The sequence below is a fragment of the Arthrobacter sp. USHLN218 genome (assembly GCF_037144715.1).
Lineage (GTDB): Bacteria > Actinomycetota > Actinomycetes > Actinomycetales > Micrococcaceae > Crystallibacter.
Genome location: NZ_JBBCYT010000004.1, coordinates 1 through 448,499 on the forward strand (window position 1 = coordinate 1; position 448,499 = coordinate 448,499).

Here is a 448,499-nt window from a genome sequence, read left to right on the forward strand (position 1 = left end):
GATTCCTGCCGGCCGGGGACACCTTACCCGGTCGGGCAGGCCTGGGTGCACCGGCGGAACCATCCGGACCAGGAGAGGGCGGCGCCGAGGCAGACGGAGCAGCAGGAGGCGCAGCGGAGACAGCCGGATCCAGGGAGAACGGGGCCGCGGGAGGCGTATCGGAGACATCCGGATGGGAGGCAGACGGGTTTTCCACGGGCGCGTCCGGAGCCGTGTCAGGGGCTTCCAGGCCCGCGATGTGAACGGTGCCGAAGATTGGATTTTCCACGACACGCAATTGCTGTCCGGCACCAGGGGCCAGGTCCGGATACATCCGCCGCAGGCATTCCTCCAGCAGCGCCCTGTGCAAGTGGTACTCAAAACGGGAAGAACGCCCACCCCGGACAGCGTCGAAGGCGGCGTTGACCTGCCGCTTCCCCGACCGCTGCTTCCCGAAGTCCTCCATGCACCAACACTATGAGCTGCCTCTGACAATATTCGGAGGGACGCATAGCGTGCGTGACCCGTCGGGATTCGCAGCGTATTTGGGGCGGGACAACATGACCTGTCCTGCCAGCCCAACGGGAAGACGACACGACCCATCCCGCCAGCCCAACGGGAAGACGAGGCGCCCGACCCCCGGGAGTAAACGGGAGGATGATAGGAGGCTCCGCGACCGGTTTAGGGGATACCGCGCGGGCCGGTCCTTGCCTGTTTTCGGCTGCCGCTCCAGCGCAACTCACGTATCCTGTGGACATGCTGACGGGAGCCCGGATTTGGGCCTGGTTTGCGGCGATCTTCTGGGCCGTAGGCTTCTTCGGGATCATCGACCTCACGATGCTCTTCGCCGTGAACCCGGCTCTCCATGCCGTGATGGGGCTCGAAACCAGCTGGGGCGTGCTATTCACTTTCATCATCGGCGGAGCCTTTGTGGCCATCGCCGCGCGGCCCCGGCAGCCTTGGCCGGCCCTCGTGCTGCTCTGGCTGGTGGTCGCTGCACTGCTGCTGGCAAGCGTCCTCGCCGAGGATACCGGGCCGCTGGCGCCCGCCGTACTGCTGCTCCCGATGAGCTTGGTTCCGCTGCTCTCCCGTGCGGACAGGCCGGACCGTGCCGGCGGCAGGCTGGACCCGAGCGGGCCGATTCTTGCGCTGGCCCTGCTCGGGGCACCTGGCTGGTGGGCATATGCGGCAGTCGCAGTCGGGCAGTCCCTCACACCCGGGGTCGTCGATGACACGTCCTGGGGACTCTCGCACTGGCCCATCCAGGCTGCCCTCGGCATGCTGCTGGTAGTGGGCGTGCTGGTCATGGCCTTCTGGCCCGCCGGCCGCACACTCATCGGCATCGCCTGCGGCAGCAGCGCCGTTGTCCTCGGCGTAAGTTGGCTGCTCTACCCCGACAGCGCCGGTGCCGCGCACAGCGCCGGGCTCTCCCTGGCGGCCATCCTCTGGGGCCTCGCCGTGCTCCTCAGTCCGTTCCTGCGCCGTAAGGAACAGGGGCCGGACGCGCGACTCCCTTCCCCAGCCAACAGGCCGGCCCCGCCCGCCCTCTCCGAGTCCGTTCCCGAGCCCGGCGTTCCAGACCAAAGCCCTGCCCGCCGCCGTGGTTAGCCAAACGGCCGGCTGAACGCCGCCGTCGTTAGCCAAACGGTCGGCTGAACACCGCCGAAGAACCAGATGTTCGGGACCCGCCCGCCCGCCGTGGTTGGCCAAACGGTCGGCTGAACGCCGCCGTCGAACCGGATGTCCGGGCCTGCCCCGCCCGCCCGCCGTGGTTGGCCAAATGGCCCGTGGATCGCCGCCGTCGTTGGCCAAACGTCCGCCCAAAGCCGCCGCCGGGATGGCGTCGAGGGATGACAGGGCCCGGGGCAGCCGCAAGAATGGGCCACATGCAACTGCCTGTGATGCCCCCGGTCAAGCCCATGCTCGCCAAGTCCGTGGCGCGGATCCCGGAGGGCGAGCTGTGCTACGAGCCGAAATGGGACGGCTTCCGGTCCATCATCTTCCGCGACGGCGACACGGTGGAGATCGGCAGCCGGAATGAGAAGCCGATGACGCGCTACTTCCCGGAGGTCGTGGAGGCGGCGCTCGAGCAGCTGCCTCCACGCTGCGTGGTCGACGGCGAGATCATCCTGGTCCGCCCGGGCGGCGACCGGCTGGACTTCGAGATGCTGCAGCAGCGCATCCACCCGGCCGCGAGCAGGGTGAAGCTGCTGGCGGCCGAGACCCCGGCCAGCTTTGTGGCATTCGACCTGCTGGCGCTCGATGACGTGGACCTTATGCCGCTGCCGTTCTCGGCCCGGCGGGAGGCGCTGGAGGAGCTTCTCGCCGAGGCGGCCGGGCCGGTCCACTTGACCCGCACCACCCGTGACCACGCGCAGGCCGAGGAGTGGTTCCGGCATTTCGAGGGGGCGGGCCTGGACGGCATCGTCGCCAAGCCGCTGGACGGGACGTACCAACCGGACAAGCGCGCGATGTTCAAGATCAAGCACGAGCGCACGGCGGACTGCGTGCTGGCCGGCTACCGCGTGCACAAGAGCGGCCCGGGGCTGGTCGGATCGCTGCTACTGGGACTGTACGACGGCGGCGGCCTCACCCATGTGGGTGTGGCGGGGGCCTTTTCGATGCAGCGGCGCAAGGAGCTCTTCGAGGAGCTGCAGCCGCTGATCGCCGATTCGGGCGAGCATCCGTGGAGCCGCTCCGAGCACGAGGCCGGCAAGCGCACGCCGCTAACTTCCGAGGGCAGCCGCTGGAGTGCCGGCAAGGACCTGTCCTTCGTGCCGCTGCGGCCGGAGCGCGTAATCGAGGTCAAGTACGACCACATGGAGGGCGAGCGATTCCGGCACACGACGCAGTTCGTCCGCTGGCGGCCGGACCGGGACCCGGAATCCTGCACCTACGAGCAGCTGGAAGAGCCGGTCAAGTACGACCTGGCGGACGTGCTCAGCTAGGCCAGCAGTGCGCAGCCGGCCGGCGGTGCACCGGCTAGCCCGCCGCGCGCTGCTGGCGGGCGTGTTCGGCTAGGCCAGCTGGGGCAGCACGTCCTGGCCGAAGGCGTGGATGAACGGTTTCTGCTCCTGGCCGACGAAGTGCAGGTAGAGCTCGTCGAAGCCCAGGTCCAGGTACTCCTGCAGCCACTGGGCATGCCGGCCGGTGTCGGCGGAGACGTTGACGGACTGCCGGATCTGCTGCTCCCCCACCGTCGTGCTCACCGCGTCGAAGTAGGCGGGCGTGGGCAGGTCCGCGCCGACGAAGGACGGGAAGACGTTGCTGCCCCACTGGTCCAGGGCGATTTCGACGGCGGCGTCCTCCTCGGGTGCCCATGACAGGTGCACCTGCAGCACGGCTTTGCCCTTGCCGCCGTGCTCCCGGTAGGCGCCGAGGACCTTGCGCAGCTGTTCGGCGGGCTGGTTGACCGTGACCAGTCCGTCCGCCCACGCCGCCGCCCGGGCGGCGGTGTCCGGGCTGATGGCCGGGGCAATGATGTCCGGCTTGGGATCGGGCACGTCCCAGATCCGGGCCTGCTCCACGGTGACGAGCCCGCGGTGGGTGACCACTTCGCCGTCGTGCATTTGCCGGATGACCTGCACGCACTCCTCCAGCCTCCGCTGGCGGACGTCCTTGGCAGGCCAGCCGTCCCCGGTGACGTGTTCGTTGATGTTCTCCCCGCTGCCGGGGGCGAACCAGAAGCGGCCCGGGAACATGCTGGCGAGGGTGGCGGAGGCGTGCGCGATGACGGTGGGGTGGTAGCGCTGGCCCGGCGCGGTGACGACGCCGAAGCGGAGCTTGGTGGTGGCGAGCGCGGCACCTAGCCAGGACCAGGCGAAGCCGGAATGGCCCTGCCGGGCGGACCAGGGCTCCAGGTGGTCGGAGCACATGGCCGCGCCGAAGCCGGCCTGCTCGGCCAGTTGGACGTCGGCCAGGAGCTGGGCCGGAGCGATCTGTTCGTGCGATGCATGGAACCCGATGACAGCCACGATCCATGCTTACCGGGCTGTCCGGGGCTTGTCGAGGCATGCGCTGGAATCGGGCGGGCGATGCCGGACCGGAAGGAGGCGTGTGCTAAGAAGAAGCGTTGGCACGCACGCAGCGGAAGGTACAGCATGGGCACTCGCCGGATCGGGACCAGGGACGTCGGCAGCATCGGGCTGGGGTGCATGAACCTCAGCCATGCCTACGGCACGCCCCCGCCGCGCGAAGAGGCCGAGGCGTTGCTGCTGCACGCGCTGGACAGCGGCGTGCGGCACTTCGACACGGCCGCGCTCTACGGTGCGACGGCGAACGAGACCTTGGTGGGCGAGGTCCTGGGCGCGCGGCGGGACGAGTATTTCCTGGCCAGCAAGTGCGGCATGACGAGCGTGGACGGCAAGCGCGTGATCGACGGCCGGCCGCACACGCTGAAGGCCACCTGCGAGGAGGCGCTGCGGCGGCTGCGCACGGACCACATCGATCTCTACTATCTGCACCGCTGGGACAAGACCATCCCGATCGAGGAGAGCGTCGGTGCCTTGGCGGAACTCGTGGCCGAGGGCAAGATCGGCGGGATCGGCCTCTCCGAGGTTTCCGCCGGCACGCTCCGCCGGGCCCACACGGTGCACCCGATCGCGGCGCTGCAGACGGAGTATTCGCTCTGGACGCGCAATCCGGAGCTGGGCGCCCTGGAGGCCTGCCAGGAACTGGGCACCGCGTTCGTGGCGTTCAGCCCGCTGGCCCGCGGTTTCCTCGCCGGCGGTGTGCGCGATGCGGCGTCATTGCCCGACGGCGACATCCGCCGCGGCATGCCGCGCTTCTCGGCGCAGAACTACCCGCTCAACCTGCGGCTGCTGGACGAGTTCATCCGTCTTGCCGGGGAGGCCGGCTGCACCCCGGCCCAGCTGGCGCTGGCCTGGGTGCTGCACCGCGGCGAGGACATCGTCGCCCTTCCCGGAACCACCAGCATCGCCCACCTCGACGACGATATGGCCGCCGCCGCCGTCGTACTTGATGCCCCGCTGATGACCCGGCTGGACGAGCTGATCAACGAGCAGACCGTGCACGGTGCGCGCTACAGCGCGGGCCAGCAGGCGGACGTGGACACCGAAACGTACAGCGAGCCGGAACGGTCGGAGTAGATCCCGGCATCCGCGCGGCGGTCCTTTACGAAGTGTTGCTGGGGTTTGACCGCGCAGCATGCCGCGTTTAGCGTGGAAACCAGAATCATGAGTGCCAACACCAAGCCCTGGCTGGTTGGCCGGCAACCCTCTCGCCGTAGCGGGGTGCTCCAGGTGATGATTCGGCCCGCTGGCCAACAGCCAGCGACGCAAGTACTGCGCATTCGCCGGTCGTAGAGGAAGCCAGCGGATTCGCCTGACGGCAAAGGAACCGGCATGTCCCTCCACGATGATCTGCAGCCTGACACCCTCCGCAAGGCCTTCGGTCGCTTCCCGTCGGGTATCGCCGCCCTGTGCGCCATTGTCGACGGCGCCCCGCAGGGCATCGTCGCATCCTCCTTCACCGTGGGCGTCTCCATGGATCCGCCGCTGGTGATGTTCGCGGTGCAGAACACCTCGCGCACCTGGCCGATCGTGCGCACCGCCGGACGGATCGGCGTTTCCGTGCTGGGTGCGGGGCACGACGGCGTCTGCCGCCAGATTGCGTCGAAGTCCGGGGACCGCTTCGCCGGGCTTCAACTGCATTCCACCGACGACGGCGCCCTCTTCCTCGAGGAGGCCGCGCTGTGGTTGGACTGCTCGGTGGAGCAGGAGGTTCCGGCCGGCGACCACCACGTGGTGCTGCTGCGGGTGCACGCCCTGACCACGCACGACGACGCGCACGAGCCGCTGGTCTTCCACGGTTCGGCCTTCCGCCGGCTGGAGCAGCCGGTCTTCGCCTAATACCGGGGCTACTTCCAGCACCTGCCCAGTTTCCCGCCGTAGCGTAGGCGGGATGATGACGAGTGTGCCCGCCGCGGCCCCTGCCCGTTGCCGCACCTGACCATGACTGCGACCCTGCCCGTTCCTGCCCGCGCTGCCTGCTCCAACGCGCAGGAGCCTCCGCCTGGCCGCCCGTACCGCGTGGCGCTGGCCGGCATCGACGGCTCCGGGAAGACCTCCGCGGCCGAGGCTGTGAGGGCCCGGTTTGCGACTGCCGGCGAGCCCGTCGCCGTCCACGGAATCTACGCCGGCCGGAAGACCCTGGAGCGATGGGCGAACCGGCTCGGCACAACCGCCGAACGGGTGCTCGGCCGCAGGGGCTTGAGCGCCGTCGAAAATGCCATTCGCGTTGCCATGGCCTGCGCCGCCTACCGAAAGTCCCGGGATGCCGGCGGGCTGGTGCTGTTCGACCGTTCCCTCTACTGCCAGCTGGCACGCGACCACAGCCGCGGACTGGTCCGGCGGAGCCTCTCCGCGCGCCTGCTGGCCCTGCTTCCCCGCCCTGACCTGGTGGTCTACTTCGACATTCTCCCGGAACAGGCCCTCGCCCGGGTGGCCCTGCGCGGGGAGGACTCAGAAACCCTCCCGGGACTGGCCTCGTTCGCTGCCCGCTACCGGGCGCTGGCGGACTTCGGGGACTTCGCGGTGATCGACGCCGGCCGTCCGCCTGCCGACGTGGCCGACCAACTGGAACAGCTGATCCGCCTCCGCCGCCCGGCCCCAGGTTCTTAGGCGGCGGGCTTCCGGCGGACCAGCCAGAGCAGGACGGCGCCGGCGGCCAGGGCCAGCGCGGCCAGCGGCGCGAGCGCGGTGGCGGTGCTGCCGGTATACGCCAGCTGCGGAGCCGTTGCTTCGGCGGACTGCGGCTCGGCAGACCGCGCGGCGGCAGGCTGCGACACCGGCGCGGGATTCATTGCCGCCGGTTCGACGTCCGGCGCCGCCGGGGCCGCCGCATCCGCCTCGGCCAGGCCGATCGCAATGATGGCCGAGTATTCGCCGTCGACTTCGAACAGGTCGGTCAGTCCGTCGGGATCAATGCCCAAGGCCTGCGGGCCTTCATCTTCGAAAGGATAGACGTACGCTTCGGCCCCGGAGACGGCATAGCCCTCCGGAACGGCCAGACGCAGCCTGTAGCGGCCCTCGTCCAGCCATCCGCCCGACATGCCGTTCTCGTCGGTGGTCGCGGTCGCTGCCAGGGAACCGTCCTCGGACAGGATTTCCACGTCGACGTCGGGGGCACCGGCCTCGTCGTCATCGAAAATGCCGTCGCGGTCTGCGTCCACATAGGCGGCGAAGGTGAGGCTCGGCCAATCCTCCGGAACGAACAGTGCGAGATCGAACGTGACGGAAGTCTGCTCGGGGCCCAGCTCGAATGAGGGCGTGTAGCCGTCGTCGTCGAGGTCAAAGGAGAAGCCCACGTCATCCACCGATGGGAAACGCAGCCGGTAGGTTCCGGCATCGAGGTTCTCGAAGGCATACTGGCCGGCGGCATCCGTGACGGCCGTCCGGACCCGGGTGCCGTCCTTGGCCAGCAACTGGACCTCGATGCCTGCGGCCCACTCATCGAGGCCAGGGCTGTAATCCCCATCACCGTAGTAGTCGCCCCACACCGAACCGCTGACCGTATAGCCCGCCTCCTGCGGCCGGGCTGCCTGCTCCCGGACCGGCTGTTGCGTGGCGGCGCCGGCGGGCGTTTCCTGGACGGCCTCACCCTGGAGGACGTCCGCGCTGGTCTTCCCGGGCCCGGCATCGCCGACGGTCTCCGGGGCAGCAGCGTCGCCGGCCTGGTCCGCGCCGGACGGAGCCTCGCCCTCCGTAGCCGCCTGAGGCTCGATGCCCTCCTCCTCGGCAGGCTGCTCGCGGGCCTCGTCCAGCGCCGAGTCGAACGCCCTGCGCAGCGGGGAGTCCTCCGGCTTCTCCTGTGCCGCGGTGCTGCCGGTCAACTCCACGGGAGCCGCCGGGAGCTCGGTGGCAAGCGCAGCCGGAGTGGAGGCGATGCCCAAGGCAGCCACCGCAGCAACCGCCGTCAGCGCGGCCGCGGCGCGGAAACGCACCGGCCTGGAGTTCGACAACATCCATCCCCCTACGCAGCGGGAACCGGCGCCGGCGGCGCGCAGAAAGAAGGCAAATTCCCCAACTGTGAGCCCTAGCATAAGCGACCATTGATCGTTCCGTTTAACCGGTGTCCGTCAGCCGCAGGGACCCGCGTTAAATACGGATGCCCCGCCTGTCCGGCAGGGCATCCACAGGAAGAGGCGGCTCGCTACAAGCGGCCGCCGCCCTCGGTGTCGTCCACGCGATTGGCGTCATCCTTCAGATGCGCCTTGGTGTCCGCGACCTTGTCCTTGATTTCGCCTTCGGCCTGCTGGGCGTGGCCCTTCATCTCCTGCGATTTGTCGTCGGTGGCCTTGCCGACCGCCTCGTTGACTTTGCCCTTGACCTTGTCTTTGGCTGCCTCGAACTTGTCGTCGACTCCCATAATCGGATCCCGCCTTCGCTATCGTTCCTGGCGTTGCGCCGGGGCGGAGGGCCCGTCCCACTGTGAACACTAGTCCCCTTGCCGCCGCCGCGCAGCCATCTTGCAGGACTCCACGCAGCGTTCCGCCGGGCCCGGACCAGGGTAACCGGTGGCGTGCGGCCGCCCGACAAGGAATAGTGGGGCTCGGAGGGTGCGCCGACCGCGCCCCACTGGACCGACCGGGGAGGAAGTCACCATGGAATTCGCCCAAGACGACGCCGGCGACCTGATCATCGGCGACGTCAGCCGGCCCGGCGGCCGCGCCCTGAGCATTGGCATCACCGGCATCGCCGGCGACGAGGTGCTCAGCCTCAGCTGGGTAGAGACCGGCGAAACGCTGAAGCTGACGCTGGAGGAAGCCGTCGCGCTGCGCAACGAGATAGACCACATCATCCGCGACCGCCACCGGCCCGAAGAATAGGCTCCTCGGGGTTCCTCGTCCCTTCAGCCGCCTCGGATACGGACCGGTTTCAGTTCATCCGCGACGGACGCCTCAGGGACGGACGCCTGAGGGACGTGCGCTTGTAGATCGGCTGCAGTTCCGGTGCGGACGACGGCGGGCGCGCAGCGTCCGGCTCGGCGGTTGCCGGGACCGGTGGACCGGGCAGCGGGGCGGACGCGACGGATGGCGGCGAACGCTGGACATCCACCTCGGCGGAACCTTCCTTCGCCCGCCGGCGATGCTGCCGGGGCATACGGATCTTGTTTCGGACCCAGTCGCTGGAGTCCGAGATGATCTGTTCCAAGGGGCCCCTACCCATCGCGCTTCGCCAGGCCAGGGCGAACAGCATGAAGGAAATGATCTGGACCCACAGGGAAACCCGCGGCCGGGCCGGGTCCAGCACATCGATCGCCAGAATAGTAACGTGCGCAGAATAGAGGGTCAGCGTCATGGCGCCGATAGCCGCGAACGGCGAGAAGATCTTGCCGCCGGAACGGGTCAGGAGCAGGACCACCCCCGTTACGGCCATCGCACAGCCTAGATCGTGTATCAGGTTCAACGGGGTGTGAGAGTACGGTGCGACCGTGGCCAGCCACCACCCGGTGGTGTGCGGCAGCATCGGATCCTCGGGCCCGTACGCCAGGACGTCGATGATGTCGTCGCTGGTCATGCCCGGTGTCGCTTCCACCAGGCGCTGGAAGCCTCCGGCTGCTCCGAGCAAGAACTGGGAGAGGAACCAGGTGGCCAGTGCCAGTCCCGCGCCCCAGGCTGCAATGACCAGCGCGACCCTCTTCGACGTCAGGACCTGGCGGCCGATGACTATGCCGACGCAGATGTACGCCATCCAGAGCAGCGTGGGATATTGCCCGATCAGGAGCATGTCGGAGATGAACGGCACGGGGTATTGAAACATCGTTGTCAGGGTGTAGTCCGCACCCGGGTCGGGTTGTTCCGGGAGGCTGTCGCCGAAGAGGAACAACAGGAGCGGGCCCAGGGTGGCGAACAGGACTCCGGCGATGATCAGCACACGGTTGGACCGGCCATACAACGGAATGACCAGCAGGAACAGGATGCCGAAGTAGGGAAGGATCGTCGTGACATCGGCTTCCAGATAGCCCAGCAGGAGGCCGGCCAGCATGATGAGCAGGCCCCGAACGACGAGGGCTCCCCGGTCCGCCCACAGCGTGCGGCCAAACAGCTTTCCCCGCGACCGCCTCTCCACGAACGCAATGGACACGCCCGCCAGCAAAGCGAAGAGCCCGGCGGCGCGGCCGGCGAAAACGGCATAGACCAAGGACATGTCGTCGCTCTTCGTCGTGGTGGGCCAGACGTGGACGGCCACCATGCCGATCAGGGCGATGGACCGCGCAACATCGATACCGATGGCACGTTTCGTTCGGGTCGGCTCGTTTGGTCCGGGCTCCAACGTCACGGCGGACGGCGGCGGGGCCGCGAGGGGCGTGGAGTTACGAAGCGGTTTGTGGATTCCGGCAGTCATGGCAGGCCTCGCTGCCCCTGCGCACCAGCGTTCATGGGGGATTCCTGTAGCAATCTAAGTAGCGGTTGTCCTCTCCCCCTTGAGCCATTCTTTAGCCTTGCTGTTACGCCCCCATCACCGCCGCGTTATCGCCCCATGGTCCATACGGCATCGGCGCTAACCGGAACCTTTCACTGCTGCCGGCAAACCATTTCCGGACCCCTAGGTTTTTTCCAACCTCTGCCTGCTAGGGCAGCGCCCGGCCCCGGGCGGCAACCCACAGCGAGTACCACTCATGCCGGTCCATGCCGGCGGCGACGCGTTCGGCGTCCCGGCTGGCCCGGATCCGTGCGGGGTTGCTGGTCCCCACCACCGGGCGGATCCCGGCGGGGTGTCGGAGCAGCCAGCCGAGGACGACGGCCTCGGGCGCGCAGCCTTTGCTCTCCGCCAGTTCGCCCACGAGGGCGGCCGCGGCCGCGTCCGGTCCGGTCTCCGCCGTTGCCGAGGCCCCGCTGTAGCGGCCCTGCGCCAGGGCGCCCCAGGCCTGCAGTTCGACGCCGGTCACCTGGCAGTATTCGACGGTGCCGTGCGGAAACCCCACCTCGGCGGCTTCCGGGTGGTTGACGAGCACGCCGGATTCCAGCCAGCCAGTGCGGTGCAGGCTCATCTCCAACTGATTGGCCGCGAGCGGTTCGGGGAGCGCGGACTGCAGCCAGCGCATCTGCTCAGCGGACATGTTGGACACGCCCAGCCGTCCCACTTTCCCCGCGTCCCGCAACTCCAGGAAGGCGTCGGCGATTTCCCCGGGATGCGCCAGCGGGTCGGGCCGGTGGATCAGCAGCGTCTCCACGTGCCCGGTCCCGAGCCGCCGCAGGCTCTCCTCGGTCTGCGCCAGGATCCACTCGCGGGACGAATCGTACTGGCCTGCCCGCTCCGGCGACGGCAGCCGGATCCCGCACTTGGTCTGCAGGCGGATTCGTCCGCGCAGCCCCGGCCGCTCGGACAGGACCCGGCCGAACGCCTCCTCCGCCTTGCCGTGGGCGTAAATGTCGGCGTGGTCGAAGTCGCGGATCCCGGCGTCCAGCGCGGCGTCCACCGCATCGTGGGCCGCCTTGACGTGCGCAGCCTCCAGCGGGCCCGAACCCCAGCCACCGCCCAAGCCCATGCATCCGAAAATCAGGCGCGATCCGCCGTCGTCCATGAAAGTCCCTTCTGAAGGCGTCCTCCAGACTAGGCTACGGCCCGCGCCGTGCAGACGAGCTGCTGCCGCCCCGAAGAGGGCGGCAGCAGCTTCGGATCGATCAGGTCATCTGCATGGGCTTCCGGGCGGAAACATGTTCCACCATCTCGCCCACCTTTTGTTCAGTGTAGTTGCGGGCAATGTCGCCCTGGCTGACGATGCCGACCAGCTTGTGGTCGGTGATTACCGGCAACCGCCGGATCTGGTAGCGCTCCATCATCCCGATGGCGTCGTCGATGCTGGCATCGGCGTCGATCCAGTACGGCTTGCCCTGGGCAAGATCGGCCGCCGTCATTTCCCTGGCGTCCCTGCCCTCGGCAAGGCATCTCACGACGATGTCGCGGTCCGTAATGACACCCTTCAACATGCCGTCGTCACCGCAAATCGGCAGCGAGCCGCAATCCAGGTCGCGCATCATCCGGGCAGCTTCTTCGAGGGTTTGATGTTCGCGGATACACTGGCAATCCGTCGTCATGAATTCACGTACGACGCTCATCACTCCTCCTTTATCGATGGGTTCATCGACGCCGGAGCCTCGGCGCCAGCGCCGATACTTCCAGATTATGCCCTCAAGCGACGGCGGGAACAGGGCTCTTGGAGTGCACGTACACTATTGACCTATGACGCAGGCCACAGGCGGTGCGCGCCCGCTCGGACTCACCCGGTTCTCCACATTGGGGCTGCCCGGCGACCGCCGGATCGCGCTCTGGGAGGAACACAATGCGCGAGCGCTGGTCGGCCTGCAGGCGCGGACGCTGAACGGCACCTCGCTCGAGGCGACAGAGTTGAACCTCCAGCTGCCCAGGCTGCAGCTTGCCCGCGTCGCCGGCACGCCGCACGTGGTGGAGCGATCGACGCGGGAAATCGCGGCTCATCCGGCCGAGGCCGTGGTGGCGTACTTCGCCCTTGAGGGCGAAGGCTTTTTCTACCACCGGGACGGGTGCGAAATCCTCAAGCCGGGCCAGGCGATTCTCTACGACGCGGACCAGCCGTTCATGCGCGGGTTTTCGCACGGGCTGAACGAGCTCGCCCTGAAGATTCCGAGGCGCACGCTGGGCGAGCTGACCGGCCGGTCCGGGCTGGTCCGGCCGCAGGTTTTCGGGTTCCGCGGCGCGGAGGCCGGCACCGTGCACGCGCAGGCCCTCGCGGCATCGCTGGCGGATGCCCTCGCAGGCCAAGCGACCGACTGGGACCGACTGGAGACGAAGGCGCTGGGCCTGTTGGCCCACATCATGAACGACGGCGGGGCTCCCGTCGGGCATCTGGACGCGGCGCGGGCCTTCATCACCGCACATGTGGGCGACGCGGGGCTTTCGGCCGGACGGATCGCCGCCGCCGTGGGCATTTCCGAGCGGCAGCTCTCCCGCATCTTCGCCGCGGCGGGCACCAGCGTTCCGCGCAGCATTCTGGACGCCCGGCTCGACGCCGCCCGCGAACGGCTCCGCTCCCCCGCCTCCGTGAGGCAACCGCTGGCAGAGGTCGCCGCAGAACTCGGTTTCGCATCCCAGCCGCACTTCTCCCGCAGCTACAAGGAGAAGTTCGGGTTGACCCCGCTGCAGGACCGCCGCCGGCGCTGACCTCATTTGCGGCACAACCTGCATCACCCCCGCCGCTTCGGCCCTGGAGGAAGGCAACACCCATGAAGCTGACGTTGACCGAGTTCGTGTCGCTGGACGGCGTGTGCCAGGGGCCCGGGTCCCCGGATGAGGACACCACCGGCGGTTTCACCCGGGGCGGCTGGTTTGTCCCCCACATGGACGAGGTGTTCATGCAGCAGGCGGCGGACTGGCTGGCCCAGGCGGACGGCCTCCTGCTGGGCCGGCGCACCTATGAGGAGTTCGCCGAGTCCTGGCCGAACATGCCCGATCCGGACGAGCCCTTCGCCCGGACGATGAACGGCCTGCAGAAGTACGTCGCGTCCAACCGCTTGTCCAGCGCAACCTGGCAACCCGCCACCGTCCTGTCCGGCGACGTCCCGGCCAAGGTCGCGGAACTCAAGGGGCAGAGCGGGCGGGAACTGCAGATCCACGGCAGCGCGCGGCTCGGTCAGTCGATGCTCGCCGCGGGGCTGGTGGACGAGCTGCGGCTGGTCATCGCACCCGTCATCGTGGGCAGCGGGCGCCGGCTGTTTCCCGACGGCACTGCCCCGACCGGGCTCAGGCTGGTCCGCAACGAATCGACGCCCGGCGGCCTCGCGATCCATGTCTACGAAACTACGGGCGCTCCGGAGTCCGGAACCTACGAGGGCCCGGGCGAGGACTGACCCGCCGGGGCGGGTTTTTGCCTGGTTCCGCCATGGCTTTGCCGGTTTCCGCCGTGATGGGGACCGCACGCCAAAGCGTCAGTGTGAACTGGAACACTCATGCGCAGATGCCCGGAAAGCCCGGCCTTTCGAAGTGGAGTAGCTGCCATGGTGATTTTCAATGACGGGGTCTCCGAGACCGAGACCCCGGACTCCGCCGTCGTCGAGACGGACGTCCTCATTGTCGGCTCCGGCCCCGCGGGTTCCTCTGCCGCGCTGTTCCTGTCCTCGCTCGGGGTACCGAATATCATGATCACCAAGTACCGGTGGACAGCGAACACGCCGCGGGCGCACATCACCAACCAGCGGACCATGGAGATCTTCCGCGACCTCGGCATCGAGGAGCAGGTGCTCGCCGAGGCAACGCCGCACCACATGATCGGCGACACTGTCTTCTGTACCTCGATCGCAGGCGAGGAGATCGGGCGCATCCTGACCTGGGGCAACCATCCGGCCCGGCACGCGGACTACGAACTGGCCTCGCCCTCGCTGAATTGCGACATCCCGCAGACCTACCTGGAGCCGATCCTGGTCAAGAACGCCACGATGCGCGGCACCCAGACCCAGTTCTCCACCGAGTACCTCTCGCACACCCAGGACGCGGCCGGCGTGAACGTCCGCGTACTCAACCGGCTGACCGGCACCGAGTACACGATTCGTGCCAAGTACCTGATCGGCGCGGACGGCGCGCGGTCCAAGGTCGCCGCCGAGATCGCACTGCCGTACGAGGGGCAGATGGACATCGCCGGATCGATGAACATCACGTTCAAGGCGGACATCGCCGAGCTCGTCGGCCACCGTCCCTCCGTGCTGTACTGGGTGGTCCAGCCCGGTTCGAACATCGGCGGAATCGGCGCCGGGCTGGTCCGCATGGTCCGGCCGTGGAACGAGTGGCTGATCGTCTGGGGCTTCGACATCAACGAGCGCACCCCCGAGGTCAGCGAGGAGGACGCCCGCCAGGTGGTCCGCAACCTGATCGGCGTCCCGGACCTGGACGTCGAGATCACCGGCATCTCGCTCTGGGGCAACAACGAGCAGTACGCCACCCACCTGCAGAAGGGCCGCGTCTTCTGCGCCGGCGACGCCGTGCACAAGCATCCGCCGAGCAACGGCCTCGGCTCCAACACGTCCATCCAGGACTCCTACAATCTCGCCTGGAAGCTCGCCGCCGTCCTGAACGGGCAGGCCGGCGAGGAGCTGCTGGAGACCTACTCCGCCGAACGGGCGCCGGTGGCCAAGCAGATCGTCACCCGCGCCAACCAGTCGGGCCGCGAGTTCGTGAAGCTGTTCGAGGCCCTGGGCATCGATAAGGCGGAGTCTCCCGAGGAGATGCATGCGCTGATCGAGTCCCGCAAGGACAACACGCCGGAGGGAGCTGCCAAGCGCGCCGCCGTCCAGGAGGCCATGGAGATCAAGAACTACGAGTTCAACGCCCACGGGGTGGAACTGGGACAGCACTACGTCTCCACCGCCGTCGTCGGCGACGGCACGGCCAGGCCGGAACCCGCCCGCGATCCCGAACTCTACTACCAGCCGTCCACCTACCCGGGCGGGCGGCTGCCGCATGCGTGGGTGGGCGACCACGCCAGGAAATACTCCACCCATGACCTGGCACCCTACGGCCGGTTCACGCTCTTCACCGGTATCACCGGTGCGGAATGGACGACGGCGGCGCAGAAGGTCAGCGACCAGCTCGGCATCACGGTGGAGACGGTAGTCATCGGCCCCGGCCAGGAGGTCACCGACCTGTATTTCGACTGGGCTAAACTGCGCGAAGTGGCGGAAGACGCGGCCGTCCTGGTGCGTCCGGACAAGCACATCGGCTGGCGTTCGGACCGGCTGCCGGAGGACCCGGAAGCCGCCTTGAAGACCGCCCTGACCGCCATCCTGAACCGGGAGAACCAAGAATGAGCCTGACCTTCGACCACGTGACGCTGGGGCAGCGGGTGCTGTTCGGCACCGGCAAAGCCGCGGACAACCTGGCTGCCGAGGTGCAGCGGTTCGGTGCGCAGCGGGTGATGGTGATCGCCTCGGGGTCCGAGGCGGCCATCGCCGCGAAGGTGGCGACGGGCATCGAGGCGGCGTTGAATTACGACGACGTAGCGCCGCACGTACCGATCGAGAAGGCCGAGAGGGCCCGCACCGCCGCTGCAGAACACGGAATCGACCTGTTGGTGTGCGTGGGCGGCGGCTCGACCACCGGACTGGCCAAAGCCATCGCCCTCACCTCGGGCCTGCCGATCATCGCGGTCCCGACCACGTATGCCGGGTCGGAGGCCACGAACGTCTGGGGCCTGACCGAGGCGGCGCGCAAGACCACCGGCGTCGACGACAAGGTGCTGCCCGCCACCGTCATCTACGACGCCAACCTGACCCTGTCCCTGCCCGTCGAACTGTCCGTGGCGTCCGGCCTGAACGGGATGGCGCACTGCATCGACTCCATGTGGGGACCGCGCGTCGACCCGATCAACCAGGCCCTCGCCGCCGAGGGCATCCGCGCCCTGAACCAGGGCCTGCCGGGCATCGTGCAGGACCCTCAAGGGCTGGAGGGCCGGGAACAGGCGCTCTACGGTGCCTACCTCTCCGCCGTCGCGTTCGCCTCCGCCGGCTCCGGCATGCACCACAAAATCTGCCATGTCCTCGGCGGAACCTGGAACATGCCCCATGCCCAGACCCACGCCACCGTCCTGCCCTACGTGCTCGCGTTCAACGCCCCGGCCGCCCCTGACGCAGCCGGGCGGATCGCCGCCGCGTTCGGCACCACCGACGCGGTCGACGGGCTGAACCTGCTCCGGGAAACCCTCGACGCGCCCAAGGCGCTGAAGGACTACGGCTTCGCACAGGAGAACATCGCCGAAGCCGTGGACCTGATCCTGCCGGTCATCCCGGCCTCCAACCCGCGCCCGGCCACCAAGGAGAACCTCACAGTCCTCCTGCGCGCGGCGACCGCCGGCGACGACCCGAAGACCCTCACCGACCTCTAAGGCAGGCAGCCATGACCAACACCGATACCGACACCACCGGCTACAGCATCAGCCCCGAACAGCAGCAGGTCGAGCAGGACCTCGTCGACACCGTCGTCGCGTCCTTCGACAACACCGCGGACCCCCGGCTCAAGCAGGTCATGCAGTCCCTGACCCGACACCTGCACGCCTTCATCCGCGAGGTCCGGCTCACCGAGGACGAGTGGAACAAGGCCATCGAATTCCTCACCGCCGCCGGCCACATCACCGACGACAAGCGCCAGGAATTCATCCTGCTCTCCGACGTCCTCGGCGCGTCCATGCAGACCATCGCCGTGAACAACCCGACCTATACCGGCAGCGCCGCCGCCACCGAGGCCACTGTCTTCGGCCCGTTCTTCACCGAGGACGCCCCCGGGATCCCGCACGGCGGGGACATTGCCGGCGGCGCCCACGGCCAGCCCTGCTGGGTTGAGGGCACCGTCACCGACACGGACGGGAACCCCGTCCGGAACGCGCGGATCGAGGTCTGGGAAGCCGACGACGAGGGCTTCTACGATGTGCAGTACACGGACGGTCGCGTCGCCGGCCGCGCCCACCTCTACACCAACGAGCGCGGCGAGTACTCCTTCTGGGGGCTGACCCCAACCCCGTATCCGATCCCCCACGATGGTCCCGTCGGGAAAATGCTCGAAGCCACGGGCCGCTCCCCCGTCCGCGCCAGCCACCTGCATTTCATGGTCACCGCCGAAAACCTGCGCACCCTCGTCACCCACATCTTCGTCGACGGGGACCCGCAGATCGGCATCGGCGACAGCGTCTTCGGCGTCAAGGACTCCCTCATCAAGACCTTCGAACAGCAGAAGCCGGGCACCCCCACCCCGAACGGCCGCGACCTCGGCAACCAGGCCTGGGCCCGCACCCGCTTTGACATCGTCCTGGCACCGGAAGCCGCCTGACCGCCGCGAGGGCCCGCCCGGCGCGGGAGCACTCCTCAGCCCAGGACGTTGATCGGGTGGCCGGCCTGGAATGCCTGGATGTCTTCGAGCATCTGTGAGTAGCCAAGCCGGAGGGCCCGCTGCGTCACGAACCCGATGTGCGGGCTGAGGATCAGGTTCGGCGCATCACGCAGGGGCGATCCGGCCGGGAGCGGCTCGGTGTCGTAGACGTCCAGGGCCGCGGCCGCGATCCGGCCCTCGCGCAGCGCCGCGACGAGTTCGCCTTCGTCCACGATCGGGCCGCGGGAGGTGTTGACCAGCCGCCCTTCAGCGCCCAGCAGGTCCAGCTCCCGCCGGCCGATGAGGCCCCGGGTGCTGTCCGAGAGCCGGAGGTGGATGCTGGCGATGTCGCTGCGCCGGAACAGTTCCTCCTTGCCGACCGGCTCCGCGCCTCCGGCGGCGGCCCGTTCGGGGGTCAGGTGCGGGCTCCAGGCGATGACTTCCATGCCGAAGGCCCGCGCGTATTCCGCCATCCTGGTTCCGAGCTTGCCGAGCCCGACCAGCCCGAGGGTGGCCCCTTCGAGGTCGATCCCAAGGCGCTGCTGCCAGAGGCCGGCCCGGACATCGCGGTCGTTCGCGGGAAGGTCGCGGGCCACGGCCATCACCAGGGCCCAGGCGAGTTCGGCGGTGGCGGCGGTGCCGCGGCGGGTGCCGCACACGGTCACGCCGTTGCGGGCGGCGGCGTCCAGGTCGATGGAGGCATTCGCCATCCCCATCGTCGTGACCAGTCGCAGGTTCGGCAGCCGGTCCAGCAGCTCGGCGGACATCGGCGTCCGTTCGCGCATGACGACGATGGCATCAAAATCCCGCAGCCGCTCCGCCAGTTCATCGAGGCCGTCCAGGTGGTCGGTGAACCGCACCACCTCGGAGCCTTCGCCGAGTTCCTCCCACGGCGCGCTCCGCAGGGCCACATCCTGGTAGTCGTCCAGCACCGCAATCCTCATCCGGCCCGCCTCCTGTAGATCCGCCGTTTCCGCCCAACCTACCTGCCGGAGCCGCCGGATTCACCGTTGCCGGTTGCCGCGGCCCGGAGTATTAATGGCCTCACTCAACGAGCCGGAGGTCAGCCATGTCCATCCAAACCCCCAGGAATTCCGAAATCCCGGGCTACACCTACGGCGCCGCGGGCCACTCGCCGGTCACCTTGGCGGAGCTTGAAGAACTCAAGGCCAGCGTGATGTTCGGCGAGAAGGACGCGGCCCTGCTGAGGCGGGCCGGCGACCTCCTGGACGGCCAGGTCGAGAAGGTCCTCGATACCTGGTACGGCTTCGTTGCCGGCCAGCCCCACCTCGTCGCGCATTTTTCGCGCCCCGACGGAGAACCCATCATCGAGTACCTGGAGGCCGTTCGTTCCCGCTTCGGCCAATGGATCCGGGATACCTGCGCCCGCCCGTACGATCAGGAGTGGCTGGACTACCAGAACGAGATCGCGCTGCGGCACACCCCGGAGCACAAGAACGAGACGGACCAGGTGGGTTCAACCCGGGTGGTGCCGCTGCGGCATCTCATCGCCCTGGTGGTGCCGATTACGACGACGATCCGCCCGTTCCTCGCAAAGCGCGAGGAATCGGCGGAGAAGGTGGAGGCGATGATGGAAGCCTGGCTGAAGGCCGTGGTCCTGCAGGTGGCGCTGTGGTCCAGACCGTACGCGAACGAGGGCCGGTGGTGAGCGGCGTCTCGGACTTCTGGGACGGCTTCTACGCCGAGCGGGACAAGGTCTGGAGCGGGCGGCCCAACGGCGCGCTCGTCCGCGAGGTGTCCGGCCTCAGCCCCGGCACCGCGGTGGACCTGGGCTGCGGCGAGGGCGCCGACGCCATCTGGCTCGCGGCCCGGGGATGGCAGGTGACCGGGGTCGACGTTTCGGAGGTGGCCCTGGCGCGGGCCGCCCGCCACGCCGAGGCCCAGGGCGTTACCGGGCGGATCGACTGGCAGCGGCTGGATCTGGCCGAGTGGGCGCCGGACCGGCGCTTCGACCTGGTGTCGGCCCAGTTCCTGCACTCCCCGACCGAGCTTCCCCGCAATCGGATCCTCGAGCACGCCGCCGCCGCGGTTGCTCCCGGCGGCACGCTGCTGATCGTCGGCCATGAGTCCTTCCCGCCCTGGTCCCGGCACCCGGAACCGGAAGAGCCGCTGCCGACAGCAGCCGAAGTGGCCACCGGACTGCGCCTGGACCGAGGCGGCTGGGAACTGGAGACGGTGGGCTCCCTGGAACGGGAGGTCACCGGACCGGACGGGGAGACCGCCATGCTGGCCGACAGCGTCCTGCGGGCCCGCCGGCTCGGGGCCTAGCCGCTCCGGGCCCCGCCCCACCCTTGAGCGCACCAGGACTGAGCGCACCCGGACTTAACGCACCCGGCACCCGGGCGAGTCGCGCGACTTGCCCGGGTGCCGTCTTACGTTACCTCTGGAATCAGCCCCAGGGAATGGCGCCCAGCAGGATGCCCACCGCGAGCATCACCACGGAGACGACCGCGGCGCGCCAGAGCACCTTCTTGTGGTGGTCGCCGAGTTCCACGCTGGCCAGCGAGACCAGCAGCAGGATCGCGGGGACCAGCGGGCTCTGCATGTGCACCGGCTGGCCGGTGATCGACGCGCGGGCCATCTCCGCCGGGGCGATGCCGAAGTGCGCGGCGGTTTCGCTCAGGACCGGCAGCACGCCGAAGTAGAACGCGTCGTTGCTCATGAAGAACGTCATCGGGATGCTGAGCAGGCCGGTGATGACGGCCATGAACGGGCCCATCGAGTCGGGAATGATGTTCACCAGCCAGGCGGCCATGGCGTCCACCATGCCGGTGCCGTCCAACACGCCGGTCAGCACGCCGGCGGCCATCACCATGGAGACAACGGCGACGATGCTCTGGCCGTGCGCGACCAGCTGGGCGGCCTGGTCCTTGACCTTCGGGAAGTTGACCACGAGGGCCAGCGCGGCGCCGATCATGAAGACGTAGGCCAGCGGGATGATGTCGAGCACCAGCACGACCATGACGGCCACGGTCAGCACGAGGTTGAACCAGAACAGCTTCGGGCGCAGCGTCGGGCGGTTGGGGTCGAGGGCTGAGCCGACCAGCGACGACGAGTCCGTGGTCTTCTCCTCCACGGGAGCCTCCAGGAGGGCCACGGAGCCGCCGGCCGCCGGGGCGCCGGAGGGCTGGACACGGGTGGATGCGCTGCCGGAACCGGAGCGGCCGCTGCCGCCGTTGTGCTTGCTGCCCGAGCCCGTCCCGCCGTTCTCCCAGAGGTTGGGCTTGCCCTTGGTGTCCGCGATGCCGCCGGCGAGACGCTTGCGCTCATGCAGGCCGAGGGTCCACGCGAAGATCATGACGATGACCATGCCGGCCAGCAGGGACGGGATCATGGGGACGAAGACGTCGGTGGGCGAGACGTCCAGGGCAGCCGCGGCACGTGCGGTGGGACCTCCCCAGGGAACGATGTTCATGGTGCCGTTGGCCAGGCCGGCGACACAGGTCAGGACCACCGGGCTCATGCCCAGCCGCAGGTAGATCGGCAGCATTGCGGCCGTGGTCAGGATGAAGGTGGTGGACCCGTCCCCGTCGAGGGAGACGACGGCGGCCAGCACCGCGGTGCCGAGCACCACCTTTGCCGGGTCGTTGCCCAGCGTGCGCAGGATGAAGCGCACCAGCGGATCGAAGAGGCCGACGTCGATCATCAGGCCGAAGAAAATGATGGCGAACATCAGCAGCGCCGCCGTCGACGTCAGCGACTTCATCGACTCGAGGACCATGTCCCCCAGGCCGAGGCCGGCGCCGGCGAAGAGGCCGAACACCGTGGGCACGATGATGAGGGCCAGCACCGGTGTCAGTTTCTTCGTCATGATCAGGGCCATGAAGACCGCGATCATCGCGAATCCCAGGAAGACCAGCACAGTAACTCCTTTGTCTAGCGGGCCGGGGTGTGACCGGCCATACAGACATTAGAGTGGCCTCGATCACGGATGGCGGTTTAGCCCCCTTGAGGTGCATACTTCTTATTGCGCACGTTTTGCTCATTTAGCTCACCGAGATCCGCCAACCAGTCAGCCGGCAGGAGGGAACATGGCCACCGAGCACCGCCGCCGCGGCTGGCGGATCGGCTTCTCCACGCGGATGCTGCTGCTCCAGCTCGCCGTCGTGGCGCTGGTCGTGCTGCTCTCGGCCATCATGCTGGGCTGGCTGACCTACCAGCGGCTGGGCAACGAGGCGGAGGGCCAGGCCCTGGCGGTGGCACGGTCGGTGGCCGCCTCCGGCGATGTCAGGGATGCCACCGCGGCCCTGAAGGATGCCCCGCCCGCGGAGCTTTCCCCCGCGGCCCTCGCCCGGGGCCCGCTGCAGCCGCTGGCCGAGGACGTCAGGAGCCGCACCGGGGCGCTGTTCGTGGTGGTCACGGACGACGCCGGCCTGCGGCTGGCCCATCCCAATCCCGACCTGCTGGGCCAGCGCGTGAGCACCGATCCCACCGAGGCGCTGGCCGGCCGCGAGGTGACCGCCCAGGAGCAGGGCACCCTCGGCCATTCGGCGCGCGCCAAGGTTCCGGTCTACGCGCCGGACTCCACGAACGTGGTCGGCGAGGTCAGCGTCGGCTTCTCCAGCGGGGCGGTGCTGGAAAGCCTGGCCGGCGACGTGCTGCCCATCGCCGCGACGGCGGCGGGCGCCCTGGCTCTCGGCACCGTGGCCTCGCTGTTGTTGGGCCGGCGCCTCAAACGCCTCACCCTGGGCCTCGAGCCGGAGGAGATTTCGGCGCTCGTGCAGGACCAGGAGGCGGTGCTGCGCGGCGTGGACGAGGGCGTCATCGGCGTCTCGCAGGACCGGCGGATCACGGTCTTCAACCGCGAAGCCAAGCGGCTGCTGGGCATACCGATCGACGCCGAGTTCGTCGGCCGGCCGCTGGACGCGGCCGGCCTGCCGGATTTCCTCGCCGCCCTGCTGCCCGCGGCGGACCCGCAGTCCCCGGCGGTCGAGCAGCTGGTCGGTTCCCGCGTGCTGATCGCTTCCGCCCGCCAGGTGCAGCCCAGTCGCACGCCCGGAAGGCGCGGTTACCGCCCGGGAGGCACCGCCGTCGTCGGTACCCGTGCACCGGAACTCGGCTGGGTGATCATGCTGCGCGACCGGACCACGGTGCAGTCGCTGACCCGACAGCTGGATGCCGTCGGCGCGCTGTCCACCGCGCTGCGCGCCCAGCGCCACGAGTTCGCCAACCGGCTGCACACCGTCTCCGGCCTGCTCGGGATCGGGCGGCATGCCGAGGCCCGGGACTACCTCGCGGAGATCATGCGGACCGGCCCCCTGAGCTATCCCGCGGAGCAGGCCGAGCTGCTGCAGGATCCGTACCTGCAGGCTTTTGTCGGGGCCAAGAGCGTCGAGGCCGCCGAGCGCGGCGTCGCCCTGCGGGTGGGCCCGGAGACCCTTATCCGCGGCCGCATCACGGACCCGCAGGACGTCACGACCGTGCTCGGAAACCTGATCGACAACGCCGTGCGCGCCGCGGTCCACGGCAGCAATCCGGACCGGTGGGCCGAGGTCGAGGTGATGGACGAGCTCTCGGCGGGCGGCGGCACGCTCCACGTGGTGGTCGCGGACTCCGGAGACGGCCTAGCAGCGCCGGCGGCCGGACCGGCCGGGAGCACGGACGCCAGGGCCGCCAACGACGACGGAGGTGCGGCCGTGGAGCGCATCTTCGCCGAAGGGTATTCCACGGCGAAGGGCACGCCGGAGTCCCTGGCCGACGGCGGCGGCCCCGCCGCGGCCCTGCCCGACGCGCACGGACAGGGCTTCGGCCTGCCGCTGGTCCGGCGGCTGGCGCGGCGGCGCGGCGGCGACGTCTGGGTCGCGGATGCCGGCCGGGACGGCGGGCCCGGGGCCGTTTTCTGTGCCCGGCTGCCCGGAACAGTGGAACCGCAAGGAACAGGAGAGGCCCCATGACGGACCTTCGCGTGCTCATTGTCGACGACGACTTCCACGTGGGCCGACTGCATGCCGGCTACGTGGACGCCGTTCCCGGCTTCACCGCGCTGCCGCCGGTCGGCTCGGCGGAACAGGCCCTGCGCGCGGTGCACGGGCAGGAACCGGACCTGCTGTTGCTGGATGTCTACCTGCCGGACGCGCTCGGGCTGGACCTGCTGCGCACGGTGGACGTGGACGCGATCATGCTCACCGCCGCGGCGGATGCCGCCTCCGTCCGCAAGGCGCTGCGGCGCGGCGCCCTGGGCTACCTCATCAAGCCGTTCACCGCGGAGCAGCTCTCCCGCCGGCTCCGCGCCTATGCCCGGTTCCGGCGGATGCTGGCGGACCAGCCGTCGGTGGACCAGGACATGGTGGACCGTGCGCTGCACACGCTGTATCCCGCCGAGCCGGCCGCCCCGGCCGCGAGGACCCGGTCCGCCACGGAAGCCGCCGTGCTCGACGCGCTGCCGGCGGGCAGCCAGTACTCGGCGGCCGAGGTGGCGCAGCAGGTCGGCATCTCCCGGGCCACCGCGCAGCGCTACCTCTCGGCGCTGGCGGACGACGGCGCCGTCGAAATCCACCTGCGCTACGGCAGCACGGGACGCCCCGAACACCGCTACGGCCGGTCCTGAGCCCTCCGGCTTAGTCCTCGTACCGCTGCCACGGCGCCGAGGCATGCGGGATGTGCCAGCCGAAGTGCAGCGAAAGCACCCGCAGGCCGAAGACGACCGTCGCGATGGCGACCGCGGCCACCGGACTGTACAGGTCCGCCTGCCAGACGACGGCGGTGATTCCCGCCCCGAGCATCGCCGGGACCGCGTAGATATCCCGCGGATCGAAGAGCTGCGGCTCCCGGTTGGCGACGACGTCGCGGAGCATGCCGCCGCCGACGGCCGTCGTCACGCCCAGCAGCGCCGACGCGATCGGGTTCAGTCCTACCTCCAGCGCCTTGACCGTGCCGACGATGCAGAACAGTGCCAGGCCGCCGGCGTCGAACACGAGCAGGGGTTTGCGCAGCCGTTCCACGCTGCGCTTGAGGAAAAAGACCATCACCGCCGCCACAACCGGGGCCGCCAGGTACACCGGGCTGTCGAACGCGTTCGGCACTTCGCCCAGGATCAGGTCGCGGATCACGCCGCCGCCGAGCCCGGCCAGCGCGCCCAGGAACAGCGAGCCGATGATGTCGAAGCCGCGCCGGGCGGCCAGCAGGCAGCCGGACACGGCGAAGAAGAAGGTGCCGAGAAGGTCCAGCACGAGTCCCAGCGGCACGGCCCGTCCCTCCTCGTCAGCCCGGCAAGTCCGGCATCGGGTGCCCTTCCGCCTGCATCATATCCCCGGCGGGACGGGCCCCCGGCGGGGCCGGTAGCATCGGGACCATGGAATTCAGGTATCTGGGCAACAGCGGGCTGAAGATTTCGGAAATCACCTTCGGGAACTGGTTGACGCACGGCTCCCAGGTGGAGAACGACGTCGCCACCGCCTGCGTGCACGCCGCCCTGGACGCGGGGATCACCACCTTCGACACCGCGGACGTGTACGCCAACACGGCGGCCGAGCAGGTCCTCGGCGACGCGCTGAAGGACGAGCGGCGCGAGTCGCTGGAGATCTTCACCAAGGTCTACTTCCCCACCGGCCCGAAAGGGCACAATGACACCGGCCTCTCGCGCAAGCACATCATGGAGTCGATCGACGGGTCGCTGCGCCGGCTGCAGACCGACTACGTGGACCTCTACCAGGCCCACCGCTACGACGCCGAGACGCCGCTCGAGGAGACCATGCAGGCCTTCGCCGACGTGGTCCGGGCCGGCAAGGCGCTGTACATCGGCGTGAGCGAGTGGACGGCGGACCAGCTCCGCGCGGGCCACGGCCTGGCGCGCGACCTGGGCATCCAGCTGATCTCCAACCAGCCGCAGTACTCCATGCTCTGGCGCGTGATCGAGGACGAGGTCGTGCCGGCGTCGGAAGACCTCGGTATCTCGCAGATCGTCTGGTCCCCCGTGGCGCAGGGCGTGCTCACCGGCAAGTACAAGCCGGGGGCGGACGTGCCGCAGGGCAGCCGGGCGGCCGACGAAAAGGGCGGCGCGGACATGATCAGCCGGTGGCTCGACGACGACGTCCTCAGCGGCGTGCACCGGCTGCAGCCGATCGCAGAGGACGCCGGCCTGACCATGGCGCAGCTCGCCGTGGCCTGGGTGCTGCAGAATCCCAACGTCGCCTCCGCCATCATCGGAGCGTCCCGCCCGGAACAGATCGCCTCCAATGTCCAGGCGGCCGGAGTGAAGCTCGACGAGGGCACCATGTCCCGGATCGACGAAGCCATCGGAGCCCTCGCCGAGCGCGACCCGCGGAAGACCCGGAGCCCCGAAACCCGCCTGGCCTGACCGGAAGTACTTGTCATATAAGTTGGTTCACTTGTACTATCAGTGGACCAACTACTCCTGCCCGAGGGACTGCCATGACCTACCTGACCGATGCCATCCGCCACGTCAAGCTCTCCACGGCGAGGCTGCCGCTGGCCACCCCGATCTCCGACGCCAAGGTCTTCACCGGACGGCAGAAGCCGATGACCGAGGTCGTCTTCCTCTTCGCCGAGATCAAGACCGAGCAGGGCTACGAGGGCCTGGGCTTCTCCTACTCCAAGCGCGCCGGCGGCCCGGCCCAGTTCGCGCACGCCAAGGAGGTCGCGGAGACCATGCTCGGCGAGGACCCCAACGACATCGCCAAGCTGTATAACAAGCTGCTCTGGGCCGGCGCCTCTGTCGGCCGCTCTGGTGTCGCCACCCAGGCCCTCGCCGCCCTGGACATCGCGCTCTACGACCTGAAGGCCAAGCGCGCGGGCCTCCCGCTGGCCAAGTTCCTCGGCTCCTACCGCGACTCCGTCCGCACCTACAACACCTCCGGCGGCTTCCTCAACGCCACCATCGACGAGGTGAAGGACCGCGCCAGCCAGTCCATCGAGGAGGGCATCGGCGGGATCAAGATCAAGGTCGGCCTCCCGGATAACGCGGAGGACCTGCGCCGGGTCGCCGCCGTGCGCGAGCACATCGGCGCCGACGTGCCGCTCATGGTGGACGCCAACCAGCAGTGGGACCGCGCCACCGCCCTGCGGATGGGCCGCAAGCTGGAGCAGTTCGACCTGGTCTGGATCGAGGAGCCGCTGGACGCGTACGACGCGGAGGGCCACGCCGCCCTCGCCGCCGCGCTGGACACCCCCATTGCCACCGGCGAGATGCTTGCCTCCGTTGCCGAGCACGAGCGCCTGATCGCGGCCAGGGCCTGCGACATCATCCAGCCGGATGCCCCGCGCGTCGGCGGCATCACCCAGTTCCTGCGGCTGGCCACGCTCGCGGACCAGGCCGGGCTGGACCTTGCCCCGCACTTCGCCATGGAGATCCACCTGCACCTGGCCGCCACCTACCCGCGCGAACCGTGGGTCGAGCACTTCGACTGGCTGGACCCGCTGTTCAACGAGCGGCTCGAGACCAAGGACGGCCGCATGATCGTTCCGGACCGCCCCGGCCTCGGCTTCACGTTCAGCGACCAGGCCCGCGCCTGGACCACGGACAGCGTGGAGTTCGGCCGCGCCTAATCCCGACGCACCCCGTACGTCCCTCCCCAACAACGACGGCGGTGCCCGCACCGCCGTCGTTGTCCCACCTTTTGCGGAGAAAAGCCGAGCGATGAAACCGAACCTGACCGCCACCCTGGTCGATGAGCTGCGCCGCCGCATCGTGGACGGCGAGATCGCGCCCGGCGAGAAGCTTCCGAGCGAGAACACGCTGATCGCCGAGCACGGGGTCAGCCGCACCGTGGTGCGCGAGGCGATCACCCGGCTGCAGGCGGAAGGCCTGGTGCACACGCGGCGCGGCAGCGGCAGCTTCGCGCTCACGCCTCCCTCGGCCGGGGATACCCCGCAGCTTCCGGTCCGGCCGGTGCGCACCCTCCAGGAGCGCCAGCAGCTCATGGAATACCGGATCGGCATCGAGAGCGAGGCGGCGGCCCTCGCGGCGGCCCGCTCCACCAAGACCCAGCGCGCCGCGCTGCGCAGCACGCTGGACGCCTTCAGCCGGGCCGAGGGGAATCCCGCCGCGGCGCTGGGCAGGGACTTCGACTTCCACCGCACCGTCGCCGAAGCCAGCGGCAACCCCTACCTGGCGGACGCCGTCGACGGGCTCGGCCCCGCCATGATCGCCATGCCCCGGCACCGGCTCGACCGCAGCGGCACGGAAGCCGAGGCCACCCGCCTCGCCCAGGTCTCCGCGGAGCACGAGGCCGTCCTGGCGGCCCTCGAAGCCGGCGATGCCCAGGCGGCCGCCGCGGCCATGCGCACCCATCTCACCAACTCCAAGCGGCGGCTCGAGCAGGAATCCGGCGGCCGCTGACGGGCCGCTGCCCACACGCGGCACCGATACCAATCCGGCATCGTCCGGTGCATAAGTGATCTTGGACACGCATCACTGCTCCCGATTAGCGTGAAGTGAATCTTGTGCCCTCCCGGGCTCTTTCGTGAAAGGACTTCCGCCCTATGTCTGTCGCCGACGCCGCGCCCGTAACCAGCCTCTCCTCCGAGTACCTCGGCCAGGTTGCCATCACGGGCATCACGATCACGCCGGTGGCGTTCGCGGATCCGCCGCTGCTGAACACCGTCGGGGTGCACGAGCCGTTCGCGCTCCGGGCGATCGTCCAGGTCCACACCGACGCCGGGGTCACCGGACTCGGCGAAACCTACGGCGACGCGGGCCACCTCCAGCGCCTCCACCTGGCCGCCGAAGCCCTCACCGGCGCCGATGTCTTCAACATCAACCGGATGCGCCAGCTCGTCGCCCGCGCGCTGGCCGCCGACACCGTCCAGGGCGGCCACGGCATGTCCGGCATGGTCACCGGCTCCTCTACGGCCGACCGGGTCCTGTCCCCCTTCGACGTCGCCGCCCTCGACATCCAGGGCAAGCTCCTCGGCCGCCCGGTCAGCGACCTGCTCGGCGGCGCCGTCCGCGACTCCGTCGCGTTCAGCGGCTACCTGTTCTACAAGTGGGCCACCCACCCGGGCTTCGAGCCGGACCCGTGGGGCCCGGCCCTGGATCCGGAGGGCATCGTCGCCCAGGCCCGCACCATGGTCGACGGCTACGGCTTCAGCGCACTCAAGCTCAAGGGCGGCGTGTTCGCTCCGGACCAGGAAGTCGCCGCGATCAAGGCGCTCCGCGAGGAGTTCCCGGACCTGCCGCTGCGCCTGGACCCCAACGCCGCCTGGACCGTCGAAACCTCCATCAAGGTCGGCAAGGAACTCGACGGGGTCCTCGAATACCTCGAAGACCCCACCCCCGGCATCGAGGGCATGGCCGAGGTCCGCGCCAACGTGCCCATGCCGCTGGCCACCAACATGTGCGTCGTCTCCTTCAACGACGTGCCGCCGGCCATCGCCGCCGGCGCCGTCGACGTCATCCTCTCCGACCACCACTTCTGGGGCGGCCTGCGCCGCTCCCAGACCCTGGCCGGCCTCACCGAGACCTTCGGCCTGGGCCTGTCCATGCACTCCAACTCCCACCTGGGCATCTCCCTGGCCGCCATGGTCCACCTCGCCGCGGCCACACCCAACCTCGACTACGCCTGCGACACCCACTGGCCTTGGAAGAAGGACGACGAGGACATCGTCGCCCCCGGCGCCCTCACCTTCAGCGATGGCGCCGTCACCGTCCCCACCGCCCCCGGCCTCGGCGTCGAACTCGACCCGGACAACCTCGAAAAACTGCATCGCCAGTACCTGGATTGCGGCCTGACCAGCCGGGACGATACGGGCTACATGCAGCGCATCGACCCGGGCTACACCCTCGAAAGCCCCCGCTGGTAGAGCGCCGCGCAGATTCGAAGGGAAACGATGACCTACTCCGCAGACGCCATCCGCAGCATCAAGCTGTCGACGGTCACGATGCCGCTGGCCGCGCCCATCTCCGATGCCAAGGTGGCCACGGGCCGCCAGAAGCCGCTGACCGAGGGCATTTTCCTCGTCGCCGAAGTGACCACCGAGCAGGGCTTCGAGGGCATGGGCTTCAGCTATTCGCTCCGGGCCGGCGGACCTGCGCAGTATGCGCACGCACGGGAGGTCGCGGACGTCCTCATCGGGGCCGACCCGAACGACATCGGCCGGCTCTACGACAAGATGCTCTGGGCCGGGGCCTCGGTCGGCCGCGCAGGCGTCGCGCCGCAGGCGATTGCCGCCGCCGACACCGCGCTCTGGGACCTGAAGGCCCGGCGCAGCAACCTCCCGCTGGCGAAGCTCATCGGCGCGCACCGGGACTCCGTGCCGACGTACAACACGTCCGGCGGCTACCTCAACAGCAGCATCGAGGAGATCAAGGACAACGCCTCACGCTCGCTCAAGGACGGCATCGGCGGGATCAAGATCAAGGTCGGCCTCCCCGACGGGGCCGAGGACCTGCGCCGCGTCGCCGCCGTCCGGGAACATCTGGGCGCCGACGTGCCGCTCATGGTGGACGCGAACCAGCAGTGGGACCGCACCACCGCCCTGCGGATGGGACGCCGGCTGGAAGAGTTCGAGCTGACCTGGATCGAGGAGCCGCTCGACGCCTATGACGCCGAAGGCCACGCCCGGCTCGCCCAGGCGCTCGATACTCCGGTGGCCACCGGCGAGATGCTCTCCTCCGTGCAGGAACTCGAACGGCACATCGCGGCCCGGTCCTGCGACATCCTGCAGCCGGACGCACCGCGGGTCGGCGGCGTCACCCCGTTCCTGCGCCTCGCCACGCTGGCCGACCACGCGGGCCTGGACATTGCCCCGCACTTCGTCATGGAGATCCACGTCCACCTCGCGGCCTGCTACCCCCGCGAGCCGTGGGTCGAGCACTTCGACTGGCTTGAGCCGCTTTTCGAGGAACGACTCGAGATCCGCGACGGCCGCATGTTCGTCCCGCAGCGCCCGGGGCTCGGCCTGACCGTGAGCGGGCAGGCGCGCGCCTGGACCACGGACTCGGTCCTCATCGGCGCGGATGCCTGACGGGGCAACGAGGGGACCGGCGACGCCGCATCCCGCGTCTGCGTCTATGGATCCTGCAGCCGAAGCGTTCGACGCCGTCATCGTCGGCGCGGGCATCATGGGCGCCACCCTGGCCAGCCTGCTGGTCCGGCTCGAGCCGGGGTGGCGCATTGCCGTGCTCGAGCGGTTGCCGGAGGCCGGGCTGGAGAGCTCCCATGCCTGGCACAACGCCGGCACCGGGCACGCCGGACTCTGCGAATTCAACTACACGCCCCGCACGTCCGACGGCGGGGTGGACATCTCCAGTGCCCTGAAGATCAACACGCAGTTCCGGCAGTCCCGCCAGTACTGGGCGCACCTGGCCGCTGAGGGAGGCCTCGGGGACCCGGCCGGCTTCATCCGCCCGGTCCCGCACTTCAGCTTCGCCCACGGGCCCCGCGGGGTCGAGTACCTGCGCGCCCGCCACCGGGCCATGGCGGGCCAACCGCCCTTCGCGGCGATGGAGTACTCCGAGGATCCGGCGGTGCTGGCCCGCTGGCTACCGCTCATGTTCACCGGCCGGGAACCTGGCGAGCAGGTGGCTGCGACCCGCGTGGCGGATGGCACCGACGTCGACTACGGCGTCCTGGCCCGGCGGCTGCTGGCCGATGCCACCGACAGCGGCGCAGAGACACGGCTGGGCGAGGAAGTCACCGCGCTGGCCCGGGAGGGCGGCCGCTGGTTGGTCACGTCCCGCTCGAAGGCGCGCGTCCGAAGGCTTTCGGCCCGCTACGTCTTCCTGGGCGCGGGCGGGGCGACCCTGCCCCTGCTGCAGCTGGCCGGCGTGCCGGAAACCCGCTCCTTCGGCGGATTCCCGATCAGCGGCTGCTTCTACCGCACCTCGAAGCCCGAACTGGTGGCGCGCCACCGGGCCAAGGTGTATGGCCACGCGGCCGACGGCGCCCCGCCGATATCCGTGCCGCACCTGGACACCCGCGTGGTCGATGGCCGGGAATACCTGATGTTCGGCCCCTACGGCGCGTTCTCCCCGCGGTTCCTCAAGTCCGGCTCGCTGCTGGACCTGCCGCATTCCGTCCGCCCGGCGAATCTGCCCACGCTGCTTTCGGCGGCCCGTGACAACGCCGGGCTGGTGGCGTACCTGGTGCGCCAGATCCTGCAGACTCCGCGGGCAAGGTTCGCCGAGCTGCGGCGCTTCGTTCCGGACGCGGACCCGGCGGACTGGGAGTGGATCACGGCCGGCCAGCGCGTGCAGGTCGTCAAGAAGGTCAAGGGCAGGGGAACGATCGCGGGCTTCGGCACCGAGGTCGTGACCTCTGCGGGCGGATCGCTCGCGGCACTGCTCGGCGCGTCGCCCGGCGCCTCCGCCTCGGTTCCCATCATGCTGGACGTGCTGCAGGCCAGCTTCCCCGAGCGCTTCCCGGCGTGGGCGGAAAAGGTACGCGGCATGATCCCGTCCTTCGGGGAGGAAACGGAGCGGTTCTCGAAGGCCTGAGCCGCCTCGAGCCGGACGCCGGCCGCAAGAACCCGCCGCCGCTCCCCCGCGCCTTCCGGCGGCGGGACGTCCCGGCTCCGGCCGTAACATGGACGGCATGAGTGTGGAACAGGCCCTGTTGTCCTTCGCCGTGGTCGCGGCCCTGCTGACCATCATTCCGGGCCTGGACACGATCCTGGTGCTGCGCGCTTCCATCGCCCAGGGCCGCCTGCACGGCTACGCCACGGCGCTGGGCATCAACGCCGGCGCCATGGCCTGGGGCGCGGCAGCCGCCGTCGGCGCATCGGCCCTGCTGGCCGCGTCCGAGACCGCCTTTACGGTGCTGCAGTTCGCCGGCGCCGCGTACATGATCTGGCTGGGCGCAACCATGCTGTGGAGGTCGTTCCGCCACGGCCCCGTCCAGAACATGGAGGATCCGCAAGCCGGCCGGGAGCGCGGCGGCCTCCTGCTCTCCTGGGCCAAGGGTGCCGGGACCAACCTCCTGAATCCCAAGGTCGGCGTCTTCTACATCGCCATGATCCCCCAGTTCATCCCCGAAGGCGCCTCTCCCCTGGCCATGGGCGTCGCGTTGGCGGGCGTGCACAACCTGCTCGGCCTGATCTGGTTCTCGCTGATCATCAACGGCACCCACCTGGTGCGCGGGAAACTCCAGCGCCCGGGCTTCGTCCGCGCCACGGACCGGGTCACCGGCCTCGCCCTGGTCGGCTTCGGCGCCTCGCTGGCCTTCAAAGGGCGCTAAAGTCCGGCGAACACAATCACGGGCAGCGTGCGCCCGGGCGTTAAACGAATGGTGCCGGACGGTTGTCCCGTCCGGCACCATCTACTTTCCCTCCCGGGTCAGTGCCCGTCCTGACCGGCCTTCACGGCCAGCACCGGGCGGTCCGCCTGCAGGAGGATCCGCTGGGCGTGCGATCCCATGATGAACTTGCCGACCTGGCTGCGCTGGCGCAGGCCGATGACGATCAGCGACACGTCGTGGACCTCGGCCAGCGTCAGCACCTCATCGGCCAGGTCGTCCGTGTGCGTGGACTGCAGGACGGAGGATTCGACGCCGGCATCCGCTGCCGCTGCGGTGATGCGCTCCAGGTCGGCGTCGGAAGCTACCGATTTGTCGACCAGGGCGCCCTCGCGGACCGAGTTGACCACGAACAGCTTCTCGCCGCGCAGTTTGGCTTCGGCGATCGCGGCGCGGGCGGCCGCCTCGCCCACGGGAGTGGGGACGTATCCAACGAGGATGCTCATACTGTTTCCTTGGCTTTCTTTGACGTGGAGGTTACGACGGCGTTGCTCGCCTTCCGCTTGGCCAGCACGGACTGGATCATCGGCCAGACCGCGACGAAGACGAAGATCACCAGCAGGGTGGCCGAGATCGGGCGGCCGAAGAAGCCGCCCAGGTCGCCGTTGAGCACCAGCAGGGAGCGGCGCAGGTTGGCTTCCAGGAGCGAGCCGAGCACGAAGGCCAGGACCAGCGGCCCGGGCTCGAACCCGAACTTCTTCATCAGGTAGCCGATGATGCCGAAGGCGACGACCAGCACGACGTCGAACATCGAGTTGTTGATCGTATAGGCGCCCAGCATGGTGATCAAGGCGGTGACCGGCGCCAGGATGGCGGCGCGGACGCGGAGGATCTTCACGAAGATGCCGACCAGCGGGATGGACATGATCAGCAGCAGGATGTTGCCGATGTACATCGAGTTGACCACGCCCCAGAACAGGTCCGGGTGCTGGTCCACCAGCTGCGGGCCCGGGGTGACGCCCTGGATCAGCAGCGCGCCGAACATCAGCGCCATGGTGGCGTTGGCCGGGATGCCCAACGTCAGCAGAGGGATGAAGGAGCTGGTCGCGGCGGCGTTATTGGCGGTCTCGGGAGCGGCGACGCCTTCGACGGCGCCCTTGCCGAAGCGCTCGGGGTTCTTGGACCGCTTCTTTTCCAAGGCGTAGGCCGCCAGCGAGGAGATCGTCGCGCCGCCGCCGGGCAGGATCCCGAGGAAGAACCCGAGGACCGAGCCGCGTCCGATGGCGCCGGAGGACTGCTTCAGGTCGGCGCGGGAGGGCCAGACGTTGGCGACCTTGGCCGGTGCCTTGGCCGCGCGGTGGCGCTCCTCCAGGTTGTAGAGGATTTCGCCGAGGCCGAACAGGCCCATGGCGACGGGGACGAAGTCGATCCCGTCCGCCAGGTCCAGGTTGCCGAAGGTGAAGCGCTCGGCGCCGGTGAAGACGTCGCGGCCCACGGTGGCCAGCAGCAGGCCGAGGGCCGCCGCGATCAGGGCCTTGGTCTTGCTGCCGTTGCTGATGGTGGCGACCAGCAGAATGCCCAGGAGCGCCAGCGCGGCATACTCGGGCGGACCGAAGTCCAGGGCGAAGCCGGCGACGATGGGGGCCAGGAAGGTCAGGCCGACGATGCCGATCGTGCCGCCGATGAAGGAGCCGATCGCGGCGATGCCGAGGGCGGTGCCGGCCTTGCCCTGCTTGGCGAGCTGGTAGCCGTCGAAGACTGTGACCACGGAACTGGCCTCGCCGGGCAGGCGCAGCAGCACTGAGGTGATGGTTCCGCCGTACTGGGCGCCGTAGAAGATACCGGCCAGCATGATGATGGCGGTGACGGGATCGATGCCGTAGGTCAGCGGCAGCAGGATGGCGATCGTGGCGGCGGGGCCGAGGCCCGGCAGCACGCCGATCAGCATGCCGATGACGACGCCGAGCAGGCAGTACAGAAGGTTGGTGGGAGCCAGTACGACGCCGAAGCCGTCCAGCACCGGTTGCAGGAAGTCCATGCGTGGAGCCTTTCTAGGACCGTTAGAACAGGTGGGGGATGGTGGTCCCCAGGCCCAGGATGAAGATGCCGTAGAACGCCGCGACAACCAGGACGGAGTAGAGCACGGCCGAGCGCCACGTTTCGCCGCCGAGGAACTTCATCCAGATGAAGCTCAGCAGCAGGGACGGGATCTCGAAGCCGATGACGGGCATCAGCGCCACGAGGCCGATGAGGGTGGCGGCGCCGAAAAGCACGAGCCAGGACAGGCGGGAGAACTTCTCGCCCTCCCCGCCTTTCCTGCCGACGATCAGCTGCGCCAGGCCCAGCACCGCAATAACGAGGCTCATGATGAACGGCCACAGTCCCGGCTGGGGCTGGCTGGGCGTGCCCAGTCCCAGCCGGACGGACAGGACGATGCCGATGATGCCCAGCACCGTCGCCACCAGCGAGGCGGCGAAGTTGGCGGCTGGTCCTGCGGATGGCGGCGCTTCGGCCTCCCATTGGGCAGCGAGCTGCTCCGGGGTAAGGTCCTCGTCCCGTTCCGCCGGAACCGGGATCGCGTTGGCTGTCTCATTCATGATGGTGCTCCTGTGGGCCTGGCGCGGCTGACTAGCTCTGCTTCAGGTCGATGTCGTACTCGGCGGTCAGGTCCTTGTACTTCTTCGCGAGTTCGGTCCATTCGGAGATGACTTCCTCGCCGGAGATCTCCTTGGGGGTCAGCAGGTTCTGCTCGTTGAACTTCTGGTAGGCCTCGGTCTTGAAGGTGTTCTCGAAGGAGGTCTTCAGCCGTTCCTTGACTTCCTCGGGGGTGCCCTTGGGCGCAACCATGGCGCGGTACTGGGAAACCGGGATGTCGTAGCCCTCTTCGGTCGCCGTCGGGACGTCCTCGAGGAACTTGTTGCGCTCGGTCGAGAAGACGACGATCGGAACGAGCTTGCCGGCATCGATCTGTGCCTTGGCCTCGCCCAGCTGGACGGTGGCCACCTGCACCTGGTTGCCCAGGACGGCGGTGACGGCCGGGGCCCCGGAGTCGAACGGCACTTCGGTGCCATTGATCTTGGCCTGCTTCAGCAGCAGGGCCTGGGCCAGCTGGGATCCGGTGCCCACGCCGGTGGTGCCGAAGCTGAGGTTGTCCTTCTTGGTCAGGTCCGCCACGGACTTGACTCCGGCCTCGGGGCTGGCGACCATCACGTAGTCGTCCTGGGACAGTCCGACGATGACGTCGACGTCATCGAACGACACGGCCTCGGACTCGCTGACGGCGAGCGGGGTGATGGTGACCAGTGAAGCGTTCAGGGTGGCCAGCTCGTAGCCGTCGGCCGGCTTGCCCTGGGTCTCCTTGATGGCGAGCGCGCCGTTGGCACCCGGCTTGTTGACGACCGGCATGGCCACGCCGAGGTCGTCGGAGGCGCCCTCGGCGATGGCGCGGGCGATCAGGTCGGTCGATCCGCCGGCGGCAGCGCCAACGGTGACGTTGATCGGCTTGGTCGGGAATTCCTCTTCGGACGCCGAGCCGGAGCCCACGTTGCCGCCGCAGGCCGTCAGCGCCAGGACAGCGGAGGCAGAGGCCAGGCCGACGACGGCCCGGCGGAGGGGAAATGCTTTCACTTCAAAGCTCCTTGATTGATGAACCGCGAAAGGGCGCCGGTGCCAGTGTGAACGAGGTCACGGCGCTTCGGTCACTGAGCTTAGAAAACCACTATGATGCATGTCCAAGCCCATTACTGCATTGAGTAATACCCGGAAGGCATCATGTACACCCTCGACCAAGCCCGCAGTTTCATCGCCGTCGCCGAAGAACTGCACTTCGGCCGGGCGGCCGAACGGCTGCGGATGACCCAGCCGCCGCTCAGCCGCCAGATCCAGAAGCTGGAGCGGAGCATCGGCGTCGACCTCCTGGAGCGGGACAACCGCAAGGTCAGCCTGACCGCGGCCGGCCGGGCCTTCCTCGGCGAGGCGCGCCGCCTGGTGATCGCCGCCGACCGCGCCCCGGTCACGGCCCGCCGCATTGCCGCGGGCCAGGCCGGCGAGCTGCGCATCGGCTTCACCGCGGCGTCGGCCTTCAGCCTCCTGGGCCCCCTGCTGGAACAGATCTCCACCGAATTGCCGGACGTGGACGTGGAGCTGCAGGAACTGGTCACCAGCGAACAGGTCCAGGCCCTGCTCGACGGCGACCTGGACCTCGGACTGGCCCGCCCGCCCTTTGATACCGAGCGGTTCAAATCCCACCTGCTGCTCTCCGAGGACCTGCAGCTGGCGGTGCCGGCCGGCCACGAATTGGACCGGCTCACCCGGCCGGTGGCGGCGGCGGACCTGAAGGACGTCCCGCTGATCATGCATTCGCCCGTCAAGGCCCGCTACTTCTACGACCTGGTGGTCCGGCACATCCCGTTCGAACATGCCAACGTCGTACACGAGGTCAGCCAGGTCCTGACCATGGTGGCGCTCGTCGCCGCCGGGCGCGGGGTCGCCTTCGTCCCGGAGTCCGCCCGGCTGCTCGGCGTCGAGGGCGTCGCATACCTTCGGCTGGCCGACGTCGCCTCGGACACCGTAGAGCTGCACGCGATCTGGACCAGGGCCGGACACAACCCGGCGCTGCGGCAGCTGCTTGAGGTTGTCTGGGAGCGAACCGCCTGACCCCGCCGTCGTAATGCCTTTCCTGCATCAATCCATACAAAATAGGGCTTGGACAGGCATCATCAACGCTTCCTAGGGTGGAGGAAACGACCACCCAGACCCGCCGTCCGCGGCACCATCACAAAGGAAGATGCACGTGGCCCAGTACACGCCCCAGGAACTCGCCGACAAGCTCAAGGAAGGCCTGCTCTCCTTCCCGGTCACGGCGTTCGACGCCGACCTGAAGATCGACGAAGGCGCCTACCGCACGCACCTCGCATGGCAGTCCAGCTTCGACGTCGCCGGGCTCTTCGCCGCCGGCGGCACGGGCGAGGGCTTCAGCCTGACCCCGGAAGAGTCCGCCCGCGTCGTCCGGATGGCCGTGGAAGAGGCCGGCAGCCGCGTGCCGGTGCTGGCATCCGCCGGCGGCTCCACTGCGCACGCCATCCAGAACGCCAAGGACGCCGAAGCCGCCGGTGCCGAAGGCCTCCTGCTGCTGCCGCCGTACCTCACCGAGTGCGACCAGGCCGGCCTGCTGGCCCACGTCTCCGCGATCTGCTCTGCGACCAGCATCGGCGTCATCGTCTACAACCGCGCCAACGCCGTCTACTCGGCGGACACCGTCGCGAAGCTGGCGGACCGCCACCCGAACTTCATCGGCTTCAAGGACGCGCTCGGCGACATCGAGCACCTGACCAAGGTCTACGCGAAGAACGGCGACCGGCTGTTCTACCTCGGCGGCCTGCCCACCGCCGAGACCTTCGCCCTGCCGCTGCTGCAGCTGGGCATGAGCACCTACTCCTCCGCGATGTACAACTTCGTGCCGGAGTTCGCGCTCGAGTTCTACCGCGACGTGCGCAACCAGGACCGCGTAGCCGTCAACGAGAAGCTGAACCGCTTCGTGCTGCCCTACCTGGACATCCGCGACCGTGCCAAGGGCTACGGCGTCTCCATCGTCAAGGGCGGCCTGAAGGCGATCGGCCGCGACGCCGGCTCCGTCCGCCCGCCGCTGCAGGACCTGACCGAGCAGGACGTCGCGGACCTGTCCGCCCTGATCGACGCCGCGGGCATCCGCCCCCGGGACGCCGCCATGGCACAGCCTGCCTAAATAACGACGACGAAAGCGGCCGCCTGCCCCAGGCGGCCGCTTTCCGCCCGGTCCGGGACCGGACGCAAGACCCCACCCCACCGCAGAAGGAGTACCCCCGATGCCCACGACAGAAACCACGCTGGCCGGCCAATCGATCATTGCCGGCGAGCAGGTAGCCGGCAACGGCCGCACCATGAACGGCTTCGACCCGCGCACCAACGAGGTCCTGGAACCGGCCTACACGCTGATCGACGTCGACCAGCTCGCCGCCGCCACCGCCGCCGCTGAGGAGGCCTTCGAGAGCTTCAGCTCGCTCGATCCGGAAACCCACGCCGCCTTCCTCGAGAAGATCGCGGACAACATCGAGGCCGCCGGCGCTGAACTGGTCGAGCGTGCAATGGCCGAGACCGGCCTGCCGGAGGCCCGCCTGGCCGGCGAGCGCGGCCGCACCACCGGCCAGCTGCGACTCTTCGCGCAGGTCGTCCGTCAGGGCGACCACCGCGGCGTGCGGATCGACCCGGCCCGGCCCGAGCGCCAGCCGATGCCCCGCGTGGACATCCGCCAGCGCAAGGTTGCCCTCGGCCCGGTCGCGGTCTTCGGCGCCAGCAACTTCCCGCTCGCGTTCTCCACCGCCGGCGGCGACACCGCTTCCGCACTGGCCGCCGGCTGTCCGGTGGTCTTCAAGGCCCACAACGCCCACCCGGGCACCAGCGAGATCGTCGGCCGGGCGATCACCGACGCCGTGCGCGACAGCGGCCTGCACCCCGGCGTCTTCTCCCTGGTCTACGGCCCCGGCACCAGCATCGGCCAGGCCCTGGTGGCCGACCCGGCGATCAAGGCCGTGGGCTTCACCGGATCCCGCTCCGGCGGCACCGCCCTGATGGCGACCGCCGCGGCCCGCCCCGAACCCATCCCGGTCTACGCCGAGATGAGCTCCATCAACCCGGTCTTCTTCTTCGACGGCGCGCTCAAGGGCGACCTCGACGCGCTGGCCAAGGCCTACACCACCTCTGTCACCGGCTCCAGCGGCCAGCTCTGCACGGCCCCCGGCCTGGTCTTCGTTCCGGCCGGCGAGACCGGAGACCGCTTCGCCGCCGCCGTCAACCGCGCCCTCGCCACGGCACCGGGCCAGACCATGCTCACCAAGGGCATCGCCGAGTCCTGGCAGACCGGCGTGGACGCGCTCGGCTCCCAGGCCGGCGTCGAACTCGTGGCCAAGGGGCAGGACGGCGAGACCGAGAACGCCCCCGCCCCGACCGTCTTCGGCACCACGGTGGACACCTTCCTGTCCAACCAGGTCCTGCACGACGAGATCTTCGGCGCGGCCTCGCTGATCATCCGCTACGCCTCGGCCGAGGAGCTCGTCTCCGCCGCCCGCCGCCTCGAGGGCCAGCTGACCGCCACGCTGCACCTGACGGACGAGGACCACGCCACCGTGGCCCCGCTGCTGCCGGTCCTGGAGCGCAAGGCCGGCCGCATCCTCGCCAACGGCTGGCCCACCGGCGTCGAGGTCGGGCACGCGATGGTCCACGGCGGCCCGTTCCCGGCCACTTCGGATTCCCGTACGACGTCGGTCGGCACCTTGGCGATCGAACGTTTCCTCCGGCCGGTGGCGTACCAGAACATTCCGGACGGCCTGCTGCCGGCCCCGGTGCAGGACGCGAATCCGTGGCAGCTCAACCGCCGGGTCGACGGCACCGTCAAGCGCGCGGGAGAGTAAAGAATGAGCACACAACCAACCATCTCCGCCGTCGAGGTCGTCCCGGTCGCCGGGCACGACTCGATGCTGCTCAACCTCTCCGGTGCGCACGGGCCGTTCTTCACCCGCAACATCGTCATCATCACCGACTCCGAGGGCCGCACCGGCCTGGGCGAGGTGCCGGGCGGCGAGAAGATCCGGGCCACCATCGAGGACGCCGGCCGGATCATCACCGGCCAGCCGGTGGCCCGCTTCCGCTCCCTGCTCCGCGACATCGCCACGGCCTTCGCGGACCGCGACTCGGGCGGCCGGGGCCTGCAGACCTTCGACCTGCGGACCACCGTGCACGCGGTGACCGCCGTCGAGTCCGCCCTGCTGGACCTGCACGGGCAGTTCCTCGGCGTGCCGGTGGCCGAGCTGCTCGGGGACGGGCAGCAGCGCTCGGCCGTGCCGATGCTCGGCTACCTCTTCTATGTCGGCAACCCGGACAGCACGGACCTGCCCTACCTGCGCGAGCCCAACGGCGCCGATGACTGGGAGCGGGTGCGCCGCGAGGAGGCCATGACTCCTGCCGCCGTGGTCCGGCTCGCCGAGGCCGCGCAGGCCCGCTACGGCTTCCAGGACTTCAAGCTCAAGGGCGGCGTCCAGGCCGGCGACCTCGAGGTCGACGCCGTGACCGCGCTGAAGGAGCGCTTCCCGGACGCCCGGATCACCCTGGATCCGAACGGCGGCTGGCTGCTGCAGGACGCCATCCGGCTGGGCAAGCGGATGCGCGGCGTCGTCGCCTACGCGGAGGACCCGTGCGGCGCCGAGGGCAAGTTCTCCGGCCGCGAGGTCATGGCCGAGTTCCGCCGGGCCACCGGGCTGCAGACCGCGACCAACATGATCGCCACCGACTGGCGGGAAATGTCGCACGCGGTGCGCTCGAACGCCGTCGATATTCCCCTGGCCGATCCGCACTTCTGGACCATGGCCGGGTCCGTCCGCGTGGCGCAGCTGTGCCACGAATTCGGACTCACCTGGGGCTCGCATTCGAATAACCACTTCGATATCTCGCTGGCCATGTTCACCCACGTCGGTGCCGCCGCGCCGGGCGAGATCACCGCGCTGGACACGCACTGGATCTGGCAGGACGGGCAGGGCCTGACCCGCGACCCGCTGCTGATCCGCGACGGCGAAATCAAGGTGCCGGACGCGCCCGGACTCGGCATCGAGCTGGACCGCGAACGGCTGGCCGAGGCGCATGCCCTGTACCTGGAGCACGGCCTCGGCGCCCGCGACGACGCCGTCTCCATGCAGTACCTGGTGCCGGGCTGGGAGTTCGATCCCAAGCGTCCCTGCCTGGTCCGCTAGCCACCACCGCCGGAGCCCGTCCGCAAAGACGGGCTCCGGCTTATTTGTGCCCAGCCCAGTGAAGATCAGCTGTCCGACAGGCCCCTTCGGCCGGACGGCTCCGTGACCGAGGAGGTCTGTTGGAAGGCGTACTGCTCGGTTTCGGAGTAGTCCTGGCGCTGGTCGCCGTCGGTTTCGGCGCGGCGGCGCTGCTCCCGCAGCAGACTCCGGCCATGCAGAAGGGCCTGACGCCGGCCATCTACTACATCACCAACCCCGCGCTGATGTTCATCCTGCTCGCCGAGACCGACCTGGCCGCCGTCATCGGCGTCTACACGCCGATCGCGCTGATCACGGCCGCGCTGGCCGGCGGCCTCTACGCGCTGGTTGCCCGGCTGGTGCTGCGGCGCTCCGGGGCGCGGACCGCCGTCGGCGCCATGGCCGCTTCCTACGTAAACGCCGGCAACATCGGCATCCCGATCGCGCTCTACGCGGTGGGCAGCTCGGCGCCCGTGGTCTCCGTGCTGCTGGCGCAGCTGCTGGTCATCGCGCCGGTGTACCTGTCCCTCTTCGCCTGGAGCGCCCGCAACCGTACGGCAGCCAACGACGGCGCCACTGCGCCCCTCGGCCGCACCCTGGTCAAGTCCATCGCCAACCCGGTCACCGTGGCCACCGCCGCCGGCGCCCTCATGTCGGTGACGGGGCTGCACCTGCCCGAGGTGCTCTGGACCCCGGTCGAGATGCTGGGCAACGCCTCCATCCCGATGCTCCTGATGCTCTTCGGCATGAGCCTCTACGGGCAGAAGCCGCTGTCCGAGCGCCGCGTGCGGGCCGACGTCGCCCTCGGCTCGATTATCAAACTCGCGCTGATGCCCCTGATCGCCTGGGCCGTGGCCCGCTTCCTCTTCGGGGTCGACGGGGTGCAGCTGCTCGGCGTCGTCATCATGGCCGCCCTGCCGACGGCCCAGAACGTGTTCCTGTTCTCCAGCCAGTTCGGAATCCGGTCCACCCTCGTGCGCGACATCATCCTCCTCAGCTCGCTGCTCTCCCTGCCAGCCGTCCTCCTCGTGGCCCTGCTGCTCGGCTGACGGGCCCAGCGGGCCGGGACTTCAGCCTTCCTTGTTCTGGCGGTGGACTTCCTCGATGACCCGAATGGCCGCAAGGGCGTCCGCCGGGTCCACTGGTACAGGCCCGCCGTGGCTGATGGCGTCGGCCAGCAATCGATAGAACTCGGTGTAGGCCCCGCGTTCGGAAGGCACTTTCCGCGTCCGCCCGGGCGTTCCAACTGTGGCCCAGCGCTCTTCAGGTTCTGTTCCGTACCCATCCGATCCCGGCACAACTCCGGCACCGAGCGCTGCCTCCTGTCCGTCCAGGCCCCACGAAGTGAATGCGCCAGAGGAGCCGAGCACGTGGAAACGCGGCGCCGGTAGTGCGGAAATGAGGTTCATGGTGAGCCGCGAGCGCACGCCCGATTCGTGGAGCATCGAGACAAAAACATCCTCGTCGGTGCCGGCCCCCGGGGTGTGGCGGGCGGTCTCCCCGTAGACCCGCATGGCCGGGCCGAACAGTGTGAGTGCCTGGTCAATCAGGTGCGAACCGAGATCGAAGAGCATCCCGCCGCCCTCGGCTACATCCGCCGTGGCCTTCCAGTCCCGCAGCCCCTCCGGCTTCCAGCGTTCGAACCGCGACTCGAAATTGTGCACCTTGCCCAGCACGCCGTCCCTGATGAGTCTGGACAGGGTCAGGAAATCCGAATCCCACCGGCGGTTCTGGAAGACGGAAAGAACGACGCCGGCCTGGCGGGCCTGGGCCATAAGCTCCTCGCCTTGCGTGCTGACCGGGACAAAGGGCTTGTCCACGACGACGTGCAGCCCGTGGCGGATCGCTGCCTCGGCGAGCACGTAGTGATTGGCAGGCGGAGTAGCCACCACCACAAGGTCCAGCCCCTCGGAGCCGGCAAACAGCTCAGCCGAACCCGGGACAATCCGCGCTCGCGGATGGTCGGTCGCTGCCTGCTCCGCCCGGCCGGGGTTGGCCGTGACGATGGCATCCAGGGAATAGGCGCTGCTGGCGTCGAGGAAGGGCGCGTGGAAGACCCGGCCGGAAAGGCCATAGCCGATCACGGCTGTGCGGAGAGGACGCGGAGCCACTGACATTCTTCAGATGCTACCGGGACTGTGGCTCCTTCAGCTGCTGGGTGATCTTGTGCGCTTCCTCGAGCAGCAGCTTCCCGAGCATCTCCTGCCGCTCCGGACGGAAGCGCTGCTCGATGCCGGTCAGCGAGAGGGCCCAGGCAGGCTGGCCGTTCCGGTCGAAGACCGCCGCGCCCATCCCCCAGCTGCCTTCGAGGATCAGCCCGGGATTCACGGTGTAGCCGGCGCGCCGGGTTGCCTCGAGGTTGGCCCGGATGCTCTCCGCCGAATGGGCCGGACCGAACCGCTCCACCCGGGCGCCGCCGTCGTCAAGCAACCGATCCACCTCTTCCTCCGGGAGGAAGGCCATGATCGCCAGCCCGGCGGAGGCCACGCCCAGCGGGAAGCGGACGCCCTCGTGCAGCACGAAGGAGCGCACCGGGAAGCTGCCCTCCACCCGGAGCAGGCAGACCGTCTCGTCGCCGCGGCGGATCGACAAGAAGGCGCTCTCCCCGGTTTCGTCCGCCAGCCGCTGCAGGCTGGGCCTGGCGAGGTCCTCGATCGCATACCGGCCGGCGGCCACGGCGCCCATCACGTACAGCTCCGGCCCCAGGTGCCAGGTGTTGGTTTCGGTGTTGTGGTCCAACAGCCCTTCCGCGGCCAGCGAATTCAGCAGACGATAGACGGTAGGCCGGGTGAGGCCGGCCGCGTCGACAATATCCGGCAGCGCGGCGCCGGTTTCCGGAGCCCGCCCGACTATGCGCAGCAGCCGCGCGACACGGGAGACGACCTGTGCACCCTGAACCGGTTTTTCCGCCATGATCCGCCCTTCAATCCATAATGTGGACAACCTTCGGCAACCCGTCCACAGTATGAATAGTAGTCCGATCGGCCGGTTGACGCTCTCCTGATTGTGACGCTAGTCTCCATGGAAACCAGCTGTCCACAAAATGGACAGCCCAGCTCCCGGCCCGCGCCGGAGACTCAACGAGGAGGAAGCAATGTCCAAACTGATTCCAGGAGCGGCCGACGCGCTGGCGGGCCTGCTGCATGACGGCATGAGCATCGCCGTCGGCGGTTTCGGCCTCAGCGGCATCCCCGCGGACCTGATCGACGCCGTGCGCGATTCCGGCGTGAAGGACCTGACCATCATCTCCAACAACATGGGCGTGGACGGCAAGGGCCTGGGCGTCCTGCTCGAGGGCGGCCAGGTGCGCAAGGTGCTGGGCTCCTACATCGGCGAGAACAAGCTGTGCGCCGAGCAGTTCCTGGCCGGCAAGCTCGAGGTGGAGTTCAACCCGCAGGGCACCCTCGCCGAGCGGCTGCGCGCGGGCGGCGCCGGCATCCCCGCCTTCTACACCAAGACCGGTGTCGGCACCCAGATCGCCGAAGGCAAGCCGCACGCCGAGTTCGACGGCCAGCTCTACGTCCAGGAGCGCGGGATCGTCGCCGACCTCGCGCTCGTGCACGCCCACACCGCGGACACGGACGGCAACCTCATCTACCGCTACACCGCGCGGAACTTCAACCCGGTGGTCGCCACCGCCGGCAAGGTCACGGTCGCCGAGGCCGAGGTCATCGTCGAGCCCGGCCAGCTGGATCCGAACAACATCGTCACCCCCGGCGTCTTCGTCCAGCGGCTCATCAAGGCCACGGACCGCACCAAGCACATCGAAAAGCTGACCACCCGCCCCCGGCCCGCCGCCGTCGTCGGCGCCTGAAGCTGCAAACGCAAGGAGAAAACCATGGCCTGGACACGAGACCAGATGGCGGCCATCGCCGCGACCGAACTGAACGACGGCGACTACGTCAACCTCGGCATCGGCATCCCCACCCTGGTGGCCAACAACCTGCCGGAGGGCACCCGCGTGGTGCTGCAGAGCGAAAACGGGCTGCTCGGCATGGGCCCGTTCCCGTATGAGGGCGACGAGGACCCGGACCTGATCAACGCCGGCAAGCAGACCGTCACCGTGCTGCCCGGCGGCTCCATCTTCGACTCCGCCGCCAGCTTCGGCATGATCCGCGGCGGGCACGTCAAGGTGGCCATCCTCGGCGCCATGCAGGTCTCCGGCGCCGGCGACCTGGCCAACTGGACCATTCCCGGCAAGATGGTCAAGGGCATGGGCGGCGCGATGGACCTGGTCGCGGGCACGCCGCGCGTGGTGGTGCTGACCGAGCACGTCGCCAAGGACGGCAGCCCGAAGATCGTCACCGAGTGCTCGCTGCCGCTGACCGGCGTGCGGGTGGTGGACCGGATCATCACGGACCTTGCGGACTTTGACATTAACGACGACGGCGGGACTCCCCGGCTGGTGCTCAAGCAGCTCGCCGACGGCGTCACGCTTCAGGAGGTCCGCGAGAAGACCGAGGCGGAGTTCGAGCTCTCCCCCGAACTGGCGGCGCAGCTCGGGAATGTCCTGGAAGGAACCAACAAGTGAGCCTGAAGGAACAGTTCGGCAAGGACATCCTGCTCACCGGCTGGGGCCACTCCCCTTTCGGCAAGCTGGCCGACCAGACGCTCGAATCCCTGATCGTCGGCGTCGCCACCGAGGCGATCGCCAACGCCGGGCTGGAGCCGGGGCAGATCGACGAGATCTACCTGGGCCAGTTCAACTCCGGCATGGTGCCGCTGGGCTTCGCGTCCTCGCTGGCGCTGCAGGTGTCCGATGAGCTGGCGAACGTCCCGGCCACGCGCGTCGAGAACGCCTGTGCCTCCGGCTCGGCCGCCCTCCAGCAGGGCGCGAAGGCGCTCCTGGCCGGGACCGCCCGGAACGTGCTGGTGATCGGCGCCGAGAAGATGACGCACGCCGGCGCTGACGTCGTCGGTGCCGCGTTGCTCGGCGCGGACTACGAGGCCGCCGGCAAGCCGTCCTCCACCGGGTTCGCCGGCCTCTTCGCCGAGACCGCCAAGCACTACGAGAAGCGGCACGGGGCCGTCGGCGACGTGCTCGGTTCCATCGCCGCGAAGAACCACCGCAACGGCGTGGCCAACCCCTATGCCCAGCTGCGCAAGGACCTCGGCGAGGACTTCTGCCGGACCGTCTCGGACAAGAACCCGATCGTGGCCGAGCCGCTGCGCCGCACGGACTGCTCCCCCGTCTCGGACGGTGCCGCCGCCGTCGTGCTCACCGCCGGTCCCGCACCGTCGAACGCCGCCGCCGCTCCCGTCCGGCTCGCCGGCTTCGGCCACGCGAACGACTTCATGCCCGCGGCCAAGCGCGATCCGATCGCCTTCGCCGGCAGCGTCGCCGCCTGGCAGCGCGCGCTCGGCATGGCCGGCGTCTCGCTTCAGGATCTGGACCTGGCCGAAGTGCACGACTGCTTCACCATCGCGGAGCTGATCATGTACGAAGTCATGGGCCTCGCCCCGGCCGGCGAAGGCCGCCGCGCCATCGAGGAAGGCTGGGTCTACCGGGACGGCAAGCTGCCGGTCAACCTCTCCGGCGGGCTCAAGGCCAAGGGCCATCCGGTCGGCGCCACCGGCGTCTCCCAGCACGTGGTCGCTGCCATGCAGCTCTCCGGCACGGCCGGCGACATGCAGCTGCCCGGCGCCCGCCGCGCCGCCGTGCACAACATGGGCGGCCTCGCCATCGCCAACTACGTCAGCGTGCTCGAGGCCGTCTGACGGACCAAGCCGCCGACTACTAGGGCGCCGGTCCTTCCGCCCAGGAAGGACCGGCGCCCTTCGCTTTCCCGACTTCCCTCGCTGCGCGTCCGTCTACGGGTAGAGGCCGCGGGTGAGGTGGGCCTCGGCCACGCGCTCCACCGCCGTCACGGTTGCGGCCTCGCGCAGCGTGATGCGGCGTGCCTTGGAGACGGCGAGCACGTTCTCCCAGGCGGCCAGCATCCGTCGGGCCAGCCGGTCCTCCACCTCGTCGGCGGTCCACCAGTAGGCCTGGTTGCCCTGCACCCACTCGAAGTAGGAGACGATGACGCCGCCTGCATTGGCCAGGATGTCGGGCACCACCAGGACGCCGTTGGCCTGCAGGATGGAATCGGCCTCGCCCGTGGTCGGTCCGTTGGCGCCCTCCACCACGACCCTGGCCCGCACCCGCCCGGCATTGCCTGCGTGCAGGACGCCTTCGACGGCTGCCGGGACGAGCAGGTCCACGTCCAGTTCCAGCAGGGCGGCAGCATCCATCGGTTCAGCCCCGGCGAAACCGACCACGCTGCCTGTCAGCTCGACGTGCTCCGCGAGCGCTGGAACGTCGATTCCCCCCGCGGCGTACACGGCCCCGTACTGGTCGCTAATGGCCTGCACCTTGACGCCCGCTTCGGCCAGGAAGGCGGCCGCGCCGGCTCCGACCTTGCCGAAGCCTTGCACGGCCGCGGTGCTGCGGCCCGGTTCCAGTCCCGAGTGGGACAGGGCGGCGAGCGCAATCTGGACCACGCCGCGCGAGGTGGCGCTCGGTCGGCCCAGCGATCCGCCCACACTTACCGGCTTGCCGGTCACCACGCCGGGCACGGTGTAGCCGACGTTGACCGAGTAGGTATCCATCATCCAGGCCATGGTCCGCTCATCGGTTCCGATGTCCGGAGCCGGAATGTCCTTCTCGGGGCCGATGATCGGCAGGATCTCGGAGGTGTAGCGCCGCGTGACGCGCTCGAGTTCGCGGACCGAGTAGTTGCGCGGGTCGATCGTGATGCCGCCCTTGGCCCCGCCATAGGGCACATCCAGCAGGGCGCACTTCCAGGTCATCCACATCGCCAGCGCCCGCACTTCGTCCAGGTCCACCGCCGGGCTGTAGCGCAGTCCGCCTTTGGCCGGGCCGCGGGAGAAGTTGTGCTGCACGCGGTAGCCGGTCAGCACTTCGACCGCCCCGTTGTCCCGGTGCAGCGGAATCGAGACGGTCATTTCCCGCCGCGGGCTGGCGAGCAGCCGATGCAGCCCGGCTCCGTAATCGAGCGTCTCCACGGCGGCGGCAAGCTGGGCCTGCGCGTTGGCCAACGGGCCGGTCGCCGTACTCGCGCTGGGTGTGGCTAAGAGTTCTGTCGTCATTGACATGCGTCCTTGGGGTCAAACAGGATAGGTACCCCTCGACGCTATGGGCCGGACCTCGGCCTGTCAGTGTGGCAGCGCACACACGGAGGGCGTCTCTACTGTGCAGAAGAACGACGGCGCCATCCGTCCTTGCGGTCCCCGTCCCTTGGGGCGGGCGGCAGTACTGCCGGCGGGACGCCCGGACCATTGCCGGTGTCAGTGGCGGCCGCTAGAGTCGCTGCTGTCCGTACCTCCCAATTTGTGACAATGACAGGAGTACCGCATGCCCACGCCCAAGATCGACAACGGCGCACCCTGCTGGATCGACCTCATGACCGCTAATCCGGAACAGTCCAAGGACTTCTACCAGCAGCTGATGGGCTGGACCTACGAAACCGGTGACGAAGAAAAATACGGCGGCTACATCATGGCCCTCAAGGACGGCAGGCCGGTAGCGGGCATGATGAAGAACGACGGGCAGTCCGGCTACCCCGACGCCTGGAGCACCTACCTGCGGGTGGAGGACATCAATGCCGCAGCCGAAGCCGCGGCCTCTTCAGGCGGACAGGTCTACCTGCCGCCGATGGAGGTTCCGGAGCAGGGGCACATGGCCATGTTCGGGGACGCCGGCGGAGCGGCCGTCGGCGCCTGGCAGTTCGGCGGAATGACCGGGTTCGAGGCCCATGATGAAGCCGGGGCGCCGGTGTGGCATGAGCTGCAGACCCGCGACTACCCGGCAGCCGTGAAGTTCTACCAGGACGTCTTCGGCTGGCAGACCGACGTCATGAGCGACACCGAAGAATTCCGCTACACCACCCTGGGCGCGGGCGCGGGCGACGGCGCGCGGGCCGGCATTATGGACGCCGCCGCCTTCCTGCCCGAGGGCGTGCCCTCCAATTGGCAGGTCTACTTCGGCGTCGAGAATGTCGATGCCGCCATCGAAACGGCCGTGGGCCTGGGCGGACGGCTGCTGCAGCCGGCGGAAGACACCCAGTTCGGCAGGATGGCGACGCTCGCCGATCCCACCGGAGCCGTGTTCCGCATCAACGAGGTACAGCCCGGCGCCTGACCGCGCCGGGGCTTCCCGCCGGCCGCCGTCCCGACCCGCACCGCCCGGCACCGGCCGGTGCGGGTCGGTGCGCCGCGGGTCAGGACGGAAGGCCGCAGCGCAGCACGATGTTGGCGAACGGCGTGGCTTCCCCGGTCCGGATGATCAGCGCCGCCTGGGGCAGCATCGCCGTGAGCTCCTCGTGTTCGATGCTGACCGGATCCAAACCGCTGCCTTCGAACCACGCCCTTACCTCGGGGCCGGCTTCGGCCGCCGCGAAGCTCGCTTCGATCTCCAGCTCGGCCACTACGGCGTCCAGCACCTCCTGCAACCGCGGCACACCCCGGACCAGGCTCAGGTCCACCACCGGACCATTGGCGGGCAGCGGCAAGCCGCAGTCGGCGATGACTACCAGGTGCCCCTCGCCCAAACGGGACAGCCCGGCGTTCAATGCCGGGTTCAGGATGCCGTTCTTCTTCACGCACGCGCCTTTCCCCGCCGCCTCCGCCAGCCCCAACCCGGCGGCCGGTGCGGCCGGATTAGGCCTCCTTGGCGTACTCCGCCGCGCTGAGGAACTCGTAGCCCACGAACGGCTCGTCCCCTTCGACCCAGGCGTCGTGGCCGGGCGGGATGGAGTAGGAGTGGCCGGCCTTGATCGTGGCGCGGGTTCCGTCCGACAGCTCCACGATGAGTGTGCCGGAGGTGCAGAGGCCGACGTGGTTGTTCTGGCAGGAGTCCGTCTTGACCACGGGCTTGATGCAGTCGGACCACCGCCAGCCGGGCTGGAAGCGGAAACGGCCCAGTGTGTAGCCGCTGACGCTCAGCACATCCACTTCGGTCTTGTCCGGACGGCGCTTCTCGTCCGGCTCATCGAAGGACCGGGATTCCAGGCTGGAAACTGTATTGGCAGGCATGTCGATTGCCCCTTGGCGTGGTGTCGGCCGCAGTGGAAACGGTTCCCGAGGGCGCGGCCCGGACCTTATCGGGAGCGTGGATCCGCTGCTTCCCCAGGCCGCGGAACGGATAATCGGCGGCTCGACAGAGCACAGCACAAAGGTTCCTCCGCTCCTCCGGCTTTGTCGAGCACCAGCTTGGGGGGTCAGAGCCCCGTCAGCCGGCCGGATACGGCGACGATCTCAGAGCCCGGGCGAGGTGGGCCGCGTTGCGCGCCGCCATGGCCGTTGCGCCCGCGATGGCATCGGGAGTCTCCGGCAGGTCCTGATAGTCCGTCCCCTGCATGGCCTCACCCACCCAGTAGGTCGCGCCCTGCGCCGGAATGCTGAAGCCGACGTCGCAGAGGGCCTGGTAAAGCTCGGCCTTGACGTGATGCGCCCCGTCTTCGTTTCCAACGACGGCGACCACGGCCACCTTGTCGAACATGCTCAGGCGGCCTTTGTCATCCGTCTCGGACAGTTCGGCGTCCAGCCGCTCCAGCACGCGCTGCGCCACGCTGGCCGGGTGCCCGAGCCAGATGGGCGTGGCGAGCACCAGGATGTCCGCCGCCAGCAGGCGCTCCCGAATGCCGGGCCACTCGTCTCCCTCACCCATGTCGGTCTGGACGCCGGGCTTGACGTCGTGGTCCACCACGCGGATGAGGTCGCACTCCACAGCGTGCGTGGACAGCTGCTGGATGACCTGGCGGGCGAGCAGCTCGCTGCTCGACGGCTTGGGTGACGGAGTCAGCGTGCAGACGAGGGCGAGGGCTTTCAGCTGTGCGGCATCCATAAGCCCATTGTGGCCGCGGACGCCGGGCCGGAGTACCCCAAGTCCGGAAGCCGCCGTCGTCCGTTCCCTCAGAGCGGAACGTAACGGACTTCACAGGACCGGCCGGACGGTACATGATTATTGGGAGACGCCGGGATAGCCTGTGCCCGGCTGCCATCAACAAAAGGAGACAGTTCCCGTGACTGCCACGTCGACCACCCAGCCCGGTTACCGCGTGCTCAATCCGGCCACCGGCGAGGTGGTGGAGAAGTTCCCCACCGCTACCGATGCCGAGATCCAGGACGCCCTGGCCAGGTCCCAGGAGGCCTTCCAGTCCTGGAAGGAAGTGCCCATCGCCGAACGCGCCAAGATGGTGGCCAAGGTCGCCGACCTGTTCACCGAGCGGGCCGATGAGCTCGCCGCCATCATCACCGAGGAAATGGGCAAGCCGCTCTCCCAGTCCAAGGGCGAGGCCGAGTTCTGCACTGACATCTTCAACTACTTCGCGACCGAGGGCCCGGCCCTGGCCGCGGACCAGGAGATCAAGGCGATCGGAGGCGGCCGCGCCCTGATCCAGCGGCTGCCGGTCGGCCCGCTGCTGGGCATCATGCCGTGGAACTACCCGTACTACCAGGTCGCCCGGTTCGCCGCGCCCAACCTGGTGCTGGGCAACACCATCATCCTCAAGCACGCCGAGTCCTGCCCGCGGTCGGCGCTGGCGATCCAGCAGATCATGGACGACGCCGGCGTCCCGGCCGGCGCGTACATCAATGTGTTCGCCACACACGAGCAGATCGCGGACATCATCGCTGACCCGCGCATCCAGGGTGTCTCGCTGACAGGCTCCGAGCGGGCCGGCGCGATCATCGGCGAACTGGCCGGCAAGAACCTGAAGAAGGCCGTGCTCGAGCTCGGCGGTTCCGACCCCTACGTGGTGCTGGACGCCGAGGACGTCCCGGCCGCGGCGGCAGCGGCCTGGGAGTTCCGGATGGAGAACACCGGCCAGGCCTGCAACTCCAACAAGCGCATGATCGTCATGGACGACATCTACGACGGCTTCGTCGCCGAACTGGCCAAGCAGGCCAAGGACCTCAAGCCCGGCAACCCGGCCGAGGAAGCCGAGGGCACCTTCGCCCCGCTGTCCTCCCGCGCCGCAGCCGAGGCCCTCGCCGAACAGCTCAAGGACGCGGTCAACAAGGGCGCGACCCTGCACGCCGGCGGCCAGCTGCAGGACGGCCCGGCGGCCTACATCGCCCCCGCCGTCCTCACCGGCGTCACCCCGGAGATGCGCGCCTACACCGAAGAGCTCTTCGGCCCGGTCGCCGTGGTCTACAAGGTCTCTTCCGACGAGGAGGCCCTCAAGCTGGCGAACGACACCCAGTACGGCCTCGGCGGCGCGGTCTTCTCCACGGACGAGGAACGCGCCCGCAGGATCGCCCACCAGCTCGAGGTCGGGATGGCCAACGTCAACGGTGTCGGCGAAGGCGCGGACATCCCCTTCGGCGGCGTCAAGCGCTCCGGCTTCGGCCGCGAACTCGGCCCGCTCGGCATGGACGAGTTCGTCAACAAGCGCCTCTTCTACATCGGCGACTAGCAGCGGCAGACTCCGCGAGGGCGGCAGGCCTCCATCGGGGCCTGCCGCCCTCGCGGATTTTCAGTACACTGGGCGCATGCCCGAGCAGGAACCGGCTCCCTCCGGGACTACCGCCGCTCAAGCCACCGACACTTCCCCGCGCAGTCAGGCACAGCGGGCCCACACGTTCGCGGAGATCCTCGTGAACACCGCCGTCGCCAACATCACGACCAGCTACCTGTGGTTCGCCCTGACGTTCTGGGTGTACCTGCAGACGCGCAATGTGATCGCCACCGGCGTGGTGGGCGGGGTGTACATGCTGCTGATGGCCCTCTCCAGCATCAGCTTCGGCACCTTCGTGGACCGCTACCGCAAGCTGGCCGTGATGCGCTTCGCCGGGGGCTTCACGCTGGCCATGTTCGCGCTATCCGGGATCCTGTTCCTGTTGATACCCGCTGCCCGGCTGCTGGACCTGGCGCAGCCTTGGTTCTGGGTCTTCGCCCTGGTCATCCTGGTCGGCGCTGTCGTCGAAAACTTGCGCAACATCGCCCTCTCCACCACGGTCACCATCCTCATCGAACCGGACCGGCGGGCCAACGCCAACGGGCTGGTAGGCATGGTGCAGGGGCTGATGTTCATTGTCACCTCCGTGCTCTCCGGGCTGTCCGTCGGGCTGCTGGGCATGGGCTGGACCATCGCCGTCGGGGTGGCGCTCACCGCGCTGGCCTTCGTGCACCTGCTCACGCTGCGCCTGCCCGAGGAAGCGCGGCCGGCCGCCTCGGACGCGCACGGCGGATTCGACCTGCGCGGTTCCCTTGCCGCCGTCTTTGCCGTTGCCGGACTGTTCGCGCTGATCCTGTTCTCCACGTTCAACAACTTCGTCGGCGGCGTCTACATGGCGCTGATGGATCCCTACGGCCTGGAACTGTTTCCCGTGGAGCTGTGGGGAACCTACTTCGCGCTCGGCGCCACCGGTTTCATCGTCGGCGGCGCCCTGATCGGCAAATTCGGACTGGGCCGCAACCCGCTGCGCAGCATGCTCCTCGCGGTGATCGTTATGGGTGTCGTCGGCGCGGTCTTCACCCTCCGGGAGTGGGCCTGGCTCTACATCGCCGGCATCTGGCTCTACATGGTCCTGGTGCCGTTTGTCGAGGCCGCCGAACAGACGGTGATCCAGCGGGTGGTGCCCCTGGAGCGGCAAGGCCGGGTCTTCGGATTCGCCATGGCGTTCGAGTCGGCGGCGGCCCCGATCACCGCATTCCTCGTCGCGCCCCTCGCCCAGGTCTGGATTATCCCGTACGCCCGGTCGGCGGAGGGCGCCGCGGGGCTGGCTCCGCTGCTGGGCGAGGGCACCTCGCGCGGCATCGCCCTGGTGTTCCTGGCCGCCGGCATCATGATGATCGCGGCTGCGCTGCTGGCCTTCCTGACCCCGGTGTACCGCCGGGTCTCGGCTACGTATGCCGAGGCCGCCGCCGGACGGGCATCCTAGCGGCGGACCCGGCGGGCGGGGAGGGCGTTAGCCTCGCCTTTCCCCGGACGACGCCGAGGGCCGGCCTTCCGCCCGCGCCGGCAGCTCCGTTTCCCCGGGCCGGGATCGTGCGGCCGCGCCGTCGTCGCCGATACCGCCCTCGACGCTATCCTCGACGCCGTCCTCGATGCAACGCCGCGGGTTGATCATGACGGCACCCACCAGCAGCACGAGCAGGCAGGCCCCCAGCATCGCGAAGGACGCCGTCCAGCCGCCGGTGGCCTCCTGGACCACGCCGAACAGCAGCGGCGCGATCCCGGCCCCGGCATAGCCGATGCCCTGGCTGAAGCCCGCGAGGACGGCGGCCCCGTGCTGGGTCCGCGAGCGCAGGTTCATCATGAGCAGCGCCATCGCGAAGGTGCCCTGGCCCAGCCCGGCCAGCGTGATCCACCACCAGGTGCCGGCCGTCGGCGACAGGTACAGGCCCAGGTGCCCGCAGGCCCAGCACGCGGCAAAAATAACGACGGCGATGATCGGGTTGCGCATTTTCGGCACCAGCAGCGGGACCAGCAGGCTGACGGGCAGGCCGAGGATGGCGAAATACGCCAGCGCGGAACCCGCGGCCGCCGGATCCACGCCCTGGCCGGTCAGGTACGGCGGCAGCCAGGTGAAGTAGACGTAGGTCTGCGCCGAGTTGCCGGCGAGGAAGATGGCCAGCCCCCAGGCGACCCGCGAGCGCCACGGGTTCAGGTGCTGCAGGTACGGCACCGGAGCCTGCGCTGCGCGGGCAGTGCCTCCTTCCCCGCGGGCGGACCCAGCCGGGCCGGCACCCGCGGCAACAGCCCCGGCGGAGGCCGCGCCGCCGTCGTCGTTGGCGTCACGGGCCTTCCGGTCCCGCAGCAGCTGCACCGCCCAGGGCACCAGCACCAGTGCGCTGACCGAGGCCCAGAGCGCTATCGAGACCCGCCAGTCCGCCAGCTCCGCCACCGGCACTGCAAGCTGCGGGCTCGCCGCGGTACCCACGGCGAGGAGGGTCACGTAGCCGGCCGTGACCACGCCCATCCGGTCCGGGAAATACTTCTTCACCAGCGGCGGGAGCACCACGTTGCCCATCCCGTAGCCGGCCATCACCACGGCCGACAGCCCGAGGAAGGGCCAGACCGAGTCGACAGCGGCCCGGCCCAGCTGCCCGGCGACCGCCAGCAGCACCGCCGCGGTGAGCACGCGCTCGGCGCCCTGCCAGCGGATCAGCACCGGGGTGGCCAGACCGGCCGCGGCGAAGACCAGCGGCGGCAGCATCGCCAGCGCGCCGGTGGTCGCGGCGTCGAAGCCCAGTTCGGGACCCACGGTTCCCAGCAGCGGCGGCACCACGGACACGGCCGCACGCAGGCTGAGCGCCATGATGAGGATGCCGAGGAGCGCGCCGATCCGGCCGCGCCACGGCTTGCGGGGTATGAAGTAGCTCACCCGCCAACACTAGCTAAGCGAAGGCGCCAGCTCAGAACCGGAACAGCTGGAACCCCACCCGGCGTGCCGTTTCCCCGTCGGCCGTAACCATCTCGATCTGCCGGCGGGCCTGCTCCTCCACCGGTTCATCGCTGAGCGCCTCCAGGTACATGCGGTGCTCGGACAGCGACTCGACCGCCCGCTCCACGCTTTCGGCGTCCACAGCCAGCCAGTGCGTCGGCCACGGCGAGCAGACGGCCACCCACTGCACCCCGGGGTGCGGCACCGGGCCGCCGTAGAGCTCCGGAAAGATCCATTCGTTCGCCGCGTCCGCCACGGCGTCCATGACCGCCGCACCTAGGTGCCGGTGGTCCGCCGAGTTCCACATTCCCGGGCCCCAGGTTTCCTCGAAGTTCAGCGTGATGATCCCGTCGGGGCGGTGCCGCCGGATGGCGCTGGCGAGTTCGCGGCGCAGCACGAGCGAGTGCTCCAGCCGGCCGTCGGCGAAATCGAGGAACTCCAGCGTGTCCACTCCGACCCGCTCGCAGGCGCGCCGCTGTTCGGCCTCCCGCACGGCCGCGGCCTCCACCGGATCGAGCCCGGCGATGCCCGCTTCCCCGCGCGTGGCCAGCACGTAGCAAACTTCCTTGCCCTCCGCGATCCACTGCGCGACCGCAGCGGCGGCTCCGTATTCCGGATCGTCGGGATGGGCCATGATGAGCAGGGCCCGCTGCCACTCGGAGGGCATTAACGACGACGTTTCCATCAGCAGTTCCTTCCCTCTGCCGCCCAGCTTAGCCCGCTTGTCCGGCGGGCGGCAGGGGCTTTCCCGGCAGCGCCATCAGGCCGCCGGCCGCGCACAGGCCCGCGGCCAGGGTCGCCAGGAGCACCGGACTCACGAGCTCCTGCACCGTGCCGAAGCCGGCGGATCCCAGTGCCTGCCCAACGGCCAGGGCGATAAACAGGACGGAGGCACCCGCTCCGGCGTTGTCCGGCAGGAGGTGGCGTGCCCAGAGGATGAGCACCGCGGACAACCCCATGTAGCCGGCGCCGAAGGCCGCCATTCCGGCGTAGGCCGGCCAGGGGCTGCCGGTGGCCGCGGACAGCCCCACTCCGCCGCTGGCCAGCGCGAGGACAGCCGCGCAGAGGCACCAGGCGCCGCGCCGTCCCGCGCGCTCGACCAGAATGCCGGCGAGGGCGCCGAGGAAGCCGCCGAGGCCGAGGGCGATCCACAGCCACCCGACCTGTCCGGGGGCCACCGAACCCGCCCTGGCCATCAGCAGCGGCCCGAACGTCCACGTCAGCGAGGACCCGGCGCCGGCGACCACCGCCGCGGCACCAGGCCGGCGCAGCGCCCGCCAAGTCCCGGAACCCAACACCGGCGGCCGCGGGACAGCGCTCGGGGAAGCCGCCAGGCAGGTGCGTGCCCGCACCGGGTACCACGTCGCCACCGTGGCCGCCGCACACACCAACGCCATGAAGATCCAGGCGGGGGCGATCGAGGTGGCGGCAAACATGACGAGGCCGGCCCCGATGACGCCGACGGCCGTCCCCGCGTTGGCCACGGACTGCGCCGTGGCCCTGGCGTCAGGCGCGACGGCCGCGTCGATGACCGGGACCAGCGCCGGAGAGGCGAAGCCTCCGCCCATCCCGCCGACGAGGACCGCGACCACGAAGACGGCCGGATCGGAGGCGACCGCCACGCCCAGGCATCCCAGCGTCGCGGTGGCGCCGGCCAGCACCAGTCCGGTGCGGGGCCGGCTGCCGACCAGCCGGGCGGCAGCCATGGCAGCCAGCGAGTAGGAGATGAACTGCGCGGCCGCGGCCCAGCCCAGGACGTCGACCAGCTCCGGGCGCGCGGCCGAGAGGTAGGGAGCGAACAGGCCGACACCGAAACGGGCCATTCCGTAGGTGGCCGCAATCAGCATCATCCCGGCTACTGCCGTACCCACCCCCGCCTTCCGGCCAAGGACCGTGTCCGCTCCAGTCATCGAGCACCTCCTGTGCATAACGAGCGTTTCACTGTAACGACCGTTATACTACAAGCATGGCCAGACGTCAGGACACCCGGGAGCGCATCCTCGACGCTGCCGAGAGCCTCTTTTTCCAGCAGGGCATCACCGCCACGGGAGTGGATCGGGTGGCCGCGGAGGCCGGAGTTGCGATCGTGACGCTGTACAAGCAATTCGGCTCCAAGGACAACCTGCTGCGCGAGGTCCTCGCCCGCCGGCTGGATTCCTGGTGCGGGCACTGGAATGCGGCCGTTGCGGCCGCCGGTTCTCCGCAGGACCGCCTGCTGGCGGTCTTCGACGCCATCGAATCGTTCCGCGCGGCGGCGGGGCCGGTCCAATGGTGCTGCTTCCTGGCCACCGCCTCCGAGCGGCCCTCACCCGAGGACGGACAGCCGGACCCGGTGTTCGAGCTCCTCGAGCAGGACACCCTTCTGGTTACCGACCGGCTCGGGGAACTTGCCCGCGAGGCACAATGCCAGGACCCGGACGCCGTTGCTTCCACGCTGCTGCTGCTCTACAACGGGGTGCTCAGCAGCCTCCTGCGCGGCGCCCCCTCCGACCCGGTGGCACTTGCCCGCCGTGCCGCCCGGTCGGTCATCGGCTACACTTTGCAACCATCATGACCGCGCTGCCGACCGCCCCCTCCTCCGTCCGGATCGATGCCTGGCTCTGGGCCATCCGCGCCTACAAGACGCGCTCGGCGGCCACGGCCGCCTGCCGGGCCGGCCACGTGCGGCTGAACGGCAACCCGGCCAAGGCCTCGCAGACGGTGGTCATCGGAGATACGATCCGGGTCCGCCAGCCGGGCTATGAACGTATCCTCGAGGTGCGCCGGCTGATCGCCAAGCGTGTCGGTGCCGAGGCCGCCTCGCACTGCTTCACCGACCACACGCCGGAGCGCCCGCCGATGCCGGCGCTCGGGCTGCCGCAGCGGGACCGCGGCGCCGGCCGGCCCACCAAGAAGGACCGCCGGGAGATGGAGCGGCTGCGCGGCCAGCAGTAGCCAACCGCCACCGGTCCGGCTCCGGATCAGCCGCGCACCCGGGCCCCGCCGTCCGCCGTCGTCGTCGCCTTGCTCCGCCATCCGAGGTCCGGCGCAATGTAGCGCGCGATGTTCTCCAGCAGCTTGGCGTTGTAGGCGACACCGAGCTGGTTCGGGACCGTGAGCATGAGCGTGTCGGCTTCCCGCACCGCGGCGTCCGCCGCCAGTTCGCGGGCCAGGACATCCGGCTCCCCGGTGTAGGTGCGGCCGAAGCGCGAGAGCAGGCCGTCAATCATGCCGACCTGGTCGCCGCCCTCTCCGGCGCGGCCGCCGAAGTACATCCGGTCCTCGTCGTCGACGATCGGCATCACGCTGCGGCTGACCGAAACCCTTGGCTGGAACTTGTGCCCGGCGGCCTTCCAGGCCTCCCGGAACATCCGGATCTGCTCGGCCTGCAGTTCGTCGAAGGGCAGGCCGGTGTCCTCGGTCAGCAGCGTGGAACTCATCAGGTTCATGCCCTGTTCGGCGGCCCAGACGGCGGTCTTCCGGGTCCCGGCGCCCCACCAGATCCGCTGCGGCAGGTCGTAGGACGTCGGCTGGATTGGCAGCAGCCCGGCACCGCCGGTGTACTGCGGGTCGGCCTCCGCCACTCCCCCGCCGGCGATCGCGTGCCGGAACACCTCAGTGTGGCGCCGCGCCATGTCCGCCGGCGTCTCGCCCTCGGCCGGCACGTAGCCGAACGCGGCGGCGCCGTCCCTCGCCGGCTCGGGGGATCCCCTGCTGATGCCGAGCTGGAGCCGGCCGCCGCTGATCAGGTCCGTGGCGGCCGCTTCCTCGGCCATGTAGAGCGGATTTTCGTAGCGCATGTCGATCACGCCGGTTCCGATCTCGATCCGGGACGTGCGCGCCGCGATTGCCGCGAGCAGCGGGAACGGGGCCGCCTGCTGCCGGGCGAAGTGGTGCACCCGGAAGAACGCGCCGTCGATGCCGAGCTCCTCGGCGGCCACCGCCAGCTCGATCCCCTGCAGCAGCGCCTCGCGCGCCGAGCGGGTGCGGGACCCGCGGCCCGGACCCCAGTGGCCAAAGGACAGAAAACCAATACGCTCCATGTCCGGCTCAACGCCGCACCGCCGTCGTCCATTCCGCCCGCTGTCAGGGCGCAGTCCAGTCGATCCCCACCCTCATGGTCGTCGTCGACGGCCGGGATCGCGGCACAGCAGGCCGGCAGCGCGCCGGCAGCGGAGCTGCGCGCTTGGCTGCACCGCTCGCCGGCCTCTGCTTACTCGCTGGCCGCCGGTTAGGACAGGCGCGGCCTAGGACACCGGCCGCGTCTCCACCACGAAGTCCCCGCCCGGGAAGAGCACCGACTCGTGCCCGTCGTCGAACCTCACGAAATAGGGCGGAGCCCCGTCCTCACCGCGTACTTCCAGGATCTCCCCGTGCCGGTCGGACGACTCCACGGTCCTGCCGCGGACGATGATCCTGTCACCCTGCGTTGCCTTCATTCCTGAACACCTCCCAGCCCTAGGGTACGAAGGGCCGGCGCGGGATGGAATCCCTCAAACGGGGTTTTCGTCCTCCGCAGGCGTTTCGAGCAGCTCCAGCAGCCTGCGGACGGCCGGGTTGGTGTTGTTCTCGTTCCAGGCCACCTCGAGGTCCACCCGGTTCAGGTCCTTGACGCCGCGCGAGGGCTCGAGTTCCCGGAACTGCACGCCGGCCGGGGCGAACGACTGGGCCGAGGCCGGCACCAAAGTCAGTCCGAGGCCGGCCTCCACGAACGCCAGCAGCGCCGGGACCTGGCTGGCGTACTGGGTGACATTCGGATGGGCGCCGGCGCTGGCGAAGAGCCGCAGGACCAGGTCGTGGAAGTAGCGGGCCTCCGCCGTGGAATACATCATCAGGGGCTGCCCCTCGAGCGCCCGCACCGGCAGGGCACCCTCGCCGGAAAGCTCGCTGTCGGCCGGCAGCGCGATCACCAGCCGGTCCCGCATCAGGGGACGCGAAACGATGCCGGGCCGCGCCACGATGGGCCGCAGCAGTCCGATGTCCACCGTGCCCTTGACCAGGCCGTCCATCTGGTCCGTCGACACCAGCTCGCGCAGGATCAGCGAGACGCCGGGCTGCTCGTCCGCCGCCCGGCGCAGGAGCTTCGGCAGGGCGCTCTGGCCGGCGATAGCGGTGTAGGCGATGGTGACCGAGCCGGCCTCGCCGGTGGCAACGCGCCGCACGTCCAGCTCCGTCTTGACCGCCATATCCAGGATCTGCCGCGCGCTGGGCAGCAGCGTCCGGCCGGCAGCCGTGAGCTCCACCTTGCGGCTGGTCCGGTCGAAGAGCGGCGCCCGCAGTTCCTTCTCGAGCAGCTGGATCTGCCGGCTCAGCGGAGGCTGCGTCATGTTGAGCCGTTCGGCGGCCGCCCCGAAGTGCAGCTCTTCGGCGACGGCGACAAAGGACTGGAGCTGGATCAGGCTGAACATCAATACACTCCTCGCATCGTTCGGTCCATACTTTAGCTTGGACGCGCATAGATGCGGAGGCCTATCGTCGAAGCAACCCCGCCGGTGCCGCCCGAGAAGGAGCCCCTCCCCGTGACCCAGCCAGTCTTTCCAGAGCGCCCGCCGATGACGGACGGTGCGGCCGCGCAGCCGCTGCGGATCGTGGTCACCGATCCGATCATCAGCCGGTTCGAGCAGGAGCTGAAGTACGACGGCGGTGCCCACCACTGGGTGATGGCGTCCGGCTGGAGCGCGGAGGAACAGCTGCAGGCCTTGGCTGATGCCGACGTCGTTGTCTGTTCGGCACTGCCGCCCGAACAGGCGGCGGCAGCGGCCCGCCTGCGGCTGGTCCACGTGACCGGCGCGGGGTACGAGAAGATCGCCATGGACTCCCTCCCGCCGGCCGCCGCCGTCGCGAATGCCTTCCACCACGCGCGGCCCATCGCCGAACACGTGGTCATGGTGACGCTCATGCTCTCCCGCCGGGTGCTGGCCGCCGACACCGAACTGCGCCGCGGCCAATGGCGGACCATCGCCACCGCGCCGGACGTGCCTTTCCACCCGACGCTCGACGGCATGGTGCTCGGCCTGGTGGGGCTCGGCTCCATCGGCGCCGAGGTAGCCCGCCTCGGCGCCGCCCTGGGCATGCGGGTGCGGGCCGTGCGCGGCAACCCCGCGGCGGCCCATCCCGAAGGCGTGCAGCCCGAGTGGGTCGGCGGCACGGCCGAACTGCCCAAGCTGCTCGAGACGTCCGACGTGGTCGTCGTGACCGTGCCGCTCAGCGAGGAGACCCGCGGCCTCATCGGCGCGGCCGAACTGGAGCGGATGAAGCCCTCGGCGCTGCTGGTCAATGTGGCCCGCGGCCCCGTGGTGGACCAGGCCGCCCTGTATGCCGCGTTGTCCGAACGGCGGATCGCCGGCGCCGGGATCGACGTCTGGTGGGGCGCCCCCGCGGACGGCAAGGTGCCGCCGTCGGAATTTCCGTTTGCACGCCTGGACAATACGGTCCTCACCCCGCACCACTCCGGCCACGCGCGGACTACCTTCGAACGGCGCGCCGCAGACATCGCCGCAAACATCGCCAGCCTCTCCGCCGGGCGTCCGCTCTTCAACGTCGTGCGGGAGCCACGCTAGCGGAGCCTAGGATTGGGAGGCATGAAGCTAGCTGCTTTCGATTTCGACGGGACCATCATTTTCCGGCACGGAATCGATGACGACACCGTCGGCGCCATCCGCGCCTGGCAGGACGCCGGCTACCTGGCGGTCGCTGCCACCGGCAAGTCGCTGGCGGCCACGCAGTACGCACTGCAGGGATCCGCCGTCGCCTTCGACTACTCGGTCCTCTACACCGGCGCCGTCGTCACGGATGGGCAAGGGAGCGTGCTGCACTCCTCCGCGCTCGACGCCGGCACCGTCCGGCAGGTTGTCGAAGAGCTTTCCGGTGTTGACGGCATCGCCGTCTACGGCACGATGCTGGAAGGGCGGGACACGCGTTTCAGCTCGACCGTCCCCTCGGACCTGGAAACCACCATCCTGCGTGACTACCGCCAGCTGCAGGCCCATGAAATAGACCTGCACGAGTTCATCGGCATCCCGATCTGGGTCCCGGGCGACGACGACCTGAGGCTTCGGATCCATTCCTGGATCCTGGACAGGTTCGCCGTCGAGTGCGTGATCAACCAGGATTTCGTCGACATCGTCCCGGCGGGCACCACCAAGGGGGCCGGGCTGCAGTGGCTGGTCGGCCATCTCGGACTGTCACGCGATGACCTGGAGGTCTACACCTTCGGAGACTCCTGGAACGACCTGTCCATGCATTCCATCGCTGACCGATCCTTCTCCTTTCCTTGGTCTCCGGATGACGTCCGGGCGGCAACCGACGAAGTCATCGAATCGGTCGCCGGCACGCTTCCGCAGCTGCTCGGGCGCTGACTCCAACCCGCTTCCGGGCTCAGCCGAGCAGGATCTGACCGGCCAGCAGCACCGCGCCGAACCCGGACACCGACAGCGCGAGCAGGCGCAGGCGCCGGGCATCGAGGAAGCGGTTGACGAAGCGGGACACGGCGTAGCCGGCGAGGACGGCCGGAACCATCCAGGCCACGAGCATCAAGACCTGCGCCGTCACCGCGCCCGCCACGGCCAGGGCGGCCAGGGACACGGCCGAGCCGACCATGAAGAAGGCGCTCATGGTTCCGCGCAGGCGTGCGCCCTGGTGGCGCTGCCAGATGAGTGCCATGGGGGCGCCGCCGATCGAGGTGGCGGTGCCCATGATGCCGGAGGCGGCTCCGGCAGTTACCAGGCTGAGCCGCCGGGGCGCCGGCTGCCAGCCGAGGAAGGCCAGCACCACTCCCGCCAGCACGGTGACGGCCACGAGCCAGGACAGTCCTTCGCCCGGCAGCACGGCCACCAGCCAGGCGCCGCAGATGCTGCCGGGTATCCGGCCCACCAGCGCCCAGCCGGCGCCGCGCAGGTCCAGCTCCGACCGCTCGCGTGCGGTGACCATGATGGTCACCAGCAGCGCGAGCATGATGATCGAGACCGGCAGCAGCTTTGGGTCCACCAGGGCGATGATCGGGGCCGCGAGCATCCCCATGCCGAAGCCGATCGACGCCTGCAGGCCGGCAGCGGCGAAGACGGCGAAGCCGATGACCGCGTAGTCGGCCCAGCTCACGGCATGGGCGCCAGTTCCCCGCTCCGGACCGCCAGCGTCTCCAACGGGAAGTGGCACTCGGCCAGATGCGCGGGGTTCTCCCCGGCCGATTCGGAGCCGGGTGCCTGCTCCGCGCAGATGTCCTGCGCCTTCCAGCAGCGGGTGCGGAAGCGGCAGCCCGACGGCGGATCCAGCGGGGAGGGGATCTCGCCCTGCAGGATGATGCGCTTCCGCTCCGCGCCGCTGACGTCCAGCTTGGGCGAGGCAGACATCAGTGCTGCTGTATAGGGGTGGCGCGGATGCTCGAAGACGTCCTCGGTGCGGCCGGTCTCGATGATCCGGCCGAGGTACATTACCGCCACCCGGTCCGCCACGTGCCGCACCACCGAGAGGTCGTGCGAGATGAAGACGTAGGAGACACCGAGGCGCTGCTGCAGGTCGTTGAGCAGGTTCAGCACCTGCGCCTGGACCGACAGGTCCAGCGCGGAGACGGGCTCGTCCAGGATGATCACGTCCGGGTTGAGCGCCAGCGCGCGGGCGATGCCGATGCGCTGCCGCTGGCCGCCGGAGAACTCCTGCGGGGACTTCTTCGCGTCCGAGGGCCGCAGCCCGACCATATGCAGCAGCTCGCGCACCCTGGCCTCGCGCTCCCGCGACGTCTTGTAGAGCCCCCGGTGCGCCTTCCACGGCTCGGCGATGATCTCGCCCGCCGTCATCCGCGCGTTCAGCGAGGCGAAGGGGTCCTGGAAGACCATCTGCACGCGGCGGCGCCACTCCAGCAGCTCCTTGCCGCGCAGGCCGAAGGGGTCGGTCCCGTCGAAGCGCACGGCGCCGGCGTCCGGCCGCTCCAGCATCATCAGGGTCCGGGCCAGCGTGGACTTGCCGCAGCCGGACTCCCCCACCAGGCCGAGGGTCTCGCCCCGGCGGACGGAAAGGTTGATGCCGTCCAGCGCCCGCAGCCGGCTGTTGCCGGAGGCGCTCTTGGCCACGTGGAAGGTTTTGGTGACGCCGTCGACCTCGATCAGCGGACGGCCTTCGGATTGGATGCGGGTCTCGGTCATTTGTCCAGCTCCTCGCTGAAGTGGCAGGCGGCGGCCCGCGGGGTTGCGCCGTCCACGGCGGCCGGTTCCTTGGGAACCACGGGCAGCAGCTTCGGCCGCTCCGCCCGGCAGACCTCCTGCACCAGCGGGCACCGGTCCTGGTAGACGCAGCCGGCGGGGATCTTGTGCAGCTCCGGCGGGCTGCCGGGGATCGAGTTCAGCTCAGCGCCGCGCTCGGCGTTGACCGGAACGGACTCCAGCAGGCCCTTGGTGTACGGGTGGCGAGGGTTGGCGAACACGTCGGCCACCCGGCCGGTTTCCACCACGTTGCCCGCGTACATTACGGCCACCGTGTCGGCTTCCTCGGCGACGACGGCCAGGTCGTGGGTAATCAGCACGACGGCCATGTCGCTCTCCTCGCGCAGGCTCTTCAGCAGCGCCATGATCTGCGCCTGCACCGTGACGTCCAGCGCCGTCGTCGGTTCGTCCGCGATCAGCAGTTTGGGATTCAGCGCGACCGCCATGGCAATCAGGATGCGCTGGCGCATGCCGCCGGAGAACTGGTGCGGATAGGCGTTGACCCGGGCCTCGGGCTCCGGAATGCCCACCCGGCGCATGAGGTCCACGGCCTTCGCCTTGGCCTCCTTGGTGGACAGCCCGTGGTGGATGCGGAAGGCCTCGCCCAGCTGCGCCCCCACCGGGTAGACCGGGTTGAGCGCGGTCAGCGCGTCCTGGAAAACAATGCCCAGCTCGGGGCCGGCGAACTTGCGCCGCTGCTTCGGACTCAGGCGGGCCAGGTCCGTGCCGTTGAGCAGGATCTCCCCGCCGTCGACGTCCGCGATCGGGTCCAGCAGCCCGGCCACGGCCTTGGCCGTCATCGACTTGCCGCAGCCGGATTCCCCGAGCAACGCCAGTGTCTGCCCGGCGCGGGCCTCGAAGCCCACGTTGTCCACCGCCCGCACGGTCCCGCGCGGGGTCCGCAGGTCCACGTTCAGGCCCTCGACCTTCAGCACCACCGGAAGGCTCCGGTCCGTCGTCGTTGTTTCTGCCGCTGTCACGGTGCTCATCACTTGTCCCCTTCAACGGTCTTGGCCGGAATCCGCGCGATCAGGCGCTTGCGCGGCAGCGCCAGCCGCCACCGCTGCGCCGGGTCCGTCGCGATCCGCAGCCACGCGGCCAGCATGTTGGCGGCGATCGTCGTTATCACGATGGCCAGGCCCGGGAAGATCGAGAGCCACCATGCGGTCTGCAGGTACTGCCGGCCCTGCGACACCATCAGGCCCCAGCTGACGTCCGGCGGCTGGATGCCGATGCCGAGGAAGCTGAGCGAGGACTCGGCCAGCATCACGTAGCAGAACTCGAGCGTGGCCAGGGTCAGCAGCGTCGGCAAAACGATCGGGACCACGTGCCGGCCGATGATCGCGTTCGGCTTGGCGCCGAAGGTCCGGGCCGCGTCCACGAACGTGCGGCTCTGCAGCTCGGCGGATTCGGCGCGGGCGGTACGCAGATAGATCGGGATGCGGGTGAGGGCCAGGATCAGCACGATGTTCGCGATGCTCGGGTTGAACACGTAGAGAACGACGACGGCGAGCAGCAGCGACGGGAAGCTCATGATCACATCGGCAATCCGCATCGAGACCGTCTCGCGCCAGCCGCGGTGGTAACCGGCCCAGACACCCCACAGCGAGCCGATGACCAGGGCAATCGCGACGGCGGGCAGCGCCACCGCCACGGTGGTCCGGGTGGCGATGACCAGCCGGGCCAGCACGCTGCGGCCCAGCGAGTCGCTGCCCAGGAAGTACTCCCAGCCGTTGGCCGGATTGAACGGTGCCTTGTTGGCGAAAAGCAGGTTCTGCTTGGTCGCCAGATCCCCCATCAGGGCGGGACCGAACACCGCGGTCAGCCCCACCAGGACCAGGACCGCGGCAGCCGCCGTCGCGAATTTATCCCGCAGCAGGAGGCGGAAGAGGCCCGGCTTCTTGTCCCCTGTGTCCGCTGCCTTCGCGGCGGGCGGCTCCAGCGGGGGCACGGCCGATGGTTCGGGGAGCGCGTCCGACGTGGGCGGCTGGTGTCCGGGCTGCACGAGTGGTGTGGCCATGGTTCCTCCTAGGCCTTCACGGTGGCCGGGCGGACACGTGCATCCAGCAGCGCGTAGCCCAGGTCGATGAGGATGTTCAGGACAAAAATTGCGACGGCGGTAAGCAGCACCGCGGCCTGCAGCACGGCGAAGTCCCGCTGCAGGATGGAGTCGATCATCAGCTTGCCGATGCCCGGCCAGCCGAAGATCGTCTCCACCACGACGGCGCCGTTGACCAGGCCCACGGTGAGGTCGCCGGCCACGGTCAGCGCCGGGGCCGCGGCGTTCCGCAGCGCGTGGTGCGTCACGATGCGGACATCGCCGGCGCCCTTGCTGCGGGCCAGCTTGATGTACGGCTCGGAGAGGGCGGAGACCATGGCGCCGCGGACGATCTGCACCAGCACCCCGAACGGGCGGAGCAGCAGCGTGGCGATCGGCAGGATCCAGGCCTCGGACCCGTTGACGCCCGATGTCGGGAGCCAGCCGAGGGTGATCGCGAAGATCCAGATGCCGACGATCGCCAGCCAGAAGTCCGGGATGGACGCCGCGGCCATGGACACGAAGCTGGAGATCCGGTCCGCCACGCCGTTGGGCTTAAGCGCCGCCCAGCAGCCGACGATCACGGCGAGGATGATGGCCAGCACCATGGTGGTGGCGGCCAGCTGGAGGGTGGCCGGGAAAGCCCGCAGCGCCATCGCCGCCGCGGACTCCCCCGTCCTCAGGGACTCGCCGAAGTCCAGCCTGAGGACGCCGCCGAAGTAGTCGGCCATCTGCACCAGCAGCGGCTGGTCCAGGCCCATCCGGGCGGTGAAGTCCGCCCGCATCTGCTCGGTGGCGTTCAGCGGCAGGTACAGGGTGGCCGGGTTGCCGGTCAGCCGGGCCAGCGCGAATACTCCCACAATCACCACCACCAGGGGCAGTGCGCTGGAGAGGATGCGCTTCCTCAGGTAGGTCAACATGAGTCCCTCGAATCCCTTGGTCAGACCCGGCCGCTAGTTGGCCGGAGCCATTTCGGCCAGCCGCAGCTCATCGCCGGTCGACGAGTTGGGCTCGTAGTCCACGCCGGCCGCCTTGCCGATCATGCCGGTCTGGTGGGCGATGTGGGCGAACTGCACCACCTTGTCGTTCTGGTAGGAGAAGACCTCCTCGAAGGCCTTCTGCCGGTCCTCGCCGGTGGCGGCGTCGGCCTTGTTGATCAGGGCGTCAAGCTCGGGGGTGCCGAACGCGCTCTGCGCGCCGTCGGTCAGCATGTACTGGTCCACCGTGAACGCCGCGTCGCCGGCCTGGTTGCCGTGCTGCGTCATGAGCATCAGCGCGCCGTCGGACTTGGCGAACGGCCGGACCTGGTAAGTCAGGTGCTGGCTGGTCTCGAGCATCTGCAGCTTGACGTTCAGGCCGGCCTGGGTGAGCTGCTCCTGGAGCACCTGGCCCAGTTCCTCGATCTTCGGGAACTGCGCGCTGCGCACAACCATGTCGATCTGCGCGCTGGTATCCACGCCGTCGGCCTTGGCCTCGGCCACCAGCTGCTTCGCCTTCTCCAGGTCGAACGGCCAGGCCTGCAGCGACTCGTTATGGCCGACGACGCCGGAGGGCACCAGCTGTGCCGCGACCTTGTCACGTCCGCCGTAGAGGCTGGCGACGATGCCTTCCTTGTCGATGGCGTAGTTGACGGCCTGCCGGACCCGGATGTCGTTGAACGGAGCCTGGTCGCTGTGCATGCGCAGCGCGACCGTCTCGTTGTTCGGGTAGGAGACCCCCAGGTCGCCGATGTTGTCCTCGGGGCTCAGCCCGGTCGCGATGTCGGCCTCGCCGGAGGTGATCATCGCCGCGCGGACGCTGCTCTCGGCACGCCACTGGTACTCGGCCTTGGCGTACGCCGGCTTCTCGCCCCAGTAGCCATCGAACCGCGCCAGGGTGATCTTCTGGCCCGCGTCCCACTGCTCGAGCTGGTAGGGGCCCGTGCCGATGGGCTCCCGGACCTTCTCCGTGTCCGAGGTTTCCGCCGGCACCACTTCGAGGAAGGACAGCCGCAGCGGCAGGATCGGGTCGGCTTCCTGGGTGGTGACCTGCAGGGTGGTGTCGTTGACGGCCTTCACGTCCAGGTCCTGGTCGCCGAAGACGTAGCCCTCGACGTTGCAGCCGAGCTTGGAGTTCACCGCGCGCTCGATCGTCGCGGCAGCGTCCTCGGCGGTGAAGTCGCTGCCGTCGTGGAACTTGACGCCCTCGCGCAGGGTCAGCGTCCAGGCCTTGTTGTCCTTGGACTCCCACTCGGTGGCCAGCTTCGGCTCAAGCTCGCCGCTGGTCGGGTTGCGCTCGATCAACGGCTCGGTGATCGTCGAGCGGTCCACCACGCCGGTGCTCGTCAGGTTGGCCTCGCAGGGTTCGAGCGTCGGCGGCTCCTGCTGCAGCACCACACGGATCGTGTCCGAGCTGGCGGCGGTCGCGCCGCCGGCGCCTTCCGAGTTGGCCACCGAGCAGCCGCTCAGCAGCAGTGTTCCGCCGGCAGCCACGGCGGAGAGCCGCAGGGCGAACTGCCCTTGGGTGCGAAGTGAAGACATCATTGAATCCTCCGGGATCTGGGTCACGCGCCCCACACGGTTGCGGCTTCGGAGCTATCTGTGCTCGAGGCCAGGGGTCGGTGCTGGCAAACAGCTTCCCGATGCGCCTTCGACCGCGTCAAGGGAAGTTTTTCCATGTCGGAGAGGTGAAGGACTCGCCCGCCGCCCGTTCTCCATGTGACAGCGGCCACACTTCCGCGGATTTCCGGGGGTTTTCGAGCAGCCCCGAGAACCGATACCCCAAGGGCATTGATTCATCCAAATTGCGTGTTGGACCTGAATCGATGTCCTCATTACGCTCGCCGGTATGTCTATGCCCCACGCCATCCTCCAGGTCGGTCCGTTGATGCCCGCCGTCGGAGATGTCCTCATCCACGATTACGACGCCGTTCGGCTGCCCGACGACGCCGAAGGCCGCCGCATCTTCCTGGACGAGCGCGGCGCGGAGTTCACCGTGGCCGTCACGTCCGGGCGCTTCGGCGTCGGCACCGAACTGATGAGTTCCCTGCCCAGCCTGCAGGCGGTCGTCAATTTTGGCGTCGGCTATGACACCACCGACGTGGACCAGGCCGCGGAACGAGGTATCGGCGTCAGCAACACCCCGGATGTCCTCAACGACTGCGTCGCCGACACAGCCATCGCGCTCTACGTGGATATGCTGCGCCGGATCAGCGCCGCCGACCGCTATGTGCGCCGCGGCGAGTGGGAGGCGAAGGGCAATTACCCCCTGGCCACCAAGGCGAGCGGCAAGCGCGTCGGCATCCTCGGCCTCGGCCGGATCGGCAAGGTCATCGCCCGCCGGCTGGAGGGCTTCGACTGCACCATTGCCTACCACAACCGCCGCCCGGTCGAGGGTGTGGCCTACGAGTACGTGGACTCCCTGGTGGAACTTGCCCGCCGCTCCGACGTCCTGATCGTCGCCGCGGCAGGCGGACCGGCGTCGCAGAAGCTCGTTGACGCTGACGTCTTGGTAGCCCTCGGCCCCGACGGCTACCTGGTCAACATCGCGCGCGGCACCGTCGTCGACGAGGCCGCCCTCGTCGATGCCCTGGCTGAAGGCCGCCTGGCCGGGGCGGGGCTGGACGTCTTCGAAGACGAGCCGCGCGTTCCCGCGCAGCTCTTGGAGATGGAGAACGTGGTCGTGCTGCCGCACCTAGGCAGCGGCACCCACGAAACCCGGGCGGACATGGCCGCGCTGACCCTGGCCAACCTCCGGCGCTTCCTCGCCGAGGGCACGCTCGAAACACCCGTCAAGTAGCACCCGCCCGAGAGGATCCGACCATGAGCGTTGCCGTTGGCTTTGTTCCGACCGACGAGGGCCGCGCCGCCCTGGCCGCAGCCATCGACGAGGCCGTCCTGCGCGGCACCGACCTGCGCATCCTCGGCCCGGGTTTCGCCGACAACACGGAGCAGGCGCAGACCGAGCTGGCCGGCCTGCTGGAGCGAGCCCAGGCCGCCGGCATCACCACGAACGTGCGCCACATGGTCGGCAACGACGACCCGGGAGACCTGATCGTCGACGTGTCCTACGAGGACGACGTCGAACTCGTCGTCATCGGCGTTCGGCGCCGCTCCCGGGTCGGAAAGCTGATCCTGGGCAGCACCGCCCAACGCGTGATCCTCGAGGCCGGCTGCGCGGTCCACGCGGTCAAGCCGCCGGTCGGCCCCCGGAACTGACCGCCGCTGGCTTAGGCGGTCCGCCCTGCGCCAGCTGCCCGGTCCACCGCGGCCAGGATCGCCTGGCCCAGTTCGGCCGGCCTCGTGAACTGCGGCCAGTGACCGGTCGGCAGGTCGACATACTCGACGTCCCCGATACGGGCTAGCTCCGAAACGAACGGATGCCCGGCATCGATCCATTCGCGCAGCATTGACGAGGGAAATTCACAGGCGATAATCGTTGCGGGAACCTCGAAGCGACGCTCATCGCTAAGCCGCATCTTGTCATAGGCGACCCCCTTCGGCTGCGGCACCGCCCGGGCACGGAACATCGTCCGCAGCTCCTCATCCAGGTCCACGAGATCGCCGTCCTCGAACCCCTCCCACGGTGGCAGCGGCACGTCGTCGCCCTCCGCAGGCAGCTCATCGTTGATCACGCCGCCCTCTGCCAGCGGCCCGGCGTCCACATAAATGCAGCGCGCCACCGAATCCGGCCGGGCATCCGCCACACCGTAGATAATGGCGCCGCCGCCCGAGTGCCCCACAAGGACCACCGGGCCGCCGATCCGGTCCACTTCCTTTACGACGGCGTCGATATGGTCCTGCAGACCGATCCCCTTCCGCGGCGCCTCCCGCGATTCCAGCCCGGGCAAGGTCAGCGGGTGCACCTGCTGCCCGGCGTCAGTTAAGGGCGGCGTCACCTCCGACCATGACGAAGCATCCAGCCAGAACCCGGGAACCAGGATGATGTCCATGCGCCCAGCGTACCGAGTTCCCCGAGCCCCCGACCCAGAATCCCTTGACTGGCTAGCAGACTGGTCGAAGGCGCCAACGGCGGCTTGACGATGAGTAAGGTCCATGGGTCCGGCTCAGGCCACTTCGTCCAGTCGGTTCCGCAGACGCCGGGCGATGCGACGTAGGTCGGCGGGACGCGCCTTGCATTCGACGACCTGCCAGCCTTGGCGCACCAACCGGGCTTTGCGTCCGGCGCCTGAAGGAGATTCAGTACCGGACGGAGATCCAGTACCGGAAGCAGGTTCAGTACCGGACCACGGTCCGGTGCCCGACGGAAACCCGGTGCCGGACGGAGGTTCGGTACCGACAGGAGATTCGGTACCGGGCAGGGCGGGTGCAGTGGACGAGTACTTGTGGCCTGTGGGAGCGGTGATTTCCACGGTATGCCGGTCTCCGGGGACCTGCCGCGCCTGCCAGCCGTCCGCTTCTTTGGCCAAGTTGCAGTTCTCGCAGTAGCCCTCGCCGTTGGCCGCGCTGGTGCTTCCACCCTCGCTCCAAGCGATGATGTGGTCGAAGTGGCGGATCGGGGCGTCACACCAGGGAGTACGGCAGATAGCGTCGCGGACCTGGATGAACCGTCGCAGGCCGGAGGGCATCAGCCGTGCGCGTGAGTCCATGCCGACTAGCTGGCCCGTGTCCGGGGCGGTGAAGAGCCGGCGGATCCAGACATCGAATGCCGCATCGGAACGGCTGGTGTCAGGAGAGGGCGCAGGCGGGCTGGACGTGAGCGGGCCGTTCGTGGGCGGCCCGCCGATGGCCGCGCCGTTTGCCCGGGCTCGCCCATCGGGTGCTTCTCCGTTGGCGAGGCCCCCGCCGGCTGGCGCAATTGCGATGCCGGCTGGAGCGGTTCCGGTCTTGGCCGACGCGGTTTCGGTGCCGGGTGACGCGGTTCCGGGCGGGACAGTTCCGCCCCCCGCAGGCTGGTCCGTGTCTGATGGCCCCTGCTTGCCGCGGATGAGGTTGCGCGCATACTGGGCGGGCACTATCCCGTAGCCGGCGAGGTAGGCCGGTTCGCTGGAGCCCTGCAGCAGGGTTCGGTCCGTCATCACCAGCTGGATTTCATAGTTGACGGGCTGGGCAGCGGATTTTCCCGTGACCCGTTCGACGAGAGTGTCGGCCATGATCTGACCCCGGCTGCGGTCGTCGCCGACGGCCCGTAAGCGGTCCGCTTCACGGGTCAACGCTGCATAGACTGCGACGCCCGCCTTCACCGGAAGCAGCGCACCGACCCAGGCCATGGTGTCCGGGGCCGGGCGGCAGCTGACGTGCCGCCCCGTTTCTGCCTTCGCCGCCCGCTTTACTTGCGCATGCGGATCCAGCGCATAGGCTGCCTGCTGAGCCATCGCCGTCAGCGCCTTATTGCCCACCCCCTCTAGCATCTCCGGGCTCCCCGCTACCGATGCGTCCACGGCGGCCCTGTCCTCAACGCTGAGGCAGGCGGTCTCCCTGACCAGAATCGTGGCCCGCCATTCATTGAGCACTCCGCTCTGCAGCGCGGCGAAAGTATGCGGCATCTCGTCGACCAGCGCCCTGGCCATGCCGAGCAGCCGGCCGCCGCGATGGGGCGATTCGCGCCGTGCCAGCGAGATTTCCCTGCCTACGCCCTTCCCCTGCTTCGCCGCAGGAATACCGGCTGCGGCATCTGCTTCCCGCCGGGACCGGTCCAGTTCCACCGTATCCGCCGCCTGCAGGGCGCAGGCGGCGGATTTGAGGTCCTCCAGCGCCCGGATGCGGTCGATCCGCCCTACATCCCCAATGTCCCTCCCGGACCGCATCACCTGATCCAGCGCAGCGTGCCAGGTCTTGATAAGGCAGGCGTCAGCCTCCGGGTCAGGCCCCTCCGGAGGCGAGCCGGGCGCTATCGGGTTGTCGCCTGAGGGCGAATACGCGGGGTCATCGAACATGCATTCTATTCTATTATTGTTAGCTCGATCACACAATCGTTTCTTGGCCCTGTGGACAACCCGACTGTTAATCAGGCGGAGTCGGGCTCCCGGTCTTGCCGGGGTGTACCGTCCCTCCCGCCGGGACGGCCGTACTGCCGCCTAGGATAAGGGAAGCGCGTCGAGCTGGAGGTGGACCGGTACCTCAAGAGGCGGCCACCGCGTCAAGAGCCGGCCACCGCGTCAACGGGCCACCACCGCGTCAACAGGCCACCACCGCGTCAACAAGCCACCACCGCGTCAACAGGCCACCACCGCGTCAGCAGTCGACCACCGCGCCGTCGTTGGTCCCCCAGTCACAAACCCCGCGGCGTCCGCGCCCGCTTCCCAAACGGGCCGGGCGGCGATCATGATTCATGCATGAAGGAGCAAACATGAACAGGAACCGGCTGGAGGCCTTCAGCGACGGCGTCCTGGCGATCATCATCACGATCATGGTGCTGGAACTCCGCGTGCCGGAGGAGCCCACGTGGTCCGGCCTGGCGCAGGAGCTGCCGGGCTTTTACAGCTACCTGCTGAGCTTCGTGTACGTGGGCATCTACTGGAACAACCACCACCACATGCTCCATCTGGCGGGGAAGATCAACGGCACGATCCTGTGGGCGAACCTGCATCTGCTGTTCTGGCTCTCGCTCTTTCCGTTCACCACGCGCTGGATGGACGAATCCGGCTTTCCGCAGGTCCCCGTGCTCGTGTACGGGATCAACCTGCTGCTGGCGGCGATTGCATACTACCTGCTGGAAGCGGCGCTCATCCGGCAGCAGGGGCGGGACGGTCCGCTGGCACGGGCCACCGGGCGGGACTGGAAGGGGAAGGTCTCGCCGGCCATCTACCTCGTCGGGATCGGGCTGACCTTCGTCAATCCCCTGCTGGCTGTCGCGGCGTACACCGTGGTCGCCGCGATCTGGTTGATTCCGGACCGGCGGGTGGAGCGCTTCCTGGCCGCCGAAGCGGACCGGAAGGGCTAAAAGCGGCAGAAGCGGAAGCCTGAAACCAGGCTCCCGCCGTCCGCCCGGGCTCCGCCGGCTTTGTGGCCACGACCGGCAATTCCGGCCTTGGCCGGCTAGGCAGTCATGGCCGGCATTCAGGCCAGGACCGATACCCTCGATTCCTTCCGGCCGAAGAGGTATCGGTCCACCGAATACGGGCCGGGACCGATCAGCGCGATGGCCAGCGACGCAGTGCCGAGGAGCAGCACCTGCGAGTAGCCGCCGTTCTCCACGTAGAAGCCGGAGGGCAGGTGGGCGAAGATAGCCGCGCCGATCATGTCGCAGACGAACAGTAGCGCCAGCGGCCGGGTCAGCAGGCCCAGGATCAGTGCGGCGCCGCCGAGGAACTCAAGATAGGAAATGAAGGGAGCCGCCAGCTCGGGCAGGGGCACGCCGAGCGAGGTGAAGTAGCCGGTGACCCCGGCGATCGTGTTGGTGCTGATTTTCTGCCAGCCGTAGGCGAGGAAGACCAGGCCGACGACGACGCGCAGCAGAGTGATGGCGATGTTTGGAACGGATCTGGTGGTGCCGGTGCTGGTAGGGATGGACATGGGACTCTCCTTATGGACAGAGCGGACCAGCGTCGTCAAAAGTTGACGCGTCCAGCATCGTCCGGCGGGTTGCAGAAACCTTGGGCCCAGGGAAGCCGCCGGCCCCCGCCTTAAGTCACCCGCGCTCGGGCGCTCCTGCCAGCCGGCGGGTCAGCAGCATCGCCAGCAGGGCGATCGCGAAGGATCCGCCGAAGGCCGTGATGAAGCCCCAGAGCGGCGCCACCGGCAGCAGCGCGGCGAAGGCGATGCTGCCCAGCGCCAGCCAGAGCGACTGTGCCACCGCATCATTGATCTGCAGCGCCGAACTGTTGGTGCCTTCTTCGCCGTCCGCCGAGTGGTCCAGCAACAGCACGGATAGCGTGGAGAACGCCATGCCGATGCCCAGGCCTGCCATCGCCCAGCCAACAACAACGACGGCGACCGGCACCTGGGCGTTCAGGCTAAGGACCGAGATTCCTACTCCGGCCGTGAGCAGCCCGGCGCCCAGCCGCACCCGCATGACCTTGCCGGCGAGGAACGGCAGGTTGGCCGCCACCCAGGACCCCGAGAACCAGGCGACAGCGGAGGTGGTCAGCAGCAGGCCCGCTTCGGTGGGCGTGAATCCCCGGTGCTCCACGAGGGCCAGCGGCAGGTAGACCTCTGCCCCGAAAAAGCCGGCTCCGATCAGGCCGCGGACCGAGATCACCGCGGGCAGGCCGCGCCGGAACAGCCATGTTCCTTTTGGCAGTAGCCGGGGTGCGGCCAGCAGCACGGCCGCCACCGATGCGACGGCGAGCACGACCCACCAGTCCAGGCTCCTCTGCCCCGCGAACCCCACGCCGAGGATCCCGGCGGCGACTATCGCCGCCCACGCCGTGCGCCCGCCGTCGTTCTTCCACACCCCTCCCTGCCGCGTAGTGCGCAGGGCCGGGGCGAGGGCAAAATATGAGACGACGGCGAACAGCGGAGCGCCGCCGAAGACCCACCGCCAGCCCACCAAGTGGTTGATCAGCCCCGCGATCGCCGGCCCCGCCAGCGCAGGCAGCACCCAGCCGCTGGTCAGCACGGTGAAGGCCCGGGCGCGCATGCCCTCGGGGTACGCCTTGGCGATCAGCACGTACAGACCCACGCCCGCCAGCCCGGAGCCGAAGCCCTGGACCCCGCGGCCCACCAGGAAGACCGGCATGCTGGGCGCGAACGCGGCGGCGATGAGCCCGGCGACGAAGAGCCCCACGCCGACCCGCAGTGCGGGGCCGGGACCGCGCGCGTCGATCCAGCCGCCGGCCATCGCGGTGGCGACGACGCCGACGGCCAGCGGGGCGGAAAAGGCGATGGCGTACAGCGACAGGCCGTCCAGTTCGCGGCCCACCACCGGCATGACGGTCGCGACGGCGATCGCCTCGAAGGCGAAGAGGAAGGCGAGCGCGAAGATCCCGGCGGTGGTGGCGCGGTAGGTTTTGGACAGCAGCGGCGCCGGCGCCTGCTCCACGGTCATGCCAGGTCTCCTTCGGGTCAGAAGAACTATTCTGCCGCATGTCCGCCTACGGCCCTGCCGGCCCTCCAACATCTTCCGCCACGCCTTCGCGGCGCTACTCTGGAAAAGTGTCAGACCAGCCGACACGGCGCCACAGGACGGCGCGCTTCATCACCGAGGCGTTCGCACCCACGGTGCTGGTCACGTTCGTGCTGGCGACGTCGCCGCTGATCCTGCCGGAGGTCACCTACGCGGAGGTGGCCGTGGCCATCCTCTTCGTCACCGCGCTGCCGTTCGCCACCGTCTACCTGCTGGCCCGGCACGGGACGCTCAGCGACCACCATGTGGGCAACCGGAGCCAGCGCGGCCCGGTCATGGCGTTCACCGGCGTCTCGATCATCGTGGGCCTCTGGGTCCTGTCCCTGATGGACGCGGCGCTGGCCTTCCACCGGCTGATCTTCACGCTGCTGCTCGGACTCGCGCTGTCGATGGCGGTCAACCTGGTCTGGAAGCTCTCGGTGCACGCCGCCGTCGCCGCGTTCTTCGCCGCCATGCTCGCCTCCGCCTCCATGCCGCTGGGCCTGCTCTGGGGCGTGCTTCCGCTGGCCGTCGGCTGGTCCCGGGTCCGGCTCGGGGACCATTCGTGGGCGCAGGTGCTGGCCGGGTGGGCCTCGGGCCTGGCTATCTTCGCGGTGTACATGCTGTTCCTGCGCTGAGCGGCGGGCGCGCAGCCCCTCCGGGTTCGGAAGCAGGCAGGCAAACGGCACGGAAACGGCCGGCCCCGTCGCCGGGGCCGGCCGCCTGCGCGTCAGCCGCGCTTCTTGATGTGGGCCACGGGATCCGCGGGGCCCTCAACGATATGTTTAGCCCGCTTCTCGGCGCGCTTCTGCTTGATCGTCGCGCCCTTGGCCTGCTTCTTGGGTTCGTGCTTATGCGGTGACTTGTCCGGCATGGTCTCCTCCTCGAGTACCGACAGACCGGCTGATCTGCTCCCCCAATCGGAAGGATACGCCCGCGCACCGCGGTTGGAAACGCCGTCGTTAGCGCAATTTCAGGAAGCCGCGATCAGGGCCTGCGGAGCCGCCTGCTTCATCCGGGTCTTCAGCCAGTGCAGCTGGACTTCGGTCTCGCCGTCGCACCGGGCGATCACGTCCAGCAGCTCCGCGTCCTGCAGCCCCTGGGCGGCCTGCTTCACCATGGTCCAGGTGATGTCCACGAGGTTGGCGATCAGGTACAGGTCCTGCAGGTCCCGCAGCAGGCCCACCGGCCCGGAACGGGTTTCGGAGAGGCCCTCGTGGTGCAGCCGCTCGGGCTCGTCGTCTTCGGTGGATTCGCCGTAGCGCCCGATGATGGGCGCCAGCGCCTCCTGGTGCGCGTCGCACTGGCGGGCCAGTGTCAGGCAGAGGAAGTGGACGTCGGGCTCGTCGCCGTGGCCCTCCGCGACCTGCCGGTAGGACTCGGCCAAGGTCGCTTCGGACTGGTGCAGCAGGCCGAGGTAGACAGGAAGTTTCATGCCAGGTCCTCCTTCGCCTCGGCGGAGGCCCCGCCGATCGTTGCGGGCACCGTCCCGGGCTGCGCGGGCCGCGATGCGGCGGTGGTCGGGGCCGGCGCCGGTCCGCTCCCGGCCGCCGCCTTCTCCAGCCGCACGGCCGCGGTCTTGAAAATGGGCTGCTTCGACACCGGGTCCCATTCGGTCATGGTCAGCTCGTTGGCCGCCCGGGGGTGGTCGTCCGGCGACTCACCCGTGTCCCAATAGCCGTAGTGGAACGGCGCGAACACCGTGCCCTCGCGGACGTCACCGATCCGCACGGGGGCGGTAATCCGTCCGCGGGCGGAACTAACGACGGCGATGTCCCCTTCGCCGATCCCGTACCGTTGGGCGTCGGCGGCGGAGAGCTCCACCCACATGCCCGGCGCGGCCGCGTTCAGCTGGGGCGCCCGGCCCGTCTTGGTGCGCGTGTGGAAGTGGTAGACCGTGCGGCCCGTCGTGTAGCGCAGCGGATACTCGTCGCTGGGTTCCTCCGGCGGCGGCGAATACGGCGCAGTCTTGAACAGTGCCCGGCCGTCCGGGGCCATCGCCCGGTACGCCGTCGGGCCGACCGTGGCCCCGGTGGTCAGGTCATGGCCGTAGGTCTCGCAGTAACCGGCATCGGTGGAAAAGGTCCCGTCCGTGTAGAGCCGCTCCAGCCCGTCGGGGTGCTCGTCGTTGCAGGGCCACTGGATGCCGCCGCGCTCCCGGAGCCTGGCATAGGACATGCCGGAGTAGTCGCAGGGCCGGCCGCGGCTGCATTCCTGCCAGGCCTCGAAGGCGTCTTCGGGGCCGGTCCAGTCCAGCAGCGGAGAGCCGTCGTTGCGGGCGAAGCCCATCCGCCGCGAGTAGTCGAGGAAGATGTCCAGGTCGCTGCGGGCCTGCCCCGGCGGCTCGATGGCCTGGTCCGAGAGGTGCACGGTGCGGTCGACGTTGGTGAAGGTGCCGGTCTTCTCGCCCCAGGCCGCAGCCGGCAGCACCACGTCCGCGTACTGCGCCGTCTCCGTCAGGTACAGGTCCTGCACCACCAGGAACAGTTCGGGCTTGGCCAGTATCCGGCGCATCCGCGGCAGTTCGGGCATGGAGACCGCCGGATTGGTCGCCGAGATCCACAGGAAACCGATGGACCCCTGCTCGGCGTAGCGGAAGATCTGGGCCGCGTGCGTCGGCGGCGCCCAGTGCGGGATCTTCAGCTCGTCGACGCCCCACAGCTCCGCCAGCTCGTGGACATGCTTCGGGTTCTCCCAGTTACGGAAGCCCGGCAGGTCGCCGTCGGCCCCGCATTCGCGGTTGTTCTGCGCCGTCGGCTGGCCGTTCATCTGCAGCAGGCCGCAGCCGGGCCTGCCCAGCATGCCGCGCAGCAGGTGCAGGTTGTTGACCTGGCAGGAGGACGCCGTCGCCTGCCAGGACTGGTAGAAGCCCTGCAGCACCGTCGAGAGCACCCGCTGCGAGGTGCCGAAGATTTCCGCCGCCCGGCGCACGTCGTCCGCTGCCACCCCGCAGGTCCCGGCCACGGCCTCGGGCGTCCACTGTTCCACCGCGGCCAGCAGGTCGCCGAACCGCTGGGTGTGCCCGGCGACGAAGTCCTCGTCGATCCAGCCGTTCGCGATCACCTCGCGGATCAGCCCGTGCATCAGTGCGAGGTTGGTGCCGGGCCGCACCGGCAGATGGACGTCGGCGTGCCGGGCGACCTCGGTGTCGCGGGGATCCACGCACACGAGCCTCGGCCGGTCCGGCCCGGCGATCCGGTCCAGCACCCGGGCCCACAGCACCGTCTGGGTCTCGGCCATGTTGTGGCCGTACAGGAAGATGGCGTCGCACTCGTCGATGTCGGTGTAGCTGCCGGGCTGCCCGTCCGCCCCGAAGGACTCCTTCAGCGCCGCCGCCGCCGTCGCCGTGCAGAGCCGGGTGTTGCCGTCCATGTGCGGCGTGCCGATGCCGGCCTTGCCCAGCACGGCGAGCGCGTAGTACTCCTCGAGGAACAGCTGGCCGCTGGTGTAGAAGCCGTGCGACAGCGGTCCCTTCTCCTCCAGCAGTGCGCGGCTGCGCTCGGCGATCCGGCCCATCGCGGTGTCCCAGTCCGCCTCCACGAGTCGCCCGTTCTCGCGGACCAGCGGCACCGTCAGCCGGTCCCGGTTGTCCACCCCCTGCCAGCTGGCGAACAGCCCCTTGGGTCCCAGCCGCCCGTGGTTGACCCGGTCCTCCGCGCGGCCCCGGATGCCGACCATGCGGCCGTCCTTGACCGCGATGTCGCAGCCGCAGCCGTTGCTGCAGAGCAGGCAGGCGGACTGCACCCAGCGCTCGACCTCCGCCTCGGCGACGCCCTCGTCCAGCTTCAGGTCCACCCTCGCCGGCCAGTTCCCGCCCTGTCCGTAGGGGGTGCGGGTTCCCCAGATATCCGCGATTCGATCCGACACGGGACACCTCACTGCACTCGGGAAACGGCGGCCACGCTCAGGCTATACCTGCCTATTTCCGCTGGCCAGAGCGCAAGGCAACCTCGTTTCCTTAACGACGGCGGCCGCCCCCTCGGGAGGGAGCGGCCGGCGTGCGGGCGGGAAGGATTACTGCACGAACTCGTTGGTGTAGGTCGTCGACAGGTCGATCTCCTTGTCGCCAACCTCGGGGTTGGCGATCCGCTGGGTCTTGAGCACGGCCTCGGCGCCCTCTTCGGTGAAGGCCCCGTCCTTGCTGAGGGTGGCCTTCAGCTCCTCGATCACCGCGGCGTACTGGTCCACGTCGCCGCCGGCGTACTTCTCCGGCATTTCGGCCGCGATCTCCTTGCCCGAGTGCGTCTGGATGTACTCCAGCGTGCGCTTGATCGCGCCGGCCAGCTTCTTGGCCTCCTCCGGGTTCTGCTCAAGCCACTCGGACTTAGCGTAGAGGCTGGAGGACGGCCAGGCTTCCGTGCCGAAGACCTCCTTCAGGCCCTCCAGGGTGCGGACGTCTTCGATGACGGCCGGGTCCTTGCCCAGACGCTTGGCCAGCACGGTGACATCCGGTTCGAGCATGACGGCGGCGTCCACCTGCCCGTTTTCGACGGCGGCAACCGCGGAGGAGCCGGCACCGATCGCGGAGACGGAGGCATCCTCCTTCTTCATGCCGTTCTCCGACAGCAGGTACTTGACGAACATGTCCGTCGAGGAGCCCGGCGACGTGACGCCGACGTTCTTGCCCTTCAGGTCCGCAATGGACTTGATGCTGCCTTCCTGGGCCGGCGCCACCACGAGCGCGAGTCCGGAGGACAGGCCCATGTCGACGAAGGCCTTGATCGGCTGGTTCTTGGCCTGCATCTGGATGGTGTGCTCGTAGTAGCCGCTGGTCACGTCGGTGCTGCCGCCGAGCATGGCGGTCAGGGCCTTGGATCCGCCCTGCAGGTCCTGCAGCTCGACGTTGAGCCCTTCGTCCTCGTAGTAGCCGAGTTCCTGCGCGAGTGTGGTCGGCATGTAGGTGAGCAGGGTCTGCCCGCCGACGCCGATGACGATCTTGTCGCCGCCGGCGGCCCCGTCCTGGGCCTCCCCGCTGCCCTGCTGCCCGGGCGGAGCCGAGGCGGGCGCCCCGCAGGCGGCCAGCGCGAGGACGAGGGCCGCGGCTGCAGCCAGGGGCTTGAAACGGCGGAGCCGGCGGCTGCGGCGGTTCTCCGGATGGTTCATGGGAAAGGTCCCTTCAGGAAAGTGCGTGAGCGGGATTGGTAGGAGTGGTCAGGATGACTGGACCGGGCGCCACCGGAGCAGGTGTTTCTCCAAGCGGTTGACCAGCAGGTCGATGATCAGCACCACGATCATCAGGATGAACATCCCGGCGAACACGCCCTGGGTGTCGAACACGCCCTGGGCCTGCGCAATCGCGTAGCCCACGCCGGCCGAGGCGCCAAGGTATTCGCCCACCACCGCACCGGTGATGGCGAAGCCGACGCTGATGTGCAGGCTCGAGAAGATCCAGGTCAGGGCGCTGGGAATGAAAACGTGGCGCAGCAGCTGCTTCTCCGAGGCGCCGAGCATCCGGGCATTGTCCACCAGCACGCGGTCCACGTTCTTCACGCCTTCGAGGGTGTTGAAGAAGACGATGAAGAACACCAGGGTGAAGCCGAAGGCCACCTTGGACCAGATGCCGAGGCCGAACCAGAGCAGGAAGATCGGCGCCAGCACCACGCGCGGCAGTGCGTTGAACATCTGCAGGAACGGGTCGAAGAGCCGCTCCAGGAAGCGCACCCGCGCGAGCAGGAAGCCCAGGAACAGCCCGGCGGCGGCACCGACCGCGAAGGCCAGCAGCGCTTCCTGCATGGTGATCCACAGGTGCGGGAAGACGTAGCCGGTGGAGATCCAGGACCAGACGGTGGCCAGGATGTCGGAGGGCAGCGGGAAGAAGAACTCGTCGATGATCCCCGCGCGGCCAAGCAGTTCCCAGGCTCCGAGCACAACGGCGGCCAGGACCAGCTGGTACACCCGCATGAGTCCGTCCGAAGTCCCGTTCTTCCGCCGCGCACGGGCGGCGGCGGAACCTTCGCCGGGGGCAGGCTTGAGGTCCTTTCGGCTGTTCAGGACGGTCACGCCACTTCACCTTCTTCCGCACGGGCGGCCTCGTAGGTCTTGGAAACTTCGATCTTCAGCCGGCCCCAGATCTCGCGGTGCAGTTCCACGAACCGGGGGTCGTCCCGGATGTCGAGCAGGTCGCGGGGGCGCGGGATGGTGATCTCGTAATTGCCGACGACGGTGCTCCCCGGCCCTGCGCCGAGGATGACCACCTCGTCGGAGAGTGCGATCGCCTCGTCCAGGTCGTGGGTGATGAAGACGACCGCCTTGCCGGATTCCTGCCACAGGGCCAGCAGCTCGTTCTCCATGATCTGGCGGGTCTGCACGTCCAGCGCGGAGAACGGCTCGTCCATCAGGAGGATGTCCGGGTTGACGATCCAAGCCTGGGCTACCGCAGTGCGCTTGCGCATCCCGCCGCTGAGCTGGTGCGGATAGCGGTCCGCGAAGTTCTTCAGGCCGACCTTCTCCAGCCAGCGCCGCGCCTCGGAGTAGGCTTCGGCCTTGCCGACCCCGGCCATGGTCAGTCCGAGGCTGACGTTGTCGATCACGGTCTTCCACGGCAGCAGGGCGTCCTGCTGGAACATGTAGGAGGCGCGGCGGTTGACCCCGTTCACGGGCGCGCCGAAGCTGCTCGCCGTCCCGGAGGTCGGCTTGAGCAGGCCGGCGGCCATGTTCAGGATGGTCGACTTGCCGGACCCGGTCGGACCGACGATGGAAACGAAGCGGCCCGGCTCGACCTTCAGGTCGATGTCCCGCACCGCGAAATAGGTGCCGCCGCCCGGCGTCGTAAATTGCTTGGTGCAGCCCTGCAGCTCCACCGCGTACTGCGTCGGCGCTCCAGCCGAAGATAGCGTCATGATCTCTCCCGAGCCCCCAAGGACCCAATTCCATTCAGGTTGAAGCGGCAAGAAAACCGCCTTCAGAGCTGTACCGGTCGGGGCCGGTGCGCGGCTCCGCAAGCGAACCTTGTGGGTTCACATTGTGGGTTAGCCGCCATAATGTGGACTCATGCTAACAGTAAGCTTCGTCACAATCCAAGCCCGCCGCCGTCGGCCGTTACGTGTTGCCGCACCGGCCCGCCGGAGCTAGCCTGACTGCCATGTCCGCCCCGCAATCCCCCGCCAAGCCGGGAAACAATCCGCTGCTTGTGCTCGCCAAAATCAGCGCCATCCTGGACGCCTTTTCGCTCACCCGACCCGTGCTGACACTGGCCGACATCCGCGAGGCCACCGGAATGCCGACGTCCACCGTGCAGCGGCTGGTCACCAACCTGACCGCCCAGGGCTTCCTGGACCGGGAGGACGACGCCTACCGGATCGGCCTGAAGATGGCGTACTGGGCGGCGCCGGCCACGCGGGGCAAGGAGATCCTCGACGTGCTCAACCCGCTGCTGAAGGACCTGCGCGACGCCACCGGGGAGACCGCGTGCTTTTTCAAGGCCGAGCAGCGCTACCGCGTCTGCGTCGGGATCGCCGAGACCCGGCACGCGCTGCGGCGGGAAATGCACCTGGGCAAGATCATGCCGCTGCACGCCGGTTCTGCCAGCCGCGTCCTGCTCGCGTGGGACGCGGAGCTGCTGGACCGCGTCCTGAAGGAGCCGCTGGAATCCATTACGGAATCCACCATCACCAGCTCCGAGGACCTGCAAGCCGTGGTCAAGCAGACCCGCACCGACGGCTTCGCCATCACCACCGATGAGCGCGAGACCGGCGCCTCCGGCCTGTCGGCGCCGGTCTTCGACTCCTCGGCCGGGCTGGTGGGGGCCGTGACGATCAGCGGGCCGACCCTGCGCATGCCCCGCGAGGTGTGCGAGGGCTGGGTGGAGACCCTGCTCCAGACGGCCGAGCGCATGACCCGGATCATCGGCGGCCGCTTCCCGGGTGAAGCCGCCTCCTGACCCGCCGGCCGCCCGACCCACGCCACCCCGGGGCTCATCCATTGGCCAGTAACGGCTGGTTAGAGTGGCTAAACCGGCCGTTTCGGGCCAATCGTTTCGGTAACCGGGACCGCAGGCCCTTGGCTAGCTGCTCCGGTCGCAGGCGGGGTCGGGGCCGCCGGTGATGACCCATTCGAAGGCCTCGGCCTTGGAGCGGGCACCCTGCGCGGACTTGGACCGGTTCGGCTCGCCGAGTTCGGCCAGCAGCTTCTCGGACAGCTCCACAATGGCGGCGAAGGATTCCGGGGTCAGCCACCCCGGCCGGGTCGCGAACAGGATGTCCTCGGATGAGGTGTTGCCGCTGGCGCCAGGGGCAAAGGGGCAGCCGCCGAGCCCGCCGAGGGCTCCGTCCACCAGCTCGGCGCCGGCCGAAATCGCCGCCAGGGTGTTGGCCACGCCCAGCCCCCAGGTGTCGTGGCCGTGGTAGACGATCCGCCTTGCGGGCGTTTCCTCCCTGACCCGCCGGATGAGCGACGACACCTGGGCGGGTACGGCCTGGCCCAGGGTGTCGCAGATGACGATGTCGCAGGTACCCTCGGCGCGCGGATCGTTGGCGATCGCCAGCACGCGGTCCTCGGGGACCTGCCCCTCGAAGGGGCAGGTGAAGGACGTGGCGATGCACAGCTGGATCCGCCCGCCGGCGGCCCGCGCGTACTCGACAGCCTGCGGCAGCGCGGCCAGGCTGGCCTCGGTGCTGCGGCCGATGTTGGCCTGGTTGTGCGAGTCCGAGGCGGAGAAGCAGTACTGGAAATTGCGTGCGCCGGCCGCCGCGGCCTTGGCCACGTGGCCCGGGGTCGCCACCCAGATCCAGCAGCGCTCCAATTCCTCCGCCGTCAGCTGCTCCACCACCTCGAGCGTGTTGGCCATCGGCGGCACCAGGTCCGCCCGCGCCATCGATCCGAGCTCGATCTCCGGCACGCCGACGCGCACCAGTTCGCGCACGATCTCCACCTTCCGGGCGGTGGAGAGCATCTTCCCGGTCAGCTGCAGGCCGTCCCGAAGGGTCACATCGCGCAGGCCAGCGCGCGGTTCAAAGGTGAAGCTCATCCCTGCAGTGCCTCCTCGCGGCCGGCGGCCGCATCGATTGCCTTCGCGTCCATGCCCAGCAGCCCGCCGAGCACCTCGTTTGTATGCTCGCCCAGGTCCGGCCCCAGGTTGCGGATCGGCAGCGACGCGCTGCCGATGACCGGCACCACGCCGGGGAATCCGACGTCGTGCAGCGTTTCCTCGCCGGTGGAGACGTCGAACTTCTGGACCATCCTGCGGGCTGCGTACTGCTCATCATCGACGATATCCGCCGCGGTGTAGATGGGACCGGCGGGAACCCCGGCAGCGTCCAACGCCGCCAGCGCTTCCGCAACGGTCCGGCCCGCGGCCCACTCGCCGATCGCCGCATCCAGTTCCTCGCGGCGCGCCCAGCGGCCGGCGTTGGACTGCAGCCCGGGATCGATGCCCAGGTCGGGCCGTCCGATGGTGTCCATGTAGCGCTTGTAGATGCCGTCCCCGTTGCCGGCCACGACGATGCTCCCGCCGTCTCCGCAGACATAGGCGTTCGACGGCGCAATCCCCTCCATCCGTCCGCCTACGCGCTCCCGGCGGACGCCGTAGCCCTCGTAGTCCGGGATCAGCGACTCCATCATGGAGAACATGGCCTCATGCAGCGCCACATCGACCACCCGCTCGCGCAGCGGAACCGCCGAAGCCCCCTGCCGCCGTCGTCCCTCCCGCTGGAACAGGCTCATCACGGAACCGAATGCGGCGTACAGTCCCGCGATCGAGTCCCCGATGGACACGCCCACGCGCACCGGCGCCCGGTCCGGATCGCCCACCAGGTTGCGGAAGCCGCTGTAGGCCTCGGCGACCGCGGCGAAGCCGGGCCGTTCCGCCAGCGGGCCGGTCTGACCGAAGGCGGAAATCCGCGTGATCACCAGGTCCGGATTGGCCTCGTTCAGCACCTCCGGCCCAAGCCCCCACTTCTCCAGCGTGCCCGGGCGGAAGTTCTCCAGCAGGATGTCGCACTCGGCCACCAGCGCCAGCACCGCCTTGCGGCCGGCCTCCGTGCGCAGGTCCAGCACCACCGACTTCTTGTTCCGGTTGATCGTCCGGTACAGCATCGACGTCTTGCCCCGGTAGAGCCGCCAGTTGCGCAGCTCGTCGCCGGTGCCCGGCCGCTCCACCTTGATCACCTCGGCGCCGAAGTCCGCCAGCAGCCGTCCGGCCGTCGGCGCCGCGATGTAGTTGCCCAGCTCCAGCACGCGCACACCCGCGAGCGGCGCGATCTCGTTCTCAGTCATCGTTTTCCTTTGGTACTTAGGTCTGGCTTGCAGCGGCGTTTAGAGGAACAGGCTCATCGGCAGGATCAGCAGGATAGCGACGACGGACGCCACCGAAACGCCGACCGTCACCGACTTCAGCGCGCCGCGGACACTCTGGCCCAGCAGCGACTGCAGCAGCCAGAAGGTGTTGCTGGTGACATGCACCATGAACAGCGAGCCGGCGCCCGCGGCGAGGGCGATCAGCACCGGATCGATGCCGAGTGCGGGAGCGATGGGCGCGAGCAGGCCCGCCGCCGTGATGGCGGACAGCGTGACGCTACCGACGGCGATGTGCAGCACGGCGGCGATGCCCCACACCACGAGGAGCGGCGCGACGGTGCTGGCGGAGAAGAAGCCGCCCAGGATGTCGCCCAGCCCGGCGGCGGCGACCGTGGCCGCGAGCGAGCCGCCCACGCCGGTCAGGATCAGGATCTGTCCGCTCTCCTTGAAGCCCGTGGTGATGGCGGTCTCCACCCGCGCCTGGCCCACGGTGAAGCGGCCCATCACGCCGGTGCCGATCAAGCCGATCAGCAGCGCGATCACCGGGTTGCCGAGCAGCTGCAGCCAGGCGATCTCGAGCTTCAGGATCTCCACGACGGCGCCGGCTCCGATCAGCAGCAGCGCGGTCAGCAGCGGGGCGAAGAGCACCAGCAGGGGCGCTTCCTTCCCCTCGGGGCGCTCCTCGACGGCCACCGCGGCCGGCACGGGCTCGAGCCCTTCGGCACCGGAACCGCCCGCCGGGGAATTGGCCCTGCCGGGGTTCGCGCCGCCGGCCGCTGCACCGGCGTTGGAGGTTTCGCCGTCGTCCTCAATGAAGGTCGCATCCTCGTCCTTGGCCTCATTCCAGAAGCCCTTGTGGAACAGGAAGGACATGATCGCGATCGAAATGATGATTGTCGGGACGATCAGCACGAGGCCGAACACCAGCATCTTGCCAAGGGGCACGCCGAGCAGCCCGGCCAGGGCCAGCGCCGCGACGCCGGGGACCATGAACACAATGCCGCACTCCAGCGCGATCGCCATCGCCGTGGCCATCCGGGCCGTGCCGAGCCGGCCGATCTTCGGGGCCAGCCGGCGGGCCAGCGGCGCCGAAATCACCAGCAGCACGTCCAGGAAGATGGACTGCAGCGCCGTCCCGATGGCCAGGCCCATGGTGTAGGGCAGCCGCTTGGGTCCGAAGACCCGCAGGAGGTGCTCCACCAGGCGGCGGATGGCCCCGGTCTCGTTGAGGATGGAGCCCATCAGCACGCCGAAGGCGATCAGCAGGCCGACCTCCACCATGATCTCGCCGAACCCGCCGGTGATGGTCTCCACCGTTTTGGTCACGCCCAGCCCGGTGGAGAGCCCGAGGTAGACGGAGCCGATCACAAGCGAGATAACGGGGTTGACCCTGAACCTGACGATCAGCACCACGGTGGCGAGGACGGCCACCGCGGTGTTGACCAGAACGGCAATGTCGGACATAAAGAAGGATTCCAATCGGACGGGCCCTCGGCAGTGAAGGCTTCGGCAACATTGGGCTGTGACAGCGGCCACAGGACTGCAACCCATATTATGGGATTCAACTCACATTGCAAGCACCGGGAAGGGGCCGACGGCTCTGGACGGGCGCCGCCCGTGCTGGAAGCATGGGGACGTACCCCGCCGGAGCCGTTGAAGGGAATGCGGGCATGGTCAATGAAGGCAAGGACACAGCGAGCGATCGGCACGCACTGGCCGCCGTCGAGCACCACCACGCGCAGATGCTCCAGCGCATGCAGCACCTGACGGCCCTGTTGGCGGAAGCCGCGCAGGAGCGCGACGCTTCGGCCGCGCACGACGCCAAGAACACGCTGGTGGAGTGGTGCGAGAACGAGCTGCTGCCGCATGCCCTGGCGGAGGAGAAGTTCCTCTACGAGATGGCCCGGGAGCGGCCCGAGGCCTCGATGCTCGTCACCGGCATGCTGGTGGAGCACCGCACCATCGTCAACACCCTCGAGGAGCTGCGCGGCCTGTCCGATGTCCGGGCGGCGGCCGTGGCCACCGCGTTGGAGCGGCTCTTCGCGCTGCATCTCGAGAAGGAGAACCGGCTCCTGCTGCCGTTCATCGTCGAGCAGCCGGATCTTTCCCTGGTCGCGGCCGTGCAGGGCCTGCACGAACTGACCGGCGAGCTGCAGGCCGAGGGCAGCGGCCACGCGCACACCACCACCGAAACCAGCCTGGACTGACGGCGGACGTCAGCTCACGACGTCGAACTCCGCCTTGGCGGACAACGTTCCGTTTGCCTGGACCTGGATTCCGTGCCGTCCCGGGTAGTGGACGCGCGTGGTCATCTGCCGGAAGCCGTGGGTCTTGCGCAGCTGCCGGGACTCCCCCGGCGCCAGCTCCGCGACCGCCAGTTTGAACACCTTCGGCGCGACCGAACCGTTGGCCTTCACGTAATGGACCATGTAGTCCACGGCGACGCGCGCCGGCTCGCCGGAGTCATTCGTGACCACGACGCCGAAGCCGAGTTCCCCGGGCAGGTGCACGGTGCCGCGGTCCAGTTCCGGGACCGACACGGACACGCTGCCGGCGGTGAAACCGAGAAGGGCGAGCGCGCCGGGATGGGCCTTCTTCACCAGGGTCCGCAGCCCGTGCCGCACCACCCATGCAGTGTGCGCCCCGGGATCCGCGCTCCAGCGCCCGGCCGCCGCCACCACCTCGTCCGGCGCGTGCCGGGCCACATCGTTCAGATGGTTCGCCACCGAGCGCCTGACGTCATCGGACTCGTCGCCGTGCAGCGCGTCCAGGAGCGGGAGCGTTGCCGCAGGCCTGGCGATGATCTCCGGGACACGCACGGCCCAGGGCAGGTACGGCCGGGTTCCCTCGCTCGCCAGCCGCCGCACGTGCGGGTCCGGATGGCGCGTCCAGTCCGCGATGATGGCCAGCGAGCGGTCGAGGTCCCCGATGAGCAGGCGCCGGATGGCGAACTCGCTGGTGAGCCGCGGGGTCAGCTCCGCCAGCAGCGCCAGCGCGTCATCGAAGGACTGTGTGCTCCCGTCCCGCAGCGCCAGGGTCACCGCCGCTTCACTGACCGGCCAGATCGCCCAGCCCGTGAACTGCGGATCCTGCAGCGCAGCCCGGAAGAGGGATGCAGCCCGCTCGTAGCCGGCCCCGTGCCCGCGGGCGGCGTTCTGGCCGGAAAGGTCGGACAGGTCGGACAGCAGCGCCGCCGCCAGCAGGTCCGCGCGGGCACGGAGCGCAAGCGGTTCGAGCCGCTCCGCCGCCGCGGCGAGCGCGGGCCAGTCCGGCCGGCCCGCCGCCCGGGCCAGGACATCGCGCAGGCCCGCGACGGCAGGCGGACCCAGCAGGTCATTCATCACGCCCATCGGGGGCCTCCGGATCTCCAGGCAACGCTTCGTCATCCAGAGTAGGCGGCCCCACCGTCAATTTCGCGGCTCAGAAGAACCCGTTCCCGTGCGGCATCTCGAACGGCACGGGCTGGATCACGTCCCAGTGCTCCACAATCAGGCTGTCCTCCAGGCGCCACAGGTCGTACAGCGCCACCGGGACGCCGAACTCGCCCTCGGCCACGGTCAGCACGAAATTCCCCTGCCCGACAATCCGGTGGACCATTCGGTGCGTCAGCGGGCGGCCCTGCGTCGCCCACACCGCCAGCGCGGCTTCGATGCCTTCCAGTCCGTCGCCGGCCTCGGGATTGTGCTGGGCGAAGTCGCGGGCGACGTAGTTCTCCACGACCGCGTAGTCCCGCTCCATCAGGACCTTCTGCGCGAACTCGCCCACGAGGGCCTTGTTGGCGAGCGTCTTGTCCAGGTCGGTGACCTCGGTCGGACCGTCCACCTGGGAGTGTCCGCTGACGGAGTCCTGGGCCAGCGGCGCCAGCACCTCCCAGTGCTCGGCCAGCCGGTCGCCGAGCACACGGAAGACGTTGAACGCGACCATCGGCGTCGGTCCGAGGCCGTGGTAGACGCAGTGGATGACCACCATGTCGCCGTCCTCGAGAATGCGCAGCGGTTCGAACCGGAAGTCCAGCGGCAGGTGCCCGACGAAGCGCCGCAGCGCCTCCGGCCCGTCCGGCGCCAGCGGGGAATGCTGGCGGTAGTTGGGCGCATAGTAGCGGTCCACGGCTTCGGGATCGCGGTTGACGAACAGCTCCGTTCCGGCTGAGCGGACGACGTCTGCACTGGTCATGACAGCACTCCCGAAAGAAGCGGGCCAACCGTTGAATAGCCCTCAGCGTACCGCCCGGAAGGCCGGTCAGGAAGGGCCGGAAGCACCGTATTTTCGGAGCTCCAGGCCCCGTCCCGGCGCCGCGCCGGAGGGTGCCTCAGGGCCCGTCAGCGCGGGCCTCGGCGCCGCGCCGGAAGGTGCGCCCGAGAGCCCTTCAGCGCGGGCCTCAGCCGGGCCTTAGCGGCGTGCCGCTTGGGCTTCGAGCTTCTCCAGCTGGCTGTCCGTCAGGTAGGTCATGCCGGTCAGGATGTCCGTGATCTTGCGGCGTTCCGCCGGGCTGAACCGGGTGTCGTCGAGGATGTCGCTGACCCACAGTCCGTCCATCGCCAGCCGCACGATGATGCCGATGATGCCCGCCGGGTCCTGCGGATCCAGGTCCATCCGGTCCAGCCGGCGGTTCAGGTAGATGAGCGCCTCGGCGAGGTTCGGCCGCCCGATTGCCGTGGCCAGCAGTCCGGCCTGGTCGCCGGCGCTGTTGGCGCGGGCGTCGGAGAAGGCCTTGATGTATGCCCGTTCCTCGGCCCCTGTGGGCTCCGGGTCCGCCTCGGCGGTCCTGCCCAGCTCGTGTACCAGCTCCGTGATCATCGATTCGACGTCCTCTTCGATTTCTTCGAGGGGCGCCCCCGGCCTGAACATCGTTCCTCCAGCTCTTCGGCATCGGTCGGTCAACGAGGCCAGTGTAGCCAACGCCGCCGCGCCCGGCGAAAGCCCCCGGCGGCAACCCGCGGCCCGGGGCTTTCGGTTTGGTTCCGCCGAGGTCAGCAGACCTGGACAGTATCGGCGACGGCGGCGGTCGAGCGCCCGGGAAGCTCCCTCCGGAATCCCAACCGGCCCCCGCCGTTCCTCCGGTAGGCCGCCAGGATGTAGAGCGCGACGACCCAGTCGAAGCTCACGCACGCGATCGCCCAGCTCTCCGGGGCGAACTCGCGGCCGCCGGCGAAGTAGTGCAGCGGCACGTCCCACAGGGGATGCAGCGCCCAGCCCAGTACGAGCCAGTACGGCGAGCGCCGCAGACCCAGCAGCCCCACCGCGCCGAGGGCTATCGCGTGCAGGAATTCCCCGAGCACCCACAGCCCGCTGGCTTCGCCGGCGATCGCGAAGCCCACGTAGGCCCCGCCCGCGATCACCAGGAAGATGGCCAGCAGCGACCGCCCGGCGGTGTCCTTCACGAAGCGCGAGAGCGCACAGGCCACGGCCACCAGGACCGCGGCGTTGATGGCGCCGCCCAACAGGTAATTTCCGATCAAAGCTGAAGTTTCCATGCCCCCCAAGCTACGGACGCCACGGGCATGCTCACACCGGCAAAACCGCCGGGTTCTGCCGCATCAGCTCGGCCCGCGTGCTGATGCCGAGCTTGGCGTAGACGTTCCGCAGGTGGAAGTCGATGGTGCGCGGGCTCAGGAACAGCTGAGCCGCCGCGTCCCGGTTGGACAGGCCCTGCCGCACCAGCGCGGCAACCTGCCGTTCCTGCGGCGTCAAAACAACGGCGGCGGACGGGTCGCGTCTGCGGGCCGTTTTGCCGGAGGCGCGCAGTTCCTGGTGCGCCCGCTCTTCCCAGCGGCGGGCACCCAACTCGGCGAACGTCTCCAGCGCGGTTTCCAGTTGGGTCCGGGCATCCACGCGGCGTCGTTCGCGCCGGAGGAAGCTGCCGTAGGCCAGCTGCGTCCGCGCCCGGTCGAAGAGCCGCAGCGAGCCCGTGTGGGCCTGGAGCGCGGCGCGGTACAGCTCGTCCGCCGCGCTTCCCCCGGCCAGCAGGGCCCGGCCGTGCAGCGCCGCCGCGGCCGGCCAGGCATTCCCGGTGGCGGCGGCGAACCGCTCCAGGTCGGACATCCGGGCGGCGGCATCCTCCAGCTGCCCGGCCCGGATGCCCGCCTCCAGGCAGTCGAGCGCCGCGGACCGGCGCATGAATGGCAGCTGGAGCCGCGACAACGCGTGGAAGGCGGCCCCCTCCGGCTCGCGGACGGCCTTGGCCCAGTGCAGCAGGTCGTGTACGGTCCCGGTCACGATGCCCAGCGGGTGGCTGGACGCGATGTCCTCGGCGGCGGCCAGGTGCCGGTCGAAGCCGCCGTCGTCCTGGAGCGCATCGAGCAGCGTCAGCTGCGCCAGCGGAAAGGCGCTGAGCCCCGGCTGCCCGATGCCGCCGGCCAGCTGCAGCGCTTCCGAGGCGCCGGTGCGCGCCGCGGCCCAGTTCCCGGTGGCCAGCTCCGTCAGGCTGCGCCGGGTGAGCGAGTAGAGGACCATGATCATGGCGCCGGTTCCCCGTGCCCGGGCGAGAAGCAGGTTGTGGAAGCGCAGCGACGCCTCGTCGTCGCCCACCTGAATCGCGGCAATGCCGAGGTTAGGCAGCAGGTCCTGGTCGGCTTCGTCCAGCGCGGCCCCGGTGGCGACCGCCTCGCGGAGCACCGGCGCGCCGCGCTCCAGATCGCCGGACGCCATCTGGTGCAGGCCCACCAGCAGCTTCCAGAAGCACTGTTCCCGCGCGGACGCCGTGATGTCCGGCGGCGCGGCGACCGACAACGGGCTGATGTCATGGCCCGACCCGCCCCCGAAGGAGGCGAGCGCCGCAGCGAACATGGCCATCTCCCGCGCCCGGACCGGATCCGCCGGTGCCACTTCGCGGGCGCCTTCCAGGATCATGTGGTGCCCCTGCTGCAGCGACCCGGTGTTCCATTCGATCCGCGCGCGCCGCCGGACCGCGTCGGCACGCAGGCCTGCGTCGCTGGCAAGGTCGAGCGCCGCGTCGCTGAGGCGCCTGGCCCGCCCCGCCTGCCCGGCGAGCCAGGCGCTGCCTGCCGCCTCGTAGAGGAACCTGGCCTTGGTGCCCGACGCCGGAGAGAGTTCGGCCGCCCGTTCCCAAGCAGAACTCGCCGCCTCGTGTCCGCCCCTGCCGCGTGCGCGCTGGCCCACGAGGTCCAGCTCGGCGGCCACCGCCGGGTCGTGGTCCTCCGCGGCCGCGGCCAAGTGCCACACCCTTCGGTCGGTTTCCTCGGCTCCCGCCAGCACATTGGCCAGCGCCAGGTGGACCTCGCGCCGCTGGCTCCGAGTCGAAGCCCCGTAGACGGCCGAGCGCACCAGCGGGTGCCGCAGCAGCAGCTTCCCGTCGGCCACGCGCAGCAGGCCGGATTCCTCGACCGAATCCAGCGCCTCCTCCCCCGCGCCCAGGGCCGCGGCCGCCCGGCGGACGATGGCGAGTTCACCGGCGTCGTCCGTCGCGGCCACCAGCAGCCAGGTCCGGGCCGGCCCGGGCAGGCGGCGCCAGCGGTCCAGGAAGGCCCGCTCCACGCCGGCGGTCAGCGGCAGTCGGGCGGGCAAGGCGTCGGCACCGGCAAACTGCCCCGGCGTCAGCGAGCTGGCCAGCTCGACCAGAGCCAGCGGATTCCCGCCCGTCCTGCGGACCAGCTCGGCCAACACCTCCGGGCTGACCGGCGTCCCGGCCTGCTCGCGGAGGAGGCGCGCCGCCGCGTCGTCGTCAATCCCCGCAAGTACGATCCGGGGCAAATCCTCGCTCTCGAACCGGCGCTCGTCGCCGTCGCGCGCCGCGAAGAACAACGCGACCCGTTCGGCATTGAGCCGGCGGGCCGCAAACAGCAAGGCCGCCGCGGAGACGTCGTCCAGCCACTGCGCATCGTCGATCACGGCCACGATCGGGCCGTCCTCGGCTGCCTCAGCCAGCAGGCTCAGCACGGCCAGGAAAATCAGGAAGCGGTCCACCCCGGCCGAAGCGACCTGCCCGAAGGCGGTCTTGAGGGCAAGGGACTGCGGCTCGGGCAGCCGGTCGGCATAGGAGAGCACCGGCCGCAGCAACCGGTGCAGGGCGGCAAAGGCCAACGGCGATTCCGATTCCACGCCCTGGGTCCGCAGCAGCCGCACATCTTCGGCGGACCGGGCAACCTCGTCCAGCAACATCGTCTTGCCAACCCCTGGCAGGCCGCGCAGCACGAGGGCACCGCCATGCCCGGCACGTGCCCGGTCGATGACGGCCCCGATGGCCGCCCGTTCATTCCCCCTGCCATGAACCACCGCAACAGCCTAGCAACCGCGGCTTGAAGAAACCCGGCAATTTTCCCGGTCCGACGCCGCCTCCGGCAGCGGCACGATCGAACTATCAACCACAACTACTGCCCGCCCCGACCAGCCACAGGAGCATCCCATGGACATCCACCCGACTGCCGCATCAGCCGCCGCCCCATCGCCTGCGATCCACAGCCCGGCCACCCGGCCCGGCAGTCCGGCGTCACCGCGCTGCGGCCGTGGCCGCGCCGCCTTGAACTTCGCGCGGCACTACCTCGAGATGCTTGTCGCCATGGTGGCCGGCATGGCCATCCTGGGCCCGGTCGGGAACCTTCTCTTCGAGGCCCTCGGCGTCGCCGAACTGTTCGCCCGCCCGGACCTCGGCTCCCTGGTCATGGCCACCAGCATGACCCTCGCCATGTCGGCCTGGATGAAGTTCCGTGGACACCGCTGGGCGCCGATCGCCGAGATGGCCGCAGCCATGTACCTGCCGTTCATCGTGCTCTTCATCCCGCTCTGGGCCGGGCTGATCGACGGCCACACCCTGATGGCCGCGGGCCACGTGCTGATGCTGCCGGCCATGGCCGCCGCGATGCTGCTGCGCCGGCACGAGTACACCCGCGCGCACCACGGCCACCACTGACCCGGGTTCCGGCCCCGGACAAACGAAATGGCCCGAAGTCAGGCCTCCCCAAGCCAACTCACTTCAAGCCATTTCGCGGGCTGCGATTCTCGGGTGTTGCCACCCCGACCGTTGCCGGCCGCCCCCAAGGAAGACGCTGCAACCACCTTCAGTCTTGTCCCTTGTAGAGCGTTTGACCACTGCCAAAAGACCCTAGTCCCAGATACTGGGGTGGGCCTACGATGCCCCCGCGGACGAAGGCCCGGCGCCGGACGCCGCCGCTTCCGGGACGACCGGCCCGCCCGGCTCGGCCGGCACGGCGGGCAGCCCCGGGACGCCGGAGTGGAGTCCCGACGTCGCGAGGAACTGGATGTGCGCGGCCGTCTCGCTCAGCGCTATCCGGAGCTGGAAGCCGCCGAGCGACTCCCAGCCGCGCGACCAGCCGATCCTGCCGGCGACGCTGTAGACGCTTGGATCGGCCTGGGCTTCCAGGGCGGCGAGGACTTCGTCGAGCCTCTCCATTGAATGTGCGCGCAGGGCACGGGCGCGCGCGCCGATGCCCCTGAACCGGTACTCGTGGGCCGGCAGCACCTCGTGGTCCTCCGCCTCCGCGGTGCGTTCAAGCGACGCCAGGTAGCTGCGCAGCGGATCGGGATGCTCGTGCGGAACCAGCGAGACGTTCGGGGTGATGCGCGGAAGGATGTGGTCGCCGCTGAGCACCATCCGGGCGGCGTCGTCCCAGAGCATCAGGTGCCCGGGCGTGTGCCCCGGCGTCGCTTCCGTCCGCAGCACGCGGCCGCCGACCGGCAGCTCCTCGCCGCCGTCCAGCACCCGGTCAACCGCCGCCTCCTCGCGGATCCGCTCGAACGCGAACCGCGGCAGCAGCACCTCCGCCAGCTTCTCCTCCGGCACGCCCCATCCGCGGTACTGCAGCCGGTCTTCTTCCATCGCCCCGCCCGGCTCGCCGTAGCCCCGCAGGACGTCGCGGTCCCCGCGGCCCACCGCAACCCACGTGCCGGCAGCGTCCGCCACCCTCCGCGCCATCCCCAGATGGTCCGCGTGGTAGTGCGTCGCGAAGACCCCGGTGACTCCGGAAATGCCGGGACCGATCCGTTCCAGCGCGGCGCCGAGCTGGGCATACCCCTCATCCGAATCGAAGCCCGGATCGATGACCAGGCAGTCGCCGCCGTCGACCATCACATAGCTCAGCGTGTAGCGCATGGGATTGTTCGGGAAGACCACCGGCACGGACCACAGCCCGCCCTCCAGCCGCTCGACCGGCGGCAGCCGCTTGTCCTTCCATGCCTGCCGCTGCAGGTCGCCCGTGATCTCGATCATGCACGCGACGCTACCAGCGCCCGCCGCCGCGGCCGGCACCTGTGCCGCACATTGTGACGCCCGGCCGCGTCAATCCTGACCCCTTCAGTCCGTCCGGCGGCGGAGGAACTCCACGCTGAGCCGCAGCACCTCCCACGCCGCCTCCAGGCGCAGGTCGAACTGGTACTGGTGCCCCGGCCCCTTCTCCGTCCCGGGGAAGAACTCCTCGACCTCGGCCCCCTTCGCCTTGAGCGCGGCCACCAGCCCCAGCGAGTGCGGCAGCAGCGGGTCGGCGTTGCCGGCGGAGATGAAGGCCGGCGGGAACCTCCCGTCCACGTGCTGGGCGACCGACGCGAGCGCGATGTAAGGCCGCTCCAGGTAGTCCCTGGCCCCGGTGTAGGACCAGAGCACGGTGCGCAGATAGTTCTGGTTTCCGGCCTGGTCGGCCCCGGCCAGCGACAGGTCGTAGGCCCCGCAGTGCAGCAGCACGGCGCGCAGCTTGTCCGCTCCGATGGGCGACGCGATGCCCAGCTTCCCGGCATAGTCCGCGTCGGCGACCACCAGCGCCAGCTGCGCCGCGATCTGCGCGCCGGCCGAATCCCCGGCCAGCACGATCCGTTCCGTGTCGATGTGCAGCCGGTCGGCATGCTCCTCGAGGTAACGCAGCGCCGCGGCACTCTGGCGGACCGGGGCCGGATAGCGCCGCGTGTGGGCCAGCGAATAATCGACCCCGACGGCAGTGAAACCGTAGGAGGCCAGGATCCTCAGGTAATTGGCGACGTCGTTCTTGTTGCCCGAGATCCAGGCGCCGCCGTGGATCCAGACCACGGTCGGCAGGCGCAGCGACTCCTCCGCCGCCTTCCGGGGAAAGAACACGTCCAGGTACGTGTGGACCCGGTGGCCGAGGTAGTGCTGGTCCAGCAGCTCGGCGATCCCGTCCGGCACATGCTGCGCCATCGCCTCGGCGGTGCGCCGTCCGTCACGGTCGGCAAGGACCCGCAGCAGCACCGCCAGCGGAAGCGGGCTGAAGCGCAGCCAGAGCAGCAGGCCCCCGGCCAGCGCCACCAGGAGGGAGGCGGCCACGGCCGCGGCCCGCAGTGTCCGCCGGTAACCGACCCGCATGGGTGCCTCCTGAGGCTAGGAAACAATCGTCCGTCGCCGCGGCCCGCCGGGCAAGCAAACAACGACGGCGGTTCCAGGCTCCTGCTTTTCCGCGTCACCGTGCCGCCTCGGGTTCTGGCATCCCGGCGGATTGTGGGGAAGGATTGCCACAAGATGGACATATCAACAGGTTGGCCGTGAGGAGCTTGGCATGAAGATCAGTGCGCTGGTGGTTGAGGGCAAGGACGCCCCGTTTGTCCGCGAGGAGCTCGAGCTGGACGCGCCCGGGCCGGGCGAAGTGCTGGTGAAGGTCGCCGCCGTCGGACTCTGCCACACTGACCTGATCACCCAGGCCGGAGACATGCCGCTGCCGCTGCCCGGCGTGCTGGGCCACGAGGGCTCCGGCGTGGTGGAGGCCGTCGGCCCGGGCGTGGCCAACGTGGCAGTTGGCGACCACGTCATCATGGGCTGGCCGTACTGCGGCGAATGCAGGAACTGCCTGCGCGGCGAGCACCGGTACTGCCTGCGCCTGGGCGAGGCGCTGGTCAGCGGCGCGCGGTTCAAGGGACCGGACGCCGGCACGTCGGCGTACACCCGGGCCGACGGCAGCAGGATCTCCGGCCACTTTTTCGGCCAGTCCTCGTTCGCGGACTACTCGCTGGCCCTGGCGTCGTCGCTGGTGAAGGTGGACAAGGACATCGCGCTGGAACTCGTCGGCCCGCTGGCCTGCGGCATCACCACAGGTGCCGGAGCCGTGTTCAACACCGCCCAGCCGGAACCCGGCCAGTCCCTGGTGGTGTACGGGGCCGGTGCCGTCGGCCTCGCCGCCGTGATGGCAGCAAAGAACACACCGGCCGCCACCATCATCGCCATCGACCTGCACGATTCGCGGCTGGAACTGGCCCGCGGATTCGGTGCCACCCACACGATCAACTCCGGCAAGGTCAACGCCCTGGAGGAGATCCGGCGGATCTGCGGCGGACCGGCCGACTACGTGCTGGAGTGCACCGGCAACATCAAGGTGCTCGAAGAGGCCGCCGATGCGGTCGGCATGCTGGGCACCCTGATCCTGATCGGCGGCGCCCCGGCGGAGGCCCGGTTCTCCGTGGACCATCTGCGCACCCTCTGGGGCAAGCGGATCATCGGCACCCTCGGCGGCTCCACCACGTCCCAGCAGCTCATCCCCGGGCTGATCGCGCTCTACAAGGCCGGCCGCTTCCCCTTCGACAAGCTGGTCAAGTACTACGGCTTCGACGAGATCGACCAGGCCGTCGCGGATTCCACCTCCGGCGACACCATCAAGGCCGTGCTGAAAACGGCCGGCTAGCTCCAGGACCAACCAGCAAAAACCACCGAAAGGACGGAAAATGTCCCTGCTTGAAACCTCCCTGTGGGATGGCAAGATCTACGTCAACGGCTGGCGCGAGGGCGGCAGCGGCGCCGCGGACAGCATCGAACCGGCCACCGGCGACGTGCTGGGCCGCTACGGCGTTGCCTCCGTCGAGGACGTCAAGGAGGCGGCCGCGGCGGCCGCCGCGGCGCAGAAGGAGTGGGCCGCCCGCAAGCCCGAGGAACGCGCCGCCGTGCTGCGCCGAGCCGGCCAGCTCTGGGAAGATCACGCCGAGGAAATCCAGTCCTGGCTCGTCCGCGAGTCCGGCGGCATCGGCCCCAAGGCCGGGCTGGAGACCCACATCGCCGCCAACGAATGCTACGAAGCCTCGGCACTGCCCTCGCTGCCCGCCGGCGACGTCCTCACCACCAACGAGAACCGCTGGTCCTTCGCCCGCCGCCGCCCGGTCGGCGTCGTCTCCGTGATCGCCCCGTTCAACTTCCCGCTGATCCTCTCGATCCGCGCCGTCGCCCCGGCCCTCGCGCTGGGCAACGCCGTGCTGCTCAAGCCGGATCCCCGTACCGCGGTTAGCGGCGGCGTCACCCTGATGCGCATCTTCGAGGAAGCCGGCCTGCCCGCCGGGCTGCTGGCCCTGCTGCCGGGCGGCGCGGACATCGGCGCCGCCGTCGTCGAGGCCCCCGAGGCCCGCGTCATCGCCTTCACCGGCTCCACCGCCGCCGGCCGCAAGATCGGCGAGTCCGCGGCCCGGAACCTCAAGCGCGTGCATCTGGAACTCGGGGGCAACAACGCCATGATCGTGCTTCCCGGCGCAGACCTGGCCAAGGCCGCCTCCGCCGCCGCGTTCGGTTCCTTCATGCACCAGGGCCAGATCTGCATGACCACCGGCCGGCACATCGTCCACGAAGACATCTACGAGGACTACGTCGCTGCGCTGGCCGAAAAGGCGAAGAACCTGCCCGTCGGCGACCCCAAGACCGGCACCGTCGCTATCGGCCCGATCATCGACGAGCACCAGCTCAAGCGCATCGACTCCATCGTCCAGAACGCCGTGTCCGCCGGGGCCCGGCTTGCCGCCGGCGGCACCAACAACGGCCCGTTCTACCAGCCCACGGTGCTGGCCGACCTCGACGCCAACAACGCCGCGTGGAAGGACGAAATCTTCGGCCCCGTCGCCCCGGTGACCAAGTTCGCCACCATCGACGAAGCCGTGGAACTGGCCAACAACAACGAGTACGGCCTGTCTTTGTCGATCCTCGGCGACGTCGGCCTCGCCATGCAGATCGCCGATCGCGTCGACTCCGGCAAGGTCCACATCAACGAGCAGACCGTCTCCGACGAGGCCAACTCCCCCTTCGGCGGAACGAAGAACTCCGGCAACGGCTCCCGCATCGGCGGACACCAGGCCAACATGGAGTCCTTCACCGAAATCCAGTGGCTCACCGTGCGCCCGGAAATCGCCGAATACCCCTTCTAGCCACTACGGTTTCCAACCCCAACTGGGATTACGACGTCGGGGGGGGGGGGGGGCCCCCCCCCCCCCCCCCCCCACGTCGTCGCAGCCTTCCCGCCGCCGCAGCCAGTCGGCCGTGTTTCCAAGGTTCTCGGGTAACCGTTAGTGTTGGCGGTGGCGAGACCGACCGGTCTTGCCACCGTATGAGGCTTTCTTTCGCTTAGCGACCGTGAGTATCGCTTCCTGTTTGGAAGGGCCCCCATGGAGCCATCCACAGAAACGCACGTTATCCTGTCCCACCCGGTTGCCACAGATGAGGCGGTAGAGCCCGCCGGACCGGATGCCACCCCAACGATGATCCAGCCTCGTATGCCCGAGGCCCTTGCCGCGCCGGCGATCCTGCAGGTGTGGCTGGCCGCAGCCGACGTCGAGAGCACGCGATGGGCGCTGGACCAGGCCGAAAACGACTTGTCCGAAAGCGTCCAGGCGGTAGTCGCCAGAGGCTACGAACCGGCCGCCGTCGCAGTCGCGGCCGGCTTGACCGTCGCGGAAACACGAAGTCTCCTCCAAGTGCCGGCGGACGGACAATCCGCTGAAGACGAGTTCGTCACCGGGCTGCCCTGAGGCAGCCCGCCCGCCGGGCCCGCCTTGGCTCCCTCGAAGGTTAGGGATGCATCAATTCCAGGATTCTGCGCCACCCGGGCGGGAGCAGAAGAGACCATGGGGATGGCGCTGGGGTCAAGCAGCCGGCTTCAGCGCTCACACCTCTGCGAGCGCCACAGACCACCCGCCCGCCCTTCCTGCCCTGATATTGGCGAGGCCCCGAAACTCTCAGGTCTTCCCAAGGTGGCGATGCTACGTTGGCGGTTCCCTATCAGTGAGTGGTAGGACGACCGGCCGGTTGCCTCTTCGCGGATTGCAGCCGGCCGTGTCGCGTCCGCTGCCCTGCCGGGCAAGGCAACGCCACAGGCACCGGCAATACAACCCTCCCGCGTCAGACGTGCTGATCCACGAGGACGGGGTTGCCATCCGGATCCAGCACCATGAAGCTCCCAGGTCCCGTGGTGTCCTCGTCGGCCTCCGCCAGGAAATCTATGCCTTGGGCTTTCAAATGCTGCTGCAGCTCGCGAACATCCGTGAAGGAGTCGAGCGGCTGTGCGTCCTGGTTCCAGCCCGGGTTGAAAGTCAGCATGTTCTTCTCGAACATCCCCTGAAAGAGCCCGATCACCGTCTCGCCGTTCCGCAGGATCAACCAATTCTGGCCGATGTCGCCTCCGTGCTTGCTGAATCCGAGCTTCTCGTAGAACGCGGCAGAAGCCTCGATGTCTTTCACGGCGAGACTGACGGAAAAGGCGCCCAGCTGCATGTCGTTGCTCCACTCTCAAGAATGATGAATGCCTCCGATCCTAGCCGCGGCCAGCTACGAAAGGATCCACCTCAACTGTCTGTGCATGTGCCACCCGCGGCCCCAAAGCGCAGCCAGGAAGGTAGGGCGTCCCGGAAGGCGGTGCGGATGCCGGGGTCGCCGGCGGCCCGCCAGTCGACGTCCCCGCCGATCTCGGTTTCGTGCTTGTGCCATTCGAACCAGTTGAGCATCCGCAGCTGCGGGAAGTCCCGGGCGGTTTTGGCGGCGAAGAGCTGTTCCCACCAGGCTTGCTTGATCTCCGCTTCGGAAGCGCCGCCGCCGTCCTCGACATACAGGGCCGCGGTTTCGGGGATGGCCAGCGGTTTGCCGCGCTCCTTCGCGTAGTCGGCGTAGAAGTCCGGGACCGCCGTGTCGTCACCGCCGAGCCCGTCATAGGTGCCGGTGAGCTGGTCGGCGAACTTGCCCGGTTCGGGGATCTCGTTCTCGCCCCAGGGGTGGGCCGAGCCCCAGTGGTAGAGCGACATGCCGACCCAGTCCACGGCCGCGTCCCCCGGATAGTACGGCGAGTAGGGGTCGTCGGCCATGGTCAGGACGCCGTCGCCGTCGGTGTCCAGCACCCGGAAATCGGCAGTTCCGGTCTTCGCGGCGTGCTTGCCGCCGGTGAATGGGTAACCGCCCCCATAGTTCGGTGCCCACATCATCGATGAGCCCGGCGCCTGCTCGTGGACCGCCTCCGCGACCTTGCGGAAGGCCTTGATGTAGGCCTTGGGCTGCTGGGACCAGGCGTACCAGGAACCGTTCATCTCGTGGGCGAAACGCACGATCACCGGCACACCGGCGTCGTTAAAGTCCTTCAGGTCTGCAGCCAGGTCCTCGACGGCGTCGTCCGTCACTGATTCCAGCCCGTCCCGCGGCTCCAGCGTCAGTAGCAGCGACTGCCCGTCGGCGCGGACCTGCTCGACCGCGGCCTGCAGATTCGCCCGGTCCGCCTGCTCGTAAGGGAAGTCCGTGAAGGACACCGCGACGGCGGGTTTCCGGCCCAGGTCCGCCGCATATTCGGCCAGGGACTGGTTGGCCCAGTCCAGGTTCACCCCGAACAACGCCCCCGATTCCGGCGCCAGCGCGGCGCCGGCGTCAGCGGGACAGACCGTCGCAGACGGCGTGGACTGAGCCGATTCCGTGCCCGTTCCATCCGCCCCCGGCGCATTGGTACCGCATCCGGCGAGCACCAGCGCCAGACCGGCAATCAGGATCGTGCTTAATCGTTTCGTCACGTGACCACATTAACCGACGCCTCTGCACAAGACACCGCTGAAACCCGGATCACCGGGCCAGGGCCGGGTCGGAGAGTGCCCGAAGATCATCCTTGGGAAGCATCCCCGCCTACTCTGCCTTGGCTAGGCTCGAAGTTACGGAACGGAACCGATGATACGTGCTGGTGACGCCTCCGCGCGGCCCCGCATTCGCGTCCGTCACGCAACGCCACCAGCCGACCCCGCCGGGGCGTTCCCCGGGGCCGCACCCCGGACACCTTCCGCCAGCCCTTCGCACCTCACAGAGAGAGTTCATTGATGATCGCGGCACTGCAGGACTTCACGGCTTCCCTTCCCTCCGTCCTGCAGTGGGTGGGCGTGATGCTCGCGGCCGCCATTCCGTTCGTGGAGTCCTACTTTGGCTCGGTGATCGGGGTGCTCGCCGGAATCCATCCCGCCGTCGCGATCGCCGCCGCTATCGTCGGCAACGTCGTCTCGATGCTCCTCTTCGTCCTCAGCGCCGATAGCGTGCGCTCGAAGGTTGTCCGCGGGAAAGCGCCCAAGGCCCCCTCTGCCCGCCGGCTAAAGCTGCGCACCCAATTCGACAAATATGGAGTGGCCGGCGTCAGCCTGCTGGGCCAGACCATCCTGCCGAGCCAGATCACTTCCGCCGCGATGGTCTCCTTCGGAGCGTCGAAGAACGCCGTCATCTTGTGGCAGATCGTCTCGATCATTCTCTGGGGCACCGCCTTCGGCATCTTCGCTGCATTTGGCGTCTCCCTGGTCGGCTAAATCGGGGCAATAAACCACGACCGCCCCGAACCTCGGATTGTCTTCCGCGGCGCCTTCCGGGTAGCGTCCCAAGAATTCGACAGCCAGGTCCCGTGGCTAGGAGCCGAGGGCTGTGCTGATTTGGCTGGCGGTGCGCCTTACGGCGTCGAGGACCAGCGCGGCCCTGTCGCTATCGACCCGGAAGATCGGGCAGGGCGCTGACAACGTGCCAATCGGCCTGCCCTCACTGCGGATTACCGCTGCGGCACTCCAGACGCCTTCATCGATTTCCGCGGAGCTGGTAGCCCACCCCCGGGCCGCGTCCCGCCGGACATCTTCAAGGAACTGTTCGATCTCCACGGAGGGTCCCTGCTCCCCGCGGGCCAACGCCTCCTCAACGTATTTGCGCCGCTCGTCCTCAGGCCGGGCCGCAAGCAGCAGGTGTGCGCTGGCGCCGCGGAGAGGCGGCATGTGCTGGCCAACTTCGAATGAGAGCCGCAGCCGCCTCTGAGCCTCGACCCGGTGCGTGCAGACAGGCAGTCCGGCCACGGGCTGGACCAGCAGCACGGTTTCTTCCGTTTCCTCGCTGAGTGCCTGCATGAACGGCTGGACCACGTCGATCAGCGAGGTTGCCCGACGCGCTGCCTGCGACAGCGAGGCAACACGCATGGTGAGCCGGTACTTGCCGTGCTGCGACTCCTCGACCAGACCCATCTCGCGCAGCATCGCCACGTACCTATGAGCCGTCGGAAGCGGCACGCCCGTCATGTCCGACAGCCCTCGGACGGTCGCCACCGGAGTGTTCTCGAAGGCGAACAGCAGATCCAGCACGCGCCTGGCGCTGTCGGCCCCGCCCTTTGTCGAAGACATAAAACTCCCTTGTTGACTCGGTCACATTATCCGTTCTATGGTTTCTTCACCGCAGTGATAAGACGTTATCACAGAATGATAATTACGCAACTGTCAGAGTTTTCCGTTCGCTTTCGCCGCCTCATGCGGGCGAACCTCCATAGTTCTGGAGCTTCAATGTCGAGCACTGAAACCGCCATGCCTACTAGCGAGGTCAAGTTGTCGGGTTACCGATGGCTGGTCCTCGTCGCCGCCTGGCTCTCCTTTACCCTCACCTCCGTCGACCGATCAACGTGGGGACCTGCGTCCGTCTTCGTCGGCGAGAGCCTCGCCGTGCCGATCGCCAGCCTGGGCGCCTTTGCGACGGCCTACTACGTGGGCTACGTCGTCTCCAACGCGTTCAGCGGCTTCGCGTCCGACGCCTTCGGCGGACGGATTGTCCTGACCATCTCGCTCCTAGGGGCCGGCGTAGCCATGTTCCTGTTCGGATCGGTCACTTCGCCCCTCATCGGCATCAGCGTCCAGGCCGTTGTCGGGTTCTTCGCGGGCGCCGACTACTCGGCAGGCATCCGGCTGATCACCAGCTGGTTCCGCCCGCACGAGCTCGGCCTGGCCATGGGAATCTTCACCACCGCGACATCCATCGGCACCGCGATCGCCAACCTGGTCGTCCCGGCACTGATCACCCGTTCCGGTTGGGAGACCTCCTACCACCTCTTCGGCGCCATCTCCGTGGTAACCGCCGTCGTGCTCTTCTTCACCGTCCGCCCCGGACCGCTGCTCGAAGAACGGGCCAAAAACCGCGAGGACCGTAAGAAGCCGGAGTTCGGCTCGCTGGCCCGTAACCGCAACCTTCTCCTGACCTGCCTCGCCGGGCTCTGCGCGTTCTGGGGCCTCTACGGCTTCGTCACCTGGTCCAACGCGCTGATGATCAAGGGCCACGGCATCGCACCGGAGACCGCGGGCGTGGTGGTCGCCATCTTCGCCATCAGCGCGATCCTCGCGAAACCCACGATCGGGTTCGTCACCGACCGGTTCTTCAATGGTGCACGCAAAGCGCCTGCCATCTTCCTGTTCGGGTTGTTCGGCATCATCCTCATCGTGTTCGGGACCCTCGAAACATCCACCGCGTTCATCATCGCCGCCCCGTTCCTCGGCATCGCCGCGTACGGCTGGTCCCCGCTGCTGGTCTCCCTGGTGCCGCGGCTGGTGCACGGCTCGGTCACCGGCGCGGCCTCCGGCCTCGCCAACGCCACCTGGCAGCTGGGCAGCGTGTTCGCCCCCATGGCGGTGGGTGCTGTCTTCGCCGCCGCCGGGTCCTTCAACGCCGCCTTCATCACCCTGGCCGCCGGACCGATCGCCGGCATGCTCGTGATGCTCTTCGTCCGGGAACAGCGCCCGGATTCGACCACCGCAACCGCAACTGAGAAAGAAACTGCGTGATGTCAAAAGTTCTGTTTGTCCATCCCGAAGGCCGGATCCAGGAAGTCGACGCCGCGGAGGGGTCTAGCGCGATGCGCGCGGCGCTGACCGGCGGGGTAAGCGGGATCGCCGCCGACTGCGGCGGCGAGGCTTCCTGCGCCACCTGCCACGTCTACGTCGGCGAGGAATGGGTCGACAAGGTCGGCGGGCCCGGCCTTGATGAAGACGACATGCTCGAGTTCACCGAGTGCGAGCGGCAGCCCAACAGCCGCCTGTCCTGCCAGATCCGGATAGACGAGGACCTCGACGGCCTGGTCCTGAACCTCCCGGAGTCCCAGTGAGCGCCGGCACCGTGATCATCGGCGCGGGACAGGCCGGGGCCCAACTGGCCCTGTCCCTGCGTGAGAACGGCTACCTTGGCGGCATCGCCCTGATCGGCGACGAACCGCACGGCCCGTATCACCGTCCCCCGCTCTCGAAGGACTACATGGCCGGCGGGCTCACCGAGGCCGAGCTGCCGATCCGCACCGAGGAGTACTACCGGGACCAAGACATCTGGCTCCGCACGGGCGCACCCGCGACGGCGATCGACCGGGGCTCCAAGCAGGTTCTCCTCGCTACCGATGAACGGCTGCCGTACGAACAGCTCATCCTGGCAACCGGCGCCCGCAACCGCATGCTGGACTTCGACGGCGCCGAACCCGCAAACGTGCATTACCTGCGCACCCGCGATGATGCCGCACGGCTGCGCGGCGCCCTGGCGGATGCCCGGAATGTCCTGATCATCGGGGCAGGCTTCATCGGCCTGGAATTCGCTTCGGTCGCTACCGAACACGGGACCCGGGTAACCGTCGTCGAAATGGCCGACCGCGTCATGGCACGGGCCGTTTCCGAAGAGGTCTCCGCCCACTTCACTGACCGGCACACGGCGGCCGGCACCGAGGTGCATTGCGGAACCGCCGTCGAGGAGTTCATCCGCAGCACGGACGGCCGGGTCACCGCGGTGCGCCTCGGCGGACAGGAGCGCGACGTCGATCTGGTCCTCGTCGGCATCGGCGTCATCCCCAACAGCGAGCTCGCCGAAGAGGCAGGCCTGGCGGTCGGCAACGGCATCGTCGTCGACTCCAGGCTGGTCACATCCGACCCGTCGATCTCTGCCATTGGTGACTGCGCGAGCCATCCCCGCCCCGAAACCACGACCCTGGTGCGCGTCGAATCGGTACAGAACGCCGCCGACCAGGCCCGGTTCCTGGCCCGCCGGATCTGCGGTACCGAGGACGAGTATGCAGACGTCCCGTGGTTCTGGAGCCATCAGGCCGGCGACAAACTCCAGATCGCCGGACTATCCCAGCCCGACGACGCGTCCGTCGTCGTCGGTGATCCCGCATCGGGACGCTATTCGGTGTGCCGGCTGAGGGACGGACGCCTGGTCGCCGTCGAGTCCATCAACAGCCCCGGCGACCACCTGGCCAGCCGCAAACTGCTGGCTTCCGGCATCCGGGTGGACGAAGCCCGGCTGCGCTCCCCCGGCTTCTCCCTCCGGACGGCCCGGCCTGCACCCGCCCTGGCCAAGGCCTGACCCGTCCGCACGGGCAGATTCTTCGAGAAAGGACATGTCATGACAGAAATGACACGTGAAATGATGAACGGCCACGTCGACATTGAAAACGGCTACATCAGCCGCGAGCTGTTCGTCGACCCCGACCTATACAAGGAAGAGCTCGACAAGGTCTTCACCCGGGCCTGGCTTTTCGTCGGGCACGAGAGCCAGATCCCCGAACCCGGCGACTTCTTCACCTCCCGCATGGGCGAAGAATCCGTCATCCTCTGCCGCGACAAGCGCAGCGAAATCCACGTTTTCCTCAACTCCTGCCGCCACCGCGGCATGAAGGTCTGCCGCTACGAATCCGGCAACACCTCCCTCTTCACCTGCCCCTACCACTCCTGGACCTACACCACAGACGGCAAGCTCCAGGGCGTGCCCCAGTACCGCAGCCTCTATGAGGGAATGGACCGCGAGGCCAACGGGCTCATCTCTGTCGGCAAGCTCGCCAACTACAAGGGCACCATCTGGGCCACCTGGGACAAGGACGCTCCCGACTTCCTGACTTACCTCGGCGACGCGAAACTGCACCTGGACCAGGCACTGGACTGCCGCGACGGCCGCGAGGGCGGCTCCGAGGTCATCGGCATCCACAAGTGGATCTTCCCGGCCAACTGGAAGTTCGCCGCGGAAAACTTCCTCGGGGACACCTACCACAACCCCAGCCACCGCTCCGTGGACCTCATCGGCATCGGCCCCAGTGCAGAATCCGGCAAAAAAGGCCGCCGCGATGACGAACTCGAAAAGGCCGAGCACATCTGGATCAGCTTCCCCGAAGGCCACGGGGTGCACTCAGCGGTCCAGCCCTCGGCCAACGAGTACATCGAATCCTTCCTCGACAACCCGGTCCTGGAGGAATACTTCCGGCACTGCTACGAGGAGCGCAAGGCGCGGCTCGGCGAACAGGCCCGCTTGCTGCCCTTCGTCGGTTCCATCTTCCCGAATACCTCCTACCACGGCCGCCAGCCGCGGGGCCTGTGCGCCTGGCACCCGCACTCCCCCACCAGCACCGAAGCCTGGCGCTTCTTCCTGGTCGACAAGGACGCACCCACCGAGGTCAAGGACTACCTGCGCCACTACTACATGCGTTACTCCGGCCCGGCAGGCATGACCGAACAGGACGACATGGAGAACTGGCTCTACGCCACCGCCGCCAGCACCGGCACCGTCGCCCGCCGCTATCCCTTCAACTACCAGCAGTCCCTGGGCAAGTCCACCAACAACCACGACTATCCCGGCGACGTCACCCTGCAGCCCACCGAGCAGATGGCCCGGGGCTACTACCGCACCTGGCAGAACTACATGAACAGCGCCTCTTGGGACACGCTGCTGGGCAGGGACGGCCGATGACCGAGTCCAAAGTCGCCGTCGTCACCGGCGGCACCTTCGGCATCGGCCGCCGGATCAGCATCGGGCTAGCCGAACGCGGCCATCGCGTCATCGCCTTCGGTGTCGACGCAGCACAGAAGTCCAGCACCGCCGATGGCTCCGTCAGTGACTTCCGCAGCGAGGTGAAGGAGCTTGGCCTCGACGTGGAAGTGATGGAAGCCGACGTCACCGACTCCTCCGCCGTCGCCGGCGTCGTCGACCATGCCCTTGCCCGCCACGGCAGGATCGACGCCCTGGTCAACAACGCCGCCATCGGGCCGCTCGGCACCGTGCTGGACACCGAGGAGGAGCTGTTCGACAAGATCATCGCCGTCAACCTCAAGGGCACATACCTGTGCTCGCGCGCCGTCCTGCCCCACCTCGTGGAGGGCGGAGGCGGCTCGATCGTGAACATCGGTTCCGGAGCCGGCTGGGGTAAGCCCAATATGGCCGCCTATGCAGCGAGCAAAGGCGGGGTCTTCGCCCTGTCGGCGGCCACGGCCTACGATTTCCTCCACGACCGGGTCCGCGTGAACACCGTGGTACCCGGCGGCGGCGGCATCATCTCCGGCATGACGCTCGGCCGCGTCGGCGGCAACATAGCCAACGTCGACCCAGGCGCGCCAGGATCCGCCGCCGGCCGTCCGGTTGAAGGCACAGACATCGCCAATGTGGTCGCGTTCCTGATCAGCGACGAAGCGGCCGCCATCTCCGGCACCGTCGTCGACGTCGGATGCTTCGCGCACCAGGGCGGACCAGCCAAGAGAAAGGAAACCAAGTGACCACCCAAGAAATGACCAGCAGCGCCGCCGTACAGCCCGGCATCGACCGCGACGAGGACTACTACCGTCTTAAGGCCGACGTCGAGGACTTCCTCTACACCGAGGCCGACCTTCTGGACGAACGACGTTTCAAAGACTGGCTCGACCTCCTGACCGAGGACGTCACGTACTTCATGCCCATCCGCCGCAACGTCAAATTCGGCCAGCACGCCGAGAAGGAAAACACCCGCCTCGGCGAAGGCATCAGCTGGTTCGACGAAGGCAAATGGACTCTGAACAAACGCGTCGAGCAGATCCTCACCGGCGTCCACTACGCCGAAGAACCGCTCTCCCGCGTCTGCCACATGGTCACCAACGTCCAAATCCTGGACGTGCGCGACGACGGACCGCAGCGGGAAGTCGATGCGCGCTCCCGCTTCCTCGTCTACCAGAACCGCGTCGAGTACGAAACATACTTCTTTGTCGGGAAACGCTCGGACACGCTCCGCCTGACCGACGAGGGCTTCAAGATCGCCCGCCGGGAGATCATCCTCGACCAGAACGTGCTGCTGGCCAAGAACCTGACCACCTTCTTCTAAAAGGACAACCGATGATTAATGTCTTTGATCTGACCCCGGGAACACGAGTGGAACTGCTTGACGGCCGCCAGGTCACCGTGGCCGAAAACATGGAAGACGGCCAGTGGGTGCAGATTGCGGAAATCGAAGGAGCAGATACCGAGCTCGCCCACTCGCAGGACATCCTGCGCGTGGTCGAGGCATAGCCGGAAGGAACCAGCATGCTGCGCTTTGACCACATGCCAAGCGACTTCCACCCCGTCTTCCTGTTCCTAGGGGACAGCAACGACCTGGGACGGCTGGTCCGGCTGCTCAGGGATTTCGCTGCGTCGCCCGGGGAAATCAACGTCAGGGAGGCGATCCCGGACGCCGGAGGTCGCTCGCAACTGGCGCTGGTACCTGCAGAAGGCCCCGACGCGCCGTATGGACTGAGGGAAACGCCCGAGTACAACAGTTTCGTCTGGACGCTCAACGCCTGGCAGGCCGACCAGATTGCGGCCCGGGTCGATGCACTGACTCCGGCGGAGCTCAAATCCGGCAACGACATCCTCGAACTCGGCCTGGAAGGAGAAATCCCGGTCAAGGTGTCCCGCGGGGAATTCACCGATAACTTCCTCACCCCGAAACACCATCTGGACCCGGACTACGAACACACCGCAGGAGCCTAGTCTTCCTGCCTCCGGGCGGTGGAAGCGGCCTCGCTTCCACCGCCCTTTTCTGAAATCGATGCGCGGAGGCAGCCCTCCCGCTCCCCCACCGGCACCGCTAGGATCGCCCCCATGGAATTCGTTGTGATGTACCGGCTGACTGAGGGCGTTGACCGCTCACGCATCTTCGAGACGTTCCCCCGCCACAAGGCCTACTACGAGGCATTCCAGGCCGACGGCGGGGGGCTTATCGCGCTCGGACCGTTCCAGGCCTCCGATCCCGCCGGCGCGTCGATGGGCATCTTCACTTCCCGCGAGGACGCCGAACGATTTATCGCCGGCGACCCGTTCACCACCGAGGGACTGGCGGACGCACGGATCCTCGAGTGGGACGTCGTGCGGTTCAAGTGACGGCATCCGGGGCAGCAGCTGCGGCGGTGAACGCCGCGATCGAGGGCTCCTCGACGGGCCAGGTCATCACTCTGCCATGACCTTTCGCGGCTCCCGGCTGGCTGGTTCCCGGACGTCGCTCTGCCACTGGCACCATGACCAGATCCGGCCCGCTTGCTCCGCCGCGCTTGCCCCGCCGACTCTCAAGGACTGCCCGCGGTAGCGCAGTTCGACGTCGTTCCTTCCGGCCGCCCCGGAGTCCGGGCAGTGCAGGACGGCGGTGAGTGCCTCGAAACGCAGGGTCACGGTAACGGAGCCGCCGCTTTGCTCGATGTGGGCGATCTTCACCGGAGTGTGGTTCCGGAGCTGGTCCAGCAGGTCGTGCATGAGCATGTTCCTCGAGATGCGCAGGAGAAGGGCGTTGGTTGGGCGCCCTTCGGCGGCCCTACCAACGATATTCAACCGCGCACTGGAAGGCTCTGTGTCCAAGTGGCCGGGTTTGTGGCGAACTACACGGTAGGGGGCAGAAATAATCGGGGCGGAGGCTTTGGAGCCCGGCCCTCGGGGGACCGGGCTCGCCAGCGTTCCGGGTTACGGCTTGAGCACCACCTTGATGCAGCCGTCCTCCTTCTTTTGGAACTTCTCGTACATCTCCGGAGCCTCGTCCAGGGACGCGGTGTGCGTTTTGAGGTCGAGAACACCGAGCGGATCAGAGGGGTCGTCGACCAGCGGCAGCAGGACGTCGGTCCACGACCTCACGTTGCACTGGCCCATGCGCAGCTGGATCTGCTTGTCGAACATCGTCAGCATCGGCAGCGGGTCCTTCATGCCGCCATACACACCGCTAAGCGAGATCGTTCCGCCGCGCCGGACGGCGTCGATGGCGGTGTAAAGGGCGCTGAGCTTGTCCACTCCGGCCGTTTCCATTGCCTTGCGGCCCAGCGGAGACGGCAGGATTCCCACAGCCTGGTGCGCGACGCCGGCCACGTGCGAGCCGTGAGCCTCCATCCCGACAGCATCCAGCACGGAGTCCGGACCGCGACCGTCGGTGAGGTCCTTCAGCCGCTCGACCACATCGTCCGAGGACTCCAACGTCTCGATGCCGTGGCGCTCCGCCATGGCCCTGCGCTCTGCGACCGGGTCGACCGCCAACACGCGGTAGCCCAAGTGCCTGCCGATCCGGGCGGACATCTGGCCGACAGGACCCAAACCCAGCACGGCCAGTGAGCCGCCCTCGGGGGGCGCGGCGTACTGGACGCCCTGCCACGCGGTGGGCACGACGTCGGAGAGGTAGAGGTAGCGCTCGTCCTCACCGGTGTTCGGAACCTTGATCGGACCGTAGTCGGCATGCGGAACACGAAGGTACTCCGCCTGCCCGCCGGGTACCGAGCCGTAGAGCCGGGAATAGCCCAGGAAGACCGCCCCGCTGTTGTACTCACGAACCTGGGTGGTTTCGCACTGTGATTGCAGGCCCTGCTTGCACATGAAGCAGTGGCCGCAGGAGACGTTGAACGGGATGACCACACGGTCCCCGGCCTTAATATGAGTGACGGCCGAGCCCACCTCTTCGACGATCCCCATCGGCTCATGGCCGATGATGTCGCCCTTGTCCATGAACGGCGCGAGCACCTCGTAAAGGTGCAGATCCGATCCGCAGATGGCCGTCGAGGTGATCCGGACTATCGCATCCGTCGGCTCCTCGATCCGCGGATCCGGGACCTCCTCGACGCTTACCGAATGTTTGCCCTGCCATGTCAATGCCTTCATACGTCCTCCTCCTCAGGGCCGCCGCCCCGGCCGGAACGACGGCTTGCCGGCCTGCTCGGTGAACCGAACCCCGCTACTCGATCGCGACAGCCAGATCTTCGGCGGCGCCCTCGCAACCGGTCGTTGTGCACCGGGTTCCGAAGGGGCTGCAAGCCCGATCTGCCTTCATGGTCTCCGTCCATTTGGGTGGAACCACCATAAACAGGAACGGATTTAGTAAGCAAACTTGGCATTTGTGCACAGGGCGCTTCACCACTGGCCGCGAGCCGAACCCGTCCAGCGATCGACACCCATCCTCGCCTGCGGAGGGCAGCGCTTCGCTCCACAAAATGCCGCGTGACAGTCTTCCTTAAGGGCCGGTTAAGAATCCCCCGCGAAGCTGTTCCGGGCCTGTGATGGGCGACACAGTTGATGGAAACAGCAACGAGGCCCGCCCGGGCACGAGGAGGATTTCCGGATGTCATCGAGCATCGCCCTACCAACCCCACCCAAGTCGCGCGTGGTCAGCAACGTCATCAAGGGCTGCCTCGGCAACCTGATCGAATGGTTCGATTGGTTCGTCTACGCGTCCTTCAGCATTTACTTCGCCAAGTCGTTCTTCCCGGCGGAGGACCTGACCGCGCAACTGCTGGCGGCGGCGTCGATCTTCGCTGTCGGCTTCCTGATGCGCCCGCTGGGCGGCTGGCTGCTGGGCATGTACGCGGACCGGTTCGGGCGCCGCAACGCACTCGCCATGTCCGTTCTGCTGATGGGCGCGGGGTCCCTGATGATCGCGTTGTCCCCTTCCTACGAGACGATTGGCATCGCCGCTCCGATCATCCTGCTGCTCGCCCGCCTGCTGCAGGGGCTGAGCGTAGGCGGCGAGTTCGGCTCCAGCGCAACGTACCTGTCGGAGATCGCCACCCCTGGCCGCCGCGGTTTCTACTCCAGCTTCCAGTACACCTCCATCATCATGGGCCAGCTGTCAGCGCTGCTGCTGATGATCGTGCTGCAGAACCTGCTGACCGAAGAACAGATGTACGCCTATGGCTGGCGGATCCCGTTCGTTGTCGGCGCCTTGGCAGGCCTGGTCGTGATGTGGCTGCGCCGCGGCATGGACGAGTCGGAGCACTACAAAGACGAGAAGGCCGCCGCGTCGGCCGAGGGAAAGAAGCCGGTCACCGGTCTACGCGCCCTGGCGAAGTACCCGAAGCAGCTGGCCGCCGTGTTCGGCCTGGCTCTCGGCGGCACCGTGGCCTTCTACGTCTACACCAGCTACATGCAGAAGTACATGGTGAACACCTCGGGCATCTCCAAGGAAGATGCGGCGTTGATCAGCTTCATCGCCCTGTTCATCTTCATGCTGCTGCAGCCGATCGCCGGCGCGCTGTCCGACAAGATCGGCCGCCGCAAGGTCATGCTGTTCTTCTCCATCGGCGGCACTATCGCCACTGTCCCATTGCTGACCCTGCTCTCCCACACCTCCAATGTGTTCGTGGCCTTCGGCCTGATGATGACCGGCCTGGTCTTCGTCACCGGCTACACCGCCCTGAGCGCGATCATCAAGGCCGAGATGTTCCCGACCAAGGTGCGTGCGCTCGGCGTCGGACTCCCCCATGCGATCGTGGCGGCCCTGTTCGGCGGCACCGCCGAACCGGTGGCCCTGGCACTAAAGCAGGCCGGCGTCGAGTCCATGTTCTTCTGGTACGTCACCGGCTGCATTGCACTGACCCTCGTTGCCGCCGTGATGGTCAAAGAACCCTCGAAGAACTCACAGCTGGACCTGCGCAAGGACGCCGGGACTGGCGATACGACCGGGGACCGGGAGCAGCCCGAGCTTGTCCCCGCCAAGTAAACTCAAATCCATATTCCAGCACCGTCGGCGGAGTCCAAGTGGCCCCGCCGACGGTGCCGTGAGCAGCAAAGGAGCATCATGCGGGTCGGCATTGTCGAGGACGACGACGGCGTGGCCGGCGCGATCGCCGACGGGCTGAAGATGCACCGCATCGAGTCAGGCCGGATGAGCCGTGGGCTGGACGTCCTGACCCGGCACCAGGAGTTCGACGTCATCCTGCTGGACCTCGGACTGCCTGATGCCGACGGAATCGATGTGCTGCGCCAACTGCGCCAGGTGAGCCTCGTTCCCGTCGTCGTCTTGACCGCGCGCGACGACGAGCGCACCATCGTGCGCACACTTCGCAGCGGGGCCGACGACTATCTGGTCAAACCCGCCAGGATGGCCGAACTACTGGCGAGAATAGAGGCGATCGGCCGCCGGATGGCCAGATCGTCCGCGGCGCCGGCGCCTGCTGCCCGCAGCTTCGGAGACATTGTCGTCGACCTTGGATCCCGCAGCCTGACCATCGGCGGAGAGCCCGTCCAGCTGACTACCAAGGAGTTCGACCTGCTGGCCATGCTGCTCGAAGAGCCCGGTGCGGCTGTCAGCCGGCAGCAGCTGATGGACCGGATCTGGGGCGATGCCTTTGTGGCGGTCTCCCGCAGCTTGGACGTCCATATGAATGCACTGCGCTCCAAGCTCGGCCGCAGCGGACTTATCGAAACCATCCGCGGATTCGGCTACCGCTGGACAGCCTGAGCCGACAATGCGCAACCGCCTGCTGATCGTCCTCGCCGTCCTGGCGGTACTCACCACGGCAACCTTTGCCATCCCGCTGTCCGTGGCCACTGCCGAGTCCCGGACACGCGAGTTCATCCTCAGCCGTGAGGCCGATGTGCAGCGGTTTGCGGGCCTAGCAGAGAACTACGTGGTGGCCGGCGGGGACGAGGCGCTCGACGAGGAGCTCACCAGTTACACGGACCTCTATGCGGAGCCGATCGCGGTGGTCTCCACCCGCGGCGTGGCTCCGCGCTCCACCGGCTTGGACCTTCTTTCCGAGGAGGTCCAGGCGTCCATCTCCCGAGCCGTGCGCAACCAGCCCAATCCTACGCCGCCACTGCTCACACCCTGGTCACCGGACACCGTCCTTTTCTCCCAGCCGATCGGCAACGACGCGCAGGTGTCAGGCGCCGTCGTCCTCGCCGCGTCCACCGCCGATGCCAAGGCCGACATCGGCCGGGGGTGGCTTGCCACGCTCGCCGCTGCGGTTGCCGCGCTGCTGGTCTTCGGGGTGATCGCCCAAACCGTCAGCCGGTGGGTGCTCCGCCCGCTCCAGCGCTTGAGCGCCCGTATCCGGGACCTCACCGCCGGCCTGCCCTTCGTCCCCCGAAGCAGTCCCGGTCCCGCCGGAACCCTGCCCACCGGCGGTCCGCCTGAACTGCGCGCACTGACACGCTCCTTCGATGCGATGTCCGCCGCCGTCATCGAATCGACGGCGGCACAGCGCCGACTGGTCGCGGACACTGCACACCAGCTGCGCAATCCCCTGGCCGCACTGCAACTGCGTCTCGACGTGCTGGAAAACCACGTTGATGCGGACACACGGCCATCCGTTGAACGGGCCGCCGCTGAGGCGGAGCGCCTCAACCTGATCCTCGGCGACCTTCTCTCGCTGGCCCGCGCCGAGACCCCCGAAGTTCCGAACGGGGCGGTGTGCGACGCTGCAGCGGTAGCCGCTGAGCGGCTGGAGTTCTGGCTCCCGGCGGCGAGCCGGTCGGGGAGCGCCCTGACGTTGCATTCTCCTGCATCCGCTCCCGTCGCCGTCACGGCCCATACCTTGGAGCAGATCCTCGACGTCCTCATCGATAATGCGTGCAAGTACGCCGCCGGCGCGCAGATCGACGTCGGCGTCGAACCCAAGCCGGGAGCTGCGACCACGGTGACCGTCGCGGACCACGGGCCCGGGGTCCGGGGCGAGCACCTCGACCGACTGACCGAACGCTTCTTCCGCGGCACGGACACTGCCGACCAGGCCGGGGCGGCGGGCGCCCGACCGGGCGGCACGGGGCTGGGCCTGTCGATCGCGGCGGCCCTGGCGGAGCGGTCCGGCGGCAGCCTGCGCTTCCGCGGGACCGAGGACGGCGGCCTCACCGCGCTGCTTGAGCTTCCCGCCGCTGCCGCTACCGATGCCAGGGCTAACGACGACGGCGCGAGCGGTTTAAGTGCCTATGGAACCGATCAGGAGGGGAGGCTCCCATGAGCGATTCCTTCCTGCCCAGCCGGCGCAGTGTATTGACCGCGGCCGCGGTGGGTGTGGCCGCTTTGGCCGGCTGCACCGCGCCGGAGCCGCCGTCACTGACCATGGCCGGCGGCGAGCGCGGCGGCTTCTTCAACGAGTTCTCCCAGCTACTCGCGGGGGCCGTTGCCCGTTCCAGGGCGGATTTCCGATTGAAGCCGCTGACCACAACCGGGACGCTCCACAATCTGGACCTGCTGGGCGCGGGCGGTGCCAGCATCGGGCTGGCTCTGGCTGACGTAGCGGTTGCGGACACGAGGGGGCTGGCCGCGATCGGCCGGGTGTACCAGACGTACTGGCAGCTGGCCGTGCCGGTGGACTCGCCGATCCGTTCGGTCGCCGACCTGCGCGGGCACAGGGTAAGCCTCGGACCGGAAAGGTCGGGTACCCGGTTCACGGCCCTGCGGATCCTGTCCGCCGGCGGTGTTGCCGCGGACGACGTGGCCGAACGGCAGATCGCCCTGGCCCAGGTCGGCCGCGCCTTGGTGGAGGGGCAGGTGGATGCCGCGCTGTTCGCCGGCGGCGTCCCGCTTCCGGTAGTCGAGGCCGCGGCCGGGAAGAGCATCCGGCTGATCGACCTGAATGCAGAGGTGGAAGCCCTGCAGCGCCGGTACGGCGCGGTCTACAGGGCCGCGCGGATCCCGCGCGGGGTATACGGAACGGAAACGGAAACCCGGACCCTCGGCGTCGCCAGCCTGCTGCTCGCCAGGACTGATGTGTCCGACGCGGTCGCCGGGCAACTGGTGGAGGCACTCGTGTCGCGGCCGGCCGACCTGGTTCCGGCGGAGACACTCGGCACCCAATACCTGGATCCAAGGGCGCTCATCACTACAGCAGGCGTTCACCTGCACCCCGGGGCAGCTGCCGCCTACCGCAGGCTCCACGGGTAGGCGCGGCTACGCCGTCGTCCGCTGCTCCCGGGCCTGGCGGGCGTCGAAATGTGCCGCGAGCAGCTCGCCCGCATGCATGATGTGGTCTTCCATCGCGGCCCGGGCGGCAGGGCCCTCGCCGGCTTTCACCGCTTCCAGGATGCGGGTGTGGTCCTCGGCCGTAGCCTGCGGCCAGCCCGCGATGCTGGAGTAGAACATCCGCGGAACGTAGCGGGTAGTCAGCCCAAGGACCCACAGGAGCTTGCGGGCATTGGCCAGCAGATTTATCTGGCGGTGGAACGCGTGGTTCTTCTCTTCCAAGAGGACCGTGTCTTTTCGGGCAGCGGCAGCAATCAGCTCGTGGTGGAGCGCTTCGAGCTCGGCGATTTCGTCCACTGAGCCGTTGCGCGCCGCGCGGTCCGCCAGCTCTCCGCCGAGCAGTGCCTGCGCGCGGAAAAGGTCGCGGATGTCCGCCCCCGTCAGCGGAGCGACCAGGAAGCCCTTGCGCGGCACCAGCTCGAGGAAACCCTCGACACGGAGGGCTTGGAGGGCCTCGCGCGCCGGAGTCGTGGAGATGCCAAGTTCCTCACCGATGGTCTCCGGCCGGATTTGGGAGCCGGGCGGCAGCTCGCCGGAGATTACAAGGGCGCGCACGTAGGAGGCCGCCTTGTCGCTCAGCTGCGGCTGCTGCTGCCGGATCTGTGCCATCGCGGGAACGCCGCTCCTTGTCTCTATTGCCTGCCCCAGCCTATCCGGACAGGTGTGCATGGGCGTTGATCTCCGCGAGCACGGCGTCAGTGTGCTCGCCGAGTGACGGAACCGGACCCATCCGGACGGCCTGTTCCCGTGAGGTGACCGGCGGGATCAGGCTGCGCAGCGGTCCTACCGGCGAGTCGACGTCCCGCCAGCGGTTCCGGGCTGCCAGCTGCGGGTGCTCGGCAAACTCGTGCATGTCGCGCATCTGTGCGTTGGCGATTCCCGCAGCGTCGAGGCGGGCCAGCGCCTCCGCCGTGCCAAGGCCGGACAGGACTGCGTTGATGACCTCGTGCAGCTCGGGCCGGTTGGCGACACGCAAGGAGTTGTTCATGAAGCGCGGGTCCTCTGCCAGCCCGGGCCGGCCAAGGACGGTAGCGCAGAACTTCGCCCACTCGCGCTCGTTCTGGATGCTGAAGAACACCGTCCCGTCAGCGGTGGCGAAGGGGCCGTACGGGGCGATGGTGGCATGCTGGGCACCGGTCCGGGGCTGCTGGACCCCTCCATATTGCGCGTAAAAGTAGGGCTGGCCCATCCACTCGGCGAGGGCTTCGAGCATCGATATCTCGAGGACGTCGCCCCGCCCGGTGTCCTTGCGCTGGTAAAGCGCGGTGAGAATCCCCGAGTAGGCGTACATGCCGGCGCAGATATCGGCAATGGAGATGCCGACCTTCGCCGGTTCCTCCGCCGTGCCCGTCACGGAGAGCAGGCCGGCCTCGCATTGGACCAACAGATCATAGGCCTTCTTGGTCTCGTAGGAGCCGCCGCGCCCGTATCCGGAGACGGAAACATGGATCAGCGACGGGTTCAGGGCCACGGCTTCATCCGGGCCGAGGCCCATCCGCTCGACTGCGCCGGGGGCCAGGTTCTGCACGAATACATCGGCGCCGCCGACGAGGGACTTCAGGGCGGCCAGGCCTTCGTCGGACTTCAGGTCCAAGCAGACGGACTCCTTGCCGCGGTTCAGCCAGACGAAGTAGCTGGCCATGCCGTTGACCTTTTCGTCGTAGCCGCGGGCAAAGTCCCCGCTGTCACGTTCTACCTTGATCACCCGCGCTCCGAGGTCGGCAAGCTGGCGCGTCGCGAAGGGCGCCGCAACGGCCTGCTCGAGGGAGACAACGGTAATTCCTTGCAGTGGCAATGTAGCCATGTTCAGTCCTGTTCGTTGGGTTCCAAGCCGGCGCGCTCGAGGATGCGTCGGGCACGGTCGGTCACGGGGCGGTCGACCATCTGCCCGTCCACCTGGGCCGCTCCCCCTTCAGCAGCCAACACCCTGCGAGCCCATTCGATCTGCTCGGCCGACGGCGCGTAGGCCTCCTTCACGGCTGTCAGCTGCGCCGGATGGATGCAAAGCTTCCCGCCGAAACCGAAAGCGCGTCCCAGCCGGGCGGATTCGGCCACCGGTGCGGTGTCGCGGATAGCGGTGGCCGGCGAGTCGAGAGGTGCGGCGATCCCGGCCGCACGGGAGGCGACGACAAGCTGGGAACGGGTGTGGTCAAGGAAACGGTCGCCGCCATCGGCATCGATGTCCAGCGCGAAGTCGATGGCGCCAAAGGCCAGCCGGGCAACGCCCGGCACCCGAGCGAGTTCGACGGCGTTGACCAGGCCCAGCGCGGTCTCCACCAAGGCCACCAGGGGCACATCCTGCGGAAGCTTCGCGGCCAGTCCCGCCAGATGCTCCGGGTCCTCGGCCTTCGGCACCATAACGCCGAGCAGGCCGTGAGCCGGCTGGAAGGCGAGGTCGAGCAGCGCCTGGACATCGCCGTCGTACTCCGCGGTACCCCGAGCATTGGGACGAACGATGGCGCGCAGCCCGCTCCCCCGCACCCCGGACAGTGCGGCCACTGCTTCCTGCCGGGCGGCAGCCTTGTCGCCGGCCGCCACCGCATCCTCCAGGTCAATGATGACGACGTCGGCGGCGGAAGCCGCGGCTTTCGCGAAGCGCTCAGGCCGGTTGCCGGGAACGAACAAGGCCGTCACCGCGCCGGTGACCGCGGCCAGCGCACTGCGGCTGTCCGCCGCTGCCAGCACCGGAGCTTCCTGGACCGGATTCACCGCGATCCTTCCACGGCCGGCAGCGACGACTCATCGGGGCGCGAGGATTCGACGCTTGGCAGGAAGCCCTTCTTGTAGACCATGAAGGTGCGGCGGTAGGTGATGACGACGGTGCCGTCCTGGTTGTAGCCCTCGGTCGCGACGGTGACCAGGCCGAGGTTGGGGCGGGACTTCGATTCGCGCAGGGCCAGGACTTTGGAGCGGGAGTAGATCGTGTCGCCCTCGTAGACCGGGGCCGGCATCCGGACTTCGTCCCAGCCCATGTTGGCGAAGACATTCATGGACAAATCGATGGTGGACTGGCCGGTCACCAGGGCGAGAGTGAAGGTGGAGTTCACGAGGGGACGGCCGAATTCCGTCTTGGCGCCGAAGTTTGCATCCACATGCGTTTTGGAGACGTTCTGCGTCGTCAGAGTGAAGTTCTGGTTGTCCGCTTGGGTGACCGTCTTGCCGAACGGGTGGTAGTAGATGTCGCCGATCGCGAAATCCTCAAAGAGCCGTCCCGTCCAGCCTTCGACGACCTGCGGGCTCTTCGTCCGGGTGGTGCTTTCCACTAGTGCTCCCTTCGTGCGGCGGAGGTGCCGCTGCTGAATATATTGGCGAATCACATTGAGTTTTTCCCGAAAAGCAGGGGCTGTCAAGGAATCTTAAGGGGTGCTTAAGTCGGCCGGAAACCTCTTGTAGGCATCGAATATATTCCGTATGTTCGATGGGAAAGACGACCTCCGGAGCCCCGGATGCAGCAAGGAGAAACCCATGAGCATCGATTCGATCGATACCAGCACCATCGCCGGCCAGAAGCCCGGCTTGGAGGAACTGCGGACCACCGTGCGGGAACTGTGCTCCGGATTCGGTGACGAATACTGGCGCGAGACCGACCAGGACCGCCGCTACCCGCAGGAGTTCGTCGATACCTTGACCAACTCCGGACTGCTCTCCGCGCTGATCCCGACCGAGTACGGCGGCCTGGGCTACGGGCTGACCGAAGCCAGCGTCATCATGGAGGAGATCAACCGCTCGGGCGGCCACTCGGCGGCCTGCCACGCACAGATGTACACCATGGGTGCACTGCTGCGTCACGGGAACCAGGCGCAGAAGGAGGCGTACCTGCCCGAGATCGCCGCCGGCCGCCTGCGCCTGCAGGCCTTCTCCATCACCGAAGACAAGGCCGGCTCCGACACCACCAGCATTGAGACCGCCGCCGTGCGCGACGGGGACGATTACGTGATCACCGGGCACAAGTCCTGGACCAGCCGCATCGACGAATCCGACCTGGCGTTCGTGCTGGCCCGCACCGCACCCAAGGGCAAAGACAAGACCAGGGGCCTGACCCTGTTCCTGGTCGACCTGCGCCAGGTCCGGGCCGAGCAGCCGGATACCCTCGAAGTGGTCAAGGTCCGCACCATGTTCAACTACGCCACCAACCAGATCCACTACCACGGCATGCGGGTGCCGGCCTCGGCCGTCATCGGCGAGGTGGACAACGGCTTCCGCTACGTGTTGGACGGATGGAACGCCGAGCGCATCCTACTGGCCGCCGAAGCCATCGGCGACGGCTACTGGTTCGTCCGACGATCGACCGACTACGCCAACAGCCGCGAGGTCTTCGGCCGCAAGATCGGTTCCAACCAGGGCGTGCAGTTCCCGATCGCCGACGCCTACATGAAGGTCCGCGCCGCGGACATGATGCGCTTCGAGGCTGCCCGCCTGTTCGACGCCGGACAGTCCTGCGGCGCCGAGGCCAACATGGCCAAGCACCTGGCTTCCGAAGCGAGCTGGGAAGCCGCCAACACCGCGCTCAACACCCACGGCGGCTACGGCTTCGTCGACCAGTACGACGTCGAACGCAAGTTCCGCGAAACCCGCATGTACCAGGTGGCACCGGTCAACAACAACATGATCAAGGCCTTCGTCGCCACCAAGGTGCTCGGCCTGCCCCGTTCCTACTAAGCAGACGCCGGTCATCGAACCTGGGAGGGCAGCGGCGGGACGGCTGCCCTCCCTGCGCTGAGAAGGAAAGCAACCATGGCAACGTTCACAACTATGGACGGAACCACCATCGCCTATCAATGCAGCGGCTCCGGCGCCCCGCTCCTACTGCTGAGCGGGCAGGGCAATGGCATGGCCTGGTGGGACCCGGTAGCCCCGGATCTCGAGGGGGACCAGCTCGTCATCCGCTTCGACTATCCGGGAACCGGAGGCAGCGACGCCCCGCCGTCGGGATATTCAACCGAGCGGTTCGCGGACGACGCCGCAGCGCTGCTGAATCATCTGGGCATCGAATCGTGCTGCGTCTATGGAACATCCATGGGCGGAAAAGTGGCGCAGCAGCTGGTGCTCCGGCACCCCTCGCTGGTCCGCGCACTGGTCATGGGCTGCACCTCTGCCGGAGGACCGAACGCGCTGCGGATGTCGAGCGGGGCCGGCGCCCGCCTGGCTGACCCGGACACCAAGACCGCCGCCCTGACCGACCTGATGTACTCGCCGGGCTGGACGGCCGCTCACCCCGGCCCCTACGCCACCCTCGGTGAGCCTTCAACCCGGCAGGCCAGGATCGGCCACCGGCGGGCGAGCGACCGCCACGACACCTGGGACAGGCTCGGCGCTATTGCCGTACCAACCTTTATTCTGCACGGCAGCGACGATCTGATGGTGCCCGCGGCGAACGCAAGTCTGCTGGCGGAGCGGATCCCGGGCGCCCGACTCAGGATCATCGACGGCGGTCGTCACGCATTCTTCGAAGAGTGCCGCGAGGAGGCCAGCCCGGCCGTCCTCGAGTTCCTCGCCGAAACGAGGATTCGGCCGCGGCAAGGTGCCGGGTTGTAGCAGTTGCCTGTTAGATGCGACGACGGTGATGGCCGCCCGCCCGCAGTTGCGGGAGCACGACGTTCCGATCTCGGTCGCGGGACTGTTTTCCACCGAAGTCCGGTGCCGGGGCATCTTGGAGGTCATGGTCAGCGCGCGCCGGCGGGCGCGCCGCCAGGGACTAACGGCCCCGCCGGATTGGCCACCGGCGTCTCAAGATCTCCTCAAGATTGGCTCAAGAAGCCGTTTCTCCGCCACGGCTGACTCCCTATTGGCATAGTGTCCTTGGAAGTGCCACGGCATCCCCCTGCCGAGTGGCACATCCGACGCCGGTGACGTGCCTTGGCTTTCCGCCGGCATGAGGTCGGAGCGCTGTCCTGTCCACGTCCCCCCGAGGACAGGACAGCGCCTTGGGCGGCCCCGTCCCGCTCGTCAGGCCCGCGGATTGCGGCGGGCAATGGCCGCGGTGAGCACGGTCGCGAAGGTGCACCACAGCGCGTAGGGCGCCAGCGCGGTGCCTGCGGCCCGGGAGACGCGGCCGGTCCGCCGCACGAGATCGGCGCTGCTGGCGGCAAGCAGGGCACATTCGGCGGCCGCGGCCCACGGCCGGCGGCTGCGCCAGAAGAGCCAGCTCCAGGCCGCGTTCAGCACAAGGTTGGCGGCAAACGCGCGCAGGTACCGCCGTCGTTCTTCCTCTTGGGCGCGCCCCTCCAGCCCATCCAGCGCAGCGGCGCCGGAGAGCGCGATGTCGGCGTAGAGCGCGGTCCAGACGACCGGAAACACAGAGGACGGCGGCTGGAACGGGGGCTTGCGCAGGCTGCGGTACCAGGCGTCGGACGGGTCCGTGGCGACCGAGCCTGCTACCGCCGTGGCGGCGACGGAGGCGGCGGTTTTGGCGATGGTGGATGCATGCATTGAATGCCTCCCGGCGGTGGATTCCGGCTGTCCCTGCCTGACAGGCTAGGCCCGGACCGGCGGCGGCACCAGTGCCGTGCGGCTTTCTATCTCGACATTGGCCGGCGCGAAGGCCAGGACCACCAGCGCGGCGCCGATGACGGACAACCCTGCCCAGCCAAGGACCGACAGCCGTTCCCCGACGACGAGGACCGCCAGCACCGCGGCGACGGCTGGTTCTGCCAGCGTGAGGGTGGTCGCGGTGCTTGGCCGCACCCGCGCGAGCCCGAAGCCGAAGAGGAAGTACCCGGCGAACATGGGGATGAGCGCCATGTAGGCGGCCACCGTGAACGACGACGGCGAGGCCACCAGCGGCGCGCCCGTCATCACGAGCACGGGGACCAGGAGCGCTCCGCCCGCGCCGAAGACGGCCCCCATGGAGGCGGCCCGGCCCACCCCTTGCTGCATCAGCCGGTGCACGATCCACGAGTAGACCGCGTAGGTGGTCCCGGCGACCAGGCCGAGGCCGATGCTGGCGATGGTGCCCGGCCCCAAGGCCGACGCCTCGCCGACGCGCGACGTACAGAGCAGCGCGCTGCCGGCGATGCCCAGGAACGCGGCGAGCATCCACCAGCGGCTGAGGGCCCGGCGTTCGAGCAGCCGCTCCAGCAGTCCGGAGGCCAGCGGGGCCGAGGCCAGCGACACGACCGTGCCGATGGCGACGCCACCCAGGTGCATCGAGCTGTAGAAGGCCAGCGGATAGATGGCCACGGCCAGGGCGCCCACGGCGACCAGGCCTGCATTCGCCCGCAGCTGGTTTCGCGCGCTGCGAAGCGCGGGGACGGCAATGGCGGCCTGCAGCAGCCCGCCGATACCGAGGGCGGCAGCCCCGATGGCCAGCGGCCCGGCGCCGGGCGCGAAGGTTGCCGCCGTCCCCGTGGTGCCCCACAGGAACGACGTGACCAGAATGGCGGCGGCGCCGGCGGCTGCGCCATTCGCAGCGCGATTTACCGTGCCGCTCACAGCGCGGCCAGCATTCCGGCGGCGAATTCCTTGGCGTCGAGCAGCCGCCGGGGCCCGCCTTCGAGGCCGGCCCTAGCCATCGCGCCCTCCAGCAGGAAGCAGAAGTGTTCGGCCAGCTGCCCGGCGCGAGGCCCCCCGGCCAGCTCACGCAGGTGCCCGGCCAGGATCTCCTCAACCTGCTCCTTGTGCCGGCGCACCGCGGCGCGGGCGGGGTCGTCGGCGGCAAGTTCGGCGGCGGCGTTCAACAGCCCGCAGCCGCGGAACCCGTGCTCGTAACCGGATTCGGCATGGTCGATGTAGGCGTCGAACACGGCCAGGACGCGCTCATGCGGTGTGGCCTTGTCCGCCACGCGCGCCTCGTAAAGCCCCAGCCACTCCTCGTGCCGCGTCTCGATGTAGGCCTCCACCAGTGCGGCCTTTGACGGGAAGTTGTTGTAGAGGCTCATCTTCGCCACGCCCGCGGAGGCCGTGATGGTGTCGATGCCCGTGGCGGCGATGCCGTTCGCGTAGAAGCGTTGCGCCGCCGCCTCGAGGATCCTGGCCCGCGCGGATCCGGTCTTCGCCGCTGCTGCCTTCTGCGCGCCGCTCTTCGCCGCCATCCCGTGCCTCCATCCGAAACATGATTAGGTAGACCAGTCTACCTAATCACCGCGGCTATGTCCCGCGCGGCGGCATCCACTGCAGGCAGTAGCCGAGGTTAGCATTGACGGTTGCCGCCGCCGCGTCCGCGTCGCCGGCCGCGATCGCGTCGGCAAGGTCCTCGTGGCCTGCCCGCAGGCACCCGTCGAACCCGTCGCGCAGCCGCTGGGCCATCTTGGTCCCGTGGAAGACGTCGCCGAAACTCGAGTACAGCTCGTGCAGCAGCGGGTTGCCGGAGGCCGCCGCGACGGCTTCGTGGAAGTCCCAGTCCGCGGCGATCCATTCGGCCAGGTCCTGCCGGTCCCACGCCCGCCGCCGCCTGGCGAGCATTTCCCGCAAAGCCGCCACGGCGCCGTCGTCCGCGGACCGCGCGGCGAGCCGGGCCGCCTGGGTGTCCAGCGCGAAGCGGACCTGGAGCACGTCCTCGTCGTCGTACTCGCGATAGGCGCGGCGGGCGGTGCCACTGATCTCGCTCGTGGCCCGCACGTACGTGCCGTCACCGCGGCGGACCTCCAGCATCCCGGCATGGGCCAGCGCCTTGATCGCCTCGCGCAGCGTCCCGCGGGAGACACCCAGGCGCTCCATCAGCTCCGGCTCGGACGGGATGCGCTGCTGCAGCGGCCACTCCCCCGAGGCGATCGCCTCGCGCAGCCGGGCGGTGACCTCATCGGCCAGCGGCGGCCGGGCCAGCGGACCCCCGCTCACGGCTGCGCCTTCCGTTCCCGCGCCGTGATCCAGAAGCACAGCAGCAGCTGCAGCACCGAGCCGGCCAGCATCAGCACCAGGGGCTGCGTCCAGGAACCGACGGCGTCGTGCAGCAGGCCGAGGCCGAACGGGCCGGCGGCCGCAAAGAGGTAACCCACGGACTGGGCCAGCGTGGACAGCGCCGTGGTCTCGGCCGCGCTGGAGCCGCTGCGGCTGATCACCAGCATCAGCAGCGGGAACACCCCGAAGCCGAGCCCCAGCAGCACCGCCGGGACCAGGCCCAGCTGCGCCGGCAGCACCAGCAGCGCCACGTAGCCGGCCAGCGAACAGCTTGCCGTCAGCATGAACGCCGGACGCAGCAGGCGCGGGCGGGTGGCCATGGCCAGCAGCACGATCACCGCCGGAATCGAGAGTACCTGGACCACCGCGAGGATCAGCCCGCCCCCGGCCGCATCCAGTCCGCGCGAGACCATGATGAACGGCAGCCAGCTCATCAACGCGTACACCAGCAGCGCCTGGGTGGCGAAGAGCGCGGTGGCCAGCAGGCCCATCCGGGTCCGCAGCAGCGGCCAGGGCGACACATGCCGCCTGCCGCCGGCCAGCGGGCGCGGGCGGGACACGGCGGCCAGCGGCAGGAACGCCGCCAGCGCCACCGCGGCCAGGAGTGCCCAGACCGCCAGCCCTCGCGTCGGGGAATCCAGCTGGGCGGCCAGCGGAACGCTCACCGCCGCGGCCACCGTCGCGCCGGAGGCCATCGTGATCGTGAAGGTCCCGGTCATGGCCGACGTCCGGTGCGCGAAGTGCTCGCGGATGAAGGAGGGCATCGCGACATTGCAGATCGCCAGGCCGGACATCGCCACCACGGTGCCGGCCAGCAGCAGTCCCACCGATTCGAAGCCGCGCAGCGCCAGCCCCGCAACCAGCAGCACCAGGGCAAACGCGATCGACCGCTCCAGCCCGATCCGCCCGCTCAGCCACGCCGTGGCCGCCCCTGCCACCGCAAAGCAGAGGACCGGGATGGTCGGCAGCAGGGACGCCACCAGCGGCCCGTAGCCCAGCAGCTGCTGCAGGCCGTGGAACAGTGCCGAAGCACTGGTGATCCCGGCCCGAAGGTTCAGCCCGATAAGGACGACGGCGGCAACCGCCAGCCAGGCCGTCCACCGCCGGCGCGGGGCGGGGACGTGTTCATCAAGTTCGGGGGCGAGCGTCTCGTCCAGCGCCGCGCCCAGGGTTTCGGAAGCCACCCTCAAACATTAGACGTCTGATGTTTGAATGGCCAGCCCAAGCTAGGCGAGCACGTCCTTAGTGGCGAACCGGCTGCCGGCGAGCGCGCAGAAGACGGCGATGTAGCCGCCCTGGAGCAGCGCGTTGGCGCCGAAGGAGTCCCAGGAGATGGGCTGGCGGATCAGGTCGGCGAATCCGACCCAGTGGTCGGTGAAGAGCCAGGGGTGCAGCCAGTCGAGCTGCGGCAGGGCGCCGAGGATCTGGGCGACGACGGCGAGGACGGCGGTGGCGGCCATGGCGCCGACGGGCACTTCGGTGAGGGTGGAGATGAACAGGCCGATGGCGGCGAGCCCGGCCAGCGACAGGCTGACGTAGGCGGCGACCAGCAGCAGTCGCAGCACCGATTCGCCCACGCCGATGGTGTCCCCGGAGAGCAGCGTCACCGGCCCAACGGGGAAGAGCACGACGCCGACCAGCATCCCGGCGGCGACGAGGGTCAGGGCGGCGGCGATGCAGAAGGCGACGGCGGCCGCATACTTGACCGCGAGCAGCCGGATCCTGCCGGCCGGGGCGGCCAGCAGGTAGCGGAGCGTTCCGAGGTTGGCTTCGCCCGCGATGGTGTCGCCTGCCGCGACGCTGACGGTCAGCGGGAGGAACAGCGGGATGGAGACGACCGTCCCGGTCAGCGCGATGAACAGGCCGTTCTGGGTGACCCGGTCAAGGAACGGCGGGCCGTCCCCGGGCTCGATGTCCTCGGAGGTCAGCCGGACGGCGAGCCCGATCAGCACGGGGACGGCGGCCAGCGCCGCGAGCATCGCCCAGGTCCGCCAGCGCCGGAAGAGCACGCCGAGCTCGGAGCCGAGCAGCGCCCAGCCGGCCGAAGAGCGCGGCCGGACGGGCGGTGGCGGGGCCCCCTGCTTACTGGACAACGTCGAACCCCTCCCCCGTCAGGGCAACGAACCGCTCCTCGAGCGTGCTGCTCTCCACGGCGAACCCGCGGACCCGGACGCCCTCGGCGACCAGCGCCGCCACGATCTGCTCGGGCAGCAGGCCGTCGACCAAAGGCGCGGTCAGCTGCTCCCCGCCCCCGTCCAGGCCCAGCCCCAATCCCCGCAGCACCCGCGCGGCGTCGGCGAGGTCCGGCGTCGTTAGCTTCACCCGGGCGCGGCCGGAACGCCGCAGGCTCTCCAGGGTCCCCTGCGCCACCAAGCGGCCGGCGCTCATGATGGCCGCGTGCGTGCAGATCTGCTCGACCTCGGCCAGCAGGTGGCTGGAGACGAACACCGTAGTCCCCTCGGCCGCCAGCGAGCGGACCAGGTGGCGCACCTCGCGGGTGCCCTGCGGGTCCAGGCCGTTGGTCGGCTCGTCCAGCACCAGCAGGTCGCGCGGCATCAGCAGGGCGTTGGCGATGCCGAGCCGCTGCTTCATGCCGAGCGAGTAGGCGCGCACCTTCTTGCCGGCGGCGTGCGAGAGCCCGACCCGCTCCAGCGCGTCGGCGACCCGGGCGCGGCGGGTTCGGGTCGGGGCACGCCGGTCCGCGGTATCGAAGCGGCGCAGGTTGTCGGCGCCGGAGAGGAACGGGTAGAACGCGGGCCCCTCGACCAGGGCGCCCACCCGCGGCAGCACCTCGCGCAGCCGGGCCGGCATCTCCTCCCCCAGCACGCGCACGCTCCCGCCGGTGGCACCGGCCAGCCCCAGCATCACGCGGATGGTGGTGGTCTTGCCGGAGCCGTTGGGCCCCAGGAAGCCGAACACGGCACCGCGCGGGACGGCCAGGTCAATATTGTCGACGGCGGCCTGCCGGCCAAAGCGCTTGGTCAGGCCGCGGGTTTCGATCGCGGGTTCCTCGGAGGCGCCGCTCACCGGCCCTCCGCCGCCGCCTGCAGCCGCTCCGGGGTGACGGATCCGGCGAACACACGTCCGTCGTCGGTCAGCAGGACGTTCACCAGCGCCGTGGACAGCAGCCGCCCGCCGTCGACTTTCCGCAGGGCTTGGGCCATGGCGGGCGAGTCCGCCCAACCCTCCGGCAAACTCGTTGCAGAAAGTTCGACGACGGTGTCCCAACCGTCTCCGGTCTTTGTCGCCTTGCCATCCGGGTGCTGAGCGTCCGCGCCCTCGTCCCGTGCGTTCCGCTCGGCGCGCTGCGCGGCCTGGTCCGGCACGGTGTGTTCGGTGACGCTGGCACCGGCCGGCGGCGTGAAGTCGAAGACCCCCGGGTCCGGGGCGCCGAGGCTCAGTTTCGTGTAGGCCAGCTCGAACGCCGGCTCCTGCTGCCCGCGCGCCCGCACGTCCACGCTGAGCGGCAGGCCGGTCTCGGCATCCACGGCGATCGCGACGGAATCGACCAGCGTGTCGGCGCTCTCGGGATCCAGCAGCAGCTGGTAGGCGTCCCGCCCGGCGACGCGGACGTCCTCGCCCACGGTCACGCGGGTGCTCGGCTTAGCCGCTTCGAGGAAACGGCTAGCCAGGCTCTCCGGTGTGTACCCGGCGTCGTCCCTGGACTTGTCCTGCACAGATTCCTTGGCTTCCTTGGCCGTGCGCTCCGGCAGCAGCGCGTGGACCGCCTCGTTCTGCCGGGAGCTGTAGAACCAGACGTCCCGGCCGTTGCGGACCACGTCCCGCTCGGCCAGCCGGTCCAGCACCTGCAGTCGGGCCTTGTCGTGTCCGTCGAGGTAGACGCGGGCGCTGTGCGAGCCGGTCAGCAGGTCCAGCATGGCGGCCGCGGAGGGGCCGGAGTCCGGTTCCTCCGTCTCGGGCAGCTGCGGCAGGCCCAGCTGCGAGGTCTGCTCCACCGTACCGGAGAGCTGGCGGACGTCGGTGCCGGCGGCCATCGCCAGCACCTCCTGGGGCGTCTTGTCCGGCAGGTCCGTCGCGGCCCCGGCCTGTACGGTGCCGACGACGACACCGCCGGCAATCACGGCGGGAACCACTGCAGCGGGCAGCCAGCGCCTGGATGAACCTGGCTTTGATGAACGTGCCATGGCGATCGACCTTTCGACCTTGCAAGCCTCCTTCCAGCCTACGCCGGTTCGGCCGCGGGCTCACCTGTTGTCAGTGCTGCCCGGGCGTGCTGTAGTGGTGTGAAGCAGACATTTCCGGTTTCCGCGGCTGCCCCCGCGGGGCCGGTCATGCAAGGGGGCACGGATGGGCGCAACACGGCTGCTGCCGTCGGAGGAGGCTCAGGACCTCCTGGAACTGGCCCGCGAGCTGGCCGCGAAGGAGCTGGCGCCCCGGGCGGCCGCGGCGGAGCGGGCCGGAGAATTCCCGCGGGAGGTCTACCGGACGCTGGGCCGGGCGGGCCTGCTGAGCCTGCCGTACGCGGAGGAATACGGCGGCGGCGACCAGCCGGCCGAGGCCTACCTTCAGGTGTTCGAGGAGATCGCCGCCGCGTGGGCGAGCGTCGGTGTGGGCGCGAGCGTGCACGCGCTGTGCTGCTTCCCGCTGGCCACTTTCGGCACCGAAGTGCAGCGCAAGACGTGGCTGGCGGACATGCTGTCCGGCGAGACCCTGGGCGCCTATTGCCTGTCCGAGGCGCATGCGGGCTCCGACCCCTCGGCGCTTCGCACCCGGGCGGTGCGGAGCGGCGATGGGTACGTCATTAGCGGGGCGAAGGCGTGGACAACCCACGGCGGTGCCGCGGACTTCTACGTCGTTTTCGCGCGAACATCCGACGATCCGCGCCACGGCATCTCCTGCTTCCTCGTGCCCGGCGATGCGGAGGGCCTGAGCGCGGCGCCGCCGGAGCACAAGATGGGCCTCACCGGGTCCGTCACGGCCACCATGAATTTCGACGCCGTTTACGTGCCGGCCGAGCGGCTCATCGGTCGGGAGGGGCAGGGTCTGGCGGTCGCCTTCGCCGCCCTGGATTCCGGGCGGCTCGGCATCGCGGCCGTGGCCACCGGGTTGGCCCAGGCCGCCCTGGACCTCGCCGTCTCGTATGCGAAGGAGCGCGAGGTCTTCGGCAAGCTGCTGATCGACCACGAGGGCCTGGCCTTCCTGCTGGCGGACATGGCCGTCGGGGTGGAGACGGCCCGGGCCATGTACCTGTCCGCGGCCCGGCTGCGGGATGCCGGCCGCCGGTACAGTCGGGAGGCCTCGATCGCCAAGCTGGTGGCCACGGACAACGCCATGGCGGTCACCACCAATGCGGTGCAGGTCCTCGGCGGTGCCGGCTACACCCAGGACTTTCCCGCCGAGCGCTACATGCGCGAGGCCAAGGTCATGCAGATTTTCGAGGGCACCAACCAGATCCAGCGCCTGGTGATTTCCCGGCAGCTAGGCCGCTGAGCCCCGCAGGCATTTCGGCCGCGGTCGACTTTCCGCGCGCCAAAGAGCTTAGGGTGGAAGAAGTAGCGGCGGCTTGGATCCAGGGGGTTTGATGTCACGGCGTATGGCTGAAGAGCAGTACCGGGCACAGCAGTGGGAACGGCGGTTCGACGCCAACGTCGAGGCGGTCAACCTCCTCTGCGACGAACTGAGGCAAGGCTCAGGGGAACGGCCGGTCCCGTATGTCGACCCGATGCATGACACGGACGAGTGCCGCATCGTCAGCCTGTCGTCGAACCCGGGACCGGGCACCGAATCGGGCTTCATCTCCTGCGAGAACGATGACGACAGCGCAGCGCGCCTGGCGGCGGTGTACGAAGAGGTCGGCCTCGAACCCCGGTTCGTCATGCCGTGGAACGTCTACCCCTGGTACGTCTTCGACAAGCAGGACGGCAAACTCACGAAAGCCCAGATCACTGAGGGCCTGCAGCCCTTCCGCCGGTTCCTCAAGACGGTCGAGCGGGCTTCCGCCGTCGTCGCGCATGGCGTCGAAGCCCATAAGCTCGCCGGCATGCTGGACCGGACGGCGGACCGGCAGCTCTTCGCCCGCGGGTTCAAGGTCTACCGCGTCCGGTCAACCGGGGGCCGGGCGTTCATCGGCAGTCCTGAACAGCAGCAGGCGTGGCTGCTGGAGATGCGCGACGCCTACTGGGATGCCATGGGCCGCGCGGGAATCCGGCCGGCCCGCTGACGCGAGCCCGGACCGCCGGCAGAATCAGGCGGCGCCTTTCAGCTTGCTCGGCTCCTCGTCCACGGCGAGCAGGCGCCGGGCCTCGTTGAGGGCGGACTGGGAGTCCTTCTTGCCGAGCTGGGCAAGGGTCAGCAGGTTGGCGATGCGCTGTTCGCGGCGCATTCCGGAGACTTCGTCGGCGAATTCAATCATGGCGATGACCCGCGCGTGCGCACGGCGTCCCCGGGCCTCCGTGCTGGCATCGTCGGCGTCGATATCCCCCAAGATAGCGATCGCCTCGTGCAGACGTGCATTCATTTGTTGTGTTCCTCCAACACCCCATCGGTGGAAGCATTTGTGAGACAAATTGCTTTTATTGCTCCACCGAACCATATGCGAGTTCCATCACATTGGGAACACATCGGCGAAAATCCAGCCGCAGATTACCGATTTTTTGTTTTTGTTGCCCCCGGTTTCCCGGCATTACGCACCGCGGCGGCGATCTCTAGCCGTCCCGCCCCTCAGGCTGGTCATCGTAGTCGTGACGGGCCTGCAGGATTTTCCCGGCGTGCTCCTCGGACCAGATCCTGACGGCATCCAGCGGCCCCAGCAGCGTCTCCCCCAGCGGCGTCAGGCGGTATTCGACCCTGGGCGGAACCTGCGCGTAGACGGTCCGGGCAACCAGGCCGTCCCGCTCCAGCGTACGCAGCGTCTGCGTCAGCACCTTGGGAGTGACCCCTTGTATCGACGTGCGGATGGCGGAAAAGCGCCGCGGCCCGCCCTTGAGCACCTGGAAGACCAGCGGCGTCCACTTGTCCCCGATGCGCTGCAGCACCACGCGCGACGGGCAGTCCGACTCCATCACATCGAACGGGCGCGCTTCAGTATTCATGAGGTAACTGTATTACTTTGAGGTACTTGGTTTCCAATGGATACCATAGGCACATTGCCGGATCCTCCGGCGGAACGTCGAAAGGAAACCTATGAAGATCGCACTCTACGGAGCCTCGGGAATGGTCGGATCGGAGATCGCCGCGGAGGCTCTGCGCCGCGGACACGACATCACGGCGGTCACCCGCAGCGGCTCCGCCGTTGAGGGGGCGTCGGTGCGCGCCGCGGAGCTGGCCGACCTGGACACCTTCCAGGAGTTGGCGGCCGCGCATGACACCGTCGTCCTCTCCGTCTCGCCGGACCGCAGCGGCGGGCCGCACGAACCCCTCCTTGCCGCACACCGCGCCATCGCCGCCAGCAGCGTTCCGGCCCGTGTCTTCGTAGTCGGCGGAGCCGGCGCGCTTGAGGTCGACGGCGTGCAGTTGAAGGACCTGCCCGGCTTCCCCGATGCCTACCTGGCAGAGGCCACGACCTTCGCCCAGGTCCTGGAGTCCTACCGGGGCGCAGCCGGGCTGGACTGGACGATGCTGGCGCCGGCTCCCATGATCGCCCCGGGCCAGCGCACAGGAGATTTCAAGCTGGGCCTGGACTCCCCGGTCGGAGACTCGATCTCCACGCAGGACTTTGCCGTCGCCGTCCTCGACGAACTGGAGGAGCCGAAGCACCGCAACCGGCGCTTCACCGTCGCCAACTGACCGCCGGGCGAACCAAACCCCGTTACCGGGGGCGCCGCTGATGCCCTTTTCGCCGCCCGCAAGGGCCATCAGCGGCGCAGTCATCTTGGGGGGGCGTCGAGGCGCGAGGTCCGGCCGCGGCCTTGGCGCCCGGCGGCAACTGTGCAACCTTGGAAGATGAACGTTCAAACCGCACAGTGTGAAAGGACGTGGTCCGCGTGCCAAAGACGGACAAGGGCGGCAAGCCGAAGAAGAGCGAGCTGCCGAGCACGCTGAAGAAGTCCGGCAAGAAAGCCCAGGAAACGTTTGCCAAGGCCCACGACTCCGCTGCCAAGACCTACGGCGACGAGGGACGCGCCCACCGGGTCGGCTACAGCGCGCTGAAGCACACCCACGAGAAGGTCGGGGACCATTGGGAGCCCAAGGACCACCCCGGCCCCTCGGACCAGCAGGCCAAGGGCGGCAAGGACACCTCGCGCCCAACCAAGGGCGGCGTCGACGCGAACGCCTCCAAGGAGCACCTCTACGATCTGGCCAAGAAGCTCGATGTGCCCGGCCGGTCCAAGATGAACAAGTCGGAACTGGTGGACGCGGTCAAGAAGGCGAACGACCGCGAAACCCGCAAAAACCGCTGACCCGGCGGCCGCCGTCGTCCTTTTCCGGACCCCGGCCTTCCGGACCGCAGCCGCTGACCGTCACGGCTCAGCCCTTGCCGCCCACGGCAGCGAGCGTGCCCCCGAGGCCGATCATCATCACCCCGCCGGCGGCCCGCATTCGCGCCACCCGGCGGGGACTGCCGGCCAGCCAGCTGCGCGCCGTTCCCGCCGCCAGCGCCCAAACGCTGTCCGAGACGAGCGCTATTGCCACGAAAACCAGGCCCAGCACGGCGAGCTGGAGCGGGACGCTTCCGGCCGCATAGTCGACGAACTGCGGCAGCACGGCAATGAAGAACACGAGGGACTTGGGGTTGCTCAGACCCACGAGGAACCCCTCCCGCAGGATGCGCGGGGCGGAGGTCCGGGCAACGGCGGCGCCGGCGGGCGGGCCCGCGTTGCGGTGCCGCACGGCCTGCACGCCCAGATAGACCAAATACGCGGCGCCGGCGAGCCTGATCATCGTGAACAGGACTGCCGATTCCGCAACGATGACGCCGACGCCCAACGCCACCGCCGCGATTTGCGGCAGCATTCCCGCGGCATTGCCGGCGACACTGAGCAGCCCTCCGGCGCGGCCCAGAACCAGCGACCGTCCGATAACGAACAGCACGCTGGGACCGGGCACGGCGATGAGCGCAAAGGCGGCGAGGGCGAAGGCCAGCAGGCTGCTCGCTTCGGGCATGCCTGATGCTACAACGCCCGGGCGGTTCACTGAAGGCGTAGCGTCGGCGGGGATCAAACCCGCCGGATCTGCTGTTCCATGGAGAACAAGCAATGCCGGAGGTGCCCGTGAACGCGATCCCAGAACCACGGATTGAGCCGTCCCGCGATGCCGTCGATCCGCTGGATTCGTACTCCGAGTCGGTGGTCCGGATCGCGGAGACCGTCACGCCGCACGTCGCGGCCGTGCAGATGGAAGTACGACGCCGGGACAAGACTTTCCCGACCGGTGCGGGCTCCGCCGTGGTCTTCACGGAGGACGGTTATCTGCTCACCAATGCCCACGTGGTGGCGAATGCCGACGGCGGGCACGCGGCCTTCGCGGACGGCACCCGGACCGAGGTCGACGTGATCGGCGCGGATCCGCTGTCCGACCTGGCCGTGCTGCGCGGGCGGCTCACCGTGCCGCAGCCGGTCGAGCTGGGCGACGCGGGGCGGCTGCGCGTCGGACAGCTGGTGGTCGCGGTGGGCAATCCGCTGGGCCTGGCCGGCTCCGTGACCGCCGGCGTGGTCAGCGCGCTCGGCCGCTCCATTCCGGTGGCCGCCGGCCGGAACCGGCGCGTGATCGAGGACGTGATCCAGACCGACGCCGCACTGAACCCGGGCAGTTCGGGCGGCGCGCTGGCCGACGCCGCCGGGCGGGTGGTGGGGATCAACACCGCCGTCGCCGGAATCGGGCTGGGCCTGGCCGTGCCGATCAACAGCACCACCCGGCGCATCATCTCCGCCCTGCTGGCCGACGGGCGTGTGCGGCGGGCCTACCTCGGCCTGGTGAGTACGCCGGTACCGCTGTCCGCACGGGACGGCCTGCGCACCGGCGAGCGGCGGGGGCTGCGCGTGGTCGAAGTGCTGCCGGAGTCTCCGGCCGAGCGGGCCGGGCTGCGCGCGGGCGATGTGGTGATCCGGGCCGGCGGCCAACCGCTGGCGAATGCGCAGAGCCTGCAGCGGCTGCTCTTCGCCGACGCGATCGGCGCCGAATTCCCGCTGGCTGTGCTGCGCGACGGCGGCCTTCGCGAGCTCATCGCCGTGCCGCAGGAGATGTCGGCCGGCTAGGAGCCGTTAAGCCCGCGCATCCTCCCGCGCCGGTTCCTGCTCCAGCCCGGCCGGGGCCAGCGCCTGGACCGTCTCGTCGTAGAGGGGTGCGGGACCGTCCGACGGCAGGGGCCGCCCGGCCTCCTCGCCGGCTCCGGCAGGCCGGGCCTGAGGCCTGCGGGCCGGCGAGGGCGGCATGGCCAGCGCGATGTCCTGCGGCACTTCGTAGGCGGCGTCCGCCCGGCGCGCCTCGTCCACCTCGGCGAGCTGCCAGTCCTCTTCATACTCGTGCGCGTAATAGCCGCTCGCTGCCAGCTCCGCTTCCGCGAGCGCCTGCTCCTCCGCGCGCTGCTGGGCCACCTCGGCGCGCTTCTGGTACATGTGCACGGTCAGGTGGGTGATGGCCAGCAGCACCACGGGAGGCATCGCCGCCACCAGCGCGGACACCAGCGGCGGAATGTCCGTGGCCATCTTGTCCACCGTCAGGATCGCATGGACCGAGTTCGCCGCCGTGGAAACAATGGCACCAAAGATCAGCAGCGCCCACGGATAGACCATCGCCCGCCGGTCGTGGCCGTTCAGCGCCACAATCGCGACGGTCGCCGCGACGATCATGCCGTCCACGATGATCGGCCAGATCCACGCGAGCTGGGCGTCGATACCGGAGCGCTGGGCCAGGTCCGTCAGCGCGGCGAAGGAGAGCACGAAAGCGCCGACGGCGATGACCACCGTGGCGCCGACGGCGGTCCACAGCACCGCCCTGTGAGGTTCGTTCGGAATCTTTCCGCTGCTCATCGAAATCCATGCCTTGCTGTTTGTCCGGCGGCGTTCCGGCCGCAGGCGGTGATTGCGCCCCCAAGAAGAATACCGAGCCATAGAACGTTTCCGCCCCGGCCGACCCCGGCCCGCACTTCCCCTACGCAGGATCACTTAGCCGCTGCCCCCCGTCGCTCCCCCGCAACCGCAGCCGTTGGGCCAGCCCCGCCGTCACTTCTTCCACGCTTCACCTTCATATGCTAATAATGATCATAGATAGTTGTTGTGATTCAGAGCACAAGAAGGAGGGGGCTCGGCGGTGGAAAAAATAACCGTCATGTCCGGCGGTGTTGGCGGCGCGCGTTTCGTGCAGGGACTACTGGCGCATTTGGCAGGAGCGTACCCTTCCGACGCCGGTCAGGATTCCGCGGTGGAGGTAACTGTTATCGCCAACACCGGTGACGACATGTGGCTAAACGGACTCCGGGTGTGCCCGGATCTCGACACCCTTATGTACACCTTGGGCGGCGGAGTCGACGAGAGCCAAGGCTGGGGCCGGTCGGATGACAGCCGGCGGACGGCTGGCGAGGTTGCCGCTTACGGGCGGGGCTGGGACTGGTTTACGCTTGGCGACCTTGACCTCGGGACCCACATAGTCAGGTCCGAACTCCTGCGTGAAGGGTCGACGCTTTCTGAGGCAACGAAGTTCTTATGCCAACGCTGGCAGCCGGGCGTGAACCTTCTGCCAATGTCCGACGAGCCGGTGGAAACGCACGTTCGTCTTGCCGAGGCAAAGGACGCCTATAGGGCAGGTGACCTCATCCACTTCGAGGAATGGTGGGTCAGGTACCGTGCGGCCGTTCCCGCCGCCGGATTTGTCCAGGTCGGGCTCGAGTCTGCCACAGCGGCACCGGGCGTTGTCGACGCCATCTTGGGCGCCGACGTCGTGCTCATCCCGCCGTCGAATCCGGTGGTATCTGTGGGGACCATCCTTGCTGTGCCGGGCATCCGTGAAGCCATAGGGAATACCAGCGCTCCGGTTGTGGGCATCTCCCCCATCATCGGCACCTCCGCGGTGCGCGGCATGGCGGACCAGTGCCTGGCGGCCCTCGGAATCCCAACCACTGCAGTAGACGTCGGGCGCCATTACGGCGCCCGAGCTAAAGACGGGCTGCTGGACGGTTGGCTGGTGGACATCGCGGACGAAGCCGCCCTGGCCGCCCTGGCTGACGCCGGGCTTAAGGCGGCAGCCGTGCCCCTGTGGATGACCGACGTTCCGGCCACCGCTGCGATCGCTTCCGAGGCTTTGGCCTTGGCTGTAGAGCCAGTTCGCACCTGAGGATGCCGGCGACCGGCGCGTCCACCGGCCTTGACACTTCCCTGACCGATTAGACCTATAGGAGCAACTCCCATGTCCGAGAGCAAGCCCTTCATTCCATCCGACAGTGCGCTGAGGCGGGTCCTGCGGCGTGCAGAAGATGGGGTATCGCTCGACCCGGTGGAGGCCGAAACGTTGCTGCATGCCCGGGGCGACTACCTGGAGCGGCTGCTGGCCGCGGCGTCACGGGTGCGCGATGCGGGCCTGCAGCAGGCTGGCCGCCCGGGCATCATCACGTACTCGAAGAAGGTGTTCGTTCCGGTGACGCATTTGTGCCGGGACCGCTGCCATTACTGCACGTTCGTGCAAACGCCGGGGCAGTTGGCCAGAGCGGGCAAGGGGATGTTCCTGTCTCCGGACGAGATCCTGGAGATCGCACGGGCGGGGGCGGCCGCAGGGTGTAAGGAGGCGCTGTTCACGTTGGGGGATCGGCCCGAGGACCGGTGGCCGGCGGCACGCGATTGGCTGGACGCGCACGGTTACGACTCGACGCTGGATTACGTCCGGGCTATGGCCGTGCGGGTGCTGGAAGAGACCGGCCTGCTGCCGCACCTTAATCCGGGGGTGATGACCTGGGAAGAGATCCAGCGGCTGAAGCCCGTGGCCCCGTCGATGGGCATGATGCTCGAAACTACTGCCGCCAGGCTCTTCTCCGAGAAGGGCGGACCGCATTTCGGGTCCCCGGACAAGGACCCGGCGGTGCGCCTGCGGGTGCTTGAGGACGCCGGCCGTTCCTCCGTCCCGTTTACTACCGGGGTGCTGCTGGGTATTGGGGAGAATTACGCCGAGCGGGTGGAGGCGATCTTTGCGCTGCGGGCTATAGACCGGCGCTACGGCCACCTCCAGGAGGTCATCGTGCAGAACTTCCGGGCGAAGGACGCGACCGCGATGATGCACGAACCGGACCTGGCAACGGAGGAGTACGTGGCCGCGGTCGCCGTGGCCCGACTGGTGCTCGGGCCCAAGGCCAGGGTGCAGGCGCCACCGAACCTGACCGATGCCCGGGAACTGTCCCTGCTGGTCCGCGCGGGAGTAGACGACTGGGGCGGAGTTAGCCCGCTGACCCCGGACCATGTCAATCCCGAGCGCCCCTGGCCGCATCTGGAAGACCTGGCCCGGCTCACGGCCGAGTCCGGCTTTCTCCTGCGTGAACGGCTGACCGCCCATCCCCGCTACATCCTCGCCGGGGAACCCTGGATCGATCCGCGCCTTGCCCCGCACGTGCGCGCGTTGGCGGCTGACAATGGGCTGGCCTCCGAGGATGCTGTGCCGGAGGGCCGGCCTTGGCAGGAACCGGACCCCGACTGGGCCGGGACGGGCCGGGTGGACCTGCACACCGAGATTGACACCGCGGGGCGGACCGGCGACCGGCGCGGGGATTTCGACGCCGTGTACGGGGACTGGGAAGCGCTGCGCGAGGACGTCGCCCAGGGTCGGGCTTCCATGCGCGGCGGCGGCGGAGACCGCGAAGTACGGGCCGCGTTGGCAAGGGCGGAGAACGATCCGGAGGGCCTGTCTGACGCGGACTACCTGGCGCTGCTCAGTGCGGAAGGGCCCGAACTGGAGGCCCTGGCGGCTTTGGCAGACCTGGTCAGGGAGCAGGCGGTCGGCAACGATGTGGGGTACGTGGTCAACCGGAACATCAACTTCACCAACGTGTGCTACACCGGTTGCCGGTTCTGTGCCTTCGCGCAGCGCCGCACCGATGCCGACGCCTACACGCTCTCCTTGTCACAGGTGGGCGAGCGGGTGGACGAGGCCTGGGCGATCGGTGCGACGGAAATCTGCATGCAGGGCGGCATCCACCCGGACTTACCTGGCACCGCCTACTTCGACCTCGCCCGCGAGGTCAAGAAGCGCCGGCCCGACATCCACCTGCACGCCTTTTCCCCGATGGAGATCGTCAACGGCGCCGCCCGCACCGGCCTGTCCTACACGGACTTCCTCGCCGAGGCCAAAGCCGCAGGCCTGGATACGATCCCAGGCACTGCGGCGGAAATCCTCGACGACGAGGTCCGATGGGTCCTGACCAAGGGCAAGCTGCCCGCCGCGGACTGGATCGAGATCGTGTCCACCGCCCACCGGCTGGGGATCCGATCCAGTGCCACGATGATGTACGGTCACGTGGACAACCCCTCCCACTGGGTGGGGCACCTGCGCACCCTGTCCCGGATCCAGGATCAGACCGGCGGGTTCACCGAGTTCGTGCTGCTGCCTTTCATCCATACCAACGCCCCGGTCTACCTCGCCGGCATTGCCCGGCCGGGACCGACCCTGCGGGAAAACCGGGCTGTGCACGCCGTCGCCCGCCTGATGCTGCACGGGCGAATCGACCACATCCAGACGTCCTGGGTCAAGCTCGGCAACCACGGCACACAACTGATGCTCAACGGCGGCGCGGACGACCTCGGCGGCACCCTGATGGAGGAAACCATCTCCCGGATGGCCGGCGCGGAGAACGGCTCGGAAAAAACTGTCTCCGAACTCGAGCGGCTGATCCGCAGCATCGGCCGCGATCCCAGGCAGCGCACCACCGAATACGGCACGCCCACGCCCGAACGTCTCGCGGCTGCCCGCAGGCACGCCGAGACCGGTTACGCCGCTACCGGCAAATCCCTGAAAGTACTGCCCGAGGCCGCCGATGCGGGCCGCGTGCCCGCCGGGGCCGCCCCTGTCGCCCTCGGCATGCCCGGGCTGGGACGGCCGGAACGCGACAGCCTGGAAGGAGCGCTCTCATGCCGCTGACATGCATCACCGGCCACCCGGCCGGGCAGTGGACCCTCGTCGTGCCGTTCAAGGGCGGCCCCGGAGCCAAAAGCAGGCTCGGACACGCCGGTCACGGCGGTCCCGGGCTACGCCCCGACGTGCGCAGCGGACTGGCCCTGGCCTTCCTTGCCGACACCGTCGCCGCAGCCCAGGCCGTCCCCGAGGTAGCGGACATCGTGATCGTCTCCTCCGACCCCGCGGTGCTCACCGCCATCCCGGACATCGTCTTGGTCGCCGACCCAGGAGCAGGGCTCAACGCCGCCGTGGCCGCGGGCGTCGAATGGGCCAGGGTACAGGCACCACACTGTCCCGTCGCCGCCCTGACCGGAGACCTGCCATGCCTGCTTCCCCTGGACCTCGCCGCCGGCCTCGGCGCGGCCGCTCAGCACCCGCGCGCCCTGGTCCCCGACCGTGACGGCACCGGCACCACGATGATCACCGCCCTGCCGGGACGGGAACTCATCCCCCGTTTCGGCCCTGGCTCGTGTGAGGCCCACACCCGGGCCGGCCACGTCCCGCTGCCCGTCCTGGCCGCCTCCACGCTGCGCCTGGATGTCGACACCGTCCAGGACCTGAATCGGGCGCTGCACCGCGGAACGGGAGACCATACCCGCTCCACCATGCTGCAGCCCCCGCCCCGCGCCTACGGCACGCACTATGCCAGCGGCCCCACACCACCCAGTGCCCTCACCGCGGCGGCCGTCTGACCTGCCCGGCAGGCAGCTTCCGCCCTTCCCACTCCCCCGACCCACTCCTCACAAAGGCGTCCACATGTCAGGTCTTTCCATCACCGCACCCGACGGCATCCCAGAAATCGGACCCGGCGACGATTTGGCTACCCTGATCGGAGATGCCCTCGCCGCCTCCGTGGAAGGCATCCATGACGGCGACATCCTCGTGGTCACCAGCAAGATCGTCTCCAAGGCCGAGGGCCGCCACGTGGCCGCCGCGGACCGGGAAGCGGCCATAACCGCCGAAACCGTACGCCTGGTCGCCAGCCGGACCCATCCCGGCGGCATCACCCGGATCGTCGAAAACCGGCACGGGCTGGTAATGGCCGCCGCCGGGGTGGATAACAGCAACACCCCCGACGGCACCATCCTGCTGCTGCCCCAGGACCCCGACGCCTCCGCCCGGCGGCTCTGCGACGCCCTGCGCCAACGCTTCGGCGTGGCCCTGGGCGTGATCCTCAGCGACACGTTGGGCCGGCCCTGGCGCGAAGGGCAGACCGACGCCGCAATAGGTGCCGCAGGCATCCGCGTCCTCGACGACTACAGGGGAACCCTCGACACCCACGGCAACCTTCTCGCTGTCTCCGCCGCCGCCGTCGGCGATGAAATCGCGGGCGCAGCAGACCTCGTCAAGGGCAAGGCGGCTGGCCGGCCCGTAGCCCTCGTCCGCGGACTGGGCCACCTCGTGCTCCCCGACCCCGACAACGCCGGCCAATCCGGCACGGCTCGCGGGTTGGTCCGACCGGCCGAAAATGACATGTTCAGGCTCGGCAGCGACGAAGCCTACGCGTTGGGATTCTCCGACGGACAGGCAGCAACGGCAGCCCTGCAACGGGTGCCAACTGACCTTCCGGAAAAGGCGGCGTCTATGTCGTCTGTAAGGAGCAGCAAATGACAACCGGAGTATCCGCTTCCGAGACGTCCCGAGGCCGTGCAGGCTCCGCCTCCAGGAAAGACATCCGGCGCATAGTCGCCGGCGGCGTGGCCGGACAGGTCGTCGAATTCTACGACTACGCGCTCTACGGACTGCTGGCAGCGTCGATCGCGCGCGTCTTCTTCCCCTCCGACGATCCGGCTCTCGGCATCCTCTCAGCCTTCGCCGTTTTCGGCGTCGCCAACCTGATGCGGCCGCTCGGAGGCTTGGTCCTCGGACCGCTCGGCGATCGCGTAGGCCGGCGGACCGTCCTGGTCATCTCGGTGACCACGATCTCCATCAGCACATTCCTGGTTGGCGTGCTCCCCACGGAGGCTGCCATCGGCGTCGCCGCCCCGGTCATGCTGGTGCTCCTGCGGCTGGCCCAGGGCTTCTCAGCCGGCGGTGAGGTCATCTCCGTGGTCACGTACATCGCCGAGCATGCGCCGCCCAAGCTCCGCGGCTTCTACACCGCTTTCCTCCAGAGCGGTGCGACGTTCTCCTTCCTCATGGCCTCCGCCGTCGTCCTGTTGGTCACGGCATGGGCCCCGGGCGACGCGTTCGACGTGTGGGGCTGGCGGGTGCCGTTCCTGCTCGCCCTTCCGTTAGGTGGTGTGGCCATCTACCTGCGGCTAAAGCTGGAGGAGAGCCCGGTTTTCGTCCAGCTCCGGCGTGAGGGCGAACTGTCCAAGCGTCCCCTGCGCGAGGCCCTGTTCGAGACACCCTGGTTGATCGTCCAAGGCACTGCAGTGGTCGCACTGACCTTCTCGGCGAACTTCGTTTTCCTGTCCTACTTCCCGACGTACCTCAAGGGGCAGGGGTTCTCCAGCCAGGATGCCTTCCTGGCCACCACAATCGGCCTGGTGGTCAGTGTCGCCCTGCACCCGGTAATCGGGCTCTTGTCCGACCGCTTCGGCCGTAAGCAGGTCGCCGTTGCCTCCGCCGCCTTCTTCCTGCTCCTTAGCTGGCCGATCTTCGTCCTGCTCTCCTCAGGTTCGCTTGCCCTGGTCATCGTTGCCCTCGGCATCATGGCGGTGGGGCTGGGCGGCGCCGTCGCGGTCACAATCTGCTTCTTCACCGAGTTCACGTCTTCGCGGACGAGGATGGCGACATTCGCGATCGGCTACAACATCGGCGGCGCGGTGTTCGGCGGAACGGCATTGTTCCTTGTCCAGCTTCTCGTGATGCAGACCGGAGACGCCCGTTCGCCGTCCTACTTCCTCATGGGCGCGGCCGCCATCACGCTGGTCACGCTCCTCACCATCCGCAGTTACGCTAAGCCCGGCGAGGCGCTGGGCTGAGCCAACTGCATCACCGGACCGACGACGGCGGGGCCTGGGCATCGTGCCCCGGCCCCGCCTTTGTGCGGGCCATCTGCCGTGCCTCCCGCGGCTCGCCGCCGCGCCGGCCTCAGGCGCGATCCTTCACGGACCGCTCCACGCCCGACACGGCGGATCCCTCACAGGCCCTTCCCCGCCTGCCCCTTCCTCGCGCGACACAGCGATCCCTCACAAACTCCCCCTGCCTGACACGCCGATCCTTCACGCGCTGCACCTTCCGGTGACGGCTGGCACCCATGGTGCGCGGCTCGTCGGGCAGGCCATTGAGCCGATGCGATCGTCGAAGCGCAGGGCCAGCGGCCGGACGCTGCCGGGGTAGCCCTGCTGCGGTCCCGGCACCGCAGCATCTTCCTGCCCGTGCAGAAAATACCGGGCGAAGCGCCTCAAGCCCTATCGCATGTGGCGTTGGCACCCGAGGGACGGCAGAGGTTGTGCTGGTCGGCCCTCGAGTGGGACCACGGGGCAGCTTCCCCCGTTACCCAATAAACACGGCTCGCACACGTAGAGCCAGGCGGATTACGCCTGGCTCTACTTTCAGCCTGTTTGAAGATTTGGACCCGGCCCTTGGAGCGCGTTCCGCTTGCCGCCTCCTTCTAGCGGGTCACGGATCCCGTGAGGGAGGCGATGGGGCGTAGGAGGATGGGCCGGGCGGCGATCCAGGCCCCTGCCATGACCACGAGGGACGCCGCGAAGAACCAGAAACCGAGCCACCCGCCGTCGTCCCTTGCCGCGTACATGTGGTTCAGGTTGCGCAGGGCACCGGTGGTGAGCACCAGCGTGACGTGGACGATGATGAAGGCGACGAAGTAGAACATGACCGGCAGGTGCACCGCCCGGGCGAGCTCGATCGGGTAGGCCTTGTTGATGCCGGCCTGCTTCGGCCACGCCGAGGACATCCGCAGCCCGGTGATGATGGCAAGCGGCGCGGCGATGAAGATCGTGGCGAAGTAGGTCAGCAGCTGGAGCGCGTTGTAGTTGACCCAGCCGTTCTCCAGCGGCCAGTCCAGCGATGCGTACTGCAGGGCTGCGGAGACGGCGTTGGGGAAGACATCCCAACTCGTGGGGACCACGCGGGTCCACTGCCCGGTGGCGAAGAGCAGGACGTAGAAGATGAGCCCGTTAAGTACCCAGAGCACGTCGAGGCTCAGGTGGAACCAGAGGTGCAGGCTCATCTTCTGCGGCGGATTCTTGGTCTTGATGAACCCGCGGTTGTTGCGCGTCCAGTAGCCCGGCGGCCGGGTAACGGTGCGGACCAGCCAGCCGGAGCGGATGATCAGCAGCATCAGCAGGGCGTTCAGGAAGTGCTGCCACCCCAGCCACGCGGGAAACCCGACAGGCGCGCCGTGGGGCAGCTCCGATTCCCCGGGGTAGTCCGCCAGGAAGGACTGGACGGCCGGAAGCTCGCGCAGGCCCTTGGCCACGAGGACGACAGCAAGGAGTGCAACGAGGAGGACGGGCAGGATCCAGACCAGCTTGAACCACTTGTTCTTGGGAGTCGCAGGTCTTGTCGGAGTCGATGTAGACATGAGGCTTCGTGTCTCTCTGGGATGGACGTTCCCGTCCGAGGGCGAATTGGAACGGAGGCGCTGCGGCGGTCCCGGCCGGCACAGCGCCGGCCGGGACCGCCGGGGCTGAGCGCCGGCAGGTTGCAGGCTAGCTCGCGCGGGCCTCGATCGCCTTGACAAGCTGGGGCACGACTGCGAAGACGTCGCCGACCACGCCGAAGTCGGCGATCTCGAAAATCGGCGAGTCCGGGTCCTTGTTGATGGCCACGATGGTCTTCGACGTCTGCATCCCGGCACGGTGCTGGATGGCCCCGGAGATGCCGAGCGCCACGTAGAGCTGCGGATTAACGGAGGTGCCGGTCTGGCCAACCTGGTACGACTGGGGCACATAGCCTGCGTCCACCGCCGCCCGGGAGGCGCCGACGGCGGCTCCTAGCGCGTCGGCTAGCTGCTCGACGAGAACGAAGTTCTCCTTGGAGCCCAGGCCACGGCCGCCCGACACAACCTTGTCCGCGCCGCGAAGATCAGGGCGGCTTGAGGTGATGACGGCGTCCTTGACGTTGTCGATGGCCGCCGAGGCTGCGGCGTTCGCAGCCACGGAGGCGGTGATGACCTCGGACGATGCCGGAACGGCGCGGTCTTCGATCGCACCCTGGCGGATGGTGATCACCGCAGGCCCGCCCTCGACTGTGGATTCGACGTTGAAGGCGCCGCCGAAAACGGAATGGGCGGCGATGACGCGGTCTCCTTCAAGACGCAGGTCGACGGCGTCCGTCACCAGTCCGGCGCGGAGCCGCACGGCGATCCGGCCGGCAACGTCGCGGCCTTCGACCGAATTGACGGCCACGACCGCGGACGGCTCCAGTTCCGCCGCGGCGGCGGCGAGGGCCTCGACCTGCGGGGTAGCCAGCAGGCGGCCGGCCTGCTCCGTTTCGGCAACATAGACCTTCACGGCGCCGAGCGATCCGAGCTGTGCGGCGATCCCGTCGGAAGATCCTGGCGCCAGGGCCACGACCGCAACCGGGGTGCCGAGCCTGGCGGCCGCGGCGATAACCGAGGCGGCGGTGCTGCGAACCTCACCATCCGGCGAAGTTTCGATGAGCGCGAGTACGTTGGACATATTCGATTCCTCCGTTAGATCAGGCGGTTGGCGGCCAGGAAGTCGGCGAGCTGCTCGCCCGCGTTCCCCTCGTCGACGATCTTGGTGCCGGCGGCGCGGGCGGGACGTTCGCTGGTGGCCAGGACGACGGAGCGTGCCCCCGCCGGCACCGTGGCCGGCTCCAGTCCGAGTTCGGCCAGCGAAACCACGCTCATCGGCTTGCGCTTTGCGGTCATGATGCCCTTGAAGTTCGGGAACCGGGCCTCTGCCGCACGTTCAGTGATCGAGACGACTGCGGGCAGCGCGGCCCGAACGTCCTGGGTGCCGTATTCCGTGGCGCGCTCCCCGGCGATCTCGCCTGCGGAAAACGCGACGGTGTCAAGGAAGCTCAAATGCGGGAGGCCCAGGTGCTCGGCGACCATGGCCGGGATGGCGCCGCCGCGGCCGTCAGTGGACTCGTTGCCTGCGACGACAAGGTCGTATTCATTGCGTGCCAGCGCGGCCGCAAGGACCGAGGCGGTGGTACCCATGTCAGCTCCGACCAACGCGTCATCCTGCACATGGATGGCGGCATCCGCTCCCATGGACAGGCCCTTGCGCAGGCCCGCGGTAACCGACGCCGGTCCCATCGAGAGCACCGTGACGTGCGTTCCCTTGTTGGCATCTTTGTAGCGGAGCGCGACCTCGAGGGCGCGTTCACTGATTTCATCGACGATAGCTTCGGACGCTTCGCGGTCTACCCGACCGGTGTTGGTGTCCAGCCGGCGCTCTCCATATGTGTCCGGCACCTGCTTCATGAGGACGATGATCTTCATTGCTTCACTCCTTGTTGCGTCCATTCCAGCGAGTATCTCGGCGTTATGAGCACCTTATCAGAACGATGCATATCATGACCATAGATTATTTAATTCGGGCGCTCATCCTAGGGTTGACCGCCATCGACCGTCACGATCGACCCGGTGGTGTAGCTCGACGCATCACTGGCGAGGTAGAGCGCAGTACCGACAATCTCCTCTGGACGGCCCCCGCGCTTCAGGGCGAACGCCTGCGCACGCTGCGCGAATGCCTCCTCGTCCCAAGCCTTGCTCACGTCGGTCAAGAACGTTCCGGCCATGATGGCATTGCATCGCACCGTGGGCCCGAAAGTGTGCGCGAGCCCTATGGTCAGGGCATTCAGCCCGGCCTTGGCCGCCGCATATGGCAGGACGTGGGGCTTGGGGTGGACCGCCGCCGCGCTCGAAATATTGATGATGGACCCGCCCCCGGCCGCCGCCATCCTTGTCCCGACGAGGGCCGACAACCGGAACGGCCCCTTGAGATTCACGTCGAGCACCTTGTCGAAAAGCTCCTCGCTGATAGAGTCCACCGATTCATAGAGGGGGGACATGCCGGCGTTGTTGACCAGGACGTCGACTTTCCCGAATCGCTCATACGATGCATCCACGAGGGACTCCAGATCATCCCATCGGCCGACATGCACGCCGTAGCCCATGGCCTGCCGGCCGGTTTCGGCCTCTATTTCACGGGCGAATTCCTCGCAGGCCTCGCCCTTACGGCTGGCTATAATGACATCGGCCCCGGCCCGGGCCAGGCCGAGGGCCATGGCGCGGCCCAATCCCCTGCTCCCGCCGGTCACGAGGGCGACACGGTCCTTGAGATCGAAGGCGTTCGGGATTTCAGTAGGCATCTTTTCCCCTTGGCTAAGTGGTTTTCCTGGGCTTGGCGGCCGTCCACGCACGAGTCGCTGACCGAACGGCGAGGCGGTGCCGCACCGCTACATTACTATGATAATCATTAATTAGATCAGCCCGCAGGGAAGAGTCGCACCGGAAGCCGCCGGAGTCCGGGCTCGGATTTCCGGCAGCCATTGCCATTTGCGCCCCGCTAATCCATTATCATTATTACTATTTTCTTGTAACGGACGGAACGAAAGAGGGTGAGGCTGCCATGGACCAGCCCAAGATGGAAACCCCCCGCCTGCTTGAAGGTGTGCGGGTTGTGGAACTGGGCTCGATGTACGCCGCCCCCACCGCCGGCCGCATGCTGCGCGATTTCGGCGCCGAGGTCATCAAGGTCGAGGATCCCGCCAGCGGGGACATGGCCAGGCAATGGCAACCGCAAAAAGACGGCCTCGCACTCGGGTTCGCACGCCTCAACACCGGCAAGCGTTCCGTGGGAATCGACCTGCGGCGCGAAGCAGGGCGGGAAATCGCCCTCGACCTCATCCGCGGCGCCGACGTCGTCATCGAATCGTTCCGCCCGGGACGCCTTGAGGCTTGGGGCATGGGTTATGACGTCCTGTCCAAGATCAACCCCGGCCTGGTGCTGACACGAGTCAGCGGCTTCGGGCAGAGCGGACCCTACAGCAGCAGACCGGGATTCGGCACCGTTGCCGAGACGGCCAGCGGCTACGCGTTCCTTAACGGGTGGCCGGACACGCCGCCCACGGCGCCTCCCTTCGGGTTCGCGGATTCGATCGCCGGCATCTCGGCCGCCTTTGGAACCGCCATGGCATTGTTCCGACGCGAAGTCAGCGGGGTGGGATCGGAAATCGACGTAGCCCTGTACGAACCCTTGATGTTCATCCTCGGCGACGCCCTGCTGAACTACACCTCGACGGGAACCATCATGACCCGGGTGGGCAACACCTCCGGATCCGCATCCCCTCGCGGCATCTACAAAGCCGGGGACGGCGGCTGGCTCTCCATCGCGGCATCCGCCCAAACCATCGCCATGCGGCTTTTCGACGCCATGGGCAGGCCCGAGTTGAAGACGGACGAGCGATACGCCACCAACGCGGCCAGGATGGAGAACAACACCGAGCTGCAGGAGATTGTCAAGTCCTGGGTGGCATCGATGCCGCGCAGCAAGGTCCTGGACACCTTGGACGACTACGAGGTCGTCGCCGCTCCCGTGAACGACTCCAGCGACATCGTGCAGGATCCCCACTTCCTGGAACGTACCCTCGTCAACCTTTCCGGCACGATCCTCGGCAACGCCATGATGACGGGACCCATCCTCCATGTCGCAGGTTCAGGTGCACCCTCCTACCACGGTGTGCCGGCGGTAGGGGAACATACGGAAGCTGTCCTCGGGGATCTCGGCATCGAAGCCGCCATCCTTCAGCAGCTCCGCGCCGACGGCGTGGTGAGCGCGGCCTGACGCCCATGACACAGACGTCGATGCGCCCCCAAAAGACGGCCATGCTGGTCGCCCAACGAATCGTTGCGGATATACAGCGCCGCGGCAAAAACGTCGGCGACAGATTGGCCCCGGAACGCGCCATGCTCGAGGAGTACCAGATCGGACGCGGAACCCTGCGCGAGTCCCTGCGCTTCCTGGAGCTCCAAGGTGTCATCGCGCTTAAACCGGGGCCTGGTGGAGGGCCGGTCGTCCAGCAACCGGACGGAAGCGGGCTCGCCACCGCGCTGACCCTGCTGCTCCAGTTCGAAAATGCGCCGTTCCGCACCATCGCCGAGTCCCGCGCGGGTCTGGAACCCATGATGGCCCAGCTCGCTGCCTCCCGGATGAGCAAGGAGCAGCTCGCGGAGCTCAAGTTCAGCGTGGAACACATGGGACAGAACCTCGGGGACGAGTCCGAATTCCTGGAGATGAACAAGCTCTTCCACGACACCATTGCGCATGGCTCCGGCAACGTCATGTTCGGCTACCTGGTGGAATCCTTGTTGGGCATGCTCGACGGGAGCGCCATGGGCATCGACTACCCGGAACACCGCCGGACGGCCGTCTACGATGCGCACTTGGGCATCTACGAGGCCATCGCCGCCCGCGATCCCGCGGCGTCGGCCGCCGCGATGCATGACCACATTTCGGCATATGCGCGCTATGCCGAACGTAAGTTCCCGGATCTCCTGGATACGCCAATCTCCTGGACCGCGCGCGTCTAGGCGGCCTGCAGACTGCCGGTGGGCCCCGATGCGGTAGGCACGGGGCCCGCCGGCAGTCGTCGTCGTATACGGCTAAAGAACGCCGCGCGCGATGGGGCGGCCCGCAAGAGTATGGACCCTGTCCAACCCTCCCGCGGCCCGCCCCTGCGCGTTCAGCCGATGCTCAGAGATAACGCTTGAGCCAGGCGCTGCCCTCGTCCGAGTAGAGGGCCTCGGGCCAATCCGCCGGCCGGTGGTCCCCGTATGCCCGAACGCTGTTGCGGTCCGCCAGCCCTTCGGCCAACTCGGTCACGGGAAGGTAATACATGTAGGACATCAGCCGATCCGCGAACTGCCACCGCTCATCGATGCGGCGGTAGGTGTCCTTGTAGCGGAGCGCCACCTGCATGGCAACGCCGTTACGCGACACCTCCGCATGCGAGGCCAGCAGGCCGGTAGCGGTGTCAGGATCGGTGTCATCGAACCGCACGACGTGCCCATGGCTGTAATGGTTCGTCGGACCGAGGGCGGCAAACCGCCCCATGTACGTCTTGACGATTTCGTCGATTCCCGACGCGGAGAAGACGCCGTCCTGCGACCGCAGCGTCGCATCCGCCGCAAAGATCCGGCGAATTCCGTCCTCGTCGCGCTCGTCCATAACGAAGCCGTACAGGATGCCGAGCTCCTGGATCTCCGCCCGGTCCTCAAGCCGGCGGACACGGTCTTCCATCGTTGCTGCCATCTGCCACTCCTCGGTCTTGTGATTGCTGGCTACTTAGCCCCACCTTGCGAATCCAATATAACCGTATACATGAATTGAAACTAGGTGCATCGGTGAGCGGATCGACGGCGTCATCCACCACCCTTTCCATTGCCTCCTTCATGACAATCATGATAAGCAATATGCAGGAGGTTGACCCATGACTACAGATGCTCTGATCGTTGACGCGCTGCGAACCCCGACAGGCCGGGGCCGGACCGGCGGCGCCCTTGCGGACATCCACCCGGTGGACCTGCTCGCCCAGGCGCTGACCGCGCTGGTCGAGCGGACCGGCATCGACCCCGGGGAAGTCGACGACGTACTCATCGGCTGCGTTTCGCAAACCGGCGAGCAGTCCGCGACGCCGGGACGGATGGCCTGGTTGTCCGCGGGCTACCCCGTCCACGTACCGGCGGCCACGATCGACCGCAAATGCGGCTCGTCCCAACAAGCCGTCCATTTCGCTGCCCAGGGAATCCTTTCCGGGTCCTACGACATGGTCATCGCCGGCGGCATCGAATCGATGAGCCGGGTACCGATGGGCTCCGCCCGGGCGGGAGCCGACCCGTTCGGCCCAACCGTCACCGCACGCTATTCCCCCGGCCTCGTGTCGCAGGGCGTCGCGGCGGAGTTGGTGGCCGCCAAGTTCGGCGCCAACCGCACAGCCCAGGACGAGTACGCAGCCCGTTCGCACCGCCTCGCGGCAGCCTCAGCCGCTGCATTCGAACGCGAAATCGTTCCGGTGAGGAACCCTGACGGCACCGTCGTGGAGCGCGACGAAACACCGCGGCCGGACACGACGACCGAGCGCCTGGCCGGGCTCAAGCCCGTCTTCGAGACGCCGGAACTGACAGCACGGTTCCCGCAGGTGAACTGGTCGGTCACGGCCGGAAACTCATCCCAGATCTCCGACGCCGCGAGCCTCGTCCTAATGGTGAGCGAGCGCAAGGCGCGCGAACTGGGCCTTGCGCCGCGGGCGCGTGTCCACGCGATGACCGCCGTCGGCGACGATCCGCTGCTGATGCTCACCGCACCCATTCCCGCCACCGAGAAAATCCTCAACCGCTCGGGCCTGTCGCTGGACCAAATCGACCACTTCGAGGTCAACGAGGCGTTCGCGCCGGTGCCGCTGGCGTGGCAGAACCACTTCAATCTGGACATCGAGAGGATCAACCCCCGCGGCGGAGCCATCGCCCTGGGCCACCCGCTCGGAGCCTCCGGCACCCGGCTGCTGACCACCATGCTGCACGCACTGGAGGACAACCGGCAGCGATACGGCCTCCAGGTCATGTGCGAGGCCGGCGGCATGGCCAACGCGACCATTATCGAACGTCTCTAACTACCCGAGGAGAACAGCCATGAACATAAACGGAGCATCCGTCGTCGTTACCGGAGGAGCTTCCGGCCTCGGTGCCGCCACCGTCCGGCGCCTGACCGGAGAGGGCGCGAAGGTCGTCATCCTGGACCTGCCCTCCTCCCCCGGCGCCCAGGTAGCCGCCGACCTCGGTGCCACCTTCGTGCCGGCCGACGTCACCGATCCGGACAGCGTCAACGAGGCGCTCGACGCCGCGGAGAACCTGGCGCCGCTGCGCGCGCTGGTGCACTGTGCCGGCCGCGGCGGTGCCGTTCGCCTGGTCGACCGCGACGGCAATCCGGGTTCGCTGGAGGCCTACGAAGGCGTGGTCCGGACCAACCTGATCGGAACTTTCAACGTCCTGCGCCTGACCGCCGCGCGGATGGCGAAGAATGAAGATATCGACGGCGAACGCGGCGTGTGCGTCCTGACCGCCTCGGTCGCGGCCTACGAGGGCCAGATCGGCCAGATCCCCTACGCCTCCGCCAAGGCCGGCATCGTCGGCATGACGCTGGTGGCCGCCCGCGACCTGGCTAGCAAGCATATCCGCGTCATGACGATCGCCCCCGGCCTGTTCGACACGCCGATCCTGGCCCGCCTGCCGGAAAACGTGCGGGACTCCCTGGCACAGAGCATCCCCCACCCGAGCCGGCTTGGGGTCCCCGAGGAATACGCCTCCTTGGCCCAGCACATCATCAGCAACCCCATGCTCAACGGCGAAACCATCAGGCTCGACGGCGCCATCCGCATGGCACCGCGCTAAATCCAGGCCAGACGAGGGAACGGAAGAGAACATGACGCACAAGATCGCAGTCGTCGGCGGCACAGGACCGCAGGGACGGGGCCTCGCGTACCGCTTGGCCATGGCGGGCCACGCCGTGACCATCGGTTCGCGCGACGCCGCCCGCGCCGCAGAAAAGGCCGAAGAGATCGCGGCGAAGATCGGCGCCCCGGCCACGATCGGCGGGGCCGAGAACGCCAACGCCGCCGCCAGTTCCGAGATCGTCCTGCTGGCCGTCCCGTGGGACGGCCACGCCGAGCTCGTCTCCTCGCTGGCGCCCGAGCTGCGCGGAAAGACCGTCATCAGCTGCGTCAATCCCCTCGGCTTCGACCAGAACGGCCCCTACGGCCTGACGCTGGAGGAGAGCGCGGCCGAGGAGGCCCAGCGGCTCGTCCCGGCGGCCGCCGTCGTCGGCTCCTTCCACCATGTGGCTGCGCTGTCTCTGTGGAAGAACGACGGTCCCCTCGACCACGAGGACATCCTGGTCTGCGGTGACGACACGGAGGCGAAGGACCTGGTCATGGACCTCGCTGCGGCCGTGACAGGCAAGCGGGGAATCGACGCCGGCGCCCTGCGGCTGGCCCGGCAGCTGGAGCCGCTGACCGCCGTGCTGATCAACATCAACAAGGGCTACAAGACCCGCTCGGGTCTCGCTATCACCGGCATCAAGGAGCACGCATGAGCCGCGAAGACCAGCCGCTGATTGTCGAGGAACGCGGCCGGATCCTGATCCTGACCCTGAACCGGCCGCATGCGAAGAACGCCATGTCGCTGCAGCTCTCGGAGGAGCTCGCCGAGGCCTTCGAGCTCCTCGACAGCCGGCAGGATCTCAGCCTGGGCGTCATCACCGGCGCCGGCGGCACCTTCTGTGCCGGCATGGACCTAAAGGGATTCGCCCGCGGCGAGATCCCGATCGTTCCCGACCGCGGCTTCGCTGGGCTGGTCCAGCGACCCCCGCGCAAGCCCCTCATCGCCGCTGTGGAGGGCTATGCCCTGGGCGGCGGCTTCGAGATCGCCCTGGCCTGCGACCTTATCGTCGCTGCTGAGAACGCGACCTTTGGCCTACCCGAAGTTAAACGCGGGCTGACCGCCAACGCAGGCGGCCTGCTGCGGCTTCCGAACCGGCTTCCCTACCATTACGCCATGGAGTTGGTCCTTACCGGACGCATGCTGCCGGCTTCGGAGGCCGGCGAACTGCATCTGGTCAACCGTGTGACGGAGCCCGGCGCCGCCCTGGAGGGGGCGCTCGAACTAGCCGAGGAAATCGCGAAGAACGCGCCGCTCGCGCTGGCCACCTCCAAGCAGGTCATGGTGGAGTCCGTCGACTGGCCGGTCGAGGAGAAGTTCGTCCGGCAGCACGATTTCGTGGACCCGATCCGCAAGTCCAACGACGCCGCCGAGGGAGCCCGCGCCTTCGTCGAAAAGCGCGTTCCCGTCTGGACAGGGAGCTAGCCAGGCGCCCCGGGCTTCCCCGGGGCGCCCCACATCGCCCATCACCGCATGGAGCCATCGCACGGCCCGCACCTTCCCTCTAGGGCGGGCGCGGGCCCGCTCGCGGGCACTCCAAACCCCGCCGGCCCCGCTGCTGGGTCCGCGCGGCAATACTTTGGCACGAGCCCAGGAGGCAACGTTGAGTGGTGGAATCGCGTCTCCGAGCAGCGCCCAGGGATCGCGCCCTCTTTGGGCGGGCAGGGCCCTGGCCCTAACCGGCATTGTGCTGGTGGCGCTCAATCTGCGCTCAGCCGTCACCGCCATGTCCCCGATCGTTGGCCGGATCGACGCAGATATTCCGCTCAGCGATGTCGCACTGGGACTGGTCGGCATGCTCCCCCCGCTGATGCTGGCGACTGGCGGCCTGCTCGGTCCGCTCCTCTCGCAACGGATCCGACTGGAAACGAACCTCGTGCTGGCCTGCGCCGGAATGGCCGCTGGGCATCTTGTCCGTTCCCAGGCCAGCGACTTCACGCAGCTGCTGGTGGGCAGCGTTGTGGCAATGCTCGCAATGGGCGTCGGCAACGTGCTGCTGCCTGCGTTGGTCAAGAAGTACTTTCCGGACCGGATTGCCCTGATGACCAGTATCTACGCCATGCTGTTCTCCGTCAGCACGGCCATCCCCGGCACGGTCTCGCCGATGGTGGCGGACGCGGCGGGATGGCGGACTTCGCTTCTGATGTGGGGCGTCGCGGCAGCCATTGCGGCGCCGCCATGGATTGCCCTGGTTTTCAGGGGTAGGTCCAAGGTGCGCCAAAGCTCGGACGGTTCGGCGATTATCTCCGGCGGTCGCACCGCCGGCGCAGGGCTCTGGCGTTCGCGCGTGGCCTGGGGCCTCATGCTGATGCATGGACTCTCGGCCCTCAACGGTTATGCAATGCTGGCCTGGCTGCCGGAGATTCTGTCCGACATCGCCGGCACTTCCAGTGTCGAAGCCGGCATACTCCTGTCCCTCTACGCCGTGACCGCAGGCCCGTTGGCCCTCGTCGTTCCAGCGATCGCCCTTCGGCTGCGCAACCCCGGAGTGCTCGCCTACGTCGGCGCGGCAGCATTCGTGGCCGGCTACGTCGGCCTGATGATCTCCCCGGACTTCCTGACGCCGCTCTGGGTCCTCGTCTCGGCGTCGGGCACCGGCCTGTTCCCCGTAATGCTCACCTTGATCAATGCCAGGACGCAGACCCCGGCCATGACCGCGGCCCTGAGCGGCTTCGTGCAGGGAAATGGCGCACTCGTCTCAGTTGCCGGGCCCTTAGTTGTCGGGCTCCTGCGTGACTGGACCGGAGGGTGGACTGCGCCGTTCTGCTTCCTCGTCGTGGCCGCGGCGGGCATCGTGCTAGGCGGGATGCTGCTCCGCAGCCCGCTCTCAGTCGACGAGGAAATCCTGGAGTACGCAGCCCGCCGCTGAGTACCATCCAGCATGCAGGGGCATTGCATGTGCGCGGCCCGTTACTCCAGCCGGCCCCTCAGCCCCGGAGGACGCAAACCGGCCGAAGGTCCGAACCGTTCGAGGTGCGGACCTTCGGCCTGTGTTGTAACTGGTTACGCGCCGATGGTGGCAGCGGACGCCCGCGGTTGCTCCGCCGTCGTCCTGCCCGCAGCCGTCCGCCCTGCCAGGTAGCCGAAGACCAGCGCGGGCCCCAGGGTTCCGCCAGCGCCGCCGTACACCATGCCGGTGGGCCCCGCCATGACGTTGCCCGCAGCGAAGAGCCCGGGAATAACGGCGCCGTCCACTCCGAGTACTTCGGATTTGGGCGTCGTGCGCGGGCCTCCCTTAGTGCCCAGGGTGCTGCTGTGCAGTTCGACGGCGTAGAAGGGGCCGCGCTCCAACGTCCCGAAGGTGGAATCCGCTCCCGGATATCCGTCCCTATTGCCGACAAAACCGTCGAAGGCGCTCTCGCCGCGCCGGAAATCCGGGTCCGAACCATGCTTGGCGTAACCGTTCCAACGCTCAACAGTCTCCACCAGAGCCTCAGCCGGCACTCCGATCAACTGGGCCAGGCCGCCGAGCGATTCCGACCTCGTAATCCACGCGGGCACGGGGGCCCCGGGAGCGACGCCGAAACCGCCGAAGCGCTCCATCATCCGGGCGTCGAAAACCACCCAGCAAGGAAGGTTCCTGTAATCGAACGAAGTGGGATCGAGTTCATGGAAGGCCCCGCCCATGGCGTTGTAGTTCGCGGCCTCGTTGGCGAAGCGCTTGCCCTCGCGGTTGACCATGATCGAGTGTGGCACTGTGCGCTCGCGCTGCACCAAATACACCGGCTGGGTGCCATACGCGTTCTCTCCCGGCAGCGTGCAGACCGGAACCCACCAGGCCTCGCGCATATTGCCAAGACTGGCGCCGATGCGCATGGCCATTCGCAAACCGTCGCCGGTGTTGGTGGGAACGCTGGCAGGATGGCTCAGCGGTCCCCGCAGGAAGTCGCGGGCCAAGTCCTTGTCCCACTCGAATCCACCCGTCGCCAGCACGACGCCGCGGCTCGCCTCTACCTGGTGCCGGCCCTGCGTTCCCACAAGGCCAACTCCGCGAACTGCTCCATCCTCGATCAGAAGTTCGACGGCGCGCTCGCCGAGGTACACGTCCACCCCTTTGTCCAGGCACCCCTGCAACAGAGCGGCGACCATTGCACGGCCCAACCCCTCGACCTGGCGGTCCTCGCGCTCGCGCGCCACCTCCGGCGCCAGGAATCCGGAGCCGCCTCCGATCGGCGTCTCCCCCACGAGCATGCGGCGCGGAGTGCCTCCGAGCCGGCTGGCCCATTCGCCCAGGCCCTGCAGCGAAAACAACTGCGGTTCCAGCGATCGTCCCCCGCCAGGCTTCCCGCCGGGCTGTTCAGGGTGGTAGTCCGGATAGCCCGGGACCAGCGACATTTTCAGCGGCGTGGTGTCGAGCCAGTCCAGCACCTCCGGGATCGTGTCCACGAAGGCCTCCACCATCTCCGGGAGGATCATCCCGTTGGACAGGGACCCGAGGTAGTCGAGCGCATCGGCGCGCGAGTCACGGACCCATTGTTCGCGTGCGTACTTGTTGTCCGGCATCCACGCGACGGCGCTGGATAGGCATGTCGTACCCCCGACCACCTGTGCCTTCTCAAAGACCGCCGCCCTGGCACCCTCGTCCGCCGCGGCAAGGGCGGCGCAAAGGCCTGATGCGCCGCTACCTAGGACAACGACGTCGTACGTGGAACTACTTGCAGTAGTGCTCACTTGCTCACTCCCCGATCTCGTAATCGATGTGGGGCTTCGGGGTACCGACGCCGCCATGAGCGGCGGAATTCGCTGCAGCATCTGCTGGGGCGAATCATGCACGGCTCCCCGGGTCGCGGCCCTCGCGGGGCCGGCGCCCCCATAATCTACGCCACAGGGAGAAGGTAGCAGTAAACGACGATCATCACAATCGTTATACTAGATTCCCGCAAAGTTTGTAAGATACCCGGCGAAGGACCGCTCTGCTAGAGGGTCCACGAGATGGGCGCGTTCAGGATTTCAGGGAACTTTCGTTCAACATAGTTTGCATACTCGATGATGTGGTCGTGCATGGCGCTCGCAGCGGCGGCCGGATCTTTAGCTGCCAAGGCTTCGTAAATTGCGGCGTGCGCCTTATGCACAGCCACCCTGCGGTGTTCCGGGTAGTCGACGCCAATGGAGGACCCGTCCAGCATTCCCAGCAGGGTGTCAATGAGGTGTCCGAACAGGGCATTGCCGGAGTTGTGCGCGATGATGTCGTGGAACCGCTTGTTCATCTCCAGGAAGACCGATTCATCCCCCACCTTGTCGAGCATATGGTCCACGCTGTACTTCAGTTCCGCCAGCTGCTCCTCACTCATGCGCAGCGCAGCGAGCCGGGCCATCATCGGCTCCAGCGCCGTCCGCGCTTCGGTAATGGTGCGAAACGGGGCGTTCTCGAACTGCAGGAGCAAGGTCAGGGCGGTCGCGAGGCCGCTGCCATCTGGCTGCTGGACGACAGGACCTCCACCAGGCCCGGGCTTGAGCACAATGATGCCCTGCAGCTCCAGGAAGCGCAGCGACTCCCGCAAGGTCCCGCGTCCGATGTTGTACTCCTCCAGCATCACACGCTCGGGAGGCAGCCGGTCCCCTGCTTTGTTCCCCCTCTGCTGGATGTCGGCGACGATTCGCTGGGCCACCAGCACGGCCGTCTTCTGCGGCCGTAACGAGGTCTGCATGGATCTCCTTCATAAACGGGGTCTTGGCGGCGCGGATGCCGTAACAATCGAATCATAAGTATAGTCCGACTACTAGACTTCTCCGCACCGCCACCCGTCAGGAGACCGGCTCCAATTCCGCCATCAATTTCTTGAGCGGAGTCGCGGCGTCGCCGACCCTGTCGGCCGGCACGTTGAGGCCCTTCGCCAAGAGCGTCTTGACGGCCATGAAGTCGACCGGGTTGTTGATGCAATCCACCGCAACGACTTGGCCTTCCCGGTAGTAGACGACCGAGAATTTGGCGTCCGACATCGCGCCTCGCACGACCACCTGGTCGTGACCGGCCGAGAGTCCGGCCATTTGCAGTTTCAGGTCCCCCTGGTCGGACCAGAACCACGGCACCATCCGGTAGGCAACCTTGGCGCCTACAATCGTGGCGGCGGCATTCCGCGCCTGTTCAACCGCGTTGTTGACGCTCTCGAGCCGGAGGCGTTCGGGCGCACCGTCACGCGGCAGCGGGTTGGGCATCTCCGCACAGTCCCCAGCGGCAACGGTGGTGCCGTCGGAGGCCAAGGAATGCTCATCTACAACAACTCCGTTGCCGCAGGCCAGCCCGAGGGCCTCGGCGACCTCGGTGCGGGGAACGACGCCGATACCCACCAGCACCACGTCGGCGGGCACGGTTTGGCCACCGTCGAGTTCGACGCCGGTGACGCGGCCGTCGGCGTCGCCGATGAAGCGCACGATTCGGGCATCGAGCTTAACGTCCAGACCTCGCGACCGATGCGCTTCCAGGAAGAAGTCCGAGGTGGCCTCTCCCACCGCCCGGCCGATCAGCCTGGGTGCCGCCTCAAGGACAGAGACCGTCTTGCCCAGCTTCCGGGCACTCGCCGCAGCCTCCAGCCCCACGAAGCCTCCGCCTACCACGACCACGTTGTTCGCGCGCTCCAGCCGCGCCTTCAGGTCATCCGCGTCGTCGGCGTCGCGCAAATAGAGCACTCCGTCCAGTTCCGCGCCCTCGAGCTGCAGCTTCCGCGGCCGGGCACCCGTCGTAAGCGCCAGACGGCTGAAAGCAAACTTCCTGCCGGAGGCGGAGGTCGCCACGCCGGCGCCGCCAGCCTCCTTCTCGATCGAAACGATGCGCTCGCCCAGGACGAGGCCGATGTTGTGCTTCTCGTAAAAGTCCTGGGTCCGGTACGCCAGCGTCTCCGCCGTAACGAGTCCCTGCAGGAAGGCCTTCGACAGAGGAGGACGCTGGTATGGGGGGTGCTTCTCCGCGCCAACCAGAGTGATGGGGTCGGCGTAACCCAGCTCGCGGAGGGAGCTTGCAAGCTGCACCCCGGCCTGGGAGGCCCCCACTATGAGGATCCCGTTGCTCTGCGACATGGCGATCAGACCTGGCTTTCCGGTGTCTCGACGTACAGGTGGTCGCCCTCTTCGAGCTTCAGCTGGCAGGAGAGCCGCGAGTTGGGCCGGCGCTCCTCGGCGGTGCCGTCGAGCATCTCATCCTCGAGTTCGCCCATGCTTGCCAACCCCTCCAGGTCCTCCTCCCGGACGAAGACATGGCAGGTCGAGCAAGCCAAGGATCCGCCACAATCGGCAACGATTCCCGGGAGGCCGTTGCGTACCGCAATCTCCATTACCGAGTCGCCGGCGCTGCCCTCGAGGACACTCACGCCCCCGGCAGCGGATGTATAGGTAACCTTTGGCATGGTCATGCCCCTTCATTCCTAAAGTTTTACCAATTTATGATCATGATTGTAACCATAATTCGGTCGATGCGAAAGGGAGCGGCGAAAGTTTACCCAACTGCCGGGCGCTTATCCCGCAGAGAAGTGGACCGGCTCCAAAAACTCGCCGACCGCGTAGACGCTATTGAAGACCTCGGCACCGGCCGGCGTCAGCTGCGCCTCCCACTGCTGCCAGCCTTGCGGAAAGCGGCCAGCACTCGATTCCCCGGGGACGAGTGTCGCCAGTTCTATGCGGTGCTCCCTGTTGGGCCAGTACTCGGCGTCGATAATCGTCAGCGCCGCCCCAGCCTCCCGGAACTCGATCCACGGGTCGACGATCATGACGAAAAGCATGTCCCCGTGCCCCTTGTAGCGCAGGTCGCCGCGGTACTTGACGGTCCCTTCGCGGCGAGCCGGGTCATAGCCGGAAGCATCGTCGAGCTCGAAGAAGTAGATTCCGTTCCCGGCCTCCGTGGCGCCATAGCCGGCGCCCCGCCTTCCGTCGGGCATGGAGTCGATGTAACGCGTGAAACTCGTCTTGACCCCCCAGGAAAGTCCCGGGCGGTTTACCGCCTCGTTCACGCTCGGCCTCTGCGGGGCGCTCATTTCGATATCCGCCATCCTCATCGTTGTCTTAAAGCAGCGCCGGACTGCTGCCCGCTATGGGTAGCAGTCCGGTCCGCCGACCCGCCCCGGAACCGGGGCTGGCCAAATTGCTAGAGCCGTTCTTCCAGCAGTCGCTTGCCCGGTGTAAAGGTCGCCGGCAACTTGTCAAAGCCGGTGTTGACACCCTGCCGCGGGTAGCGGACCACGTTGGCGTGGTCCACCTTGTAGTCAGGCATACGCTGCAGGACCTGTGTCAGGATCGTCTTGGCCATCAGACGGCCTAGGTGGGAGCCCGCGCACCGGTGGCTGCCCACACCGAACGACATATGGCGATTGGGAATGCGCTCGATGTCCACCTCGTCGGGGTTTTCGAAGCCGCCGGCGGCGTCCCGGTTGCCCGAGGACCAGGCGAGCAGCGCCCGGTCGCCCTTCTTGATTTTGACGCCATGGAAATCGGCATCCTTGCCGACAGTTCGTGCCAGGGCCTGGGTCGGCGAGAAGTAGCGCAGGAACTCCTCGACAGCGTTCTGCATCAGGTCCGGATCGTCGATCAACCGCTGCCGCACGTCCGGATGTGCGGACAGCCATTCGAGCGCCTGGCCGCTGAGCGAGGCCACGGTGCCGACGCCGCCGGAAATGATCAGGTCGACCATGTTCAGCACTTCTTCCTCGGTGATCGGCCTGCCGGCGATTTCGTGACCGAGGATGAAGCTTATGGGATCGTCTCCGGGGTTGCGCTTGCGCTCGGCTATGACCGCCTTCACGTTCTCGGCCAGCGCAGGTATTTCCTCCTGGGTAACCTTGGCGTACTCGGGGCTGTCCAGAGGCGCCGAGAGGACCTTGCGGTGGGCGAAGGAGTAGCGGCGCCAGTCCTCGACCGGCAAGGACAGCCAGTCGATGGTGATGATAGAGGGGATGCCGGTCAGCGTGGCAAAGTCGGCCTGGCCGTTTTCGATGATTTCATCGATGAACAAAGTGGTGTATTTCTCCACCATCGGTCGCATGGCTTCGACCCGCGAGGGCGTTAGCAGCTGATTCATGATCCGGCGGTACGGCAGTGATGCCGGCGGGTCAAGGTCGATGGGGAAATGCTCGGTGATCGGGCGTTTGGGGATGAGGATTGCCTGGCCTTCGCCGCCGTGGGGACTGCGGGCCGAAGAGAACATCTCGTCGTCGCGAGCGGCGTCGAAGATGGCCTCGTACCCGCTCAGTACCCAGTAGCCGCCCCACGCCTCAGTCCAGGTGATCGGACCTTGGGAGCGCAACTCGCGGTAGCTCGCTACGGGATCTTTGCCGTGCTCGTCGGCGTTGTGGTCGAAGTCGACGACCGGGCGATCGGTCCGTGCCGCTGCCTCTACGACCGTTTGCTCTGTCATGGAACTCCCCTTCACTTCCGGCTTCACGGTTCGGACGGCCCGGAGAACCAGGTCCGCAGCGAACTCGTCCTTGTATCTACTAATTATTATAATAGAATCGGGATTAAGCCCAGTCTAGGTCCGCCGGAAGATTTCACGAAGCATTTTCCGCACGACCCTGCGACCGGCCTTTCACTGTTCGGTAGGAAAACCAGAAGGAGTACCGATGCGCATTGAACTCGACCGCAACGTCTGCCAGGGACACGGCGTCTGCCAAATGACGGCCGCCAACCTGTTCACCCTCTCCGACGACGATGGCTTGGCCATCCAGCCCCCGAATCCGATCGCGCCGCAGTTTCAGGACGAGGGACGCCTGGCCACCGCCAGCTGCCCGGAGCGCGCACTCACCGTTATCGAGGATTAGAAAGTAAGCCGGCGGTCCGATGTGGTCCGCCGGCTTACCCTAGATTACGTACAGCCAGCGGAGCGATCTTGGCTCAGTGGTCCGAACTCGCCGCCCTGGCCGCGCCGGCGCCTCAGGGACCGCATTTGGCAGGCGCCTCCGAGCGGCGACAGCGCCGGATCAGTTCACGAACCGCCTGCTGCCCCAGCTGGTACTCATCGACAAGCATCGACATGGGGCCGAAGTCATCAAAAAGCATGACGCGCCGGCCACAACCTACCGGCGCGCCCTCCGGCACGAGAAGATGCGCACTCGCACCAACATCCAGATGAACGCAGCCTTCAAGCGCGTCAAGCCCGCTGCCCTGTCCCAGCAGATCCTCGCCCTGACCGGCGAACTCGAAGCGATGTCGCTGGCGAGAAGCCTGCCCCCATCAAACCGGCCGTTAACCGCGTCCGAACGCCTGAACCAGCCGGAACCTCTTCAACGAGGCAACGAACCGGCCAGCCGGAGACCCATTAATGAGGCAACGATGCATCTTTGCCTCAGGTACTGCTATGAGGCGACAGGGCCAGTCCGATACCGTTGGCGGGACTTCACGCCTCTCGCCGCATCCTAGCCGCTAGCAGAAGGAAGGGCGCCCCCGGAGGCCCGGTGGCGCCCTTCCCGTAGCTGCCGTGGCTACGGAAGCTGGATGAGCTTGATTTCGTGGAACTCGTCGAACCCTTCGATGCCGCCTTCGCGGCCGAGGCCGGACTGCTTGTAGCCGCCGAAGGGCTGCAGCACGTTCATGCCCCAAGAGTTGACCGAGATCTGCCCGGTGCGCACCTGCCGCGCGATGGACTCGGCCGTGGCGTCGTCGCCGGCAAAGACGGCACCGGAGAGCCCGTAATCAGTACCGTTGGCGATCTGCACGGCCTCCTCGATGGTGTCGAACGGGATGACCGAGAGCACGGGACCGAAGATTTCCTCCTGCGCGATCCGCATGTCCGGGGTAACGTCGGCAAACAGCGTCGGCTCGACGTACCACCCGGTTTCCAGATGCTTGGGCCGGCCGCCGCCAACCACCAGCCGGGCACCTTCGGCCTTGCCGATTTCGATGTAGCTCTCCACCCGTTCGCGCTGGCGCTCCGCGGCCAGCGGGCCCAGCGCGGTGTCCGACTCCCGCGGATCGCCGACCTTGAGGCTCTCCATCACTGCCTTGATCCGCTCCACCACCTCGTCCTGCCGCGCCCGCGGGACCAGAATCCGAGTCAGGGCGGCGCAGACCTGGCCGGAATGGCCGATGCCGTAGAACACGAGCTCCGGGAACACCGTGTCCAGATCGACGTCGTCGGTCAGGATGGCAGCGGACTTCCCGCCGAGCTCCAGGGTGACCCGGGCGATCCGCTCGGCCGCGATGCCCATGATCTTCCGGCCGGCCGCCGTGCTGCCGGTGAAAGTGATCATGTCCACGTCCTTGTGCCGGACCAAGTGCTCCCCGACCTCACGGCCCGCCGGCAGCAGGCTGATAACGCCCTCGGGCAGCCCGGCTGCCTCCAGAGCCTCAGCGAAGATCATCATGCTCACCGGCCCTTCCGGGGCCGGCTTGACGACGACGGTGCATCCCGCGGCCAGCGCCGGCGCGAACTTCAGCGACGCCGTCGCCACCGGGCCGTTCCAGGGCAGGACTGTGGCCACCACGCCGATCGGCTCGCGGACCACACGGCCCTTGCCGCCGGGCCAGGAGCGTTCCTCCTCGAAGCTGAACCGCTCGTGCAGCGTGACCACGTCTTCCCACACCTTGACTGCGTTGTCGTGGAAAGCCGTGCTGGCCGCTGTCGGCGCACCGATCTCCGCCGTGAATGCGGCGGACATTTCCGGGATGCGCTTCTTCACCTCTTCACCGACGCGGGCCAGGACGGCCGCGCGCTCCGCCGGGCTCATACGCGGCCACGGACCCTCGTCGAACGCCCTGCGTGCGGCCGCAACCGCCGCGTCAATGTCAGCCTCCTGCGCATCCGGAACGGTCGCGATGACCTCTCCGGTCATCGGCGACACCACCTCGATCACGCTGTCGCTGGACGGCTCGACCCACCGGCCTCCGATAAAGAGCCGGTCAAAACTGCGCAGCCTCTGCGAGGCCTCTGCCGATACTGCCGAAGTTGCTGTTGTCATCTCTGCTCCTGACCTTCGAAACCGTTCCCCTGGTTGGCAAGGTCCCAATGGTGCCCGCACAACCCCACTTCACCGTCGAGGACACGCTGCCCCCGGTGGCCATGCGCATGAACACGCAGATGCTCAAAGCTACGAATGATATGCACTATTTGTCAATGTTTTTCAGGCCGCCACCAACTCCGCCCCGGAAGCAAAAATGTAACCGTTGACACATTCCGACGGCATCCATACGGTGAGAATCATGCGCCTGGATTCAGGCGGCACCTTTAGTGTCGCGTGTCGGGGCCAGGAGCATGCGAGTGCGCACTATTCCAAGAGAAATTCCACAACTCGGCTGGGAGATACACCCATGGCTAAAACGACAGTGATCATTGGGGCAGGCAGCGGTGGCGGCGCCTTGGCAGCGCGGCTGACCGAGGACAAGGACCAGAACGTCATTCTGGTGGAAGCCGGTCCGGACTATGCAGAGCTGGCGCAGGTGCCGGACGACGTGCGTGATGCCGGCGAGATGAGCGTTGAGAAGCATGACTGGGGGCTGAAGGCGTACTTCCTCGAGCCGCAGGATGCGCGCGAGGCGATGCCATACCCCCGCGGACGGATCGTGGGCGGCTCATCTTCGGTCAACGCCGCGATCGCCGAGCGCGCCACCCGGGAGGATCTGGACACCTGGGTTGCGGCGGGCAATCCCGAGTGGTCCTACGAAGAGACCCTGCCCTACTTCATGCGGCTGGAAAACGACATGGACTTCCCGGATGCCCCGGGCCACGGTTCGTCCGGTCCGGTCCCGATCAAGCGGCATTTCGAGGACAACTGGCCTGCCGTCACGGGTGCCTTCGCCCAGGCCTGCATGGACCGTGGCTTCTCCCGTTCGGACGACGCGAATGCGGATTCGGCCACCGGTTTCGCACCGACACCCAGGAACCTGATCGGCGAGGAGGAACTGCGGGCGAGTTCGCTGCTGACGTACCTGGCCGAGGCCCGTAAGCGGCCGAACCTGACAATCCGGCCCGAAACCCTGGCACGGCGGGTCGTCTTCGAGGGGACCACTGCCGTCGGCGTCGAGGTTGAGCACGACGGAAGGATCGAGGTCATCCCCGCGGACCAGGTGGTCCTTGCCGGCGGGGCCATGCACAGCCCGCACCTGATGATGCTCTCCGGCATCGGCCCCCGCGAGGTCCTGGAGCGCAATGGGATTGAGCCGGTCATCATCAACGAGGCCGTCGGCCGGAACTTCCAGGACCATCCCTTCGCCCCGATGGTCGCGCTGCTGAAGGAGAAGACCGACCGGAACGGCGTACGTGCGCGGTTGAAGTACAGCACCGGGACGGACGACCTGGTAGACGACATGATGATTTTCGCTGCCGTCCTGGATCCCTCGACCATGAACATCCCCGCCGACACCAAGGGCCGCAAGGCGCTGATGATGAACAACTTGCTGGCCAAGCCCCGCTCGGTCGGCTGGATCACCCTCTCGTCGCCGGATCCGAAGGTCCAGCCCGAGTTGCACGTGAACTTCCTCTCCGACCCGAGCGACATCGAGCGGCTCAAGGGCTCCCTGCGCCTGTCCTGGGACATGATCACCTCGTCCCCGCTGGCGGACGAAATCCTGGAGATCTGCTTCCTGGACGCCGAGACGATCGCCGACGACGACAAGCTCGAGGCCTACATCCGTGCGTTCGCCTCCACCTCGCTGCACGCCGCAGGCACCTGCCGGATGGGGCCGGCAGGCGACCCCACCGCCGTCGTCGATCAGCACCTGGCCGTGCACGGCGCGCAGAACCTCTGGATCGCCGATGCCTCGGTCATGGTCAACGTAACCACCGGCCTGACCAACCTGACCGCCTACATGATCGGCGAACGGCTGGCCGACTGGCTCAAGAACGGCTCGGATTCCCCCCGGGATGAGTCCGAGCTCGTCTCGTCGGCCTCCTAGCCGGGAAACGGGACAGTTATGACAGCAGCAGAAACGACGACGGCGGGTCAGCGCGTGGAGACGGACGTAGAGGCGATCCGACGCCTGACCCACGAGTACTCGTGGGCCGTGGACAATGCCAGGCTCGACGACATCGTGGCCCTCTTTGCGGAGGACGCGGAATGGGACGTCAGCGCCTTTGGCATGGACCCGGTGCGCGGGGCGGATGCGATCCGCGCCTTCTACGCCGGGCTGATCGAGAACACCACCCACCGCTGCCACCTGGCGCTGAACCACCTGATCGATGTCGACGGCGATACCGCCTCCGCCCGGGTCTACATCCATGCGTTCGTCACCATGCCCGACGGCAGGCGGGACGAATCCCTGGGCTACTACGCGGACAACTACATCCGGACCGGACAGGGCTGGAAGTTCCAGCGGCGCGCGGCCTATCCGCTGCTTCCCGCGCCGCCGGCCCCGGTATAGCCAAGGATCCGGCCAACCCGGCCGGCACGCCGCGGGGCTTCCCCATACGGGACGCCCCGCGGCACCAGCAGAAACCGATGGGCCCGGGCCTGACGCTGCACCGGGCCCTAAAGATAAAGGAGCAGACATGCCAGTACAGACACCCGAAACGACCGTTGACGTAGACGTCGAGCAAATCCGCCGCCTGGTCCACCAATACTGCCGGGCCATCGACACCTTCCAGCTGTCCGACGTGGTCGGAACTTTCACCGACGACGCGGTCTGGGACATGAGCGCCCTGGGAGCCTCGCAGGCCAGCGGCATCGAGAACGTCCGGGCTTCCTTCGCCGCCCTGATCGACAGCCTCACGGCCTGCGTCCACTTCACGACGAACCATCTGGTCGACGTCGACGGCGATACCGCCACCGGAACGGTCTACTGCCACGCGTTCGCCATCGGAGCCGACGGGAGCAGGGTCGAAAACCTGATCCTCTACACGGACGACTACACCCGGACGGCCGGGGGCTGGAAATTCCAGCGCCGGACCGTCACCCCGCTGATGCCGGCCGAGGCGACTGCCAAATAGCCCGCAACCAGACCAGCATTGCCGCCATACAACTCGACGAAGAGGAACCCACATGGCACTTGACAACGCAACGATCGCCTTTTTGAATGCTTCGGCCGAAGCAGCCGGCCCGGAAGCGAAACCGATGTGGCACCTGCCACCGGCCGAGGCCCGCGCGATCTCGGCAGGCATGACCCCCATGTTCGGCACCGGCCCCGACATGCATTCAACCCAGGAGCACCTGCTCACCGGGATCGACGGCGGACAGTTCGCCGTCCGCGTCCACGTCCCGGTCGAGAAGCCGGCCGGCGTGTTCGTCTACCTGCACGGCGGAGGCTGGGTCCTCAGCGACATCGACAGCTTCGATACCCTGGGCCGGCAGCTGGCCGAGAAGTCCGGCTGCGCCGTGGTCCTGGTCAACTACCGCAAGGCTCCCGAGTCCCGCTTTCCAATCGCCGTCGAGGACTCCTGGACCGCACTGCAGTGGGCCGCCGGCCACCTCGAGGAGATCGCCGGCGCCCAGGTGCCGCTGTTCGTCGGCGGCGACAGCGCCGGCGGTAACCTGTCCGCCGTCATGGCACTGCGGGCGCGCGACAACAACGGCCCGCAGCTGGCCAAGCAGATCCTCATCTACCCGGTCACCGACGCGGACTTCAGCCGCGGCTCCTACCTTGAGGACGAAAACCAGACCCTGCTCACCACCGAATTCATGCAGTGGTTCTGGGACCATTACGTACCCAATCCCGAGGACCGAAGGCACCATGAGGCATCGCCGCTGCGTGCCGAAAGCCTCGAGGGCCTGGCCCCGGCACTGGTGATCACGGGCGCCCATGATGTGCTCCGCGACGAAGGCGAGGCCTACGCCCAGCGCCTGCAGGAAGCCGGCGTACCCACTGAACACCGGCGCTGGGAGGGCCAGATGCACGGCTTCTTCTCGATGGTCAACGTCCTGCCGGCGGCGGCCGAAGCCATGGACTTCGTCGCGGCCGCTGTCCGCGCCGACCTGAAGCAGGAGGCAGCCCGATGAACACCACCCGTGAATTCGACGTCGTCGTCGTCGGGGCAGGCTTTTCCGGCCTCTACATGCTGCACCGCCTACGCGAACTCAACCTGAGCGCCGTGGTCTTCGAAAAGGGCGACGGCGTCGGCGGCACCTGGTATTGGAACCGCTACCCGGGTGCGCGCTGCGACGTGGAAAGCCCCCATTATTCCTACGCCTTCTCCCCCGAGCTGGAGCAGGAATGGGAGTGGACCGAGCGCTATCCGTCCCAGCCCGAAATCATGTCCTACCTCAACCACGTCGCGGACCGCTTCGGCCTGCGCGACGGGATTGAGCTCGAAACCGAGGTCACCGCTGCGGCTTTCGACGACGCCGCCAACCGCTGGAGCGTCAGCACGGATCGCGGCGAAACTGTGAAGGCGAAATACGTGGTCATGGCCACGGGCTGCCTGTCCACCGGGCGCGTCCCCGAGTTCGACGGGCTGGAATCATTCGCTGGCGAGATCTACCACACCGGCTCCTGGCCGCATCAAGGGGTCGACTTCACGGGCAAGCGCGTGGGCGTCATCGGCACCGGCTCCTCCGGCATCCAGGCCATTCCCGAGATCGCCAAGAAGGCCAAGCAGTTGACGGTTTTCCAGCGCACGGCCAGTTTCAGCGTCCCCGCCCGGAACGCGCCGCTCGACCAGAAGGAATGGAAGGAGATCAAGGCGGACTACCGCAGCCTGCGGGAACTGGCGCGGCATTCGGCGACCGGTCTGCCCTTCACCGGCGGCACGACGTCGGCTCTTGAAGCCACCCCGGAGGAGCGCAAGGCCAACTACGAGGCCCACTGGGGCCTCGGCGGCTTCCGGATCGGTGCGGCCTACACCGACCTGATCGTGAACAAGCAAGCCAACGACACGCTGGCAGAGTTCATCCACGCCAAGATCGACGAGCAGGTGAAGGACCCGGAAACGGCCGAACTGCTCAAGCCGCGCGACTACCCGGTATCCACCAAGAGGATCTGCGTGGACACGGACTATTACGCGACCTACAACCGCGACAACGTCTCGTTGGTGGATGTGCGCAGCGCGCCTGTTGTGGGCCTGAGCGAACGCGGCCTCAAGACCGAGGACGCCGAGTACGAGTTCGACGCGATCGTCTTCGCGACCGGCTTCGACGCCATGACCGGCTCCATGCTGAAGGTGGACATCACGGGCTCCGGCGGCGTCTCGCTGCGGGACAAGTGGGCGGCCGGTCCGCGTACCTACCTGGGCCTGTCCATCTCGGGGTTCCCCAATCTGTTCTCCGTGGCCGGGGCCGGCTCACCGTCCGTGCTGACCAACATGGTCACGGCCATCGAACAGCACGTGGAATGGATCAGCGACCACATCGCCTACCTCCAGGAGCGCGGCCTCAGCCGATCCGAAGCCTTGCCGGAGGCGGAGGACCGCTGGGTGGACCACGTGAACGAGATCGCAGGGATGACGCTGTTCAACCAGGCCAACTCCTGGTATCTGGGTGCCAACGTTCCGGGCAAGACGCGCGTGTTCATGCCCTACGCGGGCGGTCTCGGCGCCTACCGTGCCAAGTGCGACGAAGTCGCCTCGGCGGACTATGAAGGCTTCGCGCTGAGCTAGCACAGCTTCGGGACCACGACGACGGCGGCGGTAACCTCTTGGGTTCCGCTGCCGTCGTCGTGCGTGCGGCACGCTCCCCGCGGTGCGTGCCCCAAGGCTCTGCCCCCGCCGTCGCGCCCGCTGCGCCGCGTCGACGTCCGTTTCGCAGGTGCGCCCCATCCACCCAGGGCCCACGGCAAAAGTCCGGCGGCCGGTTGACCGGCCGCCGGACCCCTTACCTTCTGGCGCTGCCTACACGCGCCACTGGATGTGCTTGGCTTCCAGGTATTCCTGCACGCCCCATTCGCCGAGCTCGCGTCCGACGCCGGAACGGCCGTAGCCGCCGAACGGCGCATCGGGGCGCATCGCGCCGCCGCCGTTGATCCACACAGTGCCGGCGCGGATCTGCTCTGCGACCCGGCGGCCCTCGGCCAGGTCCTCGCCGCACCACACGTTCGCCGCCAGCCCGTAGGGGGTGTCGTTGGCCAGCCTGATCGCTTCATCGGTGTCTTTGAACGGCACGATGACTGCGACCGGGCCGAAGATTTCCTCCTGCACGGCACGAGCGCTGTGCGGCAGCCCGCCGAGCAGCACTGGATTGACGAACCAGCCCTTCTCCGGCAGCGGCTTCTTGACCTCGAGGAGCTTTCGGCCGCCTTCGGCCACCGACCCATCGATGAAACCCCGGACGCGGGCCTGGTGGTCAGGGCGGATCATCGGGCCGACATTCGTGGCCCGGTCCCAGGGATCGCCCACGACCATCTGGTCGAACGCCGAGGCGCCGGCCTCGAGGAATTCGTCATACAGCGCGTCGTGCACCAGGATGCGCGCCAGCGCCGCGCAGCCCTGGCCGCCGTTGCGTGCCCAACGCAGGTGCATTTCGACGGCGATCTGCTGCACGTCGACGCCGGGCAGGACCAGTGTGGGAGACTTTCCGCCCAGTTCCAGCGTGACGTCGGTGAGGTTGACGGCGGCCTGGGCCATGATCTTCGCACCGACGCCGTCGGATCCGGTGAAGGAAACCTTGTCCACCCCCGGATGCGAGGACAGCTGCTGGCCGACGTCGGCTCCGCCGATGATGACGTTCATGACACCGTCCGGCAGGCCCGCCTCGCGGATCAGGTCGCCCATGAACAGGGTGGTGAGAGGGGTGCGCGGCGAAGGGAGCAGCACCACCGTGCAGCCCGCAGCCAACGCGGCACCGAACTTGAAGACGGCCAGGTTCAGGGGGTAGTTGTAGCCGGTGATGGCTGCCACCACGCCGACCGGCTGGTGGACAACGTCGCTCATCGTCGGGTGCGGCTTGTCATAGCCGCCCAGGTGCTGGATGCGCTCCTGCTTCGCGGCTTCGGCGGCCCAGCGCAGATGCTCGTCGACAGCCATCTTGACCTGCAGGTATTCGGCCAGCGCGATGGGGGTGCCGACCTCGTTGATGATGGAGGGCAGCAGGCGGTCCGCAGCGGCTTCGAGCACGTCTGCCAGCCGATGGATGTGGCGGGAACGCTCCTCGCCGCTGAGGGCGGCCCAGGCCGGGAAGGCGGTGCGGGCCGCGGCGACGGCGTCGTCGACCTGCCGGCTGGAGGCGCCGGCGACAGTGCCGATGACCGCTTCGGTGGCCGGGTTGAAGACGTCCCAGCTCTCGCCCTCGGGCTGTACCTCGGCGCCGCCAACCAGGAGGGTGCGGGTTTCGGGCACCCAGTCCTTGAGCGGATGCTGCTCGGTTTCGATGCTCAGCGTCATGCTACTACTCCTTCCTTGGGCCGCCTGGCCATAAGACCGACGCGAACCATGTCGCAGACGACCTGGTCGCGCTGGTTCAGGCCGAGGTGCTTGAACCAGACGATGCCCGAATCGTCGCGGGACTTCGACTCCCGCTTCTTGAGAATGGTGGTCTCCGCCCGGAGGGTGTCCCCGTGGAACACCGGGTTGGGGAACTTGACGGAGTCGTACCCGAGGTTCCCCAGGGTGGTGCCCATCGTCAGCTCCGGCACGTGGAAGGCGCCGATCAGGGCGACCGTGAAGAGGCTGTTGAGCACCCGCTGCCCGTGGATCGTCGTCTTGGCGTATTCCTCGTCCAGGTGCAGCGGCGCCACGTTCATCGTCAGGGACGTGAACATGACATTGTCCATCTCCGTGATGGTCCGGGTCAGGGCGTGCTTGTAGTGGGCCCCTTCTTCGAACTCCTCGAACCACAGTCCGCGCATCGTCATTTGTTTCCTCCGGTCGTGATCTGCGCCGCGCGGTCGAGCCACTCAACGGCCTTGTCGTAATGTGCCTTGTCAATGTGCAGTCCGCGGTAGCGCAGCGCGCCCGTCCCCTCCGCGGCAGCAGCCTCGTACGCCTTGACCATTCCTTCGTAGAAGGCGATGTCCTCGGCCGAGGGCGAGAAAACCTCGTTCACGGTGGCCACGTGCTTTGGGTGGATCGCGATCATGCCGCGGAACCCCAGTTGCCGGCCGCGGAGGGCGAACTCGCGCAGTCCCTCGATGTTCTCCAGGTCCTCCCAGAGACCGGTCAGGGCGTGGATGCCGGCCTCGCGGCAGGCCAGCAGCACCCGGCTGCGCAGGTACAGCGTCTCCTGGCCCTCCGGGGTCCACTCGTAGCCGACGGCCCGGGCGATGTCCGCGTGCTCGGCGCTGGGGCCGATCATTGCGCCGACCCGGGGCGAGCTCAGTGCCACTTCCCGGCAGTTCTGGATGGCCTGCACGGTCTCGACCGGCACGATGTATTCCAGGCCGGTGACGCCGTTGCGTTCCTCGAAGTGATCCAGCAGCGCGTCGTACTGCAGCACATCCGTTGCCTTCTCCACCTTCGGGGCGAAGATGCCCGTGAGCCCGGGCACCACCACTTCCTCCAGGTCCCCGCCGGTCAGCCGGGTCGCAAGCGGATTGACGCGGACAAACAGGCCGACCTCGGTGTTGGTGGCGCGGACCCGGCGGATCGAGTCCGCCACCTGGGCCCGGGCGGCCGCCTTTTCGGTGACCGGAACGGAATCCTCCAGGTCCAGCACCACGCAGTCCGCGCCCGCATTGATGGCCTTGTCGACCCAGGCCGGTCGGTGGCCGGGCACGAAGAGGATGGAGCGGTAGGCGCGCATCAGTAGCTCCTCGGCAGCTCGAGCACGTGCTCGGAGAAGTAGTTCAGCACCATCTCCTGGCTGATCGGCGCGATGCGCATCAGGCGCGCTTCGCGGAAGTACCGCTCAACGTGGAATTCCTTGCCGTACCCGAACCCGCCGTGGACCTGGAGGGCAACGTCGGCCGCGAAGAAGCCGGCCTCCGCGCAAAGGTACTTTGCGGCGTTAGCCTCGCGGCCGCAGGGGATGCCGTTGTCCACCATCCATGCCGCCTTCTGCACCACGGCCTCGGCGGCGTCCAGCTTGATCTGGGCCTCGGCCAGCTGGAAGGCGATGCCCTGGTTCTTGCCGATGGGCCGGCCGAATACCTCGCGCTCATTGGCGTAGCGGACGCCGCGGCGCAGAGCCGCCTTCCCGATGCCGAGGGCTGCATTTGCCGAGATGACGCGCTCGGCGTTCAGTCCACCCAGGATCGCCCGGAAGCCATGGCCGACCTCGCCGACAACGTCCTCATCGGCGACGAAAAGCTCGTCGATGAACAATTCGTTGGTGTCGACGGCGTTGCGTCCCATCTTCGGAATCGGACGGATGGAGACGTGCTTCGGGTCCATCTCGGCGAAGAACAGCGTCATGCCAGCGGTCCGCTTACCGTTGGGGTCACGCGGGCTGGTACGGGCCAGGATGAGCATGCGCTCGGCTTCCTGGGCCTTGGTGATCCAGACCTTCTGGCCGGAAATCAGGTAGCCCCCGTCCACCTTCTTGGCAAAGGTGGAGATGTTGGTGGTGTCCGTGCCGGCGTCCGGCTCCGTGACGGCGAACGAGGTGTGCAGTTCACCGGTGACGACGCGCTTGAGGAAGCGGTCCTTCAGGTCCTTGCTCCCGTGGTGGATGATCGGTTCGAAACCGAAGATGCCGATGTGCACGGCGCTGCAGCCGCCCATGCCGGCTCCCGACGCGGCGATCTCCTGCTCAACAATGGCCGCCTCGGTGACCCCAAGCCCGCCGCCCCCGTATTCCTCCGGAATCGTCAGTCCCAGCCAGCCGCCCTCGGCTACCGCATTGTAGAACTCCCACGGGAATTCCTTGGATTCGTCGTGCTCCATCCAGTATTCGTCCGGGAAGCTCTTGCAGAGGTCCCTGACAGAGGACCTGATGTCGTCGTGCAGGGGGTTAGGGCTAAGGTCCATGGGTTCTTCTCTTTTCTCGTAAGGCGGCAGGTCTTCAGGAAACGGGTACTGCCTGGCGGTCGAAAGTGTTCGCGTCGATCGCTTCCGTGCGCAGGACCGCTTTGCGGATCTTCTGTGATGGGGTCTTGGGCAGTTCTTCGACAATCCGCAGGTACCGGGGGATCGCGAAGGCGGGTATCCGGCCCTCGCACCAGCCGAGGATTTCCGAGGGGTCGACATCCTCAGTGACGACGACGACGGCCAGCACTTCGTCCTCCCCCGCCTCAACGTCGGCCGGGACGCCGACGACGGCACACTCGACGACTGCCGGATGCCCCATGACGGCTGCCTCGATCTCGTACGAGCTGATGTTCTCCCCGCGGCGGCGCAGGGCGTCCTTGTACCGGTCCACGAAGTAGAACCAGCCCTCCTCGTCCTGGCGGAGGGCGTCGCCGGTGTGGAACCACAGGTTCCTCCAGGCTTCAAGCGTCTTTTCCGGCATCCCGTAGTAGCCGTTGCTGCATGTCCAAGGCTGGACGGGGCGCACCACCAGCTCGCCGACCTCACCGACGGGGACTTCGCGGTCCGTTTCAGGGTCTACGAGGCGGATGTCGAACCATTCGGAGGCGGCCAGGCCCGCGGCGCCCGCAGGTCGGGGAACGCCATACGGGGAGAGGATCGGTGCGCAGGTCTCGGTCAATCCGAAGGCGTCTACGAAGGCTTCGATCCCATAGCGCTCCTTGAACTGCTCAACGATCGTGCTCGCGGTCGGCGCCGCGTAGACAGCGCGAAGCACGTTGTCCCTGTCGTTCTCGCGGGGTGGCTGCTTCCACGCGAAGTCCATCATGACGCCCACGAAGTTGGTGACGGTGACGCCGGAATCCCGGACGTGGTCGATCCAGCGGCTGGCACTGAACTTGGGCCGGATGACGGCACGCCCCCCGGCGATGATCACGGGATAGACGGCCATGAACTGGGCGTTGCCGTGGAACAGCGGAGTCGTCGTCAGGTAGGTGTCCGCATCCGTCAGGCGGGTAAGGCAGACCACCTCCTGCGCGAAGAAGTAGAGCTGCGAGTGCGGCATCGAGACGCCCTTGGAAGGACCGGTAGTGCCCGAGGTGAAGAAGATGGCACCCAGATCCTGGGCACGCGGCGACGCCATGTCCAGCACCGGCCCCTGTTCCAGGTCCTCCCACGGTGCTGCGTCCCAGCCGTTGGAGCGCAGCAGGTCCACGGCTCCGTCGAGCAAGCCGGCGCCGGTGTCGATCACCCAGAAGCGCTCGATGCTGCGCGCGTGTTCGCCAATGGCCACGAAGCGTGGGGCGAAGGCGTCGTCGATAACGGCGAAGCGAGCGCCGACGACATTGAGCTGGTGACGCAGGAACTCGCCCTCGTAGTTGGTGTTGATCGGCACCTCCACGAAGTTGCCCACCGCGGCGCCCCACCAGGAACGCACCAGCTGCGAGGAGTTCATCGCCATGATGGCCACCCTGTCCCCGGCGTTGGCGCCCGCGGTGATCCAGGTGCCGGCGATGCGTTCCGCGCTGGCGAGCGCTTCGGCGTACGTCCAGCGCGCCTCCTCCACCGGCGCATCCAGGCACACGGCGTCCGGACGCACGGATGCGTGGTGACGCAGGACCCGGTCAAGCGTCCAGGTCTCCGGATCCGGGAACGTCGGAACGAGATCTGTGTAGACCTGCCGCTTGCTCATCGATTGCCTCCAAACATCGAATCTTCTTTGAAATCCATGCACGGGATAGCGAAATCTCCGTCCGCCTCCGAAATGCGGGGCGGAGCTATGAAGTGTTATCCAGCTAACAATTCAGAACCGTAGCACCGAGTCTCGGTTCCTGACAATGATGCGACTAGATTATGTCGGCCGCGGACATATCCGCCCTCGGGCGCGCAAAAGGCCGGGAGGCAGTATGGACTGCCACCCCGACCCTTCACCTGGCGCGACCGGACTACCCACGCGTCCGCTCGCGTCGCGCCGACGCCCTTTGCCTGCAGCGGCAGGAGCTATCCTGCGCCTACTGCGCCCATAACCTTCTCGAACGAGGTGCTCTCGAGCCCGGCCAGCGGCTTGACGACCTCTTCGCCCACCTTCTTGAGGTAAGCCGCCGTCTGCTCGGCGTCCATTCCCGGCCAGTGCGGGCGGATCAGCAGCGGGCCGATCGGCAGCCAGTCGGCGATCTGCGCGATCTGGTTGCGCACCTCCTCGGCCGAGCCCAGGAGGACATGGTCCCGAATCGTATCGACGAATCCGCCACGGACGGCCTCGTCGGACAAAAGATCCATCCCGCGATCCGCGTACGCCTCGTACTTCACGCGGGCAACGGCGGCAAAGTTGTTCACGGCGTCGTCGAAGTCGCGGCCGATCATCAGCTCGCGGCGGAGGGGCAGCTTGTTCAGAGGCAGGCCGGCATCCACACGCTCGTCCACGTAAATGCGGATAAGCTCCTCCACCTGGTCCACCGTCTGCTGCGGGGTGATCGTCCAGACATCGCCCAAGCGGGCAGCGCGGCGCACCCCGTTCTCCTTCATCGCGCCGAGCCAGATCGGCGGCCGCGGATTCTGCACCGGCCGGATGTGCGTCGGGGCGTCCTCAATGTTCCAGAACTTGCCCTGATGGGTCACCCGCTCCTGCGTCCAGAGCTTGGTCATCACCTCGATGAGCTCCTCAAGGAGCCCGTACCGCTGCTTGAAGGGCACGCCCATCGTCTGGTACTCCGCAGGAAGGTAGCCCGTACCGATCCCAACGACGAGGCGGCCTCGCGTGATGATATCGAGGGTCGCGAGCTCCTCCGCCAGGATCACCGGGTGGTGGACGGGGCCCACCAGCACCGTCGTCCCCAGCTTGACGTCGTCGTCAAGCTCGGCGGCCAGCCGGCTCAGCAGCGGGATTGGCTGCAGCCAGCGGAAACCGTCGTACAGGAAGTGCTGCCCGATGGTGAGGTATTTGAATCCCGCCTCTTGCGCGGCCTCGACCTTGCGCAGCATGAGGTCGAGGTGCTCGGTCGGCGAAGATTCGACCGGCTGGTCCCCCATAAGGATGCCGAACTCCATGGTGATCTCCTTGCTTTCTCGCCCCCCTAAGGGGCATAGGTCTACTTGGCCGTCAGTCCGCCGTCGACCGGGATGGTGATCCCGGTAACGTAGCTGGACAGGTCGCTGGCCAGGAAGAGGGCGACGCTCGCGATCTCCTCCGGCTGCGACGCACGGCCCAGCGGGATCTGCGCGAAGAAGGCCTTCTTGCGCTCCTCGACCTCTTGGGGCGAGGCACGGAAGAACCCGGGGAGCCCCGGGGTCTCGACGGAGCCGGGCGCGATGGCGTTGACGCGGATCTTGTCGGGCGCGAAGGCCAGTGCCAGGGAGCGGACCAAGGCGATCAGGCCGCCCTTGGTGAAGGAATACAAGGGGCTCCACGGCGATCCGACCAGACCGGAGCTGGAGCTCTTGAAGATCACGGATGCGCCGTCGGCGGCCTTGAGGAGGTCGGTCAGGTAATGCGTGAGGTAGAAGCTGGCGCGCGCGTTGATCTCAATCAACGCATCCCACTCCTCCTCGGTCAGGTCCAGGCCGGCGGCACCCGGGATGCCGACGTTGTTGTAGAGGACGTGCAGCACTCCGTGATCCTTCTCCACCTGCTTGGCGACGCCCTTCAAGGCCTCCAGGTCGCGGACATCCGCCACGATCCCGGTCGCCTGCCCGCCCTTTTCGCGGATTCCATCGACGACGGCCTTGGTGGCTTCCTCATCACGGTCGACGACGTAGACGAACGCGCCTTGTTCAGCGAAACGCTCGGCGCCGGCCTTTCCCATCCCGGAGGCACCAGCGGTAACCAACGCGACCTTGTTCTGCAGCATAATTTTCCTCTTCGATGCTTCGGTGAATCGACGGTGGAGTGAAGGCGTCGGGCCGGGAAATGCCCGCGCCGCTCACCCTTCCTCATTTATAATCATCATTATTACTGATGTGGGGGTCACTACACAAGATCCTTGGCATCGCGCTTTCGGACTCGGGTTCCGGCCGGCCTCCGCACCGTCCATGCTTACCACGCTCGGATGGACGGGACCTCAGGGCGGCTCCCATGTTTCTTCGCCCGGCACAAGCTCCTGCTCAGCGGGTACGCTGCCGGAACGCGGCCACGGCCTCCGCATGCTGGGGCGTGCCGAACAAGAGAGCCGTCGCCTCGACGGACTCGCTGAACCCGGTTGTGGTGTGCCGCTTGATAAACGCCTTACCCACCTGAACCGCGAGGGGCGGCTTCGCGGCGATCTCCCCGGCCAAGCCGAGGGCGTGCTCGAACAGTTCGCCGTCGGGATGTACTTCCTGGACCAAGCCGCAGGCACGCGCCTGGCACGGATCGATATCCCGGCCTGTGAGCGCCAGGTAGCTTGTCCACTGGGGACCGATCACTTGGGGCCCCCGGACGATCCCGAACCCGGGCTGGAGCCCGACGTTTGCTTCCTTGAAGGAGAATCTGGCGGATTCCCCGGCGAGCACGATGTCGCAGGCCAGGGCCAGTTCGGTCCCCCCACCGTAGGCGAGGCCCTTTACCGCGGCGATGACTGGGACCGCGCAACGTTCGACGGAGTGGAAGGCGTCATAAACCCGCCGCAAGTGCGGCCGCACCCGGTTAGCGTCGCCGTCGAGGTCGTGGAACATGTCAATGTCCCCGCCGGCGGAGAACGCGCGGCCCTCAGCCGTGAGAACAACGGCCCGGACGTCGTCGTCCACTCCGAAGCTCCCCATGACCGCGGTCAGCTCCCGGAACCAGAGCTGGTCCATCGCATTCAGCTTCTCCGGCCGGGACATGCGCAGTTCGACGACGTGCGCGGAGTGCTCGACGACCGTGAAGCGCTGCAGCCGCCCGCTCATCGCGCCGTCGCCTGGCTGTCCCACGTGCCTGCGGTGACCCCCTCGGCGCGCAGCCGGTATTTTTCCACCCGCTGGCTGGGGGTCATGGGCAGTGCGTCGACGAGTCTGACGAAGCGGGGCATCGCGAAGGAGGTGAGCGTCCCGCGGCAGTGATCCAGGAGCGCGGCAGGGTCGAAGGTCCGGCCTTCCCGGAGCACGACGGCGACCATCACCTCTTCCTCGCTGAGCGACGACGGCACGCCATAGGCTGCCACCTGGGCGACATCCGGATGCTCGCCGACCACGCGTTCGATCTCCCAGGACGAAATGTTCTCCCCGCGCCGGCGGATCGAGTCCTTGACACGGTCGACGAAGGTGAGGAAACCGTCGTCGTCAAGCTGCCCGCGGTCACCTGTGTGGAACCATAGGTTGCGCCAGCTGTTGGCTGTGGCCTCGGGCATGTGGTGGTAGCCGTTGAACATCCAGCCGGGCTGCTTCGGGCGCACCACGATTTCGCCCGTGGTCCCGGCGGCCACCGGTTCGTCGCGGTCGTCGACGACGGCGACCTGGTAGTTCTCCGACTCGTTGCCCGCCGTCCCGACTTTGCGGTCCCACGGCGGCATGTCGGTCACGATGGAGACTTCGGTGCTGCCGTAGATCTCCGTGAGGCGCACACCAAAGCGGCGCTCGAAGTCCGCGAAGATCTCCGGAGGACACGGCGCCCCAAATCCGAGCCGGACCGGGTTGTCGGCGTCGTCAGGGCGCGGCGGCTGCTTGTACAGGATGCTCATCATCGCGCCCTGGTAGTTGAAGGCGGTGATGCCGTGCTCGCGGCAGATGTCCCAGAACCGGCTGGCGGAGAACTTGCGATGCATGACGAGGTCCGCACCCACCTCGATCGCGGCCATGACACTGCAGTACCGCGCGTTGCTGTGATAGAGCGGGAAGACGGAATACAGGCGGTCGTCGGCCGTGTACTCGAGCAGCTTGGCGGTGTAGCGGGCCAGATTGATGTTGGCGCGATGGCTGAGCAGCACGCCCTTGGGCGGCCCGGTGGTTCCCGACGTATAGAGGATCACGGCAGGCGCTTCCGGGTCGACGTCGCAGGCCTCGTCCGCGGGACGGGCCAGCAGGTCGTCGAACGCCATCCGCCTAATCCGGGCGGCAGCCTTCGGTGTCCCGCCGCCGACTATGACCAAATGCCGGACGGTTTCGATGTCCCGGATCAGCTCGCAAACCACCGCTTCGCGCTCGGCGTCGCACACCACCACCGACGCGCCCGACTGCTCGATGCAGTACCGCAGCAGCTCGGATCCGCCGGTGGGATTCAGCGGAACCTCCACGAGGCCCGCCTTCGCCAGGCCGAACCACGCTTGCAGTGCTTCCACGCTGGCCGACATGACCAGGCAGACGCGGTCGCCTGCCGCCAGGCCCAGGGCCAGGAAGCCGGCCGCGGCCCGTCCGGCCGCGGAATCAAGGTCGGCAACCGAGGTCGCATGCCCCTCGACCTCGACGGTTGCCTGCGGATGGCGGCCGGCGGCGTCGGCGAGCCAGCCGCCGATCGACAACTGCTGCTGCCCGACTGCTGTAAGGGACATTGCGTCCAGTCCTTTCTGGCGGGATTCAGTGCTCGCCCGGAGCGTCCTGGCGGCGCGGCAGGGTCGACAGGATCGCGGTCAGGCGGCCCGGGACCGCGGTTTTGTCCCAATGGGGATCGCGGCAGGCGAAGGTCATGTGCCCCCGGGTGATGACAGCGCCGTCGCGGGTGAAATCGAAGCCGAGCGTGTAGGAGCTGGTCCCGAGCCGCTCCAGCACAACTTGGCAAGTGAGCCAGTCGAAGACCCGCGCAGGCTGGGCATAGTTTGCGCCGGAACTCACTCCGACCGTCAGGATGCCCAGGTCCTCAAGCATCTCGCCGCTGCGGATACCGTGCTCATGCAGCCAAGTAGTGTACGCACGTTCCATCCATCGGTAATAGATGGCGAAGTAGGCGATGCCGACGACGTCGCAGTCGCCGTATGCGAGTTGGAACGTCAGGCGTCCCTCCGAAATTTCGCTCGAAGCGGTGTCCGCTAACGCATTTGTCGCCGTTGTCATCGGTAGGTCTCCTCGTGGTCGTCATTTTCCGCTGGCCGGACCATCGGCCTCAGCTCGGCATCGGATCGAACGAACTCGCGTTGAGCGGGGCCAGCATGTCCTCGCCGACCAGGGCCGTGCGCGTCACCGTGATGCGCTTGGCGGTAAAGACCCATTTGCCGTCGTGCTCCGCGATTTCGTCGTCGTACCGGCCCCAGGTGGCGCGCGCCCCGTCGGGATGCGTCGTTATCGCCAGGAAACGCGCCGCCACGGCAAGCGATCCGTCCTCCAGCTCGGTAGCCGACAGGTTGGTGGTCATGTGCTGGCTGGCCTGGACATCGGACTGCGCGAAATCCCGGTAGAGACCGAGGAAAGCTTCGCGGCCCGCCCGAGGCGCTCCGTCGGCACTTCGCACCAGGACGATATCGGGGTGCGCAATCGCCGACAGCCCCTCCACGTCCTTGGCGTCGACCATGCGCGTATACGCGGTCAAGAGCTGATGGGCACGAAAGTGCTGAAGCATCTCTGCCGTAATTTCCGTCATCCTGCTACCCTCCTGTGAATGTGCAAGCCGCTAAAGCCGCGGCTTCCAGTCCGAGCTTTCAGTCCGAACTTCTAGTCCGAACTTCTAGTCCGCGATCGTCGTTTCTTTAGCGCCGTCCCACCGGGCAAGCACACCAGGGACCCGCATATCGTTGCCTTCGAAAGTGATGTCACCCATCGCGCCGGTGAAGCCTTCCCTCGCTATCTGCTCGAGGCCGTCGCGGATTCCTTCCCTGGACGAATCACCGCTGGCCTTGATCGCCCGCGCGATCCACCAGACTGCGTCGTAGCCTTCCGCCGCGTAGGTCTTCGGCAGCTCGTCGAATTCCTTCTTATAGGAGTCGACGAATGCCTTGGCGTGCGGGTCGGTCTGGGCGGCGGAGAAGTCAACGGGATAGACCATATCGACGGCGTACTGTCCCGCCTGGGCTGCGTTTCCACCTGCGTTGTTGGTGTTTCCAACGAATTGCCCCTCGTAGCCCGCCTGGCGCAGCTGCGTCATTGCGGTCACCGATTGGGAGGACAGCAGCAAAAGCACGACGGCGTCGGGGGCCTTCTGGGCGATTGCCTGCGCCTGCGACGTGAAGTCCTGGGTTGTCGACTGCACCGGGATGTTCTCGACGATGTTCAGCCCCGCCTTGTCAGCCATCGCGGGGAAGTGCGTCCCGGCGAGCTCGGCAAGCGTCGGGTAGGTCGAGTTATACAGCACCGCGACGTCCTTGAGCCCCTCCTTGTCCAGGAATTCGGCTGCGTGCCCATAGAAGGTGTGCATAGGAGCGGTGGCGCGGAAGGTATAGTCGCCGATCACCACCCCGTCGGAAGCCGACTGGGTAAAGACGACTGGAACCTTCTGCGCCTCCACGATGGGAGCGACTGCCGCGGACTGCTGGCCCTGGACCGGTCCCAGGACCACGCTGACTTCCTGGTCGGAGAGTGCCCGCGTCACTTCCGACGCAGCGCGCTCGATCGCACCCGCGCTGTCGATCTCGTCGAGGACAAGAGAGACTCCCTCGCCGAGGTACTCCTGTCCGTTGATTTCCTTCACCGCGAGTTCGGCACCTCGGGCGGCACCGACCCCGGCGTAGGCGACGGCTCCCGTGAGGTCGCGTACGCCGACCATCTTGATCTCGTCCGCGATGCCGGCTTCGGCTGGCTCCGTCGTCGTGGCGGCGCCGCATCCTGCAACGGCCAACATGGCCGGCACTATGATCAGCGCCGCGGCCTTCCTGCAGGTCTGCGTCCAGTTCATCGAGTTGCTCCAATCGTCATTAGGTAGATCCCGCCGGGCACGGCGCGTCGTCGTGCCCGGCGCGGTATGGCCGGGTGTAGCCGTCAGGCGAGTGCGGCCTCGCCCAGGAAGGCATGGACCACGGCGGTGTCGGTCTTCGCCTCTTTCGCCGTGCCGGTCCACATCACCTCGCCGCGCTGCACCAGCACGACGTCGTCCGCCACCGCCAGTGCGGCGTCGGCGTTCTGCTCCACCATGAGAACCGCGATCCCGGTGTCGGCGATCTCGCGGACCCGGGCCATCACACGGTCCACCATCCCCGGTGCCAGCCCCATGGACGGCTCGTCGAGGAGAACCACCTTCGGTTGCGACATCATGGCCCGTCCAAAGGCCAGCATTTGCTGCTCGCCGCCGCTGAGCAGGCCGCCTGGCATCGCCCGCCGGTCGGCCAGGATGGGGAATTTCTCGTAGATCCCGGCGACGGTGCGCTGCGCGTCCGATCGGCTCACCGTGTACGCCCCCATGCGGAGGTTTTCCTCGACGGTCAGCGACGGAAAGATCCGGCGCCCCTCCGGCACCATGACCATGCCCTGCCGGACCTGCCGGTGGGGAGACCATCCCAGGATCTCCTTGCCGTTCAGTTTCACCGAACCGCTCCGGGCCTTCAGCAGACCGTGGATGGCACGCAGGGACGTCGTCTTGCCGGCGCCGTTGGATCCGAGGACGAGGGTGATCCGGCCGGCCGAGGCGGACATCGAGACACCCCGCACCGCGTTTACCGAGCCATAGCTCACGTGCAGATCGTTGACCTCAAGCATGCTTGACCGCCTGCTTTCCTAGATAGGCTTCCTGGACCGCAGGATGCCGCACGACCTCCTGCGGTGCCCCTTCCACAATCAGTTTTCCGAAGTTCATCGCCAGCAGCCTGTCGCAGGTGTCCACCATCATCTGCACGTCGTGCTCAACGATGAGCTGGGTAAGCCCCTCGGCCCGCAACGACATCATCAGTGCGGAGATCTCCTCCTTTTCGGCGCGGCCCATGCCGGCCGTGGGCTCATCGAGGAGCAGGAGTTTGGGTTCCATGGCTATGGCGCGGGCGATCTCCACGCGCCGGCGGTTCCCGTAGGACAGCTCGTCGGGCCGCACCTTTGCCAAGTGCTCGCATCCCGTCCGCACCATGGCCTGTTCGGCCCGCTCGTGCGCCAGGCGGCGCGCCGCCCGCCCGCCTGCGGCGAGGGAATCCGTGCCCAGCAACACGTTTTCCAGTACGTTTCGCTCCTCGAGGAGGCGCACCGTCTGGAAGGTTCGGGCGATCCCGCGGTGGGGTACCTTGTGCGGATGGTCGCCGGCGTAGTCCTCGCCGAGAAACTTCAGCGTGCCGCGGGTCAGCGGCACGTGCCGTGTGATCGCGCCCACGAGGGTGCTCTTCCCCGAGCCGTTGGGGCCCAGGATTCCGGTAATCTTGCCCTCCGGCAGCCCGAAGGTCAGTCCGTCGACGGCTTTCACGCCGCCAAAGTGCACTGCGACGTCGTCGGCTTCGAAGATCATCCCCCGGTCGGCACTGTCATTCTGGGAGCGGCTCACGATGTTCCTCCTTGGGTAGTTGCCAAGCTGCGCTTCATTTCGGGAGAACCGGGCTCGCCGTCGGGAGTGTTCTCCGCAGCCGGCGCGGGCGGAGTCGGCCGCCGCCGCGACTGCCAGCGGTGGATCAGGTTCTTGGCCAGGCCGAGCACGCCGCTCGGAAGGAAGATCGCAGCCAGGGCGACGAGGAAGCCATAGATGATGGCTTCCCAGTCCGCCACGAAGCTCAGGACAGTCGGCAACCAAGTGATGACAATTGCTCCGATCAGGGCCCCGAGCCACGAACTCGACCCTCCGATGATGATGACCGTCAGTGCCATGACCACCATGTGGAAATTGATTTCGGCCGGCGTGATCGTGGAGCGCAGGAGCGTGGTCACCGCGCCCGCGAGGCCACCGAGCAGGCCGCTGGCCAGGAAGACCAGTTTCCGGTACCGGGCGACGTTGATGCCGAGGGCCGAAGCCAGTTCGGGGTCTTCCCGGACGGTATCGATCTTGCGTCCGAACCGCCCGTATTCCGAGATGGCCAGGCCGGCGATGACGAGTGCCAGCAGAAGGAAGACGTGCAGATTGGTGATGCCGCCAAGGGCACCGAAGATGCCGGAAGCCCCGCCGGTCAGGGTGCCCCCGTTGGTAGCGACCACCGCAATGATCAGCGTAAAGGCGACCGTCGCCATGCCGAGGTAAAGTCCGGACAGCTTGTGGATGACCAGGCCCAGCAGGTAGCAGCAGATACCGGCGAGCAGGGTCCCGAGGGCTACAGCCGTCCAAGTGTCCACGTCGAACTTCGCGTACAGGATGGCCGCCGTGTAGCCGCCGATCCCGAAACAGCCGACCCCGGCGAAGGAGAAGACACCCATCCGCAGCGGCAGTTGGATGCTGAGGGCCAGCAGCAGTGTTGTCATCGTCGCCTGGAGGACGACGGCGTTGGTGGTGTACCAAGCAATCATGTCCGACGCACCTCCTGGCGTCCGAAGATGCCCTGCGGGCGAAGCAGCAGGACGATAAAGATGAGTCCGAAGGAGACGGCGTCCACCCAGGTCCCCAGGTTCGCCGCAAAGATCAAGGTCTCGGCTCCGGCCAGGGCGAAAGCGCCAAGGATGACACCGGCCATGGATCCGAGGCCGCCAAGAACGATCATCGCGAAGGCCTTGATAAGGAGCTGGTCGCCGGTCGCCACACCCATCGCCTGGAGCTGGAAGACCTGAAGTGAGCCAGCCAGCCCCGCAAGTCCACCTGCGATCGCCATCGTGCCGATGGCCATGACCGTGCGGCTGACGCCCATGAGCGACGCGGTCTCGGAGTCGACCCCGATGGCGCGCAGGCCAAGACCTTGGCGTGATGCGCGGAGCCACAGGGTCAGGGCCACAGCAATGCCGACTCCCGCGATGATGACGATCAGCGACGTGTTCGTCATGCGAAGCCCCATGAACTCGTAGACCTCGGATTTGTACGTGGAGTTGGCAAAGCCGAAGGGTGCGGAGGCGGTCGCCCGGTCCACGATCGCGATCGGGATGGCGGCGACGCCAATACCGCCGATCAGGACCCGTAATTCAGCTGACCGGTGGTTCGTCGATCTCTTGAGGATCTGCTCGAAGGCCAGCCACTGGGTGAGGGCCGACAGCGTAGCGCCGACCACCACGGAGATCAGGATGAGCATCGGCATCGGCAGGGCCACTTGCTCGGAGACGAAATGGGCGCTGAACGCCGAGAAAACGAAGATGGCACCGTGCGCGAAGTTCAGAATGCCGATGGTGCTCCACGCCAGGGCCATGCCCAAAGCGAACAGCAGATAAATGGACCCGAGGGTCAGGGTGTTGAGCAGCTCTTGCACGCCGCCGTCCTTTCAACTCGACTGTGGTGTCGATTCGTGGGTGCGGGCCCGGCACCGTGTGCCGGCCCGCACCCTTCAATCACTCGGTGACGAGCTGCTCCTTGGAGCCGTCCCACTTCACCAGGACGCCCTTCACTCGGATGTCGTTGCCCTCGAAGGTGAGGTCGCCCATGACGCCTTCGAACCCTTCGGAAGCAACTTGCTTCAGGCCCTTCTGGATGCCTTCGCGGCTGGAGTCGCCGCTGGCTTTGATCGCCCGGGCCAGCCACCACATCGAGTCGTAGCCCTCGGCTGCATACTGATCGGGGGCCTTGCCGTACTTCTCCGTGAACCCTTCGATGAACTTCACTGAAAGTTCATTGTCCTGGGCCGCAGAGAAGTCCACGGGGTAGACGAGACCCGCGGCGTGCTCTCCCGCCGAAGCCACGTTGCCGGCGGCCTGGACCGAGGTCGCGACCGTCTGGCCCTTATACCCCGCCTGGCCAAGCTGCGTGAGGGCAGTCACCGACTGCGGGGCGATGAGGAGCATAACGACGGCGTCGGGATTCTTCGCGGCGATTTCCTGGGTCTGGGCCGTGAAGTCCTGGGTGTTGCTCTGCACCGCGTAGCTGGAGCTGATGGTGAGGCCATGCTCCTTCGCCAGCCTCGGGAACTCCTTCTCGCCGATCTCGGCGAACGTCGGGAACGTTCCGTTGTAGAGTACTGCGACGTTGGTCAGGCCCTTGTCGGCAAGGTACTTGGCCGCGATGTCGTAGTAGCTGTGCATGGGAGCGGTGGCACGGAAGGTGTAGTCGCCGATGACGACGCCGTCCGAGCCTGCCTGGTTGAAGATCGTCGGCACTTTGGCCTGCTCAACGATCGGTGCAACCGTGGCTGCCTGCTGCCCGGCGACCGGACCGAAGATCGCCTGGACCTTCGGATCGGCAATGGCGCGGGAGACTTCGCTGGATGCACGCTCTATCGCGTTGGCGGTGTCGACTTCGTCGAGGGTGAACTTGACGTCCTTTCCAAGGAAGTCCTGCTCATCGATCTCCTCCATGGCCAACTTCATGCCCTTGGACGCTCCGACACCCGCGTAGGCCACCGGCCCAGTGGTGTCGTAAATGCCCTTCAGCTTGATGTCGCTCGCGATTCCGCCTCCGCCGGCGCCCGCACTTGCTTCGCTGCCGCCGCCGCAGGCAGCGAGCATGGCAATACCGGCAAGCGCCGCCGTCACCTTGAGCAGCCGGCCTCGTATTCCGGGATGTTTCATCATTCTACCGTCCATCCATTCTAATGGTATGCATAGTCTTGTAGATCATGATTTGCCCTGCCCCAACTGGCAGCAACAGGGCGCCTAGAGCCAGGCGTCAGCGAGCGGCGGCATGCACCACTGCCTCGGCTTCTTCCGTTCCGCCTGAGATTTCGTCAGCGACGAGGTACGCGAGTGTCAGTCCACGGCCGAGTGCAATGCCGCTGTTGTACCCTGTCCCCGTTGTCGACATCCCGGCCGCCGACCCCACGGCATAAAGCCCGCTGATCGGGTTCCCCAATGCGTCAAGAGCATGCCCATCCCCGTCGATGCGCACTCCGCTGGAGCCGATCCCGGTCCCAACGAACTTCAGCCGGAGACCATGGAATGGCCCCTGGGCGATCTCCCCCAGCACGGGACTGGGCTTGTTCGTCGGGTCTCCGGCAAACTTGTTGACGTAGGTCACCGTGCCACGCCCAAAGTCCGGGTCCTCACCCTTCCGCGCGTTCTCACTGAAACGCTGGGCGGTCCGCTCCAGCTGCTCGCCGTCGATGCCGAGCTTCGCTCCCAGTTCCTGAAGGGTCGGCGCGGAAGTCACCCATCCCTCCGGGTATTCGCCGCCCGGGGGCGTGGCGGCCAGTCCGTACTTCTGGCGATGCTGGTCGTCCCAAATGAGGAAGAAGGGAAGGTGCCGATCGATCGGGTTCAGTGTCTTGGCGACGATGTCGACCCAGTAGGAGTCGTTGCAGTACCGGTTGCCGGTCTCGTCGACGATCATCGAGTGCGGCATCGCGTACTCGGGTCCGTAGCCGTAGCCGGTGCCCACCTGCGAGCGCCATCCGGGCAGGATCGGCACGGCCGTAGCCGGGATCCTCGTGATGTCGCCGCCCACTGCGCGCGCGAGCCTGATTCCGTCACCGCGCAGCGTCTCGGGCGCGACGCTGCCAAAGTCCTCGGGATCCATGCCGAGCATCTCGCGCACCAACTCGGGGTCCCAGTCGTAGGTGCTCGTGGCCAGGACGACGGGTCCGCTGAACTGGACGACGCCGTCGGGCGACTCGGCCCGCACTCCAACTACGGTGCCGGAAGTGTCCGTCAGGAGCTCGATCACGCGGTGTTCGAGCCGGATCTCGATCGACCTCTCAGCGAGCACGCGAGCAAGGAAGGAAGCCACGACGCCGGTACCGAAGGTCAGGGGATCCCCATCAGCGGTTTCTCCCGTTCCGTGGCTGCCGTCGGCCAGGCCGAACGCAGGCAAGCCCGCATGTCCATGCTTGGCCGGGGCGTCGTCCTCGATGTAGCTGGCCCGGCGCCCCTTGCCCAGCATTTCGTCGTAGGTCTGCCCGACCGGGAAGTACGGGCTGTAGCGCAGCTTCTCCCGCCACTCGCCGAGCACACTGCCATCGATCACCGCATTGGTGAGGTACCGCCCCTCCGGAAGGGCGCCGTCCGCCTCGTTATGGTAATCCGCAAGCCCGGGAATCATGGCCCAGCGAATGGCGCCGGCTTCCTCCCAGTACTTCATGGCCTTGGGCGAGGTCTCGATCCAGCGCTTCATTGCCACTTCGTCAAGCACTTCGGGCGCATCGTGCGCAATGGCGCGGATGTACCGCTCAGTAAGGCCCAGGGAGTCCTCGATTCCGTTCCGCTCGGCGACGTGGTTGGCGCCGGACCACACCTGCCCCCCTGAGTACGCGGCAGCGCCACCAACAAGTTCCGAGGCCTCGAGCACGACGGCCCTGCCGCCTCGCAGGGCGACCCCTAATGCAGTGGCCAGGCCGGAAAGGCCGCCTCCGACGACAACTACCTGCTCAACGCCGTCCGCGGATACAGCACGGGACTCCTCCACCATCACAAGCTCCTCCCTGAGTAATTAACACCTGTGCATAGTCGATATCATTATCAGGAATTTGTCAATCAGTTTAAGTGAGCCTGTTCACATACCGTGTTTCCAGCGGGTGCGGGCTAAACTCGCCGCATGCTTGCATCGACGCAAGAACAATGGCAGCTTCGAGCGGTAGATCGGAGCCGGCTGCATCCAGGCATCGGCGAGGGGCGCTGACAATCACGGGAACGGACATGCTGCATCACCGCCCCGGAAAATTTCCTGCCCCGCGGCCGGTGTGGACATGCTTACCGACCTGTCACTTCTCGATGCGCCTGCGTCCACCGGCAAGGTCACACCGGTGGCACACCCTCCCTCATCGCCTGCCGGGTAAAGGACCGCATTGGCCTCATGGAATCTTCTATCCCCGTCTGACTCCTTTATAGCCCCTTCGAGCAAGAGCGGAACACGGCGCAGTCCGGTGCAGTCATCTTCGGGACGCGGTCCAGGTTTCGATGCCCTCCGGGTAATCCGCCGGGGCCGGCTCCGTACCGGGCCATCGCATCCGGTTCGGACTGGAGAGCCCGGAGGCGTATTCGCCTGCGGGGACGGCGTACATGAATCTCACCCTGCGGAGGGAGAAGCGCCAGCGGCCGTCCTCCCGGCAATAGGCATCGTCGTAGCGATAGGCTGCGATGATGGTGGTGCGCCGCGTCACGAGTTCAGCATGGCCACTCGCCCAACCGGTCGCCTGGTCGGGGCCGGTGAGCGTCACGATATGGGACTCGGGGGTATGGAGCATCGCCTGGTAGGTATGCATCGCCGATTCAAACGACTCGCGGATCTCATCGAGGCCCACTGCCTCGTCCCCGCGGCGGTCGAAGACGCTGTGGGTTGCGAAGGTGCTGATTACAGCCTCGATATCGTGGTCGTCCACGGCGCGGGCATAGAGCGCTACGAGGTCCCGGATCGCCTCGCGGTCCAGCAGACCACGTACCGCCTCGCGCAGCGCGGCCGGATCGTCCAGATCGGGTACGCGGCACTGCCGGTCGAGTAACGCAGACAGCATGCTTTGCGTTGTCACATCATCCTCATATATCTACATCGAACGCGGGTGCGGGCAGTCGGCTCGGTATTTCGTGTAGCCGTTCAGGAATGTGCCTTGGTGAAGTCATTCGCGTTGCGGCAGGCGTAGCTCATCCGGCCACGAGTGACCAGTTCCCCACCCCGCGTGATCTCATACCCGACTCGGTACGACGTTTCGCCCAGCCCGTCGAGCACCACCTGGCAGGTGAGACGGTCGAGGACCCTCGCCACGGAAAGGTACCGGGCACCGGAACTGATGCCCACAGTGACTAGTCCAAGTCCTTCCTGCATTTCGCCGCTTCGGATTCCCTGGCCAAAGAGCCACGACGTGTAGGCCCGCTCCATCCAGCGGTAGTAGATGGCGAAGTAGGCAATACCTACCGCATCACAGTCTCCGTAGGAAAGCTGGAAGTCCAGTTTGGAACCGGTCACAGCCGTTCATCCCTCCTGTTTCATGGGCCCGTTTCATGGGCCGGCCTCACGGCCGGGTCCGTTCGTCCAATCCGAACGGCTCGACCAGGACGCTCGCCGTTCCGGACAGCACCGCAGTCCCGCCCGAGACCTTCAACGCAATCTCGCACTCGGCGACTCGGCCTGCCTCCGTGACCCGCAACCCGGTCACCGTGCCCTCCGCTTGGACCCGGTCACCGGCAAGGACATTTCCCAGGAATCTCACTTGGAAGTCCAGGATCCGGTCCCGTCCACCCGCCCAGCCTGCCAGCATGGTCATGAGATACCCCATGTTGAGCGGCCCTTGGTTCACCGGCCGATCCCCCATGCCCAATGCAGCAACCGCATCCGTGTCCCAGTGGATGGGATTGGGATCGCCGAGCAGCGCCGCCATGGTCTTCATCGGCCGGACGTCCACTTGCACCTCATGCACCGGCAGTGAGGTTCCTACGGCAATGTTCATCCCTCAGTCCTCCTGGGAAGCACGAGGGAGTTCCAGCAGGTGGCCACGTGCGCCTGCTCGTCGTGGAGGTACAGTTCGTAGCCCACGACGTCGAAGACCCCGGCCCGCCGCCCTGACTTGCGGTCGATCGAGGTGATTTTTCCACTCACTCGGTAGGTTGCCCCGGATTTCAGCGGCGTGTGCAAGGTCGTCCTATGCTCGCCGAACATGGGTCCGTCGTCTGCGGTGGCATCGAACCACGAGAACAGTTCGTCCCAGGTGATGCCCATGCCGCCCACCGCGGCCATCCAAGCCAGGACCGGGTGGGGCTGCAGGTCCGTTGGGTCATCGCCCAAGGCGTCCGCAAGGAGCCAGGCCCGCCACGGTTCGAGGGTATAGCGGCCGCCAGGGAACTCCCGGCCGACGAGTGACTGGTGTGAGAGAGCCGTTTCAGACACGACGTTCCTGGTTCTCCCAATAGGGAGCCCGAAGGTCCCGCTTCAGGATTTTGCCAGTGGGGGCCTTGGGCAGTTGCGTGACGAACTCCACTGAACGGGGTTTCTGGTAGCTGGCCAACTGCGTCTTGGCCTGGTCGATAATCTCCTGTTCAGTCGCCTCGTGCCCGGGCTTGAGCACAACGAATCCCTTAGCCGACTCGCCCCATTCCTCATCCGGCACGCCGATGACAGCACACTCCAGGACGGCGGGGTGGCTAGCGATGGCTTCCTCCACCTGGACACTGAAGATATTCTCGCCGCCGGAGATGATCATGTCCTTGGCCCGGTCCACGATGAAGACGTAACGGTCCTCGTCCCAGGTTGCCACGTCGCCCGTCCACATCCAGCCATCGCGCAGGGTCTGCGCGGTCAACTCGGGCTGGTTCAGGTACCCGACCATATTTGCCTCGGACCGAACGATGATCTCGCCCGGAGTCTTGCCATCTCGCGGCACCTCCCGGCCCAGATGGTCCACGACGCGGACGGTAGTAAGGAATCCCTCGCGGCCGCAGGAGCGGAGACGCTCGGGATGGATTCCCGCCATAGCATTCGCATGGTCCTCCTGCGAGAGGAAGCACATCGTGGTCCCCTCTGTCTGGCCGTAGCCCTGGATGAGGGTGCAGGGGAAGGAGTCCAGCGCCTGACGAACGATGGAAGACGGCATCGGCCCGCCGCCGTACTGGATGTTGCGCAGGCTGCTCAAGTCGTATTGGTCGAATCCCTCCACCGCCATCATCCAATTGAGCATCGTGGTGATGCCCAGGAACGCCGAGACCTTCTCCGCTTCGATGATCTCCAGCGCCTGCCGGGCCTCGAAGTTGACGAGGACCAGGGGGCACCCGTGCTTCAGGTAGTTCATGGAGAGGATGATCGGAATGTGGTACATCTGCCCCGTCAGCATGTACACATCGCTCGGGACGATCCTCTCCGCCACGGTCTGGTTCAGCATGCCGGCGCCTGCGCTTCGATGCGTGTGGAGTGCGCCCTTGGACTGCCCGGTCGTGCCCCCGGTGTAGAGGATGAAGAAAGGATCGTCATCGCCGATCCGGGACGTCGTCACCGGCTCCTCACCGGACGAACTCTTCACCAGTCGCTCCAGGCTGCCGTCGCCCCCGTCACCGAACTCGAACCAGTGCGGAATGTCCAAGGCTCGCTGCAGATCCCGGGTCACCTCGAGGAACTCATCGGAGGCGATGACGGCCTTCGGTGCTGCATCCCTCACGATCTCCGTGAGGGATGGCGAAGCCAACCGCCAGTTCAGGGGCTGGGTCACCAGGCCGGCGCGGCCCGCAGCGAAGTAGAGGGCCTGGTACTCGACGCTGTTGCGCGAAAGCATCGCTACCCGGTCGCCGGGCTGCAGGCCCAGGCCGAGCAGTCCGTTCGCCAGGCGTCGCACGACGGAGTCCAGGTCCGCCCAATTGATCCGCCGGTCGTTGGGCACGTCGTAGACAGCTTCGGCATTGGGCGTAAGCGCGGCCCACTTGGCCGGAATGAGTCCTAGGTTCGCCACTACAGGTTCCTCTCCGCGGTCCGGCGCAGGTCAGTAGGACCTGTCCAGGTCAAGGTGGAGTTTCCGGAATCGGAGGGCGCCTCCATCCTCGACGATCTCGTTCCTGTACACCCCTGCACTGAGCAACTGGATCCGACTGTCTTCCGTCGCGACCAGCGTCAGATAGCTCGTCGTCCGGACGACCCCGTCCTCGTCGGTCACGAGGAGGTTGGAATTGATGTGGCGGCGCTGATCAGTCTGAGCCGCCATGGAGTCGGCCATAAGCTTCATGATCGTGTCCCGGCCCTCGAAAGACAGGGGCTCCTGCCCCGCAACCTGCATGCTGAATACGGCACCCTCTGTGAAACAGGATTCCATCGCTTCCAGGTCCCTGCTGTCATAGGCCAGAGAGTAGGTGTTGAGCAGCTTCTCGACCGATGCGCGGTCGGTCAGGGTCATCTCAATTCGGTCAGTCACAGTGGTCTCCTGATTCAATCCCCAGAACGCATAATAATGATGCGCATGAATAGTACGAAGCGTATGACAGGACGCTGCTACTGTCCACACCTAAACGCGGGCATTCAGCTATTGATCTCGCGAGCTGTCCCGGCCCCTGCCGTTGCCTGGCATCTTCGTGGAATCGTGGCTGACGGCCACCGCCGTCGGATGGAACTCGATGGCCACGCGCTTTGCACTATCAAGTAGTCGGATGAAGCTTTCCGGATCTTCCGGCTGGTGCCTAGCTGCAAACGCCGCCAGGAACCTTGCCTTCGTGGCGGGATCCCGATGGATGATCGCCGTTCCACGCATGGAAAGCATGCGCCGTCCGGGCAGCGCGGTGCCCGCATTGGAGATCACCATGCTCACCCGCGGATCCCTCTCGACGCCGCGCACGTGCCCCCGCCCCTCGACGGCCGTGACCCAGAAGGACCCCTCAAATTCGATGTAACTCATGACGACTCCGCTAGCCCACCCGTCTTCATTCGTGAAAACGAACGTGCATTCGGACTGCGTCTCGATCAGCTCGGCCTGGCCATCCCTGCCCAGGCCGAGGCCGCGCAGGTCCTCAATGTCGTCGACCCCGGTCTTTGGCATCGCATGCTCCTTACTGGGGCGACAACTGCAGCAGTTGGGCAAGGTTGCCACCCAGCACGTGGCGGGTCTCCTCGTCGGTGAGGCCAAGCCCGTGTATGGCGGCGATCTCTTCGCCGGGATTGGTCATCGGCCAGTCGGACCCGAAAACGATCCTTTCGGCCCCATGGTTTCTGATGAGCCTCCGGACTCGGTCCGGAGCGAGCGTGGTCAGCGAGGGAGGCCAGGACGTTTCGAGGATGACATCCGCCCCGGAGAGCATCTCCTCGGCGTCATCGAGGATCTTGTAACCGCCGAAGTGGCAGGCCATCAAGGTCAGGTCGGGGAACTGCCGCGCGATGTCGGCGATCATCTTGGGGCTCGACAGCGCGTTAGTGCGCGCGTCCCCGCCTTGGCCGACGTGCGTAATCACGGAGATTTCGGACCCAAAGGCGTCCAGGATCCGCCACAGCCGCGGGTCGTTCAGGGCGAAGTTCTGGAACAACGGATGCAGCTTGACGGTCCTGATCCCGTGGCGGCGCAGGCTCGCGATGTTCTCTTCAAGCGGCAGGTCCACATGCACGGTCCCCACCGGGTGCCGCCGCGCGCTGGCCAGGCCAGCAACGAAGCGGTTCACCGAGTCCACGTGCCTCGCTTCATTGGCGATGCCCAAACAGCAACTTGCCTGGACCCCGTGGGCGTCCATCGCTTCGTCGAGTCCGGCAACCGTGCCGTTCCCGCGCGGTTCGAGCCCCGGCACGGGATTGGAGTTCAGCGCGAGCCCGGCGATTTTGTCGGGCCAAACGTGGGTGTGGGCATCGATGATGAGTTCCGGCTTCACTTCGCCACCTTCCGCAGGCGCCGGGCCAACGAGTCGAGCAGCACTTCGGTGGAACCCTCGTAGATGCGCAGCGGCCGCGCATTGCGGTAGAGCCGTTCGATCTTGGAACCGCGCACTAGTCCGAAGCGGCCCATCACCTGTACCGCCCGGTCCACGACCCGGCCGGCGGTCTCGGTGGCACTGATCTTCGCCATGGATGAAAAGTCCAGGTGGCCCAGCGGATCCGTGCGGGCCAGCGCAGCCGCCCGGTATGCCATGGACCGCGCGGTCTCGACCTCAGTCCAGCACAGCGCCAGGGACTGGGCGACCGGTCCGAGTTCGATCAGCGGGGCCCCGAACTGCGTGCGGCTCTGCGCATGGCTCAGTGCTTCATCGAGGGCTGCCTGGGCCAACCCGACGGCGGAGCCGGCCACCGATACCCGGAAAACGGCCAGCGCCTGGAGCATCAACGAAAAGGCCTTGCCCGGAACACCAAGCCGGTGGCTTGCCGGGACCACGACGTCGTCAAATTCCAGCTCGCCGAGGATGTGCGGGGCGATCAGGTCGTCACCGGGGTGCGCGGTCAGTCCCTTCGTGTCGGCCGGGACCAGGACCATGGAATACCCGTCGCCTTCGCGGCCGAGTACGCAGTAGAAGGAAGCGGCGCCCCCATTCGTGATAAAGGACTTTCGTCCGCGCACCCTCAGGCCGCCCTCCACCTGCTCAATGGTCGTCTGGACCGCGCGCAGGTCCGAACCGACTTCCGGCTCGGTCAGGGCGATGGCCGCGATGGCCTCGAGGGTCACGACTTTCGGCAGCCACTCCCGCTTCAGTTCCTCGGCCCCGCCGACGGTAAGTGTGTAGGACCCGATACCCTGGACCCCGAAGAGCGAATCCAGGTGCGCCGACGAGTACATGAGCGCCTCGCGGATGACGGTGATGGCCAGCGGATCCAGCGTCTCCGAGTGTCCCCCGTATGCAGCCGGCACCACGTGCGCGGCTAGTCCGGAAGCCGCGAGCGCCTCGCGCATCGGCTCGTAGAGCTCCGATGACGCGTCGGCTTCCGTAGCCACGGAATCCAGCTCGGCGGCAAGTGCCCGTGCACGCTCCTGGACCAGCTTGTGGCCATCATCCAGGTCGAACCCGCCGCCCGCCGGCAGCACCACAGGACCCATATCCATCTCCAGCTCAACGCTCACAACTGTTCCCGCTCCTTCGAAGAATTACGTCTTGGTCAAACATCATTAGCATGCCGGGCGCCGCATTACGGCAGCCCGCCATTGCCCGCGTCCGGCTCCGGCCACCGCTATCCGCGGCGGCCGGAGCCTCGTGTCAGCGCCGCTGATCGAAGCGGCGCCCCAGAACCTCCGACACGATACGGATGCGCTGCATCGACGGGGTGCCACCGGCGATGGCCCACCCGTGGGAATCGCGGTGGAGCCGCTCAAGTCCGTACTCCTCCGTATAGCCGTTCCCGCCATGCACCTGGATCGCCAGGTCGGTGACCTTCTTGGCCATTTCGTTGGCCGTGCACTTGGCCAGCGAAACCTGCAGCGGGTCCGGAATGCCGTCTTTCACGCTGCCGGCAGCACGTTCGACGAGGAGCCGCGCTGCCTCGACCTGCAGGACCATGTCCGCGACCATCATCTGGATCGACTGGAATTCCACCAATTGCTTGCCGAACTGCTCCCGTTCCTGGATGTAAGCCAGCGTCTTGTCCAGGGCCGCCTGCCCGATCGCAAGCGACATGGTCGCGTTGCCCATCCGTTCGATCGAGAACGCCCCGAAGAGCGAGCTGAACTTCCCGGCCGGCACGACGACGTTCTCCTTGGGTACCAGCACGTCGTCGAAGATTACATCCGCGGACGGAATACCCCGGAAGCCCATCAACCGCTCAGGTGCTCCGAAGCTGACGCCGGACATCGCTTTGTCAACGACAAGGGCACCGATACCTTTGGCCCCAGGCGCGTCGGAAAGGCGCGCATAGACCAGGTAGTGGTCAGCCTCTCCGCCGTTGGAGATCCAGCGCTTCGCACCGTTGAGTACGTAGCCGTCATCTCCGACCGGCCGCGCGGTGGTCCTTGCGTCGGTCGCTGCAGAGCCCGCGTCCGGCTCAGAGATGGCCACAGCCATGGTCCTGTCACCCGTGATGATGTTCGGCAACAGCCGTTCGCGCTGCTCCTCGGTGCCCAAGTGATTGATTACCTGGGCAGGACCCGTATTCGACTCGAAAATCTGGAACGCCGCCGGCCGGCAGACTTTTGCGAATTCCTCGATCACCGCCAGGGCTTGGGATAACGGCGCGCCAGCGCCCCCAAAGCGTTCCGGGTGCGCGATGCCCAGGAACCCGAGGTCTCCGAGCCGCTTGCGCTCGGCCAAGGATATCGGCGTCCTCGTCACGTCCAATTCCTCAGCCATCGGCGCATAGACCTCTTCGGCCACTTGGGCCGCCAGCTTGCGGGTCTCGGCGTGCTCATCAACAACGGAAACCGTCACGGCCCCCACCTCCAATTACATCGATCCATGGGCAACGCCCTGGAAGGGCTCTTCAGCCTCGGAATCCGGCTCGCGATGCCGCATGACCGGAATCTAAGTGTCTGTTGTATTCATTATCCTAGATTTTGTTCGGAATGGAAAGCCCCGTTCCGCAAAGAGCGAAAAGGGGCCTTCGGGTCAGGCCGAACCCACGGAATTCGCGGCAGTACGGAAGCGCGGTTTGCGTTTCTCCATAAACGCCTGCGCCCCTTCTCGCATGTCGTCACTGCCGATTGCCTGGATGAGGGACTCAAGCCCCGCCTGCATGTTGTCCTTCGATGCGTTCCACCACAGGTTCGAGCTGACCTTTGCGATCTCCAAATAGCGCGGACTCAGTTCGTGGATCTCGGCGAGCCAGCGGTCCACACCCTCATCTAGCCGCCCATCCGGCACGACCTCGTTGATCAACCCCATGGCATACGCCTGCTCTGCCGTATAGCGCCGGCACATGAAGGACATCTCCTTGCTCCGCTTCTCCCCAATTTGCACGGCCGCGAGATTGGTTGCACCAAGCACCGGCGCAGAGCCCACCTTCGGCCCGGTCTGCCCGAAGGTCGAACGTTGGGTAGCGATCGCGAAGTCGCAGGCGATGACCAACTCGTTGCCACCACCCGCAGCCGCCCCATCCACCGCGGCAATCACGGGGCGCGGACATGCCCTAATGGCATCCACGAGGCGCAGCGACGTGGTGAATAGCTCGCGCAGTTCCTCCGGGTCAGGATCACTCAACTGGCCGAGCGCACCCCCGGCACAGAACGATCCACCGCTACCCGTGATGACCACTGCTTCCGCCCTCGAAGCGGAGTGCAGCCCCTCGATCATGGCCCTGGCCATGTTGAGGTCGTAGGCATTGCGCCGCTCGGGGCGCTCAAGCGCGATGCGGACAACTCCGTCAAGATTCTCTACGCTGACGCCGACCGGAGACATATCAACTCCAAACTGAGTAGGTTCACGTTGTTCAAAATTCTATGCACATGGATTGCATGCGCCGCCCAGGCCTGCGGGAGCCGTCCCGCCTTGGGGGACGCGTCCCGGCTGGAACCTTGACCCGATCCTACGCGCAATCTAAGTTAATTGTATGAATCATGACCAACAATTAGCGATGTCGCGTGGGAGTGCCTTTCCGCATCTGTTCTCCCCCGTCCAGTTGGGGCCTATGGAGCTGCGCAATAGGGTCATGATGCCGCCGCACAATTCGGCCATCGGCAATCTTTGGGGCGCCGACGAGGGAGAAGCGGACCGGACGATCGCGTACCTGGAATCGCGGGCGAAGGCCGGGGTGGCCTGGATTGGCGGCGTAACCGGGCGTATCCAGAACCAGTTCATTCCCGGCTTCGAGCCCTCGGGCATCAGCGCCGAAACGAAGGGCTACTTCAGGCTGCCCTACTTCGTCGACCGGGTTCAGAAGGTCACGGACACGCTGCATGCCGCCGGCGCTGTGGTCACTTGCCAGATGACCATGATCGGCGGCTTCCCGCATGCGCCCTCGGCCCGGCCGAGTTCGCCGGTCAGCAACCAGCTGCCGCATGTCGTCACCGCCCGGGAAATCTCCTGGTTCGTGCAGGAGTACGGTTTCTCCGCCGGGCAGGCACTGCGAGCCGGGCTCGACGGCATTGAACTGCATGTGAACCATGACGACCTCCTGGAGTGGTTCCTCTCCCCGCTGACCAACCACCGCCAGGATGCCTATGGCGGTTCGCTGGAGAACCGCGCGCGGTTCGTGGTGGAGACGCTCACTGCCATCCGCGACGCCGTCGGAACCTCGATGGCCGTAGGCATCAGGCTGAACATCAAGGAGGAGGTTCCGGGCGGTTACGACGCCGCAGGCGGCATCGAGATTGCCCAATACCTGGAATCAACAGGCCTGATCGACTTCATCCACGGCGTCGTCGGCACCCCTTGGGGCAACCCAAGTTACATCCAGCCGCACTTCTTCGATGCGGGCCAGTGGGCCGAGCTGGCCGGGGACCTGAAGCAGGCCGTCTCCCTGCCGGTGGTGCATACCGGCCTGGTCAACTCGCCCGAGATCGCCGAAAGGATCCTGGCTTCGGGTCATGCCGACGTCGTCGGGATGGCCCGTGCGCACATTGCCGACGGCGAACTACTGGTCAAGGCTGCAGAGGGCCGCACGGAGGAGATCCGTCCCTGCGTCGGCGGTAACGAATGCATCAACCGGCGCTACGTCGACGGACTGCCCTTCGGCTGCGCCGTGAATCCGCACACGAGCCATGAACTCGAAGGCCCCTGGGCACGTTCCGACAGCCCGCGGCGGCTGCTGGTCATCGGCGGCGGCCCGGCCGGCCTGGAACTGGCGGGCCTTGCAGCCGAGAGCGGCCACAGCGTAGACCTGTGGGAAGCGCAGGACCAGCTGGGCGGACAGCTGCGCATCGCCGCCGCCGCGCCGCGGCACGAGCGCTTCGGCCAGTACCTGCAGTGGCAGCAGAACCGCCTCGCCGACCTCGGCGTCAAGATCCGGCTGAACCACGACGCCACCGCGGATAACGTCCTGGCCGAGGATGCCGACGTCGTCGCCGTCGCCACGGGCGCGTCGGCACGGCGTCCGCCGATCCCGGGCGCGCAGGACCCGCACGTCCTGGAGATCCGCGACGTCCTCACCGGCCGGGCCGCCGTCGGCGAGCGCGTCATCATCGTGGCGCAGGACGACCACATGCCGCCGCTGGCACTGGCCGACCACCTCAGCTCCCGCGGCCACCAAGTGCGGATCATCTACGCCACGAACGGAGCGGCCCAACTGCTTGGACGCTACATCGTCGGCGGCATCCTGGGCCGGCTTAGCACGCAGAAGGTGCAGTTCCGGTTCATGGAGGAAGTCACCGCCATCACCGCCGGCACCGTGACCACGCGCAATGTGTACTCCGGCGTCGAGGAACAGCTGGACGGTTTCGACTCTGTGGTCCTGGCCTGCGGCGGAGTTGCGGAAAGCTCCCTCTTCGAAACGCTGCGCGAACGCCGCGGGAACGTCCATCTGCTGGGTGATGCCTTCGCCCCCCGCCGGCTGGTCTTTGCCACCCGCCAGGCATACGCGCTGGCCAAGATCCTCCAGGGCCCTCCGGTGGCGGACGGCCTGGCCATCGAGAAGGACAATCGGTGAGTGACGGAACCTTGACCGGCAGCGCCGCAGCGGTCCGTGAGCCGCTTGACCTGGCCGCACTGTTCGCGCCGCGTTCCATCGCAATTGTCGGTGCCTCGGCCAACGAAGAGGGGTACTCCTCGCGGAGCCTCGCCAACCTCCTGCGGACGGGCTATGCAGGCAGGATATTTCCCGTCAACCCGCGCTATGAAGAACTTGAAGGACTCCGCTGCTACGCGAAGGTCAGCGACATCGGCGAACCAATCGATGCTGCCATCCTGCTGGTTCGCGCGGACCTGGTGCCGGACGCCGTGCGCGACTGCGCCAACGCGGGCGTCAAGGTCATTACGGTCTGCTCGGCCGGTTTCGCGGAAGACGGCGAGGCCGGGCAGGTCCGCCAGCGCGAACTCGTCGACCTCGCCCGTGGGCGCGGCAGCAGGCTGCTGGGGCCCAACTGCATCGGGGCGGTGAGCGTGACGGACCAGGTCGTGGCCTGTCCCACCCTGAACATCACCGGAACCTACACCGGCGGAAGCATCAGCATCATCAGCCAGAGCGGCGGCATGGCGGTGAATCTCTTCAACCGGGCGCAGGGACGGGGCATCGGGATCCGCGGTTTCGTTAGCGTAGGCAACGAGGGCGACGTCGACGTCGCAGACTTGGTCGATGCGCTGGCCGATGATGGGCAGACAAGCGTCATCGCGCTCTTCGTGGAGGAACTGCGGGATGTCCCGGCCTTCAAGGCCGCCGTGGCCAAAGCGCACCGGGCAGGCAAGCCCGTCCTGGCCTTGAAGGTGGGCCGCTCCGACGCCGGACAGCGCAGCTCGCTCAGCCACACCGGCGCCATGGCCGGCTCCCAGGCCGTCTTCCGCAACATCATGGAGCAGCTCGGCGTCCTCGAGGTCGATTCGGTGGACGCGCTGATCGATACGGCGGACCTCATGGCGCGGGTCCCGATGCCCGAATCGAACCGGGTACTCATTGTCTCGCCGTCGGGCGGCGAATGCAGCTACGCGGCGGACCGGGCCACCGAACTCGGTTTGGACGTCCTGCCCCTGTCCGAGGAGACGGTCCAGGCCCTGTCCCGGACCATGCGCTTCGGGGCCCCGAGCAACCCCTTCGACCTCACCGGCCAGGTCATCGGCAACACGGAGTTCCTCCTCAGCGTCCTGGCGGAGCTTGAGCAGGCGCCGGAATTCGGCATGGTCCTCTACGCGGTCCCCACCTGGGGCTCCCACGACGCCGAACGCCTCCTGCCCGGCTTCATTACTGCGGCGGAAGCCAGCGGCAAGCCCACCGTCATTTCCGCGTGGACGGCCGCCAACCTGACTGACCGGGGCGAGGACCTCCTCGCAGCCAGCAGCGCCCCGCACTTCGCCTCGGCCGACGCGGCGCTGACGGCGCTGTCCCATCTGGCCCGCTGGGCAGCGTCCTACCGGGAGGCCACGCGGACCACGGCAACCGCCAGGCAGACCGGCACGGACGCGGCCGTGCAGATTCGGCGCCCGGCGGAGATGGCCGAACTGCCAACCGAGCACGAGGCCAAGGCGTTTCTGGCGCGGCACGGTCTGGCAGTATCCCGCGAAGTCCTGGTCGAGGAACCGGCGGCGGCTGCCAAGGCCGCGGCGGAGATCGGCTGGCCGGTTGTCGCGAAACAGCTTTGTACCAATGTGGTGCACAAGTCCGATCTGGGGCTAGTCCGGGTGGGCCTCCGCGACGAGGGCGAACTTGCCGGGGCCGTGGAGGACTTCGGGGACATCGTCGCCGCCCAGGGCCTGAAGTCCGAGGGGCTACTGCTGGCAGAGCTGCGTACGGGAGCCGAAGTCATCATCGGCGGGGTCAGGGACCCGAAGTTTGGGCCCCTCGTCATGATCGGGGCCGGCGGGGTGCTGGCTGAGTTGATGGACGACACTGTGTTCCGGCAATGCCCCGTCGACCGGCAAGAGGCCGTTGCGGCCGTCAGTCAACTTGCGGTCGGACGGCTGCTGCGGGGCTACCGCGGGACGGAATACGACCTGGACGCCCTGACAGAGCTGGTCGTGCAGTTCTCGGAACTCTTTGCGGCAGCCGACTGGATACAGCAGGCCGACCTCAACCCCGTCATCGTTTCCAACTCAAAGCAGGGCGGTGCCGTCATCGTTGACGCCGCACTCGTTCTTACACCATCCACTGAGGAATCCACTGAGGAGCCAAGATGTCATTGAAGTTCGGGCTTGCCCTGATGAACGATTTTCCCCACGACGTGGTGCCGGCCAGCCGGATTTCCATGCTGCGCGAGCAGGTCCGCGCGGCGCGTGACGCAGGCATTGATTCGCTCTGGGTCCTGCAGCATTACCTCGGCGGAATGCCGACGCTGCAGCCGGTGCACCTGCTCTCGGCACTTTCGCAGGACGCCGGGGACATGAAGTTGGGCACCAACATGTACATCCTTCCGCTGCGCCATCCCGTTGGCGCCGCGGAGGAGTTCTCTACCCTGGACCATCTCTCCAACGGCAACGCGATCGCCGGCTTCGGCATGGGCTACCGCGAAAACGAGTTCAAGTCTTTCGGCGTGCCAATGGAGGAACGCATAGGCCGCTTCGAAGAAAGCGTGCAGTTGGTACGCCAGCTCTGGAGCGGCGAGCGGACCTCCTTCGAAGGCAGGCACTTCCATATGGAGGACGAGCGGATCAGCCTCGTTCCGGTCCAGCCGGGCGGCCCGCCCATCTGGATCGGCGCCGGCGCCCACCGCAAGGGCGCGGAGCGAGCCGCCCGGCTCGGCGATGCCTGGATTGTGCCGCCGCATACCTCTCCGGAGAAGCTCGACATCGTTTTGGGCCACTACAGGGCCGAGCGGGACCGCCTCGGCCTCGGCCCGGCCTCCGAACTTGTGGTCCGCCGCGAGCTCGTCCTCGACCCCGACGCGGAGCGGGCGCGGGCCATCGGGCTGGCCGCCCGGAATTCCCTGAGCCGCGAGTATGCGAAGTACAACGCGCCGGACCAGACGGGCAATTACTCGCATCTGTCCTCCGAACAGGCTGCGATGCAGACCGCAGACGCCTCCTATCTGTTCACCGACCCGGCATCCGCCGTCGTCGCCCTGAAGGCGCTCGAAGCCCAGGGCCTGACCTACATCGTGCTGCGCATGCAGTGGTACGCGCTGGAGCAGGAACAGGTGCTGCGCACGCTGGAACTGTTCAAGAACGAAGTCCTTCCGTCCTTCCGGTAACCGTCCCAGTCCCGGAAAGGGAAGCCATCATGACCTACCCCATCCTGCAAGACAAAGTCGCGCTCGTCACCGGGGCTGCCATGGGCATGGGCGCGGCCACGGCCAAGCTCTTCGCCGCGGCCGGCGCCCGGGTGGCCGTCGCCGACTTCAATGACGAAGCCGGCGCAAAGACCGTCGCCGAAATCGAGGCCGACGGCGGGACCGCCTTCTACGTCAAGGTTGACGTTTCCCGGTCGGACCAGGTCGCGTCCATGGTCGAGGCCGTGGCATCACGGTTCGGCAGGCTGGACGTGGCGGTGAACAACGCCGCTATTACCCCGGACACCAATTCGCTGACCGAACTGGACGAGGACTACTGGGACAGGCTGATGTCCATCAACCTCAAGGGCGTCGCCCTCTCCCTGAAGTACGAACTGAGGCAGCTGATCGCCCAGGACGAGGGCGGGTCCATCATCAACATCTCCTCGGTCCGGGGCTTCCGACCCCAGCCCAACGCGGCGGCGTATGTCGCGGCCAAGCACGGCGTCGTGGGCCTCACCAAGACCGCCGCGATGGAAACCGGGTCCCGGAACATCCGCGTCAACTGCGTGGCCCCCGGCGCCATCGACACGCCGATGCTGCAGGCCTCGCTGGCACGCAAGGGCCAGACAGAGGCGGACTTCGCGCCGCAGCTAAGCCTGCTGAACCGGTTCGGCAGGGCTGATGAGGTGGCCCAGGCCACTCTCTGGCTGGCCTCCGATCTGTCCTCGTACGTCAGCGGGACCACCATCCACGTCGACGCGGGCTACACCAGCAGTTAGGCGGCTCCAGGCCGCAGCACTTCCGTCCACCACGAGCCATCTGGAGGTTTTTATGTCACCCGCTTCCGGCGCCCCCGCCGCCACGGCAGCCCCCGTCCGGGCCCCCGCCCGGCAGGCCGACCGCCTGTACCACGACCTGCTTTCCAGCCCGGAGACGCTCGAGGTGCGCGAACGCGCCCGCCGCTTCGCCGACGTCGTTATTGCTCCGGTGGCCGGCCGGATCGCGACCGGCGACGAAGTGGAGGACGGCTTCCCGTCGGACGTCTTCGAGGCGATGGCGCGCGAGGGCCTGTTCCAGCTTGCCTTCCCCGCGGACGCCGGCGGCATGGGGCTGGAGCGGCCGGCCTCGGCCACCGTCGCCGCCATCGAGGAGCTGGCCTACTACTCCAACTCCGTGGCCGCGATCTACGATGTCCACTGCGTCCTGGCCGGCACCGGCCTGAACCAGGGGACTCCGGAACAACGCCGGCAATGGCTCGGGCCCCTGATCCGCGGCGAGATCATCGGCGCCTTCGCCACCAGCGAGCCCGGCTCGTCCAGCGACCTGAGTCCCCAGTCGGTGCAGACCGTTGCCGCCCGGACGGCCACCGGCTGGCGGCTGCAGGGCCGCAAACGGTGGATCACCAACGCCCCGGTTGCCGACGTCATCTTGGTCCTGGCCCGCACGGGCGAACGGCTGTCCATGTTCATCGTGCCCTCCGCCGCCGCGGGCGTTACCGTCGGCCGTGCGGACCGCAAGCTCGGCAACAAGGGCCAGCTCACCGCGGACGTCATCCTTGACGACGTCGAGCTGCCGGAAGAAGCCCTGCTGGGGACTGAGGGCGGCGGCCTGAAGATCGCCCTCGCCATGCTGGCCTATGGGCGGATCGCCATCTCGGCCGCCGGCGTGGGTATGGCCCAGTCTGCGTTCGATCTCATGACCGACCGGCTCAGCACCAGGGAGGCCTTCGGCGCCAAGCTCGGCAGCATGCAGCACTGGCAGTTCCTGATGGCGGACTACGCGCTCCGGCTCGAAACCGCCCGGTCGCTCTACCTGAAGGCCGCGCTGCGGCTGGACGAAGGCAATGCCTTCCCGGAGCCGGAAGCCGCGATGGCCAAGATCGCAGGTACCTCGCTGGCCACGGACATCGCCCGGGACGCCGTCCAGCTCTTCGGCGGGATCGGGTACATCCAGGAACTCGGCGCAGACGGGACGCCCGGCCCGGTCGAGGCCCTCTACCGGGACAGCAAGGTCACCGAGATCTATGAAGGGGCCAACGAGATCCAGAAGTGGATCATCGCCCGCCAACTGCTCGGCCGCGAGGTCGCCGGCTGAGCCCCAGCCCCAACCGGCCCGTGCGGCCGTCCGTCTCCGCAAATACCCAACGAGAATCGAGCAACCATGTCTGAAGAAAAAATCGTCATTGCCGGCGGAGCCCGGACTCCGGTAGGCAGGTACGGCGGTGCCTTGAAGGCCCTGCCGGCCCACGAACTCGGTGCCATTGCCGCCACCGGCGCCCTTGAACGCAGCGGCGTCATGGCCGAAGACATCGACGAAGTCATCATGGGCTGCGTCGGCCAGGCCGGGCTGGACGCGTACAACGCGCGCCGGGTCGCCCTGGCCGTCGGCGTGCTGCCCACGGCGACCGCCCTGACCGTGAACCGGTTGTGCGGCAGCGGCCTGCAGGCGGTCTGGTCCGGTGCCCAGCAGCTGCGCTGGGGGTCCACGGACGTTGTCCTGGCCGGCGGCGACGAGTCCATGTCCCGGATGCCCTTCCTCGACTTCGACTCCCGCGCCAACCCGCGGCTGGGCAACCGCACCCTGGTCGACGGCACCCTGGCAATGCTCACCGATCCGTTCAGCAACGAGCATATGGGCGTCACAGCCGAGAACGTCGCCACCAAGTACAAGGTCAGCCGGGCGGAGCAGGACGAATTCGCCATCGAAAGCCAGCGCCGCGCCGCCACGGCGGACGCACTGCGGGCCTTCGACGAGGAAATCGTTCCGGTCAAGGTCCCGGGGCGCAACCCCGTTATTGTCACGACCGACGAGCATCCCCGGCCGGACACGACACTGGAGGACCTGGCCAGCCTGCGTCCGGCGTTCCGGCCGAACGGCACCGTCACGGCAGGCAATGCCTCGGGCATTAACGACGGCGCCGCCGCCATGGTCCTGATGCGGGAGAGTACGGTGCGCGAACGTGGTCTGGGTGCCCTGGCGACCCTCGAGCATGTCACCGTTGCCGGCATCGACCCGGCCTACATGGGCTATGCCCCCACCTTCGCCCTGCGGAAACTCTTCGCCGAAACCGGCCTGCAGCCCCGCGACATCGGCGTCGTCGAACTGAACGAGGCCTTTGCCTCCCAGGCAGTCGCCGTCATCCGCGATGCCGGGCTGGATCCGGCCAGGACCAATCCCTACGGCGGAGCAATCGCGCTCGGCCACCCGATCGGCGCCACCGGGGCAATCCTGGCGCTGCGCGTGGCCCAGGACCTGCAGCGCCGGGACCTGGAGTTCGGCATCGCCACGCTGTGCATCGGCGGAGGCCAGGCCATTGCCGCCCTCTTCAAAAGGTGGGAGGCCTGATGAGCACCATCACCGCCGTCGGCATCGTCGGCTCCGGGACCATGGGCCGCGGCATCGCCGAAAGCGCGCTGCGGGCCGGCCAGCAGGTTGTCCTGTATGACTCTTCACAGGATGCCCTGAGCGGCGCACGCAAGCACATCGAAGGCAACCTCCAGCGCTCGGTCGACAAAGAACAGCTCTCTGCACAGGAGGCTTCCGACCGTCTCGCGCTGCTCACGACCGCCGCGTCACCGGACAGCCTCGCCGGCTGCCACATCGTGGTCGAGGCTGTTCCGGAGGTCCTGGAGATCAAGCTCGCCGTCCTGGCCACGGTGGAAGAGCAGGTCTCCAGAACCGCGGTAATCGCCAGCAATACCTCCTCCATCCCGATCACGAAGCTCGCCCGGGCGCTCAGCCACCAGGACCGCTTCGTCGGCCTGCACTTCTTCAACCCCGTACCGCGCATGCCGCTGGTCGAAATCGTCCAAACCGTGCACAGCAGTGACGCCACCGTTGCCGCGGCACGGCAGTTCGTGGAGTCCGGATTGGGCAAGACTCCCGTTATCATCGAGGACCGCCCCGGTTTCGTGGTCAACGCGCTGCTGATTCCGTTCTTGCTGGCGGCGGCACGGATGCTCGACAGCGGCTATGCGGATGCCGAAACCATCGATAAGAGTATGCGGCTCGGATGCGGCCATCCTATGGGTCCACTAACGCTGGCGGACTTCATCGGCCTGGATGTGGTCTGCGCAGCGGCAGATGCCATGCACGCGGAGTTGCGTGATCCGGCCCAGGTCGTACCCAACAATTTGCGCCGGCTTGTGGAGGCCGGATATTTCGGGGCAAAGACCGGGCGGGGCTTTTTTGTCCACGAAGCGTCTGCATGATTCACGAGCGCTAAGGAGTATCCCTCACAGTGCCACGCAGCGGATCGCCCCACAGGAAGCGAGGAGCATGTGAAACAAGGACAAGTAGTCGAAGCGTTTCCTGACCTTTACCGGGAGGGCCCCTTCGACGACTGGCAGAGGCTGGAGGGCACCCATGTGGAAGTCCGGCAACGCGGATTGCATGTGCGATTTGGCATTGTAGAGTCGGCATCCCGGGATGGAGCGGCCATTTGGCTTGCCCAGCACGGCGTGCTCAACCGGATGCTGGTGCATAAGGACGAGGGATACCAGGTCTGGCTCAGGCCGCTCCGACCGCAGCCGGGCGCTCGCCCACGTCTTCCATAGTCTCCCTGCCGGAGTTGAGGTACTGGGCCGCGGGGTCCGTCGTCGTCCGTTTTGGATAGGGTGCAGGAAGGATCACGGCGAAACGGGGGAACATGAGGAGACTGCTCGGCACCTTGGTGCTGGCCATGGGGGCGCTGCTGGCGCCCGCGGCCACGGCGCTGGCGGACACGCCGACAGACGTCGTCGTCGAGGACAAGGCGGGCGTGCTGGACCTCAAAACGCTCCGGCCCGCTATTGAAGGGACCGAGTTCTACGAACCGACCAAGATCGCCGTCTACACGTACCGCGGTTCGGCCTCGGACAACCTGAACGAGGAAGTCCTGCGCTTCGCCCGCTCGGAGCATCCCGAATGGATCAGCCAGGACGGGCAGAAGTGGGCGGACGGCCTCTACATCTTCGCGCTGGACCCGCAGGGGCGGCACGTTGGCACCTACTTCGGTGAAGACCGCAAGATCTCCCCCGAGCAGCAGGCAGATATCCAGGACGCCACGAAGGACCTGTTCCGCCAGGCGCAGTGGACCGACGGGACGATCGCCGGAGTCCGGCGCGGCGCCGAGCTGATCAACCGGCCGTGGTACCGCTCCGGCTGGTTCGTCGGCGGGAGCATCGCAGCGGGGGTTGTGGCACTTGGCGGCGCCGGCACCTGGATCTCAGTACGACGTCGGAACCGGGCGCGCGGTCGCAGCGAACGTGAGCGCGGCGACCGCAGCTATGCCAACGTCACTATGGATCTCGAGGCGACGGAGGTCAACGCCCGCACCATCCCGCCGTCGTCCGAGTTCGGCGCGCTGGTCCTGGAGAAATACCGCGGGTTCATGGCCCGGTACAACGACGTCAGCAAGCTCAACCAGCAGGTCCATTCCCTGGCCGACAAGGACTTCTCGTCGGGCAAGAACGTCAAGCTGGCCACCGGGTACGCCGACGCCGCCGCGGAGCTGGACACGCTGGATGACGTCATCGCCGATTCCAACACGTTCCTGAACCTCGCCTCCGGCTGGCCCAGGGCCTGGGACCGGCAGCTCTCCCCGCTCCGCGAGGACCTGGACGGTCTCGACGAGATGCTCGGGGAGCCCAAGCGTGCCGGGAAATCCGCCACCGCCGCCGCGCTGCGGTCCTTCCGCGACGCCACCTGGGACGACTTCCAGCGCTGGGCCGCGGAACTTGAATCCGGCACGACGACGCCGGACGCCGCCCTGCGGGGTCTTCGCACGGTCCGCGAGGAGTTCACCGACCTGCTCCGGCAGCACTCCAGGACGGTCATCGACGAATCCGCCAGGAACAAGAAGGAAGCCGACCTGATGCGGCATGACATGGACGAAGAATTCGCCCGGGGCAGCCGCAGCCGCTCAAGCATCCTGGACTCCGTCTACCCCGCCTCGCTCTTTTATTCGGTCGGTTCCTTCAACACCGGCTTCACCGCCGGGCAAAGCAGCATCGAGTCCGCCCGCGGCGGATCCGGCAGCACCGGTTACGGCAGCAGCGGCGGTAGCTTCTCCGGATCCGGCAGCTCGTCAAGCTTCTGACTGGTAGCCTCAGCCGGCCTGCAACGTTGCAGCCATGGATGGCGGCGTGTTACGTCATCAAGGCGGCCGGCGCCGTCGTATTTCGCCACTCTTCGACTTCCTCGGCGGCGGAGTATTCTCGGTTCATACCCTTGACCGAGTAGACCTGCACGGACGCACCCGTCCTTACCAGAGAGACAATCTATCCCCATGTCCCCCTCCACGAAGACCAAGTCCGCGGCCTCCCGGAACAAGTGGTCGAAACTGCTCTGGGTCGTCCCTGCCATCCTGGTGGGATTGTTCCTGGTCGTCCTTGCCGCCAAGGGACTGCGCGAACTGCCGGCGGTCCAGCAATTCCTCACCGACTACCCCGGCCACTCCGAGCTGCCCGAGGGCGCGCCGGTAGGCTTCCCCGCCTGGCTTGCCTGGCAGCACTTCCTGAACACGCTGCTGATCCTGCTGATCATCCGCTCCGGCTGGCAGGTCCGCACCGTCACCCGGCCGCCGGGCTACTGGACGCGCAACAACCGCGGGTTCATCAAGACCAAGAATCCGCCGCAGAAGATGAGCCTGCACCTCTGGTTCCACCTGAGCCTGGACGCGCTCTGGGTGCTCAACGGGCTCGTCTTCTATATCCTGCTCTTCGCCACCGGGCAGTGGACCCGCGTGGTCCCCACGAGTTGGGATGTCTTCCCCAACGCCGTCTCCGCAGCCCTGCAGTACGCCTCGCTCAACTGGCCCCTGGAGAACGGCTGGGTCAACTACAACGCGCTGCAGCTGCTGACCTACTTCGCCACGATCTTCATCGCCGCGCCGCTTGCCATCATCACCGGGCTGCGGATGTCCTCGGCGTGGCCGAAGCAGGCCGGCATCAACAAGGCCTACCCGATCGAGCTGGCCCGTGCGGTGCACCTGCCGGTCATGTTCTACTTCGTCGCGTTCATCATCGTCCACGTCACGCTGGTGCTCACCACCGGTGCCCTGCGCAACCTGAACCACATGTACGCGGCAAAGGACGACGGCGGGTGGCTCGGCTTCTGGATTTTCGCGGCGTCCCTGGTCGTCTTGGCCGGCGCCTGGATCGCCGCCCGGCCCATCCTCCTGCGGCCCGTCGCCGCCCTGATGGGCAAGCTCAGCCGCTGATCTCCCCGCAAGAGGCGGCCGCAGGTAGTTCCTGCGGCCGCCTCTTTGTATGCGTATCTGCCCGGGTCCCAGCAGATGATTTGTCCGTTGGCCATGGTCCCTACTTACAAAAGTTTCCATGCTTTGAACGTTCCGAAACCGGATCCCAAGGTTTTCCCAAGATGGACTCAGGAATTCTGGACGCCTTGGTGCCGGATCAAACGATCCGTTCGGGGGAACCAAGAACGAAAGAACAAGGACACCCGAGCAAAGGGGCTCATCATGAAGAAAATGCTCGTTTCCGCAGCGCTCATCGCCGGTCTCTCGGCCACGGCAGGACCGGCGGCCGCGGCACCAACACCGATCGAGGGCAGCATCGTTTTCCATGACTGCGGCTTCAAAGTCATAGGAACGTTCTCCGGCAAGGCAAACCTCATAGAAACCGGGGCCGGCGAAATTCTAAGCACCTCGCCCGGCTTGGAAATAACGCTGACGAACGCAAAGACCGGGGAGTCGGTCAGCTATGTAATCACCGGCTCCTTCAACCTCTCCACCGATCCTGACACCGGAAACACCGTCACCACCGCCAGGGGGACGAACCTGCTGACCCGGACAGTGACGGATGAAGGCATCTACATCACGACAGGCAATTTCTCATTCGTCACCGATGCGAAGGGCAAAATCGTTGAAGAGTTCAGCTTCAATGGCCCCGGACAGGTCATAGACGTCTGCGCGGCGCTTTCCTAGCGGGAGGTAGAGGTTGTGGGGAGCCGGCTGTCCGGTTCCCCGCAACCTCGGTTTTGACTGGTTGCCCGTGTTGCCAGAGCTTTCCGCGGTGGCCTACGTTGGACCTTCACCGAACCGAGGAAAGGACCAGATGAGCCAGCTTCCGGTAGCAGAACTCCATCTCCACATCGAGGGCACGCTAGAGCCCGAGCTGATCTTCGACCTCGCGGAACGCAATGGCATTTCGCTGCCCTACTCGGACCTCGACGAACTCCGGGCCCGGTACGAGTTCACGGACCTGCAGTCCTTCCTCGACCTGTACTACCGCAACATGGATGTGCTGCGCACCGAGGCGGACTTCGCGGACATGACCCGGGCCTATCTGCGGCGGGCCGCTGTCGCAGGCGTCAGGCATGCCGAAATCATGATGGACCCGCAGGCCCACGTGGCGCGCGGCATCGCGCTGGAGACCTGCGTCAACGGGGTTGCCTCAGCCCTGGCGGACAGCGACTCCGAGTTCGGCATCAGCACCGGACTGATCGCGGCCTTCCTCCGGGACCGTCCCGCCGGGGAAGCCCTTGAGGTCCTGGAACAGCTGCTTGAGATGGAGGCGCCGATCATCGGCATCGGGCTGGATTCGGCCGAGGTCGGCCATCCGCCCAGCGGCTTCGTGGACCTGTATGAGCGTGCCCGGGCGGCAGGACTGCGCCGGATCGCGCATGCCGGCGAAGAGGGCCCTCCCGGGTACATCACCGAGGCCCTGGACCTGCTCGGCGCGGAACGGATCGACCACGGCATCCGCTGCATGGAGGATGACGCGCTGGTGCAGCGCCTCGCCGCAGAGCAGGTGCCGCTGACCGTCTGCCCGCTCTCGAATGTCCGGCTCCGCGCCGTGGACACCCTCAAGGACCACCCGCTGCCGGCCATGCTCGCCCGCGGCCTGAATGTCTGCGTGAACTCCGACGATCCGGCCTATTTCGGCGGCTACGTGGACGAGAACTTCGCCCAGCTGGGCCGGACCTTCACGTTCACCGCGGACGAGCTCGCGCGGCTGGCGGCCAATTCCGTCCGGTCTGCGTTCATCGGTGAGGAGCGCCGTACCGCCCTGCTGGCCGAGGTCGGTTCCTGGCGCTCCGCCCAGGGGTAGCGCCTCTGCAGCGCCGCCGTTAAGCACACAACGGCGGGGCTTGCGCAGGCTTTTCAGCCCGCCCAAGCCCCGCCGCTGGCTAGTCGCTTGTTTGCCTAGAGCGGCCGGATGTTCTCCGCCTGCGGGCCCTTCTGGCCCTGCACGACTTCGAATTCCACCTTCTGGTTTTCCTCGAGAGACCGGTATCCACTGGTCGCGATTGCGGAGAAGTGCGCGAACACGTCCGCCGACCCGTCGTCAGGCTGAATGAAGCCGAAGCCCTTTTCAGCGTTGAACCACTTGACGGTTCCTGTTGCCATTATTTTTTTCCTCTGCGTTTCTTCAACCGACGACAGCCAGGTCGGCTCCCCGGTCTTATCAACCTAGGGGCAGAAGGCTGAACTGACAAGGGGCGGAGTGAAGGATGGCGTAATCATCAGAAACCGTGCGGGACGATGACCGCGCGGCCGGAGAGCTGGCCGGCCTCGAGCCGGCGGTAGGCCTCCGGTCCGTCGTCCAGGGAGAAGCGCTCGATCTCCGGCGTGATCTGGCCGATCTTGTACATGTCGACGACCTCGTGCAGGTCCTCGATGGTGCCCCAGTACGTGTTGGTGAGCTGCGACTCGTAGGGCGTGGTGAAGAAGCTCCACTCGTAGCTGCCGCCGGCGATGCCCACGACGGTGAGCTTGGACTGCCTGGCCATCACGGCTGCCGCGGTCCTGATGGTGGCGGCGACGCCGACGAAGTCGAAGGCGGCGTCGATGCCGCGGCCGCCCGTCAGTTCGCGGATCCGCTCCGCCTGGCCGTCGCCGCCGGGCACGGTGATGGCGCCCGCGGCTTCCGCCGTGCGCATGGCCTCCTCTTTCGTGTCGGTGGCGATGACCGTGGCGCCGGTGAGGGCCTTCAGGATCTGCACCGCGATCTGGCCGAGGCCGCCGAGCCCAATGACCAGGGCGTACTTGCCGCCGCCGTTGAGGTACGGCAGCGCCTGCTTGATGGCGTGGTACGGGGTCAGGCCGGCGTCGGAGAGCGGCGCGGCGGCAATCGGGTCGGCGTCGCCGAGCGGCACCAGGTTCCGGGCCGGCACCGTGACGTACTCGGCCATCCCGCCGTCGCGCCCGAGACCGACGCCGAGGTAGGGCATGCTGGCGGCGTTCTCGCAGTAGGTGTCCTGGCCGCGTGAGCAGGCCTTGCAGCGGCCGCAACCGATCGGCCCGTAGACCAGGCAGGCGTCGCCGGGCCTGACCCCGGTCACGCCGTCGCCGAGTTCCTCGACCCAGCCGGAGTTTTCGTGGCCCAGGGTGAACGACGGCGGGACGGCGCCCGGGGTGTCCTTCTCGAAGTTGTAGATGGCCACATCCGAGTGGCAGGCGCCGGCGCCGGCCACCTTGAGCAGGACCTCGCCCGGCCCCGGCGTGGGCACCTCGACGTCCTTGAGTACGGGGAACTTCTGCCAGTCTTCGAACACGATCGCGCGCATGAATGCCTCTTCCGTTCCAGGGTCTTTCGGCTGATGCACTTCCGACGGTATTAGCCGGCCGGCACGCATGTAAGCCTCCGGAGCACATCCGGTCCCGGCACCGGCCGTCGAGCGTGGGCGGCGCCCCGCCGTTCACTTCGCCGCTACCGCCCGGCCCGCTAGCCGTCAACCGCTTGAAACGCTTATCGGACACAGTGATCCCTGCATCCCGCCCATTCCACAAAGGACTTTCCGTGTTCAAGCACACCGCAGCGGCCCTCCTGGCCACCGCAGCCGCCTTCTCCGGCACCGCCCTGCCCGCCACCGCCGTCCCGCAGGACGAAACGGCCGCCACGCCCGCCGCCGTCGTCCTCGGCACACCGCAGGAGCAGGCGCACGCGCACAACGACTACGAGCACGACCGGCCGCTCTTCGACGCGCTGGAGCACGGCTTCACCTCGGTGGAGGCGGATGTCTGGCTGGTGGACGGCGAGCTGCTGGTGGCGCACGACCGCGAGGACGTCGTAGCCGGGGTGACGCTGGAGAGCCTCTACCTGGATCCGCTGACGGAGCTGGTCAAGGGCAACGGGCGCAGCGTCTACCCCGGCTGGGACGGCGAATTCCAGCTGCTGATCGATATCAAGAGCGAGGGCGAAGCCACCTACGCCGCCATCGAGGACGAGCTGGCCGAGCACCGCCAGATCCTGACCCGCTACACCCACGGCCAGACCAAGACCGGCCCCGTGGCCGCCGTGATCAGCGGCAACCGGCCGCTGGAGACCATGCAGTCCGCGCAGCAGCGCTTCGGCTTCTACGACGGCCGCGCTTCGGACCTAGGCTTGGGCCGGTCAGCGGACCTCATGCCGCTGGTCAGCAACAACTGGACGCAGCTGTTCACTTGGCAGGGCGTCGGGCCGATGCCCGAAGCCGAGCGCACCCGTCTCCGTGAGTACGTCGCCACCGCCCACGAGCAGGGCTTCCGCGTCCGCTTCTGGGCCACCCCGGACGAGGCGGAAGCGGCGCGCGACGCGGTCTGGACAGAGCTCTACAACGCCGGCGTCGACCACATCAACACGGACGACCTCGCCGGGCTGGAAGAGTTCCTCGCCCGCGGCTGACCTTCGTATCCGGGCCGGGAAATGACGACGGCGGCGGGAACGCCAGGCCTTTCGGCCCGCCTTTCCCGCCGCCGTCGTTGGCTGCACCCCCCGTGCAGCCATTGCTCAGCCGACCGGTACGGACTTGTCCGCGATCCGGGCGGTCGCCGCGACTTCGCGCGCATCGCGGATGGCCGCGACCACGCTGGCCTTCTCCTCAAACCCCTCGGAGATGGCGATGACGCGGTCCTTCTCCATCATCCGGAACCGGTACTTCTTGTTGGCATCCCGGTAGATTTCGAACATTTGCATTCCCCCTGATCTTTGTGTTGATCCCCCCGCGGCCCCCTTTTGTGCGGCCGGCGTACGGCAGGCTTATGTGACCATGGCGCCGTTGCCATGGCCGTAACACAAGGGTAGGGCCCTCCGTAGTTACTCCCGAGTACGCTTTTGTAATGTTTGTCACATCCGGTAAAACGCTGAATTACGGCTGTTAAATTCCTCTGAACGACGGCCGAAGGCTTGTCCCGCCGCACCCAACGCACCTCGCCGCCTACGATCAAAAGGACCGGGAGGAGGTGCAGGAGTGGCGGATGAGCAGGCCGGCGGCGGGCTAAGCGGCAGCGGGCAGGACGGTGCGGCACGGAATGCCGGCAGGCAGGACGGCGCGCGGGACCTGGCCCGGACGAACCCTGCATTGGCCCGTGTCTCGCCGGACCCCGAGGGCATCGCACTGATTGATCATCCGGTGCGGCTGCCGGGACCGGAGGAAGTGGAGTTCCGCGTCGCGCTGTGCGGCCTGTGCGGCTCGGACGTGGTGGTTTACGACGCCGATCCCCACTTCGGGTGGGTGCGCACGGGGACCGTCCTGGGCCACGAATCGGTGGGCACCGTGGGCCGCGTCGGCCTGCTGGTGCCGGAGGAAATCGCCCCGGGAATGCGCGCGGTGCCGGTTTCGAAGGTCCGCTGCGGCCGGTGCAGCGAGTGCGTCGCCGGACGGGTGGAGCAATGCCGGCGTCCCGTCACGCTGGGCCTGGGCCGGCACGGGACGGCGTGCGGCCGGACCGTCGTTCCGTGGCACTGCCTGGTCCCGGTGCCCGACGGGCTGCCGGACACGACGGCGGTGCTGGTCGAGCCGACGTCCGTCGCGTGGCGTGCGGTGGTCGAAGTAGCGCGGGTCCAGGCCGGCGAGCGCGTCGCGGTATCGACCACTCGGGCGATCGGCCTGCTGGCGGCGCTGATCGCGAAGGCCCGCGGCGCCGACGTCACCATGGTCGGCCGCCCCGGCCCCGAGCACGAGGCCAAGCGGGAGCTGGCGGTCCGACTGGGACTGCGGAGCACCACCGCCCCGGATCCCGGCCGGTTCGACACCTGGGTGGAGGCCTCCGGCTCCGGCAAGCAGTTGGCCACCGCCATGGCGTCGGTCCGCTCCGGCGCCAAGCTGGTGCTGGTCGCGATGTACGCGAGCGGCACCCGGCAGCCCGTGAACGCCCGGGCCCGCAGGGATGTATCCATCCTGACGAGCTATTCCTCGACCCGATCCGATTTCGAGGAGGCCGTCGGCTTCCTGCTTACCGTGCCCCATGTCGGCGAGCAGCTGATCACGCTCTTCCCGATGGACCGGGCGGTGGAGGCCTTGCGGCTGACGGCCCGTGCCGCGGCCACCAAGGACGGGCGGCCGCTCATCAAGGCCGTCCTGCAGCCCGGCTCCTAGTATCGGCGGCCCGACTCTCGACACGTGACCATATGGTCACCTATTATGGAGGCGTGGACGAGGTGTTCAAAGCGCTGGCCGATCCCACCCGCCGGGAGCTGCTCGACGAGCTCTTCCGCCGGGACGGACAAAGCCTGAGCGCGCTTGGTGAACGCTTCGAAATGTCCCGCTTCGGAGTGATGAAGCACCTGAAGCTGTTGGAGGAAGCAGGCCTGGTGGTGACCCGGCGCCGCGGCCGCGAGAAGCTGCACTTCCTCAATCCGGTGCCCATCCGGCTCATTCACGACCGGTGGGTCAGCAAGTACGCCGAGCCATGGGCCGCTGGCCTCAGCGACCTCAAAGCTACATTGGAGAGTTCAGTGGAGAACACCGCACAGATCGCGAAGATCTTCGAAATCTACATCCGCACCAGCCCGGAACGCTTGTGGGAAGCCATCACCGACAGCGAGACCCGGAGCAAGTACATGTTCGGCAACCGGATCGAGACGGACTGGCAGCCCGGCTCCTCCTTCCGAATGACGAACCCGCGGGCCGACGGCCCGCTTGGCGAGGGCGAGATCCTCGAGGTGGATCCGCCCCGCCGCCTGGTGCAGACCATGCGCGCCCTCTGGGGCGATGACGTCAAGGCGGAGGGAACGTCCCGCGTCACGTGGGAAATCGAACAGGTCGAGGACTCCTGCCGGCTCACCGTCACCCACGACCAGCTGCGCGAGGGCGCCAACGAGCAGCTCTACGGGGGCTGGCCGATGATCCTCTCCGGCCTGAAGACGTGGCTGGAAACCGGCGAGACCCTGACCACGCCCGGCTCGATTATGTACACCCGTTAACGCCAGGGCGCTGAGGAGTCCGGTCTTCCGGTCCGGCCCGGCAGGTACGACGACGGCGGAACCGCGCTTTCGCCGTCGCCCTGGCTTTCGGCTGTGGAGCGGGTAGGCGGCCGGGCAGCGGGTCCATCGATGCCGGCGGCGAGGAGTGCGCGCAGGCCCTCGCGGAACTTGACCTTGCCGCCGTGGGCCGGATGCCGGACCTTCGGGGCACTGCGGCCGCTGGCGAGGACGCTGCGGTGGCCGATGTTGCCGACGGCGACGACATTCCCGATCCCGAAGATCCGGGCCAGCTCCTGCCACAGCGGCAGCCCGGCCCGGATCTCGGCGGTTGACGGCGTGCGGTTGGAGAGCGGCCGGCCCGGCTGGTGCGGGTGCAGCGGGTAGGCGCTCCAGAGCAGCGGCAGGAAGTCGAGCTCCGCCAGCACGTCCCACATCACGGTGGCCGTGGGTTCGGCAGCCACCGTGCCGGCGTCCGGCGGCAGTACGTAGCCTTTACCGGAGCCGAACAGTCCGAACGGGTCCACCCGACCCTCGATGATGGCCGGGTTGCTGAAGGGGACACCGGTCATGCGCATGCCGCGGTAGCCGGGAGCCTCCCCGACCAGCAGGACTGAGGGCCGGCGCTCCAGCATCTGGAGCAGGTACAGCTCGAGGTTCCGGCGCCGCAGGGCATTGCCGGCGTCGCTGTGGTCGAAGAAGTTGGTGCTGGCCGGACCGGCTTCCGCGCGGGCCAGCAGTTCGACGAACGCTCGGACCGGCTTATTCGCTGACATGCTTTGACGTTATCGCTTTCCGCCCCGCAGCCCCCGGGAATCGACGTCCGGACCGGTGGCGGACGGGCCGGCGGCAGGCGGGTTGCGGATCCCCAAGGCCGAGATGAGCCCTCCTGCAAACGCCAGGACCGCCACGACCACCAGCGTCCGGCGGAACCCGTCGACGTCGAGCGATCCGCCGAGGATCACGCCGGCGAACGCCACGGCGATCAACCCGGCGATGCGGGAGACGGCGTTGTTGATGGCGGAACCGATCCCGCTCTCCCCCGGCCCCACGGCCGCAAGGATGCCGGCGGTCAGCGGCGCGACGGTGATGGCGAGGCCCAGTCCGCACACCAGCAGGCCGGGCAGCATCCGGGCCGGGAAATCCAGCGGCGTACCTGCCCCCGTCATCAGCAGATAGCCGGCGCCGAGCACCATCGGGCCGGCCGCCATGAAGATCCGCGGGCCGTACTTTCCGGCCAGGCCGCCGAAGGTGCCGGAGAGCAGCAGCATCAGCACGGCGACGGGGATCGTGGCCAAGCCGGCCTGGGTCGCCGAGAACCCTCCGACTTGCTGCAGGAACAGCACAATCATCAGCATGCCCAGCGACAGCGCGGCGTAGATGAACGCGGTCGCGATGTTCCCCACCCCGAAGTTGCGGACCCTGAACAGCCGCAGCGGCATCATTGGATGGGCCGTGCGGCCCTCCCACCACAGGAAGGCGGCGAAGGAGGCCAGCCCCAGGGCCAGGGAACCCGCGATGCCCGGATGACTCCAGCCGAACCGCTGCTGCTCAATCAGCGCGAAGACCACCCCGGCCAGGCCGAACGCGGCCAGCACGGCGCCGACCAGGTCCACCGGCGGACGGTTCCGGACGGAGGGCTCGGCCTTGAGGCGCCCGAGGATCAGGAGCGTGACCGCGATCGGAAGCACGTTGATGGCGAAGATCCAGCGCCAGCTGGACAGGTCGACCAAGAGCCCGCCGAGCAGCGGACCGGCGACGGCCGAGGTTCCGGTCCACCCGGTCCAGATCCCGATGGCGCGGGCCTGGGCCGCTCCCCGGTAGGACGACATGATGAGCGCCAGCGAGCTGGGCACCAGCAAGGCGCCGCCGGCTCCCTGCACCGCGCGCGACGCGACCAGCACCGCCCCGGTCGGCGCCAGCGCGCAGGCCAGCGACGCCGCCCCGAACAAGACCAGGCCCAGCCGGAGGATCCGGACCCGGCCGAAGCCGTCGGACAGGGACCCCGCAACCAGGATCAGGGCGCCGAGGGTCAGCAGGTAGGCATCCACGACCCACTGCTGCAGGGCCAGGCCGCCGCCCAGGTCCTCGCTGATCGCAGGCAGCGCGACGTTCACGATCGCCCCGTCCAGGAAGGCGATGAAGGAGGCCAGGATCGCCACCCAGAGCACCGGACGGAGAGCCGGGTCGAGGCGGCGGTCTGCAGCCGGCTGGTGATACCCGCGGACCCGATTGCCCATCAGTGCCTCTCAGTGCCCCGCCGTCGGCCTCAGGTCCTGGTGCGGCCGCGGGGCGACGACGGCGTCGTCCGAGCGGTCGCGGTGCATGGCGGCAACCAAGTCCCTGAAGAAGGAGCGCAGCCGCTGGACGGCGGCAGCGTGGTCGCCGCCGTCCAGCAGCCCGGCGGTGTCGCCGAATGCCTCGCCCCAGAGCGGCAGCAGGTGGTTGGAGGGATAGAGCTGGATGCGGTTCAGCGACCGGAGCAGCACATGGTCCGTCACCGCCCGCAGTTCGTCGTTGTCCGCGGCGTCGCAGATCAGTTCCGCGATCCGCCGAAAGGCCTCCCCCGAGCGCTGCAGCATGTCGGGCTTCAGCTCGGCCTGGAACGCGCGCACGGCGGCGGCGAACTCGTCCAGCCACTCCCGGCCCAGCCGCCCCTCGCCCCGTTCCAGCCCGGCCACCAGCACAGCGCCCAGCACATCCATCAGGTCGATCGCCTGCTTCTGCGTCAGCACGGCCACCCGGCGGCGCTTGTTCGGCAACGCCTCGATGAAGCCCTCGCTGATCAGCTGCGTGATGGCTTCGCGCACCGGCGTCACGCTGAGCCCCAGCCGGGCCGCGAGCTCGGCGTCCTTCACGGGCGCGCCCGGTGCCAGCTCGCCGGAGAGCATCTCGCCGCGCAGGCGCTGCACCACGGCATCCTTGCGGGACAGGGGTAGCTCGAAGGCCATGCCGTTCCCCTTTCCCCTCGGATTTCCTCGCTGCGAGGGCATATCCAACTCTACCGAGGGTTCGCAAAACAGAGTCCCCGGACCTCTTCCTCCGATAAACAATGCATTCTATAGTGATGTGACCCGCATCACTGGTGCGGGTTCGACAATCCGCTCAACGAAGAGAGATTGACATGGCGCTTGATGAAGCCACCATCCAGTTCCTGGCCGCCGCAGCAGAAGCAGCGGGCCCCGATGCCAAGCCGATGTGGGAGATGGAGCCCGCGCAGGCCCGGGCCACCTCGGCGGCGATGAATGAAATGTTCGGCAAGGGCCCGGACATGCAGCGCACCGAAGACCACACCCTGACCGGCTACGACGGCGGCACCTTCGCCATCCGCGTCCACGTGCCGACGGAGCGCCCCGCCGGCGTCTTCCTCTACCTCCACGGCGGCGGCTGGGTCGTCGGCGATATCGACGGCTACGACACCCTTGGCCGCCAGTTGGCGGAAAAGACGGGCAACGCCGTCGTCCTGGTCAACTACCGCAAGGCGCCGGAGAAGCGCTTCCCCGCCGCCGTCGAGGACTCCTGGACCGCCCTGCAGTGGGCGGCCGCGCACCTCGAGGACATCGCGGGCTCCCGGGTGCCGCTGTTCGTCGGCGGCGACAGCGCGGGCGGCAACCTCTCGGCCGTGATGGCCATACGTGCCCGCGACGAGGGCGGCCCGCAGCTCGCCGGCCAGATGCTCATCTACCCGGTCACCGACGCCGATTTCAGCCGGCTCTCCTACGACGAGCCGGAGAACCAGACCCTGCTCACCAAGGATTTCATGATCTGGTTCTGGGACCACTACGCCCCGACCCCGGAGGACCGTGCCCACCCGCACGCCTCGCCGGTGCGGGCCGAGAGCCTGGAGAACCTGCCGCCGGCCCTGGTCGTGACCGCGGCGCACGACGTGCTGCGCGACGAGGGCGAGGCCTACGCGCAGCGGCTCCAAGAGGCCGGCGTGGACGTCGAGTTCCACCGCTGGCCCGGCCAGATGCACGGCTTCTTCTCGATGGTCAACGTGCTGCCGGCGAGCGCCGAGGTGATGGACCTCGTGGCCCGCCGCGTCCGGGACCTCTCCGCCGAGCCGGCCCTGGAGGCATGATGGCACACGTGCGCGAGGTGGACGCCGTCATCGTCGGCGCGGGCTTCTCGGGCCTGTACATGCTGCACAAGCTGCGCGGCCAGGGGCTGTCCGCCGTGGTGTTCGAAAAGGGCGACGGCGTCGGCGGCACCTGGTACTGGAACCGCTACCCGGGAGCCCGGTGCGACGTGGAGAGCCCGTACTACTCCTACTCGTTCGACCCTGAGCTGGAGCAGGAGTGGGAGTGGACGGAGCGCTACCCGGCCCAGCCGGAGCTGATGCGCTACCTGAACTTCGTGGCGGACCGCTACGACCTGCGGCAGGACTTGGAACTCGAGACCACCGTGACGGCGGCGGAGTACGACGGCGGGACGAACCGGTGGCGGGTCTCGACCAGTTCCGCCCGGGGCGACGAGGTGACGCAGGCCCGGTTCTGCATCATGGCCACGGGCTGCCTGTCGACCAGCCGTATCCCGGATTTCCGCGGGCTCGGGTCGTTCCGCGGGGAGGTCTACCACACCGGTGCCTGGCCGCACGAGGACGTGGACTTCGCCGGCAAACGCGTCGGCGTGGTCGGAACCGGTTCCTCCGGCATCCAGTCCATCCCGGTCATCGCGGCGCAGGCCGAGCAGCTGACCGTGTTCCAGCGGACACCCAACTTCAGCGTCCCGGCCAAGAACGGACCGCTGGACCAGGAATTCTGGCGCCAAGTCAAGGCCGACTACCGCCGGATCCGGGAGGACGCGAAGCACACCCCCACCGGGCTGCCGTTCCCTCCCGGGGCCGACGCCGCGCTGGAGGCCGCCCCCGAGGAACGCCAGCGCGTCTTCGACGAGCACTGGACGCTCGGCGGATTCCGGCTGGCCCAGTGCTTCTCGGACCTGGCGGTCAGCAACGAGGCCAACGAGACCGTCGCCGAATACATCCGGACCAAGATCGACGAGATCGTTCAGGACCCGGAGACGGCGCGGCTGCTCAAGCCGTACGACCATCCCGTGGGCACCAAGCGCATCTGCGTCGACACCGAGTACTACGCCACCTACAACCGGCCGAACGTGCAGCTGGTCGACGTGCGCACGGCTCCGATCGAGGAGATCACCCCGACGGGCCTGCGCACCGCGGAGCAGGAGTACGAGTTCGACGCGATCGTCTTCGCCACCGGCTTCGATGCCATGACCGGCGCTCTGCTGGCCATCGACATCCGCGGCCGCGGCGGCGTCGCCCTGCGGGACAAGTGGGAGGCCGGCCCGCGGGCGTACCTGGGCCTGTCCATGGCCGGGTTCCCCAACCTGTTCACGGTCACCGGCCCGGGCAGCCCGTCCGTGCTGAGCAACATGGTCACCTCCATCGAGCAGCACGTGGACTGGATCGCGGCGCATATCGAGTACCTGGATGCCAACGGGCTGCAGTCCTCGGAGCCGCTGGCCGAGGCGGAGGATGCCTGGGTCGAGCACGTCAACGCCCTGGCGGACATGACGCTCTTCCCGCAGGCGAACTCCTGGTACCTCGGCGCCAACGTGCCCGGCAAGCCGCGCGTCTTCATGCCGTACGTCGGCGGCGTGGGCGCCTACCGCGCCAAGTGCGACGAGGTCGCGGCGAAGTCCTACGAAGGGTTCGCGCTCGCCTAGCACCGGAGAGGGGAGGACGACGGCGGGAGGCAGCTTCCGCCGTCGTCCTCTGCGGCGTGCGCCCGCGGCTGCCCCCGCGGCCGGCGTGGCAGAAAACCCGATGGCCCGATTCCTTGCTCCTTCCAAGTACACCCTGATAAACCCGGGTGCTATGAATAAGATGCCGGTACGCCTCGCCTCTCTTTCGCTCGTCCTCGCGGCAGCCCTCACCGGTTGTTCGAGCCCGGGCGCGGGCTCTCCCGCTGCCACCCAGACGACTGCCGCCCCGCCGGCCGCTTCGGCTCCCGCGTCACCGGACACCGCCAGTCCGTCCGTGCAGACCGTCGACCCGAACACTGCGACAACCGAGGAGCTCACCGCGGCCCTGGCCTCGGCCGGCGTCGACAACCCCGAGCGCTGGGCCGAGGAGATCCAGGAGTACGGCCCCTACACGGCCGAGAACCTCGAGCCCACGCTGACCGAGGAGCTCGGAAAGTACGGCATCTCCGACGACCAGCTGAGCAAGGTGCTCAGCGCACTTGAGGTGGAGTGAGCATCATGGCAAGCACCGTAGAGACCAGGACCGACTCCGTTGCCCTGGTCGCCGTTTACCGCCGCATCCTGACCTGGCTTGGCATCGGCACCGCCCTCGGCGCCTGCGTCGAGCTCGCGATGCTCCGCCACTGGCAGGACATCTTCCAGCTTGTACCGTGGGCGGTCCTGGCCGTGCTCCTGGCGGCCGCGGCGGCCTGGCTGGTGCGGCGCTCGGTGGCGACGGCGCGGATCCTGCAGGGGACGGCGATAGTTGCCGCCCTGGGCAGCGCGTTCGGCGTGTACGAACATATCAGCGCGAACCTGGAGGCCGGCCCCCTCAGCGGACGGTACTCGGCGGTCTGGGATTCGATGTCCACGGTGTCGCAGCTCTGGGCGGCCGCCACCGGCTCGGTTGGCGCTTCCCCGGTGCTCGCTCCCGGCATGGTGGGGCTGGCCGGCGTGCTGCTGTGGCTTGCCGCGTTCCGCTGGGTTCCCGGGCGCGAGGTTCCATAAGGCCACAGCACCCCTTAGGCTGGCGACGGCGGACGCACAGTTCCGCCGTCGTCCTTCGTTGAGGGCTGCGAGCGTGTCACGGACCTGTACATTCCTGCGGAAGGAAGCATCATGACGGACATCACCATCATCGGCACCGGCAACATGGGCAGCGCAATCGCCAAGCGAGCCGCGGCCGCCGGCCGCTCCCTCCAGATCCTGGACCGCACACCGGAGAACGCCGCCCGGCTGGCCGGCGAACTTGGGTCTGGGGTTATCAGCGGCGGACTCGCCGAACCGGCCCTGGGAGACATCGTCGTGCTCGCCCTGTACTACGGGCCTGCCCAGGAGGTCGTCACCAGGCTCCGCGGTTCCCTGACCGGGAAGACCGTGGTGGACATCAGCAACCCCATCGACGTGGAAACCTTCGACTCCCTCGTGGTCGGGCCGGGCACGTCGGGCGCCGAAGAACTGGCGAAACTGGCGCCGGAGGCCAGGTTCGTCAAGGCCTTCAACACGACCTTCGCCGGGCCGCTGTCCGAGGGCTCGGTCGACGGCCAGCCGCTGGACGTCTTCATAGCCTCGGATTCGGAGGAAGCGCGGAAGCAGGTCGCGGACTTCGTGAGCGCCGCGGGGCTGCGCCCGCTGGAGGTCGGCGGGCTGCGCCACGCGCGCGAGCTCGAGGGCTTCCAGCTCCTCGTCATGGCGCTGCAGGCCAACCCCGCCTATGAAAACTTCAACTGGGGCACGGCGCTGAAGATTCTCGGCTGACGGTCTTTTGCGGCAGCCTTGTCCGGTGCCGGACGTTCACCGGTTCCGGCGCTGGAACAGGCGCAGTGCCCAGTAAGCGGAGGCACCCATCAGCAGGAAGCCGAGGATCCCGACGACGGCCACCTGGGCGGCGATTCCAACTATCAGCAGCACAAGGCCCGCAATCCAGACCAGGGCGGCCAGCAGCCCGCGGGACTGCCGGGGCCACAGCGAACCGGACTCCAGTTCCCGGGCGAGCCTGGGATCCTCCGCGGCCAGCTCTTCCTCCAGCTCCCGCAGCTGTTTCCGTTCTTCATCCGACAGTGGCATCGCGCGGTCCCTCCCGCCAGCCGAGCAGTACTCTAAGACGTCTGCCGCCCGGAGCCTTCCCGGCAGTGCAGGTCCGATAGAGCCATGATGCTCCTCGAACGCGAGACACGCCAGCCTTGGAAAAACCGGCTCCGGTGCCCGTGTTCCCGGCCCCGGCCCGGCCCGCCCGTGCCGTCCGCCCCCGGCGTATGATCGACGCCAAAGCCAGGAGCAGCGATGCCGATCGACAACGAGCTGTACGACCGCCTGGGCGGGTCGTGGTGGGACGAGGACAACCCCCTCAATCTGCTGCACGGCAGCCTCACGCCGGCGCGGATGGACTATTTCCGGACCGTGCTCCGGCACCGGCTTGGCGGCGGGCCGGCCAGGCTGAAGGCGCTGGACATTGGCTGCGGCGCCGGCCTGCTGGCCGAGGAGTTCGCGCGGCTCGGCTGCGAGGTGACCGGTGTGGACCCGTCCGGGCCGGCGCTGGCCGCGGCCCGGCGGCATGCCGCCGAGGGCGGCCTGGACATCCACTACCTGGCCGGCAGCGGCGAGGAACTGCCGCTCGACGACCGAAGCTTCGACGTCGTTCTCTGCTGCGACGTGCTGGAACACGTCGCCGACCTGCCGCGGGTCATCGCCGAGACCGCCCGGGTCATGAAGCCGGGCGGCCTGTACCTCTTCGACACGGTCAACCGGACCGCCGCCAGCTGGCTGCTGGCCATCAAGATCCTCCAGGACTGGCCGCAGACCAGGATCATCGATGCGCAGCTGCACAGCTGGTACATGTTCATCAAGCCCCGCGAGCTTGCGTACTTGCTGCAGCGCAGCGGGCTGCAGCCGGGCGGGCTGGCCGGCCTGGCCCCGCGGGCGAATCCGCTGGCGGCCCTCTCAGCACTCCGCTCCGCCCGCCGCGGCGCGATCAGCTACGGGGAGCTCGGCCGCCGGCTGGACTTCGGCCAGGTCCGGACGACGGCCTTGTCCTACATGGGCTACGCGGTGCGCGGCAGCTGACCGGCGGGTCATCTACCGCCTTGTGACGTCATGCGGCGTCATTGTGACGTCATGTCCGGCCGCGGGAAAGTCATATGAATTCACCGCGCTCCACAAAGATTCCGGCCGCTGCCGCGGATGCGTAGATTCTTCCCTACCTCCTGCGGGACGGCCGCTTGGCCGGCCGTTTCCCGCGGGATTTGAACTGCCGCGAGGCTTGAGAAGCCTCGTTGAACACTAGCCGGTGATTGCAGTGCCCGAGTCTTCGGGTGCGCCCGGCGCCGTGTGCAACGGGCCGAACGGAAGACCGGAACATGAACCATCGCAACGCCCCTTGGGCGCCCACGGCCGCAGCCGCCGTCGTGCTTTTGGCGCTCACCGGATGCGGCGGCAGCGCCAGCGCGCAGCCGGCGGACGACACCTTCGTTTTCGCCACGGGCAAGGACATCTCCTGCCTGGACCCGCACGTGGACGGCGACATGCCGCAGGCCTCGATCGCCGCCAACTACCTTGACTCGCTGGTCTCGCAGGACAAGGACGGCAAGATCCACCCGTGGCTGGCCGAGTCGTGGAAGGTCTCGGAGGACGGGCTGACCTACACGTTCAAGGTCCGCGACGATGTCACCTTCACGGACGGCACCAAGTTCACGGCCGAGGCGGTCAAGGCGAACCTGGACCACATGGTGGATCCGGACACCCAGTCCGGGACGGCCGGCGGCTACCTCAAGCCGTACGACAGCACCGAGGTGGTCGATGACACCACCGCCGTGGTCACCCTGAACCGCCCGTACGCGGCGTTCCTCGAGGTGCTGGCCCAGCCGTTCCTCGGGATCGAATCGCCGACGGCGCTGAAGCGGCCGCAGGCGGAGAACTGCACCTCCCCGGTCGGCACGGGGCCGTACAAGATCGTCGACTACGTTCCGCAGTCCAAGGTCTCGCTGGTGCGCAACGAGGACTACAACTCGGCACCGCCGTTTGCGCAGCACCAGGGGCCCGCGCACATCAAGAACCTCGAATGGCAGATCGTGCCGGAGGACTCCACCCGTTACGGCCTGCTTCGCGCCGGCCAGGTGGATGCGCTGGACCTCATGCCGTCGGTCCACTTCGCCGAGGCGGAGGCGGACAAGAACGTCGCGCTGGTGCTGCAGGACCGGCCGGGCAACCCGACCAACCTGATGCTCAACACCACCCGCGCGCCGTTCAACGACCTCCGCGTGCGCCAGGCCTTCCTGCGCAGCGCCTACGTGGAGGCCGGCATCAACAGCGTCTACTTCGGCACGGTAACCCAGGCCGGCGGCCCGCTGGCCAGCACCACCAAGTTCTATTCGCCGGACTTCGAGGACGCATACCGGCCGGATCCCGCCGAGGCCGCACGGCTGCTCGACGAAGCGGGCTGGACCGGGCGCGACAAGGAGGGCTACCGGACGAAGGGCGGCAAGCGGCTGGTCGTCCACTTCCCGTACACCCCGGCCGTCTGGCCGACGGCCCACCAGGCCCTGGTGACCCAGCTGCAGGCGAGCGCGAAGCAGGCCGGGATCGACGTGCGGATCGAGACGGGCGACTTCGCCTCCGTAAGCGAGCAGGGCAACAACTTCGACTACGACCTGCGCGCCGACTACTGGAACACCAACACGGCGGACGTCCTGCGGATCGTCTTCTCCTCCGAGTACACCGAGTCGGCCGGCTTCGTGCCGAACGGCTCCGGCTTCCGGAACAAGGAATTCGACACGATCGTCAACGACGCGCTGGCCACCGATGATCCGGCGGTGCGCGAAAAGCTCTACTACCAGGCGCAGCAGATCGTCAGCGACAACGCCCTGCAGCTGCCCCTCTACAACCAGGCCAGCCAGCTGGCCGTCCGGACGGACCGCTTCGCCGACCTCACGCTGGAGCCCAGCCTGTCCCTGCCTTATATCTACGACGTCTCGGCGGTGAAGCAATCATGAGTGCTGCAGCAACAACCTCCCACACGGGGCTCCCAAGGACGACGGCGACCGCCGGGTCCGCGGGGCGGGTCATCCTCAAGCGCGCGGCCGGCAGCGTGTTCGTGCTCTGGGCGGCCGTGACCCTCACGTTCTTCGTGCTCCGCCTGACGCCCGGGGACCCGATCACGGCGATCCTCGGCGGCGCAGGCTCCTCGCCCTCAACGGAAACGGTGGCCGCGGTCAAGGCCCAGTACGGGCTGGACCAGCCGGTCTTCGTCCAGTACCTGGACTACCTGGCCGGCCTGGCCACCGGGAACTTCGGCACCTCGTATATCTTCAAGGTGCCGGTGCTGGACATCCTCGGGCCGCAGATCCTGCCCACCTTCCAGCTCGCCGGACTGGCGATGGTCTTCTCGTGGGCCATCGCGCTCGCCTTCACCCTGCTGACCGTCGGCCGCGGCCGCGTGCTGGACGGAATCGGCCGCGGCACGGAGGTCCTCTTCGCCGCGCTGCCGCCGTTCTGGGTGGGCATCATGCTCGCGGTGGTGTTCGCCGTCATCCTGGGCTGGTTCCCGGTGGCGGGCGACGACGGCTTCAAGTCGCTGGTGCTCCCGGCGCTGGCCCTGGCCATCCCGCTGGCCGGCTTCATCGCCCAGGTCACCCGGTCCTCCTTCGAAGAGGCGCTGGCGCAGCCGTTCGTGCTCTCCGCCCGGGCCCGCGGGCTGTCCGAGCTGGCCGTGAGGCTTGGCCACGCCCTGCGGCACGCGATCCTGCCCGGCCTGACCCTGTCCGCCTGGGCGGTCGGCTCGCTGGTCAGCTCCGCGGTGGTCGCCGAGATCATCTTCGCCCGCCCGGGCCTGGGCCGCTCCCTCGTGGACGCGATCATCAACCGGGACCTGCCCATCACCCTGGCCGTGGTGGTCATCATCGCCGCCGTCTACATCATCGTGAACCTGCTGGTCGACGTGCTTTACCGCGTCATCGACCCGCGCATCAGCGAGAAGGGAGCCACAGCATGAGCGTGGCGCTTGAACCCACCACCGCCCGGGACAACCGGCCCGGCAGCCCCGACCCCGGGCCCCTATCCACCCGTCGCGGCACGGCGGCGAAGGCCGCGGCAGCGCTGCGGAAGACACCGATCGGCGTGTGGATCGCGGCGGCGCTACTCGCCTTCCTGGTGATTGCCGCCGTCGTACCTTCCCTGCTGATCCGGCAGGACCCGTACGTCATCGACCCGGCCACCGCCTTCACGGCGCCCAGCGCGGAGCACTGGTTCGGCACCGACCAGAACGGCCGCGACGTGTTCTCGCGGGTGGTCGCCGGCACCGGGCAGTCGCTGCTGCTCGGCCTGGCCGCCACCGCCATCGGCCTGGTGCTCGGCGGCCTGCTCGGCATCACCGCCGGCGTTTCCGGCAAGTGGCTGGACTCGGCGATCTGCCGCTTCGTCGAAGTCCTCTTCGCCTTCCCTGGCCTGCTGCTCGCGTTGATCGTCATCGCGGTCTCCGGCACCGGCATCGTCACCGCGGCCGTCGCAGTCGGCGTCGGCACCGCCCCCGGCTACGCACGGATGCTGCGGACCCAGACGCTGCAGGTCATCGCCTCGCCGTACGTGGAGACCGCACTGTCCCTGGGCCGCTCGCGCTCGCACATCCTGTGGCACACCATCGTGCCGAACGTCGTCCGGCCGCTGTTCGTGCTGGCCACCCTCGGTGTCGGGCAGGCGATCGTGTGGGCCTCCTCGCTCAGCTTCCTCGGCCTGGGCGCGCAGCCGCCGGCCGCCGAGTGGGGCGCGATGCTCGCGGACGGCCGCAACTACATCCAGCTGGCCTGGTGGATCGCGGCGTTCCCCGGCATCTTCATCACCCTCGCCGCGCTGACCACCACCGTGGTGGGCCGGCACCTGCAGCAGCGTCTCGAAGCGGAGGTCTAGGACATGACTGTCACCAGGAACGACGGCGGAACATCCGTCCCGCAGGAGGCTCCGGCTTCGCTGCTGGGCATCGAAGGACTCAATGTCTCCTTCTCGACGCCGCGCGGACGGGTGGACGTGGTCCGCGACGTCTCGCTGGCGCTGGCACCGGGCAAGGCCCTGGCGCTGGTCGGCGAATCCGGCTCCGGCAAGACCGTCACGGCGCGGACCCTCGTGGGACTGAACGCGGCCAACGCGAGGGTCACCGCGGACCGGCTCGAGGTCCTCGGGCGGGACGCCCTGGCGTTGTCCGAGCGGCAGTGGCGCGGCGTCCGCGGCAAGGAGATCGGCTACGTCCTGCAGGACGCACTGGTCTCGCTCGACCCGCTGCGCACCGTGGGCCAGGAGATCGACGAGGCGCTGCGGGCGCACGGCGTGCGGGGCAAGGCGGAGCGGCTGGAGCGCGTGCACCAGGCGCTGCGCGACGCCGGCATCCCCGACCCCCAGCTGCGGGCGCGCCAGCGCTCCGGCGAGCTCTCCGGCGGCCTGCGGCAGCGGGCCCTCATCGCGCAGGCTACGGTGCTGAATCCGCAGCTGGTGATCGCCGACGAGCCGACCACCGCTCTGGATGCCACGGTGCAGGCGCAGATCCTTGAGCTGCTCGAAGGGCTGAAGGAGCAGGGCCGCGGGCTGATCTTTATCTCGCACGACCTGGCCGTGGTGGGCCGGCTGGCGGACGAGATCGCCGTCATGCAGGGCGGGCGGATCGTCGAGTCCGGCCGCGCCGCGGAGGTCCTCGCAGACCCGCGGCACGAGTACACGAAGGCCCTGATCGACGCGATCCCGTCCGGTGCGGCCAAGGGCACCCGGCTCTCCGCCGCCGCGCGGGTCCGGGCCGCCGCCGAGCCTGACCGTGCCACGGAGTTCTCCGAAACGGCCCCCGCCTTGGAAGCGCGCGGGCTGTCCAAGTCCTACCCCGGCCCGGGCGGCACCCGGCGCACCGTCGTCGACGACGTGTCCTTCACCCTCGGGCGCGGGAAGACCCTCGGCATCGTCGGCGAATCCGGCTCCGGCAAGTCCACCACCGCCCGGATCGCCCTGGGCCTGACCCGCCCCGACGCCGGCACCGTCACCCTCGGCGGCTTCGCCTGGGCCGGCGCAGGCGCGGACGAAGTGGGCGAAGAGCAGCGGCGCCGGCACCGCCCGGACATCCAGCTGGTCAACCAGGACCCGCTGAGTTCCTTCGACCCGCGGTTCAGTGTCGGCCGCGTCATCACGGACGCCCTCGATGCCGGCTCGATCGGCACGCCGCGCGACCGGACCCAACGCGCGCTGGACCTGCTCGCCCGGGTCGGCCTCCCGGCGTCGTTGTTCGACCGCCGCCCGCTCACGCTCTCCGGCGGGCAGCGCCAGCGCGTCGCGATCGCCCGGGCCCTGGCCCTGCAGCCGCGGGTGCTGCTGCTCGACGAACCCGTCTCGGCGCTCGATGTGTCCATTCAGGCCCAGGTCCTCGACCTGCTCGCCGACCTGCAGGAACAGCTCGGCCTCAGCTACCTCTTCATCAGCCACGACCTCGGCGTGATCCACCACGTGAGCGACGACGTGCTGGTCATGAAGGATGGCCGCGTGGTGGAAAGCGGCACCGCGGCGGAGCTGTTCGCCAACCCGCAGACCGACTACACCCGGCAGCTGCTCGCCGCCGTGCCCGAACTCCCCGCCCGCGCCTGACCCGGCCCCGCCCCGCCCCGCCCCTCCAGGAGGAACCATGACCATCACCGCAGACCAGGCCGCCCCGCACTTCGCACCGGCGACCGCCGCTTCGGCCCCGAGCTACGCCGAACTGGCGGCCAAGTACCGCCCGATCTTCGAGGGCATTGCCGCTGGCGCCGCCGAGCGCGAGGCCAACCGCGAGCTGCTGCACCGGCAGATCGGTGAGCTGGCAGCCGCCGGCTTCGGCGCCGCCCGGGTGCCGCGCGAGTTCGGGGGCGACGGGGCCACGGCGGCCCAGTTCTTCCGCTTGCTGGTCGAACTGGCCGCGGCGGAGTCCAACATCGCGCAGGCGCTGCGCTCGCACGTCGCGTTCGTGGAGGGCCGGCTGTACGCGAACGACGCCGGGTGGCTGCGGAAGGTGGGCGAGGGCCGGATCCTGGGCAACGCGTGGACCGAGACCGGCCCGGTGGCGGTGGGCGGCGTCTCAACCACCATCGCGCCGGACGGCGACGGCTACCGGATCAACGGCACGAAGTACTACACCACGGGCAGCCTCTACGCGGACTGGATCCAGACCGGGGCGCGCGACGCCGCCGGCCGGGACATCATCGCGATCGTCGATGCGGACGCGGCCGGGGTGTCGATCAGCGACGACTGGGACGGCTTCGGCCAGCGGCTCACTGCCTCCGGCACGACCGTCTTCGACAACGTGCACGTGCCGGCGTCGCACCTGGTCGTGGAGGCCGAGCAGGCTCCCTACACCACCGGCGTCTACCAGCTGATCCACGTGGCGACGCTGGCCGGCATCACCCGGCGCGTGGTCCGGGATGCCGCGGCTGCGGTGCGGGGACGCTCCCGCGTGTTCAGCCACGGCAACCGGGTTCCGCCGCGCGAGGACATCCAGGTCCAGCAGATCGTCGGCGAGCTCTCGGCCAAGGCCTTCACCGCCGAGGCCGCCGTGGAGCGTGTGGCCAACCTGCTGCAGGACGCCATCGAGCTGCGTGCGGCCGGGGCCGACCCGGCCGCGTTCGAAGAGGCAGTGCACCTGGTGGAGTTCGGCTCCTCCCAGGCGCAGATCGTGGTGACGGACCTGGCCCAGCGGGCGTCGTCGTCGTTGTTCGATGCCCTCGGCGCCTCCGCCACGAAAACGGAACTGCAGCTCGACAGGCACTGGCGCAATGCCCGCGTCATCTCCTCGCACAACCCCGTGGTCTACAAGTCGCGGATCGTCGGCGACTGGGAGATCAACGGCACCGTGCCCGAGTTCGTCTGGCGCTCCGGCACGGCCGCGGGCTCCTAGTCCGGGTCTCCAGAGACGCTCCAGCCACCATCCACCGTCCGGCACACCCGCCGTCGCCCATTCCCGTCCCATCCTTCGAACAGGAGCCTCCCATGGGAAAGCCGCTGCACTTCAACGCCTTCGTCATGAACACCGCCTCGCACATCCACCACGGCCAGTGGCGCCGGCCGGACGCGGGACAGACCGAGTTCAATGACATCGACACCTGGGTCGACCTGGCGCAGAAGCTGGAGGCCGCGAAGTTCGACGCCATGTTCTTCGCGGACGTCTCCGGGCTCTACGGCGACGCGGACGCCGACTTCGACGTCTACGCGCACGAGGGGCTGCAGATCCCGTCCAACGACCCGACCGTGCTGCTGGGCGCGCTGGCGGTCAAGACGGAGCACATCGGGCTGGCGCTGACCTCCAACGTGGTCCAGAACCACCCGTTCAATTTCGCGCGGCAGGTCTCCACCCTCGACCACATCTCGCGCGGCCGCATCGCGTGGAACATCGTGACGGGGATGCAGGACAACGGCGCGCGGAACTTCGGGCTGTCGCGGCTGACGGACCACGCGGAGCGGTACGAGTGGGCCGCGGAGTACGTCGACGTGGCCTACAAGCTCTGGGAAGGTTCGTGGGACGAGGGCGCGCTGCTGAAGGACAAGGAGCGCGGCGTCTTCTCCGACCCGTCGAAGATCCACAAGATCTACCACCAGGGGCCGCGCTACCGGGTGGAGGGCCCGCACCTGCCCTCGCCGTCGCCGCAGCGCACGCCGCTGCTTTACCAGGCCGGCTCCTCCGCATCGGGCCGCGCGTTCGCCGCCCGGAACGCCGAGGCGGTCTTCATCATGGCGCCCTCGCCGGAAATCGCGGCCCTGCAAATCGCGGACACGCGGCGCCAGGCCGTGGAGGCCGGCCGGCGTCCCGAGGACATCAAGTTCTTCCAGGGCCTGTCCTTCGTCATCGGCGGCACCGAAGAAGAGGCCCGGGCGAAGGAAAAGTACTACGACGGGTTCGTCAGCATCGACGGCTACCTGGCCCACTCCGCGATCGTGGACAAGACCGGCCGGGTCTACCCCGCCGGGACCCCGCTGTCGGAGGTCGATACCAACACGAGGAAGGGCACCGAGTGGGTGTCCCGGCACATCATTGACCGCGAGCCCGTGGTCGGCGACCTCGCCTGGCTGCAGGCACGCAACTCCCGCATTGTGGGGACGCCGGAGCAGATCGCGGACCGGCTCGAGCAGTGGCAGGCCGCCGGCGTGGACGGCATCAACGTGATCAACTGGGTCATCCCCGGCTCCTTCGAGGAGTTCGCCGACCAGGTCCTGCCCGTGCTGCGCGCCCGCGGCCTCGCGCAGAGGGAGTACGCCGGCGGCCCGCTGCGCCAGAAGCTCTTCGGCGCTCCGCTGCTCAACGAGCGCCACCCCGCGGCCCGCTACCGCGGCGCCTTCACCGACGGCTCGGCCAGCTGGGAGGAGTCAGCAGCCGTAGTCCCCGCGGCGCGGCCCTAGCGTCAGTCGGTCGCCGGGAAGAACCCCTCGGGTCCGAAGGCCAGCCGGGCGAACCGTTCCCCCATCAGCTGGTGGGTGGCGGCGTCCGGGTGCAGCGCATCGGGGAGGGGAAGCTCAACGGCGTCCTGTTCGCCATACAGCTCCGTGCCGTCCAGGAGATACAGGTTGGGATCATCGGCCGCGCGCTGGCGGACGATGCGGTCCAGCTCCTCCCGGATCACGCCAAGGGTGAGCTTCCCGGCGGCGCGCTCCGCCGGATCGCCGGTCGCGCGGAACCGGACCTGGCCGGCAGCGATGGCTTCGAGGTCGAAGGCCCCGGGACCCGGCGTGTCCTCGTGGATCCCGCAGTAGATCGGCGATACCACGAGCAGCGGGACGTCCGGGTGCCCGTCGCGGATGGTGTCGAGGAAGCCGTGGACGGCCGAGCCGAACGCGCGGCGGCGCATGACGTCGGAGTTCACGAGGTTGATGCCGATCTTCACGCTGATCAGGTCCGCGGCTGTGTCCCGCATGGCCCGGGCCGTGAACTGGTCGAGCAGCGCGCTCCCGCCGAACCCGCGGTTGACCAGTTCGACGCCGCCCAGGCGTGCGGCGATGGCCGGCCAGATCGCCGTCGGCCTGGCCGCGTTGGACCCCTGGCTGATCGAGCTTCCGTGGTGCAGCCACACCGGCCGTCCGGTGTCCGGCGCCGGCTCGACCGGGGCATTCGTGCGCAGCTCGAGGAGTTCCGTGGCCTCATTGTGCGGCAGCCACAACTCGATGGCCTTTAGGCCCTCCGGGAGGTCCGCGAACCTCGTGGTGCATACCGGTCCCTGCGCCTGCTCGACGGCGCCCGTGGCCATGTCGATCGTGACGGTGTTCCCGCCGCTCGTCACGGCGCCGCCGGCGACGCGGCCGTCCACCACCAGGTCGATCACGCCGTCGGGCCGCGGCGGGACGCCGGCGTAGGTGGTCCTCGTGCGCAGCGTGTCCAGCTCGAGCCCGGTGGCCGAGGTGCGGACGGCGATCCGCACGCCCGAGGGCTGCGATTCGGCCATCAGCACCTGCGGATCGTTGGACTGGGCGCGCGCGGTTGCCGGAAGACGGTGGGGCAGCACGCCCCGCGCGGTGCGTTCCAGCTCCTGGGCGCCCCGGACGAGGGACGTGCCGATGGGCGTGGTGATGGTCGGCTTTTCCATAGTCATGTTCGGCGCTCTTCCCGTTCCCTCGCTGGCTCCGCCCCGCCTCCGTGCGGCGTGGCAACTCCTCCTAGACGGTACCGGCCCTAATAGACCGTGCTGGCCAGCAAGTCGGCCAGGCGCCGTGCCGCGTGCCGCAGTTCCGGAACCCGGGCGACGAGGTCTTCGCGGGATGAGGCGTGGACCGGCGCGGTGAGGGCGATCGATTCGGTCACTGCGCCGGTTCGGGCGGGGACCGCGACGGCGACGCTGACCACGCCGGTAGCGCGTTCATCCTCGGAGTACGCGTAGTCCTCGCCGGGCGCCGGCAGCCGCTCCCGGAGCTTCTTGAGCGTCGATTCTTCGGCTTCGTATTTGAGTTCGACGGCGGCCGCGAGCACGTCTGCAAGCTGGTCCTCGTCCAGGGCGGCGATAAGGATCTTTCCTGCCGCACCGACGGTGAGGGGCAACCTGCGGCCCTGGGGCAGTTCGTAGCCCAGGGAGGCGGCTCCGACGACGCGTTCGACGAGCACGCGTTCGAACCCCAGACGGGAGTAAAGCGACGCGGTCAGACCCGTGTTCTGGGCCAGCTGCTGGAGGATGGGCCGGGCGGATCGCGGCAGCGGGTCGGCCTCGAGGAACACGCGCGCGGCGGGCAGGACCGCAGGTCCGATGCGGTAGTTCTTGTCCGTCTGGCTGACCAGGCCCGCGTCCTGGAGCACACGCAGGATCCGAAGCGTCGTCGGCGAACTCATGCCGCAGTCTTTGGCGATTTGGTTCAGCCGCTGGGGGTGGTCGTAGCGCTGGAGCTGCTCGAATACTCCGATTGCGCGCGACAGCGACCGCATGGCGCTATTGCCGCGGGTCTCGGCGGCCTTGGGCTCGGTCGTCATTCTTTCATCCTACGCAATTCCGCTCGTGACCGGCCGCACTTGACCGTGTGATCTGGGACATGACATGATTTCAATGCACGTTACAAGATTTTATTCTATGAAATTTTAGAACGCTCTACGAAACTTCCCCAAGGATTCCCATGACTTCAGTCACAGAAAACAGGCCGGTGAGCAAAGTCCGCCGCTCCGTCCTCGCCGGCCAGGGCGCGCTGGCCGCCGTCGGCGGCTACGTGCTGGCAGAGTCGTTCCGGCTTGGACTGTGGAACGAGCTCGGGCCCGGACCCGGATTCTTCCCCTGCGTCCTGGGCGGCGGCCTCGTGCTGCTCTCGCTGCTCTGGTTCTTCCAGGAACGCGCGGGCGTGCAGCCCGCGCCGGCTCCGGAAGCTGCCGACCGCTCCCAGGTGCGGGCCGTCGTGCTCAGCCTGCTGATACTGGCCGCTGCGCTGCCGTTCATAGGTTTCCAAGTCGGCGTCTTCGTGTTCCTGATGTACCACCTTCGGCTGCGGGCACGGACGTCCTGGATCAAGTCGCTTGTCATCGCGCTCTGCGGCAGCGTCGGCGTCTACTACCTCTTCACCCTGGGGCTGAACGTCTCGCTGCCCGAGGCCGGCATCGTTCCCCTAAGCCTGATCGGACTCTGAGATGGATGTACTGAACGAACTGCTCAGCGGCTTCGCCTCCGCGCTGACCTGGCAGAACCTCCTGTTCGCCTTCATCGGCTGTCTGCTCGGCACCGTGATCGGCGTGCTTCCCGGCATCGGGCCGGTCGCCGGCGTCGCGCTGCTGATCCCGCTGACCCTCAACCTGGACGCCGCCGGGTCGATCATCATGCTCTGCGCTATCTTCTACGGGACGACGTACGGCGGGACGATCACCAGCGTCCTGCTCAACACCCCGGGCGAGGCCGCATCCGCGATCACCGCCCTGGACGGGTACGAGATGACCAAGCTTGGGCGTGCGGGCGTGGCGCTGACCATCGCCGCCGCAGGCTCCTTCATCGGCGGCTCGCTGGCCACCGCCGGACTGGTCGTCGCGGCCAAACCGCTGGGCAGCCTGGGCCTGATGATCGGCCCGCCCGAGTTCTTCGCCCTGGTCGTCGTCGGCATCTCGCTGCTGGTGGCGCTGGCCGGGCGGTCCATGGTCCGCGCGCTGATCTCCGGCGCCCTGGGCCTGCTGATCTCCATGGTCGGCATCGACCCGGTCGCCGGCGCCCCGCGCTTCACCTTCGGGATGGAGCGCCTGCTGGACGGCGTCTCCTTCGTCGCCGTCATCGTCGGGCTCTTCGGCCTCTCCGAGGTCCTCTCCCACCGGCCCGGCCGGAACAAGGTCACGGTGCAGGCCCCGGGCATGCGCTCGCTGCTGCCCACCCGTGCCGACTGGCGCCGGAGCGCCCCCGCCATCGCCCGCGGCACCGGCGTCGGCTTCGGCCTGGGCTTGATCCCCGGCATGACGGGGTCTGTTTCCTCCCTGCTCTCCTACGGAGCGGAGAAGAAGTTCTCCAAGCACCGGCACGAACTCGGCAGGGGCGCGATCGAGGGCGTGGCCGGACCGGAAACAGCCAACAACGCCCACGCCAACGGCGCGCTGATCCCCCTGTTCACCCTGGGCATCCCGGCCTCACCCACGATCGCCGTGCTCATGGGCGCGTTCCTGCAGCAGGGTCTGACCCCCGGCCCGACCCTCTTCGCCGAACACGCCGACATTGCCTGGACCATCATTGCCAGCCTCTTCATCGGCAACATCCTGCTGCTGGTGCTCAACGTCCCGCTGGTCGGGCTGTGGACCTCCATCTTGAAGGTCCCCTACCCGATCCTCTCCGCCCTGATCCTGATGTTCATGGTCGTCGGCGCCTACACCATCAACTTCTCCGTCTTCGACGTGTTCGTCATGATCCTCTTCGGAGTCGTCGGGCTGGTGCTTCGCCATCTGGACATCCCGCTCGCGCCCATGGTCCTGACCCTGGTCCTCGGCCCGCTCATGGAACGCTCCCTGCGCGAGTCGCTCGACATCTCCCGCGGCGACCTGACGATCTTCCTCGATCGGCCGATCACCGTCGTCCTGCTCCTGGTCGCCGCCGCGATCGTCGCCAGCCCGCTGCTGAAGCTGCGCAAGCCGGCAGCGCTGGTTGCCGACGATCCGGAGAACTGAGCATCCATTCCACCACCCAGCCACATCACCACCACCTAGCAAAGGACAACCAATGAAGCGCATCCTTGCCGCCACCTCCGTCGCCGCCCTCACCCTGATGGCCGCCACCGCCTGCGGCGCCGAAACCTCCTCCTCCGCAGCCGAGGACTTCCCCCGCCAGGGCAAGTCCATCGAGATGATTGTCGCGTTCGCTCCGGGCGGCGCCGTCGATACCGCAGCCCGCCTGGTCCAGCCCGTGCTTGAGAAGGAACTGGGCACGAACGTCGAAGTCGTGAACAAGCCCGGCGCCGGAGGACAGATCGGCTACACGGCGCTGACCAGCGCCAAGGCCGACGGCTACACCATCGGCGCCACCGGCTCGCCGTCGGTCGTCGTCACCCCGCTCGACGCGGCCCGCGGCGCGAGCTTCACCCGGGAGGACTTCCAGCCGCTCGGACGCCAGGTCATCGACCCGGCCGTCGTCGCCGTCCAGCCGGACAGCCCCTACCAGAACCTCGACGACCTGCTGAAGGCGGCGAAGGACAAGCCGGACACCATCACGGCCACGACCACGGGCCAGCAGGGCGGCGAGCACTTCGCGATCGCCCAGGTCAAGGAAGCCACCGGCGCCGCGCTCAGCCCGGTCCACTTCTCCGAGGGCGCCTCGCAGGCCACCACCGCATTCCTCGGCAAGCACGTCGAAGTCCTCGTGGCCAACGTCAGCGACGTCACCGACCTGGTCAAGCAAGGCAAGGCCAAGGTGCTGGGCGTCATGGACAGCGAGCGGGCGGAAGCCCTGCCCGACGTTCCCACCTTCGAGGAATCCGGCTACGACGTCGTCGCCGCCACCGCACGCGGCTACTCGGCCCCTGCCGGCCTGCCCGAGCCCGTGGCCCAGAAGCTGGAAGCCGCGTTGAAGACCGCCGTCGAGGACCCGACCGTCGTCGCGAAGATGGAAGACCTCGGCCTGTCCACCAGCTACCAGTCCGCCGGAGACTACGAGAAGTTCTGGGCCCAGCAGGAAACCGACTACAAGACCGTACTTCCCCTCGTCCAGGCCAAGTAACACCCGAAGAAGGAACATCATCATGCCCACCACCACTGGCACCACGACCGCCATCGACTTCGACCGCCCTTCCCCCGCGCTCATCAACCGGCTCGCCGCCCTGCCGGCGGCCAACATCGGGGACGCCATGGAACGGCTCGGTGTCGCGGACTCCGCCATCCAGGCCATCTGGCCCGGCGCGAAGCTCGCCGGCCCTGCCTTCACCGTCTGGGTTGCGGCCGGCGACAACCAGGGCATTCATGCGAGCCTCGCCGCGGCCCGCCCCGGCGACGTCGTGGTGGTCAGCGGCGGGGGCGACACCTCCCGCGCACTGCTGGGCGAACTCATCGGCGAACGCGCGATCTCCGCCGGACTCGCCGGGTTCGCCCTGGACGGGGCCGCCCGGGACGCGGAGGTCCTCGGCGAGATCGGGCTGCCAGTCTTCGCCAAAGCCACCAGCCCGGCCGGCCCCTACAAGAACGGCCCGTTCAGGATCGCGGCGCCCATCGCCTTCGGCGGCGTTCCGGTTCTGCCCGGTGACATCATCATCGGCGACTCCGACGGCCTCGTCGTTGTTCCCCGCGGCCGGGCCGAGGAGATTGCCGCCGCCGCCGAGGCAGTCTTCGCCGACGAAGCCGAACGCCGCTCCCGCATCATCGCCGAGCGGGCCGCGGCCAACTCCTAGTACCCAGCACTGTCCCGAAGGAAGACTGCACCATGAACTGCACCATCATCGGCCTCGGCGAGGCCGGCGCCATCTATGCCTCCGCCCTGCTGCGCGCCGGCCACCGGGTCACCGGCTACGACCCCGTCGTCACCACCGCTCCGGCCGGCGTCGACCTGGCGCCCAGTGCCGCGGCCGCCTGCGCGGACGCCGACGTGGTCCTGGTCCTCACCGGCGCCGGGGCAGCCCGTCCCGTCGCCGCCGAGTGCCTGCCGGCCATGCGCGCCGGGGCCTGCTATGCCGACCTAACCTCCTCCTCCCCCGGCACCATGGAAGAACTCGGCCAGGGAGCAGGCGACGTCCTGTTCGCCGACGTCGCGATCCTCGGGCCGGTCATCGCGCAACGCGAAGCCACGCCGCTGATGGCCAGCGGCTCCGGGGCCGATGCCTTCGCCGGCCTCGTGCGCGGCATCGGGGCACCCATCGAGGTCGTCCCCGGACTTCCCGGAGCGGCGATGGCGCACAAGCTGCTGCGCAGCGTCTTCATGAAGGGGCTCGCCTCCGTCGTCGTCGAGGCCGTAACCGCAGGCCGGGCAGCCGGCCTGGAGGATTTCGTCCGCGCCCAGATCACCGGGATGCTCGCCGGGAACGGGGAGGCGGTCATCGACCGGTTCCTCACCGGCACCCAGAAGCACGCCGCCCGCCGCTCCTTCGAAATGCGCTCCACCAGCGGCTACCTCGCCGAACTCGATGTCCCTGCGGAAATGACCGAGGCCTCGGCCGCGGCGATGGAACGCATGGCAAGGGCCGAAGAACCCGAAAGCGTGGCATCCTGAAAATGGCCGGCACGAGAGACGGGAAGGACCACTCATGATCGGCGTCTGGGCACTCGGCGCCTACCTTGCCGTGATCATCCTGTGGACGACTCTGCTGAAGCGCAACGTCGGGGAAGCCATGATGATCGGCTTCCTCGTCGCGGCCGGGTTCAACGGCGCGGCCGCGCTGAACGCCGGCTGGACCGCGCTCTACGACGCGCTGACGGACGAGATCGTCTACGCCACGGTCATCTTCGTGTTCATGGGCTACCTGCTGGAAAAGGCCGGAGTCATGGAACGGATGATCAACCTGCTGGACGCGCTCATCGGCGGCCGCAAGGGCGGCTCCGCGTACGTGTCCACCGTGGCCTCCGCAGGCCTGGGCAGCATCGTGCACAACCAAGCCGCCATCGCGGCGACGGTTGGTTCGGTGACCATCCCCTGGATGGAACGCGCCAAGGTCGAGCGCACCACCGCGGCCACCATCGTCGCGGGCAACGCGGGCATGGGCATCACCTTCCCCTTCAGCGCCTCCATGTTCGTCCTCGTCGGTTCCTCCACCGTCGGCCCCCTGCTCGACATCGACACGCTCATCCTGCCCCTGATCGCCGGCGGCCTCTGGTGCGTCCTGCACCGCCTCATCGTCACGACGATCCTCGTGCACCGCAGCGGCGCCCGCGCCACGGCCAAGGAAAACCGCCCCCTGCTCCTGGAGGCCCTGCGCCGCGGCTGGACCACCCTGCTGCTCTTCGTCGGTGTCGCCCTGCCCATGCTCCTGACAACCGGCGCCCTCGCCAAGTTCCTCTCCGGCCATGCCGGGACGGACGTCTCCGACGCCGTCAGCCCGATCTTCTGGATCCCGGTCGTCCTGATCGTTCTCGGCCTGGCCCTGGGACGCAAACAGCTGCCCCGCAGCCCCAAGGCATGGGCACAGCTCATCGGAGACTCCGCACCGCGCTTCGGTGTCGTCGGCATCACCGTCCTCTTCGCCTTCGCCGGCGCGAACGCCCTGGCCACCACAGGCCTGCCCGAACAGCTCTCGGGCCTGCTGGACGGCCTCGACCTGCCCTTATGGCTGCTCGCACTCGTCATCGGCCTCATCGTCGTCGCCGTCGCAGCACCGCTGTCCTCCACGGCGACCATGGCCGCCGTGGGCACCATCGGGGTCGCCGCGCTCATCGCGGCCGGAGTCCCGGCCCCGACAGCCGCCGTCGCCGTGCTGATCTTCTCCTCCTGCGAGGCCGCCGTGCCCCCGGGCGGTGCGCCGCTGTACGTCGCGTGCGGCATTGCCGGCGTCGATCCCCTCCACACCTTCCGGCGCATGCTGCTCTACTATGCCCTGCCGCTGCTGGGCATCGGGGTGCTGGTCGCCGCGGGCGTCCTGCCCGTCTAATCTGCCCGTCCAGTAAGGAACCACTATGCTCCACCGCATCGCCCGGACCGCGTTCATCGCCTCGCTCTCCATCGCCCTGGCCGGCGGCGTGCTGCTCATCGTGTGGCAGGCCCTTGGCCTGGCCGCCGGCGACGCCGGAATCCTCACCGCCCCGAACGGCGTCTTCAAGACCATCCTGTGCATCGCGGCCTCCGCCGCCTCGATCGCGGCGTACGTCCTCGTCCACGTCAAGGCAGCTAGCCCCACCACCCGATCGAAAGCAGGGACCCGATGACCGGCGCCGCGCGCCGCGGCCTGCCCGACCGCCGGGAACTCAAAGAGCGCCCGGGCACCCTGGCCGGCACCTCGTGGAACCTGTTCGCAGAGCCGTCAAGGGGAACGCCGTCCTTCGCGGACGCTTCCGCCGTGGCCGGTGCCGCCCGGTCGGTGCGGCACGGAGAAGTCTTCGGGCTCGACTACGCGGCGGATGCCTTCGCCCCCGGCATGTCCAAGGCCCGGAAGCCTCCCGTCCACACCATTTACGCCAACCACCCGGCCCACCGCGACGACTTCCTCGACGGGTTCTACCTGCAGGGCTCCACCCAGATCGACGGGCTCCGGCACCGGCGCGCTGACGACGTCGGCTTCTACGGCGGCGTCCCGGACGACCTGATCCAGCCGGGCACCGAGGAGCTGGGCATCCAGGTATGGGCGGATCAGCCCATCGCCGGCCGCGGCGTGCTGGTCGATGTCGCCGGGTACCTCCAGTCGCAAGGCCGGGAGATCGATCATGCCGGCGGCCAGCCGCTTCCGTTCGATCTGGTCCCGCGGGCGCTCGAAGCCCAGGGCACGGTGGTCGGCACCGGCGACATCGTCATGCTCCATACCGGCTGGGCCGAGTGGTTCCTTGGGCTCGACGACGCCCGCAAACGTGAACAGCAGGCCAGCGGCCGCGCTACCGGCATGGCGCAGAGCGAGGAACTCGACTGGTCCTGGAACAGCGGGGTTACCCTGCTGGCGGCCGACAACTTCGCCGTCGAATGCCTGCCTCCGGTCCCGGATTCCCCCTTCAAACGGACCGCACCGAACGACCGGGGCATGATGCACCAGGAGTTCCTTGCCAAGCTCGGCCTGCCCCTAGGAGAACTCTGGCGGCTCGGACCGCTGGCCCGCCGGATGCGCGAGCTGGGACAGTGGCACGCCCTACTCGTCGTCAAGCCGCTCAATGTCATCGGCGCCACCGGTTCGCCGGCCAACGCCACCGCCATTCTCTGATGCGCATGCCCTGATGTGGTGCTGGCCTACCCCCGCGAGCTGACGTAGCCGCGCTGCTTGTCCACCTGGTTGGCGAGCGGTTCGCCGGCGAGCCAGCGGTCCAGGTTGGCGAGGAACTGGTCGGCGAGGGCGTCGCGCCAGCCGACCACGTCGCCGCTCATGTGCGCCGAGATGTGCACGTTCTCCATGGCCCAGAAGGGGTGCTCGGCCGGCAGCGGCTCCTGCTCGAAGACATCCAGCGAGGCGGCCGCGATCCGGCCGGCCCGCAGCGCCTCGACGAGCGCGGGCTCGTCCACCAGTGCGCCGCGGCCGACGTTGACCAGATGCGCCGTCGGCTTCATCGCGGCGAGCACCTCGGCATTGAGCATCTGCCGGGTCTGGTCCGTCAGCGGAGCGATCAGCACGACGTGCTCCGCCCACGCGACGTGTTCGGCGAGTTCGGCGCTGGGGACCACGGAACCGAAATCCTCGTCGTACTCCCTCGCCGTCCGTCCGGCGCCGCGCACCGTCAACCCGACCGCGCGCAGCAGCCGGGCGGTGGCACGGCCGATCCCGCCGGTGCCCACCATCAGAACCCGGGAGCCCGCCGTCGGCGTGAGCTCGCGATGCTTCCACGTGGCCTCGCGCTGCAGGGCCTTGCTGCGGTGCAGCTGCTTGTCGTGCGCCAGGATGGACGCGAGCACGAACTCCGCGATCGGCGTATCGAACGTGCCGTGCGCATTGGTCACCGCCACCTCGGATTCGCGCAGCCCGTCGAACAGCATCGCGTCCACGCCGGCGGCCGCCACGTGCACCCACTTCAGCGCGTCCGCCTGCGGCCACGCATCGCGCAGCGCCGAGGAGAAGAAGTCCCACAGGAACAGTGCTTCCGCACCCCGGATCGCCTGCGGCAGGTCCGCGGCAGGGGCAATAACGACGTCGGCGCGCGCCTTGATCGCGTCCAGATTGTAGGGGCGGGGCTGGCCGTCCTCGGCCAGAATCACCAGGCGGGGACGGGGGTCCGAAGCTCGATTGGTCACCCCGCCACGCTACGCGGTCGAGCGATTGTTGACAATAGACATACCCTTGGGAGCCTGTCAGGCCAGGACCAGTAGCCCGGGCGCTTGGCTGTCGCCGACAGACAAAAACGGGTCCTGCCGTGTGAGGCAGGACCCGCCGGTGTCCATCCGCAGCATCTAACCCAACAGGGGCTCCACGGGATAGTCGACTACGACCGCTCCTTGCGGCGCATAGTTGGGCACATCGGCCGCGACAGCCTGGCCTTCAGGCGAAGACATGGCTGCAACGAGGTCTTCGTGGCTGTCGAAGTCGGCCTCGAAGACGGCGTAATAGGGCGATCCTGCCCCCGCAACGCCGAAGGAGTATCGGGAGGCTTTCAGCCCGGGCAGCTTGACGGCCAGCGGCAAGTGCTTATTCACGTAATAGTCTTCGAAGGCTGAACGGTCGGCGGGTTCGGGGTACAAGACCAGGAGCTTATGCATTGACGTTCCTTTCTGATGGAGAGGCCGAGAATGAATTCGGGATCCGCCGCAATGCTGCAATCGCAACGAAGCTGATGACGCTGAAGACGATCATAAAGGCGGAGACTGCATAGACAGTGCCGGTCGCGCCAAACAGGGCAGTAGCGATCAGCGGGGAGAACCCTCCGCCCAGGCAAGCGCCCACTGCATAGGCGAGTGAGACGCCACTGGCTCGCACCCGGGCCGGGAAGAGTTCAGCGAACAATGCCGCCTGCGGACCATAGGTCGCGGCTAACCCGAAGGTCAGGACCACGACGGCCAGCAGGATCAGGCCGACGTTGGCGGTATTGAACAGCGCGAAGAAGGGGATGGCCCAGACAGCCAGGATGCCGTAGCCCAGGAAATAGACCTTATGCCTGCCGATCCGGTCGCTGAGGTTGGCGAAGTAGATCATCGAGGCGAACCAGGTCACGCAGCCCGCGAGCATCACGTTCAGCATGGTGTTTCGTGCTAGGCCCAGGCTGGTGGTGCCGTAGGCGGTCATAAAGGCCAGGAAGATGTAGCCGACTGCATTGTTGCCGATGAAGGACAGCACTGCCAGGACAACCCTCGCCTTATGGGTTCGCAGCAGTTCGGCCAGCGGAATCTTTTCTAAAGTCGAGTTCTTCTCGAGCGCCTGGAAGACCGGGCTCTCGTCGACTTTTGCGCGGATGACGAAGCCGATGACGACCATGACAGCACTGAGCAGGAAGGGGACCCGCCAGCCCCAGGCTTCGAACTGATCCTCAGCCAGCATGAAGGTCGCTCCCAGAATGACCACGTTCGCCAGGAACATGCCGGCGGGTGTCCCCAGCTGCACGTAGTTGCCGAAGCGGCCGCGCTGGTTAGCAGGCGCGTGTTCCACCGCCATCAGCGATGCGCTGCCCCATTCACCGCCGGCGCTGAGTCCTTGCAGGAGCCTCAGGACGACAAGCAGGACGGGTGCTGCTGCGCCGATCTGCGCGTAGGTGGGGAGCAGGCCAATCAGCATCGTGGCCGCCCCCATCAGAGTCAGGGTGATCACCATGACCTTCTTGCGGCCGATCCTGTCCGCGAGATGCCCGGCAAGGATACCGCCTAACGGTCTGGCGATGAAGCCGACCGCGAAGGTAGCGAAGGCCGCCATGGTGCCTGCGAGCGGAGAAATTTCCGGGAAGAACAGCTTGCCGATGACCAGCGCGGAAGCGATGGAGTAGACGTGATAGTCATACCACTCCACACTGGTTCCGACGGCGCTGGCCAGGGCGACGCGCTTCTTCTGCTGATTGTCGATTCCTGCAGCAGTTGTGTCTGTTTGGGTCTGCATGTCAGTTCCTCACGATTCCGAAGGGACCGCGGATGCACCGGTCCGAAGCTGCTCCCAATAGGTCATCGCTGCCGCATGGTCCACGTTGCCCAAGTCCGCGAGCGCGTCATCGAGCGTGGCGGAGACGGCGTGGCACACCGGGGCGGGTTGGCCCAAAGCCTCCGTCAGGTGTTTGGCGATTCCCACGTCCTTTGCGTAGAGCCCGAGCGCGAAGCCGGTACTAAACGTGCGGCTCACCACGTGCTGCCCCAGGACATTCGTCGTCACCCAGCTCTGTCCGGTGGAAGCGTTGAAGATGTCAACCATTGTCTGCTGATCCAAGCCAAACCGCTCGCCGGCGATCAGCGCTTCACAGGCCGCCGTGGTGGCCGCTGCCGCCACGTAGTTGTTCAGCGCCTTCATCGCGTGGCCGCTACCCAACTTGCCGGTGCGGAAGACTGTCTCGCTCATGGCCTCGATCACGGGCAGCGCCACCGCGAGAGCTTCCTCGCTGTCGCCGCCCAGCATGATGGCCAAACTTCCCGCCTCGGCCTTCAGTACGCCCCCGGAGACCGGCGCGTCTACAAGTACGACCCCGGCTTCGGCCAACCGGCTGCCGAGCTCGACCGTTTCAGTGGGGTCCGAGGAACTCATGTCGATGACCACCGTGCCGGCGTCCAGATGGGCGGGAATTCCGCCATCCCAATCAAGCAGTGCCGAAGCAACGATTCGGCTGGTTGGCAGCATGGTCACGATGGCACGAACTGCCGCAAAGTCCGCCGGACTCATTGCAGCCTTGCCGCCGATTTCCTCGGCGAGCCGATCGCGAACGGATGCATCGACGTCGTACACAACGACTTCATAACCGGCTTTGGCCAGATTTCGTGCCATGGGTGCACCCATGGTTCCCAGCCCGACGAACCCGACCCTTTCACGCATTGGCGGTCTCCCTGGACTCAGCGAGGATCTCTTCGGCGGCACGGAACCCGTCCATCGCCGCGGGAATCCCGCAGTACAGGAAAGAGTGCAGCATCAGCTCGCGGATCTCCTCTTCGGTCAATCCGTTGGCAATACCGCCACGCAGGTGGATGCGGATTTCATGCGAGCGGCCGGTCGCCACCAGCATTGCCAGGGTGACCAGGCTACGGGTCTTCCGGTCCAGGCCTTCACGCTGCCAGATATCCCCAAAGCAGTACCTGGTCACAACCTCCTGCATCTTGTCGTTGAGGTCAGTTGTGTTTTCCACCTGATCCTCGGCGCCGGCCGCGCCGAACATCTGCCGACGCAGTTCCAGGCCGGCATCATACTGGCTGTCCTTAATCATGCTGCTTCCTTTGATTCTTCGACCTGCAGCCGAGTTGGCCGGCTGCCCTGTTGACCAGTATGGAGAGGCGCGCGCTGCGGCTGCTTGCCCGAGCGCGCAGGCCGTTTGCTCTGCGCTGCAAAGCGATAGCCCGTCGTGCCCTGCAGTGCAAAAGGGTTGACCGGGAGCGCAAACCAGCCTGCGGTGACCAACGCGGCGGGCGTTCACGCATGCACCTCGCTAAACTAACTGCTGCTATGACGTACCTCACAGACGCGAGGGGCGTCCCGACTCAAGGAGCACCGTGGCCAGCGAAAGAATGACCGTCTCCACACTCGGCGGAGCCAACGTTTTCGAGGCGAACAGCTTTGGGGAATGGCAGGAACGGATGTCCAACCGTTTCGTTCGCCTGCAGGTGAGTACCAACCGCCCCGAAAATTTCCATGCCCTGCTGCACGGGCGCAGCTTCGATGACATTTCGCTGTCGCGCATTGAGGCCGACGCCCACCAGGTGGACAGGCTGCAGGACTTCATCTGCCAAGGTGAGTCGAAATATTTCAAGCTCAGCATGTTGTTGGGCGGGGCAGGCCTAGTCGTACAGGATGGCCGTGAGGCCGTGCTGGGACCCGGCGACATCGCCATCTATGACACCAGCCGGCCCTACAGCGCCGTGTTCGAAGACGGCGCCGAGAGCCTCGTGATGGTCTTCCCGCAAGAGGCCCTCAGCGTCTCCAGTGAAGGCGTCTCCGCCCTCACGGCGACTACCTTGTCCCGGGGCAGCAGCATGGGCAGGCTGATCGGGCCGTTCCTCGGCGAGTTAGCCGCCAACCTCGATGGCTTCTCCGGTCACGCCGGCATCATGCTGGCCCACAACACGCTCGATCTCATTAACACCCTGATTTACACCGAGCTTGGCCTGGGGGCCAGGCGGGCAGACCACAAAGCCGACTCACTGGCTGAGGTCAAGGAATACATTGAGCGCAATCTGGGCAGCCCCGGCCTCGGTCCGACTGCCATCGCGGCAGCCCACTTCATGTCCACCCGAAGGCTCCACTACCTCTTCGAAGGGGCCGGCACCACCGTGACCAACTGGATCAAATCCCGCCGGCTGGAACGGTGTCGAATGGACCTTCTGGACCCCGCCCTCGGGTCCGCCACCATCACTCAGATTGCGATGCGCTGGGGCTTTCTCGACTCCGCGCACTTCAGCCGCACCTTCAAGGCGGCTTTTGGAGACGCACCCAGCGCCTACCGCCGGAATCATTGAGAGTGACCGGCCTGCTGCGCCATTCAAGCCGATCTGCCACGAAGTCCGCCGGCCCGGTTAGTCACGCCATCACGCTACGTAATCAACAGATTGTTGACAATAAACAGATGTGACCTACACCATGGGTGCATGACTTCACTCAGCCCCGCGCTCAAGCAGGCCACCCCCGTCGTCGTCGACCACGCCCTCGGCAGCTGGATCTACGGCACGGACGGCAAGGACTACCTGGATTTCACCACCGGCATCGGCGTCACCAGCACCGGCCACTGCCACCCGAAGGTAGTCGCCGCGGCGCGGGAACAGGTCGGCAAGATCATCCACGCGCAGTACACCACGGTGATGCACCAGCCGCTCCTTCAGCTGACGGAGAAGCTGGGCGAGGTGCTGCCGGTCGGGCTGGACTCCGTCTTCTACGCCAACTCCGGCTCCGAGGCGGTCGAGGCCGCAATCCGCCTGGCCCGGATGGCCACCGGCCGTCCCAACATCGTGGTCTTCCAGGGCGGCTTCCACGGCCGCACCGTCGCGGCGGCGTCGCTGACCACGGCGGGCACCAAGTTCTCCGCCGGCTTCGCTCCGCTCATGGCTGGCGTGCACATGTCAGCCTTCCCCTACGCCTACCGCTACGGCTGGGACGAGGCCACCGCCGTCGAATTCGCCCTGAAGGAACTGGACTACCTGCTGCAGACCCGCACCGCGCCGAACGACACCGCCGCGTTCCTGATCGAGCCGGCCTTGGGCGACGGCGGCTACCTGCCCACCCCTCCGGCGTTCATGGACGGGTTGCGCGAGCGCGCGGACCGGCACGGCATCAAGCTGATTTTCGACGAGGTACAGGCCGGCGTCGGACGCACCGGCAGGTTCTGGGGCCACCAGCACTCCGCCGCAACCCCGGACATCCTGATCACGGCCAAGGGCATCGCCTCCGGCTTCCCGATCTCGGCGATCGCGGCGTCCACCGAGACCATGTCGAAGGCATGGCCCGGTTCGCAGGGCGGCACCTACGGCGGCAACGCCGTTTCTGCGGCGGCCGGCGTCGCCACGCTGGAAGTTGTGGAGGAAGAGGGACTGGTGGAGAACTCCCGGCTGCGCGGCGAGCAGCTGCAGGCCGGGCTGCTCGAGATCCAGGGCAGGTTCCCGCAGGTCGGCAACGTCCGCGGCCTGGGGCTGATGCAGGGCATCGAGTTCACCGGAGCCGACGGCGCCCCGGACGCCGCGACGGCCGCCGCGGTCCAGCAGGCCACCACGGAACAGGGCCTGCTGACACTCACCTGCGGTCCGGCCGGCAACGTGGTCCGGCTGATCCCGGCCCTCGTGGTCACGCCCGAAGAAATCACTACCGGCCTGGAACGCTTCGAGGCGGCCGTCGCCGTCGCCACCGGAGCCGTCCCCGCGGCAGCGACGGGAGCCTGAAACACCACATGAGCGAAGCCGTCCTCCCCGACACCACCCGCACCCCGGACCGTCCCGCCGGCACCGCCGGCGTGGAGCGGCCCGCCGTGCTCTCCGCGCTGGCCGCAGCGGGCATCACCGCCGACGCCTCGCCGCGTCGGCGCGCCGAGTACTCCTTCGACGCGTCCAACTACCGCATCCCGCCGCTCGCCGTGGTCTTCCCGCGCAGCGTAGAGGACGTCGTCGCCGCCGTGCGGGCCTGCCGCGCCACGGGCACCCCGCTGATCGGCCGCGGCGGCGGCACCTCGATGGCCGGCAACGCGATCGGCCCCGGGGTCGTGCTGGATTTCTCCCGCTACCTGAACCGGGTCCACCGGGTCGACGAGGCGGCCGGGACGGTTTCGGTGGAGCCCGGCGTGGTGCTGGCCACGCTCTCTGCCGAGGTGGAGCGGGCGACGAACGGCCGCTTCACCTTCGCGCCGGATCCGTCCTCGAAAAACCGGGCCACGGTGGGCGGGGCGCTGGGCAACGATGCGTGCGGCAACCACTCGGTGCGCTACGGCCGCACCTCCGACCACGTGGCGGAGATCGACGTCGTGACGTCCGACGGCGCGCGGCTCACCGCGGGCGGGGAGGGGCTGCGGGCCACGGATCCCGAGGACACCGCCGCCGCGCTGCGCGCCGCGCAGCTCACCAGTGAGCTGAAGGAGCTGGCGCACGCGAACCTCGCCGGGTTCCGCACGGAGCTCGGCCGGATCCAGCGGCAGGTTTCCGGCTACCACCTGGCCAACCTGCTGCCGGAGAAGGGCTTCAACGTGGCCCGCGCGCTGGTGGGTTCCGAGGGCACCTGCGCGGTCATCGTCGGGGCGCGGATGAAGCTGGTGCCGAAGCCGGCGAGCGCTCTGCTGGTCTGCATCGGCTACCAGGACGTCGTCGAGGCCTCGCGCGACATCGGCGCCATCCTGGAGTTCTCCCCCTCGGCGGTCGAAGGGATCGACGAGGCGATCGTGGACACCATGCGCTTCCGCCGCGGCGACGGCTCGGTGCAGGGCCTGCCGGAGGGCAGGGCCTGGCTGTACGTCGACCTCGACGGCGACGACCCGGACGAGGTCGCGGGCGAGGCCGGGCGGCTGCTCGCCCGGCTCAGGGAGAACGGCCGCATGATGGACGGCCGCCCGGTGCCGGATCCGGTGGAACGCGCCTCACTCTGGCGCGTCCGGGAAGTCGGCGCCGGTCTGTCCTCCCGGCTGTCCACCGGCGGCGAGTCCTGGCCCGGCTGGGAGGATTCCGCCGTCGCGCCCGAGAAACTGCCGGACTACCTGGCGGACTTCCGCGACCTGCTGGCCAAGCACAGCCTGACCGGCGTGATGTACGGGCACCTAGGCGCCGGCTGCATGCACATCCGGATCACCTACGACCTGCGCAGCGACGCCGGCCGAGCCGTCTTCCGGACCTTCTCGCGCGAGGCCGCGGAGCTGGTGGTCCAGCACGGCGGCTCGCTCTCCGGCGAACACGGTGACGGCCGCGCCCGCTCCGAGCTGCTGCCGATCATGTACTCCGCCGCGATGCTGAGGGCCTTCGCCGACTACCGCCGGATCTGGGACCCCGCGGGCATCCTCAACCCCGGCTCGCTCACCGAACCGGACCCGCTGGACGGGCACCTGGCACTGGCCGGCGTGCCTGAGCGGGCGTGGCGCACCAGCTTCGACCTCCGCCCGATCGGCGCGGGCGGCAGCGCCAGCGCCGAGACCGACGACCCGTCGGACGAGTCCGGCGCCGGGAGCAACCCGTGGGTGCACGCCGTCCAAGGCTGCATCGGCGTGGGCAAGTGCCGCTCGGACACCGCGGGCGTCATGTGCCCCAGCTACCGCGCCACCCGGGACGAGAAGGACTCCACCCGCGGCCGTGCCCGCGTGCTGCAGGACATGGTCCGCGGCGCCCGCAGCATCGAGGAAGGCTGGCGCTCCGAGGAGGTCCGCGAGGTGCTGGACCTCTGCCTGTCCTGCAAGGCCTGCTCGAGCGACTGCCCCACCGGCACCGACATGGCGACCTACAAGTCCGAGTTCTTCGACCACTACTACCGCGGCCGGCGACGCCCGCTCTCGCACTATTCACTCGGCTGGCTGCCGCGTTGGCTCAAGCTCACCGGCCGCATCGCGCCGCTGGTCAACGCCGCGCTGGCCACCCCGCTGGGCAAGCTGGCGGCGGCCGCGGGCGGCATGACCACGAAGCGCGCGCTGCCGAAGTTCGCGGGTGCCGGCGAGTGGCGCAAGCAAGTGGCCGCGGCAGGGCTGCAGCCCGGTGAGCACGACGGCGGTGCGCGCCACGGCGCGGACCCCAGCTCCGGCGTCGTGCTCTTTGTGGACACCTTCACGCGCGGCTTCCGCCCGGAGGTCGCCGGAGCCGCCGCGCGCGTGCTCGCGGGCGCCGGGCAGCCGGCCGAATGCTCGGCGGATGCGTGCTGCGGCCTGACCTGGATCTCCACCGGCCAGCTGGACACCGCGAAAAAGCTGCTCCGCGGGGCCGCAGAGGCGCTCGACGACGGGACGGACCGGCCGATCGTCGTCGTGGAACCCAGCTGCGCCGCGGCCCTGCGCAAGGACCTGCCGGAGCTCGTGCATACCGAGCAAGCCCGCCGGGTCGCGGCCCGGGTCCGCAGCTTCGCCGCCCATGTGGGCGAGCTGGCCGCCGGCGGCTGGAAGCCGGCGCCGGCGGAGCCGCTGCCGGAGCAGGTGGTGCTGCAGACGCACTGCCACGAGTACGCCGTCTTCGGCGCCGCAACCCAGCGGCAGGCCCTGGCCGCGGTCGGCATCGAAGGCGTCACGGACGCCACCGGGTGCTGCGGCGTCGCCGGCAACTTCGGCTTCGAGAAGCAGCACTACGACGTGAGCATGCAGGTGGCCGAGCATGCCCTGGCCCCCGCGCTGCGCGGCAGCGGTCCGGACGTGCCGGTGCTGACGGACGGCTTCTCCTGCGCCATGCAGGTCAACCAGCTCGCCCCGGACAGACCCGGCAGGCATCTCGCCCAGCTGCTCGACCCCGAACCTGACCAGACCGACCAGACCATTGACAAGAAGGACTCTCCCGCATGACCACTGAGACCACTGCCCGTACCGACGAAGCTACCTCGCAGGCGGCCCGCGACGCCGTCGCCAAGGTCAGCACCGGCGTCTTCATCGACGGCGAATGGAGCGAATCCGCCTCCGGCGCCCGCTTCGACGTCGTCAATCCCGCCACCGAGGAAGTCATCGCCACCGTGGCCGACGGCGGCCCGGAGGACGCCCGCCGCGCCATCGAATCCGCCGGCCGGGTGCAGAAGGAGTGGGCGAAGACCGCGCCGCGCGAGCGCAGCGAGATCCTCCGGCGCGCCTACGACCTGATCATGGCGCGGCAGGACGAGCTGGCGCTGGTGATGACCACGGAGATGGGCAAGCCGTTCACGGAGGCCAAGGGCGAGGTAGCTTACGCCGCCGAGTTCTTCCGCTGGTTCTCCGAGGAGGCCGTGCGGATCGGCGGCGACGTGACCACCACGGGCGACGGCAGGAACCGCATCCTGGTCTCCAAGGAACCGGTTGGCCCGTGCGTGCTGGTCACCCCGTGGAACTTCCCGCTGGCCATGGGCACCCGCAAGATCGGCCCGGCCATCGCCGCCGGCTGCACCATCGTGTTCAAGCCGGCCAACCTGACCCCGCTGTCCTCGCTGGCGCTAGCGGACATCCTCGTCGAGGCCGGCCTGCCCAAGGGCGTGCTCAACGTGGTCTGCACGTCGAAGGCGTCCTCCGTGGTGACGCCGTGGATGGAGAGCGGCATTGCCCGCAAGGTCAGTTTCACCGGATCCACCGAGGTCGGCGTGAAGCTGCTTGAGCAGGCGGCCAGGCACGTCATGCGCTCCTCAATGGAGCTCGGCGGCAACGCACCCTTCATCGTGTTCGAGGACGCAGACCTGGACCGTGCCGTCGAGGGCGCGGTCGCCGCCAAGATGCGCAACATGGGCGAGGCCTGCACCGCGGCGAACCGCCTGTTCGTGCAGCGGCCGGTCGCCGGGGAGTTCGCCCGCAAGCTGGCCGCGCGGCTCGGCGCACTCACGGTGGGCGACGGCGCCAAGGATGGCACCGACGTCGGCCCTTTGGTGGAGGAGAAGGCCCTGGTGAAGGTGCAGGAACTCGTGGACGACGCCGTCGCCAAGGGCGCCACGGTGGTGTGCGGCGGCTCCCGTCCGGAACGCCCCGGCTACTTCTACTCCCCCACGGTGCTTTCCGACGTCGATCCGGCCGCGGACCTGATGAGCGAGGAGATCTTCGGCCCGGTGGCGCCCGTCATCCCCTTCGACACCGAAGAGGAAGTCACCCGGCTGGCCAACGACACCCCGTGGGGGCTGGTCGGCTACCTGTTCACGCAGGACGTGGGCCGCGGCTTCCGGATGGGCGAGGCTCTGGAGGTCGGCATGGTCGGCCTGAACACCGGCATCGTGTCCAACCCGGCGGCGCCGTTCGGCGGCATCAAGGCCTCGGGCCTGGGCCGCGAGGGCGGGCGCGTGGGGATCGAGGAGTTCCTCGAGTACAAGTACATGGCCGTTCCGCGCGGCTGATCGGCTGTCCTTTGCGGCGCCGCTGACGGGCTGGAACAAGGGACCGGCCGGCCACCCTTGTTCCAGCCCGTTTTCTCCCTGTACATTGTTTACAATCTACTATTTTTAGTGACGTGCATCACGACAGGCATGTGAGGAGTCCAGATGGAACCAAACGGCATCGCCACGATGCTCTTCTCCATCGAAGAGTACGAGGCGCGGCTCGCAGCGGTCCGGCTGCGCATGGAGGACCAGGGCCTGAGCGCCCTGATCGTCACCGACCCGGCCAACATCTATTACCTGACCGGCTACAACGCCTGGTCCTTCTACACCCCGCAGATGGTGTTCGTGCCGGCCCAGGGCGACATGATCCTCTTCACCCGGCAGATGGACGCCAACGGCGCGTTCCGGACGGCGTGGCTGCCCGAGGAGTGCATCGTTGGCTACCCGGAGAGCTACATCCACCGGCCGCACATCCACCCCTTCGACTGGGTCGCGTTCGCGCTGCGCGAGCGGCACCTGATCGCGCCGGCGGCCAGGGGCTGCGTGGGCCTGGAGATGGACTCGCATTTCTTCGCGCCGAAGGCCTACCGGGCGCTGGTCAACGCCATCCCGGAGTGGACGCTGGTGGACAGCTTCGAACTGGTGAACTGGGTGCGGTCCGTGAAGTCGCCCGCGGAAATCCAGCTGATGCACAAGGCCGCGGTGATCACCAACAACGCGATGGCCGCCGCCGAGGAGGCCATCCGTCCCGGGGCCAGGCAGTGCGACATCGCGGCCGCGATCACGGAGGCGCAGATCTCCGGCACCGAGGAATTCGGCGGCGACTACACGGCCATCGTGCCGCTGCTGCCGACGGCGGAATCCGCCGACACCCCGCACCTGACCTGGAGCGAGCGTCGGCTGCGCGGGGACGAGGCGGTCGTCGTCGAACTCGCCGGCGCCTACAGGCGCTACCACGTCCCGCTGAACCGCACCTTCCTGCTCGGCCAGCCGTCCGCTGAACTGAGCCGCGTGGCCGAAGCGACGGACGCCGGCCTCAACGCCATGCTGGATGTGATCGGCGCCGGCGTGCCCGTGCGCGAGGTCGCCGCTGTGTGGAACCGGACCATCTTCGAGTACGGCTACGAAAAGGACTCGCGGCTGGGCTACTCGATCGGCATCGGCTACCCGCCGGACTGGGGCGAGCGCACCATCAGCATCCGCAGCGAGGACGAGCGGATCCTGGCCGAGAACATGACGTTCCACCTGATCTGCGGGATGTGGATGGACAACTACGGCTACGGACTCTCCGAATCCATCCGCGTCACCGCCACCGGCGCCGAAACCTTCACCACCTACAAACGGGGCCTGCTCCCCATCAACAGCTAGGAGTTCCCATGACCCTGCGCAACCTTCCCCTCGCGGCACGGGCCGGCGACCTGGTCGGCTCCGTCATCGACTCCAGCACCTCGCTGCTGGCCAAGCAGACCCACGACATCGTGCGCTTCGCGATGGGCGCCCCCGCGGAGGAAGCCGTGCCCGTCGAGCTGTTCAACAGCGTGCCGGCCGCGGTCTACGACGCCTCCTCCTACACCTACGGCGCCACGGAGGGCGAGCCGCACCTCATCGACGCGCTCACCGAGTACTTGTCGACGACGGCGGATCCCACCGCGCGGGAACGCATCACCATCACGTCGGGCGGCATGCAGGGGCTGGACCTGGCCTTCAAGATCTTCGTCGACCCCGGCGACCTGGTGGTTGTGGAGAGCCCGACGTATACCAACGGCTCGGCCACCGCGCTCAGCTACGGCGCGGAGCTGTTGGAGGTCCCGGTCGACGAGGACGGCATGGACGTCAACCAGCTGGAGGCGCTGGTGGCGGGCCGAGGGAAGACGCCCAAGGCCATCTACACCATCCCCAACTTCCAGAACCCCTCGGGGACGACGCTCTCGCTGCCGCGCCGCAAGCGGCTGCTGGAGCTGGCGCATCAGTGGAACGCCGTGATCGTGGACGACGACCCGTACGGCCTGCTGCGGTTCGAGGGCGAGGAACTGCCCACCTTCAACCAGCTCAGCCCGGACGATCCGCTGATCTTCTCGGTGCGCACCTTCTCCAAGATCCTCGCCCCCGGCTTGCGCGTCGGCTGGGTGGAGACCGACCCGGAGCTGCAGCACCTGGTCATCAATGCCAAGCAGGCCATGGACACCTGCACCAACGTGCCGGCCCAGCACCTGGTGGCCGAGTTCATCCTGCGCGGCGGCCTGGACGACCACCTGGCCTGGCTGCGCCGTGAGTACCAGGGCCGCAAGCGCGCCATGTTGGAGAGCATCGAGCGGCATCTCGGGGACCGCGTGCGCACCACGGACCCTGACGGCGGCTTCTTCCTCTGGGTGACGCTGCAGGGCGAGGACGCGAAGATCAACACCCAGCGGCTGTTCGAAGTCGCGCTGGCCGAGGGCGTGGCCTTCATCCCCGGCCCGGCGCTCTCGCCGACCGGCCGCTTCGCCGACGCCTTCCGGCTCTGCTTCGCGTCCTCGTCGCCGGAGCGCACCGAGACCGGCATCGTCCGCCTCGCCGCGGCCCTCGACAAGGCCCGCGCCGAGGTGTCCATCGGCACCGCCGCCTCCTCGGGAGCACGGTAGGTGGCGCCGGCACCCGGCGAGGCAGCCCAGCGCGCGCTGACTGCCACCGAGCAGGCCGTGCTCGACGCTGTCGACCTGGACCGGGTCGTCGACCTCGCCTCCCGGCTCATCGGGGCCGGCGGCGAGAACCCCGGGGACACGGAAGCCGCCACCGTCGCCGTACTGGAAGCGGCCGCCCGGGAACTCGGGCTGGACATCGCCACCCAGTCCGCGGCCCCCGACCGCCCGAACATCTCGATCACCTTGTTGCCCGCCGACCCCGCCGCGGCCGCACCCGGCCTGATGTTCCTCGGCCACTCCGACGTCGTCCCGGCCGGGCCCGGCTGGAGCCGCCAGCCCTTCCAGGCTGCCGTGGACAACGGCCGGCTCTACGGGCGGGGCGCAACGGACATGAAGGGCGGACTGGCCGCGGTCCTCGGCGCCATGGCGGCGCTCAAGCGGTCGGGCGCCGCACTCTCCGGCCCCGTCACGCTGGTCTGCACCGTGGACGAAGAGGACCTCGGCCTCGGCATCCGGACGCTGGCCGCCTCCCCCCTGCCCCATGACTACCTTGGCTGCGTCGTGGCCGAACCCACGGACCTGGAGACCGTCGTCGGCTGCCGCGGCGACAGCTACCTGGAACTGGAAGTCACCGGCCGCCCCGCGCACTCCGGCCGCCCGGCGGACGGGCGCAACGCCATCGCCGCCGCCGCGCGGATCTGCGAACTCATCCGCGCGGACCACGAGCGGCTGCAGCGGGACCAGGACGACCTCCTCGGGGCCGGCACCTGGAACGTCGGACTGATCGAAGGCGGCCAGGGCACCTCAGTGGTGGCGCCGTCGTGCTCCCTCTCCCTGGACCGCCGGCTGATGCCGGACGATGACCCGGAGCGCATCCTCGCGGACCTGCTGGCCCGGATCCGCGAGGCCGGCATCGACACGGACGGGATCTCCGTCGCCGGCCGCGTCAGCATGCAGATGCCCGGTTTCCGCACCCCCGCGGACCATCCGCTGGTCGCGGCGGCCGTGGCCAGCGTGGAATCCGCCGGGGGCAGCACCCGGATCGGCGGCTGGACGGCAGCGTGCGACGGCGGCTTCATCGTCCGCGACTTCGGCGTGCCTGCCATTGTGCTCGGCCCGGGCGGCCTGAACGACCAAGCCCACCAGGCGGACGAGTCGGTCGGCCTGGAGGAGCTGGCCATCGCCGCGCGCGCCTATGCCCTCCTCTGCCTGCGGACCCTCAACCACCACGCGACGCCAAGCCCGTAACCCGCACCAGCCACCATCCACCCCCGAGCCACCACCCAAGGGGCTCCCATCAGCTGCCTGGCCAGCTACCCGGACCGGACAACGCCGTCCGGCCCGATTGAGTGAAGGAGCACTTCATGAGCACTTCCGAATCCCTGCGCAACAACCAGCCGGAGCCCAGAACGGCGCCGGGCGCCGAACCAGGCACGCCCGAGGGCAAGCGCACGCTCAACCGCGCCATCCTCGGCTCGGCCCTGGGCAACGCCGTCGAATGGTTCGACTATGGCGTATACGGCTATCTGACGATCTTCATGGCGGTGAACTTCTTCGGTTCGGAGGAAGGCGACGGCGGCCTCGGCGTCACGCTCACCCTCGCCACCCTCGCGCTGTCCTTCCTGGTCCGCCCGCTGGGCGGCATCATCCTCGGCCCGCTCGGCGACAAGGTCGGCCGGCAGAAGGTCATGGTCCTGACCGTGATGATGATGACGCTGGCCACCGGTGCCATCGGCCTGCTGCCCACGCTGCAGACCGTCGGCGCCCTGGCCCCGGTCCTGCTGCTGCTCTGCCGGCTGGTCCAGGGCTTCTCCGCCGGCGGCGAGTACGGCGGCGCCGCCGTCTACATGGCCGAATCCGCCCCGGACCGCCGGCGCGGATTCCTCGGCTCCTTCCTGGAGTTCGGCACCACCGTCGGCTTCATGCTGGCCGCCGTCGTCTGCACCACGCTGATCACCGTCGCCGGCGAGCAGGCCGTCCAGGACGGCCTCTGGCGCATCCCGTTCCTGCTGACCATCCCGCTCGGCCTGACCGCGCTGTGGATCCGCACCCGGCTGGGCGAAGCGCCGGTCTTCTCCGAGGCCTCCGCGCAGCACGAGACCACCGGTTCCCCGCTGCGCCACGTGATCGTCAACAACTGGCGCCAGATCCTGGTCCTCGCCGGCTTCGTGGTGCTGCTGAATGTGGCGTTCTATCTGATCCTCGGCTACATGCCGACCTATCTCAGCGGCCAGCTGGGCCACAGCACGGCCCAAGGCAACTGGATGCTCGTGGGCATCATGGCCCTGATGCTGGTGGCGATCCCGCCAATGGGCGCGCTGTCCGACCGGGTCGGCCGCAAGCCCCTGCTGCTGGCAGCCGCCGGCGGGTATGCGCTGCTCTCGGTCCCCGCCATCATGCTCCTCGGCATCCCCAACCTGCTGCTGCAGTTCCTCGGCCTGGCCGTCCTCGGCCTGCTGCTGGTGGTCCTGGTCTCCTCCGTCTCCTCTACCCTGCCGGCGCTGTTCCCCACGGCCGTGCGCTACAGCGGCTTCGCCATCGGCTACAACTTCTCGACGGCGTTCTTCGCCGGCCCGTCCCAGACCGTGGCCAACCAGCTGATCGAAACCACCGGCAACCAGCTCGTGCCGGGCTGGTACATGGCCATCGCCGGCATCATCGGCTTCGTCAGCATCCTCTGCATGCGCGAGACCTCCCAGGCCACACTGCGCGGCGAGGAACTCCCCGGCGTCCCGGAATCCACCGGGCTACCCAGCCTCCGCCACGTCGAGCTCAACCGCGAGGACGCCCGTGCCCGCCGCGAGGCCTTCCACAACGCCTGAGGCCGACAGCCCGGCGCGAAGCCTTCCACAACGCCTGGACCGACGCCCGCCGCGAGGCCTTCCACAACGCGTCGGCCCGACAGCCCGCCGCCAATCCCGACACGGATCGGCGGCGGGCTTCGCCGTGCCCGCCGCGCCGGATGTTTTCGCCGAGCCCGCCACGCCGCGCGTTCCGCCAGGCTGACCTACCCGCAGTCAGCCCGTCCTAAGCTGGGTGTCATGACGGCGACGTTCGCATACCCAGTGGAGATCCTGCACCTGCTGGTCTCCCCGTCCCATGCATACTTCGGCCGCGCGCGGGACGGCGCCGCCGACGTCCCCACCTCGGACGTCGAGCAGGTCGAGGTGGTCGCGGGGAAAGGCATCGTCGGCGACCGCTTCTTCGGCAAGGCCGCGCACATGGACGCCGCGGTCACGCTCATGGCCGTCGAGTCCCTCGAATCCATCGCCGCGGAGCTGGAGGCGGCGCCCTTCGACCCGCTCCTGGCCCGGCGCAATGTGGTCCTCAGGGGCGCCCAGCTCGCCCCGCTGGTCGGCGAGGAATTCACCCTGGAATCCGGCGGCGGCTCCGTCACCCTGCGCGGCGGCCGGCAGGCCCACCCCTGCGCCTGGATGGACCGGATGCTCGCCCCCGGAGCCCACGCCGCCATGCGAGGACGGGGCGGCATCCGCTGCCAGCCACTGACCGGCGGCATCCTGCGCCGCGGCCCGGCCACGCTGCTGAGCCCGGTCCCGCTGGAGCCCGGACAAGCCGGCGCCCAAGCCCTGCTCAGGAAGACGCGGCTGCCCTGACCCGGCCCGGCCACACGCCGCAGCCCGCCGGTCCTGCGCCAGTCCCGCCCTCTCAGCAGTGCGCCGTCAGCCGTGCACCGTCAGTCCCCGCGCCGGTCCCCGCGCCGGTCCCCGCGCCGCGGGCGCCGCCACCAGGGACGTTTGGGCTCCGGCTCGGGTTCCGGCGGGAGCGCCGCCCGGCGGGCCTCGCGGCGCTCCTGCCAACGCCGGACCTCCCCATCCACGTCGCGCGTCTTGGTGATGACCGGCGGCCCGCCCTGGAGCTGGCGCCGGGCATCGATGACCCTTGCGTTGAAGTCCTCGACGATCTCGCGGACCTGCTTCTCCGTGTACACGCGGTCCAACGTGCCGTCGAGTTCCACATCCTCGGTGCGCAGCAGGATCGCCTTTGGCCCCAGCCCGGTCAGGTTTTCGCGCTGGATCAGCCCCTTGACCCACCAGTCCGGATCGTTCCCCTGCCCCAGCCCCGGGATCGGCTTGCCCGCGTACTTCAGGTTGTCGAACTCACCACGGGCCATCGCGTCGCGGATCAGGTAGTCGGCCCTCGCAGCGCTCCCAAGCTTGCGCCGCTTCTCCTCGAGCTCCTCCTCCGCGGCCGCAGCCTGCGCTTCCGCAGCGCTGCCGCCCGAGGCACGCACGGAACGCACCTCGGCAGCCCGTTCCAGCCGCCGCTTGTATTCGTCAGACGCCCTGCCCATCAGGCTCACCGCCTCCGGTTATCTCGTGGTTCCGGTTCACCCAGAGCCTATGCCTTCCGGCTGCCCGGAGCGTCAGCTCCGTCGGCTCTGCCCGCCCCGTCGGTGCCGTCGGCGCCGACCGTTACGCTACCGGCTCCGCCGCCGCCCCTTTCGCAGCCGCCGCCGGCACCACGCCGCCGTCGTTCTCCATTGCGCCCTCCGGCGCGTTCTCCGTTACATCCACCTTTGCGTTTTCCGGCGCATTCTCCAGCGCCCGCATGCTGCTGGAAATCTTTTCCACCGCGTCATCCATGTGGTGGGCCAGCAGCTTGTGGAACAGCGGCACGTTCGCCGTCCCGATCGCGTCCGCGATGGCCTCGTGCTCGGCCAGCCGGTCCTCCGGGGTGTAGCCGGTGTCCTCGAGCGCCGCCATGCACATCCGGGTCTCCGTCATCAGCGTCTGGTGCATGCGCGAGAGCCGGCCGCTGTCCGCCATCCTGACCAGCAGTTCGTGGAACTCGATGTCCAGGTCGCTCAGGACGCTGCCCCGCTCGCCGGCGGCGACGGCCTGCGCCATCTTGTCCGTCACGGTCCGCAACGCGGCGGCCACCTTCTCGTGGATGCCGACAACCTCGATGATCTTCAGCCCGGCGGCGCGCTCGACGGCGGTGCGCGCCAGGTACATGTCGGCAATATCCTCCGGGCCGAGTTCCGTCACGAAAATGCCGCGGTTCCGTATGCTGACCAGCAGGCCTTCCTGGGTCAGCCGCTGCATCGCCTCGCGCAGCGGGCCCCGGCTGACGCCCAGCTCGCGAGCCAGGTCCGCCTCCCCCAACTGCTGTCCAGGCTGCAGTTCGCCGTGCCCGATGGCGTAACGCAGCTTCCGGGCGATGATGGCCGGCGTGGACTCCTGGACCAGCGGCTCGATGAATCGATGTGCCATGGGCTTCCTTGCTCTCGGCATTGGCTGCTTGGCAGGCGCCGAATGCCGCCGCCTGTCCATTGCAGACAATCTTACAACTGCATCCGGGAACGCGGCCAGACAAGCCCGACCGCAAAAGCCCGCGGGGCGGATGCACCGTGTTCAGTGGACCCGCCCCGCGGCGTGTTGGATCTATTGAATTGCGGGCCCCGTGACGTTGGGCCTATGCGAAGGAGTCGAGTCCTCGCGAAGGAGCCAAGTCCTACGCGTTGACCAGCACGCCGGCTTCCGCCAGCTCAAGGCCGAAGGCTTCGGCGACCGAGCGGTGCCGGACCTGGCCCGCCGAGACGTTCAGGCCCGCGGCAAGCGCCGGATCCTTGGCCAGCGCCGCGTCGACGCCCAGGTCGGCGAGCAGCGCCGCGTAGCGCAGCGTGACGTTGGTCAGTGCGTAGGTGGAGGTGTTCGCGACGGCGCCCGGCATGTTGGCCACGCAGTAGAAGAGCGAGTTGTGCACGGTGAAGGTCGGATCCTCGTGCGTGGTGGGCCGGCTGTCGGCGAAGCAGCCGCCCTGGTCCACCGCGATGTCCACCAGGACGCTGCCCGGCTTCATCTTCGCGACCAGCTCGTTGCTGACCAGCTTCGGAGCCTTCGCGCCCGGGATCAGGACGGAGCCGATCACCAGGTCCGACTCCACCACGGAGCGCTCGACCTCGAGGCTGTTGGAGGCCACGGTCTTCAGGCGGCCGGAGTACTGGGCGTCCAGCTCGCGCAGGCGGTTGACATTGATGTCCAGGATGGTGACGTCCGCGCCGAGGCCGAGCGCCATCGCGGCCGCGTTGGTGCCGGCCACGCCCGCACCCAGCACGGTGACCTTGGCCGGCCGGACACCCGGCACGCCGCCGAGCAGCACGCCGGGGCCGCCGGCGGGCTTGGTCAGGGCAGTGGCGCCAACCTGCACGGAGAGCCGTCCGGCCACCTCGCTCATCGGGGCGAGCAGCGGCAGCGCACCATTTGCGGTCTGCACGGTCTCGTAGGCGATGGCAGTGACGCCGGAGTCGAGCAGCGCGCGGGTCAGCTCCGGTTCGGCGGCCAGGTGCAGGTAGGTGAAGAGCACCAGCCCGTCCCGGAAGTGGCGGTACTCGGAGGCGATCGGCTCCTTGACCTTCATGACCATCTCGGCGCGGGCCCAGACCTCGTCCGCGCCGGCCACGATCTCGGCACCGGCAGCGACGTACTCGGCGTCCTCGATGCTGGAGCCAACGCCGGCGCCGGCCTCGATCAGCACCTGGTGGCCGCGGCCGCGCAGTTCGTGCACGCCGGAGGCCGTGATGGCCACGCGGAATTCGTTGTTCTTGATTTCCTTGGGAACGCCGATGATCATCGGGGTGCCTCCGTATTTGTGGGTGGGATTCTGTGCCGGAACCGGCCGTGCATCAACTGTAGGGGCGGAAATTACGACGCCGGCCGCGCCCCTTCGCGGGGCACCGCGGCACCGGTTGTGGCAGCGTGAGGCAACTTGCCGCCGTCGTCCGCTCCCGAAGCCGCCTCGATCCGCGGATCCGCGCGGAGAATCGGGCCATAGCCGGTTTGAGCGGCGGAACGCCCGTTGTGACGGCTACCACAGCTATGCTGGAACCTGCAATCGACAATTGTCGAGTCGCGGCGCAGCAACTGTCGCCCGTTGTCTACGTGGCCCGGGCCACTCCCCCGCCCGCCGTCGACCGGCAGCTTGTCGGCCCGAGCCGTTTCTACAGGAGAGTGCGTGCAGAACCTCACCACCGAGCAGGCCGTCGAGTCGATCGCCCGAACCCTGGACCACGGGGTCTCCGTGGAGGACCTGGACGGAGACCTGATCGCATACAGCAGCCACCGCGCCTCGGCGGACCCGGTGCGGGTGAACTTCCTGCTCACCAAGAAGGTGCCCGAAGACGTCAGCGCCTGGCAGCTCAGCCACGGCATCGCCACCGCCGTGCGGCCCGTGGTGGTCGGCGCCAACGAATCGCTTGGCATGCTCGGCCGCGTCTGCGTGCCGCTGCTGGTGCGCGGGTTCCGCGTCGGCTACCTCTGGGTCCTGCAGGAACCCGGCGAAGCACCGGACTCGATCCTGGCCGCGCTGCCGCAGGTCCGGCCGCTCATGGACGGCCTGGCCGAGGAACTGCTGGACACCAACACCCCCGAGTCCGAAGCCCGGCGGCGCCGCGAAACGCAATTCCTCGCCGCATGCGCCGGCGACAGCGCCGCCATCGAGGACGTGGCCGGTTGGCCGGAAGTGGGCGGCCGGGAGCCATGGGCCCTCGGCGTGGTCATGGAGCGCATCGATGACCCGGACGTGGCGATGGCCGAACTCGCGGATCCGGAGGCGGCCGTGCTGCTTCAGCGCGTCTCCGCCCTGCAGGCCACCGTCGGCATCCGCCCCGCGCTCCTCAGCGCCGGCGCCCCGCAGCACGCCGTACTGCTCTTCCGCGATCTGGCCGGACGCTCAGAGCACCAGGAAGTGCTGCAGCGCTACGGCCATGAAATCTCGCTGCGCGGCGGGCACCCCGAGCGGCCCGACATGCTGGGGCTCAGCGAACCCTTCACCGACCTGCGCCGGCTGCCGGCCGCGTACCGGGAAGCGACGACGGCGGTGCAGGCCGCCTCCGTGGATCCGCGCGTAGGGCAGCTCGTCGACTACCGCGACACCGGCGTCTACCAGTTCCTCGCCGAATCGCGCGGACTGCTGCCGACCGGGTCCGTGCATTACCGCGAACTCGCCGAGCGGGACCGGAACGGCGAACTGCTGCCCGTCCTCGAGCTGCTCTACGACACCGACGGCTCGGTCGCCGACGTCGCCGCGGGCCTGCACCTGCATCGCAGCAGCGTCTATAACCGGCTGGCCAAAGTCCGCTCCATCATCGGCGCCGACCCCCTCAAAGGCCACACTCGGCTGGAGCTGCACCTCGCCCTCAAAGCCGCCCGGTGGTCCCGCCGCCCCCGCCTCACGGACTGAGCGGCTGAGTTCCCGGAGGGTGCCAGCGCCGGCCCAGCGTACGCCCGCCTGGGAACTCGCCGGAGCCGCGCATCCCGGCAGGGCCTTTAGGCCTGCCTCCCGGCTGGACTTCCGCTCGCGCTTCCCGACTAGAAAGCCTGTCCGTGCGCCTCGGTTGGACCGCTATTCGCACCTCCGGAGCGCGGGTCCCGCTGTTGTGGTGCGCCGGCGTAGGAGGACGCGGGCCTTTCCCCGCTTACCGGAGCTCCCGGCGCACCGGAGCTCCCCGCGCGCTTAGAAGGGTGGTGGTGTGGTGTCGTTGAAGGGGTCGGGTGGCGGGGGCGGGGGTGGTGTGATGCCGTGGCTGATCCAGGAGCCGTCGGGGTAGCTGGTGTAGGTCTGGCCGGTTTTGGTTTGGTGGCGGATCACGCCGTGGGGCTGTTGGGTGGTGTGCCAGCCGTCGTTGTGTTTGGCCAGGTGGTCGGGTTTGCAGCGCAGGACGAGGTTATCGAGTTCGGTTTTGCCGCCGTGTTCCCACGCCTGGGTGTGGTCGAGTTCGCAGTGCTTCCAGCGCGTGCGGCAGCCGAGCCCGCGGCAGGTTTCGTCGCGTAGCCGGACTTGGCGTTTGAGCCATTCGGGCGGATGCCGCATCTCGCGGGCCACGATGACTGCCTGGTCGTGTTCGTCGGTGATGACCGGCAGCCAGGATTTCGCCAGGCCGGCCAGCCGGCGGGCCATGCCGGGCGGGATCGGCCCGTACCCGGCCAGCCGGCGGGCCATGCCGGGCGGGATCGGCCCGTACCCGGCCAGCTCGCCCGGCTCGTCCCCGCCCGCCGCGGTGGCCAGCGGAATCGTCACCGCGACGAACGCCTTCACGTTCCCGCCGCCCCACGCCTCACCGACACTGCGTTCCACCGCCGCACCCGCTGCCCCGTCGGCCGTGCCGGCGGTACCGCTGGCGGCGGACCCGGTCCCGGCGGCGGCCGGACCGTAGAGCCCGCCCTGCCCGGCCGCGGCAGCACCGGCCGACGCCGGCCCGAAAGCCTGGCTCCCGCCATTGACGGCAGAGCCGGCCGCCGGCCCGAAAGCCGTACCGGCGGCTTGGGCAGCAGCTTCAGCAGGGGCTCCGGGGCTGCCTTCACCGTGGCTGCTGTAGTCACCGGTACCCGCGGTTGCGGCGGTGACCGGGGGTTGGAGGCAGAGGTCGGTGAAGACGTCGGCGCGCAGCTGGGCCAGGGTGCGGGTTTCCCCGTCGAGGGTTTTGAGGTGCTTCGCGTGCTCCTGCACCAGGCTATAGACACTCATCGCGGTGTCGGCGCCGGTCTGCACGCACAGTTCGGCCATCCCGTCTTCCTGCGGCCGGAACCACACCCCGCGGTGCTCCATCGCCCGGGCATGCCGCTCCTGAAGGGTCTGCGGGTGCAGCCGGTGCCGGGCCGCCCGGGCGCGGTCCTGCACGGTCTCGCGGACCACGTGCTCCGCCCCGGGCAGCACCGCCTGCTCGTACTCGCCCAATACCGCGGCGGGCAGGTCGCGGGAGCCGCGCACGATCGCGGTCGCCCGGCCCAGGTCCACCCGCCCCTCACCCATCGCCGCCATCGTGTCCGGGAAGTGCGCGCAGAGCTGGACCGCGTCGGCCAGTTCCGGGACCAGGGTTTTCTGGGATTGGTGCAGGTGCGCGGCCAGTTCCCGCACCGTGCCCCGGTCATGGCCCTCCGCACCCATCAGCGGGGACCCGGGCTCGGTCCGGCGGGACGCGAACTCGCCCAAACCCCGGACACGCTGCGCGTGCCAGGACGCGGTCACCTTCTCCACCGCGGCCAGGTACTCCAGCAGCACCCCGTCCGCCAACCCTGCCAGATCCTGCCGGGCCAGCACCACGGCCAGGTCCGCCGGTGTGATGTCCCGCCAGGCCTGGAACCACTCCACCGGCCCGTGCTCCACCAGCGCCGGCGGCTTCGGCTTCGCCGCTTCCCTGGCCTGCTCCCGCTTCGCCCGCTGCGCCGGAGACAACGCCCAATCCGGCACCCCATCCCCGCCCCCATCCGCCGGCGGCCCGAAGGCAGCCTCGGGATCACCGCAAACCGGCTCCACCGCACCGGAACCGCCCGGCTCACGAGGTGGCCCTGCTACGGCCCCGGCTTCATCTGACTCGGCAGGCCGGGCATCGCCGGCCGCGGGATCGGACTCCGAATGGCTTGGATTCGCGCCGCCAACGGCAGGGGCAGAACCGGAAACAGGGGAAGCGTGCGGTGACTCCGGCGCGGCAGCGGAGGCAGATGGGTTTTCCACGGGCGCGCCCGGAGCCGTGTCAGGGGCTTCCAGGCCCGCGATGTGAACGGTACCGAAGATTGGATCTTCCACGACACGCAGTTGCTGTCCGGCACCAGGGGCCAGGTCCGGATACATCCGCCGCAGGCACTCCTCCAGCAGCGCCCTATGCAAGTGATACTCAAAACGAGAAGAACGCCCACCCCGGACAGCATCGAAGCCGGCATTGACCTGCCACTTCCCCGACCGATGCTTCCCGAAGTCCTCCATGCACCAACACTAAGAGCTGCCTCTGACAATATTCGGGGCTTAGACCGAGGCCTTGGAAAACGGATGCTGCAAGACGAGCGAGCGCAATCAGTTCACGAAGGAGCCTTCGCAAGAAACCTCACTTTGGGAGACAGAAACCGTCGGGCAGGCCTCACAGCTCGCCTCCAGGCCGACCAGTGAAACGGGTAGCGGAAACTGTCGCCACAATAAATGGGCCCACAGGGCCGGGACCGTGATGGTTTCGGGACAGATCGTCCTCGAGTGTCGCCCCAGCTCCCGCCGGCGCCGGCCGCACGGCAGATTGGACGTCATCTTCTTCCCCGCTCTTCCACTGTCAGTGCGCGCTGACATAATCGGAACCAGGTGCCCGGAGCGCTCCGGCACATGCATGCAGCGATCCTCGGCAGACAAGGCGGACTTGATGAGTAACCCCGCGTCCCCCGTCAGCGCTTCCGCTGACGCCCACCTCGACCCAGACCTCGCCAAGCTGCACCGGCTGGCCGCGGCACACGGCGTCGGCACCACCTTCACCGGCTGGAACGGGACGCCGCAGCAGGTGGCCCCGGAGACGCTGGTTAAGGTGCTGGCCGCCCTCGGCGTTCCGGCCTCGTCCCCCGAGCTGGTGGACGGATCCCTCGCCGAGGCGGAACTGGAGGACTGGCGCCGGATGCTGCCCCCCGCCGTCGTTGTCACCGCGGGGAAGGAAGCCCTGGTCCCGGTGCATGTGCCGGACGGGACGGCGGTGAAGCTGCGGATCGTCACCGAGGACGGACAGGAGCATGCCGCCCGGCAGCGCAACGTCGGGGCGGAGCCGCGCGAGGTGGAGGGCGTGCCGACGGTCCGCGCCACGTTCGCCCTGCCGCGGGACCTGCCGCTGGGCTGGCACACCCTGCACGCCGAGATCGAGGGCGCCGCGGCGCGGACCGCGCTGATCGTGGTGCCGGACCGGCTGGCCACAACCGGGATGCTGGAGCAGCGCCGCGGCTGGGGCCTGGCCGCGCAGCTGTATTCGGTCCGCTCCAGTCGTTCCTGGGGCATCGGGGATTTCGGCGACCTGGCGGACCTGGCCGCGCTGAGTGCCGAACGCGGCGCGGACTACGTGCTGGTCAACCCCTTGCATGCGGCCGAGCCGGCCCCGCCGCTGCAGCCCTCCCCCTACTCGCCCTCCACCAGGCGGTTCTTCAACCCGCTCTACCTGCGGATCGAGGCCATCGACGAACTGGCCTACCTGGAGCCGAAGCAGCGGGAGCAGGTGGAGAAGCTGTCGGCCAAGGCCCAGCGGCTGAACCGCAGCGCCGAGCTGCTGGACCGGGACCAAGTGTACAAACTCAAGCTCGAGGCTCTGGAGCTGCTCCACCAGGCCGGGCGCTCCCCCGCCCGCGAGCAGGCCTACCGCGCGTTCGTCCGGGACAGCGGCGCCGGGCTGGAGGACTTCGCCCTGTGGTGCGCCCTGCGCGAGCAGACGCCCGCGGACGATCCGTCCTGGCGCGACCCGGCTGCAGCCCCGGATACGGCGGCCGCGCAGGCGAAGCGGCGCCAGCTGGCCCAGCGGATCGGCTTCCACATGTGGCTGCAGTGGCTGTGCGACGAGCAGCTCGAGGCGGCGCAGCGTGCGGCGAAGCTGGCCGGGATGCGGCTGGGCGTGGTGCACGACCTGGCGGTTGGCGCGGACCTGTCCAGCGCGGACGCGTGGATGCTGCGCGGCGTGCTGGCGCCAGGGGTCAGCGTGGGGGCGCCGCCGGACATGTACAACCAGCTGGGGCAGGACTGGTCGCAGCCGCCGTGGCATCCGAAGCGGCTGGCCGAGGCCGGCTACGTGCCGTTCCGCAACATGCTGCGCACCGTGCTGCGCCACGCCGGCGGCGTCCGGGTGGACCACATCCTGGGCCTGTTCCGGCTCTGGTGGGTGCCGGAGGGGAACCTGCCCATCGACGGCGCCTACGTCACCTACGACCACGAGGCGATGATCGGCATTCTGGCGCTGGAGGCCCAGCGCGCCGGCGCCGTGGTGATCGGCGAGGACCTGGGCACCTTCGAGCCCTGGGTGCGCGACTACCTCGCGGAGCGCGGCATCCTGGGCACCTCCATTCTGTGGTTCGAGAACGACGGCGGCGCTCCCCTGCCGCCGGAGAGGTACCGGACGCAGTGCCTGGCCAGCGTGAACACGCACGACCTGCCGCCGACCGCCGGCTACCTGTCCGGCGAACACGTGGCCCTACGGGACGGACTCGGCCTGCTCCAGCAGAGCGCGGCCGAAGAACTGGCCGCGCACCGGAAATCTGTGAGCGCCGTGCTGGAAGTTGCCCGCGAGCGCGGCCTGCTGCCGGACGGCGAGGCGACCGAACAGCAGCAGATCGAGGCGCTGCACGTGCTGTTGGCCCAGACGCCGTCGGTCTTGTTGTGCGTCGCGCTGGTGGACGGCACCGGGGACCGGCGGGTCCAGAACCAGCCCGGCACCACCACCGAGCAGTACCCGAACTGGCAAGTGCCGCTGGGCGACTCGGCCGGACAGCCGGTCCTGCTGGAGGACCTCGAAGGGGACCCGCGCTTCAATGGTCTGCTGGCCGCCGTCGAAAATGCGCTCCGGAAGTCCGACGCGTCCGGGCGGCGCTGACGCGGAGGCACACGGCACTCAGGCACTCCGGCGTCCCGGCATCCCGAGACCCGGGATGCCGGGACCCGGACCCCGGGCCCCGGGCCAGGGATGCCGGAACCCGGGGCCAGATGGAACTGGATACCCCTGCCGGGTATGATAGGCGAAGGGTGGCAGTCGGCGGCCTGGCCGCTGCCTGCTTGAGGAAGGTGCACTCCGGCTAGCAGGAAGGCAGGCATGGCGGACTACATGTTCGTGCTCCAGCGCCGGCCTGCGCCTATGCCGCACGGCCTAATGCTCCTGCTCTGCCTGCTGGCCGTCATGGCCGGAATCCTCGGGATGCACGCCCTCGGCATTGCCCATCAGGCCGCATCCGGACATGCCTCGATGGCCTCGGGCCAGGCCATTTCACACGACGCCGGCGGCTCGCACGACTCCCACGCAGGACACGGCACGCCGCACACCCCCGGCAGCATCCACACCGCCCAGGGCACCGTGGATGCCGCCGCGCTCACGGTTGCGGGACAGGACCTCCATTCCGCAACGTGCTCGGGCCCCTGCGGAGGCGAGCACACCATGCAGGCCGCGTGCGTTTTCCTGGTGGTGCTGACCGGATGGCTCCTGGCTTTCCTGCTGCAGCGGCATCATGAAAGCGGCAGCCACGGGCTGCGCGCGCCCCCGCCTTCTCCAACGTGGATCCGGGCCGCGCCAAGGCCTCCTTCCTTGATTGAGCTGTCCGTCAGCCGCACATAGGCCGTTTGCTTGATCCCCTCGCGGGACCGGCTTATGTCCGCATGCCATGCGCGTGCGGCCCTGACAGACATACCCAAGATTCACGAAGGACCAACCGCCATGAAGCGTTATGCCGTCATCACCTCCTCCGCCGTTGCCGCCGCCCTGCTCCTTTCCGGATGCGGGTCGGATGCCGGTCCCAATTCCGCCGCTCCGGACACCGGCACGCAGGCTGCGACCCAGTCCGCCCCCGGCACGGGCGCAGCCCCGGCGGACGCCGCGTTCGCGCAGGCGATGATCCCCCACCACGACCAGGCCGTCAACATGAGCCAAATGATGCTCGCCAAGGACGGCGTCGATCCCGACGTAAGGAAGCTGGCCGAAGACATCAAGGCGGCCCAGGGCCCCGAAATCGAGACGATGCACGGCTGGCTGGAAGCGTGGGGACAGCCGACCATGATGGCCGGCGGCAGCGACCACAGCAGCCACTCGAGCATGAGCGGAATGATGAGCGACGCCGACCTCGGCAAGCTCAAGTCAGCCCAGGGAACGGACGCCTCGCGCATGTTCCTGGAGCAGATGGTCGAGCACCATGAGGGCGCCATCACCATGGCCGAGCAGGAAGCTGCCAATGGATCCGATCCCGACGCCGTGGAGCTGGCCAAGAAGGTCGTTGCCGACCAGCAGGCCGAAATCGACAAGATGAAGGACCTGCTCGCCGGCCTCTAAGTTCCAAGGCTGCCCTGCCCCGCGACCACGGGGCAGGGCATCCGCCGGACGACGACGGCGGGAAACGTTCGCGCCGCACGGCGCCTAGCGGGGACCGAGGGGTAAGCGAAAACAACGACGGCCGCAGCCTTCGGGCTGCGGCCGTCGTTTTGGCTGCCCCTAGCGGATCCGTTCCGGGTCGAGGTCGATCCGGCGCAGCAGCTGCGCGTTCAGCGCCACCACGATGGTGGACACCGACATCAGGATGGCGGCGACGGCCGGCGAGATCGCGACGCCCGCGAAGGCCAGCCCGCCTGCGGCCAGCGGCACGGCGACGATGTTGTAGCCCGTGGCCCAGACCAGATTCTGGATCATCTTCCGGTAGCTGGCCCGGGACAGGTCGATCATCGACAGCACCCCGCGGGGGTCGTTTCCCGCGAGGACGACGCCGGCCGATTCCATCGCCACATCTGTCCCCGCGCCGATGGCGATGCCGACCTCCGAGCGGGCCAGAGCCGGGGAATCGTTGACGCCGTCGCCGACCATGGCCACCCTCAGGCCGCGCTGCTGCAGTTCGATAACCTTCTTGTCCTTATCCTGCGGCAGGACCTCGGCAAAGACCTCGTCGATGCCGAGGTCACGTCCGACGGCGTCGGCGACCTGGCGGGCATCGCCGGTGATCATGGCAACCTTGACGCCGCGCTGCTGCAGCGCCCTGACCGCCGCCCGCGATTCGCCGCGGACCTTGTCCTCCAAGGCGAGCCCGCCGACGATTCGTCCATCGCGGACCACGTGCAGCACGCCCGCGCCGCGTTCCCGCCACGCGTCGGCCTCCGCTGCCAGGTCCTTCGGCTCGGCGAGGCCCAGTTCGCGGAGCATGTTCGGCCCGCCCACTGAGACGTCCGAACCATCCACTGTGGCGCGGACGCCGCGGCCGGTTTGGGAGCTGAAGCTGCTGCCGGCCAAACCCAGCGCCCGGGCTTCCGGGTTCTCTGCGGCGGCGCGGACGATGGCGCGCGCCACCGGGTGTTCGCTGTCGGACTCGGCCGCGGCGGCCAGGGCCAGCAGTTCGGCTTCGGACACGCCGCGGACGGCCGCGGCGCCGGTGACGGCGTGTGCGCCTTCGGTCAGCGTGCCGGTCTTGTCGAACAGGACCATGTCCACCGTACGCATCCGCTCCAGCGCCATCCGGTTCTTGATCAGCACGCCGGAACGGGCGGCACGCTCGGTCGAGATGGCAATGACCAGCGGGATGGCCAGCCCGAGCGCGTGGGGGCAGGCGATGACCAGGACGGTGATGGTGCGGACGACGGCCTCGTCCGGGCTGCCGAGCAGCAGCCAGGCGGTGAAGGTGATGATGCCGGCGCCCAGCGCGAAGTAGAACAGCAAGGCGGCGGCGCGGTCGGCCAGGGCCTGGGCGCGGGACGAGGATTCCTGGGCTTCCGCCACCAGCCGCTGGATTCCGGCCAGCGCGGTGTCGGCGCCGACGGCGGTGATCTCCACCCGAACGGCGTTGTCCGTGGCGACGGTGCCGGCGACCACGGTGTCACCCGTTCCGCGGCCGACCGCCTTGGACTCGCCCGTGATCATCGACTCGTCAAACTCGGCCTCGCCGTGGATGATCCGCCCATCCGCGGGCACCCGGGCGCCGGAGCGCACCAGCACGACGTCGCCCGTGCCCAAGGAGGCCACCGGGACCGTGGTGACGCCGCCGTCGTCGTTAATCTTGTCCGCTTCATCCGGAAGCAGGGCGGCCAGGGCATCCAGGGCGCCCCGCGCGGAACCCAGGGCGCGCATTTCCATCCAGTGGCCCAGCAGCATGATCACGATCAGCAGCGCCAGTTCCCACCAGAAGTCCAGGTCGAAGCCGCCGATCCCCAGGGTCGTGATCCAGGAGGCGGCGAAGGCGACCGTGATGGCCATCGCGATCAGCAGCATCATGCCCGGCTGGCGCGACCTGAGCTCCCTCAGCCCGCCCTTCAGGAACGGGGTGCCGCCGTAGGCGAAGATGACGGTTCCGAGCACCGGAGGGATCAAGGCGGCGCCGGGGAAATCCGGAATGGTGTAGCCGAGGATGTCGGCAAACATCGGGCTGAAGAACACCACTGGGATCGACAGCACCAGGGACAGCCAGAACTTGTTCTTGAACATGGCCGTGCTGTGCCCGGCATGCTCGCCGTGGGTGTGGACGGCATGCTCGTCATCCACCGCCGAGTGCACCGGGCCGGCAGGCCTGGCCTGCCCGTGGGTGTCGTGGTCGGTCATCGCCGGGCCGTGGCCGGAATGGTTGTGCCCGGAATGGTCGTGGTGCGAATGCGCGGTATTCATGACTCGGTCTCCTCACGCAACATGCGTTGACGGCGCGGGAATCGGGAGCGCCAGGCCGCTGTGAATGGCGCTCCGCTGCCGCGGCGGTGAGGACCTTCACTGCGTTGGGGCCGGTGAGGCTCGGACGCTGGTTTCCGGTACTGGCAAATTTATACCCCTAGGGGGTATCAGTCAAGGCTTGGCGGCGAGGGTCACGGCAGCTGCAGGCACGAGGAGCTTCGGCCCGGTTCGGAGCGCTCAGGCGTAGAAGCCGGCGAGGAGTTCGACGACGTCTTTGCGCGCCGGGGGCGGATCCGCTTTGGACCACGCGGCGTAGACGGGCAGCGGCGGGGCATCCCGCACCAGCCGGTAGACCAGGCCGGGCCGCCGGTACTGGTACGCCGTGGATTCGGCGGTGACACCGCGGGCGGCTCCGGTCGCGATGACGGTGAGCCAGTCGTCGATGTCCTCGATCAAGACGGTCCCCGGCGGCCGCCGGCCTTCGGGCCAGAGATCCAGCCTGGTGCTTCCGGTCCTCGGGTCGATGGCCACCGGCGCGTCGGCCAGCTGCGCCAGCGAGACGGTCCGTTTGCCGGCCAGCGGATCCCGTGAGGCCATCGCGCAGTAGCGGCGCTCGTGCCCGATCAGCACGAGGTCCACGGCGGACGTGTCGGGCACCCGGCGCAGGATGGCGAAGTCGCTGGTGCCTTCGACGAGTCCGGACGTGGGCGTGTTGGTCCTGACCAGCCGGAGCTCGCTGTGGGGGAACACGGCTTCCCACCGGCGCTGGAACTCCTGGGTATGCCGCCCCAGCGCGGACCAGGGATACCCGATCCGGACCGTGCCGCCGCCACCGGCCGCCTCCTGCTGGAGGTCGGCGATGATCGACAGCGCCCGACGGGCCTTCCGGATGGCCCGCTCCCCCGCCGCGGTCGGCTCGACGCTGCGGGTGGTGCGGTGCAGGAGCCGGACGTCGAGGGCGCGCTCCAGCGCGGCCACGTTCCGGGAAACCGCGGCCTGGGAGATCCCCAGTTCGATCCCGGCGTCGGTAAAGCTTCCGGTCTCGACGACGGCGATCAAGGACCGCAGGTGGCGCAGCTCAACGTCCATGCCACGAGTTTATCTATGCGTGCCGCGCATAGAGACCCGTGTCCATGCATTATGCGAGTAGCTGCCGGCGGAGGACACTCGGCGCATGGAGCAGAACGAATCCTTCGCGCGGGGACGCCGGACCGGCGTCGCGACCCTGATGGGCAGCGCATTGTCCAACCAGCTGGGTGCGGCCAGCGGTTCCCTGGCCTTCCCGGTACTCGGCCCCGTGGGGGTCGTGGCGGTGCGCCAGCTCATCGCCGCGGCCGTGCTGGTCCCGGTGGTCCGGCCGCGGCTGCGGTCCTTCACCGCCCGGCAATGGTGGCCGGTGCTGCTGCTGGCCCTGGTGTTCGGGACCATGAACCTTGGCCTCTACGCCGCCGTGGATCGGATCGGCCTGGGACTGGCGATGACCCTCGAGTTCGTCGGCCCCCTGGCCGTTGCCATCCTCGGCGCCCGGCACTGGAAGGCCAAGGCCTGCGCCCTTCCCGCCGCGGCGGGCGTCCTGGCGATCACCCAGCCCGGGGCGTCCACCGACTACCTCGGCATCATGTTCGCCCTCACGGCGGCCGGCTGCTGGGCCGCCTACATCATGCTCAACAAGACCGTGGGGGCGCGCATCCCGGGAGTCCAGGGCACCGCGGCGGCCGCGGGTGTCTCCGCCACCCTCTTCCTGCCGGTCGCGGTGGTCGTTTTCGCCACGCAACGGCCCGACGGCGCCACCCTCCTCTACGCCGTGGGCGCGGGCATCCTGGCGACCGTCGTCCCCTACACGGCGGATCTGCTCGTGCTGCGCCGGTTCCCGGCGAACCTCTTCGGGATCCTAATGAGCGTCAATCCGGTCTTCGCGGCGCTGGTCGGCGTCTTCGCCCTCCACGAGACGCTCAACGCCGTGCACTGGCTCGGCATCGCCCTCATCGTGGGCGCGAACGCCGCGGCGCTGGCGCTCCGCGACGGCCGCAGCACCGCCGGCCGGCCCTAGGCGGAGGCTCCCGCCCTGCCCTTGACCTCCACTTTCTGCCCTTGACCTCCACGGCAACCGGACTAGGCTTGGCACCAGCGCCAGGTACATCATTTCCGCAGTTCAACTCCGGTTCGGGAGGAGAAACCAGCGTGGAAACAACGGCAGCAAGCACGGCTGGGGACATCATGACCAGCCCGGTCGTCACCGTCACGGCCGAGACGCCGGTGGACAAGGTGGCGGGGCTCCTGCGACGGCACCGGATCAGCGCCGTTCCCGTGGTGGACAACTCCGGAAACGTCATGGGGCTGGTTTCCGAATACGACCTGCTCGCGCGCAGCGGCGCCACGGCGGGCCAGCTCATGAGCAGCGAGATCGCCACGGTCAGCCCGGAGACCTCCGTCGACACCGTGCGCAAGCTGCTAGTGGACCGGCATTTCCGCAGGATACCGGTGGTCCAGGGCGGCCAGCTCGTCGGGATCGTCAGCCAGGGCGACATCATCGCGCTGATGGCGACCGAGTGGGTCTGCGGCGCATGCGGCGAAGCGGTCCGCGGCGACGAGCCTCCGGAAAAATGCCCCAGGTGCGGCAGCGCGGACCAGTTCAGCTTGCAGGAGCAGCTGCCCGGGACCTAGGGCCGGGGTAATCGTAGCGACGCGGGAGCGGCCATGAGCGAAGAAGTGCAGGATGCCCGGCAACTGACGGACTACTACGCGCAGATGGTGCTGATCCGCCGGTTCGAACTCGTGGCGGACCAGATGTACAAACGGGCCAGGATCGGCGGCTACTGCCACCTCAACCTCGGCGAGGAGGCCACCGTCGTCGGACTGATGGCCGCGCTGCGGGAGCAGGACTACCTCTTCACCACCTACCGCGACCACGGCTACGCGTTGGCCCGCGGCATGGAGCCCGGCCGGGTCATGGCGGAGCTGTTCGGCAAGTCCACCGGGGTGGCCAAGGGTCGCGGCGGCTCCATGCACATGTTCGATGCCGGGCTGCACATGCTCGGCGGCTACGGCATCGTCGGGGGCCAGATCCCGCCGGCCACCGGGGCCGCCCTCGCCCTGGCCTACCGCTCCGCGGCGGGCCCGGAAGCCGGGGCTGTGCTCTGCCAGCTCGGCGACGGCACCACCAACATCGGCGCCTTCCACGAATCCCTCAACCTGGCCGCCATCTGGAAACTGCCCATCGTCTACGCCATCGTGAACAACCGGCTCGGCATGGGCACCGCGGTGGAGGCGGCCTCGGGCGAGCCGGACCTCTACAAGCGCGGCGCCTCCTACCGCATTCCCGGCGAGCGCGTGGACGGGGATGATCCCGTGGCCGTCCGGCAGGCAGCCGAGGCCATGTTGGCCCGGGCCCGCGAGGAGCGCCGGCCGGGCCTGCTCGAGCTGATGAGCTACCGGCTCAAGGGCCACTCCGTCGTCGACCCCGCCAAGTACCGTTCCCCGTCCGAGGTGGAGACCGCACAGGCCGCCGACCCGGTGCCGGCGTTCCGCGCGCGGCTGCTCCAGGCGGGCGTCCTTACCGAGGAGGCGGCCAGGGAAATAGAGGACGACGCCGAGGAGAAGGTGAGTGCCGCCGTCGCCTTCGCGGAGAACTCCCCCGATCCCGCTCCGTCCGAGCTCTTCGACTTCGCCTACGCCCAGGACGTGCCCAACGCGCCGCGGGCCCTGCCGGGCGACCCGCTGGAGGTGGAGCTGTGAACGCCGAGCCCGCCCCGATCACCTACCGCCAGGCGCTGAACGACACACTGCGCGCCGAACTCACCCGGGATCCCAACGTGATCCTCCTCGGCGAGGAGATCGGCAAGTTCGAGGGCTCCTACAAGATCACTGCCGGCCTGCTCAAGGAGTTCGGCCCGGAGCGCGTCCGCGACACCCCGATCGCCGAGGAAGGCTTCGTCGGCGCGGCGATCGGCGCCGCGATGCTCGGCCTGCGCCCCGTCGTCGAAATCATGACCCTGAACTTCAGCCTGATCGCGATCGACCAGATCGTGAACCACGGCGCCAAGATCTACGGCATGTTCGGCGGCCAGACGCCCGTCCCCATGGTCATCCGGTTCCCGGGCGGCGGCGGCCAGCAGCTGGCGGCCACCCACTCGCAGAACCTCGAGGTCTGGTATGCCCACGTACCGGGCCTGAAGGTGATCGCCCCGTCCACGCCCGCGGACGCCAAGGCCATGCTCACCGCGGCCATCAGGGACGACGACCCGGTCATCTTCCTGGAGAACCTCGCCCTCTACAACACCAAAGGCGTCGTCCCGGACGGCGAGCAGATCGCGGAAATCGGCCGCGCCGCCGTCGTCCGCGAAGGAACGGACCTGACGGTCATCACCTACTCGCGCGGCACCCTGATCGCCCTCGAGGTGGCCCGCCGCTTCGCCGAAGAAGGCGTCTCGCTGGAGGTCGTGGACCTGCGGAGTCTGCGCCCGCTGGACCGCGCCACGTTCTGCGAATCCGTGCGCAGGACCAGCCGCGCCGTGGTGCTCGAGGACGACTGGCTCAGCTACGGCATCGGCGCCGAAATCTCTGCAACCCTAATGGAGTGCGCCTTCGACTACCTCGATGCCCCGGTCCGCCGGGTCGCCGCGGCCGAGGTGCCGCTGCCCTACGCCAAGCCGCTCGAGCTCGCCGCCCTGCCCGACGCCGAGGATCTAGTGCGCGTGGTGCGCGAAGTCCTGGCCGCAACCGGTTTCCACAGTTAGGTGACTGCCATGTCGGAAATTTTCATGCCGCGGCTCTCGGACACCATGGAAGAAGGCGTCATCGCGCGCTGGACCAAGAAGCCGGGGGACGCGGTGAAGGCCGGGGAGGTCATCGCCGAGATCGACACGGACAAGGCCACCATGGAGCTCGAGGTGTTCGAGGACGGCGTGATCGAACAGCTGCTGGTCGAGGAGGGCGCCACGGTGCCCATCGGCCAGGTGGTCGCGCTGATCGGCTCCGGCGCCGGCGGAACCGGCGGAACAACGACGGCGGCGCCCGCCGCGGCGGGGTCCGTCACCGAGGGTGCGGCGCAGGAGAGGGTCGGGGCGGAAGCCGAGCCCGGCCAGGGAGCGGCAGAGCCGCCTGGCGCCGGAGAAGCGGCCGCGGGACAAGGCGGCGCAGGACAAAACGGCATAAGACAGCGCGGCGCCGGACGGGCTGCGGCGGCCGAAGGCCAGGCTGCGCGGGAGCCGGGGGCCCGTGTGCCGATGTCCCCGCTGGCCCGCAAGATCGCCCGCGAGCACGGCATCGACCCGGCTACCCTGGCCGGCTCCGGACCGGGCGGACGGGTGGTGCGGCAGGACGTGGACGCCGCCATCGCCGCCCGGGCCGCCGGAGGGGCGGCAGCCTCCCCGCCGGGCGCCGGTGCACCCCAGGCCCCGCCGGCCGCCGCCCCCGGAACCGGCCCCGCAGCCGCGCCCGCGGGCGGAACCCCGCCGCCCGCCGTCGTCGCCGGTCCCGCCGCCGCCGCGGTGCCGGCCGCGGGAACCATGCCCGCGGCTGACGCCACCGAGATACCCCTGACCCAGATGCGCAAGGCGACCGCGCGCCGGCTGACGGAGAGCGCCGCCGTCCCGCACTTCGACCTGACTATTCCCGTGACGGCGGATCCGCTGCTGGCCTTCCGGGCGGACATCAACGCGCGGCTGGCCGAGGACGGCGTCAAGATCAGTGTGACGGACCTGCTGGTGCGGGCGGTGGCGGTCACGCTGCGCCGGCACCCCAAGGTCAACTCGTCCTGGGCCGGCGACAGGATCCTGCAGCACCACCACGTGCACGTCGGCATGGCCGTGGCCATCGAGGCGGGGCTGATCGTGCCGGTCATCCGGGACGCCGACGCCAAGGGGCTGGCGGTGCTGGCGCGCGAGAGCAAGGAACTGGCGGAGAAGGCCCGCGCCGGCAAGCTCCGGCCCGAGGAATTCAGCGGCGGCACCTTCACGCTCAGCAACCTCGGCATGTTCGGGATCGAGCAGTTCACGGCAGTGATCAATCCGCCGGAGGCCGCCATCCTGGCCGTCGGCGCGAGCATGGCCGAGCCCTACGTGGAGGAGGGCGCCCTGCGCGAGCGCACTGTGATACGCCTGACCATGACCTCGGACCACCGGGTGCTCGACGGCGCCGTCTCCGCGGGGTTCCTGCGGGATTTGAAGCAAACCTTGGAGGAACCGCTGCGGATCCTGCTCTGAGATCGGTTGCTAGACTAGCTAAGCCCCAAAAACATTCCACCGCGCGTCCGCATGCCCAGCAGCGGTGCGCACCAAGCCGCCCGGCACGGCGCAAGGAGATACCTCACTTTCATGACAGCCCTGGCTACCGAGTCCTTCCACGACCAGCTCTTCGACCGCCGCTACGACCCGAACGTGGCCGCAGTGAACCAGCTCTGCGACAGCCTGCAGGAGCAGAAGCCGGGCAGCGAGGTTCCGTACGTCGACCCCGGGCACAACGTGGAGGAATGCCGGGTCATCAGCCTGTTCTCGAACATCGGCAGCGCCTCTCCTTCCGGCTTCATCACGGCCGGTGACGACGACGCCGCGACGCGCCTTTTGGGTGTGCACTGGCAGCTGGGCCTGCGGCCCGAGTACGTCATGCCCTGGAACGTGCACCCCTGGTTCGTGCCCGGCCAGCCCAATGGCAAGCTCTCGCCCCAGCAGGTCACGGCGGGCCTTAAGCCGCTGCTGAAGTTCCTGGCCCTGGTGCCGCGCGCCTCCGCGCTCGTCGCCCACGGCAGCGAGGCCCAGCGGCTGGCGGCACAGCTGCTGAAGACCGAGGCGCCGCTGCTGTGGCGCCGCGGCTTCAAGACCTACAAGGTCCGTGCCCTCAGCGGCCGTTCCTTCGCCGGCTCCGCCGAGCGCCAGGCCCAGTGGCTGGGCGACATGAAGGACGCCTACGGCGACGCGATGGCCCGCACCGGCCTGCCGCGCCGCATCAAGTAGCGGCGGCGGCCGCCTTCCGCTCCCCCGCAACCTTTAGAGGTGGGCAAGGAACTTCGGGCGGACGCCGCCGTCGTTAGTGGAACTGGGTGAGGCGGCTGCCGCTAGTTCGCGAAGACGTCCTGCAGGGTGCCCTGCGGGGACCACAGCGCAACCGAATCGCCCGTGTTGTTCAGGACGTTTGCGTCCCCGCCGTTGTAGTAGGCCTCGGCGGAATTGGTGCCCGGGCCGGTATAGACGCGCAGTTCGGCGCCCGGTTCCAGCACGTAGCCCTCGCCGACGGCCAGGATGTTGTTGGCGGCGTCGCGGAGGATGTAGCCGCTGGCGTCGACGCTGCGGTCCGTGGTGTTGCGCAGGACCACGTGCTCGCCGGTCTCGGCCTGCACGTCGTCGCCGGCCGGGTTGTTGACGGAGCCTTCGATCTCGATCCCGGTGCTGGCGGGGAACGGCTTCCGGCCGTCCACGTAGCGCATGGTCTGGATCGGGAAATCGCCGGTGACGGCGTCCACGCCAAGATCGATGGAGTGCTGGACGGCTTCCGGCGAGTTGGCGGTGTAGACGCCGATGATGAGGCCGGCGGCCTTGGCATCCGCGACGTTCTGCTCAGTCAATGTGCGGTAGTTGGTGCCGACCGAGTCGGCGAAGGCGGCCCAGGAATCCAGCACCGACTTGGCGGGAACGGTGCTGGAGAGCTGCTGCAGCTCGATCTCCGGGGCGATCTCCGCGAACTTCCGGTTGGAGGCCTCGTCAAAGCTGAGCACCTGGATCTTGTGCGCGGCGACCAGCTTCGTCCACTTCGCGTCGGTGCGCAGTTCATCGGCGACAAGCTGCTCCACGCCGGGAGAGTTCTTCGGCGACTTGATCTCGATGTAGACGCCGGTGTTCATGGTGGCGACCTCGGCGGCGTCGTCCAGGTGCGGGATGCGCTCCCCTTCGAACTCTTCGCCGAAGTAGGAGCCGGCATCCAGCTGCTGCAGCTCGGCCCAGGTGAAGGACGTGATCGGATCCTTGGCGCGCTCCGGGAAGACCTCTTCCACGTTGGTGGTGCGGGCCGGGGTGTCATCGTGGAACAGGAACGGCACGCCGTCCTTGCTCAGCTGGACGTCGATCTCGAAGAAGTCGGCGCCGGAGGCACGGCCATCCTTGAAGGCGGCGACGGTGTTCTCCGGTGCGGTGCCGGCCGCACCGCGGTGCCCGATGATCAGCGGCGAGGTTTCCGCGGCGGCTTCCGCCGGAGCTTCGGCCTCCTGCGCGGTGGCGGGCGCCGCGAACAGGGTGAGTCCGACGGCGGCGGCGGCCGCGGAACTGGTCAGGGTCGTGGTCAAGCGGGATGGCATGCTGTTTGGAATCCTTCGTCGTGGTGGCTGTTTCCCCCTTCGCGATATTCACAGCCGAGCCCGTCCGGAAAGCCAATTGCCCGTGAACTCAAGGTGAAACGAGCTATTCGACCGGCCGCTGGCACTCAAGAAACCTGGATTTTCAGCCTTTTAACAGGTTCTACCCCGGGTTTCCTCAAACTCCATCCCTACATTTGAATTACCTCATCAAGGTGCGAGTGATTGAAACCCCGGTGGCCAGGAGCTTCCCCCATCTCCTGGCCGCCGGGGTTTCCCCTTGTCCGGGATCGGCCAGCATCCGCGCCCTTCGCCGCCCGGAGCAGCGGAGCGCCGAAGGATTGCGGACCGGTTGTCCCCGGCATGCCGCAAGGCCCCCTGCCGCGGGCAGGAGGCCTTGCTTGGTTAGGCGGGTCGGGCTAGAAGGTGGACATGCCGTTCCAGCCCCTGGAGCCGATGACCTTCCAGGTCAGCCAGCGGCCTTTCCCGTTGCCGGGGTAGAGCCAGAGCTGGCCGTTCTTGTGGCGGGAGAGCACGTCGGCGTTGCCATCACCGTCGAAATCCCCGGTACTGAAGATCGACGTCATGCTGTTCCAGCCCGTGCCGACCTGCTTCCACTTCAGCCAGCGGCCTTGCCCGTTACCGGGATAGAGCCAGAGCGACCCGTTGTTGTGCCGGGCCAGCACGTCGGCGCTGCCGTCACCGTCGAAGTCGCCGGGGCTGAAGATCGACGTCATGGTGTTCCAGCCGGTGCCCACCTGGAGCTTCTTCAGCCAGCCGCCGTCGCCGTTGCCTCGGTAGAGCCACAGTGTCCCGTTCTTGTGCCGGGCCAGCACGTCGGTATCACCGTCTCCATTGAAATCGCCCGGGCTGAAGATCGACGTCATGGTGTTCCAGCCGGTGCCGACCTGGATCCGCTTCGACAAGCGGCCTTCCCCGTTGCCCGGGTAGAGCCATAGCTTGCCCGCCCCGTCGCGGGCGAGGACATCGGCGAAGTTGTCGCCGTCGAAATCGCCGGGGCTGAAGATCGACGTCATGGCATTCCAGCCGCTGGCGCCCATCCTGATCTTCGGGAGCAGTCGGCCTTCCCCGTTGCCAGGGTAGAGCCACAGGGCGCCCTTGGTATCGCGGGCGAGGACATCCACGAAGTTGTCGCCGTTGAAGTCGCGGTTGTCGGAGATCCGGCCCGGAGTGCCTGGTTCTTCTGTACCGGGGTCAGTGCCGGGATCCGTACCCGGGTCGGTCCCTGGATCCGTACCGGGATCCGTACCCGGGTCGGTACCGGGATCCGTACCGGGATCCGTACCCGGGTCGGTACCGGGATCCGTACCGGGATCGGTACCCGGGTCGGTACCGGGATCCGTACCCGGATCGGTACCCGGGTCAGTGCCGGGATCCGTACCCGGATCGGTACCGGGGTCAGTGCCTGGGTCGGTGCCGGGGTCCGTACCGGGATCGGTACCCGCGGCTTCGAATGTCCAGGAACCGATCTCGCTGATATTGCCGGCCTGGTCAATCGCTACCGCCCGCAGCGTGCCCGCCTCGGTGACCTCCATGGGGCCGTTGTAGAGCAGGCTTGTGGACGTCGGCTGTGATCCGTCCAAGGTGTAGTAGATCGCGGCGTTCTCGCTGGCGCTCAAAGTCACCAGGCTGCCCGCGGCGAGCGTGCCACCTGCCGGATCCGCCGTCACGGACGGAGCCGTGAAGTCCAGCGTGTAGGTTTCCGTGCCGACGTCCGAGGCCACCCCGTTGAAGGCGATGAACTTCAGGGTGGTGGTGCCCTCGGCGGAGATGTCGATCGGACCGGTGTACGGCGTGCTCTCCGTCGTCGGATCGGTCCCGTCGGTGGTGAAGAAGATCTGCGCCCCTGCGGGATCGGCCGTCAGCTCGACGGTCTGCGGTGCGGCAAACGTTCCGCCGGCCACGCTGGCCGCTGCGGTCGCGGGTGCCGGTGCCTCCGCGCCAGCCGTTCGGCCCTGCACGACGAACTCTTCGGTCTCGCCGACGACGGCCGGGGAGTCCAACTCGGCCCCGGTGCCATCGGTGAGCTGCTCGATGCGGAAGACGTTCGTATTGAACGGGCTGCCGACGACGGCGTGCGGCGTGGTGCCGTCGCCGAGGTAGCCTTCCGGAGCGCCTTCGGTCCAGCGCAGGAACGGCCCGATCTTGGCCTCAAGCAGCGGCGTGAAGTCGCCGTTGCCGTTCATGCTGCCCAGATCCTCGGTGAAGTTGATGTCGCCGACTTCGTCCGCGGCCACTTCCAGTACCCCGTAAGGATGGGTGATCCGGTACTTGGCACCCGGCACGAAGACACCGTCGCCGCGGACCCGGATGCGGCCGAATGCCACCTGGTCGCCGTCCCGGACCTCCTCCGCGGCCCACGCGGCCTCGGAAGCAAGAGTCAGGCGAATGTCTTCAGCGCCGACCGTCATCTGCGCATCCGCGGCCCACCAGAACGCTTCACCGGGGAAGTTGTTCGGGAAGGACGCCGGCTGGGCCGGGTCGGGCAGGACATCGATAACCGGGCAGAGCGGATCGTCGAGGCACAGTTCCAGCCGGACCGGGTCCTGGCCCTCCCAGCCGTTGTCTTCCAGCCACTGCGGGAAGCCGTGGTCACCGACCGGGCCGATCGCTCTCAGGTTGTGGATGACGTACTTGAAGGAACGGGTTTCCCCGGCCTCGCCTGCGCTGTTGACAGCGACAGCCCGGACGGTCGACGAGCTCGCCACCGTGAAGGGATCGCTGTAGAGCTTCGTCGTGCCGGTCGGCTCGCCCTCAGCGGTGTAGGAAGGCGCAGAGCCGTCCACAGTGTAGAAGACCCTTGGGACGTCTCCACCCTCACCGGTTCCGGTCAGCGTCACGGTCTGCGGCCCGGTCAACGCTCCCTCGGCCGCCGGCGTAGCGTCGATCCACGGCCGGGAGGCATCCAGGTCGTAGTCCTCCCTGTAGATCTCCGTGATTTCGCCCGTGGTCGGGACCACGGCGAGGTATTTGAGCGTGATCGGGTCCGGGCTGTCCAGTTGCACGACGGCGGCCGCGTCCTTGTTTCCGGGCTCCGGGACGTATTCGATGCCGTTGACCAGCGCGCCTGACTCATCGACCTGCGGGTCGGTCCCGTCCGTGGTGTAGACGATCTTGGCCTCATCCGGGAAGGAAGCCTGGATCTTCACGTCCGTAACGTCGTTATAGCGCCCTCCGCGCTTGTCCACTCCCGCTTCCAGGGTGGCGATCTTGCCCTGCACCGTGAATAGGTCGGTCTCTGCGCTTTGCGCGGTCGCTCCCGCGGTGAAGACGCCCTCGACCTTGAAGAAGTTGGTGCCGTTCGGGCTGCCGACCACCTGGTGTTCCACGGCCGGGTCACCGATGAAGCCCTCCGGAGCGGCTGGCGCCACCGCGGGATCCCAGCGCAGGAACGGCCCGACCCGGCCCTTCAGCGGCTCGTCCCAAGTGCAGGGCTGCTGCAGGCAGCCGATATCGATTGTTGTCCGGGCGCGGCCGCGGTCATCCGCGGTGACGTTATCGACGCCGTACGGGTGGGTGACCTTATAGGTTTCGCCTGGCACACCGTCGTCGATGCGGATCCGCAGGCGGGCGAAGCCGTTCTGCTGGCCCGCGGCGACGTCGCCGGCACCGCCGAAGGCGGCTTCCTGCGCCATGACCAGGATGGCCTCGCCGCCGCCGGGCAGAGCCATGGACGACTCGCCGGACCACCAGAAGGACTCCTCCGGGAAGTTGCCCGGGATGGACAGCGGCTGTGTGTTGTCGTAATCGACGCCGATCACCGGGCAGTCGACCGCGTCCAGGCATAGCTCGAGCCGCACCGGATCCAGCCCCTGCTCGGGGATACCGGTGTCGCCGTACCAATACGGATAACCGTTGTTCGGGTTGATCGGGCCCACGCCCTCGGGCGCGATGTTGAGCGCGGCCGGAAGCATGCCGCCCAGCGCTGGGACGGGTCCGGATTGCGCGACTGCGGGCGGCAGAATGCCAAGCCCGGAAACGACGACGGCGCCGGTAGCAACCACTGCCGCCGCCTTCCGCCGGAAATGCCAGTGCACGGCAGGCCTGCCGCGCGTTAAAGGTCGTGACGTCATGTTTCCCCCTAGTGCGAGTGTCCCCTTGAAGTGCGGGTATTCCTCTAGCGGAAGCGGCCGATCGGCCTGAGCTCCCGCCACCAGACTGGCTTCGCCAGGCTGGGAAATCCTTGCAGGGGGCACGCCGGGGAGCGGCAGAGGAGCGGTTCACAGGCTTTTAACAGCCTTTGCGAAGCCGGCATTCAACCGCCCGCCCTAGGGTGGAACCACCTCTTGAAGAGTGCGAGTGGTCAAAGCACCGGCTGGCAGGAATTCCCCCCTAAGTCCTTGCCAGCCGGTGCTTTCTCGTTTCCGCAGGGAAATTCCATGCCCCGGACCGTAGGCTGCCCGAATCTCATACCTACGGCCGATGCGCGGAACCCGCAGGGTTGCTTATGCTCTTCGCAGGGGTGCCGTCGCCGGGAGGGCCGGCAGGACCGGCCTTACTGCCGGATACAGGGGGACGCGTGGAATTCGATCCGATGCTGTGGCTGATGGCCTTGCTCAGTGCCGGCCCGTTCGCCCTGGCCGTCGCGGCGGGAGCCGTCGTCAGCATCTGCCGGAGCGATTTCAACGTAGCGCGCACGGCAGGATGGATATTGCTGGTGGTTCTCCTCCCGCTCCTCGGCCCGGCTTGCTGGTTCTGCCGTCATCTGCTTACCGGACTTTCAAACGGATTTACCCGGTCCTCCGGCTAGCGGCACTTGTTCGCCCGCCGTGACGCCGCCGCAATCACGGCGAAACACCGGGCCGCGATGATGGCTGCATGAAGCGCCGAACAGCACCCTTCGCCCACGCCGATTTGTTGTGCACCGCCTGCGGCCAGTTTCCCGAACCGCCCAAGTCCCGCCAGTTGGTGGCAAACCTCGCGGCCGTCCTACCCATCGAACTGCTCGTGCACGCCGCCGTCCTCAGCGCGGAGCTGCCATACGTCTGGAAGATCCTGGTCCTCGCCGTCACGACGACGGTCCTGGTTATGTGGGTCGCCGAGCCGTCCGTCGCCCGTTTGCTGCGGCGCTGGCTCCATGCCGCGGCACTCAAGCACCGCCGTCGTTATGACGCCGCGCCCGCACTGTGGCGGGCCCGCACCGTCGTCGACGACCGCCCCGGCTCACTCGAACGCGTCACGCACGCGCTGAGCTGCCTGGACGTCAACATCCTCAGCATCCAAGTGCACCCGGTGGCCGGCGGGGCGCTCGACGAATTCGTGCTCTCGGCTCCGGCGGGGATCACCGAACAGGACCTGCTCGACGCGCTGGGGGCCGGCAGCGGCCGCCGCCCTCGGGTCTGGACGACCACCGCGCTCGCGCTCGCCGACGGCCAGACCCGGGCGCTCGGCCTCGCCGCCAAAGTCGCCGCCGATCCCGACGCACTGCCGCACGCAACCGCCTCGCTGCTCTCCGCCGTCGTGCTGGACGAGGACGCCGCGCGCAACCTGCAGGTCCTGCCGCGGGACGGCACCGTCCTGAAAATCCCGACGGCGTGGGGCGACCCGTTGCTCATCTCCCGCCCCGACGAGCCGTTCACTCCGGCTGAATCAGCCCGCGCGCACCGGCTCGCGGAGCTCGCGGAAACGGTCCAGCTTACCGGGCGGAGCCGGCGGGAGTGACCAGCCCGACGGCCTGGCCGGTCAGCTCGACGGAGCGCAGGCGCTGCTCCACCGTCGGAGCCTGGTGAGCGACGATTAGCTCGTCCGCATCGGCGTGCTTGGCGAAACCCTCGAGGTACTCACGCACGGCCTCGGGCGTCCCCACGGCCGTGTACTTGACCATCTGCTCCACGTGCTGGCCCTGCGGGGACTCGAGCACCATGTCGGCTTCCTCGTCCGTGAACTTCCGGCCGCGGCCGAACAGCAGCCCCACGCGGGCACGCCGGACCATCTGGAACTGCGCCTGCGCATCCTCGTTTGAGTCGGCGGCAATGGCGTTCACCCCGGCAATCACATAGGGCTCGGCCAGCTGCTCCGACGGCTGGAACTCGCGGCGGTAGGCGGCCACGGCGTCGTGCAGCGCCGCCGGCGAGAAGTGCGAGGCGAAGGAATAGGGCAGCCCGAGCGCTGCCGCCAGCTTCGCGCCGAACAGCGAGGATCCCAGGATGTACAGCGGCACGTTGGTGCCCTTGCCGGGCGTCGCGTCCACGCCGGCGATCCGCGAATTGCCGGTCAGGTAGCCCTGCAGCTCCAGCACGTCCTGCGGGAAGGTCTCGGCGCTCATCGGGTCGCGGCGCATCGCCCGCATGGTCTGCTGGTCGCTGCCCGGCGCGCGGCCCAGGCCAAGGTCGATCCGTCCCGGGTGCAAGGTCTCCAGGGTGCCGAACTGCTCCGCGATGGGCAGCGGCGCATGGTTGGGCAGCATGATTCCGCCGGCGCCGAGCCGGATGCTCTTCGTCTGCGCGGCCACGTGCGCAATCAGCACGCTGGTCGCCGAGGACGCGATGCTCGGCATGTTGTGGTGCTCGGCGTACCAGACCCGCCGGTAGCCCAGATCCTCGGCGAGCTGGGCCAGCCTGACGCTGCCGTCCAGGCTCTCCCGCACCGTCTCGTCCTTGCCGATCGTCGCGAGGTCGAGGATGGAGAGGGGAACAGTCATGGCGCGGACCGGCCTTTCGTCGTCGTTGTTGTGGGTGCGGACGCGATGGCCGCAGACACTCGTGACAACGACGGCGGTGCTCCGGTTATTTCTGCCCGTCCCCGTGGCGCGGCGCACGTGCTGCCTGCTCCCGCTCCTGGACGCCCCTAGATGGGTAGGCCCGCGTTCGCCTTCAGGTTTTTCATGACGATGGTCGACTGCAGCTTCTCCACGGCCGGCAGGTCCGTGAGCTCCTCGTCGTAGAACCTCTGGTAGGCGGCCAGGTCCGGCGCCACGACCTTGAGCTGGTAGTCGATATCCCCGAAGAGCCGCAGCGCCTCGATGATGTGCGGATTGGCCGCGACCTTCGCCTCGAAGTCCGCGAGCGTGGCCCGGTCCACCTGGCGCAGGCTGACGAAAACGATCGCCTCGAAGCCCAGGCCCAGCGCCCCGGCGTCGAGGTCGGCCCGGTAGCCGCGGATAACGCCCTTGGACTCCAGTTCGCGCAGCCGCCGGTGGCACGGAGCCACGGTGAGGCCGATCTTCGAGGCCAGCGCGGTGGCAGTCATTCGCCCGTCCTGCTGGAGCTCGCGCAAAATACTTCGATCGATTCCATCAACCACGCAAGAATCTTACCCTCCTGCCGGCACGTTGCGCGAAAAGGGCAAGCACTTCCGCGCGCGTTTTTCCTAGGGTTGGCTCGTCGCCGAGTTTTCGAGTTATAAGGAGTTCCGCCGTGGACCAGCAGCTGTACCTGGGCTTCGCCGCCGTCGCCATCACGCTGGCCTGCACCCCGGGAGCGGACTGGGCCTACTCCATCGCCGCCGGCCTGAACCAGCGCAGCTTCGCTCCGGCCATCGCCGGGCTCTGCAGCGGCTATGTGGTGCTCACGCTCCTGGTGACGGCGGGCGTGGCCGCCCTGATTGCCAGCGTCCCCGCGCTGCTGGGCTGGCTGACGGTCGCCGGAGCCGCCTACCTGCTCTGGCTGGGCTTCAGCACCGCACGCTCCTGGCGTGCCGCCGCGTTCTCGAGCCTGGAGCAGGGCGGCTCCTCGCGCCTGGGCAGCTTCTTCCGCGGCCTGGGCACCAGCAGCATCAACCCCAAGGGGCTGCTCCTGTTCCTCGCCCTCGTCCCCCAGTTCATCAACCCGGCGGCCGGCCTCCCGGCGCCCGTGCAGCTGGGAATCCTGGGGCTGTCGTTCGTGCTGATGGTCGCCGTCGTCTACTCCGTGGTGGCGCTGGCGGCCAAGAAACTGCTGCAGTCCCGGCCCGCCGCCGCCCGTGCCGTCACCCTGGCCAGCGGCCTCATCATGATCGTGCTCGGCGCCGCCCTGCTGTTCGAACAGGTCGCCCCGCTGATCGCCCGCAGCCCCCTCCTCGCCGCCTCCGCGCTCTGACCCGGAATTCGGGCCCCTCGGCAGGTGAAAGACTGCTGGGAGCACGAAAACCAAGCAAGGGGAACCCCTGGCCGCCTCAGCGTGGCCGGCAGGGGACATGAAAGGGCAACGGCATATGGGGTACGTCTTCCTGCTGCTCGCGATCGCCGCCGAAGTCTTCGGCACGAGCCTGCTGAAATCGACGGAAGGATTCAGCCGGCTGTGGCCAACAGTCTTGTGCCTGACGGCCTATGCCACCTCGTTCGCGCTCCTGGCGCAGGTCGTCAAGAGCGTTCCGGTAGGAGTGGCGTATGCCCTCTGGTCCGGCCTGGGAACCGTGGCCATCGTCGCCATCGGGACGGCTTTCCTGGGCGAGCCGATCAGCCTCGTGAAGGTCCTCGGAATCGGCCTGATCGTGTCCGGCGTCGTGGTGCTCAACCTCGGCGGCGCCCACTGACGGCTTGGGCGGCCTTCCGCGTTTTCAGCCTGCCACCTACAGTCCGTCAAGGCCCGGGCGTAGGGTGGGCGCATGCGTATAGCGATCATCGGCGCCACGGGCAATGTTGGAACCGCCATCCTGCGGCGGATCAAGCGGGCAATAGCCGAGGGGCCAGGCGGGATCGAACTCGTGGGCATTGCGCGGCGCCTGCCGGACCAGTCCCGGGAACCGTACGACGGCGTAACCTGGCACAGCATCGATGTCGCCTCGGGTTCGGCGCGCCAAAAGCTCACTGCGGCACTGGCCGGGTGCGACGCCGTCATCCATTTGGCCTGGCTGCTGCAGCCGAACCGGGATGAAGACTTCATGCGTCGGGTCAATGTCAACGGCACCGCCAACGCCTTGGCCGCGGCGGCAGACGCGGGAGTGAAGCAGTTTGTCTGTGCCTCGTCCCTGGGCGCGTACAGCCCCGGCCCGAAGGACCGCCCGGTGGACGAGAGCTGGCCGGCGCGGGGCATTTCGAGTTCGCATTACAGCCGGTTCAAGGGCGAGCAGGAGGCCCTGCTGGACGGCTTCGAACGCCAGCACCCGGAAATCAAGGTGGCGCGGCTGCGGCCCGGCCTGATCTTCCAGGAGGATGCCGGCTCCTCGATCGGGCGCTACTTCCTGGGCCGGGCCATTCCCAAGTTCTTCCTCAACAAGGTCCGCCCGCCGCTGCTGCCGTTTCCCCGGGAGTTCGTGTTCCAGGCCGTCCACTCCGACGACATTGCGGACGCGTACTGGCGCGTGGTCGACCAGGGCGCCAGCGGGTCATTCAATATCGCCGCCGATCCGGTCATCACGCCGCCCTTGCTGGGCGGGTTCCTGGGCGCCAAGCGGGTGCTGCAGGTACCGGTGCCGCTGGTCCGCGCCCTGGTGGGGGCGGCGTGGTCGCTTCGTCTGGTGGCCATGGACCCGGGCTGGGTGGACATGGCGCGTTTCGCGCCGGTCATGAAGACCACGCGTGCCCGCGAGGAACTCGGGTGGGTGCCGGCGAGGACCTCCCTCGAGGCGCTGCAGGAAGTGCTGGACGGCCTGAGTGAAGGCGACGGTGTCGGCGGGTCTCCCGTGCTGTACGGCCGAGGAGACCTGCAGTCCGCGGAACCCGCCCCGCGGTAGGGCTGGCCGGACAGCAGAACCGGCCGCCTGCACCTAGGCATGCGAGCATGCGTCCGGCGCCGCATAGCGCGAAGGTGTGCAGCAAAGCGCCGGCATCCCGTCCGGAGACGGGACGCCGGCGCTTCCGCTGGCTGCTTTTTGCGGAAACCGGGCTATCGGGCGGACCAGCCGCCGTCCATGGTGTAGCTGGCACCGGTCACCATGGCCGCGTCCTCTGACGCCAGCCAAGCCACCAGCGAGGCCACTTCCTCAGGCTCAACCAGCCGCTTGATCGCGCTCTCGGTCAGCATGATCTTGGCCAGCACCTCGCCCTCCGGGATGCCGTGCAGGCGGGCCTGGTCGGCGATCTGCTTCTCCACCAGCGGCGTGCGGACGTAGCCGGGATTGACGCAGTTGCTGGTCACCCCGTGCGGGCCGCCCTCCAGCGCCGTCACCTTGGACAGGCCCTCGAGCCCGTGCTTGGCCGTGACGTAGGCGCTCTTGAAGGCCGAGGCGCGCAGCCCGTGCACCGAGGAGATATTGATGATCCGCCCGAACTCGTTGGCGTACATCTTCGGCAGCGCCGCCCGGACCAGCAGGAACGGGACCTCCAGCATCAGCGTGAGGATCCGGCGGAAGTCCTGCGGATCGAACTCCTCGATGGGGCTCACCCGCTGGATGCCGGCGTTGTTCACCAGGATGTCCACGCCGTCCAGCGCCTCCGACAACCGGGTGTCCGTAACGGCTTCCGGATCCAGCAGGTCGACCACCCAGGCGGAGCCGCCCAGCTCGGCGGCGGCCGCTTCGGCCCCCTCGCGGTCCAGGTCGGCGACGACCACGTGGGCCCCGCGGGCGGCCAGCGTCCTGGCCGCGGCCAGGCCGATCCCGCCCGCGCCGCCGGTAACCAGCGCGCGGCGGCCTTTCAGGGCCTGCCCCTCCGCGGCAGTCACCGGGCCGCCTGCGCGGGGGTGTCCAGTCCGTGCTTGCGGGCGTCCTCGGCGTCCACATCGTGCAGGGACAGGCCCTTGGTCTCGCGCAGCGTGAGGACCGTGGCGGCCGTCATGGCGCAGGCGATGAGGACGTAGACGGCGACGGCAACCCAGCTGCCGGTTTCCTTCAGCAGCGCCGTCGCGATGATCGGCGCCAGCGAACCGGCGAGGATCGAGGTCACCTGGTAGCCGAGCGAGACGCCGGAGTAGCGCATCCGGGTCGGGAACATCTCCGCCATAATGGCCGGCTGGCCGGCGTACATCAGGGCGTGGAAGCACAGGCCGATCGTCACGGCCAGGATGATTACGACAGGATTGAGCGTGTCGAACATCGGGAAGGCGAAGAAGGCCCAGGTCGCGGACAGGACGGCCCCGACCAGGTAGACCGGCTTCCGGCCAACCGAGTCCGCCAGGCGGCCGACCTGCGGAATGACCAGGAAGTGGACCACGTGGGCGACCAGCAGCGCCAGCAGCAGCTGGCTCGTGTCGTACTCATGCACGGTCTTCAGGTACACGATCGTGAAGCTGACGATGATGTAGTAGATGATGTTCTCCGCGAACCGCAGGCCCATGGCCTTCAGGACGCCCTTCGGGTACCGCTTCACGACCTCGAACACGCCGTAGCTGACGGACTTCTCGGACTCCACCTGTGCGCGGGCCTCAAGGAAGATCGGCGCCTCGCTGACATGCGTGCGGATGTAGTAGCCAACAACGACGATGACCGCGGACAGCCAGAACGCCACGCGCCAGCCCCAGCTCAGGAACTGGTCGGACGGCAGGATCCAGGACATGCTCAGCAGGACCAGCGTGGCGAGCAGGTTACCCATTGGCACGGCGGCCTGCGGCCAGCTGGCCCAGAATGCGCGCTGCTTGTTCGGGCTGTGCTCGGCCACGAGCAGCACCGCGCCGCCCCATTCGCCGCCGACGGCGAAGCCCTGGATGAACCGCAGCGCCACGAGCAGCGCAGGCGCCCAGTAGCCGATCGAGTTGAAGCCGGGGAGGCAACCCATCAGGAAGGTGGCCACGCCGACCAGGATGATGGTGACCTGCAGCGTGTGCTTGCGGCCCAGCTTGTCGCCGATCTGGCCGAACACGATGCCGCCCAGCGGCCGCGCAATGAAGCCGACGGCGTAGGTCAGGAAGGCGGCGATGATGCCGTCCAGCTCGCTGCCGGTGTCCGGGAAGAAGAACTGCCCGAAGACCAGCGATGCGGCGGTGGCGTAGAGGAAGAACTCGTACCACTCCACCACCGTGCCGACCATCGAGGCGGCAACAATCTTCTTCAAGCCCGATCGCTCCGTCTGCGCGGCAGCCGCGGGTTGGTTCACGCTCATGCGAGCACTCCTTTGTGTCTTGGCTTGCTGTAAGTTTTGTGACGCGAGACACGCCAATGGCCTCACTCGAGTATCGACTGAGACCGAGTGTGCAGCAATGACCACTTCCGCAGACTGAGAGTGCAGAATTGCAGATATGGGAACGTCGCCAGCGCCCAACCCCGACGACCTGCTGATCCTGCTCGCCGTGGCACGCAGCGGGAGATTCACGACGGCGGCGGAGGGCTTGGGCCTGAACCACACCACTATTTCGCGCAGGATTGCGGCCCTGGAGAAGGTGCTGGGCGGCCGGGTGCTGGCCAGGACGGTGGGCGGCTGGGAGCTGACCGAGCTGGGCCGCCGCGCGGCCGGAGCGGCGGAACACATCGAGACCGCCGTCGCCAGGATCCACGAAGGCGAGGAAGAAACGGACCAGGTTTCCGGCGTCGTCCGCGTTTCCGCCACTGACGGCTTCAGCGGCTACATCATCGCGCCGGCCGTGGCCGGGCTCCGGCGGACGCACCCGAACCTCAGCGTGGAGATCGTCAACGTCACCCGGCGGGCGCTGCAGCACCGCTCCGGGCTGGACATCGAAGTGGTGGTCGGCGAGCCGCAGGTGCACCGGGCGGAAGCCGTCTGCCTCGGCCAGTACATGCTCGGAATGTACGCGTCCCGCAGCTACCTCGAGGAGAACGGGACGCCGGCCGACGCCCGCGAGCTCACCCGGCACGGCCTGGTCTACTTCGTCGACTCGATGCTGCAGGTCGACGCGCTGGACGCGCCGCGCCGGCTGGTGCCCTCGATGCAGGACTCGCTCAGCTCCACCAACGTCTTCGTGCACGTCCAGGCCACCCGCGCCGGCGCCGGCATCGGCTTCCTTCCCTGCTTCATGGCGGACCCGCATCCGGACCTGGTGCGGCTGCTGCCCGACGACTTCGCCGAACTGCTGCCCTACTGGATGGTGCTGCGTCCCGACACGCTCCGCCAGCCAGCGGTCGCCGCCGTCGCCAAGGCCCTGCGTGCCCAGACCGCCGCCTTCGAACCCGAACTGCTCGGCCGCCCCGGCGCCTGACCCGCCCCGGCACCTTCCCAGCCCCGGCACCTTCCCAGCTCCGGCTCCGGCCCGCCCCGCCTTGCACCAGACCCGCCTTATCCTCTCCCGGCGCCGCCTCGTGTCAGCCCTGCCTATCCTCTCGCGGCGCCGGCGTCGGGAACGGTGCAGGTCTTGCAGGCGCCCCTGACATAACCGCTAGTCAGATGGTCACCGCCTCCCAAGAACTGCACGTCTTCCGCCAAAACTGCACGATTTCCGTCGCCGAGGAGCCCTGACCGCTCCGTCGAGGGGCCCTGCCTTCTCCGGCCCGGCGCAGCCAGGGTGCTTAAGCGGGTGAGCCCCCGGCGTTGGCCGGGGGCTCACGGGAAGAGGCAAGGGTCTGTCGGCTCCGGAATCCGGCGCCAGGCCCTGGTCATGGTCCTTGGCGTCAGGGCCGGTCGCGGTCCTCGCCGGGTCCGTCGACCGCGGCGATCGATCCGGTCTCCGTGGGCTCGGCGAAGGGCACGGTACTGGGGACCGTCACCGCGCCCCGGACCGGGCCGATCCGCCGCTGCCGCAACGGATCCCGCCGCAGGTCCATGTAGAGCGCGACGCAGAGGCCAATGATGATCAGGACGAACGGGGTCGCTGCCAGGATCGTGAAGGTCTGCAGCGCGCCGAGGCCGCCAACGAAGAGCAGCACGGCCGCCACCGCGCCGGTCAGGATGGCCCACATGAGCACCAGCGGCGTCCACGGCTCCTTGGTGCCCCGCGAGGACAGCGTTCCCAGTACCAGCGAGCCGGCGTCGGCGCCGCTGATGAAGAACACTGCGGTCAGCACCATGACAACCAGGGCCGCGCCGAAGAAGAACGGGTACTGCTGCAGGGCGGCAAAGAAGCCGGCCGCCTCGTTGCCGGTGCCGGCGATGTCCACGCCGCCGAGCTGCAGGTGGATGCCGGCGCCGCCGAAGATGGCGAACCAGATCATGCTGACGGCGGTGGGAACCAGCAGCACGCCCAGCACGAACTCGCGCACGGTGCGGCCGCGGGAAATCCTCGCGATGAATGTGCCCACGAACGGCGTCCAGGAGATCCACCAGGCCCAGTAGAAGATGGTCCAGCTGGCCAGCCACTCATGTCCGCCGAAGACGCCGGAGTTGAAGCTCATGTCCACGAGGCTAGAGAAGTAGGCGCCGACCGAGGCGGGAATTAGGTCGAGGATGAAGACGGTCGGGCCGACTACGAACACGAAGACCACCAGCACGAAGGCCAGCACCATGTTGGTGTTGCTGAGCCACTTGATGCCGCGGGAGACGCCGCTTGCGGCCGAAATCACCACGCCCACGGTCAGCACGCAGATGATGATGATCGGCACCGCCGTGCCCGGGTCCTCCTGGAACTCTCCGGTCCGCAGCAGGGCCAGGCCGGCGGCGATCTGGAGTGCGCCCAAGCCCATCGACGTTGCCGAACCGAACTTGGTGCAGATGATCGCCAGGATGTCGATCGGCTTGCCCCAGCCCTTGTCCTCGATCCGCTCGCGGCCGAACAGCGAGTGGAACGGCGAGCTCATCAGGTTGCCGCGGCCCATCCGGTAGGTCGAATAGGCCAGCGCCAGGCCGACGACGGCATAAATCGCCCAGGGGTGCAGTCCCCAGTGGAAGAAGGTGTAAGCCATGGCGGTGCTCGCCGCCTCCTGGCTGCCGGGCTCGACGTTGGCGAAGGGCGGCGGCGACGCCAGGTGCGTGACCGGCTCGTACACGCCGAAGAACATCAGGCCGATCCCCATGCCGGCGCTGAACATCATGGCCACCCAGGAGAGGGTGGAGAACTCGGCTTCCTCGCCCTCGCGGGAGAGCGGGATGTTGCCGTAGCGCCCGAATGCCAGCACCAGGGAGAAGACCACGAACCCGGTGGCGCCCAGCACGAACAGCCAGCCGAACGACGTCGTTACCCATGTCAGCGCTGCGCCCGCCGCGGCCTCCACCGCATCCGTGAAGAAGACTCCGAGCAGGCAGACCACCACGATGATGCCTACGGAAACCCCGAAAACTGTTTTATCCACCGTCGCGAATCCCTTGGCTGGAGGCGCGGAAACGGCGTCCCCCAGCCTGGATTGTGCGCTTTCACCGGACGGTTCGTTGCTCATGAATACCTCGCTGGTAGCGGTCGGTTCCTTGCCTGGCGGGACGGGATGTCCAGTCGGTCCTCTCTTCGACGCCGGCATTTTCCTTACGTATAGTTTCAGCCATGGACGAGCATGACGCACCGCTTCCGAACATCCCGGCAGGGTCTGCCACGACCGGCGACTACGGCCGGACCGACTTCGGCGGGCACGGCAACGTTTCCAAGAACGACGCGCGGGTCCTCGCCTATGACGAATGCGATGCGGGCAACGCTGCCATCAGTGTCGTGATGGCCAGCGCGCCGATTTCGACGCACGTCGGGGCTACTCTGCTCAGCATACAGAACGATCTCTACGACCTCGCGGCCGATCTGATGCAGCCGACGGACAGCGAGGAGCCGGCGCAGGCACGCATCGTGCAGGGCCACACGGAGCGGCTGGAACGCGCGATCGAGCACTTCTCGCAGGACGCGGAAGACCTCAGCGGCATGATCCTCCCCGGCGGCACGTTCGCCGCGGCGCTGCTCTACCAGGCCCGGGCCACCGTGCGGCGTGCAGAACGCGCCGTTTGGGCGGCTGTGGAGGAATTCCCGGGCAGCGTCAACTCGGAGTGTGCCCGCTACCTGAACCGGCTCTCGAGCCTGCTGTTCGTCCTGGGCCGCGTCGCCAACGCCGAGCACGGCGACGTGATGTGGGTGCCCGAAGCCTCGGTCCGGCCGGCCGATCCGGACCCGGAGGTTGTCGAAGACTAGGCCGCGCCCGCGGCCGGGAAATCCGCACTCGGCAGGCCATCGGCTGTAACCGACATCTCATCCGATTCCCCGGTATGGCGATCTTTTTGTGATGCCAACCACGGTTCCGGACTCCGCGGCGGCCATCGGAGTCGGCGCCCTCCGCTCCGGCCCGGAAGCCCTCGCCGCGGCCACCGCCGAGTACCTTCCGTTGCTGCTTGAGGCGGCCCGGCGGGTGGCACGGGACTGCGCCCTCTAGTCACGCATTTGGCCGAGACATGGGCCACATGGAGATACTGGACGTTGCCCTAAGCCACCGATCCCGGTCAGACCGGAAGGATTCCACACGTGAACGACCAACTATTCCAGTACATCGCCATGGCCCTGTACATGGCCGGCATGCTCGCGATCGGCTGGTGGGCGTACAAGCGGACCAGCGACCTCGACGACTACATGCTCGCCGGCCGCGGCCTGAAGCCCGGCGTGGCCGCCCTGAGCGCGGGCGCCTCCGACATGTCCGGCTGGCTGCTGATGGGCCTGCCCGGCGCGCTCTACCTGAACGGCCTCTTCGAAGCCTGGATCGCCATCGGGCTCACCGTCGGCGCCTGGCTGAACTGGAAGTTCGTGGCACCGAGGCTGCGCTCCTACACCGAGGTCGCCAACGACTCCATCACCGTGCCGAGCTTCCTGGAGAACCGGCTCAAGGACAACTCGCACATCCTGCGCGTCGTGTCCGGCCTGATCATCCTGGTCTTCTTCACCTTCTACGTCTCCTCCGGCATGGTCGCCGGCGGCATCTTCTTCGAATCCTCGTTCAACTCCACCTACACCATCGGCATGCTGCTGGTCGGCGGCGTGACCGTGCTGTACACCCTCTTCGGCGGCTTCCTCGGCGCCAGCTACACCGATGTTGCACAGGGCCTGCTGATGTTCGCTGCCCTGCTGGCCGTGCCCATCGCCGGCCTTTTCGCCACCGGCGGCCTCGGCGCCACGCTGGACTCCGTCCGCGAGGCCGACCCGGCCCACCTGAGCCTCTTCGCCGGCGGCGCGGTCGCGGGCATCTCGGCCGCGGCGTGGGGCCTGGGCTACTTCGGCCAGCCGCACATCATCGTGCGCTTCATGGCCCTGCGCTCCCCCGCCGAGGCCAAGGCGGCGCGGCGGATCGGCATCGGCTGGATGGTCATGACCGTCCTCGGCGCCGCGGCCACCGCCCTGATCGGCATCGCCTACTTCCGGCAGAACCCGCAGGCCGCGCTGACCGATCCGGAGTCCGTCTTCCTGGACCTGGCCCAGATCCTGTTCCACCCGTTCATCGCCGGCCTGGTCCTCGCAGCCGTCCTCGCCGCCATCATGAGCACCATCTCCTCGCAGCTCATCGTCTGCTCCTCCGCGCTGGTCGAGGACCTGTTCAAAATCGTTGCGAAGCGCGAGGCCTCGCCGAAGACGCAGGTCATGCTCGGCCGGCTCGGGGTACTGGTGGTCTCCATCGTCGCCGCCATCCTCGCCTGGAGCCGCAATGACACCATCCTCGGCCTGGTCGCCTTCGCGTGGGCCGGGTTCGGCGCCTCCTTCGGCCCGACCATCCTGCTGTCCCTGTTCTGGCGCAAGCTCACGATGCCCGGCGCCCTCGCCGGCATGGTGGCGGGAGCGGTCACCGTCTTCACCTGGGGCAACTCGGCGCTGGCCGACACGATGTACGAGATCGTACCCGGCTTCGTCCTCAACGTCCTGGTCGCGGTCGTGGTCAGCCTGCTCACCTTCCGGCACAAGCCGGAGATCGAGGCGGAGTTCGACGCCGCGCTCGGCGCACTCAAGCCGGAACCGGTCGGCGCCGGCGCGCGCTAGGAGCTAACGACGGCGGGTCCCGGCCGGGTGCCGGGACCCCCTGCGCCTTTACTCGCCGCGGCAGACGGCGGGGGTACCGGACAACGGCGCCCCCGCCGTCGTCGATAACGGCCGCAAGTGGTTTGCGCTTCCCAATCAGTTGGGTGGATACTGGTGTCCCGCCTCACCTCCAAGGGAAAACCATGTCCTTGCCCCGCGCCATGCGCCCCTTCGCCCACCGCGACTACCGCGTCCTGATCGCCGCCCTGGCCATCTCGATCTTCGGCACGGGCATGTGGGCCGTCGCCATGGTCTACCAGGTCATCCACCTCGGCGGCGGGCCGGTGGAGCTCTCCATCGTCGCGACCGCCTCAAGCATCGGCCTGCTCGCGTTCGTGCTGCTGGGCGGCATCGCCGCGGACCGGCTGCCCCAACGACGGCTGATCATCGCCGTGGAGGCCGCCAACCTGCTGGCCGTCGGCACGGTGGCGGTGCTGGCCGTCACGCAGCAGCTGCAGCTGTGGCATCTGGCCGCCGCCGCGTTCCTGCTCGGCGTGGGCGCCGCGTTCTTCTTTCCCGCCTACTCGGCGATCCTGCCGCGCATCCTGCCTGCGGAAGACCTGCTGGCGGCCAACGGTATGGAAGGCACCATGCGCCCGCTGCTGCAGATGGCGGCCGGGCCCGCCGCGGCCGGCATGATCGTGGCCGCCTTCTCGCCCGCGAGCGCGACGGCCTGGATCGCCGGGTGCCACCTGTCGGCGCTGATCGTCCTGACCTTCCTGAGCCGGGCGGTCGCTTCCGCAGCGCCGGCGGCCACGGAAGGATCAGCCGGCGCGGACGGCGGAACCAACGGACACGGCGCAAGGGCCAAGTCCTCGGTCTGGCGCGACCTGCGCGAGGGCGTCGCCTACACGGTGAAGACCCCGTGGCTGTTCTGGACTTTGCTGTGGGCCGTGGTGTGGGTGCTGCTCTTCATCGGCCCCATCGAGGTCCTGCTGCCGTTCGCGGTCGCCGACCAGCTCGGCGGGGACTCCAGCACGTTCGGCTTCCTGCTCGGCACCTACGGCGCCGGCGGGGCGGTCGGCGCGCTGGCGACGGCGTCCTTCCGGCTGCCGCGGCGCTATCTCAGCGGCATGCTGTTGCTTTGGGGCTTCGGCTCGGTCCCGCTGGCCATCACCGGCTTCGCCACGAACTTCTGGGTGCTGGCCGCTGTCCTGTTCGTGGTCGGCCTGACCGGGGGCGCGGGCCAGGTCATCTGGGGCACATTGCTGCAGCGCCGCGTGCCCCCGCACCTGCTTGGCCGCATCTCCAGCCTGGATTTTTTCGTCTCCCTCGCGCTGATGCCGGTGTCCATGGCACTGGCCGGACCGCTGGCCGCGGTTGTGCCGATCTGGCTGATCTTCCTGGTCGTCGGGCTCATTTCGCCGGTGCTGTCGGTGCTGGCCATCGGCTTGGGCGGCATGCTCAGGGACGAGATCGACCATCCGCTGGACCGGGAGCCCGCCCCCGTGGACTGACCGCCTAGGCCATACCTAGAACTGCTATGCTTCATGCCTAGTAGATCTAGGTATGGGAGGCGCTATGCGCATCGAGAAGGACCTGGTCGCCGCTTCCGCGACCCCGCTGGTGCTGGGGATCCTCGCGGAGGGCGATCTGTACGGCTACGCGATCATCAAGCGCGTGAGCGAGTTATCGGGCGGGGGCATGCAGTGGACCGACGGCATGCTCTACCCGCTGCTGCACCGGCTGGAGCGGCTCGGCTACGTGTCCTCGTCGTGGGGCACGTCCGAGGCCGGGCGCCGGCGCAAGCACTACGCGATCACGGCGGCGGGCCGCGAGGCCCTCGCCGACCGGCAGGAGCAGTGGGCCGTCGTCGCCGACGCGCTGCGGCAGGTCTGGCAGTCCGCCCAGCGGCCGCCCGCCGTGACCGAAGGGTGGGCCTGATGGAGGCGCGTCCGGAACTCGAAGCACAGATCGGGCGGTGGCGCGGGTACCTCCAGCGGCGACAGGCGATCTCCCCGGCGGACCTCGACGAACTCGAGGACCACCTGCGCGAGCAGATCGCCGACCGCCAGGCCACGGGGCTCGACGACGAGGAAGCCTTCCTCGTCGCCATTAAGCGCATGGGCAACCTCGACGCCGTCTCCCGCGAGTTCGCGCGCGAGCACTCCGACCGGCTGTGGAAGCAGCTCGTGCTCGTCCCCGAGGCCCCGGACGATGCCGGCGCCGGCCGCTGGCGCGAGCTGGCGGTGGTCCTGGCCCTGGCCGCCGGCGCGGGGCTGACGGTCCGGGCCGGCCTGTCCTGGCTCGGCGGCGGGAGCGCCTTCACCATCAACGTCGGCCTGTTCGTCATCCCGTTCCTCACCGCCTACCTCGCCTGGAAGCGGCGGGTCAGCGCGCGCCTGGCGGCGGTGCTGCTGGCGGGCTTCGCCGCGCTGGCGGTGTTCCTGAACGCCTATCCCTTCTCCCCCGGCGGCTCCACCGAGCTGCTGGCCGGGCTGCATGCACCCGTGGTGCTGTGGCTGCTGGCGGGAATCGCGTACGCCGGCGGGCGCTGGCGGTCCGACAACCGGCGCATGGACTTCGTCCGCTTCACCGGCGAGCTCGCCATCTACTACACGCTGCTGGCGCTGGGCGGCGCCGTCCTGATCGGGCTGACCTTCGCCGCGCTCCAGATCGTCGGCGCCGACTTCGAGCCGGTCCTGGAGGGCTGGATCCTGCCGTTCGCCGTCCCCGGGGCCCTCGTCGTGGCAGCCTGGCTCGTCGAGGCCAAGCAGAACGTCGTCGAGAACATCGCGCCCATCCTGACCCGCGTCTTCACCCCGCTGACCATCGCCATGCTGTTGGCCCTGCTCGCCGTGCTCACCGCCGCCGGCGGCTTCGCCGAGGTCGACCGCGGCCTGCTCATCCTGATGGACGCCATCCTCGTGCTGGTCCTGAGCCTGCTGCTCTACTCCATCTCGGCGCGCGACTCGCTGGCCGCACCCGGGCTCTTCGATGTCCTGCAGCTGGTCCTCGTCCTCGCCGCCCTCGCGGTGGACGCGGCGATGCTGACCGCGATGCTGGCACGGATCGCGGAGTTCGGCCTCAGCCCGAACAAGATCGCGGCGCTGGGCCTGAACCTCCTGCTGCTCGTGCACCTGGTCCGGACGGGCTGGCTCACCCTCGGGTTCCTGCGCGGCCGGCGCCCGTTCGGCGCGCTCGAGCACTGGCAGACCCGCTACCTGCCGGTCTACGGCGCCTGGGCCGCCGTCGTGGTGGTGGTCTTCCCGCCGCTCTTCGCCTTCAGCTGACCGGCAGGGGTCAGGACGCCGCCGGGGCGGGGAGCGCGGCGCACTCGGCCGCGACGGAATCCAGGAAGGCTTCGGTGGAGACGCCCCGCACCCCCGGCCCGGACAGGGCCGCGAGATCGTCCGTCATGATGCCGCGGCGGACGGTCCCGGCCACGGCGTCCTCCACCGAAGCGGCGAACTGCGCCAGCGCCTGGTTCCCGTCGATCCCGGCCCGGAAGGCCAGCGCCCGGGTCCAGGCGAACACGGTAGCGATCGGGTTGGTCGAGGTGGTTTCCCCGGCCAGCCGCCGCTCGTGGTGCCGGCGGACGGTGCCGTGGGCGGCCTCGGTCAGCTGGATCCGGCCGTCCGGCGTGGCGAGCACGGACGTCATCAACCCGGGGGAACCGAAACCCTGCGCCACGATGTCCGACTGGACGTCGCCGTCGTAGTTCTTGCACGCCCAGACATAGCCGCCCTCCCACTTCAGGGCGGACGCCACCATGTCGTCGATGAGCCGGTGCTCGTAGCCGAGGCCGGCCGCCTCGAACCTCGGCCGGAATTCCGCGGCGTAGACCTCGTCGAAGATGTCCTTGAACTGCCCGTCGTAGGCCTTCAGGACGGTGTTCTTCGTGGACAGGTAGACCGGGTACCCGCGCTTGATGCCGTAGGAGAAGCAGGCGCGGGCGAAGTCCCGGATCGAGTCGCTGTAGTTGTACATGCCCATGGCCACTCCCCCGCCCGCCGGGAACGAGGTGACCTCGCGGCTGACCGCGGGCGAGCCGTCGTCGGGCGTGTACGTCAGCGTCAGCCGGCCGGGACCGGACACGGCGAAATTGACCGCGGAGTACTGGTCCGCATGGGCGTGGCGGGCCACCACGATCGGCTTCCGCCAGCCCGGCACCAGGCGCGGCACGGAGTCGATGATGACCGGTTCGCGGAAGATCACGCCGTTGAGGACGCCCCGCACCGTCCCGTTGGGCGAGGGCCAGCGCCGGGAGAGCCCGTACTCGGCGACCCGCCCGGCGTCCGGGGTGATGGTTGAGCACTTGGCGCCGACCCGGTGCTCCGCCACGGCCGCGGCCGCCTCCCGAGTCACGGCGTCCCCCGTCCGCTCGCGGTTGGGCAGCGAGAGGTCGAACCGCAGGATCGGCGCGTCCACATGCGGCAGGATCAGCTTCTCCTTCACCATGGTCCACATTGTGTGCGCCATCTCGTCGCCGTCGAGCTCGACGAGCGCGCCGTCCACTTTGACCTTGTCCATGCCCTGCTCCGTTTTCCGCGGCCCTTAGCGGGCGGCCTCGATGGTGCTGCGCAGCAGCGACGGGATGACGCCCCCGGCCTGCAGCAGCTTGACGTCCAGTTCGGTTTCGACGGCGGCACGCGCCGTGAAGGCTTCCCGCCCGCCGTCCGCCGTGTGGAGTACGACGGCGATGTCCGCGCGGGGGCGCAGGGCGCCTTCCGCCGCGTCCACTTCCAGCCGGTCGCCGGGCCGCAGCCCCTGCAGCCGGGACAGGACCGCGGCCGGCGCGACCAGCGGCAGGATGCCCATGCCGACCAGGTTGGAGCGGTGGATGCGTTCAAAGCTTCCGGCGAGGACGGCGCGCACGCCGAGCAACCGCTGGACCTTGGCGGCCCAGTCGCGGGAGGACCCGGTGCCGTACCGTTCGCCGGCGACGATCACCACGGACTCGCCCTCGCCGCGGTACCGCGCGGCGGCCTCCCACAGCGGCATGACGTCCCCGCTGGGCGCGTGCACAGTGTGGGCGACGGGCAGGCGAACCTCGAGGTCCGCGCCCAGCCGGTTGTCCACGGTTTTGCTGTGGAAGGCGCCGCGCAGCATCACCTCCCAGTTGCCGCGCCGGGAGGCGAAGACGTTCAGGTCGCCGCGGTCCTCGCCGCGCTCCACCAGGAAGTCCGCCACCAGGCTGTCGGCCGGGATGCCGCTCGCGGGCGAAATGTGGTCGGTGGTGATGTCGTCGCCGAGCACGAGCAGCGGATGCGCCACGTAGCGGCCCAGCTGGCTGCCCTGATCCGCCGACGCGAAGGGCGGCCGGCGGAGGATGGTCGACGCCTCATCCCAGGGGAAACGCGTGCCTTCCGGGGCTTGGAGGCGCGACCAGAGCGGGTTGCGCACGGCGAGCTCGAAGTCCCGCGAGAAGTCCTGCGCGTCGTGCCCCGCCGCCCACGCCGCATCGATTTCCTGTTCCGACGGCAGCAGGTCCGCCAGCGTGACGGGCCGGCTGGCGGACCTGCTGCCACTGGCGGCAGCGAACTTGTGGGTGGTGAGGTCGACATCGGCGCGCCCGGCCAGGGCGAAGGCGACCACCAGCGGCGGGGACATGATGAAGCCAAGGTCCAGGTCGGGATGGACCCGGCCGGGGAAATTGCGGTTGCCCGACAGGACGGCGACCGGGCGGACGCTGCCGGCCTCCAGATCGGCCCTGATCGGCGCGCTCAGGGGCCCGGAGTTTCCAATGCACGTGGTGCAGCCAAAGCCGACAATGTCGAAGCCGAGCGACCCGAGGTCCTCGAGCAGGCCGGAGCGCCGCAGGTAGCTGGCCGCCGCGGGCGATCCGGGAGCCAGCGACGTCTTGACCCACGGCGGCACCTGCAGCCCGAGGGCCCGCGCCTTGCGTGCCACCAGGCCGGCGGCGACGAGCAGCCGCGGATCGGTCGTGTTGGTGCAGCTGGTGATCGCGGCCAGCGCGACGGGGAAGGCGGGCAGGTCCCGGCTGGCTGCGGTGAGCTGCCGGCCCTCGCCCGCGAGCGCGGCCGGAATGCCGGCCAGGGAACGCAGGTCCTGGGGTCGGCGCGGACCTGCGGCCCGCAGCTCGACGGACGCGAGGTCGATCCGCAGCACCTGCGTGTAGTGCGGCTCCGACGCCGGGTCGAACCAGAAGCCGGCGGCCTTCGCGTACGCCTCCACCAATCCGCATCGGGCCTCGTCGCGGCCGGTCTCCCGCAGGTAGTCCAGCACCCGCTCGTCGATCGGGAAGTAGCCGGTGGTCGCCCCGTATTCCGGCGCCATGTTTGCGACGACCGCCCGCTGGCCGACCGTCAGGGTGGATACCCCCGGGCCGAAAAACTCCACGAATTCCCCGGAGACACCGAGCCGGCGCAGCTGCTGGGTCACGGTCAGCGCCAGGTCCGACGCCGTCGCCCCCGGCGGCAGCGCCCCGGTCAGCTTCACGCCGACGACGTCGGGGATGCGCAGCGTGATCGGCATGCCGAACATGACGGTCTGCGCCTCGAGTCCGCCGACGCCCCAGCCCAGGACGCCGAGCCCGTTGACCATGGGCGTGTGGCTGTCGGTGCCGATCATCATGTCCGGCGCCGCCGTGGCCCATGAGGCCGGCCCCTCGCCGTCGTCCGCCACGGAGACCACCGTGGCCAGCTGCTCCAGGTTGATGGTGTGCATGATGCCGGTGCCGGGCGGGTTGATGTGCACGGTCTCCATCGACTGCGCCGCCCACTTCAGGAACCGGTAGCGCTCCTGGTTGCGCCGGTACTCGACGGCCAGGTTGCGCGGCGCAGCGTCGGCCCGGCCATATTCTTCCACCGCCAGCGAATGGTCGATGGACACGTCCACCCGCAGCATCGGGTTCAGGACGGCCGGGTCCGCTCCGGCCTCGGCCAGCGAGTCCCGCATGCCGGCAATGTCGACCAGGGCCGGCGTGCTCGTGGTGTCATGCATGAGCACGCGCTGCGGCCGGAACTCCAGCTCCTCCTCGGAAGTCCGCCGCTCCAGCCAGGCCGCCAGGTTGCCCACGGTTCGGGCGCTTTCCTCCGGCGCCGAGTTGCGCAGCGTGTTCTCGGCCAGCAGACGAAGCACCACCGGCAGCGGGCCGAAGTCCGCGCCCAGGGCTGAGCGCACATCCATCGCCCGATAGGTGCGGCCGCCCGCCTCGAAGAGCAAGCTGCCGCCCGGCGTCCCGGCCTCCGCTGTCCGCACGCCGCCAGCCCCGGCACTCCGCGCGCCAACCGCTGCCGCCCGCGCACCAACGGTCGCGCTCTCCGAGCTAGCCCCCGCCGTCCGCACGTCGAACGCCGCATTCCGCGCGCCGATAGCTGCTGCCATGGTCCCTGCCTCCATTACGCCAATTTTATAATCCATAAAACAGGACGAGCCCGAAGGAGTCAAAGCTATATTCTGTAATCCATACATTCGAAGGAAGGACGCCGGCATGGCCATGGGGCGGGCACTGACCAAAAACGCCTACGCCTACGAGGAGGTGCGCCAGCGGATCCTCGTAGGATCGCTGGAGCCCGGGCAGGCCCTCGCGCAGTCCCAGCTCGCCGCCGAGCTCGGCGTCAGCCTGACCCCGATGCGCGAAGCCCTCCGGCGCCTCGACGCCGAAGGCCTGGTCTTCATCGATGCCCACAAGAATGCCCGCGTGGCAACGCTGTCCGCCGTCGAGGCCACCCACCTTTTCGAAGTGCGCGAGCGCATGGACCCCATGGCGGCGGCATTGGCCGCCGAACGGCGCACCGACGCCGACATCGCGAACATCAAGGCGGCGGCCGCCGACCTCAAGCCCCTGGAGGACAAGGCCAGCTTGGACGCGCTGACCGCCCACCGCCAGTTCCACCGCGCCGTCTATACCGCCTCGCACAACGACCTCCTGATCAACCTGCTCGAGGGCCTCTGGGACAAGGCGGACCGGTACCGCCAGGTCGGCCTCAATGCACGCAAGGACAGCGCCGCCGATCGCAAGCGGGTCAACCGCGAACACGAAAGCATCATGCGCGCGGTCATCAACGGCGACGCGGCCGCCGCGGAAAAGCACATGCTCGCGCACGTCCAGGGAAGCCTGGGCCGGCGGGCCATCGACGAGCTCGCCAAGAAGCAGTAGCCGCTCAGCAGCCACCCGGGCCGGCCCATAGCGCTTCCGCCGCCGGGCCCAGCCGCCGTCAAACATCCAGGCGCTCCAGCCGCCGTCCCATGCCCGGTCCGCCGCTCCGACACGGCTCCCACCGCCCGGGCCAGGCGCCGTCGCAATCCTTTTTGACGCTTGTACAGATTATAAAACGTAATCTATAGTCTCTAACCGTGGCGGCCGTCACAGGCCCAGAGCCGCGGCCGCCGCCTCCGTACCTATGTTGGAAGGACCCATGGCACCGACACCTAGCCAGAAGCCCCCGGCCCGTTCCGCCTCCCACCGCCGGCTGTGGCTGACCGTCTTCGCGGTCTTCGGGGCGGCGGCGGTTGCCCTCGCTTCCGTCAACGCCTCAGCCAGCGGCGCCGGCGACGACGCGCGCAGCCGGCTCACCCTGATCGCGCCGGCCGGGGCGGGAGGCGGATGGGACGGCGCGGCCCGCGAGGCCCAGCAGGCCATACGGGCGCAGGGCATCGTCAACAACGCACAGGTGGTGAACATCCCCGGCGCCGGCGGAACCATTGGACTGACCAAGTTCGCCGGCATGCAGGGCGAGAGCACCACGATGATGGTCACGGGCATCACGATGCTCGGCGCCATCAACCTCAACGGTTCCGAGGCCACCCTGGACGACGTCACGCCGATCGCCCGGATCACCGAGGACTACGACGTCCTGGTCGTGCCGGCCGATTCGCCCTACGACTCGGTCGAAGACCTGCTCGCCGAGTGGAAGAAGAAGCCCGGCTCCTTCGCCTTCGGCGGCGGCTCGCTGGGCAGCGTGGACCAGATGATCATCACCCAGCTGGCGCAGGCCGGCGGCATCGATCCGACGGCCGTCAACTACATTGCCTACTCCGGCGGAGGCGAACTGGCGACCTCGCTGATGTCCGGCACCATCAAGGCCTCGGTCAGCGGCTACGTGGACTTCGCGGACCAGATCGAGGCCGGCAAGCTGAAAGCCCTCGCGGTTTCGGCCCCGGAACCCGTCGCATCGATCGACCTGCCGACCTTGAAGGAACTCGGCTACGACATCGAGCTGACCAACTGGCGCGGTATCGTCGCCGCACCCGGGATCACCGCGGAGGAGAAGCGCGAGCTCCAAACCATCGTGGAGGAAGTCGTCGGGACGCCCGAATGGCAGGACGCGATCGAGCGCAACCAATGGACCGATACCTTCCTGGCCGGCGAGGACTTCGAGGCGTTCATCGCCGACGAGACCCGGTCGGTCAACAAGATCTGGAATGAACTCGGCTACTAGGCCGCTCCCCCAAACCCCTGGAGACACCATGACAATCCTGGTCGGATACACCCGTACCCCCGAGGGCCACGCAGCCCTCCGCCGCGGGGTCGAGACAGCCGGAAGCACCGGCAAACCCCTGGCAATCTTCCCGCTCTCGGACCGGGCCGAGGGTGCAGCCGGCGACGCCTCGCTCGAGGCCGCCCTCGGCGCCGGCGCCCGGCTGCTGGAACGCGACCCCCAGGGGCGGCATCCCGCGGAGGAGCTGATCGACACGGCCCAGGAAGCCGGGGCGGAGCTTGTCGTCATCGGCGTCCGCAATCGCTCCCGCGTCAGCAAGATCCTGCTGGGCTCCGATGCCCAAAGCATCATCCTCGGCTCCCCCGTTCCCGTCCTGACCGTAAAGGCGGCCACCGATGAGCGTTGAGGCAGGCGGCGCCGTCCGCACCAAGGCCGCGACCGGCGGGACCGGGCGGCCCCACGACAAAGGGGCCAAGTTCTGGTCCGGACGCAGCGGCCTGGTTGTCGCGGGAATCCTCGCGGCGATCGGCGGCTACCTCGCCGTCGGCATCGCGACGATGGACGTGCCCGAGGGCGCTAAGGTGCCCGGACCGCAGTTCTTCCCGACGCTAATCACCATCGCGATTTTCGTCCTCGCCCTGCTGCTGGCCGTCCAGACGCTGCGGCACCCCGAGCACGTCGCCGAGCCCGCCGCCCGGCACCGGTTCCATACCGACTGGAAGTCGCTCGGACTTGTCTTCGGCGCGTTCCTCGCGTTCGCCCTGCTGCTGGTTCCGGTCGGCTGGATGCTCACGGCCGCCTTGCTGTTCTGGTGCGTCTCCCGTGCGCTCGGCAGCCCGCGGCCCCTGTTCGACGTCGGACTGTCCCTCGTCTTCTCGTCCTGCATCCAGCTGGCGTTCGGCGCCGGACTTGGGCTGGCCCTGCCCGGCGGAATCCTGGAAGGAATCTACGGCTGATGGAATCATTGTCCCTGCTCCTCGAGGGCTTTTCGCAGGCCCTGACCCCGATCAACCTGCTGTGGGTGTTCGTGGGCGCGTTCCTCGGCACGGCCGTGGGCGTGCTGCCCGGGCTCGGCTCGTCGATGGCGGTCGCGCTGCTGCTGCCCGTCACGTTCAGCCTCGACCCGGTCGGCGCCTTCATCATGTTCGCCGGTGTGTACTTCGGCGGCCTGTTCGGCGACTCCACCATGGGCATCCTCATGAACACGCCCGGCGGCTCCACGGCCATCGCCACCACCTTCGAGGGTCACCGGATGGCCAAGGACGGACGCGCTCCGCAGGCGCTGGCGCTCTCCGCGATCGGCGCGTTCATCGGCGGCCTGATCGCCACCACGCTCGTGGTGTTCTTCGCACCGAAACTGGCGGAATTCGCGGTGCTCTTCGGTCCGGCCGAATACTTCGCGCTGGCGATCTTCGCGTTCATCGCCACGGCGTCGGTCGTCTCGGACTCCACCATCAAGGGACTCTCCGCCCTTGCGATCGGCCTGGCCCTCGCCGTCGTCGGTATCGACGGGATCTCCGGCGCCTCGCGGTTCACCGCGGACCTGCCGCAGCTTTTCGACGGCGTCAGCATCATCGTGATCACCGTCGGCATCCTCGCCCTGGGCGAAGTCTTCCACGTGGCCTCCCGCATCCACCGCGACCCCAAGCTCTCGGCAATCCCCGTCGCCGGCAGGCCCTACCTGTCGAAGCGGGAGTTCCGCGAAGCGCTGCCGGCCTGGCTGCGCGGCACCGCGTTCGGCGTGCCCTTCGGCGTCATTCCCGCCGGCGGGGCCGAGGTGCCCACCTTCATGGCCTACGGCACCGAACGGCGGCTGGACCGCCGGCGGCGCGACCCCCAGTTCGGCAAGGGCGCCATCCGCGGCGTCGCGGCGCCCGAGGCGGCCGGCAACGCGACCTCCGGCACGGCCATGGGCGCGCTGCTCGCCCTCGGGCTGCCGACCTCGGCGACGGCGGCAATCATGCTCGCGGCATTCCAGCAGTACGGGCTCCAGCCCGGTCCGCTGCTCTTCGAACGCAATGCAGACCTGGTCTGGGCGCTGCTCGCGAGCCTCTTCGTGGGCCTCGTGATGCTGCTCGTGCTCAACCTGCCGTTCGCACCGCTCTGGGCGAAACTGCTGCTGATCCCGAAGCCCTACCTGTACGCCGGCATCACCGTGTTCTGCGGACTGGGCGTGTACGCGACCAGCGCGGCGGTCTCGGACCTGATCATCGTCCTGGCCATCGGCACGCTAGGCTTCGTCCTGCGCCGCTACGGCTTCCCGCTCGCCCCGATCATGATCGGCGTCGTCCTCGGCCCCCTGGCCGAGACGAGCCTGCGCAACGCCATGATGTCCAGCGGCGGCGAACTCAGCGTGCTGGTGCACAGCCCGGTGACGTGGGTGCTCTATGGAGTCCTGGCCCTCGTCCTCGCCTATGCCTTGTGGAAGCGCGTGGCCGAGAAGACCCGCCAGGACGTGTAGCACGCACGGAACCGCAGGAACGGGCGGCGGTGCCGGAGGCCTCGGCCACCGGCACCGCCGCTCTTTTAGTCCCGCGCGGCCGGTTCCGCATGGCGCCGCGGCGGATGGACCCCTCGGGGGACGGGGACCCGCGCGCGGACGGCGGGCACCGCCGTCGTTGTTGCAGTACCTCTAGCCGGCGGCGACGGTTTCCCGCCCGGGGCGGACGCGGTTCCGGGCCACCGGGCCCAGCATCCGCACGGCCACCGCGGCCACCAGCACGACCATGCCGACGCCCAGGTACAGCTGGACCGGGCTCCATGCCGCGTCCAGCAGCGCGCCGGTGATCATCGGCGCGACAATGGCGCCGGCCCGGCCGATGCCGATGGCCCACCCCACCCCGGTGCTGCGGGTGCGGGTGGCGTAGAGCCCCGGCGTGATGGTGTAGAGGCCGGCGATGCAGCCGTTGATGAGCATGCCCACCGCAACGCCCGTGATGAAGGCGAGCGCCAGCACCGCTGCAGTGCTGATGAACAGGACCATGGAGGCCGCCGAGAGCACCGCGAACACGATGAAGACTCCGCGGCTGCTCCATTTGCCCGCCAGCACGCCGTACAGTATGGAGCCGAAGGTGCCGCCCAGGGTGAGCATCAGGCCGCCGACAACGCCCTGCTGCTCGGTCATGCCGGCCTCCACCAGGAGCCGCGGCGTCCAGCTGTTGACGAAGTAGAAGCCGAACATCGTGGCGAAGAAGGCCAGCCAGATCAGCAGGGTGGCCCGCCGCTGCTCGGGGGCCAGCAGTTCACCCACCCGGTTCCGGCCCCGGGCCCCGGCACCGGCCACGGGGGCCGCGGCCAGCTCGCCGACCGCCGGCTGCCCCAGGCGCCGGGCGATCTTGTTGAGGCGCTCGACGACGTTGCGGGGCCGCTTCGTCAGGAGGAAGTCCACCGATTCCGGCAGCAGCACCGCGAGCAGCGCCAGCGCCAGGGCCGTGGCCGTGCCGCCGAAGACAAAGACCGAGCGCCAGCCGTAGCTGCCCTGCAGGGCCACTGCTGCCATGCCGCCCAACGTTGCGCCGACGCCATAGCCGGCAGTGTAGATGCCGATGCACAGTCCGCGCCGCCGGTCGGAGGAGTACTCACTGGCGATGACGTTGGTGCAGGCCAGGATGCCGCCGACACCGAGCCCGGTGACCGCGCGCCACAAGCCCAGCTCACCGGCGGAGTGCGCCGTGGCGGACAGGAACATGCCGCCCGCGGCCAGGGCCAGCGACACGAGGATCATCGGGCGGCGCCCGAAGGCGTCGGCGAAGGGGGCCAGGCCCAGCGAGCCGATGGCCATGCCCACCAGCCCCGCGCTGAGGAGCAGGCCCAGTTCGGTCCCGCTCAGGCCGAAATCGTTGGTCACGCTGGTGGCGGTGAATGCCATGGCCATCACGTCGAAGCCGTCCAAGGCGTTCAGCAGGACGCAGAGTCCGATGACGAGCCACTGGTACGGCGACATGGCCGACTGGTTGATCCGGTCGCGCAGTTCCATTCGTTCTTCCTTCTTGTGCAGCCGGAGTCCGGCGTCAGGATACGTCGATAGTAATGACGGCGGGTCCGACGGGCGAGGCATCCGCCTTGGCTCCGGTTTTCGAGGTGACGCCGCGGGAAACGCAGCAGCACATCTTTTCCGTCGCCTTCTGCTGGCGCTCGCTGTAGAACACGTCGCGATGGTCGATGCAGCCGTCGAGTGCCAGGACCCGCACCTCGCAGAGGCCGCATTCGCCCTTGCGGCAGTCGAACATCATGTCCGCGCCGGCGTCTTCGAGGGCCTCCAGCATTGAACGGCCCTGCCCGACCGTGGCCTCGATGCCAAGCCGGGGTACCTTGACGATGAACTCCTCCGGGTCGAACCAGCCGCTGTTGCCGAAGGTCTCGTAGCGCAGGTTCGGGGAGTCGAGCTCGCGCTCGGACCAGGCCCGGCGGACGGCGTCCATCAGCCGGATCGGCCCGCACATGTAGAGCTCCGTGTCCAGGTCCGCCCCGGCAACGAGTTCGTCCACCTTCAGCGAGGTGCCCTCGTCGTCGACATGGACCACCAGGTTCTCCCCGTGCCGCTCCTGCAGCTCGGCCAGGTACGCCATCGCCGCGCGGCTGCGCCCGGCATACACCAGCGTGTAGCTGGCCTTGAGCCGCTGCAGGACGGCCGCCATGTTGGCGATGGCCGTGATGCCGATGCCCCCGGCGAGCAGGATGTAGCGCTCGGCGCCCACCCGCAGCGGGAAGTTCTGCAGCGGCTGCGTGATCTCCAGCTGCTGCCCGGTCTCCAGCCCGTGCATGAATTCCGAGCCGCCGCGGGACTGCGGAGCCCGCATCACGCTGATCACCAGGCGGCCGGCGTCGTCGGACTCCACCACGGAATAGGAACGCTTCTGCTCCTCTCCGCCGATGGTGACCTTCACATCGATGTGCGACCCCGGTTCCGCAGCCTTGGGCAGGGCGGGTTCCAGCACAATGCGCCGGATGTCCGTGGCGACGGTGTGGATTTCGACGACGGTGGCCCGCTGCCAGACTTCGGTATTCGTTGCTGCCATTGTTCTTCTGCCTGTCTCTCGATCAGCCGGGTCAGGCGGTCGGGACCAGGCGGCCCTCGGCGTCGAGCATCCGCTCGATCAGCCGCCGCACCCACATGCCGCCGGCGTCGATGTTGAGGTTGTAGAACTCGTAGTCCGGGTTGGCGTCGATGGCCTCCTGCTGCGCCTTGAGCATCTCCTCGTCTTCGCCGAACACGCCGTGCACGCCGTTGCGCAGCTGGGTCGTGATGAGCTGGCTCTCCAGCCGGTAGTTGCGCATGAACGCCCAGAAGTAGTGGCAGGACCGGTCGGTTTCCGGCGTGATCGTGTTCATGACGAAGCCGTTCACGCCCTGGCTGCGGTCGCCCTCGGGCGCGCCCGTCCCGGCGGCCGCCACACCGACGTCGATGCAGATGGTGGAGGGCGCCTGGAAGGTGATGATCTGCCAGCGGTCCACCTTGCCCTCGAAGCCGGGGAACTTATCCCGCATGTTCTTGAGCCAGAACGGCGGCGCATCGATGTCCAGCATCCACCGCGAAACCGTGACGGTGTTGCCGTCGTGCGAGACGACGAAGTCGGACTCGCTGAGCTCCTCCTGGCCGATCGAGGACGAGTGCACGAACTCCTCGTGCGTGAGGTCCATCAGGTTGTCCAGCACCAGCTGGTAGTTGCACGGGGCGTGGATGGTCTCGCCGTCCCCGGCCCACTCCTCGGAGGACATCTGGTGCATGTCCGGCACCAGCTCGGGGTCCGCCTTGGTCGGGTCACCGAGCCAGACCCACACGTAGCGGTAACGCTCGACGACGGGAAAAGACGGGACGGTCGCGCTCGGGTTGATCGTCTCCTGCGCCGGCATCGACATGCAGCGGCCCGCGGAATTGTAGACGATGCCGTGGTACGGACACTGGATCCCGTCCTTGCCGACGGTCTTGCCCATCGACAACGGGGCCAGGCGATGCCAGCACGCGTCGGCGAGCGCCACGGCCTTGCCGTCCTCGGTCCGGTAGAGGGCCACCGGACGATTAGCAATCCGGCGGGACATCGGAGCGCGCGTGACTTCGTGGTCCCACGCCGCCACGTACCAGGCATTCAGTGGGTGCCCGAGGACCTTATTGGTCGTCGAGCTCTGGGACTGGACAGCGGTCACGGCAGATCCTTTCGGCTGGCTCAACTATCTATCTCCATAGATAGTGTTCTGGGTCACCAGAATAACTATCGATATAGTGATTTGCAACACCCGACAGAAGGAGGCTGGAGCCCGTGAGCCTGCGATACGCCCTGCTGGCGCTGCTCAGCGTCGAGCCCATGACCGGCTACGACCTCTACAAGGAATTCGAATCGTCCGTCGGCCACGTCTGGCATGCGCCGGACTCGCAGATCTACCCCGAGCTGCGGCGAATGGAGAAGGACGGACTGCTCGAGGGTGAAGAGGTCGCTTGGGGGCAGCGGGGGAAGAAGCGGCAGTACCACATCACGCGCGCCGGAACCGAGGCCTTCCGGGACTGGATGAACAGCACCCTTGAGTACTCGCGGGAGCGCGACCCGGCGCACCTCAAGGCCGCCTATCTGGAGTGGGCCAAGCCGGAGGCCGCGCGCGAGCAAATGCGGGCGCACATCCGGCACCACGCGGCCCAGCTGGAGCAGTGGCGGGACAAGGTCCGGGAAATCGAGGAGGGCACCAGCCCGATGCTGGCCCGGAGGCTGGCCAGCCTGCCGACGTCGGACCGGGAAAAGACAACTGCATTCAAGAAGTTCACCTACCAGGGCCTGATTTCCCGGGCCGAGCAGGAAATCGCCTGGGCTCAGCAGGGCCTCGCCCTGATCGACGAGCTCTACCCCGGCGGCTGACGGCCGCCCTTCTCCGCACGGCGAAAAGCGGCTAGTGTTTCCGGCAATCCCGCCGAGTCGGAGGAAGCCATGGATACCGTCAGCGTCCGATACATCGTCGACGACATCGACGCCGCCGTCCGGTTCTACACCGGACTGCTCGGCTTCGAGCTGCGGATGCAGCCCGGAGGCGGGTTCGCCATGCTCACCCGCGGCAGCCTGCGCCTGCTGCTCAACACCCCGACAGGCCCGGGAGGCGCTTCCCAGCCGATGCCCGATGGCCGCCGCCCGGAGCCCGGCGGCTGGAACCGGATCCAGTTCGAGGTCGGGGACCTGTCCGCGGAGGTGGACCGGCTCCGCGGCCAGGGCGCCAGCTTCCGCAACGAGATCGTCTCCGGGATCGGCGGCCGGCAGATCCTGCTGGAGGACCCCGCCGGGAACCTGATCGAGCTCTTCGAATCGGGCCGCCCCGACGCGCTGTAGGCGCCCTTAGCCCGAGTACTGCTTCCGCAGGTCCGCCTTGCGGATCTTGCCGCTCGCCGTGCGCGGCAGGTCATCGACGATCACCACGCTCTTGGGAATCTTGTACCGCGCCACCCGCCCGGAGAGGTGGTTGACGACGTCGTCGCCCGTGAGCTGGAAGCCGTCCCGGACGGTGACGATGGCCCGCGGGACCTCCCCCCATTTGTCGTCCGGAACACCGATCACGGCGACGCTGCTCACCGCCTCGAGCTCCACGATGACCTGCTCGACCTCGGCCGGATAGATATTCTCCCCGCCGGAGATGATCATGTCCTTCAGCCGGTCCGAGATGAAGAGGTACCCCTCGTCGTCGACATAGCCCATGTCCCCGGACCGGAACCAGTCGCCGTCGGCGTAGCTGTCCGCCGTGGCATCCGGGCGCTGCCAGTATTCCTTGATGACGTTGGGGCCCTGGATCTGGATTTCGCCCACCTCGCCCGGACCGGCAGGCCCGCCCAGCGGGTCCATGATCCGGACGTCGGTGAAGAAGTGCGGCAGGCCGGCGGAGCCCGCCTTCTCCCGCGACTTGTCCGCCGCGAGCGTGGTGGCGCCGGGCGCGGTCTCGGTCATTCCGTACCCGTTGGTGAAGGACAAACCGCGCGCCTCGTAGGCCTCCAGCACGCGCATCGGAACCGCGGAACCGCCGCAGGTCAGCTTGTTGAGCGAGCTGACGTCCGTGGCATTCCACGCCGGATGCTCGCAGATCAGCTGGAACGTCGTCGGCACGCCGCTCAAGGTGGTCACCTTGTACCGCTCCACCAGGTGCAGCGTCCGCCCCGGATCGAAGCGCGGCTCCAGGATCACCGTAGCGCCCTTGAGCAGCGACGGCAGGACTCCCATGCCCAGCGAGGCCACGTGGAACATCGGCGCGATCATCAGCGACACGTCCTTGCTGGACAGATCGAAGTCCACCAGCACGTTGAAGCTGTTCCAGGTCATGTTCGCGTGGGTCAGCAGGGCGCCCTTGGGGCGGCCCGTGGTCCCGGACGTGTAGAGGATCATGGCCGGATCATCGAGCGCCACCTCAAGGTCAAGGTGCGCATCGTCTCCGGAGGCGATGACATCTTCAAAAAGTTCGACGGCGATCCCGGGCACTTCCTCCCCGGCGCCTTGCGCCGCGGCGTCGTCCACAACCAACCGGCGCTCGACCCGGGTATCCCGGACCCCGCCGACCGCCAGCCCGTCAAGGCTGCGCGCGTTGACCAGGATCCGGCTGCCCGAATTCTCCAGCGCGAACTGGATCTCGGGCGGCGCCAACCGGGTGTTCAGCGGAACGAAGACGGCACCCAGGGTGCCGCAGGCAAAGAAGGTCTCCAGGAAGGCTGCGTGGTTCTCGCCCAGGTAGGCGACCCGGTCGCCCTTGGCCACGCCGCGGTCCGCGAAAGCACTAGCCAGGCGGTCCACGCGGCTGGCGAAGTCCGCATAGCTCAGCTCCGCCCCGCTGCTGACGAGCGCCACCTTATCGGCGAACTTGCGCCGCCGGCGGTGAATCCACGTTCCAACCCCTTGGTTGTGCATCGTTACACGAAACCCTTCGCTCTAGGTCCGTCGCATGCCGGACCTGGTTCAACGTCTCCGCTCCCGCTCCCGCGGGTGAGGCCTGTCACAGGGAGCTGCTCTCAGGCTAGGGGGAATTGATTGAGAAAGTCAATAGTTGGAAAACCAATTAGAGGACATATCCGTGCCGGCGTCCCCTCCCCTGACCTGCGCACAGACGGAGCGCCGGACCGCGAAGGATCCGGCGCCCTGTCGCGCAGGCACGCAAGGTTATGCCTGCCGCCGTCGTTGTTCTACTGATGCGGCAGGAGGGCCTCCATGTCCGGCTTCTCCTCAATCAGGTTGTCCTTCAACGAGATATCGGCGATGGTCCCGAGGGAGTCCGCGTTGACCTCCTGCGCGAACTTCGGCAGGGTGAGCTGCTCGATGACGGCGGGGTCCAGTTGGGTGTAGGTGGGCAGGATCTCGCGGACCTTGTCCGGGTTGGCATCCGCGAAGGCCTGCGATTCCTTCATGGCGTCAATGAAGGCCTGGGTCTCCTCCGGCTTCTGTTCGGCGATCTGGTCCGAAGTGAAGTAGACGGCGACGGTGAGGTCGTCCACGGGGTGGGCGTAGTTGGAGAAGACCGGGATGCCGCCGTCGGCTTTGGCCATCGTGACAAAGGGTTCGACGGCGGCGATAGCGTCGACGTTGTCCTTCTCCAGCGCGGCGCGCATGTCCGGGAAGGGCATTTCGACGTAGTCGATGCTGGAGGCGTCTCCCCCGGCCTCTTCAACCGCGGCGCTGATGGTGGAGTCCGAGATGTTGTTCAGCGTATTGACGGCGATGCTCTTGCCGGCCAGGTCCGCGATTTTCTTGATACCACTGTCCGGTTTGACCATCACGGCGGCGAAGTCCGCATCCTGGTCCCCTGTGGAGGAGGAGCCGCTGGCGAGGATCTGCAGCGGCAGCCCCTTGGACCGGGCGATGATCAGCGAGGTGACGTTGCTGAAGCCGAAGTCCATCTGTCCGCTCGTGATGGCCGGAACGATGGCGGCCCCGCCCTGGGCCGGCGTGAGTTCGACGTCGAGCCCGTGCTTTTCGAAGATGCCCTCCTGCACGCCAAGGTAGATCGGCGCGACATCCACGATGGGAATGACCCCGACATTGACGGCGGTGAGATTTCCACTGGCCCCGGGGGACGCAGCCGTCTCCTCGCCGCCTGAGGGGCTCCCGCCGCCGCATGCCGTCAATGCCAGGGCCGCCGTCATTGCCAAGGCCGCAGCCAGTTTCTTCATCTTCCTACCCCTCAAAGTCCCCATGGCACGGGTTGTGCTGTGCGCCACATGCTAACTATTGCCATAGTGAGTGGTCAATGGAACACCATTTCGCGCCCGGCCGCCCGGGCGGGCGCTGTGCGGGAATCCGCACGGGCTGCAGCACGGGGGACTCGGCTGTGGTCAGATGAGACCATGCGCGTTGACATTTCGCCGGAGGAACTCGGCCCCAAGGACTTCTACAAGTTCCTGACATCGGTCGTCATCCCACGGCCCATCGCCTGGGTCTCGACGGTCAGCGCGGACGGCGTGCTGAACCTGGCGCCGCATTCGTTCTTCACCGTGGCGTCGACGGATCCGCCGATCGTGCAGTTCACTCCGACAGCCCGAAAGGACAGCCTGAACAACGCGGAGGCGACGGGCGAGTTCGTGGTCAACTTCGCGCCCGAGGCGTTGTTCGCTGAGATCAATGGCACGGGCACGAACTTTCCGCCGGAGGTCAGCGAGTTCGACGCCGTGGGGCTGGGCACGGAGCCGAGCCTCACCGTGCGTCCGCCGCGGGTGGCGGAGTCCCCCGTGGCCCTCGAGTGCCGCGTGCACGAGATCATTCCGGTCGGCAATTCGTGGCTGGTGCTGGGGCGGGTCCTGCACGCCGCCATCAACGAGGAGATGATGGACGGCACCCACCCCGATGCGACCCGGCTGAAGCCGCTGGCCCGGCTTGGCCGGAATGAGTGGAGCCGGCTGGGCGAACTTGTGAAGATCGACCGGATTCCGTACCGCGACTGGCCGAAGGACCAGCCGGCCCCGAAGGACCGGGGCTGACCTAGAGCTTCTTCCAGGCGGCGACCGTGGTCTTCTTCCGGCCGAAGAGGAAGTAGGCGGTGGGACCGATGAAGCTCACGAATGAACCCACGGCCCAGGCGGCCTTGGGTCCGTTGATTTCCGCGGCGGGCCGCTTCCTGAGGTCGGTCAGCGCGGCGGCCAGGAGGCTCAGCTGGACGCCAATGGAGAGGAGGACGGACCCCTTCTGGACGGTGGTCAGTTCGTTCCAGGACTTCTTCTGCCGCATGGCTGCTCCCTGTCATATTCGCTGGTGAGCCCAGTGTACGGTCAGCGTCGGTGGGCATAATAGGGCCCATGAGCATCATCAAGATCAACGCCATCACCGTACCCGCAGACTCCGGCGACGAGCTCGCCAAGCGCTTCGCCGCCCGAGCGGGGGCAGTGGACAACCAGGACGGCTTCGAGGGCTTCGAACTGCTGCAGCCAACCGACGAGCGCACGACGTGGCTGGTCATCACCCGGTGGCGCGACGAGGAGTCGTTCGAGAACTGGAAGAACTCCAAGGCGTTCGGCCACGGCCACGCGCAGGCCGAGGGTGAGGCCCCGCATAAGCCGGTGGGCATGTCCGCCGAGCTCTGGAGCTACAAGGTCGCCGGCGGCTCGACCGGCCGGCAGGCATAGCCTAAGCCGCCCTAGCCCCTCAACCGTCCGTGCGCTGGTAGCTCCAGGGCAACGAGCTGACGTCCAGCCGGTGCCTGGCCCCCGCCTTGGGGCTGCCCGGGGCGTCGGCGTCGGGATAGTCCGCATCCCCGGACCAGAGCACCAGCTTGCGGCCGTCCGCGCCCTGCCGCTGGCGGCTCTGGTAGGTTTCGGGCTGCCCGATCCGGGCACGGCCCAGGGCGGTCTCGACGTCGGCGCAATGGGACAGCCAGTGCAGCGTCACCCAGGTGGGCGGGACCAGGGACATTGTTCCGGCGGCGTGCCGGGACAACGCCTCCTTCGGGCTGAGCCATGCATAGTCCTCGAGCTCCCCCGCATTCAGGACGATCTCCTGTCCGGGCACCGGAGCGGGCGCAACAAAGAAGTAGGTCCGGAAGCGGCGCGGCTGCACGGAGTCCGGAATCCACACGGACAGCTGGACCAGCTCGTCGGCGTGCACCCGGAGCCCGGTCTCCTCCCAGGTCTCCCTGACGCCGGCACGGCGGGCGGCGAGCACTTCATGCCCGTCCGAGCCGCCGCCGTCGTCAGCGTCCTGCCCGCCGGAACCAAAATCCTCCGGATCCACCTTTCCGCCCGGGAACACCCAGGCCCCCGCGAAGGAGCCGGTGTGCTGCGGCCGCTCCAGCAGCAGGACCTCGAGGCCGCCGGGCGCATCCCGCAGCAGCACGACAGTGGCGGCCAGGACCGCTGACGACATGATCGGACCCCTTCTTTTCGACGTACGGTTGGCTCCAAACCTACCGCGCGGCCCGGCCGCTGCGGGCGATGGAAGGCGAGGTGCGGAGCCTGCAACAATGCGGCGGGCCCCCCCGGGAGACCGGCGGGCCCCCCCCGGGGGGGGCCCCCCCCCGCCCCCCGGGCCCCCCGCCGCATTGGGATGGTGGTGAAGCCTAGTTGGCCGGGTCCAGCACGAAGTTGTAGATGACTTCGCGGCCGGAGCCGTCCGCCTTGTCCTGCGGGTCCAGGACGAGCTCGGGCTTGACGGCCGAGGCAATGTCGTCGGACAGGTGCTCGTCGCCGACGAAGTAGAGCTGGGCGGTAATCTCCTGGTATCCCTCGGCGTGGACCTTGACGTGGATGTGCGCGGGGCGCCAGGCGTGCCAGCCGGCCGCGGCGATCAGCTGGCCGCATGCGCCGTCCGTCGGGATCTGGTACGGGGCCGGCTGCATGGTGTTGATCTGGAAGTAGCCGTCGGCATCGGCAACGATGGTGCCGCGCAGGTTCCACTCGGGCAGGCCGGGTGCGTACTGGGAGTAGAAGCCCGCGTCATCGGCGTGCCAGATTTCCACGATTCCGCCGGGCAGCGGTTCGCCGGCCACGTTGGTGATGCGGCCTTCCCAGAGCAGCGGGGTGCCGGCCTCGTCTTCGCGCATCGGCAGGGTCGCCGGGGACTCCAGCTTCGGGGCGTCCGGGACGTAGTACGGACCCTCGATGGAGCCCTTGCTGCCCTCGCGGTTCTCGTTGGCCACTTCCTCCACGGAGTGCTCGACCCAGACGTCGAGGAACAGCGGCCATTCGCCGTCTTCGCCGACCTTGATCAGCCATGCCTTGAAGGCGTTGTACTCGTCGTACGTCACCTTCTCTTCGAGCACAGTGTCGTTGACGGCCTTGACGAGGCGCGAAGCCAGGAGGTTGACGCGCTCCTGGCTGGTGCCGGCGGCGAACTTCTTGTTTTCGTGGAAACGCTCGGTGGCCTTGGCGCCCGAAGCGGCGGCAGTGGCTTGGGTTTCAGCAGTCATGTCGGTTCCTTCTCTCGTACTCTTCCGGGCCCCTTCGCCCGGCAGCGGCTGCCCGAACGTCCTGCAGCCGTGCAACCCCAACAGTGGGCCCGGGCAGATCTGATTTGCCCTGAAGTAACCGTAGCCACATTTTTTAGGACCAACAAATACGAATATCGGCCCTATTGGTATGCCTCACGTCTCAATCGGACCCTTGGTCAAGCCTAGGGGTGACCCTAGTGTGAGCCACGCCTCCTGCTGGAACAGTTGTCGCTAAATGTCGAGCAGCATGTGACAGCCGCCACGCAATTCAGTGGTGGCGGCCATAGATGAAGGAGACGTACATGACCCGGACACTGAGCGCTATCGGCGCAACTCTGGACGATGCCGTTGTAGAGGATCACGAGAACGGGGTGCATCGGGCGAAGCGGCGGATCTTCACGGATGAGGAGCTGTTCGAGCTGGAGATGAAGCACATCTTCGAGGGCAACTGGGTGTACCTGGCGCATGAGTCCCAGATCCCGGAGGTCGGGGATTACTTCACCACGTATATCGGCCGGACCCCGGTGGTCATTTCCCGGTCCAAGGACGGGGAGCTGAACTGCCTGGTCAACGCGTGCAGCCACCGCGGGGCGATGCTGTGCCGGCGCAAGACGGACAACCGGACCAACTTCACCTGCCCGTTCCACGGCTGGACGTTCAACAACAAGGGCAAGCTGCTCAAGGTCAAGGACTCCCGCGATGCCGGCTACCCCGAGCAGTTCAACAAGGACGGCTCGCACGATCTGACCAAGGTCGCCCGCTTCGAGTCCTACAGGGGTTTCCTCTTCGGCTCCCTGAAAGCGGCCGTGAAGCCGCTCGAGGAGCACCTAGGCGACGCGACGAAGATCATCGACATGATCGTCGACCAGTCCCCGGAGGGCCTGGAGGTCCTGCGCGGGTCCTCGACCTACACCTATGACGGGAACTGGAAGGTCCAGGCCGAGAACGGCGCGGACGGCTACCACGTCTCGGCCACGCACTGGAACTACGCCGCGACCACGGCCCGGCGGACCGCTGGCGAGTCGGCGAATGCGACGAAGGCGATGGACGCCGGGACCTGGGGCAAGCAGGGCGGGGGCTACTACTCCTTCGAGCACGGGCACCTGCTGCTGTGGATGTGGTGGGGCAACCCGCAGGACCGCCCGCTCTACGAGCGCCGGCAGGAACTGGCCGAGGAGTTCGGTCCGGAGAAGGCCGAGTTCATGGTCGGCGCCTCCCGCAACCTGTGCCTGTACCCGAACGTGTACCTGATGGACCAGTTCTCCTCGCAGATCCGCCATTTCCGGCCGATCTCGGTGGACAAGACCGAGGTCACGATCTACTGCATCGCACCCAAGGGCGAGTCCGACGCCGCGCGGGCGAACCGGATCCGCCAGTACGAAGACTTCTTCAACGCCTCCGGCATGGCCACCCCCGACGACCTCGAGGAATTCCGCTCCTGCCAAAAAACGTACCTCGCCGAAACTGCGCCCTGGAACGACATGAGCCGGGGCGTGGCGCACCAGCTCAACGGGCCGGACGAACAGGCCAAAAAGATCGGCATCAACCCGATCTCCAGCGGCGCCAAGACCGAAGACGAAGGCCTCTACCCCGTCCAGCACAGCTACTGGGCAGACACCATGCGCAAGGCCGTCGCGGCGGAAGAAGCCGAAGAACGTACCGCACAGGTCCAGAACTAGCCCGGATAAGGATTCCTGCCATGACTGTCACCATGTCCGAAAACAAGGCCGCCACTCTCGAGGGCATCCGCGAGTTCCTGTTCCGGGAGGCGCGTTTCCTGGATGACCGGGAGTTCGAGCGGTGGCTCGACTGCTACCACCCGTCCGCCGAATTCTGGATGCCGGCCTGGGACGACAACGACGAACTCACCGAGGACCCGCAGCGCGAGATCTCGCTGATCTACTACTCCAACCGCGGCGGCATCGAAGACCGCGTCTTCCGCATCCGCACCGACCGCTCCAGCGCCACCAGCCTGCCCGAACCCCGCACCGGGCACAACATCACCAACGTCGAAATCATCGAACAGCGCGACACCGAAGTCGACGTCCGCTTCAACTGGTTCACCCTCTACTACCGCTACAACAACGTCGACACCTACTTCGGCACCTCGTACTACACCATCGACACCTCCGGCACCCAGCCCGTGATCCTCAAGAAGAAAGTCGTCCTCAAGAACGACTACATCCACCACGTCGTGGACATCTACCACATCTGATCCCCTGGCCTGAAAGGAAAATCCTCATGACCTACAAGGTTGCATTGAGCTTCGAAGACGGCGTCACCCGGTTCATCAAGTGCGGGCCGAACGAGACGGTCGCCGACGCCTCCTACAAGGCGCGCATCAACATCCCGCTGGACTGCCGCGACGGCGCCTGCGGCACCTGCAAATCCCTCTGCGAATCCGGCACCTACGACGGTGGGGACTACATCGACGAGGCCCTCACCGACGACGAGGCGGAGGCCGGCTACGCCCTGCCGTGCCAGATGACGCCCAAAAGCGACCTGGTGCTGCAGATTCCCACCACCTCCGACATGGCCAAGACCGGCGCCAGCACGCACAGCGGCACCATCACGGAGATCCGGCGCTACTCCCCGACCACCATCGGCTTCAGCCTGGCGGTCGAAGACCGTGCGGCGCTCTCCTACCTGCCCGGCCAGTACGTGAACATCCAGGTCCCGGGCACGGACGTTGAGCGGTCCTACTCCTTCAGCAACGGCCCGGACACCGAGCAAATCTCCTTCCTGGTCAAGATCACCCCGGGCGGGGCCATGTCCACCTACCTCAGCGACCGGGCGGAAGCCGGGGATGTCCTGGCACTGACCGGACCGATGGGTTCTTTCTTCCTCCGCGAGCCCAAGCGGCCGGCGCTGCTGCTCGGCGGCGGCACCGGGCTGGCGCCCCTGCTCGCGATGCTCGAAACCATGACGACGGCGGCGCCTGGCCAGCCCGTGCACCTCATCCTGGGCGTGACCACGGACGAGGACCTGGTGGAGCTGGACAAGCTGCGCCACTACGCGGACACCATCGAGGGCTTCACCTGGGACTACTGCGTCGCCGATCCGGAGAGCGATGCCCCGAACAAGGGCTACGTCACCGCCCTGATCGAGCCGACCCACGTCAACGACGGCGACGTCGACGTCTACCTCTGCGGCCCGCCTCCCATGGTCGAAGCGGTGCGCGGCTTCCTGAAGTCCGAGGGCATCACACCCGCGAACTTCTACTCCGAGAAGTTCGCCCTGGCCGCCGCTCCCGCTACCGGCGACCTCGTCGGGGCCTCCGCATGAGCACCGGCTCCGCGGCCGCCCCGGCGGAACGGCCGGGACGGGTTTTCCCCGGGCGGTTCGACGGCAAGGTCGCGGTGGTGACCGGTGCCGCGCAAGGCATCGGGCTGGCGGTGGCGCGCCGGATCAGTGCGGAGGGCGCCGCCGTCGTGCTGGTTGACCGCTCCGAGCTCGTCCACGAGGTCGCCGCGGAACTGTGCGCGGCGGGGGCCAAGGCGACCAGCGTGACGGCCGACCTGGAGCAATTCGCCGGCGCGGAAGCGGCGGTGGCCGAGGCGGTGGCGGCGCATGGCCGGATCGACGTGCTGGTCAACAACGTCGGCGGCACCATCTGGGCCAAGCCGTACGAGCACTATGCCGGCGAGGAGATCCAGCAGGAGATCCAGCGCTCCCTGTTCCCGACCCTGTGGACGTGCCGGGCGGCGCTGCCGCACTTGGTCGAACAGGGCGCGGGCGTGATCGTGAACGTCTCCTCGGTGGCCACCCGCGGTGTCAACCGGGTGCCCTACGCGGCGGCGAAAGGCGGGGTGAACGCGCTCACGCAGTCGCTGGCCCTGGAGGCCGCTCCGCACGGCATCCGCGTCGTCGCCACCGCGCCCGGCGGCACCGAAGCGCCGGTGCGGAAGGTCAAGCGCGGGCCGGAACCGGAGCAGGAGCAGGAGAAGGCCTGGTACCAGCAGATCGTCGACCAGACGGTGAATTCGTCGCTGCTGAAACGCTACGGAACGCTGGACGAGCAGGCCGCCGCCATCGTTTTCCTGGCCTCGGACGAAGCCTCCTACATCACCGGCACCGTCCTGCCCGTAGCCGGCGGCGACCAGGGCTGAACTGTGCCGCAGGGCACATCGGGCTAATCTCGTAGTCTATGGTCCACCGGAATCACCACAGCCTGTTCGTCGGGCGCCAGCAGGAGCTCTCCGTCCTCGGGGAGCTCCTGCAGGACGTTAAACTGTCCCGCCCCAGGACCGCGGTCCTCACCGGTCGCAGCGGAACCGGCAAGAGCGCCGTCCTCGACCGGTTCCTCGCCGAACACCCGGAGCTGCAGGTCCTGCGCTCCGGAGGGCTGGAATGGGTCCGGCCCGAGCCGCGATCCGGCCTGGGCCGGATCGCTGCCGGAGGAGACCCGGCCCGGCTGGTGGCCTCCCTCCAGGCGCAAGGGCCCGTCGCCGTCGTTCTTGAGGACATCCAATGGGTCGATGCCGAATCCGTGCACGAGCTGCTCCAACTGGCGGCAGACCCGTCCGCCGGCGCGCTGTTCCTGCTGCTGACGCTGGACAGCAGCGCCGCGCTTGACCCCGCCACCGCGCGCCACCTGTCCGGCCACTCGATCTCCAAACTGGCGCTGGAGCCGCTGTCCCCAGCGGAAATCCGGGAACTGCACGAGCTGCTGACCGGCCGCACCCTCGCCGGCCCCGCGGCCCAGCAGCTGCGCCGCCACACGGGAGGCAAGCCGGGCTACGTCCGCGAACTGGTACCCGAGCTGCCGCCCGCCTTCGCCAGTGTCGGCATGAACCGGCTGCCGGCGCCCTCGTCGACCGCCGCACAGGTGGCGCGCCAGCTCGAGGAGGCGTCCGACGACGCGCGGGCGCTGATTGAAGCGACGGCCATCATCGGACAGTCCGGCGACCTCTTCGACATCGCCGCGATCGCCGAAATCTCCCGTCCGCTCGCCGTCATGGACGCCGGCGTGGCGACGGGCCTGCTGCGCACGGAGTTCACCGACAGCGCGCATCTCCTGGATTTCCGGCTCCCGCTGTTCCGTGCCGCCGTCTACGACACGCTCTCCGGGGAGCGGCGGGCCGCCCTGCACCGGCAGGCTTCCCGAGTCCTCCCTGACGAGGCCCTGCAGCTTTGGCATCTGGCGCGGTCCGCCCCGGACGCGGACGACGCGCTGGCGGACCGGCTCGACGAGTTCGCCGCCGGCCAGGCGTCCAACGGGGCGTGGGCCGCCGCCGCTGATGCCCTGCTGGAGGCCAGCCGGCTCAGCACCCGGGCCCGCGACCGGCAGGGCCGCCTGGTCCGGGCGGTGGACGCCTTGGTGGGGGCCGGCCGCATGGTCAAGGCCATCCGCCTGCTGCCGGCGCTGGAAAGCCTGCCGGCCTCGGCCGAACGGGACGGCGTGCTCGGCTACCTTGCCGCCTGCCGGGGACGCGAGGGCGAGGCCCGGTTCCATCTGGACAATGCGTGGCGGCGCAGGCCGTCCGGGGACCGCGCCACAGGCGCCAGGATTGCCCAGCGCCAGGTCATCCACGCGCTGGCCCGCTGGCAGGGAGCCGATATCGTCGAATGGGCCACGCGTGCGGTGGAGCTCGCCGAACCCGGTAGCCCCACCGCCATCGAGACCAAGGCCATCATCGGCCTGGGGCTGGCCGCCTCGGGCCAGCCGGATGCCGCGCGCAGGCACTACGAGGCCGTGCTGGCGGACGCCCCGCCGGGCGCGCACAGCCAGCGGGTCCTGCTGGGCAGCGGCTGGACCAGGCTGGCCTTGGACGATCCGGAAACCGCGCGGATGCAGCTGGAAGCCGCGGTGCCCAGCGAGTACCGTTCCGGCTCGCTGCGCATCTCGCTGTGGGCCAGCGCCTGGCTCGCCCGGACGCACTTCACCCTCGGCGACTGGGATGCCGCCCTCTCCGTCGTGGGTGCGGCGTCGGCCCAGTTGGAACGGGCCCAGCTGGACCTGCTGCGGCCGCTGATCCATTGGACCGCCGTGCAGATCCATGCCCTGCGCGGCAACCCCGCGCAGGCCCGGGAGCACCTGCTGCTGGGCGCCGCCTTGGCGGAGAATTACGAGAGCATGGTCAATCCCGCGCTGCTGGCCCACGCCCAGCTGCTGGAGGCGGCCGCCGACTACCAGGGCGTGGTCCGGGTGCTGGCTCCGCTGGCACAGACCCGTTCTGCGCAGCTGGCCGAACCGTTCTTCTGGATCTGGCAGGACACCTACGCCAATGCCCTGGTGGTGCTGGACCGGGTCGACGAAGCCTCCGCTTTCCTGGCGCCCTACGAGAGCCTCGCGGCGGAGCGCCGGCACCGCACCTCGCTGTCGCAGCTGAGGTCGGTCCGCGGCCGCATCCACGCCGCCAAGGGCGACCTGGACGCCATGCGCCGTTCCTACCAGAGCGCCCTCGGACAGCTGGAGGCGCTGTCCGCGCCGTACTACCGGGCGCGCGTGCAGTACTCCTACGGACAGAGCCTGCGGCGGGCAGGCAAACGCAGGGAATCCGCGGAGCAGCTGGCGGCGGCCCGGCAGGCCTTCGTCCTGCTGAACGCGCAGGTCTACGTGGCGCGCTGCGAACGCGAACTCGTGGCGAGCGGCGTGGACATACAGCGCCGGGATGATCCGACGGGCACTTCGCTCACGGCCCAGGAGGAAGCCGTCGCCCGGCTCGTCGCGCGGGGCAAGAGCAACCGGGAGGCAGCCCAGGAGCTGATCGTCTCCGTGAAGACCGTGGAGTACCACCTCACCCGGATCTACGCGAAGCTCCAGATCCGGTCCCGCACCGAGCTGGCCGCGCGCTACCGGCCGGAGGACCAGGCCTAGGGCCGGACCCTCCGGCCGGGCGGGGCCGGAGGGTCTCGCGGTGCTACTTGATCGAAGACGGGTGCTTCGCCAACGGGATCACGTCGATGTCCATGTACGGGAAGAGCGGCAGGCCGGAGAGCAGCTCGTGCAGCTCGTCATTGCTTTCGACGTCGAACACCGAGTAGTTGGCGTACTCGCCCACGACCCGCCAGATGTCCGCCCAGCGGCCGTCCTTCTGCAGCTCCTGCGAGTAGGCCTTTTCCGTCGCCTTGATCGATGCCGCCTCCTCGGCGGGCATGTCGACCGGCAGGTTTACGTCCATTCGAACCAAAAACAGCATGTGCTTCCTCTATTCGTTTATCCGTTGTGTTTGTTCTTGTTCTACTTGGTGTCCTGGCGGTAATGCGCCAGCTTGGCTTCGTCGATGGCTGCGCCCACGCCCGGCACCTGCCGGACCCCGATCGCGCCATCCTTGATCACGATCGGCTCGGCCAGCAGGTCGTCGCTCATGTCCAGGAAGTTGGACAGCTCGCCGGCCCGCCGGGAGGACGCCTCGTGGGCGGCGCCGAACGTAACGGTGGCGATGGTACCGACCTGCGTGTCGATCTGGTTGCCCATGGTGACGTCCACGCCCAGCCCGGTGCAGAGCCCGAGGATCCGGGTGGCTTCGGTGAAGCCGCTGCGGGCGGTCTTGATGCAGATCGCGTTGCAGCCCCCGGCGAGCAGTTCGCGGGAGACGTCCCCCGCCGTCGGCACGCTTTCATCCCCGACGATCGGGATGGGCGACTTGTCCACCAGCCGCTTCCGGCTCATGGTCTCCTTGGCGTCGCACGGTTCCTCGAGCAGGGACAGTCCCAGCCCCTCGGTCCGGCGCAGCACCTCGAGCGCCTCGTTGGCGGTCCACCCGCGGTTGGCGTCCAGGTAGATGTCGGTGTCCTCGCCGAGCCCCTCGCGGAGCACATGGCACGCCTCGATGTCGAGCGCCAGCGGCCGCCGGCCGACCTTCAGCTTGAAGGTGTTGATGCCGTAGTCGCTGCGGAAGCGCAGGGCCTCGTCCAGCAGCTTCTGCGCCGGCTGGAAGCCAAGCATGTGGCTGACCTGCATCGAATCGGTGTAGCCTCCGAGCATCTGGCTGACCGGCATCCCCGCCGCCTGGCCGAAGATGTCCCAGAGCGCGATGTCCAGCCCGCCCTTGGCAGTCTGGTTGTGGATGGTGCGGCCGAGCACCTGGTGGATCTTTTCCCGGTCCAGCGGGTCCAGCCCGATGATGCCGGGAGCGAAGATCTTGTTGATCACCGCGACGATCGAGTCCTGCGTCTCGCCGTAGGTGTACGGGCGCGGCGGGGTGTCCGCGCTGCCGACGATGCCCTCGTCCGTGTGCACGCGGATCAGCACATGGTCCGCCTCGGTGACCTGCCCGCTGGCGAACTTCAGCGGCTTGTTGTACGGAATGGAGTAGGGGATGGCCTCGATGCGTTCGATTTTCACGACGTCTGGTCCTTCATGGGTTGGGAGATTTCCTGCATAAGTTCGATAAAGCGCGCCAGCATCGGCCGCTGGTCGCCGGCCCGCCATGCGACGGCAAGTTCAACCGCGGGCGGATCCGCCAGCGGCCGGAACACCGTGCCGGCCAGCGAGAAGGTCCGGGTCGCCGCCGGAATCAGCGCCACCCCCGTGCCCGCCGCCACGAAGGACAGCAGCGTGGAGGTCTCGCGCGCTTCCTGCACGACCGAGGGCGCGAAACCGGCCTTGCGGCAGGCCTCCATGAAGATCCGGTAGACCACGGAATCGCGGGGGTAGGAGATGAACTGCTCCCCCGCCAGCTGCTGCAGCGACAGCCTTTCCTCCGCGGCGAGCGGATGATCATGCGGCAGCGCGGCGATGAGTTCGTCCCGCTCCAGCGGCCGCAGTTCCAGCCGGTCCGAATCCACCGGGGGGCGCAGCACGCCCACGTCCAGCACGTGTTCCTCCAGCCCGGAGATCAGCTGCGGGGTAAGCATCTCGCCGCGGACCTTCAGCTGCAGTCCCGGCAACTGCTCCTTCGCTTCGCGGACCACCCGAGGCATCAGCCGGTAGGTGGCGGAGCCCGTGAAGCCGATCCGCAGGATGCCCTTCACGCCGCTGCCGACCTGGGCAACGTCGGATTCCAGCGACTCGAGCTCCTCGAGGATCCTCCGGCCGCGTTCGAGCAGCAGCTCCCCCGCGGGCGTCAGTTCCACCTTCCGGGTGGTGCGCGCCAGCAGCAGCGTGCCGAGCTGTTCCTCCAGCTGCTTGATCTGCTGGGACAGCGGCGGCTGCGCCATGCGGAGCCGGTCGGCGGCCCGGCCGAAGTGGCGTTCCTCCGCCACCGCGACGAAGTAGCGCAGATGCCGTAATTCCATTGGACACGCTCCTTCCATCGGGCTCCGATTCGTCGTCCCAAGATTAGGCCGCGGCGAAGCCCGGTTGGAAATACATATTGACCCTTGATTGATATTCCAAACGTCTCAAATCTAGCGCGCGAGGGTCGGCCCCGGCACCCCTGCGGAGGGTACGACGGCGGGAGCGGGCCTTCCCCCGCGACCGCCGCGGAGGCAGGATGAACCTATGTGGATTGGCTGGATAGAGTTCGACCTCCTGCTGGGGGACGTCCACTCCCTCAAGGAAAAGCGGTCCGTGATCAGGCCGATCATCGCGGAGATCCGCAAGCGGTACGACGTCTCCATCGCGGAGGTCGGCCAGCATGACCTCTACCGCCGGGCTGAGGTGGGGATCGGCATGGTGGCTCCGGACCGCGCGCACGTCGTCGAAGTGCTGGACGCCGCGGAGAACCACATCGCCTACCGGCCGGGCGTGGACCTGCTGAGTGCCCGGCGCCGGATCATCTCCAGCGATGATTGAGGACGCGACCGTCGAGGACGATGGACGGCCGTGCGCAGATGTGACGGACCCGGCGGGTGCCGCGGCCCCGTGCTTGCTACGGTAGGACGAGACCCGCGCCACAGCCTGGAGGAACCGTGACCATGCCCGCCACCGAAGAAGGATTCGCCAGCGTCGAGGACCTGATCCGCCATCGCTACTCCTTTGACAAGGCCTCCCAGCATCTGGGCATAGAGGTCGTCTCCGCCGAAGCCGGCCGGGTCACCATGGCCATGGACGTCCAGGACAGCATGCTCAACGGGCACGGGATCCTCCACGGCGGCTACCTCTTCACGCTCGGCGACACGGTATTCGCCTTCGTCTGCGAATCCCTCGGCCACCCCTCGGTCTCCCGGCAGGCCGAGATCACCTACATCGCGCCGGGCGGCGCCGGCTCACGGCTCATCGCCAGCGGAGTGGAACGCACCCGCTACGGCCGCAACAACATCGTCGACGTGACCATCGAAGACCAGGACGGCCAGCACCTGGCCGAGGTCCGCGTCTTCGGCGTCTTGGTCCCCAAGAAGTAAGGAACCCGCATGGCCCAGGTCCCCGACGTCGTACTCAACAACGGTGTCAGCATTCCGCAGCTCGGTTTCGGCGTGTTCCAGGTCCTCCCGGGCGAAACGCAGCAGGCGGTCGAGGCGGCGCTGGAATCCGGCTACCGGCACATCGACACCGCCGCCGCCTACCGCAACGAGGCCGGCGTGGGCGCGGCGATCCGGGTCAGCGGGCTGCCCCGCGAGGAACTGTTCGTCACCACGAAGCTGCGCAACGGCGAGCAGCACGCGGCACGCAGCGCCTTCGACGCGAGCCTGGCCCAGCTCAGGCTGGACTACGTCGACCTCTACCTGATCCACTGGCCGGTCCCGTCGCAGGGGCGGTACGTGGAGGCGTGGAAGGAACTGGAAAAGATCCAGTCCGACGGCGGCGCCCGGGCGATCGGGGTATCGAACTTCCTGCCCGAGCACCTTGAGACCCTGCTCGCGGACGCCCGTACCACCCCGGCCGTGAACCAGCTGGAGATCCACCCCAGCCTGCAGCAGGCCGCCGCGGTGGACAAGAGCCGCGCCCTCGGCATGGCCGTGGAGGCCTACAGCCCGCTCGGGCAGGGCGTGGACCTGGACCATCCCGTGATCACGTCCCTGGCGGAACGGCGCGGCGCCACCCCCGCCCAGATCATCCTCGCCTGGCACCTGTCGCAGGGCACCATCGTGATACCGAAGACCGTCAACCAGGCCCGCATGGCCGAAAACCTGGCCTCGGCCGGGATCACGCTGACGGCCGAGGACGTGGCGGCCGTGTCCGCGCTGGAGGCCGGCAACCGGGTCGGCGCGGATCCGGCGACGGCGGCGTTCACCCAGCTCTAGGCCCGCGGACCGGCCCCGCCCGGGAGGACCGGCCGGCCGTCAGGCCTGTGGCCCGGCCTCCAGTAGCTCCTTGAGCCGCCGCAGGTCCTTGCGGTTTTCGCGGCGCATCGCCGCGGCCATGAACGGGCCGGCCAGCTTCGGGAAGCCGGTGGGCTTCCCGGCGTTCCGAAGGGACATCCGCGTCTCCACGGGCCCCAGTTCCTCCCAGCGATAAGTCGTCTCCATCGGGAAGGGGCCCTGCGCGGTCCGGATCGGCGGCAAAGCCGGCTACTTCCGCAAGGGGACGGCGGATCACGATCTCTGTCAGGACATCTACCACGTTGCCCATTCAGTCATTCCCGGCCCGCCGTTGCAAGGCACGTGGTCAGCGCGGGCGGTACTGGGTGACCATCGGGCAGTCGAAGGGGTCGCGGGCGGAGAGCCCGACCTTATTGAGGTAGTTGATGACGATGCCGTAGGACTGCGGCAGGGTCGCCTCGGTGTACGGGATCTTGTGGGCGGCGCAGTATCCCCGCACGATCTCGCTGGCGCGGGCCAGGTTGGGGCGCGGCATGCTGGGGAAGAGGTGGTGCTCGACTTGGTAGTTCAGGCCGCCCATGAAGGCGTTGATCGCCCGGTTGCCGAACCGGGTCCGTCCGGTGACGTTGCGGCTGGTCAGGACCTGGCGGCTGAGGAAGTCGATCCTCGACCCCTCGGGGATCAGCGGCATGCCCTTGTGGTTCGGCGCAAAGGACGCCCCCATGTATACGCCGAACACCGCGAGCTGGACGCCGACGAAGGCGAAGGCCATCCCCAGCGGCAGCATGTAGAAGACCACCGCGACATAGGTGGCGAGCCGGCCGAAGACCATTGACAGCTCCCGCTTGCGGCCCTTGACGGCTTCCTTGGTGAAGAGGTAGCGGATGGAGGTCGCGTGCAGGTTCAGGCCCTCGAGGGTCAGCAGCGGAAAGAACAGGTAACCCTGCCGGCGCGTCAGCCAGGCCATGAAGCCCTTGCGAGCCTTCGCCTGCTCCGGGAGGAAGGAGATCGTGTCCTGCTCGATGTCCGGGTCCTTGCCCAGGGTGTTGGGATTGGCGTGGTGCCGGTTGTGCTTGTTGGTCCACCACTGGTAGCTGACGCCCACGAACAGATTGGCCAGCACCCGGCCGGCACGGTCGTTGGCCGGGCCCGATTCGAACACCTGGCGGTGCGCGGCCTCGTGCGCGATGAAGGCCAGCTGGGTGAACAGGACCCCCAGCACGCCGGCAATGATCAGCTGGAACCAGCTGTCACCGAGGAGCACGAAGCCGGTGGCGGCGCCGGCGAGGCCCAGGCAGAGGGCGATGAACAAGGTGATGTAGAAAGACCTGCGCCGCCGGAGCAGGCCCGCCTCGCGGATGGTCTTGATGAGGCTGGAGTAGCTGCTCGACCCGGCGGTGCCGCGCGCGGGGCGGACAGCTGGGCGGGCGCTGGGGGCAGAGGCGGTAATCGTCATGCGGCCTTCAGGGGATTGGGTTCGACTTCCCAGCCGCGGAAAAGGGCGATTGCCCGGCAGATGTTGGCCAGTGTAGCCCGGCAACCTGCACACCGGCTGAATGGATGGCAAATTAGCGGGACGGATCCGTCCGGGTCCGGGGATGACGGCGCCCGCAGCGGCTTTGGTCGGGGGCCGACGGGACCATGCTGTAGAGTTGGACGCGTAGTTGTTGTGTTGCGCATTTGATTTTGAGCAACAGGCTCCTCCACCCGGGGGACTTGTGCTTCTCTGAACGGCGGCAAAAGAACACCGCTGCAGGGGGCTCCGAAAGACGGGGCTTGCACAAACTCCGAGGAGTACAAAATGGCAACTGGAACCGTGAAGTGGTTCAATTCCGAAAAGGGCTTCGGCTTCATCGCTCCCGATGACGGATCGGCCGACGTTTTCGCCCACTACAGCGCGATTGAATCCAATGGCTACCGCGAACTCCGCGAAGAGCAGAAGGTCCAGTTCGAGACCACGCAGGGCCCCAAGGGCCTGCAGGCCGCGAACATCCGCCCCCTCTAAGGACGGCGGGGCGGCCATGCGCCGCTGACTGAGCTTTCGATAGCCGGTTCCTCTTCGGAGGAGCCGGCTTTCCTCGTTCCGGGGTTCGGGGAACCCCCGAAGCCCCGCCATTCGTTGTCTGGCGGGAAGGTGAGGTGGGGATGCAGACTAGTCTTATGCTTGATATGTCCGTTGATGCCAGCGCCGCTGATTTTATCTCCGAGGTCGTGCCGCAGATCCTGCTGATCGCCGGCACTTTCGTCCTGGTCATGGGGCTGGCGTTCGCGTTGGCGTGCTGGCTGGTGGTCCGCCGGATCCGGCGCTCCAGGAAGTTGCGGCAGAGCATGCGCAAGGGACAGCTGATGGTGCGGGTCGCCACCGGAGACCCGTCCAAGCGGCAACTCGCCAGGATGAGGATGCAGCTGCAGCGTTCGTCCGAGGCGACAGAGCGCTCACTCGCCGCGGCCTCGGGCCAGGGCCGTCCCGTAGGCGAGCTGCCGGCGGTCGCGCTGAACCTCTCCCGGGCCGAACAGGCCCTCGATGCCCAGCTTCACCTGGCCGAGCGCGAGCCGGATCCCCATCTGCGGAAGGTCCTCGTCCCGGGCCTGCAGAAGGAAGTCGACCAGCTGTGCGGCCTGGGCTCGCAGCTGCGGCAGTCCGTGCTGGAAACCGGACACACGGTCAGCACTACGCGGCTGCAGCAGGTCGGCTCGCATCTGGCCATGGAGCTGGAGGCGTTGCAGACCTGGAACCAGTCCTATAAATCCCGGCAGCGCCACTAACCCGGCGCGAGGAGAACAATGTCGATCCGACGGCGCCTGAAGCGCATCGTCCAAGCCAACCGCACTGCCCGCCAGCCGCCGGCGGATCCGATGCAGACGCTGGATGAGACCTACGCCAACCAGCTGGACCTGCTGGACCAGGCCCGCCGCAGCGCCGCGGACGTCGCGGCCAACAGGCGCCGCGTCGAGCTGCTCGCCGACCAGGCCGCCGCCGAAGTGGCCGCCCTGGACCGGGCCGCGGAACAGGCGGTCGCGGCAGGCAACGACGACGGCGCGCGGCAGGCTTTGCAGCGGAGCATCGCCGTGCGCAAGCGGATGGAGACGCTGACCGCCCAGCGCCGGCAGCTCGATGACCAGGTCCGCGGGCTGGAACAGACCCTGCTGCGCCTGGAGCATCGGATCGAGGATTCCCGGCTGCACTACCAGTCGCTGAAGGCCACGCACAGCGCCGCGCAGGCCGCCCTCGGCATGCAGGAGGCGGTCAGTTCCTCCGGCCGGCAGGCCGCCGACGCGCGGGAAGCCGCCCGCCAGGCCGAGCAGGAGGCCCGCACCCTGCAGGCCCGCGCCGCCGCCTACGAGGAGCTGTCCTGGTCCGATCCGGATTCCCCGCAGGTGCGCCAGGCCTTTGAGGAACTCGAGACCCGGATGGAGGCCGAGGACGGGCTGCGGCAACTGAAGGAACGGAAGGGCATCGACCCCGGCCAGCCGGCATGAGCCGCCCTGTCGTCACCGTGCTGTGCCAGGATGGCCACCGTCCGCCCGGCCTGGACGCAGTGGAGGCCGCCGCCGAGGTCCGCTATGCGACGGCCGCGGGACTGGCCGAAGCGCTCGAGGGCGCTCAGGTCCTGTTCCTCTGGGACTTCTTCTCCACCGCCCTGCAGGATGCCTGGCCCGCGGCGGATTCGCTCGAGTGGGTCCATGTGCCCGCGGCCGGCGTGGACAAGCTCCTCTTCGACGGACTGCGCGATTCGCGGGTTGCCGTGACCAACGCCCGCGGGATCTTCGACCGGCCGATCGCGGAATTCGTGCTGGCGGGCATGCTCGCGTTCGCGAAGGACCTGCCCGGGCTCAACGCGCAGCAGCGGCAGCAGACCTGGCGGCACCGGCCCACCGGAGGGCTGTCCGGCCTGCGCGTGCTGGTAGTCGGGACCGGTTCGATCGGCCGCGAAACCGCCCGGTTGCTCAGGGCCGTCGGCATGGACGTGGCCGGCGCCGGACGGACGGCGCGGTCCGGCGACGAAGACTTCGGCGAGATCCATGCCTCCGCTGACCTGGCCGCCGTCGTTCCCGGGTTCGACTACGTGGTCATGGTGGCGCCGCTGACCGGGCAGACCCGCCATCTCATCGACGCTCCCGTGCTGGACGCGATGAAGCCAGCCGCGCGCCTGGTCAATGTGGGACGCGGCGCGTGCGTGGATACGGATGCGCTGGTGGATGCGCTGCGGACCGGCTCGATCGCCGGAGCCATGCTGGATGTGTTCGAAACCGAGCCGCTGCCGGCCGGGCACCCGCTGTGGACCATGGAGAACGTCATCATTTCGCCCCACCTGAGCGGCGACGCGCAGGGCTGCCTGCCGCAGCTCGCCGCGCAATTCGCCGACAACTTCGCGCGCTTCAGCCGCGGCGAACCGCTGCTCAACGAGATCGACAAGCAGCTGGGCTTCGCCGCGCCGCATTAGCCGCCCCGGTCCGTGCCAGCTGCCGCCAGCAGCGCAGCCTCCCCTGCCGACCTACCCGCCGGCCAGCACCGGTGGCTGCGGCCACGGCCCCCGCGCCTGCTCGTAGGCGTACGCAGCCCGCAGCACCAGCGCATCCGCGTGCCGCGCCCCGACCAGCTGCAGGCCGACCGGCAGGCCGGACGGGGTCAGGCCGCAGGGCACCGACACCGCCGGCTGCTGCGTCATGTTGAACGGGTAGGTGAACGGGGACCATTCGGCCCAGCGCTTCAGGCCCGACCCCGGCGGGACCTCGCAGCCGACGTCGAACGCCGGGAGCGGCATGGTCGGCGTCGCCAGCAGGGCGTACTCTTCGTGGAAGGCGCCCAGCTGCCGGCCGAGCGCCGCCCGCACCGCGTTCGCATCCAGGTACTCGTCGATGGTGACGGCCTGGCCCTGGCGGCAGACCTCCAGCAGCGCCGGGTCCAGCTCGCCCCACCGCTCCTCCGGGTAGCCTCGGATCACCTTGCCCGCGCCGGCGAACCAGAGCGTGTGGTACTCCGCCAGCGGGTCCCGCAGCCTCAGGTCCACCTGCTCTACCTCCGCACCGAGGCCGCGAAGGAGCCCGACGGCGGCCTCCACCGAGGCGGCGACCTCCGGTTCGACGTGCGCATAGCCGAGGTCCGGGCTGTAGGCGATCCGCAGCCCGTCCACACCGTCGCGCAGCCCGTCGAGGAACGACCCGCGCGGAGCGGCCAGCGCCGACCAGTCCCGGCTGTCGAAGCCGGCCAGCGCATCCAGCATCAGCGCATTGTCCTCGACGGTACGCGTCATCGGCCCCGCGTGCGCCAGCGTGCCGTACGGCGTCGGCGGATACAGCGGGATGGTCCCGTAGGTGGGCTTCAACCCGACGATCCCGCAGAAGGAGGCCGGGATGCGGACGGAACCGCCGCCGTCGGTTCCCACGGACAGCGCGCCCATGCCCAGCGCCACCGCCGCCGCCGAACCGCCCGAGGAGCCGCCGGACGTCTTCGACGGATCCCAAGGGTTGCCGGTATTGCCGGTCAGCGGGCTGTCCGTCACGCCCTTCCAGCCGAACTCTGGCGTGGTGGTCTTGCCCAGGAACACGGCGCCGGCCCGGCGCAGCGCGGCCACGGCCGGGGCGTCCTCGGTCCATGGCTGGTCCGGATCGATCAGGGTCGAGCCCCGCAGCGTCGGCCAGCCCCGGGTCAGCAGCAGGTCCTTGATCGAGGCCGGGACGCCGTCCAGCGCCCCGGCGGGCTCGCCCCGCAGCCAGCGCGCCTCCGATTCCCGCGCGGCCGCGAGCGCCTCGTCTCCGGCAATGAGGCAGAAGGCGTTGACCTTGTCGTTGAGCGTGTGGATCCGGGCCAGCGCGGCCTCGGCCGCCTCGACGGGCGAAACGGACTTCGCCCGGTAGCGGGCCAGCAGTTCGGCAGCGGACAGGTCCGCCAACGACGTCGTTGCAGCAGTCATGCCGGGTCTCCTCCTTTTGCGGGGGCGGTGTCCGCGGTCCGGAACAGCCGGCCCAGCCCGTCGATGCGGCCCAGCCCGTCCAGTCTGCCGGCGATCCGCAGCCCTTCCCACACCGTTACCTGGTTGGCTGTGAGCACGGTCTTGCCCACAGCCTCTTCCAACTCATCCAGCCACGCCAGCGAATGCACCGCGGTATCCGGCACCAGCACGACTTGAGCGTCCGGCCGGTCCGCGGCGGCCGCCATCCGCGCGATCTCCGGCAGGCCCATGCGCCCGGCCTCGCCCGCCGTCGGAATGCCGCTGCTGTCCAGATTGACGACGGCGATCCCCGCCTCCGCGAGGAACGTCCGGAAGTGCCGGGCCAGGTCTTCGGGGTAGCTGGCCGCCACGGCTACCGTCTCCAGGCCCAGCCGCCGGACGGCGTGGGCAAAAGCGAGGGACGTCGACGACGCCGGTCGACCCGCCGCCGCGGCGAGTTCGGCGGCCTGCCGGCGGGCGCCGGCGAAACCGAAGACGAAGGAGCCGGAGGTACACGCCCACATGACGGAATCCGGCCCGCGCAGCGCCAGCCGCCGGACGCCGTCGAGCAGGTTGGCGGCGCTGCCCACCCGGCGCAGGGTGGCCACCGTGTGCTGCACATCGCCGCCGGCCGTCGTCACCAGCGGCAGCCGCAGCAGTCCGGTCAGCCGCCGCTCGAGGCCGGGGAAGTCATCCTCCGCCCCGACCCCGGGGTAGAGCAGCCCGATGACCGGGGCGGCCGCGCGGTTCATCGGGCCGACCCGTCGGCCCGCACCGCGAGCAGCCGCTGCCCGGGGCCCGCCGGCTCCAGTCCGAGGTAGTCCAGCGCGGCCCACATGGCCGCCTGGTTGGCGGTGACGAGCGGCTTGCCCAGGTACTCTTCGAGCGGGGCGATCAGGTGGTAGGTCGGCAGGTTGGTGCAGGCCACAACAACGGCCTCGGCCTCCGCGCAGTCCGCCGAGGCGATGAGTTCCGCCGTGCGGGCGTACGGAACCTTCCAGATTTCGCCGGCCAGGCCGAGCATCGAGGCACGCCGGACCTGCAAGCCGCCCTCCTCGAGGAAGTCCGCGAAACGCTGGGTGACCGCCGCCGTGTAGGGGGCGGCGACGGCCACCCGCCGGACCCTGAGCGCGGACAGCGCCGCCAGGATTGCCCCCGAGGCCGTGACCAAGTGCGGCAGGCCCGCGGCCCGGACCGCGGAGACCAGTTCCCGCTCCCCCGCCACGCCGTGGACGAAGGACGCGGACGTGCAGGCGTATACGTAGCAGTCCGGCGCCACGGCGCTGACCCTCCGGGACGTCTCGGTGATCATCTCCGGGCGGGCGAGCTGTTCTGCCTGCGTGATATCGACCGCGGAGGGCTCGAACGGCGACCGCGCGAAATAGAGGTCCGCCTGGCCCTCCGCCCAGCGTCCCATTTCGTGGTCGAGCGCCATGTCATACGGGGCGACGACGCCGATCTTCCTGAGCACAACGGGGCCCGGCGGAACCATTGAGGCCAGGTCTTTCAGCATGTCCACCACCGCCCAGGATCGTTGATTGTTGACAATCCTAGGGGATGAGCCACTAGGCTCGCATCAACTATTTCGGCGCTGGAGGATCCATGGACCGTTTCCTGAAGGTATCGCTCGAAATGCGCGGCGTCTCCTGCATCGCGCGGCTGCTCGATGCCGAGGCGCCCCGGACGGCCGCGGCCGTATGGGACGCCCTGCCGCTGTCCGGGCAGGTCTTCCACGGCAAGTACGCCCGCAACGAGATCTACCAGCTGGTGCCGGCCTTTGCCCCCGTTGAGCCGGGGCCGGAAAACACCACCGTGACTCCCATCCCCGGCGACCTCTGCTACTTCACTTTCAACGCGGACATCCTCAACACCCCGTCGCATGGCTACGGAGCCCAGGACGAGGTCAGCACCCCGGAGGCCATCATCGACCTGGCCCTCTTCTACGGGCGGAACAACCTGCTCCTGAACGGGGACCAGGGCTGGGTGCCCGGAAACGTCTTCGCCGCCGTCGTCGAGGGACTGGACGAGATGGCCGCTGCCTGCCAGAGCATCTGGATGGACGGCGCCCGCGGTGAAACCCTCAGCCTGGCCCGCTACGAAGGCGGCTCCGGGGACGCGGATCGGTAGTTTGAGGACGAGGCCGCATGTGTCCTGGTTGTCAAGCCCCAGTTTGGGTGTTGTTGGCCCTCAAAGTGCGGCTTACTGTGACTACACCACCGGAACGGCCGGTGGTGGGGAAGGGCTCGGGGGCGAGCATTCAATCCACTCGTTGGGAACCTGCGCAGGTTCCCAAAAGGACCGCCCAAACGGCACGGCGGGAGGGTCCTGCACTAAGAGGGCGGCACGCTTGATGAAGGGCCGGGGGCTCGTGCCGTTCGGGAAGCGGCACCGCGGGCGATGGGCCCACGTGCCGACGGATCCCGGCACCACGAGGAAGCCATCGCGATGAGAAAGTCACCAACGTGGCGGCTGCTGCTGCTCATGGCAGGAGTAGTGCTCGGCTTGATCGCGGGCCCGGGCGTCACGGCCCCGGCCGCCGCAGCCGAGTTCACCCCGGCCGCCGCCCAGCGACTGACCCTGGAGGTCAACAGCAACGGCAGCTACGTCGTCCAGGGGAGGAACTACAAGGACAGCGTCGTCGACGTCTGGATCGTCAAGGTCAGCGGCCGCGACCGGGTCGTCGACCACCAGCGCGTCAGCCCCGGGGGCGACGATGCCTTCACGATCCGCGGCTGGGGCCTGGTCTGCAGCGAGACCTACCAGGCCGTGAGCTACAGCCACAAGGACGACTGGGATCGGAGCGACCGCGAGCGCGTCCGCTGCGACCGCTGAATCCGTCCCGAAGCCGAACGGCAGGCACGCCACCCGGTGCGGCACGGACAGAGCAGACTGGGAAGGAGGGAGGACCGGGTCCGCCGGTCCTCCCTCCTCGTCAGCCAGCGGAATCCCGGCAACCGGGGCGAGTCGCCGGGATCCGGGTCTCTGACTGCGTCTACTGTCGCTGGCCGCACTTGGAAAAGCCTTGCATCGGGCATGCTGGCGGAATTTTGGCGATTGCTGGCAGGAATCGCGGCCATGGAACGGGAGCAGACCGGCGTTGATATTAGTGTCAGCGCCACGCAGACCCGACCCGAAAGAAGGAGCCATGAGCCTCCAACCCGCGGAATACTGGCTGGACATGCACAACGCCGAACTGCGCCTCAGGCTGGCCGAAGCCGAACGCCTCCGCCGCCGCAAAGAAGCCGGTGTGCGCCCGGCCCGGCGCGGCGTTCAGTGGCGGGCGCGGCTCGCGGCCCTCGCAACCCGTACGGCCGCATTCGCCCGCCACGGCAGCCGACCGGCCGCCGTCGGCCTTTCCCCTTGCCCCGACTGACGCCGACCCACACGGCTGCCCGTCCCTCACCGGGCGAGCAGGACAACCGCCCCGTCTCGGAACGCTGTCGGTTGCCGTCGGAAAGGAGGACGATTAAGGGACGAGGTGAAGGAGGTTCGCGATGTGCTATGCCTCGAATAGGGATTTCGGCTGGCGCTTCCGGAAGGAAGCGGCCGGCAAGCCGGAAAAGCGCGACAAGGATGACGACATCCGCGTCGAGTCCTGGACCGCAGCAGATGACACCACGGTGCAGGCGTTCCTGGACCAGGCCACGGCAGGCGAAGAGGAAACGGCCAGCGACCGGACCCCGTAGCGCCGTCCGGCCAGGAGCAACGAAGCCCCGCGGAGGAACCGCGGGGCTTCACTATGTCCGCCGGCCGTCAGGCGAGGCGCTTGCGGACGATCTCGCTGACGGCCTTGCCGTCGAAGCGGCCGGCGACCTTGGCCGTCACGGGCTTCATCACGACGCCCATCTGGCGCATTGATGGCTCCGTCCCGTCCGCCTTCAGCCCGGCGATGACCTCGTCCACGATGGCTTCGACGTCGGTCTCGGACAGCGGTTCCGGCAGGTAGGCCTCGATCACCTCTGCCTCCGCAATCTCGGCCGCCGCGCGCTCGGCCTCGCCGGCTTCCGTGTAGATGCGGGCCGTGTCGCGCCGCTTGGCCGCTTCCTTCTGCAGCACGGCCGTCGTCTGGGCGTCGTCCAGCTCGACCGGGGTCTTGCCTGACTTCTCCTTGGTGCCGATTTCGCCCAGCACGTTGCGCACAGTGGTCAGGGCAGTCTTGTTGCCCGCCTTCATGTGGGCAACGACGTCGGCCTGGAGCCTTTCCTTCAAAGTCGCCATGGTGGTCCTCGCTTTTCTCGTCCTGTCCTTACTCAGGATTCTCGCACCCCCGCGAACGGACGCGCACACCGGCGGGCGCGCGAACGCCGTCGGACGCCATTCGTAAAGCTTGCTTCCCACCCCCGTGGCCTTGCCTTGGTTAAGTGTTTACCCTGCACTGAAACAGTGCCAGAGGCTGGCCAGTCCGGCCCGCCTCACATCACCGCTCCGGAGGTTCCTCGTGCGCCCCAATATCCCCCAACGATCCGCCGTCCCGCTCGGCCTGGCCGCCGGCACCGTGGCACTCACCGTCGCCGGAAGCCTGCTCTCCCCCGCCGCGACTGCGGCTCCCGTCCAGGTTCCGTCCACAACAGATTCCTCCGCCACTGCCTTCCGAGGCGGCATCGAAGTCATCGAGGGTCCCGATGACGACCAGCAGGTCATCGACGGCGCCGTCTTCGAGGACAAGAACAGGAACTCCAAGCAGGACGCCAACGAGCCGGGCGTCCCGGGAGCGACCGTCTCCAACGGCCGCGATGTCGTCACCACCGACGGCCAGGGCCGCTACGAACTGCCGGCGTTCGACAACATGACCGTCTTCGTGACCCAGCCCCGCGGCTACCAGGTACCCGTCGACGAGGACAACGTCGCCCAGTTCTTCTACCACCACCTGCCCGAAGGCTCGCCGGAGCTGAAGTTCGGCGGGCTCGAGCCGACCGGCGCACTGCCGGATGCCGTAAACTTCCCGCTCGCCAAGAGTGCGCTGACCCAGTCCCCCGAACAGCACTGCCTCATCGGCGGGGACATCCAGACCTACGACCAGGAAGAGGTTGGCTTCGCGAAAAACGGCGCCTTCGCCGACCTGGCCGCGCGCGACGACTACGCCGGCTGCGGCGCCCTCTTCATCGGCGACGTCGTCGGCGACGACCTCTCGCTGTACCCGCAGACCCGCGAGCTCGCCGGCATGCTCAACGGCCCCGCGCGCTTCCTGCCCGGCAACCATGACCTCGACTTCGACGCCACCAGCGGCGAGCACACCTTCGATACCTTCAAAGCAAACCTCGGGCCCGACTACTACTCGTACGACGCAGGCAAGGCCCACGTCGTCGCACTGAACACCGTGGAGTACCCGACCAAGCACCCGGCGGCCAAGGGCGACTACAACGGCGCGCTGGACGAACAGCAGCTCGAGTGGCTGCGCAACGACATCGCAAAGGTGCCGGACAACAAGCTGATCGTGCTGGCCGCCCACATCCCGCTGCTGGACTATGCAGACCAGGGCAGTGCCAAGCACCAGGTGGACCAGGTCGCCGAGATCTACGAAATCCTTGAGGGCCGCGAAGCCGTGGCACTCGGAGGACACACGCACAGCATCGAGAACATGCGCACCGGCGATTCCCTCGAGGGCTGGGACAAGCTCTTCGGCGTGGAGGGACTACCCTTCCCGCACATCACTGCCGGCGCCATCTCCGGCGACTGGTACTCCGGACGCGCGGACCGCAATTACCCGCTGGCGGTCCAGCGCGACGGCGGACTGCCAGGCGTCCTCACCCTGGACATCAAGAACAACACCTTCCAGGAGCGCTTCACCGTCCGCGGCGAAGACGACTCCCTGCAGATGGCCCTGGGCCTGAACACCCCGCGCTACCGCGACTGGTATGCCGCGAACCTCGCCAAAAAGGGCTCTGCGCCCGAGTTCACCGATCCGACGGCGGTCTCGAAGTCCGATCTGGCCGGCGGCACCTGGCTGACCACCAACTTCTGGATGGGCAGCACCGGCTCCACGGTCAAGGTGCAGATTGACGGCGGCCAGACCGTCGAGGCCGAGCGCACCCAGAAGATGCGGGGCGAAGGCCAGCTCGTCGGAGCCGAGTGGTCGGACCCGGTCGCCGTGCAGGAGCAGTTGGTCAACGGCGGCAGCCTTGCCGACCGAATGATGCACCTGTGGCGGCTCGAGCTGCCTTCCGACCTGAGCGTCGGCCAGCACACCGCCAAGGTCACCTCGACCGACGTCTACGGGCGCGAGTTCACCGAGAGCCTGAGCTTCCAAGTGACCGAGTAGCTACGGCCCGTCCGAACCAGAACGGTGCCGGCGCCCATCGAAGCCGCTGCGGCTCTCGGTTGGTGCCGGCACCGGCGCTTATTCGTCGTCGTTCCTGCTCACCGGTCGGGGTAGTTCACGAATCTTTGGACATCGCGAAGCTGTTGCTGAAGCTCCTCGACGGCGCTCTTGTACCGGGCGAATTCCATCCTGCGCCACCGTTCTTCGCGGTAGCTGGCCCACAGCGCGAAGATCCCCAGCGGGACTGCCGCCAGGCAGCCCCAGCCGGCCATCGTGAAGAAGTCGAGGGCCACGGGCACCGCCTGCTGAAAGCCGCGCAGATCGTTCACCCCGCCGATCACATTGGCCATTACGACATCCAACGGCTTCAGGTAGTCCCCGACCAGCGGCGTGGCCGACAGGGACGGCGCGGACAGGGGCGCTCCGGCGGGCCAGCGCGGGTCGATCGGATTGGCCAGCACATAAATCGCGGCACCGATGCTGGCGGCCGCAAAGACGCCCGCCGCCCCGAGGGCGCTCCAATGCAGTTTGCGTGGATACCAAAAGCGCAGCAACAGCGCCGTCCCGAGGGCTAGCGACCAAATGAAGGTCTGCAACCCGCTGATGCTGATACCGGCCAGGATATCCACTCAGAACAACCGCCTTAACTGCGCCCGTGGCTTCCTTCTTGGCGACGTTACGGGCGCGCGCACAAAGGAGCCCCGGCCACAGCTGGCCGGGGCTCCTTCAATCTATCGAAAACGCGTCTAGATTGCCGAGGCGATCCAAATGATCAGGGCAATGGCAGCCAGAATGCCGACGATTGTCCAGATAAGGTTGCTTCCGCGCATTGTGCTTCCTCCGTTCTCTCTATTGCCAACCATTCTTCCCATAGAAAGCACCCTTATGGGTTAAAGGAGCCAAATCCGCCATGGTGGGCTGTCTCACGCCCCCGGATCCGGCCAGCGGCAACCCCCTGGCTGGTCGCCGGGGCTCAGTGATGCAGCTGCATGCGCTGGAGGATGGTGGCGGAGATTTCCTCGACCGACATCGAGGCGGAGTTCACGTACGGGATCTGGTTGAACCGGTACATCTCCTCGGCGTTGCGAAGCTCGTAACTGCACTGCGCCATCGAGGCGTACCCGCTGTCGGGACGCCGTTCCGTGCGGATCTGGCTGAGCCGGACGGGCAGCGACGTCAGCCCGAAGCACTTGCGGACGAACGGCCGCAGCGGCTCCGGCAGCGTCTGCTGGGCGAAGTCCTCTTCGACCAGCGGAAAGTTGGCGGCCAGGATGCCGTGCTGCAGGGCCAGGTACATCGTCGTCGGGGTCTTGCCGCAGCGCGACGGGGCGATGAGGATCAGCTCCGCGCGTTCCAGGGCGCGGATGGATTGTCCGTCGTCGTGCTCTATGGCGTATTCGACGGCGGTCATGCGCGACTGGTACCGAATGGCGTCGCCGACGCCATGGGCCTTGCCCGGCTCGCCGCTGGCCGGGGAATGCAGCGCGTCCTCCACCCGGCCGATGTGGGTGCCGAACAGGTCCAGGAAGTGCCCCTTGCTCTGCGACAGGATCTCGCGGATCTCCCGGTTGACCGCGGTCGAAAAGACGATCGGACGCGGCCCCGAGGCCGCGATGCCGTCGATCACCTCGATGACGCGGCAGGCCTCCACAGCGGTGGTGATGAACGGAATGGTGCGGCGTTCGAACGTGTGGCCGGGAAACTGGGTCAGCAGGGTGTTGCCCAGGGTTTCCGCGGTGATTCCGGTGCTGTCCGAGAGGAAGAAGACCACGGGGGCGGCGCCGCGCGCGGCCCCCGTGGCTTCCTCATGCGTTGCCTGGGACACTCAGACCGCGGACTTGTCGCCGGTGCGGGCCAGCCGCAGCCAGGTCTCCGTCACGGCGTCGGGGTTGAGCGAGATCGACTCGATGCCCTGCTCCAGCAGCCATTCCGCCAGGTCGGGGTGGTCGCTCGGGCCCTGGCCGCAGATGCCCACGTACTTGCCGCGCGCGCGGCAGGCAGCGATGGCCATCCCGAGCAGCTTCCGGACCGCCGGGTTGCGCTCGTCGAACGCCCCGGCAACGAGCGCCGAGTCCCGGTCCAGGCCGAGGGTGAGCTGGGTCAGGTCGTTCGAGCCGATGGAGAAGCCGTCGAAGTAGTCCAGGAACTCGTCGGCGAGCAGGGCGTTGGCCGGCAGCTCGCACATCATGACGATCTCGAGGCCGTCCTCGCCGCGGCTCAGCCCGTTGGCGGCCAGCAGTTCGGTGACGCCGCGGGCCTCCTCCAGGGTGCGCACGAACGGGACCATCAGCTTGATGTTCGAGAGCCCCATCTCGTTGCGCGCGAATTTCAGGGCCTCGCACTCGAGCTCGAAGGCCTGGCGGAAGGACTCCGAGAGGTATCGGGAGGCGCCCCGGTAGCCGATCATCGGGTTTTCCTCGGTCGGTTCGAACGCGGGACCGCCGAGCAGGTTCGCGTACTCGTTGGACTTGAAGTCGGAGAGCCGGATGATCACCGGCTCCGGGGCGAAGGCTGCGGCGATGGTGGAGATGCCCTCGGCGAGCCGCTTGACGTAGAAGTCGCGCGGCCCGTCGTAGGCGGCGATCCGCTCGCGGATCTGCTGGACCGTGTAGTCCGAGAGCGCGGCGGGGCGCTCGATCTCGCCGTCCAACGCCAGCAGCGCGTTGGGGTGGATGCCGATCTGGCGGTTGATGATGAATTCCAGGCGGGCCAGGCCCACCCCGTTGTGCGGCAGCCGGGCGAAGCTGAAGGCCTGTTCCGGAGTGCCGACGTTCATCATGATCTTCACCGGTGCCGGCGGCATCGTGTCCAGCGCGGTCTCGTGCAGCGTGTAGTCGAGCAGGCCCTCGTAGACCAGCCCGGCCTCGCCCTCGGCGCAGGAGACGGTGACGGGGGTGCCGTCCGTCAGCACGCGGGACGCGTTCCCGGTGCCGACGACTGCGGGGATGCCCAGCTCGCGGGCGATGATGGCGGCGTGGCAGGTGCGGCCGCCGCGGTCGGTGATGATGGCCGCGGCCTTCTTCATGATCGGTTCCCAGTCCGGGTCGGTCATGTTCGCCACCAGGACGTCGCCCGGCTCGAACGAGGCCATCTGGTCGATCGAGGTCAGCACGCGCACCTGGCCTGCGCCGATGCGCTGGCCGATGGCGCGGCCTTCGGCCAGGACCTTGGATCGTTCGTTGAGGACGAAGCGGGAGAGGGTGCCGCTGGCCTTCCGGGACTCGACCGTCTCGGGGCGTGCCTGCAGGATGTACAGTTCCCCGTCCACGCCGTCCTTGCCCCACTCGATGTCCATGGGGCGCCCGTAGTGGGCTTCGATGGCCATCGCGTGCCGGGCCAGCTGTTCGACCTCGGCGTCGGTGAGGCTGAAGCGGCCGCGCTGTTCGCGGGTCACCGGCACGAAATCGACGGTCCGGCCGATTTCCTGCGATTCGGTGTAGGTCATCTGCAGGGCCTTCTCGCCCAGTCCGCGCTTGAGGATCGCGGGCCGGCCCGCCGCGAGGGTGGGCTTGTGCACGTAGAACTCGTCCGGGTTGACCGCGCCCTGGACCACGGCCTCGCCCAGGCCGTAGGAGGACGTGATGAACACGGCGTCGGTGAAGCCCGATTCGGTGTCCATGGTGAACATGACACCGGAGGCGCCGATGTCGGAGCGGACCATGCGCTGGATGCCGGCGGAGAGCGCAACCTCGGAGTGCGTGAACCCGTGGTGGACCCGGTAGGCGATGGCGCGGTCGTTGTAGAGCGAAGCGAAGACGTCCTTGATGGCCAGCAGCACGTTGTCGATGCCGCGGATGTTCAGGAAGGTCTCCTGCTGGCCAGCGAAGGAAGCATCCGGCAGGTCCTCGGCCGTGGCGCTGGAGCGCACCGCCCAGGAAACCTCCGACTCGTTGCCGTGGCCTTCGGTCAGCTTGGCGTAGGCGCTGCGGACCTCCTCCTCGAACCCGGCCGGGAACTCAGCCTCGCGGATCAGGTCCCGGATGGCGGTGCCGGCCTTGGCCAGCGCCGTGACGTCGTCGCTGTCCAGGCCTTCCAGGATCGCGGCGATGCCGGCCTCGAGGCCGGACTCCTGCAGGAAACGCCGGTAGGCGTCCGCCGTCGTCGCAAAACCCTCCGGGACCCGGACCCCGGCCGTGGCCAGGTTGCCGATCAATTCGCCAAGCGAGGCGTTCTTGCCCCCGACCTGTTCAAGGTCGGCCAGCCCAAGTTCAGTGAACCAAAGAACATCGGTCATAGTGTGGTGCTCCTTTTGAGAAAACAGCGTTAAACGTGTGGACAAAATCTTGGCGGCTACTGGGTATCCGCAGCGGCGGCCCGGCGGGCCTCGGCCTCAAGCTTCGCTTCGGCCTCGAGGTCGGCATGGAACGCCTCGTAGCGGGCCAGGTGCGTCGGGCGGCGGCGCAGCACGAGCCAGGCGATGGCGAGGATGACGAACCAGATCGGGGTAACCAGCAGCGCGGTGAGGGTGTCCGGCTGCGTGGTCAGCGCCCAGAGGACGAAGGCGAAGAACGCGAACACCACCCAGACCATGACAACGCCGCCGGGCATCTTGAACTTGGACTCTTCATGCAGCCGCGCCCGGCGCCTCCGGAAGGCGAGGTAGCTGGCCAGGATGATGGACCAGACGAACATGAAGCAGACGGCGGAGACCGTGGTCACCATTTCGAACGCCAGGGCGATGTCCTTGCCGGCATACAGGAGTACGACGCCGGAGAGCAGCAGGACGCAGGACAGGAACAGTGCGTTCTGCGGAACCTTGCGCGAGGAGAGCTTGCCGAAGACAGTCGGAGCGTCGCCTTCCTGTGCGAGGCCGTAGACCATGCGGGAGGTCGAGTAGACGCCGGAGTTGGCCGAGGACATCGCCGAGGTCAGCACCACGAGGTTGATGATCGTGGCGGCCATGCCGAGTCCCGCCAGCGAGAACATGCCGATGAAGGGGCTGCGGCCCGCCTCGAACTCGGTCCACGGGGTAACCGACATCAGGATGATCAGGGCGCCTACGTAGAACAGGAGCACACGGATGGGGATGGAGTTGATGGCCTTCGGAAGGTTCTTCTCCGGATTCTTGGCTTCCGCCGCCGTCGTACCCACGAGTTCGATGCCCACGAAGGCGAACACCGCGATCTGGAAGCCCGCCACGAAGCCCATGAACCCGTTCGGGAAGAAGCCGCCGTGGCTCCACAGGTTGCTGAAGGCGGCCGGGCCGGCGGGGGACTCGAAACCGGTGAAGATCATGACCAGGCCCGTGCCGATCAGCGCCAGGATGGCGACGATCTTGATCATGGCGAACCAGAACTCGGTCTCGCCGAAGGCCTTGACGGTAGCCAGGTTCAGCAGCAGCAGGACGGCCACGGTGAAGATGCCCGGAATCCAGAGCTGGATGCCCGGCACCAGTTCGTCGGCGTAGCCGGCGATCGCGATAACGTCCGCGATGCCGGTGACGACCCAGCAGAACCAGTAGGTCCAGCCGGTGAAGAACCCGGCCCACGGTCCCAGCAAGTCAGCGGCGAAATCGCTGAAGGACTTGTAGTGGAGGTTGCTGAGCAGCAGCTCGCCCATCGCCCGCATGACGAAGAACAGCATGAAGCCGATGATCATGTAAACGAAGATCACGGAGGGGCCGGCTGCCGAAATGGTCTTTCCCGAGCCCATGAACAGGCCGGTGCCGATGGCGCCGCCGATGGCGATCAGCTGGATGTGCCTGTTGGATAGCTGCCGCGCGAGATGCGGGGGTTCGCCTGTCGTGGTGGATGCATGTGGCGTAGTCATGAGGAACTCCATGGTTCAAGTGGCACGGGCGCACCACGTTGATTCGGTTCCTCCCCGCTCTGTATTGGACCTGAGAGATTCCGCGCGCCCTGCTTGCGCAGGAGCCGCTTGCACCGTGGGTGAGAAAGGCTGCCGCCCGTCTGCTTTCCAGAGTTGCCTAGCCGCGGCGGTACGTGGGCCTGAGAGATTCCCGGGGAGGGTTTGCTCCTACGGCGCCTGCCGAATGTACCGGCAGGACTCTCCCGCCGCAGATTGTAGGCATTATTTACTTATGGGTGACTGGGATCACAACCTAGGGTAGAGTGCAGCCCGGCCTCCCGCAAGCGGGTTGCGTGAAGGGCGTCATATTTCGGAAAACAGGGTCACTCGCCCCGCCGCGGGCGAAGCCGTCAACCGCGTTCGGCGAATGGCGGCACGTGGTGGTCGGGCCCGAAGGGTCTGAACCAGTCCTCGAACTTCATGGACGGGGCACCTTGGGGGCTGGCCTCCGGATCGTTTTCGAAGCCGTCCATGGCCGGGTCGAAAAGCATCATGGAGTCGGCGAAACGCAGGAAGAACTGTTCAAGCATGGCCACCCAGTCCGGGGGCAGGTCGGTCTCGAGCTCCAGATCGTCGGCCAGGAATTCCGCCTCGGCGAGAAGGCAGCGCAGGCCAAGCTCCTGGGCCACGCAGGACGGCTCCTTCCAGCCCGCGGCCAGGTTCATCGTGAGGTCGGTGCAGACGGTGAGGAACCGGGCCGCGAAACGGGCGTCGTAGTGGTGGGCGTACTGCGGCGGGAGGTTGCCGAGGACATAGGTCTCGTCAATGTCCCTGGCCGTCGGCTCCCGGTCCCTGAGCAGGTCTATGTCGTTGAACAGCTCGTCGATCATCCCGGCGCCCGCGTGCCAGAGCAACCCGGCCAGCACCCGGGCCCGGTGCCGGGACAGCTCGCGCTCCGCCGAGGGCGCCGCCGGATCGTAGCCGAGCCGTTCGAGCGCGATCCCGCCGGCGCGGTCCGCCGCTTCCAGCAGGGCGTTCACGGCGTTGCCGCTGATTCCGGTGTCCGCAGGCTCCCGCCCGCCATCGGCTCCGGCGGCATGGGGCATAACGGAGTCGGCCACCCCATGACCCTCCGCCGGCTCGACCTTGCCTCGCAGGAGCCGGATCCCCGGGACGTCCGCCGCGACGGCCAGCGGATCCATGGCAACGGCGAGGGCGGCGAACAGGTCCGTCGAGGCCAGGGCCACGTGTTCGGGTGATTCGGCTTTGACGACGGCGTAGCTCCGCAGCTCCCCCGGGTCGGTGATGTCCACGTCGATGGCGATGTGGATCGACGCCGGGATGGGCCTCTCCGGGTCATTCATGCGTAACACCCTACTCCCGCTGGCGCCCGCTTCGGCCGGAAAAGCCGCGTGGGAGGAAAAGCTGCCCGGGACCCGTCAGACCTCGCAGCCGACTCCGTCGCCGTTGCCGTCGAACCTGTCGCTCCAGCCGGGGTCGCCCGAGCGGATGGGCGCTGCCCCGCGGGCCTTCACCTCGGCACAGTTCTTGTACTCGGTGGCAGGGAGGGCCACTCCCTCGTCATCGGCCGGGACCTGTTGGTCCGCGCAGGATGAGGTCAGGACCTTCTTGATGGCGTCGTGCTCGGCCTGCGTCATCCAGAGCCCGTACTTCGCCTTTACCGCGGTCTGCAGCGCAACGTACTCACAGCGGAAGCCCCTGTTCGGCGGGAGCCAGGTCGCGGCGTCGCCGTCGCCCTTGGCCCCGTTGGCGGGACCGTCCGCGGCCCGCAGGTTGAGCGGATCGTTGGCGAACGCTGCCCGTTGGCCGGAGGAAAGCTTCTGCGCGCCCTTCTGCCACGCATCGGAGAGAGCGACGACGTGGTCGATCTGGACGAGGGTGCTGGTCTTGTTGCCGCGGACAAAATCGATCGTCTTGCCGGTGTAGGGATCGGCGAGGGTGCCGGTCAGGACGACACAGTGCCTAGTGCCGGACTTGAACGTCTCGTTGGTCAGATCCCGCGCGAGGACGTCGTTCCGGGCATCGCAGCCGTTGTGGTCCGGATCCAGCCACCCATCGCCGAACTGCTCGCGCGAGTAGCCGGTCTTCGGGGCGCGGCCCTTGACCTCGATCGTTGCCAGCTGCTCCAGCACGGTACCGGCCGCTGGCGCAGCGGTCTGCGTAGACTCGGCCGCCCCGGCCGGGGCCGGAACTTGGGCGTCATAGGCTGGAGTGCAGGCCGCCAGGGATGCGGCGGTGAGGAAGGCTGCGGTCAGGGAGAGGGCACGGCGGCGGAAAGTCTGCATATTCCTTAGGTGTTCGGGAGACCCGGCGGATCCCGCCCTCCAGCCTATGACCCCGTTGCCCGAACGCGGACCAGGCTCGCCCTGCTGGGCGGCGTGCGCCTAGGGAGCGGGATCCGTGCCGCGCTCCGAGGGCCGGTGGCCGGCGACGGCGGCGCGTCCGTCGCCCTCTTCGTGCCCGCCCTTGTTCTTACCGAAGGGCAGCACCTTCAGCAGCGGGTGCAGGACGATCATGACGACGAGGCCCCACGCGAGCCCGAGGACGGCTGAGCACAGGGTGTTCACAAGCCAGGACAGGAAGCCGCCGACTACGGCGATCCCCGCGAAGGGCCCCTCAAGGAGGTGGACCAGGTCGTATGGCGCATGCCAGCCGAGGTCGTGCGCCCCCTGGAGCATGATGTGGCCGCCGACCCAAAGCATGGCGATTGTCCCGACGAACGTAACCGCGCCCAGCACGGAGGGCATGCCCTTGACGAGCAGCCGACCAAAACGCTGAGAGCCCGCGGAGTCCTTGGTTGTCAGGTGCAGGCCGATGTCGTCCATCTTGACGATGAGAGCAACGGCGCCGTACACGAGCACCGTAATCGCGATCGCCACAACGACCAGGATGACCGCCCTGACCCACAGAGCCTGGTCCGCCACCTCGTTCATGGCGATGACCATGATCTCGCAGGACAGGATGAAGTCGGTCGTGATGGCACCCTTGACGACCTTGCCCTCCGCCGCCCCGCCCCGTTCAACGGCCGGAGCCTCTTCGCCACCGTGGTGGCCGCGGAGCCTGTGCCAGACCTTCTCGGCACCCTCATAACAGAGGTAGGTGCCTCCCAGCATGAGGATGAACGGGATGATCCCAGGGATGAAGGCGCTGATGAGCAGCAGCGCCGGCAGAATGATCACGAGCTTGTTCCGCAGCGAGCCCCAGAAGATCTTCTTGATCATCGGCAGCTCTCGGGACGGATCCCTACCGGACACGTACTGCGGCGTAACGGCGGCGTCGTCGATCACCACGCCGGCGGCCTTGGTTCCGGCCTTGGCCGCTCCGGCGGCGACGTCATCAACCGAGGCGGCAGCGATACGGGCCAGGGCAGCGACATCGTCGAGAAGGGCAACGAGACCGCCGCTCACAGGTCGCCTCCGGACTGCTCGACGGCGGACTGCTGGACGCGGCTGGCACGTGTGATCGGCATATTCCGAGTATATGTTGGCGTATGGGCCGGCAGCTGGTGTGGAGGCAAAGCCATGATGCGCCGGAATGCTGGCGCGGGCTGCCCGACTCCTGATGCGTTCCTGCTGATAAGAGTCCGGGGCGCCCCTCGAGTACTCGGACCGGAAGGGCCCGGCCCGCCTGCCGGGATGGCAGGACGCCGCCGCGGTCAGGCAGCTCCGATGGTGCGGAACACCGCCCCGGCACCCAATCCAGGTGTGAGCCCGGGGCGATGCCCGCTGCCCCCACTCGCAAGGGGCACCCGGAACCTGGCTCTGTGAGGGCACAGCCGGCTCCGCCTCCCGGGTCCGCTCTGAGCGCCGGGATAGGACCATTCTTGCCTTCGCGAGGACGCGTCAACAGAGCCAGTTCCGGGGAGACCAGGACCCCTCATAAAGGGTGTTTGCTCCGGCTGCGCACCGGCAGACACCGGATGCCTGCCGTTGGGCTTCCCGAGCCTGTCGGCAGGCCATCCGAGGCAGGGCGATCACCGCGCACACGTGCCCTAGCCAGCAGCGGCTGCTCCGAGTGGAGGCCCACGGGCCAATCCCCCGGGTATACGAGGGAATCGCGGCTCTACATAGGATTCACCTATGAGCTGCAAGAAACGTACCGTCGAAGCTGTCCGTGACGAAATAGTCGCCGCAACTGCAGACCTGCGTGCGGTCGCCCGAGAGGAGCAGGACAAGCAACGGAACCAGGTTGCCGACTGGCTTGACGGACAGTTCATCGGTATCGCAGACCGGCGCGTTTTGCGTAAAGCCGCCTCAAATGCCCTCAGCGGTCTCTACCGAGGCGGAATGGGGTCGTTCCAGGATGTCGGCACAGAGCCATCATCCAAAGCGGTCAAGAGACTGTATCTCGCATTGCGGCGTGCGAACTCTTGGTTCCTGCACAACCCACGAAGCACGCGGACGACACCGACCACCCGCCCGTAAGCGGTGGCCGTGCCCGTCGGACGGGTTCGGTCGCGGGTCAAAGCTGAGCGCCGCCGGTCGGTCGCCGAGCGCCGTCAGAGGGAGCAGCTTCATCAGATGCATCAACTTCCCCGCTCAGGCGGGCAGGTGCCCTGCGCTCAGTCGGACCCGTCTAGCCGGTTTCCGTAGGGATAAGCGATCCAGGGCCCGGTTCCCAATTCCGGACACTGGGCGTGCATGGCACGTTTGGTAACGTCGTAGTCCGCCGGAGCCCGCCTGTACATCAGTTCAACCAGGTTGACGTCATGGTCAACGCGGCCGTCTTCCCACATTGCGTCATAGCGGAACGCCCGGACCCGGCGGCGCAACCACCTTGATGTCCCCATGTAGGCGGTTGCGCGGAAAGCAAACGGGAAACGAGCATCTGCGGGCACAAGTCCATGTTCACACATGCAGGCCGGTCTAATCTGCCCAGTCGGCGTGGACACTGAGAATCATGGATTAAGACGCGGTGGCCGATCGGATCCGCGCCCTGACGACGACGGCGGCTGAGGCCCAAATCGCCCGTCCAGCCGGGCATCACGTCAGCGGTTCGCGGAACCCGCTAAGTACGGCGAAAGCGGTGGAGCCTAGGGGAATCGAACCCCTGACCTTTTCATTGCGAACGAAACGCTCTACCAACTGAGCTAAGGCCCCGAGTAACTGCGTAGATCATATGACCGTCGTGGCCGAATCACCAAAAACGGATGTAGCGAGACCCCCGCTCCATCCGGCAGGCATCCGGCTGGATCGGGGGTCTTCAGCTGTGAACAACAGGTTGGATCCTTGCGGGATCCGTCCGCAGATCCTCGGCGGGGTGGGCCGGTTTCACTGCACCTTGGCGGGTGGAAGCTTGTGGCTCGTCCCGCGCTGCCTCCAATTCGAGCACCCCTGCGGCAATCCGTGCAATAGTTGCCTCATTGGTTGGTCAATCTGATCAACATGGGAACGGGACACCGGACAGGAAGTGGTCAGATTGCAGCAGCTGGATCCGACAGACCGCCGCATCATCCTTGCCTTGGACGAGGATCCGCGCATACCGGTCATGATGCTGGCCCAGAAGCTCGGGCTGGCGCGCGGCACGGTCCATTCCCGGCTCGAGCGGATCAAGGCGTCGGGCATCCTCCGTCCGCACTCGGCGCGGATCTTCCCGGAAGCCACGGGGCGAGGGGTGATGGCCATGGTGAGTGCGGAACTCGACCAGAGCAAGCTCAACAAGGCCGTCGAGGCGCTGCGCAAGATCCCCGAGGTCCTCGAATGCCATGCCCCGGCCGGCGACACGGACCTGCTCATCCGGGTGGTCGCCAAAAGCCCCGACGATCTCTACCGGGTCAGCGAGGAGATCCGCCTCTGCCCCGGCATCACGCGGACCTCCACGCAGATGTTCCTCCGCGAGGTGATTCCGTACCGGACCACGGGACTGCTCCAGGAGGACTGAGTCCGCAGAACCTGCCCGGCGACGGGACGGCCGTCAGGCGAAAAAGTGCACCAGGACGCCGATCGTCCAGATGCTGCCCGCGGCAAACGCGCAGCCGAGCTCCACGAGGATGCCGATCCCCATCGCCTTGAGCGCGACCCCGCTCGAGGCCAGGGCGAGCCCGAAGTCGCGCTGCCGGAGGTACTCGCTGAGCAGCAAGCCCACGGCGAAACCGATGAAGAGGCCCAGCACCGGAATCACGAACATGCCCACCAGTCCCACGACAATGCCGACCACAATCGAGTGGTTCGGGATCCTGCGGGCCTTGAGCCGCTTCCCGGTCAGCACGGCACTGGCCGCCATCCCGATGGCCACCAGCACCGCACCCAGTCCGAAGACGACCCAGCCGACCGTGCTCCGCAGCACCAGCGCCCAGATCAGCAGGCTGGCGACGATGGTGATGCTGCCGGGCAGGACCGGAATGACGATGCCGGCAATGCCGACCGCGATGAGCAGTCCGCAGATGACGGTGGTGATGATCTGGGCTTCCATACGCCCAGCCTAAGCGGCTTCGCGGGCCTCTTCCGCGTCGGCGGCACGTTCGCGCCGCTTCCGGCGCCACAGCACGAAGGCCAGCACTCCCACGAGCAGGATCACAATAACGACGGCGGTGGCCGGCGAAGCGAGCACCAAGCCCAGCCATGCGGCTACCGCCGCGAGACCGACCGTGGCGTAAACCACGGCCCAGATGATGCTGCCGGCCACAACGGCAGGCAGGAAGCGGACCAGGTGCATGCGGGCGATGCCGGCGGTGGCAATCACGGCCGTCTGCAGGCCGATGGTAAGGAAGCACAGCGTCACGGCGAACGGACCGAACCTGTCCATCAGGCGTTCCGCGCGCTTCATCACGGGGCTGTCGAGGTGCTTCTCAAGGGACGTGCGGCGGGCACCGGCGGCGGCGCCGCGGCCCAGCCAGTAGGTCGCGTTGGATCGGATCATGGCGCCGCAGAAGAGGGCGAGGATTGCCCATTCCAGCGGCAGTTCAAGGAAGATGTCCATCGCCCTCCTTTCAGCGGATGCCGGCCCGTTAATTCTACTGGCCGTAGAATCGGCCGGATGACCGCTCCGCGGCGGTAACATCCCGCGTACTCACGATTATTCCGCCGCCGCGGCCTTACCGGACGCCCTTGATCTTGACCACGAACACCGCTCCCAGCAATCCTATGATGGCGGCGAGCACGAACAGGGCCGTGTAGCCGCCGAGGTACAGCACCACGGGAGCCGCGATCAGCGGGGCGAAGACCTGCGGCGACGAGTTGGCGATGTTGATGACGCCCAGGTCCTTGCCGCGGTCGGCGGCGCTGGGCAGCACCTGCGTCAGCAGGGCGAAATCGACGGCGAGGAACATGCCGAAGCCGGCGCCCAGGACGGCGGCGGCGACCAGCGCCGTCGGCCAGGTCTGCCACAGCGCCACCAGGATCGACGCCGTCGCGATCGTGGCTGCGGAGGCAATGACGAACGGCTTCCGGCGGCCGATCCGGTCGCTCCAGGGCCCGCCGATGACCGCGGTGACGATGACCATCAGCGCGTAGATGCCGGTCAGCAGCAGCACGCCCGCCGCCGGGTCGGGGTGGCCCACGGCATCCTGCAGGAAGAAGAACAGATAGAGCGTGAACAGGTTGTTGCCCAGGTTGACCAGGAACCGCGTCAGCCAGGCCCAGCCGAAGTCAGGGTGGCGCCGCGGGGAAATGTAGAAGCTCTTCAGGAACCGGCCCCAGGCAAACGGCGGACGCAGCGCCGGATCCAGCGGCACGTCGCGGCCCTTCACCAGGAACATGACCACGCTCAGGAGCAGGAACACCGCGCAGTAGATGTAGCCGAGGACGAAGCCGCCGGCCAGGTTGGCCAGCACCGCCCCGAAGACGATGCCGACGGTCTGCCCCATCGCCGCCAGCCCGCCGACCTGGCCGCGCTGCAGGGCCGGGACCCGGTCCGGAATGCCTGCCGTCACCGCGGCGTAGGCGCCGTTGCAGCCCGCCTGCACCAGGCACCAGGCGGCCACCATGACGGCGATGCTCGGGGCGCCGGCCAGCAGGAGCAGGGCGGCAAAAGCCAGCACCGCGCCGCCCAGCACCCACGGCACCCGGCGTCCCAGTGCCGACGTCGTACGGTCGCTCAAGGCGCCGGCGATGGGGTTGGCAACCAGCGAGACCGCAGCCCCGAAACCGGTGGCCAGCGCAAGGACCGCCTCCTTGTTGGCCGCGTCAAAGGTCTGGGCCTGCTGCGCGAGGAGCACCTGCAGCGGGCCGAAGAAGGCCGCATTGATACCGACATTGACGAGGATGACCCCCGCGATCCAGCCGGGACCGACCCGCCGCGTCGGTTCGGCGAAGGCCGCCGCCGGCACCCCTGAGCCGGCCACCCCTCCGGGACTGGTCATGCGGACGCTCCTAAATCCCGGCGAACTGCATGATGAATCCCATGCCGACGCTGGCCACCATCGCGACGATGATCAGCCAGACGATGGGCGTGCGGAATTTGCGCATAGTCTTCATGATCCACAAGTCTAGGTCCCCTGCGGCCTATCCCACCGGGGCCCTTCCCGCCCTTTTGGCCAGCTTCTTCAAACCGTCGGAAACCCTGACCGGCTCCGGCCAGCGCGGCGGCAGGTTGTCCCCCAGCGTGACGCCGCGCAGCTTGCGGCCGAACATCGGCACGACCCATTCATGCATCCAGGCCCGATCGCGGCGCAGCATTTCCCGCCAGCCGTAACGCTCCATCGGCCCCAGCGGCCGGATCTTCAGGGTGTGTTCGACGCCGAGCAGCTCCAGGACCTGCGCGGCCATGTACTTGTGGCCGGCCGGCGACATGTGCAGCCGGTCCGAGTCCCACATCCGCTTGTCCTGGTAGGCGTCGAAGGTCCAGTGGTCCACCAGCAGCGCCCCATACTTGCGCGCTATGGCCCGCACCGCCTCGTTGTATTGCCAGTTCCGCCGGCGCATTGGTTCCAGCACCGACGGCAGCATCACGTCGAACCCGGTGAAGAGCACCAGCCGGGCGCCGGTCGACGCCAGCCGGGCCACGGCCGCCTCGTACTGCTCCAGCAGCTCGTCCATGTCCTTGCGGATCTCCAGGATGTCGTTGCCGCCGGCGTAGAACGTGATCAGCGTCGGGTTCATGGCCAGGGCCGGCTCCAGCTGGTCCGCCACGATCTGGTGCAGCCGCTTGCTCCGCACGGCCAGGTTGGCGTAGCACAGCTCCGGATTTTTCTTGGCCAGCTGTTTGGCCAGGCGGTCGGCCCAGCCCCGCACCCCGTTCGGGAACTTCTTGTTCCGGTCGCCCACGCCTTCGGTGAAGCTGTCCCCCAATGCGACGAATACCTCTGGCACCCGACCAACGCTAACCGCGGACGGAGAAGGGCCGGGAAACTCAAGATGAATTTCCCGGCCGGCCGCCGGAACGTGCACGCCGGCGGCCGCGGTGCAGCCGACGGCGCTGACCACGCACGGGTTCCCGGCCCTATGCTTGGAGCCATGATGCCGGATAAGAATCCCGCCCCTCCCACCATCGCCATCACCGGCGCCTCCGGCCGGCTCGGCGGCGAAACGGCGCGCCTGCTCGCCGCGGAGGGGATCCCGCTTCGCCTGGTCCTGCGCGACGCCTCCCGCGCCCCCGGACTTCCGGGAACAACGACGGCGGTGGCCGGCTTCGGCGACCCGGGCGCCTGCCGCCGGGCGCTGGAAGGCATCGGGACGGTATTCATGGTGTCAGCGGCGGAGTCCGAAGACCGGCTGCAGCAGCACTTCACGTTCATCGACGCCGCCATGGAGGCAGGCGTCGAGCACATCGTCTACACATCGTTCGCCGGCGCCGACCCGGATGCGACCTTCACCCTCGCTCGGGACCATTTCGCCACCGAGGAGAAGCTGCGGGAAACCGGGGCCAAGTTCACCCTGCTGCGCAACAACTTCTACGCAGACATCCTGCCCGACTTCGCGGACCGGAACGGCGTGATCCGCGGGCCCGCCGAGGACGGGCGCGCAGCATTTGTGGCCCGGTCCGATGTGGCGCGCGTGGCCGCAGCCATTCTCCAGCAGCCCATCCCGCACGCCGGGTTCACCTACAATCTCACCGGTCCCGAGGCCCTGACGCTGGCGGAAGCCGCGGCCATCCTGACAGAGGCCACGGGACGGCAGCTGAGCTTCCACAATGAGACGGTGGAGGAGGCGTACGCCTCGCGTGCCCACTTCGGTGCCGCGGCATGGCAGCTGGATGCCTGGGTCAGCACCTACACCGCGATCGCGCGCGGCGAGCTCGCCAAGACCACCAACGACGTCGAACTGCTCACGGGCGAGGCCCCGCTCAGCCTGCACCAGCTGTTCTCGCAGCCACTGAACTGACGCCTCCGGCGGCCTAAGCCCGGCGTACCTGGGTCAGGCGTTCCAGAGTCCGTAGGAATCCGCGAGCGAGGAGATCTTCTCGGCGCGGGCCAGTCGGGGAAGGTAGGAGCCGTCGCCCACCACGGCACCGGCGGCGTGCGCACTCAGCAGCTCGTGCGCCCAGCGGATCTCGGACTCGCTCGGCGAAAGGCCCTTGTTGATGGTGTCCGCTGCCTCAAGCAGCAGGCAGAGCTTCCCGGTCATGCCCATCGATGCCGTGACCTTGCAGGCCTCCAGCAGGTCGTCGCCCAGCATTCCGACGCTCGGTCCGTCGATCGGGCCGGGCAGCTGGCCCACACGGGAGGCGATCACGAGCCGCGAGCGCGCATAGGCGAGGGCCATGGGTTCGTCGCTGGCGCCGGTGTCGCGGCGGAAGTCGCCGACGCCGAAAGCCAGGCGGAAGGTCCCGGGGGCGCTGGCAATGGCCGTGGCGTTCTCGATGCCGACGGCGGATTCGATCAGCGCGACCACCGGCGTACCCGCATGCAGGCGCATGGCCGTGTGGGTCACCTGCTCGGGACGCTCGGTCATCGCGAGCATCACGCCGCGCAGGCCGGGCGCCTTGGACAGTGCGGCCAGGTCATCGGCCCAGTAGTCGGTTTCCATACCATTGACCCGGACCCAGGCGGTCATGCCGTTCGACAGCGCTTCGACCACGCGCTCCCGGGCCTCGGCCTTGCCCGCCGCCGGGACTGCATCTTCCATGTCGAAGATGACGGAGTCGGCTTCGGAGGCAAGGGCGGGGGCGAAGTTGGCTTCGTCGGCAGCCGATGCCAGGAGCCAGGAACGGGAGAGCTTCGCCGGCAGTGCTGCTGCGCGGCGGTTTCTGATCGTGGGCATATACAGAGCCTACTTAACCCTTGGGCGACCTGTTAACACGAGGACGGTACTCTGCGGCCAACGTCACCTCCGGGTTGGCGCCGCTGGCTGGCCTTTGTCGGCCGCCGCCGCCCCGTCCGCCTCCTGGTCCAGCCGTCCACTTACTCCGCGGCCAGCGCCCCGGGCGCAGGGGCCCGGTGGATTAGGGTAGGTGCTATGGCGCAGCTGAAACCACGCACCACGGACGCCCTGCCGGAGTCCGAATCCCGGCGGCTCGCCCGCGCGCTGGGCGAAAGCGATGACGTGACCGTCTTCGTCAATGGCACCACGGTGAAGCTGCCCGCCAAGGCGCGGGACGCCGTCGTCGATGTCCTGCGCCGCCTGGCCGACGGCGACGCCGTCATGGTCAGCTCGGCCGAGGGGCTGCTCAACACCTCCCAAGCGGCCGAGGTCGCCGGGATCTCCCTGACGTACATGCGGAAATTGACCGACGCCGGCACCATTCCGGTTGAGTACCGCGGCACCCACCGGCGGATCAGGCTGCGCGACGTCCAAGCCTGGCTCGAATCGCGCGCGCAGAAGCACCGCGGGCAGCAGCAGCCGGGGCAGCCGCCCGCAGACCCCTAGCATCCAACGCCCCTTCCCACGGGGTATGATTGTTCATTCTGGTTAAGCAGTAGCCGGGTTCTTTCGCGTTTAAGGAATCCGTGGATCTGCACAACCCGCCCGCCGAGTACGGCGCCGGCTCCATTCTTTACCTCCTCACCGCTGCCGCCGCCGCCTTGGAGGGCACCGCGGACAAGGCCCTGGCCCCGCTGGGCCTGAACCGGCAGTCACTGACCCTGCTGGAGAAGCTCGCGGCCGGCCCGCTGAGCGCTGCCGAGCTCACCCTCCTCGCAGGCGCGCCGGGCGAAGACGTCAAGGCGCTCCTCTCCAGGCTGGAGTCCCGCGGCTACGTGGACCGGCCGCACTCGGCCGGACGGAGCGCCGGATACGTGCTGACAGACAAGGGACGCCGCGCCGCCGCAGCCGCGCAGCTGGCTGTCGGCCGTGCCGCCCACGCCGCAGGCGCCGCCCTGCCGGAGCTGCATCCACAGCTGGCGGCGCTCATCAAAGCGCTGGAGGCCCCCGGCCGGAGTGAGGAACCCCACGCCGCGGACGAGGAATGAATCGTCCGGGCCTCGGGTTGTCATGCGTGTACCAACCACTTGGCTTAGGAGATTCATGAGCATCAAGGTCCTCACCCTCGTCGGCAGCCTCCGCGGCGCCTCCGTCAACCGCAAGCTGGCCGAAGCGGCCGCCGCCGTTGCCCCCGAAGGTGCCGAGGTGACCCTGTACGAAGGCCTTGCCTCCATCCCCTTCTACAACGAGGACCTCGACGTCGAGGGCCAGGTGCCGGCCGCCGCGGCAGCCCTGCGCGAGGCGGCCGGCGAGGCCGACGCCGTGCTGTTCGTGACCCCCGAGTACAACGGCACCACCCCGGCCGTGCTGACCAATGCCATCGACTGGCTGTCCCGCCCGTTCGGCGCCGGTGCCGTGAAGGACATGCCGGCCGCCGTGGTCAGCGCCTCCCCCTCCGGCTTCGGCGCCCAGTGGGCCAACGAGAACACGCGCAAGGCCCTTGGTGTTGCCGGCGCGAAGGTCCTCGAGGACGTGTCCATCACCGTGGGCGGCCGGTTCGAGGTCTTCGCCGGGACCCACCCGAAGGACCACGCCGAGACCGCCGCCGAACTGGCCGGCGTCGTTTCCGCGCTGGCTGGCGCCCTGGAGCCGGCCAACGCCTGATTCCGTCTCCGCCCCGCGGAACCCGATGGGCCCGGCGCCGCTTCCCGAGAGGGTTAGCGGCACCGGGCCTTCGCTTTGCCTCCCCATTGGCCTTGGCCACTGCGGCCGCCCCCGCAAAGGCCTAGGCTGGTGACCAAGACGACGACCCTGGGAGAACAGTGACTGGACAGACCGCACCCCTGCTGGACCTGCGCAACGGCGCCGCCATCCCGCTGCTGGGCCTGGGCACCTGGCCGATGGACAACGCGGAGACCGCCGACGCCGTCGAACGCGCCCTCGGCTTGGGCTACCGGCTCATCGACACCGCCGAGAACTACGGGAACGAGGCCGGAGTCGGCGAAGGCGTGCGCCGCAGCGGGCTGTCCCGCGAAGACGTCTTCATCACCACCAAGTTCAATAAGGAATGGCACAGTTACGACGGCGTCCGGCGGGCTTTCGAAGCCGGCGCCGGGCGGCTGGGGGTCGAGTATGTGGACCTGCTGCTGATCCACTGGCCAAATCCGGCACAGGACCGCTACGTGGAGGCCTTCAAGGGCATGGCCGCGCTGCTGGAGGAGGGGCTGGTCAGGGCGATAGGCACCTCCAATTTCAAGCCCGCCCACCTGCAGCGGCTATTCGACGCCGGGCTGGTGCCCGACGTCAACCAGATCCAGCTGGACCCGCGGCACACGCGCGGCGACCTGGTCGAGCTGCACCGCGGGCACGGCATCGCCACCGAGGCCTGGAGCCCGCTGGGCCGCGGCGGCTCGCTGCTGCGGGTGCCGGCCCTCACCGCACTCGCGGACAAGTACAACCGGACGCCCGCGCAGATCGTGTTGCGCTGGCATACCCAGCAGGGCTTCGTTGCCATCCCCAAGTCCGGCCGGCCGGAGCGCCTCGCCGAGAACCTTGCCGTGTTCGACTTCACGCTCGACGACGCCGAGGTCCGGGAGCTTTCCGCAATGGATACCGGCGTGGCGGACATCTACGACGCGGACGAATTCGGGCACTAAGCCCCGCGCCGGGCCCGCCGGCGGCTAGCGGGATCCGGCCAGCTGCCCGGCCACCGCTGCCGCCGGTTCCACCGGGGCACTCAGCGACTTCGGCTTGCGGAGCACCGTGATCGCGACGGCGCCGAGGACCAGCGGGAGGATAAAGACAAAGTAGATGTTGCCCGGGACCCAGCCGGCGTCGACCAGCGCCCCGGCGACGATCGGGGAGACGATGCCGCCGGACCGGCCGATGCCGCCGATCAGGCCCACCGCGGTAGCGCGGACGGAGGCATCGTAGTAGACCGGGCCGATCGAGAACATGCCGGCGATGGTGGCGTTGCACAGGAGCCCCAGCAGCCCGGCCAGCACGAGCGCCGTGTTCAGCTGGTTGGCGAACAGGGCGAACACCGCGAATGCGGCCGCGGCCAGCAGGAAGAAGACGGCCAGCGTGCGCTTCAGATCGTACCGGGAGCCGAAGTAGGCAAAGACGATCGAGCCGATGATGGAACCGACGCTGAAGAGCACGCCGGCGGTGATGCCCTCATTGGCGGAGTAGCCGGATTCGGTCAGCAGGCGCGGGGTCCAGGAGTTGGCGAAGTAGAACGAGCCCATGATCATCATGAAGGCCAGGGCCAGCAGGCTCGTCTTGGGCGCCTGCCCGTTGGAGAAGATCGCGACCAGCTTGTTGGATGGCTGGCCGGTGGTGACCGGGGCGGCGGGGAGCGCGGCAAGGGCGGGCTGTTCGAGGCGGACGAAGATCCCGTTGATCTTCTCCAGCGCGCCTTCCGGCCGCTTGGCGTTCAGGTAGTCGATCGACTCGGGCAGCCACTTCAGCACGATGGGCAGCATGATGAACGTAATGATGCCGCCGAAGATGAAACCGGCGTGCCACTCGAAGCGGGTGAGCAGCGCCGCGACGATGATGCCGCCGAGCACGCCGCCGATGGGCAGGCCTGCACTGTAGAGGCTGACCGCGGTGGCGCGCCGCCGGGCGTTGGAATACTCGGCGACCAGCACGTTCAGGCTGGTCTGCATGGTGCCGGCGGCCATGCCGGTCACGACGCGCAGCGCCAGCAGCGTCTCGTAGTTGGGTGCGAACGCCGAGGCGAACATGCCGACGGTGATCACCGAGGTGGACAGGATGATGGTGTTGCGGCGCCCGATCTTATCCGCGATCTGCGCGACGAAGATCGCGCCGATGGCCATGCCGGCCAGGGCGGCGCTGAGCAGCAGGCCGAGTTCCCCGCCGCTGAGCCCCCAGGACTCGGCGATGGCGGTGGCGCTGAACGCCATGACCAGCACGTCGTAGCCGTCAATGAAGTTCATCGCGAGGCAGATGGCAACAATGCCGATCTGCGCCTTGCTCATCGGGGATGCTTCGATCCGAGCCTTGATATCCATGGGCGTGGCCTTACTACATCGAATTACTGTCCGACCGTTCGGTCGTACGTACCCGGACGATGTTACGGTAATGCGGGGCAGGTCACAATCCCTAGGCCATCCGCAATCGGCCCCGCTGAAAGGTTGGTGCTCCCGGTGCCCGGTTCCGAGGCCGTCGAATTCCGCAGCTATTGGCTGCGGCGGGCGCTGCAGTTCCATGGCCAGCTCTGGCAGCTGCACGCCTCCCCCGACATCTCCTCCGTCCAGTTCGGCGTGCTCACTTTCGTCCGGGACCATCCCGGGATCGGCCAGCGGGAGCTGGTGGCGCTGTCGCAGTTGGATAAGTCCACTCTCGCCGAGCTCCTGGCCCGCATGCAGAAAAAGGGCCTGCTGCTCGTCGGCCGGCACGCCACGGACAGGCGGCGCAACAGGGTCGACCTGACCGAGGCCGGCGCCGAGGCCGTCAAGGAGCTGGAAGGCAAGGCACGGGCTGTCAACGAACTGCTGGTCGCCGGGCTGGACGAGTCCGAGGCTCGCGAGCTGGACCGGCTGCTGGGCAAGCTGCTCGCCGCGGAGCAGGCCAGGGCCGCGGCCTTGTCCTGACACTTACTGACTTCCCCGGCCATTTCCTGACGCCTCCGGCCCTTCCTGCCCTTCCTGCCCTTCCTGCCCTTCCTGCCCTTCCTGCCCTTCCTGCCCTTCCTGAGGCCGATCCTACGGTTCAACGCACGACGGCGCAGGGCGGCTCCCGTAGTCCGGGAACCGCCCTGCGCCTGGTCCTGCGTCCGCTCCGGCGGTTACTGCACCGTCATCGCGGCCACGTCCGGGTCCTTCTCGACGTACCCGTACTTGACCGTCAGCTTGCCCATGTCGCTGAGCACCTCGGCAGGCAGTTCGGCATCGAAGGTTTCCATCTTCAGGCCCTTGGCCACGGACTCGTCCATCCCCATGAAGTCCGGCAGCACGGCGCGCACGCCCTCCGGGTCCGCCTCGGCGGCGGCGAGCGTCTCGGTCACGGCGGCCTTGAAGTCCGCCACGATCCCGGGGTTCTCGCTGGCGTAGCCTCCGCTGGTGAAGGTCACCATGGTCGGCAGGCCAGGCAGCGCCTTCTGGTTCGGGTAGCCCAGCAGCTTGTAGTCCGTGTTCGCCAGCGCCTTCGTTTGGAAGGGCTCCGGAATCCAGATGGCGTCCACGTTGCCGCGTTCCAGCTGGGCCTCCATGTCCGGGAACGGCATTTCGCTGAACTTCAGCGCCTTCGGGTCGCCGCCGTCGATCGCCGCACTCTCCATGATGGTCAGGTCGCCCTGGGTCTTGAGGGTGTTGACTGCGGTGGTCTTGCCCGCAAGATCTGCGAAGGAGTCGATGCCGGAGTCCGCCTTGACGACGACGGCGTTGATGTCCTCGCCCTCGGCCTTCGAGTTGCTGTACCCGGTCACGATCTTCATGTCCAGGCCCTTGTCCACGGCGGTCATGACCGAGAGCGGATTGCCGACGGCGAAGTTCATGGTGCCGGTGGAGACGGCAGGCAGCATGGCCGCGCCGCCCTGGCCGGTCTGGAGCTCGACGTCCAGCCCGTGCTTCTCGAAGATCCCCTCGTTGATGCCGTACTGCATGGCTCCGGAGGGGGCAATGGGCAGGACGCCGACGGTGACCTTCTGCAGGCCACCGCCGGCCGCCTCGCTTCCGGCCGGTTCGGAGGAGCCGGAGGGAGAACCTGAACCGCAGCCGGTCAGGGCGAGCGCTGCGATCGCGCCGCCGGCCAGCAGTGTGGCAAAGCGCCTCTTCATAGTGATGCCTCTTCCTTGAGGTGGTTGGTGACCGCTACTTGACCAGGACGGCGTTGACGTCCGGTGTCTTCGAAACGAAGTCGTACTTCTGCATCAGCTCGCCGAGCTTGGTCATCTGCTCGGTCCGCAGTTCGCCGGAGAACTCCTCCATGTTGATCGCCTGGGCCTTCGCCTCGTCGATCTTGAGGAAGGTGGCGACGGTACTCTTCATCCCCTCCTGGTCGGCCTCGGCCGCGTCCAGGGTTTCGGCGAGTGCGGCCTTGAAGTCCGCGACGGCCTCGGGGTTGTCCTGGGCATACTTGCCGGAGGTAAAGGCCACCATCGTCGGCAGCCCGGGGATGACGTCCTGGTAGTTGTAACCGAGCAGCTTGTTGTTCTCGTCGGCCAGCGCATTGGCCACGAACGGCTCTGCCATCCACGCGGCGTCGATATTGCCCCGTTCCAGCTGCGCCGGCGCATCCGGGAACGCGACCTCGCTGAACTTCACGGCCTTGGGGTCCCCGCCGTCCTTCTCGACGGCCTCCATGATCGTCAGGTCGCCCTGCGTGTTCACCGCGTTGACGGACACGGTCTTGTCCGCCAGGTCCTTCCAGGAATTGATCCCGGAGTCCTTCTTGACGACGACGCCGGTGATGTCGTCCCCCTCGGCCTTGGAGTTCGAGTAGCCGGAGACGATTTTCATGTCCAGGCCCTTGTCCACCGCGACCAGGGTGGAGAGAGGGTTGCCGATGCCGATATTGATGCTGCCCGTCGAGACGGCCGGAAGCATGGCGGCGCCGGCGGAGCTGGTCTGGAACTCGATGTCCAGGCCGTGCTTCTCGAAGATGCCCTTGTCGATCCCGTACTGCACGGCGGCCGACGGCGCGATCGGCAGGACGCCGACAACAACCTTGGTCAGGTCCCCGTTCGCGGCTTCAGAGCCCGCCGGAGCCGCGCCGCCCGACGGCGAACCGCTGCCGCAGCCCGTCAGCGCCAGCGCAGCGGCCGCCGCGACCGCAAGCATCTTGCCGAAGTGCTTCTTCATACTCTGCTCCTTGTAGTGGTGGTCCGTAGTGGTGGGCCGCCGGTCAGGCGTAGAACCGGGCGAGGAATTCGGCGACGACGGCCGGACGCTCCTCGCCTTCGATCTCGATGGTGTTGCTGGTCTTGATCTGGACGCCGCCCTTGACCTCGGTAACCTCGGCGATCGTGGAGTGCATGCGGACCTTCGAACCGACCTTGACCGGATTGGTGAACCGGACACGGTCCAGGCCGTAGTTGACCTTGGTCTTGACGCCCTCGACGTCGAACAGCTCGCTCCAGAACGGAATGATCAGCGACAGGCTGAGGAAGCCGTGGGCGATCGGGGCGCCGAACGGGCCGTCCTTGGCGCGCTCCGGATCGACGTGGATCCACTGGTGGTCGTTGGTCGCCTCGGCAAAGGTGTTGATCTGCTCCTGCGTGATCTCGATGTAGCTGGTGTAGCCGAGGTCTTGGCCGACCAGGCCTTGCAGTTCCTCGAACGTGGCGATGGTCTTGCTGGCGGTGCTCATGGGTTGCTCCTCGTGGTGCTTGCGGGTGGGTCCGGCGTTGGCCGGTCTAGCGGAAAGCCCCGGTGCCGGTGATAGCCCGGCCCACAATCAGGGCGTTGATTTCGTGCGTGCCTTCGTAGGAGTAGACGGCTTCGGCATCCGCGTGGAAACGTGCGACGTCTGTGTCCAGCGTGATCCCGTTGCCTCCTACCAGCTCGCGCGCCAGGGCGACGGTTTCCCGCATCCGGGCGCAGGTGAACATCTTGGCCAGCGCGGAGTTCTCGTCTTTGAAGATGCCGGCCTCCTGCTGCTGGGTCAGCCGGACCACCATGCCGAGCGAGGACGTGACGTTGCCCAGCATCGTGGCAAGCTTGTCCTGCACCAGCTGGAAACTGGCCAGCGGCTTGCCGAACTGCTCGCGCCCCTTCACGTACCGCACGGCGGCCTCGTAGGCTCCGGCCTGCAGTCCGGCGGCGATCCAGGCAACGTCCGACCGCATGTTGCGCAGCAGGCCAGCGACGTCGGCGAAGGAATTGATCCGCTGCAGGCGCTCGGATTCCGGTACGCGGACGTCCGTCAGCGTGATGTCCGAGTTCTGCATCATGCGCAGCGCTGTCTTGCGGTGGATCTTGGAGAGCTCCACGCCCGGCGCGTCGGTGGGCACCAGGAACGCCTTGACCTGTCCGTCCGCCTCGTCGCGGGCAAACACGGCCAGCACGTCGGCCGAGACAGCCCCGCCGATCCAGCGCTTGTGCCCGTTGATGACCCACTCCCCGCCGTCGCGCCGCGCGCTGGTGGCCAGCCCGCCGGCAATGTCGGAGCCATGGTCCGGCTCGGTCAGCGAAAACACGCCCTTGTACTCGAAGGAGCGGATCAGCGGATCGAGCCGCGCCGCCTGCTCGTCACTGCCGCCGAGGTTGACCGCCGTGCGGAACAGGCCGGACTGGGCGTTGTAGAACGTCGCCACGGAGGCGTCGGTCCGCGCCAGTTCGAAGTTCCGGAAGCCGGTGTACAGGCCGCCGGGCACCGCTCCGCCGGCTGTCAGCTCCTCGGGGTCCATCAGCCGCAGGTCGAACAGCGGCCTGGTGATCTGGTAGGGAAACTCGCCCTGTTCCCAGTAGTCCGCCAGCAACGGCTTGACCTGCTGGTCCAGCACCGCCCGCAGCCGGCCCAGCACGGCCAGCTCGGCCTCGCTGAGCAGCGTCGAGAAGCCGTACTGGTCCGATGGATAGAACGCGGTCTGCTCCTGCACGCCGGCGGCGACGCTCATGGTCGCCCGCCAGTGCCCAGGCCCAGCAGGCGCATCGCGTTGTGCTTGAGGATCTTCGGCCGGACCTCGTCCTTCAGGGGCAGGTCGGCAAAGGCGCCCAGCCATTTCTGCGGCGTGATCAGCGGGAAATCCGTCCCGAAGAGGACCTTGTCCTGCAGCATCGAGTTCGAAGCCCTCACCAGCGACTCCGGGAAGTACTTCGGCGACCAGCCCGAGAGGTCGATCCAGACGTTGGACTTGTGCGTGGCGATCGAGTTGGCCTCGTCCTGCCACGGCACCGAAGGATGCGCCATGATGACCTGCAGCCCCGGGAAGTCCGCGGCGACGGCGTCCAGCAGCAGCGGATTGGAGTAGGCCAGCTTGATCCCGTAGCCGCCGGGCAGGCCGGCGCCCATGCCGTTCTGGCCGGTGTGGAAGATCGCCGGCAGGCCGATCTCCTGCAGCGCCTCCCAGAGCGGGTAGAACTCACCCTGGCTCGGGTCGAAACCCTGGAGGCTCGGGTGGAACTTGAAGCCCCGGACCCCGTAGTCCCCCGCCAGCCGCTTGGCCCGCACGATCGCTTCCGAGCCGGTCAGCGGGTCCACGGAGCCGAACGGGATCAGCACGTCATTGTTCCGCGCGGCCCCTTCGACGATGTCCTCGATGCTGTTCGGCTTGTGCGAAAGCTTGGTTCGCGCGTCGACGGTGAACACGACGGCGGCCATGTTCAGCGCCCGGTAGGTTTCGGCGATGCTGTCCAGGGACGGTGTCCGCTCCTCCGCCTTGAAGTACGCGCTGGACGCGTCCATCAGTGCCGGGGGCAGCGAACAATGCCCATGGCCGTCGATCTCCACATGCACGTGCATGTCGATCGCATCCAGCGCCGCCGCATCGACGCCGAGTTCGTACGCCTTGACCGCCATTACTTGCTCCCCGCCGTCTCAGGCTGCAGTTCCGCCGGCAGCGCCGGGAACTCCTCGCCGACGGTCTGCAGCCGCTGGCCGAACAGGTCGTCGAACCGCTCGCCCAGCGCCTCGTAGGTCCAGCCGCCGTCGCGGTACTCGGTCGCCACGGCCTCCGGGTGGGACCACAGCTGCAGGCGGTCGCCGCCGACGCCGATCGCCTGGCCTGTGACCTTGGCCGCCGCATCGGAGGCGAGGTACGCAACCAGCCCGGCAACGTCGTCGGCCGTTCCAAAACCAAGGTCCTTGCGGAAGAAGTCCGGCATGGCCTCCCCGCGCTCATCCGCCTCGACCGCCTTCTGGAAGAAGGGCACGGTCTTGGTCATCGCGGTTGCGGCAACCGGGATAATGGCGTTGGCAGTGACGCCGGCCTTCTTCATCTCCAGCGCCCAGGTGCGGACCATGCCCACGATCCCGGCCTTCGCGGCGGCATAGTTCGTCTGGCCGAAGTTGCCGCGCTGGCCCGTAGGCGAGCCGATCGTGATGATCCGGCCGGCGATGCCGTTCTCCTTGAAGTAGGCGTAGGCCTCGCGGACGCAGGTGAAGGTCCCGCGCAGGTGCACGTTGATGACCAGGTCGAAGTCCTCGTCCGTCATCTTCAGCAGCGACTTGTCGCGCAGCACGCCCGCGTTGGTGACCAGGATGTCCAGGCGGCCGAAATTATCGACGGCGGCAGCCACCAGCTGCTTCGCGGTCTCCGTCGAGCCCACGGGGGCCACCACGGCCACGGCCCGGCCGCCGGCTGCGGTGATGCTGGCAACGGCTTCGTCCGCGACCTGCTGGTCCACGTCGTTGATAACGACGGCGGCGCCCTGCTTCGCCAGTTCCTGCGCGTAGGCCAGGCCAAGCCCGCGGCCGCTGCCGGTGACGATGGCTGCTTTTCCTGCCAGTGACATAACGAAAGCTCCTTTGCTTAGGTCCCGGCCGACCGCCGGAACCAGCGTGCGACTGTTCCAAAATCAATGACAACGTATACCATTGATAAAGTCAACAGATTTTCGGCAAGACCTGCCCGAACCAGATGCGAGGAACCATGGCGGTACAGAAGACGGCAGAGCCCCGCTCCAGCCGCACAGCCCAGGCGGCGGAAGCGGACGAAGCGGCCACGGGTCCGGAACGGCTCATGGCCGCCGAACTCGCCGACGAAATCGAGTTCCTGACCGCCCGCGCCCGCTCCGTCGGCTCCGGCCGGGCGAACATCGCGCTCAAAGAGCTGGACCTCAGGGTGCGCTCCTACTCGGTGCTGTCGCTGGCCTGCAGCGACCTCAACCCCTCGCAGCGCGAACTGGCCGACTTCCTCAGCCTGGATCCCAGCCAGATCGTGGCACTTGTGGACGAGCTGGAACGCCGCGGAGCCGTCACCCGGGAAGCCGACCCCCGCGACCGCCGCTCCAAGGTCATCGCCGCCACCCCGGAGGGCCGACAGCTCTACAAGCAGGCCTTCGCCCTGGTGCGCACCTCCGAAGAGCACTCACTCGGCGAGCTCAGTCTCGAAGAACGCGGCCAGCTCCGCGCCCTGCTCAGGCGCATCGCCTTCAAGTCCGCCGATTGAGGCGCGGCGGCCGGGCCGGAGCCCGCCGGACCACGATCTTGAGGAACGCGGTCTTGAGGAACGCGGCCGCTGCCACTGGAGCTAACGCTACGATCGCTTGACCAGCAGGTTCGGATGCAGCTCCCGCCAGCCGTCCTGCTGCAGCTTGGACGAATCGAAGCCGTCCGTCACGAGCATGGCCTGCACGCCGTCGATGCCGGTCGCCACCGGCGCCTTCTCCGAGCAGCCCACGACCCAGGACGAGCCGTCGCGCTGCCCGTCGATCACAATGCATGCCGCCGACGCCGCCCCGTCGGCCGCCGGTTTCGCCGCATAGAAAGCGACCCCATCGGACTCTGCCAGGAGCCGGGAGCTCGCGGGGTCCAGCTCCGCCGCCTTCAGGTACCCCGGCAGGGCGTCGCGTGGAGTCGCCTCCTCCGCGAACGCGCCCACCCCCTCGGGACCACCGCAGGCCGCCAGCACCAGCACGGCCAGGCCGGTGACCGCGGCCAGAACTATCCGCCTCATATCCAGCCTCCCCTCGATTCCTCCAACCTAGGCGCAGCCCAAGTGCAGGGCGGAGCGATTCCGGGCTTCGTTTAGATAACGGTTCCGGTGCCCGCCCCTCCCCGGCCGAACCGGCCGGGCGTGAGCCGATCCGGCTGGCCCCGCCGAAGCGCCCTAACTGCCGTCGATCCGGATCGGAGCCGCCGCCGGCTTCACCACCGGCGCCCGCCTAGGCCCGGGCCGCCGGCCTGCCTCCGCGACCGCTGCCGCGTTTCCCGGCCGCAGACCGCCGTCGTTCTTTCCCCTGCACAAACGGCAGTTGCCCTCCCCTGAGGGAAGGGCAACTGCCTTCGGGATCCTGCTGGACCCCCTAAGAACGGCCGAAGGCCATCAGGCCTGCCGGGCGGCGGCGGGGCGGTGTCCGGCCTTGGCGAGCTGGATCTGCTCGTAGACGTGGTGGCGCAGTTCGGTGAACCTCGGGAGGGCTCGGGTGTTGAGCTGGTCGCGTTCGTCGGGCAGGTCGATGGTGATGTCTTCCTGGATGACGGTGGGCGAGGAGGAGAGGATGATGACGCGCTGGCCGAGGTAGACGGACTCGTCGATGTCGTGGGTGACGAACAGGACGGTCACGCCGAGCTTGCGCCAGACGGTGCGGATCAGGTCCTCGAGGTCGGCGCGGGTCTGCGCGTCGACCGCGGCGAACGGTTCGTCCATCAGCAGGACCTCGGGCTGGTAGGCCACGGCCCGGGCGATCGCGACGCGCTGCTGCATGCCGCCGGAAAGCTGCCACGGGTAGGACTGCGGCACGTGCGCCAGGCCCACGGCTTCCAGGGCGTCATCGACCAGGCGGTCGCGCTCGGCCCTGGGCACGCCCTGGTTCTTCAGCGGCAGTTCGACGTTCTCGCGGACCCGCATCCAGGGAAAGAGCGAGCGGCCGTATTCCTGGAACACCACGGCCATCTTCTTCGGCGGCCCGACGACCCGGGTGCCGTTGAGCAGCACCTCGCCCTCGGTCGGGGCCATCAGGCCGGCGATGCATTTGAGCAGCGTGGTCTTGCCGGACCCGGAGGGGCCGACCAGGCAAGCCAGCTCGCCGGCGCGCAGGTCGAAAGTGAGGTTGCGGACGGCCTCGATGTCGCCGCCGTCGGTCTTGTAGACCTTTTTCATGCCGCGGACCGAGAGCATGGCCTCGTTGGCGGGCAGGGTCTTGCCGGCCGGTGCCGGGGTCGTATCAGACTGCATTTTCTACCTCTCGCAGGCCGTGGTACCAGCGCAGGATCTTGCGCTCGGTGAATTGGAAGATGAACGACATGGCCACACCGATCAGGCCCAGCACCACGATGCCGGACCACATTTCCGGAATCGCGAACGAACGCTGGAACTGCACGATGGTGAAGCCGAGCCCCGACGAGGAGGCGAACATTTCGGAGATGACCATCAGGATCAGGCCGATCGACAGGCACTGGCGGACGCCGGCCATGATCTGCGGGCCCGCGGACGGCAGGACCAGGTACTTGATCCGGGCCCAGCCGCCGATGCCGTAGGTGTGGGCGCTGTCGGAGAGGACCGGGTCGATCGCCCGGACGCCCTCGATCGTGTTCAGCAGCACCGGCCAGACACAGCCGGAGATGATCACGACAACCTTCATGCCGTCCGTGATCCCCATCAGCAGCATCAGGACCGGCACCAGCACGGGCGGCGGGATGGCCCGGAAGAACTCCAGTACCGGCTCGGTCAGGTCCCGCAGCCACTTGAACGAGCCGATCAGCAGCCCGCCCACGATCCCGATAATGATCGCCGCGACCACGCCCACGAAAAGCCGGGCAATACTGGGCAGCACGTCGGAAATGATCCGCTCCCCGAACCAGGTCTCGCCGAACTTCTCCGCCAGCACACCGGGCGTGGGCACGAAGAAGTTGGTCTCGCCGAGGGTGGCGGCCCACCAGATCACGACCAGGATGACCGGCAGCGCCAGCGCGTACACGATCCCCTTCAGAATTTTCATACGATCACCTCGGAACGGATGGACGAATGCCAGGACAGGGTCTTGCGCTCGATCCAGCGCATCACCAGGTTGATCACGACGCCGATCAGGCCGGTCGCCAGGACCAGCGCGTACATGCCCGAGATCGCGCCGCCGGACTGTGCCAATGCGATTTCACGGCCCAAACCGGGCGAGCCGATAACCAGTTCGGCCGTGATCGCCAGGATCAGCGCCACCGACGCGGCCAGGCGCACCCCGGTCATCAGGTACGGCAGCGCGGTCGGGAAAACCACGTACCGGACCCGCGCCACCCGGCCCAGCCCGTAGGACCTGGCCGTATTCATGGCCACGTTGTCCACGTCCGCCACCCCGTAGAGCACCTGGATGAAGACCTGCCAGAAGGAGGCATAGACCACCAGCATCAGCGTGGACTCGATCTTCACCCCGAACAGCAGCACCGCCAGCGGGATCAGCGCCACCGACGGGATCGGCCGCAGGAACTCCACCGTGGAATTGGTCAGCTTCCGCAGGAACGACGACGAACCGATAATGAAGCCCAGCACCGTCGCCAGCACGATAGCGATCGCCAGGCCCAGCAGCCACGCCAGCATCGTCTCACCCACCGCGGCCCAGAAAGCCGTCAGCCCGAAATCCCGGGCCAGGGCCCCGATCACCTCGGACGCCGGCGGCAAAAACCGCGGCTCGACAATACCGATCCGGGGCACCATCTCCCAGATCAGCAGAAATGCCAGGATGCCCGCCAGCCCCAACAGCTGCTTACTGGGCAGCTTCCTGGGCGGACGCTTGCGTGCGGCGTGCGCGGCACCGCTCTTGTCAACCGCCTGCGCCGTCATACCGATGCGGTCCTCGGTCGTTTCATTTCCACTCCTTCGTGCCCCCTCAGCGAGCGGGATGCCGCGCCGGTGTTCGCTTATTGAACACCTGTTCACTAGCTAGTGTGAGATGACCCACTTCGCGGGGTCAAACACGACGTGATGATCGTTACACACAAGATATTCTGTGACGGCGGCCAACAAATCAAGTTGAAAATCTCAATTGTTTGTGTTTCCACGGAAATTGCTTCACCCTCGCGCGTCACAAAGGGCCACTGTCGCGCGGGGTCCCCCGCAACGCGCTCGGGCCGAGGCGACAGCCTGGTGGCGAACTACATGGAGCCGCCGACTACACCGGACGGGGTTCGCGAAGCGACGGAGGAACGCGCCACGACTCTCGAATCGAGGGCAAGCCGGGTCAGGCGGCAGCGACCGCTGCGGGGAGAGGGACGTCCGCGGCCCTGTCAACGGCGGCAGTATTGAGGAGCTGCTGAGCGGCGAGAGCGGCCGCTTCCCTTGGGGGCGATTGTTTCCGGACAGGCAACTGGCCGGAACCGTTGGGGGGAGTTCCGGCCAGTGGCCCTTAACTGGCCGGAACCGTTGGGGGGAGTTCCGGCCAGTGGCTTATGGAGTTATTGAGGGTGGAGGGTTACTGCCAGGCGTGGTCCGCCCAGGCCGCATCCCTCGAGTAGTCGCTTCCGGTCAGGTTCCACAGGTCGCCGTCCGGTCCGTGCGAGGCGAGCCCGCCCATCTCTTCCAGGGCTTCGGTGCTGGTCTGGTCAGTAGTTTCGGACGAGCGCAGGTAAACGGCGTTGGCCGACGTGAACGGGGTCATCTTCTTCTCTTCTCCAACAGAGCGGATTCAGTATCAGGCGTCCACGCGCGGGCGTAGATTCCCAAGGCTGCTTCTTCCCACATCGTGAAGCCAAGCCGGTTCATCATGTAGTGCGACTGGCTGAACATCAGGTTCTGGGCGCTGCGGCTCACTCGTGACTTGTCAGCCCGGTAGAGGTAAGCATCAATTGCCCGCTTCCAGCGGCGGCGCCAGTTCTGCACTGAGCCTTCGGCTGCTGTTGCTGCCATCAGCCGGTGCATTGGGGCCGTCCTCGGGGCAAGACTGGCAGCCAGGCCGGCGCGCGCCTTTGCAGCACCGCGCCCGAGCTCCAACGTCGAGACCCTCAAATGGTTGTCCCAGCAGTAGTTCCAGGACAGCCTGCGCCGATCGGGCCACTGGGCGGACTTCGGGCCGTTCATCATCGCCCAAGCGGCGTCCGAGAGCAACAGCGCTCCCAGGGCCGTCCGCCCCTGCGACTTGCTGAAGCGGCCGACCGCCCAGCTCGCCAATTCAGATGAAAGCTCGAAGACCTCCTCGGCCAGGATCAGGCCGTCGGCTCCGCCGAACCTGTCCAGCTCCGATTCGTGAACTGTCGACACTGGCTCCGGCCCGAGCAGGCCGGCCAGGTCCTCACAGTTCGGAGGCAGTACGTAGTTCTGCTGGATCCTGGCCGTGGGCACGGCTTCAAGGAGCCGGCCCCGGGCCGCCAACTCAAACCTCTGGAGGCTATCGAGGGCTGAGCGGTGGCCCAGGAACCGGACCTTTATGTGAGGCCCCACCTCGTCAACATGATGACCGAAGTACCAGCGGCCCACGCCTTCGCGGCGAGCGTGGGCCACCAGCGGCGTAACCAGTTCTCCTATGACGGCTTCGGCTACGTCCTGTCTACCCGTGTATATAGACAGGACCCACCAGTATGATTTGAGACTGAGCGTTTCCGAGGTGCGGATGGCTGTCAGCTGGCTCATGCGCTTCTCCTTGGTTAGCTCGCTGGTGGTTGGGGAGGAATAGCCGGGCCGTCCTGGTTACAGGATCAGCTTCATGCTTGGGGATGGGGCGGCTTTATTACCAGTCCCAGGCTGCGACCGGTGTGCTGTTGGGCTTGGGCCCTTGCTCGGCTACCACTGCAGGAGTGGCTGCCGAGATCGCACCGAAGGCAACCAGCAGACCTGCCGTGATGCTGGCGATCCTCTTGAACATGTCATTCCCCTTTTGGGTGTGAGTGGCAAACCATCGGGGAATGCCCCCCGACAACTTCAAGAGTTCCGTGTCAGCCCGGGTGGTGTCCAGCCGGAGGCGGGGCAGGAACCGGACATGCACACATTGGGACAGGCGCCAACGCGTGTCATTTTGATGCCATCGAGGGTCGGTCGGAAAGTCCCCTGAGATTCCAAGGATTTAGCACCAAAGGTATGATTTGAACGTGCCTACTTAAACCGATTGGCAACAACCGGACATGGCATTCACTTACCAGTCTCAAAACCAGCCGAGGGGGCAGCGGATGCTGAGCGGCACAGCCTTCGAACTTTACGAACATGCCGTAGCCAATCCGGAGTGGACGAAAGAGTCCGCCTCCAATGCGTTGGGCTACACGATACGCGACCTCAACGCCGCGATCGCGGAACTTGTGAGCCGCAAGCTGCTGCAGCAGCCGGCACCGCATGTCGAGGCCTTCGTCGCCATTCCCCCGGACGTCGCGCTCTCCCAGCTGGTGGACGCGGACGAGCGGCTGCTGATCGACCTGCGGGCCAAGATCAGCGCGCACCGCACCGACATGGCAACCCTGGTTCCCTCCTACCTCGCGGCGCGGAAGAATGTCGGCCTGGATACGACGGTTGAGGTGCTGGAGGACCCCGGAGTCATCCGCAAGCTGCTGATCGATTACGGCCGCGACGTCAGCGAGCAGGTCCTGATCAGCCAGCCTGGCACCGGCTCCACAGCGGAAGTGCACGAGGAGAGCATCCAGAAGGACTTGGAACTGCTCGACCGCGGCGTCGTCCGCAAGAACCTCTACAGCAACAGCACCTTGGACCATGTACCGACGCGCAAGGCCGTGGCGGCCACGGCTCCGGCCGGACTCGAGTACCGGACCCTGCCCTACGTGCCGCTGAAGGTGCTGATCTTCGACCGGAACCTGGCCCTCGTGGCCCGCCAGCTTTATCCCGACGACCGCGGGGCGCTCGTAGTGCGCGACCCGAAGCTGATCCACGTCTTCACCCACCTGTTCAACGTCGCATGGGAGCTGGCTACGCCCTACAACGCGGACGAGGCCGGCCACAGCGCGCAGCTGAACAGTGTCCAGCAGTCGATCCTGCGGGGCATGGCCGCCGGCCACTCCGATGAAGTGATCGCCCGCCGGCTCGACATCAGCGTCCGGACCTGCCGGCGGCACATCGCCTGGATGCTGGAGCAGCTCGGCGCCGAAAGCCGCTTCCAGGCGGCGCTTAGGGCCAAGGATGCCGGCTGGCTCTGACCCCGGCTGACCCTCCCGCGGACAGCCCGTTCACCAGCCGATAACCATCAGCGCCAAGTAAACAGGAGTTGCCCCCAGCGCAACACTGCGGGTTATCCTGTGTGAGTGACAGCACATCAGCCGACTGCGCCTGCCGACCTTTCCACCGAGACCGAGGTCGCCCTGGAGCGCGCCGCGACGTCCCACCGCCACCACGAACTGTTTTCCGCGCGGGCGTCCAAGATCAAGCAGTCCGCCGTCCGCGACGTCTTCGATATCTCGCTGCGGCCCGGGCTGGTCTCGCTGGCCGGCGGCAATCCGTTCCTGCAGTCGCTGCCGCTGGAAAAGATCGGCGGGATGGCCTACAAGCTCGTGACCGAACACGGCCTCACCGCGCTGCAGTACGGCGGCGGCCAGGGCATGGAAAAGCTGCGGGAACAGATCTGCGAGGTCATGGCCGAGGAAGGCATCACCGATGCCGACCCGGGCAACGTCGTCGTTACCGTAGGTTCCCAGAGCGCGCAGGACGTCGCCTGCAAGGTGTTCTGCAATCCCGGCGACACCGTCCTGTGCGAAGATCCGACCTACGTCGGGGCGCTGAATACCTTCGAGGCCTACGAGGTCAGCGTCGAAGCCGTCGCGATGGACGACCGCGGGCTCGTGCCGGATGAGCTGCGGCGGCGTATCGCCGAGGTCCGCGCCGCAGGTGGCAACATCAAGTTCCTCTACACGATCCCCAATTTCAACAATCCCTCGGGCATCACGCTGGCGGCCGAACGGCGGGAAGAGATCGTGCAGATCTGCCAGGAAGCGAACATCCTGATCATCGAGGACAACCCCTACGGGCTGCTGCGCTTCGACGGGCGGCCGATTCCGCCCCTGCGGGCGGGGCATCCTGCGGACGTGATCTACATGGGCTCGTTCTCCAAGATCCTGGCGCCGGGCCTGCGGATCGGCTGGGCGCTGGTGCCGGCCCACCTGCAGCGCCGGTTCTACCTGGCCAGCGAAGCCGTCACACTGTGCCCGCCCACGCTGAACCAGATGCTGGTGTCGGAGTACCTGGACGGGCACGACTGGCGGGGTCAGATCACCAACTACCGCGATCTTTATGCGGAGCGCTGCCTCGCGATGCTTTCCGCGTTGGCGGAATTCATGCCGCCCGGGGTGACCTGGACGCGTCCCGACGGCGGCTTCTTCGTCTGGGTGACGCTGCCGCCGGGGATCGATACGTACCCGCTGCTCCACCGCGCCATCGACGCCGGCGTCGTGTTCATCCCGGGGGCCGCCTTCACTCCCTCGGACGAGCCGTCGAACCGGCTCCGGCTGGCCTTCAGCGCCGTGGCAGGCGACCGGATCCGCGAGGGCGTCCGCCGGCTGGCCCCGGTCATCGCCGAAGCCATCGAGGCGGGGGCAGCCGAGCGGACTGGCTAGGCTGCTTAAGTGCTCCTAGCGCCGCTTCTTCAGGTACCGGTGGTACACGTACCGGCCGGCGAAGTAGAGGGCCAGCACCAGCACGATGCGCAGGATGGCGTGCATGCCCGGGAACAGCGCGATGAAGACGTAGCTGAGCAGGAAGACGAACAGCATCGCCCAGAGCGTGCCGCGCCAGTCGATGCGGGGGATGCCGGGATCGTCGCGGCGCGTGGGGCGGTTGCTGCTCATAGCTCCCAGTCTTTCACAGACGTGCTGCGCTCCCGGCTCAGCGCTCCACGAGGATGCCGTCGAGGTCCGCGAAGAGCATCGCGCCGGGGCGGAACCGCACGCCGGAGAACTCCACCGGCACGTCCACATTCCCGGCCGACTCCTTGGCGCTCTTGCGGGGGTTGCTGCCCAGCGCCTTGACTCCCAGCGGCAGGCCGGCCAGCACGCCACGGTCCCGGACGGCACCATTGATGACGACGCCGGCCCAGCCGTTCTCCACGGCAGCCGCGGCGATCAGGTCCCCCATCAGCGCCGTGTTGAGCGATCCGCCGCCGTCGACCACCAGGACGCAGCCGCCGCCCGGCGAATTCAGCACGGACTTCACCAGGCCGTTGTCCTCGTGGCAGCGGATCGTGCGGATCGGTCCGCTGAAGGCCGTATGCGCGCCAAGGTTCAGGAACTGCAGGGCAACAGATTGCAGTTCCTCGCCGCGCTCGTCGTAAAGGTCGGCAGTCTGCACAGCGGTTCCGGTCGTCTCGGTCATCGTTCGCTCCTCCTCGCCACTCCTGTCGATCATAGCGAACGACGGCGGGGCGCCGGATCGAGGGGCAGCCCGCCGCGGTCACCGGTACAGCAGGAGCCGCGGCTGGATGCTCCTTGACGCGGTGCACAGCAGTAGCGCCAGCGTTGGGCGGCTCAGTCGAGCAGCAGCGCCGGTTCCTCCATGATCGCCGCCACGTCCGCCATGAAGCGCGCGGAGAGGTCGCCATCTACCACGCGGTGGTCGAAGGAGCCCCCGAGGGTGGTGACCCAGCGGGGAATGACCTCGCCGTCGAGCACCCACGGCTTCTGCTTGATGGTGCCGAAGGCGACGATGGCAACCTCACCCGGGTTGATGATCGGGGTCCCGGTGTCGATGCCGAGCGCGCCGATGTTGGTGATGGTCAGCGTGCCGCCCTGCATCTCCGCCGGCTGGGTCTTGCCCTCGCGGGCCCTGGTGGCCAGCTGGTTCAGCGCGATGGCCAGTTCCTTCAGCGAGAGGTCCTGGGCGTCCTTGATGTTGGGCACCATCAGGCCGCGCGGGGTGGCCGCGGCGATGCCCAGGTTCATGAAGTGCTTGACCAGGATCGCGTCGTCCGTCCAGGTCGCGTTGACCGAGGGGTTGCGCGCTGCGGCCCAGATGACGGCCTTGGCCAGGATCAGCAGCGGAGAGACCTTGATCCCCTCGAAATCCCGGCTTGCCTTGAGCCGCTTGACGAACTCCATGGTCCGCGAGGCATCGACGTCCACGAAGATGCTCACGTGCGGTGCGGTGAAGGCGGAGTCGACCATGGCCTTCGCGGTGGCCTTACGGACGCCCTTGACGGGCAGGCGCTCGATCCGCTGCTCCTGCGGCTTCTTGGTAGGTGCCCAGAACGTCTCGGCCTGGTCCAGCTCGGCGTCCCGCTGGGCCTGGTAGCTGAGCAGGTCCTGCTTGGTGACTTCACCGCCGCGGCCCGTCGGCACGATGTCCGCCAGGTCGATCCCGAGATCCTTGGCGGCCTTGCGCACCGGCGGCTTGGCAAGCACGCGGTTCAGCAGCCGGGAGACGGCGGCCTGTGCGTCCGCCCGGCGGTGCTTCAGGCCGGCGGGCTCGGCGGAGGGCGCCGCGGGAACCGGCGGGACGTGCGGAGCGTGGTGGGCCGGGCTGGAGTCGGAGACGCCGTGGTGGTGGCCGGTGGGGGCGTTGGCAAGCGACGTGTCCTCCGGGGCTGCGCTTCCCCCGGCGGCGCCCGCCGTCGTCGTTACTGGACCGGCGACCCCGGTGCTGCGCCGCGGCCGCCGCTTGACCGCGTCCGCCTTTGGTCCCGACCCGACGAGCGGCTTCAGCTCCGGTTCCGGCGCCGCCGGTGCCTCGCCCGGTGCGGCGGGCAGCGCCTCGGCGAGGGCGTCGCCGGCGGGCTTCTCCGGCTCGGCCTGGGCCTCCGCCCCGGCCGGCCGGACAGCGATGATCGGGGCGCCCACTTCCACGGTCTGGCCTTCCTCGGCCAGCAGTTCCGCCACCACGCCGGCATACGGGCTGGGCAGCTCCACCAGGGACTTGGCCGTTTCGATCTCCACGATCACCTCGTTGATCGCCACCGTGTCCCCGGGCTTGACCTTCCAGGACACGATGTCCGCCTCGACGAGGCCTTCGCCGACGTCGGGCAGGTTGAAGATGAGTGTATTCGACATGGGAACTCCGGATCAGTAGGCGAGCGAGCGGTCGAGGGCCTCGAGGATGCGGTCGATGTCCGGCAGGTAGTGCTCCTCGACCTTGGCCACCGGGTACGGCATGTGGAAGCCGCCGACGCGGAGCACCGGGGCCTCCAGGCTCAGGAACGCGCGTTCGCTGACCCGCGCGGCGATTTCGCCGCCGATGCCGCCGAAGGTCGGGGCTTCGTGGGCAACGATGAGCCGGCCGGTCTTCTGCACCGATGCGGTGACCGTGTCGAAGTCGATCGGCGAGATGGAACGCAGGTCGATCACCTCGACGCTGTTGCCGTCCTCCTCGGCGGCCTGGGCGGCGGCGAGGGCCACGGGCACCAGCGGTCCGTAGGCGACGACCGTCGCGTCCGTGCCTTCCCGCAGGACGGCGGCGCTGAAGGCGTCCAGCCCGGCCTGCTCGGTGTCCACCTCGCCCTTGAGCCAGTACCGACGCTTGGGCTCGAAGAGGATCACCGGGTCATTCGAGGTCACCGCCTGCTGGGTCATCCAGTAGGCGTCGTGCGCGTTGGAGGGCGTGATGATGCGCAGGCCGGCGGTGTGGGCGAAGAGCGCCTCCGGGGATTCCGAGTGGTGCTCGATGGACCCGATGCCTCCGCCGTAGGGAATGCGTACGACGACGGGGGCGGAGATCTGCCCGCTGGTGCGCGCATGGATCTTCGCCAGTTGGGTGGTGATCTGGTTGAAGGCCGGGAACACGAATCCGTCGAACTGGATCTCGCAGATGGGGCGGTAGCCGCGCATGGCGAGGCCGATGGCGGTGCCGATGATGCCGGACTCCGCCAGCGGGCTGTCGACGACGCGGTCCTTCCCGAACTCCTCCTGCAGCCCTTCCGTCACGCGGTAGACCCCGCCGAGGGCGCCGATGTCCTCGCCCATCAGCAGCGTCTTCGGGTCCTCGGCCAGGGCGCGGCGCAGCCCGGCGGTGATCGCCTTGGCGATGGTCATCGTTGCCATTAGTTGCCCTCCCCCGGGCGGTCGGTGTCGGCGAAGCCCGCCTCGTACTTCCGATGCCAGGCCAGTTCCTCGGCGACCAGCGGATGCGGGTCCGCGTAGACCGTGTCGAAGCTCTGCTCGAACTCCGGCCCCTCCATGGCGAGCACCTCGGCGCGGACCGCGGAGGCCATAGCCTCGCCCCCGGCCGCCACCTCGTCAAAGAACGTGTCCCCCGTGCCGGCCCCACGCAGGTGCTTCGCCAGCCGGGCCAGCGGATCCCGCTGCCGCCAGTCCGCCTCTTCCGAGGACAGCCGGTACTTGGTGGGATCGTCCGCCGTCGTGTGGGCGCTCATCCGGTAGGTGAAGGCTTCGATCAGCACCGGCCCCTTCCCGGAGCGGGCATGCTCGAGGGCCCAGCGGGTCACGGCATGCACAGCCACCACGTCGTTGCCGTCCACGCGGACGCCGGGGAACCCGTAGCCGCTGGCGCGGTTGGACAGCGGGATCCTCGACTGCACTTCGGTGGGCACCGAGATCGCCCAGTGGTTGTTCTGGCAGAAGAACACCACCGGTGACTGGTTGGAGGCGGCGAAGACCATGGATTCGTGGACATCGCCCTCTGAGCTGGCACCGTCGCCGAAGTAGGCGACGCTGACGGCGTCCTCCTGGTCCCGCTGGATTCCCATCGCGTAGCCGACGGCGTGCAGCGTCTGCGCGGCGAGCACCAGCGTGTAGATGTGGAAGTTCTTCTCCCGGGGGTCCCAGCCGCCGTTGGTGATGCCGCGGAACAGCTTCAGCAGCGAGGACAGCTGCAGGCCGCGGGTGAGTGCGACGCCGTGTTCGCGGTAGGTGGGGAACACGTAGTCCTGCGGCTGCAGGGCGCGGCCGGAACCGATCTGGGCGGCTTCCTGCCCGAGCAGCGGCGGCCACAGGGCCAGCTGGCCCTGGCGCTGGAGCGCGGTCGCCTCCTGGTCGAAGCGGCGGATCAGGAACATGTCCCGGTACAGCCCGCGGAGCGCCCCCGTGTCCAGGTGCTCGGCGAAGGGGCTGAAGCGCGCATCGAACTGCAGGACGCCATCGGCGTCGAGCAGCTGAACCATGTCAGGCGCGTCAGCGGGATCGCTGGCGGCCAGGGACTGCTCCAGCTCCACAATCTCGAATTCCGAGGTGGGCAGGTGCTCAGCGCCCATACGAACTCCTCGCCGGCGGCCGCTTCGCAGCGCCGCCTGTGCTGTTATATTCCCCCGAAGGAATAGATGACCCGCGGGGCATATATCGGTCGTTTTCCGCTCCCTAGCCTACTGCCACCGGGCAGCGGCCCCGTTCCTATTACCGTTAGGAAACGCCGGGGCCCTTTGTATAGTTCGCACACAGGGCCAGGAACCGGGTGTTGGCCTCGACCTCTCCGATACTGACCCGCACCCCTTCTCCGGGGAAGGCACGCACGGAGAGCGCCTGTGTTCCCGCGAACTCGGCAAAGTCCTGGGAATCCGCACCCAGCGGCAGCCAGACGAAGTTGGCGTGGGTCACCGGGATCTTCCAGCCCAGGTCCTTCAGGCCGGCGACCACGCGCTCCCGCTCGTCCACCAGGCTTTGTACCCTTTCTACAACCTGGTCGTAGTGCTTGAGCGAGGCGATGGCCGCATCCTCAGCCAGGCTGGACACCGCGAACGGGGTGGCGGCCACCCGGAGGTGCTGGGTCAGCCCCTGGTTGGCCACGGAGTAGCCGACGCGCAGGTTCGCCAGACCGTGGGCCTTGGAGAAGGTCCGGAGCACGATGACATTCGGGTAGTTGCGGTAGAGCCGGATGCCGTCGACCGCCTCGGGGTCGCGCACGAACTCGGTGTACGCCTCGTCGATCACCACAACGACGTCGGAGGGAACCTTCACGAGGAAGTCCTCCACCTGTGCCGTGGTCAGCGCCGGCCCGGTCGGATTGTTCGGGGTGCACAGCAGGACGACGCGGGTCCGTTCGGTGAGGGCGGCGGCCATCGCGTTAAGGTCGTGCGCGCCGTCCGCCCGGTTGGGCACCTGGACGCCCTCCGCGCCGGCCAGTCCCACCATGATGGGGTAGGCCTCGAAGGAACGCCACGCATAGACCACTTGGTCCGCCGTGCCGTCCGGGTTGCGCCCGGCGAAGGTCTGCAGGATCTGCACCAGGGCGCCCAGGCTGCCGGCGCCGGTGACGATGTCCTCCGCAGGCACGTCCAGGAAACGGCTGAGTTCGGTGCGCAGCGCGGTGCTCAACGGGTCCGGGTAGCGCTGGATGCTGTGCTGGGAGTTGATCGCGGCCAGCACCTCCGGCAGCGGCGGCAGCGGATTCTCGTTCGACGAGAGCTTGTAGGGCTGCAGCCCCTCGATCACGGCGGGCGGCTTCCCGGCGGCGTACTTGGGCAGCTGGGCCACCACGGGACGGGGAGCGACGGCGGCGGCGCGGGGATCTTCCTGGACCGCAGCGTCATCGGTGAAGTTCCTTGCAGAAGTCATGGGTTAAAGAATACGTGGGCCAGGGCACAGCCCTGCTCCGTGTGCTCCGGCAGCGCGTATGACAGCATGAGGCCATGGGAAAGTTCATCGTGCGCGTCCTGATCAACGGCCTCGCGCTGTGGGTGGCCAGCTGGCTGCTCCCGGGCATTACCCTGGAGGCCAGCGCGGCAGCCGAAGCTTCCGGCGGAAACGAGACGGTCGGCATCGTCCTTGGCTACCTTTTCATCGGCCTGATCTTCGGGCTGGTCAATGCCTTCGTGCGCCCGATCGTCAGCCTGTTGTCGCTCCCGCTGACGATCCTGACCCTGGGATTGTTCACTATCGTCATCAATGCCCTCATGCTGATGCTCACGGCCTGGCTCTCCGGGTTCACTCCGGTGCACTTCATCGTGGACTCGTTCTTCTGGACCGCCGTGATCGGCTCCCTGATCATCAGCGTCGTCTCGCTGATTGCCGGAGCCATCACCAATACGCGGTGACCGGCGTGCAAGCCGCACCCGCACGCCCGGCCAGCCTGCCGGCGTCGTTCTCACCTTGCCTCAAGGCAGCCGTTAGGCACTTTTGATACGGCCGTAACGTCCCGCCGCAAGGGACGAAACACGCGGTTCCTACAGTCTTCTCCATCGGTGAAAACTGCTCCCCCTGGAGGACCGCGTGAGTATTGACCAGACTGAACTGAGGACGGGCCCGGCCGGCGCACCGGCCGCCGCGGCTTCCCGGCTGCGAATCCGCCCCGGACGCTGGGTGGACGGCTGGGACCCGGAGGACAAGCAGCTCTGGGAGACCGAGGGGCGGCCCCTCGCCACGGTCAACCTGCGCTGGTCCATCTTCTGCGAGTTCCTCGGCTTCGTGGTCTGGCAGCTCTGGTCCATCATGGCGGTGCAGCTGCCCGCGGCCGGTTTCGACTTCAGCACCTCGCAGATCTTCTGGCTGATCTCGATGCCCAGCCTGGTCGGGGCGACGTTGCGGATCCCCTACACCTTCATGGTCCCTCGGTTCGGCGGGCGGAACTGGACCGTCGTCTCGGCGCTGCTTCTGCTGATTCCGTCGATCGGGCTGGCCCTGTGCGTGGCCAGTCCGCAGACGCCGTTCGGCGTCATGCTGCTGGTGGCCGGCCTCGCCGGATTCGGCGGCGGCAACTTCGCCAGCTCGATGGCCAACATCACCTACTTCTACCCCGCCGCGGAAAAGGGCTACGCTTTGGGGCTCAACGCCGCCGGCGGCAACCTCGGGGCGGCGGTGGCGCAGCTGGTGGTCCCGCTGGCGATCACCGTGGGCGCGGCCGCGTCGCTGAACCTGCCGCTGGGCGGGCTCATCTGGGTGCCGCTGATCCTGGTCGCCGCGTGGGGCGCACGGAAGTACATGCACAACCTCTCGCACGCCAAGGGCGACGTGGCCGGTTCCGTGGCTGCGCTGCGCGAACCGCACCTGTGGATCATGGCGCTGCTGTACATCGGCACCTTCGGCTCCTTCATCGGCTTCTCCGGAGTCTTCCCGAAGCTGATCAAGGACATGTTCCCCGAGTTCTCCTCCTTCGCCGTGGGCACGGCGGCGCTCTCGCTGGCCTTCCTGGGCCCGCTGGTCGGTTCGCTGACCCGTCCGCTCGGCGGCAAGCTGGCCGACCGGTTCGGCGGGGCGCGGATGACGGTGGCGGCGTTCGCGACGATGGCGGTGATCGCCCTGGCCGTGGTCTGGACGCTTCCGCTGGGCAACTTCTGGCTCTTCCTGGCCCTGTTCCTCGCACTGTTCACGGCCAGCGGCTTCGGCAACGGCGCCACCTACCGGATGATCCCGCGCATCTTCTCGATTCGGGGGCAGCGCGAGTCCGTGGCCTTCGGCCGCAGCGAGGTGGACAGCCAGCGCAAGTCCTCCGCGGCGCTGGGCCTGATCTCCGCGATCGGCGCCTACGGCGGCTTCGTGATTCCTCAGGTGCTGAGCGCCTCGCATGCCGCCGGCGGCAACTACAACGCCGCGTTCTACGGCTTCGTGGCGGCCTACGTGCTCATGCTCGTGGTGACGTGGGCGTGCTACCTGCGGCCCGGTTCCGCCATGGCCAAGGGCGGCGTCTGATGGGTACCGCGACACACTGCCCGTACTGCGCGCTCCAGTGCGCCATGCGCCTGGCCCCGGCCGTGGAGGGCGTTTCCAAGAACGACGGCGGCGCGGCGGCTTCCGCGGGCACGCCCGGTGCGCTGGCCGGGCAAGGGCCCGGCCGGACCGAGGCGGCGGGCGCGGGACCGGCGGGCGCAGGACTGGCGGACACAGCACCCGCCCTCGCTGCGGCAGGAACCGGACTGGCGGTGGCCGGGCGGGATTTCCCGACCAACCGCGGCGGCTTGTGCCGCAAGGGCTGGTCGTCCAGCGCACTGCTGAATTCGCCGGAACGCCTGACCGCTCCCCTGCTGCGCGGTGACGACGGGAGCTTCCGGCCGATCGGCTGGGACGAAGCGCTCGACCTCGCCGCCGGCGCCGTCCGCAGCGCCCAGGCGATGCACGGGCAGGACGCGGTGGGCGTGTTCGGCAGCGGCGGCCTGACGAATGAGAAGGCCTACCAGCTCGGAAAGTTCGCGCGGCTGGCGCTGCGAACCTCGCGGATCGACTACAACGGCCGGTTCTGCATGTCGTCGGCGGCAGCCGCGGGGAACCGTGCCTTCGGCCTGGACCGCGGCCTGCCCTTTCCGCTGGAGGACCTGGACGATGCGGGCACCATCCTGCTGCTGGGCTCCAACATTGCCGACACCATGCCCCCGTTCGTGCAGCATCTCCAGGGCGCCCGCGATGCCGGCGGCCTGATCGTGGTCGATCCGCGGCGCTCCGCCACGGCCGCGCTGACCGGGTCCGGGGCCGGGCTGCACCTGGCACCGACGCCGGGAACCGACATGGTGCTGCTGATGGGCATCGCGCACGTGGTGCTGCAGGAGGGGCTCGCCGACACGGACTACATCGCCCGGCGCACCTCCGGATTCGAGGAGCTGCGCCGCGGACTCAACCGCTGGTGGCCCGCCCGGGTCCAGGAGGTCACCGGAGTGCCGGCAGCGCTGATCCGCGAGACGGCGCACCGGTTGGCCGCCGGCGCGCGCCAAGCCTCTGGCCAATCGGGGAACGGGACCGGCGGAACCTACATCCTCACCGGGCGCGGGGTGGAGCAGCACGTCGACGGCACCGACACCGCCACGGCGGCCATCAACCTGGCCCTGCTGCTCGGCCTGCCCGGCAGCCTCCATGGCGGATACGGAACGCTCACAGGCCAGGGCAACGGCCAGGGCGGGCGGGAGCACGGGCAGAAGGCCGACCAGCTGCCCGGCTACCGCAAGATCACGGATCCGGCGGCCCGCGAGCATGTCGCCGGAGTCTGGGGCGTGCGGCCCGAGGACCTGCCCGGCCCCGGCGTCCCCGCCGTCGAGATGCTGATGTCGCTCGGACGGCCCGGCGGTGTCCGCTGCCTCTTTGTCCATGGTTCCAACGTGGCCGTTTCCGCCCCCGATGCCAACGAGGTGATCGCCGGCCTGCGGCGCTTGGACTTCCTCGTGGTTGCCGATTTCTTCATGTCGGAGACCGCCGCCGAGGCGGACCTGGTCCTGCCGGTCCTGCAGTGGGCCGAGGAAGAGGGCACGATGACGAACCTCGAGGGCCGCGTGCTGCGCCGCCGCGCCGCCATCGAGCCGCCGGCGGGCGCCCGCTCCGAGCTGTGGATCATGTCCGAACTGGCACGGCGGCTGGAGGCGCCCTCGGACTTCAGCACCGATCCCGAGACCGTCTTCGACGAGCTCGCCCGGGCGTCGGCGGGCGGGCCGGCCGACTACTCCGGCCTCGCCTATTCCGCGCTGGACTCCGGCATCGAGGCCTACTGGCCGTACCCGAAAGGCTCGGCCGGCACCCGGAGGCTGTTCGCGGATTCCTTTGCCCATGCGGACGGACGCGCCCGGCTGATCGCAGTGGCTCCGGCCGTGCCGGCGGACGAGCTGCATCGGCCGGGCGAGCTCACCCTTGTCACCGGCCGCCTGCTGGAGCATTACCAGTCGGGCACCCAAACCCGCCGGGTCGCGGAGCTGGCCGCAGCGCAGCCCCGGCTGGCGCTGCAGATCCATCCGGTGACCGCGCACCGGCTGGGCATCGAGGCCGGAGACCGGCTCACGATCGGCAACGGGCGCGGTTCCGTCAGCGGCATCGCCGAGGTTACCCAGGACATCCGGCCGGACACCGTCTTCCTGCCCTTCCACTTTCCCGGCGGCCAAAGCGCCAACCGGCTCACGCCCGCCGCCACCGATCCGGTGTCCGGCATGCCCGAGTTCAAGACCAGCTCCGTGACTGTGCGCGTGCTGGAGAAAGCGGGTGCACTGTGACGCGCCAACCCGAGCGGATCGCCGTCGTCGGCTTCGGTCCCGTGGCCGCCCGCCTGGTGGACGAACTGCTCCCCGCCGCGGGCGAGGGGCTAATCAGGCTCACAGTGATCGGTGCGGAGACCGAGGCTGCCTACAACCGGGTGCTCGTCGCCGATGTTGGAGTCGGGCGGACCACGGCCGAGGCGATCTCGCTGGCGGACGAGTCCGGACTGCGCCGCCAGGGGACCGTCGTCCGCCTGGGCCGCACGGTGCGGCGCATCGACCGCCCGCGCCGGCAACTGCTGCTCGACGACGGCAGCATCGAGGCGTACGACCGGCTCGTGCTGGCCACCGGCGCCCGCCCGGTGGTCCCGACGCTGACCGGCCTCAACCCGGATCCTTCTGCCTTGCACCTGCTCCCGCCGGGCGTCACCGCGCTGCGCGACCTGGGCGACGCCGCCCGGCTGCGCAGCGTGGTCGCTGCGCGCGGAGAGGTCATTGTGCTTGGCGGAGGAATCCTGGGCATCGAGGCCGCCCTCGCTGCGGCCGACGAGGGCGCAGCCGTCACGGTGGTCCATCATGGTCCGCGGCCACTGGGACGGAGCATCGACACCGGGGGCGGAGCAGTCCTCGCCAGGGCGCTGCGGGGCCGTGGCATCCGGCTGGTCTCCGACGCCCGCTCGTCCGGCATCCGCTTCCGCAACCAGCCCGGCGGCCGGCACCGCTTCGACGCGCTTGTCCTCGACGACGGCAGCGAATTGCCGGCCGACCTGCTGCTGCTCTCCTGCGGCGTCCGGCCGCGAACCGCCCTCGCGGAAGGCTGCGGGCTCGCCGTCGACGCCGGCATCGTGGTCAACCACCGGCTCGAGGCCGACGTCGAAAGCCGGGTCTTCGCGATCGGCGACTGCGCCCAGGTCAATTGCGGGCAGGACAACTGCCCCGAGTGCGGTCCCGGCTCCGGTGCTCCGCTGGGACTGCTGGGCCCCGGCTGGCGCCAGGCCGAGTTCCTTGCCGGACGGCTGCTCGCCGCTGCCGCCGCAGGCGGCACCACGGCCGGAGGGAAACCGCAGGGGGCCGGCCTGCTGCCGCCCGGAACGGAACCGGGTGGCCCGGACCGGCTGCCCGCCGAGCGCCCGCCGGTGATCCTGCTCAAGGCGCGCGGAGTGGACATGGCGGCCGCGGGCGACGTGGGTGCCGAACTCTGGGATGACGATGTGCCGGACGAACCGGGCACCGACCCGCGGCACGTTTCCCAATGGGCGGACCCGGAACACGGCCGGTACGCCAAAATGGTCACCCGCGGCGGCGTGCTCGAGGGCCTCGTCTGCGTGGGCATGCCGAGGACCGCCGCTGAACTCGTGCTGCTCTTCGAGCGCGGAGCAGAACTGCCGGCCGACCGGACGGCGATGTTCCGGCTCGATGCGATCGAAGAACTGCCAGCCAGCGCCGGGCCTGCCGATCCCGACTCGACGCTGTGCCGGTGCACCGGGGCCACTCTCGGCAGCGTCGAGGACGCCATTGCGGACGGCTGCGCTACAACGGACGAGGTGTCCGCCTGTACGCGGGCCGGCACCGGCTGCGGCGGCTGCAAGTCCCGGATCCGGGAACTCATCGAGGCACACCGCGGACTGGAGGCCGCACCGGCGGGCTAGGCGGAGAGGGCAGTCGGAGCGGCCCGGCCTTCGGGGTGTTCTTCGGCGGGGACTGGCGCTGGAGGGTGACCAGGTACCTCCGGGCGGCGCCCCCGCCGGCGAGAGCGGTGCCGAGGGCGGCAGAGCTGGCGGCGACCGACGGGTCCCGGCTGCCTTCCAGCTGCCGCGCGCCTTGAACGTAGTTGGCGAAGTCGTGCCCGGGCCCCAGGCCGGCGCCTTCGCCCTTCGGGGTGGCCGCCCTGCCGGTCAGGGTCACGGTGACGCGGTCCCTGGTATCCGGGTTCGGCCGGCCGTCCGCCCCGGGAACCCAGTCCTGGACATGTTCGAGGTGGAGCCCGCCGGTTCCTTCCGGGATCGCCGTCCCGCCGACCGGCGAGCCGGCCGTCAGCACAAAGGCCACCTTGTGGCGGGCCCGGAACTCCTCGCTGGTGGCAAGGTTCGCCGCATGCATGCCGCCCTGGCTGTAGCCGACCAGCACCACCGGGTCCTCCGCGGCGGCACCGGCTTCGGCCAGGGCCCGGGAGACTGCGGCCGCGGTGTGCCGGCTGTTGCCTGCGAGCGCTTCGGCCACGCCGGTCTCGTCGAAAGGATTGGCCGTGGCCTCGGCCGAGCCCGCGGCCTGGGTTCCGGGCAGCGTGACCACCCAGCGGGTTCCCTCCGGCGTCCGGACCTCCAGGATCTCGACGGTCCCCGGTCCCGCAGCGGCAGCCGCTTCGGCCCTCTCCAGCAGGGCCGCGGCCTTCGGCTCAAGCCTGATTTCGCCGACGAGCCGGGACGTCTTCGCCACGGAGACCGGGGCCGCCCGCAGCAGCCCGAAGGAGTTGGCGGTGCCGACCAGCCCGGCCGCCGCTTCCCGTGGTGAAGCTGCGGCGGAAGACCTGCCGGCCAACGCCAGCAGCGACGGCGGCAGCCCCATCAGCGCGGCCAGGGTGGCCGGAACGTGGACGATCGCCAGCTCCGCGCCGTCACGGGTCGGCCGGCCCTCGTTTCCGACCATGCCGAGCGGGGTGCTGACCCACCAGGTGGCTCCGTGCACCTGGTCCATGCCCCATGCGGCCGCTTGTTCGGCGAGCCGGTAGGCGTCATGGGCAGCCACGACCTCCCCCGCCAAGTCCCTGATCTCCGCGATGGACTTGGCCAGCATCTCCGCCGCCTCCGCTACCGCCGATTGCGCCGCCACCCGCGAGGGCACCCAGGCCAGGCACGGGTCCTGGAGTGCCAGCTGGGCCAGCATCAGGTCTCCATAGATAGCGTCGGCGTCATCCGCCACCGCGGCCAGCCTGGCCGCGGCATCGGTGAGCTCCTGCCACTGGAACTGCATCCCGCCAACGCCGCCGCGGACGCTGAAGGCCCCGCCGGGATCCGGCGGCTTCGGCCACGCCGGGCCGCCGGGCGGGAACAGGATCCCAGTCACGTCCGGGGATCGACCGGGGAGGCTTCGGCGGCTTGGCCGAACGCGCTCACCGCCGCCGCGGCCTCCGCCACCTCGGCTGCCGCCCGGTCGAGCCGCAGCCTGCGCAGCTGCAGGCTGTCCCGGAAGGCGCGGCCGGCAGGCGAAACCCACGCGCCCAGTTCCAGCCCGCCCAGCTCGCCGTTCAGCCTCAGCAGCGCCTCCTCGCAGCCGAACAGCTTTCGCGCCGCCGCCCTCACGCCGTCCGCACCGCCCGGTAGCCCCGTCGTCGTACTCGCCCAGAGACTGCACATGATGGCTCCTTTCCGATGCCACCACGCTAGGCAGCGGGTTCCAGGCGCACAGGAGGCCTGTTCGGCTATGTCGATAACCCGCCGCTGACGCCTCCTGTGGAGGCCTGGTCATCGATCCGCCCGTAAGCCACGGTCGTGGAAGAATGAAGAGCATGTCTGAAACTCCCCGCGTCTCCCTGGCCGAACTCACCCCCGGCATCATGCTCGGCCCGCTGGACGGCCGCTACCGCTCGGCCGTCGCCCCGCTGGTCGACTACCTGTCCGAGGCCGCCCTGAACCGGGACCGTGTGCATGTGGAGGTCGAGTGGCTGATCCACCTCACCGACCAGTCCGTGCTGCCCGGCACGAGCCCGCTGACCGCGGACCAGAAGTCGGCGCTGCGCCAAATCGTCTCCGGGTTCGATGCCGATTCCATCAAGGAACTCGCGGAGACCGAGGCCATCACCGTCCACGACGTGAAGGCCGTCGAGTACTTCATCGGCAACCGCCTGCCGGACATCGGGATCGGCAACCTGAAGTCGCTCGTGCACTTCGGCTGCACCTCGGAAGACATCAACAACCTCTCCTACGCCGTGGGGATCAAGGGCGCCGTCGAGCAGGTCTGGCTGCCCGCGGCCCGCGCCCTGGTCGGCCAGTTCGCGGCCATGGCCGACGAGCACCGGGACGTGCCGATGCTCTCCCGTACGCACGGCCAGCCCGCCACGCCCACCAGCCTCGGCAAGGAGCTCGCCGTTATCGCCCACCGGCTCGACCGCCAGCTGGACCGGATCGCGCGCACCGAGTACCTGGGCAAGATCAACGGCGCCACCGGCACCTACGCGGCGCACTACGCCTCGGTCCCCGGCGCGGACTGGCAGGCCGTTTCCCGCAGCTTCGTCGAGGGCCTGGGCCTGACCTGGAACCCGCTGACCACGCAGATCGAGTCGCACGACTGGCAGGCCGAGCTGTACGCCGACATGGCGCGCTTCAACCGCATCCTGCACAACGCCTGCACGGACATCTGGAGCTACATCTCCATCGGCTACTTCGCGCAGGTTCCGGTGGAGGGCGCCACGGGCTCCTCCACCATGCCGCACAAGGTCAACCCGATCCGGTTCGAGAACGCCGAGGCCAACCTCGAAATCTCCTGCGGGCTGCTGGACACCCTCGCCGCCACGCTGGTCACCTCCCGCTGGCAGCGCGACCTGACGGACTCTTCCTCGCAGCGCAACATCGGCGTTGCCTTCGGCCACTCGCTGCTGGCCATCTCCAACGTGGCCAAGGGGCTGGAGCGGCTCAACGTCCCGGCCGACGTGCTGGCGGCGGACCTGGACCAGAACTGGGAGGTCCTCGGCGAAGCCATCCAGATGGTCATGCGCGCCGAGGCCATCGCCGGCGTCGAGGGCATGGAGAACCCGTACGAGCGGCTGAAGGAGCTGACCCGCGGGCACCAAGTGGACGCCGAACGCATGAAGGAATTCGTCTCCGGGCTGGGCCTCAGCGCCGACGCCGAGGCCCGCCTGCTCGCGCTGACCCCGGCCACCTACAACGGCATCGCCGGCCAGCTGGTGGACCACCTCAAGTAGCCCAAGCCAGAGGGAAAGTACGACGCCGGAACGCGACTTCCGGCGTCGTACTTTTGTTTGCGAATCGTTCAACCAGGCGGCAACCTTCCGCCATCTTCGGTATCTACGGTCGGAACTCCGGCCTGCGGTCCTTCCCCCGGCCCCGCCGCAGCGCGGCTCACGGCCGGATGCACGAAAGGCACCGAAGATGACCAACTCCCCCAACCTCGGCCGCCGCGGCCTGATCGCCGGCGGCTCCGCTGCCATCCTCGCCGGCATGCTGGCCTCGGCACCCGGAGCCAACGCCGCCGCACCTGCCCGGCGGCAGGGCTCCGCCGGCATGCCGCTGGCGTTCGGCAGCGACGGAAAGTTCCGCATCGTCCAGTTCAACGACACCCAGGACGGCCCGCACACGGACCGCCGGACCATCGAGTTCATGGGCAAGGTACTGGATGCCGAGAAGCCTGGCTTCGCCCTCATCAACGGCGACGTGATCAACGGCTCGCCCAAGAGCGCCCTGGAAGTGCGCCAGGCGATCAACAACGTGGTCCAGCCAATGGAGTCCCGCGGCGTGAAGTGGGCGCTCACCTTCGGCAACCACGACGAGGATTCGATGGAGAACGGCACCGGGATGACCGAGGCCAGGATGCTCGAGTTCGTCCGCGGCTACAAGCACAACGTCAACGCCGGGCCGGAAAAGGGCGTCGAAGGCTCCTCGAACGCGCAGCTCCTGGTCCGCTCGGGCAGCAGCAACAAGCCGGCGTTCGGCATCTGGCTGCTTGACTCCGGCCGCTACGCCCCGGACACGGTCGGCGGGCAGAACTTCGAGGGGCTGATGGGCTACGACTGGATCCGCCCGAGCCAGATCCAGTGGTACCGGGAAGCCTCCGTCGCCGCGGAGCAGAAGTACGGCAAGGTCCAGTCCCTCATGTTCTTCCACATCCCGCTCTTCGAGCACCATCACATGTGGTTCGGCTCCCAATTCAGCTCGGACGACGCCGGCCATGCTGCCGCGGTGGAGAAGCACGGCATCGTCGGGGTCAAGAACGAAGGCGTCTACACGGGCGCCTTCAACTCCGGGCTCTACGCCGCCCTGCAGGAACGCGGGGACGTCCGCGGCGTGTTCGTCGGCCACGACCACATCAACACGTATTCGGGCAACTACTTCGGCATCGAGCTGGGATACGGACCCGGAACCGGCTTCGGCACCTACGGCCTGGGCGGGGACCTGGAGCACCACCTGCGCGGCGCGCGGGTATTCGAGCTGGACGAGAGGGCCGAGCAGGTTTACACGGCCACCCGGACGGTCTTCGCCAAGGACCTCGGGATCGACATGGATCCCAAGAAGCAGCCGCTGGACGAGCCGCTCCCGCTGCCCTAGGCGTGAGTCTGCTCACTCGATTCGCCAGATGGACACCCCGCGCGCTAATGTTGATACCACGCCGCGGGGTGGAGCAGTTCGGTAGCTCGCCGGGCTCATAACCCGGAGGTCACAGGTTCAAATCCTGTCCCCGCAACTTCCACGACAGAACCCCGGCCCGGGATCCCGGGCCGGGGTTCTGTTGTTTCCAATGCTTGCCCGATGGCGGATTGGCCGCCACAGAAAATCAGCACTGCCGGCTGGGTCCGGCGCCCGGGCCGCCGAAGCGGCCCCCGAGCCGGCTGGGGCAAGGCCTGGTTCGCCGCACCGCACCTGTGCTGCGCCAAGGAGCGCGGCCTTTCCTTCAGCAATGCGGCCTTGAATTCGAGGACCGCGGGCACGCCCGCGAGAGATGGAGCATGTATGGCTAAGGCCGACCAAACACCGACTCCGGACAATGAGCCATCGAAGGCGCTCGTTGAACGCGAGCGTTTCGGCGGAACCGACCGGCGCAGGAACCACGACCCGGAGATCGAGGCCAGGCGTCCTCCGATTTCCAGCACCGAGCTGAGCAAGGGTCCCACCGAACTTGCCGAGAGCCCCGGCCCGCGGGTCAACTGGCGCGTCTTCATCATTTCCTCGATCATCGTCGTCCTGTTCTCGCTCTGGGCGATGCTTGCGCCGACGACGGCGGCGGGCACCATGCAGTCCGTGGTCGGCTGGATCGCCACCAACCTCGGCTGGTACTACGTCGTCACCGTCACCCTCGTCATCATTTTCGTGCTGTGGGTAGCCCTCTCCAAGGAGGGCAGCGTCCGGCTCGGCCCGGACCACTCGCGCCCGCAGTACCGCCTGTTCACGTGGGTCGCCATGCTGTTCGCCGCAGGCGTGGGCATCGACATGCTCTTCTACTCCGTGACCGGCCCCATCACCCAATACATCACTCCGCCGACGGCCAGCCCGGAGTCCGCGGCGGCCGCCCAGGACGCGGTCGTCTGGACCATGTTCCACTACGGCGTGGCCGGCTGGTCGATGTATGCACTGCTCGGAATGGCGATGGGTTACTTCGCCTACCGGTGGGGCATGCCCTTGTCCATCCGGGCAGCCCTCTACCCGCTCCTCGGGCGGCGCGTCCGCGGTGCGACGGGCGACGTGATCGATATTTTCGCCCTGGTCGGCACCGTGTTCGGCGTCGCCACTTCGATGGGCATCGGCGTCGTCCTGCTCAACGTCGGGTTCAGCTGGCTGTTCGGGCTGCCCGAGGGCCTGGCCCTGCAGATCGCCCTCGTGCTCGTCGCCGTGGTCATGACGATCGCCGCCTGCACCTCCGGCGTGGATAAGGGAATCCGGCTGATCTCCGAGCTGAACCTCTGGTCCGCCGGCGCGATGATGCTCTACATCCTCGTCACCGGAAAGACATCCTTCCTGCTCAACGCGATGGTCGAAAACATCGGCCGCTTCGTCTTCTCCCTCCCCGAGCGGACGCTGCAGACCTTGGCCTATGAGGAAGGCGGCTCGGAGTGGATGGCCGGCTGGACCTTGTTCTTCTGGGCGTTCTGGCTGGCCTGGGGACCCTTCGTCGGGCTCTTCCTGGCGCGCATTTCGCGCGGCCGGACGCTGCGCGAGTTCGTCATCGCCGCCATTACCGCTCCGGTCCTCTGCGACTTCTTCATCGTCTCGATCTTCGGCAACAGCGCCATGAGCGAGGTGCTCGGCGGCAACAAGGAATTCGCCCAGCTCGCCATCGACAGCCCGGAACACGGCTGGTACGCGCTCCTGGAGATGTTCCCGGGAGCCCCGTTCCTGATCGGGCTGGCCACGCTGTCCGGCCTGCTGTTCTACCTCACCAGCGCCAACTCCGGTGCCATGGTGATGTCGAACTTCTCCTCCTCGATCCCCGACCCCTCGGTGGACGGCGCCAAGTGGCTGCGCATCTTCTGGGCGCTGGTCACGGCCTTCCTCACCGTCGCCATGCTCGTGGCCGGCGGCGTGACGACCATGGAATACGCCACGCTGATCTTCGCCCTCCCGGTCACGGTCATCGCATATTTGGTGATGGCCTCCTTCTCGAAGGTGCTCCGGATGGAGCGTGCCGAGCGCGAAGGCCACGTGCTGCGCAGGCGTTCGGCCGCCGCCCACGGCGGCCACGCTCCCGAGAAGACCTGGCGGCAGCGACTCGCCGGCCTGCGCTCCTACCCGTCGAACAAGTCCGTCGCGCAGTTCGCCGCCCGTGTCGTGCAGCCCGCACTGCAGGACGTGGCCAGGGAGTTCACGGAATTGGGCTATGAGGCCGAGCTGGCGACGGCACCCAACGCGGAAACCGGCGTCGAGGAGCACACCTTGGTGGTCAACATGGCAGACCACCGGAACTTCCACTATCAGGTGGCGGCCGTGGAGGCACCGGTGCCGATGTTCGGCGCCCGCAGCATGTCGCGCGAAATCGACACCTACTACCGGCTCGAGGTGTTCACCCAGACAGGCACCGAGGGATACGACCTCATGGGCCTGAGCCGGCAGCAGATCATCGACGACGTCCTCGACCGCTACGAGGCGCACCTGTCGTTCCTCAAGTACTCCAGCGAGCATTCCTACGCCTCGGTGCTCACCCCGGCGGTACCGCCGGCGACCGGGTCGATTCCGCATGTGGAGGCGGAGGACGACCCGGAGCGGCCCGAGGTTTAAGCACTCTCCATCTGCCCGAAACAACGGCGAAACCCGGGCCGCCTAGCGTTGTCTCATCACATCCCCTACGGGCTGGAGGACAGGATGCACGGCAGCAGGCGGCTCATATTCCGGCAGGTCCCCTGGGAGAACCCGGTGGGCGCGGAGCTGCGCAGGGCGCAGCAGGCGGAACTGGCCGCGCGCTTCGGTACCCCTGATCACGAAGCCGGCCCGCCGCCGTCGGAAGCGGACGTGGCGGTCTTCCTCATCGCGTATGAGCGCTGCAGCGGCCAGCCGCTGGGCTGCGGCGGCATCCGCCAACTGGACGAGGCAGCGGGGGAAATCAAGCGTGTGTACGTCCTCCCCTATGCCCGGGGCTCCGAGGTGGCCTCCTCGGTCCTCGCTGAACTCGAGGAGTGCGCGGCAGAGCTTGGGTACTCGGAGCTGCGGGCCGAGGCGGGCTCCGTCCAGGCCGATGGCATCCGGCTATACGAAAGTGCCGGCTACGCGCGCGTCCCCAACTTCGGCCCCTACGCAGACTCACCAGCGTCCCGCTGCTTCGCCAAGGCTATCGGGACCCGGGCTCTGGCGGCCTGCGCCGCTTCATAGGCAGGAATCCGCCGGACGTTCCGCTACTGTCGTCCCTATGGAGAACGGCGACATCACCTTCCACACCCGCAAGTGGGTGCGGCCCGAAGACCTCAATGCCAACGGCACGCTGTTCGGCGGCAGCTTGCTGCGCTGGATCGACGAAGAGGCCGCCATCTACGCCATCGTCCAGCTGGGCAACGGGATGGCCGTCACCAAGTACATGTCCGAAATCAACTTCGTCAGCTCGGCCCAGCAGGGAGACCTGATCGAAATGGGGCTGACGGCCACACACTTCGGCCGGACCTCGCTGACGATGCGTGCGGAGGTGCGGAACATGTTCACCCGCCAGTCGATCCTAACGATCGAGAAAATCGTCTTCGTCAATCTCGGCGAGGACGGCAAGCCTGCCCCGCACGGCTACACCGAGATCACCTACTCCCGGGACCGCGTGCCGCGCCAGCACCTGGATCGCATGCCGCCGCGCTGAACCCACCGAACGCCGGCAGGGAAGGGACCGCGGCCTAGCCCGGGCAAATACTAGACGCGGATGTAGGCGGCGCCGCCGAATTGCCGTTGGGCGAGATGGGCGACGGCTGCGGGGACCACGGTGATACCAGCCGGCAGGGACGTTTCATCGATCCCGGCCGAGCGGAGGCTGTTGCGGCACGCCGTCACCTTGGTGCCGTTTTCGGCGGCGAGGGCTCCGGCTTCTACAGCCGCCGGGCCGGAGCCAGCCAGCTGGGTGACAATCGGCCCCTGGACCACGAGTTCAATCGTGGCCTCGGGCAACTCGGCGCGCGCATTACGCGCGACACGCAGGGCTGCGGCGAGGTCGGGGAATGGTTGAGTCCCCGGGCCGGCGAGGTGCAGGACAAGATCGGCGTTCTCCATGCCGGCCACCTTAACAGGCACGCGGGTCAGTGCCCGAAAAGCTTCCTGAACCAGTCAGGGCCGCTACCCCTGCGCCCTGGAACGCCCTGCCGTCCCGCCGCCCGGGAGAACGTGCAGTGCCGGGACTGCGGAACTTTGCGCATCATCTGCTCCACATGGGTTGCCGCAGCCGGCCCACCTCGCTTTTGCGCAGCGCCCGCACGTCGCCACTGGCGCACATAAAAGTCCTCCATCACGGCTCATGAGGGGGCGAGCGCACTCGATCGCCCTCTCACTTGCACATACCCCTATGGGCATTTGAAACGACAAGAGCCACACTTGCGCGATACCCCCGGAGGTATTATCGTTGATCGCGATTGGATACCCCAGTGGGTATCCGAGCGGACGACAAGGAGACGAGATGCTGCTCGAGCGAATCTATGACGAAGACCTGGCGCAGGCCGGCTACTTCATCGGCTGCCAGCGCAAGGGCGAGGCCGTGGTGGTCGATGCCCGCCGCGACATCGATGTGTACCTCGACCTGGCCAAGGCCAACGGGATGAAGATCGTCGCCGTGACCGAGACCCATATCCACGCCGACTACCTCTCCGGCACCCGCGAGCTCGCCGCCGCTACCGGCGCGGACATCTACGTCTCGGGTGAGGGCGGGACGGACTGGCAGTACGGTTTCGACGCCGCACGCCTCAACGACGGCGATGTCGTCTCGATCGGCAACATCAGCGTGCAGGCCGTGCACACTCCGGGGCACACCCCGGAGCACCTGTCCTTCCTCGTCACCGACGGCGCGTTCAGCGACCAGCCCGGCTACCTGCTCTCCGGCGACTTCGTCTTCGCCGGCGACCTGGGCCGGCCGGACCTGCTGGACGAGGCCGCGGGCGGCATCGACACCAGGTTCGAGGGCGCGAAGCAGCTCTTCGCCAGCCTGCGCACCAAGTTCCTAACCCTGCCCGACCACGTCCAGGTCTACCCCGGCCACGGCTCCGGCAGCGCCTGCGGCAAGGCCCTGGGAGCGATCCCGTCCACCACGGTCGGCTACGAACGCCTCTACTCCTGGTGGGGCAAGTACCTCGAAGCCAACGACGAGCAGGGCTTCATTGACGAACTCCTCGACGGCCAGCCCGACGCGCACGCCTACTTCGGCCGGATGAAGCGCCAGAACCGCCTCGGCCCGTCCATCATGGGCGAGCGCGAACCGCTGCCCGAACTGGAGAACCGGACCATCGCCGCGGGCCTGGACGCCGACAAGATCACCTTCGTCGACACCCGCCCCAATGCGCAGGTCCACGAAGGCACCGTGCGCGGCGCGCTGAACATCCCGGCCGGAAACAAGGCCGCCAGCGTCGGCGCTTGGGCCTACGACCCGGAGACGGACGACCGGCCCCTGGTCCTGCTCGCCCCGGACCAGGACGCGGCCCGGACCATGTGGGACCACCTAGTGCGGGTCGGCATCGACCACGTCGCCGGCTACACGACGAATCTGGATGAGCTGCCCACCACGGTCCCGACCTTGATCCAGCCCGAGGAACTCGACGGATTCGACGCCGCCCTGGTCCTGGATGTGCGGAACAAGACCGAACACGCCGCCGGCCATATCCCCGGCTCCGACCAGCTCAGCGCCGGCCGCGTGCTCTGGAACCTGGACAAGCTACCCGCCGACGGCACCATCGTGACCTACTGCCAGAGCGGCGTGCGCAACTCCGTGGCCGCCAGCACTCTGCGCCGCGCCGGCTACAACGTCGTCGAACTCGACGGCAGCTATGCAGCCTGGGAAAACTTCCAGGCTGCCCGGGAAACGGCCGCCATCCGCTGACCGGCGAACTCCGCCGCAAAAGCGGCAGGCGGCCCTGGCCCGCATGGATCCAGGGCCGCGTGCCGCATTGCCTGTCGCCGGCTCAGGCCAGCGAGAGGAAGAGTTTTTCGAGCTCCTTCTTGTCGATGGAGCTGTCCTGCTTGGCCAGGCACTGCTCCAGGCCGGTCGAGATAATCACGAACCCAGCGCGGTCCAGGGCCTTGGACACGGCAGCCAGCTGGGTGACCACATCCTTGCAGTCGCGACCTTCCTCCAGCATGCGCGTCACCGCGGCAAGCTGGCCCTGCGCACGCTTGAGCCGGTTGATGACCGGCGTGAGCTCGGTGGCATCGAGTTGCATGTCTTCTCCTCGCGATGAAAGTCTCCCCTAGAGTATACCCCCTAGGGTGTATTGCATACCCCCTAGGGTATGTGGAAGACTTCTGCGTGACACACCTGCCAATCCTGAAAGGAAACGTCCCTTGAATTCCCAGACCTCCACCGCGACCGCCCTCGACGCACCGACCCTCCGCGAGTGGCTGGAGAAGCACGAAGACCTGATCGTGATCGACGTCCGCTCCGCCGCAGAATTTGAATCGCAGCACATCCGCGGCTCCTACAACGTGCCGCTGCCGCTGCTCTCCGAGCACACCGACGAACTCGCCGAACGCCTCGGCAAGCGCGTGGTCCTGGTCTGCCAGTCCGGCGTCCGCGCCGAGCAGGCCCGCCAGCGCCTGGGCACCGCCGGGCTCGAATCGGCCCGGGTGCTCACCGGCGGCGTACCGGCCTTCGCCGCGGCGGGAGGCAACGTCGTCCGAGGTGCCCAGCGCTGGGACCTCGAGCGCCAGGTCCGGATGGCGGCAGGCACCCTCGTGGTCGGCGGCCTGCTGGCCGGCAAGTTCGTCTCCCCTAAGCTGCGCCTGCTCGCCGGCGCAATCGGCGCCGGCCTGACCTTCTCGGCCGCGACCAACACCTGCGCCATGGGCAACATGCTCTCCAAGATGCCCTGGAACAGGACCGCCGCCGAGCCCACGGCCGAGAGCGCGATCCGGCAGCTGCCCGGCGCCTGAGCGCGCTGTCCCCTCAAGCCGGTGCCCGCCCGGGTCTCCCCACCCGGGCGGGACCCCTCCCCACCGGCCTTCCTCCAAGGAGCACGCCATGGCCGGCGGCATGATCGCCTGGCAGCGCGCCGGCCTTCCCACCCGCTGACCAGCCGCCGGCTGCACCCTACCCGCAAAGGACCGACCACATGACCGTCGCCCTCACGGCCACACTGCTGCTCTCCGTTGTCATCGGACTCTCCCTCGGCCTGCTGGGCGGCGGAGGCTCCATCCTTACCGTCCCCATCCTCACCTATGTCGCCGGGCTTGACCCCAAGGAGGCGATCGCCGCGTCGCTGTTCGTGGTCGGCGCAACCTCGGCCGTGAGCGCCATCGCCCACGCCCGGAACGGCCGCGTCAAATGGCGCACCGGCCTCATCTTCGGCGCCGCCGGCATGGCCGGAGCCTTCCTCGGCGGCCTGCTCGGCGGACACATCCCCGGCACCATCCTCATGATCGCCTTCGCCCTCATGATGGTCGCCACCTCCATCGCCATGATCCGCGGCCGCAAAAACAAGGCCCAGGGCGCCACCACGCACAACGACGAACTGCCCGTCCTCAAGGTCATCCTCGAAGGCCTCGTCGTCGGCCTCGTCACCGGGCTCGTCGGCGCCGGCGGCGGATTCCTGGTGGTCCCCGCCCTCGCCCTCCTCGGCGGGCTCGCGATGCCCGTCGCCGTCGGAACCTCCCTGGTGGTCATCGCACTGAAGTCCTTCGCCGGACTCGGCGGCTACCTCACCAGCGTGAGCCTCGACTGGGGCCTCGTCGGCGCCGTCACCGCGGCAGCGATCGCGGGCTCCGTGCTCGGCTCCCGCCTGGCCGGCCGGATCCCCGAAGCGGCGCTCCGCAAGGGCTTCGGCATCTTCGTGCTCGTGATGGGCGTCTTCGTCCTCGTCCAGGAACTCCCCGCACCGGCCAACGCCATCCTCGCCGGCGCCGCAGCCGTCCTGGCAGCAGCCGTCCTCGCCTGCCGCTACGCTATCCCCGGCTGCCCGCTGCGCAGGTCCCCTGCCCAACCTGCCGAGGCTGCAGCCCGCTAGCTGCCAGATGCCTTGGCCACTCACCACCAGCGATAAATCCGTCCGCCGGGCGGGCGCCAGCGCGGCCGCCAGAGCCGGCACGGCTGCGTGGAGCCAAGGCGCACCTGCTGGCACGGCGGGAGCGGACCCGGCTGGTGCTCCTCGCAGTAACCGCGGGGGTCCCACAGATCCGCGTTGGGCTCGTAGCCGTTGGCGAAGATTTCACAATCGCAGTAGCCGCCTTTTGCCGCCAGCCTGGCTTCCAGCGCCGTGGCCCGAGGTGCCGCCACGTCCCGGTAGCGCCTGGCCCAGACCAGGCCGTTGCAGCCGAACTCCAGCATCCGGTACGTGTAGCAGAGCAGGCATTCGCCCGGCTTGGGCAGCGTCAGTTCGTCGGACAGCAGCCGCAGCTGGTCCTCGATGTCGGGGACGGGTTGTTGGTCCATGGATGTTCGCCCTTTCGTTAGTGAAAAGGCTTCCAGCGGCCGCCTGCCCGGCGGCAGTGCTTGACGCCCAGCTGTGGACAAGGGCGGCCGCGGCTTCGCACTGGAGGAGAAGTGAGCCAGCGAGGCTCCGTCTGCGGGCAACGCCGAACAGCAAACGGCGACTTAGGTCCTAAAACTAAGCCGCCGCCGTCGTTGGCCGGAAAAGACTATTCCGCCGCGGCGAGCTGGCCGCAGGCGCCGTCGATCTCCTTGCCGCGGGTATCGCGCAGCGTCGTGGGAATGCCGGCATCGTTGAGCCGGTCGACGAATTCCCGGGTGACGTCCGCATCCGAGCTGGTCCAGATGGAGCCGGGGGTCGGGTTCAGCGGGATCGGGTTCACGTGCACCCAGCCGCGACCGCGCTTGTTCAGCTTCTTGGCCAGCAGGTCCGCGCGCCAGGCGTGGTCGTTCATGTCCTTGATCAGCGCGTACTCGATGGAAACGCGGCGGCCGGTGCGCTGGTAGTAGCCGTACGCCGCATCGAGCGCCTCGTCCACCTTCCAGCGGGAGTTGACCGGGATCAGCTCGTCGCGCAGCTCGTCGTCCGGCGCGTGCAGGCTCAGCGCGAAGGTGAACGGCAGGTTCTCGTCCGCCAGCTTGTTGATCGCCGGGACCAGGCCGACCGTGGATACCGTGATGCCGCGGGCGCTCATGCCCAGCCCTTCCGGGGCCTCGTCCACCATGCGGTGCACGGCGTTCATGACGCGCTTGTAGTTCGCCAGGGGCTCGCCCATGCCCATGAAAACGATGTTGGTGACGCGCTCCGCGTCGGCACCTTCGCCGGCGTCCTTGTTCCGGCGCTTGCCGCCGAGCCCGCCCTCGGCGATCACCCGGTTGGCCTGCACGATCTGGTCCAGGATCTCCGCCGTCGACATGTTGCGCGTCAGCCCGGCCTGGCCGGTGGCGCAGAACGGGCAGTTCATGCCGCAGCCGCACTGGCTGGAGACGCACAGCGTGATCCGGCCCGTGTAGCGCATCAGCACGGACTCCACGAGCGAACCGTCGAAGAGCCGCCACAGGAACTTGATGGTGTCGCCCTTGTCCGTGGTCAGCCGCTTGACCTCGGTCAGCAGCTTCGGGAAGAACGCCTCGGCCAGCTCGGCGCGGCGTTCCTTGGGCAGGTCGCTCATCCGCTCCGGGTCGGTGGTGTAGTGCTGGAAGTAGTGCGTGGAGAGCTGCTTCGCGCGGAAGGCGGGCAGCCCCAGCTCCTTCATCTTTTCCTGCCGCTCGGCCAGAGTCAGGTCGGCCAGGTGGACCGGCGGCTGCTTGACCCGCGGGGATTTAAACTGCAGCAGCGGCCGTCCCTCGGCGGTGACGGCCTGGTTCCAACCCTCGGTCGCGGGGCGCACCTGTGGCCGGTCTGAAATGACTTGGGGGGAAGTTTTCTGCGAAGACATTGGCACTATTGTCTCACACGGACTACAGTTCTCCCTTTCGCCTAGAGTATCCAGCATGCGCTTGTGGAGCCTGCACCCCCGGTACCTGGACCAGAAAGGGTTGGTCGCCTGCTGGCGCGAGAGCCTGTTGGCGCAGAAAGTGCTGGCCGGGGCCACCAAGGGCTACCGCAACCATCCTCAGCTGGTGCGCTTCCGCGCCGCCGCGGACCCGGAAGCGGCCATCGGCGCCTACCTGGTCGGTCTGGCCGAAGAGGCCGAAGGCCGCGGCTACCGTTTCAACACCGCGCTGGTGCTCTCAGCGGAGCCCGCGTCGGCCGCCCCCATCCTGGTCACCGAGGGACAACTGAACTTCGAACGGCAGCACCTGCTGGCGAAGCTGGCCACCCGCGACCCCGACCGGCGGCACCAGCTCTCGACCGCGCTGGCCGGGAGCGTCCCGGACGCGCACCCGCTGTTCCGGGTCATCGGCGGGCCGGTCGAGGACTGGGAACGGGCGATCTGAGACCTCGCGGCCGCTGTCCGCGCGCCGCGGCACTCAGCGGCGGCGGGCCTGGAAGCGGACGATCCGCTCCACGGCCTCGGCCACGGCGTCCTTGCCCGCGGCAAAGGACAGCCGCACCGAACGGCGGCCGTTGACGGCGTCGAAGTCGGAGCCCGGCACCAGCGCCACGCCCTCGTCTTCCAGCAGCGCGCGGCAGTAGTCCGCGGAATCGGCGAAGCCCGCCAGCTGGCCGCCCAGGTCCGCGTAGAGGTAGAAGGCGCCGTCCGCCGGAGCAGCCGTCCCCCACTCCAGCCGGCCCAGGTTGTCCAGCAGCACCTGCCTGATCCCGGCGAACTCGGCCACCGCGGCGTCCGCTTCGGCATAGGAGGCGGCGCTGAAAGCCTCCACCGCGGCCAGCTGCGCGGGGGTAGGCGGGCAGAGCGCCACGTTGCCGGCGAGCGCGTCCATGGCCGGCGCGAGGTCGCGCGGCATCAGCGCCCAGCCCAGGCGCCAGCCGGTCATTCCCCAGTATTTGGAGAAGGAGGAAACAACGACGCCGGTCCGGTCCAGTTCCCACGCGCACACGCCTTTGGCGTCGGGTGCCTGCGGGTCCGTGTAGGTGATGCCGTGATAGATCTCGTCGCTGACCAGCCGCGCGCCGTTTGCGCGGCACCAGCCGGTCAGCGCGGCGAGTTCGGCACGGGAGACCATGGTGCCGGTCGGGTTCGCGGGCGAGGCCAGGACCAGCCCGGACAGCTGGCCGTGGGTCGCCGCCGCCGCGTCCAGCAGGGCCGGGGTCGGCTGGTACCGTTCGTCCGGGCCGCAGTCGATCTCGACCACCTCGCAGCCCACCGCGGTCAGGATGTTGCGGTAGGCGGGGTAGCCGGGGCGGGCGAGCGCCACCCGGTCGCCGGGATTGAACGCCGCGAGGAACGCGAGCATGAAGGCGCCGGACGATCCCGTGGTGACGGCGACGTCGTCGTCAGTGATCTCCAGCCCGTACCAGCGGCGGTAGTGCCCCGCGATCGCCTCCCGGAGTTCCCGGACGCCAAGCGCGCTCGTGTAGGTCAGCGGCAGCGCGAGGCGGTGGATCTCCGCAGCCCTGGCCGACACCGCGCTCGGCGCGCCGGCGGACGGCTCGCCCGCGCACAGCGAGATGACGTCCCGGCCTGCGGCGCGCATATCGGCCACGCGCTGCAGGATGTTCATGACTTCGAAGTGCGGCACCCGGGCGCGGTCGGCGACCTTGAGGCTCACGTGGCGGCTCCTTACGGACGTAGGGCTGGGCTGGAGCCACCAGCTTCGCACATCCGCAGCAGGCCCGGGCAGCCGTCGGCCGGCGGCATGGCCGGAGGCGTGGCCAGCGGGCGGTTGAGCCCCTGCTCAGCTTTCGGGAGGCAGCAGCACGATCTGCTCGAAGCTGACCAGCAGCTGCCAGCGCGGTTCGCCGGCACGGGCGGTGGGAGCCGGCACGAACCGGTCCACCGCAACCAGCTGCTCCAGCCCCAGACCGGTCAGGTCCTGGACGTCCGCGACCGGAACCTGGAAGGTCCGGTAGGGACCCAGCGGAGGGGTGGCGCCCTCCGCGGCGCGCAGGGCCGTGAGCCGCTCCTCCTCCAGCTCGCCCAGCAGCGGCGACTGATCGAGGATGTAGGCCGTGCTGGCCAGGCCGTCGGCCCCCTGCCACGCGACGACCTTCCAGAACAGCAGCGGGATGGCGAACCCCCGGTACGGCGGGTCCTTCGGGTCGAGGACAGGTCCGGTGAACACGCTCAGCCGGGCGTCGTACTGGTCCGCATGGTTGAGCACGTAGTCCTCCAGCCCGTGCCAGAGCAGCTTCGACTGGTTGAAGGTGTCCACCTGCGGGGCCGCGTTGGTGTAGAAGAAGGTCTCGATGTTGGCCTTCGCCGCGTCCGACGGCGGGCCCCACACCGGATCCCGCCGGCGCACCAGGTGCCCGCGGTCCAGGTTGTTGTTGCGGTACAGCTCCTCCCCGGCCTGCAGCGTCGAGGCAACCCGAGGGTCCAGCCGCCACGTGTCCTCACGGCCCACGTCACGCAGCTGCCCGCCGTCGAGATTGACCGCCGTCAGCTCGGCGAACCGGCGGGAGGTATTGAGGAGGATGGTGAAGTGCGTGTAGTCCAGCACCTTGGCCGCGGTGGCCGCACGCGGCAGCTCAACGGCGGTCTGCAGGAAATCAGCGTCGTAGCCCAAAGTCATGCCTCACACTATCCGCCGGCGGTTGAACAGCCGCCTGCCCTTCCGTCAAACAGCAGTTGAAATCCGCGACAACCGCCAAGGAACCGGCCCCGGAGCACCGCTCAGTCGACGAACTCTGATTGCGTCTCAATGAAGTCCCAGTCCCGCCGGGACAGCGACTGCTCCTTGAGGTCCGGGCCGCCGGAGTCGTAGACATCCAGGGCTGCGTCCGGATCGATCTCTTCGGCCCCGTAGTGCGCGCGGAACCATTGCTTGGTCGCCGTGTGCAGCTCCGGCCACCACTGTTCAATGCTCTTCTCGGCCATGATGGGCACCTTCCGTGGTCGTCTTGGTTCAACCGTAGGCGCGGCCCACACTCCCTTCAAGGGTGCGGCGGGATCCGGGCACGGTTCCCGCCGCCCGCCTGCCCCGCCCGATTGCGCCGGCCTACTTGACGGCACCCATGGACAGGCCGCGGACCAGCTGCTTCTGCGCGATCCAGCCGGCCAGCACCACGGGCAGCGACGCCAGCACCGACGCCGCGGAGAGCTTGGCCAGGAACAGCCCCTCGCTGGTCATCTGCGAGACGAGGAACACCGGCACCGTGGCGGACTTGGCCGCAGTCAGGTTCAGCGCGAAGAAGAACTCGTTCCACGCGAAGATGACGCAGATCAGCGCCGTGGCGGCTAGGCCGGGGGCGACCATCGGCATCAGCACCGAGCGCAGGGTCTTGAGCAGCCCGGCACCGTCCATCTGGGCGGCCTCCAGCACCTCGGCCGGAACCTCCTGGAAGAAGGAGCGCATCATCCAGACGGCGATCGGCAGGTTCATCGCCGTGTAGAGGATAACGAGGGTCCAGATGTTGTCCAGCATGTTGAGCTGCCCGGCGATGACGTAGATCGGCATGATGACCGCGACGACGGGCAGCATCTTGGTGGAGATGAAGAAGAACAGCACGTCCTGGGTCTTCTTCACCGGCCGGATGCTCAGCGCGTAGGACGCCGGGACGGCGAGGACGACCACCAGGACCGTGGAGACACCGGTGGCGATCACCGAGTTCAGGAAGTAAGGACCGGCGCCGGCAGCCAGGACCGCGCGGTACTGGTCCAGCGTCGGCTCGAAGAAGAACGTGGGCGGGCTCGACGCGGCCGCTGCCTCCTGCTTGAAGGACGTCAGGACCATCCAGATCACGGGCGAGAAGAAGCCGAGTGCCAGGATCCAGGTCAGCACGGTAAGGAGCGACGACGGATTCCCGCCTCCCTTGCGGCGCCCCTGGGGCGCCTCGGTTGGCCTGGCGGGTGCGGGCGCAGTATCGATAGCCACGTCTTCAGTCCTTTACGTCGAAGCTGCGGAAGAGCAGGCGGAGCGCGAAGGTCGCGATGATGATGGTGGCAATCACGACGACGACGCCCATGGCAGCTGCCTGTCCGATGTCGAAGCCGAGGAATGCCCGCTGGTAGATATAGAAGGGCAGGTTGGCGCTTGCCGTGCCGGGGCCGCCCGCGGTCATGATGTAGATCTGGTCGAAGGTGTTGACCACGTAAATCGCGCCAAGCAGGATGCCCAGCTCGATGTAGCGGCGCAGCTGCGGCAGGGTGATCGAGGTGAACGTGCGCCACCATCCCGCGCCGTCCATCTGCGCCGCCTCCAGGACATCGCGCGGCTGGGCCTGCAGCCCGGCCAGGACCAGCAGCATCATGAACGGGGTCCACTGCCAGACCAGCGCCATCAGGACCGAAAGCACCGGGTAGGACGAGGTCCAGTCGACGGCGGGGATGCCGAACAGGCTGAGGATCCAGTTCACCAGGCCATAGCTCGGGTTGAGCATGGACACCGACCACAGGATGGCGCTGGCGACGGGCATGATCAGGAAGGGCGTGATCAGCAGCGTCCGGACGAGCCCGCGTCCGCGGAATTCACGGTCCAGCAGGAGCGCGAAGATGATGCCGAGGACCATCGCGGCGGTGACGCAGCCCACCGTATAGATGACGCTGTTCAGCGCCGCCTGGCGGAAGGTGGAGTCCGCGAAGATGTCCGCGTAGTTCTGCAGGCCGACAAATTCCGTGCCGTTTGGGCGGAGCAGGTTCCAGTTGAGCAGCGAGTACCAGAGCGTGAACACGAACGGAAGCTGCGTCACGATGATCGCGAAGATCAGGGCGGGCAGCAGCGGTCCGCGCCGGCGCCAGCCCTCGGCCCTGTCGCGTCCGCGGTCGGCCCGCCGCGCCCGCTCCCGGCGGTTGTGGGTATCCACCAGAGTTGCCATCAGCTTCCTCCTGCCTGGTAGCTTTCCGCCACGGTGCGGGCATATCGTTGCGCTTGGTCGAGGGCCTCGTCCACGGACTTCTGTCCGGCGATGGCCGCCGAGATCTGCTGGGCGACCCGCGTACCCAGGTCCTGGAACTCAGGAATGCCGACGAACTGCAGCCCGGTGTAGGGAACCGGAAGGACCATCGAGGTCTCCTGGGATGCGCCGGCCATGGCGCTCAGGGTGGGCTTGGCATAGGCCTCGGAAACCTCGGCGTACCCGGGGAGCTGGTAGGTGGAGAGCCGGCTGCCCGGGGGAACCCGTTCCCAGCCGACCTTTTCGCCGACCAGCTTCATGTAGTCGGGGCTGGTCATCCAGGAGATGAAGTCCCAGGCCGCGTCCTTGTGCTCGCTCGTTTGGGGGATCGCCAGCGACCAGCTGTACAGCCAGCCCGCATCCTCGGTTTCCTTGACCGGAGCCGGGGCGTACTTGGTCTTGCCGACCACCAGCGAGGACTTCGGATCCTCGACACTCGAAACCATGGCGGTGGCGTCGTACCACATCGCCGCGTTGCCCTGCGCGTAGCGGGTGAGGCAGTCGCCGTAACCGCTGGTGGCCGCGCCGGGCTGGCCGTAGCTGCGGACCAGGTCGACATAGTCCGTGACCGCGGCCTTCACCTGGGGCGTATCGAGGGTAGCGTTCCAGTCCTCGTCGAACCACCGGCCGCCGTAGGTGTTGATCATCGTGTCGAGCGGGGCCATGACCTCGCCCCAGCCAGCCAGGCCGCGCAGGCAGACCCCGGACATTCCCTTCTCCGGGTCGTTCAGCTCCTTTGCGAACCCGCGGATGTCGTCCCAGGTCGGCTTCTCCGGCATGGTCAGCCCGGCCTGCTCGAAGAGGTCGGACCGGTAGGCCAGGAAGGAAGACTCCCCGTAGAACGGTACGGAGTAGAGGTCTCCCTCATAGCTGAGGGCCTCGCGGATCGTGGGGATGAAGTCATCGGGGTTGTAGCCCTGGGTCTTGTCTGCGTAGTCCTGCAGGTTGGTGAGCCACCCGTTGGCAGCCCACATCGGCGTCTCGTAGTTGGAGATCATCACGACGTCGAACTCTCCGCCGCCGGTGGCCACCGAGGCCGTGATCTTGGCCCGGGCTTCGTTCTCCGGAAGCGAGACGAAGCGGACGTCCACGTCCGGGTACTTGGCGGTGAACTCGTCCTGCAGGGAAATCGCATCCTGCATCTGCGGGTTCGACACGATCGCGACGACGATTTCTTCCTTGCCGGACGCTGACGAATCCCCGCCGCAACCCGTTAGGACGAGGAGGAAGGCGCTAAGCGCCGAGAGGATGCCGACCCTGCGGCGCTGCCGCAGACTGGTCCGGCGAGCCGGCTTGAATTGGATTTTCACGAGGCCACCTTTGCTCATCTGAGAACCAGTCCGCGCTCATTTGGTATGTGACTCTAGTCATATATACTCATTTGAGCAATAGGGGTTGCTCAGACGTGAGATCGGAGGTCCTAGCCCGTTGGCCAAGCCATCCGATGATGAAACACTCGCTCTGATCGGCCGGGACTATTACCTCGGGAACATGTCCAAGGTGGAAATTGCCACGAGCTACGGGATCTCGCGCTTCCAGGTGGCCCGCATGCTCGAAGAGGCCCGCACGAAAGGCATCGTCCGGATCGAGGTCGTCTTCCCCAACAGCCACACTGCCGCGGACCCGCGCCGCCTCAGGGACGCGCTGGGGGTCGAAGCCGTCATCGTGACTCCGACCGGCGCCGACGGCGCCAGGACGCGCGACCGCCTGGCCCAGGCGGCCGCTAAGGAGCTCACGAAGCGGACCCGCCCCGGCTTCACCGTCGGCATCGCCTGGTCGCGCACGCTCGACCTGGCGGCGCGGCACATCGACAAGCTGCCGCCGTGCGACCTGGTCCAGCTCGGCGGCGCCCTTCCCGTTCCCGGCAGCGGCAACTCCATGGAGCTCCTCCGCGTGCTCGGCCACGCCACCACCGGCCGCACCTGGCCCATCTGGGCCCCGCTCGTCGTCGAAAATACCGCAACCGCCGAAAGCCTGAAGCGGCAGCCGGAGATCTCGCAGGCACTGACCAAGGCGGACACCCTGGACCTTGCCGTCGTCGCGCTGGGCAGCTGGCAGCCCGGAGCCTCGACCGTCTGGGACCGGGTGGACAACGCCACGCGGCTGGCCTGCACGAAGGCGGGCGCGGTGGCCGAGTGCTCCGGCCGCCTGCTCGACGCGGACGGCAACCCCGTCCTGACGGACCTGGACGACCGGGTCATCGCCGTGACGATCGGGCAGCTGCGGCATACCCCGCACGTCGTCGTCGTGGCCCAAGGTGCGGACCGGACGGACGCGGTCCGCGCCGCGGCACGGGCCGGCATCATCGGGACGCTCATCGTCGACGAGGAGCTGGCCGAAATTCTGGAAGAGCAGGAATCCTACGAGCATAGGCAGGCACCGGCTACATGAGCATCGCGATCGGCATCGACTCCTCCACCCAATCCTGCAAGGTCCTCGCCGTCGACGTCGAGACGGGCGCCATCCGCTCCTCGGGGTCCGCCCCGCATCCGGACGGGACGTCCGTGGACCCGGCCCACTGGGACCGGGCGCTGGCCAAGGCATGGAACGACGCCGGCATCCGCGGTTCCGCGGAGGTCGCGGGGGTGAGCGTGGCGGCCCAGCAGCACGGCATGGTGGCGCTCGACGCCGACAACCGGCCGGTCCATGACGCCCTGCTGTGGAACGACACCCGCAGCGCGGGCGCGGCCGAAGACATGGTCGCCGAGCTGGGCGCCGAGGCGTGGGCCGATGCCGTCAACGTGGTGCCGGTGGCGTCGTTCACCCTCACCAAGCTGGCCTGGCTGGCCCGGAACCGGCCCGAACTCGCGGCCAAGGTGGAGCGGGTAGTCCTGCCGCACGACTACCTGAACTACCGCCTCACCGGTAGATTCTTCACCGACCGCAGCGACGCCTCGGGCACCGCCTACTACTCCGCCGCGGAGGACGCCTACCGGTCCGACCTGCTCCGGAAATACTTCGGCAGGCTGCCCGAACTGCCGCCGGTGCTCGGCCCGCAGGAGTCCGGCGGCATGCTCCTTCCGGACTGGGACGCCGGCGGCGTGCCGGTCGGCGCCGGAGCGGGCGACAACGCGGGGGCGGCGCTGGGCCTGGGCATCAGCCCCGGAGACGTGGTGGTCTCCGTCGGCACGTCGGGCACCGTGTTCACCTCCGCCCGCGAACCGGTGAACGATCCCAGCGGCGCGGTCGCCGGCTTCGCGGACGCCACCGGCGCCTACCTGCCGCTGCTGGCGATGATCAACTCGGCACGGGTCATGGCGGCCACGGCCGCAATGCTCGGCGTGGACCTGCCGGAGCTGGACCGGCTCGCGCTCTCCGCCGCTCCGGACGCCGCCGGCCTGACCCTGCTGCCCTACCTTGACGGCGAGCGCACGCCCAACCTGCCCTACGCCAATGGCAGCCTGGTCGGCCTGACGCGCGGCAATATGACGCCGGAGAACCTGGCCCGGGCCGCGGTGCTGGCCGTGCTCAACTCGCTGGCGGACGCCCAGGAACTGCTGCGGGTCCGGGGGATCCCGGTGGAAAAGGTGCTGCTGATCGGCGGCGGATCCAAGTCACGGGCGCTGCGCGAGGCCGCCGCCGACGTCTTCGGCGTGCCGGTCGAGGTCCCCGCGGCGGCGGAATACGTCGCCCTGGGTGCGGCGCGCCAGGCGGCGTGGGCCGCCACCGGCTCGCTGCCCGAATGGAAGCCGGCGCTCGACGCCGCCTACGAACCGGCGCCGGGGGCAGACTGGGGCGCCGAGGTCCGCCAGCGCTTCATCGCGGCCCGCACGTCGCTCTACGGCGTCTAGCTTCCGGGGCGTCTAGCTTCCGGCCACCAGTTCCTCGACGGTGGCGCGGGCGCCGCGCTGGTGCAGGGTATCCAGCGCCTGGGTATAGGCCTCGACGAACCGCTCGTTGTCGGCGAGGTCGCCGAACACCTCCCGCTGGGCGATGAAGGCCAGCTTGTCCTCGCGGTTCCGGGCCGCGGCGGCCATCAGCGAGTCCTTCAACCGGTCGACGACGGCGATCGGCTGACCTTGCTCGTCGACCCCTTCCGCGTACCGCGCCCACGAGGCGACGATCGCCGCGGAACGGTGGATCTCGCCGTCGTTCTTCAGGTTCTCCCGGATCACCGGCACCAGCCACTTGGGAATGCGGTCCGAGCTCTCCGCGCAGAGCCGGGCCAGGGTGTCCCGGACGTACTCGTTGGAGAAGCGTGCGATCAGCTTGTGCTTGTAGGCGTCCAGGTCGATCCCGGGCACGGGCCGGAGGGTGGGCGTGGCCTCCCGGTCCATGTAGTCGAGCAGGAACCGGGCGAACGTCGGGTCCTGGCAGACCTCGTGGGCGTAGCGGTAGCCGGCCAGGTAGCCGAAGTAGCACTGGCCCTGGTGGCTGGCGTTGAGCAGGCGCAGTTTCATCAGCTCGTACGGCTCCACGTCCTCCACCAGCTGGACGCCGGCCTCGTCGAAGGGCGGCCGGCCATCGGTGAAATGGTCCTCCAGCGCCCACTGCTCGAAGTCCTCGCAGACCACCGGCCAGGCGTCCTCCACGCCGAATTCCTTGGCGATGGAGGCCCGGTCCTCGTCCGTGGTCACGGGGGTGATCCGGTCCACCATGGAGTTGGGGAAGGAGACGTTGGCGTCCATCCACTCCCCCAGCTCCGGGTCCTTCAGGCGGGCGAAGGCGGTGAACATCCTGCGGGCCATGTCCCCGTTGCCCTGGATGTTGTCGCAGGACATGATGGTCAGCGGCGGCAGGCCCCGCTGCCGCCTCCGGGCCACGGCCTCGGTGACCAGCCCGAAGGTGGTCGACGGCGCGGCCCCCGGCGCGAGGTCCGCGGCCACGGCGGGGGTGGCGGCATTGAACTCGCCGGTAACGTGGTGGAAGTTGTAGCCGCCCTCGGTGATGGTCAGCGAGACGATCCTGGTCTGCTCCGAGGCCATCTTCTCGATCACGGCCTCCGGGTCCTCCGGCGCCAGCAGGTACTCGATGATCGAACCGATCACGCGCGCCTCGCGGGTGCCGTCCGGGTTCTTGACGACGAGGGTGTAGAGGCAGTCCTGGTCCTCCATGACCTTCTTCATCGCCGCGTCCGAGGGCATAACGCCCACCCCGCAGATCGCCCAATCGAGGGCCTTGCCGGCGTTCATCAGGCGGTCCAGGTACATCGCCTGGTGGGCCCGGTGGAAACCGCCGACGCCGAAATGCACGATTCCGGCTCTTAGCGCGCTTCGGTCGTAGGAGGGGATGGCCAGCTGGGAGGCCACCTGCGGCAGGGTTACGGCGTTGAGCGCGGACATGCTACCACCTTGTGAGCCGGGTTACTTTTCGCACAATCTAGCATATGAGCCTGCGTTGTTGCTCAGATGAGCGGACCCAATGTGCACACCCGGCCCCGGAACTCTTGGCAGGACCGCGGACCAGTGCCAAGGTGAACAATGTCCGCAGTTATCCGCGCAACCGATTCCGTGAGGACCGCCCATGCCACGCATGATCTTTCCGAACCTGCCCGTGACCGACCTGGCCAAGGCCACCAGCTTCTACACGGGCCTGGGCTTCGAGCAGAACCCGCAGTACAGCAATGACGTCGCGTCAGCCATCGTCATTTCGGACAGCATCGTGGTGATGCTGCTGCAGCAGGATTTCTTCAAGGGCTTCCTGGCCGACGGAGACACGCCGCACCTGACGTCGGACGCCAAGGAGGTGCTCAACTGCCTCAGCTGCGACTCGCGCGAGGAGGTGGACAGCCTGGTGCAGAAAGCGAGGGACAGCGGCGGGACGGTCTACCACCCGGCGGAGGAGGGCACGCCCGGCATGTACGCGGCCTCGGTGGCCGACCCGGACGGGCACATCTGGGAGCTGCTCTACATGCCACCGGAGGCTACGGGACAGGAAGGCTGACCTCCCTGCTGTCGGTACCCGGCGGCGCCTGTTCGGCGTCGCCTATTCCGTCGTGAGCTCCCCGTAGAGGCGGTGGACCCGGGCGTCGATCTCGTCGCGGACAAGCCGCATCCGTTCCATGCCGTGGATGTCGCGGAGGCTCGGCTCGTCGATGTCCCAGCGCTCGTAGCGCGTCCCGGGCACCTCATCCAGGCGGGCGTTCGTGCCGAGGATGACAACGACGTCGGCGGCGCGCTGCGCTTCCTCCGTCACCGCGGTGGGGGTGTCCGCGCTGATGTCGATGCCCTTTTCCAGCAGCGCCGCGGCCGATTCCGGGTTGACCGCCGCCCCCGGCTTGGTGCCGCAGGAGTGCACCTCGACCGTTCCGCCGGCCAGCTTCTCCATCAGGCCCGCGGCCATCGGGGACTTGCCGCTGTTGGACGAGCAGACGAAGAGAACACTGGGTTTGCCGGTGGAAGTAGCCATGGTGCGCAGTTCCTCTCGCGGGCCGGGAAGTCGGGGTCGGTGCGTCCGTCCGCGGCCTGGCGGCCGGATGCCGCGGACCCCTTGATAGTAGCCGCCGTTCTTGCTGGACTGTTCTTGAGCGCACGCGGCTGCACCCTGCGACGCCGCAGAAAGAGGGAACCGCCATGATCGAGCCCAGCAGCCACACGCCCACCGTCCTCTTTGTCTGCGACCATAACGCCGGCCGCTCGCAGATCGCCGCGGCCTACCTGAACCATCTTGGCCGCGGCGCCATCGTGGCCAAGTCGGCCGGTTCGCGGCCCTCCGCCGCGGTTCATCCCGGCGTCGTGGAGGCCATGGCCGAGGACGGGCTCGACATTTCCGCCGAGACGCCCAAGGTGCTCACCGACGAGGCGCTCCAGGACGCCAACATGGTCATCACGCTGGCCGGCAGCGAGGCCGTGCGCGTGATCCCGGGGCGCAAGTACGAGGACTGGCAGCTCCGGCATCCCGACAACGATTCGCTGGCGCACGTCAGGCCGCTGCGCGACGACATCAAGGCCCGCATCCAGGAGCTGCTCTCCGAGCTGCTTCCGGCCGTCCACCCAGACGCCAACTAAGACCCGCAAGGACCCCGCCATGGACACTGACAAGCTCATCATCATCGGATCCGGCCCGGCGGGCTACACCGCCGCCGTCTATGCCGCGCGGGCCGGGCTCGCGCCGCGGGTGATCGCCGGCGCGGTCACGGCCGGCGGCGCGCTGATGAACACGACCGAGGTGGAGAACTTCCCCGGTTTCCCGGAGGGCATCCAGGGGCCGGAACTGATGGAGCAGATCCGCGCCCAGGCGGAGAAATTCGGTGCCGTGATTGAGTACGACGACGTTTCCAGCGTCTCGCTCAAGGGACACCTCAAGGAGGTGGCCACCATGGGCGGGAACACCTACACCGCGCCGGCCGTCATCCTTGCCACCGGCTCGGCGTACAAGGAACTGGGGCTGCCGGAGGAGAAGATGCTCTCCGGCCACGGCGTGTCCTGGTGCGCCACCTGCGACGGGTTCTTCTTCCGCGACCAGGACATCATCGTGGTCGGCGGCGGCGACTCCGCGATGGAGGAGGCCCTCTTCCTGACCCGTTTCGGCAAGAGCGTCACGGTCGTGGTCCGCCGCGACGCCCTGAGGGCGTCGAAGATCATGGCCATGCGGGCCCGCGACAACGAGAAGATCCGCTTCGCCTACAACAGCGCCGTCACCGCCATCCACGGGGACACCAAGGTCACCGGCGTGACCCTGACGGACACCGTCAGCGGCGCCACCCGCGAGCTGCCCGCCGCGGGCCTGTTCGTCGCGATCGGCCACCTGCCGCGGACCGAGCTGGTCAAGGACCAGGTCGACCTGGACGACGACGGCTACATCAAGGTGGACTCCCCCACCACGTGCACCAACCTGGACGGCGTCTTCGCCTGCGGCGACGCCGTGGACCACCGCTACCGCCAGGCCATCACCGCCGCCGGCACGGGGTGCTCTGCGGCCCTGGATGCCGAACGCTACCTTGCGGCGCTGGACGATGCCGACAGCATCGCCACCGCCCTCGTCGAAGCCGAGACCCATGCCTGACCGGCCCGCCGAGGCCGAACGACGGCCCTAGTTCACGCGCGCCGAGGACCGCCCGGCGCCCACCCGGGGCTGCCGGATGAGCGGACTCCGGTCAGTTGCGCGCCACGAGCGCGTCGACCTGCTCGAGCAGGGCTTCCATTTCACCCTCGGTGACGTCGGCCGGCTGGGCGTTGCCGGAGAAGAACGTGGCGCTGTAGTAGAGCCCGTCCCCCATCAGCTTGACTGCCTGGGCCAGGGGCCGGCTGCCCAGGGCTTCCTCAAGCGCCTTCAGCCACAGGTCCTGCGTCCTTGCGAATGCCTGTGCCGCCGCGGGGTGCCCCTGCTGCACCAGCCGGGCGACGGCCACGATGGCCCGGTCCAGGGGCGAGTCGACGTAGTGCGAAGTCCGCACGTAGTAGCGCGCTGCCCCTTCCGGCGCGGCGCCGATCTTCATGGCGTCGTCTTCGGTCAGCGCCTCGAGCCGCTGGCACAGCCCTTCCACCATCGCCTCCTTGGACGGGAAGTGGTAGAGCAGTCCGCCCTTGGAGACTCCGGCTGCGGCGGCCACCGCGTCCATGGTGGCGGCCCGCTCACCCTCTTTGATGAGGATGTCTTCAAAGCTGTCGAGGATCCGGTCTTTCGCGCTGGCCATGACCCCATCCTACGGGTCCCCGAATTGTTTCTAAACCGTCCAGACGGTACAGTATTGTCGTTCCCATTCGCACCCAGGAGGTGCAGCATGCTCACAACCACCCAACGCGCCGGCCGCAAGGAGTGGACCGCATTGGCGGTGCTCATGCTGCCCGTCCTGCTGGTCGCCGTCGACAATACGGTCCTGAGCTTCGCCCTGCCGGCCATCTCCCTGGACTTCAACACCAGCGGCACCACGCTGCTGTGGATCATCGATATCTACCCGCTGGTCCTGGCCGGACTGCTCGTGGCCATGGGCAGCCTGGGCGACCGCTTCGGCCGGCGGCGGATGCTGATGATCGGCGCGGCGGGTTTCGCGGCTTTGTCGGCGGCCGCCGCCTTCTCCCCCAGCGCCGAGCTCCTCGTTGCGGCGCGCGCCGGGCTGGGCATCTTCGGCTCCATGCTGATGCCGGCCACGCTCTCGCTGATCCGCAACATTTTCGACGACCGCGGCCAGCGCCGGCTGGCCATCGCCATCTGGGCGGCCGGCTTCTCCGCCGGCGCCGCCCTGGGCCCGCTGCTCGGCGGCGTCCTGCTGGAACACTTCCACTGGGGCTCGGTCTTCCTGCTCGCCGTGCCCGTGCTGGTGCCCATGCTCGCACTGACCCCGGCATTCGTGCCCGAATCCCACGACCCGTCGCCGGGCGGCGTGGACGTGGTCAGCATCGTGTTGTCCATTGCCACCATGGTGCCGGTCGTTTACGCCATCAAGAACCTGGCCAACGACGGCGGCTTGCCGGTAACGGCGGCGAGCGCCGCCGTCGGACTGGGCGCCGGCTGGCTGTTCGCCCGGCGCCAGCTCTCCCGCACTAGTCCGATGCTGGACGTGCGCCTCTTTGCGGTGCGGCCGTTCACCGGCGCGGTGCTGGTCAACCTGCTGGCCATCTTCTCGCTGGTGGGCTTCCTCTACTTTGTCTCGCAGCACCTGCAGCTGGTGCTCGGACTCGGACCGCTGGAGGCGGGGCTGGTACTGCTGCCCGGCCTCGCGGTGACGATCGCGGCCGGCCTGCTCGCCGTGCCGCTGGTCCGGCGGGTCCAGCCGCACCTGGTGGTCTCCGGCGCCCTGCTGCTCTCGGCCGCTGCCTACTGGATGGTCGCCTCCTCGGAGGACGGCTCGGCCGGCTGGCTGATGCTGGCCTTCGTCGTGCTGGGGGCGGGTGTCGGCGCCTCCGAAACCCTGTCGAACGACCTGATCCTCTCCAGCGTGCCGGCAGCCAAGTCCGGCGCCGCCTCCGCGGTCTCCGAGACGGCCTACGAGGTCGGCTCCGTCTTCGGGACGGCGCTGCTGGGCAGCATCCTGGTGTCCTCATACCGCGACAACGTCGAGCTGCCGGCCGGCCTGGACCCGGAGCAGGCGGCGGCCGCCGGCGAAACACTGGGCGGCGCGATCAACACGGCGGCCGGCCTCCCGGCACGGAGCGCAGACGCCCTGCTGGACTCGGCCTTCCGTGCCTTCGACAGCGGCGTGTCGATCACCGCGGGCATCGCCGCCGTGCTGATGGTGGCCGCGGCCTGGCTGGCCTTCCGGACCCTGCGGGGCGTCCAGGCCTAAGCCGTATCGCCGTCGACGGAACCGGCCCTCCCCGTTGCCCCATACCCCAAGGGGGTATAAGCTGTGCGGGAAGGACACGGAAGGAGCAGCCATGAACCCGGAACCGGCCGCCGTCGACACCAATACGGAAACCCTCGCGCCCGCGGAGGCGTCCGCCGTCGACCCCCATGTCGGCCATGCCTACACGACGGACAAGGCGGCATACCAGCGCCGGCTGAAGCGGATCGAGGGCCAGGTGCGCGGCATCGCGCGGATGGTCGATGAGGACAAGTACTGCATCGACATCCTGACGCAGGTGGCCGCCGTCAACAAGGCGCTGCACGCCGTAAGCATCGGGCTGCTCGAAGACCACATCTCGCACTGCGTGGTCGGCGCGGCCAAGGAATCCGAGGCCTCCTCGGACCCCGCGATCGTGCAGGACAAGGTCAAGGAAGCCACCGACGCCATCGGCCGCCTGCTCCGCTGAAACGCCCATTTCCCCAAGGAGAGCACCATGAGCACCATCACCAAAGTCAGCATCGACGGAATGACCTGCGGCCACTGCATCGCCGCCGTTACCGAGGAACTCACCGCGATCGAGGGCGTCCAGGACGTTGCGATCGAGCTGAACAAGGGCGGGATTTCCACCGCTACCGTTCAGTCCGCGGGCCGGCTGGATCCGGAACAGGTCGGCGAGGCCGTCGCCGAGGCCGGCTACCTCGTGGTCGCGGACGAGGCGTAGCGAAACACGGCACTTCGGCGCGGCACGGCACTGGCGGTGCCCTGCCGCGCCCCATCAGACTTGGCAGGAGGGAACGGGGCAGCGATGACCCAGGGTACGGACACATCGGTGGCGGGCGAGGCGGTGCCGGCGCGCCTGGTCGAGCTCGAGATCGAGGGCATGACCTGCGCCTCCTGCGTGAACCGCGTGGAACGCAAGCTCGGCAAGATCGAGGGCGTGCACGCGAGCGTGAACCTGCCGCTTGAATCGGCGCAGGTGACCGTGCCTGCGGGGGTCACGGACCAGCAGCTGGTCGAGACCGTGAACGCCACGGGTTACCGGGCACGGGTCAAGGCCGCACCGGGTCTTCGGGCCAGCGCAGCACCCGGTGCGGGCGGCCGCGGCCGGGACGGCGGGGTTGGGCCCGATGACCGGGTCGGCGCCGCTGGTTCCGCAGGTGCCGCCGAACAGGCAGAGCACGCCGCACACGAAGACCACATGGCCCACGGCGGCACCGCCCGGCAGCTCCGCCCGCGGCTCTGGGTCGCAGCGGCGCTGACCGTGCCCATCGTCATCATCTCCATGGTGCCCGGCGCGCAGTTCCCGCATTGGGGCTGGGCGGCCCTGGTGCTCTCCGCTCCGGTGGTGTTCTGGGCCGCCTGGCCGTTCCACCGCGCTGCAGCGGTCAATGCCCGCCACCTTGCCTCCACCATGGACACGCTGGTTTCCATCGGTGTGCTGGCCGCATTCCTCTTCTCTGCGTGGCAGCTGGCCATGGATCCGATGATGACCGCGCAGCCGCATGCCGGCATGGCGGAGGGAACGCTGTACTTCGAGACCGCCGCCGTCATCATTACCTTCCTCCTGCTGGGCCGCTATCTGGAGGCGAACGCGAAGCAGAAGGCCGGCGATGCGCTGAAGGCGCTGCTCAGTCTGGGCGCCAAGGAGGCAACTGTGCTGCGCGACGGCGCGGAGGTCCAGATCGCCGCGGAGCAGCTGGTGCCGGGCGACCTGATCGTGGTCCGGCCGGGCGAGAAGATCGCGACGGACGGCTACGTGGTGGAGGGGCGCTCCGCCGTCGACACGTCGCTCATCACCGGCGAATCCGTTCCGGTGGACGTGGAGGTGGACGACGCCGTCACGGGCGCGACCATCAACACCTCCGGCCGGCTGCTGGTGCGGGCCACCCGCGTCGGCTCGGACACCACGCTGGCGCAGATGGGGCGGCTGGTGAGCCAGGCGCAGGCGGGCAAGGCGCCGATCGCGCGGCTGGCGGACCGGATCAGCTCGGTGTTCGTGCCGATCGTGCTGGTCATCGCCGCGCTCACGTTCGTGCTGTGGATGGTCTTCGCGGGCGAGCTGCAGCCAGCCTTTACGGCCGCCGTCACGGTCCTGGTCATCGCCTGCCCGTGCGCGCTGGGGCTGGCCACGCCGACCGCGCTGCTGACCGGCACGGGCCGGGCGTCGCAGCTGGGCATCCTGATAAAGGGCCCGCAGATCCTCGAAGACACCCGGCATGTGGACACAATCCTGCTGGACAAGACCGGCACTGTCACTACCGGCAAGCAGGCGGTCAGTTCCGTGGCGGCGCTGAACGGGCATGCCGAGGCGGACGTGCTGCGGTTCGGTGCCGCGGTCGAGGCGGGGTCGGAGCATCCGATCGCCCGCGCGGTGGTTGCCGCGGCACAGGATCGCGGGGACGTGCTGCCGGTGCTCTCCGATTTCCACAGCGCGGCCGGCGGCGGCGTGCGGGGCACCGTTTCCGCGCACGACGGCGGCAGCGGGGACGGCGGCAGCGTCACCGTGGTGGCGGGCCGGAGCACGTGGCTCGAGGAGAACGGCATCGCCGCGGACGAGGAGCAGCTCGCGGCCTTCCGTGCGCAGCAGGAGGCGGGCGCGACGGCCATCTGGGTTGCCATGGACGGCGCGGTGGCCGGCATCATCAGCCTGAAGGACACCGTCAAGCCCGGTTCGCCCGCCGCCGTCGCGCGGCTCAAGGAGCTCGGCCTGCGGCCGGTCCTGCTGACCGGTGACAACGCCGCAGTGGCCGCACAGGTTGCTGCCGCCGTCGGTATTGCGCCCGAAGACGTGCAGGCCGACGTCCTGCCGGAAGGCAAGGTCGCCGCGGTGAAGCAACTGCAGGGCGGAGGCCGGACCGTGGCGATGGTGGGCGACGGCGTGAACGACGCGGCGGCGCTGGCGCAGGCGGACCTCGGGATCGCCATGGGCGCGGGGACGGACGTGGCGATCGAGGCCGCCGACATCACCGTGATGGGCAGCGAGCTCGGCCAGGTGGTGCAGTCCATCGAACTCAGCCGCAGGACGCTGTCCACGATCAAGGGCAACCTGTTCTGGGCCTTCGCCTACAACACGCTCGGCATCCCCGTGGCGGCGCTGGGGCTGCTCAACCCGATGATCGCCGGGGCCGCCATGGCCGCCAGTTCGGTCCTCGTGGTGGCAAACTCGCTGCGGCTGCGCCGGTTCGCGCGGTAGCCGCCGCTTCCCCGGGAGCCCCCGCTTCCCCGGGACCCGCCGCTTCCCCGGGAGCCCCCGGTTCGCGCGGTAGCCGCCGCTTCACGCAAACGACGCGTTCCGCTGCGTTCTGGAATTCCCCCTATGGTTCAGAACGGCGGCAGAATTCCAGAACGCGGCGGAATCCGTGCGGAAGCAGGCGGAGCCCGGCCAGGCGGCGGACCCTCGGGGTTCAGTGGCGGGAGTCCGCCTAGGTGCCGTAGCGGACGGCGGCGCGGGCTTTGGCCTTTGCCGCCTCGTCATCCCGGTTCTTCGGCGGCGCTGACGTGACGAGCGAGTCGAGCAGGTGCGCCGTGATGTGGGCGATCTCGTGGACGGCCTCGTTGAAGGCTTGCTCGTTCGCCTTGGAGGGCTTGTTGCTGCCGCTGACCTTGCGCACAAACTGCAGGGCGGCGGCTTCAATCTCGGCGTTGGTGGCGGCAGGCTCGAAGTTGTGGAGCTGGCGGATGTTGCGGCACATGTTGCCTCCTCGGCGGGAACGGGCTCAGGCTGGCTCCTTCCAGTCTGCCCCGCCCGGTTGCCGCACGCTACCGTGCCGGCGGAGCGAATCCGGCGCGCTCCCGCAGCAGGGCCCGGGCCGCGCACACGAAAACGGGGCCCGGCTGGTTAAACCGGGCCCCGCCGTCGTTAGGGGAAAGCCGGGCGGACAGCGCTTGTGGCACCGCCCGCCCCGGCGGGATCAGCGGCTTGCGCTGAGTTCGTGGTCGGCGCGCTCGGGTTCGCCGGCCGGGGCCGCGGCGGCCAGCACCGGCTTGCCCAGCATCGAGATGAATGCAGCGCCGAGCAGCATCGGGACGATGAACAGGAAGTACAGATCCGTCGGCTGCCAGCCCCCGTCCATCAGCGCGCCGGCGATGATCGGCGAGGCAATGGAGCCAACCCGGCCCATACCGATGACCAGGCCCAGCGCGGTGCCGCGGACCTCGGAGGAGTAGTAGGTCGGGCTGATGGCCAGCATGCCGGCGATCGGGGCGTTGGAGCCGAAGCCCACGAGGAACGCCGCCAGCAGGGCGCCGGCCAGGGACCCGGTGGACAGAGAGAACGCGCCGAAGGTCAGGCCGCCGAGGATGAAGAAGACGGCCAGGACCTTGCGCATCGGGAAGCGCGCACCGAAGAAGCCAAGGGTCACGGCGCCGACAATCGCGCCGACGCTGAAGAGGACGCCGGCGTTGATGCCGTCCTGCTGGCTGAACCCGCTGGCGGTGACCAGCTTCGGAGTCCAGGAGTTGGCGAAGTAGAAGCTGGCCATCAGGACGAAGTAGCTGAGCGAAATCAGGATGGTGCGGCGGGCGTTGCTGCCGGTGAGCACGTCGGCGAAGCGGGACTTCTTCTTCGCGGGGGCCGGGGCGGCGTCGGGCAGTACGGAGACGGCCGGCTGCTCGATGCGGGCGAGTACCTTGTTGACGCGCTCTAGGGCGTTGGCCGGGCGGCGGACCAGCAGGTAGTCGATCGATTCCGGCACGGCGCGCCAGATGATCGGAATCATGACCAGGGTGATGATGGCGCCGAACATGAAGGCCGCGCGCCAGCCGTAGGCCTGGATCAGGACGCCGGTGATCAGGCCGCCGACCACGCCGCCGATGGGCTGGCCGATGCTGACCAGGGCCAGCGAGGTGGAGCGGCGCTTGGCGTTCGCGAACTCGGAGGCGAGCACGTTGGCGGTGGCCTGCAGGGTTCCCACGGCCAGGCCGGTGACGAAGCGCAGCACGACCAGCAGGCCGTAGCTCGGCACGAAGGCGGAGGCCAGCATGCCGAGCGCGACGACGGTGGCGCCCAGCAGGAGGGTCTTCCGGCGGCCGATGATGTCCGCAATCGTGGAAACGAAGATCGAGCCGAGAGCCATGCCGACCAGGGCGGAGCTGAGCAGCATGCCCAGCTGTCCTGCGCTCAGGCCCCAGTGCTCGGAGACGGCGTTGGCGCTGAACGCCATGACGAGCACGTCGAAGCCGTCGATCATGTACAGGGCGGCACAGACGGCGATGATGCCGATCTGCGTCCGCTTCATGGGGGCGGCTTCGATCCGCGACTTGATATCCATTCGGGGCCTAACTCTTGCTGATGCTGGACCGACCGTGCGACTCGGGAAGAAGTCTGTTCGACAGGTGAACGAACGTTCGGTATCAGTGAAAAAGTATATGGCCCCGGGCACGCACTCCCGTGTCGACCGCCACACATTGTGAGCAAGCTCACCGCGGCGGTCGGCGTGGCGGCGTTCGGCCGCCCCGGGAGCCGGAACGGACGCGCGACGTCCAGGTAAGCGGGGTCAGTGCAGGTGGAACTGAATTACGACGGCGTTGCCCGCCTAGACTCCGGCGCCGCCCCGCTCCTGAACGGGGATCGGCTCCACGGATTTGATCCTGCGCGGCTGCGACCGCAGTTCGTCCAGGCGGACCAGCACGACGCCGGCGACAATCAGGACCCCGCCGAGCAACTGGATGGCCGCGGGCAGTTCGCCCAGGAGCAGCCAGGCCCAGAGCACTGCGAAGAGCACCTCCGTCAGCGACACGAAGGATGCCACCTTGGAACCCAAAATCCGCGCCGCCATGATCCCCGTGACATAGGAGAGGACCGTGGAGAACAGCACGAGTCCGAGCATCGGGACCCACCATGAGGTGCTCCAGCCGGCCAGCGAGACGTCGGCGGTGCTGAACTCCATGGGCACGGCACGGACGGCGCCGAGCAGCAGCATCACCGCCCCGCCCACCAGCAGTCCACCGGCAGCAAGCACCAGCGGCGGCAGCGAATCGTTCTGTTTGGCGGTGATGAAGAAGTAGATGACCAGGCAGACGGCCGCCCCCAGGCCCCAGAGCACCCCGGCGGGGTCCATGCGCACGGAGCCGAACACATCCAGCACCAGCACCAGCCCGGCAACGGACAGCACCGCCCCGGCCAGCGTCGCCGGCCTGGGCATGCGCCGGCTGGTCAGCCACAACCACAGCACGATCAGCACCGGCGCGAGGAACTCCAGCAGCAGCGCGACGCCCACCGAGAGGGTCATCACCGCATTGAAGTAGAAGAGCTGGCAGCCCGCCACGCCGATCAGGCCGAAGAGCACGATCGTCCTCCAGTTATGCTGCACCTGGTGCCAGCGTCCATGCAGGGCCAGCGTGGCGGGGATGGCAAGCACCAGCGCGGCGCCGATCATGCGGACGGCGACGGCGGCGCCCGGCGTCCACCCCGCCTCCAGCAGCGACTTGGCGAAGGAACCGGAGAGCCCGAATACGGCGGACGAAAACAGCGCAATGCCCACGCCGGAGGCAGCCGCGGAAGTAACTGCGCGGGCAGCCGGAACGGAGGCGGATTTGCCGGCCATGGTGACCTCGTCTATCGGAGTGGGAGCCCTGTCCTCGGCGCGCGTCGACGCAGCGGAGTGTCAGGAGCTAAGGCGGGTATAGTGCTGACAGTACTTATGTTCCCGTTCAGGAGTCAAGATGGTTTTTGCGCATGACACCGAGGCGTCGCTGATCCACGCGGCAAAGCTCATCAATACCGCCGAGCAGGAAGTCGACCAGCTCAAAACCGGGGCCGACCTGGACGAGTTCCTCAGGGTGAACGGGTTCACCGGGTCGCGCACGCACACCCTGCACGAACTCCGCGCCGTCCGCCACCTGCGGCCCCAACTGCGCGCCGTCTGGACCGCGGAGGAGGACGAGGCCGTGCGGCTGGTCAACAACATCCTGCGGAACGGGCGGGCACTCCCCCAACTCGTCAAACATGACCATTGGGAGTACCACCTGCACGCCACCACGCCCGAGGCGCCGCTGGAGGTCCGGATGGCCGTCGAGGCCGCGATGGCCTTCGTCGACGTGATCCGCGAGCAGGAACTCGAGCGCCTGCGGGTGTGTGAGGCCGAAGACTGCAACGCCGTCCTGGTCGACCTGTCGCGCAACCGCTCGAAGCGCTTCTGCGACACCGGCAACTGCGCCAACCGGACGCATGTCGCCGCCTACCGGGCCCGCAAAGCTGCCGCCGACCCGTTGCGAATCCGCGAATCATCAGTAGGCTGAGGAATGGAGCAGTAACGCCCACCTACGAACTGGAGGAACGGCCATGATGAAGAAAGCGGTATTTTTGGCAGGCGTCGGCGTCGGATTCCTGCTCGGCTCACGCTCCGGGCGGGAGAGCTACGAAAAGGTCAAGACGGAGGCCCAGAAGCTCTGGAACGATCCGAAGGTCCAGAACAAGGTCTCCGAGGGCACCGAGTGGGCCAAGCAGAAGGCCCCGCAGGTGCAGGAAAAGGTCAGCGAAAAGGCCAAGGAAGTGTTCCACAAGAACGACGACGGCCACGGGGCCGGGCACGCGGCGACCGGCGCGGCCGGCACCACCAGCCCGGGCGTCACCGGAACCACCAGCCCCAACGCAACCGGCGAGTTCCTGCGTGATCCGTCCCGGCCGGACCAGGATCCGCTCGCGTAGCCTGGCGGGACCGCTACATCCGCCCGTACCGGGCCCTGATCATCGCGAATATGCCGTAGCAGACCAGCCCCAGGGCGATCGCCAGCAGTGCCGGAACACCGAAAGGGTGTTCCGGTAGTGCTTTAAGGCTCCCATCCAGGCCGGTCGACTCCGCCGGGTCATGCTTGAGCGTGGCGATGACGATCAGCAGCCCCATCAGCATCAAGGCCACGCCCTTGGCGATGTGCCCGAAGACGCCGAGGCCGCTAACGGTACGGCCGCGCTTGGTCACGCCGAGATTGAGTTCTTCCTTGAACTTCCGCCGCAGCGCCTTGACCACGAAGTAGACGCCGATGCCGAAGACCGTGCCGCCCGCCGCCACCAGGAGGGCGACGCCCGGCCCGGTGGCCAGCAGCGCGGCGGTCAGATCCTTGGTGGACTCCCCCGAGTCTGCATGGCCGCCGAAGGCGTAGCGGGCGAACGTCAGCGAAAACAGCCCGTAGGCAATGCTCAGCGATCCCGAGGAGATGGCCTTGGACACCCGCTCGCGCTTCCGCGGCAGGTGCCGGGCCCGCAGGGTCGCCTCGCTGAACTGCCACAGAGCGAGGCCGGCACAGCCCAGGAAGCAGCTCCACATCACGATCGGCCCGAACGGGGCGCTGGCCGCCAGCACGTCCACAGCACCGGCGGGGTCCGCCTCGCCGTAGCCGCCGAAGGCGATCCGGACGGCGATGGCGCCGATAAGGATGTGCACCAGGCCGAGCACGGCGAAACCGAACCTCGCGAGCACGTCCAGCGTCCTGGTGTTGGAGAGTTCCTCGGCGACGTCGGCCGTGCGCGCCGCCAGCGAATCGGCTTGGTCCTCGCCGCTGAAATCCTGCACCGCAGCCCCTAGCACACGGTACGCGGGTCAGGCGCTTCGGGGCGTCCCGCCGTCGTCGTTATTGTCCGGATCCGGTTCCTTGGCGGCCGGTGTCCCCGACCGGTGGCCCTCCGGCTTGCTCCGCGGGTGGCCCACGCTGCCGGCCCCGCCCGGAATCTTCGAGGAGACGCGGTGGATACCCGAGCCCTCGCTCAGGTGGTCCGGATTCTCCTTGCTGGCCATCGTCAGCACGGCCACCAGGAGCAGCGATGCGATGAACGCGATGCCCGCGGCGGTGATGCCCAGGTCCCAGCGCAGCTCGTGGCCGGCGCCGCCGGTGGAGAAGATCATCGTGAAGAAGCCCGCGATGACGGCGAGCACCGCCGAGAAGATCAGCGGCCCCTTGACGGACATCCGTGCCTCATTGGATGCTCCGGACGGCTTGGTCCCCACGATGAATCCTCCTGAATACTGCAAAGCTTTCCACACAAGTCTACCGGCTGTAGAAGAAGCCGGCTTCGCGGGCAGCAAGCCCGCCTCCGGGACCGGGCGGGCGGGTCGGGCTGGAGCAGGCGGGGCGGGCGCGGGCGGACGGGCGGTGGCGGACCGGGGCGGACGGGCGGTGGCGGACCTAGGCGGCCGCAGCCTTCCGCGCATCGAACCGGTAGCTGAGCGCCGCGATGCCCAGCACGACGGCGATGATGATGGCCGAGCCGCCCAGCACGCCGAGCAGCGCATGCGCGCCAAGGTGCGTGAAGAAGGGCATGGCGACGCCGAACCCGACCGACACGGCGCCGGTAATGAGCCAGTCCTTGGCCAGCACGGAGCCCTGCTCCCCGCGGTTCTGCCACCAGAGCACCAGTTCCGCGCCGCCGCCGATCAGCAGGGCGGCGGTGGCCAGGATCGTGAAGGTCGGCGGGGCCTGCAGCGCCATGGCCAGCAGCCCGGCGACCGCGAAGGACCCGGCCTGGAGCGTCAGCAGCGTGCGGTATTCCGCCGCCTCGGACCTGCGCGAGAGCATCCACACGGCGGCGCCGCTGAGCAGCAGGTAGAGCCCGCCGGCCACGGCCATGACGGCCTCTCCCGGCTCCTGCCAGAAGATGGTCAGGGCCCCGAAGACCGCGGCCACGAGGGCCCTCAGCATAATGGGTTGCCAGTAGGCTGCGGCCTGGGCTGCTCTGTTGGTGCTCACCCCTACGAGTTTAGTGCGCCCCCGTGGCCATCCATGCATCGTTGCGCACGCGCCAGCCGAGGGTCAGTGCGCGGGCGGCCATATAGCCGAGCCCGAAGGCCGCCCACAACCAGACCAGCCCCGCGGCACCGGACAGCCGTCCGGCGTCGACCACGGCCAGCAGCGGCAGGTACATCAGGAGATTCACGACGCCGGAAATCGCCAGGTATTTAGCGTCGCCCGCCCCGATCAGCACCCCGTCCAGCACGAAGACGAAGCCGCAGATCGGCTGGCTGAGGGCCAGCAGCAGCACGCCGACGGCGAAGGCCTCCTGCACGGCCGGATCGGAGGTGAACATCCAGCCGATATGCGGGCCCGCGAGCCCCAGGATGGCGCCGGTGAGCACCCCGAAGCCGACGCCCCAAATGATCATCCGGCGGGTCAGCGAATGGGCCAGCGGCCTGTTCCCGGCGCCGAGTTCCTTCCCGATCAGCGCCTGCGCGGCGATGGCGATGGCGTCCAAGGCGAAGGCCAGGAAGGTGAAGGCCGTCATGACGAGCTGGTGCCCCGCCAGGCTCACCGGCCCCTGCGAGGTGGCGACGAAGACGGTGGCCAGGATGGCGATCCGCAGGCTCAGGGTGCGCAGCATCAGCCACGAGCCCACGTGCGTGGTGGACTTGATGCCGGCCCAGGTCGGCGCCAGCGGAATGCGGTACTTAACGGCGGCCCGGTAGACGATGACCAGGTAGACCGCGGCCATGCCCCACTGCGCCAGGCTGGTGCCCAGCGCCGAACCGGCCACCGACAAGTCCAGCCCGTACACGAGCGCGAAGTTCAACCCGATGTTGACCATGAACCCGATGCCCGCCACGAGCAGGGGCGTTTTGGTGTCCTGCAGGCCGCGCAGCACGCCGGTGGCGGCGAGGACGATCAGCATCGCCGTCAGGCCGGGCATCGACCAGCGCAGGTAGTCGACGGCGTACTCGTGGACTTCGCCCGCGGCGCCCATGGCCGAGGCCAGCGCCGGCGCGCTGAACCATCCCGCCGCGGAGAGGAGGAGGCCCAGCAGTACGGCCAGCCAGATGCCGTCGCGCCCGATCGCCAACGCGTCCGCGATCCGGCCGGCGCCGAGCATGCGGGCCACCGCGGGGGTGGTGGAGTAGGCCAGGAAGACCATGAGACCGACGGCGGTCTGCACCACGGTGGCGGCCAGCCCCACGCCCGCCAGCTGTGCCACTCCCAGGTGCCCCACGATCGCCGAGTCCGCCAGGAGGAACAGCGGCTCGGCCACCAGGGCCCCGAAGGCAGGCAGGGCCAGGGCGAGGATGGTGCGGTTCAGGCCTTGCTGGGGACGGACCGCCGTTTGTCGTGAAGTCACGCCTCCCAGCTTAAGGCCGGTCCGGCGCTGCCTGCCGGATAGCCGTAGGCCGTGCGACAGGATCCGGGGCCCCGCGACCGTGTGCTACCGGAAGCGCCGGCCCTGGTCCCGCCGGTTCGCCCACAGGGCCAGGCCGCCCAGCAGCACCGTCCAGACCGCGAGGCACAAGACCGAGCCGGCCTCCAGCCCCTCGCCGGTGAGGGCGAAGACCGACACGTCGCGGGCTGCGCGCGACGGCAGGAAGAGCGAGAGCGTGTTGAGCCACTCCGGGAACGCCGCCGGCGGAAGCATCATCCCGCCGGCGAAGGCCATCGGAAAGAACACCACCTGTGTCACGGCCACGGCCACCTTGGAGGTGCACAGGTAGCCGATGAACAGCCCGAGCGCCAGGAACGGCAGCCCGCAGACCAGCCAGACCGCCACGGCCAGCGGCACCCGCCACCAGGACAGGCCGCCGCCGGCAAATGCCTCCGGCGCCGACGTCAGCAGGGCCCCGATCGCCAGCACCGGGACCAGCGCAAACAATGCGAACAGCATGGCTGGCAGCGCCCGGGCGACCGTCGGCGGCACAGGACCCACCGGCAGCGTCCGCAGGTAGCTGCTCCACGGGTTGGCCCGCTCCTCCGCGATGCCGATGCCGTAATTGAACAAGAACGAGCTCATCACCCCGAAGACCGCCAGCTGCGCCACCGCGGTCAGCGACGCCATCGGATCCGAAGTCACCAGCTCCTGCGGGACCACGAAGAACAGCAGTACCAGCGCGGGGAAGACGGTAGAGGAGATGACCGCCACCGGAATCCGCAGCTGCTCGAGGATCTGCGCCTTCGAGTGCGCCAGGACCAGCGAGGCCTGGCTCGGCGCCGGTCGGGCTGCGGTAGGGTCCACGGCCGGAACGGGCCGGGCGGGCTGGGTCAGGGCGCTCATGCTGATTCCTTTTCGATTGCGGCGGCTGCGTGGGCATGGCGGGTGAGGGCCACGAAGGCTTCCTCGAGCGTGGCGGCGTGGACTTCGAGGCCGCTGAAGCCGATCCCCTCCTCCACGAGCCGGCGCACCGTGGCGTCGGCGTCCTGCGTGACAATGGTCGTCGCCCCGGAAGCGGCAAGGGAGGAGCCGACCGTGTGCGGCCAGGTGCCAAAGTACGACGGCGGCAGCGGGCTGCGGAACGTGACCCGGCTAATTGCCACGTGGCTGCGGACCTGTTCCACGGTGCCATCCGCGATGACGGCGCCGCGGTCGACGACCACGACCCGGCTGGCCAAGGCCTGGATCTCTTCGAGGTAGTGGCTGGTGATCAGCAGCGTGCCGCCCCCGGCGCGGTAGTCCCGCAGTTGCTGCCACAGCGTCTCGCGGGCGTCCACGTCCAGGCCGGTGGTCGGCTCGTCGAGGATGACCAGCCGGGGACGCCCGACCAGGGCCAGCGCCACGAGCAGCCGGCGCTGTTGCCCGCCGGAGAGGGCGCCGCACTGCCGGTCCGCCATGTCCGACAAGCCAAAACGGTCCAGCAGTTCGGCGGAGGGAACCGGGTCCGCATAGTGGGCGGCCACGAAGTCGACCGTCTCGCGCAGCTTGAGCGTCTGGGGGACGGAGGTGGCCTGCGGGGTGATGCCCAGCTGCAGCCGGGCCGTCGGGTCCAGCGGATTCCGGCCGAACAGTTCGACGGAGCCGGCATCCGGGCGGCGCAGCCCGCAGAGCAAACTGATCAGCGTGGACTTGCCCGCGCCGTTCGGCCCGAGGAGTCCCACCGCCTCGCCCGCGTTGATCGCGAGGCTGAGCCCGTCCAGGGCCTTTACCTGGCCGAAGCTCTTGGCGACTTCTGTGGCCGAGGCGAGGACCGACGTCGTACTTTCAGTACTTACTGTGGATAGTGCCAGGGATGGCGCAGGGACTGACATGTGTGCTCCTCAGGTTGGCGCAGTACAGCTCCGCCCGCGGGGCGCGGACGGTGGGTGCGGCTTGGTTTCAGCCGCCGAGCAGTTCCTTGAGCGCGTCGCGGTAGGCGGCATAGGCGGCGCGGCCCTTGGGTGTGATGCCCACATAGGTTGCGGGAGTGCGGCCCTCGATGGTCTTGGTGACCTCGATGTAGCCGGCTTCTTCGAGCTTGCGCAGGTGGGTGGAGAGGTTGCCCGCGGTCATCTCCAGGATCTTGCGGAGCTTGGTGAAAGCGATTTTGTCCCGCTCCCCCACCTGGTTGAGCACCGTGATGGTGCGCAGCCGGGACTCGGCGTGGATTACGGGGTCGAGCTCCGGCATGTTCACGCCCCTGCCAGGAGGCGACGGCGGCGGACGCTGCCCGCGAGGGCCGCCGCGAAGAAGCCGATCGGCCCGAGGACGGCCAGCACGCTCAGGAAGTGCACTGGGCCGGCGAGTAGCGAAACGATGTTCACTACCAGGAACCAGACGCCCAGGACGGCCTGGTTCCGGTCGTTGAACATCGCGCCGCCAGCCATGTACATCAGCCCGACGATCAGGATGGCGATGCCGTTGAAGGCCATGCTGCGCAGCCAGTAATCGTTGGTCATCGCGATGACGACGCTTCCGAGCGCGCCCATGGTCATGAAGCCAAGCACCCATCCGCCTCCGTATATTGCGCCCAGGAAAGACGAGTGCCCGCGGATTCCGCGGCTCTGTCGGGTGATGATGACGACCGTGGAGACCAGCGCCACCAGGATGCAGGCTGCGAAGACCAGCATGGCCCGTTCCGGTTCCAGCGGCAGCCAGCCGAAGCGGGCGCCGTGCAGGCTGCCGTAGCCGACAAGCCAGGCCAAACCCCAGATGAGGTAGACCAGCCAGTCATTGCCATGCAGCTCGCGCCGGGCCCGGGTCTCTGCGTCATTGACCAGGCGGAGCGCGGCATGCAGGTCCAGCGGTGCCTCTTCCGGTTCCCCACGCTCGGCGGGACGTTCCTGGGCTTGCGGCGTCACGGCTCCCCTGCTTTCCCGGCGGTGCTAGTGTTCATGCAAACCAGTTTGCAGTGCAAAGTGGTTTGCCGCAAGTAGGAAACCGGCGGGTTCGAATATTTAGTTGCCCTAGGTAAATACATAAGATATAGTTGCCTTAGTAAACGAACTACTTGAGGTATCCCATGGCTGTAGAATCCGGCACTGCCGAACAACTCATCAGAAGGATCTACTCCTTCCAGCGGGCAATGCGCTGCGCCCACCACGTTGCGGTGGATCCCGCCGGCCCGGGCGTCGCGCTGCAAGGCGTGATGCGCCTGATCGGAGACGCCGGCGAGGTGCGGGCCACGGATCTCGCGGACCGGCTTGGGATCGGGGCGGCCGCCTTGAGCCGCCACATCGCCGATCTGGAAGCCTCCGGCCATTTGAAGCGGCGGCAGGATCCGGCAGACGGCCGGGCGTTCCTGCTCTCCCTCACCGACGAAGGTCAGACGAGCCTGCGGGCCGCTGCGGTGCGCCGGGCCGGCCTGCTGCAGGAAATGCTCGTCGGCTGGAGCGACGAGGACGCCGCGTCGGCCGCAGCGATGATGGAGCGCCTGGCTGCAACCCTCGAGAATTCACTCCGCGCAAAGAAGCCGGGCCAGCACAATCAGCAGAGCATGGCAGGAGCGGCCAAATGACAGCAACCCGCACGCACATAGAACCAGTCGAATCCCCGGTGCCGAAGCCGGCCCCGAGCGGGATGAGCCACCGGCAGATCCTGCAGGCCCTCACCGGCTTGCTGGCTGCCCTGTTTACCGCGATGGTCAGCAGCACCATCGTGGCGAATGCGCTGCCCACCATCATGGCGGACCTGCACGGAACCCAGACCGATTTCGCGTGGGTCGTGACGGCCGCGCTGCTGGCGAACGCGGTCACGACGCCGATCTGGGGAAAACTCGCGGACCTGTTCAGCAAGAAGCTTCTGGTCCAGCTGAGCATCATCATCTTCGTGGCCGGCTCCGTGCTGGCCGGCCTGTCCCAGGACATGCCCACGCTGCTGACCGCCCGCGTCATCCAGGGCGCGGCCATGGGCGGGCTGACCGCGCTGGCGCAGGCCATCATCGGCTCGATCATCCCGCCGCGCGAACGCGGCCGTTACGCCGGCTACATGGGTGCAGTCATGGCGGTTGCCACCGCCGGCGGCCCGCTGCTGGGCGGCTTCATCGTGGACAGCCCGCTGGGCTGGCGCTGGACCTTCTTTGTCTGCGTGCCCCTGGCCGTCGTCTCGCTCATCATGCTCCAACTGACGCTGAAGATCAGCCACATGCGCCGTCCGGCCAAGATCGACTGGCTCGGGTCCGTCCTGCTGACCGCCGGAGTCTCGATCCTGCTCATCTGGGTTTCCTTCGCCGGCAAGGCCGGCTACTACGAGTGGATCTCGGGACAATCCGCGCTCATGGTGGGCACCGGCGTCGTTCTCCTGGCTTTGCTGGTGTTCGTCGAATCCAAGGTGGCCCAGCCGATCATCCCGCTGAAGATCATCACGGAACGCACCACGGCCCTGTCCATCATCGCGTCGGTTTCCGTCGGTATCGCGATGTTCGGTTCGACGACGTTCCTCGGCCAGTACTTCCAGGTGGCGCGCGGCGCGACGCCCACCCATGCCGGCCTGCTCATGCTGCCGATGATCGCCGGCAACCTGATCGGTTCCACGGTTTCCGGCCAGCTGATCACCCGTTACGGCAAATGGAAGCGCTACCTGATCCTCGGCGCAGTCCTGGTCATCGGCGGAACCGGCCTGGCCGGCACCCTGGACCACCTGACCGCGTTCTGGATCGTCAGCATCTACATCTTCCTGCTGGGACTCGGCATGGGCATGCTGATGCAGAACCTCGTCCTTGCCGTCCAGAACACGGTCAATGTGAAAGACATCGGCTCCGCCAGCGCCTCGGTGGCGTTCTTCCGGTCCGTCGGCGGCGCGATCGGCGTCTCCGTCCTGGGCGCCGTCCTGTCCAACGAAGTTGGTTCCACCGCGGCAGCGGAGCTGGAGAAGGCCGGCATTCCCGTCTCGGGTGACGCCAGCGGAGCGTCGCTTGATCTAACCGCGATGCCGCCCCAGGTGCGGGACATCATGCGTGCTGCCTACGGAGACGGCACCGCGACCATCTTCCTGATTTCCGCCGCCATTGCCGTCATAGCGCTCGTTGCCGTGCTGTTCATCAGGGAAATCCCGCTGCGGCGCACCATTGAGCTGAAGCCGACGACGGAGCACCCGGTCGAACCGGGACTGGCCGGAGGCACGGAACCGGCCTCCACCGGCATGGTTCCGACCATGCGCCGTCACGCCGCTCCCGCCGGCGCCGCATCGGGTGCGGCATCCGGTGAAGAGGCGGCATCCGGGCGGGAAGGGCAGCCGCAAAGACGGTGATAGTGGCCCGCTCCGGGGCCGGCAATCCGCGGGCTAGATGCAGGAGTAGTCGTAGTCGAAGCCGCGGGAGACGAACTGCGTCAGCGTCACCCGGCCGCCGGGAGTCAGCGGAGCGGAAGCGCAGTTGTTCTTGGCTCCGTTCAGCGTGCGGGCGCCGGCGAGCCAGCTCGGCAGGGGGTTGAGGTTGCTCCCGGCCGGCACCTGGCCGACGATCTGGCCCCACTGTGAAGAGGTCGAGTACAGGCCGACGCGGGCCCCGATGCTCTGGAAGTAGGCGGTCATACCTTCGAGGTCCGCCCTGTTTGCGACCTGGTCGTCTGACCAGGTGTTCCCGGTTTCCACGTCCAGCCACCACAGGTAGACGGTCGGGTTGCCGACTCCGCGGAGATGGACGTCGTCATAGGCCTTCGCATAGCCGTACATGTAGGCGCAGGCCTCGTCAGGAGCACCCTCACAGGTGCCGTAGGGGTTGTTGACGGTCGTGCCGCCGTACTGGTTGCTGATCGGCCACCACGAACCGGCGGTGCCCGGGTTCGCAGTGTTGACGTAGAGCGCGACCAGCGGCTGGCCCGTGCCACCCGACGACTGCTGCGCCCAGGCCAGCTGGTCGGCCAAGCAGGGGTTGGTGTTGTTGGCCAGGCCGCCGTTGACGCCGACGATCCCGAAGGCCTGCCCGGTCGGCAGCAGCTTATTGCACTGCGGCCAGGAGACATCGTTGCCGACCGGCGTGGCGCTGCCTCCCTTCGCCGGGGCCGCGGCGGCACCCGGAGCGCCGGCCAGGCCGACAATCGCGGCGAACGCCCAACAGGCCAGGAGTACTAACATCCGGCGGAGGCCGCGCCGGCTCCTCGGAAAATCCCTGCGGGCGGGTCGGGCTGGCGCGGCACAAATATCTGCAGGCATGCGGGGCCTCTCGTCCGGACGGGCAAAGCTGACCGCCAGCTTCCTACCGCAGGAAGCCGGAGGTCAAGGTTTCGGCCGCAGATTTCGCCAACATGTGCCCGCGCGCGAACGCGTCGAAACCCGTCCCTCCCATCCCTCCGGCTGTGCAGCTGATGCCCCTTTCCGGCAGGAAAAGGGCATCAGCTGCTTCCTCGATGGCGGGATTGGCTACCCCGCCGCGCGTCAGGCCGGATCCGCCGCCGCCGCGAACTGCGACATGTACAGCCGGTAGTACGCGCCCTGGGCTTCGAGCAGCTCGGCATGGTTGCCCTGCTCCACGATCTGCCCCTCCTCCATCACCAGGATGACGTCCGCATCCCGGATGGTGGAGAGCCGGTGCGCGATCACGAACGAGGTCCGGTCGGTGCGCAGCGCGGCCATGGCGTGCTGCACCAGCAGCTCGGTGCGCGTGTCCACCGAGCTGGTCGCCTCGTCCAGGATCAGCAGCGACGGATTCGCGAGGAACGCCCGCGCGATCGTGATCAGCTGCTTCTCGCCCGCCGAGACGTTGTTGCCCTCCTCATCGATCACCGTGTCGTAGCCGTCCGGCAGCGCCCGCACGAAACGGTCCACGTAGGTGGCCTTGGCGGCGGCCAGCACCTGCTCCTCGGTGGCGTCCAGGTTGCCGTAGCGGATGTTGTCGAAGATGGACCCGCCGAAGAGCCAGGCGTCCTGCAGGACCATGGCCACCTTGGAGCGCAGCTCGGCCCGGCTCAGGTGCGTGATGTCCACGCCGTCCAGCGTGATCCGGCCGGAGTCCAGCTCGTAGAAGCGCATCACCAGGTTCACCAGCGTGGTCTTGCCGGCGCCGGTGGGCCCGACGATGGCCACCGTCTCCCCCGGCCGCGCGGCAAAGGAGAGGTCCTCGATCAGCGGCTTCTCCGGCGTGTAGCTGAAGCTGACGCGCTCGAACTCCACATGCCCGTCCGTCTTCGCCGGCAGCGTGCCGATCGCCGTATCCGGCTCCTGCTCCTCCGCGTCCAGCAGCTCGAACACGCGCTCGGCGGAAGCAACGCCGGACTGCAGCATGTTGGCCATGCCGGCCATCTGGCTCAGCGGCTGGTTGAACTCGCGCGAGTACTGGATGAACGCGGTCGCGTCGCCCAGCGTCATCGAGCCCGAAGCCACCCGCAGGCCGCCCACCACGGCGATGCCGACGTAGGACAGGTAGGAGATGAACTGCATGATCGGCATGATCATGCCGGAGACGAACTGCGCCCCGAAGGACGCCTTGTAGAGCTCCTCGTTCTTCTTCTCGAACTCGGCCATCGATTCCTGCTCGCGGCCGAAGACGCGGACCAGGTCGTGCCCGCTGAAGGACTCCTCGATGTGGCCGTTCAGCGCGCCCGTGTTCTTCCACTGGGCGGCGAAGAGCTTCTGGCTGCGCACGCCGATCAGGCCAGCGCCCACCGCGGACAGCGGAAGAGCAATCAGCGCGATCAGCGCCAGCTGCCAGGACACGATGAACATCATCACCGTGATGCCGATCAGGCTCAGGGCGGACATAATCAGCTGCGCGAAAGCCTGCTGCAGCGCCTGCTGGACGTTGTCGACGTCGTTCGTCACCCGGGAGAGCAGGTCGCCGCGCTGCCGGGTGTCGAAGTAGTTCAGCGGCAGCCGGTTCAGCTTGGCCTCCACGTCGCGGCGCAGGTTGAACACCACGCGCATCACGATCCGGTTCAGCACGTAACCCTGGAGCCACATGAAGAGCGAGGAGACCAGGTACATGCCGAGCACGATCAGGATCAGCCGTCCCAGCAGGGTGAAATCGATCCCGGCGCCCGGAGTGAGCGTCATTCCGGAGAGCATGTCCGCGAACTGGTCCTGCCCCTGCGCGCGCAGGCCGGCGATAACCTGGTCCTGGCTCACGCCGGCGGGCAGGTTCTTGCTCACCACACCGTTGAAGATCACGTCCATGGCATTGCCCAGGACCTTCGGCGCTATGACGTTAAGAACGACGGCGACCAGCACCATCGCGAGCACCGCGAAGATCCCAACCTTCTCGGGTTTCAGCAGGCCGAAGAGCCGCTTCGCCGAGGGCCAGAAATGCTGGGCCTTCTTAGCCGGCGTGCCGGTCATCCAGTCGCCGTCCGCCTCGGAGGGCTGGTACTCCTCCTCGTCGAATGTCCCGGCGAGAGCCTCGGCCTGTGCCTCCGCGGCAGCCCCCGGCGTGGGTGCGGCCACCGGTTCAATGGCCTGCGCGGTGGCCGGATCGGCGGCAGGCACGGCCTCGGCGTCCCCCAGCGTTGCCCGGTTGTCCTTGTCCATGCTCAGGCCACCTCCTCGGCTGCGATCTGCGATTCAACGATTTCCTGGTACGTGGGCGAGGTCTCGAGCAGTTCCTCGTGTGTGCCCCGGTCCACGATCTGGCCGTGCTCCATCACCAGGATCTGGTCCGCATCGCGGATCGTGGCCACCCGCTGGGCGACGATGATGACGGTGGCATCCTTGGTCCGGGCCTTCAGCGCCGCCCGGAGGCGCGCATCGGTGGCCACGTCCAGTGCGGAGAACGAGTCGTCGAACAGGTAGACCTTGGGCTTGGCGACCAGCGCGCGGGCGATGCAGAGCCGCTGCCGCTGCCCGCCGGACACGTTGGTGCCGCCCTGGGAGACCCGTGACTGAAGCCCGTCCTCCCCCTCCAGCACGAAGTCCGCCTGGGCCACGGCCAGCGCCTCCTGGAGT

434 protein-coding genes, 2 tRNA genes and 2 riboswitches (1 of these 438 running past the window's edge) are annotated in these 448,499 nt (G+C 68.2%); of the genes, 215 read left to right on the forward strand and 221 right to left on the reverse strand.

Going from position 1 to position 448,499, the window contains the following annotated elements; all coding sequences use genetic code 11:
* Positions 1-735: 735 nt before the first annotated feature.
* Together WFH44_RS09805 and WFH44_RS09810 are read left to right on the forward strand one after the other, a co-directional pair.
* Positions 736-1,587 carry a hypothetical protein gene (locus WFH44_RS09805; RefSeq protein WP_336713666.1) on the forward strand — a complete coding sequence of 284 codons (852 nt, stop codon included), beginning with the start codon at positions 736-738 and terminating at the stop codon, positions 1,585-1,587.
* A gap of 278 nt (positions 1,588-1,865) precedes the next feature.
* Positions 1,866-2,927: an ATP-dependent DNA ligase gene (locus WFH44_RS09810; protein WP_336713668.1), complete on the forward strand. Its 1,062-nt coding sequence runs from the start codon at positions 1,866-1,868 to the stop codon at positions 2,925-2,927.
* A 69-nt stretch (positions 2,928-2,996) separates the two neighbouring features.
* Here the strand turns inward: WFH44_RS09810 and WFH44_RS09815 are convergent, their stop codons facing one another.
* A complete protein-coding gene (locus WFH44_RS09815) occupies positions 2,997-3,953 on the reverse strand; it encodes a TIGR03885 family FMN-dependent LLM class oxidoreductase (RefSeq protein WP_336713669.1) in 957 nt (318 codons plus the stop codon).
* 126 nt (positions 3,954-4,079) lie between these two features.
* Between WFH44_RS09815 and WFH44_RS09820 the strand changes: the two genes are divergently transcribed.
* The 3 genes from WFH44_RS09820 (at position 4,080) to WFH44_RS09830 (ending at position 6,620) form a co-directional block, all read left to right on the forward strand.
* The gene (locus WFH44_RS09820) at positions 4,080-5,087 is read left to right on the forward strand and encodes an aldo/keto reductase (protein WP_336713670.1); all 1,008 of its coding nucleotides are present in this window, start codon (positions 4,080-4,082) and stop codon (positions 5,085-5,087) included.
* Positions 5,088-5,170: 83 nt separating this feature from the next.
* A riboswitch (SAM riboswitch) is annotated at positions 5,171-5,288 on the forward strand.
* A 54-nt stretch (positions 5,289-5,342) separates the two neighbouring features.
* Positions 5,343-5,849: a flavin reductase family protein gene (locus tag WFH44_RS09825; protein WP_336713672.1), complete on the forward strand. Its 507-nt coding sequence runs from the start codon at positions 5,343-5,345 to the stop codon at positions 5,847-5,849.
* A gap of 102 nt (positions 5,850-5,951) precedes the next feature.
* The gene (locus tag WFH44_RS09830; protein ID WP_336713674.1) at positions 5,952-6,620 is read left to right on the forward strand and encodes a dTMP kinase; all 669 of its coding nucleotides are present in this window, start codon (positions 5,952-5,954) and stop codon (positions 6,618-6,620) included.
* On the opposite strand, the gene WFH44_RS09835 is transcribed toward WFH44_RS09830, so the two are convergent.
* Both WFH44_RS09835 and WFH44_RS09840 read right to left on the reverse strand, forming a co-directional pair.
* On the reverse strand, positions 6,617-7,963 hold the full coding sequence (locus tag WFH44_RS09835; RefSeq protein WP_336713675.1) for an SdrD B-like domain-containing protein: 1,347 nt from the start codon (positions 7,961-7,963) through the stop codon (positions 6,617-6,619). The genes WFH44_RS09830 and WFH44_RS09835 overlap by 4 nt on opposite strands.
* Before the next feature lie 188 nt (positions 7,964-8,151).
* Positions 8,152-8,367 (reverse strand): CsbD family protein, encoded by a 216-nt coding sequence (locus tag WFH44_RS09840; protein WP_264797166.1) that lies wholly within the window; start codon positions 8,365-8,367, stop codon positions 8,152-8,154.
* Positions 8,368-8,602: 235 nt separating this feature from the next.
* On the opposite strand from WFH44_RS09840, the gene WFH44_RS09845 reads away from it, so the two are divergent.
* Positions 8,603-8,827, forward strand: coding sequence for a hypothetical protein (locus WFH44_RS09845; RefSeq protein ID WP_264797165.1), 225 nt, complete (start codon positions 8,603-8,605; stop codon positions 8,825-8,827).
* A 49-nt stretch (positions 8,828-8,876) separates the two neighbouring features.
* Here the strand turns inward: WFH44_RS09845 and WFH44_RS09850 are convergent, their stop codons facing one another.
* The 3 genes from WFH44_RS09850 to WFH44_RS09860 form a co-directional block, all read right to left on the reverse strand.
* Complete coding sequence (locus WFH44_RS09850) at positions 8,877-10,346, reverse strand: heparan-alpha-glucosaminide N-acetyltransferase domain-containing protein (RefSeq protein WP_336713676.1); 1,470 nt, start codon at positions 10,344-10,346, stop codon at positions 8,877-8,879.
* A 226-nt stretch (positions 10,347-10,572) separates the two neighbouring features.
* Positions 10,573-11,526: an aldo/keto reductase gene (locus WFH44_RS09855; RefSeq protein ID WP_336713677.1), complete on the reverse strand. Its 954-nt coding sequence runs from the start codon at positions 11,524-11,526 to the stop codon at positions 10,573-10,575.
* Positions 11,527-11,626: 100 nt separating this feature from the next.
* Complete coding sequence (locus tag WFH44_RS09860) at positions 11,627-12,061, reverse strand: CBS domain-containing protein (RefSeq protein ID WP_336713678.1); 435 nt, start codon at positions 12,059-12,061, stop codon at positions 11,627-11,629.
* Positions 12,062-12,185: 124 nt separating this feature from the next.
* Here WFH44_RS09860 and WFH44_RS09865 point away from each other — a divergent pair, with 124 nt between their 5' ends.
* From WFH44_RS09865 to WFH44_RS09885, 5 genes are all read left to right on the forward strand, one after another.
* The gene (locus WFH44_RS09865; protein WP_336713679.1) at positions 12,186-13,142 is read left to right on the forward strand and encodes a helix-turn-helix transcriptional regulator; all 957 of its coding nucleotides are present in this window, start codon (positions 12,186-12,188) and stop codon (positions 13,140-13,142) included.
* A 62-nt stretch (positions 13,143-13,204) separates the two neighbouring features.
* Entirely contained in the window at positions 13,205-13,828 is a 624-nt protein-coding gene (locus WFH44_RS09870) for a dihydrofolate reductase family protein (RefSeq protein WP_336713680.1), read from the forward strand.
* Positions 13,829-13,975: 147 nt separating this feature from the next.
* Positions 13,976-15,778, forward strand: coding sequence for an FAD-dependent oxidoreductase (locus WFH44_RS09875; RefSeq protein ID WP_336713682.1), 1,803 nt, complete (start codon positions 13,976-13,978; stop codon positions 15,776-15,778).
* Positions 15,775-16,851 (forward strand): maleylacetate reductase, encoded by a 1,077-nt coding sequence (locus WFH44_RS09880; RefSeq protein ID WP_336713683.1) that lies wholly within the window; start codon positions 15,775-15,777, stop codon positions 16,849-16,851. Before WFH44_RS09875 ends, WFH44_RS09880 begins: the two co-directional genes overlap by 4 nt.
* Positions 16,852-16,862: 11 nt before the next feature.
* Complete coding sequence (locus tag WFH44_RS09885; RefSeq protein ID WP_336713685.1) at positions 16,863-17,789, forward strand: dioxygenase family protein; 927 nt, start codon at positions 16,863-16,865, stop codon at positions 17,787-17,789.
* A gap of 35 nt (positions 17,790-17,824) precedes the next feature.
* Here the strand turns inward: WFH44_RS09885 and WFH44_RS09890 are convergent, their stop codons facing one another.
* Complete coding sequence (locus WFH44_RS09890) at positions 17,825-18,772, reverse strand: D-2-hydroxyacid dehydrogenase family protein (protein WP_336713686.1); 948 nt, start codon at positions 18,770-18,772, stop codon at positions 17,825-17,827.
* A 125-nt stretch (positions 18,773-18,897) separates the two neighbouring features.
* Here WFH44_RS09890 and WFH44_RS09895 point away from each other — a divergent pair, with 125 nt between their 5' ends.
* Entirely contained in the window at positions 18,898-19,497 is a 600-nt protein-coding gene (locus tag WFH44_RS09895) for a protoglobin domain-containing protein (protein ID WP_336713687.1), read from the forward strand.
* Complete coding sequence (locus WFH44_RS09900) at positions 19,461-20,117, forward strand: SAM-dependent methyltransferase (RefSeq protein ID WP_336713689.1); 657 nt, start codon at positions 19,461-19,463, stop codon at positions 20,115-20,117. Before WFH44_RS09895 ends, WFH44_RS09900 begins: the two co-directional genes overlap by 37 nt.
* Positions 20,118-20,238: 121 nt before the next feature.
* Here WFH44_RS09900 and WFH44_RS09905 read toward each other — a convergent pair whose 3' ends face one another.
* Positions 20,239-21,711, reverse strand: coding sequence for a CitMHS family transporter (locus WFH44_RS09905; protein ID WP_336713690.1), 1,473 nt, complete (start codon positions 21,709-21,711; stop codon positions 20,239-20,241).
* A 169-nt stretch (positions 21,712-21,880) separates the two neighbouring features.
* Here WFH44_RS09905 and WFH44_RS09910 point away from each other — a divergent pair, with 169 nt between their 5' ends.
* On the forward strand, positions 21,881-23,743 hold the full coding sequence (locus WFH44_RS09910) for a sensor histidine kinase (RefSeq protein ID WP_336713692.1): 1,863 nt from the start codon (positions 21,881-21,883) through the stop codon (positions 23,741-23,743).
* Positions 23,740-24,396, forward strand: a complete 657-nt coding sequence (locus WFH44_RS09915) for a response regulator (RefSeq protein WP_336713694.1) — start codon at positions 23,740-23,742, stop codon at positions 24,394-24,396. Before WFH44_RS09910 ends, WFH44_RS09915 begins: the two co-directional genes overlap by 4 nt.
* 10 nt (positions 24,397-24,406) lie before the next feature.
* Here WFH44_RS09915 and WFH44_RS09920 read toward each other — a convergent pair whose 3' ends face one another.
* Positions 24,407-25,027 carry a trimeric intracellular cation channel family protein gene (locus tag WFH44_RS09920; protein WP_442892904.1) on the reverse strand — a complete coding sequence of 207 codons (621 nt, stop codon included), beginning with the start codon at positions 25,025-25,027 and terminating at the stop codon, positions 24,407-24,409.
* A gap of 113 nt (positions 25,028-25,140) precedes the next feature.
* Here WFH44_RS09920 and WFH44_RS09925 point away from each other — a divergent pair, with 113 nt between their 5' ends.
* The 7 genes from WFH44_RS09925 (at position 25,141) to WFH44_RS09955 (ending at position 32,983) form a co-directional block, all read left to right on the forward strand.
* Complete coding sequence (locus WFH44_RS09925; protein ID WP_336713698.1) at positions 25,141-26,145, forward strand: aldo/keto reductase family protein; 1,005 nt, start codon at positions 25,141-25,143, stop codon at positions 26,143-26,145.
* Positions 26,146-26,219: 74 nt separating this feature from the next.
* Entirely contained in the window at positions 26,220-27,353 is a 1,134-nt protein-coding gene (locus WFH44_RS09930; RefSeq protein ID WP_336713700.1) for an L-talarate/galactarate dehydratase, read from the forward strand.
* 91 nt (positions 27,354-27,444) lie between these two features.
* Entirely contained in the window at positions 27,445-28,146 is a 702-nt protein-coding gene (locus WFH44_RS09935; protein WP_336713702.1) for a FadR/GntR family transcriptional regulator, read from the forward strand.
* A 143-nt stretch (positions 28,147-28,289) separates the two neighbouring features.
* Entirely contained in the window at positions 28,290-29,609 is a 1,320-nt protein-coding gene (locus tag WFH44_RS09940) for a glucarate dehydratase family protein (protein WP_336713704.1), read from the forward strand.
* Between the two features lie 27 nt (positions 29,610-29,636).
* Positions 29,637-30,773, forward strand: coding sequence for an L-talarate/galactarate dehydratase (locus tag WFH44_RS09945; RefSeq protein ID WP_336713706.1), 1,137 nt, complete (start codon positions 29,637-29,639; stop codon positions 30,771-30,773).
* 46 nt (positions 30,774-30,819) lie between these two features.
* Positions 30,820-32,244 carry a malate dehydrogenase (quinone) gene (mqo, locus tag WFH44_RS09950; RefSeq protein ID WP_336713707.1) on the forward strand — a complete coding sequence of 475 codons (1,425 nt, stop codon included), beginning with the start codon at positions 30,820-30,822 and terminating at the stop codon, positions 32,242-32,244.
* A gap of 97 nt (positions 32,245-32,341) precedes the next feature.
* A complete protein-coding gene (locus WFH44_RS09955) occupies positions 32,342-32,983 on the forward strand; it encodes a LysE family translocator (protein WP_336713708.1) in 642 nt (213 codons plus the stop codon).
* Positions 32,984-33,081: 98 nt separating this feature from the next.
* Here the strand turns inward: WFH44_RS09955 and WFH44_RS09960 are convergent, their stop codons facing one another.
* From WFH44_RS09960 to WFH44_RS09975, 4 genes are read right to left on the reverse strand one after another with little or no spacing between them, the layout of a single operon-like run.
* On the reverse strand, positions 33,082-33,486 hold the full coding sequence (locus WFH44_RS09960) for a universal stress protein (protein WP_336713709.1): 405 nt from the start codon (positions 33,484-33,486) through the stop codon (positions 33,082-33,084).
* Entirely contained in the window at positions 33,483-35,018 is a 1,536-nt protein-coding gene (locus WFH44_RS09965; protein ID WP_336713710.1) for a tripartite tricarboxylate transporter permease, read from the reverse strand. The genes WFH44_RS09960 and WFH44_RS09965 overlap by 4 nt, the downstream gene beginning before the upstream one ends.
* Before the next feature lie 22 nt (positions 35,019-35,040).
* The gene (locus WFH44_RS09970; RefSeq protein WP_336713711.1) at positions 35,041-35,577 is read right to left on the reverse strand and encodes a tripartite tricarboxylate transporter TctB family protein; all 537 of its coding nucleotides are present in this window, start codon (positions 35,575-35,577) and stop codon (positions 35,041-35,043) included.
* A gap of 31 nt (positions 35,578-35,608) precedes the next feature.
* On the reverse strand, positions 35,609-36,607 hold the full coding sequence (locus tag WFH44_RS09975; RefSeq protein ID WP_336713712.1) for a Bug family tripartite tricarboxylate transporter substrate binding protein: 999 nt from the start codon (positions 36,605-36,607) through the stop codon (positions 35,609-35,611).
* Positions 36,608-36,751: 144 nt separating this feature from the next.
* Here WFH44_RS09975 and WFH44_RS09980 point away from each other — a divergent pair, with 144 nt between their 5' ends.
* From WFH44_RS09980 to WFH44_RS10000, 5 genes are all read left to right on the forward strand, one after another.
* A complete protein-coding gene (locus tag WFH44_RS09980; RefSeq protein ID WP_264797133.1) occupies positions 36,752-37,636 on the forward strand; it encodes a LysR family transcriptional regulator in 885 nt (294 codons plus the stop codon).
* Between the two features lie 136 nt (positions 37,637-37,772).
* Positions 37,773-38,723 (forward strand): 5-dehydro-4-deoxyglucarate dehydratase, encoded by a 951-nt coding sequence (gene kdgD / locus WFH44_RS09985; RefSeq protein ID WP_336713713.1) that lies wholly within the window; start codon positions 37,773-37,775, stop codon positions 38,721-38,723.
* A 100-nt stretch (positions 38,724-38,823) separates the two neighbouring features.
* Positions 38,824-40,425 (forward strand): aldehyde dehydrogenase (NADP(+)), encoded by a 1,602-nt coding sequence (locus WFH44_RS09990; protein ID WP_336713714.1) that lies wholly within the window; start codon positions 38,824-38,826, stop codon positions 40,423-40,425.
* Between the two features lie 3 nt (positions 40,426-40,428).
* A complete protein-coding gene (locus WFH44_RS09995; protein ID WP_336713715.1) occupies positions 40,429-41,757 on the forward strand; it encodes an enolase C-terminal domain-like protein in 1,329 nt (442 codons plus the stop codon).
* 119 nt (positions 41,758-41,876) lie between these two features.
* Entirely contained in the window at positions 41,877-42,824 is a 948-nt protein-coding gene (locus WFH44_RS10000; RefSeq protein ID WP_336713716.1) for an AEC family transporter, read from the forward strand.
* Between the two features lie 21 nt (positions 42,825-42,845).
* On the opposite strand, the gene WFH44_RS10005 is transcribed toward WFH44_RS10000, so the two are convergent.
* Together WFH44_RS10005 and WFH44_RS10010 are read right to left on the reverse strand one after the other, a co-directional pair.
* Positions 42,846-43,892: a Gfo/Idh/MocA family protein gene (locus tag WFH44_RS10005; RefSeq protein ID WP_336713717.1), complete on the reverse strand. Its 1,047-nt coding sequence runs from the start codon at positions 43,890-43,892 to the stop codon at positions 42,846-42,848.
* Positions 43,893-43,902: 10 nt separating this feature from the next.
* Entirely contained in the window at positions 43,903-44,688 is a 786-nt protein-coding gene (locus WFH44_RS10010; RefSeq protein WP_336713718.1) for an IclR family transcriptional regulator, read from the reverse strand.
* Between the two features lie 181 nt (positions 44,689-44,869).
* Here WFH44_RS10010 and WFH44_RS10015 point away from each other — a divergent pair, with 181 nt between their 5' ends.
* The 3 genes from WFH44_RS10015 to WFH44_RS10025 are packed head-to-tail and all read left to right on the forward strand — an operon-like array spanning position 44,870 to position 47,493.
* Positions 44,870-45,589, forward strand: coding sequence for a CoA transferase subunit A (locus tag WFH44_RS10015; protein ID WP_336713719.1), 720 nt, complete (start codon positions 44,870-44,872; stop codon positions 45,587-45,589).
* A 24-nt stretch (positions 45,590-45,613) separates the two neighbouring features.
* Complete coding sequence (locus WFH44_RS10020) at positions 45,614-46,306, forward strand: CoA transferase subunit B (RefSeq protein ID WP_336713720.1); 693 nt, start codon at positions 45,614-45,616, stop codon at positions 46,304-46,306.
* Positions 46,303-47,493, forward strand: a complete 1,191-nt coding sequence (locus WFH44_RS10025) for an acetyl-CoA acetyltransferase (protein WP_336713721.1) — start codon at positions 46,303-46,305, stop codon at positions 47,491-47,493. The genes WFH44_RS10020 and WFH44_RS10025 overlap by 4 nt, the downstream gene beginning before the upstream one ends.
* Before the next feature lie 93 nt (positions 47,494-47,586).
* Here the strand turns inward: WFH44_RS10025 and WFH44_RS10030 are convergent, their stop codons facing one another.
* Complete coding sequence (locus WFH44_RS10030) at positions 47,587-48,867, reverse strand: Glu/Leu/Phe/Val family dehydrogenase (protein WP_336713722.1); 1,281 nt, start codon at positions 48,865-48,867, stop codon at positions 47,587-47,589.
* A 265-nt stretch (positions 48,868-49,132) separates the two neighbouring features.
* Here WFH44_RS10030 and WFH44_RS10035 point away from each other — a divergent pair, with 265 nt between their 5' ends.
* Positions 49,133-49,918, forward strand: coding sequence for a VOC family protein (locus WFH44_RS10035; protein WP_336713723.1), 786 nt, complete (start codon positions 49,133-49,135; stop codon positions 49,916-49,918).
* A 79-nt stretch (positions 49,919-49,997) separates the two neighbouring features.
* Here WFH44_RS10035 and rbsD read toward each other — a convergent pair whose 3' ends face one another.
* The 3 genes from rbsD to WFH44_RS10050 form a co-directional block, all read right to left on the reverse strand.
* Entirely contained in the window at positions 49,998-50,378 is a 381-nt protein-coding gene (gene rbsD / locus WFH44_RS10040; RefSeq protein ID WP_336713724.1) for a D-ribose pyranase, read from the reverse strand.
* Positions 50,379-50,436: 58 nt separating this feature from the next.
* Positions 50,437-50,811, reverse strand: coding sequence for a cupin domain-containing protein (locus tag WFH44_RS10045; RefSeq protein ID WP_336713725.1), 375 nt, complete (start codon positions 50,809-50,811; stop codon positions 50,437-50,439).
* Positions 50,812-51,007: 196 nt separating this feature from the next.
* Positions 51,008-51,622, reverse strand: coding sequence for a flavodoxin family protein (locus WFH44_RS10050; RefSeq protein WP_336713726.1), 615 nt, complete (start codon positions 51,620-51,622; stop codon positions 51,008-51,010).
* 178 nt (positions 51,623-51,800) lie between these two features.
* Here WFH44_RS10050 and WFH44_RS10055 point away from each other — a divergent pair, with 178 nt between their 5' ends.
* Together WFH44_RS10055 and WFH44_RS10060 are read left to right on the forward strand one after the other, a co-directional pair.
* A complete protein-coding gene (locus WFH44_RS10055) occupies positions 51,801-53,195 on the forward strand; it encodes an NAD-dependent succinate-semialdehyde dehydrogenase (protein WP_336713727.1) in 1,395 nt (464 codons plus the stop codon).
* Between the two features lie 76 nt (positions 53,196-53,271).
* Positions 53,272-54,663 carry an MFS transporter gene (locus WFH44_RS10060; RefSeq protein ID WP_336713728.1) on the forward strand — a complete coding sequence of 464 codons (1,392 nt, stop codon included), beginning with the start codon at positions 53,272-53,274 and terminating at the stop codon, positions 54,661-54,663.
* Between the two features lie 27 nt (positions 54,664-54,690).
* Here WFH44_RS10060 and WFH44_RS10065 read toward each other — a convergent pair whose 3' ends face one another.
* Genes WFH44_RS10065 through WFH44_RS10075 form a run of 3 tightly spaced genes read right to left on the reverse strand, consistent with a single transcriptional unit; the run spans position 54,691 to position 58,079 of the window.
* The gene (locus WFH44_RS10065; protein WP_336713729.1) at positions 54,691-56,109 is read right to left on the reverse strand and encodes an MFS transporter; all 1,419 of its coding nucleotides are present in this window, start codon (positions 56,107-56,109) and stop codon (positions 54,691-54,693) included.
* 31 nt (positions 56,110-56,140) lie between these two features.
* Positions 56,141-56,854 carry a PIG-L deacetylase family protein gene (locus WFH44_RS10070; RefSeq protein ID WP_336713730.1) on the reverse strand — a complete coding sequence of 238 codons (714 nt, stop codon included), beginning with the start codon at positions 56,852-56,854 and terminating at the stop codon, positions 56,141-56,143.
* Positions 56,855-56,882: 28 nt separating this feature from the next.
* Positions 56,883-58,079 (reverse strand): MFS transporter, encoded by a 1,197-nt coding sequence (locus WFH44_RS10075; protein WP_336713731.1) that lies wholly within the window; start codon positions 58,077-58,079, stop codon positions 56,883-56,885.
* 56 nt (positions 58,080-58,135) lie between these two features.
* Here WFH44_RS10075 and WFH44_RS10080 point away from each other — a divergent pair, with 56 nt between their 5' ends.
* Both WFH44_RS10080 and WFH44_RS10085 read left to right on the forward strand, forming a co-directional pair.
* Positions 58,136-58,723: a TetR/AcrR family transcriptional regulator gene (locus WFH44_RS10080; protein ID WP_336713732.1), complete on the forward strand. Its 588-nt coding sequence runs from the start codon at positions 58,136-58,138 to the stop codon at positions 58,721-58,723.
* The gene (locus WFH44_RS10085; protein WP_336713733.1) at positions 58,720-59,103 is read left to right on the forward strand and encodes an RNA-binding S4 domain-containing protein; all 384 of its coding nucleotides are present in this window, start codon (positions 58,720-58,722) and stop codon (positions 59,101-59,103) included. The genes WFH44_RS10080 and WFH44_RS10085 overlap by 4 nt, the downstream gene beginning before the upstream one ends.
* A gap of 26 nt (positions 59,104-59,129) precedes the next feature.
* Here the strand turns inward: WFH44_RS10085 and WFH44_RS10090 are convergent, their stop codons facing one another.
* The 3 genes from WFH44_RS10090 to WFH44_RS10100 all read right to left on the reverse strand — a co-directional run bounded on the left by WFH44_RS10090 (position 59,130) and on the right by WFH44_RS10100 (position 61,556).
* A complete protein-coding gene (locus WFH44_RS10090) occupies positions 59,130-60,191 on the reverse strand; it encodes an LLM class flavin-dependent oxidoreductase (RefSeq protein ID WP_336713734.1) in 1,062 nt (353 codons plus the stop codon).
* A gap of 204 nt (positions 60,192-60,395) precedes the next feature.
* Entirely contained in the window at positions 60,396-60,587 is a 192-nt protein-coding gene (locus WFH44_RS10095; protein ID WP_336713735.1) for a DUF1918 domain-containing protein, read from the reverse strand.
* A gap of 54 nt (positions 60,588-60,641) precedes the next feature.
* The gene (locus WFH44_RS10100; protein WP_336713736.1) at positions 60,642-61,556 is read right to left on the reverse strand and encodes a LysR family transcriptional regulator; all 915 of its coding nucleotides are present in this window, start codon (positions 61,554-61,556) and stop codon (positions 60,642-60,644) included.
* Between the two features lie 111 nt (positions 61,557-61,667).
* Between WFH44_RS10100 and WFH44_RS10105 the strand changes: the two genes are divergently transcribed.
* Complete coding sequence (locus WFH44_RS10105; RefSeq protein WP_336713737.1) at positions 61,668-62,708, forward strand: 2-hydroxyacid dehydrogenase; 1,041 nt, start codon at positions 61,668-61,670, stop codon at positions 62,706-62,708.
* A 21-nt stretch (positions 62,709-62,729) separates the two neighbouring features.
* Positions 62,730-63,506 (forward strand): HAD family hydrolase, encoded by a 777-nt coding sequence (locus WFH44_RS10110; RefSeq protein WP_336713738.1) that lies wholly within the window; start codon positions 62,730-62,732, stop codon positions 63,504-63,506.
* Positions 63,507-63,525: 19 nt separating this feature from the next.
* Here the strand turns inward: WFH44_RS10110 and WFH44_RS10115 are convergent, their stop codons facing one another.
* Genes WFH44_RS10115 through WFH44_RS10140 form a run of 6 tightly spaced genes read right to left on the reverse strand, consistent with a single transcriptional unit; the run spans position 63,526 to position 69,902 of the window.
* The gene (locus tag WFH44_RS10115; protein WP_336713739.1) at positions 63,526-64,245 is read right to left on the reverse strand and encodes a sulfite exporter TauE/SafE family protein; all 720 of its coding nucleotides are present in this window, start codon (positions 64,243-64,245) and stop codon (positions 63,526-63,528) included.
* Positions 64,242-65,285, reverse strand: coding sequence for an ABC transporter ATP-binding protein (locus WFH44_RS10120; RefSeq protein ID WP_336713740.1), 1,044 nt, complete (start codon positions 65,283-65,285; stop codon positions 64,242-64,244). Before WFH44_RS10120 ends, WFH44_RS10115 begins: the two co-directional genes overlap by 4 nt.
* Positions 65,282-66,331: an ABC transporter ATP-binding protein gene (locus WFH44_RS10125; RefSeq protein ID WP_336713741.1), complete on the reverse strand. Its 1,050-nt coding sequence runs from the start codon at positions 66,329-66,331 to the stop codon at positions 65,282-65,284. Before WFH44_RS10125 ends, WFH44_RS10120 begins: the two co-directional genes overlap by 4 nt.
* Entirely contained in the window at positions 66,331-67,362 is a 1,032-nt protein-coding gene (locus WFH44_RS10130) for an ABC transporter permease (RefSeq protein WP_336713742.1), read from the reverse strand. Before WFH44_RS10130 ends, WFH44_RS10125 begins: the two co-directional genes overlap by 1 nt.
* 8 nt (positions 67,363-67,370) lie before the next feature.
* Positions 67,371-68,300, reverse strand: a complete 930-nt coding sequence (locus WFH44_RS10135; protein WP_336713743.1) for an ABC transporter permease — start codon at positions 68,298-68,300, stop codon at positions 67,371-67,373.
* Positions 68,301-68,333: 33 nt separating this feature from the next.
* Positions 68,334-69,902: an ABC transporter substrate-binding protein gene (locus WFH44_RS10140; protein ID WP_336713744.1), complete on the reverse strand. Its 1,569-nt coding sequence runs from the start codon at positions 69,900-69,902 to the stop codon at positions 68,334-68,336.
* Between the two features lie 304 nt (positions 69,903-70,206).
* Here WFH44_RS10140 and WFH44_RS10145 point away from each other — a divergent pair, with 304 nt between their 5' ends.
* Positions 70,207-71,157, forward strand: a complete 951-nt coding sequence (locus WFH44_RS10145) for a 2-hydroxyacid dehydrogenase (RefSeq protein WP_336713745.1) — start codon at positions 70,207-70,209, stop codon at positions 71,155-71,157.
* A gap of 23 nt (positions 71,158-71,180) precedes the next feature.
* Entirely contained in the window at positions 71,181-71,576 is a 396-nt protein-coding gene (locus tag WFH44_RS10150; protein WP_336713746.1) for a universal stress protein, read from the forward strand.
* Between the two features lie 11 nt (positions 71,577-71,587).
* On the opposite strand, the gene WFH44_RS10155 is transcribed toward WFH44_RS10150, so the two are convergent.
* Both WFH44_RS10155 and WFH44_RS10160 read right to left on the reverse strand, forming a co-directional pair.
* Positions 71,588-72,310: an alpha/beta fold hydrolase gene (locus tag WFH44_RS10155; RefSeq protein WP_336713747.1), complete on the reverse strand. Its 723-nt coding sequence runs from the start codon at positions 72,308-72,310 to the stop codon at positions 71,588-71,590.
* A 114-nt stretch (positions 72,311-72,424) separates the two neighbouring features.
* Positions 72,425-74,254, reverse strand: a complete 1,830-nt coding sequence (locus WFH44_RS10160; protein WP_336713748.1) for an HNH endonuclease — start codon at positions 74,252-74,254, stop codon at positions 72,425-72,427.
* A 413-nt stretch (positions 74,255-74,667) separates the two neighbouring features.
* Between WFH44_RS10160 and WFH44_RS10165 the strand changes: the two genes are divergently transcribed.
* The gene (locus tag WFH44_RS10165) at positions 74,668-75,261 is read left to right on the forward strand and encodes a TMEM175 family protein (protein WP_336713749.1); all 594 of its coding nucleotides are present in this window, start codon (positions 74,668-74,670) and stop codon (positions 75,259-75,261) included.
* Between the two features lie 116 nt (positions 75,262-75,377).
* Here WFH44_RS10165 and WFH44_RS10170 read toward each other — a convergent pair whose 3' ends face one another.
* Entirely contained in the window at positions 75,378-75,833 is a 456-nt protein-coding gene (locus tag WFH44_RS10170; protein ID WP_336713750.1) for a DoxX family protein, read from the reverse strand.
* A 115-nt stretch (positions 75,834-75,948) separates the two neighbouring features.
* A complete protein-coding gene (locus tag WFH44_RS10175; RefSeq protein WP_336713751.1) occupies positions 75,949-77,307 on the reverse strand; it encodes an MFS transporter in 1,359 nt (452 codons plus the stop codon).
* A gap of 107 nt (positions 77,308-77,414) precedes the next feature.
* Here WFH44_RS10175 and WFH44_RS10180 point away from each other — a divergent pair, with 107 nt between their 5' ends.
* The gene (locus WFH44_RS10180) at positions 77,415-78,002 is read left to right on the forward strand and encodes a phosphatase PAP2 family protein (RefSeq protein WP_336713752.1); all 588 of its coding nucleotides are present in this window, start codon (positions 77,415-77,417) and stop codon (positions 78,000-78,002) included.
* A gap of 92 nt (positions 78,003-78,094) precedes the next feature.
* Here the strand turns inward: WFH44_RS10180 and WFH44_RS10185 are convergent, their stop codons facing one another.
* The 6 genes from WFH44_RS10185 to WFH44_RS10210 all read right to left on the reverse strand — a co-directional run bounded on the left by WFH44_RS10185 (position 78,095) and on the right by WFH44_RS10210 (position 84,203).
* Positions 78,095-78,238, reverse strand: a complete 144-nt coding sequence (locus tag WFH44_RS10185; RefSeq protein ID WP_264797082.1) for a hypothetical protein — start codon at positions 78,236-78,238, stop codon at positions 78,095-78,097.
* A gap of 99 nt (positions 78,239-78,337) precedes the next feature.
* A complete protein-coding gene (locus WFH44_RS10190) occupies positions 78,338-78,799 on the reverse strand; it encodes a hypothetical protein (RefSeq protein ID WP_336713753.1) in 462 nt (153 codons plus the stop codon).
* Complete coding sequence (locus WFH44_RS10195; protein ID WP_336713754.1) at positions 78,796-81,231, reverse strand: molybdopterin oxidoreductase family protein; 2,436 nt, start codon at positions 81,229-81,231, stop codon at positions 78,796-78,798. Before WFH44_RS10195 ends, WFH44_RS10190 begins: the two co-directional genes overlap by 4 nt.
* Positions 81,232-81,378: 147 nt before the next feature.
* Positions 81,379-82,467 carry an ABC transporter substrate-binding protein gene (locus WFH44_RS10200; protein WP_336713755.1) on the reverse strand — a complete coding sequence of 363 codons (1,089 nt, stop codon included), beginning with the start codon at positions 82,465-82,467 and terminating at the stop codon, positions 81,379-81,381.
* 48 nt (positions 82,468-82,515) lie between these two features.
* Entirely contained in the window at positions 82,516-83,364 is an 849-nt protein-coding gene (locus WFH44_RS10205) for an ABC transporter permease (RefSeq protein ID WP_336713756.1), read from the reverse strand.
* A complete protein-coding gene (locus WFH44_RS10210; protein WP_336713757.1) occupies positions 83,361-84,203 on the reverse strand; it encodes an ABC transporter ATP-binding protein in 843 nt (280 codons plus the stop codon). The genes WFH44_RS10205 and WFH44_RS10210 overlap by 4 nt, the downstream gene beginning before the upstream one ends.
* Positions 84,204-84,445: 242 nt before the next feature.
* Here WFH44_RS10210 and WFH44_RS10215 point away from each other — a divergent pair, with 242 nt between their 5' ends.
* Entirely contained in the window at positions 84,446-85,243 is a 798-nt protein-coding gene (locus WFH44_RS10215; RefSeq protein ID WP_336713758.1) for an IclR family transcriptional regulator, read from the forward strand.
* A 123-nt stretch (positions 85,244-85,366) separates the two neighbouring features.
* Here the strand turns inward: WFH44_RS10215 and WFH44_RS10220 are convergent, their stop codons facing one another.
* Genes WFH44_RS10220 through WFH44_RS10230 form a run of 3 tightly spaced genes read right to left on the reverse strand, consistent with a single transcriptional unit; the run spans position 85,367 to position 89,061 of the window.
* Entirely contained in the window at positions 85,367-86,329 is a 963-nt protein-coding gene (locus tag WFH44_RS10220) for a hydroxymethylglutaryl-CoA lyase (protein ID WP_336713759.1), read from the reverse strand.
* Positions 86,326-87,576 (reverse strand): CaiB/BaiF CoA transferase family protein, encoded by a 1,251-nt coding sequence (locus WFH44_RS10225; RefSeq protein ID WP_336713760.1) that lies wholly within the window; start codon positions 87,574-87,576, stop codon positions 86,326-86,328. The genes WFH44_RS10220 and WFH44_RS10225 overlap by 4 nt, the downstream gene beginning before the upstream one ends.
* A 39-nt stretch (positions 87,577-87,615) precedes the next feature.
* Complete coding sequence (locus WFH44_RS10230) at positions 87,616-89,061, reverse strand: GntP family permease (RefSeq protein ID WP_336713761.1); 1,446 nt, start codon at positions 89,059-89,061, stop codon at positions 87,616-87,618.
* Positions 89,062-89,225: 164 nt separating this feature from the next.
* Between WFH44_RS10230 and WFH44_RS10235 the strand changes: the two genes are divergently transcribed.
* Positions 89,226-89,804 carry a hemerythrin domain-containing protein gene (locus tag WFH44_RS10235; protein WP_336713762.1) on the forward strand — a complete coding sequence of 193 codons (579 nt, stop codon included), beginning with the start codon at positions 89,226-89,228 and terminating at the stop codon, positions 89,802-89,804.
* Between the two features lie 9 nt (positions 89,805-89,813).
* On the opposite strand, the gene WFH44_RS10240 is transcribed toward WFH44_RS10235, so the two are convergent.
* The 5 genes from WFH44_RS10240 to WFH44_RS10260 form a co-directional block, all read right to left on the reverse strand.
* The gene (locus tag WFH44_RS10240; protein WP_336713763.1) at positions 89,814-90,947 is read right to left on the reverse strand and encodes a DNA alkylation repair protein; all 1,134 of its coding nucleotides are present in this window, start codon (positions 90,945-90,947) and stop codon (positions 89,814-89,816) included.
* A 70-nt stretch (positions 90,948-91,017) separates the two neighbouring features.
* On the reverse strand, positions 91,018-91,770 hold the full coding sequence (locus WFH44_RS10245; protein WP_336713764.1) for a nuclear transport factor 2 family protein: 753 nt from the start codon (positions 91,768-91,770) through the stop codon (positions 91,018-91,020).
* Between the two features lie 216 nt (positions 91,771-91,986).
* Complete coding sequence (locus WFH44_RS10250; RefSeq protein WP_336713765.1) at positions 91,987-92,445, reverse strand: TetR family transcriptional regulator; 459 nt, start codon at positions 92,443-92,445, stop codon at positions 91,987-91,989.
* 122 nt (positions 92,446-92,567) lie between these two features.
* Entirely contained in the window at positions 92,568-93,071 is a 504-nt protein-coding gene (locus WFH44_RS10255; RefSeq protein WP_336713766.1) for a DUF6010 family protein, read from the reverse strand.
* Between the two features lie 31 nt (positions 93,072-93,102).
* Complete coding sequence (locus WFH44_RS10260; protein ID WP_336713767.1) at positions 93,103-95,829, reverse strand: AAA family ATPase; 2,727 nt, start codon at positions 95,827-95,829, stop codon at positions 93,103-93,105.
* Between the two features lie 130 nt (positions 95,830-95,959).
* On the opposite strand from WFH44_RS10260, the gene WFH44_RS10265 reads away from it, so the two are divergent.
* Positions 95,960-96,463 carry a hypothetical protein gene (locus WFH44_RS10265; RefSeq protein ID WP_336713768.1) on the forward strand — a complete coding sequence of 168 codons (504 nt, stop codon included), beginning with the start codon at positions 95,960-95,962 and terminating at the stop codon, positions 96,461-96,463.
* Between the two features lie 216 nt (positions 96,464-96,679).
* On the opposite strand, the gene WFH44_RS10270 is transcribed toward WFH44_RS10265, so the two are convergent.
* Both WFH44_RS10270 and WFH44_RS10275 read right to left on the reverse strand, forming a co-directional pair.
* The gene (locus WFH44_RS10270) at positions 96,680-97,780 is read right to left on the reverse strand and encodes an MBL fold metallo-hydrolase (protein ID WP_336713769.1); all 1,101 of its coding nucleotides are present in this window, start codon (positions 97,778-97,780) and stop codon (positions 96,680-96,682) included.
* A gap of 84 nt (positions 97,781-97,864) precedes the next feature.
* Positions 97,865-98,881 carry an alpha/beta hydrolase gene (locus WFH44_RS10275; protein WP_336713770.1) on the reverse strand — a complete coding sequence of 339 codons (1,017 nt, stop codon included), beginning with the start codon at positions 98,879-98,881 and terminating at the stop codon, positions 97,865-97,867.
* Between the two features lie 190 nt (positions 98,882-99,071).
* On the opposite strand from WFH44_RS10275, the gene WFH44_RS10280 reads away from it, so the two are divergent.
* The 3 genes from WFH44_RS10280 (at position 99,072) to WFH44_RS10290 (ending at position 102,285) form a co-directional block, all read left to right on the forward strand.
* The gene (locus WFH44_RS10280) at positions 99,072-100,187 is read left to right on the forward strand and encodes an NAD(P)-dependent alcohol dehydrogenase (protein ID WP_336713771.1); all 1,116 of its coding nucleotides are present in this window, start codon (positions 99,072-99,074) and stop codon (positions 100,185-100,187) included.
* 40 nt (positions 100,188-100,227) lie between these two features.
* Positions 100,228-101,685 (forward strand): aldehyde dehydrogenase family protein, encoded by a 1,458-nt coding sequence (locus WFH44_RS10285; protein ID WP_336713772.1) that lies wholly within the window; start codon positions 100,228-100,230, stop codon positions 101,683-101,685.
* A 237-nt stretch (positions 101,686-101,922) separates the two neighbouring features.
* On the forward strand, positions 101,923-102,285 hold the full coding sequence (locus WFH44_RS10290; RefSeq protein WP_336713773.1) for a hypothetical protein: 363 nt from the start codon (positions 101,923-101,925) through the stop codon (positions 102,283-102,285).
* Between the two features lie 370 nt (positions 102,286-102,655).
* On the opposite strand, the gene WFH44_RS10295 is transcribed toward WFH44_RS10290, so the two are convergent.
* On the reverse strand, positions 102,656-103,027 hold the full coding sequence (locus WFH44_RS10295; RefSeq protein ID WP_336713774.1) for a VOC family protein: 372 nt from the start codon (positions 103,025-103,027) through the stop codon (positions 102,656-102,658).
* A gap of 71 nt (positions 103,028-103,098) precedes the next feature.
* Complete coding sequence (locus tag WFH44_RS10300; RefSeq protein ID WP_336713775.1) at positions 103,099-104,301, reverse strand: glycoside hydrolase family 26 protein; 1,203 nt, start codon at positions 104,299-104,301, stop codon at positions 103,099-103,101.
* Positions 104,302-104,598: 297 nt separating this feature from the next.
* Between WFH44_RS10300 and WFH44_RS10305 the strand changes: the two genes are divergently transcribed.
* On the forward strand, positions 104,599-105,072 hold the full coding sequence (locus tag WFH44_RS10305; protein ID WP_336713776.1) for a hypothetical protein: 474 nt from the start codon (positions 104,599-104,601) through the stop codon (positions 105,070-105,072).
* 96 nt (positions 105,073-105,168) lie between these two features.
* Here the strand turns inward: WFH44_RS10305 and WFH44_RS10310 are convergent, their stop codons facing one another.
* A complete protein-coding gene (locus tag WFH44_RS10310; RefSeq protein ID WP_336713777.1) occupies positions 105,169-105,921 on the reverse strand; it encodes an IclR family transcriptional regulator in 753 nt (250 codons plus the stop codon).
* 156 nt (positions 105,922-106,077) lie between these two features.
* On the opposite strand from WFH44_RS10310, the gene WFH44_RS10315 reads away from it, so the two are divergent.
* The 9 genes from WFH44_RS10315 (at position 106,078) to WFH44_RS10355 (ending at position 112,690) form a co-directional block, all read left to right on the forward strand.
* Positions 106,078-107,343 carry an MFS transporter gene (locus WFH44_RS10315; RefSeq protein ID WP_336713778.1) on the forward strand — a complete coding sequence of 422 codons (1,266 nt, stop codon included), beginning with the start codon at positions 106,078-106,080 and terminating at the stop codon, positions 107,341-107,343.
* Positions 107,343-107,663: a 2Fe-2S iron-sulfur cluster-binding protein gene (locus WFH44_RS10320; protein ID WP_336713779.1), complete on the forward strand. Its 321-nt coding sequence runs from the start codon at positions 107,343-107,345 to the stop codon at positions 107,661-107,663. The genes WFH44_RS10315 and WFH44_RS10320 overlap by 1 nt, the downstream gene beginning before the upstream one ends.
* On the forward strand, positions 107,660-108,901 hold the full coding sequence (locus tag WFH44_RS10325; RefSeq protein WP_336713780.1) for an NAD(P)/FAD-dependent oxidoreductase: 1,242 nt from the start codon (positions 107,660-107,662) through the stop codon (positions 108,899-108,901). Before WFH44_RS10320 ends, WFH44_RS10325 begins: the two co-directional genes overlap by 4 nt.
* A gap of 39 nt (positions 108,902-108,940) precedes the next feature.
* On the forward strand, positions 108,941-110,275 hold the full coding sequence (locus tag WFH44_RS10330) for an aromatic ring-hydroxylating oxygenase subunit alpha (protein WP_336713781.1): 1,335 nt from the start codon (positions 108,941-108,943) through the stop codon (positions 110,273-110,275).
* Positions 110,272-111,075 (forward strand): SDR family NAD(P)-dependent oxidoreductase, encoded by an 804-nt coding sequence (locus WFH44_RS10335; RefSeq protein WP_336713782.1) that lies wholly within the window; start codon positions 110,272-110,274, stop codon positions 111,073-111,075. The genes WFH44_RS10330 and WFH44_RS10335 overlap by 4 nt, the downstream gene beginning before the upstream one ends.
* Positions 111,072-111,653 (forward strand): 3-phenylpropionate/cinnamic acid dioxygenase subunit beta, encoded by a 582-nt coding sequence (locus tag WFH44_RS10340; protein WP_336713783.1) that lies wholly within the window; start codon positions 111,072-111,074, stop codon positions 111,651-111,653. Before WFH44_RS10335 ends, WFH44_RS10340 begins: the two co-directional genes overlap by 4 nt.
* 11 nt (positions 111,654-111,664) lie before the next feature.
* On the forward strand, positions 111,665-111,838 hold the full coding sequence (locus WFH44_RS10345) for a hypothetical protein (RefSeq protein WP_336713784.1): 174 nt from the start codon (positions 111,665-111,667) through the stop codon (positions 111,836-111,838).
* A gap of 15 nt (positions 111,839-111,853) precedes the next feature.
* The gene (locus tag WFH44_RS10350; RefSeq protein ID WP_336713785.1) at positions 111,854-112,300 is read left to right on the forward strand and encodes a hypothetical protein; all 447 of its coding nucleotides are present in this window, start codon (positions 111,854-111,856) and stop codon (positions 112,298-112,300) included.
* A gap of 111 nt (positions 112,301-112,411) precedes the next feature.
* Positions 112,412-112,690 carry a YciI family protein gene (locus WFH44_RS10355; protein ID WP_336713786.1) on the forward strand — a complete coding sequence of 93 codons (279 nt, stop codon included), beginning with the start codon at positions 112,412-112,414 and terminating at the stop codon, positions 112,688-112,690.
* 66 nt (positions 112,691-112,756) lie between these two features.
* Here WFH44_RS10355 and WFH44_RS10360 read toward each other — a convergent pair whose 3' ends face one another.
* Positions 112,757-113,062 (reverse strand): hypothetical protein, encoded by a 306-nt coding sequence (locus WFH44_RS10360; RefSeq protein WP_336713787.1) that lies wholly within the window; start codon positions 113,060-113,062, stop codon positions 112,757-112,759.
* 198 nt (positions 113,063-113,260) lie between these two features.
* Entirely contained in the window at positions 113,261-114,436 is a 1,176-nt protein-coding gene (locus WFH44_RS10365) for a zinc-dependent alcohol dehydrogenase (RefSeq protein ID WP_336713788.1), read from the reverse strand.
* Positions 114,437-114,893: 457 nt separating this feature from the next.
* Between WFH44_RS10365 and WFH44_RS10370 the strand changes: the two genes are divergently transcribed.
* The 4 genes from WFH44_RS10370 to WFH44_RS10385 all read left to right on the forward strand — a co-directional run bounded on the left by WFH44_RS10370 (position 114,894) and on the right by WFH44_RS10385 (position 119,438).
* Positions 114,894-116,270 carry an MFS transporter gene (locus WFH44_RS10370; RefSeq protein WP_336713789.1) on the forward strand — a complete coding sequence of 459 codons (1,377 nt, stop codon included), beginning with the start codon at positions 114,894-114,896 and terminating at the stop codon, positions 116,268-116,270.
* 78 nt (positions 116,271-116,348) lie between these two features.
* Positions 116,349-117,011: a response regulator transcription factor gene (locus WFH44_RS10375; protein WP_336713790.1), complete on the forward strand. Its 663-nt coding sequence runs from the start codon at positions 116,349-116,351 to the stop codon at positions 117,009-117,011.
* Between the two features lie 7 nt (positions 117,012-117,018).
* The gene (locus tag WFH44_RS10380) at positions 117,019-118,512 is read left to right on the forward strand and encodes a sensor histidine kinase (RefSeq protein WP_336713791.1); all 1,494 of its coding nucleotides are present in this window, start codon (positions 117,019-117,021) and stop codon (positions 118,510-118,512) included.
* Positions 118,509-119,438: a TAXI family TRAP transporter solute-binding subunit gene (locus tag WFH44_RS10385; RefSeq protein WP_336713792.1), complete on the forward strand. Its 930-nt coding sequence runs from the start codon at positions 118,509-118,511 to the stop codon at positions 119,436-119,438. Before WFH44_RS10380 ends, WFH44_RS10385 begins: the two co-directional genes overlap by 4 nt.
* A 6-nt stretch (positions 119,439-119,444) precedes the next feature.
* Here WFH44_RS10385 and WFH44_RS10390 read toward each other — a convergent pair whose 3' ends face one another.
* The 4 genes from WFH44_RS10390 to WFH44_RS10405 are packed head-to-tail and all read right to left on the reverse strand — an operon-like array spanning position 119,445 to position 122,779.
* Positions 119,445-120,125 carry a GntR family transcriptional regulator gene (locus WFH44_RS10390; RefSeq protein ID WP_336713793.1) on the reverse strand — a complete coding sequence of 227 codons (681 nt, stop codon included), beginning with the start codon at positions 120,123-120,125 and terminating at the stop codon, positions 119,445-119,447.
* A gap of 40 nt (positions 120,126-120,165) precedes the next feature.
* The gene (locus WFH44_RS10395) at positions 120,166-121,320 is read right to left on the reverse strand and encodes a CaiB/BaiF CoA transferase family protein (RefSeq protein ID WP_336713794.1); all 1,155 of its coding nucleotides are present in this window, start codon (positions 121,318-121,320) and stop codon (positions 120,166-120,168) included.
* Positions 121,321-121,322: 2 nt separating this feature from the next.
* Positions 121,323-122,225, reverse strand: a complete 903-nt coding sequence (locus WFH44_RS10400) for an HpcH/HpaI aldolase/citrate lyase family protein (protein ID WP_336713795.1) — start codon at positions 122,223-122,225, stop codon at positions 121,323-121,325.
* On the reverse strand, positions 122,222-122,779 hold the full coding sequence (locus tag WFH44_RS10405) for a MaoC family dehydratase (protein ID WP_336713796.1): 558 nt from the start codon (positions 122,777-122,779) through the stop codon (positions 122,222-122,224). Before WFH44_RS10405 ends, WFH44_RS10400 begins: the two co-directional genes overlap by 4 nt.
* Positions 122,780-122,981: 202 nt before the next feature.
* On the opposite strand from WFH44_RS10405, the gene WFH44_RS10410 reads away from it, so the two are divergent.
* Together WFH44_RS10410 and WFH44_RS10415 are read left to right on the forward strand one after the other, a co-directional pair.
* On the forward strand, positions 122,982-124,175 hold the full coding sequence (locus tag WFH44_RS10410) for an acyl-CoA dehydrogenase family protein (RefSeq protein ID WP_336713797.1): 1,194 nt from the start codon (positions 122,982-122,984) through the stop codon (positions 124,173-124,175).
* A 75-nt stretch (positions 124,176-124,250) separates the two neighbouring features.
* On the forward strand, positions 124,251-125,051 hold the full coding sequence (locus WFH44_RS10415; protein ID WP_336713798.1) for an alpha/beta fold hydrolase: 801 nt from the start codon (positions 124,251-124,253) through the stop codon (positions 125,049-125,051).
* A 411-nt stretch (positions 125,052-125,462) separates the two neighbouring features.
* On the opposite strand, the gene WFH44_RS10420 is transcribed toward WFH44_RS10415, so the two are convergent.
* From WFH44_RS10420 to WFH44_RS10455, 8 genes are read right to left on the reverse strand one after another with little or no spacing between them, the layout of a single operon-like run.
* Entirely contained in the window at positions 125,463-125,945 is a 483-nt protein-coding gene (locus tag WFH44_RS10420; protein WP_336713799.1) for a TspO/MBR family protein, read from the reverse strand.
* 45 nt (positions 125,946-125,990) lie between these two features.
* Positions 125,991-126,947, reverse strand: a complete 957-nt coding sequence (locus WFH44_RS10425; protein WP_336713800.1) for an EamA family transporter — start codon at positions 126,945-126,947, stop codon at positions 125,991-125,993.
* Entirely contained in the window at positions 126,944-127,546 is a 603-nt protein-coding gene (locus tag WFH44_RS10430) for a TetR/AcrR family transcriptional regulator (protein WP_336713801.1), read from the reverse strand. The genes WFH44_RS10425 and WFH44_RS10430 overlap by 4 nt, the downstream gene beginning before the upstream one ends.
* A gap of 55 nt (positions 127,547-127,601) precedes the next feature.
* Positions 127,602-128,291, reverse strand: coding sequence for a FadR/GntR family transcriptional regulator (locus WFH44_RS10435; RefSeq protein WP_336713802.1), 690 nt, complete (start codon positions 128,289-128,291; stop codon positions 127,602-127,604).
* On the reverse strand, positions 128,288-129,535 hold the full coding sequence (locus WFH44_RS10440; protein WP_336713803.1) for an MFS transporter: 1,248 nt from the start codon (positions 129,533-129,535) through the stop codon (positions 128,288-128,290). Before WFH44_RS10440 ends, WFH44_RS10435 begins: the two co-directional genes overlap by 4 nt.
* A 42-nt stretch (positions 129,536-129,577) precedes the next feature.
* Positions 129,578-130,444: an ABC transporter permease gene (locus tag WFH44_RS10445; RefSeq protein ID WP_336713804.1), complete on the reverse strand. Its 867-nt coding sequence runs from the start codon at positions 130,442-130,444 to the stop codon at positions 129,578-129,580.
* Positions 130,434-131,378, reverse strand: coding sequence for an ABC transporter ATP-binding protein (locus WFH44_RS10450; RefSeq protein WP_336713805.1), 945 nt, complete (start codon positions 131,376-131,378; stop codon positions 130,434-130,436). Before WFH44_RS10450 ends, WFH44_RS10445 begins: the two co-directional genes overlap by 11 nt.
* Positions 131,375-132,496 (reverse strand): LolA family protein, encoded by a 1,122-nt coding sequence (locus WFH44_RS10455; RefSeq protein WP_336713806.1) that lies wholly within the window; start codon positions 132,494-132,496, stop codon positions 131,375-131,377. The genes WFH44_RS10450 and WFH44_RS10455 overlap by 4 nt, the downstream gene beginning before the upstream one ends.
* 163 nt (positions 132,497-132,659) lie before the next feature.
* On the opposite strand from WFH44_RS10455, the gene WFH44_RS10460 reads away from it, so the two are divergent.
* The gene (locus tag WFH44_RS10460; protein ID WP_336713807.1) at positions 132,660-133,802 is read left to right on the forward strand and encodes an acyl-CoA dehydrogenase family protein; all 1,143 of its coding nucleotides are present in this window, start codon (positions 132,660-132,662) and stop codon (positions 133,800-133,802) included.
* Positions 133,803-133,905: 103 nt separating this feature from the next.
* Positions 133,906-134,532, forward strand: a complete 627-nt coding sequence (locus tag WFH44_RS10465; RefSeq protein WP_336713808.1) for a uracil-DNA glycosylase — start codon at positions 133,906-133,908, stop codon at positions 134,530-134,532.
* Positions 134,533-134,556: 24 nt separating this feature from the next.
* Here WFH44_RS10465 and WFH44_RS10470 read toward each other — a convergent pair whose 3' ends face one another.
* Together WFH44_RS10470 and WFH44_RS10475 are read right to left on the reverse strand one after the other, a co-directional pair.
* Entirely contained in the window at positions 134,557-134,829 is a 273-nt protein-coding gene (locus WFH44_RS10470; protein WP_336713809.1) for a hypothetical protein, read from the reverse strand.
* 187 nt (positions 134,830-135,016) lie between these two features.
* Positions 135,017-135,403: a winged helix-turn-helix transcriptional regulator gene (locus tag WFH44_RS10475; protein WP_336713810.1), complete on the reverse strand. Its 387-nt coding sequence runs from the start codon at positions 135,401-135,403 to the stop codon at positions 135,017-135,019.
* Between the two features lie 91 nt (positions 135,404-135,494).
* On the opposite strand from WFH44_RS10475, the gene WFH44_RS10480 reads away from it, so the two are divergent.
* Positions 135,495-136,097 carry an NAD(P)-dependent oxidoreductase gene (locus WFH44_RS10480; RefSeq protein WP_336713811.1) on the forward strand — a complete coding sequence of 201 codons (603 nt, stop codon included), beginning with the start codon at positions 135,495-135,497 and terminating at the stop codon, positions 136,095-136,097.
* Positions 136,098-136,294: 197 nt separating this feature from the next.
* Positions 136,295-136,711: a ChaB family protein gene (locus WFH44_RS10485; protein WP_336713812.1), complete on the forward strand. Its 417-nt coding sequence runs from the start codon at positions 136,295-136,297 to the stop codon at positions 136,709-136,711.
* A 67-nt stretch (positions 136,712-136,778) separates the two neighbouring features.
* Here WFH44_RS10485 and WFH44_RS10490 read toward each other — a convergent pair whose 3' ends face one another.
* Positions 136,779-137,414: a LysE family translocator gene (locus tag WFH44_RS10490; RefSeq protein WP_336713813.1), complete on the reverse strand. Its 636-nt coding sequence runs from the start codon at positions 137,412-137,414 to the stop codon at positions 136,779-136,781.
* 107 nt (positions 137,415-137,521) lie between these two features.
* Between WFH44_RS10490 and WFH44_RS10495 the strand changes: the two genes are divergently transcribed.
* Complete coding sequence (locus WFH44_RS10495) at positions 137,522-138,505, forward strand: S1C family serine protease (RefSeq protein ID WP_336713814.1); 984 nt, start codon at positions 137,522-137,524, stop codon at positions 138,503-138,505.
* A gap of 6 nt (positions 138,506-138,511) precedes the next feature.
* Here WFH44_RS10495 and WFH44_RS10500 read toward each other — a convergent pair whose 3' ends face one another.
* Positions 138,512-139,279: a DUF2637 domain-containing protein gene (locus WFH44_RS10500; RefSeq protein ID WP_336713815.1), complete on the reverse strand. Its 768-nt coding sequence runs from the start codon at positions 139,277-139,279 to the stop codon at positions 138,512-138,514.
* Positions 139,280-139,577: 298 nt separating this feature from the next.
* On the opposite strand from WFH44_RS10500, the gene cofD reads away from it, so the two are divergent.
* The 5 genes from cofD to WFH44_RS10525 all read left to right on the forward strand — a co-directional run bounded on the left by cofD (position 139,578) and on the right by WFH44_RS10525 (position 146,329).
* Positions 139,578-140,579, forward strand: a complete 1,002-nt coding sequence (gene cofD / locus WFH44_RS10505) for a 2-phospho-L-lactate transferase (RefSeq protein WP_336713816.1) — start codon at positions 139,578-139,580, stop codon at positions 140,577-140,579.
* A 72-nt stretch (positions 140,580-140,651) separates the two neighbouring features.
* Positions 140,652-143,363, forward strand: coding sequence for a bifunctional FO biosynthesis protein CofGH (locus WFH44_RS10510; protein WP_336713817.1), 2,712 nt, complete (start codon positions 140,652-140,654; stop codon positions 143,361-143,363).
* Positions 143,354-144,091, forward strand: coding sequence for a 2-phospho-L-lactate guanylyltransferase (gene cofC, locus WFH44_RS10515; protein WP_336713818.1), 738 nt, complete (start codon positions 143,354-143,356; stop codon positions 144,089-144,091). Before WFH44_RS10510 ends, cofC begins: the two co-directional genes overlap by 10 nt.
* Positions 144,092-144,155: 64 nt before the next feature.
* Positions 144,156-145,010: a coenzyme F420-0:L-glutamate ligase gene (locus WFH44_RS10520; protein ID WP_336713819.1), complete on the forward strand. Its 855-nt coding sequence runs from the start codon at positions 144,156-144,158 to the stop codon at positions 145,008-145,010.
* Positions 145,007-146,329 (forward strand): MFS transporter, encoded by a 1,323-nt coding sequence (locus WFH44_RS10525; RefSeq protein ID WP_336713820.1) that lies wholly within the window; start codon positions 145,007-145,009, stop codon positions 146,327-146,329. The genes WFH44_RS10520 and WFH44_RS10525 overlap by 4 nt, the downstream gene beginning before the upstream one ends.
* Positions 146,330-146,961: 632 nt before the next feature.
* Here the strand turns inward: WFH44_RS10525 and WFH44_RS10530 are convergent.
* From WFH44_RS10530 to WFH44_RS10545, 4 genes are all read right to left on the reverse strand, one after another.
* Positions 146,962-147,894: a cytochrome b/b6 domain-containing protein gene (locus WFH44_RS10530; RefSeq protein WP_336713821.1), complete on the reverse strand. Its 933-nt coding sequence runs from the start codon at positions 147,892-147,894 to the stop codon at positions 146,962-146,964.
* 127 nt (positions 147,895-148,021) lie between these two features.
* The gene (locus WFH44_RS10535) at positions 148,022-148,993 is read right to left on the reverse strand and encodes an electron transfer flavoprotein subunit alpha/FixB family protein (protein ID WP_336713822.1); all 972 of its coding nucleotides are present in this window, start codon (positions 148,991-148,993) and stop codon (positions 148,022-148,024) included.
* A 14-nt stretch (positions 148,994-149,007) separates the two neighbouring features.
* A complete protein-coding gene (locus WFH44_RS10540) occupies positions 149,008-149,787 on the reverse strand; it encodes an electron transfer flavoprotein subunit beta/FixA family protein (protein WP_336713823.1) in 780 nt (259 codons plus the stop codon).
* A 107-nt stretch (positions 149,788-149,894) separates the two neighbouring features.
* Positions 149,895-150,659: an SDR family NAD(P)-dependent oxidoreductase gene (locus WFH44_RS10545; RefSeq protein WP_336713824.1), complete on the reverse strand. Its 765-nt coding sequence runs from the start codon at positions 150,657-150,659 to the stop codon at positions 149,895-149,897.
* 260 nt (positions 150,660-150,919) lie between these two features.
* On the opposite strand from WFH44_RS10545, the gene WFH44_RS10550 reads away from it, so the two are divergent.
* Together WFH44_RS10550 and WFH44_RS10555 are read left to right on the forward strand one after the other, a co-directional pair.
* Positions 150,920-152,134, forward strand: a complete 1,215-nt coding sequence (locus tag WFH44_RS10550) for a CaiB/BaiF CoA transferase family protein (protein ID WP_336713825.1) — start codon at positions 150,920-150,922, stop codon at positions 152,132-152,134.
* Between the two features lie 5 nt (positions 152,135-152,139).
* The gene (locus WFH44_RS10555; RefSeq protein WP_336713826.1) at positions 152,140-152,880 is read left to right on the forward strand and encodes a FadR/GntR family transcriptional regulator; all 741 of its coding nucleotides are present in this window, start codon (positions 152,140-152,142) and stop codon (positions 152,878-152,880) included.
* 163 nt (positions 152,881-153,043) lie between these two features.
* Here WFH44_RS10555 and WFH44_RS10560 read toward each other — a convergent pair whose 3' ends face one another.
* The gene (locus WFH44_RS10560) at positions 153,044-153,601 is read right to left on the reverse strand and encodes a nuclear transport factor 2 family protein (RefSeq protein WP_336713827.1); all 558 of its coding nucleotides are present in this window, start codon (positions 153,599-153,601) and stop codon (positions 153,044-153,046) included.
* 178 nt (positions 153,602-153,779) lie between these two features.
* On the opposite strand from WFH44_RS10560, the gene WFH44_RS10565 reads away from it, so the two are divergent.
* The 5 genes from WFH44_RS10565 (at position 153,780) to WFH44_RS10585 (ending at position 158,650) form a co-directional block, all read left to right on the forward strand.
* Positions 153,780-154,958: a thiolase family protein gene (locus tag WFH44_RS10565; protein WP_336713828.1), complete on the forward strand. Its 1,179-nt coding sequence runs from the start codon at positions 153,780-153,782 to the stop codon at positions 154,956-154,958.
* Between the two features lie 19 nt (positions 154,959-154,977).
* Positions 154,978-155,736, forward strand: a complete 759-nt coding sequence (locus WFH44_RS10570; protein WP_336713829.1) for an SDR family NAD(P)-dependent oxidoreductase — start codon at positions 154,978-154,980, stop codon at positions 155,734-155,736.
* 31 nt (positions 155,737-155,767) lie between these two features.
* Positions 155,768-156,436, forward strand: coding sequence for an NADPH-dependent F420 reductase (gene npdG, locus WFH44_RS10575; protein WP_336713830.1), 669 nt, complete (start codon positions 155,768-155,770; stop codon positions 156,434-156,436).
* On the forward strand, positions 156,433-157,206 hold the full coding sequence (locus WFH44_RS10580) for a crotonase/enoyl-CoA hydratase family protein (RefSeq protein ID WP_336713831.1): 774 nt from the start codon (positions 156,433-156,435) through the stop codon (positions 157,204-157,206). The genes npdG and WFH44_RS10580 overlap by 4 nt, the downstream gene beginning before the upstream one ends.
* Positions 157,207-157,474: 268 nt before the next feature.
* Positions 157,475-158,650 (forward strand): MFS transporter, encoded by a 1,176-nt coding sequence (locus WFH44_RS10585; RefSeq protein WP_336713832.1) that lies wholly within the window; start codon positions 157,475-157,477, stop codon positions 158,648-158,650.
* Between the two features lie 134 nt (positions 158,651-158,784).
* Here WFH44_RS10585 and WFH44_RS10590 read toward each other — a convergent pair whose 3' ends face one another.
* From WFH44_RS10590 to WFH44_RS10615, 6 genes are all read right to left on the reverse strand, one after another.
* Positions 158,785-160,452 carry an FAD-binding protein gene (locus WFH44_RS10590; protein WP_336713833.1) on the reverse strand — a complete coding sequence of 556 codons (1,668 nt, stop codon included), beginning with the start codon at positions 160,450-160,452 and terminating at the stop codon, positions 158,785-158,787.
* Between the two features lie 245 nt (positions 160,453-160,697).
* Positions 160,698-161,429, reverse strand: coding sequence for a FadR/GntR family transcriptional regulator (locus WFH44_RS10595; protein ID WP_336713834.1), 732 nt, complete (start codon positions 161,427-161,429; stop codon positions 160,698-160,700).
* A gap of 97 nt (positions 161,430-161,526) precedes the next feature.
* Positions 161,527-162,795 (reverse strand): NAD(P)/FAD-dependent oxidoreductase, encoded by a 1,269-nt coding sequence (locus WFH44_RS10600; protein WP_336713835.1) that lies wholly within the window; start codon positions 162,793-162,795, stop codon positions 161,527-161,529.
* 5 nt (positions 162,796-162,800) lie between these two features.
* Complete coding sequence (locus tag WFH44_RS10605; RefSeq protein WP_336714156.1) at positions 162,801-163,121, reverse strand: 2Fe-2S iron-sulfur cluster-binding protein; 321 nt, start codon at positions 163,119-163,121, stop codon at positions 162,801-162,803.
* A gap of 108 nt (positions 163,122-163,229) precedes the next feature.
* Complete coding sequence (locus tag WFH44_RS10610) at positions 163,230-163,766, reverse strand: HtaA domain-containing protein (protein WP_336713836.1); 537 nt, start codon at positions 163,764-163,766, stop codon at positions 163,230-163,232.
* Between the two features lie 89 nt (positions 163,767-163,855).
* Positions 163,856-165,121 (reverse strand): cytochrome P450, encoded by a 1,266-nt coding sequence (locus WFH44_RS10615; RefSeq protein ID WP_336713837.1) that lies wholly within the window; start codon positions 165,119-165,121, stop codon positions 163,856-163,858.
* 205 nt (positions 165,122-165,326) lie between these two features.
* Here WFH44_RS10615 and WFH44_RS10620 point away from each other — a divergent pair, with 205 nt between their 5' ends.
* Positions 165,327-165,524 carry a ferredoxin gene (locus WFH44_RS10620; protein WP_336713838.1) on the forward strand — a complete coding sequence of 66 codons (198 nt, stop codon included), beginning with the start codon at positions 165,327-165,329 and terminating at the stop codon, positions 165,522-165,524.
* 660 nt (positions 165,525-166,184) lie between these two features.
* Here WFH44_RS10620 and WFH44_RS10625 read toward each other — a convergent pair.
* Positions 166,185-167,660 carry an aldehyde dehydrogenase gene (locus WFH44_RS10625; RefSeq protein WP_336713839.1) on the reverse strand — a complete coding sequence of 492 codons (1,476 nt, stop codon included), beginning with the start codon at positions 167,658-167,660 and terminating at the stop codon, positions 166,185-166,187.
* Between the two features lie 349 nt (positions 167,661-168,009).
* Between WFH44_RS10625 and WFH44_RS10630 the strand changes: the two genes are divergently transcribed.
* The 5 genes from WFH44_RS10630 to WFH44_RS10650 all read left to right on the forward strand — a co-directional run bounded on the left by WFH44_RS10630 (position 168,010) and on the right by WFH44_RS10650 (position 173,224).
* Positions 168,010-169,593: a GMC family oxidoreductase gene (locus tag WFH44_RS10630; RefSeq protein ID WP_336713840.1), complete on the forward strand. Its 1,584-nt coding sequence runs from the start codon at positions 168,010-168,012 to the stop codon at positions 169,591-169,593.
* An 18-nt stretch (positions 169,594-169,611) separates the two neighbouring features.
* Positions 169,612-170,058, forward strand: coding sequence for a nuclear transport factor 2 family protein (locus WFH44_RS10635; protein WP_336713841.1), 447 nt, complete (start codon positions 169,612-169,614; stop codon positions 170,056-170,058).
* Positions 170,059-170,185: 127 nt separating this feature from the next.
* Positions 170,186-170,623 (forward strand): nuclear transport factor 2 family protein, encoded by a 438-nt coding sequence (locus tag WFH44_RS10640; RefSeq protein WP_336713842.1) that lies wholly within the window; start codon positions 170,186-170,188, stop codon positions 170,621-170,623.
* A gap of 52 nt (positions 170,624-170,675) precedes the next feature.
* Entirely contained in the window at positions 170,676-171,629 is a 954-nt protein-coding gene (locus tag WFH44_RS10645) for an alpha/beta hydrolase (RefSeq protein WP_336713843.1), read from the forward strand.
* Complete coding sequence (locus WFH44_RS10650) at positions 171,626-173,224, forward strand: flavin-containing monooxygenase (protein WP_336713844.1); 1,599 nt, start codon at positions 171,626-171,628, stop codon at positions 173,222-173,224. The genes WFH44_RS10645 and WFH44_RS10650 overlap by 4 nt, the downstream gene beginning before the upstream one ends.
* Positions 173,225-173,455: 231 nt before the next feature.
* On the opposite strand, the gene WFH44_RS10655 is transcribed toward WFH44_RS10650, so the two are convergent.
* The 29 genes from WFH44_RS10655 to WFH44_RS10795 form a co-directional block, all read right to left on the reverse strand.
* Positions 173,456-174,943, reverse strand: coding sequence for an aldehyde dehydrogenase family protein (locus WFH44_RS10655; protein ID WP_336713845.1), 1,488 nt, complete (start codon positions 174,941-174,943; stop codon positions 173,456-173,458).
* Positions 174,940-175,413 (reverse strand): MaoC family dehydratase, encoded by a 474-nt coding sequence (locus WFH44_RS10660; RefSeq protein ID WP_262106578.1) that lies wholly within the window; start codon positions 175,411-175,413, stop codon positions 174,940-174,942. The genes WFH44_RS10655 and WFH44_RS10660 overlap by 4 nt, the downstream gene beginning before the upstream one ends.
* Entirely contained in the window at positions 175,410-176,300 is an 891-nt protein-coding gene (locus WFH44_RS10665) for an HpcH/HpaI aldolase/citrate lyase family protein (RefSeq protein ID WP_336713846.1), read from the reverse strand. The genes WFH44_RS10660 and WFH44_RS10665 overlap by 4 nt, the downstream gene beginning before the upstream one ends.
* Entirely contained in the window at positions 176,300-177,466 is a 1,167-nt protein-coding gene (locus tag WFH44_RS10670) for an acyl-CoA dehydrogenase family protein (RefSeq protein WP_336713847.1), read from the reverse strand. Before WFH44_RS10670 ends, WFH44_RS10665 begins: the two co-directional genes overlap by 1 nt.
* Before the next feature lie 34 nt (positions 177,467-177,500).
* Positions 177,501-179,156, reverse strand: coding sequence for an AMP-binding protein (locus tag WFH44_RS10675; protein ID WP_336713848.1), 1,656 nt, complete (start codon positions 179,154-179,156; stop codon positions 177,501-177,503).
* A 308-nt stretch (positions 179,157-179,464) separates the two neighbouring features.
* On the reverse strand, positions 179,465-180,511 hold the full coding sequence (locus tag WFH44_RS10680; protein ID WP_336713849.1) for an LLM class flavin-dependent oxidoreductase: 1,047 nt from the start codon (positions 180,509-180,511) through the stop codon (positions 179,465-179,467).
* 41 nt (positions 180,512-180,552) lie between these two features.
* Positions 180,553-181,311 (reverse strand): SDR family NAD(P)-dependent oxidoreductase, encoded by a 759-nt coding sequence (locus tag WFH44_RS10685; RefSeq protein ID WP_336713850.1) that lies wholly within the window; start codon positions 181,309-181,311, stop codon positions 180,553-180,555.
* A gap of 253 nt (positions 181,312-181,564) precedes the next feature.
* A complete protein-coding gene (locus WFH44_RS10690) occupies positions 181,565-182,326 on the reverse strand; it encodes an enoyl-CoA hydratase/isomerase family protein (RefSeq protein ID WP_336713851.1) in 762 nt (253 codons plus the stop codon).
* Positions 182,323-183,903, reverse strand: coding sequence for an AMP-binding protein (locus WFH44_RS10695; RefSeq protein WP_336713852.1), 1,581 nt, complete (start codon positions 183,901-183,903; stop codon positions 182,323-182,325). The genes WFH44_RS10690 and WFH44_RS10695 overlap by 4 nt, the downstream gene beginning before the upstream one ends.
* Before the next feature lie 25 nt (positions 183,904-183,928).
* Complete coding sequence (locus WFH44_RS10700; protein WP_336713853.1) at positions 183,929-184,402, reverse strand: acyl-CoA thioesterase; 474 nt, start codon at positions 184,400-184,402, stop codon at positions 183,929-183,931.
* A 49-nt stretch (positions 184,403-184,451) separates the two neighbouring features.
* Positions 184,452-184,925 carry a nuclear transport factor 2 family protein gene (locus WFH44_RS10705; protein ID WP_336713854.1) on the reverse strand — a complete coding sequence of 158 codons (474 nt, stop codon included), beginning with the start codon at positions 184,923-184,925 and terminating at the stop codon, positions 184,452-184,454.
* A gap of 84 nt (positions 184,926-185,009) precedes the next feature.
* Positions 185,010-186,119, reverse strand: coding sequence for an ABC transporter substrate-binding protein (locus tag WFH44_RS10710; RefSeq protein WP_336713855.1), 1,110 nt, complete (start codon positions 186,117-186,119; stop codon positions 185,010-185,012).
* Between the two features lie 137 nt (positions 186,120-186,256).
* Entirely contained in the window at positions 186,257-186,970 is a 714-nt protein-coding gene (locus WFH44_RS10715; protein ID WP_336713856.1) for an ABC transporter ATP-binding protein, read from the reverse strand.
* Entirely contained in the window at positions 186,963-187,736 is a 774-nt protein-coding gene (locus tag WFH44_RS10720; protein WP_336713857.1) for an ABC transporter ATP-binding protein, read from the reverse strand. Before WFH44_RS10720 ends, WFH44_RS10715 begins: the two co-directional genes overlap by 8 nt.
* Entirely contained in the window at positions 187,733-188,683 is a 951-nt protein-coding gene (locus tag WFH44_RS10725) for a branched-chain amino acid ABC transporter permease (protein WP_336713858.1), read from the reverse strand. Before WFH44_RS10725 ends, WFH44_RS10720 begins: the two co-directional genes overlap by 4 nt.
* The gene (locus WFH44_RS10730; protein ID WP_336713859.1) at positions 188,680-189,567 is read right to left on the reverse strand and encodes a branched-chain amino acid ABC transporter permease; all 888 of its coding nucleotides are present in this window, start codon (positions 189,565-189,567) and stop codon (positions 188,680-188,682) included. Before WFH44_RS10730 ends, WFH44_RS10725 begins: the two co-directional genes overlap by 4 nt.
* Positions 189,568-189,646: 79 nt before the next feature.
* Entirely contained in the window at positions 189,647-190,822 is a 1,176-nt protein-coding gene (locus tag WFH44_RS10735) for an ABC transporter substrate-binding protein (protein ID WP_336713860.1), read from the reverse strand.
* A gap of 94 nt (positions 190,823-190,916) precedes the next feature.
* A complete protein-coding gene (locus WFH44_RS10740) occupies positions 190,917-192,650 on the reverse strand; it encodes an FAD-dependent oxidoreductase (RefSeq protein WP_336713861.1) in 1,734 nt (577 codons plus the stop codon).
* Positions 192,651-193,110: 460 nt separating this feature from the next.
* The gene (locus WFH44_RS10745) at positions 193,111-193,692 is read right to left on the reverse strand and encodes a nuclear transport factor 2 family protein (RefSeq protein ID WP_336713862.1); all 582 of its coding nucleotides are present in this window, start codon (positions 193,690-193,692) and stop codon (positions 193,111-193,113) included.
* A gap of 80 nt (positions 193,693-193,772) precedes the next feature.
* Positions 193,773-194,141, reverse strand: a complete 369-nt coding sequence (locus WFH44_RS10750; protein WP_336713863.1) for an acyl-CoA thioesterase — start codon at positions 194,139-194,141, stop codon at positions 193,773-193,775.
* A 46-nt stretch (positions 194,142-194,187) separates the two neighbouring features.
* Positions 194,188-194,622, reverse strand: coding sequence for a MaoC family dehydratase (locus tag WFH44_RS10755; protein ID WP_336713864.1), 435 nt, complete (start codon positions 194,620-194,622; stop codon positions 194,188-194,190).
* Positions 194,619-195,059, reverse strand: coding sequence for a hypothetical protein (locus WFH44_RS10760; RefSeq protein WP_336713865.1), 441 nt, complete (start codon positions 195,057-195,059; stop codon positions 194,619-194,621). The genes WFH44_RS10755 and WFH44_RS10760 overlap by 4 nt, the downstream gene beginning before the upstream one ends.
* Entirely contained in the window at positions 195,052-196,608 is a 1,557-nt protein-coding gene (locus WFH44_RS10765; RefSeq protein WP_336713866.1) for an AMP-binding protein, read from the reverse strand. The genes WFH44_RS10760 and WFH44_RS10765 overlap by 8 nt, the downstream gene beginning before the upstream one ends.
* Positions 196,609-196,638: 30 nt before the next feature.
* Positions 196,639-197,064 (reverse strand): nuclear transport factor 2 family protein, encoded by a 426-nt coding sequence (locus tag WFH44_RS10770; protein ID WP_336713867.1) that lies wholly within the window; start codon positions 197,062-197,064, stop codon positions 196,639-196,641.
* 108 nt (positions 197,065-197,172) lie between these two features.
* Entirely contained in the window at positions 197,173-197,682 is a 510-nt protein-coding gene (locus WFH44_RS10775; protein ID WP_336713868.1) for a pyridoxamine 5'-phosphate oxidase family protein, read from the reverse strand.
* A 10-nt stretch (positions 197,683-197,692) separates the two neighbouring features.
* The gene (locus tag WFH44_RS10780) at positions 197,693-198,499 is read right to left on the reverse strand and encodes an amidohydrolase family protein (RefSeq protein ID WP_336713869.1); all 807 of its coding nucleotides are present in this window, start codon (positions 198,497-198,499) and stop codon (positions 197,693-197,695) included.
* Positions 198,496-199,677: an acyl-CoA dehydrogenase family protein gene (locus tag WFH44_RS10785; RefSeq protein ID WP_336713870.1), complete on the reverse strand. Its 1,182-nt coding sequence runs from the start codon at positions 199,675-199,677 to the stop codon at positions 198,496-198,498. The genes WFH44_RS10780 and WFH44_RS10785 overlap by 4 nt, the downstream gene beginning before the upstream one ends.
* Before the next feature lie 133 nt (positions 199,678-199,810).
* On the reverse strand, positions 199,811-200,974 hold the full coding sequence (locus WFH44_RS10790; RefSeq protein ID WP_336713871.1) for an acyl-CoA dehydrogenase family protein: 1,164 nt from the start codon (positions 200,972-200,974) through the stop codon (positions 199,811-199,813).
* Positions 200,975-201,151: 177 nt separating this feature from the next.
* Positions 201,152-201,940 (reverse strand): enoyl-CoA hydratase/isomerase family protein, encoded by a 789-nt coding sequence (locus WFH44_RS10795; RefSeq protein ID WP_336713872.1) that lies wholly within the window; start codon positions 201,938-201,940, stop codon positions 201,152-201,154.
* A 175-nt stretch (positions 201,941-202,115) separates the two neighbouring features.
* Here WFH44_RS10795 and WFH44_RS10800 point away from each other — a divergent pair, with 175 nt between their 5' ends.
* The 11 genes from WFH44_RS10800 (at position 202,116) to WFH44_RS10850 (ending at position 216,386) form a co-directional block, all read left to right on the forward strand.
* On the forward strand, positions 202,116-204,125 hold the full coding sequence (locus WFH44_RS10800) for an oxidoreductase (RefSeq protein WP_336713873.1): 2,010 nt from the start codon (positions 202,116-202,118) through the stop codon (positions 204,123-204,125).
* Positions 204,122-206,308, forward strand: a complete 2,187-nt coding sequence (locus tag WFH44_RS10805) for an acetate--CoA ligase family protein (protein WP_336713874.1) — start codon at positions 204,122-204,124, stop codon at positions 206,306-206,308. The genes WFH44_RS10800 and WFH44_RS10805 overlap by 4 nt, the downstream gene beginning before the upstream one ends.
* Complete coding sequence (locus tag WFH44_RS10810; protein ID WP_336713875.1) at positions 206,299-207,312, forward strand: LLM class flavin-dependent oxidoreductase; 1,014 nt, start codon at positions 206,299-206,301, stop codon at positions 207,310-207,312. Before WFH44_RS10805 ends, WFH44_RS10810 begins: the two co-directional genes overlap by 10 nt.
* 29 nt (positions 207,313-207,341) lie before the next feature.
* A complete protein-coding gene (locus WFH44_RS10815) occupies positions 207,342-208,112 on the forward strand; it encodes an SDR family NAD(P)-dependent oxidoreductase (protein ID WP_336713876.1) in 771 nt (256 codons plus the stop codon).
* Positions 208,113-208,164: 52 nt separating this feature from the next.
* A complete protein-coding gene (locus WFH44_RS10820; protein ID WP_336713877.1) occupies positions 208,165-209,427 on the forward strand; it encodes an acyl-CoA dehydrogenase family protein in 1,263 nt (420 codons plus the stop codon).
* Positions 209,428-209,493: 66 nt separating this feature from the next.
* Positions 209,494-210,678, forward strand: coding sequence for a thiolase family protein (locus tag WFH44_RS10825; RefSeq protein WP_336713878.1), 1,185 nt, complete (start codon positions 209,494-209,496; stop codon positions 210,676-210,678).
* Positions 210,678-211,544, forward strand: a complete 867-nt coding sequence (locus WFH44_RS10830) for a 3-hydroxyacyl-CoA dehydrogenase family protein (RefSeq protein ID WP_336713879.1) — start codon at positions 210,678-210,680, stop codon at positions 211,542-211,544. The genes WFH44_RS10825 and WFH44_RS10830 overlap by 1 nt, the downstream gene beginning before the upstream one ends.
* Positions 211,545-211,981: 437 nt before the next feature.
* Positions 211,982-213,412: a DUF5129 domain-containing protein gene (locus WFH44_RS10835; RefSeq protein WP_336713880.1), complete on the forward strand. Its 1,431-nt coding sequence runs from the start codon at positions 211,982-211,984 to the stop codon at positions 213,410-213,412.
* A 189-nt stretch (positions 213,413-213,601) separates the two neighbouring features.
* Complete coding sequence (locus tag WFH44_RS10840; RefSeq protein WP_336713881.1) at positions 213,602-214,534, forward strand: cytochrome b/b6 domain-containing protein; 933 nt, start codon at positions 213,602-213,604, stop codon at positions 214,532-214,534.
* A gap of 261 nt (positions 214,535-214,795) precedes the next feature.
* On the forward strand, positions 214,796-215,260 hold the full coding sequence (locus WFH44_RS10845; RefSeq protein WP_336713882.1) for a hypothetical protein: 465 nt from the start codon (positions 214,796-214,798) through the stop codon (positions 215,258-215,260).
* A 130-nt stretch (positions 215,261-215,390) separates the two neighbouring features.
* Entirely contained in the window at positions 215,391-216,386 is a 996-nt protein-coding gene (locus tag WFH44_RS10850) for an adenosine deaminase (RefSeq protein ID WP_336713883.1), read from the forward strand.
* Between the two features lie 95 nt (positions 216,387-216,481).
* On the opposite strand, the gene WFH44_RS10855 is transcribed toward WFH44_RS10850, so the two are convergent.
* Together WFH44_RS10855 and WFH44_RS10860 are read right to left on the reverse strand one after the other, a co-directional pair.
* Positions 216,482-216,685, reverse strand: a complete 204-nt coding sequence (locus tag WFH44_RS10855) for a cold-shock protein (RefSeq protein WP_264797031.1) — start codon at positions 216,683-216,685, stop codon at positions 216,482-216,484.
* Between the two features lie 116 nt (positions 216,686-216,801).
* Complete coding sequence (locus tag WFH44_RS10860; protein WP_336713884.1) at positions 216,802-217,845, reverse strand: NAD(P)-dependent alcohol dehydrogenase; 1,044 nt, start codon at positions 217,843-217,845, stop codon at positions 216,802-216,804.
* 233 nt (positions 217,846-218,078) lie between these two features.
* On the opposite strand from WFH44_RS10860, the gene WFH44_RS10865 reads away from it, so the two are divergent.
* Complete coding sequence (locus WFH44_RS10865) at positions 218,079-218,942, forward strand: phosphatidylinositol-specific phospholipase C/glycerophosphodiester phosphodiesterase family protein (RefSeq protein WP_336713885.1); 864 nt, start codon at positions 218,079-218,081, stop codon at positions 218,940-218,942.
* 105 nt (positions 218,943-219,047) lie between these two features.
* Here WFH44_RS10865 and WFH44_RS10870 read toward each other — a convergent pair whose 3' ends face one another.
* Positions 219,048-219,227: a YegP family protein gene (locus tag WFH44_RS10870; RefSeq protein WP_336713886.1), complete on the reverse strand. Its 180-nt coding sequence runs from the start codon at positions 219,225-219,227 to the stop codon at positions 219,048-219,050.
* A gap of 280 nt (positions 219,228-219,507) precedes the next feature.
* Between WFH44_RS10870 and WFH44_RS10875 the strand changes: the two genes are divergently transcribed.
* Both WFH44_RS10875 and WFH44_RS10880 read left to right on the forward strand, forming a co-directional pair.
* Positions 219,508-220,635 carry an alcohol dehydrogenase catalytic domain-containing protein gene (locus WFH44_RS10875; protein WP_336713887.1) on the forward strand — a complete coding sequence of 376 codons (1,128 nt, stop codon included), beginning with the start codon at positions 219,508-219,510 and terminating at the stop codon, positions 220,633-220,635.
* Positions 220,636-220,688: 53 nt separating this feature from the next.
* Positions 220,689-221,462, forward strand: a complete 774-nt coding sequence (locus WFH44_RS10880; protein ID WP_336713888.1) for an ArsR/SmtB family transcription factor — start codon at positions 220,689-220,691, stop codon at positions 221,460-221,462.
* Here the strand turns inward: WFH44_RS10880 and WFH44_RS10885 are convergent.
* Genes WFH44_RS10885 through WFH44_RS10895 form a run of 3 tightly spaced genes read right to left on the reverse strand, consistent with a single transcriptional unit; the run spans position 221,459 to position 224,410 of the window.
* Entirely contained in the window at positions 221,459-222,235 is a 777-nt protein-coding gene (locus tag WFH44_RS10885; RefSeq protein ID WP_336713889.1) for a uracil-DNA glycosylase, read from the reverse strand. The genes WFH44_RS10880 and WFH44_RS10885 overlap by 4 nt on opposite strands.
* A gap of 9 nt (positions 222,236-222,244) precedes the next feature.
* A complete protein-coding gene (locus WFH44_RS10890; protein WP_336713890.1) occupies positions 222,245-223,699 on the reverse strand; it encodes an MFS transporter in 1,455 nt (484 codons plus the stop codon).
* Between the two features lie 9 nt (positions 223,700-223,708).
* Positions 223,709-224,410: a GntR family transcriptional regulator gene (locus WFH44_RS10895; protein WP_336713891.1), complete on the reverse strand. Its 702-nt coding sequence runs from the start codon at positions 224,408-224,410 to the stop codon at positions 223,709-223,711.
* A 173-nt stretch (positions 224,411-224,583) separates the two neighbouring features.
* Here WFH44_RS10895 and WFH44_RS10900 point away from each other — a divergent pair, with 173 nt between their 5' ends.
* The 5 genes from WFH44_RS10900 to WFH44_RS10920 all read left to right on the forward strand — a co-directional run bounded on the left by WFH44_RS10900 (position 224,584) and on the right by WFH44_RS10920 (position 228,923).
* Positions 224,584-225,540, forward strand: coding sequence for an alpha/beta hydrolase (locus tag WFH44_RS10900; RefSeq protein ID WP_336713892.1), 957 nt, complete (start codon positions 224,584-224,586; stop codon positions 225,538-225,540).
* Complete coding sequence (locus WFH44_RS10905) at positions 225,537-227,147, forward strand: flavin-containing monooxygenase (RefSeq protein ID WP_336713893.1); 1,611 nt, start codon at positions 225,537-225,539, stop codon at positions 227,145-227,147. Before WFH44_RS10900 ends, WFH44_RS10905 begins: the two co-directional genes overlap by 4 nt.
* Before the next feature lie 151 nt (positions 227,148-227,298).
* Positions 227,299-227,679: a hypothetical protein gene (locus WFH44_RS10910; RefSeq protein ID WP_336713894.1), complete on the forward strand. Its 381-nt coding sequence runs from the start codon at positions 227,299-227,301 to the stop codon at positions 227,677-227,679.
* Between the two features lie 5 nt (positions 227,680-227,684).
* A complete protein-coding gene (locus WFH44_RS10915; RefSeq protein WP_336713895.1) occupies positions 227,685-228,173 on the forward strand; it encodes a hypothetical protein in 489 nt (162 codons plus the stop codon).
* Between the two features lie 111 nt (positions 228,174-228,284).
* On the forward strand, positions 228,285-228,923 hold the full coding sequence (locus WFH44_RS10920; protein WP_336713896.1) for an NADPH-dependent F420 reductase: 639 nt from the start codon (positions 228,285-228,287) through the stop codon (positions 228,921-228,923).
* A 36-nt stretch (positions 228,924-228,959) separates the two neighbouring features.
* Here the strand turns inward: WFH44_RS10920 and WFH44_RS10925 are convergent, their stop codons facing one another.
* A complete protein-coding gene (locus WFH44_RS10925) occupies positions 228,960-229,232 on the reverse strand; it encodes a DUF3040 domain-containing protein (RefSeq protein WP_336713897.1) in 273 nt (90 codons plus the stop codon).
* Between the two features lie 216 nt (positions 229,233-229,448).
* On the opposite strand from WFH44_RS10925, the gene ubiG reads away from it, so the two are divergent.
* The 7 genes from ubiG to WFH44_RS10960 all read left to right on the forward strand — a co-directional run bounded on the left by ubiG (position 229,449) and on the right by WFH44_RS10960 (position 238,547).
* Positions 229,449-230,228, forward strand: coding sequence for a bifunctional 2-polyprenyl-6-hydroxyphenol methylase/3-demethylubiquinol 3-O-methyltransferase UbiG (gene ubiG, locus WFH44_RS10930; protein WP_336713898.1), 780 nt, complete (start codon positions 229,449-229,451; stop codon positions 230,226-230,228).
* 293 nt (positions 230,229-230,521) lie between these two features.
* Positions 230,522-232,153 carry an ABC transporter substrate-binding protein gene (locus WFH44_RS10935; RefSeq protein WP_336713899.1) on the forward strand — a complete coding sequence of 544 codons (1,632 nt, stop codon included), beginning with the start codon at positions 230,522-230,524 and terminating at the stop codon, positions 232,151-232,153.
* Positions 232,150-233,151, forward strand: a complete 1,002-nt coding sequence (locus WFH44_RS10940) for an ABC transporter permease (RefSeq protein WP_336713900.1) — start codon at positions 232,150-232,152, stop codon at positions 233,149-233,151. The genes WFH44_RS10935 and WFH44_RS10940 overlap by 4 nt, the downstream gene beginning before the upstream one ends.
* Positions 233,148-234,062 (forward strand): ABC transporter permease, encoded by a 915-nt coding sequence (locus tag WFH44_RS10945; protein WP_336713901.1) that lies wholly within the window; start codon positions 233,148-233,150, stop codon positions 234,060-234,062. The genes WFH44_RS10940 and WFH44_RS10945 overlap by 4 nt, the downstream gene beginning before the upstream one ends.
* Before the next feature lie 3 nt (positions 234,063-234,065).
* A complete protein-coding gene (locus WFH44_RS10950; protein ID WP_336713902.1) occupies positions 234,066-235,769 on the forward strand; it encodes an ABC transporter ATP-binding protein in 1,704 nt (567 codons plus the stop codon).
* Positions 235,770-235,806: 37 nt separating this feature from the next.
* Positions 235,807-237,051, forward strand: a complete 1,245-nt coding sequence (locus WFH44_RS10955) for an acyl-CoA dehydrogenase family protein (RefSeq protein WP_336713903.1) — start codon at positions 235,807-235,809, stop codon at positions 237,049-237,051.
* Between the two features lie 92 nt (positions 237,052-237,143).
* Positions 237,144-238,547 carry an LLM class flavin-dependent oxidoreductase gene (locus WFH44_RS10960; protein ID WP_336713904.1) on the forward strand — a complete coding sequence of 468 codons (1,404 nt, stop codon included), beginning with the start codon at positions 237,144-237,146 and terminating at the stop codon, positions 238,545-238,547.
* Between the two features lie 2 nt (positions 238,548-238,549).
* Here the strand turns inward: WFH44_RS10960 and WFH44_RS10965 are convergent, their stop codons facing one another.
* Together WFH44_RS10965 and WFH44_RS10970 are read right to left on the reverse strand one after the other, a co-directional pair.
* A complete protein-coding gene (locus WFH44_RS10965; RefSeq protein ID WP_336713905.1) occupies positions 238,550-239,731 on the reverse strand; it encodes an SGNH/GDSL hydrolase family protein in 1,182 nt (393 codons plus the stop codon).
* An 80-nt stretch (positions 239,732-239,811) separates the two neighbouring features.
* Positions 239,812-240,597 carry an IclR family transcriptional regulator gene (locus WFH44_RS10970; RefSeq protein ID WP_336713906.1) on the reverse strand — a complete coding sequence of 262 codons (786 nt, stop codon included), beginning with the start codon at positions 240,595-240,597 and terminating at the stop codon, positions 239,812-239,814.
* A gap of 140 nt (positions 240,598-240,737) precedes the next feature.
* Here WFH44_RS10970 and WFH44_RS10975 point away from each other — a divergent pair, with 140 nt between their 5' ends.
* The 8 genes from WFH44_RS10975 to WFH44_RS11010 are packed head-to-tail and all read left to right on the forward strand — an operon-like array spanning position 240,738 to position 247,895.
* Positions 240,738-241,238, forward strand: a complete 501-nt coding sequence (locus WFH44_RS10975; RefSeq protein ID WP_336713907.1) for a tripartite tricarboxylate transporter TctB family protein — start codon at positions 240,738-240,740, stop codon at positions 241,236-241,238.
* Between the two features lies 1 nt (position 241,239).
* Positions 241,240-242,745 (forward strand): tripartite tricarboxylate transporter permease, encoded by a 1,506-nt coding sequence (locus tag WFH44_RS10980; RefSeq protein ID WP_336713908.1) that lies wholly within the window; start codon positions 241,240-241,242, stop codon positions 242,743-242,745.
* Positions 242,746-242,797: 52 nt separating this feature from the next.
* On the forward strand, positions 242,798-243,790 hold the full coding sequence (locus WFH44_RS10985) for a tripartite tricarboxylate transporter substrate binding protein (protein WP_336713909.1): 993 nt from the start codon (positions 242,798-242,800) through the stop codon (positions 243,788-243,790).
* A 22-nt stretch (positions 243,791-243,812) separates the two neighbouring features.
* Positions 243,813-244,454 carry an RraA family protein gene (locus WFH44_RS10990; protein WP_336713910.1) on the forward strand — a complete coding sequence of 214 codons (642 nt, stop codon included), beginning with the start codon at positions 243,813-243,815 and terminating at the stop codon, positions 244,452-244,454.
* A gap of 32 nt (positions 244,455-244,486) precedes the next feature.
* Complete coding sequence (locus WFH44_RS10995; RefSeq protein WP_336713911.1) at positions 244,487-245,269, forward strand: NAD(P)-dependent oxidoreductase; 783 nt, start codon at positions 244,487-244,489, stop codon at positions 245,267-245,269.
* A 34-nt stretch (positions 245,270-245,303) separates the two neighbouring features.
* Entirely contained in the window at positions 245,304-246,641 is a 1,338-nt protein-coding gene (locus WFH44_RS11000) for a TRAP transporter large permease subunit (RefSeq protein ID WP_336713912.1), read from the forward strand.
* 25 nt (positions 246,642-246,666) lie between these two features.
* On the forward strand, positions 246,667-246,915 hold the full coding sequence (locus WFH44_RS11005) for a hypothetical protein (protein ID WP_336713913.1): 249 nt from the start codon (positions 246,667-246,669) through the stop codon (positions 246,913-246,915).
* A complete protein-coding gene (locus WFH44_RS11010; RefSeq protein ID WP_336713914.1) occupies positions 246,912-247,895 on the forward strand; it encodes a cyclase family protein in 984 nt (327 codons plus the stop codon). The genes WFH44_RS11005 and WFH44_RS11010 overlap by 4 nt, the downstream gene beginning before the upstream one ends.
* A 26-nt stretch (positions 247,896-247,921) precedes the next feature.
* Here WFH44_RS11010 and WFH44_RS11015 read toward each other — a convergent pair whose 3' ends face one another.
* From WFH44_RS11015 to WFH44_RS11035, 5 genes are all read right to left on the reverse strand, one after another.
* Positions 247,922-248,914, reverse strand: a complete 993-nt coding sequence (locus WFH44_RS11015; RefSeq protein ID WP_336713915.1) for a D-2-hydroxyacid dehydrogenase — start codon at positions 248,912-248,914, stop codon at positions 247,922-247,924.
* Positions 248,915-249,070: 156 nt separating this feature from the next.
* Positions 249,071-249,376 carry an EthD family reductase gene (locus WFH44_RS11020; protein ID WP_336713916.1) on the reverse strand — a complete coding sequence of 102 codons (306 nt, stop codon included), beginning with the start codon at positions 249,374-249,376 and terminating at the stop codon, positions 249,071-249,073.
* Positions 249,369-250,700, reverse strand: a complete 1,332-nt coding sequence (locus WFH44_RS11025) for an MFS transporter (protein ID WP_336713917.1) — start codon at positions 250,698-250,700, stop codon at positions 249,369-249,371. The genes WFH44_RS11020 and WFH44_RS11025 overlap by 8 nt, the downstream gene beginning before the upstream one ends.
* Positions 250,701-250,709: 9 nt before the next feature.
* The gene (locus WFH44_RS11030; RefSeq protein WP_336713918.1) at positions 250,710-251,618 is read right to left on the reverse strand and encodes an NAD(P)-dependent oxidoreductase; all 909 of its coding nucleotides are present in this window, start codon (positions 251,616-251,618) and stop codon (positions 250,710-250,712) included.
* Positions 251,611-252,003 carry a carboxymuconolactone decarboxylase family protein gene (locus tag WFH44_RS11035; protein WP_336713919.1) on the reverse strand — a complete coding sequence of 131 codons (393 nt, stop codon included), beginning with the start codon at positions 252,001-252,003 and terminating at the stop codon, positions 251,611-251,613. The genes WFH44_RS11030 and WFH44_RS11035 overlap by 8 nt, the downstream gene beginning before the upstream one ends.
* 283 nt (positions 252,004-252,286) lie before the next feature.
* Between WFH44_RS11035 and WFH44_RS11040 the strand changes: the two genes are divergently transcribed.
* From WFH44_RS11040 to WFH44_RS11080, 9 genes are all read left to right on the forward strand, one after another.
* Complete coding sequence (locus WFH44_RS11040; protein ID WP_336713920.1) at positions 252,287-253,249, forward strand: helix-turn-helix domain-containing protein; 963 nt, start codon at positions 252,287-252,289, stop codon at positions 253,247-253,249.
* 129 nt (positions 253,250-253,378) lie between these two features.
* Positions 253,379-254,659, forward strand: a complete 1,281-nt coding sequence (locus WFH44_RS11045; RefSeq protein WP_336713921.1) for an aspartate aminotransferase family protein — start codon at positions 253,379-253,381, stop codon at positions 254,657-254,659.
* A gap of 8 nt (positions 254,660-254,667) precedes the next feature.
* Positions 254,668-257,730, forward strand: a complete 3,063-nt coding sequence (locus WFH44_RS11050) for an FAD-binding and (Fe-S)-binding domain-containing protein (protein WP_336713922.1) — start codon at positions 254,668-254,670, stop codon at positions 257,728-257,730.
* Complete coding sequence (locus tag WFH44_RS11055; RefSeq protein ID WP_336713923.1) at positions 257,727-259,226, forward strand: NAD-dependent succinate-semialdehyde dehydrogenase; 1,500 nt, start codon at positions 257,727-257,729, stop codon at positions 259,224-259,226. The genes WFH44_RS11050 and WFH44_RS11055 overlap by 4 nt, the downstream gene beginning before the upstream one ends.
* 144 nt (positions 259,227-259,370) lie before the next feature.
* Positions 259,371-260,576: a M24 family metallopeptidase gene (locus tag WFH44_RS11060; protein WP_336713924.1), complete on the forward strand. Its 1,206-nt coding sequence runs from the start codon at positions 259,371-259,373 to the stop codon at positions 260,574-260,576.
* Positions 260,577-260,584: 8 nt separating this feature from the next.
* Positions 260,585-261,829, forward strand: coding sequence for an aminotransferase-like domain-containing protein (locus WFH44_RS11065; RefSeq protein WP_336713925.1), 1,245 nt, complete (start codon positions 260,585-260,587; stop codon positions 261,827-261,829).
* Positions 261,830-263,077, forward strand: coding sequence for a M20 family metallopeptidase (locus WFH44_RS11070; protein WP_336713926.1), 1,248 nt, complete (start codon positions 261,830-261,832; stop codon positions 263,075-263,077). It begins immediately after the preceding gene.
* 116 nt (positions 263,078-263,193) lie between these two features.
* On the forward strand, positions 263,194-264,651 hold the full coding sequence (locus tag WFH44_RS11075; protein WP_336713927.1) for an MFS transporter: 1,458 nt from the start codon (positions 263,194-263,196) through the stop codon (positions 264,649-264,651).
* 219 nt (positions 264,652-264,870) lie between these two features.
* The gene (locus WFH44_RS11080; RefSeq protein WP_336713928.1) at positions 264,871-265,443 is read left to right on the forward strand and encodes an MOSC domain-containing protein; all 573 of its coding nucleotides are present in this window, start codon (positions 264,871-264,873) and stop codon (positions 265,441-265,443) included.
* A gap of 80 nt (positions 265,444-265,523) precedes the next feature.
* On the opposite strand, the gene WFH44_RS11085 is transcribed toward WFH44_RS11080, so the two are convergent.
* The 3 genes from WFH44_RS11085 to ald all read right to left on the reverse strand — a co-directional run bounded on the left by WFH44_RS11085 (position 265,524) and on the right by ald (position 268,423).
* The gene (locus WFH44_RS11085; RefSeq protein WP_336713929.1) at positions 265,524-266,141 is read right to left on the reverse strand and encodes a J-domain-containing protein; all 618 of its coding nucleotides are present in this window, start codon (positions 266,139-266,141) and stop codon (positions 265,524-265,526) included.
* A 121-nt stretch (positions 266,142-266,262) separates the two neighbouring features.
* Positions 266,263-267,063, reverse strand: coding sequence for a GntR family transcriptional regulator (locus WFH44_RS11090; RefSeq protein ID WP_336713930.1), 801 nt, complete (start codon positions 267,061-267,063; stop codon positions 266,263-266,265).
* 241 nt (positions 267,064-267,304) lie between these two features.
* Entirely contained in the window at positions 267,305-268,423 is a 1,119-nt protein-coding gene (gene ald, locus WFH44_RS11095; protein ID WP_336713931.1) for an alanine dehydrogenase, read from the reverse strand.
* A 381-nt stretch (positions 268,424-268,804) separates the two neighbouring features.
* On the opposite strand from ald, the gene WFH44_RS11100 reads away from it, so the two are divergent.
* Entirely contained in the window at positions 268,805-270,031 is a 1,227-nt protein-coding gene (locus tag WFH44_RS11100) for a PucR family transcriptional regulator (RefSeq protein WP_336713932.1), read from the forward strand.
* 273 nt (positions 270,032-270,304) lie between these two features.
* Here the strand turns inward: WFH44_RS11100 and WFH44_RS11105 are convergent, their stop codons facing one another.
* The gene (locus WFH44_RS11105) at positions 270,305-272,023 is read right to left on the reverse strand and encodes an HNH endonuclease signature motif containing protein (RefSeq protein ID WP_336713933.1); all 1,719 of its coding nucleotides are present in this window, start codon (positions 272,021-272,023) and stop codon (positions 270,305-270,307) included.
* A gap of 949 nt (positions 272,024-272,972) precedes the next feature.
* Here WFH44_RS11105 and malQ point away from each other — a divergent pair.
* The 3 genes from malQ to WFH44_RS11120 all read left to right on the forward strand — a co-directional run bounded on the left by malQ (position 272,973) and on the right by WFH44_RS11120 (position 276,605).
* Positions 272,973-275,165 (forward strand): 4-alpha-glucanotransferase, encoded by a 2,193-nt coding sequence (malQ, locus tag WFH44_RS11110; RefSeq protein ID WP_336713934.1) that lies wholly within the window; start codon positions 272,973-272,975, stop codon positions 275,163-275,165.
* A gap of 216 nt (positions 275,166-275,381) precedes the next feature.
* Positions 275,382-275,897 carry a hypothetical protein gene (locus tag WFH44_RS11115; protein ID WP_336713935.1) on the forward strand — a complete coding sequence of 172 codons (516 nt, stop codon included), beginning with the start codon at positions 275,382-275,384 and terminating at the stop codon, positions 275,895-275,897.
* Between the two features lie 99 nt (positions 275,898-275,996).
* Entirely contained in the window at positions 275,997-276,605 is a 609-nt protein-coding gene (locus tag WFH44_RS11120) for a DUF305 domain-containing protein (protein WP_336713936.1), read from the forward strand.
* A gap of 159 nt (positions 276,606-276,764) precedes the next feature.
* On the opposite strand, the gene WFH44_RS11125 is transcribed toward WFH44_RS11120, so the two are convergent.
* Positions 276,765-278,912 carry a heavy metal translocating P-type ATPase gene (locus WFH44_RS11125; RefSeq protein WP_336713937.1) on the reverse strand — a complete coding sequence of 716 codons (2,148 nt, stop codon included), beginning with the start codon at positions 278,910-278,912 and terminating at the stop codon, positions 276,765-276,767.
* A 237-nt stretch (positions 278,913-279,149) separates the two neighbouring features.
* Positions 279,150-280,001 (reverse strand): LysR family transcriptional regulator, encoded by an 852-nt coding sequence (locus WFH44_RS11130; protein ID WP_336713938.1) that lies wholly within the window; start codon positions 279,999-280,001, stop codon positions 279,150-279,152.
* Positions 280,002-280,086: 85 nt separating this feature from the next.
* On the opposite strand from WFH44_RS11130, the gene WFH44_RS11135 reads away from it, so the two are divergent.
* From WFH44_RS11135 to WFH44_RS11160, 6 genes are all read left to right on the forward strand, one after another.
* Complete coding sequence (locus WFH44_RS11135) at positions 280,087-280,962, forward strand: EamA family transporter (RefSeq protein WP_336713939.1); 876 nt, start codon at positions 280,087-280,089, stop codon at positions 280,960-280,962.
* 131 nt (positions 280,963-281,093) lie between these two features.
* Positions 281,094-281,576: a CBS domain-containing protein gene (locus WFH44_RS11140; protein ID WP_336713940.1), complete on the forward strand. Its 483-nt coding sequence runs from the start codon at positions 281,094-281,096 to the stop codon at positions 281,574-281,576.
* A 33-nt stretch (positions 281,577-281,609) separates the two neighbouring features.
* Positions 281,610-282,647 carry a pyruvate dehydrogenase (acetyl-transferring) E1 component subunit alpha gene (pdhA, locus tag WFH44_RS11145; protein WP_336713941.1) on the forward strand — a complete coding sequence of 346 codons (1,038 nt, stop codon included), beginning with the start codon at positions 281,610-281,612 and terminating at the stop codon, positions 282,645-282,647.
* The gene (locus WFH44_RS11150; RefSeq protein WP_336713942.1) at positions 282,644-283,648 is read left to right on the forward strand and encodes an alpha-ketoacid dehydrogenase subunit beta; all 1,005 of its coding nucleotides are present in this window, start codon (positions 282,644-282,646) and stop codon (positions 283,646-283,648) included. Before pdhA (WFH44_RS11145) ends, WFH44_RS11150 begins: the two co-directional genes overlap by 4 nt.
* A 9-nt stretch (positions 283,649-283,657) precedes the next feature.
* A complete protein-coding gene (locus tag WFH44_RS11155; RefSeq protein ID WP_336713943.1) occupies positions 283,658-285,115 on the forward strand; it encodes a dihydrolipoamide acetyltransferase family protein in 1,458 nt (485 codons plus the stop codon).
* 111 nt (positions 285,116-285,226) lie between these two features.
* A complete protein-coding gene (locus WFH44_RS11160) occupies positions 285,227-285,862 on the forward strand; it encodes a uracil-DNA glycosylase (RefSeq protein ID WP_336713944.1) in 636 nt (211 codons plus the stop codon).
* 101 nt (positions 285,863-285,963) lie between these two features.
* Here the strand turns inward: WFH44_RS11160 and WFH44_RS11165 are convergent, their stop codons facing one another.
* Together WFH44_RS11165 and WFH44_RS11170 are read right to left on the reverse strand one after the other, a co-directional pair.
* Positions 285,964-287,196, reverse strand: coding sequence for a glycerophosphodiester phosphodiesterase family protein (locus tag WFH44_RS11165; protein WP_336713945.1), 1,233 nt, complete (start codon positions 287,194-287,196; stop codon positions 285,964-285,966).
* A 416-nt stretch (positions 287,197-287,612) separates the two neighbouring features.
* Positions 287,613-291,218 (reverse strand): chitobiase/beta-hexosaminidase C-terminal domain-containing protein, encoded by a 3,606-nt coding sequence (locus WFH44_RS11170; protein WP_336713946.1) that lies wholly within the window; start codon positions 291,216-291,218, stop codon positions 287,613-287,615.
* Between the two features lie 515 nt (positions 291,219-291,733).
* On the opposite strand from WFH44_RS11170, the gene WFH44_RS11175 reads away from it, so the two are divergent.
* Together WFH44_RS11175 and WFH44_RS11180 are read left to right on the forward strand one after the other, a co-directional pair.
* The gene (locus WFH44_RS11175) at positions 291,734-291,964 is read left to right on the forward strand and encodes a PLDc N-terminal domain-containing protein (RefSeq protein WP_336713947.1); all 231 of its coding nucleotides are present in this window, start codon (positions 291,734-291,736) and stop codon (positions 291,962-291,964) included.
* Positions 291,965-292,032: 68 nt separating this feature from the next.
* A complete protein-coding gene (locus WFH44_RS11180; protein WP_336713948.1) occupies positions 292,033-292,875 on the forward strand; it encodes an amino acid-binding protein in 843 nt (280 codons plus the stop codon).
* On the opposite strand, the gene WFH44_RS11185 is transcribed toward WFH44_RS11180, so the two are convergent.
* On the reverse strand, positions 292,850-293,854 hold the full coding sequence (locus WFH44_RS11185; protein WP_336713949.1) for an LLM class flavin-dependent oxidoreductase: 1,005 nt from the start codon (positions 293,852-293,854) through the stop codon (positions 292,850-292,852). The genes WFH44_RS11180 and WFH44_RS11185 overlap by 26 nt on opposite strands.
* A 146-nt stretch (positions 293,855-294,000) precedes the next feature.
* Complete coding sequence (locus WFH44_RS11190; RefSeq protein ID WP_336713950.1) at positions 294,001-294,456, reverse strand: Lrp/AsnC family transcriptional regulator; 456 nt, start codon at positions 294,454-294,456, stop codon at positions 294,001-294,003.
* 113 nt (positions 294,457-294,569) lie between these two features.
* Between WFH44_RS11190 and WFH44_RS11195 the strand changes: the two genes are divergently transcribed.
* The 3 genes from WFH44_RS11195 (at position 294,570) to WFH44_RS11205 (ending at position 296,805) form a co-directional block, all read left to right on the forward strand.
* Complete coding sequence (locus tag WFH44_RS11195; RefSeq protein WP_336713951.1) at positions 294,570-295,229, forward strand: LysE family translocator; 660 nt, start codon at positions 294,570-294,572, stop codon at positions 295,227-295,229.
* A gap of 97 nt (positions 295,230-295,326) precedes the next feature.
* A complete protein-coding gene (locus WFH44_RS11200; RefSeq protein WP_336713952.1) occupies positions 295,327-295,665 on the forward strand; it encodes a DMT family transporter in 339 nt (112 codons plus the stop codon).
* Positions 295,666-295,737: 72 nt separating this feature from the next.
* The gene (locus WFH44_RS11205) at positions 295,738-296,805 is read left to right on the forward strand and encodes an NAD-dependent epimerase/dehydratase family protein (RefSeq protein ID WP_336713953.1); all 1,068 of its coding nucleotides are present in this window, start codon (positions 295,738-295,740) and stop codon (positions 296,803-296,805) included.
* A 152-nt stretch (positions 296,806-296,957) separates the two neighbouring features.
* Here WFH44_RS11205 and WFH44_RS11210 read toward each other — a convergent pair whose 3' ends face one another.
* Positions 296,958-297,734 (reverse strand): 3-hydroxybutyrate dehydrogenase, encoded by a 777-nt coding sequence (locus WFH44_RS11210; protein ID WP_336713954.1) that lies wholly within the window; start codon positions 297,732-297,734, stop codon positions 296,958-296,960.
* Positions 297,731-299,107, reverse strand: a complete 1,377-nt coding sequence (locus tag WFH44_RS11215; protein WP_336713955.1) for an MFS transporter — start codon at positions 299,105-299,107, stop codon at positions 297,731-297,733. The genes WFH44_RS11210 and WFH44_RS11215 overlap by 4 nt, the downstream gene beginning before the upstream one ends.
* A gap of 136 nt (positions 299,108-299,243) precedes the next feature.
* On the opposite strand from WFH44_RS11215, the gene WFH44_RS11220 reads away from it, so the two are divergent.
* The gene (locus WFH44_RS11220) at positions 299,244-300,158 is read left to right on the forward strand and encodes a LysR family transcriptional regulator (RefSeq protein WP_336713956.1); all 915 of its coding nucleotides are present in this window, start codon (positions 299,244-299,246) and stop codon (positions 300,156-300,158) included.
* 409 nt (positions 300,159-300,567) lie between these two features.
* Here the strand turns inward: WFH44_RS11220 and WFH44_RS11225 are convergent, their stop codons facing one another.
* A complete protein-coding gene (locus tag WFH44_RS11225) occupies positions 300,568-302,181 on the reverse strand; it encodes a BCCT family transporter (protein WP_336713957.1) in 1,614 nt (537 codons plus the stop codon).
* Positions 302,182-302,366: 185 nt separating this feature from the next.
* Here WFH44_RS11225 and WFH44_RS11230 point away from each other — a divergent pair, with 185 nt between their 5' ends.
* The 6 genes from WFH44_RS11230 to WFH44_RS11255 all read left to right on the forward strand — a co-directional run bounded on the left by WFH44_RS11230 (position 302,367) and on the right by WFH44_RS11255 (position 308,089).
* Positions 302,367-302,993 (forward strand): cob(I)yrinic acid a,c-diamide adenosyltransferase, encoded by a 627-nt coding sequence (locus WFH44_RS11230; protein WP_336713958.1) that lies wholly within the window; start codon positions 302,367-302,369, stop codon positions 302,991-302,993.
* Positions 302,994-303,084: 91 nt separating this feature from the next.
* The gene (locus WFH44_RS11235) at positions 303,085-303,231 is read left to right on the forward strand and encodes a hypothetical protein (protein WP_336713959.1); all 147 of its coding nucleotides are present in this window, start codon (positions 303,085-303,087) and stop codon (positions 303,229-303,231) included.
* A gap of 89 nt (positions 303,232-303,320) precedes the next feature.
* Positions 303,321-304,817, forward strand: a complete 1,497-nt coding sequence (putP, locus tag WFH44_RS11240; protein ID WP_336713960.1) for a sodium/proline symporter PutP — start codon at positions 303,321-303,323, stop codon at positions 304,815-304,817.
* 182 nt (positions 304,818-304,999) lie between these two features.
* Positions 305,000-306,313 carry an MFS transporter gene (locus WFH44_RS11245; RefSeq protein ID WP_336713961.1) on the forward strand — a complete coding sequence of 438 codons (1,314 nt, stop codon included), beginning with the start codon at positions 305,000-305,002 and terminating at the stop codon, positions 306,311-306,313.
* 64 nt (positions 306,314-306,377) lie between these two features.
* Positions 306,378-306,740 (forward strand): PadR family transcriptional regulator, encoded by a 363-nt coding sequence (locus WFH44_RS11250; RefSeq protein WP_336713962.1) that lies wholly within the window; start codon positions 306,378-306,380, stop codon positions 306,738-306,740.
* Positions 306,740-308,089: a permease prefix domain 1-containing protein gene (locus WFH44_RS11255; RefSeq protein ID WP_336713963.1), complete on the forward strand. Its 1,350-nt coding sequence runs from the start codon at positions 306,740-306,742 to the stop codon at positions 308,087-308,089. The genes WFH44_RS11250 and WFH44_RS11255 overlap by 1 nt, the downstream gene beginning before the upstream one ends.
* Before the next feature lie 10 nt (positions 308,090-308,099).
* Here WFH44_RS11255 and WFH44_RS11260 read toward each other — a convergent pair whose 3' ends face one another.
* Positions 308,100-309,329 (reverse strand): NADP-dependent isocitrate dehydrogenase, encoded by a 1,230-nt coding sequence (locus WFH44_RS11260; RefSeq protein WP_336713964.1) that lies wholly within the window; start codon positions 309,327-309,329, stop codon positions 308,100-308,102.
* 24 nt (positions 309,330-309,353) lie between these two features.
* Positions 309,354-312,161 carry an aconitate hydratase AcnA gene (acnA, locus tag WFH44_RS11265; RefSeq protein WP_336713965.1) on the reverse strand — a complete coding sequence of 936 codons (2,808 nt, stop codon included), beginning with the start codon at positions 312,159-312,161 and terminating at the stop codon, positions 309,354-309,356.
* A 91-nt stretch (positions 312,162-312,252) separates the two neighbouring features.
* Between acnA and WFH44_RS11270 the strand changes: the two genes are divergently transcribed.
* The 5 genes from WFH44_RS11270 (at position 312,253) to WFH44_RS11290 (ending at position 316,664) form a co-directional block, all read left to right on the forward strand.
* Positions 312,253-312,921 (forward strand): GntR family transcriptional regulator, encoded by a 669-nt coding sequence (locus tag WFH44_RS11270; protein ID WP_336713966.1) that lies wholly within the window; start codon positions 312,253-312,255, stop codon positions 312,919-312,921.
* 259 nt (positions 312,922-313,180) lie between these two features.
* Positions 313,181-314,203 (forward strand): tripartite tricarboxylate transporter substrate binding protein, encoded by a 1,023-nt coding sequence (locus WFH44_RS11275; RefSeq protein WP_336713967.1) that lies wholly within the window; start codon positions 313,181-313,183, stop codon positions 314,201-314,203.
* A gap of 28 nt (positions 314,204-314,231) precedes the next feature.
* Positions 314,232-314,609, forward strand: coding sequence for a universal stress protein (locus WFH44_RS11280; RefSeq protein WP_336713968.1), 378 nt, complete (start codon positions 314,232-314,234; stop codon positions 314,607-314,609).
* Complete coding sequence (locus WFH44_RS11285) at positions 314,599-315,159, forward strand: tripartite tricarboxylate transporter TctB family protein (RefSeq protein ID WP_336713969.1); 561 nt, start codon at positions 314,599-314,601, stop codon at positions 315,157-315,159. The genes WFH44_RS11280 and WFH44_RS11285 overlap by 11 nt, the downstream gene beginning before the upstream one ends.
* Positions 315,159-316,664 (forward strand): tripartite tricarboxylate transporter permease, encoded by a 1,506-nt coding sequence (locus tag WFH44_RS11290; RefSeq protein WP_264796978.1) that lies wholly within the window; start codon positions 315,159-315,161, stop codon positions 316,662-316,664. Before WFH44_RS11285 ends, WFH44_RS11290 begins: the two co-directional genes overlap by 1 nt.
* A 171-nt stretch (positions 316,665-316,835) precedes the next feature.
* Here WFH44_RS11290 and WFH44_RS11295 read toward each other — a convergent pair whose 3' ends face one another.
* The 3 genes from WFH44_RS11295 to WFH44_RS11305 are packed head-to-tail and all read right to left on the reverse strand — an operon-like array spanning position 316,836 to position 320,347.
* A complete protein-coding gene (locus tag WFH44_RS11295) occupies positions 316,836-318,179 on the reverse strand; it encodes an MFS transporter (RefSeq protein WP_336713970.1) in 1,344 nt (447 codons plus the stop codon).
* A 34-nt stretch (positions 318,180-318,213) separates the two neighbouring features.
* The gene (locus tag WFH44_RS11300; protein ID WP_336713971.1) at positions 318,214-319,221 is read right to left on the reverse strand and encodes a PDR/VanB family oxidoreductase; all 1,008 of its coding nucleotides are present in this window, start codon (positions 319,219-319,221) and stop codon (positions 318,214-318,216) included.
* 31 nt (positions 319,222-319,252) lie between these two features.
* Entirely contained in the window at positions 319,253-320,347 is a 1,095-nt protein-coding gene (locus WFH44_RS11305; protein WP_264796975.1) for an aromatic ring-hydroxylating dioxygenase subunit alpha, read from the reverse strand.
* Positions 320,348-320,460: 113 nt separating this feature from the next.
* Between WFH44_RS11305 and WFH44_RS11310 the strand changes: the two genes are divergently transcribed.
* Entirely contained in the window at positions 320,461-321,048 is a 588-nt protein-coding gene (locus WFH44_RS11310; protein ID WP_336713972.1) for a PadR family transcriptional regulator, read from the forward strand.
* Positions 321,049-321,117: 69 nt separating this feature from the next.
* Positions 321,118-321,510, forward strand: coding sequence for a VOC family protein (locus tag WFH44_RS11315; protein ID WP_336713973.1), 393 nt, complete (start codon positions 321,118-321,120; stop codon positions 321,508-321,510).
* Positions 321,511-321,516: 6 nt separating this feature from the next.
* Here the strand turns inward: WFH44_RS11315 and WFH44_RS11320 are convergent, their stop codons facing one another.
* Together WFH44_RS11320 and WFH44_RS11325 are read right to left on the reverse strand one after the other, a co-directional pair.
* The gene (locus tag WFH44_RS11320) at positions 321,517-323,067 is read right to left on the reverse strand and encodes an acyl-CoA synthetase (RefSeq protein WP_336713974.1); all 1,551 of its coding nucleotides are present in this window, start codon (positions 323,065-323,067) and stop codon (positions 321,517-321,519) included.
* A gap of 272 nt (positions 323,068-323,339) precedes the next feature.
* The gene (locus WFH44_RS11325) at positions 323,340-324,323 is read right to left on the reverse strand and encodes an ABC transporter substrate-binding protein (protein WP_336713975.1); all 984 of its coding nucleotides are present in this window, start codon (positions 324,321-324,323) and stop codon (positions 323,340-323,342) included.
* Positions 324,324-324,497: 174 nt separating this feature from the next.
* Between WFH44_RS11325 and WFH44_RS11330 the strand changes: the two genes are divergently transcribed.
* Positions 324,498-325,127 (forward strand): flavin reductase family protein, encoded by a 630-nt coding sequence (locus tag WFH44_RS11330; protein WP_336713976.1) that lies wholly within the window; start codon positions 324,498-324,500, stop codon positions 325,125-325,127.
* Position 325,128: 1 nt separating this feature from the next.
* On the opposite strand, the gene WFH44_RS11335 is transcribed toward WFH44_RS11330, so the two are convergent.
* Positions 325,129-325,374: a PLDc N-terminal domain-containing protein gene (locus WFH44_RS11335; protein ID WP_264796962.1), complete on the reverse strand. Its 246-nt coding sequence runs from the start codon at positions 325,372-325,374 to the stop codon at positions 325,129-325,131.
* 68 nt (positions 325,375-325,442) lie between these two features.
* On the opposite strand from WFH44_RS11335, the gene WFH44_RS11340 reads away from it, so the two are divergent.
* Complete coding sequence (locus WFH44_RS11340; protein ID WP_336713977.1) at positions 325,443-325,769, forward strand: antibiotic biosynthesis monooxygenase family protein; 327 nt, start codon at positions 325,443-325,445, stop codon at positions 325,767-325,769.
* A 19-nt stretch (positions 325,770-325,788) separates the two neighbouring features.
* On the opposite strand, the gene WFH44_RS11345 is transcribed toward WFH44_RS11340, so the two are convergent.
* Both WFH44_RS11345 and catA read right to left on the reverse strand, forming a co-directional pair.
* Entirely contained in the window at positions 325,789-326,505 is a 717-nt protein-coding gene (locus WFH44_RS11345; RefSeq protein ID WP_336713978.1) for an NUDIX hydrolase, read from the reverse strand.
* Between the two features lie 193 nt (positions 326,506-326,698).
* On the reverse strand, positions 326,699-327,547 hold the full coding sequence (gene catA, locus WFH44_RS11350) for a catechol 1,2-dioxygenase (protein ID WP_336713979.1): 849 nt from the start codon (positions 327,545-327,547) through the stop codon (positions 326,699-326,701).
* 323 nt (positions 327,548-327,870) lie between these two features.
* On the opposite strand from catA, the gene benA reads away from it, so the two are divergent.
* Genes benA through WFH44_RS11375 form a run of 5 tightly spaced genes read left to right on the forward strand, consistent with a single transcriptional unit; the run spans position 327,871 to position 334,388 of the window.
* Positions 327,871-329,247 (forward strand): benzoate 1,2-dioxygenase large subunit, encoded by a 1,377-nt coding sequence (gene benA, locus WFH44_RS11355; protein ID WP_336713980.1) that lies wholly within the window; start codon positions 327,871-327,873, stop codon positions 329,245-329,247.
* 20 nt (positions 329,248-329,267) lie between these two features.
* A complete protein-coding gene (benB, locus tag WFH44_RS11360) occupies positions 329,268-329,783 on the forward strand; it encodes a benzoate 1,2-dioxygenase small subunit (protein WP_262106754.1) in 516 nt (171 codons plus the stop codon).
* Positions 329,784-329,809: 26 nt separating this feature from the next.
* On the forward strand, positions 329,810-330,853 hold the full coding sequence (gene benC, locus WFH44_RS11365; protein ID WP_336713981.1) for a benzoate 1,2-dioxygenase electron transfer component BenC: 1,044 nt from the start codon (positions 329,810-329,812) through the stop codon (positions 330,851-330,853).
* Entirely contained in the window at positions 330,850-331,677 is an 828-nt protein-coding gene (locus WFH44_RS11370; protein WP_336713982.1) for a 1,6-dihydroxycyclohexa-2,4-diene-1-carboxylate dehydrogenase, read from the forward strand. Before benC ends, WFH44_RS11370 begins: the two co-directional genes overlap by 4 nt.
* A 38-nt stretch (positions 331,678-331,715) precedes the next feature.
* Positions 331,716-334,388, forward strand: coding sequence for a helix-turn-helix transcriptional regulator (locus tag WFH44_RS11375; protein WP_336713983.1), 2,673 nt, complete (start codon positions 331,716-331,718; stop codon positions 334,386-334,388).
* 43 nt (positions 334,389-334,431) lie between these two features.
* Here the strand turns inward: WFH44_RS11375 and catC are convergent, their stop codons facing one another.
* The 3 genes from catC to WFH44_RS11390 are packed head-to-tail and all read right to left on the reverse strand — an operon-like array spanning position 334,432 to position 336,751.
* The gene (gene catC / locus WFH44_RS11380) at positions 334,432-334,710 is read right to left on the reverse strand and encodes a muconolactone Delta-isomerase (RefSeq protein WP_262106758.1); all 279 of its coding nucleotides are present in this window, start codon (positions 334,708-334,710) and stop codon (positions 334,432-334,434) included.
* A 41-nt stretch (positions 334,711-334,751) separates the two neighbouring features.
* Positions 334,752-335,858 carry an enolase C-terminal domain-like protein gene (locus tag WFH44_RS11385; RefSeq protein WP_336713984.1) on the reverse strand — a complete coding sequence of 369 codons (1,107 nt, stop codon included), beginning with the start codon at positions 335,856-335,858 and terminating at the stop codon, positions 334,752-334,754.
* On the reverse strand, positions 335,855-336,751 hold the full coding sequence (locus WFH44_RS11390; RefSeq protein ID WP_336713985.1) for a LysR family transcriptional regulator: 897 nt from the start codon (positions 336,749-336,751) through the stop codon (positions 335,855-335,857). The genes WFH44_RS11385 and WFH44_RS11390 overlap by 4 nt, the downstream gene beginning before the upstream one ends.
* 205 nt (positions 336,752-336,956) lie before the next feature.
* Here WFH44_RS11390 and WFH44_RS11395 point away from each other — a divergent pair, with 205 nt between their 5' ends.
* The 3 genes from WFH44_RS11395 (at position 336,957) to WFH44_RS11405 (ending at position 338,638) form a co-directional block, all read left to right on the forward strand.
* The gene (locus WFH44_RS11395) at positions 336,957-337,250 is read left to right on the forward strand and encodes a DUF503 domain-containing protein (protein WP_336713986.1); all 294 of its coding nucleotides are present in this window, start codon (positions 336,957-336,959) and stop codon (positions 337,248-337,250) included.
* A 122-nt stretch (positions 337,251-337,372) separates the two neighbouring features.
* Complete coding sequence (locus tag WFH44_RS11400) at positions 337,373-337,798, forward strand: hotdog fold thioesterase (RefSeq protein WP_262106761.1); 426 nt, start codon at positions 337,373-337,375, stop codon at positions 337,796-337,798.
* 9 nt (positions 337,799-337,807) lie between these two features.
* Positions 337,808-338,638, forward strand: coding sequence for an aldo/keto reductase (locus WFH44_RS11405; protein ID WP_336713987.1), 831 nt, complete (start codon positions 337,808-337,810; stop codon positions 338,636-338,638).
* Positions 338,639-338,677: 39 nt separating this feature from the next.
* Here WFH44_RS11405 and WFH44_RS11410 read toward each other — a convergent pair whose 3' ends face one another.
* Positions 338,678-338,863: a hypothetical protein gene (locus WFH44_RS11410; protein WP_336713988.1), complete on the reverse strand. Its 186-nt coding sequence runs from the start codon at positions 338,861-338,863 to the stop codon at positions 338,678-338,680.
* A gap of 139 nt (positions 338,864-339,002) precedes the next feature.
* Positions 339,003-340,112, reverse strand: a complete 1,110-nt coding sequence (locus tag WFH44_RS11415) for a fatty acid desaturase family protein (protein ID WP_336713989.1) — start codon at positions 340,110-340,112, stop codon at positions 339,003-339,005.
* Positions 340,113-340,457: 345 nt separating this feature from the next.
* Here WFH44_RS11415 and WFH44_RS11420 point away from each other — a divergent pair, with 345 nt between their 5' ends.
* The 4 genes from WFH44_RS11420 to WFH44_RS11435 all read left to right on the forward strand — a co-directional run bounded on the left by WFH44_RS11420 (position 340,458) and on the right by WFH44_RS11435 (position 343,101).
* Positions 340,458-340,661, forward strand: a complete 204-nt coding sequence (locus WFH44_RS11420) for a cold-shock protein (RefSeq protein WP_264797393.1) — start codon at positions 340,458-340,460, stop codon at positions 340,659-340,661.
* A 155-nt stretch (positions 340,662-340,816) separates the two neighbouring features.
* Positions 340,817-341,422 (forward strand): hypothetical protein, encoded by a 606-nt coding sequence (locus WFH44_RS11425; RefSeq protein ID WP_336713990.1) that lies wholly within the window; start codon positions 340,817-340,819, stop codon positions 341,420-341,422.
* An 18-nt stretch (positions 341,423-341,440) separates the two neighbouring features.
* Positions 341,441-342,136 carry a PspA/IM30 family protein gene (locus WFH44_RS11430; protein ID WP_336713991.1) on the forward strand — a complete coding sequence of 232 codons (696 nt, stop codon included), beginning with the start codon at positions 341,441-341,443 and terminating at the stop codon, positions 342,134-342,136.
* Positions 342,133-343,101 carry a D-2-hydroxyacid dehydrogenase gene (locus WFH44_RS11435; RefSeq protein WP_336713992.1) on the forward strand — a complete coding sequence of 323 codons (969 nt, stop codon included), beginning with the start codon at positions 342,133-342,135 and terminating at the stop codon, positions 343,099-343,101. Before WFH44_RS11430 ends, WFH44_RS11435 begins: the two co-directional genes overlap by 4 nt.
* Positions 343,102-343,152: 51 nt before the next feature.
* On the opposite strand, the gene WFH44_RS11440 is transcribed toward WFH44_RS11435, so the two are convergent.
* The 3 genes from WFH44_RS11440 to WFH44_RS11450 are packed head-to-tail and all read right to left on the reverse strand — an operon-like array spanning position 343,153 to position 346,102.
* Positions 343,153-344,571 carry an amidase gene (locus tag WFH44_RS11440; protein WP_336713993.1) on the reverse strand — a complete coding sequence of 473 codons (1,419 nt, stop codon included), beginning with the start codon at positions 344,569-344,571 and terminating at the stop codon, positions 343,153-343,155.
* Positions 344,568-345,341, reverse strand: coding sequence for a maleate cis-trans isomerase family protein (locus WFH44_RS11445; protein WP_336713994.1), 774 nt, complete (start codon positions 345,339-345,341; stop codon positions 344,568-344,570). The genes WFH44_RS11440 and WFH44_RS11445 overlap by 4 nt, the downstream gene beginning before the upstream one ends.
* The gene (locus tag WFH44_RS11450; protein WP_336714157.1) at positions 345,338-346,102 is read right to left on the reverse strand and encodes a maleate cis-trans isomerase family protein; all 765 of its coding nucleotides are present in this window, start codon (positions 346,100-346,102) and stop codon (positions 345,338-345,340) included. The genes WFH44_RS11445 and WFH44_RS11450 overlap by 4 nt, the downstream gene beginning before the upstream one ends.
* 89 nt (positions 346,103-346,191) lie before the next feature.
* Here WFH44_RS11450 and WFH44_RS11455 point away from each other — a divergent pair, with 89 nt between their 5' ends.
* From WFH44_RS11455 to WFH44_RS11470, 4 genes are all read left to right on the forward strand, one after another.
* A complete protein-coding gene (locus tag WFH44_RS11455; RefSeq protein ID WP_336713995.1) occupies positions 346,192-346,716 on the forward strand; it encodes a DUF3830 family protein in 525 nt (174 codons plus the stop codon).
* A 318-nt stretch (positions 346,717-347,034) separates the two neighbouring features.
* Positions 347,035-347,421, forward strand: coding sequence for a hypothetical protein (locus WFH44_RS11460; RefSeq protein ID WP_336713996.1), 387 nt, complete (start codon positions 347,035-347,037; stop codon positions 347,419-347,421).
* Between the two features lie 313 nt (positions 347,422-347,734).
* Entirely contained in the window at positions 347,735-347,962 is a 228-nt protein-coding gene (locus WFH44_RS11465) for a hypothetical protein (RefSeq protein WP_336713997.1), read from the forward strand.
* Between the two features lie 121 nt (positions 347,963-348,083).
* Positions 348,084-348,275 (forward strand): hypothetical protein, encoded by a 192-nt coding sequence (locus WFH44_RS11470; RefSeq protein ID WP_336713998.1) that lies wholly within the window; start codon positions 348,084-348,086, stop codon positions 348,273-348,275.
* Positions 348,276-348,342: 67 nt separating this feature from the next.
* Here WFH44_RS11470 and WFH44_RS11475 read toward each other — a convergent pair whose 3' ends face one another.
* A complete protein-coding gene (locus WFH44_RS11475; RefSeq protein ID WP_336713999.1) occupies positions 348,343-348,807 on the reverse strand; it encodes a GatB/YqeY domain-containing protein in 465 nt (154 codons plus the stop codon).
* Positions 348,808-349,027: 220 nt separating this feature from the next.
* Between WFH44_RS11475 and WFH44_RS11480 the strand changes: the two genes are divergently transcribed.
* A complete protein-coding gene (locus tag WFH44_RS11480; RefSeq protein WP_336714000.1) occupies positions 349,028-350,848 on the forward strand; it encodes a calcineurin-like phosphoesterase family protein in 1,821 nt (606 codons plus the stop codon).
* A 98-nt stretch (positions 350,849-350,946) separates the two neighbouring features.
* Here WFH44_RS11480 and WFH44_RS11485 read toward each other — a convergent pair whose 3' ends face one another.
* From WFH44_RS11485 to WFH44_RS11515, 7 genes are all read right to left on the reverse strand, one after another.
* Complete coding sequence (locus WFH44_RS11485) at positions 350,947-351,477, reverse strand: hypothetical protein (RefSeq protein ID WP_336714001.1); 531 nt, start codon at positions 351,475-351,477, stop codon at positions 350,947-350,949.
* Between the two features lie 344 nt (positions 351,478-351,821).
* Positions 351,822-352,673, reverse strand: coding sequence for a pyruvate, water dikinase regulatory protein (locus tag WFH44_RS11490; RefSeq protein ID WP_336714002.1), 852 nt, complete (start codon positions 352,671-352,673; stop codon positions 351,822-351,824).
* A complete protein-coding gene (ppsA, locus tag WFH44_RS11495; protein ID WP_336714003.1) occupies positions 352,674-355,082 on the reverse strand; it encodes a phosphoenolpyruvate synthase in 2,409 nt (802 codons plus the stop codon).
* 56 nt (positions 355,083-355,138) lie between these two features.
* A complete protein-coding gene (cycA, locus tag WFH44_RS11500) occupies positions 355,139-356,617 on the reverse strand; it encodes a D-serine/D-alanine/glycine transporter (protein WP_336714004.1) in 1,479 nt (492 codons plus the stop codon).
* A gap of 157 nt (positions 356,618-356,774) precedes the next feature.
* A riboswitch (glycine riboswitch) is annotated at positions 356,775-356,872 on the reverse strand.
* Between the two features lie 134 nt (positions 356,873-357,006).
* Entirely contained in the window at positions 357,007-357,960 is a 954-nt protein-coding gene (locus WFH44_RS11505; RefSeq protein WP_336714005.1) for a hypothetical protein, read from the reverse strand.
* Positions 357,961-358,035: 75 nt separating this feature from the next.
* Positions 358,036-358,902 carry a GmrSD restriction endonuclease domain-containing protein gene (locus tag WFH44_RS11510; RefSeq protein ID WP_336714006.1) on the reverse strand — a complete coding sequence of 289 codons (867 nt, stop codon included), beginning with the start codon at positions 358,900-358,902 and terminating at the stop codon, positions 358,036-358,038.
* 99 nt (positions 358,903-359,001) lie between these two features.
* Entirely contained in the window at positions 359,002-360,024 is a 1,023-nt protein-coding gene (locus tag WFH44_RS11515; protein WP_336714007.1) for a DUF808 domain-containing protein, read from the reverse strand.
* A 672-nt stretch (positions 360,025-360,696) separates the two neighbouring features.
* On the opposite strand from WFH44_RS11515, the gene WFH44_RS11520 reads away from it, so the two are divergent.
* Positions 360,697-361,041: a hypothetical protein gene (locus WFH44_RS11520; RefSeq protein WP_336714008.1), complete on the forward strand. Its 345-nt coding sequence runs from the start codon at positions 360,697-360,699 to the stop codon at positions 361,039-361,041.
* 602 nt (positions 361,042-361,643) lie between these two features.
* Here WFH44_RS11520 and WFH44_RS11525 read toward each other — a convergent pair.
* Positions 361,644-361,716, reverse strand: a tRNA-Ala gene (locus tag WFH44_RS11525).
* A 310-nt stretch (positions 361,717-362,026) separates the two neighbouring features.
* On the opposite strand from WFH44_RS11525, the gene WFH44_RS11530 reads away from it, so the two are divergent.
* Complete coding sequence (locus WFH44_RS11530) at positions 362,027-362,497, forward strand: Lrp/AsnC family transcriptional regulator (protein WP_336714009.1); 471 nt, start codon at positions 362,027-362,029, stop codon at positions 362,495-362,497.
* 33 nt (positions 362,498-362,530) lie between these two features.
* Here the strand turns inward: WFH44_RS11530 and WFH44_RS11535 are convergent, their stop codons facing one another.
* From WFH44_RS11535 to WFH44_RS11550, 4 genes are all read right to left on the reverse strand, one after another.
* Entirely contained in the window at positions 362,531-363,028 is a 498-nt protein-coding gene (locus tag WFH44_RS11535; protein ID WP_336714010.1) for a DUF456 domain-containing protein, read from the reverse strand.
* A 9-nt stretch (positions 363,029-363,037) separates the two neighbouring features.
* A complete protein-coding gene (locus WFH44_RS11540) occupies positions 363,038-363,535 on the reverse strand; it encodes a DedA family protein (protein ID WP_336714011.1) in 498 nt (165 codons plus the stop codon).
* A 115-nt stretch (positions 363,536-363,650) separates the two neighbouring features.
* Entirely contained in the window at positions 363,651-364,916 is a 1,266-nt protein-coding gene (locus WFH44_RS11545) for an MFS transporter (protein WP_336714012.1), read from the reverse strand.
* A 142-nt stretch (positions 364,917-365,058) separates the two neighbouring features.
* Positions 365,059-365,865, reverse strand: a complete 807-nt coding sequence (locus WFH44_RS11550) for an SGNH/GDSL hydrolase family protein (protein ID WP_336714013.1) — start codon at positions 365,863-365,865, stop codon at positions 365,059-365,061.
* 144 nt (positions 365,866-366,009) lie between these two features.
* Between WFH44_RS11550 and WFH44_RS11555 the strand changes: the two genes are divergently transcribed.
* On the forward strand, positions 366,010-366,876 hold the full coding sequence (locus WFH44_RS11555) for an SDR family oxidoreductase (protein WP_442892899.1): 867 nt from the start codon (positions 366,010-366,012) through the stop codon (positions 366,874-366,876).
* A gap of 33 nt (positions 366,877-366,909) precedes the next feature.
* Here WFH44_RS11555 and WFH44_RS11560 read toward each other — a convergent pair whose 3' ends face one another.
* Positions 366,910-367,755, reverse strand: coding sequence for an HpcH/HpaI aldolase/citrate lyase family protein (locus WFH44_RS11560; RefSeq protein ID WP_336714014.1), 846 nt, complete (start codon positions 367,753-367,755; stop codon positions 366,910-366,912).
* Positions 367,756-367,950: 195 nt separating this feature from the next.
* Here WFH44_RS11560 and WFH44_RS11565 point away from each other — a divergent pair, with 195 nt between their 5' ends.
* The 4 genes from WFH44_RS11565 (at position 367,951) to WFH44_RS11580 (ending at position 370,511) form a co-directional block, all read left to right on the forward strand.
* Positions 367,951-368,361 carry a helix-turn-helix domain-containing protein gene (locus WFH44_RS11565; RefSeq protein WP_336714015.1) on the forward strand — a complete coding sequence of 137 codons (411 nt, stop codon included), beginning with the start codon at positions 367,951-367,953 and terminating at the stop codon, positions 368,359-368,361.
* Between the two features lie 80 nt (positions 368,362-368,441).
* Positions 368,442-368,903: a hypothetical protein gene (locus tag WFH44_RS11570; protein ID WP_336714016.1), complete on the forward strand. Its 462-nt coding sequence runs from the start codon at positions 368,442-368,444 to the stop codon at positions 368,901-368,903.
* Positions 368,904-368,958: 55 nt separating this feature from the next.
* Positions 368,959-369,519: an NAD(P)H-dependent oxidoreductase gene (locus tag WFH44_RS11575; RefSeq protein ID WP_336714017.1), complete on the forward strand. Its 561-nt coding sequence runs from the start codon at positions 368,959-368,961 to the stop codon at positions 369,517-369,519.
* 158 nt (positions 369,520-369,677) lie between these two features.
* Entirely contained in the window at positions 369,678-370,511 is an 834-nt protein-coding gene (locus WFH44_RS11580) for an aldo/keto reductase (protein WP_336714018.1), read from the forward strand.
* A 24-nt stretch (positions 370,512-370,535) separates the two neighbouring features.
* On the opposite strand, the gene WFH44_RS11585 is transcribed toward WFH44_RS11580, so the two are convergent.
* On the reverse strand, positions 370,536-371,891 hold the full coding sequence (locus WFH44_RS11585; protein ID WP_336714019.1) for an MFS transporter: 1,356 nt from the start codon (positions 371,889-371,891) through the stop codon (positions 370,536-370,538).
* Between the two features lie 135 nt (positions 371,892-372,026).
* Here WFH44_RS11585 and WFH44_RS11590 point away from each other — a divergent pair, with 135 nt between their 5' ends.
* Complete coding sequence (locus tag WFH44_RS11590) at positions 372,027-372,473, forward strand: MarR family winged helix-turn-helix transcriptional regulator (protein ID WP_336714020.1); 447 nt, start codon at positions 372,027-372,029, stop codon at positions 372,471-372,473.
* Between the two features lie 194 nt (positions 372,474-372,667).
* On the opposite strand, the gene WFH44_RS11595 is transcribed toward WFH44_RS11590, so the two are convergent.
* From WFH44_RS11595 to WFH44_RS11620, 6 genes are read right to left on the reverse strand one after another with little or no spacing between them, the layout of a single operon-like run.
* Positions 372,668-373,657, reverse strand: coding sequence for an ABC transporter substrate-binding protein (locus tag WFH44_RS11595; RefSeq protein ID WP_336714021.1), 990 nt, complete (start codon positions 373,655-373,657; stop codon positions 372,668-372,670).
* A gap of 34 nt (positions 373,658-373,691) precedes the next feature.
* On the reverse strand, positions 373,692-374,681 hold the full coding sequence (locus WFH44_RS11600) for an ABC transporter substrate-binding protein (protein ID WP_336714022.1): 990 nt from the start codon (positions 374,679-374,681) through the stop codon (positions 373,692-373,694).
* Positions 374,682-374,724: 43 nt separating this feature from the next.
* Positions 374,725-375,189 carry a MaoC family dehydratase gene (locus WFH44_RS11605; protein ID WP_336714023.1) on the reverse strand — a complete coding sequence of 155 codons (465 nt, stop codon included), beginning with the start codon at positions 375,187-375,189 and terminating at the stop codon, positions 374,725-374,727.
* A gap of 46 nt (positions 375,190-375,235) precedes the next feature.
* Positions 375,236-376,438, reverse strand: a complete 1,203-nt coding sequence (locus WFH44_RS11610; protein ID WP_336714024.1) for an acyl-CoA dehydrogenase family protein — start codon at positions 376,436-376,438, stop codon at positions 375,236-375,238.
* The gene (locus WFH44_RS11615) at positions 376,435-377,340 is read right to left on the reverse strand and encodes an amidohydrolase family protein (protein WP_336714025.1); all 906 of its coding nucleotides are present in this window, start codon (positions 377,338-377,340) and stop codon (positions 376,435-376,437) included. The genes WFH44_RS11610 and WFH44_RS11615 overlap by 4 nt, the downstream gene beginning before the upstream one ends.
* Entirely contained in the window at positions 377,340-378,275 is a 936-nt protein-coding gene (locus WFH44_RS11620) for an SDR family NAD(P)-dependent oxidoreductase (protein ID WP_336714026.1), read from the reverse strand. The genes WFH44_RS11615 and WFH44_RS11620 overlap by 1 nt, the downstream gene beginning before the upstream one ends.
* Before the next feature lie 137 nt (positions 378,276-378,412).
* On the opposite strand from WFH44_RS11620, the gene WFH44_RS11625 reads away from it, so the two are divergent.
* Entirely contained in the window at positions 378,413-378,931 is a 519-nt protein-coding gene (locus tag WFH44_RS11625) for a MarR family winged helix-turn-helix transcriptional regulator (RefSeq protein ID WP_336714027.1), read from the forward strand.
* An 87-nt stretch (positions 378,932-379,018) separates the two neighbouring features.
* Here WFH44_RS11625 and WFH44_RS11630 read toward each other — a convergent pair whose 3' ends face one another.
* The 7 genes from WFH44_RS11630 to WFH44_RS11660 form a co-directional block, all read right to left on the reverse strand.
* Complete coding sequence (locus WFH44_RS11630) at positions 379,019-379,438, reverse strand: hypothetical protein (protein WP_336714028.1); 420 nt, start codon at positions 379,436-379,438, stop codon at positions 379,019-379,021.
* Between the two features lie 369 nt (positions 379,439-379,807).
* Positions 379,808-380,659 (reverse strand): ABC transporter ATP-binding protein, encoded by an 852-nt coding sequence (locus tag WFH44_RS11635; protein WP_336714029.1) that lies wholly within the window; start codon positions 380,657-380,659, stop codon positions 379,808-379,810.
* Positions 380,649-381,422 (reverse strand): ABC transporter permease, encoded by a 774-nt coding sequence (locus WFH44_RS11640; RefSeq protein ID WP_336714030.1) that lies wholly within the window; start codon positions 381,420-381,422, stop codon positions 380,649-380,651. Before WFH44_RS11640 ends, WFH44_RS11635 begins: the two co-directional genes overlap by 11 nt.
* A complete protein-coding gene (locus WFH44_RS11645) occupies positions 381,419-382,255 on the reverse strand; it encodes an ABC transporter permease (protein WP_336714031.1) in 837 nt (278 codons plus the stop codon). The genes WFH44_RS11640 and WFH44_RS11645 overlap by 4 nt, the downstream gene beginning before the upstream one ends.
* Before the next feature lie 628 nt (positions 382,256-382,883).
* Positions 382,884-383,069 (reverse strand): hypothetical protein, encoded by a 186-nt coding sequence (locus tag WFH44_RS11650; protein WP_264794548.1) that lies wholly within the window; start codon positions 383,067-383,069, stop codon positions 382,884-382,886.
* The gene (locus WFH44_RS11655; RefSeq protein WP_336714032.1) at positions 383,066-384,037 is read right to left on the reverse strand and encodes a lantibiotic dehydratase C-terminal domain-containing protein; all 972 of its coding nucleotides are present in this window, start codon (positions 384,035-384,037) and stop codon (positions 383,066-383,068) included. Before WFH44_RS11655 ends, WFH44_RS11650 begins: the two co-directional genes overlap by 4 nt.
* Before the next feature lie 97 nt (positions 384,038-384,134).
* Positions 384,135-384,269: a hypothetical protein gene (locus WFH44_RS11660; RefSeq protein ID WP_262106808.1), complete on the reverse strand. Its 135-nt coding sequence runs from the start codon at positions 384,267-384,269 to the stop codon at positions 384,135-384,137.
* A 301-nt stretch (positions 384,270-384,570) separates the two neighbouring features.
* Between WFH44_RS11660 and WFH44_RS11665 the strand changes: the two genes are divergently transcribed.
* Positions 384,571-385,542 carry a helix-turn-helix transcriptional regulator gene (locus tag WFH44_RS11665; RefSeq protein ID WP_336714033.1) on the forward strand — a complete coding sequence of 324 codons (972 nt, stop codon included), beginning with the start codon at positions 384,571-384,573 and terminating at the stop codon, positions 385,540-385,542.
* A 105-nt stretch (positions 385,543-385,647) separates the two neighbouring features.
* Positions 385,648-386,952: an aminotransferase-like domain-containing protein gene (locus WFH44_RS11670; protein WP_336714034.1), complete on the forward strand. Its 1,305-nt coding sequence runs from the start codon at positions 385,648-385,650 to the stop codon at positions 386,950-386,952.
* A gap of 15 nt (positions 386,953-386,967) precedes the next feature.
* Here the strand turns inward: WFH44_RS11670 and WFH44_RS11675 are convergent, their stop codons facing one another.
* The 6 genes from WFH44_RS11675 to WFH44_RS11700 all read right to left on the reverse strand — a co-directional run bounded on the left by WFH44_RS11675 (position 386,968) and on the right by WFH44_RS11700 (position 392,829).
* Positions 386,968-387,183 (reverse strand): hypothetical protein, encoded by a 216-nt coding sequence (locus WFH44_RS11675; protein ID WP_336714035.1) that lies wholly within the window; start codon positions 387,181-387,183, stop codon positions 386,968-386,970.
* A 37-nt stretch (positions 387,184-387,220) separates the two neighbouring features.
* A complete protein-coding gene (rraA, locus tag WFH44_RS11680; protein WP_336714036.1) occupies positions 387,221-387,706 on the reverse strand; it encodes a ribonuclease E activity regulator RraA in 486 nt (161 codons plus the stop codon).
* 152 nt (positions 387,707-387,858) lie between these two features.
* Complete coding sequence (locus WFH44_RS11685) at positions 387,859-389,376, reverse strand: dihydrolipoamide acetyltransferase family protein (protein WP_336714037.1); 1,518 nt, start codon at positions 389,374-389,376, stop codon at positions 387,859-387,861.
* A 12-nt stretch (positions 389,377-389,388) separates the two neighbouring features.
* On the reverse strand, positions 389,389-390,363 hold the full coding sequence (locus tag WFH44_RS11690) for an alpha-ketoacid dehydrogenase subunit beta (RefSeq protein WP_336714038.1): 975 nt from the start codon (positions 390,361-390,363) through the stop codon (positions 389,389-389,391).
* Positions 390,363-391,532 (reverse strand): pyruvate dehydrogenase (acetyl-transferring) E1 component subunit alpha, encoded by a 1,170-nt coding sequence (pdhA, locus tag WFH44_RS11695; RefSeq protein WP_336714039.1) that lies wholly within the window; start codon positions 391,530-391,532, stop codon positions 390,363-390,365. Before pdhA (WFH44_RS11695) ends, WFH44_RS11690 begins: the two co-directional genes overlap by 1 nt.
* Positions 391,533-391,677: 145 nt before the next feature.
* Positions 391,678-392,829, reverse strand: coding sequence for a histidinol-phosphate transaminase (locus WFH44_RS11700; RefSeq protein ID WP_336714040.1), 1,152 nt, complete (start codon positions 392,827-392,829; stop codon positions 391,678-391,680).
* A gap of 74 nt (positions 392,830-392,903) precedes the next feature.
* On the opposite strand from WFH44_RS11700, the gene WFH44_RS11705 reads away from it, so the two are divergent.
* From WFH44_RS11705 to WFH44_RS11720, 4 genes are all read left to right on the forward strand, one after another.
* Positions 392,904-393,308 carry a phage holin family protein gene (locus WFH44_RS11705; RefSeq protein WP_336714041.1) on the forward strand — a complete coding sequence of 135 codons (405 nt, stop codon included), beginning with the start codon at positions 392,904-392,906 and terminating at the stop codon, positions 393,306-393,308.
* Positions 393,309-393,483: 175 nt separating this feature from the next.
* A complete protein-coding gene (locus WFH44_RS11710) occupies positions 393,484-394,899 on the forward strand; it encodes an MFS transporter (RefSeq protein WP_442892900.1) in 1,416 nt (471 codons plus the stop codon).
* The gene (locus WFH44_RS11715; protein ID WP_336714042.1) at positions 394,899-397,172 is read left to right on the forward strand and encodes a molybdopterin oxidoreductase family protein; all 2,274 of its coding nucleotides are present in this window, start codon (positions 394,899-394,901) and stop codon (positions 397,170-397,172) included. The genes WFH44_RS11710 and WFH44_RS11715 overlap by 1 nt, the downstream gene beginning before the upstream one ends.
* Positions 397,169-398,803 (forward strand): FAD-dependent oxidoreductase, encoded by a 1,635-nt coding sequence (locus tag WFH44_RS11720; protein WP_336714043.1) that lies wholly within the window; start codon positions 397,169-397,171, stop codon positions 398,801-398,803. Before WFH44_RS11715 ends, WFH44_RS11720 begins: the two co-directional genes overlap by 4 nt.
* Here the strand turns inward: WFH44_RS11720 and WFH44_RS11725 are convergent.
* Positions 398,760-400,217: a hypothetical protein gene (locus WFH44_RS11725; protein ID WP_336714044.1), complete on the reverse strand. Its 1,458-nt coding sequence runs from the start codon at positions 400,215-400,217 to the stop codon at positions 398,760-398,762. The two genes, WFH44_RS11720 and WFH44_RS11725, sit on opposite strands and share 44 nt — an antisense overlap.
* A complete protein-coding gene (locus WFH44_RS11730) occupies positions 400,214-400,507 on the reverse strand; it encodes a hypothetical protein (RefSeq protein ID WP_336714045.1) in 294 nt (97 codons plus the stop codon). The genes WFH44_RS11725 and WFH44_RS11730 overlap by 4 nt, the downstream gene beginning before the upstream one ends.
* A gap of 152 nt (positions 400,508-400,659) precedes the next feature.
* On the opposite strand from WFH44_RS11730, the gene purB reads away from it, so the two are divergent.
* The 6 genes from purB (at position 400,660) to WFH44_RS11760 (ending at position 407,150) form a co-directional block, all read left to right on the forward strand.
* A complete protein-coding gene (purB, locus tag WFH44_RS11735) occupies positions 400,660-402,072 on the forward strand; it encodes an adenylosuccinate lyase (RefSeq protein ID WP_336714046.1) in 1,413 nt (470 codons plus the stop codon).
* Positions 402,073-402,259: 187 nt separating this feature from the next.
* Positions 402,260-403,432, forward strand: a complete 1,173-nt coding sequence (locus WFH44_RS11740) for a metallophosphoesterase family protein (RefSeq protein WP_336714047.1) — start codon at positions 402,260-402,262, stop codon at positions 403,430-403,432.
* 62 nt (positions 403,433-403,494) lie between these two features.
* Positions 403,495-403,568 (forward strand) — tRNA-Met (locus tag WFH44_RS11745).
* A 266-nt stretch (positions 403,569-403,834) separates the two neighbouring features.
* Positions 403,835-406,093: a choline BCCT transporter BetT gene (gene betT / locus WFH44_RS11750; protein ID WP_336714048.1), complete on the forward strand. Its 2,259-nt coding sequence runs from the start codon at positions 403,835-403,837 to the stop codon at positions 406,091-406,093.
* Between the two features lie 84 nt (positions 406,094-406,177).
* Positions 406,178-406,681: a GNAT family N-acetyltransferase gene (locus WFH44_RS11755; protein WP_336714049.1), complete on the forward strand. Its 504-nt coding sequence runs from the start codon at positions 406,178-406,180 to the stop codon at positions 406,679-406,681.
* A 37-nt stretch (positions 406,682-406,718) separates the two neighbouring features.
* A complete protein-coding gene (locus tag WFH44_RS11760) occupies positions 406,719-407,150 on the forward strand; it encodes an acyl-CoA thioesterase (RefSeq protein ID WP_336714050.1) in 432 nt (143 codons plus the stop codon).
* Between the two features lie 50 nt (positions 407,151-407,200).
* Here the strand turns inward: WFH44_RS11760 and WFH44_RS11765 are convergent, their stop codons facing one another.
* A complete protein-coding gene (locus tag WFH44_RS11765) occupies positions 407,201-407,554 on the reverse strand; it encodes a DsrE family protein (RefSeq protein WP_336714051.1) in 354 nt (117 codons plus the stop codon).
* A gap of 400 nt (positions 407,555-407,954) precedes the next feature.
* Between WFH44_RS11765 and WFH44_RS11770 the strand changes: the two genes are divergently transcribed.
* Positions 407,955-409,364, forward strand: a complete 1,410-nt coding sequence (locus WFH44_RS11770; protein ID WP_336714052.1) for an MBL fold metallo-hydrolase — start codon at positions 407,955-407,957, stop codon at positions 409,362-409,364.
* Between the two features lie 82 nt (positions 409,365-409,446).
* Here WFH44_RS11770 and WFH44_RS11775 read toward each other — a convergent pair whose 3' ends face one another.
* Positions 409,447-409,704, reverse strand: coding sequence for a metal-sensitive transcriptional regulator (locus WFH44_RS11775; protein WP_336714053.1), 258 nt, complete (start codon positions 409,702-409,704; stop codon positions 409,447-409,449).
* A gap of 121 nt (positions 409,705-409,825) precedes the next feature.
* Between WFH44_RS11775 and WFH44_RS11780 the strand changes: the two genes are divergently transcribed.
* Together WFH44_RS11780 and WFH44_RS11785 are read left to right on the forward strand one after the other, a co-directional pair.
* Positions 409,826-410,413 carry a rhodanese-like domain-containing protein gene (locus WFH44_RS11780; RefSeq protein WP_336714054.1) on the forward strand — a complete coding sequence of 196 codons (588 nt, stop codon included), beginning with the start codon at positions 409,826-409,828 and terminating at the stop codon, positions 410,411-410,413.
* A 179-nt stretch (positions 410,414-410,592) separates the two neighbouring features.
* Positions 410,593-411,483, forward strand: a complete 891-nt coding sequence (locus tag WFH44_RS11785) for a sulfite exporter TauE/SafE family protein (RefSeq protein ID WP_336714055.1) — start codon at positions 410,593-410,595, stop codon at positions 411,481-411,483.
* Positions 411,484-411,503: 20 nt separating this feature from the next.
* Here the strand turns inward: WFH44_RS11785 and WFH44_RS11790 are convergent, their stop codons facing one another.
* Positions 411,504-411,908: a DUF2695 domain-containing protein gene (locus WFH44_RS11790; RefSeq protein WP_336714056.1), complete on the reverse strand. Its 405-nt coding sequence runs from the start codon at positions 411,906-411,908 to the stop codon at positions 411,504-411,506.
* Positions 411,909-412,114: 206 nt separating this feature from the next.
* The gene (gene rlmN, locus WFH44_RS11795; RefSeq protein WP_336714057.1) at positions 412,115-413,344 is read right to left on the reverse strand and encodes a 23S rRNA (adenine(2503)-C(2))-methyltransferase RlmN; all 1,230 of its coding nucleotides are present in this window, start codon (positions 413,342-413,344) and stop codon (positions 412,115-412,117) included.
* A 55-nt stretch (positions 413,345-413,399) separates the two neighbouring features.
* On the opposite strand from rlmN, the gene WFH44_RS11800 reads away from it, so the two are divergent.
* Complete coding sequence (locus WFH44_RS11800) at positions 413,400-413,846, forward strand: pyrimidine dimer DNA glycosylase/endonuclease V (protein ID WP_336714058.1); 447 nt, start codon at positions 413,400-413,402, stop codon at positions 413,844-413,846.
* A 33-nt stretch (positions 413,847-413,879) separates the two neighbouring features.
* On the opposite strand, the gene WFH44_RS11805 is transcribed toward WFH44_RS11800, so the two are convergent.
* From WFH44_RS11805 to WFH44_RS11830, 6 genes are all read right to left on the reverse strand, one after another.
* Positions 413,880-415,082, reverse strand: a complete 1,203-nt coding sequence (locus WFH44_RS11805; protein WP_336714059.1) for an aminotransferase class I/II-fold pyridoxal phosphate-dependent enzyme — start codon at positions 415,080-415,082, stop codon at positions 413,880-413,882.
* 126 nt (positions 415,083-415,208) lie between these two features.
* A complete protein-coding gene (locus WFH44_RS11810) occupies positions 415,209-416,045 on the reverse strand; it encodes a DNA/RNA non-specific endonuclease (protein WP_336714060.1) in 837 nt (278 codons plus the stop codon).
* Positions 416,046-416,146: 101 nt separating this feature from the next.
* Positions 416,147-416,350, reverse strand: coding sequence for a hypothetical protein (locus WFH44_RS11815; protein ID WP_336714061.1), 204 nt, complete (start codon positions 416,348-416,350; stop codon positions 416,147-416,149).
* A 121-nt stretch (positions 416,351-416,471) separates the two neighbouring features.
* Positions 416,472-417,347, reverse strand: coding sequence for a carbohydrate ABC transporter permease (locus tag WFH44_RS11820; RefSeq protein WP_336714062.1), 876 nt, complete (start codon positions 417,345-417,347; stop codon positions 416,472-416,474).
* Between the two features lie 4 nt (positions 417,348-417,351).
* Positions 417,352-418,287, reverse strand: coding sequence for a carbohydrate ABC transporter permease (locus WFH44_RS11825; RefSeq protein ID WP_336714063.1), 936 nt, complete (start codon positions 418,285-418,287; stop codon positions 417,352-417,354).
* Positions 418,287-419,675, reverse strand: coding sequence for an ABC transporter substrate-binding protein (locus WFH44_RS11830; protein ID WP_442892901.1), 1,389 nt, complete (start codon positions 419,673-419,675; stop codon positions 418,287-418,289). The genes WFH44_RS11825 and WFH44_RS11830 overlap by 1 nt, the downstream gene beginning before the upstream one ends.
* A 181-nt stretch (positions 419,676-419,856) precedes the next feature.
* On the opposite strand from WFH44_RS11830, the gene WFH44_RS11835 reads away from it, so the two are divergent.
* On the forward strand, positions 419,857-420,756 hold the full coding sequence (locus tag WFH44_RS11835) for a sugar-binding transcriptional regulator (RefSeq protein ID WP_336714064.1): 900 nt from the start codon (positions 419,857-419,859) through the stop codon (positions 420,754-420,756).
* Positions 420,753-422,156: a xylulokinase gene (gene xylB, locus WFH44_RS11840; protein WP_336714065.1), complete on the forward strand. Its 1,404-nt coding sequence runs from the start codon at positions 420,753-420,755 to the stop codon at positions 422,154-422,156. Before WFH44_RS11835 ends, xylB begins: the two co-directional genes overlap by 4 nt.
* A gap of 12 nt (positions 422,157-422,168) precedes the next feature.
* Here xylB and WFH44_RS11845 read toward each other — a convergent pair whose 3' ends face one another.
* On the reverse strand, positions 422,169-423,647 hold the full coding sequence (locus WFH44_RS11845) for a mannitol dehydrogenase family protein (protein ID WP_336714066.1): 1,479 nt from the start codon (positions 423,645-423,647) through the stop codon (positions 422,169-422,171).
* A gap of 181 nt (positions 423,648-423,828) precedes the next feature.
* On the opposite strand from WFH44_RS11845, the gene WFH44_RS11850 reads away from it, so the two are divergent.
* Entirely contained in the window at positions 423,829-424,248 is a 420-nt protein-coding gene (locus tag WFH44_RS11850; protein WP_336714067.1) for a VOC family protein, read from the forward strand.
* 42 nt (positions 424,249-424,290) lie between these two features.
* Here the strand turns inward: WFH44_RS11850 and WFH44_RS11855 are convergent, their stop codons facing one another.
* A complete protein-coding gene (locus WFH44_RS11855; protein WP_336714068.1) occupies positions 424,291-424,713 on the reverse strand; it encodes an arsenate-mycothiol transferase ArsC in 423 nt (140 codons plus the stop codon).
* A 164-nt stretch (positions 424,714-424,877) separates the two neighbouring features.
* Between WFH44_RS11855 and WFH44_RS11860 the strand changes: the two genes are divergently transcribed.
* Positions 424,878-425,312, forward strand: coding sequence for an arsenate reductase ArsC (locus WFH44_RS11860; protein WP_336714069.1), 435 nt, complete (start codon positions 424,878-424,880; stop codon positions 425,310-425,312).
* Positions 425,313-425,331: 19 nt separating this feature from the next.
* Positions 425,332-426,309: a thioredoxin-disulfide reductase gene (gene trxB, locus WFH44_RS11865; protein WP_336714070.1), complete on the forward strand. Its 978-nt coding sequence runs from the start codon at positions 425,332-425,334 to the stop codon at positions 426,307-426,309.
* Between the two features lie 91 nt (positions 426,310-426,400).
* Here trxB and WFH44_RS11870 read toward each other — a convergent pair whose 3' ends face one another.
* Positions 426,401-426,940 carry a TetR/AcrR family transcriptional regulator gene (locus WFH44_RS11870; RefSeq protein ID WP_336714071.1) on the reverse strand — a complete coding sequence of 180 codons (540 nt, stop codon included), beginning with the start codon at positions 426,938-426,940 and terminating at the stop codon, positions 426,401-426,403.
* Positions 426,941-427,027: 87 nt separating this feature from the next.
* Here WFH44_RS11870 and WFH44_RS11875 point away from each other — a divergent pair, with 87 nt between their 5' ends.
* The 4 genes from WFH44_RS11875 to WFH44_RS11890 all read left to right on the forward strand — a co-directional run bounded on the left by WFH44_RS11875 (position 427,028) and on the right by WFH44_RS11890 (position 431,723).
* Positions 427,028-428,530: an MFS transporter gene (locus tag WFH44_RS11875; RefSeq protein ID WP_336714072.1), complete on the forward strand. Its 1,503-nt coding sequence runs from the start codon at positions 427,028-427,030 to the stop codon at positions 428,528-428,530.
* Between the two features lie 91 nt (positions 428,531-428,621).
* A complete protein-coding gene (locus tag WFH44_RS11880) occupies positions 428,622-428,996 on the forward strand; it encodes a metal-sensitive transcriptional regulator (RefSeq protein ID WP_336714073.1) in 375 nt (124 codons plus the stop codon).
* A 27-nt stretch (positions 428,997-429,023) separates the two neighbouring features.
* The gene (locus tag WFH44_RS11885; RefSeq protein WP_336714074.1) at positions 429,024-429,251 is read left to right on the forward strand and encodes a heavy-metal-associated domain-containing protein; all 228 of its coding nucleotides are present in this window, start codon (positions 429,024-429,026) and stop codon (positions 429,249-429,251) included.
* 84 nt (positions 429,252-429,335) lie between these two features.
* Positions 429,336-431,723 (forward strand): heavy metal translocating P-type ATPase, encoded by a 2,388-nt coding sequence (locus tag WFH44_RS11890; RefSeq protein WP_336714075.1) that lies wholly within the window; start codon positions 429,336-429,338, stop codon positions 431,721-431,723.
* Positions 431,724-431,952: 229 nt separating this feature from the next.
* Here the strand turns inward: WFH44_RS11890 and WFH44_RS11895 are convergent, their stop codons facing one another.
* From WFH44_RS11895 to WFH44_RS11905, 3 genes are all read right to left on the reverse strand, one after another.
* Positions 431,953-432,222, reverse strand: coding sequence for a DUF2277 domain-containing protein (locus WFH44_RS11895; protein WP_336714076.1), 270 nt, complete (start codon positions 432,220-432,222; stop codon positions 431,953-431,955).
* A 219-nt stretch (positions 432,223-432,441) separates the two neighbouring features.
* Positions 432,442-433,800 carry an MFS transporter gene (locus tag WFH44_RS11900; RefSeq protein WP_336714077.1) on the reverse strand — a complete coding sequence of 453 codons (1,359 nt, stop codon included), beginning with the start codon at positions 433,798-433,800 and terminating at the stop codon, positions 432,442-432,444.
* Between the two features lie 264 nt (positions 433,801-434,064).
* Positions 434,065-435,075 (reverse strand): EamA family transporter, encoded by a 1,011-nt coding sequence (locus WFH44_RS11905; protein WP_336714078.1) that lies wholly within the window; start codon positions 435,073-435,075, stop codon positions 434,065-434,067.
* Between the two features lie 118 nt (positions 435,076-435,193).
* Between WFH44_RS11905 and WFH44_RS11910 the strand changes: the two genes are divergently transcribed.
* Positions 435,194-435,769 (forward strand): CGNR zinc finger domain-containing protein, encoded by a 576-nt coding sequence (locus tag WFH44_RS11910; RefSeq protein WP_336714079.1) that lies wholly within the window; start codon positions 435,194-435,196, stop codon positions 435,767-435,769.
* A 43-nt stretch (positions 435,770-435,812) separates the two neighbouring features.
* Positions 435,813-436,178, forward strand: a complete 366-nt coding sequence (locus WFH44_RS11915) for a hypothetical protein (RefSeq protein WP_336714080.1) — start codon at positions 435,813-435,815, stop codon at positions 436,176-436,178.
* A gap of 13 nt (positions 436,179-436,191) precedes the next feature.
* On the opposite strand, the gene WFH44_RS11920 is transcribed toward WFH44_RS11915, so the two are convergent.
* The 8 genes from WFH44_RS11920 to WFH44_RS11955 all read right to left on the reverse strand — a co-directional run bounded on the left by WFH44_RS11920 (position 436,192) and on the right by WFH44_RS11955 (position 442,489).
* The gene (locus WFH44_RS11920; protein WP_336714081.1) at positions 436,192-437,040 is read right to left on the reverse strand and encodes a DUF1206 domain-containing protein; all 849 of its coding nucleotides are present in this window, start codon (positions 437,038-437,040) and stop codon (positions 436,192-436,194) included.
* Between the two features lie 27 nt (positions 437,041-437,067).
* Positions 437,068-437,472, reverse strand: coding sequence for a hypothetical protein (locus WFH44_RS11925; RefSeq protein ID WP_336714082.1), 405 nt, complete (start codon positions 437,470-437,472; stop codon positions 437,068-437,070).
* Positions 437,473-437,650: 178 nt separating this feature from the next.
* Positions 437,651-438,211 (reverse strand): hypothetical protein, encoded by a 561-nt coding sequence (locus tag WFH44_RS11930; protein ID WP_336714083.1) that lies wholly within the window; start codon positions 438,209-438,211, stop codon positions 437,651-437,653.
* A 10-nt stretch (positions 438,212-438,221) separates the two neighbouring features.
* Positions 438,222-439,568, reverse strand: coding sequence for an MATE family efflux transporter (locus WFH44_RS11935; RefSeq protein WP_336714084.1), 1,347 nt, complete (start codon positions 439,566-439,568; stop codon positions 438,222-438,224).
* An 84-nt stretch (positions 439,569-439,652) separates the two neighbouring features.
* Positions 439,653-440,492 (reverse strand): ABC transporter permease, encoded by an 840-nt coding sequence (locus tag WFH44_RS11940; protein WP_336714085.1) that lies wholly within the window; start codon positions 440,490-440,492, stop codon positions 439,653-439,655.
* Complete coding sequence (locus WFH44_RS11945; RefSeq protein WP_336714086.1) at positions 440,489-441,460, reverse strand: ABC transporter ATP-binding protein; 972 nt, start codon at positions 441,458-441,460, stop codon at positions 440,489-440,491. The genes WFH44_RS11940 and WFH44_RS11945 overlap by 4 nt, the downstream gene beginning before the upstream one ends.
* Before the next feature lie 67 nt (positions 441,461-441,527).
* Positions 441,528-441,818, reverse strand: a complete 291-nt coding sequence (locus tag WFH44_RS11950) for a transcriptional regulator (RefSeq protein ID WP_336714087.1) — start codon at positions 441,816-441,818, stop codon at positions 441,528-441,530.
* Between the two features lie 2 nt (positions 441,819-441,820).
* Positions 441,821-442,489, reverse strand: coding sequence for a hypothetical protein (locus WFH44_RS11955; protein WP_336714088.1), 669 nt, complete (start codon positions 442,487-442,489; stop codon positions 441,821-441,823).
* Positions 442,490-442,650: 161 nt separating this feature from the next.
* Here WFH44_RS11955 and WFH44_RS11960 point away from each other — a divergent pair, with 161 nt between their 5' ends.
* Positions 442,651-443,145, forward strand: a complete 495-nt coding sequence (locus WFH44_RS11960; protein ID WP_336714089.1) for a MarR family winged helix-turn-helix transcriptional regulator — start codon at positions 442,651-442,653, stop codon at positions 443,143-443,145.
* A 62-nt stretch (positions 443,146-443,207) separates the two neighbouring features.
* Positions 443,208-444,875: an MDR family MFS transporter gene (locus tag WFH44_RS11965; RefSeq protein WP_336714161.1), complete on the forward strand. Its 1,668-nt coding sequence runs from the start codon at positions 443,208-443,210 to the stop codon at positions 444,873-444,875.
* 33 nt (positions 444,876-444,908) lie between these two features.
* On the opposite strand, the gene WFH44_RS11970 is transcribed toward WFH44_RS11965, so the two are convergent.
* The 3 genes from WFH44_RS11970 to WFH44_RS11980 all read right to left on the reverse strand — a co-directional run.
* A complete protein-coding gene (locus WFH44_RS11970; protein WP_336714090.1) occupies positions 444,909-445,700 on the reverse strand; it encodes a hypothetical protein in 792 nt (263 codons plus the stop codon).
* Between the two features lie 300 nt (positions 445,701-446,000).
* On the reverse strand, positions 446,001-448,085 hold the full coding sequence (locus tag WFH44_RS11975; protein ID WP_442892902.1) for an ABC transporter ATP-binding protein: 2,085 nt from the start codon (positions 448,083-448,085) through the stop codon (positions 446,001-446,003).
* Between the two features lie 2 nt (positions 448,086-448,087).
* Positions 448,088-448,499, reverse strand: the 3' end of a protein-coding gene (locus WFH44_RS11980; RefSeq protein WP_336714091.1) for an ABC transporter ATP-binding protein. Its footprint extends 1,319 nt past the window's final position; 412 of the gene's 1,731 nt are visible here — the last part of the coding sequence; its start codon lies off the right edge, out of view — the gene reads right to left on this strand; its stop codon occupies positions 448,088-448,090.

Excerpts from the sequence above, each read along its gene's own strand:
- WFH44_RS09805 (WP_336713666.1), top strand. The coding sequence starts at position 736 with ATGCTGACGGGAGCCCGGATTTGGGCCTGGTTTGCGGCGATCTTCTGG.
- WFH44_RS09810 (WP_336713668.1), top strand. The coding sequence starts at position 1,866 with ATGCAACTGCCTGTGATGCCCCCGGTCAAGCCCATGCTCGCCAAGTCC.
- WFH44_RS09820 (WP_336713670.1), top strand. The coding sequence starts at position 4,080 with ATGGGCACTCGCCGGATCGGGACCAGGGACGTCGGCAGCATCGGGCTG.
- WFH44_RS09825 (WP_336713672.1), top strand. The coding sequence starts at position 5,343 with ATGTCCCTCCACGATGATCTGCAGCCTGACACCCTCCGCAAGGCCTTC.
- WFH44_RS09830 (WP_336713674.1), top strand. The coding sequence starts at position 5,952 with ATGACTGCGACCCTGCCCGTTCCTGCCCGCGCTGCCTGCTCCAACGCG.
- WFH44_RS09835 (WP_336713675.1), bottom strand. The coding sequence starts at position 7,963 with ATGTTGTCGAACTCCAGGCCGGTGCGTTTCCGCGCCGCGGCCGCGCTG.
- WFH44_RS09840 (WP_264797166.1), bottom strand. The coding sequence starts at position 8,367 with ATGGGAGTCGACGACAAGTTCGAGGCAGCCAAAGACAAGGTCAAGGGC.
- WFH44_RS09845 (WP_264797165.1), top strand. The coding sequence starts at position 8,603 with ATGGAATTCGCCCAAGACGACGCCGGCGACCTGATCATCGGCGACGTC.
- WFH44_RS09850 (WP_336713676.1), bottom strand. The coding sequence starts at position 10,346 with ATGACTGCCGGAATCCACAAACCGCTTCGTAACTCCACGCCCCTCGCG.
- WFH44_RS09855 (WP_336713677.1), bottom strand. The coding sequence starts at position 11,526 with ATGGACGACGGCGGATCGCGCCTGATTTTCGGATGCATGGGCTTGGGC.
- WFH44_RS09860 (WP_336713678.1), bottom strand. The coding sequence starts at position 12,061 with ATGAGCGTCGTACGTGAATTCATGACGACGGATTGCCAGTGTATCCGC.
- WFH44_RS09865 (WP_336713679.1), top strand. The coding sequence starts at position 12,186 with ATGACGCAGGCCACAGGCGGTGCGCGCCCGCTCGGACTCACCCGGTTC.
- WFH44_RS09870 (WP_336713680.1), top strand. The coding sequence starts at position 13,205 with ATGAAGCTGACGTTGACCGAGTTCGTGTCGCTGGACGGCGTGTGCCAG.
- WFH44_RS09875 (WP_336713682.1), top strand. The coding sequence starts at position 13,976 with ATGGTGATTTTCAATGACGGGGTCTCCGAGACCGAGACCCCGGACTCC.
- WFH44_RS09880 (WP_336713683.1), top strand. The coding sequence starts at position 15,775 with ATGAGCCTGACCTTCGACCACGTGACGCTGGGGCAGCGGGTGCTGTTC.
- WFH44_RS09885 (WP_336713685.1), top strand. The coding sequence starts at position 16,863 with ATGACCAACACCGATACCGACACCACCGGCTACAGCATCAGCCCCGAA.
- WFH44_RS09890 (WP_336713686.1), bottom strand. The coding sequence starts at position 18,772 with ATGAGGATTGCGGTGCTGGACGACTACCAGGATGTGGCCCTGCGGAGC.
- WFH44_RS09895 (WP_336713687.1), top strand. The coding sequence starts at position 18,898 with ATGTCCATCCAAACCCCCAGGAATTCCGAAATCCCGGGCTACACCTAC.
- WFH44_RS09910 (WP_336713692.1), top strand. The coding sequence starts at position 21,881 with ATGGCCACCGAGCACCGCCGCCGCGGCTGGCGGATCGGCTTCTCCACG.
- WFH44_RS09915 (WP_336713694.1), top strand. The coding sequence starts at position 23,740 with ATGACGGACCTTCGCGTGCTCATTGTCGACGACGACTTCCACGTGGGC.
- WFH44_RS09925 (WP_336713698.1), top strand. The coding sequence starts at position 25,141 with ATGGAATTCAGGTATCTGGGCAACAGCGGGCTGAAGATTTCGGAAATC.
- WFH44_RS09930 (WP_336713700.1), top strand. The coding sequence starts at position 26,220 with ATGACCTACCTGACCGATGCCATCCGCCACGTCAAGCTCTCCACGGCG.
- WFH44_RS09935 (WP_336713702.1), top strand. The coding sequence starts at position 27,445 with ATGAAACCGAACCTGACCGCCACCCTGGTCGATGAGCTGCGCCGCCGC.
- WFH44_RS09940 (WP_336713704.1), top strand. The coding sequence starts at position 28,290 with ATGTCTGTCGCCGACGCCGCGCCCGTAACCAGCCTCTCCTCCGAGTAC.
- WFH44_RS09945 (WP_336713706.1), top strand. The coding sequence starts at position 29,637 with ATGACCTACTCCGCAGACGCCATCCGCAGCATCAAGCTGTCGACGGTC.
- mqo (WP_336713707.1), top strand. The coding sequence starts at position 30,820 with ATGGATCCTGCAGCCGAAGCGTTCGACGCCGTCATCGTCGGCGCGGGC.
- WFH44_RS09955 (WP_336713708.1), top strand. The coding sequence starts at position 32,342 with ATGAGTGTGGAACAGGCCCTGTTGTCCTTCGCCGTGGTCGCGGCCCTG.
- WFH44_RS09960 (WP_336713709.1), bottom strand. The coding sequence starts at position 33,486 with ATGAGCATCCTCGTTGGATACGTCCCCACTCCCGTGGGCGAGGCGGCC.
- WFH44_RS09965 (WP_336713710.1), bottom strand. The coding sequence starts at position 35,018 with ATGGACTTCCTGCAACCGGTGCTGGACGGCTTCGGCGTCGTACTGGCT.
- WFH44_RS09970 (WP_336713711.1), bottom strand. The coding sequence starts at position 35,577 with ATGAATGAGACAGCCAACGCGATCCCGGTTCCGGCGGAACGGGACGAG.
- WFH44_RS09980 (WP_264797133.1), top strand. The coding sequence starts at position 36,752 with ATGTACACCCTCGACCAAGCCCGCAGTTTCATCGCCGTCGCCGAAGAA.
- WFH44_RS09990 (WP_336713714.1), top strand. The coding sequence starts at position 38,824 with ATGCCCACGACAGAAACCACGCTGGCCGGCCAATCGATCATTGCCGGC.
- WFH44_RS09995 (WP_336713715.1), top strand. The coding sequence starts at position 40,429 with ATGAGCACACAACCAACCATCTCCGCCGTCGAGGTCGTCCCGGTCGCC.
- WFH44_RS10005 (WP_336713717.1), bottom strand. The coding sequence starts at position 43,892 with ATGTCAGTGGCTCCGCGTCCTCTCCGCACAGCCGTGATCGGCTATGGC.
- WFH44_RS10010 (WP_336713718.1), bottom strand. The coding sequence starts at position 44,688 with ATGGCGGAAAAACCGGTTCAGGGTGCACAGGTCGTCTCCCGTGTCGCG.
- WFH44_RS10015 (WP_336713719.1), top strand. The coding sequence starts at position 44,870 with ATGTCCAAACTGATTCCAGGAGCGGCCGACGCGCTGGCGGGCCTGCTG.
- WFH44_RS10020 (WP_336713720.1), top strand. The coding sequence starts at position 45,614 with ATGGCCTGGACACGAGACCAGATGGCGGCCATCGCCGCGACCGAACTG.
- WFH44_RS10030 (WP_336713722.1), bottom strand. The coding sequence starts at position 48,867 with ATGACGACAGAACTCTTAGCCACACCCAGCGCGAGTACGGCGACCGGC.
- WFH44_RS10035 (WP_336713723.1), top strand. The coding sequence starts at position 49,133 with ATGCCCACGCCCAAGATCGACAACGGCGCACCCTGCTGGATCGACCTC.
- WFH44_RS10045 (WP_336713725.1), bottom strand. The coding sequence starts at position 50,811 with ATGCCTGCCAATACAGTTTCCAGCCTGGAATCCCGGTCCTTCGATGAG.
- WFH44_RS10050 (WP_336713726.1), bottom strand. The coding sequence starts at position 51,622 with ATGGATGCCGCACAGCTGAAAGCCCTCGCCCTCGTCTGCACGCTGACT.
- WFH44_RS10060 (WP_336713728.1), top strand. The coding sequence starts at position 53,272 with ATGCCCGAGCAGGAACCGGCTCCCTCCGGGACTACCGCCGCTCAAGCC.
- WFH44_RS10070 (WP_336713730.1), bottom strand. The coding sequence starts at position 56,854 with ATGGAAACGTCGTCGTTAATGCCCTCCGAGTGGCAGCGGGCCCTGCTC.
- WFH44_RS10075 (WP_336713731.1), bottom strand. The coding sequence starts at position 58,079 with ATGACTGGAGCGGACACGGTCCTTGGCCGGAAGGCGGGGGTGGGTACG.
- WFH44_RS10080 (WP_336713732.1), top strand. The coding sequence starts at position 58,136 with ATGGCCAGACGTCAGGACACCCGGGAGCGCATCCTCGACGCTGCCGAG.
- WFH44_RS10085 (WP_336713733.1), top strand. The coding sequence starts at position 58,720 with ATGACCGCGCTGCCGACCGCCCCCTCCTCCGTCCGGATCGATGCCTGG.
- WFH44_RS10090 (WP_336713734.1), bottom strand. The coding sequence starts at position 60,191 with ATGGAGCGTATTGGTTTTCTGTCCTTTGGCCACTGGGGTCCGGGCCGC.
- WFH44_RS10095 (WP_336713735.1), bottom strand. The coding sequence starts at position 60,587 with ATGAAGGCAACGCAGGGTGACAGGATCATCGTCCGCGGCAGGACCGTG.
- WFH44_RS10100 (WP_336713736.1), bottom strand. The coding sequence starts at position 61,556 with ATGTTCAGCCTGATCCAGCTCCAGTCCTTTGTCGCCGTCGCCGAAGAG.
- WFH44_RS10110 (WP_336713738.1), top strand. The coding sequence starts at position 62,730 with ATGAAGCTAGCTGCTTTCGATTTCGACGGGACCATCATTTTCCGGCAC.
- WFH44_RS10120 (WP_336713740.1), bottom strand. The coding sequence starts at position 65,285 with ATGACCGAGACCCGCATCCAATCCGAAGGCCGTCCGCTGATCGAGGTC.
- WFH44_RS10125 (WP_336713741.1), bottom strand. The coding sequence starts at position 66,331 with ATGAGCACCGTGACAGCGGCAGAAACAACGACGACGGACCGGAGCCTT.
- WFH44_RS10130 (WP_336713742.1), bottom strand. The coding sequence starts at position 67,362 with ATGGCCACACCACTCGTGCAGCCCGGACACCAGCCGCCCACGTCGGAC.
- WFH44_RS10135 (WP_336713743.1), bottom strand. The coding sequence starts at position 68,300 with ATGTTGACCTACCTGAGGAAGCGCATCCTCTCCAGCGCACTGCCCCTG.
- WFH44_RS10140 (WP_336713744.1), bottom strand. The coding sequence starts at position 69,902 with ATGATGTCTTCACTTCGCACCCAAGGGCAGTTCGCCCTGCGGCTCTCC.
- WFH44_RS10145 (WP_336713745.1), top strand. The coding sequence starts at position 70,207 with ATGTCTATGCCCCACGCCATCCTCCAGGTCGGTCCGTTGATGCCCGCC.
- WFH44_RS10150 (WP_336713746.1), top strand. The coding sequence starts at position 71,181 with ATGAGCGTTGCCGTTGGCTTTGTTCCGACCGACGAGGGCCGCGCCGCC.
- WFH44_RS10155 (WP_336713747.1), bottom strand. The coding sequence starts at position 72,310 with ATGGACATCATCCTGGTTCCCGGGTTCTGGCTGGATGCTTCGTCATGG.
- WFH44_RS10160 (WP_336713748.1), bottom strand. The coding sequence starts at position 74,254 with ATGTTCGATGACCCCGCGTATTCGCCCTCAGGCGACAACCCGATAGCG.
- WFH44_RS10165 (WP_336713749.1), top strand. The coding sequence starts at position 74,668 with ATGAACAGGAACCGGCTGGAGGCCTTCAGCGACGGCGTCCTGGCGATC.
- WFH44_RS10170 (WP_336713750.1), bottom strand. The coding sequence starts at position 75,833 with ATGTCCATCCCTACCAGCACCGGCACCACCAGATCCGTTCCAAACATC.
- WFH44_RS10175 (WP_336713751.1), bottom strand. The coding sequence starts at position 77,307 with ATGACCGTGGAGCAGGCGCCGGCGCCGCTGCTGTCCAAAACCTACCGC.
- WFH44_RS10185 (WP_264797082.1), bottom strand. The coding sequence starts at position 78,238 with ATGCCGGACAAGTCACCGCATAAGCACGAACCCAAGAAGCAGGCCAAG.
- WFH44_RS10190 (WP_336713753.1), bottom strand. The coding sequence starts at position 78,799 with ATGAAACTTCCTGTCTACCTCGGCCTGCTGCACCAGTCCGAAGCGACC.
- WFH44_RS10200 (WP_336713755.1), bottom strand. The coding sequence starts at position 82,467 with ATGAACCATCCGGAGAACCGCCGCAGCCGCCGGCTCCGCCGTTTCAAG.
- WFH44_RS10210 (WP_336713757.1), bottom strand. The coding sequence starts at position 84,203 with ATGACGCTATCTTCGGCTGGAGCGCCGACGCAGTACGCGGTGGAGCTG.
- WFH44_RS10215 (WP_336713758.1), top strand. The coding sequence starts at position 84,446 with ATGTCCGCCCCGCAATCCCCCGCCAAGCCGGGAAACAATCCGCTGCTT.
- WFH44_RS10220 (WP_336713759.1), bottom strand. The coding sequence starts at position 86,329 with ATGAGCTTCACCTTTGAACCGCGCGCTGGCCTGCGCGATGTGACCCTT.
- WFH44_RS10225 (WP_336713760.1), bottom strand. The coding sequence starts at position 87,576 with ATGACTGAGAACGAGATCGCGCCGCTCGCGGGTGTGCGCGTGCTGGAG.
- WFH44_RS10230 (WP_336713761.1), bottom strand. The coding sequence starts at position 89,061 with ATGTCCGACATTGCCGTTCTGGTCAACACCGCGGTGGCCGTCCTCGCC.
- WFH44_RS10235 (WP_336713762.1), top strand. The coding sequence starts at position 89,226 with ATGGGGACGTACCCCGCCGGAGCCGTTGAAGGGAATGCGGGCATGGTC.
- WFH44_RS10240 (WP_336713763.1), bottom strand. The coding sequence starts at position 90,947 with ATGGGCGTGATGAATGACCTGCTGGGTCCGCCTGCCGTCGCGGGCCTG.
- WFH44_RS10245 (WP_336713764.1), bottom strand. The coding sequence starts at position 91,770 with ATGACCAGTGCAGACGTCGTCCGCTCAGCCGGAACGGAGCTGTTCGTC.
- WFH44_RS10250 (WP_336713765.1), bottom strand. The coding sequence starts at position 92,445 with ATGTTCAGGCCGGGGGCGCCCCTCGAAGAAATCGAAGAGGACGTCGAA.
- WFH44_RS10255 (WP_336713766.1), bottom strand. The coding sequence starts at position 93,071 with ATGGAAACTTCAGCTTTGATCGGAAATTACCTGTTGGGCGGCGCCATC.
- WFH44_RS10265 (WP_336713768.1), top strand. The coding sequence starts at position 95,960 with ATGGACATCCACCCGACTGCCGCATCAGCCGCCGCCCCATCGCCTGCG.
- WFH44_RS10270 (WP_336713769.1), bottom strand. The coding sequence starts at position 97,780 with ATGATCGAGATCACGGGCGACCTGCAGCGGCAGGCATGGAAGGACAAG.
- WFH44_RS10275 (WP_336713770.1), bottom strand. The coding sequence starts at position 98,881 with ATGCGGGTCGGTTACCGGCGGACACTGCGGGCCGCGGCCGTGGCCGCC.
- WFH44_RS10280 (WP_336713771.1), top strand. The coding sequence starts at position 99,072 with ATGAAGATCAGTGCGCTGGTGGTTGAGGGCAAGGACGCCCCGTTTGTC.
- WFH44_RS10285 (WP_336713772.1), top strand. The coding sequence starts at position 100,228 with ATGTCCCTGCTTGAAACCTCCCTGTGGGATGGCAAGATCTACGTCAAC.
- WFH44_RS10290 (WP_336713773.1), top strand. The coding sequence starts at position 101,923 with ATGGAGCCATCCACAGAAACGCACGTTATCCTGTCCCACCCGGTTGCC.
- WFH44_RS10295 (WP_336713774.1), bottom strand. The coding sequence starts at position 103,027 with ATGCAGCTGGGCGCCTTTTCCGTCAGTCTCGCCGTGAAAGACATCGAG.
- WFH44_RS10305 (WP_336713776.1), top strand. The coding sequence starts at position 104,599 with ATGATCGCGGCACTGCAGGACTTCACGGCTTCCCTTCCCTCCGTCCTG.
- WFH44_RS10310 (WP_336713777.1), bottom strand. The coding sequence starts at position 105,921 with ATGTCTTCGACAAAGGGCGGGGCCGACAGCGCCAGGCGCGTGCTGGAT.
- WFH44_RS10315 (WP_336713778.1), top strand. The coding sequence starts at position 106,078 with ATGTCGAGCACTGAAACCGCCATGCCTACTAGCGAGGTCAAGTTGTCG.
- WFH44_RS10320 (WP_336713779.1), top strand. The coding sequence starts at position 107,343 with ATGTCAAAAGTTCTGTTTGTCCATCCCGAAGGCCGGATCCAGGAAGTC.
- WFH44_RS10330 (WP_336713781.1), top strand. The coding sequence starts at position 108,941 with ATGACAGAAATGACACGTGAAATGATGAACGGCCACGTCGACATTGAA.
- WFH44_RS10335 (WP_336713782.1), top strand. The coding sequence starts at position 110,272 with ATGACCGAGTCCAAAGTCGCCGTCGTCACCGGCGGCACCTTCGGCATC.
- WFH44_RS10345 (WP_336713784.1), top strand. The coding sequence starts at position 111,665 with ATGATTAATGTCTTTGATCTGACCCCGGGAACACGAGTGGAACTGCTT.
- WFH44_RS10350 (WP_336713785.1), top strand. The coding sequence starts at position 111,854 with ATGCTGCGCTTTGACCACATGCCAAGCGACTTCCACCCCGTCTTCCTG.
- WFH44_RS10355 (WP_336713786.1), top strand. The coding sequence starts at position 112,412 with ATGGAATTCGTTGTGATGTACCGGCTGACTGAGGGCGTTGACCGCTCA.
- WFH44_RS10360 (WP_336713787.1), bottom strand. The coding sequence starts at position 113,062 with ATGCTCATGCACGACCTGCTGGACCAGCTCCGGAACCACACTCCGGTG.
- WFH44_RS10365 (WP_336713788.1), bottom strand. The coding sequence starts at position 114,436 with ATGAAGGCATTGACATGGCAGGGCAAACATTCGGTAAGCGTCGAGGAG.
- WFH44_RS10370 (WP_336713789.1), top strand. The coding sequence starts at position 114,894 with ATGTCATCGAGCATCGCCCTACCAACCCCACCCAAGTCGCGCGTGGTC.
- WFH44_RS10375 (WP_336713790.1), top strand. The coding sequence starts at position 116,349 with ATGCGGGTCGGCATTGTCGAGGACGACGACGGCGTGGCCGGCGCGATC.
- WFH44_RS10380 (WP_336713791.1), top strand. The coding sequence starts at position 117,019 with ATGCGCAACCGCCTGCTGATCGTCCTCGCCGTCCTGGCGGTACTCACC.
- WFH44_RS10385 (WP_336713792.1), top strand. The coding sequence starts at position 118,509 with ATGAGCGATTCCTTCCTGCCCAGCCGGCGCAGTGTATTGACCGCGGCC.
- WFH44_RS10390 (WP_336713793.1), bottom strand. The coding sequence starts at position 120,125 with ATGGCACAGATCCGGCAGCAGCAGCCGCAGCTGAGCGACAAGGCGGCC.
- WFH44_RS10395 (WP_336713794.1), bottom strand. The coding sequence starts at position 121,320 with ATGGCTACATTGCCACTGCAAGGAATTACCGTTGTCTCCCTCGAGCAG.
- WFH44_RS10410 (WP_336713797.1), top strand. The coding sequence starts at position 122,982 with ATGAGCATCGATTCGATCGATACCAGCACCATCGCCGGCCAGAAGCCC.
- WFH44_RS10415 (WP_336713798.1), top strand. The coding sequence starts at position 124,251 with ATGGCAACGTTCACAACTATGGACGGAACCACCATCGCCTATCAATGC.
- WFH44_RS10420 (WP_336713799.1), bottom strand. The coding sequence starts at position 125,945 with ATGCATGCATCCACCATCGCCAAAACCGCCGCCTCCGTCGCCGCCACG.
- WFH44_RS10430 (WP_336713801.1), bottom strand. The coding sequence starts at position 127,546 with ATGGCGGCGAAGAGCGGCGCGCAGAAGGCAGCAGCGGCGAAGACCGGA.
- WFH44_RS10455 (WP_336713806.1), bottom strand. The coding sequence starts at position 132,496 with ATGGCACGTTCATCAAAGCCAGGTTCATCCAGGCGCTGGCTGCCCGCT.
- WFH44_RS10460 (WP_336713807.1), top strand. The coding sequence starts at position 132,660 with ATGGGCGCAACACGGCTGCTGCCGTCGGAGGAGGCTCAGGACCTCCTG.
- WFH44_RS10465 (WP_336713808.1), top strand. The coding sequence starts at position 133,906 with ATGGCTGAAGAGCAGTACCGGGCACAGCAGTGGGAACGGCGGTTCGAC.
- WFH44_RS10470 (WP_336713809.1), bottom strand. The coding sequence starts at position 134,829 with ATGAATGCACGTCTGCACGAGGCGATCGCTATCTTGGGGGATATCGAC.
- WFH44_RS10475 (WP_336713810.1), bottom strand. The coding sequence starts at position 135,403 with ATGAATACTGAAGCGCGCCCGTTCGATGTGATGGAGTCGGACTGCCCG.
- WFH44_RS10480 (WP_336713811.1), top strand. The coding sequence starts at position 135,495 with ATGAAGATCGCACTCTACGGAGCCTCGGGAATGGTCGGATCGGAGATC.
- WFH44_RS10490 (WP_336713813.1), bottom strand. The coding sequence starts at position 137,414 with ATGCCCGAAGCGAGCAGCCTGCTGGCCTTCGCCCTCGCCGCCTTTGCG.
- WFH44_RS10500 (WP_336713815.1), bottom strand. The coding sequence starts at position 139,279 with ATGAGCAGCGGAAAGATTCCGAACGAACCTCACAGGGCGGTGCTGTGG.
- cofD (WP_336713816.1), top strand. The coding sequence starts at position 139,578 with ATGTCCGGCGGTGTTGGCGGCGCGCGTTTCGTGCAGGGACTACTGGCG.
- WFH44_RS10510 (WP_336713817.1), top strand. The coding sequence starts at position 140,652 with ATGTCCGAGAGCAAGCCCTTCATTCCATCCGACAGTGCGCTGAGGCGG.
- cofC (WP_336713818.1), top strand. The coding sequence starts at position 143,354 with ATGCCGCTGACATGCATCACCGGCCACCCGGCCGGGCAGTGGACCCTC.
- WFH44_RS10520 (WP_336713819.1), top strand. The coding sequence starts at position 144,156 with ATGTCAGGTCTTTCCATCACCGCACCCGACGGCATCCCAGAAATCGGA.
- WFH44_RS10525 (WP_336713820.1), top strand. The coding sequence starts at position 145,007 with ATGACAACCGGAGTATCCGCTTCCGAGACGTCCCGAGGCCGTGCAGGC.
- WFH44_RS10530 (WP_336713821.1), bottom strand. The coding sequence starts at position 147,894 with ATGTCTACATCGACTCCGACAAGACCTGCGACTCCCAAGAACAAGTGG.
- WFH44_RS10535 (WP_336713822.1), bottom strand. The coding sequence starts at position 148,993 with ATGTCCAACGTACTCGCGCTCATCGAAACTTCGCCGGATGGTGAGGTT.
- WFH44_RS10540 (WP_336713823.1), bottom strand. The coding sequence starts at position 149,787 with ATGAAGATCATCGTCCTCATGAAGCAGGTGCCGGACACATATGGAGAG.
- WFH44_RS10545 (WP_336713824.1), bottom strand. The coding sequence starts at position 150,659 with ATGCCTACTGAAATCCCGAACGCCTTCGATCTCAAGGACCGTGTCGCC.
- WFH44_RS10550 (WP_336713825.1), top strand. The coding sequence starts at position 150,920 with ATGGACCAGCCCAAGATGGAAACCCCCCGCCTGCTTGAAGGTGTGCGG.
- WFH44_RS10555 (WP_336713826.1), top strand. The coding sequence starts at position 152,140 with ATGACACAGACGTCGATGCGCCCCCAAAAGACGGCCATGCTGGTCGCC.
- WFH44_RS10560 (WP_336713827.1), bottom strand. The coding sequence starts at position 153,601 with ATGGCAGCAACGATGGAAGACCGTGTCCGCCGGCTTGAGGACCGGGCG.
- WFH44_RS10565 (WP_336713828.1), top strand. The coding sequence starts at position 153,780 with ATGACTACAGATGCTCTGATCGTTGACGCGCTGCGAACCCCGACAGGC.
- WFH44_RS10570 (WP_336713829.1), top strand. The coding sequence starts at position 154,978 with ATGAACATAAACGGAGCATCCGTCGTCGTTACCGGAGGAGCTTCCGGC.
- npdG (WP_336713830.1), top strand. The coding sequence starts at position 155,768 with ATGACGCACAAGATCGCAGTCGTCGGCGGCACAGGACCGCAGGGACGG.
- WFH44_RS10580 (WP_336713831.1), top strand. The coding sequence starts at position 156,433 with ATGAGCCGCGAAGACCAGCCGCTGATTGTCGAGGAACGCGGCCGGATC.
- WFH44_RS10595 (WP_336713834.1), bottom strand. The coding sequence starts at position 161,429 with ATGCAGACCTCGTTACGGCCGCAGAAGACGGCCGTGCTGGTGGCCCAG.
- WFH44_RS10600 (WP_336713835.1), bottom strand. The coding sequence starts at position 162,795 with ATGTCGCAGAGCAACGGGATCCTCATAGTGGGGGCCTCCCAGGCCGGG.
- WFH44_RS10605 (WP_336714156.1), bottom strand. The coding sequence starts at position 163,121 with ATGCCAAAGGTTACCTATACATCCGCTGCCGGGGGCGTGAGTGTCCTC.
- WFH44_RS10610 (WP_336713836.1), bottom strand. The coding sequence starts at position 163,766 with ATGAGGATGGCGGATATCGAAATGAGCGCCCCGCAGAGGCCGAGCGTG.
- WFH44_RS10615 (WP_336713837.1), bottom strand. The coding sequence starts at position 165,121 with ATGACAGAGCAAACGGTCGTAGAGGCAGCGGCACGGACCGATCGCCCG.
- WFH44_RS10620 (WP_336713838.1), top strand. The coding sequence starts at position 165,327 with ATGCGCATTGAACTCGACCGCAACGTCTGCCAGGGACACGGCGTCTGC.
- WFH44_RS10625 (WP_336713839.1), bottom strand. The coding sequence starts at position 167,660 with ATGACAACAGCAACTTCGGCAGTATCGGCAGAGGCCTCGCAGAGGCTG.
- WFH44_RS10630 (WP_336713840.1), top strand. The coding sequence starts at position 168,010 with ATGGCTAAAACGACAGTGATCATTGGGGCAGGCAGCGGTGGCGGCGCC.
- WFH44_RS10635 (WP_336713841.1), top strand. The coding sequence starts at position 169,612 with ATGACAGCAGCAGAAACGACGACGGCGGGTCAGCGCGTGGAGACGGAC.
- WFH44_RS10640 (WP_336713842.1), top strand. The coding sequence starts at position 170,186 with ATGCCAGTACAGACACCCGAAACGACCGTTGACGTAGACGTCGAGCAA.
- WFH44_RS10645 (WP_336713843.1), top strand. The coding sequence starts at position 170,676 with ATGGCACTTGACAACGCAACGATCGCCTTTTTGAATGCTTCGGCCGAA.
- WFH44_RS10650 (WP_336713844.1), top strand. The coding sequence starts at position 171,626 with ATGAACACCACCCGTGAATTCGACGTCGTCGTCGTCGGGGCAGGCTTT.
- WFH44_RS10655 (WP_336713845.1), bottom strand. The coding sequence starts at position 174,943 with ATGACGCTGAGCATCGAAACCGAGCAGCATCCGCTCAAGGACTGGGTG.
- WFH44_RS10660 (WP_262106578.1), bottom strand. The coding sequence starts at position 175,413 with ATGACGATGCGCGGACTGTGGTTCGAGGAGTTCGAAGAAGGGGCCCAC.
- WFH44_RS10665 (WP_336713846.1), bottom strand. The coding sequence starts at position 176,300 with ATGCGCGCCTACCGCTCCATCCTCTTCGTGCCCGGCCACCGACCGGCC.
- WFH44_RS10670 (WP_336713847.1), bottom strand. The coding sequence starts at position 177,466 with ATGGACCTTAGCCCTAACCCCCTGCACGACGACATCAGGTCCTCTGTC.
- WFH44_RS10675 (WP_336713848.1), bottom strand. The coding sequence starts at position 179,156 with ATGAGCAAGCGGCAGGTCTACACAGATCTCGTTCCGACGTTCCCGGAT.
- WFH44_RS10680 (WP_336713849.1), bottom strand. The coding sequence starts at position 180,511 with ATGGAGTTCGGCATCCTTATGGGGGACCAGCCGGTCGAATCTTCGCCG.
- WFH44_RS10685 (WP_336713850.1), bottom strand. The coding sequence starts at position 181,311 with ATGCTGCAGAACAAGGTCGCGTTGGTTACCGCTGGTGCCTCCGGGATG.
- WFH44_RS10690 (WP_336713851.1), bottom strand. The coding sequence starts at position 182,326 with ATGAGCGGGCGGCTGCAGCGCTTCACGGTCGTCGAGCACTCCGCGCAC.
- WFH44_RS10695 (WP_336713852.1), bottom strand. The coding sequence starts at position 183,903 with ATGTCCCTTACAGCAGTCGGGCAGCAGCAGTTGTCGATCGGCGGCTGG.
- WFH44_RS10700 (WP_336713853.1), bottom strand. The coding sequence starts at position 184,402 with ATGACAACGGCGACAAATGCGTTAGCGGACACCGCTTCGAGCGAAATT.
- WFH44_RS10705 (WP_336713854.1), bottom strand. The coding sequence starts at position 184,925 with ATGACGGAAATTACGGCAGAGATGCTTCAGCACTTTCGTGCCCATCAG.
- WFH44_RS10710 (WP_336713855.1), bottom strand. The coding sequence starts at position 186,119 with ATGTTGGCCGTTGCAGGATGCGGCGCCGCCACGACGACGGAGCCAGCC.
- WFH44_RS10715 (WP_336713856.1), bottom strand. The coding sequence starts at position 186,970 with ATGCTTGAGGTCAACGATCTGCACGTGAGCTATGGCTCGGTAAACGCG.
- WFH44_RS10725 (WP_336713858.1), bottom strand. The coding sequence starts at position 188,683 with ATGATTGCTTGGTACACCACCAACGCCGTCGTCCTCCAGGCGACGATG.
- WFH44_RS10735 (WP_336713860.1), bottom strand. The coding sequence starts at position 190,822 with ATGATGAAACATCCCGGAATACGAGGCCGGCTGCTCAAGGTGACGGCG.
- WFH44_RS10740 (WP_336713861.1), bottom strand. The coding sequence starts at position 192,650 with ATGGTGGAGGAGTCCCGTGCTGTATCCGCGGACGGCGTTGAGCAGGTA.
- WFH44_RS10745 (WP_336713862.1), bottom strand. The coding sequence starts at position 193,692 with ATGCTGTCTGCGTTACTCGACCGGCAGTGCCGCGTACCCGATCTGGAC.
- WFH44_RS10755 (WP_336713864.1), bottom strand. The coding sequence starts at position 194,622 with ATGAACATTGCCGTAGGAACCTCACTGCCGGTGCATGAGGTGCAAGTG.
- WFH44_RS10775 (WP_336713868.1), bottom strand. The coding sequence starts at position 197,682 with ATGCCAAAGACCGGGGTCGACGACATTGAGGACCTGCGCGGCCTCGGC.
- WFH44_RS10795 (WP_336713872.1), bottom strand. The coding sequence starts at position 201,940 with ATGTCTCCGGTCGGCGTCAGCGTAGAGAATCTTGACGGAGTTGTCCGC.
- WFH44_RS10800 (WP_336713873.1), top strand. The coding sequence starts at position 202,116 with ATGTCGCGTGGGAGTGCCTTTCCGCATCTGTTCTCCCCCGTCCAGTTG.
- WFH44_RS10810 (WP_336713875.1), top strand. The coding sequence starts at position 206,299 with ATGTCATTGAAGTTCGGGCTTGCCCTGATGAACGATTTTCCCCACGAC.
- WFH44_RS10815 (WP_336713876.1), top strand. The coding sequence starts at position 207,342 with ATGACCTACCCCATCCTGCAAGACAAAGTCGCGCTCGTCACCGGGGCT.
- WFH44_RS10820 (WP_336713877.1), top strand. The coding sequence starts at position 208,165 with ATGTCACCCGCTTCCGGCGCCCCCGCCGCCACGGCAGCCCCCGTCCGG.
- WFH44_RS10825 (WP_336713878.1), top strand. The coding sequence starts at position 209,494 with ATGTCTGAAGAAAAAATCGTCATTGCCGGCGGAGCCCGGACTCCGGTA.
- WFH44_RS10830 (WP_336713879.1), top strand. The coding sequence starts at position 210,678 with ATGAGCACCATCACCGCCGTCGGCATCGTCGGCTCCGGGACCATGGGC.
- WFH44_RS10835 (WP_336713880.1), top strand. The coding sequence starts at position 211,982 with ATGAGGAGACTGCTCGGCACCTTGGTGCTGGCCATGGGGGCGCTGCTG.
- WFH44_RS10840 (WP_336713881.1), top strand. The coding sequence starts at position 213,602 with ATGTCCCCCTCCACGAAGACCAAGTCCGCGGCCTCCCGGAACAAGTGG.
- WFH44_RS10845 (WP_336713882.1), top strand. The coding sequence starts at position 214,796 with ATGAAGAAAATGCTCGTTTCCGCAGCGCTCATCGCCGGTCTCTCGGCC.
- WFH44_RS10850 (WP_336713883.1), top strand. The coding sequence starts at position 215,391 with ATGAGCCAGCTTCCGGTAGCAGAACTCCATCTCCACATCGAGGGCACG.
- WFH44_RS10855 (WP_264797031.1), bottom strand. The coding sequence starts at position 216,685 with ATGGCAACAGGAACCGTCAAGTGGTTCAACGCTGAAAAGGGCTTCGGC.
- WFH44_RS10860 (WP_336713884.1), bottom strand. The coding sequence starts at position 217,845 with ATGCGCGCGATCGTGTTCGAAGACTGGCAGAAGTTCCCCGTACTCAAG.
- WFH44_RS10870 (WP_336713886.1), bottom strand. The coding sequence starts at position 219,227 with ATGTTCGAAATCTACCGGGATGCCAACAAGAAGTACCGGTTCCGGATG.
- WFH44_RS10885 (WP_336713889.1), bottom strand. The coding sequence starts at position 222,235 with ATGTCAGCGAATAAGCCGGTCCGAGCGTTCGTCGAACTGCTGGCCCGC.
- WFH44_RS10890 (WP_336713890.1), bottom strand. The coding sequence starts at position 223,699 with ATGGGCAATCGGGTCCGCGGGTATCACCAGCCGGCTGCAGACCGCCGC.
- WFH44_RS10895 (WP_336713891.1), bottom strand. The coding sequence starts at position 224,410 with ATGGCCTTCGAGCTACCCCTGTCCCGCAAGGATGCCGTGGTGCAGCGC.
- WFH44_RS10900 (WP_336713892.1), top strand. The coding sequence starts at position 224,584 with ATGGCGCTTGATGAAGCCACCATCCAGTTCCTGGCCGCCGCAGCAGAA.
- WFH44_RS10905 (WP_336713893.1), top strand. The coding sequence starts at position 225,537 with ATGATGGCACACGTGCGCGAGGTGGACGCCGTCATCGTCGGCGCGGGC.
- WFH44_RS10910 (WP_336713894.1), top strand. The coding sequence starts at position 227,299 with ATGAATAAGATGCCGGTACGCCTCGCCTCTCTTTCGCTCGTCCTCGCG.
- WFH44_RS10915 (WP_336713895.1), top strand. The coding sequence starts at position 227,685 with ATGGCAAGCACCGTAGAGACCAGGACCGACTCCGTTGCCCTGGTCGCC.
- WFH44_RS10920 (WP_336713896.1), top strand. The coding sequence starts at position 228,285 with ATGACGGACATCACCATCATCGGCACCGGCAACATGGGCAGCGCAATC.
- WFH44_RS10925 (WP_336713897.1), bottom strand. The coding sequence starts at position 229,232 with ATGCCACTGTCGGATGAAGAACGGAAACAGCTGCGGGAGCTGGAGGAA.
- ubiG (WP_336713898.1), top strand. The coding sequence starts at position 229,449 with ATGCCGATCGACAACGAGCTGTACGACCGCCTGGGCGGGTCGTGGTGG.
- WFH44_RS10935 (WP_336713899.1), top strand. The coding sequence starts at position 230,522 with ATGAACCATCGCAACGCCCCTTGGGCGCCCACGGCCGCAGCCGCCGTC.
- WFH44_RS10940 (WP_336713900.1), top strand. The coding sequence starts at position 232,150 with ATGAGTGCTGCAGCAACAACCTCCCACACGGGGCTCCCAAGGACGACG.
- WFH44_RS10945 (WP_336713901.1), top strand. The coding sequence starts at position 233,148 with ATGAGCGTGGCGCTTGAACCCACCACCGCCCGGGACAACCGGCCCGGC.
- WFH44_RS10950 (WP_336713902.1), top strand. The coding sequence starts at position 234,066 with ATGACTGTCACCAGGAACGACGGCGGAACATCCGTCCCGCAGGAGGCT.
- WFH44_RS10955 (WP_336713903.1), top strand. The coding sequence starts at position 235,807 with ATGACCATCACCGCAGACCAGGCCGCCCCGCACTTCGCACCGGCGACC.
- WFH44_RS10960 (WP_336713904.1), top strand. The coding sequence starts at position 237,144 with ATGGGAAAGCCGCTGCACTTCAACGCCTTCGTCATGAACACCGCCTCG.
- WFH44_RS10965 (WP_336713905.1), bottom strand. The coding sequence starts at position 239,731 with ATGACTATGGAAAAGCCGACCATCACCACGCCCATCGGCACGTCCCTC.
- WFH44_RS10970 (WP_336713906.1), bottom strand. The coding sequence starts at position 240,597 with ATGACGACCGAGCCCAAGGCCGCCGAGACCCGCGGCAATAGCGCCATG.
- WFH44_RS10975 (WP_336713907.1), top strand. The coding sequence starts at position 240,738 with ATGACTTCAGTCACAGAAAACAGGCCGGTGAGCAAAGTCCGCCGCTCC.
- WFH44_RS10980 (WP_336713908.1), top strand. The coding sequence starts at position 241,240 with ATGGATGTACTGAACGAACTGCTCAGCGGCTTCGCCTCCGCGCTGACC.
- WFH44_RS10985 (WP_336713909.1), top strand. The coding sequence starts at position 242,798 with ATGAAGCGCATCCTTGCCGCCACCTCCGTCGCCGCCCTCACCCTGATG.
- WFH44_RS10990 (WP_336713910.1), top strand. The coding sequence starts at position 243,813 with ATGCCCACCACCACTGGCACCACGACCGCCATCGACTTCGACCGCCCT.
- WFH44_RS10995 (WP_336713911.1), top strand. The coding sequence starts at position 244,487 with ATGAACTGCACCATCATCGGCCTCGGCGAGGCCGGCGCCATCTATGCC.
- WFH44_RS11000 (WP_336713912.1), top strand. The coding sequence starts at position 245,304 with ATGATCGGCGTCTGGGCACTCGGCGCCTACCTTGCCGTGATCATCCTG.
- WFH44_RS11005 (WP_336713913.1), top strand. The coding sequence starts at position 246,667 with ATGCTCCACCGCATCGCCCGGACCGCGTTCATCGCCTCGCTCTCCATC.
- WFH44_RS11010 (WP_336713914.1), top strand. The coding sequence starts at position 246,912 with ATGACCGGCGCCGCGCGCCGCGGCCTGCCCGACCGCCGGGAACTCAAA.
- WFH44_RS11020 (WP_336713916.1), bottom strand. The coding sequence starts at position 249,376 with ATGCATAAGCTCCTGGTCTTGTACCCCGAACCCGCCGACCGTTCAGCC.
- WFH44_RS11025 (WP_336713917.1), bottom strand. The coding sequence starts at position 250,700 with ATGCAGACCCAAACAGACACAACTGCTGCAGGAATCGACAATCAGCAG.
- WFH44_RS11030 (WP_336713918.1), bottom strand. The coding sequence starts at position 251,618 with ATGCGTGAAAGGGTCGGGTTCGTCGGGCTGGGAACCATGGGTGCACCC.
- WFH44_RS11035 (WP_336713919.1), bottom strand. The coding sequence starts at position 252,003 with ATGATTAAGGACAGCCAGTATGATGCCGGCCTGGAACTGCGTCGGCAG.
- WFH44_RS11045 (WP_336713921.1), top strand. The coding sequence starts at position 253,379 with ATGACTTCACTCAGCCCCGCGCTCAAGCAGGCCACCCCCGTCGTCGTC.
- WFH44_RS11050 (WP_336713922.1), top strand. The coding sequence starts at position 254,668 with ATGAGCGAAGCCGTCCTCCCCGACACCACCCGCACCCCGGACCGTCCC.
- WFH44_RS11055 (WP_336713923.1), top strand. The coding sequence starts at position 257,727 with ATGACCACTGAGACCACTGCCCGTACCGACGAAGCTACCTCGCAGGCG.
- WFH44_RS11060 (WP_336713924.1), top strand. The coding sequence starts at position 259,371 with ATGGAACCAAACGGCATCGCCACGATGCTCTTCTCCATCGAAGAGTAC.
- WFH44_RS11065 (WP_336713925.1), top strand. The coding sequence starts at position 260,585 with ATGACCCTGCGCAACCTTCCCCTCGCGGCACGGGCCGGCGACCTGGTC.
- WFH44_RS11075 (WP_336713927.1), top strand. The coding sequence starts at position 263,194 with ATGAGCACTTCCGAATCCCTGCGCAACAACCAGCCGGAGCCCAGAACG.
- WFH44_RS11080 (WP_336713928.1), top strand. The coding sequence starts at position 264,871 with ATGACGGCGACGTTCGCATACCCAGTGGAGATCCTGCACCTGCTGGTC.
- WFH44_RS11085 (WP_336713929.1), bottom strand. The coding sequence starts at position 266,141 with ATGGGCAGGGCGTCTGACGAATACAAGCGGCGGCTGGAACGGGCTGCC.
- WFH44_RS11090 (WP_336713930.1), bottom strand. The coding sequence starts at position 267,063 with ATGGCACATCGATTCATCGAGCCGCTGGTCCAGGAGTCCACGCCGGCC.
- ald (WP_336713931.1), bottom strand. The coding sequence starts at position 268,423 with ATGATCATCGGCGTTCCCAAGGAAATCAAGAACAACGAATTCCGCGTG.
- malQ (WP_336713934.1), top strand. The coding sequence starts at position 272,973 with ATGAGTAACCCCGCGTCCCCCGTCAGCGCTTCCGCTGACGCCCACCTC.
- WFH44_RS11115 (WP_336713935.1), top strand. The coding sequence starts at position 275,382 with ATGGCGGACTACATGTTCGTGCTCCAGCGCCGGCCTGCGCCTATGCCG.
- WFH44_RS11120 (WP_336713936.1), top strand. The coding sequence starts at position 275,997 with ATGAAGCGTTATGCCGTCATCACCTCCTCCGCCGTTGCCGCCGCCCTG.
- WFH44_RS11125 (WP_336713937.1), bottom strand. The coding sequence starts at position 278,912 with ATGAATACCGCGCATTCGCACCACGACCATTCCGGGCACAACCATTCC.
- WFH44_RS11130 (WP_336713938.1), bottom strand. The coding sequence starts at position 280,001 with ATGGACGTTGAGCTGCGCCACCTGCGGTCCTTGATCGCCGTCGTCGAG.
- WFH44_RS11135 (WP_336713939.1), top strand. The coding sequence starts at position 280,087 with ATGGAGCAGAACGAATCCTTCGCGCGGGGACGCCGGACCGGCGTCGCG.
- pdhA (WP_336713941.1), top strand. The coding sequence starts at position 281,610 with ATGAGCGAAGAAGTGCAGGATGCCCGGCAACTGACGGACTACTACGCG.
- WFH44_RS11155 (WP_336713943.1), top strand. The coding sequence starts at position 283,658 with ATGTCGGAAATTTTCATGCCGCGGCTCTCGGACACCATGGAAGAAGGC.
- WFH44_RS11160 (WP_336713944.1), top strand. The coding sequence starts at position 285,227 with ATGACAGCCCTGGCTACCGAGTCCTTCCACGACCAGCTCTTCGACCGC.
- WFH44_RS11165 (WP_336713945.1), bottom strand. The coding sequence starts at position 287,196 with ATGCCATCCCGCTTGACCACGACCCTGACCAGTTCCGCGGCCGCCGCC.
- WFH44_RS11180 (WP_336713948.1), top strand. The coding sequence starts at position 292,033 with ATGAAGCGCCGAACAGCACCCTTCGCCCACGCCGATTTGTTGTGCACC.
- WFH44_RS11185 (WP_336713949.1), bottom strand. The coding sequence starts at position 293,854 with ATGACTGTTCCCCTCTCCATCCTCGACCTCGCGACGATCGGCAAGGAC.
- WFH44_RS11200 (WP_336713952.1), top strand. The coding sequence starts at position 295,327 with ATGAAAGGGCAACGGCATATGGGGTACGTCTTCCTGCTGCTCGCGATC.
- WFH44_RS11205 (WP_336713953.1), top strand. The coding sequence starts at position 295,738 with ATGCGTATAGCGATCATCGGCGCCACGGGCAATGTTGGAACCGCCATC.
- WFH44_RS11215 (WP_336713955.1), bottom strand. The coding sequence starts at position 299,107 with ATGAGCGTGAACCAACCCGCGGCTGCCGCGCAGACGGAGCGATCGGGC.
- WFH44_RS11220 (WP_336713956.1), top strand. The coding sequence starts at position 299,244 with ATGGGAACGTCGCCAGCGCCCAACCCCGACGACCTGCTGATCCTGCTC.
- WFH44_RS11230 (WP_336713958.1), top strand. The coding sequence starts at position 302,367 with ATGGACGAGCATGACGCACCGCTTCCGAACATCCCGGCAGGGTCTGCC.
- WFH44_RS11235 (WP_336713959.1), top strand. The coding sequence starts at position 303,085 with ATGCCAACCACGGTTCCGGACTCCGCGGCGGCCATCGGAGTCGGCGCC.
- WFH44_RS11245 (WP_336713961.1), top strand. The coding sequence starts at position 305,000 with ATGTCCTTGCCCCGCGCCATGCGCCCCTTCGCCCACCGCGACTACCGC.
- WFH44_RS11250 (WP_336713962.1), top strand. The coding sequence starts at position 306,378 with ATGCGCATCGAGAAGGACCTGGTCGCCGCTTCCGCGACCCCGCTGGTG.
- WFH44_RS11255 (WP_336713963.1), top strand. The coding sequence starts at position 306,740 with ATGGAGGCGCGTCCGGAACTCGAAGCACAGATCGGGCGGTGGCGCGGG.
- WFH44_RS11260 (WP_336713964.1), bottom strand. The coding sequence starts at position 309,329 with ATGGACAAGGTCAAAGTGGACGGCGCGCTCGTCGAGCTCGACGGCGAC.
- acnA (WP_336713965.1), bottom strand. The coding sequence starts at position 312,161 with ATGGAGGCAGGGACCATGGCAGCAGCTATCGGCGCGCGGAATGCGGCG.
- WFH44_RS11270 (WP_336713966.1), top strand. The coding sequence starts at position 312,253 with ATGGCCATGGGGCGGGCACTGACCAAAAACGCCTACGCCTACGAGGAG.
- WFH44_RS11275 (WP_336713967.1), top strand. The coding sequence starts at position 313,181 with ATGGCACCGACACCTAGCCAGAAGCCCCCGGCCCGTTCCGCCTCCCAC.
- WFH44_RS11280 (WP_336713968.1), top strand. The coding sequence starts at position 314,232 with ATGACAATCCTGGTCGGATACACCCGTACCCCCGAGGGCCACGCAGCC.
- WFH44_RS11285 (WP_336713969.1), top strand. The coding sequence starts at position 314,599 with ATGAGCGTTGAGGCAGGCGGCGCCGTCCGCACCAAGGCCGCGACCGGC.
- WFH44_RS11290 (WP_264796978.1), top strand. The coding sequence starts at position 315,159 with ATGGAATCATTGTCCCTGCTCCTCGAGGGCTTTTCGCAGGCCCTGACC.
- WFH44_RS11295 (WP_336713970.1), bottom strand. The coding sequence starts at position 318,179 with ATGGAACTGCGCGACCGGATCAACCAGTCGGCCATGTCGCCGTACCAG.
- WFH44_RS11300 (WP_336713971.1), bottom strand. The coding sequence starts at position 319,221 with ATGGCAGCAACGAATACCGAAGTCTGGCAGCGGGCCACCGTCGTCGAA.
- WFH44_RS11315 (WP_336713973.1), top strand. The coding sequence starts at position 321,118 with ATGGATACCGTCAGCGTCCGATACATCGTCGACGACATCGACGCCGCC.
- WFH44_RS11320 (WP_336713974.1), bottom strand. The coding sequence starts at position 323,067 with ATGCACAACCAAGGGGTTGGAACGTGGATTCACCGCCGGCGGCGCAAG.
- WFH44_RS11325 (WP_336713975.1), bottom strand. The coding sequence starts at position 324,323 with ATGAAGAAACTGGCTGCGGCCTTGGCAATGACGGCGGCCCTGGCATTG.
- WFH44_RS11330 (WP_336713976.1), top strand. The coding sequence starts at position 324,498 with ATGCGCGTTGACATTTCGCCGGAGGAACTCGGCCCCAAGGACTTCTAC.
- WFH44_RS11335 (WP_264796962.1), bottom strand. The coding sequence starts at position 325,374 with ATGCGGCAGAAGAAGTCCTGGAACGAACTGACCACCGTCCAGAAGGGG.
- WFH44_RS11340 (WP_336713977.1), top strand. The coding sequence starts at position 325,443 with ATGAGCATCATCAAGATCAACGCCATCACCGTACCCGCAGACTCCGGC.
- WFH44_RS11345 (WP_336713978.1), bottom strand. The coding sequence starts at position 326,505 with ATGTCGTCAGCGGTCCTGGCCGCCACTGTCGTGCTGCTGCGGGATGCG.
- catA (WP_336713979.1), bottom strand. The coding sequence starts at position 327,547 with ATGACTGCTGAAACCCAAGCCACTGCCGCCGCTTCGGGCGCCAAGGCC.
- benA (WP_336713980.1), top strand. The coding sequence starts at position 327,871 with ATGACCCGGACACTGAGCGCTATCGGCGCAACTCTGGACGATGCCGTT.
- benB (WP_262106754.1), top strand. The coding sequence starts at position 329,268 with ATGACTGTCACCATGTCCGAAAACAAGGCCGCCACTCTCGAGGGCATC.
- benC (WP_336713981.1), top strand. The coding sequence starts at position 329,810 with ATGACCTACAAGGTTGCATTGAGCTTCGAAGACGGCGTCACCCGGTTC.
- WFH44_RS11370 (WP_336713982.1), top strand. The coding sequence starts at position 330,850 with ATGAGCACCGGCTCCGCGGCCGCCCCGGCGGAACGGCCGGGACGGGTT.
- WFH44_RS11375 (WP_336713983.1), top strand. The coding sequence starts at position 331,716 with ATGGTCCACCGGAATCACCACAGCCTGTTCGTCGGGCGCCAGCAGGAG.
- catC (WP_262106758.1), bottom strand. The coding sequence starts at position 334,710 with ATGCTGTTTTTGGTTCGAATGGACGTAAACCTGCCGGTCGACATGCCC.
- WFH44_RS11390 (WP_336713985.1), bottom strand. The coding sequence starts at position 336,751 with ATGGAATTACGGCATCTGCGCTACTTCGTCGCGGTGGCGGAGGAACGC.
- WFH44_RS11395 (WP_336713986.1), top strand. The coding sequence starts at position 336,957 with ATGTGGATTGGCTGGATAGAGTTCGACCTCCTGCTGGGGGACGTCCAC.
- WFH44_RS11400 (WP_262106761.1), top strand. The coding sequence starts at position 337,373 with ATGCCCGCCACCGAAGAAGGATTCGCCAGCGTCGAGGACCTGATCCGC.
- WFH44_RS11405 (WP_336713987.1), top strand. The coding sequence starts at position 337,808 with ATGGCCCAGGTCCCCGACGTCGTACTCAACAACGGTGTCAGCATTCCG.
- WFH44_RS11410 (WP_336713988.1), bottom strand. The coding sequence starts at position 338,863 with ATGGAGACGACTTATCGCTGGGAGGAACTGGGGCCCGTGGAGACGCGG.
- WFH44_RS11415 (WP_336713989.1), bottom strand. The coding sequence starts at position 340,112 with ATGACGATTACCGCCTCTGCCCCCAGCGCCCGCCCAGCTGTCCGCCCC.
- WFH44_RS11420 (WP_264797393.1), top strand. The coding sequence starts at position 340,458 with ATGGCAACTGGAACCGTGAAGTGGTTCAATTCCGAAAAGGGCTTCGGC.
- WFH44_RS11425 (WP_336713990.1), top strand. The coding sequence starts at position 340,817 with ATGCTTGATATGTCCGTTGATGCCAGCGCCGCTGATTTTATCTCCGAG.
- WFH44_RS11430 (WP_336713991.1), top strand. The coding sequence starts at position 341,441 with ATGTCGATCCGACGGCGCCTGAAGCGCATCGTCCAAGCCAACCGCACT.
- WFH44_RS11435 (WP_336713992.1), top strand. The coding sequence starts at position 342,133 with ATGAGCCGCCCTGTCGTCACCGTGCTGTGCCAGGATGGCCACCGTCCG.
- WFH44_RS11440 (WP_336713993.1), bottom strand. The coding sequence starts at position 344,571 with ATGACTGCTGCAACGACGTCGTTGGCGGACCTGTCCGCTGCCGAACTG.
- WFH44_RS11445 (WP_336713994.1), bottom strand. The coding sequence starts at position 345,341 with ATGAACCGCGCGGCCGCCCCGGTCATCGGGCTGCTCTACCCCGGGGTC.
- WFH44_RS11450 (WP_336714157.1), bottom strand. The coding sequence starts at position 346,102 with ATGCTGAAAGACCTGGCCTCAATGGTTCCGCCGGGCCCCGTTGTGCTC.
- WFH44_RS11455 (WP_336713995.1), top strand. The coding sequence starts at position 346,192 with ATGGACCGTTTCCTGAAGGTATCGCTCGAAATGCGCGGCGTCTCCTGC.
- WFH44_RS11460 (WP_336713996.1), top strand. The coding sequence starts at position 347,035 with ATGAGAAAGTCACCAACGTGGCGGCTGCTGCTGCTCATGGCAGGAGTA.
- WFH44_RS11465 (WP_336713997.1), top strand. The coding sequence starts at position 347,735 with ATGAGCCTCCAACCCGCGGAATACTGGCTGGACATGCACAACGCCGAA.
- WFH44_RS11470 (WP_336713998.1), top strand. The coding sequence starts at position 348,084 with ATGTGCTATGCCTCGAATAGGGATTTCGGCTGGCGCTTCCGGAAGGAA.
- WFH44_RS11475 (WP_336713999.1), bottom strand. The coding sequence starts at position 348,807 with ATGGCGACTTTGAAGGAAAGGCTCCAGGCCGACGTCGTTGCCCACATG.
- ppsA (WP_336714003.1), bottom strand. The coding sequence starts at position 355,082 with ATGACCGATGTTCTTTGGTTCACTGAACTTGGGCTGGCCGACCTTGAA.
- cycA (WP_336714004.1), bottom strand. The coding sequence starts at position 356,617 with ATGACTACGCCACATGCATCCACCACGACAGGCGAACCCCCGCATCTC.
- WFH44_RS11505 (WP_336714005.1), bottom strand. The coding sequence starts at position 357,960 with ATGAATGACCCGGAGAGGCCCATCCCGGCGTCGATCCACATCGCCATC.
- WFH44_RS11510 (WP_336714006.1), bottom strand. The coding sequence starts at position 358,902 with ATGCAGACTTTCCGCCGCCGTGCCCTCTCCCTGACCGCAGCCTTCCTC.
- WFH44_RS11520 (WP_336714008.1), top strand. The coding sequence starts at position 360,697 with ATGAGCTGCAAGAAACGTACCGTCGAAGCTGTCCGTGACGAAATAGTC.
- WFH44_RS11535 (WP_336714010.1), bottom strand. The coding sequence starts at position 363,028 with ATGGAAGCCCAGATCATCACCACCGTCATCTGCGGACTGCTCATCGCG.
- WFH44_RS11540 (WP_336714011.1), bottom strand. The coding sequence starts at position 363,535 with ATGGACATCTTCCTTGAACTGCCGCTGGAATGGGCAATCCTCGCCCTC.
- WFH44_RS11545 (WP_336714012.1), bottom strand. The coding sequence starts at position 364,916 with ATGACCAGTCCCGGAGGGGTGGCCGGCTCAGGGGTGCCGGCGGCGGCC.
- WFH44_RS11555 (WP_442892899.1), top strand. The coding sequence starts at position 366,010 with ATGATGCCGGATAAGAATCCCGCCCCTCCCACCATCGCCATCACCGGC.
- WFH44_RS11560 (WP_336714014.1), bottom strand. The coding sequence starts at position 367,755 with ATGCCCACGATCAGAAACCGCCGCGCAGCAGCACTGCCGGCGAAGCTC.
- WFH44_RS11565 (WP_336714015.1), top strand. The coding sequence starts at position 367,951 with ATGGCGCAGCTGAAACCACGCACCACGGACGCCCTGCCGGAGTCCGAA.
- WFH44_RS11575 (WP_336714017.1), top strand. The coding sequence starts at position 368,959 with ATGAGCATCAAGGTCCTCACCCTCGTCGGCAGCCTCCGCGGCGCCTCC.
- WFH44_RS11585 (WP_336714019.1), bottom strand. The coding sequence starts at position 371,891 with ATGGATATCAAGGCTCGGATCGAAGCATCCCCGATGAGCAAGGCGCAG.
- WFH44_RS11595 (WP_336714021.1), bottom strand. The coding sequence starts at position 373,657 with ATGAAGAGGCGCTTTGCCACACTGCTGGCCGGCGGCGCGATCGCAGCG.
- WFH44_RS11600 (WP_336714022.1), bottom strand. The coding sequence starts at position 374,681 with ATGAAGAAGCACTTCGGCAAGATGCTTGCGGTCGCGGCGGCCGCTGCG.
- WFH44_RS11605 (WP_336714023.1), bottom strand. The coding sequence starts at position 375,189 with ATGAGCACCGCCAGCAAGACCATCGCCACGTTCGAGGAACTGCAAGGC.
- WFH44_RS11610 (WP_336714024.1), bottom strand. The coding sequence starts at position 376,438 with ATGAGCGTCGCCGCCGGCGTGCAGGAGCAGACCGCGTTCTATCCATCG.
- WFH44_RS11615 (WP_336714025.1), bottom strand. The coding sequence starts at position 377,340 with ATGGCGGTCAAGGCGTACGAACTCGGCGTCGATGCGGCGGCGCTGGAT.
- WFH44_RS11620 (WP_336714026.1), bottom strand. The coding sequence starts at position 378,275 with ATGTCACTGGCAGGAAAAGCAGCCATCGTCACCGGCAGCGGCCGCGGG.
- WFH44_RS11625 (WP_336714027.1), top strand. The coding sequence starts at position 378,413 with ATGGCGGTACAGAAGACGGCAGAGCCCCGCTCCAGCCGCACAGCCCAG.
- WFH44_RS11630 (WP_336714028.1), bottom strand. The coding sequence starts at position 379,438 with ATGAGGCGGATAGTTCTGGCCGCGGTCACCGGCCTGGCCGTGCTGGTG.
- WFH44_RS11635 (WP_336714029.1), bottom strand. The coding sequence starts at position 380,659 with ATGCAGTCTGATACGACCCCGGCACCGGCCGGCAAGACCCTGCCCGCC.
- WFH44_RS11640 (WP_336714030.1), bottom strand. The coding sequence starts at position 381,422 with ATGAAAATTCTGAAGGGGATCGTGTACGCGCTGGCGCTGCCGGTCATC.
- WFH44_RS11645 (WP_336714031.1), bottom strand. The coding sequence starts at position 382,255 with ATGACGGCGCAGGCGGTTGACAAGAGCGGTGCCGCGCACGCCGCACGC.
- WFH44_RS11650 (WP_264794548.1), bottom strand. The coding sequence starts at position 383,069 with ATGACCCCGTTCACGTCGGCCAACGCCGTTTACCTGCGCTCGTCCGAA.
- WFH44_RS11655 (WP_336714032.1), bottom strand. The coding sequence starts at position 384,037 with ATGAGCCAGCTGACAGCCATCCGCACCTCGGAAACGCTCAGTCTCAAA.
- WFH44_RS11660 (WP_262106808.1), bottom strand. The coding sequence starts at position 384,269 with ATGTTCAAGAGGATCGCCAGCATCACGGCAGGTCTGCTGGTTGCCTTC.
- WFH44_RS11665 (WP_336714033.1), top strand. The coding sequence starts at position 384,571 with ATGCTGAGCGGCACAGCCTTCGAACTTTACGAACATGCCGTAGCCAAT.
- WFH44_RS11675 (WP_336714035.1), bottom strand. The coding sequence starts at position 387,183 with ATGAGCAGCAACCGCCCCACGCGCCGCGACGATCCCGGCATCCCCCGC.
- rraA (WP_336714036.1), bottom strand. The coding sequence starts at position 387,706 with ATGACCGAGACGACCGGAACCGCTGTGCAGACTGCCGACCTTTACGAC.
- WFH44_RS11685 (WP_336714037.1), bottom strand. The coding sequence starts at position 389,376 with ATGTCGAATACACTCATCTTCAACCTGCCCGACGTCGGCGAAGGCCTC.
- WFH44_RS11690 (WP_336714038.1), bottom strand. The coding sequence starts at position 390,363 with ATGGCAACGATGACCATCGCCAAGGCGATCACCGCCGGGCTGCGCCGC.
- pdhA (WP_336714039.1), bottom strand. The coding sequence starts at position 391,532 with ATGGGCGCTGAGCACCTGCCCACCTCGGAATTCGAGATTGTGGAGCTG.
- WFH44_RS11700 (WP_336714040.1), bottom strand. The coding sequence starts at position 392,829 with ATGACTTCTGCAAGGAACTTCACCGATGACGCTGCGGTCCAGGAAGAT.
- WFH44_RS11705 (WP_336714041.1), top strand. The coding sequence starts at position 392,904 with ATGGGAAAGTTCATCGTGCGCGTCCTGATCAACGGCCTCGCGCTGTGG.
- WFH44_RS11715 (WP_336714042.1), top strand. The coding sequence starts at position 394,899 with ATGGGTACCGCGACACACTGCCCGTACTGCGCGCTCCAGTGCGCCATG.
- WFH44_RS11730 (WP_336714045.1), bottom strand. The coding sequence starts at position 400,507 with ATGTGCAGTCTCTGGGCGAGTACGACGACGGGGCTACCGGGCGGTGCG.
- purB (WP_336714046.1), top strand. The coding sequence starts at position 400,660 with ATGTCTGAAACTCCCCGCGTCTCCCTGGCCGAACTCACCCCCGGCATC.
- WFH44_RS11740 (WP_336714047.1), top strand. The coding sequence starts at position 402,260 with ATGACCAACTCCCCCAACCTCGGCCGCCGCGGCCTGATCGCCGGCGGC.
- betT (WP_336714048.1), top strand. The coding sequence starts at position 403,835 with ATGGCTAAGGCCGACCAAACACCGACTCCGGACAATGAGCCATCGAAG.
- WFH44_RS11755 (WP_336714049.1), top strand. The coding sequence starts at position 406,178 with ATGCACGGCAGCAGGCGGCTCATATTCCGGCAGGTCCCCTGGGAGAAC.
- WFH44_RS11760 (WP_336714050.1), top strand. The coding sequence starts at position 406,719 with ATGGAGAACGGCGACATCACCTTCCACACCCGCAAGTGGGTGCGGCCC.
- WFH44_RS11765 (WP_336714051.1), bottom strand. The coding sequence starts at position 407,554 with ATGGAGAACGCCGATCTTGTCCTGCACCTCGCCGGCCCGGGGACTCAA.
- WFH44_RS11770 (WP_336714052.1), top strand. The coding sequence starts at position 407,955 with ATGCTGCTCGAGCGAATCTATGACGAAGACCTGGCGCAGGCCGGCTAC.
- WFH44_RS11775 (WP_336714053.1), bottom strand. The coding sequence starts at position 409,704 with ATGCAACTCGATGCCACCGAGCTCACGCCGGTCATCAACCGGCTCAAG.
- WFH44_RS11785 (WP_336714055.1), top strand. The coding sequence starts at position 410,593 with ATGACCGTCGCCCTCACGGCCACACTGCTGCTCTCCGTTGTCATCGGA.
- WFH44_RS11790 (WP_336714056.1), bottom strand. The coding sequence starts at position 411,908 with ATGGACCAACAACCCGTCCCCGACATCGAGGACCAGCTGCGGCTGCTG.
- rlmN (WP_336714057.1), bottom strand. The coding sequence starts at position 413,344 with ATGTCTTCGCAGAAAACTTCCCCCCAAGTCATTTCAGACCGGCCACAG.
- WFH44_RS11800 (WP_336714058.1), top strand. The coding sequence starts at position 413,400 with ATGCGCTTGTGGAGCCTGCACCCCCGGTACCTGGACCAGAAAGGGTTG.
- WFH44_RS11810 (WP_336714060.1), bottom strand. The coding sequence starts at position 416,045 with ATGACTTTGGGCTACGACGCTGATTTCCTGCAGACCGCCGTTGAGCTG.
- WFH44_RS11815 (WP_336714061.1), bottom strand. The coding sequence starts at position 416,350 with ATGGCCGAGAAGAGCATTGAACAGTGGTGGCCGGAGCTGCACACGGCG.
- WFH44_RS11825 (WP_336714063.1), bottom strand. The coding sequence starts at position 418,287 with ATGGCAACTCTGGTGGATACCCACAACCGCCGGGAGCGGGCGCGGCGG.
- WFH44_RS11835 (WP_336714064.1), top strand. The coding sequence starts at position 419,857 with ATGTCCAAGGTGGAAATTGCCACGAGCTACGGGATCTCGCGCTTCCAG.
- xylB (WP_336714065.1), top strand. The coding sequence starts at position 420,753 with ATGAGCATCGCGATCGGCATCGACTCCTCCACCCAATCCTGCAAGGTC.
- WFH44_RS11845 (WP_336714066.1), bottom strand. The coding sequence starts at position 423,647 with ATGTCCGCGCTCAACGCCGTAACCCTGCCGCAGGTGGCCTCCCAGCTG.
- WFH44_RS11850 (WP_336714067.1), top strand. The coding sequence starts at position 423,829 with ATGCCACGCATGATCTTTCCGAACCTGCCCGTGACCGACCTGGCCAAG.
- WFH44_RS11855 (WP_336714068.1), bottom strand. The coding sequence starts at position 424,713 with ATGGCTACTTCCACCGGCAAACCCAGTGTTCTCTTCGTCTGCTCGTCC.
- WFH44_RS11860 (WP_336714069.1), top strand. The coding sequence starts at position 424,878 with ATGATCGAGCCCAGCAGCCACACGCCCACCGTCCTCTTTGTCTGCGAC.
- trxB (WP_336714070.1), top strand. The coding sequence starts at position 425,332 with ATGGACACTGACAAGCTCATCATCATCGGATCCGGCCCGGCGGGCTAC.
- WFH44_RS11870 (WP_336714071.1), bottom strand. The coding sequence starts at position 426,940 with ATGGCCAGCGCGAAAGACCGGATCCTCGACAGCTTTGAAGACATCCTC.
- WFH44_RS11875 (WP_336714072.1), top strand. The coding sequence starts at position 427,028 with ATGCTCACAACCACCCAACGCGCCGGCCGCAAGGAGTGGACCGCATTG.
- WFH44_RS11880 (WP_336714073.1), top strand. The coding sequence starts at position 428,622 with ATGAACCCGGAACCGGCCGCCGTCGACACCAATACGGAAACCCTCGCG.
- WFH44_RS11885 (WP_336714074.1), top strand. The coding sequence starts at position 429,024 with ATGAGCACCATCACCAAAGTCAGCATCGACGGAATGACCTGCGGCCAC.
- WFH44_RS11890 (WP_336714075.1), top strand. The coding sequence starts at position 429,336 with ATGACCCAGGGTACGGACACATCGGTGGCGGGCGAGGCGGTGCCGGCG.
- WFH44_RS11895 (WP_336714076.1), bottom strand. The coding sequence starts at position 432,222 with ATGTGCCGCAACATCCGCCAGCTCCACAACTTCGAGCCTGCCGCCACC.
- WFH44_RS11900 (WP_336714077.1), bottom strand. The coding sequence starts at position 433,800 with ATGGATATCAAGTCGCGGATCGAAGCCGCCCCCATGAAGCGGACGCAG.
- WFH44_RS11905 (WP_336714078.1), bottom strand. The coding sequence starts at position 435,075 with ATGGCCGGCAAATCCGCCTCCGTTCCGGCTGCCCGCGCAGTTACTTCC.
- WFH44_RS11910 (WP_336714079.1), top strand. The coding sequence starts at position 435,194 with ATGGTTTTTGCGCATGACACCGAGGCGTCGCTGATCCACGCGGCAAAG.
- WFH44_RS11915 (WP_336714080.1), top strand. The coding sequence starts at position 435,813 with ATGATGAAGAAAGCGGTATTTTTGGCAGGCGTCGGCGTCGGATTCCTG.
- WFH44_RS11940 (WP_336714085.1), bottom strand. The coding sequence starts at position 440,492 with ATGAGCGCCCTGACCCAGCCCGCCCGGCCCGTTCCGGCCGTGGACCCT.
- WFH44_RS11945 (WP_336714086.1), bottom strand. The coding sequence starts at position 441,460 with ATGTCAGTCCCTGCGCCATCCCTGGCACTATCCACAGTAAGTACTGAA.
- WFH44_RS11950 (WP_336714087.1), bottom strand. The coding sequence starts at position 441,818 with ATGCCGGAGCTCGACCCCGTAATCCACGCCGAGTCCCGGCTGCGCACC.
- WFH44_RS11960 (WP_336714089.1), top strand. The coding sequence starts at position 442,651 with ATGGCTGTAGAATCCGGCACTGCCGAACAACTCATCAGAAGGATCTAC.
- WFH44_RS11965 (WP_336714161.1), top strand. The coding sequence starts at position 443,208 with ATGAGCCACCGGCAGATCCTGCAGGCCCTCACCGGCTTGCTGGCTGCC.
- WFH44_RS11970 (WP_336714090.1), bottom strand. The coding sequence starts at position 445,700 with ATGTTAGTACTCCTGGCCTGTTGGGCGTTCGCCGCGATTGTCGGCCTG.
- WFH44_RS11975 (WP_442892902.1), bottom strand. The coding sequence starts at position 448,085 with ATGGACAAGGACAACCGGGCAACGCTGGGGGACGCCGAGGCCGTGCCT.